We start from the raw sequence: 461,373 nt of genomic DNA on the forward strand, positions 1-461,373 counted from the left end.
GGTCGCCGGATTTCACTCGATCGCCCAGGTTGGCATACACGGCCACGATCCGCCCTGGGACACGGGCACTGAGATGGGCAAGCCGATTTTCGTTGGGGAGAATCTTTCCCGCTTGTGCCTTCAAGGACGTCCGGATGGAATGGACTCCCACTCGCTCCGTCTGAAGCTCTGTCAGCGTCGAACTCCCTTCCTGCAATTCGATCACACCGGACTGAGCCGATGGCTTGGCCGGTGAAGCAGCCGGCTTCACGGCTTCCTCTTGTTTGGACTGACAAGCCGCTAGCGCGATCGCCATCATCACGATCGCGACCAGGTGTCGCAGAGCCTCGGATGAGAAGAGCCCCTGACTATGCGTCATGGCAATCCTCCTACCGCCTGTTCCAGCTTTGCCAATGCGAGAGAGTAAGAGGCTCTGGCCTGGGCAAACTCAAGGAGCGTCTGGCGGTGGACGCGCTGTGCATCGATCACTTCGAGCAGGCTCGCTACGCCGTTCCGAAAACTGAATTGCGCGATGTCGAGGGCCTCTTTCGCTTGATAGAGAAGCCCCTTTTCAAAGACCTGGATTTGCCGCTGAGCAGTCTGCATCTCCTGGAAAGATTGGGTCACTGCCTGTTCCAACTCATACTGGATTCGGGTACGTTCAGCTTGCGCACGATGGTGCATTCCCATGGCTGTACCGATTTCTCCTTGTCGCCGATACCAAATGGGGACCGGCACACTCAGTCCCGCCATGACGGATTCATCACCGGCTTCCCGATGGTACTGCCCGATCACCGACACGTTTGGCATGCGCGCCGCGCGTTCCTGCTCCAGTGCAAATTGGGCCTGCTCCACCGCTTTCTCCTGTCGGCGAAGCGTGGGATGGCGAGCCATGGCCTGCTCCATCAAGATGCGGAGATTGAGATCCGACCTCGGCACCTCAAACTCCCCTTGAACGACAAATTGCTCCCCGAGCGCCTTTCCCGAGATCTTGTTGAGATTGGCACGTGAAACCAGCAACGTGTTTTCCGCTCGCGCCAGATCCTTATCGGCCTTTTGCAGTTCCACCGTCGCTTTGACGAGCTCGAATTTCGGCGATTCCTTCGTCTCAACCCGGACCCGAATGAGCTCGACAAATTCCTCGACGGTCCTGAGATTCTCTTTGGCCAACTGCACATCTTGCTGGGCAAACAGCAATTGATAGAATGCGGCCTTGACCTCCGCCGAGACGGCCACTTTGGCCTCTTCTATTCCGGCGAGCGCGCCGGAGAGTCCTGCATCAGCGGCTCGTTGCCGAGCCATCCGCTTTCCCGGCCATTCCAGCGGCTGCTCGACCGTGATCGTCCGTTCCGCAATCGAGACGCCGGTACGCGGATCTCGAATCGAACCCCGGCCGGCCGCGCCGCTCACGGTAGGATTGAGATACGCACCGGCCGCGATCTGTCTGCCTTGACTTTCTTCCAGCGCCGCCGCTACCCCGGTCATCGCCGGGCTGTGCTTGAGCGCGAGGGCCAGGATTTCGGACAGTGAATAGGGTGTGGGACGGGAGTCGTCCGCTCTCGCGTGGCCACTCAAGGCGTGAAGGAGGCAATAGACGACGAACGCAATGGCGATCCTATGCAGAATCATAGCGAGTCTCCTCGATAGACACCTGCTCCCGGTGGCTCCTGAGAGACGGATCCACCATCCGGTGTCTATAACGGCACGATGTGGTGTGAACGAGTACGGGGCTTAGACGAAGAGACTGGGCGGCGCACGAGAGGAAATCGCATCAACAAAAGGCATCGGCGGTAAGACGATGCCAGGACTTTTCTGCATCCGGACATACTGCTGTGCACCTAGTGCTACGACAGTCGAAGAACCGAGAACCGGCACCCAAAATGGCTTGAGCGATTTTCGATCGGTTGAATCGCTCAGGAGCGACAAGCTGAACTCCGTATGCCTGTCGCCTACGTGCGAGAGCTGTGCAAACTGGCCGACACCTTCCTGTGCGGATTCTTCGATTCGATCGACTTGCCGGTGGCCGTCGTACTCGCAGTCGAGGTCCGGCGACCACGCCATGTGAACCGTCCCGCCGTGGACATGTCCTTTTACTCCATGCTGATGATCCGCTTCGGGATGAACATGGAACAAAGGCGCTGCAAGCATCCAAAGCGATGCCCAGACGAGGACAGCCACTCGACACCAAGAATATGCTCGACGCCTTGGTCGCATTTCAGATCAGCGTAGCACGAATCTCCAGGACCATCAATCGCATGCCCTCCTCGTTCCGCCCAACGCTTCAGCAGGTTTTACCTGGTGCAAGCAAGTGTGCCGGCTAAAACCACATTCGCAACCCAACCACGAATCGGATCTGGCTCGGATCTCCGCCCTGTTGGCGCACCAGCGTGGCGGTCTCACCGAAGCTTCGGTCGAATGACATGCCGATATAGGGAGCGAACTTACGACGAATTTCGTAGCGCAGGCGAATGCCGAATTCCAGATTGTTCAGCCCCGAACCGGTCGTAAATTCTTCGACCCGTTGGATAGCCAGGTTCGTTTGGAACCGACCTTGCAGAATAAGCCGTTGCGTAAGCAAAAAATCTTTGGTGTAGGAAAGGCGGGCCGAAACGGCTCCGCTCTGATCGATGAATAAAGCCGATTCAAACTCATAGTTATACGGCACCAGGCCTTGAAGGCCGATCACTCCCAGTCCACGCGCCACATTGCCGCCACGGAACGATTGTGTTTCCATTCTACCGCCGACTTGAATGTCGTAGTTCTTCCCGATGAAGTGTCCATAGAGCAGTTGGAAATCTACGTCGTAGTCCGCTTTGAATGCGGTATCCTGCTGTCCTTCACTCTTGAACCAGAGACGGTGGTAATCCCCGCCGTACCAACCTTCGACATCCCAGCGGTAATCACTGTTACTTCCGTTTCCGCCGGTGCTCGAGCGATATTCGAGGACGTCGACGAGGGTGAACAGTCGGCGTTCCCGATCGTTCACGGGGCTAGGCCAATCCTGTCGTAGTGCATAGATTGTCTGTGGCCGGCCTTGCTCCGGTAGAGGCTCGACGATTGGAGGGTGGCCTGAGGCGGGAGCCCTGTCATCTGGTGCGGTTTCTCCCAAGGCGATTGTCACGCTAAGCGCTGCACCCAACGTGCAGACCGCCAGCGTCACACAACAGTTCCGGAGAGGCAAATTCACCGGCGCATTCCCGCTTATGATGTAGCGACCTCGACGATGCGAAACATACCCGCTTCCATGTGCAGGAGGAGATGGCAGTGAAAAGCCCACGGCCCAGGGGCATCGGCGCTGATCAGGACGGACAGCCGTTCAGCTGGTTTGACGACTACCGTATGTTTTCTTGGAAGATATGCGCCTGAGCCATTTTCCAGGTGCATCCACATTCCGTGCAAGTGGAGCGGATGCTCCATCATTGTGTCGTTGACGAACGTGAGCCGAAGGCGCTCGCCCGAGCGCACACGAATCGGCTCCGGCGCATCCGAATACTTTTTGCCATCGAACGACCACATGTAACGTTGCATATGGCCGGTAAGATGGATCTCGATCTCCCGCTCCGGCGCTCGTTCGTCTTGATAGGCAACGAGGCTTTTCAAGTCGGTGTAAAGCAACACGCGCCTGGAGTTCTGATCCAACCCTCTGCCCGGTTCGTGCATCCGATTTTTGGAATACTCCGCGACTGTTTGATTGCCGGTGCCATGATGATCAGGGCCGTGCTTGACCGGCGTAGTGCCCGGGATAGGGGAACTGCGCGGAAAGGCCATCTCCTTACCTGGCCTCGTATGTCTTGCCTGTCCATGCGTGAGGCCATGATCTGCTACGCTGTCATGGGACGGTGTGGTATCTGACCCCTCCATAGCATGGCCGGTGTGGCCATTGCCATGATCCGTCATCCCCATATCTTCCATAGTTCGAAGCGGACGGGTCCGCCGCTCAGGAATTTCTCCTTCCATGCCGGTCCTGGGAGCGAGGGTTCCACGAGCGTACCCGCTCCGGTCCATGGTTTCGGCAAAGATTGTATGCGCACGATCCTCATTGGGCTGGACGATGACGTCATATGTTTCTGCAGGCCCAAAGCGAAACTCCTCGACCCTGACCGGCTGGACATTCTGACCATCGGCCTGTACCACCGTCATGGTCAATCCAGGGATGCGCACATCATAAAACGTCATCGCGGCAGCATTGATGAAGCGCAACCGCACTCGCTCTCCCGGTCGAACAATCCCGGTCCAGTTACCGGCAGGCGGCAGACCGTTCATCAGGAACGTGAAGGCGGATCCCGTCACATCGGCGAAGTCTGTTGGGTCCATCCGCATCTGGTCCCACATCAGATAGCTCTGCATGGCCGGCCACAGTCCCCAGCGCGCTGCGTCTGAGAGAAACTCCCGACCGTCACGTTTCTGGAAGTTGTAGTAGCCCGATAATTTCTTGAGGTTATTGAATATGACTTCGGATGATTCAAAGCTCCACTCCGAGAGCATCACGACATACTCCCGGTCATACTGAAACGGTTCCGGTTCGATGGGGTCTAGAATCAGCGGTGCGTACATACCTTGCAACTCTTGGCCACCGGAGTGGCTGTGATACCAGTAGGTGCCGCTTTGTTTGACGGGAAACTGATAGGTGAAGGTCGTTCCGGATTCAATGCCGCCGAAGCTGACGCCCGGCACTCCGTCCATGTGGGAAGGCAAGAGTAATCCATGCCAGTGAATCGAGGAAGTTTCCTTCAACTGATTCCTGACGCGCAGTGTTACCTCTTGCCCTTCTTTCAAACGGATGAGCGGACCTGGGATCGTCCCGTTGATCGTCATCGCCACGCCGGTCCTCCCCTCCAGCGTAACGACTGCCTCACTAATAGTGAGGTCGATAACGGATCCGCTCAGTATCGAGGCTTGTGCACCTCGCTGGGTCATAGGGACGGGCGGGGCAGAAGCACACCCGGGGATCAACCGTAGCATTGCGACCGATAGCCCAAACTCCCCCAGACGCTTCAAAAGGAAGCGTCTCGAAATCAGTTCATCACTCATCGCCGTAATCCAGGAGAGCCCTACACTTAGGAGAATGCTATAAGGCCAGCTTACGCAGACGGAGCGCGTTCGCGATGACCGACACGGAACTGAACGTCATTGCGGCGCTTGCGATCATTGGGCTCAAGAGAACCCCAACGAACGGATAGAGTATGCCGGCGGCAACGGGTACACCGAGCATATTGTAGATGAACGCAAAGAAGAGATTCTGCCGGATGTTCTGCATCGTCCCCCGGCTCAACCGGCGCGCGCGTGCGATGGCTCGGAGGTCTCCCTTGACCAGGGTAACCCCCGCGCTTTCCATTGCAACGTCAGCTCCCGTCCCCATGGCGATGCCGACCTGCGCCTGTGCCAAGGCCGGCGCATCGTTGATCCCGTCGCCTGCCATGGCCACGACGTGACCTTCCGATTGGAGCCGCTTGATGACCGCCGCCTTTTGCTCGGGCAAGACTTCGGCCTGTACCTCGTCGATCTGGAGCCGACGCGCCACCGCCTCCGCGGTTGTTCGGTTGTCGCCGGTCAGCATCACGAGCCGCAGCCCTTCGCGATGCAACAAAGCGATCGCCTCCGGTGTGGATGACTTGACTGGATCAGCCACGCCCAACATCCCTGCCGGTTTCCCGTCGATTGCGGTGAACATCACCGTCTGGCCCTCCCGCCTGAGCGGTTCAGCCTGGGCCAATAGCGACTCAGTCTCGACGTTCAATTCGTTGAGAAACTGCACCGTGCCCACGGCGACCCTATGATCCTCTACCGTACCCGTAACTCCTTTTCCGGTAACTGAACGAAAATCCTGCGCCTTGGCCGGAACAACACCCTTCTCCCGAGCACCGGACACGATGGCCGCCGCCAAGGGATGCTCGCTGCTTTGCTCCAACCCGGCCGCGAGCCGAAGAAGATCGGCCTCAGTGAAACCAGGCGCCGGAGCGACAGTCAATAAGCGCGGTTTACCTTCCGTCAACGTGCCGGTCTTATCCACAACCAGCACGTCCACCTTCGCCAAGGTTTCCAGTGCCTCCGCGTTACGGATCAGCACACCGGCCGTTGCGCCGCGGCCTGTTCCCACCATGATCGACATGGGCGTCGCGAGTCCCAAGGCACAGGGGCAGGCGATGATCAAGACGGCGACCGCGTTGAGCAGGGCATACGCCATGCGAGGTTCCGGACCATAGAGGGCCCAGACGAGAAACGTGATGGCAGCGACCAAAATCACAATCGGCACGAAATACGCGGCCACGACATCGGCCAACCGTTGAATCGGAGCCCGCGTGCGCTGTGCCTCACTGACCATACGGACGATTTGCGATAGCAGCGTCTCCCGACCGATTCGCTCCGCCCGCATCACGAAGCTGCCTGTTCCATTGACCGTCGCCCCGACGACTTTGTGGCCGGGCTGCTTCTCCACGGGAAGCGATTCACCGGTGACCATGGATTCGTCTACGGCACTGGTCCCTTCTATGACCACGCCATCCACGGGAATTTTTTCGCCAGGCCGGACTCGTAACCAATCACCGATCTGCACTTGCTCCAAGGGAATGTCGTCTTCACGGCTATCGGAGCGGACCACTCGAGCTGTTTTCGGTGCGAGCCCCAACAGCGCCTTGAGCGCACTGCTGGTTCGGCTGCGGGCACGTAGTTCCAACACCTGCCCCAATAGAACCAGGGCTACGATGGCGACCGCCGGCTCGAAATAGACGGCAAGCTCCCCGCCATGGACGCGGAATGAGTCGGGGAACAGTCCAGGCACCAGCGTGGCGGCAACGCTGTACACATAGGCGGCACCGGTGCCGAGACCGATCAGTGTAAACATGTTGAGGTGGCGATTGACGATCGAGGCCCATGCGCGCTCGAACAACGGCCAACCGGTCCAGAGCACAACCGGAGTGGCCAGCACGAACTGGAACCAGACCAAGGCCCTACTCGAAGCAAGTTGTTGCAACGGATGGCCCGGCAACATGTCGGAAATCATCAGCGCGAGAATGGGTGAGCCCAGGATCACGCTCTGCCAAAACCGGCGGCTCATGTCGACCAGTTCAGGATTAACCTCCTCTGCGACCACCGTGCGCGACTCCAACGCCATCCCGCAGATCGGACAGTTGCCGGGCTCGGCTTGCACAATCTCCGGATGCATGGGGCACGTATATTCGGTTCTGGTTGGCCGAACGGTTACGTCGGCCGGCTCCAGCGCCATCCCGCATATGGGACAGGCACCTGGCTTGGTTTCCAAAACCTCGGGGTCCATTGGACAGACGTACTTGGCGCCGGCCTCGGCCTTAATGGGCACCGGCTTTGGAATTCGCTGTTCGGGAGGAGTGAGGTAATACTCAGGATCGGTTTTGAACTTTTCGAGACATCTGGTCGCGCAGAAGTAGTACTTCTTGCCGTGATACTCATATGAGCCTGCCGCCGAAGCCGGCTGAACCGTCATCCCGCACACGGGATCGATTTCACCCTGCGGAGCCTGACTCATCATGGGAAGCGATTTCCGCGGAGTGGGCGTCGTGATCAGATTCAGCGGTTTTTTGCTGAGCGCTGCTTCGGGATCTGCACGGAATCGTTCCAAGCAAGACACGGCACAGAAATAATAGGTCGTCCCCTTATACTCATAGCGGCCTGCCGCCGTGGCCGGATCGACCCTCATTCCGCAGATCGGGTCGATCTCAGACGCCGCGCGATCGTGCCCAGGCGCATGGGGTCTTAAGATATGCTCGCTCATGCGGTTGCCTTTTGCATGCGTCGTTCCGCAACAGCCGCTCGATGGTCCAATCATGTGTCCGACTCCTTTCATCTTATCCGGTATGGTCCCGTAATGTCCCGTTCAGAATGACAGACGGAGACGGCACCGAAATATTACAGCGGGATCAAGAGATGGGAATAACGCTTTGAAAAAGTGCGGGAAGTCAGGTGGAGGATATAGAAAGAGACTGGATGACTAGCCGCAGACGCAGTTCAGGCAGCCATGCCGACTGCAGATGCCGCAAGCATCCTCGAGAGAGGTACGCAGCGCTTGGCGTGCCCTGTGCAAACGAACCGTGAGATTGTTCCGCGATATCTTTAACTCCTTTGCGACACGTGCCGGCGATTCGCCATCGAGATCGATGCGTTTGATCAGCTCTGCATAGTTCCCACGAAGACTCGGAAGGAGACCGTGAAGACAGGCACAAGCGGTTGCCTTGACTTCATCCGGTGGCGGTTCCCGATGAGTGCCCAGAACGATCGATTCCTGCAGTAGGGCCTGGTTACGGCGAACCTCAGCTCCCTGGGCACGATAGTAATCGACGATCGTGTGGCGAAGGATGCGGTAGAACCAGGCCAGCACACTTTCCTCGTTGTGTAATGAGCGGTAATGCTCGACGGCTCGGGTGAGACTTTGCTGGAGGATATCTTCCGCGACACCTTGATCGCCGACTCGACTCCGGACAAACTGCTTGAAAGCCGACTCGTGCTCAAGCAGTCGCTCAATGACTCCGCTCTTTCTTGCCTCATCCATCGCAATCACAATTCACCACCACATCACTTCTTCGAGTCTGCTTCGAGAATGCTGCGGATGATCGTGACGACATTCTCGGGAACCATATTGGTGCCATCAACTTTGATATTCCCATCCAGCAGGAGCGACGGCGTAGACGACACTTTGATCCGTTCGCCCCATCGGCGCCCGTCTTCAAACAGCTTGGCAGGCTTTCCGCTTTCCAGCCCGGCTTCGAATGTCTCAATGTCGAGGCCGACCTCTTTGATCAGCAGTGAACGAATTGAACGATCCAGAACACCATCAAGCTTGTCCTTGTGAATAGTGCGAAACAGAACGGCTTTCATGCGGTCTCCCTTGCCCATCAGCTTCGCTTGCTCGTACATGTCAAAAGCGGTAGGAAGCTTCCCAGGAATGACGGGGAACCCGACCATTGTGACTTCGACTTTGTTCCCGAATTCTTTGAGAAGCAAAGGCACTCCTGTTTCCTCGAAGTGATGGCAATGCGGGCAGTAGAAGTCGGCAAACTCAACCACTTTCACTTTGCCCGGCTGGTGAGTCGAGGGTTCGTCATTGAGGACTTCGAACTTGCCCTTCAGCTCCGGCTTGGCGGCTTGCGCACCGAACGGGACAGTGAACAGCCCGATCGCTCCCACCATCACACATGCAAGCTTCCACATCGACGTCGTACGACCGTTCATCTCATACTCCTTTCACAGGTAAGCGTCCGGCGTTCATTATAGCGGATGGAGCCTACACTTGCGCTTTGTTATAATTGCGACATGAGAAGGTCAAGATATGTGTGTGCCGTCTTCGCATTTGCAATCCTTTCCGGCTGTGCCTTGACCGGTAATCAAGGGGATACTCTACCCTCAGGAACGCCTCGGATTAGTTACGCCCAGGTTAAATCGACTCCGGAATCATACGATGGACAACCGGTGACATTCGGAGGAAAAGTGTTGGCTGCGAGGAGGCTCAAGGAGGGGACTAGAATTGAAATCCTGCAATTGCCGCTGACTGCTTCCCTCCAACCGACGATGGATCTCAGCAAGTCCGAAGGCCGTTTTGTAGCCATGCAGAAGGACTTTTTGGATCCTGCGACGGTGCCACCAGGCACGTTTCTCACTGTTACCGGAGAAATGGCCGGCTCGGTCACCTTACCGCTCGACGAAATGCAATACAGCTACCCGGTCGTACGCATCAACAACCTGCGCGTCTGGAACGACAACGAAGATGAAGCACCTCGCATTCGCCCCCATCCCTATATGGGCTACCGCCCTTATTGGGGCCCCTATTGGTCTCCCTACTGGAGTCCCTGGCCTTACTATTGGTAAAACAGGCGGCCTCCTTGGTCGAGTCTCCTCCCACCTCTCTTAACGCCCGATATTTTCCTTCCCGTTGCAGTGCGCACGAACAGGAATACAAGTAGATTGCACTTGGTACGCTAGATTGTATACAATCCGAGGGTCCTGTCTACCGGAATCAGCAAGCCTGAACACCGTCGTACTCTTGATCGATTGGATACTGAAACCATGGGAACATCGAACAGTCGGATGAGAGAACGAGAACGCTCCAACCTTAGCGCATCGATCGTGGCCGCGCTGAAGGAACAAATCATCCATTGGCACTACCCTCCGGAACATCGATTGACCGAGGCCGAACTCTGCAAGGAGTTCGGCGTGAGCCGAAGTCCGGTGCGTGAAGCGCTCCGCATGCTGGCATCCGAAGGATTTGTAAGAAAATTGCCGAATCGGGCCTATGTCGTCCGACAGTACAGTCTCGGTGAGATCGAGGAGCTCTACGAGCTTCGCTTGGCGTTGGAACTCTATACCGTCGAACGCTTAGCGACAAAAGGTCCACTCCACAGAAACGATCAGGAGGATATCAACAAACTCAAGAACACATGGACCGAGTTGTTGAACGGATCCGCCAAGAAGGCCGATGAACTCGCCAGACTGGACACTCTGTTTCACGAGACACTCGCCCATGCCTTGGGAAACAAGCCTCTCTTGCAGCACCTCCGCACTATCAATGAGCGGTTGATGCTTTTTCGGATGATCGATTTCGACAAGTCGGACCGAACGCAAAGCACGTGCCGTCAGCATCTCAGAATCCTGAAATGCATAGGATCCAAGGATCCTCAGGGAGCACGGGCGGCGATGCAACGCAACATCGAGGAAGGACGGAACAATGTTCACACCGCGATTAAGGACGCGCTGGCCAAAGCGTATTCGTTGAGAACGTAACGAACGTATTCTCATCTCGCCGGGCAATGGAGTGCCACTCATGCATGTCCACGCCCTCTCCGTCGGTATTCAGGTCCCGACCCGTCATTTCAGCGGGATCGTGCATAGCGTCTTCCACCAGGCCTGCAACATACGACTCGAGCCACACGGCCTGCTGACTCTTCTCTCTTCCATGAAAGACAATGTCCCTCAAGGTATCCGCTTGAATATCTCGTCTCAGCGTGTCTTCTCGGACCTTCTCCGAGTCGGCCAACCGGTCGCCTGCCGGGGAGGTATTCTCCGCGCCGGTGGGCCTGATTTTTCCGTTGACCTGCGACCCGCACGTCCTTGGCATATCGATCTCCAAGGGTTGCGCATTGATCTTCGTCACCACGCCCAAGCCCACTCCTGGGCGATCGCCTGGTCGGAATTGCAGCGCTCAGGGCATAGAAGCGGCCTATCGAAGATTGTGAGACCCGTTTCTCCCTTAAAGGAGCAGTCGGACACTCCGGCCGCCACAGAGATGCTTCTGCACCCATCGCCTCACGCGATTCCTACCCTGCTGCACGCAACAAGAGATTTTCAGCTGGAAGATGCCAAGGCTTCCATCATGTCATTGATCGGACTGGGGCCAGGCTTAACTCCATCCGGCGATGATTTTCTCGTGGGCTATTTGGCCGGCTTGTGGGCCACGGCGGGTCACAGCCCATCGCGGACGCAATTCGTGGGCGCCCTCGGTGCTGAGATATCCGCAGCCGCGCGAAACACCAATGAGATCAGCGGCGCCTATCTCCGATCAGCAGCCACCGGCCATGTCTCTGAACCCATCGCGAAATTGGCCCAGCAGCTGAAACAGGCGAACGACATGAGGAATGTCAGGGCGGCCACACAAGCCGCGTTGCAAGTCGGCCATACGTCCGGTACCGACGGGGTGTTGGGGCTGCTGTTGGGCTGCCTCGCCTGGCAATGCCCGGCACCCCCTCTTCTTTATCCGTCTGTGTTCTTTGATTGATCCGTCCGCCATGAAACGCGGCCCGAACGATGAAGGAGCGATGAGACCCGATCCACGAATTGATTTGCCGTATGGCTCGCGCTCCAGATTTGCTCTTGACATTGTATACAATATTGTGTTCCATTTGGGCCCGTAGCTCTCACCAAGGACCGACCACATGGCCACGGCCACAAAAGTACTCAAAAATTTCTATCGTGACTCCGTCTCGCTGATGCAACTCTCCTCCACGTTCGCCAAGCTGCCGGGCGTGGAACAAGCCTCGGCCATCATGGCTTCCCCCAACAATATGAGCTTGCTCCGGGAAGCCGGATTGCTGACCGAATCCGTCGACGCCAGCGCCAACGACTTGCTGATTGCGCTGCAAGGCGACGCCGATGCACTGGAATCAGCGTTGGCAGCCGCGGAGTCGGCATTGAAACAGCCTCCTCCATCGTCTTCGGGAGGCGGATCGTCACGCGGTCTCCCTCCACGAAGCATCGAAATGGGTCTGGGGAATATGGTCGGCGCGAACCTTGTCCTGATCTCCACTCCCGGCGAGTACGCGGCATCGGAGGCCTTCAAGGCATTGAGTCTCGGCCTCAACGTGATGCTGTTCAGTGACAACGTCGAGTTGAAAGACGAAATCGCGCTCAAACGTTTCGCCCAATCCCGCGACCTCATCGTGATGGGCCCGGATTGCGGAACGGCCATTATCAACGGCATCCCGCTCGCCTTCGCCAACGTGGTGCGCCGCGGAGTCATCGGTGTCGTCGGAGCATCCGGGACGGGCTTACAGCAGGTCACCTGCCTGGTCGATCGATGGGGGGGCGGCATTTCACAAGCGATCGGCACCGGCGGGCACGATTTGCATCGAGACGTCGGCGGCATTTCCATGCTTCAGGGGCTGAAAGCCCTCATTGCCGACGCCTCCACCTCGGTCATCGTGCTGATCTCCAAGCCTCCATCTCCGGAAGTGGCCGGACATGTGCTGCAAGCCGCGGAACGCGCCGGCAAGCCGGTCGTGGTGAATTTTCTCGGCGCCGATCCTGCGCGCGTCAGGCGCGGCAATGTGTTCGCCGCCACAACTCTGGAGGATGCCGCAGCGGCAGCGGTGGCTCTCGCTGAAGGCCGAAACCCTGACGATGCCAAGCCGAAATGCCCACCTGTCTCCATTCCGTCCAAACTGTCCCCCGGACAGCAATACATCCGTGGCCTGTACAGTGGAGGGACCTTTTGTTACGAAGCGACCCTCTTGCTGAAGAAGGAATTAGGACAAGTCTCTTCCAACACGCCGGTGGAGCCCGGAGACCGTTTAGGCGATGTCTGGACGAGTCGGGCACACACCGTCATCGATTTGGGGGACGATCTGTTCACTCGCGGACGTCCACATCCGATGATCGATCATCGACTGAGGAATGAACGCCTCATCAAAGAGGCTACCGATCCTGAAACGGCAGTCATCCTGCTGGACGTGGTCCTTGGATATGGGTCTCATGCCGATCCCGCCGGTGAAATCGTGCCGGTCGTTCAAAAGGCGCGCGAGGTGGCGGGCAAGGCCGGAAGAGACCTGGTGATCGTAGGCTTCGTGTGCGGGACTGCCGGAGATCCACAGAATCTTGCTCGGCAGGAAGCGGCATTGCGAGAGGCCGGCGTCATCCTTGCCGAGAGCAACGCTCAAGCGGTGCGCATGGCAACCGCCGTGGCAGTAGGAGCAGGCGCTGTCGGAGGGCGATTATGATGCAGGCCATGCTCCAAGAGAAGCTTCAAGTATTAAACGTCGGGCTTTCTTCCTTCGCTGATTCCATCGTCATGGCAGGCGGTTCAGCTCTCCAAATCGAATGGGCTCCGCCCGCACAGGGACAGGCGGAGGTGGGCCGCGACCTGGCCCGACTGGTCAACCTTTCCGTGGTTGAAACAGCGAACCGAACAGCCTTCGACGCCTACCAATCGGCCCAGCCGGTGCTTCGCGGAGTCGGCATTGCGGGTCGCGTCATTCCCAACATGGCGGAGCGCATGATCCTCCACAGTGGTCCTCCCATTGCCTGGAACGACATGTGTGGTCCGATGAAAGGGGCGATTGTCGGCGCCATTCTTTACGAAGGATGGGCCGAGGATCTGGCCAAAGCGGAGTCGCTTGCTTCCCGTGGCGAGATTGTCTTCGAGGCATGCCATCATCATCGCGCAGTCGGCCCCATGGCCGGCATCATCAGCCCCTCCATGCCGGTCTGGATCGTGGACAATACCACCCAGGGCAACCAGTCGTTCTGCAATTTTAACGAGGGAATCGGAAAGGCGCTTCGATTCGGCGCCAATAGCCAGGAAGTGATCAACCGTCTCAAGTGGATGGGCGAGGTCCTCGCCCCGGCGTTACGGGCAGGCATCGAGACATTGAGGGGGCTCGAGCTGAAGACCTTGATGGCGCAGGCGCTGCACATGGGAGATGAAATCCACAATCGTAATGTCGCGGCGTCTTCGCTGTTTCTGAAGCGGCTGGTCCCCGCGCTCCTGAAGACACGCACGCCGTCTAACGAGATCGCCGCGGTCGTCGACTTTATCGCCGGGAACGATCACTTCTTCCTCAATCTTTCCATGGCTGCTTGTAAAGCGATGCTCGATGCCGCGCACGGCGTGTCCGGCAGCAGCATGGTCACGGCCATGGCGCGCAACGGCGTCGAGTTCGGTATTCGCGTCAGCGGGACCGGCGAGCAATGGTTTACGGCGCCAGCGCCGATCGTCGAGGGGCTTCTCTTCCCAGGATATGCTCCGTCGGATGCGGCGCCCGATTTGGGCGACAGCGCGATCACGGAGACCGCCGGTGTAGGCGGCTTTGCGATGGCAACCTCCCCGGCCATCGTCAAGTTCGTAGGAGGCACTCCGCAGGACGCGATCGACAACACAATGTCCATGACCCATATCACGCTCGGTCGAAATAACGCATTTACACTGCCGCCGATGAACTTTGCCGGTTCACCGGCAGGCATTGATATTCGGAAAGTCGTCGATACCGGCATTCAACCGATCATCAATACGGGGATCGCCCACCGCGAGGCCGGAGTCGGTCAAATCGGAGCCGGCATTACGCGCGCCCCGCTGGCCTGTTTCACACAGGCGGTGTCCGCGCTGGCTCGCGCCGTAGAACGGAGCGAGTAAGGAGGCCGCGTCATGAGCGCAACGAACAAACTGGCGGTAGTGGCGGTGGGCGGCAATGCCTTGATCAGAGACAAGCATCACGAATCGATCCCCGATCAGAACCGGGAAGCAGCTCTCACCTCGCACCACATCGCCGACATGATTGCGGCCGGATGGAATGTGGTCATCACGCATGGGACCGGTCCTCAAGTCGGGTTCATCATGCGCCGTTCCGAGTTGGCGCTGGAAGAAGTCCCGCCCGTTCCGATGGACTATGCCGATGCCGACCTACAGGGAGGCATCGGCTACATGTTCCTCAAAGCGCTGCACAACGAATTTCAGCAGCGCCGGCTGGATCGAAAGGCCGTGGCCATCATCACGCAGACGCTGGTGGATCGCAACGATCCCGCCTTTGCCGATCCGTCCAAACCGATCGGGTCTCATATGGACGAGCAGACGGCGCAGCGACTCGCTCGCCGTCAGGGTTGGATCGTGAAGGAAGACGCGGGACGCGGGTGGCGACGCGTGGTGCCCTCTCCCCTGCCGAAGACCATCGTCGAACTGGCAGCGATCAAAACACTGGCTCATGCAGGATTCGTCGTGATTGCCTGCGGCGGAGGTGGCATTCCGGTGGTAGAAGATGACGGAGGGAATCTGAACGGAGTGGAGGCCGTCATCGACAAGGACTTGGCATCGAGCCTGCTGGCCCGCGGCATCGGCGCCGACCTGTTGATGGTCTCGACCGGTGTCGAGAAAGTGGCGGTCGATTTCAATAAGCCTACCCAACGATGGCTGGATCGCATGACGGTGGCCGAAGCGAAGCTCTACTATGCGGACGATCAATTCGATAAAGGCAGCATGGGGCCGAAGATCCAAGCCCTGATCGAATTCATAGAAGGAGGTGGACAAACCGGGTTGATCACCAATCCTGAGAATATCGGTCGCGCCTTGGCCGGTAAAACGGGAACGTTCATCGTGAAGTAACGCATGCAGCCACACACATCTTAGCCGTAGGGAGGACATATGTCCGAATCACGCAAACTGACCAGACGCCAAGTGTTACAAGGGACCGCAGCTGCCGGGGCGTTGAGCATGTTGGGGAACTTGGAGTGGATCGGCGAAGCCTGGGGCGCCTCGGACAAGGTCAAGATGGGGTTTATCTTCGTGGGACCACGAGATGACTATGGATACAATCAGGCACATTTTGAAGGAAAAGCGGCGGTTGCCAAGCTTGATTGGGTCAAAGCCTTTGACGAAGAAAAAGTCCCGGAGACGATCGAAGTCCAAAAAACCATGGAAAGCATGGTCAAGCTTGACGGAGCGCAAGTGCTGTTTCCCACTTCGTTCGGATATTTTGATCCTCATATTCTCAAGGTCGCACCCCAATTTCCTAATATTCAGTTCTTACACTGCGGAGGACTGTATCAGGAAGGCAAACACCCCAAGAACGTGGGCAGCTATTTCGGCTATATCGACGAATCGCAATATGTGGCCGGGATTGTCGCCGGAGGGATGAGCAAGAGCGGGAAACTGGGATTCGTGGCGGCCAAGCCGATTCCGCAAGTCTTGCGCAATATCAACAACTATACACTCGGTGCCCGCAGCGTCAGACCGAACTGTACAACCAACGTGATTTTTACCGGCGACTGGTCGCTGCCGGTCCGTGAAGCGGAAGCGACGAACAGCTTGGTCGACCAAGGCATCGATGTCATTACCTGCCACGTCGACAGCCCCAAGGTCGTCGTCACGACTGCTGAAAAACGGGGCATCTATTGCACCGGGTATCACTGTAACCAATCGAAGCTGGCCCCGAAAGGGTATCTCACGGGAGCGGAATGGAACTGGGCCAAGGTCTACATGGATTATGCCGAAATGATTCGAAAAGGGCAGGCCGTTCCTCATCTCGTGCGTGGCGGACTGAAGGAAGGCATCGTCAAGGTATCGGACTATAACCAGGTGGTGACGGAAGCCGTTCGCAAGCAAGCCGACGCAGCCAAAGACAAATTCATGAGCGGTGGGATGGTCGTGTACAAGGGCCCGATCAAAGACAATACCGGCCGTGTCGTCATTGCCGGAGGAACGGAACATGTCCAGACCGATATCTGGCTGGAAAGCATGGATTGGCTGGTGGAAGGAGTCATCGGTTCAACGAAGTCGTGAGCAGAGCCGTGCCGCAAACGCTGAACAAAGCGCTGGAACCATTCTTCATCATCGTCGGATCCTTGATGGTCTCGATGGTGTTGTTCGGCATCTTTGTGGCTTCGGCCGGAGCAGATCCGATCGAGGTGTATCAGACCATGTATCGCGCCGCCTTCGGCACCTCGTTTTCCTGGCAGAATACGCTGATCCGAGCCGCGCCGTTAATGCTGACGGCGCTCTGCACCGCGCTGCCTGGGTATCTCGGCTTGATTATTATCGGGGGAGAGGGGGCAGTGGTCATGGGCGGCCTCTTCGCAGCGATTGCGGCGCTCGCCATACCGACGGCTCCTCCCATGGTCGTTCTGACCACGATGGCGGTCGTGGGCATGGTGGGAGGCGGGCTGTGGCTTACCATCGGAGGAGCCCTGCGGCATTATCGCGCCGTCAATGAAACCATCAGCAGTCTGTTGCTGAACTATATCGCCATTGCAATATTGAACCATCTCGTCACCAGCACCTTTCGCGATCCGGAAAGTCTCAATCATCCCTCGACGCATCATATCGGTGAAGCCAATATGATCGGCGTTATTCCGGGAACGGACCTCCACTGGGGATTAGTGTTCGGAGTCGTGGCGTGCGTCATCGCATGGTTTCTCATGCATCACACCGTGTTTGGCTTTGCATCCCAAATTGCCGGAGGCAATGTTCGGGCGGCTCAAATCGCCGGCTTGCCGGTCGGGAGGCTGATCTTGATCATCTGTTTCGTGGCGGGCGCGGCCGGTGGACTGGCCGGCATGGTGGAGGTGGCGGCCATCCATGGCCGGGCCAATGACACCCTCAATGCCAATTACGGATATGCCGGTATTCTCGTGGCTTTTGTGGCCCGCAATAATCCCTTGGCCATCATTCCTGTGGCCATCTTGCTGGGCGGCATCCGCGCAAGCAGCGGATTACTGCAACGCGCGCACGAGCTGCCCGATGCGACCGTGCTCGTGATGCAGGGCATTATTTTTCTCGTCATCCTCTTCAGTGAAACCCTGTACGGCCGCTTTTCAAAACTTCAAAATCGAGGAGGGTGATGGAAGTCGGATGGTGGGGAGTCCTCATCGCCGTTTTAGGCGGCGCGATTCGAATCGGCACGCCGTTTCTCTTTGTCTCGCTGGGCGAGTGTTTGACCGAGAAAAGCGGTCGCATCAATTTGGGCCTGGAAGGCACGCTGGTCATGGGTGCGATGACAGGCTATGCCGTCTCGCTGCACAGCGGGTCTCCCTGGCTGGGAGTCCTGTGCGCCGGATTGGCCGGCATGATGCTCGGCGCCCTGCACAGCTGGCTCTGCAGTTTCCGACGAGTCAACGATATCGCCGTGGGGATCGCGATGATGCTGTTCGGCACGGGATTGGCCTTCTTTCTGGGGAAGCCGTACATCCAGCCATCTGCGCCCAGGCTGCCCTCGATCGACCTCGGCGCATGGAGTGATATCCCGCAACTGAAGGCGGCTCTGCAGATCAATGCACTGTTTCTCATGGGAATCGTCGTGGCTATTGCGCTCGCATGGATGCTGAAGAATACGGCATGGGGGTTAAAAGTACGAGTCGTCGGCGAAAGCGCGGATGCGGCCCGCGCCCTGGGATTACCGGTTGATCGCATACGGATCCTCAGCACGGCTCAAGGAGGATTCTTGGCAGGGATCGGAGGGTCATATCTATCCCTCTACTATCCGTTCAACTGGAGTGAAGGCCTATCGAGCGGACAGGGACTGATGGCGGTGGCCTTGGTGATTTTCGCTCGTTGGCATCCGGTAGGCTGCCTCTGGGTCTCGCTTTTGTGGGGAGGAGCCGCCGCGTTAGGACCTTCCTTGCAGTCCGTCGGCATCACAGGCGGATACTACATCTTCAACGCGATCCCTTACATCATGACCTTGGCGGTCATGATCATCACCTGTTCTCCCAAACGCACGCTTGTAGGAGTGCCCCATGAACTCACAGTAACTCGTTAGTCGATACAGGATGACTCGAACGAACCCTAACCCAGACATCCAGGAGAGGTGAGCCATGAGTCGATACGTGACATCCGACCCCTATCCTTATCCCTATAACGGCGATCTCCGGCCGGACAATTCGGTCTTTCTGATCATCGATATGCAGACGGACTTTTGCGGCAAAGGCGGCTATGTCGACAAAATGGGCTATGACATTTCCCTCACTCGCGCGCCGATCGCGCATATCCTCAAAGTGCTGTCGAAAGCCCGAACCATCGGCATGCATGTGTTCCACACCCGAGAAGGACACAGGCCCGACCTGTCGGATTTACCCGCGAACAAGCGCTGGCGGAGCCGCCGCATCGGAGCCGGCATCGGCGACCCGGGTCCCTGCGGCAAGATTCTGGTGCGGGGCGAGCCCGGCTGGGACATCATTCCTGAATTGGCTCCGAAGGAGGGCGAACCGATCATCGACAAGCCCGGCAAGGGCTCGTTCTGGGCGACCGATCTGGAGATGTTGTTGCGGCTCCGCGGTATCCAGAATGTGATCTTGGCAGGAATCACCACCGATGTCTGTGTCCACACCACTATGCGGGAAGCCAACGATCGAGGCTTCGAATGTCTCCTGCTGGAAGACTGTTGCGGGGCAACCGATTACACGAACCATCAGGCCGCGCTCAAGATGGTCAAAATGCAGGGCGGAGTGTTCGGCGCCGTAGCAAAATCGGACGCCTTACTGGAAGCATTGTCATGACCAACGGAGTTCCTCCGGATCTGCAAGCGTTGGGGATTACCAAACGCTTCGGTCCGCTCACCGCCTTGAAGGATGTGAATCTTCAATTGCGGTCCGGCCAGTTTCATGCCCTGCTCGGCGAGAACGGCGCCGGCAAGAGCACTTTGGTCAAATGCATCATGGGGTATTACCACCCGGATGAGGGGAAAATTTCGTTGAATCAGGAGCAGGTCACAATTCGCAGCCCTCGTGACGCGCAGACGTTCGGCATCGGGATGGTCTATCAGCAATTTACGCTGATCCCCAACATGACGGTGCTGGAGAACCTGGTGATCTCCAAGGCGAGATTGGACTCGCTCATCGATTGGAAAAAAGAAGAGCGTCAATTGTCAGAGTTCATGGACAAGATGCCGTTCAAGGTGTCGCTTACCGCTCGGGTCAGCTCGCTCGCCGCGGGTGAAAAACAAAAAGTGGAAATCCTCAAGCAACTCGCGCTGCAGAACCGCATCCTTATTCTGGACGAACCGACTTCCGTTCTGACCCCACAAGAAGCCGACGAAATGCTGGGGCACCTCAGAGCCATGACGCTGGCGCAACAATTGAGCGTCCTGATCATTACCCACAAACTTCGAGAAGTCGCGGCCTTCGCGGACGAAGTGACGGTGTTACGCAAGGGACAATTCGTAGGGTCCGGGAAAGTCTCAGAGCTGACCATCCCGAAGATGGCGGAGATGATGGTGGGATCTGAAGTCACGGCGAAGCCGAAACAACGAAACATGCGATCGACCAAAGTCCCAAAGCTGGTGCTACATGATATCCGAGTCAAGGATGAGAGCAGCGTGGAAGTCGTGCGGGGTCTGCACCTCACCATCCATGAGGGCGAGATCGTCGGGGTAGCCGGGGTATCGGGGAACGGACAACGAGAACTCGTCGAGGTGTTGGCAGGGCAGCGTCAGGCCGCTGCAGGCACGATCCAGGCACATGATCAACCCTATCAACCGACCCGAGAACAGATCACGCACCACAAAATGTTCTGTCTTCCCGAAGAACCGCTCCAGAACACGTGTGTCGGGCGGATGAGCGTGGCGGACAACCTGGCGTTTCGCAACTTCGATGTCGAGCCCCACGCAGTGGGTGGTTGGCTCATCAGCCGTCCTGCGCTGCGTCGCAGCGCGCACGAACTGATTCAACGCTACAACATCAAACCGCCTTTTCCCGATACGCCCATTCAGTCGCTTTCGGGAGGCAATGTCCAGCGCGCGGTCTTGGCGCGTGAGCTGTCGGGGGATGTCGAGATCTTGATCATCGCCAACCCCTGCTTCGGGCTGGACTTTCTGGCCATGGAGGAAATTCGGATGCAGATCGTCGCCGCACGCAATCGCGGAACGGCGGTGCTGCTGGTCAGCGAAGACCTCGATGAAATCTTGGAACTATCCGACCGTGTGGTGGTGATGTTCAACGGCCAACTCGTATACGAAACCACGTCGTCCGACGCCGATCTCGGCATCATCGGACGGCAAATGACAGGACATTCAACATGAATACCGTACCGGCCTCTCCTTATCCCTATCCATTGCCGTCGCGAGCCTCGGGCGAAAAGGTTGCGCTGGTCATCATCGACATGCAGCGCGATTTCGTGGAACCGGGCGGCTTCGGCGCTGCGCTGGGCAACAAGGTTGAACTCCTGCAAAAGATCGTGCCGACAGTCTCGAAACTCCTCAAGACGTTTCGGGAATTGGGATTGCCCGTGATTCATACACGAGAAGGCCATCGACCCGATCTGTCGGACTGCCCGCCGGCCAAGAGGCGGCGCGGCGATTCCACGCTTCGCATCGGCGACCCAGGCCCCATGGGGCGCATCCTGGTATTGGGCGAGCCGGGAAATGACATCGTCCCGGAACTGCGGCCTGAGGCAGGCGAACTTGTCATCGACAAGCCAGGGAAAGGCGCATTCTATGCCACCGCCTTACAGGAACGTCTCAAAGAGCTCGGCATCACCCATCTGGTCTTTACGGGAGTCACCACCGAGGTCTGTGTGCAAACCAGCATGAGAGAAGCCAACGACCGCGGTTATGACTGCCTCCTGGTCGAAGACGGGACCGAAAGCTATTTCCCCGAGTTTAAACAAGCGACGGTCCGCATGATCCAATCGCAGGGCGGGATCGTCGGCTGGGTGACGACGGCAGATCGCCTAACCGATGCTCTCCGTAATACCTACGGGTGATGAATTGGAGAAGTGAATCAAGGCCGACTTCAAGATTGGAATGTTCTGAGGAAAAGAAATGGAGGAATCGTTACAGACATGGTCTCTTCAACACGGCAGTGTTCGACACCCTACCCTTCAGCAACAGCACGACAAAGAAGCATTGCGTCCACTCATCAAGGCAGTCTATCAGATAATCACGGGGAGTCTCGCGTGAACCAGAGCGAAGTGCTGCTCGCAGTAAACGGCACGCTGATGCGGGGACTCGAGCTCAACCCCAACATGGTGGCCGCCAAGGCCACGTTCGTCCGTGAGGCGATGACCGAACCCACGTACCGTCTCTGGACGATCAACGATGAACATCCAGCGATGTTGCGTGTCACCGATGGGACAGGCGTCAAAGTGGCAGTCGAAGTCTGGGCAGTGCCTGCGGAAGGGTTAGCCGGAATCCTGCTGAATGAGCCTCCCGGTCTGTGCATCGGAAAGGTGCGGCTGGAAGACGGGTCCGTCGTCCTGGGGGTGTTAGGCGAACCCGCGCTCGTCGAAAAGCACCGAGAGATCACCGCATACGGTGGCTGGCGCAGTTATATGGCACAGCGTCCTACCGCGCCATGATGTGAATTAGATCGTTTTTGGATAATTGCGGGGCGGGAGGCCAAGGGAGGCGCGCCTCCACTCCGCAGTGGTCCGAGCCAGATGGTCACCCGCTCGGACTATACTCACCGTGGTTGTGGATAGAGGCAATCAGACCAAACAAATACGAGCTTATAGAACCAAGTCTACCCCGTATGACTTATCCGAGCCCGAGGGGGATGGCTGTTCTCATCGCATTCAATCCTAACCGATAATGGAGTCGTAAGGGATTGGCGACATTCCCTTCGCCCCCAACCGACCCATCTAATTTGCCAGGCTATACACAATCGGAAGGCTTACTACAATTTGCGCCTTCCCGAGGGCCTGCTTCATATAGAGCGGACAGGCTAGTTTCACCGCCTCGATCGCTGCGGCGTCAAGCGCACTGTATCCTGAACTTTTCTGGACAAATACATCGGCCAAATGCCCATCGGATCGAATGACCGCTTTCAAGACCACTTTCCCTTCCTGGCCGTTCATACGGGCTGAATTCGGATAGCGTTTGAGTTCTGCGACTCTTCGCCACAGCGACTCCGCCAGCCATCGATGATCCTCTTTTCCTTCCGTGGCAGGCGATGAAGTCTTGGCCGCCTGGACCGGAGCGACATCCACGGGGCTGTCAGGCGCAGACACCGGCGCAATAACTTCTTGTGGGACAGGACTTTGAGGGGAAAATGTAGGAGCTGATGCGACCGCGACCGGCCCATCTTGAACAGGTTGGGAATCGATCATCGGTTCAGGAGCGACCGCAGTCATGGCTGGCGCAGACTCCTTGGCCTCAACAACCGGTTCAGTTTTTGACTCAGCAACCTTGGCTATCCGTTGTTCAACCGGCTCATCACGCAGTTGCGGAATTTCCACCTTCTGCTCAGTCGGTCGTACCGGCTCGATCGTCGGTGAAAGCGGTTCGACCTGCTGCGTCACCGGTCTTACCGCCTGATACGTCTCCGGCACTCGTTTCATTCGTGACGGAGGCACGATCCTCGCTGGTGGCTGTTCCGGTGTCACGGCCGATTGGACTTGTTCCGGTCTGGATTCGGATTCCGCCGTTTCCACCAAGGCCACGTTCCACTTGTGTACGTCCTCCGGCAAAACAGGTTTGACTTGTGCGAGGAGGGCGAACGCCAAGCCAAGGACGACTCCATGCAGTGTCAGCGAAGCGCCCCAGGCGGGGAGAAAGAATCGATTTTTATCTGTTGATGCCACGTTTCACTATGACTCTTTGCTTGCCGATAAGCAATCCTCCCAATCACCGCTTAGAAAAAGTGCGGGGCGGAGGTCAAGGGAGGCAACCCTCGCCCCGCGCTGGTCCGAGCGGGAGGCAGCTCGCTCGGACAGAACCCAGTCTACGGATCACTCGCCAGCTCGTTTCCAGCCGATCGGCAGTCCATCGGAGGCTCTTCCGTTCCGATGGACTGCCCTCTCCCAGCATGAACTAATTGGTCGCCTGGTTACCTGCTTGTGCAAATCCAGACTCGAAAACGATCACTCCTGTGGGGTTTGGCCCGACAGTCACGTCCTGCTTCTTCAGATTGTCGGTAGCATTGATAATCGAGACCGAATTGTCTACGCCGTTAGATACAACCAGATACTTCGCTTCGCCTGTTCCCCGGGCCAACACATCGAAGCTGTGCGCACCGGTCGACACCAATGGGATTTCCCTCAGCAGCGTCAGTGTCGGAGGTGCCAGCGTCGTCCAGTCATACGCAAACAACCGGTCTTTCTTCGTCGCTGTGGCCCCATTCCCCGCCAGAATGTAGAACCGCTTCGAGTCCGGAGAGAACTTGAATGCTCCCGCTGATGTTCCATCGAGATCCGGTGTGGTCAAATCCGCGATGGCCGGCACCGCAGCGCTCAGATCGATCACCCCCAGTTTGGTCGCTTGTGGGGCGGTCGTTTCCCCGCGCAGCAGGAGATATTTGCCGTCGGCAGAAATCCCGTACGAGGTGTATGGGGTTCCTGCCAAGTCAAAAGTCTTGGTAATTGCAAATGTCGTCGGATCGATCTCCGCGATTTGTCCGTATCCTTCTTGAATGCTGTACACCTTTTTTGTGAACTTGGACCACCGAATCCCGTGTGGACCGGCGGCATTCGGTGTAAATGCGGTCGTGGGTGACGTTGCAGACTCATCATTGCAAGGTGTCGTTTCCTTGGACGAATTGCACAGATCAATTCGTGCAATAATGGTGAGATAATTGGCAGAGGCCTCGTCATCGTCGATGACTGCTATTTCACCGCCGACTTCGCTCGAGACAAATGCACGCTTCGGCACTCCATCTCCGGAGAAAGCCGTAACTTTATGACCATCAGCCAAGAGACAAATGGTTTTTACTACTTTGGGAATGGTCCCCCCCGGCCCGAGATGGGAGTTGTGAATCACGGTCACTGATCCCCCACCCTGAACCGCACAGTTGATCAAATCATCACCCGGAGTCGTGGTCGCCGGGGCATTGTCGCCATCATTCATAATCCAAACAATCTCTCCATCGTTTCTATCACGATAAAGATGGACTGGTCTGGTCCCGGCAGGAAGGTTAACTTCATGAACCGGAGTTGCGCCAGTCAACGGATCGATTGTCGCAACCTTATTCGCTGCCGCAAGAGTCATAAATAGCCAGTCTTCGTTCGAAAACTGCATATCCCCCAAGGCGACATTTTCGAATTTCGCTGCATCGATCGTATTGATCACGGCATTGCCTGAATCACCTCTGATGGCCACACTGGTCAACGTCTTGTCACCGGTGTTGTTGATAAATGCGATCGGTCCGCTAAGGCCGGCGCTGCCGCCGGACGCCGGTAGCCCTGTGGTGGGAGTGGACTCTCCCGAATTGCAGGCTGCCAGGCTCATCAGTGCAAGTCCAAGCACACCCGTTTTGGTATAGGATAACAAAAGTCGTTTCTTCGTGTTGGCTTCCATGGATCGTTCCTTCCTCGTTAGCTGTCGCTCTCGTACCGGGGAGCGCTGCCGGTTTCCTTGCATGAGTTATGTCACACGGTATGAGAGTGGTGGCCCTCGAGGAACGATCTCCGCATGAAACAGACCGACAAGCAGGGTATCGGCGCCGAGATTCCAGACTTGCCCGATGAGAACATCGATCGAGGCTCCGCCCCGACCGTTGGAACCTTCGGCATCGATGCCGCCACAGTGCCAAATGCAATGACTCGCGCCATGATGGGTGCTCGGCGTTTGTCCTTGCGGACAATGCGGCGTGGTCCATTGCGCCGTGAGGTTCCCTTGTGTAACGGACAGAGAACCGGCGAGCCAAAGGGCGATACAGCAGCCCGCCATCGCGCGAACGAACAACGTTCTATGCCTTACACTCCACATTCGTGATCCACAATCCATCATCATCCGATCGCTGCCCTGTCTTCCCCTAGGACGACCCGCCAAAGAGTTGAAATGACTTGGTCATCCCAAAGATGTAGCTGATCTGTTGTTCCAGATTGCCGTTGAAATCCCGGTGAATAGGGATTTGGGCGATGAAATAGAACGAGGCAAAGTTAAATGCATTCAACATAATTCCCGGTGAATACGCGACATAGGTCGAGCCGGTGGTCGGTACCGCCCGAAACTTGATGGCTGGATCGAGCAAGATCGCCGAGCCGGTCCCTGGATTGAACTGGAAAAGCGCCGCGTCCATGGCATCGTTCTGCATATATCGAAAATTGAACTGCTGCATCAGCACCAGCCAGGGAGTCTGCTCGAGGGGGATGATATTGACCCCGAGGCTCGCGTTCACTTCATCGCCGAACTGATAGCCGTCGCTGTTTTTGAACGTGTGCCGATAACTTGCCGAGGCAAATTGATTGACCCGATGGGGAATCAGCTCATACGTTTGATAGATCATCGGGATCACACCGAAGTTTCCCCGTCCGATTTGAAGCGTCGATTCGGCCAAGGTGGTTCCCTGAGCAAACCGGCCGTAGCTACCCGTCGGAAAATCGACACCCACTCCCAAGACGACCATGCTGCGAAGAGTGGGCAACACGTTGTACTTCAGCGTCGCGCGAATATCGCCGAGACCTCGCTCGCTGTAGGGAACCGGCGTGAGGCCGCCGATCTGCGCATTTGACTCTACATGCTTGTATGGGATGGCCACTTGGATGCCGAGACGATCCGTCAGTCCGTAGTTGAGATCAAGGGTCGCGGTGCGGGTCGTGGTCTCGATTCTGTTAACGTTCAAATTTGCTAACGTGAGAGTCCGTTCACCCTGATTGGCAAAGGGGATGCGCCCGCCATCACCCGGTGCGGCCTCCATCGGCGTATAGTTGTAGATGGCATTGATGGTCAACAGACCTTTCATCGGCACTTGCTGTTGAGAGCCGATGACCACAAAGCAACTGACGGACCCACAGGACGCCGCGACGTGGGAAGGCCAGAGCATCGAGACGGTCATTGCGACGACACCACAGACTGCAAAGGCACAGCACCAGAGCTTGCGCGTCATGATTCCACGATCTTTCTGTTTGTCATACGATAGAATCCGCGCATCGGATCCCACCGTAAGACAGGGTTGTTAAGAAAAAGGTCTGCCGACTATGGACGCTAGACAGAAAGGCTGGGAGGCCCGCGGAAGAAGTACGAGAGGGAGATCACACTGAGGACTGCGTTGAAGGGAGGAATGCTTACCCATTCAAGAAGTTGAAGCCCTGATGTGAACTGCACGACGGACGATTCGATCCCCACGCCGCCGGCGCACAGCCACGCACAGATGCCGGTGGAATGAGTTGCCGCCTGATGGCCGGCATGGTGTTCGGCATGGCTGACACTCGGTGCAGCCATGAGCCCGTTCATCAATACGATGACGAGCAGCAATGCCCAGACTAATACCGGCTGTTTTACGGTCACCGTCATAACTGATCGCCTAGTGCAAAGATGCGGCCTTCACCGGTTCTTGTTTCTGAATGCGGGCAACCACATCCAGAATGACTTGCTCGGTCAAGAGTCCGCCCTTGATATATTCTTGAACCACGCCCTTCTCATCGATGAACACGCTCACAGGCAACCCGAAGACCCCAAACTGGTTGGCGACTTTGTTATCCCGATCCATAAGCACCGGGAACGTATGGCCATATTGCTTGATGTGCTCGCGCACCTTGGCATCGTCTTCCAGCTCATTGATGGCCAACACCACAAATCGCTTATCCCGAAGTTTGTCGTACGTGGCCTGCATCGCGGGCATTTCCGTCGTGCACGGCTTGCACCAGGTCGCCCAGAAATTCACGAGCACGACCTTGCCGCGATATTGGCTCAAACTCTGCGACTTACCTTCCAAATCGACTAAACGAAAATCTTCGGCAGCCGTGCCCACCGCCGGAACTCGTGAGCCCATACCCCACCCGTCTAAGGCGGGCAATGCCACCAATACCGAAAGCAGCAGGATTCCCACGGATACGATTTTGAACTCTCTTGATCTCATATGAGCCTCCTTCGATTGAACCGTTGCATTTATGATAGGCTCAGAACCTGAAACACCCTCGTCAAACCAAACACAAAGCTCGTTCCTTGAGCCAGATTCCCATTGAAATCGCGATAGACCGGTATCTGCGCATAGAAGTACACCGACGTATTTTCAGTCAGCGGCGTCTTAATAAGCTCTCCCAGGCTCAGTTGGAAACCTGGTGTATAGGCAAAGTACGTGGATCCGGTTGTCGGAACCGATCGGCTCCTGATGTTCTCATCCAATACGATCACCTCGTCCGGAAACGTGGGGTCGCTTGGAGTCTGTGATCGAGCCAGCGATCCGCGAAAATGATCGCGCTGCATGTAGCGGAAATTGAACTGATTGGTCAACACGAGCCAGGGGACGGTTACAAGATTTGCGCCGGCCGAAAAATCAAATTGATCCCCGAATTGGTAGCCAAAGTTGTTACGAAACGTATGGCGGTAACTGCCGGAGGTGAACTGGTTCAAACGATGCGGAATAATCTCATAGGTTTGATAGAACGACGCCTGAACACCGACTTGACCGCGCCCAAGCTGGGCCGTCGGTTCCATCGTCTCAGCCGGTTCCCCCGAGAGTCCTGCAGTCGTTTGGTTATGATCACCTGTTGGAACGTACACCCCGAAGCCCGTCACTACGAGACTCCGCAGGGACGGCAACACGTTGTATTTGGCATTGATGAAGATGTCACCGAAGCCGTTATCCGAAAACCGTGTTTCTTCTCCGGCTCCGCCGTTCGCCTCTCCTAATCCATCAATATGCCGATGCCTGATCTTCTTATAGGGGATGGCGACTTCCAAGCCGAACCGATCGGTGACCCCGTAGTTGAGATCCAGCGTATACATTTGCGTGATGGTCCGAATCTCTTTGTGGTGCCCCAGAATGAGTTGCCGGTTGTCCAGATCGACAGCGGGAATGACCCCATCGGTCCCACTGAGCAACGTCCCTTGCGGTGTGTAGTTGTAGAAGCCGTTAACGGTGAGCAGACCCTTTGGTGAAACCTGTTGCTGAGATCCGATGACGACAAAACACGTCACAGATCCACAAGATCCATGCGCAGTCTGGACGACAGGCCAGGCCAATGAGAACAGACTCAACCCCAGCAACAACGAAAATAGGTAACGCGCGACTGCCATGATAAAGGGCTCTTTCCCCCAAAGAACGACCGCCTGACCACCTGCAGCAGGACCTCATACGAGATCACATGCGGCAAGGCGACTCTGACGAAATGGCGTAGAGGTTTATGTGCTGAAGGATGGAGGAGCGCGGCTGGAGAAAATGGGAGACGGTTCAGAAATCGAATCGTTTGAATGAAGAATTGGAATGAGCGCGACGGGGCCGTATTCGGTCGGAATCAGGAACACCTCGGTATCGAGCACGGTGCCGGCAGCACACATCCACGAGCAAAGCACGGTTCCGTGCGTGGCTGTTTGATGCTGAGCGTGGTGTCCGGCATGTTCCGCGGATTGAGCTTGAGCCAATCCGCCGACGGCGAGGACACAGAGGACAAGTGAAATTGAAAGAAACTTACGGAGAGCGTTATTCATCGAAGGCACTACTCACATAAACCCAGGTACAACTGAACCGCCAAATACCACTGACACAGTAACTCAAATATTAGGTGACTAGGACAATATCTGTCAAGCCGCCGTTATGCCACAGACAGTCGAGTAGGATTCATTGGAGAGATGCTGTATACTGCCAACCCTATTTCTATGGTAGGAATCCACTCTCACTAAAGGGCGACACGTATCTTTATCCTATGGTTACACAAGTACTCAACCTGATTTTCGGCAGCAAAAACGAACGTGAAATCAAGACCCTGCGGCCGATCGTGGAACAAATCAACGGCTTGGAAGCGGGCCTCACTCCACTCTCCGACCATGCCCTTGCCGACAAGACTCAGGACTTCAAGAAGCGGCTTGAGGCAGGCCAGACACTCGACGATATCTTGCCGGAAGCGTTTGCCGTGTGCCGGGAAATGTCGCGCCGCAAGCTCAACATGCGGCATTTCGATGTCCAGCTGATCGGCGGCATGATTCTGCACCGAGGCCGTATCGCCGAGATGAAAACGGGCGAAGGAAAAACCCTAGTCGCGACGCTGCCGATCTATTTGAATGCTCTGGAAGGCAAGGGCGTCCATCTCGTCACCGTCAACGATTACCTCGCCAAGCGTGACGCCCAATGGATGGCACAGCTCTACCACGCGCTGGGTCTGTCCACCGGAATCATTCAGCACGATGCATCGTTCATGTACGACCCGACCTATGACGCGTCCGACAAACGACTACAGCACCTTCGCCCGTGTACCAGGCCCGAAGCCTATCGTGCCGACATCACCTACGGCACCAACAACGAGTATGGATTCGACTATCTTCGCGACAATCTCGTCGTCACCGATTTGAATCAGTGTGTTCAACGCGAGTTGAACTTCGCCATCGTCGACGAGGTCGACAGCATTTTGATCGACGAAGCCCGGACACCGCTGATCATCTCGGGTCCGACCGATCAGACCACCGATCTCTACTATCGAATTAATGCGATCATTCCTCAACTCAAAGCCGAAGACTACACCATTGAAGAAAAGACCAAGACCGCCGCGCTGACCGAAGATGGCAACGCGCGCGTCGAAAAATTGCTCGGCGTAGACAACCTGTACGACCCGGCCAACATGGACATGGTCCATCACGTGGTGAAGGCGCTCCAAGCGTATACGCTGTATAAGCGCGACGTGGACTATGTGGTGAAGGACGGCGAAGTCATCATCGTCGATGAATTTACCGGCCGGCTCATGCCGGGCCGTCGATGGAGCGACGGGCTGCATCAAGCCGTCGAGGCCAAAGAGGGTGTGAAGATCGCCAATGAGAATCAGACGCTTGCGTCCGTGACCTTTCAAAACTATTTCCGCATGTACAAGAAACTCAGCGGCATGACGGGGACTGCCGATACGGAAGCCGCGGAGTTCGCCAAGATCTATAACCTCGATGTCAACGTCGTGCCGACCAACCGTCAAATGATTCGACAGGATTATGCCGACGTCGTGTATCGGACGGAGAAGGAGAAGTTTGCGGCGATCGTCGAAGAGATCAAGGAATGCCATGAGCGTGGGCAGCCGGTCCTCGTCGGAACCATTTCGATCGAAAAGTCCGAGAAACTCTCCGGGCTCTTGAACCGGAATGGCGTCAAGCACAACGTCCTCAACGCCAAGCAGCATGAACGGGAAGCCGAAATTGTGGCTCAAGCCGGACACAAAGGCGCGGTGACGATCGCCACGAACATGGCGGGACGCGGGACGGACATTCTGCTGGGTGGCAATCCGGAATTCATGTACAAGCAGGTGCTCTATCGGGAAGAGAATATGCCGGAGAGCCGGAAACTCGAAATCTATGAAAGCATCCGATCCGACTGCGACAAGGACAAGCAGGAGGTCATCGCGCTTGGCGGACTTCATATCCTCGGTACGGAACGGCATGAAAGCCGCCGGATCGACAATCAGCTTCGCGGACGGGCCGGCCGCCAGGGCGATCCCGGCACATCGAGATTTTACTTGTCGCTTGAAGACGACCTGATGCGGATCTTCGCCTCCGAACGAGTTTCACAGTTGATGCTCAAACTCGGCATGGAGGAAGGCGTCCCCATCGAGCATGGCATGGTCACCCGCGCGATCGCGAACGCCCAGAAGAAGGTCGAAGCGCATAACTTTGAAATCCGCAAACAGCTGCTCGAATACGACGATGTCATGAACAAGCAGCGCGAAGTGATCTATCGTCACCGTCGGGCCGTCCTGAGTGGAGAAAGCCTTACCAACGATCTCCATGACATGATGGATAGTTCAGTGGAATCGTCTCTCAACGTGTACTGCCCCGCAGAACAATACCCCGAGGAATGGGACGTCAAAGGTCTGACTGAAGTCATGCAGGCTCAGTTCGGTCTCGATATCACTCAAGGGAAGAACGACGGCGGAGATTCACTCCGCGACGTCGGACGCGACGCAGTGCTGGAGGATCTTCGGGTCCACGTTCGCGATGCCTATACCAGAAAAGAGCAGGAACTGGGGCCGGACCTGATGCGTTTTCTCGAGAAGACGTTCATGCTCCAAGTCATCGACCATCATTGGAAGGATCACCTGCTGGCGATGGACCACCTGCGGGACGGCATCGGTCTTCGCGGATACGGGCAGAAAGATCCGTTGATTGAGTATAAGCGCGAGGGATTTGACCTCTTTGCGGGCATGATGGAACGAGTCAAAGCCGACACACTCGATCGGCTGTTCCATGTGCAGGCCGTCCGCCACGAAGGCGAACAGCCGGAGCCTCCGCCTCAGCCTGTCATTTCACGTCCGCAGCCCAAGCTCACTTTGAACCGTGGCGACGAACCGGCGACTGCGCCGGCCCCCGCTCACCGTGCCGACAACAAGGTCGGCCGTAATGATCCCTGCCCTTGCGGCAGCGGCAAGAAATACAAGAAGTGTCACGGGGCGTAAGAGCTGAGCTCGGTAGTGGAGCCGGACCTCGAACCTCGTCATGATGCGACAGATCCCCACCGCTGTTGACCGTTCTAGCCTTGCCCGCACACGACTCTAAGGCTGCGCCGAAGCGCGAAGCTGGCCTGTGCAGATATCAGTAGCCAATTGATTCAACAGCCGCCATGCCGAAGTCCAGCTCCACTACCGACCAAATAGAGAAGGGGGAGAAGGCGTGCTACGAAGAGTGAATGGGCCCGACAGAACAGGCGCCTTATTTGAGAGGGACGCTGCAATTCTGCTTGATTTCACCTTGACTTATGCGGGTTCCGAACGCTACTCTATGTACCTTTCGACACCTGAAGATGGGCAGGCGCTGCCCATAGGCTAGGGGTGTCGCTTTTTTCTATTGTGAACGGTGAATTGGAGTTCTCCGTGAGCACAGGGCATCCGGAATTGGTTGCTGCCATTGCCTCTGAGATCGCCGCTTTTGGTCCGATTCCATTTGTTCGCTTCATGGAGTTGGCCCTCTACCACCCACAGTTCGGCTACTACATGCGCGCGCCGGAACACACGACGGAACGGATTGGTTGGCGTGGCGATTTCTACACGAGTTCGGACGTGCACCCGATCCTTGGACAAGCTCTGGCAAAGCAAGCCGAGCAGATGCACCGGTTGCTCGGCCAACCGGGCCAGTTTACCGTCATTGAAATGGGACCCGGCAAAGGGTTGCTGGCGAAACACTTCCTATCGGCTTGCCAGCGTAACTTCAACTCATTGTTCCGGCAGCTTCGGTATGTCCTGATTGAACGAAGCCCCGCCATGCGGGAGGTGCAGCGCAAAAACCTCGATTCCTGGATCGATCAACCGGATCTTCTGACCTGGAAGGAAGATCTTGAAAGTCTCGCGCCCGTCACCGGACTGTTCTTCAGTAATGAACTCGTCGATTCGTTTCCGGTGCACCGAGTTCAAGTGACTTCGAAAGGGATAGAAGAGCTCTGGGTAGACCATCGGGACGGTCGGTTCGTGGAATGCCTGAAACCGTTGTCGTCGGACGCGCTCGCCTCTCACCTCCGCCGCGTGAGGACTGATTGGCCGGAAAGCTATCGTTCCGAGATCAACCTCCATGCGTTGGCCTGGATGGACCAAGTGGCTCGGCATCTGGACCGTGGATTCGTGCTCACCATCGATTACGGTCACACGATGCAGGATCTCTATCAGTCCGACCGAACGGACGGGACGTTCCTCTGTTACTCGCGACACTCCACCCATGAGGATCCATTCACGCGTGTGGGTGACCAAGACATGACCGCCCATGTGGACTTCTCAAGTCTGGCTGCCGCAGGCGAGGAGCGGGGACTTCGGACGAGCGGTTTTACGAATCAACTGAGTTTTCTCATGGGACTCGGTGTCGAACAGATGATGGAGGAGCTGGAACCGGATAGCGGGGAGTTCCACGCGGCGATTCATCTCTTGAAACCGAACGGCATGGGCACCACATTCAAAGTCCTCGTCCAGCACAAGGGAATCCTTGATCCTGAACTCGATGGCCTGAAGTACAAACCGTTCTTTCGTTCGGCGCTCATAGCGCAATCAGCTGCATGAAGGCTCTGGAATGATGGCGTCTAGGACGTTCGGCGACGTTTCACATTTCACGTTTTGCGTTTCACGGTGTCCCCATGAGTAATCCTGGTGTTCCGGAAAACTATTTGCCGATCCTCCTTTTTATCGGTGTGGGCATTGCCCTTGGGACGATCACCCTCTTGGTCGGCCGCTTTGTCCGTCCCAACCAGCCCTATCAGGCCAAGTTATCGCCATATGAAAGCGGAAGTCCGCTCTTTCAGGACGCCCGTGTCCAGTTTCCGATTCGGTACTACATCATCGCGATGCTCTTTGTGATTTTCGATATCGAGATCGTCTTCATGTTTCCCTGGGCCGTTGCATTCAAGAGTCTTGGGCTGGTTGGATTGGTAGAGATGGTCCTGTTCATCGCCATTCTAGTGGTCGGGTTTTGGTACGCATGGAAGAAAGGAGCGCTCGAATGGGACTGAGCGGGTCCTGTCGTCGGCCGACCCATTCGTCCTCGCTCCACCCATCCCCCGGTGGGACCCTTTCGCTGCGGGCGACTGGGTTCTGGTGCCGACGCCACCCGCTCACCATTCTCGCTAAGAGGAAGGCAAGAAGAGGATGAGTCTGCTGGAGCGACAATTTGATGCCAACGTCCTGACGACGAATCTGGACGCCGTCGTCAATTGGGCCAGAAAGTCGGCGCTTTGGCCCATGACCTTCGGATTGGCCTGCTGCGCGATCGAAATGATCGCCAGCGTCTCCTCCCGGTACGATCTTGATCGTTTCGGCGCCGGCGTCTTTCGAGCGTCGCCCAGGCAATCGGACCTCATGATTGTCGCAGGAACGGTCTCGCGCAAGATGGCCCCGGTCATTCGACGAATCTACGATCAAATGCCCGAGCCTCGATACGTCATCTGCATGGGCTCGTGCGCGACGTCGGGCAATCATTACAACAGCTACGCCGTCGTACAGGGCGTGGATCAAATCGTACCGGTGGATGTTTACGTCCCCGGCTGCCCGCCGAGACCAGAGGCATTACTGGACGGGCTTTTAAAATTACAGGAAAAGATCCAACGCGAGAAAGTATTCGTGAAGTAGCGATGTGGCGCGTCACTCGGAAAACGAGTGGGCATCATTTGAATGACGCCTGACACTTGGCGAACTCATGGAATCTCTCATCGAAACCTTACTCAAGAAGTTCCCGGAGGCGGTGCTGTCCGTCGATGTCGACACGGCTCGGTCGGAAACAACGGTCCACGTCGCCGCACCCCGAATCTTGGAAGTCGCTCGTTTTCTTCATGACGATCCCGAAGCGTGCTTCGACCACATCACCGATATCTGTTCCGCCGACTATCCGACCGATCAGCAACGGTTTGAAGTCATCTATCAGCTGCTCTCGCTTCCACACGGCAGACGTATTCGTCTGAAGGCCAGGATCACTGAAGACAACCCGGCTCTCGAGTCGGTGACAAGCGTATGGCGTGGTGCAGCATTCTTGGAACGCGAAGTCTACGACATGATGGGAATCCGATTCTCCGGCCACCCGGATCTGCGTCGCATCCTCCTGCCGGAAGACTATGCGGAAGGATATCCGCTCCGAAAGGATTTTCCGACGGAGGGCCGCGGCTGGCGCAGTCAGTTCGATTTTATCCCGCGTCTCGACGAACCGCCTGTCGAGCAGAGTGAAGGCGAGGTTCCAGCTGAAGAGAGGAAGGTGTTCCTTTCCGAGCCGAACGCATCCTCAACGGGCCGACGGGAAGAATTACTGTTGAACATGGGTCCACAGCATCCGAGCACGCACGGCGTGGTGCGGGTGGTGCTGGAATTAGACGGAGAGCGGATCGTCAAAGCGACGCCTGACCTCGGTTACCTTCATCGGGGAGTCGAGAAGCTGGCCGAAGGCCTCGCCTACATGCAGATCATTCCGCATACCGATCGGCTCGACTATGTCTGCGCGATGGCCAACAACTACGCCTATGTGCGGGCCGTTGAAAAACTGCTCGGCATCACCGTGCCGGAGCGAGCCGAGTATATCCGCACCATCGTCGCGGAGATGCAGCGTATTCTTGGACATCTGTTCTGGCTTGGCGCGCAAGCGTTGGATATCGGAGCGATGACGATCTTCTTTTGGACGTTTCGCGAGCGGGAAATCCTGCTCGACATGTTCGAAAAGCTCTGTGGAGCCCGGCTGACCTTGAATTATTATCGGATCGGCGGGGTGGACAGCGACTTCACTCCGGAGTTGGTGGGCCATCTCAAAACATTCTTGGAAACGTTCCCGCAAAAAGTCAACGAGTACGACTCCCTGCTCGCAGGTAACCGGATTTGGTTGGGACGAACAAAACATATCGCCGTGATATCCGCGGAAGACGCCATCAATTTCGGCCTCACCGGTCCGGCGTTGCGGGGGTCCGGGGTGGCCTATGACGTTCGTAAACTCGAACCCTATGGGGTCTACCATAAGGTGGACTGGGAAGTGCCGGTGGGGAAAAGCGGCGACACCTACGATCGCTATTGGATTCGCGTCGAAGAGATGCGTCAGAGCGCCAGGATCATTTCGCAATGCCTCGACCAGTTGCCGCCGGGCCCGATTATCGCCGATATACCGCAATACATTCCGCCGCCGAAACAGCAAGTCATGCGCGACATGGAGAGCTTGATTCATCATTTCATCATCTTCACGCAAGGATTCAAACCACCGAAGGGAGAAACCTATTGCGCGACCGAAGCCCCGAAGGGCGAGTTGGGATTTTTCATCATCAGTGACGGAAGCCCCCGTCCCTATCGGCTGAAGATTCGCTCTCCCTCTTTCATCCATATGGGCGCCTTCGACCATATGGCGCGGGGCTACTTGATCTCCGACATCATCACGATTTTCGGCACCTACGATGTGGTCATGGGAGAGTGCGACCGGTGAAGGAATCGCGGAGCGCGTCAACCGTCATACGTCAAATCGGGGAGAGTAATCCCCTCGCGCGTTTGACGCGTATCGAATGACATTGAACGAACACGGCCATGACTTTTTCAGAAAAATATAAAGACGAAATCGCCGAGATCTTATCGCGCTACCCGGTCAAGCGCTCCGCCTTGATCCCGCTGCTCTATGTCGCCCAACGTGACCAAGGCTATGTGACCGAGTCGGCCATGAAGGACATCGCACAGATTCTCAAACTGACCCCCCCGCAGGTCTACGAGACGATCACGTTTTACACGATGTTCAACCTGAAGCCGGTGGGCAAGTACCACCTTCAAGTGTGCAAGTCCCTCATGTGCGCTCTCGTCGGGTCGGATACCGTGATCGAATGGATTAAGACGAAGCTGGGGATTGCGCCGGGCGAATCGACGGCCGACGGACTGTTTAGCCTCAGCGTGGTGGAATGTTTAGCGGCTTGCGGGACCGGCCCCATGATGCAGATCAATGAAGACTATTATGAGCGACTGACGGAAGAAAAACTGGACCGGATTTTGTCCGATCTTCGCTCGACCGGGACTAGCCCGCTCAAGAGCGGCCCCTTCATGTGGCCGGAACCGGCGTCCGCGGAGCAGGGCGTGTGACGTATGAGGCGTATCCCGTCGTCGGCAAGAAAGAGTGTGAAGTGGCCTGACACTTCACGAGATTGAGTGATGCCCAAACACGAACTCATTCTTTTGAAAAATATGATGCAACCCGGCTATACCGGGTCGCTGGCGGACTATGAAAAAACGGGGGGCTATCAAGCCTTGCGCATGTCGCTCGGCAAGATCGCCCCGACAGATGTGACCACTATGGTCCGAAAGTCTGGGCTGCGTGGTCGCGGCGGTGCAGGTTTTCCGACCGGGGTAAAATGGGGATTCCTGCCGAAAGAGTATCAAGGTCCCCGTTACCTCTGCTGCAACGCCGACGAGAGCGAGCCCGGTACGTTTAAGGACCGTCAACTCATGGAACGAGACCCGCACCAGGTTTTGGAAGGCATCGTGTTGGCCTGTTATGCCATCGGCGCGGAAACCGGCTACATTTACATTCGCGGCGAAATGGTCTTGGCTTCGAAGATTCTTGAACGAGCCATCGATGAAGCGCGGGCGGCGGGCTACATCGGGAAGAATATTCTCGGCACGGGCGTCAATGCGGACGTGTGGGTGCATCGGGGAGCGGGCGCGTACATTTGTGGGGAAGAAACCGCTCTTCTGGAATCGCTTGAGGGGAAGCGTGGACTTCCTCGAATCAAGCCCCCGTTTCCGGCGACGCATGGGCTCTACAACAAACCGACCGTCGTCAACAACGTCGAGACGCTGGCAAACCTCCCGCATATCATCAACCGAGGCCCCGAATGGTTTGCAGCGATCGGTTCTCCGCCGAAGAGCACCGGCACCAGGGTGTTCTGTGTCAGCGGACATGTGAAACGACCGGGCAATTATGAAGTTCCAATGGGGATGACGGTCCGAGAATTGGTGTATGAGTATGCCGGTGGCATGCGGTCCGATAAGCCGTTGAAAGCTATTATTCCCGGCGGAGCGTCGGCGCCTTTTCTCACACCTGCCCATCTCGACGTGAAACTGGATTTTGAACACGTTGCGGCGGCGGGCTCCATGTTGGGATCCGGCGGCGTGACCGTGATGGAAGAAGGCACCAGCATGGTCTGGGCGGCGCTTAGGCTGATGGAATTTTTCTATCATGAGTCCTGCGGGAAATGTAGTCCCTGCCGAGAAGGCAGTTCGTGGCTCGTCCAGACGCTCCGTAGAATTCTGGCGAAGCGCGGCCGGATGGAGGACCTTGAAACCTTGTTGGATCTATGCAAAAACATCGCAGGCCGCACCGTCTGCGCCTTCGGCGATGCGGAGGTCGCTCCGATCCAGAGCACGCTGAAGCACTGGCGGCAGGAGTATGTCGAGCTCATTAACGAAGCGGAAGCAGCGAATCTCATCAGACCTGAACCGGTGAGACATTAATCGTCTCTGTATACAACCATGCCTGAGACCACGACACAGATGGTTCGAATGACGATCGATGGGATGACGGTCAACGTCCCGAAAGGGACCTTAGTAATCGAAGCGGCCCGCCGTGTCGGCGTCATGATTCCGCATTTCTGCTATCACCCGAAGCTCAAACCGGACGCCAATTGCCGCATGTGCCTGGTCGAAATCGAAAAGATGCCCAAACTTCAAACGGCCTGTAGCACGCCGGTCGACGAAGGGATGAGCGTGCGCACCGCCACGACCGTCGTCAACGATGCCCATCGATCGGTGCTCGAGTTCATCCTTGCCAACCATCCGCTCGATTGTCCGGTCTGCGATCAAGGAGGAAAGTGCGACCTTCAGGACTTTTCCCACCAGTACACAGCGACCAGCCGGTTCGTCGAAACCAAACGCATCTTCCAAAAGGAGTATTTCAGTCCGCTCATCGAGACCCAGATGAATCGCTGCGTGCAGTGTCTCCGCTGCGTTCGATACTGCGATGAAGTGATGGACGTCAAAGCGCTGGCGCCGGTCGGTCGCGGCACCATGACCGAAATCAAGTCCTTCGGCCCGCACCCGTTGGATTGCGAGTTCTGCGGCGGCTGCGTGCAGATCTGCCCGGTGGGAGCGATTACCAGCCGGCTGTCCATGTATGAATATCGGCCCTGGATGCTGAAACGAGCCGAGAGCATTTGCGGATACTGTGGAGACGGCTGTCAGATTACCGTCCAGACAAAGGGGCAGGAATTAGTAGAAGTGAATTCGGCGCATGGGGCGGGACGAAACAATGGGGACTTGTGCGCTCGGGGATTTTTCGGGTTCCATGCCGCCAGCAATCCGGATCGCCTGACTCACCCACTCATTCGGCGCGATGGCATACTCGTACAAGCTACATGGGAAGAAGCCCTGGAATACGTCGCGGGTCGTGTCAGCGAGATTAAAGCGGCTCATGGAGGACAGAGTTTCGGAGGGTTAATCTCGGGCCGATGCACCAACGAAGAGTTGTATCTTTTTCAGAAATTTCTCCGCGTGGCGGTCGGCACCAACAACATCGACAGCAGCGCCCGCTACGGCCACATCAACGGTCTCCAAGCTATGCGACTCGTACAGGGTACCTATCGATGGACCGTCACCTTCGACGACATCCTGGAAGCCGATGTCCTCCTACTCGTCGGCACGAACATCACTGAAACCAATCCCATCACGGGCCTCAAGGTCAAAGAGGCGGTCAAGAAACGCCATGCGACGTTGATCACCATTGAATCGCTGGAACCGGTCATCGACACGATCAGTAATATCGCCAATCTTTCGCACCATCATTTCCGTATTCCGCCCAGCGACATGCCACATGCGATTCTTGGCCTTCTGAAGGCCGTGGCGGAGCAGGACCTGATACAGCCTGACGTCGCGCAACGTTACCCTACCTTTGTCGATGCCGTCACGAAAGCCGTGCGCGCATTCTCCTGGCAGGATCTTCACGCAGCGACCGGTGTGGAGTCTGACTCATTCGTCAAGGCCGCCAAGGCACTCGCAGCCGGACGGCGAGTAATCGTACTGACCGGACAACTCCTGTTGCGCAGCGAGCGTGGATACGGCGCATCCTTGACCCTTCTTGATCTGCTTCTTCTTACAGGAAAACTGGATCAGCCTGGATGCGGTTTTGCGCCGCTCGCAGAAGAAAATAATGACCAGGGTGCCGTCGAAATGGGGGCTGTGGCCGAGTTCCTCCCCGGTGCCTGCTCCGTGACCAGCAGCGCGGACCGCGATCGGATCATGAGGCAATGGAACGGGGACCTTCCGCTCACCGTTGGAGCGTCTCTCGTCGAAATGTTGGATCGCGCCAAGGCCGGATCCCTCAAAGCCATGTTCATCGTCGGGGAAAATCCCGTGGGAAGCCTTCCGGCGCCGGTGCGTGCGGAGGAATCCTTGCGCAAGTTGGATTTGCTGGTCTGTCAGGAGCTGTTTTTGACGGAAACGGCCTCCGTAGCCCACGTCGTGTTGCCGGCCGCTTCTTCCATGGAAAAGAGCGGGACCTTTACAAACACCGAAGGGCATGTTCAAGCCGTTCGTCCGTCCATTGAGCCCATTGGAGAAAGCCGCCCTGACTGGGAAGTCTTCTCTGCCCTTTCCATTCTGTTGGATTCACCGATGGAATACGCCGAGAGCAAAGACATCCTCAAAGAAATTCGGAGCCTCATTCCCGGCTATGGCTCGCTGGGACCGGCACCGTTGCCCCCAAAAGTCGATCAGAGAGCCATGGAACGTTATCTCACTGAAAGCTATCAGCCTGATCTCGCAACGCGGTATCGATTCGTGGCGCCGAAATCCAGGCCGGACGGAACCGTCCGGTTAGAGTTAGTGCAGAGCTTGTTTCACTCCGGGAAGCTGTCCACACGCGCGAAAGGGTTGTTACAAGTGGAGGGCAGCGGCCGGCTCCGTATCAATCCGCATGACGCGGCGCGCTTTGCGCTGGTCGATGGCGATCGAGTCCGCCTATCCAGCACATCCGGAGAAATGACGACCGAGGTAAAAGTTGTGGAGCGGGTTCCACAAGGAACGGCATGGTTTCCAGATCACTTCGGCCAAGCCGCCGTCGGGTTGTTTGAATGCGCCATCGATCCGATCACCCATGTTCCCTCGTTCCAGACAGCGACGGTGTCCATGATGAAGGTCGCATGATGAACCTTGTGCTGATGATGACCATGCTAATCCAGGAGTCTTGCTGTGAGTGAATTCGGGTTACGCCTTGCCATCTCCCTTACTCAGATCGCCGCGGTCATGGGCATCGTGATCGTGACGGTTCTCATCCTGACCCTTGCGGAGCGCAAAGTCTTGGGATGGATGCAGGACCGCATGGGCCCGATGGAAGTCGGCCCCTACGGCATTCTCCAACCGTTTGCCGATGCCATCAAGCTGTTTTTCAAGGAGGACATCGTCCCCGCCGGCGCGAACAAGCTCCTCTTCACGATGGCACCGATTCTGTGTTTGATTCCCGCATTCATCGGGTTTGCCGTGATTCCGTGGGGACCGAACTGGAAGTTCGAGGTCAACGGCATCTCCGTGACGCCGTTCGTGATCAGCGATATCAACATCGGAATTCTCTACATCTTGGCCTTCGCCTCGCTCGGCGCCTATGGCATCATCCTGGGCGGGTGGGCATCCAACAGCAAATACTCGTTGCTTGGAGGCCTGCGGTCAGCCGCACAGATCATCAGCTATGAACTCAACGTCGGACTATCCATTGTCGGGGTGCTGCTTCTGGCCGGCTCGCTCAGCCTTGTGAAAATCACCGATGCCCAAGCCGGAGGGTTTTGGAATTGGTACCTGTTCGCGTTGCCGGCCCCACAAATTTTTGCGTTCGTCGTATACGTGATCTCCTCCGTGGCCGAAACCAACCGCGTCCCGTTCGATTTACCGGAAGCGGAAAGCGAACTTGTTGCCGGGTTCTTTACCGAGTACAGCGGCCTCCGATTCGCATTCTTCTTCCTCGCCGAGTACGCAAATATGGTCCTGGTGTCCTGTGTGGCTGCTGCGCTGTTTCTCGGCGGTTGGAATGCTCCGTACCCAGGAACTATTATGGCGCTCCTCGGCGCCCCATCCTTGGCATGGGCGGAGAACACGATGTGGTTTGCGGTCAAGACGTACTCGTTCTTGTTCCTCTTTTTCTGGCTCAGAGCCACGTTGCCACGGCTGCGATACGATCAACTGATGAGATTCGGCTGGAAGGTGATGCTACCCATCGCATTGGGCAATATCGTTGTGACGTCCCTGGCCGTGTTTTTCTACAACCAGATGAAGTAGGGCACGAGACCCGATATGGCCACTACCCCAACCAGCAAGCGCTTGAGCCTGTCCGAGTGGTTCAAGACCGTCACGTTCTACGAGATTCTCGTCGGCATGAAGGCGACACTGTCCCATCTCCTCAATTACCGTCCCGTAACGTTGCAATATCCCCATGAAAAACGCACATTGCCTGACAACTATCGCGGCATGCTCGCGCTGCTCCGATACGACGACGGGACGGAGAAATGCGTGGGCTGTGATCTGTGTGAAGCGGCGTGCCCGTCGCGTGTCATCCGGGTCGTCAGCGCCGAGGTGCCGGACGAACCGACCAAGCGCTATTCGAAAGAATATTACATGGATATGACCCGTTGCTTATTCTGCGGGATGTGTGTGGATGCCTGTCCCGTCGACGCGCTGGGCATGACGAGGGAATTTGAATGGGCGGTGTACGACAAGCGACAACTCCATCTGAATAAACAACAGTTGCTCGCGATCGGTGACCGCTCGTTTCCGGTCCGCGAGAAACGCTTGGAACTTCAGCATCCAAACGTCGCGTTTTTCAACGTGGCATTCAAGCACGTGCCACCGAAACCGAACTGACCCCGAAGGATCACTCATCGAGAGTCCGATGACTGCAACACCGTTGTCTTAATCTGATCCGGTCGACCTCTAGCTCAGGAACCGTCTCATGGCGCACCTGTTTTTTGGGTACTTTGCGGGAATGATTGCCATAACCTCCATTCTAGTGGTGGTATTGAGAAACCCCGTCTATAGCGCGCTTTCCTTGCTCGTCATGTTTTTCCATGTCGCCGGACTCTTCATCACGCTCCATGCCGAATTCCTGGCGGCTGTGCAGATCATCGTGTATGCCGGGGCCATTCTGGTACTGTATTTGTTCGTCGTGATGTTGCTCAACGTAAAGCAAGACGACCGGTACCACAGCCAATGGCGGATCGCCGCGTGTGTCTGCATTCCGTTGTTGATTGAGACCATCGTGCTGCTCTCCGGCGGGACCGGAGCGACCGACGCCGGCCGTCGCGCGCTCCAGTCGGAACCGCATGCCGCCATCGCTGTCGAAAACACGTTGGCCATCGGTGAAACCCTATACTCGACCTATTTGTTCCCCTTCGAGGTGGCCTCCTTGGTGCTCCTTGTGGCGATGATCGGCGCCATCGTCCTTGCGAAACGGGACATCGGCGGCAATGAAACATAATCCATGGCCCGGATGACGGTTGACGAATGACAGTTCCGATTTCCTACTATCTCATCCTCAGCGCCATTGTTTTTCTGACGGGCGTCGTGGGTGTGCTCATCCGACGCAATATCATCGCCATTCTTCTGTCCGTCGAGCTGATGCTGAACGCGACCAACATCAACTTCGTCGCATTCTCCGACCAGCTGCAAGATCTCGGCGGTCAAGTATTCGTCTTTTTCGCTCTGACGGTAGCCGCGGCGGAGGTCGCGGTCGGGCTCGCAATCATCATCGCCCTTCACCGATCCAGATCCACGATCAACGTCGAAGAGTTCAACCTGCTCAAATGGTAAGGGAATCGTCTCTCGTGAAGCGTGAAGCGTCACTCGCAGAGAATTACAGAGCTTTGCAAGCGTTCGTTCTCATCGCGCTGCACGAACAACGAACGGCGAGGAACGAACTCTGATGTTATACGCCCTCATTCCTCTCCTTCCCCTGGCCGCCTTTCTCGTCTTAGGCTTAGCGGGTTCGTACATCAAGGACCGGGCCCACTTGGTCGCGGTTCCGGCGGTATTGCTGTCGCTCGCGCTGTCGCTGTCGGCATTCTTTGAAGTGGTTTCCGGTGCCGTCATTTCTGTTCCCCTCTATACATGGCTCACCTCCGGCCACCTCGACATTCATATCGGCCTCTATATCGACCGGCTGACTGCCGTCATGCTCCTGCTGGTCACCGGCGTCAGTTCACTCGTGCACGTCTATACCATCGGCTACATGCATGGTGAATCGGGCTATGCCCGCTTCTTCGGCTATATCGCCCTGTTCACCTTCTCCATGCTGATGCTGGTATTGGCCGACAATCTGCTGCAGCTGTTCGTATTCTGGGAGGCCGTCGGACTGTGCTCTTACCTGTTGATCGGCCATTGGTACGAGCGTGCTTCCGCCTGCGCGGCGGCTACCAAGGCTTTTATCGTCAACCGTGTAGGTGATTTCGGGTTCATCCTGGGCCTTCTACTCGTCTGGTACAGCTTTGGCTCGCTCAACTATCACGAGATCTTTCCCGCCGCGCACGAAGCGGGAGAGCTGACCATGAATATCCTCGGCCCGTTCGGCGGAACGTGGGACGTATCCGTGTTCACCCTTATCGGACTCTTACTGTTTACCGGTGCGGTGGGAAAATCAGCGCAAGTCCCGCTCCACGTCTGGCTACCAGATGCCATGGAGGGTCCCACTCCGATCTCGGCTCTCATTCACGCCGCCACGATGGTCACCGCCGGAGTCTTTATGGTCGCACGGCTCGCGCCGATCTACGATCTGTCTCCGACCGCCATGAGCATCATCGCGATCACCGGTGCCGCGACGATGGTCCTCGGAGCGACGATCGCATTGACTCAGACCGACATCAAACGTGTGGTGGCCTACTCAACCGTCAGCCAGCTCGGCTACATGATGATGGCATGCGGCCTCGGTGCGTACGCCTCCGGCATGTATCACCTCTTAACGCATGGCGCCTTCAAGGCGTTGCTCTTTTTGGGCTGCGGCTCCGTGATCATTGCTCTCCACCATGAACAAGATATGAGGCATATGGGCGGCCTCAAGGATAAATTGCCGATCACGTACTGGACGTTTGTGATCGGCTCGTTGGCCCTGGCCGGCTTTCCCCTGACGTCAGGCTTCTTTAGCAAAGACGATATTCTCGTGTCCGCCTGGTCGGCCGGAAGCCTTGGTCAGGTGCTGACACTCTTTGGTTTGCTGACGGCTCTCCTGACCGCCTTTTACAGCTTCAGGTTGGTATTCGTGACCTTTTGGGGAACCTCCCATGTCGATCCGCACCATGCGGCGCATATTCACGAACCCTCGCGGACGATGACGACGCCGCTCCTCATTCTGGCGGTGTTCAGTATTCTCACAGGCTACTTCGGCATCCCATCATTTCTCGACCCAGTGTTTTCCACCGGGCATGAAGCCGCCGCTTACCATGGTTCGGCCGGAATCGTCATCATGGCTGCCGCGACTGCGATGGGCTTATTGGGCATCGCCGCAGCCTACTATGTCTATGTGCTGAACCCCGATTTCCCTGGGCGCTTTGCCGAACGATGGAAGAGCCTGTACCAAGCCTCTTTGAACAAGTGGTACGTCGATGAAGCGTACGATCGCTTGTTCGTGCGGCCCACATTTACGGCTGCCTCGGAACTTTGGAAGCGGGTCGATATTGATGTCATCGATGGAGCCGTCAATGGCCTCGCACGGACGATTACGTGGGGCGGGTGGCTGCTGAGGCTGGTTCAGAGCGGCCAAACCCAGCATTATGCGTTGGCCATGGCGATGGGTCTCGTTATTTTAACGGCGTACCTTCTTCTTTGATGGTGATGAGACAATCAACGAGAACGGATTCGGCATGATTGATTGCAAACGTTACTCGCTGGACGTCGCGTGTGTCAGGGTGGGATCTTCATGACCGGCTTTCCTTGGTTGACAATATTGATCTTCCTCCCGTTGGCTGGAGCGATTGCCGTCTTCGCGGTGAAGGACACTGCTGTACGGCTCACCGCCTTGGCCATTACGCTCGCTGATCTCCTGATCTCGCTTCCTCTCTGGTGGCTGTTTGATGCCTCTTCCGGTCACATGCAGTTCGCGGAGTCGGCGGTATGGATCGCGTCTCTGTCGATTAACTACCGGCTCGGACTCGATGGCATCAGCCTTCCGCTGGTCCTCATGACGACGGTCCTGATGCCGCTCTGCGTCTTGATCTCTTGGCATGCCATCGAAATGAGGGTCCGAGGTTTCATGGCCATGCTCCTGATCATGGAAAGCGCCATGATCGGAGTATTCTCAGCTCTGGATTTCGTGCTGTTCTATGTGTTTTGGGAAGCGATGCTGATCCCCATGTACCTTTTGATCGGAATCTGGGGTGGGCCCAATCGTCTCTATGCCGCGATTAAATTTTTTCTCTATACCTTCGCCGGCAGCGTCTTGCTGCTGGTTGCAATCCTGGTCCTGTATTTCCAGGGCGGCCATACATTCGACATTCTTCAGTTGACCCAAGGCACCTATGGGCTGGCCCTTCAGATCTGGCTCTTTTTCGCCTTCTTTGCGGCATTTGCCGTGAAGGTTCCCATGTTTCCATTTCACACCTGGCTGCCCGACGCGCACGTGGAAGCTCCGACGGCCGGAAGCGTGCTGCTCGCCAGTGTGCTGCTCAAGATGGGAACCTACGGGTTTGTACGTTTCAGCCTTCCCATGTTGCCGGATGCGTCACGGCTGTTCACTCCGCTGATGGTCGTGCTCTCGATCGTGGCGATCATCTACGGGGCCTATATGGCCCTGGCACAAACCGATCTCAAAAAGCTCATTGCCTATTCGAGCGTCAGCCATATGGGCTTCGTGACCCTTGGCCTCTTTGTGTTCAACCTTCAGGGGATCGAGGGCGCCGTCATGCAGATGGTGAACCACGGCATCACCACCGGGGGACTTTTTCTCTGCGTAGGCATGATTTACGAGCGCACGCACAGCCGACAGATCGCGGACAATATCGGCCTCACGAAGCCGATGCCTCGGTATGCCACATTCCTGGTCATTTTCGCGTTGTCTTCGTTGGGACTCCCCGGAACCAACAGTTTCGTCGGGGAGTTTTTGGTGCTCGTGGGGACGTTCCTCTGGAGCAAGATCGCGACGGCGTTCGCCTCATTAGGCATCATCCTGGCCGCTGCTTATTTACTCTGGATGGTTCAACGTGTCGCCTTCGGAGTCCCCTCGCCTCATATGCTCCCGAAACTTCGCGACGTCAACCTGCGTGAGATGGTCACACTCGTGCCGCTTGTGGTCTTGATCTTCTTGATCGGGCTGTTCCCGAACCCCATACTGACCCGCATGCACACGAGTGTTGAGAAAGTCATCGCGCGCATTGCCCCCCCTCCTCAAGAGCGGGCTTCTGCCGCGGGGCGCCTTGAACCGGCTTCTCTTTCTCCCGAAGGGATCGGCTCAACGGCCGACACAACGCTTGTTCAGCGCACGAATGATGCTGCATCTTTCACAAACCTCGCGGCGGAGGGACGACAGCCATGACCTCCTTTTCCGCCGGCGATCTGCTCTTCATCCTGCCTGAATTGTTGGTTATCACCGCGGCGTGCGTCGTGCTGGTGCTCGACCCGGTCCTGCGCGCCTCCGACAAGGATGGCCTGGTCTGGCTGAGTTTGGGAACGCTCGCCATTTGCATGGGGTTGACGGCTTCCCAAATGAGCGTTTCGGCAACGATCTTCAGCGGACTCGTCGTGATCGACGCCTACGGAGCATTTTGGAAACTGCTCCTCTACTTCGTCACCGGCCTGACGATTCTTCTTTCTTATTCGTACCTAAAGGAAGAACGGCTGTACTTCGGCGAATACTATGGCTTTATCCTGCTCGCCCTTACCGGGATGATGGTCATGGTGTCAGCAGCCGACTTATTGACGATGTACCTCGGCACCGAGCTCATGTCGCTCTCGTTGTACGTGATGGCGGGGCTCAAGCGATCCGAGCCTCGGTCCCTCGAGGCTGCGGCGAAATACTTCGTGTTGGGTGCGTTTTCCTCCGGCATTCTCCTCTACGGCATTTCGCTCCTCTACGGGGCGACCGGCAGCACGAGACTTCCAGAGATCGCTGCGGCCATCGCAGGCCGCGGCTTCGATGATCCGTTGCTGCTGTTCTCCACGATCTTGTTGGCGGTGGGATTCAGCTTTAAGTTGGCCGTCGTACCATTCCACATGTGGACACCCGACGTCTATCAGGGCGCTCCAACTTCCGTGACCGCTTTTATGGCGGTGGCTTCGAAGGCTGCAAGCTTCGGCGCGTTCCTCCGCGTGTTCGTGGAAGGCTTAGGGGGGCTCAAAGCCGACTGGTCCGCGATCTTCCTCTTGCTCTGTGTCGCCACGTTGGTGTTGGGCAACATCGTGGCGCTGGTACAAACGAACATCAAGCGGATGTTAGCCTATTCCAGCATTGCCCATGCAGGCTATGCGTTGATCGGCGTGGTGGCCGCGGGACGCGCAGGGAGCTCTTCCGGCATCGCGAGCGTCCTGTTATACCTTGCTCTGTACACGTTCATGACGTTCGGCGCATTCGCCATCGTGGCGATGCTCCGTAAAGGCGGCGTCGAAGGAGAAGAGATCGAAGACTTCACCGGCCTGGCGAGACGCCACCCATTGGCTTCGCTGCTGATGTTGATCTTCATGGTTTCATTGGCGGGGCTTCCTCCGACTGCCGGATTTGTCGGAAAATTGTATGTCTTCATGTCGGCGGTGGAAGCCGGCATGACATGGCTGGCCGCCGTTGCACTGATCTTTGCCGTCATTTCTGCCTATTACTACCTTCGGGTGGTGATGGTCATGTACATGCGCGAGCCGAGCGACAGTGCAGGCACCGTCCCTCAGTTGGTCATGTCACCGACCCTCTCCATCGTGCTGGTTTGCACGGTGGCTGGAGTAGTCATCTTCGGAATCTACCCCAACCCGCTCGTGAACCTCGCCATGCAGGCGGTGTTGACGCTAAAGTAAGACCACCGTGTTTTACCGATACGCATGCGGAGCGCTATGAATGTTCTCCGCTTTCTGTTTGAGAGTTTGAAAGCATTCTTGCGCCAAGGCTGCCCCAGCCTGGCGGCGGCCCTGGCCTTTTTCTCATTGCTCTCGCTGTTTCCGCTCGTGTTTCTTCTCCTCTATGGAATCAGTTTCCTTGTGAGTCAGAATGTCATCGGTGAACAGTTCATGCTCAGCTTTCTCAAAGGATTTCTGCCGTCGCTGGGCGAGCGGCTGGCTGTAGAGCTCCATCGCATCAGCGCATTGGAGAGCGTGCGGTGGCTTGTGTTCCTATCGTTCTTCTGGTTTGGAGGGCTTGTGTTTTACGAGCTCGACTACGCGCTCAACGTGGTGTTTGAGAGTACGCAAAAGCGGCATCCGCTGATTTCCACGGCGATTTCCATCGCCCTCCTGGGATCTACCGGACTTCTGCTGGTCATTTCCTATGTGGCCACACAAACCATCACCTTTTTGACCGCCTACGCGCCTCGGATCTGGCGTCTCGATCTTGTCGCACTCGCTGCACATGACTTTCACCTGTCTTATACGTTGCCCTTTGCCCTCGCATTCCTGACGGTCAGCCTGTTGTACCGTCTTGTGCCTCGTCGCCGCCCTCGGTGGCGTCACGCCATGGCCGGCGCGCTGATTTTCGGCCTGCTCTGGGTCTCGGCAAAATTGGTGTTCGTCAGCTATAGCGACTACGCCACGGTCTACGCGCGACTCTACGGATCGTTGCTGGAAGTCGTGCTCTTACTCCTCTGGGTGTACTATTCGGCCGGCCTTTTACTGTTCGGTGGAATCATCGCCCACAAATTGCAACAACTTGCCCGCATCTCGCCTGCGATACCGGTCGAGCACACCTAGACCAGTCATCCCCGACACGCTCCCTCCAGGTCGCTGACATGCATTTTTTATCTGTAGCCAAGGTTCCTCGCCAGTCCTTGCAACTTCCGGCCTTTTTCTGGCGAGGCGCTCGCTTCCTCGATAAAATGGCTTCCGGCAAGGCTTGGAGCCAATTGCATGGTCGAAGAATACGGCAAAGAACTCATGATGCTCGGGGGGACGATCGCGGGATTTCTCGCCGCGCTCCTGACCGTTATGGAAAAGCTGCTGGACATTCAGCAGCGCGTCCATTCCAAGAAAGAACGGAAATCGTCGACTCAAACAGAGCGCCCGGCTGCGGACCCCGCGCCGAGTGTCAACTTCTTCTCCTCGAAGCCGTTGCGCGGGTCGTCTTACCTGCTGTTGTATGAAATCGGCGTCATTGTTGCGGCAGGGGTGCTACTCAACTATGTCGGCCTGACGCTCAGCCGGCATCTAGAGAGCATCCTGTTTCTCGACATGACAGGTACCGCACTCGTGGCAATCTTACTCGGTCCATGGTGGGGGGCTATCGCCGCATTGCTCTCAAACTCGGTCGTGAATTGGCTGCTCTACCCCGAAGCGGGAGCAGATGTCATCATCTTCCCCTGGTCCTTGGTCAACATGACAGGAGCCTTGTTTTGGGGAATGTTGGCGCGGCAACCGAGCTTTTTACAGTATGTACGTACCGGCAAGAGTTCCGGGGTGGCTCATACGTGGTTTTTGCTCAGTTTCGGTGTGGCGGGTGCTGTCGTCATGAGTGTACCCGGCACCTTCGTGCAATCGGCGCTTCATGAACATGCCATCTTTGCGTTGAATCCTGAAGTCGCCGAATCGCTCAGCATCCGGGTCTCGCACTGGGAGGCTGTCGTCCAGTCATACCTCGAGTCGGCATTCGGAGTGAGTTGGAGTGAAAGCATCAGCTGGTACGTGGTCAACTGGTTTCAAAACTGCGTGCGGTACATACCCGATAAAACAATGAGTGCGGCCATTGCGCTGGTCATTCTGAAATATGGATATCCGTTGTTCGAACGAGAACTGATCCACGGTGGTCCGGAGGGAGAACGCCCCGAAGATGAGCGAATCCTTCCACTCGTGCTCGGACTGATCTATGCCCCCTCTTATGCATCCCTCATCAGCCAAGAAGACTACACCGGCCATCTCTTCTGGCCTCTATGGTCCATACCCTGGTTGTTCATTCTGTATGGCTACTTTAGAATCCGGTATTGGGGATCGCCGGACGAGTCGCTCCGCTCCGCTCGTATACTACGAGCCGAGCGGTATGCGCGAGCGCTCAAACAGGTCGGGAAAGAACCATCCTACGAATTCTGTCGTCGGCTGACTTTCGCAACACTGATTGCGAGTCTGATTTTCGCGCTCTGCTTGCCGATTCTCTTGATGGATTTTTATCGCGTCACGTTCAAGTTCTTTTGCGTCGTCTACGGGTTTCTGCTCGTCGTCCACCTTATTCGTGTCGCCATCGCGCAGAATATCTCCGTGGCGCGGGCCGACTGATCGAGCCCTTCTCGAATCGCCGATTGAACGTGATCTCACCTGCGGCCGGAGGACCCTCTCAGTTGCAGAAAATGCACGATGGCCGAATGGGTCACGAGCCCGACGATCTCTCCATCGTGCATGACGATCAGCCGATCCCACCCCTCGCGAGCCATCCGTTCCAGAGCCTGAATCACGGACGCATCCGGTTCGATCACGAAGGATTGCGTCAGAGGGCTCATCACCTGGTCGACTCGACGCCAGGTCCAGAGTGCGGGCTGAACGGTCTGAATTTCCGACACACTGATCAGCCCTACAAGCCGCCCGTCCTCCAACACCGGAAAGCCTCCATAGCCGTAGGGCTGGAAATACAGGTTCACCGCCTCCTCAAGCGTACAATGTGAAGGAATTGCGGTGACCGCTGTCACCATTAGGTCACGGATCGGGATTGAGGCCAATGACTCCCGCGTTGCGGCTTGGCGGCGGCTCGCCAATGCGGCGGCGAAGAGAAACATGCCGATGAGGAGGACCCATCCTCCGTTCGATAGCATCGAAGAAGGCAATTCTCCGCTCACTGCCCCGTAAAGGACCCCTAGGCCCAACAATCCAAGCATGATTCCAAACGCGAGCCCGATCACCGCCGCCTGTTTCGTGGCCCGATAGAAATCTTTTCCCCACGCCCAAAGGCCTGCCCGCAACACGCGTCCGCCATCTAGCGGAAACCCGGGAATGAGGTTGAAGAGCCCGAGTTGCATATTGACCATACCCAGCAAGGCGCCGAGCATGATCAACCCCTGTAAGCCGTGCTGCCGTTGGATAGCCTCCGCCAGCACGACAAGCACAAAACAGGTGCCACCGATCACAAAACTTACGGCGGGTCCGGCTAGCGCGATTAAGAACTCAGCCCGCGGCGTAGGGGCTTCTTTCCGCATGTGAGCCACGCCCCCGAAAATGAACAGCGTGATTTGCTCGATCGGAATGCGATAGTACAACGCCACGTAGGAATGGCCCAGCTCGTGTAACAGCACGGAGAGAAACAAGAGAACCGCGGCCACGGCACCCATCGCCCAGTAGCGCTCTGGAGGGAGACCGGGCAGACTTTCCGGCAGATATCCAGTCGACAGAGACCAGGTCACCAGGAGAAAGACCAGGAACCATGATGCATGGACGCGGATGGGAATTCCCAATGCGCGCCCGATCTCCCAGGACGGCAGATGCATAGACACCACCGTAACAGCTGAATGCGCATAGGGTCAAATTCTTCCGCATCAGTTCAGGTATACTACCTTCATGCAGCGACCATTTGGCCGATTCGTGTGGCTTGTCGTCCTGTCGGCAGGGATCTTGGGGCTTGTGCCTCCGGCAGAAAGTGTTGCCCAAGTCATCAAGTCCGGTCCGCCTCGCTGCCCGGGGGTGGCACTGACGTTCGATCTCTGCCCAGTGCGAAAAGGGCCGGGCTACGATCAGCCTTTGATCGACTTTCTGGTCACGCACCGTATCCCCGCGACCTTCTTCATGTCGGGCAAGTGGATGGCCAGACATGAGGCGGAAGTGGATCATTTGCTGGGCATGGACTTTTTCGAAGTCGGGACGCACGGGGAAGTACACGCCCATCTTCCCATGCACGATGCGGACGAACAGCGGATGGAGATACTCGGCCCAGTCAAAGCGCTGCGCGAGCACTATGCGCATGATGCGACGTTGTTCCGGCCACCGTATGGAGAGTACAACGATGTGACCGTTGCCGTGGTGAACATGCTCGGCCTGCGATTCATCCAATGGAACATCGAATCAGGCGATCCGGACCCCACGCTCACAGCGGAGCAGATTCTCAACAGAGTCGCCACACGTGCCAAGCCCGGCAGTATCGTCGTCTTTCATGCGAACGGGAAGGGCAAGCAAACCCGTCAGGTCATCGAGCAGCTGACAACGGACATTCTTCCCAGGAAGGGGCTCCACCCGATGACCGTCAGCGAGTTGTTGAATTGTACGTCTTCGACTCCATGACAACACAGACGATCAGAGCGATGAATTCGGGCGATCGGGAAGCGGTGGTCCGACTGCTGGAAGAATCCGATCCCTGGAAGACACTCGGCTACACAAAGGACGATTGGAACCGCATCTTTTGTCCCATCCCTCAAGGTCGTGATTGTTATGTGGTCGACCTCGAAGGGCGCGTGGCGGGCATCGCCATCGTGAAGCAGAAATTTTTGCTGGGCGACTATCTCGAGCTTTTGGGTGTGGCGGGGTGGGCCCGCCACAGGGGCATCGGCGGCCAGCTCCTAAGCCACATTGAACAGCTCGTCTTCGAACGAACCAAGAATCTCTTTGCCTGTGTATCGGATTTCAACGAACCAGCGAGGGTCTTTTACAAGAAACATGGCTATCAAGAGATCGGTCCCATGCCCAACTTCCTGATTCCGGGCAGCGCCGAAATGCTGCTACGCAAGACGGCAGGACCGGACAGGACCGGCAGAGCAGATAGCTGATAGCATATGGCAGAGGAAGACGCCGCGCGTTCATACCGACTCTTGCTCTCAGCCATAGACGATCTGCTATAACCTCTTCTTATGAAGGTCAAAAAGCTGCTCCATACGAGAATGCGAGTCAGCGATCTGGACGAGACCATTCGATTCTACACCACCGTGCTGGGTCTTGAGGTCGTCGAGCGGAAGACCTCTCCCCGCGGATCACATCTGGCGTTCTTAAAAGTGCCCAACAGCGAGGAGCTGATCGAACTGACCAGCTTTCCCCCGAGCGGGCCCGTGAAGGTCCAGGAAGATCTTGTCCATCTGGCCTTCCAAGTTGAAAGCCTCGACGACACGATCGCATCCCTCAATGCGCAGGGGATCAAGATTACCGATGGTCCGACCAGAACGTCCTCGGGGAGTCGATTTATCTTTCTCGATGCGCCCGACGGCTACGAGATCGAGCTGATCGAACGGCCGACCGGCGTCAAGATCGTCTGATTTCGTGAATCATCGCTCGTGACAATGGCCGGGCTGAGTTGTCATCGGGCCTTCTTCACCCCATTGACGATCCCGGGACACTCACAGTATTGTTCCCCGCTTCACGCACCACCCGATACCGAAGGAGCCTTGGGATGAAGAATGCCTTTTTCCGCGGTCATGGGCTTGGCAATGACTATCTCGTGATGGATCCTCGCGAGCTGACGTTCAAACTTTCTCCCAAAAACATCACATCGGTCTGCGACCGCAACTGGGGGGTGGGCAGCGACGGCATTTTGGCGCTGGTGTCATCAAAGAAGGCCGATTTCGGCCTGCGGATCTTCAACCCGGACGGCAGCGAGGCGGAAAAGTCAGGGAACGGCCTGCGGATCTTTGCCCGCTATCTCCACGCCACCGGCAAGACCAAGAAGAAGCATTTCACCGTGGAGACAAAAGGCGGGGTGGTCACCATTGACCTTCATGTGGACCGGCATAAGGACGCCAGTGCTGTGACCGTCGAGATGGGAATAGCCACGTTCAAGCCCAACACCCTCCCCTGCTCGCTCGATGTACCCGAATTGATTCAGCAGCCGATCGAGGCAGCAGGACATTCGTTGGTCTTTACCGGCGTCAGTGTGGGCAATCCCCATTGCGTGGTCTTTAAACCGGCGGGTGCTTCCTGGTCGCGGGAAGAACTGTTGACGCTCGGCCCGGCCTTGGAGAATCATGCCCTGTTCCCCAAGCGGATCAATGTGCAATTGGCCGTCCCGACCGGGTCCAAAGAAATCTTCATCCTCATTTGGGAGAGAGGCGCCGGAGAGACACAGGCCTCCGGCTCGTCGTCCTGCGCGGCAGCCAGTGCGGCGGTTCGCCTCGGATTGGTCAAGAGTCCCGTCACCGTGAAGATGCCGGGCGGCGTGCTGAATATCGATGTGGCTCCCGATTTTAGCTTGACCATGAAAGGGCCGGTGGCCGAAGTCGCCCGAGGCTCTCTCAGCCCTTCGTTTGTGCGATCACTGAGATAGAGCCGCGATCAGTCTCTGTTCACTGGCCGGGATTGTCGTTGCCCGGTTGCTCCCCTCACCCCCGCACCGTAGAATGTCAAGGCCTTCGGTTGGTCACGCTCTGGCTGATGGCTGAAAACTGACGGCTTTATGACCTCTTCCCTTCAGTCTAAACTCGCGCACCTGCCCGATAGTCCAGGAGTCTACCTGTTCAAGGGCGCTCAGGGGGAGATCCTGTACATTGGGAAAGCGGCGGTATTGGCTGACCGAGTCCGCTCCTACTTCAAGAAAGGAGCGGATCACAGCCCAAAGACCGGCCTGCTCGTCAGCCAAGTCACCGACTTGGAAACGATGGTGACCCGGTCCGAACTCGAAGCCCTGATTCTTGAGAGTAACCTGGTCAAGCGCCATAAACCCCGGTTCAACATCGTTTTGCGGGACGACAAGCAGTACCCCTATGTGCGGCTACCTATCAAGGATGATTTCCCGCGGCTTTCGATCGTGCGCCGTGTGCAAAAGGATGGAGCGCTGTACTACGGTCCTTATACGCCGGCGAACGCCCTGCGTGAGACGTTGAAAGTGATCAAACATGTCTTCCCTCTCGCCACTTGCTCCATCGACATCGACGGCACAGCTGAGCGGGCCTGCATCGAGTTCGAAATCAAGCGCTGCATGGCGCCGTGCACGGGCAACCAGTCGAAGGAGGAATACCATCAGATCGTCAAACAGGTCCGGCAATTTCTGGAAGGGCGGGATCACGAGCTGCTCGACGACCTCCGAGCCAAAATGGAGGCGGCGGCGGCGTGCGAAGAATTCGAAGAAGCCGCCCGCTTGAGAGACCGCCTCTTCAAGATCGAGCGGATGCTGGAGAAACAGCGCATTACGCAGACTTCGGCCATGGATCAGGATGTGCTGGGGCTCGCGCGGCGAGGTGCGGCAGTCGATCTCCAAATTTTGTTCGTACGCGGCGGCCTGCTGATCGGGCGGAAAGATTTCTTCTGGCCACAGTCGGCTGATGCGCCGGACAATGAACTCGTCCGATCCGCGATCGAGCAATTTTACAATAAGGATGGCCAGCCGCCGAGAGAGGTCTTGGTCCCGACAGACCTGGACGATATCGCACTGATCGAGCAATGGCTTTCTGACAAACGCGGAGAATCCGTCCGCGTCCTGTCGCCTGAGCGTGGTGCCAAGCATCAGCTGGTGCTCCTGGCTGAGGAAAACGCGGCCTCAGCCGTTGCCGACCATCTACGCAACGAAGAGCTCGATCAGCAAGCCGGTGAGGAACTAAAACGGCTGCTGCGTCTGGAGCGCGCTCCTCGTCGAATTGAAGGGTTCGACATCTCCAATACGATGGGTAACCAATCCGTTGCTTCAATGGTGGTGTGGGAAGATGGGCAGATGAAGAAGGCAGACTACCGCCGATTCAAGATCCAGACGGTAGTCGGGGCCAATGACTTCGCCAGCATGAAAGAAGTCATCACGCGGCGCTACGGCGAGGCGCAGGACCTAGCCAGACCGGACTTGATTCTTATAGACGGAGGGCTCGGGCAACTGGGCGCAGCAATGGACGGGCTGAAGCAGGTTGGGCAACAAGGCCTGCCCATTCTCGGCTTGGCAAAAGCGAGAAGGGAAAAAGAGGAAAGGATATTCCTAGCCGGTCGAAAAAACCCGATTACCCTCATCACCACCGCTCCGGCCACCCATCTCTTGCAGCGGATTCGGGATGAAGCCCATCGCTTCGCGGTCACATTTCATCGAAAACTGCGCGGGAAGTCATTGGTGAGCTCTAAACTCGACAAGGTGATCGGGATTGGGGAGATTCGGCGCACCCAGCTCTTGAGCCGGTTCGGCAGTCTAGACCAGCTGGCCTCAGCCAGCGACGAAGCGCTGCGGGAGGCCGGTCTTAGCGCAGAGACCATCTCGGACCTCCGTCGGGCACTTGCCAAGTAATGTGCATCCACACTCTAGAAGAGAGTACGCACACTGACCGTACCTAAGTGCACAAAGGCATGGTACGTCCCGTGGACGGTCGGATTCAAATTGTCGACAACGGTGCGCGATTCATAGAACCATTCCTGATAGGCGAGATCCAGTCCCATGCCCTTCGGCCACAGAGCCGACTTTCCGCTGCAAGGAATGACGCCCAGAAATCGCCCGGCTCCCTTGCAAAGGAAACCAGTGCCAAGAGATAAGGTATGAGCCGTCAAGGAGATAGTCGCGGGGTTGAACGTTCGACCAGGGACAGGGTCCTCTGTATACGTATAGCCTGAACGCACCGCGACCTCCCAGTACGGTAGCCATCGTGGATTCAGCCACTTATGCTCGGTTCCTAGTGCAATCACCGGTACATTATTCCACTGTTGAGGCTGGGGAATCGTGACTCCGTTTGAGAGGTGGATATCAAGATTCTTATTCAAACTCCAACCGACATATTCGACATTGAGCTCGACCTTCCACTCTCTCTCGCTGGTGCGTACCGGCCAGATAGCGATGCCTCCGGTAACTATGTGCGGCAACACAAGATCGGTGGAGGCATCGGCCGCCTTCGCGCCATTGACTAACAGCAACCCATGCAAAGGCAGGACTGCCTGACTGCGATAGACCAGCCCGACAGACAGGATCGGCTTACCGGCCTCATTTCTCACGGGGGTATACAACAAACTGGCCGTCACGCCTGCCGCGGTCCCATTCCCGTTCAGTTCGATAGACGCTCCAGCTGGGATCCCCAAGGCTCCGGCGCTTACCTGTTTCTGCTCCACATGTCCTTCGCCGAGAAAGCTCACAAACGTGTAAATATCAGCACTTACACCTACTGACAGATCTTCGCTTACCTTGTAAGCAATGGTGGGCTTGATAGCGATCAGCGGGAGTGCTGCCGAGGTCACAGCCGTGTTGAACGGGCCATCAACCGGGTACCGGGTATTCAAGCCGTACGGCGATGTTAACCCGATGCCGACCGTTACTGGCGAGAGAATGGGCAATCCAATGGACGCAAGATTGGCACTCAGGTAAAAATTACTGGGAGGAGGCCAGTTCACGCTTCCGTTGAAGTCGCCACGGCTATCAAGACCTGTCGGGCTTTTGAATTTGACGGATCCCCCGAGCAAATTTAGCCCAACGATGCTTTGGACACCTGCTACTTGGGTCAACCCGGCCGGGTTGTAGTGGATGGCTGATGCATCATCGGCTTCTGCCGCGAATGCATTGCCCTGTCCTGCGGCGCGCGCTCCCTGAGGCTGAAAGCGAAGGGCTTGGGCACCGGCCACCGTTGGTTCCAGGAGAGAATACGAGAGGATGAATACAATGACGAGCCTACCGATGAGCCATGCTTGCATCCGGACCTTGGCACCCTGCTAAATTATTTGCCCCGTCTCACTCTTAGGGATGATCTTCTCATAACAGGCGAAAGTAAATAGGGAGATGAGGCGGGCGTATGGGGACAATCGGCCCTATATATGATATTTAAACGGCCCTATCATGCTTTTCATCTGATTTTTTCATAACTCGTATGGTATATAGTCACGTCCCCAAAGGGCAGGAGGGTCTCTAATGGCTCATACATCGACAAAACAACCTTTCCCGCGGACTGCCTTCGACGCTCTCTCCAAGTCTGAGTGCAGGAACTTTCTTGAAGTCCTCCACTACGCGATGCAGGCAGAGACTCCGGATCACGTGCGGGACGTGCTCGTTCTATTCCAAAACCATTTCTCCTTCACGAGGGCCTTAGGGGGGCTTGCTCGGCTCGGGCCAGATCGAACCTTTGCTGGATTCAGTAATGTCGTCAACGCCAGTTATCCGGATGAATGGCTCTACATGTACTGGAAAAATGGCTTTGCTGACGTCGACCCGGTATTCAAGTCGGCTTTGAAATCGCCAGGCACGCAACATTGGCGAGAGATCTATCAACACATGTCTTCCGAGAAAGAACATGAGTTTATCGCCACGGCGCGGCAATTTGGTCTCTGTGATGGCATTACAACAGGCTCAGTCGATCAGGCCTGTGGAGTTGCTACTTTTTGTTCGTTCGCCAGTGAACATGCTCTCGACGCGAAACGATTGGTTCCACTCGTCGAATACGCAGGCTATTACATTCATATGGCCCTGCTCAGAACCGCTCCCAAATCTGTGTCGCAAACAGATCGATGCGTCAAAGAGCTTTCCTCGCGAGAAGTCACGATCCTCAATTGGATGAAGAACGGAAAAACCAATTGGGAAATCGGCAAGATTCTGGGAGTCAGTGAGCGAACTATACGATTCCACATTGAGAGCATCTTCTCCAAACTAGAGGTGACTTCCCGCTCCCAAGCGGTTGCAACCGCCATAGAACACGGGCTACCCGCCCTCCATGGGTTGCCGACCGCCATTTAGGCATTCAATTCGCACTAGCGGAGTCCAAACCGCTACCCTATCACCGAAGCAGTTAGGCTGCGCGCACCAGCAGTCGGTCTTCTGCCAATTGTGCATATTCCGCTGCATCACTTTCTTGGCCCAGTACTGGTCGGCATCCGTATTCCGGCTTGGGAACCAGTGTTGTCGTCGTCAACCAATCCAACATAGCAGGACGACACGTTGAGGCTTGAGATCTAAATTCGTCCAGATCGAGCAACCCCCCGATAGAAAAAACCTCAGCTGGAGGCAAAGCTACTGGCTCCCCTATGGCCCGGCATGGCCATCCCATGCGCTGGACAACCCGCAAAAGCCTGTGTTCCACCACCATATATGTATAGCGGACCTCATGAAGCAGACACCATTGATACATCCCTTTGAAGATCGCTTTCATGAGCCTTGCAGAAAGGCCACGATCTGCGATCGCTGGATCAACGGCCAGTCGAGTAATTTCCGCCGTATCGATTTGCTTTCGAACACGATGGCTCCCCACAAGGCAGGCGCTGAATTCACTCTCCAGCATGAACGGGACAGGCGCATGGGTCATGCGGACTAACCCAAGCAGTCTGGTTTCATCCGCGAATATCCCGATTGAGGTACTCCAAGTATCGTACACATCGGCTTCGAGCCGGTCGGCCCGCTCAGGCACCCACTTCAGCCGTTCAGCAAATACGCGATGCCGCAATCGATACGCCTGAGTGAGGTCCTCCTTGGTTTCGAGTGTCTTGACGAGAAACTCTCCCTCATAGAAGGCAATTTCCTTTGCCTCTCCGGCCGCGAATGCTTGCATACTGTCTCCTTTCAGTATGGCCTGATGCGGAGCCCATATAGGGCCGATTGTCTAGTAGGGGAGGCGAATGGAACCATTTCAACTAAGGAAACGTCACCTGGCGGACCCGCCAGGTGATTTTCCGTCCGCAATCACGTAGATAATGACGATACAACTAGATGCTGCGGTTTCGGCGGCTTTGGTGGAACTCAGGCAAGAAGACCGGAAAAAAGGAGGTACGCGTGACAGAAGGCAGGACAAAGTTTCAACTGTTGGACGGGGGACTCCGCCCAACCCCAGCCCTGTCAGTCACCCAGTCAGTTCGACCGCTCAAGGAATCCCTCGGCGTGTGTCAATTGGAACCTTGCGCGGGTGAACTGACGATCGCGTTCAAAGCGACCGAACGCCGATTGCATAAACTATTGGAAGATCGTACCCGGATTGGTCGAGACTTGCATGACTGCGTGTTGCAATCGCTGTATGCCATTGGCCTTACTATTGAAACCTCTCAACGGACCCGGAGTAATCACTCAGTGGAAACCAAAGAAACCGATAGCCGGATGATCTGGCAGATCAATCAACTCATTCATGAAATCCGCGGGATGATTCACGAATTGGAGTCCGGTACCGTCCAAGAGTTTGACTTGTCCTCGGAACTCAACACACTATGCACGACCTATGAGCAAACAAACCGGTTGCACATGAAGCTGGATCTTCAGCGCAGCGCCATTGAGGTGTTGACGAATGAGGAAGAGCGCGAGATCTTGAATATCGTCCGAGAGGCTCTCAGTAACTGCGCTCGCCACGCTCAGGCGACCCGAGCCGTGGTCTCGATTCGCATGAAAGAAACGAGAATTCGCGTCAGCATCTCCGACGATGGTATTGGGTTTTCCACGGCTGTAGGGCAACCACGTGGATACGGGCTTATCAATATGGAAGCTCGAGCCAAGAAACTCGGCGGGAGATTGTGGGTGCAGTCGAAGAGTGGAGGAGGCACGCAAGTCATTGCGGAGTTTTCATTGGAACCCCTTCTCACCCCTGTATGAAACAACCATCGACCAGCATCGTGCTTGTGGATGACCATGAGATGGTCCGCAGGGGGCTGCGCGCCCTGCTGCACCTTGAACCGGATATGACGATCGTGGGAGAGGCCGGGACTATCGCGGACGGTGTGGCGATCGTTGAGCGTCTCAACCCTCAGATGGTCCTGCTTGATGTGAAACTTCCCGACGCTTCAGTCACTGAAGCCTGCCGACGGCTTCTGGCCGTTGCACCGAAGCTGCGGATTCTCGTCCTCACCAGTTACGCCGAGGATACCACGGTGATGGCTGCCGTTCAGAACGGGGCGCATGGATATGTGCTCAAGGATGTCCGCATGGATGACCTCATCCGTGCCATTCGCACCGTCGCCACCGGTCAGGGCTATCTGGACCCACGAGTGACCCAGCAGGCGCTCCACTGGATTCGGACCAGCTCACATCTGGGCGTGACTCCCCAAGGAGTCTCCCGATTATCCCCGCAGGAACGCCTCATTCTGCCTCTCCTGGCGGAAGGAAAAACAAACAAAGAGATTGCGGTCCAGCTTCGTTTGAGCGATAAGACGGTGAAAAATTACCTGGCGAATATCTTCGATAAGCTGCATGTCAAACGTCGAACGGAAGCCGTCGCCTGGTTTATGAAGGAAACACATGTGCCCGGGGCCGCCCGAAGTCCTAAATTCTAGGGCTCCTGTGACCTTCTAGCGCTCGCCTGTCCTCGTGAAAACTTCTTTATCCCACCCCCCTTCTGGTCTTGTAGGATCGACGGGCTCTATGCTATTCCCTAATTGTTGTTCCAGGATCGGTCCATCTGCGAAGGAGAACGGGCTCGCCTCGCAGTTTCATCCGACCTAAACACCGAGATTCGTCTCTATGGGTTCGCCATCGAATACTGATCGGGCACTGTCCGTCGAACTTGCCCAGTTACGGCATCAAGTCCTCGAACTGCAGCAGGCTTTAGCCAATGCAGGACAAGACCATCTCCTCGCACAAGCGTGGGCGCTTGGGGCTGCCCAGGTCGGAACATGGGAATGGGAAGTCAGCACGAATCGTGTCATCTTGTCCTTGGAAACCGAACGGATCTTCGGCCTTCTTCCCGGATCCTTCGACGGCACCTATCAAGGATTCATCGCCCTCGTCCACCCAGAGGACCGTCAGCCGTTCAGCGCCGCCATGGCGACGGCAGTGGAAGACCGGACGTTCTATCGCATCGAACATCGCATCATGACTCCGCGTGGAACCATCCGGTGGGTTGCGTGCCGCGGCCGGGCCATGTGCAACGGGAACAAACCCGTGGCGGGCATGGTCGGCACTATTGAAGATATCACCGCGTGTCAACAGTCGGAACCGGTCCAACAAGGCATTCAAGAAACACTTGAAGCACATGTCCGTGAACACGCGACAGGATCAGAACAGGCCGTGCTCGATCTCAAGAAAGAAATCGAGCGGAGACAACAGGCTGAATCAGCGCTCAGGGCCAGTGAGCTATCCTACCAATCGCTGTATGAGCAGAACCCCTTCATGTACTTCACGCTGACTCCCGACGGGACCGTGTTATCCGTGAACCGCTTTGGTGCGGATCAACTCGGATATCCCAAAGAGGACCTCATCGGCCAATCGATCCTGAACGTGCTTGACCCAAAGGATCAGCAGACCGTGTTGTCACAACTCAAAGCCTGTGCGGCCACTCCATACTCGCCTTTACAGTGGGAAGTTCAAAAGATCAGGAGCGACGGAACACGGCTGTGGGTCAAAGAGCGGGCGCGCGCGATTCACGACCAAACCGGCCGCATCTTTGTGCTCGTCGTCTGTGAAGACATCACCGAGCGTAGGCGGGCTCAAACCCAGCTGCATGAAGCCTCGCGTTTGCTCTATACGCTTGTCGAAGAATCGGCATTCCCACTCGTCCGTCTTGATCGAGAAGGACGGGTGATCAGCTGGAACCATGCTGCCACACGCCTGTTCGGCTGGTCTGAAGAGGAGGTGTTGGGGCGTGAACTCCCTTATGTTCCCCCGGGTGAGGAAGCAACGGCCGATGCATTATGGCAAGCGGGGATCAACGGAGAGTTGGCCGGCCCGGTGGAGCTCAGACGCCGACGAAAGGACGGTCAGATACTCGACCTCCTCCTTTGGCCCGTCTGCGTCCATGACGAGTTCGGACAGCTCTCGATGGCCGTCGGCTTGTATGTCGATCTCTCGGACCTGAGACGAGCCGAGGAAGCCAAGGTCAAGAGCGAAGCTCGCCTCCGTTCATTCCTGGACGCTCTGGACGACTTGGCGTTTGAATTCGACCGGGACGGGAGATATCTCAACGTGTGGACCCGGAACGAAGATAAACTTCTTCTTCCCAAACAAGATCTCATCGGCAGACACGTCACGGATGTCTTCGGACCTGAAGCCGGCGCGCATTATCTCACCGCGATTCGTCAGGTCGTCGATACAGGCGAAACAGCCACGGTTGAATACATCGTACCGTTGGAAGGGGCTTTACGACACTTTGCCGGGACCTTAACACTCATCCCGGCGAGTGGGGAACATCAGGCCACAGTGGGTTGCATCGTACGCGACATCACCGAAAGTCGCCTCGCCGAAGAGCAAGTTCGGGAGAGCGAGATGCGCTGGAGAGCGCTCTATGAACATGCGGGAGTCGGAATTGCCCAGCTCGACTTAGACGGACGGTTTCTCAGAGTAAATTCGCACCTGTGCGGGATGTTGGGGTATTCGTTGGAGACGATGTTCCGGACGAGGTTTCAAGAACTCACACATCCCGATGACCTCGCAGCCAATCTTGACTATCTTGACGAATTGCTCGAGGGAAAACGTCCTTCCTACTCGATGGAAAAGCGGTATCGTCGGAGCGACAACACCTGGACATGGGTCGACTTGACCGTTTCGCTTGTCCGGAATGCCTCAGGCAATCCGGCCTATTTCATCGCCGTTGTTCAGCATATCGATGATCGAAAGCAGGCAGAAACCCATTTGCGAAAAAGCGAACAGGCAATCCGATCGTTGCATGAAGCCACGTCACATCCCGGGCTCACCTTCGACCAGCGCATTCAAACCGTCTTGGAGATCGGCTGTCGCCGTTTTCACCTCCCCATCGGCTTCGTCACCAGTGTTCGCGGCGATCAACTGGAGCTGACGCACGTTTGGCCGTCAAATGGCTCTTTCACGCCCGGCATGCGCATGCCGTTGTCTCAGACCTGTTGTGGCGAGACGTTGAAGGCGAATGATGTCGTGTGCTTTAACCATGTCGGAGCCTCAGCGTGGTCCAACCATCCCGGCTATAAGAACCTCGGACTTGAATGCTACATCGGCACCACATTGATCGATCAAGAGCGGCCACACGGCACAATCTGTTTTATGGGACCCGAGCCTTCTCCCAACCGCTTTAGCCAAGCCGACAAGGATTTTTTACAACTCATGGCGCGCTGGATCAGTGGAGAACTCCTGCGAAGAGACTCTGAACAAGCCTTGAAAGAACAAGAAGCGCTTTTACGGGCGGTCATCGAAACGGCGACTGACGCGATTTTCATGAAAGATGGCGATGGACGCTACCGGTTCATCAATTCAGCCGGAGCGCTGGTCATTGGAAAGTCTACCACCGAAATTATTGGGAAGAGCGATGACGCAATCTTTCCTCCGGCCATCGCAACGCGTCTCATGGCCGATGATCAAAAGGTTTTTTCTGGAGCTGTGCAGCGACAATTTGAGGAGATTCTTCCGATGAAGGGAGAATCTCGGACTTTCTATTCGATCAAAACCCCTCACCGGGATCGGACCGGCCGGATCGTCGGCTTGGTCGGCGTGTCACGTGACATGACCCACGTCAAACGTGCTGAGCAAGCCCTGCGTCTCACCCAGATCGCTGTCGACCGGTCCGCCGACCTCGTCTTTTGGATCGACAAATCAGCGCGCTTTCTCTACGTCAACGACGCGTCCTGTCAGCGGTTGGGGTACACACATGAAGAACTCCTCCGCATGACCGTTGCCGATATCGATCCCGATCATCAGATGGACCGGTGGCCTGAACATTGGGAAGAGCTGCGCCGGTCAGGCCGCCTCCGCTTCGAATCACGACACCGTGCTCAATCGGGAGAAACCTATCCCGTCGAAGTTGTCGCCAATTTCGTTGCCGTCGAAGGCCGTGAATACAACTTCGCCTTCGTTCGCGACATCTCCGAGCGGAAACGCTCGTATTCACTCCTGCAAGCCGCCATCAACTCAGTCGCCGACGGTTTACTCGTCATCGATCGACAAGGTACGGTGACGAGTGTCAACCAGCGCTTCCTACATCTATGGAATATTCCACACACACTGGCCGATAACCGAGACGACGCGGCATTGCTGGCGTTTATGGCGGACCAACTTCGGGACCCTCAAGCCTTCTTGAGGAAGGTTCGCGAGCTCTATACGTATCGTGAACAAGAAAGCTTCGATGTGCTCGAATTCAACGATGGACGCGTCTTCGAGCGCTTTTCACGACCTCAGATTCTCGCCGGGGAAATCGTCGGCCGTGTCTGGAGTTTTCGTGATATTACCGAGCAGAAGCGCGCCGAGAAAGCGCTACGTGATAGCGAGCTGAGGCTCCAGCATTTTGTCGCGGAAGCTCCGGTCGGGCTGTGTATTCTGGATCAAGACTGGTGCACGATCTGCGCCAACAAAGCCTTGTGTGAGTTAACGGGGTATGAAGAGCATGAAATCGTCGGAAGCACGTACGCCCTATATACGCATCCGGATGATCTCTCGGCCAACATCGTATTGACGGATGAGTTTTTTCGAGGAGTCCGATCGAGCTACGCCTATGAAAAACGGTACATTAGGAAATCAGGTGAAATCATTTGGGTCTCAGTCAAGGCGACCCGTATCGAGTTATCAGACAAAACCGGACCCTTTCTCCTTGCCGCAATTCAGGATATCACCGAGCGCAAGCTGGCGACTGAAGAACGAGAGCAATTGAGCCGGGATCTGCACGATAACATTTTGCAAGCGCTCTATGCCGTCGGTATGCAGCTGGAGGCCGGCAAGCTCTCCTTGGGACGCTCCACCCGCCGGTCGAAAGCGCATATGACTCAAGCCGTCACCCAACTCAACAACCTCATGGTCGATGTTCGGCGCTTCATTGCCCCATTGACCCAACGGACGCCCGCGAAGTTGGACTTCGGACAAGCACTGGAACAACTGACCGCTTCGATGACAGGCGCCGACCATACCACACCTGAGCTGGACATCAAGACCCCCGTCCTGTCCTTCATCACTCCCCAACTGGGAGAGCAACTCCTCAGTATCGCACGCGAGGCTCTCAGCAATAGCATGCGCCATGCTCGTGCCTCCCGTCGATGGGTGTGTCTGAGTCTGATGGATAATACGATCCGTTTAGTCATCGGTGACGACGGCGTCGGCTTTGCTCCCAAGCGCAAGCGTCGCACGGGTCACGGACTCAGCAATATGGCAGCCCGCGCCAGACGCCTCCTTGCCACGTTTGCTCTCGATAGCACGCCGGGGCTGGGCACAACTATTACCGTGGATATTCCATTGAAAAAGGGCACTGTCTATGAATAGATCCCCACTGATTCGGCTGGTCATCGTGGATGATCATGAAGTGGTGCGCATCGGTCTCTGTGCTGTCCTCAATCTCACACCCGGGATGAAGGTCGTGGGCCAGGGAAAGCGAATGGAGGAAGCAAAAAAACTCTGTCTCCGGCTCAAGCCGGATCTCGTGCTGCTGGACATCCGATTACCGGACGGGAGCGGGGTGGACGCCGCCCGCGAAATTCTTACGAAGTGTCCTCAAACCCGTGTACTGTTCCTGACGAGTTTTGCGGATGATCATACCGTGTTGGAAGCGATTCTCGCCGGCGCTCACGGATACATCCTCAAAGACATCGCTTCCAAGGCTCTCGTGCGTGCCATTCGGACCGTGGCTTCCGGACAAGCGCTCATTGACCCGCGGTTGACAAAACATACGTTGGAATGGCTGAAGAATCTGTACAGTGAGCCGGGGCAATCGAAACGCCCGCTCCTTTCTCCTCAGGAGCAACGGCTCCTGCCCTTGGTAGCGAGAGGCCTGACGAATAAAGAGATCGCGCATGATCTACGGCTGAGCGAAAAGACCATCAAGAACTACCTCTCAAATATCTATTCAAAGCTGAGTATCGGACGACGGTCGCAGATTGCCGCCTTCTATGCCGGAAGTTTTAAAGGCTCTGGTTCGCAATTACCCCTGGACACTCCCTAAGTCCGACAGGGCCTGCGACTCGGAGACGGGGTGAGCTGCTTCACCGTGCAGCACGCTCAGTCGATAGAATTGACACCTTGGAAGTCACTGACTAGGATACACCTCACCGTCGATTCTATTTTCCCCAGATGTGTCATCGTTCGACTGTGAGGAGGTGTTAATGTCCGACGCTCGTTTGTCCGAATCCCGAGAGACACTTTCATCACCTAAGCCCTCTCACTCAGCCAGCAATCAGGTCGAGGCGGTGTTCGAGGCGGTCGTCTTCGCCAGTCGATGGATTCAAGCACCGCTCTATGCCGGCCTCATCGTCGCGGAACTGCTGTACGCCTACAAATTTCTCCTCGAGCTCTGGGAAATGGTAATCCACATCAACCAAATGAATGAAACCGTGTTCATGCTAGGAGTCTTGGGTTTGATTGACGTGACCATGGTGGCCAATTTGCTGACCATGGTCGTGATCGGCGGGTACGCAACGTTCGTCAGCAAGCTGGATTTGGAACAGCATCCGGACCGCCCGGATTGGCTCACACACGTCGATCCCGGGACGATCAAAATCAAACTCGCGGCCTCGCTGATAGGGATCTCCAGCATTCATCTCCTGAAAGCCTTCGTCGACGTGGCGAACGAGAACCCTGAACATATCAAGTGGAAAATCTTTATCCACATGACTTTCTTGGCCTCGGCCATCCTCTTGGCCTGGACCGATAAGATCATGCAGAAAGACAAGAAGCACTGAACGCTTCATGGAACCAGTTCGTCACAGGTAGGCGTGCATGACCGGTCTCCATTTGAATCAAGGCCGGCCCGGCAATAACTACGAACAGCGTGCGAGCGCGACAATACGCTAGCGTGAGAGTACTTCAGGAACCCACGAGGCGGTCACAGACTTGATCGCTTCGACAGTGAGTGGTCCATCGAGATATCCGTCGATGTGACACGTCCTATTGGCAGGAAGATCGCTGTCGGATAGCCCGCGCCCGAGGGCGACTATGTGAAGGCTTGGTAAACGTTCCTTGAGTTGCAGCACGTTCATGCGTTCCGTCTCATCGACCACCCGGTCGAAATCCGCAAATAGCAACAGCGGTGTCGGTATGGGGCGTAGACTTCTCAGTTCCTCCACGGAAATGACCGTTTGAACTCGACAGCCGAGTTTTTCTAACGTTCTCACAAGAACGGTCTGACTGACCACGTCTTTCATCATGACCAGCGCATTCCCAGGCTCGAAAGCCGGCTTCCGACTATCACTGGCTCGAGCAAGCGATAAATCAAACCAAAATTGGCTTCCTTTCCCGGGCTCACTTTCGAATTCCAGCGTTCCGCCCATCAGCTCGACGAGCTGTTTGGCGAGTGCCAATCCCAACCCGGTCCCGCCATACCTGCGTCGATCGGACCCGTCTGCTTGCACAAACGGCTGGAACAATCGGTAGGCAGCCGACTTACTGATCCCGATCCCGGTGTCACTGACGAGAAATCGGATACGGCTGGCCCCTGGTTGCAGCCCAGACGACAACTCGCCGGACGATGGCGCAACCAGTTGGACACGCAACCAAACCTCTCCCCGCTCGGTAAATTTCACAGCGTTGCTGAGCAATACCGATAGAAGACGGCCGATACGGACCGGATCGCCCCAGAGCTTCATCGGCACCGTCGATGCGATTTCGTGACGAAGGAGAAGACCTTTCTCTTCCGACCGCTCTTGAAACAGAGCGAGATTCTCGTTGATCACCGCACTCAACACAAATTCCTCCCGGATGAGCATGACTCGCCCTGATTCCAATTTGGAAAAGTCCAAGATATCGTTCACGATTTCGAGCAAGGCTTTGGCGGACAGCCGAATCGTCTCGGCACAATCCCGCTGCTCCGGCGTCAGCTCGGTCTCAAGCAACAATTCATCCATCCCGATAATGCCGTTCATTGGAGTACGAATCTCATGGCTGATCGTGGCAAGAAATTCAGATTTCAACCGAGCCCCTTCAAGAGCCCCGTCTCGAGCCTGAACCAGCTTGTCCTGGCTGTCCCGCAATTCTTGCATGGCTTGACCGGCTCGTAACATGTATCGCACCCGGTGTTTCAGCAACAGGCCATTGATCGGCTTGACGATGAAATCGGTAGCTCCGGCATCATACGCTTGAGTAACGGACTGATAGTCTTCCAGCCCTGTCATGATGAGTACAGGTGTATGCATGCCTTCCGGCAACCGCCGCAACTCGGCACAGACGGCAAATCCATCCATTTCAGGCATCATGATGTCCAACAGCACCAGATCAGGACGGGTCCTGACGAACACCTCAAGCCCTCGTCGACCATGTTCGGCCTCTTCAACCAACCAGCCTGATTGCTCAAGCGCTTCACGGGCCAGCAATCGCGCGACGGAATCATCGTCGATGATCAGAACGGTCGGGCAATGCTCTTCCATCATGCTGCGGACCTCCCCTTCTCCAGCTCTGCTTGAAAGGCGGTACACACAGCCGTGTAATGTTGCTCGAGTTCGCTCAAGATTTCGTGAGCACGATCCAGATCTTGACCGGCACCCATCAGTTCCAATTCGCGACAGTCGGCAGCTAGAACGGAGGCTCCGAGTTGGGCGCTGCTCGACTTCAGACAATGCGCGGAAGCCCGCAACTCAGCCGCATTCTTTGACAGGACAGCGCGGCGTATCCGATCGATCATCGCTGGTGACGCGTCGATGTATTCAGACAAGATGCGAGCGAAGATGTCCGGGTGGCCAGGCCGTTGCAATTCGCGGATGGCAGCCAACGCCGCTTGATCGATGATCGTCACGTCAACACGTGTGTCATCACGAGTCCCCACTCTCTGAGGAACGGTTGGTTGTCGGCCACACGTCTCCAGCGATGGCGAACTCGGCGTTACGCCGCACCCTTCTACTGGCTCGGCTTTCCCCCTCGGCAGCCAACGAGCCAATACATGTTCGAGTTGTGAAGGTGTATAGGGTTTCGTCAGGTAGTCGTCCATGCCGGCGGCCAGGCAAAGGTCCCGGTCTCCCTGCATCGCATGCGCCGTCAGAGCCACGATCGGCACCCGGCGGATGCCTATATCCCCCACTCGCTGGGCTTCATGTTCTCTGATCAACCGGGTTGCGGCAAGACCGTCCATCTCAGGCATCTGGCAATCCATGAAGACGAGCGCATAGTCCGTCACGGCTGTTGCTGCGACCGCTTCTCGCCCGTTCTCAGCGGTATCGATCAGGCAATTGAACGCTTCCAGCATGCCGTACGCGACCTCGCGGTTCACCGGGTTGTCCTCAACCAGCAGAATGCGCACTTCGGCGGATCCGACCGGTTGATGATCGACGTTTTCAGACTCAACCTCATGTCCTCCTAAGATGGGAGATAACACCGGGCTGTGAACGGGATTGCATTGCGCGAAATAGGCGGTAAACCCGAAGATAGACCCCTTACCCGGATGACTCCAGAGCTCGATGTTTCCACCCATCAATGTGACAAGCTGCTTGACGATTGCGAGCCCCAAGCCGGTCCCACCGTATTTCCTGGTGGTCGAACCATCGGCCTGGGAAAATGCGTCGAAGATGTGGGCTTGAACTTCGGGAGCAATGCCGATGCCGGTATCATGGACCGTAACGGATAGTCCGTGCAGATCCCCCCTCTGATCCTCAAGAGCAACACATACCTTAATGCTTCCCTGTTCCGTGAATTTGACGGCATTTCCGACCAGATTCACGACGATTTGTCTCAGCCGGATCGGATCGCCGAGCAGATACCCAGGGATATCACGGTCGATCTGCCAGGAAAGTGTCAGCTGTTTCTTCTGCGCTGCCGGTCCTAACAGATCAACCGCTTCCTGGATCGTCCGACGAACTTCGAAGGGAATCGCCTCAAGCTGCAGTTTCCCGGCCTCGATCTTCGAAAAGTCCAAAATGTCGTTGATGATGGCGAGTAATACCGTGCCGGATCGGTGGATCGATTCCGCCAAATGCCGCTCTCTGTGACCAAGCGCACATCGCAGCAAAAGATCCGCCATGCCCAACACTCCGTTCATGGGAGTGCGAATTTCGTGACTCATGTTTGCCAGGAACTGACTCTTGGCGCGACTGACGGCCTCGGCAGTTTCCTTGGCATGACGAAGCGTTTCTTCTGCCGATTTTTGATCAGTGACATCGATATTGATTCCGACCATACGGTTCGACAACGCAGCGTCGCTCTTGATCGCAGTCCCGCGCCCAAGAATCCACCGATAGGAGCCGTTCTTATGACGAAGACGATGCTCAAGTTCGAATCGAGATGGCCGTGCGAGCAAATACGCCTCGATGGTATTCCAAACACGGTCGTAATCCTCAGGGTGGAGCCGGCTTTTCCACTCCGCGAATGTATTGCCCAACTCGTGATCCTCATACCCAAGTTGCCGCTTCCATTCAGGCGAGAGATACACAACATTCGATTTCAAATCCCAGTCCCAAATCCCAATGTTCGCGCTCTGGACCGTCATCGTCAGCCGTTCTTCACTGGTTCGCAACGCCTGCTCAACCTTCCGTCTATCGGCAGCCTCGATGGCTAAAGCCACCGCATTGGCGATGGACGTGGCGAAATGTTGCTCTTCGCGCGTCCAACGTCGCATAGGGCCGATATGCTCATGACAGATCACACCGATCATCCTGCCTTCCGAGAGAATCGGAACGTCGAGCATGGACGTAATCCCCAGCGGCGCCAAATACCCCTCGGCAAATTCCGCAGTCCTCGGATCGGCTTGCGCATCATCGGCTGATACGATTCGCTCGGTATCCAGCTCCTGAAAATACCGGGGATATGCGATCGCCGACAGTTCGAGGCCTTGGGAATGTTCTCGAGTGGTCAATTGATAGAGATTGACGCACTGAATGGCGGACCGATCCGCCGTAAAGAACCAGATACTGACTCTCGCTGCATGAAGACACTCCGCTGCCACGCGTGTGACGGCTTGAAATGCTTCTTGAAGATTACCCCCGTAGACTTGCGGGCTTTTGGCCACTTCCGACAACCCCGCCTGAATTCGACGAAGAAGGCCTTCGGTCTGTTGCCGCTCTCGCTCTACCCGCTTCTCCTGACTGATGTCTCTGAACACGAGCACCGCGCCGGTGACGGTGCCATTCGAAAGCATGGGGGTCACGACCAGCGAGATGGGCACAAACTGACCGTCCGTTCTCACCAACAAACCATCGTCCGTTCGGTACGGTTCGCCGGAGGCAAGCGTCGGCAGCGTGGCATCGGTGATGAGACAGTGTTCTCGGTATTCTTCGGGTCCCGGAGAGATCATCCGATAGACAGGACGATCGCCTAGGGCATGCGCGGCTTCTCCCAACAGTTGCTCGGCGTGGGGATTCATCATCTGAATCTTCCACGCCGCATCCACGACGCACAGTCCATCTCCCAGCGCGTGCAAAACCGCCTGGAGTTTGTTTCGCTCCTGTGCGAGCTGAGTTTCGCTGGTTTGTTTGAGTTGCGCATAGAGATCCTGCATCTCCTTTGAAGAGAGGGCCAGCGATCGTTCCAGGAGCGCATGACCTTGATCGGCTTCCATATAGCTCCGGCTGATCCTCTCCAGCAGGTCACTCCACACCTCCGGCGACGGTGGGAGATGCTCTTGATCTAGGCCTAACCGCCTCAGTTGTCGTGTCAGTAGGGGGTGCATGAGAAATCACGCCGCTTCGCTCAGCGTCGTCAACGTCATCGTCTGATTGTGAAGATCGCAGGTTTCCGCCGTAAACGGAGAAATTTCCCCATAGGAATAGAATCCGATCTGCTGCGTCCCTTTGGGAAACACATCCAGAGTGGCCTCGGTTTCCTCTTCTGTCCGCTCTCCGAGAACGAGTCGTCGACCGACGCAACTGATGGCAACGGCTAAGGTGCAAGAGTTGGCGTCGGCTGCTGACTTGGTGGAAAATGCCGCTTCGGACGCCCCATGGACGAGCCGATCAAAATTGGCCTTCATCAGCTGCGCGAGAGACCCTTCCGGAATATCGCCAGCGAAGGTCAGAGATTGTTCCTCTTCGTTCACCGCAAGAATCGTTCGAACCAGGCTCTTGGAATCTGCTTGATGGGCACGTAGTGCGAGCGGGAAGAGGAGGCCGGTTGCCGGCAAACCGGAGGCTCGATCACCAAGATACTCCTTATACAGCTGAAGAGCAGGACGGCCATCGAGCTCGAACAGGACGTTTCCACTTGATCTGGTAACACGCCGCTCATGGCCGAACCGATCCCAGCCACCCTTTGTTCCGTGCCCGATCCTGATGCGATCTCCATAGGTAACCGACAGCCGTCACAAAACCCGATTGAGGCCGGCGGTCCTGCAGCACCCAGGTCCGATGAAATCGATCACCATCGCCGGCCAATCCGCCGGTCACCACGACGGAAGGGGATACCTCTGAATTCAGGCCCCGTACCAGTTCGCTCCCGTTCACACAAAGGCCGTCCGAAAGGACAAGGATGCCTTTCAATCGTGGGTCGTTCAGCTGTCTGGCAATATGCTGCCCAGCGGTGAACGAATCTTCCGCTGAGTGAGCAGGAGCACCGGCCATCCGAAGATCCGTATGATCGAATCGGACAATCGCCGCGCTCACGCTCTCGTCGAAGATCTGCGTCCCTAAAATCTCGCCGGCGGTCGAGCAGCCGATGGCTGTCGAATGGGGGTATTCATCGACCAACTCGCGGATCGGGTTGTCCGCATCGATAAAAGTGGAAGAACCGAACAGCACGATCAGTGTCCGATGGGAATCTATCTGAGGCCGATTCTTGATGGACCACCCTTCACTACGATCATATTGGAATGTATGAACCTCCATCTTGTGCTCTCCATGATGTCTGAGGCTAGGCCGCCCACCAATCGGCACTTGCGTCAAACCAACTAGGTAGTGTTTCGGTATGTCAATCACAAAACTTGATAAGACTGGGAATGAGGGCTACGGGAATGACAACTAATCGATACCTTAGGTGAATTCTAAATCCTACAGATGTACACCTACGTGCTTGATAAGGCACCTGATCGTGCTAGGAGCAGGGGAAACCTTGAATTAATTCGGTTCCGAGTGAGGCCGCCATTCAAGCCCTGCCAGTAGGGAGTCCCGGTGAGAGCCCAGATCGTACCGCACTATTACCCTTAGTGGAGGTGGTGGATATCAGTCAGCAGCGCCTTGAGCCGATGGTATGGCACTACTCATATGAAACTTATGACCACCCTGAAGTAAGGCTTCCCCTTGCATCACGCCAATGGGGTGTCCAGGCGAGGGTCACGAGTTTGACAGCAATGTTAGCCTTGGTGGGTTTGATAGAGATGGTTTCGAGTTTTTCGTTCAACGGATCGGATGCGGCAGCCAACGCTTCGCTCTCCGACTTGAACTGCGCTTCGAGATCCATCAGTTGCTGTTGAAGCGCCGCGACATTTTCCTCGGCTACCCCGACATCCTGCGACTCTTTCATGACGCGGCCGGCACTCCGGATCGCAGTCGTGGCTCGTCCGATATTTGACGCGCTGATCGCCTTCCGTCCAAGAAAGGCCCCCAGAATGGAAGCTCCCACGGAAATCGCCGCTTGCATCTGGCTGGAACGGGATTCGGTCTGCTGCTTTTCCTTCGCCAACTCCGCACGCCTGACTCGTTCTTGAAGTGTCGCAATCTTGGAACCGTATTTCTGGCGAAGCGCCTCCGCGCCCTTGTCGCGCTGTTCTCGCCCGGTCTGCTGTAACCGCACTCGGAAGTCGCGCTCAGATTCGCCAGGCTTAGACACTTCCTTGGTAATGGAACTCCTGTACAACTCAACTTTCTGCGTCCGGAAGAGCCAACCGCCGAACTCCTTGTTCCAGTCGGCGTAACTCTTGGCCTTGCCGGCACTTGTCGGCAAGCCAAGAAACTGCGCGCCCTCTTTTGGGTTCTGTTCGAGATCGGCCACCGCCACATCCACTGGTGTTCCACGGTCCCAGTCGACAGTCACCGGGCCATCGCCCATGGGTGCCAGGACAATCACATCCTGGATCGTGTCGATCCCGCTTTTCGTATCGGAGAAGCGGATCTGCGACGAGCCGAGCAACATGGGCGCATAGATCAACTCGCTGCCTTCAGGCTGCGTCCCACGCAATGGCACGAAGTGTTGCGGGACATCCGGCGGGACGATGGGACGTGCGCTGCCTTTGGGTGACTTGGCTGGTTTTCCGGCAGCACGAGGCGCACCAACTCCCGCTTGAGCATCGCGCACAGGATCCATCAGCTGCTTGATCTGTGTCCTTGTCAGAGGTCCACGGAGATAGGAGAGGCACCACCGTGTCTCAAACACGACCGGCTCATCCTCATGCACATTGTTCATCAGAAAGATCCGATTGCCGAGACCTGCCAAGGTTTGTTCCATGCGGCCACGGTCGAATTTCTTCCCGGCGCTAGTCGAAGCCCCTTCCAACCCCTCCAACACTCGGGCTTTATCCCGTTCAGTCTGCAACCGTCCAATGAACCACGTGCCCGTATTGGCCAATCCCTTGTAATCGAGATCGACGGGATTCTGCGTCGCGAGCACGACCCCCAAACCAAACGCCCGCGCCTGCTTGAGCAAAGTCATCAGCGGCAGCTTGGATGGAGGATTGGCCACGGGCGGGAAATACCCGAAGATCTCGTCCATATACACGAGGGCCCGCAGACTGGTGGTGCCCGATTGAGCTCTCATCCAACCGACCATCTGACTGAGCAAGAGCGTCACGAAAAACATGCGTTCTGCGTCGTTCAAATGAGCGATTGAAAAGATCGCCAGACGTGGCTTACCCGACGAGGTGTAGAGCAGCTGCTGAATATCGAGCGATTCTCCTTCCAGCCAGGCTTGAAATCCTGGAGCCGCCAAAAGATTGTTCAGCTTCATCGCGAGTGCAAAGCGGTCCTTAGACGGGAAAAACGAATCTATGTCCATCACGCCGATCTTCGACACCGGCGGCGATTGGATGGCCTGAATCAGTGCTGCAAGATCGAGATCTTCCTCTTGCTTCCACGTCTGATCCAGAATCGTCGATAGGAGAATGTGCTCGCGGCTTTGGATCGGATCGGCTTCGATCCCAAGTAAGCCCAACAAACTGGTCACGGTCGTACTGATTCGTTCACGCAGAAGTTCGGAGTCCTCACGCACATCAGCCGTCGGCGCGGCAAAAGACTTAAGGATAGAGACCGGGAGTCCGGCGTTACTGCCGGGCGTATAAATCGCGATGTCTGCAGCATCCCGGAGGCGCTGTATACGAGCGCCATCCTGTTGCCATCCAGCCAAGCCCTTGGTCCATAATTCAGCCTGTGCCTTCGCATACTCGATGGACGACAGGCATTTCTTGCGCGCATCGTCCTCATTGATCCATGGCTGAAAATCTTCGCCCTGGAGCGACGGGAACGTCAGCATCAAATTGCCAAGGTCGCCTTTTGGATCGATGATAATGGCGGGAATGTTGTCGATCGCCGCCTCTTCAAGAAGCGCAAGACAAAGTCCGGTCTTGCCGCTGCCGGTCATGCCGACGCAAACAGCATGCGTCACGAGATCTTTGGAATCATAGAGCAGCAAACCAGGCTTGGCTTGCTTAGCCGCGAGATCATATGGCCGTCCCAGGTAGAAGACACCGAGCTTTTCGAAATCTTCCGTGGCCAGGGGTGCAGACGGGGATGCCGGTGAGGATTTCTTTTCGAGACTCTCGGACTTCGCACTCGAGTCGGTCTTTTTCGATTTCGGCATACCCATACCCCCTTCGCTCAACAGCCGAGATAGATGTGTGCGGTATTGTAGTGGCCTAAAGAATGTGCTGCAAGCGGGCTTGGTAAGGTTTCATCAATCGGGCGAGCTGCGGTCTAAGCCTAGCGAGGGACAGAAGCAGGATGGTGAGAAGGTTGATTACGGCTCGAACGATAACACATCGTCGTATCCTCGATCGTCACCATTCTTTGAAGATGATGAACACCGCCACCACGATAAGCGCGAACCCCACCACATAGTTCCACTTCATCGCTTCTTTCAAGTAGACGACTGAGAAAATCGAGAACACGACCAGGGTGATGACCTCCTGGATCGTCTTGAGTTGCGCCGCATTGAACTGGGCATGGCCGATCCGATTGGCCGGCACTTGAAAGCAGTATTCGATGAACGCAATACCCCAACTCGCCAGAATCACCGTGAACAAGGGATATTCCTTGAATTTCAAGTGGCCGTACCACGCGAATGTCATGAATATGTTCGAAATCGTCAACAACGCCACAGTCTGCATCGGACACACCCCTCCCTCTTTTAGGCACGGTTGGCCTATTGTCCCTTGAATGGGCACAGCAGAAAAGGAAATGATCAATTACCGGAAAGACCTATGGAGGAGCAAGGGATGAGCTGACAAGAAGTGAAAAGAGCGCGTTCAGACAGGAGAACACATCTGGCTGCATGTCACGCCAAGCTACCTCGTGACTTTATCGAAGAACACCCAAAAACCACAGCAAGACCAAGAGACTGGCCGGAACTCCGAGGAGCCATAAAATGAAACCTTTTCCCATCGTTCCCATAGATCCCTCCTTCTTCGAGTTGTGTTTTCGCGTCTATTGAATCAGCAATGAGTGTCCTCGTCAGTTAACCGGAGGTCTGCGACCTGTCAGCAAATGGACGAGCAGAAAGATGATCGCGATGAGAAATAATACCCATGAAATATGCGTGGCCACGGCGGCTGCACCACCGGCCCCCACCGCCGCCGCAACAAATCCTATGATGAGGAACACCAGCGCATAGTAGAGCATACGATTCCCCTCTGGTTGTGCGAAGAACCGGGTCTCGATCCGGTTCTTCGCTGCCTCAACTGTTCATCGAACGGACATGCGGTCATCCATGAAAACTGCGAATCAATTTACTGGCTCTACATGCTTACCGGTTTGTACGTGTCTCGTTCGCTTCATTGGCACCGTGACAACAAAGGATAGTCTGATCAGGTTGCATCGCGCCGATTGATGAAGCAGAACCTTTCACAAGCTTCTCCAGAGAATCGAGATATTCCCCATATCTCCACACTGACTTTTGGCTATCGCAGCACACCGACCATGTTAGTAAGCGTTTCATTCTCAGCCTTTTACTTATTGGTCTTCTCGGACTTAATAGGGTGGTGTTGCTTAAACCATTCATCGGTCCAACGTTTCACTTCCTCTCTCTTGTCTCCGTACCGTTCCTGCACCCTGCCCTCGAACTTGTCGTAATTGCCTTCAATGACGAGCAAGTCATCGTCTGTCAATTTTCCCCATTGCTTCTTCAAATCGCCTTTGAATTGTTTCCAGTTCCCCTCGAATTGGTCCTTATTTACGATCAGAACGACTGGAGGGATCTCTGAATGCATGTTCACATTTCCAATGCTCATGGCAGATGCCGTCGAACCGGAACCGGCCCAAATACCCGTCATGATGAGAGCCGCTACGAAAAGTGGAATTGACGGAATTGTCTTCATAAAACCTCCCATGTGTGACCTGCGGGAGATACTAGGCAAAGGACGGGCCACGAAGCTCCCTCGTGCGAAAGGCCCGCTGAGACTTTGATTTAATAGGGAATAAACTGAATTATTTGATAGAGGACATCAGATGTGTGAGAAGGGTCGGGACTGACAAGTTGTCAGAGGATAAAACGAGAATAGTTAATTATTTTCATAGAAAACCATGTGTTGGGACAGATAGGACAACTTGTCCTGGTGCGTCCCTCGGATGCGCGGAATGGGATAACATGATCCGAGCCTGATGGCCAATTACGCCATCAGCCACCACTTCCCCTTTTCCTTCCTCAACGCGGGCGGAAGGGGTGAGCATGAAGGATTCGCCGTAGCGCTCAATGCCATTCATGAGCTGTAACAGTGCTGGGCGCCGTTCCATCAGTTCGTCCGATAAGGCGCACAGCCGATCGTTAAGGAACCGCCTCGCATCGGACTTCATCGCATCACGGTGATCCGCAATGCTCATCCCTTTGGCCCGCTCTATACACCCGCCTCTTTCAGCACCTGTCCCGTATAGGACCGCTTCGCCTTCGCAACTTCTCTCGGCGGGCCTTCGGCCACGATCTCGCCGCCTCGATCGCCACCTTCCGGCCCCATGTCGATAATCCAATCGGCGTTTTTGATGACATCCAGATTGTGTTCGATCACCAACACGGTGTTTCCGGTTTCCACCAAGCGATCCAGCACATCGAGCAGACGCTGGACATCGGCAAAATGCAGGCCGGTCGTCGGCTCGTCGAGGATGTACATCGTGCGGCCTGTTGCCCGCTTGGAGAGTTCGCGTGACAGCTTCACTCGCTGCGCTTCGCCGCCGGAGAGGGTTGTGGCCGACTGTCCCAATTTCACATAGTGCAAGCCGACATCATGCAGGGTCTGTAGTTTCGTCTTGATCAACGGGATATGTTCGAAGAACTCTAATGCGTCGTCCACCGTCATGTTCAGGACATCGGCAATGCTCTTGCCCTTATGCAGAATCTCCAGCGTTTCACGGTTGTAGCGTTGTCCCTTACAGACCTCGCAGGTCACATAGACATCCGGCAGGAAATGCATCTCGATCTTGATGAGCCCGTCCCCTTGACAGGCTTCACACCGCCCACCTTTGACATTGAAACTGTATCGCCCGGGCTTGTATCCACGGACACGCGACTCCGGCAAATTGGAATAGAGATCACGGATGTAGCCGAACAGGCCGGTATACGTCGCAGGGTTCGACCGAGGGGTGCGGCCGATCGGTGACTGATCGATGTCGATGACCTTATCGAGCGCGTCAACCCCCTTCAGTTCTTTGCACCCATCGATCCTGGGCTTTTTGTGATAGAGCAGTTGCGAGAGCGAATGGAACAGCACCTCCAACACGAGGGTGCTCTTTCCCGATCCGGAGACTCCCGTCACGCAGGTAAAGAGTCCCAGCGGAATACGCGCGGTCACGTTCTTTAGATTATGTTTCTGTGCCCCGACGACGAACAGCGTTCCCTTCGCCTTCCGCTGCCGCTGTGGCACGGACACGGTCTGCGCGCCGCGCAGATACTGACCCGTCAACGAGTTGGGATTGCCCATGATTTGTTGAGGCGTCCCTTCCGCGATCACATGCCCGCCATGCGAACCTGCGCCGGGCCCCATATCGAGAAGATGGTCGGCGGCCTGCATCGTCTCGGCATCATGCTCAACCACTACCACCGTGTTGCCGAGATCTCGCAATCGCAGCAACGTCTGCAACAACCGTCGATTGTCGCGTTGGTGCAGCCCGATGGATGGTTCGTCCAAGATGTACAACACCCCGACCAAGCCCGAGCCGATCTGCGTGGCTAGTCTAATGCGTTGCCCTTCGCCACCGGATAAGGTGGCTGCGGCTCGATCGAGCGTCAAATAGTCCAGGCCCACATTGACAAGAAAACCAAGCCGTTCACGAATTTCTTTCAGGATTCGATGCGCGATCACCAGCTCACGGTCGGTAAATTTGAGCGACAGGAAGAAGTCCGCCGCAGCACGAACCGAGAGTTTCGTCACCTCGGAGATCGACTTCTTGGCTAATTTGATGGACAGACTTTCCGGCCTGAGCCGCGCGCCACGGCAGACTTCGCAGGGTTCCAACAGTGTGAAATCTTCTTCTTCCTGACCACCCGGGGTCACGGCATAGCCGATGCCATCACAGGCCGGACAGGCGCCGTGCGGACCATTGAAGGAAAACACCCGGGGCGTGATCTCCGGATAACTCACGCCGCAATTGATACAGGCCAATTTGTCACTGTAGGGGCGGGTATGACCGTCCTCCGTCAGGACGGCTACGAGTCCACCGGTCAATTTCAACGAGGTTTCAACAGAATCCGCCAGTCGGCGCATCAAGGCATCGCCTGGTTTCATCACCAGCCGATCGACGATGATCTCAATCGTGTGCTTCTTTTGTTTGTCGAGAAGAATGTCCTCACCTAAATCGACGAGCTTGCCGTCGACGCGGGCGCGGACATAACCCGCCTTTCGCATCTCCTGCAGTTCCTTCCGGTATTCACCCTTTCGCCCGCGCACGATCGGGGCAAGGATCTGGAACTTCATACCTTCCGGCAAGGAGGCAATGGCATCGACCATCTGCTGTACGGTCTGTGCGGTGATCTCTTCGCCACATTGGAAGCAGTAGGGTTGCCCGACGCGGGCAAAGAGCAGTCGGAGATAGTCATAGATTTCCGTGACGGTACCGACGGTAGAACGGGGATTGTGGCTCGTGCTCTTCTGCTCGATCGAGATGGCGGGAGAGAGCCCTTCGATCGAATCGACATCCGGCTTTCCCATTTGCTCAAGGAACTGCCGAGCATAAGCCGACAGCGACTCCACGTACCGCCGCTGTCCTTCCGCATAGATCGTATCGAAGGCAAGTGAGGACTTGCCGGACCCGCTCAAACCGGTGATCACCACCAGCTTGTCGCGCGGAATTTCCACGTCGATGTTCTTGAGGTTGTGCTCTCGCGCGCCCTTGATGATGATGGAGTTGCCCATAAAGAGACGAGGATTATAGCATGTGGAAATCAAGGAGCAGAAAGCAGTCCCACGGCAAAGGTTGGACCCCGAAGCATGTCGCGTTTCCGGTTGCCGTGAAGAGCCGGCAATTACTTGGGCGCCGGCTCTTTTTCTTCACGTGACCGCTCCGGCTGCTTACCAGTGGAGCGAATGTTGATGAGCTTATTCAAGACGTCAAACCAAAATGGGGCGCCAAGAGAAACCGCAATGGTCGTCAGCGCCAGTCCGATGATCTTCAATGACCAATCGCCAGCTTCGGATGGAGCTGACCTGGGGTTACCGGCTTCGCGCGACCAACCGATCGGAAGCCCCAGTTTCCTAATTTCAGAAGACATCTGCTGAACTCGCTCCGTTGTGCCTTTCGCGTCCTGAGGTAGCGGCTCTTTGGCCGTTGTCTCTGCCATGGCAACTAACGACGCGCGCAACGTCGCGTCATGAGCCAGCGTATTCGCGATCAAGATCGTATCGGCATTGACGGACAACGTGACGGCTAATGCCCAGATCAAGATGAACACCTGCGTTTTTCGCTTATACCACCCGGATACACGATCCATGGCATCGTCATACCACCGCTCCACGTTCTCTCGCGCTTTCTTCACGTCGCCTTCAGCATCATCAATCAAGGCAATGAGAGCACCTTTTATTTGCTCATTGGGGAGTGTGGCGACCGCATTCCGAATATCTTGCAGCGTCTTCGTCTTCGTCGATTCGTGTGCAGGGGCGACCAAATCAAACATAGCCAAGGCGAAGGTTCGAGACGGAACATAGGAAGGAATCTTGCCGGGCTTTGCCAGGTTCTTGATCAAAGGGTGGTTGTACAACTGCTTGGCCAATCCCGTCCCTTCCGAGTCATACAGCAGATTTCGCACTCCGTCCCAGAGATTCCTGGCCCGCATATTCAAGATTCCGGCTACCCATTCGTTCAGAACGGAGCACATCAACCCCAGAAGCAGATACAGCAGCGACAGGCTGATCGCCATTTCAAGCGCCATGGAACCAAACATGAGGTCACCTCCTCGCTCGGCTATCGATGCCCACTCTACTCAGACGTTCCACACCAGGCTACCGGCCAGCTTTTTATCACGTAGATCCAGCACGTAACGCAATTGCGTTCCAACTCTTCAAATGGAGAGCACCATATCCAATCGAGCAGGTGAGAGAAAGACATTCCACATGTTGCCGCATCAGAGGCAGTGCGGGCCTCATGGTGAAGACACCGAAGGTGGTCCGTAGCGGCCGCGAGTATACCAAGCAGCATGGTAACTGGCTACCTTGACAAAGCTCGAAACCGGGTGCTACCACCGTCGCATGGTAAAGTCCGATCATTCTCCCTTGGCACAAGATCCTCAGGCTCCGGCAAAAGTGGTCTCGACTTGGTCCGGACAAGCCCGCGAGGATGCCGTGCAGCGAATGTTCACGGCCATCGCGGGTGTGTATGACCTGAACAACACCCTCTTGAGCTTCGGCCTGCACTACCGCTGGAAGAAAATGACGGCTTCCTATGTTGCCCCGGTCGAACAAGGCGTGGGGCTTGATGTAGGGTCCGGCACGGCGGACCTCGCCCTGCTCCTCCAGCCACGCATGGGCAGCAAGGGGCGTGTGATTGCGTCCGATCTCAATTATGCAATGCTGGCTGAAGGCAGTAAGAAGGTGGGGAGCAGGGGTCTGGCAGATAAGATCTCGTGTTTACAAGCAAGCGCGGAACATTTGGGATTCGCCGACAATACGTTCGATGCGGTCACAACCGGCTTTTGCATGCGGAATGTCGGGGATTTGCCGCAAGCCGTAAGAGAAATCCGCCGGGTGATGAAATCCGGAGGCCGCTTCGTGTGTCTTGAGTTTTCACGTCCGGTGTTCGGCTGGCTTCGGGCTCTGTATGATTGGTACTCCTTTACGCTCCTGCCCTGGGTCGGCACGAAGGTCGCTCGGGACACCACCGGTGTCTATGAGTATCTTCCTGCGTCGATCCGAACATTTCCCGATCAGCAGCGGCTGTGCCAGATCCTCCGTGAGGCCGGCTTCAGCCACGTATCGTACAAAAACCTCAGCGGCGGAATTGTCGCCATTCATATCGCAACGAAATGAGTGCTGAGTAGTGGACTCGATTCTGTACATTTTTCTCCCGTGTAAGAAGGTCTATCCCATCGGGATCACTTACCTAGCGGACTTTATCCATCGACGGAAACCGGAAGTCAGACAGCGAATTCTGGATCTCTCGCTGTTTCCCGTCTCGCGACGGAGTCAAGCGATCCGCGATGCCGCCACGGAGTTCAAGCCGGATCTGGTCTGCTTCTCCTGGCGCGACATTCAGATCTTTTCGCCGCATGAAGGTGATTCCTCGCTGGAACATGCGTTTAACTTCTATTTTGCCAGCAACCCCTTCAAGCGAATCACGGCGTCGATCGAAGGCGTCAAGCAGCTCTACCGCTACTACAATCACATCTATACGATCCTGTCGTACCCGTGGCTGATCCGCAAAGAGTTTCCAAAGTCCCAGATCATGATCGGGGGCGGCGCGTTTACAGCCTTTGCCGATCAATTGATCGAAAAGCTCCCGGAAGGGACAATCGGGATTCTCGGTGAGGGAGAGGACGCCATCCTCAAGGTCATCGAAGGCCGTTCGATTGAGGATGAACGATATATCGTCAAAGAAGGGAAACAGATCCGGAAAGGCCGGCAGGGCTCACCCGCGCTTCTTGATGCTCTGACGGTCGATTTACCCTATCTCACCTCGATCTTTCCTCAGTACGGTGAATACATCGGTGAGTCGATTGGCGTGCAGTCCAAACGAGGCTGTCCCTATGATTGCGCCTTCTGCCTCTATCCCTACATTGAGGGCAAGCGAGTCCGCTACCGGCCGCCCGACATGGTCGTCAAGGACATCGCCCAGCATTATCATCAATGGGGTGCCCGTCGCTTCTGGTTCACTGATGCCCAGTTCATTACGGGGAGGGAAGCCTATCCTCAATGCACCGAAATCCTCGAACGGATCGTCGCTGAAAAACTCGAGATCGAGTGGTCTGGCTACATCAGAACATCGTTGATTACACCGGAGCTGGCCAAGCTGATGGTCCGATCGGGCGTGGGTGACCTGGAGGTGGCCATCACCTCCGGCTCACAAGAGGTGCTGAACAATCTGCACATGGGATTTAAGCTGGAACGCCTGTACGATGGCTGTCGATACCTGGCAGAGGCCGGCTTCAAGGGCAAGGTCATCCTGAACTATTCACTCAACAGTCCCAAGGAAACGGAAGAGAGTCTTCTCCAGAGTGTCGAGGCCTACAAAAAAGTCGCCTCAATCCTAGGGGAAGCGCGTGTCTTTCCGCTCATGTTCTTTCTGGGCATCCAGCCGAATACCGACCTGGAACAGCGGCTGCTGGAGGAGGGATACTTGTCAGCGGGCTATAATCCCTTGATGTTGACCCCGACCAGCATCAGGAAGCTGCTCTACAATCCCGCCCCTCTCAATAAGATCATCGCCAAGGCCTGTCTTCGAGCCTGGGAACGCAAGCATGGTAGCCGCGATCCCCGTCGATGGACAGGATCTCTCTCTCAGTCCACCGGTGAATCACCTACCTATGCCGATCAGAACCTCAGCAAGGGCATTGAGGGTAATTCGGGTCGCGACGCCCTCCTCTCGCTTGAGGAAATCCTCCGCTCCCGTCGACCGGTTCCCTCTCCTTCACAGACGGCCGAACCACGGGCCAGCTCAGCCGGTTGATCTTTCTTCGGACATTCTTGTTGGATTACACCGTTTAGCTTGTCTCTTGTCCATCCGCGGTGCCTTGCATTCCAGTTTCAGCCGGTGCTATCATTTGCCTTCTTCATAGAGTGGAGTGGTACGTTAATCGTTTGGATTTTCATACAATTACACGCGTTAGCCCCTAATCAAGATCGCGCCTTAAGGAGGCGCCTCAATGTATAAGACCATCTATATTCCGGTCGACAATTCCGACCATTCCAATTCAGCAGTGGATGTCGGCGTTCACCTGGCCAAAACCTTCGGCTCCAAGATCGTGGGAAGCCATGTCTATGCGGCAAAAATGCATGACAAACGCTTCAAACAGATGGAAGCCGGCTTACCGGAAGAATATCACGATGAAAAAGAACTCGACCGTCAGCGCCAGATTCATGATTCGCTGATCACCCGCGGACTCCAAATCATCACCGATTCCTATCTCGACTACGTTGATAAGAAATGTACCGAAGCGAATCTCCCGATCGAGCGGCGATCGCTCGAAGGGCGAAATTGGAAGGTGCTGGCTGAGGATATCAATACCAACGGGTATGACCTCGTCATCATGGGGGCACTGGGGGTCGGAGCGGTCAAAGACAGTGTGATCGGCAGCAATACCGAACGCGTTGTCCGCCGAGTCCGAAATTCCGACATGCTCATCATCAAGAACATTCAGCCCTTGAATGGCGGCAAAATCGTGGTGGCTGTCGATGGCAGCCCCTACTCGTTCGGCGGACTGATGACGGGTCTCGCTCTCGGCAAAGCGTTCAATATGCCGGTTGAGGCGATTTCAGCATTCGACCCCTATTTTCACTACGCCGCGTTCCACAGCATTTCCGGGGTTTTAAACGAGGAAGCCGGCAAGGTGTTCCGCTTCAAAGAACAGGAAAAACTGCACGAAGAAATTATCGATAGCGGCCTGGCCAAGATCTACCAGTCTCATCTGGACATTTCTCGTGAAATAGCCCAAGCCGAGCAAACCGATGTGAAAACGACGTTGCTCGACGGCAAGGCCTTCGAAAAAATCATTCAGTATGTCCGCAAGGATGTCCCAGCCTTGCTGATTGTCGGGCGCATCGGGGTCCATAGCGACGAGGACATGGACGTCGGCAGCAACACGGAAAACCTGCTCCGCAGTGCACCTTGTAACGTGCTGATCTCCAACCGCAAGTATGTTCCACCGATCGATACGCAAGCCGAGTACACGATCGCCTGGACCGAAGAAGCGCTACGGCGGATGGAGAAGATCCCCGTCTTCGCACGAGGGGTCGCTAAAACGGCCATTCATCGATATGCCATTGAAAAAGGCCATACGATCATCAGTAACACCGTGGTGGATGCCGCAGTCGGACACATCCTGCCCAAAGGCGCGATGGATGCCATGCGGGCGCTCGGTGGCAGCCTGGATGCGGCTGGTATCGACCGCGACAAGATGCAGGCCGACGAGGCTGTCACGAAAGATCTCATGGGCCCGACGTTGAGCGGGATTATGACCCAGATCGTCGAGGAGAAGCCGAAACAGATCGATGCCTCCACCCAAGCCTACTTGGACCGCATGGGTCAAAACTATTTTGTCTGTGACGGCTGCGGGTACATCGGGAAGGGCGACGCGCCGGTCAGATGTCCCGTGTGCAGTGCGGATGGGACGAAATTCAAACAGGTCGATAAGAAGATCTTCGAAGTGGCAGCGACGGCTGAAGGCGATCTGGAGACAGATGTCGCGTACGATGACGTGCCGATGCAATGGACCAAGGACGCGAAAGAAGCCATCCGCGCGGTACCGGCCGGCTTTCAACGGAGGCGTGCGAAGGCCAGAATTGAGAAGAGCGCGCGGAAGCTGGGCATGACGACGATCACGCTTGAATATGCAGCACCGATGATCAAGGAAGCGGCTGCCGAAGACTATACCCCCATTTTTTCAAATAAGGGTACCGGCACATCGCCTGCCGCGGAAGCCACGCTTACAGCCGCAAATGAGAATGGCGCGAACGGCCACAGTGAAGCGACATCACGGTATTCCTGGACAGAGGACGCACAGGCCAGATTGGATCGGGCTCCGGAAGGTTTCATGCGTGATTGCACCAAGGCACTGATTCTCAAGCATGCCGAGAAAATTGGAGCGACCGTGATTACCATTGAGGTCGCAAATGAAGGTATCGAACAGGCCAAGGGATACATGGCGGAAGCCATGAAGACCGGTAATCTCAAGGACATGATCGCCAACCTCACCGGTAAGACCAGTACCTAGTCCTGAGGACGTGGTGCTGAGTGTGCCTTTACATATAACTCAGAATTCAACCCTCGATACTCAGCACTAGACACCATGGGCAAATCTCTTCCCATCTTCAACGGTCCTTCGTCTCAGAGCGCCCTGAGTTCACTGCAACAGCAAATTGCTCAATTTTTTACCCCAGCCCCGAAGGGGGAAGGGCCATTCGACGGTCGGACGGTTGACGACTTCAAGCCCTATCTCGTCGCGCTGAACTTGACCAAGCGTTGTAACCTCAAATGCAACCACTGCTATCTCGATGCGACGACCAAAGCAGCGGGCGGAGAGGACGAGCTAAGCACCGAAGAATGCTACCGGCTGATCGATCAGATTGCGGAAGTGAATAAGGGGTGCCTCCTCGTCATCACGGGAGGCGAGCCGTTGGTCCGGCCGGATATCCTCGACATCGCCCGTTACGCCGTCAAGCTCGGTTTCATGGTGGTCTTTGGCACAAACGGCATGCTGATCAACGACCACCTGGCCAAGACCCTCGTGGAGATCGGTGTGATGGGTGTCGGCATCAGTATTGATTCATTGCAGGCAGCCAAACACGACGCCTTCCGGGGCGTGCCAGGAGCCTGGGAAGCTGCGGTGGCGGGTATTGAGGCCAGCAAGCGGAATGGCCTCCAATTTCAAGTGCATTTCAGCGCGCAGCCGATGAATTATAAGGAGCTGCCCGACGTCATTGACTGGGCGCATCGGCTCGGAGCCCGCGTATTGAACGTCTTTTTCATGGTGTGTACGGGACGAGGCGAGGAACTGACTGATATCACGCCCGCTCAGTATGAAGAAGTGCTCGGGTATCTCGTTGAATGCCAAGATAATTACAAGGGCATGTTAGTGCGTGCCCGCTGTGCACCACACTTCAAACGGCTGGCCTATGAAAAGGACCCTAACTCCCCGATTACCAAGGCAACCGGATACATGGGGGGAGGGTGCCTCGCCGGAACGAACTACGCCAGGGTGACGCCCAACGGTGAATTGACGCCCTGTCCCTATATGCCGCTGTCCGCCGGAAATTTGCGTCAACATAGTTTCGTCGATCTCTGGGAGCGATCGGACATCTTCAACTCGTTCCGGTACCCTCAGCTCAAGGGAAAATGCGGCGACTGCGAATACAGTGACATCTGCGGGGGCTGCCGCGCCCGCCCCTATGTCGACCACGGGGACTGGCTGGATGAAGATCAGTGGTGCCTGTACACGCCAAAGGGTGGAGAGAAAATCAAGGTGGCGTTCAATGTTTCCGAAGAGTCTGAAACTGCTTGGGATGACGCTTCAGCGCTCAGGTTGAGCCGTATCCCCTACTTTCTACGCGCCATGGTCAAGAAGGGTGTGGAGAAGCATGCCCGTGAAAACAATATCCCGCTCATCACCGTCGAATTGATGGAGGAACTGCGCAAGAAGCGATTCGGCAACGATGCGCCTGTCTTTAAGTTCTAGCCGTGGATTTCGTGCGCTTCACCCTTCACGCATAACCCTCACCTATGGATACCCTTCAAAGCGTCACCACCGATCTCAACATCCTGATCCCCATCGTCAACCACTGGTTTCACCTGCTTTCAGCAATCATTTGGATCGGCGGCCTGGCATTTCTCGTCATGGCGGTCACACCCGGATTGAAGAAGGCGGTTTCGAAAGATCAGATCAAGCCCATCACAGATGTTTTTTATCAGCATTATAAAAAGGTCGCCGGTGGTCTCTTGGTCGTGCTGCTGTTCACCGGGGGTGTGAACCTCCACTACGTCAATCAGGTCCTGATCTCGCAAACCGGCGCCGGCGTTCAGCACCACTCCAAGTACCTGATGGTCTTCATGATTAAGCTTCTCCTCGTATTGGGGCTTCTCACGCTATTTCTCTATACCGTCATTTTCAAATCTGAAGACGAAGCCGACGACACGGAATCGTATGAGGCTATTCCCTTCCAGCGAGCGGCTCTGTGGATGGGGTTCTTCATCATTCTGTGCGCCGCCGCCATGAAACATCTGCACCAGTAGCGTCTTTTCGATCAGCTCGTCGTTCGCTACAGGCAACGTTATCTTGATCTTGCCGTACCAGTCACAGTCCACCCCAAGCCTTGTTAGCAGAGCGGTATTGCGAACGATTCTCTACGCACAATCTCCTTGTAAAATAGATTTCAATCAGGAGGAGCTTCAGCCAACCGAGGGTTATTTCAGGCCCAGCGCCCGTTTGAAGACCGATTTGAAGCCGAAGTAGCCGAAGGAGTCTTTGAGGTTGGAATAGAGCCGCTTCACGGTACCCATCTCCGGGTTGGTGACGTACTCCATCGTCAAGGCGATCCGCTCTTCCCCCTCCCCGAGTGGTGTGACGGCATGCCAGAGCTTATCACCGTTGAAAATCACCATATCACCAGGTTCAGTGACCAGTTCAAGATGACGCGGCTGCTTGGTCGGGTGGTCCTTGAACAACTCACAGACCAGTTTGCAATGAGTAGACCGATCGACAAGCCCCATCAGGATCGTATAACGCGCGCCTTTATAATAGGACGTGTCGTAGTGGAAACCGATATGGTCACCCGGTTCGGTGTAGTAGTAGAGGGCGCATGAATGGGGATCGTTGTCGGGGCAAAACATGAGCTTCGCATCAACGAGCCGATTTAAGAACTCTCTGAAAGATTCGGCACGGTAGAGATCGAGAAAGCGTGGAGCCTTCTCCTGCACCGTATAGTAACTGACGCTCCCGCCTTTCTTATGACCGGGAATGTAATTGCGATTGAGTTCCCCTTTGACACCCTGGGCCTGGGGAACGAGCACTTCCTCTACAAAGGCGCGGGGCAAGAATTGCTTGATAACTAAGAACTCGTTTTGCTCCCAATACTCTTGGCGGAGACGAGCGAAATCCAATGCAGCGACCGCCTGGTCGACAGCTTCCATTACCATGTTCTCGTGAACGATCATGACTCAGTGCACCCTCTGCTTCTATCCGTTACGCCCGTATTCCTCAATCGCATGAGACCTTCAACCTTTTCAATAACTTGAGATTGGCCCGATGAATGACGCCGGCTCCCTACGGCCCATTCAATACTGGAGCCCTCACAACTTCGGTATCCGGTGGTGTTTTAAAGTCGAATACCTCATTACCTAATCCGAGATTGGGTTTCAAGTTCGAAAATTCAAAGACGGCCACATTGCCGCTGATTTCATAAAGAGACACGGTACGGATGAAATAGGTTTTGGGAAAGACCTCGACGACGATTTTCTGAAGGCCCTGGGCAGAGTCATGTTCCTTGCCTTTGGGAATGAGCGTAATCAGCGGGATGCTACCCACTCCACGCTCCGTTCCGGTGGTGGGTTCAATCTCATACGACTCATCCAATTTTGCTGCTCCCTGCAGCAGTTCCAATGGCGCTTGGGAAGCGGCCATTTGCGTCAGTTTCCCGACCAAAACCTGCTTATGTTCGGGGACGTACACCTTCACATCGTCCTGGTTCACATAAATTTGCTCGCTCGCCGGATCAAGATAGTCCCACCTCAAACGACCAGGCTTTTTGATATACACTTTGCCGGCCGACGTTACAGGCCGTTCAAACCCCTCGATCTTGGTTTTTTGAGAAAAGTCGGCCTGCAGATCTTTCGTTTTTTCATACCGCGCTTGCAACTGCTTAACGACCCCACGGACTTCCTGCAAGGCCTTCTCATCAACCGGTCCGCCTGCGGCCCAAACCGGCAAGACAAACGCGATGCTCAACGATGCCGCCAGCCGCCAGTGTATCATGCTTCCGTCGCACCAACCGGACCGCGCCGCCCAAGGACTTCACGACGCCCGTCTCGCCCCGCCGCCCCCACGATTCCTTCCGATTCCATCTGTTCAATCATACGCGCTGCTCGAGGATAGCCTACCCGCAAGCGGCGCTGAATCAAAGAAGCCGAAGCTTGGCCGGTCGACAGTACCAGATCTTTGGCCTGTTCATACACCTCGTCTCTGGCCTCCTCCGCCGCCGCCTCTTCCGACTTCAGCGATTGCAGCTCTTGGTTGTAGATCGGGAGTGCTTGCTTCTTCACAAACTCAACAACCGATCGGACATCGTCATCCGACACAAAGGACCCATGCAGACGAGCGAGGCGGCCCGTGCCGGAAGCCAAGTACAGCATATCGCCTCGGCCCAGGAGAGCCTCGGCTCCGTTCGCATCCAGAATGGTCCGTGAGTCGGTCTTTGACGACACTTGAAACGCGATGCGTGCGGGGAAATTCGCCTTGATCAGGCCTGTGAGCACATCCACGGATGGACGCTGGGTGGCCAGCACGAGATGAATCCCGGACGCTCTGGCCATCTGTGCGAGTCGGGCGATCTTATCTTCGACATCCTTGGGAGCGACCATCATCAGATCCGCCAATTCGTCGATCATGACGACGATAAAGGGTAACGGTTCCGGCGGCGTCGGCTTCGGTTGCATGCAACCTTGCTCTCCCTCGGCAATTGAGGTTTCACCGGCAGAGAGGCGCTCCTCTTCAGAGAGGAACTGCATCGGAAGCTCAGGCTGTTCGACCGGCGGCGCGTTGTTTTCAGCGAAGGTTTCATGCAAACCGGCAACCTTTCGATTGTAGGCATCGATATTCCGTACCCCGGCCTCAGCCAATAGCTTATACCGCCGCTCCATTTCAGCGACGACCCATCCCAACCCTCTTGCGGCTGATTTGGGCTCCGTAATCACTGGTCTCAATAGATGTGGAATCCCTTCGTATGATTGAAACTCGAGCATCTTCGGGTCAATGAGCAGGAGCTTCACTTCGCTCGGCTTGGCGGCAAAGAGGATACTGAGCAACATCGTGTTCAAACTGACGCTCTTCCCGGCACCGGTCGCGCCAGCCACCAAGAGATGCGGCATGGTCTTCAGATCTGCGGTAATCGGGGCACCGAAAATATCCTTGCCCAACGCGAGTGTCAGCCTGGATCGTGCCCGACGGAAGGATTCGCTCATGACGACTTCTTTCAGGGACACCGTCTCTCGGGACCGATTTGGCACTTCGATCCCAACCACTGATTTACCGGGCAATGGCGCGACGATTCGCAGACTCGTCGCCTTGAGCGCCAACGCGAGGTCATCAGCTAGATTCACAATGCGGGCGACCTTCGTACCAGGCGCCGGCTCGAATTCATACATCGTAACGACGGGGCCGGGCCTCACTTCTGTCACGGTGCCCTCAATGCCGAAGCTCATCAGGGCTCGTGACAAGACCTCGGATTGCGCTTTGAGCTCTTCATCCGACATCCGATCCATCGCCCCAGAGGGATCACTTAACAGAATTTCAGGATCCGGTAGCTGATACTCCCCGGACTCCGCCTGTAAAGCCATCACATCCGGCTCAGCCGCTTCTAATTCTACTGGCGGAGTTGAGACAGGGAATGGCTGAATGATCGGAGTTGGAGGAGTCGGAGTTGGTCTTGGCTCTTCAACTCCTTCAGCAAATGACTCCTCTTGTGCAGTTGGGGTCGGCTTGGGGGTTTTGACCCGTTGCCTGCGATTGCCGACCTCCTTCTGGACCTCAACCGGTCGCTCGGGCATCATGGCGGATATCCCTTCACGAAGAGCACCCCAACGTTCCGGCATGCGACGCACGACTTCGGCTAATGACAGCGGCGTTGTCAGCAAGAGCGACACAAGAAATCCTGCGACTATAAGAATATGGGCGCCGGTCCCGGCAAACACAGCGCGAAGGCCTTCGGCGATCGTCTGACCGACGATCCCGCCGGCCACCCCCCGGGAAATCATCCCGCTCGTGAGCGTCGGCACCCCGGTCGTTTCAAGATGCAGAAACGCACTCAGAAAGAAGACGGCGGCTAAGGAACTTGCAGCCGTTCGGAATCTGATACTCACCGGTGCCTGGGAGAAGCAGCGAAAGCCTAACCGGCCTAAAAGCAAGGGAAAGAGGTAGGCCGCTCCACCGATGGTATAAAAGAACCCACCGGCCAACAACGCGCCAAAGGAACCAATGAGATTCTGAGGCGGTCTCGCAGCCGGAGTTCCGGATGCCACAATCTGCGCTTCCCCGGGCACAAACGACAGAAGACTCAACAGCATGAGCAAGCTCAATGCGATCAAGATCACGCCGATCACTTCCCGCTGAATATGAGAAGGGGGAGAAGGGGCACGGCGGGCTTCGCCCCGCTTAGCCGAGGTGGTGGCACCCATGAAGCGGATGCTAGCACAGGGGGAGGGTCATTTCAAACGAACACGCATCCGTATCACCACCCCTGGCGGGCTGTCCGCACTGAACGGAGAACGATTCTGCGCATCACAACGGGACTGAGGGTGCTGTGTGCCGAATAATCTTGCCTTCCACCAAATAGACCACCAGCTCAGCGATATTGGTGGCATGATCGGCCACCCGTTCAAGATATTTTGCGATAAAGCTCAACCGGATGGCACGGGTAATTGTGGGAGGATCCTCGATCATAAAGGAGAGCAGCTCACGAAATAACTGTTCCATCAGATCATCGACAAAATCGTCATCCGTGAGCACTTTTCTGGCCAGATTGGCATCTTCTTTGATGAACGCGTCGATGCTTTCTTTCACCATCCTCCGCGCAAGACTTCCCATCCTCGGAATATCGATGTACGGCTTCAGCTGCGGCTCTTCGTTCAATTCGATCGCACGTTCAGAGACGTTCTCAGCGAGATCGCTGATTCGTTCGAGTTCGGTCGAGATTTTCATGGCCGTGGTGACCAATCGTAGGTCACGCGCGGCTGGCTGGTGAAGCGCCAACAACTCGATGCAGGCTTCGTCGATCTCCACATCCATCGCATTCACTTTGTGGTCGCGCTCGATCACCCGGCAGGCCAGAGCCGAATCGCGTGTGACCAACGCGGTCAACGCCTTGTCGATCTGATCCTCAGCGAGACCGGCCATCCGCGCCAGCTTCGTCTTCAATTCCGCGAGTTCTTCGTCGAAATGTCGCTGAGCCATCGGGTCACCCGAATCGTCCGGTAATATAGTCTTCCGTCTGCTTCTTCGCAGGGTTGGTGAACAGCTGCTTGGTACGACCGAACTCGACTAGTTGACCGAGGTACATGAACGCCGTCCAGTCCGACACCCGTGCCGCTTGTTGCATGTTGTGCGTCACGATGACGACGGTCAACTCCTTCTTCAGTGAAAATAACAATTCTTCGATGATCCCGGTGGCAATCGGATCCAGCGCGGAACAGGGCTCATCCATCAGCAGGACGTCCGGCTTGACCGCCAAGGCCCGTGCAATACAGAGTCGTTGCTGCTGACCGCCGGACAAACCAAGAGCGCTCTTGTGGAGTCGGTCTTTCACTTCTTCCCACAAGCCGGCCCCTTTGAGGCTTCTTTCGACGATGTCTTCCAACACCGACCGACTCTTCAAGCCTTGCAGTCGTGGGCCATAGGCGACATTTTCATAGATAGACTTGGGAAAGGGATTGGATTTTTGAAACACCATGCCCACACGCTTTCGAAGGTCTGTAATATCGATCGCCGGGTTAAAGATATCGATGCCGTCGAGGAGGATATTTCCTTCGTGCCGCGCTCCCTCGATGAGGTCATTCAGGCGGTTCATGCAGCGGAGCAATGTGGATTTTCCACAGCCTGAAGGCCCAATGAACGCGGTCACATGATTTTCTGGAATCTCCAGTTCGATCTTGAACAGCGACTGAACCGGACCGTAGAAAAAGTTGAAGCCCTGCACCTGAAGTTTGGCCGGCTGTTGTGCAACACTATGATGCGACATCTTGGAATCACTCGGCTCCATACTCTCCATCTCCAGTGAGGAAGAAGGGGGTGCGAGGGGAGGGACACTGGACATCACTTCATACTGCTGATCCAGCATATTTCCTCCTCATCCGATTTCTCAAGACGACGCCCGTCAGATTAAGCGTCACGACCACAAGAATCAATACCAATGTGGTCACATAGACCATAGGCTTGGCCGCCTCAACATTCGGCGATTGGAAACCTACATCATAGATATGAAAGCCCAAGTGCATGAACTTTCGATCCAAATGAAGAAACGGCCATGTCCCGTCTATCGGCATAGCTGGCGCTAGTTTCACCACACCGGTCAACATCAAGGGCGCGACCTCGCCGGCCGCACGGGCCATGGCGAGGATCAGTCCTGTGAGAATGCCGGGGAGCGCCGTAGGGAGCACGACCTTCCACATCGTTTCCCATTTTGTCGCACCCAAACCGATCGATCCCTCTCGGTATTCTCGCGGCACTGCAGCAAGTCCCTCTTCGGTTGCGACGATCACGACCGGAACGGTCAGCAGCGCGAGTGTCAAAGAGGCCCAAAGGATACCACCCGTGCCGAACGTGGGAGACGGCAGCCGTTCGGAAAACCACAGCGCATCCAACGTGCCGCCTACGCCATACACAAGGAATCCCAATCCAAACACACCGAAGACGATCGAAGGAACCCCTGCGAGATTGTTGACCGCGATCCGGACAATCCTCACAATGACTCCTTGACGGGCATACTCCCTGAGATACAGGGCACCGATCACGCCAAAGGGGGTTACCACGAAACTCATGATGATGACCATCATGACGGTGCCGAAAATTGCGGGGAAGATCCCACCCTCGGTGTTAGCCTCACGCGGCTCCGTGGTCAGGACCGTCCAGACATTACCGATGTAAATCCAAATCTTGTCCAAGGTCGAAAGATCGTTGGGTCGAAACACGCGCATGACTTGATCAAGCAAAAGAGATTTCTCTTTCCCATTTGCGTCGATAGCAAGCACCGTATATGGATTCTCAGCCTCGCTTGATCCCGCATGCCGAAGAAGCGGAGGTAAGGACTGCCACACGGCATCCGCACCCTCGGCCACGACCTGTTCTTCTTTCAAGAGGGTCCGTAGGCGTCCATAGAAGTTGCCCCACTCACGTCGTTCCACCATGACAAGATCGACCGGTTTCGTCCGCTCAACGATCTGATCGGTGTTGATCCACCGATAATCCAACCCATAGAGATCACGATTGCCAATCTTCATCCTGATTCGCGGGATGCCTTTCGGACCAACTTCCTCACCGGCCAACTGACCGATCACATGTTTTCCATCCTTCAGCGTCAATTCGACGAGGTCAGCCGGCCAGAAATACCCGAACCCGTTGACGAGGATAAGAACCAGGAGCCCCCCAATCATGAGGAGCGAAAGAGAAAGACCTGCGCCGCAACTCCAAATGAAGAGCTCACCGCTAGCCATAAAATGCTTGAACCACAGTTTCATAGAATTATTCGTGCACCAGTTTGCCGTCACTCTTTGAACGGCTTGCTTCTAACTGCCGGTCTAGAACTGCGCCCCGTGAAATCCGGTCGCTCTAGAACTGACTGTACTTTGCCCTGAGCCGTTGTCGAATCACTTCTGCCGCCGTGTTGAGAACAAAGGTAGCAACAAACAGGAGCAACCCCGCCAAAAAGAGCGTGCGATACAAGGTCCCGCCGTGCGGAGCTTCAGGAATCTCCACGGCAATATTCGCGGAGAGCGTTCGAAACCCGTTGAATAGACTCCAGTCCATGATCGGTGTATTGCCGGTGGCCATCAGGACAATCATGGTTTCTCCGACAGCCCGGCCTAGCCCAATCATCAGAGCCGAGAAGATCCCCGGGCTGGCTGAGATCAGGACCAGATGCGCAAGCGTTTGCCACCGCGTCGCACCAAGCGCCAAGGAACCAGCGATGAGATTCTTGGGAACATTGGAGAGGGCTTCTTCCGAGATGCTGTAGATGATAGGAATGATCGCAAACCCCATAGCCACGCCGACCACGATGGCATTTCGCTGGTCGTAATTTAGCCCGAGATGCGTTTCCAGCCATGGCTTATAGTGTCCACCGAACAAGAGCGATTCCCACCATGTGTTAGTCTCCAGACACCCCCAGACTACGGCAATGATGACCGGCATCATAAGCAACGCCTCGACGCCCGGCCGGACACGATGGCGAAGGGAGGCGGGCAGCATCAAATAGAGCCCGGCAGAGGCAAGGATGGCCACAGGAATGACAAGAACCATGGCCGTCATAGCGGGAAAGTTCCGCTCCAGAACAGGGGCAAACCAGAGTCCGGCAAGAAATCCTAGGACCACAGTTGGAAGCGCCGCCATAATTTCAATCGCGGGCTTGATCTTCGCACGGAGATTCGGATGCATGAACATCGCCGTATAAATCGCGGCCAGCACCGACAACGGGACTGCGAGTAATACCGCATAGAAGGTGCCCTTCACCGTGCCAAAGATAAGAGGGGTCAAGCTGAACTTTGGCTCAAAGTCGTCGGATCCGCTCGATGACTGCCATACAAGCGCCGGCCGATCATATCCTTCATACCAGACCGGAGAAAACAAGGTTCGCCATGTGATCTCTGGATGGAGATTACGGATCTGGTACTGAACCAGCCGATCATTCTCGGACAGGCTGACGAGTCCGTCCGCTTTCGGGGAAAAATAGGTATTGCGAAGCAGCCCCTGTTGCGGAGTAAGAGTCAGCAACGTTTGTTCAGACGTCGAATGATGCAGCCGGATTTCCCCTCCGGCATCGGTAGTAATAAAGCCTTTGTCACGCTGGGAAATCGTAATGTCAGTGACTGGACCCGACTGAGAGGCGAACCGATGGATCATTCTCATATGGGTGGTGTTCGTTCCAGGGTGTTCCCGCACCGGTGTCCACACGGCAATCTTCCCTGACGCGTTGCCGACAACAAGACTTCGATCCCCCATCAAGTAGGCAAGTGCGGTAATCGCTTCGCCTTTCTCGGAAGCCTGAGTTGTCTCTACCACAACAGGATGAGCAGGTTCCCGAATATCGAGCTGATATAATCTCCCCTCTTCGGTTCCCACCGAAAGGATTTCAGCGCGACTCCCGAGCGTGAAGGCCGTGATTCGACCGGGTATACTGGATGTTAGGTCGACCTGCGTGATCGACGACTCGCTGGTTCCATCAGGGCGTGATGTGCTCCGGCTCGTGGTCAGCCAGAGATGTAGGTCTTCCAGGAGCGCGACGATTCGAGCATCGGATTCCGTGCTCTGATAGGCCAGTTTTGTGATCGCTTGTGGAACCGGTGCGGCAAGAACCGGAGCCATGACGGTGACTACCGGGGAGATCGAGCGTTCGTTACCCATAAATTCGTGAACGAATTCGATCGCCACCGGAATGACCTGCCCATCCCCTGTGCCCATAGCCAGATTGTGCCCTTTCCCGAAGGCACGCGCTAATGCTGTAACAGACGCATCTGGCAGCAAGGCACGCGACGGAAACTTTGACGACGTATGAGCCGTCCCTCCTAAGAAGACAAAATCAAGAGAATCACCGCGTAGCACATAGGCGACCTCTTGCTGTTCATCGATTCCAATGATGGCGACAGAAAACGAGCGATCTAAAGGTGAGAGGGAAATCGGCTCAGACAATGTTGCGCGGGTTGGCTGAAAAAGCGGGATGACTTCCTTGACCAGAAACACACACATCCCGAGAATACAAAGGATAATGCCGATGCCGCCGGCTTTGATGATGAAGCCCGTAAGCCGATCCGTGATGGTCCTGATCCGGCGGCGGCTGATCACTCCGCCGACGAGGGCAGGGGTGGGAAAAGATCCCCCGCTCATCGATGGTTCCCCTTGAACCGCAGGTATCGGAGTAAATGGCGGCACTTTCATATCCTGACTGCGACTCCTCTCCCCGATACGGCCGCATTGCCATCTGTCCTGCATTTCTCACAGGGGAGTGAGCGATCATGTGCCCTTCACGATGACCATATTCCTGACAGCTTGGCGTGAAACCTATTCGACTTTCGGCAATTCCTTTTCGATCATGGCCTGAGGGAGCGGAAAGAAGCCATCCTTGATCACGATGGCTTGTCCTTCTTTGCTATAGATAAACTTGATAAACTCCCGCACGAGTGGATCGAGCGGTTTGTTCGGCGCTTTGTTCACGTAGATCAATAGATGCCGCCAGAGGGGATATGAACCATTCATGGCGTTTTCCTGCGTAGGGGCAATAAAGGGCCCCCCTTCTTTTTCGGCCAATGAAAGGACCCGCACACCGGACGTCAAATAGCCGATACCGCTGTAGCCGATGCCTGCAGGATCCTCCGTGATACCCTGCACGACGGAGGCGGACCCTGGTTGTTCCTTGACCTCATCCTTATAGTCGCCGTTTTTCAGCGCATACTCTTTGAAAAACCCGTAGGTGCCGGATGCCGAGTTGCGGCCATAGATGCTGATCGGCAATGCCGCCACTTCGCCTGTAACACCAAGCTGAGTCCATCGTTCCAGGTTTTCCTGTGCGCCGCGTCGACGCGTCTTGGAAAAGATCCCATCAATTTGCGCCATCGTGAGTCCCTGAACCGAGTTGTCTTTGTTGACGTAGACTGCTAGCGCATCGATGGCGACGGGAAAAGCGGTGGGCTTATATCTGAACTTTCTTTCAAAGGCATCGACCTCGGTATTTTTCATCGTTCGGGACATCGGCCCCAGTAGAGCCGTTCCTTCGATTAGGGCCGGAGGGGCTGTGCTCGATCCCTTGCCTTCGATTTGGATTTTGACCTGAGGATATTGTTTGCGAAAACCTTCGGCCCAGAGCGTCATCAGGTTATTGAGCGTGTCCGAACCGATACTGTTGACATTCCCTGATACCCCGCTGACTTTGACATAGCCTTTTAAGGCCGAGTCCAGCACGATGGCATCATCGGCATAGACCGATGGGATGACGGAAGCAAGAGCCCCAAGGAGGGCGAAACACGATAAGCCAGACTTGGCAGCTGATATATTCATAGACAGTCCTTTCATAGTCTCTACACAATAGTCTCGTTCTGTTATCAGCACGTTACCGCAGTGTTACAGGCGTGTTACGTCCTGCCTGGTTCAGGTCCTCCGCCGCTCTTTTCTCGGACAGACCGCTTGCCACCCAATGCTGAATCGACCATTTGTCAAAAATTCCACTGCAGCTGCGTACGGACAATATCTCCCTCCCGGATCAGATAGGGCGCAGTTTGTGTATCCGTGCGCCTAGTCCTGGCGTACGCAATCGTGAACTCTAAGGCCCTGGCAAGTTGGTATTCCACGCCAATTTCCCATTCCCGGACGACATTGAAGGGTGCATTGGTTCGATGCTTCTTCCCCCCGTCGTATTCTTGCCAACGCACATACGGTATGATGGTCATCCACTTATAGTCCCACTTGTACATGGCCTGGACGTAGCCTCCCTGGATGTTGCCATCTACAATGGCTGTTTGCGTGGCGTTCAACTGAGGACCGTGGCCCCAGTTCCATTCGGCTTGGAGGCCGAATGGTTGAGGATACAGAATAAAATGCACACCGACTCGTTCATCAAGGTAATTGCCCTTATTTTCAACTTGGGGTATACCCCCGGGAAGGTTGGTCCCTGAAAGAGTCCCAATATTCGCAGCCCCGACATTGAACGATCCACGGTATGCATCGACTCCAAACTCCACAATCTGCCCATACGGCAATTCAAGGGGATAGGTAGAATGCAGGACGATATGTTTATTGTCATTTCGTTCCGAAATATTGATGGTTTGGCCGTTATAGACCCCAACGCCCAATATGCCGTAGTCTCCAGATCCTTTCAGACCTGAATCGACCAGTCTCCGGAATAGTTTTCTCGTCTCAGCGGGTGTGTAGTAGATAAAAAACCCAAGGTCGCGTTCGCCATTCACCGCACTATTGATGCCATCGCTTCGGTCCAAGGCAATTCGTTGTTGACTAGATTGAAGAGTTTCCCACCCGAACGGAACCTTTGATAATCCGGCTCGAATACGCAATTCCTTTTCCGCGAAGAATAGGAAAGGCACGGGCAAAAAGATGTCGGTATAGGCATCGCGGAGTTGGACAAAGTTATTATTCGCATCGGTGTTTGTCGTGCCTGGAACAACGGTTGCAAATTCGGGTTGCAAATAAAAGGACAGCCAATCCGTGATGTCCCCTGAAAAGATCAGGCGGGCGCGGCGGAAATTGAAGCCCGTATTATCCTTTATCGTGCTATCGTACTCGCTCCGTATGGATTTGTCTCCGGGCAGGTACGTATAACGAAACTGCAAATAGCCTCGTATACTGATCTTGTCGAACCATTTCTTAATCGTTGCTCGGTCTTGAATGATCGCTTCTTTTTTTTCCTCATCGGCTTTCAGCTTGAGCCATTCTTCTTTCGTGATCTGGCCTTTCTCGTACAGGAGATCCTCAATAGCGGCTTGTGCCACATTGGCCTGAACGATCCCGGCGAGACTAATTACACACACCGTAACTGCGAACCACCATCTCTTCATTAAACTTCCTCCTCTCGGTTTTCGGCGCATATTCGCACTGTGCATGGAGTGCGATTGTGAACACGGCGCCGAGATATAGAGGGCCCCGATTAAGATGGCGATACGGAATTGTTAATGATTTGTTAAATGATTTGGTTGGTTGGAGCGCAGCGGGAAGCTGTTTTGACACACTGATTCATCCTGACACCTAAGAGAAAAAAGTAGGTATGTGAAGTCTCGGTCCTGTAGACAGAAAAGCCAAAAGCGAGCTATTGAGCAGGGACGGTTTTGAGAGGTTTTCTCTTAGGTGTCGGCTGGGGTGGTTCGCGACGTAGCTGTTTTAACTGTTCTTGTAACTGTTCCATACGTGCGTCTTGCTTATCCAGCCGATCCCGAAGCTCTTGATTGGTACTGGAAAGCTCTTGAACTTGATGCTGGAGGTCTTCCGAGGACGTACGACCTTGACCACTTTCTGTTGCTGTTGCCACAGGTGTGAGAACTGGCAAACCCGCGCGCTCCTGATTTGAAGGTGAGCTTGGGACTTTCTCCTTCTGTGCCAAGACTTCATTGACATTCAATGAAAGGTGGACCATCTCAAATGGCGCCCATCGTGGCTCCTCGAGATCCGGTACCATTGCTACTTGAGCTGGAGCCATCACCGAAAGTTTCATCCCCTTGGTGTCTCGGATATCCCGCACTTCGCCCCCACCTGAGTCTGTCCGAATAATCGAGGAATGGTCTGTCACGACGACATGGAGATAGCGTCCGCGAAAAAACAGAAAGCCTATCGTTCTATCTTCGCTATAGATTACATCGGGCTTTGGCAACGAAAACGACACTCGTTCATCGGGTTTCGCCTCTCGGAAGGCCGACACCAGATGCCCCGAGATCGCCGATAACTCCTTGGGGGTGAAGAGAGGGACAGGTTGCGGTCTTGTCACGAGGCCGACGAGGGTTCCGCTATAGCCGCTGACTTGAATATACTGGAGAAGTAATTCCATGCTTTTTGGAGTTATATCCATCGGATGGTGATTTAACACTGGTTGAGATGAACGGGCGACTGTAGGATCGGTCTCCAGCCCAATGCGAATACCTTCTCGGTCATACACCGATCGTCCTTGGCTCAAGATGCTGCAACCAGTGATGTTGACAAAAACACAAAGAGCCATCCCCGCAAACAATGTCAGTGCGACGCCACGCTTAACGGGGATTGGGTTTGTCATCTTGTCGACGTTAAGGAAGGACTCCATGCCCCCTCTGTGGTGCTGCTCTTACGGAGTTGATGCGTTTGCACAGACCGTTTCTTGCTTGAGGGTGACGTATCCTGCTTCGTAGTAAGGAAAGTCTGAGATCTCTCGTCCCTGTGTATTCCAGAAATGAAGACATTGGGCAGCAACGACCGGAAAGCTGCGGGAAAGATTCTTGACGGTGAAGACTTTCCACGGACGAGTCACCCCTACAACGATCACTCGATTGCCCGGTTGGAGATTCGGCAGCTCGATTGTTCCCTGATAGACGATGACAAATTCCCCGTTGTTTTCCCCATTATCCTTTGGACCGTAGGCCGGATGGTCGACGATGGGCAACTGAGAGACGACGATAATCACCGTGTCATCGGAAGATTGAGCACGCACAATCCGCCCGCCGAGTTGAACTTTTTTAGATGCCGATCCATCGTGCCACAGGGCAAAATCAAAATGGAAATCCACGCCTTCCGTTGTCTTGGGCGGAAACACATGATGGGAAGGCGCGCAGGCGCTCACCATAGCCAAAGATAGGATCAGAAGCCCACTACAAATTTTCACATTCACCTCCTCACGCCGTTCCATCATGCATCGTCAACTACATATATCGCAACTGCCACTGCAGGAAGAATGCGTTTTGTGCAAATGGGTCCGTAGCGGCATTGAGCGCCACACCCGGCCCCAATCCTGAATGGTGTCGGAACTCATAGTTGAACTGGATTTTGGACTGCATTTTTGGCGGGAAATTTTCAAAATAATACGTCAAGCCGACGATTTGTCTGGTATAGAGATCGTTCGACAGTCTGGTATTCGGATCGAACTGCTCATACATATAGACCGGCTCAAAGTTTTCGAGTGGCCCTTCCGTAAAGAGATACTTTGCCAGGACATACCATGTGCGTCGATTTGCCCCAGGCGCGCCGGAGCCACCGCAGGTGTCAAGACAATCTCCGTTGGCAGCCGTACCCACCGTGGTGGGATTCGAGCCGTCATGCCCTTGCCAATATTCTCCATAGACCATGAAGCCAGGCAAAAACTTCGGGTTGTAACGAAAATCCACCCCATAGCGGTCAAAGTGGCCTTTGCCACGACCATTAATGAATGTTCCGGCATTGTTTGACGTCCCCTGAATCATGGTGAAACTAACAAACGAGACATCGTCGCCAAAAAGCCGGATGCGGGTGTACACGGCCTTCGGTTGATTGGCCCCGCCGATCCCGGACGTGTTACTGACTATGCCGTTGGCTTGAAAGTTATTGTTGTTCATGACACCGACCACGTATTCGAGGCGATTCAGGACTTTGCCTCGAACATCGACGAAGTAATCACGTTCTTGAAGGAACTCGATCGCCCCGCCCGTGCCATTCCTATTTTGACCTGGTCCACCACCGCCTCCCACTCCATTCAAATAGGGAGAACTAATGATATCGCGCAAACCGCCTGATGTTTCAGTAAAGATACCGAAGGGCATGCGGAAGACCCCCATCCTGATGATATTGAGATTGGGCGCCCAAGATTGAACCGGCCGAACATCAATATAGGCCTCGCGAAAGAAGGTCGCGACGGTCGGATTGGACGTGCCAGATAAGGGTGTGTTGTTCGTCAAATTCGTACTTTGAAACTCCATCAACATATGCCAGCGCGGAAGATAGTCGCTCAGTTTTCCCCACAAAACCAGCTCGGCGCGGCGAATAGACAAGCTGTCCTGACTTCTTCCTTCGGGAACATTGGCGTTGACGTGTCCATACAGAAATTGTAACGCATTCAGACCGATATTGACCTTATCCCGCAGAATCGGAAGAACTTCGGTTCTGCTCTTCCAATCTTCCAAGTTGTCCAGTCGTCGTGTTTGGTGTACAGCCTGATATTCTTGCTCTGATCGAATCCGGAGCCACTCTTCCTTGGTGATGGAGCCCTTCTGAAGGAGAAGATCTTCCAGAGATATTCGACCCGGTGTGGCTTGGCTAGCCGGTGATGATCCTTGCTTCTCAGACGGTGAATCGGTCTGTTGTGCCGTGACTATTGGGTTCTGCGATGGTTTCTGACTGGTTGAAGTCTCCTGAGCCAATAGAGGTTGCTGTACCAGCGCGATCGATGTAGCCATAAATATTGTCACAAGGATCATTTGGGCATTACCCGCTGTACCATACAAACTTCTCATGCAAGATCCTCCTGCTCATAATTCTATATAGGGTTGAATCCAGGTTTGTCTTGTGAGGGGATGGGCATCTCTGCATTGACTGCAGTTGCCCGCGGAAAACACCCAAGGTAATCGCTCCGTCCTGAGCTTGGGCGAGTACGAATAGAAAACATCGCAACCGTATCGCCCCCACCGGTATCGCGGTCGGCTCATATGCCATGTTGAGTGAGGACTTCCTTCGCTTCGGAATGAGAGAGCTGATGCAGTGCGTCAATCAGTTGGAAGCTGGAGGTCTGATCATCTATCACCACGATCTTACCGGTCTTATTGAACGGTGGCTGCAGAAACTCCGTGACGGCTGTGAACCTTCTTTTTCCCGCATCAACGGTGATCTTCTGCTGGAATCTTTGAAATTCTGCGATCAGGCGAATGGCAAGTGAGTACAGTGCTTCTGAACTCTGAATTGTGAAGGCACCGCTGACCTGCTTCTTCGAAGTATGTTGAGCCAGTGTCGAAACGTCGTTTACGGTAGCCAAGGGGTCAGCGTCTTCCGCTGAAGAGTGTTCAGCCAAAAAGACAAGGTGAAGTAAAGAGAGTAGAACGAACACAACCGTCTTCTTAGAGGATGAAATCATGCTGCTTCTTTTCGTAAGTACAAAGGCTGTCGGTTTTAGGTCTAGAGGAGAAGAGTTGCGCCGACAGACGCTACGTGAAGTGCGACATCCGCAACAACTAGGAGTTGACTCTAGTTGCAAAACTAATTCTGCTGGGGGATGAATCACATACCTGAAACAGTGAGTAACTGTGTTGTTACACTGGTGTTAATTGCGAGTTACAAATCTGTAAACCAATAAAACCGAACTGATCCCAAGGCGAACCGGATGGGAATGGCGCCAGTCATTCAGCACATGGCGATTCACGCAGTTGAGCTTAGCTGGTCAGCTCGTGGGGAACTTCTTCCATACCTTTTGATCACTCCCCGTCAGCGAACGAGGAATCGAACGAGTGATTGGAAAGAACACGTTCGCAACTGCGATCGAGGTCTTGAGCAACTTGCCGATTGGAAAACATGGGAGGCCTCTTGCCGTTGCCTGAACCTATCAAGAGAACCGATAGCGGCACGACGAATGCTAGAGTCGAAGAAGCAGTTGTTGTCTTCTTGAAGAGAGTGGGCGGACATGTAATGATTGAAAAGCAATTTTACAGAGCGGTAACATGGCCGTCTTGCTTCTGTAATTTTGGAAGAGCATTCTCGTGTTTTGAGGAACTGCCGCATGATCTTTTACATTGTCGTCGCTCTCCTATTCTCCCTTACGGCTTGCCAGAGCCGACCTTTTCAGACCGCAACCATGTACGATGATGCATCTCGTTTTGTAAGACTTGAAGTAGATCCTTCAAGAGGCGGAGGGCATTCTCACCCGGCCGCCATCACGACAGAGGAAATGATTGCGGTCTTGTCCGGTGTGATGATTGAGGAGCCGCCCCGTCTTGTATCGGCCTTGTCCCTTCTGATTAAGGACGATGAACCACGACGGCACCCGGCCTTCAATGATACTGAAATCAGCTTCTTTGCACCGTACTTAGCAGAAGGTTTGAGAACAGCCAAATCCGAGGAGATAGTGACCTTCGGTCAAACCAGCCAGAAAACCGCACTCCTTGACAAAGTAGCCTCGGGTGGGATGTTCGTAACCTCAGGTGGAACGTTCATTGATGGCGACGAGTTGCATTTCATATTGGGCAACTATCGATCTCCAACGAACTATGCGCCGGACCCTGGCATCGGGGCTACACTCGATGGTCGATCAACTCCGCTGCAACCCATTGCACCACAGCGAACTGAACTATATTTCGAACCCATCACTGCAGTTTCTCCCTCACGAGAAGGACTTTTTGGCAGTCTATTCCGACCAGATCGGCGAGAGATCGTCGTCTTGTTCAAGAAGCTGACGAGCAGGTCTTCAGACATCGACCACAACCCAAACTAACTGTCTTTTGAAGGCCGAGTGACCTGCTCTTTCCTGGTCGCTTTTCCCTCTCTGCTTGGCGAAGACACCATCAAAACAAAATAATCCCTGACCGGCCATTTATTATGGCTTGCGGTAGCCGTCACCAACTGTTCTAATCTGGATAGATACACTTCTCAAGCATTATGCCTTAGGCCTGCCACCACTCTCGAGGAACGATCACCCGCGGTGCTCTCGGAGTAGGGAAAGAAAAAGGTAACGGCCTGCGGTAAAATACCGGAAACGATACCTCCAAAGACATGCCTTCGACTTCCGATCAAACTCCTACTGAACCTCCTCTTTGGTCAATCGGCATTGCGGCTCTCGTTATTCTGCTCGCTCCGCTCGTTTTATACTCACTTGCGCCAACAAGTCCCCTTCGCGACGGCGACACGGTATTTTCAGATGGCCAACAACAAGCGCGCATCAGCAAGCCAAGTCCAACCCGACCAGAGCTGACGGACGATACCTGTTTGCTTGATCCAAACAGCCCTCTGATCGTCATCCAGCCACCTACCGACCAAGCCGAGGATTTAATCATTGCCCAAGTCCAAGGCAATCCGGCTAACGAATGGCCCTTTTGCCCCGTGCACTTCGAGGTGATATTGAAGACTCATCAAGTATTTCAGAAGCCGGCAGTGTTTGGGACGGTACGAGAGATCTTGGTTGAATTCTTCAGTCGATGAGTGCGTGCTGCATAAGTTTTTAGATAGTGGGCAAACTGCTTTCTAAACTTGGCGATTTTGGGGCTCGCCACAAATTGGCAGTATCCTTGGAAGGGATTTCGAGCGAAATATTCCTGGTGATAGGATTCCGCTTCATACCATTGGCTGGCCGGAGCAACCTGCGTGAAAATGGGAGCCTCGTACAGCTTTCATGCTGCTTCGCGTGTAGGGTTGCCCAGAGCTCCACCCATGTAACCGGACTCAACCGATTCCATCCCGCTGACCGGATCGTAGACCGCCTCAAGACACCAAAAAACAGCCGCCCGTGAGGATGGTGACTTCCTTTTCAGATGAGATCGGTGGAATGAATGGCAGGACTTTTTCTCTGTACGGAGGCTGGCTACTCTTCTTCCTCTTCCTCAATATCCTCGATCCCTTCATAACTCATTTCAGGAAACGACGCCGAAGCCTTTTCACAGGCAGTCTCAACCATTTCTTCGGCATCTTCTGCTGAATCGGCATCGACCAGAAACTTCACAGTGATGGCATACCTCTGTTCCACTCCCGACTCCTTTCTCTGTCGTTTGGCCAAGAATTTTTTGATCCACACATCAGTTATTCTGTACTTTCTGACAGTTGTGGTGGTCGTGTCAACCTCGCCTGGAACGCATTTGTTGAGAACTGAGTTCGACGATAATTGGACAATAATCAACGGCGCTTTGTAGAGATGAACAATCTGCGGAGAAGTGCGCGTGATTGATCGACGCTGGAGAGAAAACTACTCTTCTTGCTCAAGGTTAGTGAGAACCATTTTGAGCTTCGCAAACTCGGCTGGATCAATGCGCGAGAATGCGACGCCAAAGCTATTTCCATCAACCCATCGTACAGTGACTTCGTCAATCCGCAACGGCCAATCAAGCCCGGGAACGTGGAGCCGGCATTCAAATCTTGCTCCCTGTGCCACTTTCATATCGCTTTCAACTTTGCAACCGCCGACAGAAATATCCAGCGTGCGTCCCTGCCCTTCCTGCCTTTGCCCAGAAAAGGTGCTGCGGAACTGCGCGGTGAATCGCGGCTGGATCCTGCGTTCCTCCGGCAGAGTTTTGGGCGGAGTCTGCTCAGTGGATTCGGACTTAAAGAGAGAACCAAGTTTTTTCAAAGAAGAACTCCTCCTTCAGATCGGATTACCCAAAATGACCGACGATAGTTTTTCATCTCACGGAGCACCACCCTACTTCTTGGTTGACAGAAGCATGTGGCCACGTCGGTTTTGCTGATAGCAGGATTCGTCCCGTTCAAAGCAAAAGGGACGTTCTTTACCGTATGACACGATCATCACCTGCTTCGAACTCACCCCGGCTTCGGTAAGATAGCTTCGAGCGGCTTTCGCGCGCTTATCGCCTAATACGACGTTGTAGTCACTGGTGCCTCGCTCGTCGCAATGCCCTTCAATCTTCAACACCGCTCCTGGATGATCCTTCAGATACGCGGCATCGTGGTTGAGCGCTTCCATTCCGACCTCAGATAAGCCCCATTGGTCATAACCAAAGAACACGTCCTGCAAACCCGCCTCCACCGCAGCTTTTTCTTCTTTCGTGAGTTCGGCGCGCTGGCGAGCGGTGAGCCCCGACGGATTCATCGCCGTGGAGTACCCCCCTTGCGCAAGACGTTCCTCAGACGGATTACGTGAAAATCCGCTCAACTCCCCGCTTGACCCTCCACCTGAAATGCTCGGGACCTTTGAACTCGCGCTGCCTGATCCACCTTCACCGTCCGACTGGAGCCATTTCGTATTACAGCCTTGGGCTGATAACAACACCAGTCCCATCATCACGACAGCTCCAGACTTGATGACTACTCTGTTCATGACCGCTCTCCTCCGTTCAGCATTTAGATCCAGACACTCAATCAGTTCGCGACTTCCGTGTCGTGAAAATCTGGTGCGAAGCCCTGGAGTTACCCTCTCGGGACAAATATAGCACCGTCGTGGAAAAGTGACGGTTGCCACCACGGCAGGGGCCAATGACCTCCTGAACATAATACTTTCAATGTGTTGTAAGAGATGGCGGCCGGCTCAGCCGATTGATCTTGACTAAGAAAATAGGGAGGTTTTCTCAGTCTAAGACACTGGGTAAGAGAGAATAGGTCAAGAAAAATGGTTGAGGTAAAGCCACAGGATTCGAGATGGCTATAGATGACTTATCGGTATCTTTTCCGATCAGACCACCGGATCGGTTGCAATACCGTTCCCAAACCGGCCACACCACAGATAAACAACAGCATAGCTAATGCAACCACCAAGAAGAACGCCGCCCGCACATCGTGCAAAACAGGGATCATGGTATGTCCCTCCTCTTGCTCGAGTCATCAACGACCCCACCCACATTCGCAGATCCAAGGGCTCATCGGGTCCGTCTTCTGAAGAAGCCTACCACAACAGGGACATTGTCGAGTCCAGACGGACCGCATCTTTTGAGGAAGCCCCTTTGTGCTCACCTTGACTTGCCCACTATATCGGCATAACCGCTTCACGTGATAACCCCCCCCCTCTCCTGATTCACTCAACTTATATTACTGTCCCCTTCATGGTCTATGCAGCTTTCGTGGGAGAACAATGAAGCTGGGATAAATAAGAATCGTATAAACAGGCGAGATGTTTGAAGTTACTTATGGTGCGCCCGGCAGGAATTGAACCTGCGACCTACGGGTTCGAAGCCCGGCGCTCTATCCAACTGAGCTACGGGCGCATCGACGTACATGAATCATGTTAGGGCGAGGCTTGTCAAGGTTAGGAAAGTTGGCCTGGAGGCCTACAGTCGGGCCAGAATCTCATCGGCAACTTGCGTGAGAGATCGTCCATCCGTTTCAATGACATGATCGGCAGCAGCTTGATACTTCGGAATCCGCTCGCGAAGGACATCCTGGATCTCATCGACAAAAGATTTGGCTCCGGTCAGAGAGGGGCGCTGTGTATCACGACTGATCCGCCCGGTTATCGTCTCGACCGAGGCAGTCAACCAGAACAATGTTCCCGTCTTTTTCAAGATCTCCACGTTTTGCGATCGAAGGATTAGTCCTCCTCCCGTGTCGATGACTAGCCCATCACTGGCAGCCACCTTCTGACAGACCTGAGATTCGAGATCACGAAAGTACTCCCACCCATGTTGCTCCACAATCTCTGGGATAGTGTGTCCCGCCGATTTCACGATCTCTGCGTCAGTGGACAGGAGACTACGGTCCAGACGAGCCGCCAAGAGCTTTCCGACGGTGCTCTTTCCCGTACCTCGATACCCAATGAGCACCACATTCATTGGAAGTGAGATTCCAATACGGTACGCATGACATCGACCGGGGCAGACTGATTGGTCCAGAGCTCGAATTGAGCGACGGCTTGATTCAGAAACATCTCCAACCCGGGGATTGTCTTGCACCCTGCGCGCTTCGCATCCTTGAGTAATCTGGTCTCCAGTGGATTATAGACAATATCCATAACCGCAAGGCCCGCGTGGAGGAGCGAGGCGGGAACACAAGTGGCATCGACTTTCGGAGACATGCCGACAGGCGTGCAATGAATCAATACGTGTGCATCGGGAAGCACGCGACGAAGGGCGGTTTCATCAAGATGACCGTCCTCAACCGCAACCACCTCCTGAGAGCGAACATCTTGCGCCAACGTTGCCCGTTCACGGCCGTCGACTCCCAGCAACGTCAACTTTTCCGCATATGATTCGGCAGCCAGTGCAAAGGCAATGGCTCGTGCTGCACCGCCGGAACCCAAGATGACGATGTGACGATCTCTTAGTTCGACCCCTCCTTTCATCAGCGCCTGCAGAGATCCGGTCGCGTCCGTGTTATATCCAAAGAGCTTGCCCTTTTCGGCGACGATCGTGTTAATCGCTCCAATTCGCCGCGCCGTCTTCTCGACATGATCGAGAAACGGCATTGCCGCGACCTTGTGAGGAATCGTCACGCTTGCCCCGCGAAAGTTTCCCAGTGCACGAAGTCCCTTGATGGCTTCGCCGATCGTGTCCACTTGCCAGGCCAGATAGACGAAATTGAGTCCCACTTTGCGGAACGCCGCGTTGTGAATGGCGGGCGACAGCGAATGTCCAACCGGATTGCCGATCACCCCGCAAAACTTCGTCTGAGCGTCTATATCCATATCATCTCACAGCAACGGTCGATACCGTTCAATGGCCGCTCCTGTTACCCCTTGTAGACGGTCATGCCCCCATCGATAGGGAAGGTCGCCCCGGTCACCCAGGCCGCTTCATCAGACGCGAGATACAGAACCATATTCGCCACCTCTTCGGGCGTCCCAGGACGACGAATCGCATATTGAGCGAGAATGGGTTGGAGCATGTCGGGATTTGCCATCAAGGGGGCCGCCATGGGTGTATCGATGAGACCTGGGTTCACGACATTACAACGAATGCCTTCGTTGGCATATTCGACTGCCAGCGCACGCGTCAAGGAGTCAAGCCCTCCCTTGGATGTCGCGTAGGCAGCTAAGCCGGAAAGACCGACCAGACTGGCGATCGACGAAATATTGACGATCGACCCCTGCCCTTGCTTCAACATCTGGGGGATGACGGCTCGAGTCATGCGGAAGACCCCCGTCAAGTTGACGGCGAGCACATCTGCCCAGCTGGCATCATCGGTTTCGTGAAGCCGTTTCCCGAAGGCACCGATACCCGCATTATTGACGAGGATATCGATCCTTCCAAAACTATCGATCGTTCGACGAACGACATCCTGTGCATGAGCTTCATCCGTGACTGAACCAGCGACTCCAAGAACTTTTCCCTTGTTGAGTCGGATCACAGCCGCGACACGATCCAATTCCTGTTGCCGGCGTCCTGTCACAACCACCGACGCCCCTTCATCGGCAAAACGCTTGGCGATGGCTTCGCCGATCCCGGCGTTTCCTCCGGTCACCACGGCAACCTTGCCTTCCAACCTATTCATCGGCTCCGCTCCTCTTCTGCTGCATCAGGCATGTCTCTCGAGTCGTCATCGAGGGCAGCTTCTCGCTCAGCCCTTGAACCGAGCAGCCCTGGCTCCACTTTTCGAGCCACGGTGATGAACCCAGAATGAGCGACCATGCGATGATCAGGCCTCACACTCCTGCCTTGCACGGACCAGGTTCGTAATAACGTCTCAAATGTTTCGATCATGCCGAACACCGTCTCTCGTTCGAGCGCTTCGACGGTCTTCATGACCTGGGGCACGGTGGGGACAAAACTCAAATAGATCCCGCCGGATCGAAGCGCCTTGGCCGCATGAGGAACGACCTGCCACGGTTCCGGCAGATCGAGCACGACACGATCAAACGGCACCTCGTCGTCGAGCAAATCGATGCCCTCATAGGCGTTTTTCCTGAAAGTGACCAGATTGGCTGGATTCATGGAACGGGTAATGTTTGTCAGAGCTGTCTGCGCAAAGTCTTCCCGGACTTCATACGTCACCACCAAACCGCCGGGCCCAACCGCGCGCAACAACGCCATGGTCAATGCGCCTGATCCAGTTCCGGCCTCGAACACTCGAGCCCCCGGATAGATATCTGCCCACATCGGAATGATCGCGAGATCCTTTGGATAAAGGACCTGTGCCCCTCGGGGCATCTTGAGCACATAATCTCCGAAGGTCGGCCGGATCGCCACCATCTTTTTGCCGCCCGAGAGCGTCACGATGGATCCGTCGGGACGGCCGATCAGTGCATCATGCGCAATTTTCTGCCCGCTGAATTGGTACGTCTCTCCCGCTTTCAGCGTGAGGGCATACTGTCGCCGCTTTTCATCGACGAGATGGATACGTTCGCCACTAGATAATGCTGACATGCCGCGCATTCTAGGAGGTTCGTTCCCTGCTTTGCAACCAAACGCTATTCCTTGACAGGGTGGCAAGCGGGCCGTAAGATCCTCTCATCATTGACATTTTTCACGATGCCTCGTGATGGTCGGAAAAAGAGAAGTCCGTGTCTCCGTGGCCTCACCGCGGCGATTGTGGGACCGGGGTTGGCACTTTGCCTGACCCTGTCCAATAGTCCCGCCCATGCCGATGACATTATCGTCGCAACCTATGAGGGGATCATTAACCCCGTCGCGGCAGAATACCTGCACGATGCTCTCGCCTTTGCCCAATCGTCCGGTGCGCACGCTCTGATCTTGAAGCTCGACACGCCCGGAGGGTTGGACACCTCCATGCGTCTGATGATCAAAGATATTACCGGCTCACCGATTCCGGTGATCGTGTTCGTCGCTCCCTCGGGAGGCCGTGCCGCCTCTGCAGGAGTCTTCATTACGATAGCGGCCCATGTGGCCGCCATGGCGCCGGGTACCAACATCGGGGCCGCGCACCCGGTCGCAATGGGCGGCGGCGAGATGGACAACACGATGAAGGAGAAAGTGGAAAACGATGCGGTGGCCTACATCAAGAGCATCGCGGAACAGCGTGGACGAAATGTATCATGGGCCGAAGATGCGGTTCGCAAAAGCCTATCGGCCACCGAGCAGGAAGCCCTGAAACTTAAAATCATCGATCTGATCGCCGAGGATATCCCCACGCTGTTGAAATACCTCCAGGGGAGAAAGATTGCGCTTTCCCATGGATCAATCACGTTATCGGGCGAGACCGCTACTCTCCGTGAATTCCCGATGGGTACTCGTTTGGAGGTGCTCAAGACCCTGAGCGACCCCAACATCGCCTATCTCCTGATGTCCATCGGGACGATTGGGATCATGGCGGAACTTTACAGCCCCGGCGCAATCCTTCCCGGTATCATCGGGGCGATCAGTTTGATCCTTGCATTCTATTCGCTCCAATCGCTTCCCGTGAACTATGCAGGCGTTCTCCTTGTGATACTTGGCGCCGTGTTCCTCTTGCTCGAAATCTCCGTCACCAGCTATGGATTACTCGCATTGGGCGGCTTGGCGGCCATGACGTTGGGCGGTCTGTTGCTCATCAAGAGTGATGCGCCTTTTTTGCAGGTGTCCCTGTCGTTTTTGTTGCCGACTGTCATGACGATCGGCGCCCTGATCGGCGTCATTGCGTGGACGGCCGTCAAGGGGGGGCGCCGCAGACCGGTTACAGGTGCTGAAGGGATGATTGGATCGATCGGAATCGCAAGGACGGATCTCAACCCCCGCGGTCAGATTGCCCTGCAAGGTGAGATCTGGGAGGCGATCAGCCAAACTCCGATTCGACAGGGAGAGGCCGCAGAGGTGATGTCGGTTGAGGGACTGACGGTCAAAGTCGCCCCTGCCCACAGGTAACCTAACCGAAAAGAAGGAGCAGCCGCCATGTCATTGCTCATGCCGTTGGTCCTCCTGGGACTCGTGCTCTATGCCAGTTTCAAGCGCGTCATGGAGTACGAACGACTCGTGGTGTTTGTTCTTGGCAAGTTTCAGACGGTGAAGGGGCCCGGCATTCGGTTAGTCATCCCGGTACTCCAGCAGATGGTGCGTGTCAATCTCCAAACCGTCACGATGGAGGTTCCCTCGCAGGACGTCATCACGCGAGACAACATCTCCGTGAAAGTGAACGCCGTCATTTTTCTCAGAGTGGTTGATCCTCAGCGCGCGGTGCTGGCCGTTCAAGATTACCTCTACTCGACTTCGCAGGTAGCTCAGACCACCCTCCGCAGTGTACTTGGTCAGAGCCAGTTCGACGACCTCCTGTCCAAGCGCGACGACATCAACGCCGAGCTGCAGCGGATTATCGATCAGCAGACCGAACCATGGGGAGTCAAAGTCGCCGCGGTCGAGGTGAAGAATGTGGATATTCCTCAAGACATGCAACGTGCGATTGCCCGGCAAGCCGAGGCGGAACGGGAACGGCGCGCTAAAATCATTCACGCTGAGGGCGAATTTCAAGCCGCGCAGAAACTCGCTGAGGCCGCCAACGTCATCAGTCAAAATCCCGCTGCCCTCCAACTTCGTTATCTCCAGACGCTCGTCGAGATTGCGGCGGAGAAGAACTCGACTACGATTTTCCCGATTCCAATCGATACCCTTGCACCATTCATAAAGGGACTGCTCCCCAAATAGTGTGGCATTTCGGCCGAGCGGCTGATGCCGATCCTACATAGATGCCGCATAACTGAGACAGTTTGTCCTTACCTTACTCATTAGCTCATTCTAATTATTCTGTTTTTTCGAGCTGATTAGACCTGCGATTTCTCATCTTCAATCCAGCATCCCTTTTGCTTCGTAACAACCGTAGATTAGGTAGATCCCGGGTTGAATCTTCTCAGCTCAATACGGCTCTAATAGGATAGATGACGTTCAACCAACATGAGGGTGAAACGATGAAAGAAGAACTTCGAGTCGAGGAGATACAGAAAACATTCGTCCCGGATGTCGATGCCGATGACGCGAAGGCAAGCGGCATGTTGGGAATGATCGGTCGGGGAGAGGCTGAGGATTCCGGCTCGGATGAGAAACCCCAGCCGGTCATGCGCACAAGTCAGGGGGCCAGTCCGTTCCTCTTGGAAGCCTTGTATTTCCGTTCATTCGGCGAACGCGGGCTCTTGACGCGAGAAGAAGAGATCGTGATTGCCAAGCGCGTAGACCAAGGGACAAGACGCATTCGCATCGCTCTCCGTCAAGCCATAAAGACCCTTCTCAAATCCAAACGGTCATCGGTTGTGGCCGAAACATTTCAGGTGCTCCAAGTCGTGAGACGATTGAGCGGGCTTTCGGCCACCGCATTGGACAACGCGGAAAAGGCGTTGGTTGCCGTTCTGAAACCATTGGATGCTGACTCCAAACCAGCGGTAGCGACCGCAAAGCAACTCAACGCAGTGCTTGATGAAATCCGATCCGCCAGAATCATCCTGGAGCAAGGAAAGGATGAGCTTGTACGGTGCAATCTGCGCCTAGTGGTGGATGTCGCCAAGCATTACACAGGGCGGGGATTGAGCCTCCTGGATCTTGTCCAGGAGGGCAACATCGGCCTCATGAAAGCCGCTGAACGATATCAGTATCGGAAAGGCTTCAAATTCAGCACGTACGCGACATGGTGGATTCGGCAAGGCATCACACGGGCGCTGGCGGACCAATCGCGGACGATTCGCATTCCAGTCCACCAAACGGAAGCCTCGCACCGTATCCTGCGTGTGATGCGAAGACTGGGGCAGCAGTTCGGACGACCGGCTCGATTGGAAGAGATTGCTCATGTGCTGCGCATGAGACCGGAAAGGCTTCGCGAGACCGTCTTGGCGTTTCAGGAGCCGGTGGCATTGGAGACTCCGATCGGTGACGGAGACACCCAGTTCGGAGATATGATCCCCGACCAACAAGCCGTACCACCTGACGCGCATGTTCACCGGAGTGAGTTGACTCAACACTTGGATCGCATCCTCAGCACGCTCACTCCGCGAGAACAAACAGTCATCCGGCTTCGCTTCGGGATCGGCTACGATGAAGCCAGCACACTGGAGCAGGTCGGCCAAAGCTTGTCCGTCACGCGCGAGCGTATCCGCCAAATCGAAGCGAAAGCACTCAAGAAGCTGAAGACCCCTCAGATCAAGGAACTCTTCGCAGCTATCAAGTAGGCTCTTCGTTCCGAGGGCAACCAGGTTGCCCTCGGAACCCGACTTCCCTCTGCATCGTGAGTTATGCAACAATTACCCCTCTATGCCGAGTTTGCTGTTTCTTTCCGCTATCCCATCTTCTGGAAACACACGGTGGGTACACTTTGGCCTTCATGGATAAACCGGTCTCCGCAGATGGCTCTGTGACCAATCCGAATATCACCACGTCTCCGGCTTTCGACTCTCTCCATTTTCCTCCCGGATCGGTCCGCATATTTCCCAAGCCGATGCCCTATCTCACAGCGTGGCAATTACAGTCTCGCTTGCATGAGGAACGTGTCCTCGATCTTCGACCGGATACCGTCTTGATTCTTGAACATCCGGCCGTCTATACGCTGGGACGAAGGACGAAACCATCGCATTGGGGAGGGAATGAAGCTGCCTTGTGCGGGAACGGAGCGGAACTGCACTACGTGAACCGCGGAGGATCAGTAACCTATCACGGTCCAGGACAGATCGTGGTGTATCCCATCCTTAAGCTTGCTGGAATCGCGACCGGGCCTAGGCAGTTGGTCTGGCTATTGGAAGAAGTGATCATTCGATTGCTTGGCCGCTGGAACATTACCGGTTCTCGCATTGCCGGCAAACCGGGTGTGTGGGTGATGACGCCTGAACCACAGAAAATCGCCTTTCTCGGTGTACGAATCGAACAAGGCGTGACCTTACATGGATTTGCTCTCAACGTGGATTTAGATTTGACGCCTTTCCTTCGGATTCATCCATGCGGGTTTCCCGATTGCCGTGTGACATCCATGGTGGCGGCGCGCAACGCAACGGTCTCCGTGGACGCAGTCAAGCAGGAACTCGCTCAAACCTTTGCGGCGGTGTTTGCACGAAATTGGTCCGCGGTGGCTTGACCACCGGTGCGCGAACATCGATGACGTTCATCGAAAGGAGCATGATGCAAGAGCTTGATACCCCGACCTTTCGCTTGGCGGTCGCACAATTCTATCAGGCAGCCGAGGCCATGCATCTGGACTCCAATCTCCGTGAACGTCTGAAGCTCCCTCAACGTTCTTTGGTCGTCAGTCTTCCGGTCCGAATGGACGACGGACATGTGGAAGTTTTTACGGGCTATCGGGTTCAGCATGATTCATCGCGCGGCCCGTCAAAGGGAGGCTTGCGTTACCATCCCGACGTGAACCTTGGCGAGGTAGCTGCTCTCGCCATGTGGATGACATGGAAATGCGCGCTTGCCGGTCTACCATATGGCGGGGCAAAAGGCGGAGTAAAGGTTGCGCCCAAACAACTGTCTTCCATGGAACTCCAGCGGCTCACGAGGCGCTACGCGGCGGAGATTTTTCCGCTCATTGGACCGGACAAGGATGTCCCAGCCCCGGACGTGGGGACCGATGCCCAAATCATGGCGTGGATTATGGATACCTACAGTCAGCAAGTCGGATATGCCGTCCCCGGCGTCGTCACCGGCAAACCTCTGTCGCTCGGCGGCAGCTTGGGCCGGGAAGAAGCGACAGGGCGCGGAGTCGTCTATGTCACGCAGGAAGCCCTGCGACATCTGAAGCTGTCGATGGAGAAGGCCACGGTGGCCATTCAAGGATTTGGGAATGTCGGTTCACACACCGCTCGCATCATGCAACAGCAAGGCGCGCGTGTAATCGCTGTCAGTGATGTCAGCGGGGGAATCTACAATGCCAAGGGGTTGGATGTCCTGGAGGTGATTCGCCGTGCTCCCGGACTGCCGCTGCAGGAAACCAAGTTGGGAGAGGCGATCACCAACGAGGAGTTGCTCGAACTTGAGTGTACCGTGCTCGTTCCCGCAGCACTCTCGGAACAGATCACGGCCAAAAATGCGAATTCCCTGAGGTGCCGGATCCTGTCCGAAGGTGCCAACGGCCCGACGACGCTGGAGGCCGACAGCATTCTCGCAGACAAAGGCATCTTCGTGATTCCCGACATTCTCGCAAATTCCGGCGGCGTCATCGTGTCGTACTTCGAATGGGTGCAGGATCTTCAGCGATTTTTCTGGAGCGCGACGGATATCCAGCATCGGCTGCAAGAAATCATCACATCCGCCTTTCAACGCACGCTTCACTTTTCGACTGAACGCCGAGTTTCGATGCGCATGGCGGCGCTGATGAGCGGGATCGATCAAGTCGCTCAAGCCCACCTTCAACGTGGGCTGTACCCCTAGTCGCACGATTCCACCGCGACCTTCATTGTCGATCTGATGCCTAGATACTTGCTCCGCGACTTCCTCCTGCGCTAGGGTGATTCCTCGTCACATGCCGGAGAAGCGAAGAGGCACCTCATGACTCGGAATATGATCGCCACCGCGTGGGAACAACATTGCGCCAACGGATGGCCTCAGTTTTCAAGCCCACACGAGGGGCAATTGATGACGCTCGATACCGTCATCAGCGGTTGTGTGGTCTACTACCTAGACAGTTCCGAGGGTCTCGATCATCAACGGCTTGCCATTGTGAAGGATTGTTTGGGCGATCTGGACGATCTGACCGGGGAATTGGACGCTGATTGTCAGCCGTACTTTCTCCGGCTTCGTCGACTCGGCGAGATGTTGCTGGCCACAGAGCGGCACTCATGACCCTTACGCACCGACAGATTTCCCTTCACCGGACGATGTCCAGCCGTCTTTTATACGTGCCGTTCCTTGCAGGTTAGAATCCGCTTGGCTACAATGATGCCCATGTCGTGTAGAAGCCTACCGGGTACGACCACTCAGGCCATTCGCTGATCTCAGAAAGAACGAAACGAGCAAGCCATGGTGAGCGCCGCGCGATTGTCAACCATCCTGTTTTCAGCTCTTCTTCTTGCGCTGGGCTCAGCGCATGCCGAGCCGTATGAATTGAGTAAGAACGATGTCATGGAATCAAAGACCATTTCGAGCGCCGACATTTCGCTCTTCGGCGTTAAACTCGGCGACTCCGAAACCAAAGCCATCGAGACACTCGTGAATGAAAAGATTGCTGGAATCAAGGCTGAACAGGAGGCCGCATTCATCTTCCTGCTTGACCAACGCAAACCAACCGGCCCGATGGCGGGGGTTCGCATTCAGGACGGCAAGGTCGATCTGCTCTTCATCAATAATCGGTTCGCCCACAAGACACGAGGCATCTTTCGAAACGTGCTCACCAGCGAAAGCCCGGAAGACATTCGAAAGTTACTGGGCAAGGAAGAGTATGGCGACGAAAACGTGATGGGCGCGGTCCTGGCCTATGATAAACAAGGCTTCCAGGTGAACTATCTGGGGAAAGACATCAACATCGAGTTTGCCCAGCCGCATGAGTCCTTCCGTTGATCCCTATCGCCGACCGACGAGTTGACGCAAGGAACCGTCGATCCCTCGAGGAGTAATCGTGTACATCCGTACTACTCGCGTATGAGTTCGGCGGCTCGGAAATGGGCCATGACACAAGAAGCCACGAAGGAGGCTATTGGATGGGAGTGGTCATACGAAGACCGTAGTCGATCAGGCTTTTAGCGGTATTCCACCGGCGGTTCGAGTTCAGAATGACGAGCAGCAAATCGCTGCCGTTTTGAGAGACTTTGGCAATGAGACATCTGCCGGCTTTGGATGTGAACCCCGTCTTCACCCCTTCTACACCGGGAACGCGACCAAGCAGGCGATTCGTATTATGCAGGACATACGCACGGTATCCACTGACGGGCGTGATAATCTCCCGCTCTTCTCTCACAAGCTCTCGAAACACGGCGTTCTGCATCGCCACCTCGCTGAGTTTGGCAAGATCTTCCGCCGTCGAATAGTGATCGGGACTGTCAAAGCCGCAGCCGTTACTGAAATGCGTATCGGATAAACCGAGCGCAGCTGCTTTCGCATTCATCAACATCACAAACTGCTCTTCATCGCCTCCGACATGCTCAACGGCCGCCAGGCAGGCGTCATTGGCCGAAACCATCATCATGGCCTTCAGCAAATCCCCAAGACGAAACACTTCGCCGACTTTTAAGCGCAGATGAGTCTTCGGAGCGCGTGCGGCATTCTTGCTCACGGTTGCCAGATCATCCAGGCGGCCTTTCTCCAGAATGACCAGAGCCGACATGATCTTGGTCAGACTGGCGGGCGACAAACGTTTCTCAGTCTCGTGCTCGAACAGCACACGGCCTGACCGCAATTCCTTCAGAAGAATACTGTGCGCAGGAACTCGCTTCCACGGGAGAGGTTGCGGAACATAGCTGACGGTGTGGATGACCTGGCTCTTGGAATGCGCCTCGATCGCAGAGGCAGGATGGATCGAAAATCCGATCAACGGGAGAGAGAATGCCGCAAGTAGACTGAGGCAGTAGAAAGTTCGGCCCCAGCTCTGCAAAAGAGGGTCAGGTCGAATGGGGTCCTTCTGAGCCAAAAACGACCGCCTCTCTTAGAAAATGAACGATTCGCGTACTTTATCACCTTTCCGCCCACTATCAAGAACTTTATGAAAAAATCTGAGGAGATCGGCTAAATCAATCCAAAACCCGCAATTTAGACAGCGGGCGTATATTCTCCTGTTGATCAGGGTATAGTGACGTTCCACCATCATGAACCCTCTGCACTTGAGGCATTGCATACATGTCCCGCTCTCTCCGACTACCGAAGGCGATTCATGATTAACGCGACACACCCGGCGAGCAATCCCCCACCGATGAGGGTCGTGCCAAAATACACGAACACATTTGTGCCTCCAGCCGGTTGAGTCCCCTCCCATAAATCGCGAATCCCGCCCTGCACCATCAGGACGGAGAGGGTCATCAAGGCCCCAATCATGAACCACCATGCGAAGGATCGAAGTGCCATCGTTAGGCTCGTAAATCTTGCTGTGGTTTTGCCCAACGGTCACTCTAGCGAAGGGCCCCTGGGCTGTCAAGAATAGATGGCGATCGGTCGGTCCACTACTCTTTCGCATCCGACTTCGCAACCGGTTTGAGACCATGGTGAAGGAAGATGGAGACACTCCCGCTTCCGTTGTCGGCAATGGCCAGCCCCGGTTCCTCCACCCCGCTCGTCGTGACCCGAAAGGATGAAAGAGCGAACGGGCCGGACTTCGTCCGGTAGTTTCTCGGAGGGTAATGAAAGGTCCCGTCGCCTTTTCCGAACAAGATGGACAGATCATTTGATTGAAGGTTGACGATGGCGACATCCACTAAATGATCGCCATTAAAATCCCTCGCCAAGCCGAAGTTGGGTCCGGCGTCGGCACCCGAATCTTTGCCTGGCCGAAATGTCGCATTGCCGTTGCCGAGAAATGTGGTGAAGCTGTCCTTCTCTCCATTGATGACCAAGAGGTCGCTATGCTGATCGTTATTGAAATCGGCAAAGCTCACACCGAGGGGTCGGTGTCCGGTGGGATAGTCTTTGGGATCGCGAAATGAACCGTCGCCATTGCCGAGCCAAATTGAGACGGCATTCGACATAGGGCCCCCATTTGTGACGACTAAATCCAGTCTCCCGTCACCATTGAGATCCGACAAAGCCACCGATGTGGGCGTGTCTCCATACTCATACTGAACGCCATGCCGGAATTCACCCCTTCCATTGCCGAGGAAGACCTTAATCTTGTCGTTGCGCAGCGCGACGACCAGATCAGCATGGTGATCGCCATTGATGTCGTCCGTGGCTAGCGCGATCGGTGTGCGATGGACCGGGTACCGTTGACCCTCTTCAAACTTTCCATCCCCATGGCCGAGTAAGAGCGAGATTTCATCGCCGCCGGAGCAAGCCAAGGCGACATCGGCATGCCCGTCTTCGTTGAAGTCGCCCATTGCCAGGGCACGCGGTTCCTGGCAGACATGGAGCTGGACCTGATCTTTAAATGTTCCGTCACCGTTGCCCAAGAGAATGGACACGCTATTGCTTGCAATGTTCGTGGTGATCAGATCGGTGAATGAATCCTGATTCAGGTCCCCGGTGGTGATCGTTGTCGGATTCTTGCCCACTTTGTAACTGGCAAAGTAATAGAAGGGATCCGGCGGAGTATAGGGGTCGGTCTTTGAGCAACCCCAGAAACCATCACCGGCCAAGAGACCCAGCAAAGCGACGCCGAGGATCAACCTCTCCACAGGGTGTTTCCGTTTCACAAGCACACTATCCCCACGATTTTAGGCTGTTAGGACCAGAAGACCTATGAGTGCCCGTACCAGAAAGCTCAGTATACAGAGGCGGTCTTCTCCCTCGCAATCTGCTGTGCCCATACATCAGCCTTTGAATTTCAGCATCCGCTTACGCTATGATGCTGCGTTCTATTTTAGGAGGATAAGCATGAGCACTATAGTGAATGTCGACATCACGATGTATGGGATCGCCGAAGTTCTGATGTGGTGTCTTGATCGGAACAAGGGGCGCGTCCCTGGTGTGGATACGCCGGGCTTCAAAAAAATGCAGGAGTTGTTGGCTCAGAAACCTCAGTCGGCCGACTACTTTACGCTTGATCAGTTCTGGAAGAAAAAAGTGACATTACCGCTGACTGAAGAGGAAGTCGCGACGATCGATCGTTGTCTCTACGACATCCCCAACTTCGATAACGAACCACTCCCTCAGATCCGGCACAAGTTCTGGCCCCAGCAGGTGGAGACCCACTGACCGGACCGCTTCGCGATCGAATTATTTGTTGTCGATGGCCGCGCAGAATGTGATGGGACAGGAAGTGTCGGCGGTCAGAGTGTGCCTTCGCCCTTGAGATACTTACGGAAACGATCCATAAGGTCGGCTCCGAGCGTGCCTCCTTCCGGCTTTTTTGTCGATGGGTCGGCAAAGTGGCCGCGAATCTCTTGGAGACGTTTCTCCGCCTGATCATTCCCTTGCAAACGCTTGGTTTTTTGGAGAGCTGTGTCAAAGGCCTCGAACGTCAACTCTTGGTACCCGAATGAACGGATACGTTTGACGGCCTTCATCATCGCCTGATTCCGAAAGACCGTCAGATGGTCTGAATCGATCTCCTTCAATCCCAACTTGCGGGCTCGCCGTTCAGCGGCTTTTCTGATTCCACTGCGCACGAAGTCAGGGGATGTTTGAAGACGCTTCCAAGCTTCATCGGTCCAACCAACCCGAGCTTGCGGTGCATCCCATAAATCCCGTAAAGCCGATGCATCGATACGAGTCAGATTTTCCCCCCTGGCCAGATCCTCAGTGTCGCGCTTCAACATGTCGGTCACGAAATCCAACGCGATGGGCGGCGATTGTTTCAGCTTGTCTTGGAGCAATTCCACCGCTTCCGCAGTCCATTCCATTGGGGGTCCGCCGACCTCCTGAACATCACCAAGCGCCTCGACCTTCTCGAACAACTCGACGTTCACCTCGAGATGCCCTCGCTCTCTCGCAACCTCCTCCGCGATCTGCTTGATCATCGCCCGCATAAACTCAGGCACGGTGGCCAATCGCTCTTTCGCTGTAGCAGTCCAGGGGAGACGCCCGCCAGCCATCTCTTCGGCGGCTGCCGTCATCCCGCTCTCCCCTCCCATGCGTCCCATCATCTGGCCCTTGAACTGTTCGAGGATCTCCTCCGTAATTTCTCCATATCCAAGTTCTCGGGCCTTCTTCTCGGCCAAACGGCGAACCATGCCGCGCAAAAATATGGGCGCCCGCTCCATCCGTTTGAGTGCGCCGTCGGTCCAGCGGATTTCCGTGGCAGCAGACTGAGAGAAATCTGATGTCGACATAAGTCCTTCGTGATGAAGACTGACGCTATTGATTGAGCAATTCTTTCAACTCTTTACCGGCTTTGAAAAACGGCACTCGCTTGGCCGGTACCGCTACGGTCTCTCCGGTCTTTGGATTCCGCCCTTCCTTCATCCGACGAGCTCGCAGGCGAAAGCTGCCGAAGCCGCGAATCTCCGTTTTGTCGCCATTTTTCAGCGAGTCCCGAACACAATCGAAAATCGTGTTGACGACCACTTCCGCCTGTCGCTTGGTCAACGTGGTGACTTGCTCAGAAACCCGCTCGATGATCTGCGCCTTGGTCATGTCCACTCTCCCTTCGCTTCGATGAACACCCAGCCCGCATCGACACAGCTAAAAGGCCATAAGATACTTCAAACTCACGCCCGGTTGAATATCCAATTTTGGAAACATCATGCTGAGCTTCGAGTCTAAGATCTCACGCAGCGAGAACCGGCGTCGGGGTTCAACAACCTTCGGCTCTCCTTCGATTCCGACGACCTCAGCGGCCAATTGAATGGCATCTTCGAGGTCTCCAAGTTCGTCGACCAGTTTTGCGTCCTTGGCCTGACGTCCGGTAAAGATTCGGCCATCGGCCAACGCCTGAGCGGTCCGAAGTTCCATCGAACGGCCTTCAGCCACAGCCTCGATAAATTGCTTATGCACGTCGTCCATCACGGCTTGCAGCAAGGCCCTCTCCTCCGCACTCATCTTGCGCAGAGGAGAACCCACATCCTTATATTTTCCACTCTTGATGACGACCCCTTCCACGCCGATTTTCTGCAGCAATCCCTCCACGTTGGCGGTTTCCATAATGACGCCGATGCTCCCGGTGAGCGTCCCAGGATTGGCCACAATCCGATCTGTTGCGGCAGCGATGTAATACCCTCCCGATGCCGCGACACTGCCCATCGAGGCAATGACGGCTTTGTTACTCTTGCTTCGAACTCGCTTGACCGCATCATAGATCTCTTGCGACGGCACCACACCGCCCCCCGGGGTATCGATCCGTAGAACGATGGCCTTGATGGACGGGTTTTCGCTGAATCGCTTCAGCTCTCCGACAGTCGTTTGCGAATCCAAGATGACGCCTTCGACTCGAATCAATGCAATCCGATCCTCACTGGACAAGTCGAGATCGGGGAAAAACACATTCATCAGGACCAAGATCCCCACCCCCGCCATGAACAGCCAAAAGGCCTTGCGGAACACATGGCGCTTGGGAGGGCGTTCGGTCTGTGTCACGTCATCCGCCATTACACATGCCCTGCACCATTATGAAAACCGACCTAGTTTTGATCTTCCGCTTGTGACCGTTTCCGGCTCTGCTTGGCGGCCCGACCGATGCTTTGGTCCAGCACACCCTGTGTCGAGTGATAGTCATCAACCTGCTTGCGTTCCCAGTCCAGTTGATGGTCGCGAAGACTGAGAGCGATCTTGCGCTCTTCTCGATCGACTTTGATTATCTTTGCCGCGACGTCATCCTGCAACTTAAACTTTTCTTCGAGCTTCATGGAAGATTCAAGACCGGATTCACTGACATGGATTAATCCTTCCACTCCGCCCTCGAGTTCGATGAAGATCCCAAAATCGGCGACCTTCGTCACCTTGCCGGTCACCGAGTCACCGACGTGATACCTCGATGGGATCGCTTCATCCCAGGGGTCACGACTCAACTGTTTGAAGCCCAATGAAAGTCGCTCCTTCTCCTTGTCGATGCGTAACACCATCGCTTCGACTTTTTGCCCTTTTTTGAAGAGCTCGGAAGGATGTTTAATATGTTTCGTCCACGACATGTCTGAAATATGGATGAGGCCGTCGATCCCTTCTTCAAGTCCGACGAAGGCACCGAAATCCGTCAGACTCTTCACCTTGCCCTCAATGCGAGTCCCGATCGGATACTTACTCTCGATCATATCCCAGGGATTGGGCGCCGTCTGTTTCATTCCTAAGGAAATCTTGCGGCTTGCCGGATCGATGTTCAGTACCGCCGCTTCGACCTGATCGCCGACCGACACGACTCTCGACGGATGCCGCACTTCGTGTGTCCACGACATTTCTGAAACGTGGACCAGTCCCTCCACACCCGGCTCGAGTTCCACAAACGCTCCATAATCGGTCAGGCTGACCACGCGACCACGGACCCTGGTGCCGATCGGATACTTGCCGGCGACATTGGTCCAAGGATCCGCGCTTTTCTGCTTGAGCCCCAAAGAGATACGGCCGGTTTCACGATCGTATTTCAAGACCGTGACTTCGACCTTATCTCCCACGGTAAACAGTTCCGATGGATGCCCGACTCGCCCCCAAGACATGTCGGTGATGTGAAGCAACCCGTCGATCCCGCCGAGGTCGATGAAGGATCCGTAGTCGGTGATGTTCTTGACCGTCCCCTGAATCAGTTGACCTTCTTTGAGATTAGCCAGAGTCGTCTGTCGTTTCTTATCCCGTGTTTCTTCCAGCAATACGCGCCGGGATACGACGACGTTACCCCGCCGGTGGTTGATCTTGATGATCTTGAGGGGGAAGGTCTTTCCAACGAGCCCATCCAGATCCCGAACAGGGTGGAGATCAATCTGCGAGCCCGGCAAGAACGCCTTGACACCAATATCAACCATCATGCCGCCCTTAATGCGCGAGACAATCTTCCCTTCGATGCTCTTCTCATCCTTGTAGAGTTTCTCAAGTTCTTCCCAAATCTTCATCTTGTCCGCTTTTTCCTTGGAAAGAACCAGATTGCCGTCCGCATCTTCACATTCTTCGATGTAGACTTGGAGGCGATCACCGATCTTGAGGTTCTGAAGTTCCTCGGATGAGAACTGGTCGCTTGGGATCATCCCCTCAGATTTGTAGCCGATATCGACGATCACTTTGTCCTTGGTGAGGGCCACCACACGGCCTTCTGTAATCGTGCCTTCTTCCAGGTTGCGGAACGTTTCCTCGTACAACGCGGCCAAGGCGTTGCGGTCTAACTGAGCGTCACTGCTGTTGGATACCGTACCCATATACACATCCTACTCTTCCGACCTTCGTCGGGTGCTGATGGTGAAGTCGCCGGGTTCACTCAGCGTTGTGAACCCCGGCGGTCGGCCTGTTCGGTGTTTCCGAAGCTGGGTCATCCTTTCCTCTTGGAACGGGAACTTGACCCAAAGCTGCAATCTGTTCGATCACCGTACGGCTGACCTGTTGATAAAACTGTTTTGTTTCCGCCCTTTCTTTCCGAGCCCCTGTTTCGAACATGAGGGGCTCCCCAAATCGCACCCTAACTTGGCGCCATCGAGGCCACCGAGCCCCGGTGGGCAGCACATCGAAGGTCCCCTTGAGATACGCCGGGACGACCGGGCACCCCGTCTGCGACACAATCACTCCAATACCCGCCTTCGGCGGCCGGAGGTGGCCATCATGGCTTCGCCCGCCTTCCGGGAAAATGACCACCACCTGACCTGATCGAATCAGGTTGATCGCTTTCCCAAATGCCTCCCGGTCGAGACGCCCTAGTCGCACAGGAATCCAGCCCAATGCCTGCAAAATCCTGTTCAACACCGGGATCGGGAACAAGTCATTCCGTCCCAGATACCAGGCCCTTCGAGTCATCCCACAGCCGAGTAGCGGGATATCGAGGTAGCTGGCATGGTTCGCGGCGATCAGTACGCCGCCGGTGCGAGGGATCTGTCCTTCCACTCGATACCGAAAACAGATCCAGCCGACAACCCGTGCCAAAACCCACAAGAACCCATAGACGATCCCGCTCACGACCCGGTCGACACAGCCGCGATCATCTGTTCCACCACCTGCTCGGGACTGAGGGTGGAGGTATCAATCGATCTCGCGTCAGCCGCTGGAATTAATGGGTCGATCGAACGGGTCCGATCGCGCCGATCCCGGTCGGACAAATCCTGAAACGTCGTTTCAATCGCCCCGCCGCGTCCCGCAGCCACCAGCTCACGGTGCCGTCTTGCGACTCGTATACTGGCATCCGCGTCTAAGAAAAATTTGAACGGAGCCGCGGGAAAGACCTTTGTGCCGACATCGCGCCCTTCCGCGACGACCGAGCCTCGCTGGCCGATTTGACGCTGAATCGGCAGCAGCCATTCGCGAACTGCCGGAATGGCGGACACGATGGACGCGGCAGCCGTCACGTCGGGTGCCCGGAGTTCGCCGGTGACGTCGATGCCATCGACCAAGACCTGCATCGAGCCTCTTTGAAACTGCATATGAATCGAGGTCGTCTGCAACAGCTTCCCCACTTGTTCGTGATCAGTCGGATGTGTGTTTGACTGCAAGCTTTTCCATGCAACGGCTCGGTACAATGCCCCGGTATCAAGATAGAGGTACCCAAGGCGGGTCGCCAACAACTTGGCCACTGTACTCTTACCCACTCCGGCTGGTCCATCAATTGCGATAACCACTCAGTGCGTCTCCATTTCACACTCTTCAGCCGCAGCCACCTGCTTATACAGGATCCGCCAACAGTTGCGCGAGCGCCCCCTCAAAATTAGGAAAGGACGTGTCCACACAACCCGTGTCGGCAATCGACATATGCTGTTCCGCCGTAAGCCCGCCGATGGCCAGAGACATGGCCACACGATGGTCTCCATGGCTCTGGGCATTACCCACCGCTTTCAGTCGGCCATTCTCTCGACCTCGGCCCAACCCTTTGATGATCATGCCGTCCGGGCGTTCCTCGATGAGAGCCCCCATGGCCTTCAACTCGCCGCTCATGGTCGCAATACGATCACTCTCTTTGACCCGTAGTTCCTCCGCGCCGGAAATCACGGTGTCCCCATCCGCCACAGCCGCAGCCACGCACAGCACGGGAAATTCATCGATTGTTTTCGGAATGAGGTCGGGACCGATCGTCACACCCTTCAGTGGAGCTGACTTCACGCGAAGATCCCCCACCGGTTCACCGGCCTCTTCTCGCTGACCCAGAACCTGAATATCGGCCCCCATCTTTCTCATGACCTCGACCAGGCCGGTCCTGGTCGGATTCATTCCAACATTGCGAATGGTGATGTCTGATCCCTGGACGATCGTTGCGCCGACGATGAAGAACGCGGCAGCAGAGAAATCCCCGGGAATAGTGACCTGAACTCCTCGCCATCCGACCGAAGGCCGCCCCTGCAAGACCAGGGTCCCTTCTTCTTTTGTGAGAGGAATGCCAAAGAACTGAAACATCCGTTCAGTGTGATCTCTCGACAGGCTCGGCTCCCTATAACGCGTCTTTCCTTGAGCGAAGAGGCCGGCAAGAAGCAGCGACGACTTGATCTGCGCGCTGGCCACCGCTGACGTGTATTCAATACCGCGAAGACCGGACCCTGTGATCGCTAACGGAGCCAACTCCCCGCCCTTGCGCCCTCCGATGACCGCCCCCATTTCGCGCAATGGCTTGACAACGCGCCCCATGGGACGGCGTCGAATCGATTCGTCGCCGGTGAGGATCGAAAAAAAATCTTGACCGGCCAAGAGGCCCGTGAGCAGACGAATACCGGTTCCTGAGTTTCCACAATCGATCGGAGCGTTTGGTTCGGATAACCCCCAAAACCCCTTCCCATGGACCGCCAATTCGGTCGGAGTCTGTCTGATAGGAATTCCGAGCGCCTGAAACGCCCTCATCGTGTTCAAACAATCTTCGCCCTGGCAATAGCCCGATACCGTGCTCGTTCCTTCCGCCAATGCGGTGAGGATGATGGCCCGATGGGTGAGCGACTTATCACCGGGAACTGTAGTCGTTCCCCTAAGTGGCCGGCCAGGGGTGATCGTCAATGATGTCATGATTTGCTCGGAGAGGAGCTGTTCAGCTTTTCACGTTCGCCTTTGGCCCGCTCAAGCACTTTTTCTATTCCGGCTGCATCTCCAGCCTTGATCAGTTGTTTCAATTCGTCCAAGGCCCGTCCATACCTGTCGATATAGGACACCACATTATCTCGATTCCACAAGAAAATGTCGCGCCACATTTCCGGCGAACTCGCAGCAATCCTCGTCGTGTCGCGCAATCCGCCGCCGGAATGGCCGGCCAGATCCAAAGAAGGCAGCTGCTGATCCCGAAGCTCGGCCAGGGCATTCATCAACGCGAACGCCACCACATGGGGCAAGTGACTGACTGCTCCAAGGATTTGATCGTGCAGATGCGGATCCATCGACAGGAGAATCGAGCCGGTCTCTTCCCACAATTGTCTCACTCGCTCCAACGCAGTGGTATCAGTTCGTTTCGTCGGGGTGAGAATACAGCGTGCGCCCTTGAACAACTGATCCGACCCCGCTGCAACTCCCGTCTTTTCTTTCCCTGCAATAGGATGGGCTCCCACAAAATGCACACCCATCGGCATGGCCGTTTCGGACCGTTCGACCAAGGTGCCCTTCACACTGCCTACATCGCTGACTATTGCACCGGGAGCGAGACAATGGGCCCATTCACGGAGGTGACGCTCATAGGTATCGACAGGCGTCGCCAATATCACCAGATCCGATCCGCGCACGCCTTCTTGCGGATCGGCCACGTACCGATCGATAGCCCCGAGCGCAACGGCGGTCTTGAGATTCTCGACACGCCGGCCGACCCCGACAACATGATCGGCCAACGCTTTTCGCCGAAGGATCATGCCGAGCGATCCGCCGATCAGCCCCACCCCAATGATCGCAACTTGCCTAAAATGAACTGCCATCGTGTCTCTACAGTTCTCTCCCAACGGCCTTCGCGATATTCCTAAGGTCGCCCATCAGGGCTTTGAACTTTGAGGGCTTAATGGACTCTTCACCGTCACACAGGGCACATTCGGGGTTCGAATGGACTTCGATGAGGAGACCATCGGCACCGGCCGCAACTGCGGCTTTCGACATCGGAGCGACCAGGTCCCACTTTCCGGTGGCATGGCTGGGGTCGACAATGACCGGCAGATGCGAAAGCTCCTTCAACGTGGGAATGGCCGCAAGATCCAGCGTATTGCGATATTGCGTTTCGAATGTGCGAATGCCCCGCTCGCACAGCATAACGTTCTGGTTTCCGCGCGACATGATGTACTCAGCCGACAGGAGAAATTCTTTGATGGTCGCGGACAGGCCTCGTTTCAGGAGCACCGGCTTATCGTACGCGCCGACCTCCTTCAGAAGCTCGAAATTCTGCATGTTCCGAGCGCCGATCTGAATAATGTCCGCCTTCTCAAGAAACAGTTCGATGTCTCTGGTGTCCAGAATCTCACTGACGACCGGCAGTCCGGTTTGCTTTTTTGCTTCGACCAAGTAGTCCAGCCCCTCACGACCCAAACCTTGAAAGGAATACGGCGACGTTCTAGGCTTATAGGCTCCGCCACGAAGAATCGCGGCTCCGGCGGCTTTCACTTCGTGTGCGATGCCCACCGTGAGTTCAAGCCGTTCAACCGCACAGGGCCCGGCCATGATGGCCAGCTTTTTGGCACCGATTTTTACGCCACCGACGTCGATGATCGTCGCTTCCTTCTTAAACTCACGACTGACCAATTTCCAGGGCGCAAGGATCGGCAGGACACTTTCCACGCCAGGAAGCGCCGTTAGAGGCTGATTGTGCAGGATTCGGTCGTCTCCGATCACGCCGATAATCGTGCGTTCCTGACCGGTGGATATTTGCGATTTCAAGCCGAGATCTCTCAGCCGGTCGATAATATGGTCTACTTCACTTTCCGACGCTTCCGGCTTCAACACGATGATCATGATTCCCTCACTATTTCTTACCCTCCCCCATCCAACACTTTTTTGAGTGCTTGAAGGAAGGCCGTATTTTCGTCGGGCTGACCGATGGTGACACGAAGCATCGTTCCGTCTATATGCCGCACAATGATCCCCTCTCGCAGCAACGCTTCGAACACCAGTCTCCCATTCCGCTGTGCATCAAAATAGAGAAAATTCGTCTCGCTCGGGATCGCGGTCACTCCCAGTGCGCGCAACCCGTGTTCCATCTGTTCCATCCCAGCCACGTTGACCGCCCGACTCCTGGCCACATGCTCGTCATCTCCCAATGCGGCCAGTGCGGCTTTTTGCGCAAGACTGTTGGCATTGAACGGAGGCCGCACTCTATTCAGAAAATCGACGATCTCCGACGTGCCGATACCGTACCCAATTCGTAACCCCGCCAGTCCGTATATTTTGGAGAATGTCCTCAATACGATCGCGTTCCGCCCCTGTTTCACGTAGGCCATCGCATCGGGAAATTGAGGATTGCGGACATATTCAAAATACGCTTCGTCGAACACGACAATGACATCTTCCGGCACCCGGGCCATGAATCGATCGACGGCTTCCGCCGATACCATCGTCCCAGTGGGATTATTGGGATTGCAGAGGAAGACCAATCGCGTTTTGGGCGTAATTGCCCGTACCATCGACTCGAGGTCATGTGTCCAATTGACAAGAGGGACGATCACCGGCTTACCATGGACTGCCGTGACTTCCATTTTATAGATCACGAATGTGTGATCGGCCATGACCGCTTCGTCACCGGGTGTCAAGAACGTCCTGGCTAACAGTCCAAGGATCTCGTCCGATCCGTTTCCCAGGATGACTTGTTCTCCCGACACTTTCCAACGATCTGCGATCGCCTGCCTAAGCTGATACGCGCTTCCATCCGGATATCGATGCAGCATATCCTGCGCGCCGCTCAGCGCCGCCAATGCTTTCGGTGAAGGCCCGAGTGCATTCTCGTTGGAGGCAAGCTTTATGACGCGGCTGAGGCCAAGCTCCCGTTGTAGCTCATCGATCGGTTTACCGGGAACGTACGGACTGAGCGAGAGGATATCTGGATGGACCTGTAGTGCCATGGTCAGCTATGGATTGGGTAGGAGCCCAAAATCTTCATGAAGAGGCAACGTCCTTTGACTTCTTCCACTGCTCGATTGACCCGCTCCTCATTGATATGGCCCTCGACATCCACGAAAAAAATGTACTCCCACGCTTTCCGTTGTGATGGGCGAGATTCGATCTTGGTCATGTTGATCCCGTGAGAGGCAAAGGGACGGAGCAAATCATAGAGTGCGCCGACTTTATCCTTGACCGATAACATCAGCGACGTCTTATCTTTCCCTGTCCTTTCTGACGGCTTCTGCGACAGGACCAGAAAACGCGTAAAATTGTTGAGGTTATCTTCGATGCGGGCTCTGATCACCTTCAGCCCGTAGAGTTGGCCGGCCAATTCCGATGCAATGGCAGCCGACGTCGGTTCATCGATGCACAATTCGGCGGCTCGAGCGGTGCTGGCCACTTCAACCGCTGGAACATGTGGAAGATTCGCTTCGAGCCAGTTCCGACATTGCGCAAGGGCATGCGGATGAGAGTAGATTTTCTTCACATCCTCGATAAGCCCGGAATTCGAGAGGAGGTGATGTGAGACTTCCTGAAGAATCTCCCCATAGATCAGCAAGTTGGAATCGATAAACATGTCGAGAGTGTGATTCACCACACCTTCTGTCGTGTTTTCGATCGGCACTACGCCGAAATTGGCTCGACCTCGCTCGACCTCGCTGAACACCTCTTTGATGCTGTGGACAGGCATATACTGGACAGAAGAGCCGAACTTCTGCATACAGGCCATGTGGGTAAACGTTGCCCTCGGCCCCAGATAAGCTACTTTCTGAGGTGCCTCCAACGACAAGGAAGCCGACATGATTTCGCGATACACGGATCGGATGGCGTCGCTGGGAAAAGGGCCTGTATTGAGCTTCGTGAGTCGCTCGATGATCTCAGCCTCTCGGCCGGCGGTATGCAGATTGGCTTCGGCATCTTTTTCTTTCTTGAGTTTTCCGATTTCGATCACACTCTTCGACCGTTCGTTGAGCATCCGAATGATTTCGTCATCGATCCTATCGATTTCTTTACGGTATTCCGACATGTCTCTTGGCATGATGAGCCTAGCCTCGGGCACCGAATTCGGGAGGACTGCCTCATCCCCGTGAGGGAAAGGGGGATCACATAGACAAGTGGAGGATTTTACAGGAACGGCGGAATCTATTGCAAGGACAGCGCTAGAAGACCAGGAGGTCGGAGCCTGCCGTTACATCAGCAAGGGAGACGATCGTTTAAAGTGGTCATACGCCAACCGTGTGACCTGTCGACCACGTCCGGTGCGGTCCAAAAATCCGGCTTGGATCAAATAGGGCTCGTATACGTCTTCGATCGTGCCTTTATCTTCCTGAACCGCTGCTGCCAGGGATTCAACACCCACGGGTCCTCCATTGAACTTCTCGATGATCGTTAGAAGAATCTTGCGGTCCATATCGTCGAATCCGGCTTCATCGATTCCCACCCAGACCAGCCCCTCTTTGGCGACTTGCTCAGTTATATGCCCGCCCGCTTTGATTTGGGCATAGTCTCTGATGCGCTTAATCAGCCGATTCACAATCCGCGGCGTTCCACGAGCCCGTCGCGATATCTCCGCGGCCCCCTCCCGGTCGATTCCGACGCCCAACACTCCGGCAGATCTGGTCACAATGGCCTCCAGCTCGGATGGCCCATAGAATTCCAGCCGATAGACCAATCCGAATCGATCCCGCAATGGGGAGGTCAGGGATCCGGCCCGTGTCGTCGCCCCCACGAGTGTAAATTGTGGGAGATCGAGCTTGACGGTCCTTGTTGCAGGTCCTTGGCCGATGACCAGATCCAGTTGAAAGTCCTCCATGGCCGGGTACAGCGCTTCTTCAACCGATGCGGGCAGACGATGAATTTCATCGATAAAAAGCACGTCATGTTCTTGGAGATTGGTCAGAATCGCTGCCAAGTCTCCGGCATGGGTGAGAACCAGACCTGAGGTCGAACGCAATGCCGCCCCCATTTCTTTGGCGATAATGTGAGCGATGGTCGTTTTGCCGAGGCCTGGCGGTCCGTAGAAAATGGCATGGTCGAGCGCCTCCCGCCGCTGCTTGGCCGCTTCGATACAGATTCGCAGCGACTCCTTCATTTTCTCCTGACCGACGTATTCATTGAGCGTTTGAGGCCGGAGGACATTCTCCAGACCTTGCTCTTCATCTGTGGCATAATTGGTCACGAACCGCTCAGTCATGGCGCAATACTCATTTGTCTTTGTTCTCCTGCATTTGTTGATACTTCGGGGGAGGGGGCAGCGCACCCTGTCCAGGCTTTGCCGTGCTGCCGCAATCCGGGGGACACGTTTTGTAGCCTTGTCCCGGGTCAGGCAAGTTTGTCTCCATCTTCCGCAACTGGCATTGGGTCAGCCGGCCACCATCTTTACTCCCGCATCGCGCAGGAACCGAGGAACTGCCTATTTCAGCATAACCTTCGGGACATCCCCCACACACTCCCAGCATGTTGACCCCAAGCGGCACACACTGTACGAGGGTTGGGTCACCCTCTTTGCAAATTTCCGGTGATTGCGTAACACCGGTCGTCGCATACCCGTCCGGACACGTTCCGCAAGTCATTCTGGTGCTTTTCGGCTCCGCACCCTCCTGCGCGACGCTTATGAGTGGAAACGCGGCGACCAGGGCCGTTCCGATAAACACACTGCACATAAAAAGGTTGGCAGCATTCTTGATCGTGAATGGCATCATCCTACCCCCTTGCAAGCTCCTTGAGGCCTTCGCGAATGAGCTCCTTCAGCGCGAGCGAACCGGTCGTCGCCTTCATTACGCGCTTCAAGGCTTCTCTGACATCCTGAGCACGATAGCCCAAGTTTATCAGAGCGGAGAAAGCATCCTCATAAGGCCCATCCACCGGGGGGACCTCAGCATCGGTGGTTCGGGGGCGTGCACCGTTGATCTTGTCAGCCTTGTCCTTCAGTTCCAGCGCAATGCGGCCTGCTGATTTCTTCCCAATGCCTGGAACAGTGGCAAGCTTTTCGACATCCTCGGTCTGGATGGCACGAACCAGATCGGTGACCGATAAGCTCGACAGGACACTGAGGGCGAGTTTTGGACCTATGCCCGATACGCTGGTCAGTAGCAAAAACGATTCCTTTTCACCTTGCGAGAGGAAGCCGAACAACTGAATCGCATCTTCCCGGAGATGCGTATGAATATTCAGCGCGGTCACTTCGTCGAGATTCGGGAGCGCGTAATAGGTGCTGAGTGGGATATGGACTTCATACCCAACCCCATGCACATCAAGCGTGAGGTGAGTAGGTGCTTTGAATGCCAACCGCCCCGTGAGAAAGGCGATCATGTCGTCTCGTTATCCGAGGACCGGAACGTTGGGAGTTGATGAACGGTTAGCCCGCCGCGGTTGCGGCAACTTTTTCCATGACCTCATCCGGAATATCGAAGTTGGCATGGACTTTCTGAACATCATCGTGTTCGTCTAAGACTTCCATCAATTTCAGCATTTGTTCGGCAGGTTTTTCTTCCAGCCTGATGGTATTCTGGGGAACATAGGTGATTTCCGCAAGCGTCGTGTCGACCTTGCCGTCCGCCAGCGCCTTCTTCACGGCCTCAAAGTCGTGAGGATCGGTGAACACCTCATAACTCTTCTCACCGACCTTCACGTCTTCCGCCCCGGCGTCGAGCGCCAACGAGAGAAGGGTATCCTCATCGACTTTCCCCTTCTCAATCGAGATAAGCCCCTTCTTGTGAAACTGCCAAGCGACGGCACCAGCCTCGGCCATATTGCCATGATTCTTCGTCAGTAGGCTTCGAATCTCCGCCACTGTCCGGTTCCGGTTGTCGCTGGTGATCTCCAGAAGAACTGCCGTCCCTCCGGGGCCATACCCTTCTAAAGAAAACTCCTCATAGGATACCCCAGGCAATTCCCCTGTCCCTCGCTGGACAGCTTTCTTCATTGTGTCGCCAGGCATGTTGGCTTCCTTCGCCTTCGCGATAGCCAGACGCAGCCGGGGATTGCCATCAGGATCCCCTCCGGACCGAGCCGCAATAGTGAGCTCCCGGATGATTCGCGTGAAGATCTTACCGCGCTTCGCGTCCTGGGCTCCTTTGTGCCGTTTAATCGTTGCCCAGTGACTATGTCCACCCATGTGTTCCCTCCTCTACCCGGCCTCACGCTCTAGGCGGTTAGAGATGTGTAATAAGGCTATGCAGCCTACGAGGGGGTAGACGTAACACAGGCCTCAGAAAGGTGTCAATTCCGGAAGCTCACCGGAGGTCTTTTACTCGAAATATAGGAGAAGCTGAATACCGATTAAGATCACAAATCCCGCCCAGGCCAATTCCCACTTTTTCCCAGGATGGCTTGATGCTCCAGATGTCCACGAGACCACTGCAGTGGATACGGCAGCACCAACACCCAGACTTCCTAGAAGAGTATGGTGAAGCGCGATCATCGAATTGGCAGGGTGATCTCCGTGCGAGTGAACAAAGAGAAGCAGTGCGCCGGTCAGGCCGAAGAATACCAATGGAGCCGCCCAGGCCGGGTGGCGAGCCCAACCGACTCGGCGAAGCGTCTCGCTTACTGCAGCGGTGGCGGCAAATACCCCATAGAATTTATGCTGGAGAATTTCCGGATCTTGTCCGGAGAATGTCTGAATAAAACTCAGGGACCCGATCGGCCAAGCCTCATGATCACTCCATACCAAGAGGAACCCCCCAATCACAGCAAGCGCACCCGGCAGAACGAAGCGGGACCACAGCGGTATCGGATACCGCAGCGCGTGGCCAAATTCAGCCAGTCCGAAGAGTAATACGAACAGTCCGGCGAAGCGATGATTGAACTCCGAATAGGCGACGCCTTGGGCTGAGCCCTCCCAATCATCATTCCCATGTGCATCGTGAGGAGTATGCGTCGCACCTGTTCCACGAGAGACATCGGGGTGAGCAAGCTGTAGGGCATACCCGTCGAGAAACCGGGTAAGCGGAAGGACGAACAGAACAAACAGAGAGAGCGCGAAAATCCACCGCTTCATACGAGAGCCGCTGTACGGAGAACGTAGATAGTGGAAAGGCCCATCCAGACGGCCGGATGGGCCTTTACGTTGTCCGCTATGAATACATGCTCTTACATGAATTTCATGAACTTGTCTTTCGCCTCGTCCATCACTTGAGCGGTGATGGTCGACACCCCACGTTCCTTTGCCAGACGTTCGATCTCTTTTCGGGCCATAGGTCGGATAAAGTCCGGAATGTTTTCGAGCCGCTGTTCGGCCTCCCGTGACCACGTCATGCCGTTGGGAGAATCACTCTTCGAGTCGTCCATGACTTGGAGCGTGATGGTCTTGAACCCGTGCTTGCGCGCGTACGTCTCGACACTGCCTTGGACCATTGGTTTGACAAAGGCAGGCAGCCGATCAAGTTTTTCCTTGGCATCGGGTGTCCAGGTGAACTCGGAAGATTCGGCGTTGGTGCCGTTCTCGGGCTTACCGCCGGCTGTCAGGCCCATCTCAGCTACCATTGCCGAGAACGGACAGCCACTCGCTTTCTCAGGAGCTTTCGCCGGTGACGCTGCTGTCGTGGACACAGCCGGCGCACTCTGAGTTTGCTTGGTTGCGGTGGGAGCCGCTTGACCGTTTCCCGCTAAAGCGCGTAAACCTTCCATAGAGGCCGCCGGCTCTGCCCGCGCTCCCAGTTTCAACCCCAAGGCATTCATCATGTTCGTTTCGCCGGCATTGGTCACCATCGAAAACTTCGCGTTACAAGACGGACAGGCGAAAAAGACTCCGAGCGAGCCTTCCTCTGGTTTTTCAACCTTTTCGAGCCCCATATAGGTTTCGCAGTTGATGCATACAAATTTCATATAGACTCCTGTTCCAGCGATCCGCGAAAACTTGCTTCAAGGCTACGCTATCACACGGATTTTCGGTGAGTCAAACTACTGAGAGGCGCGGGAGGAAGGCAGGCAATTCCAAATTCTGGACTGATAAGACTAGGAGGCTGCCGCAGTATCTCAGGGGGCTCGCGCGGATAGTCGAATCTAGATCGAATACTGGAAGATCGGTTTCGCCCCGATGGCTTGAGCGAGAACACCCCGACGCTTCAGTTCTTCGAGGATGCGAGCAGTCGCTGCGTCGAAATCCGTGGGGCCGCTGAGGACCACATCGGTATTCGGCGGGGGCTCCTCTTCGGACCTGCTCATGTGAACGGCGATGACCGGCGCGGGATGGACAAGGGTCCTGATCGCCTGTGCGGCTTCTCGAAAGGCAAGGCCAAAGGGGTTCGTGGTGGAGACGATGATGAGGCCGGTGTCGGTGAGGAGTCGCGCCACTTCGCCATAGCGCCGAGCCATTTCCGTCGTTTGTCCCCGCTCTTCTTCACTCAAATCCGCGTCAAGCCCACGGCGAAGATTTTCCCCATCCAACAAGTACGCGTGACGCCCATCCGCCACGAGACGGCCTTCGAGCTTTCTGGCCAGGAATGATTTGCCGGTATGCCTCCCCCCGGTGATCAGAACCACCGCCGCTCGATGACCATACTGTTGCGCACGATCCTCAACCGTCACTTCGCCTTTGACCCAGGCGAAGTCGCGGCGTCTGGCTTCTTCGCGGAGGAACTCCTGATCGTCGTGGACCAGTTCGGTGATGATTCCGCCGCCGGCAATATCGTATTCGTCGACCAGGACGAAACGTCCGGTCGCTTCGAACGACGCGGACAGATCGAACGCGACCGGAGCTTTTGTGCGCAAGGTCAGTTCTGCCACTTGGTTCTTGTTGATCGTACTGCTGCCCTGTTGCTGGGCCAGATCCATCGTGTTGATAATCCGATGAATCGAGGCTACTTCGCAGTCCACTTCCTTGGTCGCCACTCGCAAGAGATATTTGCGGCCCTTTTCCAACGGCCGCTTGCCGAGCCAGAACAGATTGGCACGAAACGCAGTCGACACTAGGGGCAAGTGTGCCTGAAGTGAGGCAACCTCTCCCCGCTCCACGAAGATCTGTTCGTCGAGCGTCACCCCGATGGACTGTCCTGCCTGCCCTTCGGTCGGTTGCGGCTCAATATTGAAGGCTTCCACCGTCCGGATCGTGGCCCGCTTATTGGACGGCGAGAAGATGAGGTGATCGCCGACCTTCAGGCGTCCAGAGACAATGCGGCCGGTGATGATCCGGCGGGCGTCGAATTTATACACATCCTGCACCGGCAATCGGAGAGGCTGTTCCGAACGAGCGGCTTCTTTCTGGAACGCGCTGAGCGTTTCCAAAACGGTGGGTCCGCTGTACCATGACATCTGCCCGCTACGATTGGCGATGTTGTCGCCGAGCTTGGCGCTTACAGGAATGAACTGCGACGGCACGGCTTTGAACTGTCCCAGGAATTCCCGATATTCCTTCTCGATTCCCTCAAACACGTCCTGCCGGTACCCGACCAGATCCATCTTGTTGACGACCACAGCAAACTGCCTGACGCCCAGGAGCGACAGCAGGTAGCCGTGCTTCTTCGACTGTTCTTTGACTCCTTCCAACGCATCGATGAGCAACAGCGCGGCTTCTGCGCGTGCCGCCCCGGAAATCATGTTCTTGAGGAATTCTTTGTGCCCCGGGGCGTCGATGATGATGTACTGCCGGCCCTTCCACATAAAAAAGGTGCGGGCTGTGTCGATCGTGATTCCCTGCTCCTGCTCTTCGAGGAAGGCATCGAAGAGGAACGCGTATTCGAATTCCTTCCCCTGCTGGCGACAGATGGCCTGGACCTTCTCCAGCTTGCCGTCGGGGAGTGAGCCGGTATCGGCGTAGAGTCGGCCCAGCAAGGTAGACTTGCCATGATCCACATGGCCGACGATCACAATATTGAGATTTTCGGATGGTTTGGTCGTCTCGTTCATGGTCACATGTACCCATCTTTGCGCAGCAACTCCATCCCTCGACCTTCGTCCTGCGCCCGGCCCGATCGCTCAGCCACCGTGGTATGTCGGAGCTCTTCGATGATGTCGTCCACGTTCTTGGCGGTCGATTTGATCGGCGTGGTACAGGGTGCGCAGCCCAGGCTGCGATACCGCGTCCCGTCTCCCTTATCAAGATACAAGTCGATGAACGGAATATTTTCGAGTTTGATGTACTCCCAGATGTTGATCTCGGTCCAATCGAGGAGCGGATGGATCCGAATATGTGTGCCAGGCGGAAATGTCGTTTTGTATTGATCCCAGAGCTCCGGCGGTTGATCCCGAAAATCCCAGTCTCCGTGTTTATCACGCGGAGAGAAATAGCGCTCCTTCGCCCGTGTCCCCTCTTCATCGGCACGGACACCGAGGATCACGCCGGTGTACCCCTTGTTCTCCAGGAGTTGTTTGAGGCCGTTTGTCTTCAACGCGGTGCAACAGACCACTCGGCCCATCGTATGGTTCATGCCCGCCGCCAAGGCTTCCTTGTTTTGACCGACGACCAAATCCAGCCGCCATTCTCGGGCGAGCCGGTCACGGTACTCGATCATCGCCGGAATCTTATAGCTCGTGTCGACATGGAGGAGCGGAAAGGGCACATGCCCAAAGAATGCCTTGCGGGCAAGCCACAGCAGCACGGTTGAATCCTTGCCCATCGACCAGAGCATGGCAAGATTGTTGAAATGCTTATAGGCTTCCCGAAGGATATAGACGCTTTGATCTTCCAGTTGCCGAAGGTGCTTCATGACTTGTCCTTCTGTCTCTTGTCCTACGCTGCCACCGGCTCTTGCACTAAGTCTTCGAGCTTGCGTGCCGCCGCGCCTCCCTCAATGGCGGCGCGAACCGCCGGGAAACAAGCCGAAAGCGATTCCCCTTTACCCGACGCGTAGAGCAACATCGCCGCATTCATGAGCACCCACTCTCTCGGTCCACCCGGCACCTGGTTCCGAAGAATGCGCCGCAGCAGATCGGCCTCTTTGTGCCGCTGATCAGGAGGAAATCCCGCCATCTCCCGCGACGAGGCGAACGCCAATCCAAAGTCCTTCGCGGCTACGCCGAGCGGGGTGATGCGCTCGTTTCGCAATTCCAGGACTCTCGTGACCATCGATGCGGATAATTCCGGATCACCCTCGACACCGCGGATCACCAACGCTCTTCGACACCCGAGCATACGCAAGGCTTCAGCGGTCTTTTCGAAATGCGGCGGGTGCGACAATCCGACGACTTGAACCGCCGCGCGGGCCGGATTCAGCAGCCTGGCGATTGGATGAAAGATGTTTCTGACTCCGAGTTCCTGACGCATCTCTAGAAATCTGAAGATGGGCGGGTGGTACAGCCCGATATCTAGGTAGGCGAATCCTTTTCTGTTCACATCTTCCGTCACCGTCTTGGGATCGGCATCGACCGGAATCCCCAAGGCTCTCAACACACCTGCACTGCCGGGTCGACCGGGAATACCGTCATACCCGTGCATGATGACTGATGCTCCAGCCGCAACGGCAATGATGGATGCAGCAACAATCGCGTGAAATGTGTCCTGTTTCCCGGCATAGGTCGGCACGTCAACGAGTGCCAAGTCTTTTGAGACAGCAAGGGGGAGCACATAGTGCCTGGCCGCGGCCGTCAAGGCCGCTAATTCCGTGACGGACTCCATCTTGAAACGCATGGCGATGAGAAAGGCCCCAACTTGTGCCGGGGTCGCCTCTCCCTCGATCAACGCCTTCATCGCCTGCTTACACTCATCCCAGGTGAGGTCCTTGGAAACTTTTGGACCCTTTGCAATCTTGGTAAGGAGATCTTGAAACGGCATGTTATGACTTGTGCAGGCCGCACTCGGTTTTTGTAAAGTTTTTCCAACGGCCAGCCCGCGGATCGTCGCCAGGCGCTACAGGAGCGGTGCAGTAGGTGCAACCGATGCTGGGATAGTTCTGATCATGCAGCGGGTTGTATGGGATTTCGTAGACCTTGATGTAGGTCCAGACGTCCGCCCAGGTCCATCGAGCCAACGGGTTGATTTTGACCAACTCGAATTTCTGATCCCACTCGATTAAGCCGGCATCCGTTCGGGACGGCGCCTGGTCCCGCCTGATTCCGGTTATCCATGCCTCATACCCTTGTAGCACACGGGCCAGTGGTTCGACCTTGCGCAACCGGCAGCACTGGTCAGGGTCTCGTGTCCACAGCGCGTCACCGTAGCTCTCCGCTTGTTGTTGTGGAGTCAGCAACGACTTCACCTGGATAACCTGCGCGGATTGAAGTCCGTATCGCTCGATCACGCGATCCCGTGTGGCATAGGTTTCGGGAAACAAGAAATCGGTATCGAGGTAGAACAACGGCACCGAGGGATCGATGCGGTGCACCATATCGACCAGGATCACATCTTCCGCTCCAAAGCTGCAGGCGAGAATAATTTTCTGCGCATATCGTTCGATAGCAGCCGCCAGCACGTCTTGGGGCTGCTTCGTCTCGAAAGTCGTACCCCAGGTTTGGAGTTCCGCAATGAATTCGGAATGCCCATTCCCAACCATAAGGAAATCAGACCCCTTTATCCTTCGACCTTCTCGACCAGGATCCGATAATGCGACGCTTCCGGTTCCAGCGCCTCTTGGATCAGCACCTTATGCCCCTCATTCTTGAGGCTCATTGGTACGTTCTTGATCGGCTCACCCGCATCGAGCCACACTTCAAGCTTCTCACCTGCGTCCATCATTTCAAGCTTGAGCTTGGTCTTCACAAAGTTCATCGGACAGGCGACGCCACGTAGATCGTACACCGGAGCGCCGGTTGGAATTGGAACAGCCGGTTTGGTCTCAGTCGGTGCCGGCAAGACCGGAGGTTTCTCTTCCTTCGCAGCCGACAACTTGAGATCCTTTCCCATTTGATCCGTCGCCGCGCGACAAGCATCGACGAACGTCTTGGCGAACGCCATTTTTTCACGCGCCGATTCAGCCGATGTCTCCTTCGGACCTAGATCACCGACCTTCTTGTTGAGGTCTCGATAGATGGACGGCACGACTCCCTTTTGGGCAATCCTACTGTCGAATTCACTGAATGTCTCGGAGTCCGTCGATGGCTCCAGGCCTTCGGTCACCAGGAGAGCCTTGGCTGCTGCCAATACTGCCCTGTAGGACTTGTTCACAGACACGGAATATTGATGCTTCTCAACCAGCAGTTTCCCTTGATAGAGTTCCTGGTCGGCTTCTAGGATGCCGTTTTCGATCATCTCAAGTGCACCGCCGGCACATTCACCGGGGCCGAGATCTTCAAGGATAAATTCTTCTTCCCCTTCCCAGTCGTAATAGAACGTGGGGTCTTCCTGATAGGACGGCACGATGGTGTAGGGAATCAACTCGTCCTTCAGTTTGCTCTTCCCCGCTCGGGTGATGAACTTGGGCAAACTCTCGTTCGGTTGTCGATCGCGCCGGTACACATCGATGAGATGAGAGATGGCCGCCGGGACTGCCTTCGCGGGCAACTTCACGGTCATTTGACCGATCTTGGCGGTGCCGTTTACCGAGCCACCGAGATGCAATTCATAGTGCGGCGCGACGTGATCGCCGAGTCGCTTTCCGACTCCATGCAGCCCGATCGTCGAAATGTGATGCTGCGCGCAGGAGTTATGGCATCCGCTGATCTTCACGCTCACATCCTGGAGGTCTTCCGGAACACGGCCGGCTGGAAACACCTCAGCCAGAGCTCGTGCGAGGCCTTTCGATGATGTGATACCCAAACCGCAGGTATCGGTTCCGGGACAGGCAATAATGTCTTCCACCAGTTCAGCGCCGGGATCCGCCAGGCCGCGGGAGGCCAGATCGTCGTAGAGATGTGAGGTCAGATCTGCGGGAACCCATCGGATCACCAGATTCTGGTTGATAGTGGTGCGCAGATTGCCGTTCGAATACCGTTCGGCCAGATCTGCGACGAATACCATCTGTTCGGCCGTGATATCTCCCATGAACAATTTGATGGCCGCCGTGACATACCCATCCTGTTTCTGTTTCACAACGTTGGTTCGTTTCCACATCTCAAAGGGCGTCTCGCGGTCGATCGAGTGGGCCCCATTGCCATTTCCGTTTCCATTGGCCGTGCCGTTGCGGCTCGGCATGATGAGAGGCGGAGGTTCATCCGGATGCTGAAGTAGGGTCAACGGCTCGTTCCTGGGAAGCGCATATCCCATCGCGACGTAGGCGGCCTCCCAACGTCTTTTGAATTCTTCAAAGCCCAGTTTGTCGATCACGAACTTCATACGGGCTTTGTTTCGATTTTTTCGATTGCCGAGGGTATCGAAGACTTTAATGATGGCTTCGATGCTGGGAATCAGCTCCTCCATTGGAGTAAATTCTCGGAGAAGTTGGGCGACCCGCGGAGCAGAGCCTAAGCCCCCGCCGGCTACCATCCGAAATCCGATCACCCCGTCCGCTCGTCTGACCGCGAGTAACCCGATATCGTGAATGGGCGTGAGGGCGCAATCGTGCTTGCAACCGGAAAAGGCGATCTTAAACTTGCGAGGCAAGCTTTGATTCAAGGGATTGCGCAGCAAGTGATAGGCCACGGTCTTCGCGTACGGAGTGACATCGAACACTTCGCCTTGGCATACACCGGCCAGATGGCAAGCCGTGACGTTCCTCACGGTATTGGCGCAGGCTTCCCTGGTGGTCAGCCCGACTTCGGCCAATCCTCGCATGATGGTTGGCACATCCTTCAGTTCCACGAAATGCATCTGAATGTCTTGTCTCGTCGTCACATGACCGACTCCGGTGGCATAGCGATCGGCGAGTTCCGCCACCCGACGGAGCTGATTCGCGGTAATGCCGCCAAAGGGAATTTTAATGCGTACCATCTGCACGCCAGGTTGACGCTGGCCATAAATACCGTATTGGAGACGAAAGGGCTTAAACAGATCTGTGGAGACGTCTCCGGCCAATGTCCGTAGCGCTTCAGCCTCGAATGTTTCGATTTCCTCCCGGATCGCAGACGGGATCGGATTCGTCACAATCGTAGGGATGCTGAGGGATTCAACCTGGTTCATCTTTATCTCCTTGCCTCATCAGAAAGCAGCCTTCGCATCATCAGATGTGGTACATGGGGTTACGTTGAGCGTCAATCGTCCGTTGACGCGTCGCCAATTGCTCGATCGTGATGCCCTCAAGGACTTTCCGTTCCGCTTGTTGCACTTGATCCCAAACATCGCCGAGCAGAAGTTCGGGCTTTGCCGCATGCCGATCGCGTGTTCGCAGACCAACACTTGATCGCTGGAAGACTGGCCCCTCCAACGCTTCGAAGATATCCGCAATCGACATGGCCGCTGGCTCATGCGTCAGGAGATACCCCCCTTGAGCGCCTCGGTGGCTTTCTACTAAGCCAGCATTCTTCAGCGTATGGAGGACCTGCTCAAGAAAGCGGACCGGAATCCCTTGCCGTCTCGCGATGGTTCGCGCTTGAATGGGAGATTCTTTCGCATTGATCGCAAGGTCAACTGCAGCCATAATTCCATACGTTGCACGTTTCGACACGTTCATTCTTCATTATTCCGGTAGGAATTCTGCAATGATCTATACCTGCTCACGGCACAGTCTGTCAAGATCGACGCCGACGCATACGTAGTTCCAATGCACCTCTTCCCGAGTATTCAGGCTGTATAATTTGTCGTCAAAACCTATTCCCCGTACAAAACCAGAAATCATTCCACGGATCGTCCGTTTTATACCGGCAAAGGCATGAGGGAAGCTGCTTGGCAGGCAGCCATGCCCCGTAAAATCAGATTGACATCGTGTACGCCCTACGCAATAATCCGCCCTCTTCTTCGCGTGGTGCCTTCATGCCAGTGCCGTCATCCGGATATACTATTCTTTTGCTTACGACCGATGCGGCTGTACAGGCACAGGTCAGACAGATATTCAAGGATGCTTCCATTTCCGTCGCTCGGGACATCACAACGCTTCAGAAGGAAGTGTCACGGCATCAGTTCGATGTGGTCGTCGTGGAGTCGCGAAGCGGACAAGAGCCGGCGAGCGCGCTTCAGGATCACCTTGACGCATCTCACACACTTTTTATCCATGGCTCGCGTGCTGTCCTGCGAAAGACGCTGAAAATGGTCCAGCTGATGAATTCACCGAGCAGTCTGCATCAGAGCAAACCTCGCGATGGGTCCCTGGAGAGTTACTTGGAGGTGAAAATGGCGGAATTCGTGAAAGGGATGCGGAATGGATCGGCCAGAAATCTTCATCCGATCCTGATTTCTGCCGTGGAACGCCCACTCATTACTTCGGCGCTCCGGGAAACGCGAGGTAATCAGATACAAGCAGCTGAACTGTTGGGACTCAACCGCAATACGTTGCGAAAAAAGATCGTTGAGCTGCATATCCCCCTGAAACAGACGAAAATGAAAACGAATCGGAATGCTTGAACAGATGTGTCAGCGAAGTGCCGCTGGAATCACGTTCCATATTTCTCTCAACACTCATTAAGGAGGGACACCATGACAAAGGAAGAGCTGATCGCCAAGATGGCCGCTTCGGCGGGAATCACCAAAGTTGCGGCGGGAACTGCCCTTCAAGCTTTTACCGGAGCGGTCACTTCCTCGCTGAAAAAGGGGCAGCGCGTCTCCCTTGTCAATTTTGGCACCTTTACGATCTCAAAGCGGAAAGCTCGAATGGGAAGAAACCCACGAACCGGCGAATCACTCCGAATTCCAGCGGCGAAGGTCCCGAAGTTTTCAGCCGGGAAAGAGCTTCGTTCTGCCGTGAAGTAATCATCGTCGACCGACGGTTGCCCTACGGTTGAAAGAGAGAAGGTAGCGTTCTCCTTCTGGAATGCTACCTTCTCTTTCGTTTTCTTGACACTGTAAGCGAGGCTATATTAGCATGCCTCCTTTGTTGATAGGCGCGTAGCTCAGGGGGAGAGCGCTACCTTGACACGGTAGAGGTCGACGGTTCAAGACCGTCCGCGCCTACCATTCAAGCCGAGGCACTGCCTCTAGGAGGCGCGGTGCCTTTGTTGTTTCTTATGCCGGCGATCAGTTCCATAAAGATTATGAAGATTGCGGTTAAAGACGGTCCAAGCGGAGACGTTCAGACCGGAAAGACGGTGGGAGCCGCCCTTTCTGCGCTGGGGATCGCAGGTCAGGATGTCCTTGCGGCCAAAGTGGATGGGGCCGTCGTTGATCTGTCACGGCCCCTCTCAGACAGTTCAACAGTTGAACCGATCCGATTCGACAGTGTAGACGGTCGGGAAGTTTACCGCCATAGCAGCACCCACATCATGGCTCAGGCAGTGAAGGAACTCTTCCCTTCTGCACAGTTGACCATCGGTCCGGCGCTGGAAGACAGTTTTTACTATGACTTTGCCTTTGACCGTCCCTTTACCCCGGAAGATCTGGAGAAAATAGAGGCTCGCGCTGCCGAGATTATTCAGCGTAATCTCACCATTACGAGGCGAGAGTTTACAAAGCAGGAAGCGATTGACTTCTTCAGAGCTCGTGGAGAGCTCTACAAGGTGGAGATTATTCAAGGTTTTCCCGATGGAGAGCCCATTACCGCGTACACACAGGGCGATTTCGTGGATCTCTGCCGCGGCCCCCATCTCCCTACGACCGGTTTCGTCGGAACCATCAAGTTACTCAATACAGCCGGGGCATATTGGCGCGGTGATGAACGCAATCCGATGTTACAGCGGATCTACGGAACGTCCTTCCCGACGAAAGCTGAAGTAGATGCCTACCTTGCCAGATTGGAAGAGATCAAGCGACGCGATCACAGAAAAGTGGGGAAAGAACTGGATTTGATCAGCATTCAGGATGAAATCGGGCCTGGCTTGGTACTCTGGCATCCCAAAGGCGCGGCGGTCCGCCTGTTGATTGAAAACTTCTGGCGAGAACAGCATATTCGTGATGGCTACAACCTGGTGTATTCGCCGCATACCGCACGCCTGGATCTCTGGAAAACGAGCGGGCACCTCGACTACTACCGAGAGAATATGTTTCCGGCGATGAAGTTGGAAGGCAGCGAGTACCAGTTGAAGCCGATGAATTGCCCGTACCATATCATGATCTACCAATCGCATTTGCGCAGCTATCGGGAGCTTCCGATTCGCTACGGAGAATTGGGTACCGTGTACCGCTATGAACGGACCGGCGTCCTGCACGGGCTCATGCGGGTGCGAGGATTCACACAGGATGATGCCCATATTTTCTGCCGTCCGGATCAGATGGAAAGTGAAGTCAGCCGGGTGCTGGATTTTACTTTTTTCGTATTGCAGACGTTCGGGTTCAATGAGTTTGAAGTATTCCTGTCCACGAGGCCTAAGGAGTCGGTGGGCGGCGATGAACATTGGACACTAGCCACCAGCGCCCTGGAAGCAGCATTGAAGAGCCGCAACATCTCCTTTCACCTTGATCCGGGAGGCGGGGCATTTTACGGCCCCAAGATCGACATTAAGATCAAAGACGCACTGGGTCGCTCATGGCAATGCTCTACCGTCCAGGTGGACTTCAACAATCCGGAGCGGTTTGATTTGAGTTACATCGGAGGCGATGGGAAAGCCCATCGCCCGATCATGATCCATCGGGCCTTGATGGGATCTATCGAGCGTTTCTTTGGTATTTTGATCGAACATTATGGAGGCGCGTTTCCAACCTGGTTGGCTCCGGTGCAGGCAATGGTCATGAATATCACCGATGATCAGCAGGACTACGTCGCGGCCGTGGTTGCGCAATTGAAGACCGCCGGATTCCGTGCCGAAACGGACCTCCGGAATGAAAAGATCGGGTTCAAGATCCGTGAGGCAGAGAAAGCGAAAGTCCCCTTTATGTTGGTCGCGGGAAAGCGTGAAGTGGAAAATGGCACACTGTCGGTGCGCGGCCGAAGTGGAGCCAACTTAGGAACTATGACAGTGGCTGAGGTAGTGGATCTTTTACGAACCGAGACCCAACATACCCAGCGGGAACTTCAACATACATAATAAGAAAGAGGTGGCCTATCGTCCCCAAATTACGCGTGAATCGTGAGATACGAGTCCGGGAAGTTCGTGTAATCGGCCCGGGTGGAGAGCAACTGGGCATTCTTCCGACGCCGGACGCTTTTCGCCAGGCTCAAGAAAATGGCTATGACTTGGTTGAAGTCGCTCCCACCTCCGTTCCCCCAGTCTGTAGGATTATGGACTATGGGAAGTACAAGTATGAGTTGAGTAAAAAGGAGCATCAGAGCCGGCGTCATCAAAAGTCCACCCAAGTGAAGGAAATCAAGCTGCGCCCACGGACCGATAAGCATGACCTCGAAATCAAGGTCCGGCAGATGAAAGTCTTTCTGGAAGAGGGCAATAAGACCAAGGTGACCCTCACCTATCGCGGGCGAGAAATGGCCAATCAAGAAATGGGTCGTGCCGTGATGAATTCGGTGATCGAACAATTGGCCCAAGCCGGCACAATCGAGTATGCCCCCCGTATGGAGGGACGAAGCTTGATCATGATTGTGGCTCCGAAGAACTGATGGGCAATGCAGTAGCTGATCAACCAAAGGAATCTTCTGATGAAAGTCAAAACACACAAGGGAACCAGTAAGCGATTCGCCAAGACCGGGAGCGGAAAAATCGTCCGCCGCAAGGCCGGCAAGCGCCATTTGCTGACACATAAACGGCATGACCATAAGCGCCGCTTGAGTGGAACCGCGGTCGTCGACCCGACGGTCGCCACGTCATTGCGCCGGCTACTACCTTACGAATAGGACGATCACTGCGTATTACGAATCTCAGGACTCAAAAGGAGTAATGAATCATGCCTCGCGCAAAGGGCGGACCAAAAACCAGGCAACGGCGGAAGAAGCGGATCAAGTTGGCGTCAGGTCAGTATGGCGGGAAGAGCCGCTTGTTTCGCTCCGCGACAGAAAGTGTAGATAAAGGACTGACCTACGCGTACACCGGCCGCAAGAATCGCAAGCGGGACTTCCGGCAATTGTGGATCGCCCGCATCAGCGCGGCAGTTCGAGCGCAAGGGATCAGCTATGGGCGGTTCATCAACGCTCTTAAAAAGGCCAATGTCATGCTGGATCGCAAGGTCCTCTCGGACATGGCAATCAAAGACGCCGCAGGGTTTACGCAGCTTGTTGGCCTCGCCAAGCAACAGCTGGCGCCTGCTACAACATAAGCCCCTCGCCAATCGAGGAGTTTTCCCATTTAGCTGATCATTGCTCCTATCTCAGGATGGATCCGCGAGACGGGAGAGGTTCACTTCGAACGCAACGACCGGCATCGCAATTTGCCAGCGTTCGAGAACCTCCGGATGGACTTCGCCGATGACACCGACCGGTTCACCCGCAACGATGATCCGGCCTGCGCGGCCTTCCAGAAAAGACGGATGCTGTACGGGCTCGAGACTATACTCCTTGCCGAAGTAGTAGAACAGCACATCCAGACAAGAATGAATTTCTGAGAAATGTGCCGCCGCATGGGCAATCACGGCACCCAAGACCGTTTCCGTCCGAGAACCCACCTCACTATGGTTGTCCGGAATCGCGACTTCACCGGCCTCAAAGAGGCGATGTGGATAAAACGCCCGGCTCGAAGCGGTCTCGACACGCAGCAGTGAAGGCAACATCCATTGGCGGAGACAACTAAAGCTCAGAGACATAACGTTGTCGACTTCGACCATCCGTCCCCAGTCTGTACCTTCTAGCCGCATCAAGCCGGAATAATGATTCGGCGAACCGAGAATATTGGAGATGATTTCCTGAAACCCCTGCCCCACCATCAATTCTCGAGCACGGTCCGACATCTGTTCGATCCCGGATAAACCTCCCACTGTAAATTGTGCCGGCATGACCGGCGTGAATTCGGCATACCCCAGACTCATCGCCACATCCTCAACGACGTCCATCGCATGCATCAGATCCTGCCGATACGCAGGCAACTTCGCCTTGACGGCGCCTTTCCCAGGCGATACCTCATACCCGTAGGTCTCAAGCGCATGCTTGACGGCCGTGATGCCAAGCTTCTGACCGAGCGCCTGCTCGATGGTCTGAATCGGGATGGTCTTCTGCTTCCGAAGATCTTGCGGGGTCCTGACTCGCTTGCCCAGCTGCGTGCCTGATGGGTACTGAACTTCAACCGGCTCGATGATGGCCCCCCGATCGGCTAGATTGGCCGCAAAAATGTTCAGGGTCAAGATAACCATGGGCAAGTCCGTACCGGTCACTTCGACGAAGAGCTGATCGTCTCCGACTCGTACCTCTCCGACTTCCCGGCTGTTGATGATCGGAGGAAACGACAGCGGTTGTTTCGCTGCATCTCGAAGTATCGGCAATCGGCTCTCTCCGGCCAGAATCGCTCCATACTCCAACCCTTTCGGATGCACCATCAGAATCTCCGAGAGGGTCATCACCGTCTCCATCCCCAACGGGGTGAACCGGGCTTCGTCGGGTTTCACAAGCTCATAGCTGACCGGAAATGTGATCTTGGGCAATTGATAGATCCCGATCGAAACGGTCTTGCGCTTATGGCCGAAGATCTCCGCCAATTTTTCTTGGGTTTGAATCAGCTGGGCCAACCCTTCATCGGTCACCCGATAACCCGTGGCGGTACAAGCAGCAACGTACGGGCGCACGTTTTCGATGCCAGGCTTCACGATGACCTGCAGTCGGGATTTGGACTTTGCCGCAAAAAATGGGTAGGGCTTGGGCCCGCCCTGTTCCTTAATGCGGATTTGCCGTGCGATCCCTTCGCAACACCACAGATCGGGCCGGTTACTGTCCTGCAGTTCGATACGCAACTCTCCGGTTTCTGGGCTATACCCTTTCAGTTCACCCTTCACGAGCATGAGCCACGCTTCCAACTGTTCAATCGAGACCGACCGGTTTGCCGGTTCAGTCCAGTTCAGTAACGACTCAAAATCGTGTTTAAAAATTGTGATCGTGGGCATAGCGCAGGCTAGAACAATCCTCTGGTCGTGCGGATCAATTCCAGGTTGTCGGTGAAGAGCTCTCGGATATCGTGGATGCCCAGCGCCACCATTGCCATCCGGTCGAGGCCTAGTCCCCACGCAATCACCGGCGCGGTGACCCCAAGAGGTAATGTGACCTCTGGCCGGAAGAGTCCAGCGCCACCGAGTTCCATCCAGCCCAGGCGAGGATGCCGAACGTGAAGCTCCACCGATGGTTCTGTAAACGGGAAGTAAGCGGGCAGAAACTTCACTTCTTTTGCTTGAGCGACCTCGCGCGCAAACAAGTTTAGAAGACCCAGCAACGTTCTAAAATTGATGTCTTCCCCAAGTACGATTCCCTCCACTTGGAAAAAATCCGTCGCGTGAGTAGCGTCGACCTGGTCATAGCGAAAACACCGGGCGATCGAAAAATACTTTCCGGGAATACTCGGTGAGGCAGCTAACGTTCGGGCGGAGACGGCAGTCCCTTGACTCCGCAACACCAATCGTTTGGCGCGTTGCAGATCGAAGGAATAGCCCCAGCCGGTGGAGCCCGTCGCGGCACCGTTCTCGTGCACCTGGGCGACATGCGACAACACCGAATCGTCCACGCCGCTGGCATGGGTAGGAGTCTTTACGAAATACACATCGTGAATATCTCGGGCGGGGTGGAATTGCGGCATGAACAGCGCATCCATGTCCCAGAACTCTGTCTCGACAAGCTGCCCCCGCATCTCCTGAAACCCCATGCTCACGAGTTTGGTCTTTACGGCATCGAGAAATTCACGATAGGGGTGCTTCTTCCCGGTTCCGATACGAGGCGGACGCAAGCTGATGGTATATTTCCGGAATCGTTTATGACGCCAGCTCCCGTCTTTCAACAACTCGGGACTTAACTGCGATACTTCCTCAGCAACCCCTTGCCTCAGCAACTGTTCCGCCGCGTTTGCACCTTCCGTGGACAAGATGAATGACCGGGTCACCCGCTCATCTATACGGAATGGCTCCTTTGCATTCCCGCGCTTCACCGCATAGTCTTCGACGACCTGGCGATCGGCGTCCGTGAAGCTTTTCAGTTCCTTCGACGACTCATGTACCTGTTGCAGAAGGGTTCGGAGTATCTCGGCGGTCGGGCTCGGGCGTCCGGTCGTTTCGATACAACCTCCTTGAATGATCAGGATCACCCCTTCCTTCTTGAGTCGTCCGACGGCCTTGCTGACGTCAGAGGGATCAAGTCCTCCTTGGGCCTGAAGATCGGGAATGGTCAATCGCTTTCCGGTGCCGGTCGCTTCGCGCGCGGCTGCGACGACTCGTTCCAGAGGTGACGAAGTCCGATAATACTCTTCCCCTATCTTGGTCAACGACACCATGGGCGTCACGGTTTCCGTCTGGATCGCGATCAGCGACTTGGCGAGCAGCCACTCGACGGCCATGCTGAGTTGGGAAGGCTCCAATTCAGCGGCTGCAGCCAACTGCTCGCTGTCCAAGGCGGTTCCGGGCGGACGAGTGCCCAACGTCGTGAGGACTTTGATTTCGAGAGGATGAAGGCTGTCGATGACTGCGGAGATGTCCACCCTCGATGGCCTATCGATTAACCGCTACGCGGGGCGCCGGTTGAACGACCGTCTCTGCGGCCGCTCGCATAGCTGCGATCGTGGCCGTATAGTCGTGTTGGGAAAAAATCGCCGATCCAGCCACGAGAGTCGTTGCGCCGGCAGCGACAATCTCCCGTGCATTATCTACCTTCACGCCGCCATCGACCTCAAGCAGTGCCCGGCTATTGATCTTGTCCAAGAGTGCCCGGGCTTCGGCGATTTTCTTGAGCACTGATGGAATAAATTTCTGTCCCCCGAATCCTGGATTCACCGACATGATCAACACGAGATCGACATCGCCCAAGATCTCTTGCAGCAACGCGATGGGTGTAGCGGGATTCAGGGTGACTCCGGCCTTAGCACCCCGTTCTTTAATCGACTGAATCGTGCGGTGAAGGTGCGGGCAGGCCTCAACATGAACCGTGAGGTAGTCGGCACCGGCCTCGACGAAATCCTGGATAAACGCATCGGCATTGGTGATCATCAGATGCACATCAAGGGGCAACTTGGTAACCTTCTTGAGGCTTTCCACGATAGGAGGCCCCACTGTCAGATTCGGCACAAAATGGCCGTCCATGACATCCACATGCAACATATCGGCACCGGCCCGCTCCACGGCGGCGACTTCCTCCGCCAGTCGAGCAAAATCGGCAGAAAGAATAGAGGGCGCGATGTAAATCGGACGACCCATCATCCGTGCTTTCGTAAGCGGACGGCATAAAATCCATCCATCCCAAAGCCGTTGCACAGGGTGGAGAGCGCCCCCTGGGGGGTCACAAAGGAAAGAGCGGTGGTGGGAAGCCAGGGAGCCACAGATTCACGCGTCCATCCAGGAGAGGCTTCGCAAAAACGACTGACGACCTCTTCAGTTTCTTCCATTTCAGTTGAGCAGGTACTATAGACCAGCACCCCACCGGGTCGCAAGCAGGGAGCGACCGCCTCAAGGATCTGAGTCTGAAGCTTCTGATGCGCAAGAAACACCGAACTACCCTTGCGAAGTTTCGCTTCAGGATGCCGCCGTAGCACACCCAGCCCACTGCAGGGGGCATCCACGAGTATACGATCGAATGACGGCAATCTCCCCTGGTGGTTCGACTTGTGTGCGATCATTGCAGACCATTCCGACGTCTTTCTCACATCACCAACGATCGGGACAATACTTTGAATTCCCAGCCTGCGGCAATTTTGCTGGAGCAGGCTCAAGCGGGAATGTATCCGATCGACAGCATAGATCGTTCCACGATCGCTCATGAGTGCAGCAAGATGAGTCGTCTTGCCGCCTGGAGCGGCACAGGCGTCCAAAATGACTTCGCCGGGTTGAGGATCGAGGATCGGAGGGATGAGCTGGGCCGCTTCATCTTCCACATAGAAATCCCCTGCGAGAAATCCCGGCAGCGAGGTGATGTCTTGGCCCTTTTCCAGCACAACTCCCACAGGACTAACTTCTGCCGGACGAGCGACGATCTCGGCTTGTCGTATACGCTCCAGAAATTCCTCCCGATTCAGTTGGCAGCGGTGGACGCGCAGTGTGATGGCCGGGACGGCGCTGGCCGCTACACAAGCCGATTCTGCTTGTTCAATGCCCAGTCGACGCACCCACCGCTCTGTCAGCCACAAGGGTATGGCGTAGCTGACGGACAGAAACTCAGCTGGATGAGCAACTGAGTCTGGTAAGGTTGGAGCCGGCAAGCGGATGAGGTTGCGCAAGACCCCGTTCACCAATCCGCTCCAATCATGCCCCAGTTGTTGTGTCGAAGCTTTGGCCAACTTGACGGTTTCGTTCACCGCGGCCGATGCAGGAATGCGATCCAGGAACAGCAGTTGATAGGCACCGAGTCGAAGCAACATTTGAACGAAAACAGGAAGCTTGTGAAGGGGTTTGGACAGCACCGCGCAAAGTCGCCAGTCGATCGTTTCTTGCCGCCGTAAAACTCCGTACGCCAGTTCCATTACCAGCGAGCGGTCACGCGGCAATGGAATTGCCGCAGCCCGTTCGTCAATCAGTTCATCGAGTGAACGATCGGTCCGTTGGCTGGACAGGACGATAGCAAGAGCGATGGATCGCGGTGAGAGTCCGGACACCGCAACATCCGAATTTTGCTCGCGAATCACAATCGAGACCAGAGAGTGAATGCTGTTGCGAGAACAAACTATGCAGCCGAGGAGCCCAGTTGCTCACCAACCTTGACGTGGTGCCCAGCCAGGAATTGAGCCACCGACATTCGCTTCGAATTGGCCGTCTGGATTTCGCGGATCTCAAGCAGACCATCACCGGTCGCCACTAGGATCGATTGCTTATTCACTGTGACGATGGTACCCGGCTTCTCTGTCGTCGGGCCAATAGTCGAAACCGCGTTCCAAACATTCCAGCGCTCCCCACCCAAAAACGTATAGGCCCCCGGCCAAGGGGAAAGTCCTCGGACTCGGTTGGCGAGGGATGCTGCTCTCACGCTCCAGTCAATGAGGCCGTCTTCTTTCTTCAAGATCGGCGCCATGGTGGCCTGTCCATCATCTTGCTTCTTGGGCATCAATGTCCCGGCTTTCAACTGTGCGAGGGTTTCGACGAGCAGCCGCCCGCCCGTCTCGGCCAAACGCGGAGCCAATGTACCGGTCGTATCGTCAGGTGTGATGGGTAACCTTTCTTGAAGCAGGATCGCGCCTGTATCCATTCCTTCGTCCATCAGCATCGTGGTGATACCGGTTTCGGTTTCTCCATTGATAATTGCCCATTGCACCGGAGCAGCTCCTCGATATTTCGGCAACAGTGAGCCATGCACGTTTACACAACCCATGGGAGGAAGACTCAGTATCGGGGTATGTAGAATTCGCCCGAAGGCCGCTACTGTGATTACATCAGGCTGCCATGCAGAAAGAGCTTGCAAGAAGTCGGGGGTTCGGATCTTGAGAGGCTGCAAGATGGGAATACCGGCTCGCTCAGCGACCAGTTTGACAGGCGGAGGTACGAGATGCTGCCCACGTCCCTTCGGTCGATCCGGTTGCGTCACGACCCCCACGACTTGGTCCTTCGAACGAAGCAGGGCCTCCAACGACGGCACGGCGAATTCCGGTGTCCCCATAAAGACGATCCGCATGCCTTCGCTTTAACATCGTGGTAGCGAGAAAGCAATCGTGCAACACCTCAACTTGACTTGCCGCTCGGCGCTTTGTTAGCATCCGGCCGCGGGGTGGAGCAGCCTGGTAGCTCGTTGGGCTCATAACCCAAAGGTCAGAGGTTCAAATCCTCTCCCCGCAACCAACCTTTCTTCTTCTCTTTCAACAACTTATCACCGATTCTCTTCCCGGTTCCGTGAGTGCGGAATTCGCCGATTGTGCTAAAACTGTGCTAATTCCCCCTGGAACACGATCGAGAATCTCAATCCCTGCGCGCAAACTCTCTGGATAATGATGCGCGTAACGCATCACCATGGAGATTGTTTTCCACCGTCCAAGCTTTTGCACGGTGTAGATGTCGGCGCCGGCTTGCACCAATCGAGTGGCAAAGGTATGGCGCAAATCATGAAACCGAAAGCGTTTCACGTCTGCTTTTCGCATGGCCGGATAAAAGACACGCAGGAGATCCCGCGCGTCCATCCGGTTTCCAGCCCCGTTGAAGAACACATAATCCGTTTTCATTGATCGAACTTTCGCGCGGGCTTTCAACACTTCAAGCGTCTTCGCATTGACCGGAAGCGTATCTCTGCCTCCGTTCTTTTGTACCAGCAGCGTGATAGTTCTCCTGAATAGATCCACGTTGCACCATTCGAGATTCAGGATCTCACTCTGCCGAAGTCCCGTGTTCACAGCAAAGATAATGATCTCTTGCAACCAAGCGGGTGATGCCGCCAAGAGACGTGATTCTTCCTCTGCTGTGAGCCAGCGTTCGATAAGATTATGCACTTTTTCTTTCGAGACCCGTTGCACCGGATTTTCCGCTACCCATTCCCATTCCTTTACCGCAAGCTGAAACGCATGGCTCAAGAGCGTAAGTTCGTTGTTAATCGTCTTGGCCGCTGCTCCCTCAGCTCGCCGCTTCGACTTATATGCCGCTAAAAGAGAAGGTCGTACTTCCTTCAACGTCAGATCCCCGAATGCCCGAATGAGATGCTGTGCCCGTGAGATATCACCGCGATGCGTGGTCGGCGCTCTATTTGGAGCCGAATGATCTCTAAGATATCGCTCCAAAAGGTCCTTCACCGTCTTATCGGCCCCTGCTTCGGGTGCATACCACTTCCCCTCAGCGATCTGGACCATGACCTTGTGGTAAATCTTTTCGGCTAACTTCTTATCCGTGACTTCCGTGGATCTCCTGACCTGCTTCCCCTGATACGGAAAGCCCATCCACCAGACCCGTCCTCGACGAAACAGAGCCATCGGTAACCTCCTTGTTAGGCCCTGTCTTTGTCTGGTTTCTCGCGGGTAGGAGTATAGACTTCGCGTTTGGCGGCTTCAATAAGCTGATCCACACCGCGATTTGAGTGACGGGTCAACGGAGGAAGCGTTTCTTTTGGCCCTGAATCGAACGAACGCAACCAGGTTGTAATAGCATCCGGTTCAAATCGAAGCACCCCATGGATCTTCCGACATGGAATCTTTCCCTGAGCTGCCCATAGGTAGAGCGTGGATGGCTTCACATTGAGCCACGCTGAGAGATCTTTCACCGTCAGCAACATATAACCTCTGTTTCAATCGGGGGGAGTGTTTCGACACCCCCGCTCCCCCTCTCATGCGCCCGCGTAGCCGCCGGCGTGGACCGAAGACTGAACCCCCAGTGGTGGCGGGCCATCGCTGAGGAGCAGCAGGTCAGGCCTTTCCGAACAGCCTCCGTCATCTCTTCCTGTCCAGGCCTGCCCACTGCGAGAGCGCTGTGCCCTCATCCTCCTTGTCTGTCCCACCCCCTCGTTTGTGCGGGGTGGGACAACAATTTCTTCAAGGAGGATTCGGATGAATCAAGATGCAGAACACATTCCCGTCAGGCCGAAACGGCTGATGAAGGCCAGTCGGCCAGCGTTGACCTATCGAGCCCCTCGGTATCGCGTCACGTTGGTCTGTGAGATGGAGGGGACGGGATCGGCCCAACCCATCAGGGATTCGACCACGGCAGCGATGTTGTTTCGACCCTGCTTTGAAGGTCTGGATCGTGAACACTTCGTGGTCTGTGGGCTGGATGCCAAACACCATGTCATCGGGATCAATGTGGTCTCGGTCGGGTCCTTGTCGCTCTCGATCGTCCATCCGCGTGAGGTCTTCAAGCCGTTGATCGTCATGAATGCGGCCGCCTGGCTGTGCGCCCATAACCATCCCTCGGGAGATACCACGCCCAGTCAGGAAGATCGGCTCTTGACCAAGCGACTGCGCGAAGCCGGCGAGTTACTCGGAATCACCCTCTTGGACCATCTCATCCTCGGCGAGGCGCGGCAGTTTAGCTTTGCAGATGAAGGCTGGCCGTCCTAGCCGCGGAGTAGCCGCAAGACCCAGAGCACGGCTGAGGCGGTGAGCGCGATCCCAATGACCGCTGCACCCCATCCGATGATATCCGCAGCCAGTGCTGTGCCGAGTTGCTGCAGATCCGATGCGACCGATGCCCAGGCCATTGACGGGTCCCTCCTCTTCTTTCTCCTCTTGTTCCTCTCTCACCGAGCAGCTCCTGCCACGCGTTGCAGGAGCCACCCTGCCGCCTTAGCGAACCAAGGATTTGACTCGCTTGTAGGCGTAGATCGTGAGCGCCACGCCGATGAACACCACTCCCCAGGCCACAATGTCAGCCTTGACGTTGGAGATGGTCGTAGTGCTCGCCGTGTCCACCGGGAACACTTGCGCCAGCGCGGTCTGCGCGCTGAGCACCGTCCCGAGAGCCGCTACTGAGAAACGAGACAGTGACGTCTTCATGTGCCTCACCTCCTTTCTGGGCTCTGATTACTGCGTCAGCAAGAGACGAATGATCATGCCGACCGTAAAGCCCCCGAGATAACAGGCCGCCGCCCAAAAGACGGCGGCATCAATTGCCGCTTGATCCATCGCACACCCGTTCCTGGTTATCGACCCCGATACATTTCACGTCGGCCTTCTCTTCGTAGTGCTGAAATAGTGGTGAGGCTTTGGCCGCCGCGTGGTCGAGTGGCTGACGAGCCAACAGTTGCGAGACAGCACGAGGCGTGTCCTCGCCGCCCCAGAGAATTCGATCGGACACCAACGACGGGACGCCCTTGATGATCTGTTCCGTGACCGGAGCGCCCACTAGGGCGGCAATCTGTCCGGCCGTGAGGATGCGGCCCTGAGCATCGACCCAGAAGGCCTTGCCATCCATCACCATTCCCCCTTCAATCCGTAAGCGATCTCGATTCGCGGCCGTGGAACCGGTGGCTGCTGGTGGAGCGAGCGGATCGGTCGAAACAGTGTTCTCCGCTCGTTTCAGGAGCATGGGATTCGTTTCGATTGTTGGCGATGCTGTCTTGGACACGGCTGGCTTCGCTGTACCGGAGAACCACGTCCCCCAGCCAATAAACCCGAGGGCCCCTACTAGCCCCAGCCCCCCGATCATCAGTAGTGGACTCGACAACACCGTTTTCATCCGTCGTTCCTCTCGAATGCCGCCCGTCGCATAACTGGAATAGTAGGCGTAGATCTTCGGGTCATACCGCCCGATCAGCGTCCGAATCACTTCCGTCTCTTCCGGATTCCCGCGCACGAAGCCCTGAAACCGGCGCGTCATCCCGAATCGTTCCATGCGCCGAAACTTGATCGTGCTCTCGACCAACCGCGTGACGCTGGAGGTGAGTTGCCGGTAGTCCTGCGCCATAAGAAGGACATCGACCCCGTAATGCCGATGGGTTTCGAGCCAGCGGAGGATCTCACCGGGGATCTTCTCCTTGGCCCGGAAGATGGTCTGGGCCTCATCGAGACAGATCGCCGATCCTGGCTCGACGGTGGGCAAGAGCGATGGGATCTGAGCGCGGTCCTGCCAGAGCGTGATCTGATTCTGCAGATCCGATAAGGGACGGCCTTCGAACAGCGCGAGCCGATCCAGATAGAACCCGTCCACTGCCACATAGAGGCGGCGTCCAGCGCGCAACCAAGGGAGCAGATAGTCCGCCACCGCGTAATAGGATTTTCCACTGCCGGGGGTCCCTTCCAATAAGGTGATCATGAGCCCCACCGGACAAATGGAATCGCTTGCAAGGTGAATCGCACCAACATGGCCGAGGCAATGATGGCGACCGCCTGGCTCATCCCGGTCGCCCCCAAAACCCAGGTGTACTGCACGGGGATGATGGGCACACTGAGGGAGCCGGTTCCGAGTGACGCCAGCAGGCTGTCAGCAACCCCCAGAACGGAATCCCAGCCGCTTTTCCAGACATCGGTAAACGACAAAATCATGTCGAGCAGAAAGCAATAGATCAGATTGAGCAGTGCGGTCATAGCTTATCCGTTCCCGACAAAAATGATGCGATAGGCGGCGAAGCCCGCCCCGGCGATGACAATGGCGCGAAGCGCCAAAAACATCGTGGACCAGTCGTTGAAATTGACTGCGAACGTCCCGAACTGCGTGGAGGTCCAGGTAATCGTCGGCAGGTCTGCGGGCCAGGTCAGAGATTGCAGCAGCGCTAATTGTCCCGCGATGCCCGATCCTCTCCAGATCGTGAGATGCTCCTGGAGAATGGCTCCGAAAGACCGTAGCTCATGATCTCCCGTTGAGCACTGCACGCTGGTGCTGCTGTCGTCTTGCGTCGTGGTCGAGCCATCGGGATTGGTGGTGGTCGTGCTCGTCGTCGTGGTTTGCTGCGTCGTGGTCGAGGTGGTTTGGGTGCCGGCGGGGGGCGTGGCATTCGGATCGATCATGACACTGTCGTCGGGCACCTGATTGGAGGGCACCACGGTGGTGGGCGCATCGCTCGGCGTCACGGGATCGTTAATAACCGTCGTGGCGTCCGTGGCCGATTGCCCTGACCCGACCGGTGTCGTATTGGCTGTCGGACTGTTGGGTCCGGTCGGGTTCTCGTTCCAGTAGTCTTGAATGTCTTGGGCGGTAGCGGGTTGCGGTTCGCTTTGCTGGGAGGGATTGGGGTTCCAGGGATAGCGGAACGCCAGACAGGTCTGCGGCGCTTGGGCGCTGTACCAGCCGTTCCAACCAGCTGGTGGATCGCCGACCATGGCGAGCTTGCATCCAATCCCGCCAGGCTGCGGTGTCGGAACGGTGAGGTATTCCACCCAATTCGTCATGCACTCAGGAGCACCCGGGCATTGACGAATCTCAGCGCCTCCAGGCTCAGGATAGCCTTCGATGTCCGGGGCTCCCGGCGTCGCCGAGGCCGCCTTGATGTCCTGCACTTGCTGCGCATTCAGATGCAGCTGGGCCAGGACGAGGCCGGCGGCAATGGCCAGACCGGGCCATCCCGTGGCCGCCGTGATGGTCCGGACGGCGATGGAGGTGCCGGGGTTTGCGAGTGCAATGGCTTGCGCAGCGGCTCCGGCTTGTGCCGCCTGGCGGGCCAGCATCATCGTGTGGAACTGTGTGGCCGTCATGATCCGGCTGTAGCCCGTGGCCGCGAAGGTCAGCTGCGGCCAAAGGCACAGTGCCACCGCCACGCAGTAGAGGAGTGCGGCATAGCTGCTCAGGGCTAGAGCCGCCCTGAGAGCACACCGGTCAGAAAACAGGCGAGGAAAAACATGAGCCATGTGAGTTGCTGCTCCAACGTCAGGTCGGTGAAGATCATCAGCGTCTCAATCGGTCGTTACTTACCTTGCTGACTGTGTGATGCGCTTTGAGTGATCGGCTGATAGGCCGTCACATCCAGGAACCGTTGGCCCTTGAATTCCCGGAGATTGACCGTGACTTGAGCGAGCTTCATCTTGTTGGCTTCCATGAGCTTGTAGAGCGATTCATGGTCTTCCGAGATGCTCGCTTCCAAGGTGGTGGTGTCTTCCTCGAAATAGAGCACCGCATTCCGGAAGGTCCGTTTCCCGTCCTGACTCGGTCTCGACTTGACGCCCATCACGACACAGGTGCCGACGAACTTTGACATGTGACTCCCTCCTGGTTAGTTAGTTGGACCACCGAAACCAGCCCTGCTTCGTGCAGGACCAGAGATAGACCCACACCGTGCCGCAGCTCTGACACCGCCCACGCAATCGCGGCCCGCACATGAAGAGCTTGAGGAACCCGATGTGGCATTGTCGGCAGAGAACCCGTCGCTGGGTCTCCACCGCAGTTCGTGTTTCACTGTTAGGAGATGCTGGCCGCTCTGTCAGCGGGCCAGGTGTGTGCGTTGCCATCAGACCCCTCCTGTGTGCGAGGATTCAGCGGCCTGCTCTATTCGGATGCCGCACCACGCGGCTTCCACACAAAACAGATGCTCGACGCGCGCCTGGACCGCCTCCGCCAATGGCCCGTCGAGCCCCTCAATCGCGGCAAGCTGATAAAGCCCAATTCTGAGAATGTCTGAATAGGTGACATCTCGCTTCGCTGCGAGGCTCATGAGTAAGGCTCGTTCCTCGTTGAGGAGTTTCACTGTCTGTCCTGAAACCTGTTTCATGACCCCCTCCCTGTAAACACCCATTTCATTCCTAACCCGGCCATCGGCTAGTTAGGTGGTCCCGGTGCCATAGGCCGCAGAGAACCCGTCCCGTGGATTCCACCAGCGGAGCTTGTGTCTCGTCTTTGCGATATCCTGACCCGTCTGTAAGAGCGCCAGGTGTTTGCTCCGCCAGCGGTCCACGCCGTCGACGATGGTTCTGACCAGCCAGCGTTCCCCGGCCTCAGGATGGGCACACAGGAGGCCGAGCATCGGTGCCAAGCTCTTCTCTGCCCACCGTTTGACGTGCTCGATTTTGCGCACCGTCGTGACCACATGGAGCGTCGCTCGTTGCATGCCCTCGGTGAGGGTCTGCCACCAGCCTAAGATCGGAGCGTAATACCGGTCCTTCGGGTCGTCCTCTCGGGTACAGTCGCGGAAATCCACCGCCGTCCGGAAGACCCCCACGATGTACTTCCGGAACGAATCGCCATCGAGCGAAGCGAGGGCGAGGCCGACGGCTTGGGCGCGCCGACTTTTCCATTCCATTTCCCAGCGCATCCAGGGGCCGTCTACCGGTTTGTCTTTGGCCCGTTGTTCCGCCGCTTTGTCGTAGACCCGGAGATAGGTATCCGATTGGCGAGACCCGAGGGCGAGCGTCTTCCCACGGTCCGATCCAGAGGGCACATCGAGCCCGCCAATAATCTGGCACTGCCGGAAGTGCGAGACGCAGTGGCCTTTGACCACGGCCTCATAGACCCCATCGACATCAATCACGCCGAGACGATCATCGAGGGCCACATCAATGCGGCCGAAATGCCCGTCCTGCGCCAGGACCCAGTGGGCTATTGCGTGAAACTTTTCAAAGGTCCAATGACGAATCAGTTCTTGGGACAGATCGACATGGACTTCCCGCGGATTCCGTTTCGCCCCCGTCGCAATCCGGCCATAGCCGCTGTCATTGCCCCGGCAGAACCAGACCTCGCGGTAGCCTTCATACCCCTTCTCGTCCCGAATCCAGTCCCCCTCGCCGAGGACCGTCTTGAGGATCTCGACCGTCGAATTGGGGACGGTAAAGCGCAGCCATCCCAGCGAGAATAACCAGCCGCTCATAGTTGCCTCCGAGTACTTGGTTGGAATTTGCGCCCCCGTTTGACTAATCGGGGGCTCGGCTGCCCGTCGCGCCGTCGGCTGGCGCCGCCGGTCGCGCGGCGTCCCGGTCCCTCAGCCGTGTCGAGGGTGTGGAGCACGTGATGCCCATTCCGCTGGATTGCCTGTCTCACTTGGTCCAGGTCGAACCGGACCATGCGCCCGAAGCGGATCACGGGGAGGTGCCCTTTCCAGTAGGCGCGACGCACAGACACCACACTGACTTTCAAGACGGCGGCGAGCTCCGAGGCGGTCAACCATGTCGTGTCCATACGATTCCTTTCATGAAGCGCTGTGGCACGAGCGGACCCTACTCGGGTGCTCATGCCGATGGAAGTAGGCCTGTTCTGCTCTTGAGTACTCAGGAGTGGTCAGGAGGACGCGGGAGCTTCGATGCAGAGGATGATGAGAGAGAGAAAGTCATGGTCGCTCCTTCCTCGAAGATCATTCGGAAGACGAAGGAGCAATAACCAGAAACCTCGCGCCAGGTGCAAGGATGCGCGGGTCTTGAATTGCATGTATTTACGAATGAGAGCACACGAACGGGGAAGACTCAGGAAGAAACGGCAATAACGAACAGGACGTTTGTGACTAGGGACCAAGAATAATTTGGCCCTGGGCCGAATGGATCTAGTTCGGCTCGCCTCCTATCTTTAGAGCCCACCCTCTTCTCGGGTTTTCTGTCCGGTCATGACCCGCCTAAATCCTGGTGATTTATCGCGCGGGAAAGAGGTATTCTACCGCTCCATAAATTCTCTCGTATACCCGATTTACCCTGATGCTTGTCTGACAAGCGGAAGGGTAGCTATGCGATACGATGCGAAATGGTACTACACCTAATGGGACGCCCATCTAATTCATGTTCAGGATAATGAGATTATCCATTTCAATGAGCGTTGATCACTGCAAAACGACAAAGCTGAATCCAACGGCACGCGACGGTGTAGCAGGGTAAGTTTAAGACGATGAAAGTAATTCCCATTCAGTGCGGGGAATTTGCGAACGAAAGCGAACGGCAGGCTTTTGAAGCCGTTAAGCAAAAGCTCGGTGTGCAGTCAGGTAGCGACGAGTGGATCGTTCTTTCAAACCTCCCTCATTCTTCTACCGCCCAACATCAATCTGATGAGATTGACCTCCTTGTGATTGGCCCACAAGGGCTTTTTGTTATCGAAGTAAAACATTGGGACCGGGCTTGGATGAAGAAGAATCAGACCCTGGTTGATAGCGAAGCAGAAAAACTCTCCGCAAAGGTCCGCCGCGTCGCAACCAATTCAAGACGCAGGTTTGAGGCACTTCCAAAAGTGAATGGCTACATACTGCTAACAGCCGAATCAAAGCCGTTTAGTTCGCTAGGTCGCCCCGAGCATCGTGGTATCAAAATTTTCACATTGAAAGAAATCGTAGAACTATTTGATCTTACAACGCCAGCCCAGTTATCCCCGGCAGTAGTGAAAGGATTGTGCCATTACTTAGAGCCACGTAGCGTCATCAGTGTAACTGGCAGCCTCCGACGACTTGGAGATTTCATCAATTTGGAATTGGAAAGCCATACCAGCGAGCGGTTTCATCGTGTCTATCGTGGCGCACACGCCCGAACACAGGACAGAATCATCCTGCATCTTTACGACCTTTCAGCATTCGAGGGTAGTGGAACCGAAAATCTCGCCGCTCGTGAATTTGAAACGATGCAGAGGCTACAGAAATCCCCATGGGTACCTCGCTTCCGGGATTCCTTGCAGGACGTACAGGGCTTTGTTGGGGAAATGAAGTTCTTCACAGTGGTGGACCCCTGTGCCCCTACAATAAGAGAAAGGTCTGCCGATAAATCGTGGTCAACCAATAGTCGAATTGCGTTTGCGCATCTGGCTATCAAGGCCCTGGCCGAACTGCATTCATCTTCGGAAGAAGATGCTCCCCCTATTGTCCATCGCAATCTTTGCCCCTCCAATATTCTAGTTACCGCTAGGAATCGTGTCCTTTATACCGGATTCTCGCTCGCTCGAATTCCAGGAGAGGAAACAGTATCAAAGGTTCCATTACCAATCGGTGAGCCTGCATTATTCTCAGCAGTTGAAGTTCGCGAGAGAGGCATAGGCAGCGCTGATCAGCGCAGTGATTGTTATTCTCTGGCTGCATCATTGCTCACGATCTTTGAAGGCGTTGCGGAAGGACAAGCCGCTCAGTGCCGGACAATTCTACAGAGCGCTTTACTTCAGAAGCCTGATGATCGGCCTACGCTTAGCGCACTCATTGAATTGCTGGCTCCTTTAGTAGCTGAAAAGAGCCCCACGGGTTCTGCCGCAGTGGCCCCAGCAGAGACTGAGCAACCTTTACCTCTTCCTCGATATTGGTCTGAAGACCTACTTGTGCAATTCAAAGATAAATACTTTCGCATCATTTCACGCTTGGGTCGTGGGGGTATAGGATTGACCTTCAAGGTCGTTGAAGTGGACCCAGCCACGGGAGAGAATTTCGGCACTTACGTTGCCAAGGTAATAAACGAAGAGGCTTCCGGGAAAGCTGCCCTAAAGGCCTATCAAAGGGTCAGAGCACACACATCTTACCCCAATCTCTCAGTGATCTATGAGGCGGCAAGCACTTGGCAAAACAATTCATTCGTTGCCCTGCTCAAATGGGTTGAAGGAGATGCACTTTCTAGTCTTTATGGAGTGATACCACTAGTTGCCGAAGAGAGCGGTGATGCGTCTATAGAGGTTCTCGTTCTTCGTTGGAGCAAAGATCTATGCGAAGCGCTGAGCAGGCTACACCGTGTAGGCCTGGTGCATGGCGATGTTAGTCCCGCGAACATCATCGTCCATCACGGTGAAGTTTGTCTAACAGATTACGATCTCGTTACACTGGTCGGTAACCTACCTTCAGGTCACGGCGCTGTTATGTTCTGTTCTCCACAAGCGGAGCAGCATAAACCGCTCACGTTTTCGGACGATGTCTATGCACTAGGAGCTTCGCTGTTTAGAGCAGCTATCGACCGGGAGCCGTTCCCAGTGCAGGGTGCGACCTTCGACAAAAGCAAAGGCGTGCAATGGCAAGACGAGGAAAAGGTCAGAATGCCGCTTTTTGCCGAATTCCTATCGCGCGCCACTACGCCGATCCCCGAGCACCGGTTTGCCTCAGCAATGGTGGCGCTGGAATGGTTGGACTCAAAACTATCCCCGCAACTAGCAAGAAAGTCGTCTGAGCCTTCTAACCTAAAGCTGCCCACGACACTCACCACAAACCAGGTGCCATGGTTAAAGCATATCTTGCAGGTGTTCCCGGGCTCTGCTTACGGCAACATTGAAACACGTGGTCTAGACAGCGCCTTTGCCGCAGACACCTACGTAGAGACAGCACTAGAAAAGGTTCTTTTCGAAGAAATACTTGCACGCCATGTGCGACTTGTCATCTTGTGTGGAAACGCGGGTGACGGAAAAACTGCATTCCTACAGCACCTCGCGAAGCGCTTTTCTGTGCCGGAATGCACGTCAGCACAGCGCCTCTGGGAATCGACAACTTCCGATGGTCTCAGACTCAGAGCTAATTTGGATGGCGCAGCCTCATTCGGCGGAAAGAGTGCTAGTGAACTCCTTGACGAGTTCTTTGCCCCCTTTATGCAAGGCTACCCGGAAGCAGATATCGCCCACTTGCTCGCCATAAACGATGGACGTCTGCTCGAATGGATTGACCGTTATCAAGGTCAAAACGATGCTGCTCCCCTAATCAAACACCTGAATTACCTGCTCGATCAAGAAAGTGACATTACCCTTCCCGACTCTCACATTCGGTTGATTGATTTGAACTCGCGATCATTGGTTGGCGGCATCCGCCCAGATACGACCACTGTTAACACAGAGTTTTTGGACAAGCTGGTAGACAAGTTGCTGGGTGGGGACCGGGCGGCAGAGATCTGGAAGCCATGTAGCACCTGTAGCGCCTTAGAGCGCTGTCAAGCTGGGCGCAATGCCAGGCTACTTCGAGAAAACCAGGCCAATAGTGTCGGACGACGCATCCGTGAACGCCTTGCGGAGTCTCTGCAAGCTGTTCATCAGCGTGCCGAAGTTCATATTACTGCCCGCGAGCTACGTGCCACGCTGAGCTACATATTATTCGGAATACATTATTGCACCGACCTGCATGAGCGTCCTGAGCTCCGACCTCCCGGTTACTGGGATCTTGCATTTGAACCTACTTCAGAGTTGCGCCAGGGCGAAGTGCTCCAAGAATTTACATTCCTCGACCCTGCACTAGATGCGCATCCGATGATTGACCGCCTTCTCGCCGGACATAGCAGCAGAGAACTCAGTCACGCTGGCCCAGCCTACCCAGAACTCTCCCTTGCTTCAGCCCGCAGGAGGGCTTACTTCGAGTGGCAGCCACAAGAGATTCAGGCGGTCGGAACATCCACTGATGCCTTGGGCCTCGCGCACGGTATTCACCTGAGTCTGTTCAAGGAAGCTGGATTGCGAGACGCTCCTTTGAATGCAGATCTTTGCCGCCGACTGTGCAGAGGCGTTTCACGCCTTGAGGACCTCCCACTACTAGCTCTTAAAAGAATCGAGACGGGGCGAGTACCGCTGAAAGTCTCACCTCGTACGCCAACCGACAGCATTTTCTGGGTAGAGAAGCTACTGGAAAGGTTCACTCTCGAATCAGAAGTTGTCAACCCTAATTCAGATCTCCCACGACTTCATAGGCGATTGTTTTTGATCTACTCATACCACGATGGTCGCAAGGAAGTGCTCTCTATGGGTTACGAACTTTTCCACACTTTGCTTGAGCTGGAGTCAGGATTCCAACTTAGTGATACAACATCAGATGATTTGTTTGCCAACCTAGCTGTCTTCACGCAACGATTGGCGCAGGAGGGCGAATCTAGTTTGTTTGCGTGGAATCCACAGGACGAGAGAAATTTCTATAGAGTAGGAATTGATAAGAGTTCAGGCCATCAAATGCTAGTTTGCAGGGCACTCGGAATGCAAGAAACATGAATGCTAAGAGCATAGTTGAGTCTGTTTTTTCAGTTCCAGTAGCCAAAAGGCTGTGGACTGCCAACATAGATTCCCTTTTGCCTGTCACACCTCAGAACTTCTCAGTGGCTGCGGTGCTTCCCGCTGTTCTTTATATGTTCCGTTGGGGTCAACGAAGAGGTCGCGGCCAATTTCAGAAGGCTTTCGGCTCAAGTTTAGCAAAGCCAACAATTAAAGATGTGTCTTCAGTCTTAAGCAAGAAACAATCTGATTTTGTTAATTTCGACTCTTCAGTAAAGAATTCTATCCTCGGGGACTTATTACTTTGTTATCTGCTCGAGAATAAGAAGCATGAGAATGGTCACGACGCTGAAATCGCTCGCGTTTTCCCCACACATTACATGTCATCTTGGATTGACTTGCCCTATACAATTGCCCACCTCCGGTTCGTTCCTGAAATGCTGGTGGCTCTTTTAGCACAGCAACCAGATGAGCAGTTCGTAAGACCATCATCTTCACCGACTCGATTCTCAGTCAGCCGTGGATTCCAAGACAATCATTTACTACAGATTTTTGGGAGAGGAGTCAGCATCGAAGGGCAGTTCGCTTCCTCACAGACCAGCGACAAAGTCGATGAAGGGGAGAGCTTTGGTATTGATCAACTGTTGGCGATCCGGTTAGCTCAGGAATGCGGAGAAGCGCCCGGAAAACTTCGTGGTGCAGGTGAAGTCTCCCAGATACCTAACAGCTGGTCCGTTGCTCGTGTTGCGGCAGAGCACCTCAGAGAGGACATGAGCATTCTGTTACAAGCGTATGGTGGTTTGACCCCGCGGCAAACACTGGTGCCGATGCTTGAGAGTGTTCTCGGCCTCGGACTCTTAAATGTATTCTTGGGATGTCTGAGCTCGGCCCTATATTGGCAAAAGAACGGGACTATAATCCCAAAGGATCAACAGGAACCGTGGCCGATTTTTGTCGATGCATCAAATGGCGCAGATCATTCGTTACGCAGACTGTCCGAAGAAAGCCTAGAGGAGGTTGGGCGGATGGTTGACCAAGTGCAATCGCCTTTGATGGCGATGCGCCTGCTTGATGCTAAAGGCCGCCTTGACCCTAAATTGAAGAGTTTCTTGCCCAAAGGGCCGGATAATTCAACATGGCTCAATCTGCTTGGACAAGTGAGAATGGGACGCCATGAACGTTCCGAATGGATTAACAATGACCTCCATGAAAAGTGCGAAGCTCTGGCTTTGTCTTTGGAAGAAAAGGACCTTTTCGAAGATGTGGTGCTCCTCTTACGTTCCGAAACCTCCACACCAGACCCTGTCGATAGACTGGCAGACGCCTGCTGCTCACTCATGGGAGAGAAGCTTCTTCGCACCCACCACATGAAATTCCTCGATTCATGTCTTATGGTGGATTCTCCTCATGGCCTGGGAAGAAAGCGACGAGTCTCCATGCGAAATGTATCAAAATATCGGACAACAGGTGATGTTCGGTCTGTTGTTTTGCCTAATACTCTCTTAGATGCGTTAGCCCATCGCCACCTTTGCAAGGCAGCGCGAGGCAAGTCGCAGAGGGCGCTACCGCTGATAGTATTTCTCCAGATTTTACGGGAACGGTATGGCCTCTGGGTGGACGAGGCGCCTAAAAACATGGCGATAGGCGATGAAGACCTGCGCCGCAACCGACAGATTCTTGAGCGAAGATTGCGAGACCTCGGTTTACTCGTCGGCGTGAACGATGCCGAGTCCATGAAGCGACTACGCCCACGATATGTTACCACTCCAGGGTTATGAGCATTAGCAACACCCAAGCGGCTTTCCTTAACCAAGTTCTCCAAGATCTGGCCGGGCCTCCAGAACCCGGCAATATCGCATTCATTCGCTGCATACCTGCAGAGCTTATTGGTCCACTCGTCACTCACCAAAACTTTCGAATCCAAGGATGGCAAGTTTTAGCTGTAGCGGGAGAAGGAGACACGACTCAGCAGACTATAACGGCAGACAAAGCTGTGGAAATTAGAGAGAGTAAGCTAGCGGCCACTTTACTGATTGTAGATGTTACCGCCGCCGGGGCGGGAATGGATGGCATCTACAGCGCGGCAAAAGAGATTTCCGAACAAGAATTATTTAAGAAAGCAATCACTACCGCACGGAAAGCGTTGCCAAAGCACATCGCCGACTTGGTGAGGGAAACTGTAAGTCGAGCGAAGAAACTCGGCCAACGGCATGCTGTTTCTCCATGGCAAGAGTTCACGTTTTATTCCCAGTGCGTCGAGAGGCCTGACAACATCGGTGCTGCGATGGCCATGCTGGGATTGTGGCCTACGAGGTTTGGCCACGAACCAGACATCCGCGACATCGGTAAATCAGCCTTGCTTGTTGAAAAACTTCTGCTCCCACCTTCCTGCTCAAAATCCTTGTCTGCCCGAATCACAGCTCTCATGTTACAGGGGGAGACTGAAGCTCAGCGAGTATCGTTAGAAAAAGTATTGCGGGAAGCAGGAGGGCAATCGCTTTCCGACGTGCTGGGAAAGGTCGCAGCACAGCCAAGTATCTGGCTAAACAACATCAAGCCATCATTCGCCACGGACAGACTTTCACGTATAGAGCTAGTGTCTTGGAGGAACCGCAGCGGTGGGATTACGGCTTGGTCGGGACTTCAGCTATCGGACGCTGAAGATCTTCCATGCTTGATTCTAGATGCAAACGATCCGGTCTCCGGTCTCGCCATACGTTGGAACACACATCCAGCAGAGATTTCCAAGGGATCAGTCAACTACGAAGTGGAAATTATTGCAACCTCAGATGTGCTTGCGACCAAAACCATCGAGCACAGTGAGCGGGCACCTCAGAAGACATTTTTTAGTTTTGAGGACTTTGAAGAATTGGATGAATCAGCCAAGTTCCAGGCCAAGGTAGTCGTTCGAGCGATCGATGCCCCGGAGGTGCAACCAGATGAATCAGAGGACTTTATTATCGCTTTCGGCGCTATGGCTGTTCAGAAAACCTACCGCGGTAGCGGTGAGACGGTCCGTTGCGCCGTAGAAGGCGCCATCATCCTAGAAAGCAAGGAAGAACTTGTTGCGCTCTGTCATAAACGAGCGGAATATGCTCACTTCCGAACGGATTCGAAGGGCTACATTATCATGCGCCCGAATCACGTAGGCCGGAGCTTCCGTATCTTCCGGCCGCCCTTGATCTCGGAAATTGAGAACAAATGGGAGGCCAATCCAGAAGCTATCGGTCGCTGGTCGATTCAAGTGCGCGCCGATGGAACTCGATCTGGCGAGCTGCAATTCCATCCCGTCGAGCGTGGTAATTGCCCTGAATCTACCTGGAGCCGACTAGAAACTGCATCTCGCCTGTTCTGTGAAGACACGATGCAAGGCCCGGGCGCTTTGTCACAAATCTATATTCACGATGATAACACTTCAGCACGAGCCGTTGAGTATTTGAATGCCTGGGAGGGTGCCCTCGAAGAGAGTACAGCTGCACTTGCTTTAGCCCACACAGTTGAAGTGCAAGATGTGGCGGGCAAGACCATCGGTCTCATCGTGCTCCCCTCACACCCAGTTCGGGTAGCATGGCAGGCCGCTTATGACGCACTAGCAATTCACGCTCGATACGAGTTCGGACTGCCGCCACCTAAGGTTAGAGAGGCGTTGAAAGCCCTTGATTCTAGTCACTTCCCATCCATGCTGCCCGGACTGGAGCCAGGTGGTACCTTCGTCTTCGCGGACACGTTAGGAGTCACAGCGGTGGCCATGGTTTTGGATTCTGATCGGGAGCCAAAAGCGGCCGTCTCTACGATAGCTCTATGTCTAGGCGAGGGAATTCCTGAAATTGCTCCATCCGTGGGTCACCAGACTGCGACTGTCCTCGGCAAGGAAGTCGACAGCTATCTTAAATACCATCAAAACAATCGACTTCTGCATCTGCACGCATTACGACCTGGTGATGGCGGGACTGTAGTCCGCGCACTGGGCAAGGTTATTCGCCAACCAACCCCCTCGAACGGTGAAGAGGAGATGCGAAAGATAGCTTTCAGTCTGAACATCTATCCATCTTCAGCACAACAAGCCGTTGCAGGTAGGTTCCTAACTCAACTTTCGCAGCGGAGACGGAGCGGGTCTGGCGGGATTGAAAAGGAGGATGCTTGGATTCTCGACCCCCTTCCGTGTGGTGGGAATCGCACGATGCCCCGGTTACGTTGGTCTCGGCGCGATTGTCTATCGCCGGGGGAGCATGAGCCTGCTCACATCTCGCTCACGTTTGACACATTCGACTCAAGAGTTGTGGCTGAAGAACGCTCCTCCCAGAGTAGCCCTCTTCATGTTTTCGGCTTAGTGGCTAGTTTAGAGCGTGAATTCTTTTTCGAGGCAGAAACTCCAGTATGGAAAGCATTCGTCAACCCGGAACAAGACGGTGAGAAGCATCCAACTGCCAGAGTTCTCACAGAGCGTCTAAGCCGTGTACATTCGGCCACACTTCGCGCTGTGGCTAGGTCACTCAGCAAGTCTGGTGGTTGGCCTATCCTTCGCACTGACCTAAACCGAGAAGAAGTTGAAACACTCAAGACCTTGCATCGGCTGAGTGATTGGGTCGTGACTGTGGACCGGAACGCTGGCATTGAATACTTTGATTCTCCACGAGAAGCACAAGCTGTCTATGATGCTTATGTGATTGATGCAGTGCCTGAGCGTGACGACCTGGGCTGTCTCCAGATGATCACGTCCACCAGTCATTTGGACGAAGTGCGTGGACTGTTAGACCAAGCTCTCTCCTTCATGGGGTTGAGCAGTTCGCTAAGAAACTGTGAGTTTCTTCTTGGCGAACTCAAGGCATTAAGTGGCCGCCTTGCCATGCGTTTGGCAAGTGCCACAACCGAGGCCCATGCGAAGACTAGTGGCGAACTCATCGCACTTGCATTGTCGCGCGCACAGTGCCGCGACCCGCAACCAGGACACTCCTGTTGGCTCTCATTGAATGAAGGTTTTTTTGTACCTCTAGACGACGTCCGGGATCTGTTGCCAACTCCAGAGCGGCAGGGGGACCAAGATGAGCGTGATAATAGAGCGGACCTTCTGTATGTCGCAGCCCCGACACGAGGGGGAATCATACTTCGTTTTGTGGAAGTCAAATATCGGCGGCATCTTGCATTGGCTCGGTCACTAGACCTCGTTGAAACCGTCAGCCGACAAGCATCAGCGAGCTGGAATCTCTGGCTAGATTGGTATTTTCCCCAAGACTGCTCACCAGTCATCCGTTCCATGCGCCGCAGCAAGCTCGCTCGTGCCCTCCGATTCTATGCTGAGAAAGCAATGCGCCATCATCTACCTACCGAGGCGTTTAAACGCATATCACAAGAAATCAACCGAATGTTGCAAAAGCCAGAAGACTACACACCTTCGGTCATTTCGGAACCAAATCGCGGATACATATTCTGCCCAGAATTTACTCAGCCCGAGCCAGAACGCCTCTTCCCAGACGTGTCTGATGACACGGCCATATTCCTCTTCGGCCCTGGGGCACTACTCGACGTGATCCAGACTCAAAGGGCAGATGTTTCGGGACCGATGCCCACCGCTCAAGAAAAAACTGCCATGCCCGGCGCTACGCCAGTTTTCGCTGAAACCCGATCTCATCTGGAACCCACCGTTAGTGCATCGACCCTGGGACAACAAGGAAGACAAGTTCTACCAATGGCATCATCAGGTACGGCGGGCATTATCCTCGGGACAGTTCACGGAACGACGACGCCAGTTAATTGGTCAGTGAAAATCGAGGGCAATCCGCATCTGATGATTGTTGGATTGCCCGGCATGGGGAAAACCACATGTCTCGTCAATCTTTGTCGGCAACTACAAACTGCTGGCATCACCCCCATCGTCTTTTCGTATCACGATGATATTGATAGCAAACTCACAGCGTTCTTCCCAGGCTTCTCCAAATCAGATTGTCAGAGCCTTGGCTTTAATCCAATGCGCGTGACCGACGATGGGCCGTTTGGTAACATCGAGAGCGCTGGTCTTCTTCGCGACATCTTCGCGTCGATTTTTCCTGAACTTGGGGATTTGCAGCTGGAAACTATCAGGGCTGCCATTAAATCCAGTTACGAAACCTACGGATGGGGTCCACGGCCAAGCGCTGTACCTCTGGAGACTCCCCCCTTTCGAGAGTTCTTCAAGAAGCTACAGTCTTCAAGTAAAGGGGACACGAGAACGCAAACGCTTCTCGCGCGATTAACAGAGTTGGACGACTACATGTTCTTCAACGATACGCTAGCAGCTCAAAGCTTACTCGACGAATCTCGGCTGGCTGTACTTCAGATTCACAAAACTCAAAATGCCGCCGTTCAAAGGGCATACGCATCCTTTGCGTTCTACCGCATTTACCAGGATATGTTCCGGCGTGGTCGCCAAGATCGCATTACTCATGCAGTAATTTTTGACGAAGCTCACAGGGCCAGCCGTCTGAAATTAATTCCGACAATGGCTAAGGAATGCCGGAAATATGGGATCGCACTAGTTCTGGCCTCACAAGAAGCACGCGATTTTGACACATCTCTCTTTTCTGCCATCGCAAATTACCTTATTCTCCGTGTTACAGAACATGACGCTAAAACCTTAGCGAGGAATGTGGCTCCTTCCGACATGGAGCGACGCGTCGCAGATCGTTTGAAGCAAATTGAGAAATACCAAGCCCTCTATTTCTGTGAGGGTCGCAGAAACCCCACCCACCTGGATCTCACTCAGACTTCTGGCTAAGACTTGCTGGGTCGCGACGATGCGGGGAACATCAAGCCTAGGCACGAATGGCTGCGCAAGGAGAAGTGAGATCTCGAGGACTAACAGACTACGTGCTGTACGACACCGTGTTGGCGAGGGAGGGAAAGTGGACTTCCCTGGCTTTTGCGGACTTTAAGCCCGATTCGACACTGGTTCAAACGCCTCTGGACTGATACCGCTCAGATGGCTGTGTCAACGGGTGTGATTGTAGAAGGTTTCGATGTACTCGTCGATCTCGCCTTGGCGATCTCCCGAGTCTTGTAGATCGCTTCCTAATCCGCTCTTCAGGATCCTAAAAAGTGATTCGGCCACCGCGTGATCCCAGCAGTTGCCAGACCGCCTCATACTGGGCTGAAGGTAATGCGCATGGCATAAACGTCGCGCGAATAACACCCTTCTAGATTTCCCTTGAAAGGTTTCGCTAAACTCTTGGCCGCTCCATAGAGGGGAGAGTCTAAGGATTCAAGCAATGAGGTACTTCGGGTCCAAGGCAACTACAGTTGAACGAGTGTACGAGCTGATTGCCAAGCGAGTGCCGTCAGGTACTTTTTGTGACGCATTCGGCGGGCTTGGTTTTGTTGGGTCTCACTTTAAGAGCAAAGGATACAAAGTTTGGACTGGAGACATTCTCACATTCGCGCACTATTTTCAGCTGGCTCGAATACAACTAGACCGAACGGTGTCCTTCAGACGATTGAGGTCGATGATGCGATTGGATACGATAGGAGATGTTGTCGGTTCCTTGAACGCCCTAACGCCCAGAAATGGATGGCTTGTCGAAGAATATGCCAAGAAAAGAAGATTTTTTACTCTCGAGAACGCCATGCGTGCTCAATCATGTCGATTGCAGATTGATGCATGGTCAAGGAAAAAGTGTTTGAGTGACCACGAGCGTGCTGTCCTCCTAGCCTCTCTAATCAACAGCATGGATCGAGTTGCCAACACTGCCGGGACTTACTATGCTTACCTTAAGTCTTGGCATAGGAAGGCACTTTTGCCGTTTCGGTTCGAATTGATCCGGCCGGCTAAGGGAAACCCGGACTGTTCTTCTATTCTTGCCGACGCTAGAGATCTTGTTGCTCTGCAAAAATTCGATGTTCTGTATCTGGATCCACCTTACAACGAACGCTCCTACGCGACGTATTATCATTTGCCCGAATCGATAGCGAAAGGTTCTCGGCCACGCACTCACGGAAAGTCTGGTATGCCAAACCAAGATATGGCCGTCTCTGCCTTTAACAGGCCAGCAAAGGCTCTTAACGCGCTAGAAGAGCTTGTAGAGGCAGCTAAGTTTAGACTCCTAGCATTCCACTACTCTGATGACGGCCATATCAGTAGGTCTCAGCTCAGAAGTTTGTTTAGCCGCTATGGAAAGGTGGAGGAGTTTATAGTGCGCAGTAAAGGGTACACAACGCTGAGAGAACCCAGAACAATAAAACATCGGCTTTATTTGGTTAACCGTGGCTGATCCTTTGCCAAATTGGGATACTCACGATGTTAGGAGTCTTGAAGTATTTTCAAAGATTCGTCTGGTCGCAGTGGACCTCGACGGTACGCTCCTCCACGGAAATGTCTCAACTCTGGGAAGGATTCAGAATCTCCGACGTAGTCTTGCTCATCACCAGTATAAAGTAAATCTGACCCTGGCAACCGGAAGGACGTTGGCTGGAGTTCACCAAACGCTTGGCCTTTTATCACTACCCAAGGGCGTCCCTCTCATTCTCTACAATGGGAGTGTAATTATAAGGAACGGAACATTCCACGAACTGGTTAAGAGGACCATCTCCAATAACAGTCTCCGAAAGATTGTGGAACTTACCTCGGAGCACCCTGTTAGTACCCTTGCCTATTTTTATCAAACCCCCTTCTTTCAACTAGATGGTGGTAACGAATCGCGGGAGTATGTATTGGGGTGGACGACAATAACGCCTGTCGAGCGAGAATTTAATGGCATGGAAGTTAGGTGGGAAAGGTCAACGGATGTTCATGAAGATTATTCTCCATCCGCAATAATCATTGATCCCAATGGGGATATGATGTTGAGCAAGAGCATTGAGTCGCATTTGAGTAAGATCGACGATGTTTCTGTTACAAAGAGCGGCTCAGGTCTCTTGGAGGTCCGCCCTTATGGCAGTAACAAAGGTATAGCTTTAAGGGAAGTCGCTAGCTTTCTAGGATTGTCAAAAGAGAATGTACTGGCTCTTGGGGATAACGACAATGATGCTGAAATGCTGGCATGGGCCGGAATAGGAGTAACAATATCAAATGGATCAACTTCTGCTCTAGATAATAGTGATTACGTCTGTAGGTATGGTGTCGCCAAGGGGGCCGTAGAGGTTTTGCGTTTAGTGAGAAATTCTAGACGGTATTTTGTTCGGCCGGAGGGGGTGGAGACCATCCATGAGTGATGTGTGGCGAGACGCCCTAGCGGCTCTCATCAATCGGCTTGAGACCATTTATTTCACTTCCAGACAGTTCAATCAGTTAATAGGTGACCTGTTAGCCAGAGATAATTGTCCGATGAGCGGCCTTACATATGAGGTGATGGAACAAGATCCCTTTAAGACTTTGAACTTTGGAGTATCCGCAATTGGTACGCCTGACATCAATTCCATTGAACTTGGGGATACAAACAGAAGATGTCGTATCAGCCAATACTTGAAACAGCCCCCCTTTCCCAAGCCCTCTGATCTCAACAGGTTGCTAGAGCAATTGTTTGTATCATTCTGGAAACCTTCTTTTCGAACGCCGTCGGCTGGAATGCTAGATTTGAAAAGAAGCCCACAAGCAAATGCAATGGCGCAGCAAACAATTGAGATCTGTGTATCAGAAGAGAAAAACTGCGTGTTCATGTTTTGCGATCTAGATGGCTTTAAGGCTTTAAATGATTCGCTCGGCCAAGAAGCGGGTAATCGGGTCATTAAGGAGTTTGGCGCTCTTCTCGAGTGTAACCTGCAACCGTCGGCGGTTCTGCTGCATGCAGGAGGCGATGAGTTTTTTGCTCTCTTGCCGGATATCAATTCAACTGAGGCCATAATGCTCGCACATAAGGTATCGGAGGCCGTTACCGAGTACGACTTCAAAGTGAATTCCTCGGTTTCCATATCCTGTGGTATTGCCTCTACCGAAGAGAATGATGCAATCAAAAATTACAATTGGTTGTATTCTCGAGCTGAGTCGGCGCTGAAACAAAATGCGAAACAACGTACTAAGGGCAAGGCTAGATTTTACTCAAAAGACCCATTTAAGCCAGGTGAGGGGACATCATCAAGAGATATTCTTGTCAGCAATTGTATCGTGAAGAGTACTTTGCCCCACGCATTTCCTTTTAGTAGTGCTTGGCTCAATTGTTTATCCTCAATTGTTGTCGAAGGACTGCGAGCTGAACCTGATATTACAAGGGTCACAAAACGAGTAGACAGTTTTCTGAAGTGGGCACAGGTCGAGCCTCCAGTAGATGCTGGGCGATTAGTATCGGCTTCATCGCGAGCAGATGGGTTGTATGCAGCCCCCTCATTTTTAGCTATTGATATAGCATTCGCAGTAATCCATGGGTTTTTCCGGTGGGGCCTTCTTGTTGGCCACGGCCTTTTACCATCAACGTCCATACGTCTTCAGTACGCGGGTGACGGCCGGCATGCAAAGGTTTCCTTGTCAGATGGCACCTCTGTCTGGACATCCAGTCTAAGCGATCCCATGCCCAATTGTTTTGAGATAGGAAACCTGTGGAATCGTCCGACCGATGGCGAGCTCCCAGTAGCTTTGGCGCGGGCGATCCTTATTCAGATTGGTCATGACCAGCCCAAGATTCCGCTTGATCTGTTTCTTGAGCGCATTATCGTAGACGACCGACCGACAGTGGGGGGAGGGCTCCCGGACTTTTGGGAAGCCACACTAGCCAGACTTGTTGTGCAAATATTGAGACATCCGAATGCTGGCGCCGTGTACGTGATTGGCAATCACCATTATGGCAAACAGACGGTAGAAAATTTGCGCATGGTTGCTTCCTGGGCAATTCGTGACGAGCAGTTAGCTTATAAGACGGGCCTTTCCGTTAGTCAAATCAGGGAAGCAGCCAAGTATCTTGATGGGAAAATTCATTTTCCCGACGGCGAAGATCAGTTGATTGTTCATTTATCCGATCTGCTTCGTTCCCCACATCCATTTGGACCGACCCAAAGAGCTCCATCAATCCGTCCTGCGCCGTTCCTGCGTCGTGAGTTAAAGCTCGACAATTTGGGATTGAACCGAGAGGATGGCTGTAGAGTGAGGACTATCGCTGAAGCGTATCCAGTCGTCCTCGAGATTGCTCGTAAAGCAGGGGCAAATGAAACTATCACGGACCAAGCAGGTCAGAAACTCCGAGAGTTGATAGATTTCAAGGTCCATCTTCTGGCTCCCTCTGAAAACCTTATTCCTGCGTTCTATAAAAGTGAGGAAGACTCCTTCAAAGAGTATTACGAGACTCAGTTTGTTAGCCATGAGGGACTATTTGGGAGGGTATTCCATGGAACGGAGCAACTGGAGTCTGTCTTGGCACATCTTGAATACATCATTAAAACTCCTGGGCAACACTTCTCGACGCGCCGCGCGATTCTTGTTATACCCAATGAGGCAAAAGTTGGTAAAAAGCTATCACCGCTCGGGTTGGTGTCGATACGCATCATTCCTCGTTTCCTGGGAACACGGCCCAATTTGAGCTTCAGCTATACGTGGAGGACTGTTGAAGCACTCAAAGGATTCCCTTATAGCCTGTATGGTTCTGTTAAGTTTAGCCAACACATCATCAATCTCTTGGCGGCAAGGCTACCGAAAGAAGTAGCGAGACAGGTTGAGTTTGGAACTGTTTCATATATAGCGCATAGTCTTCATTTCTTTTTAGATGATTATGGGCAGAATATCGCAAGGCTCATAGTTGATGAGGCCAGCTTTTAACCGCGACAGACCCTCACTTGTCTGCGACTTGATCGATGGAAAACTCACCGATTTCATCGAAAGGAACCATAGGGTCGTCTACAGATCAAAAAGACTACTCGTGTGCATTGTCGAAGAGCCCCCGCCCACCTCATTATTTTCGATAGCAACTGACCTTGCACTCCATCGATATTTGGATAGATTCTATTTGCTGGTCCCAGAAAGGGATGTCGATAGACGCCAAAAGCTTCTTGACGAGTTTTTTAGTTTCATCGCCCGTGATTACGAGTCCTTGATCGACCGGGATCGGAATATAGACAACATTCGAAACCTGCTTGACTTTGCTAAACAGTATGTCCCTCTTCTTGCGCAAGCAACAATTATTGACTATGGGTGCGGGACAGGTCTTTCTCACTTAGTCGCTGAAGAGCTCCATCTGAACATAATTGGGCTGGATAGATGCCCCTCAATGCGTGCCATTGCCTTCCATCGCGGCATGAAAGTGTGGAATCCAGGAGATCTTGCAAGGCAGCCCAATAACTCCCTAGATGTATCCCTTGCATCATATGTCTTTCATCTTTTGCCAGACACCAAAGGACTCGAACTTTTGTGGGAGCGAATAAGACCTGGTGGAGTCCTTGTGGCGAACTTTCATAAGGATGCTGGGAAACATTTGGTGAGACATTGTCTGGAAGAGAAAGGATGTATGGCCGTTAAATTGCTAGCTCCGTATGGATCTGAGCGTCATGGACCTTACTTTGCTTTTGTGAAGCCATAACAAATGACACCCTTCATACCGCTCAATCGGGCACGCAGCTATTGCTCCAAAGAGATGAATCTCGATGTTCTTTCTGAGACACTAACCTTTCTTACTGAGAATTCAATTCTGCCAACGTTTCGCGAAGGTGTTGAGGATTATATCTTGATAGATGATCTTCAAGCCGTGCGCTCTGTATTAAGACAATTCCCTTCCTCAGGTTCAAGCGTGGAATCTATGAAGTTATTAGATTTCGGGCCACCTGAAGCGATTGCCCTGGACACGGACACCAGAATTGAACTGAGCGCGGAGGATGACGCGATACCGCCTGTGTTCTATGCGGCTTGTCGAAATCTGCTTTCTAACTATACCCGCAAGAAAGATGAATGTTTAAGGCCTGCTTCTAACCTTTCATATTTCCACCCCACAAGGATTGTTTCAGCATCGGAGGAATTAAGAAATATAGCTCAAGCTCAACAGCGCCGCGCGAATGTCATTGATGCCTCTAATGCTTCTCATTTTGCGAATTCGGCGTATTACATGGGGTCGAAACGATCTCTTAAACAATTCCTGGTTGAAGCCATTTCTAGCTGTTTGACGGAAAAAGGCGTGGTGATCGACCTGATGTGCGGCTCTGGTGCCGCCTCAAATGGATTTTCTCGTATTTGGAGAACTTATGCTTCTGATGCTCAACGCTTTTGCCAGGTGCTGGCTGTTGTTCAGGGGGGGGGATACTCTGCCCGAAAGGCCGCTCGCCTTCTCGAGAAACTACTCCCTTTAGCCCGCCAGCATGCAAGCAAGCTAAAGGAAGAGGTAAGCGAGCTACTGGGATGGGAAGACCGAATTTTTCACGGGGATATAGGACAAGGGTTATTAGAGGAGTACCATTCATTTCTCGATACTTGCCCAACTTACCCATTGGGGAAACCTCACGGCATTTGGGATCCTATTGCGAAGGTAAGCGAAAGAAAGAATGCCCCGTCTCTAGTTCCCTACTGCCTCTTTACTGCATGTTTCTCCAATGTTTACTTTGGGCTCAGGCAGTGCGTGGAGATTGATAGCCTTCGAAATGCGATTGCATCGTTAGACGACAAAATCGATAGTGAATGGGCGTTGGGTGCACTGACCGCGACTCTCAGCGCCCTCGGAACAACTTATGCGGGGCATTTTGCCCAACCAGTCTTCAGAACCTCCAGTGAAATTACGCTGAAGAGGCTTTCTAAGGTCCTAGAAAGGCGCACTCATTCAATTATTCATGAGTTCAGCATACGTCTGATGAACCTGGCAGAAGAGAGCGAAAAGTCCCCTAGATTAATAGAGGTTGTACCAGGACCCTGGCCATCAGCATTGGATCATTTAGAGAAGGTCTTGTCAGCGGAGGATGTATTGGTCTACCTCGACGCTCCGTACAAGAGAGAGGAATACAGCAGGTATTATCATGTCCTAGAAACCCTAGTACAGTATGACTACCCATCTTGTCTGGGCGTGGGTAAAACTCCAAATAAGCGTACGGGAGAACGCTTTAGTTCCGACTTCTTTACAAGAAGTGGTAGCCAGGCGATACAGGCGATGACCAAAGTTATAAGCGAGATTCTGCGAAGAGGGTGGAAATGTGCTTGGAGTTACTCGGACTCGGGGAGCGTTAACATGGTTAAGACTATAGAAAGCATTTATTCGAGTTATGAGTGCCGAATAACGTCGTTCGCAGTTCCATACGAACATAAATCACAGCGCGGGGTGAAGCCTAAGAAGGTAAAGGAGTATGTAATTCTATTCGATCCACAATCTGGCCGTAGTTAGATGATACAAAAGAGATAAATAGGGTCCGATATCCGCGGGCTCCTTCCATGCTCGACGTTATTCAGCGGAATTCAGGTGAGAATGCAAAGCCTCTAGACAGTAACCCTACGTGTTCACGGCGTGTTCTCTCCACAGCAAAACTCGCCCAAATTCCCCTGAATTGAACCAAGCACAACTGAGGCCGCAAAACATTAATTCTTCCTTGCTGGAGCGGCGTTCCACTTCTCTGAGAAGAACATGTGCGGGAGTATCTCAAGGGCTTAGAAGGCTGATGCTCCATCAAGCTGAGTTACACTGACCTTCCCCCGTTTATTACACCACAGCCAACGAAGTTGATTCCTGTGCCAGATGGGCTCCGGTTTGATAGTTGCGAATGAACTCCTGGGGTGTCACATCCCCAATCGCGCTGTGCGTCCGTTCTTCGTTGTATTCCCGCCGCCACGCTTCAATCACGAGCTGGGCTTCCTGCAGAGCTACAAACCAGTGCTCGTTTAAACACTCATCCCGCAACGTGCCGTTGAAGCTTTCGATCAAGGCGTTCTGCACCGGCTTCCCTGGCTGAATGAAGTGGAGGTGCACACCCTGCTGGGCAGCCCAGGCATCCAAGGCTGTCCCGGCGAATTCGGGGCCGTTATCCAGAATCAGCGTCTCGGGTCGCGGGCGACTCAAAAACACCTGATCGAGAATCCGGCACACCCGTGCCCCACCGATCGACACCTCCACCTCAATCACCGGTACCTCCTTGGAACACGGATCGATCATCGTCAAACACTTGTACCGTCGTCCGGTCACCAGCCGGTCATGCACAAAATCCAAGGCGTAACAGCATCCTGGCTGCGTCGGTCGTGGATGGGCGATGCGGGGGACAGCCGCGAGCTTCTTCCGTCGTCGGCGTCGTAATGACAGCCCTTCGTCTCGATAATAGATCCGTTCCACTTTCTTATGGTTCACGCGTCAGCCCTCTCGTCGTACGCGCACATAGATCCGGGGACAGCCATACCGCCGCTTCTGCTCGGCAATCTCCCGAATCCGGGTTCGCAGCTCGGCATCGTCCTGGCGTTGACTGCACGGAGTGTATTGCGATCGAGGGCCAGGAGGCGGCACACCCGCCGCTGACTGAGCCCAAAGCGCTCGGTGCTCCACTGAGCCGCCGCTCGTTTCGCCTTGGGCTCTACCAGTTTTTTGCGTTGATCGCTTTCAGCGCTTGGATGTCCAGCGCTTGCTCCGCCACCATCTGTTTCAGCCGTCGGTTTTCGTCTTCCAGCTGGCGAGGCTTCTTCACATCGCTCACTTCGAGCCCAGCATATTTGGTCCGCCACGTATAAAACGTGGCATCCGAGATGCCGTGCTTGCGGCAGAGCTCGTGGACCCCGATGCCTGACTGGGCGTCTTTGAGCACCGCAATGATCTGTTCCTCTGTGTGCCATGTGCGTGTCATGGCCCCCTCCTGGGGGGCCCATCTCACCACAGGTGCACTTCGAAGCCAATGGTCTAGTTTTCGGGGGGAAGGTCAGCTAACACTTGTCTCGGGATAGGACCAATATCCCTTTCGAGTTTCCGTGGATTTCTGGGGAGGGGGGAGTAGTCGAATCGTTTCGCTAGGACAAACATCAATGTAGGTGAAGGCGCTCTATGAGACGATTACATCGCTGAATCTCCAAATTAAAACGTTGGTTAACCGACGCTAAGTATGGCAGCGGATCCTGCAATCGGCTTTTCAAAATTATTGTTCCATCCTCACAAAATGACTTCCACTCGCTTAAAATTCGAGCTAATCGTTCTTTAGCGCGCTCATTAACGAGGACGTTTCCCATTTCGATTTGATCGTTCAATGATTTTATCTCATAGACCAAGACCGGAGGAATATACTGTCCTTCATATACAATTCGGAGGAGTTCCCCGAACTCCCTTCCTTTCTCCCGTTCCTTTACGTACTGTCGAAGATAGTAATTGCTCAAGGATGTTTCGTGCCTACCTGATACAAGCCACCAAAGCGATCCCTTTTCAAATTTATCAGGAACTGTATGTTCGTACTCATCCAATGCATTCGCAAACGCCTCGTATTCCACGGCAGCAACATAAGATCGCTGCAAAGCTATCGCAGCTCTTTCGTATTCTATTTTTCGCTTTGTTCCTTCGATGAGTTTAAGATCACAGAGGCCTTCTGGACAATTGGTGCGACAATCGTTTGACGGTGGGATAGGGTTTGAGAGGGCTTGTACGGGATTAGTAGAATATTGATATGCGTGAAGAAGCTCATGCGCCAGAATGGACCGAACTAGCAATCTCATTCCGAGTAGTACTCTCGTATCTTTCTTACCCAAAATCTTACCTATAGCGATAGTCTTCATGAACTTTTGACTAAGATTGACCTTTATTGACCCATTTCTCGGATCTCTAGGGTCAAGCGAAGGCTTAAAAAAACTCTTATCTCCCAACCTGTATTCCGTATCATCTTCAGCAGACCATCCCATGTAATGCTTTGTAACGGTTTCTCGGGAATGATTTATAACGTACACTGTCTGTTCTGCTATGATCTGTAAATGTTGCGGGAGATGAGCGAAGCTGTCTTTGAGCGCTTCCTCCAACAACAGTTTCTCTTCTTCAATCGGAAGAACATCTGGGTCAGGGACCCCCTTGTTCTCGGAAATTATGACAAAATTCAGCGCGTGCCTCATCATACTATGCGAAACGCCTTGTTTAATTTGGGAAGCGTAAATTGGAGGCTAAATGAAGTCGTATTTGTTAACACCATAATCAACAAGAAATGGAATGCCCGTTCAAATTTCCCCTCCCTACGCTCAGAGCGAGCAAGTCACGCATCCTATGGCGAAAAATCGCCGTGAAGCATCCTACGAAACATTTTCTGGGCTTCTTCAGTGTCGCTGTTATAAAAGCGACGATAATCCGGAATCACTAGAAGTAAAGGAGTAAGAAGCATAATTGCCAGTCCAATCATAATCGTGCCGGTGGATGCCCCAATAACCTCGATTATTGGTCCAGCTGCTATGACTCCCAGTGGCGCTGCCAGACCGAACAAGAACTTCATTGCCGAATCAATCCTTGATCGATATTCATCACCGCTGGCAACTACCCTCTGAGCCCTCAAGGGAACATTCGCAAGTGAACTGGCTACTCCAAACATCATCATGAACAGGAATGATGTGATAAGGAAAGGCATCAAAGGTAAAATACAGAGACTGATGCCAGCCAAGAGCATTCCAAGTATAATTGTCCGGTGGCGTGCAAACAATGCAATAGATACACCAGTAATTAGAGCACCTATTCCGTTTCCGAGACCTTGGCCCGCATTTAATAGTCCAAGTTCCCAAGCATCCCCACGCAAGCTTTGAGAAACATATAATGGAATAGCGACAGCTAACGGAGCCACAAAAAAATTCATCAATAGACTAACTACAGAAACTCCAAGTAGCACTGGAACTTTCACGAGAATTCTAAAGCCGTCAAAATACGGTTTCACTTCCAGCAATTGGCGTATAGAATCCGTACGGCGTATGTTTTGAGGGAGAGCTGCTGTAGAAAGCAGCGCGGTTGCAAAGGCGCCGATCGCAAATGTTATTGCATCTATTCCGAAGGCCGTACTTACCCCAAAAACCGAAATGACGATCCCAGCTAAAGCTGCACCTATGACCATCCCAATTGAACTGAGAAACTCCGTAAATTGCATTGCAATGGACACGTCACCGTCTTTCAATACTAAAGACGGCAGAATGCTATATTCTGCTGAAGCATGTAATGCTGCCCCGATGGAACTGACGAAGCCAATCGCTGCTATCGCCACAATACTGAAATAATCCTCTACCGCGATACCTGCAATGAGTGCAGTCGAACAAAACCTGATTAGGTCACTCAAAAGAAGCAACTTTTTTCGAGAGTAGAGATCTGCAATCCTTCCGGAAACCGGAAGAAAGATGACTTTACCAAAAAGCGAAGGCGCAATCGCTAAAGACACCAGGCTTGCAGACTGAGTTTCATCGAGAACCCACCAAGCGATGGCGATATTCGTAAAGGGATCGCCGACCGTTGATATGAATTGACCAACGCGAAAGATCCAGAAGTCACGACCTATAGCCAAATGCTGTGTCAGGGGACCTCGTTGTTTCTGTATGAAGCCACAGCAATTTCGCTCTTTCCGCATAAAGATTCTTTGCAATTGATCCAACTAAGGTCGATCCTAAGAATGGGGCCACCAATTCATTCATGGGAACTGCGAGAGAAAGATACCTGTCGTCAACATGCAATATTAACCCCAATTCCGAGAGGCGCAACAACTCTTCTCGAATCTCCTGCTCTGAAAACTGTAAAGCACGCTTAAGAGTATCAACCTGAGCTGCCCCGTCACACGCAAGATAGACAGCTCGACTTATACCACTTAATACTATCTCAGGAGTTTTAGCCATTCTCCTAGTATCGAATATATACAGACTCTCCTCCCTATCTACCGAAACAAGGACAGCTGAGCCGAAAGCAAGTCTCCATTCTTGAACTGCGTCCTGAAGTTGTTCCAGATAACAATGGCTTTCTTTGCCTTGATGCGAAAAATAGTAGGCAATATTTTCGACATCGCTCTCTTTCCCTAGGACCGCTTCATAGGCGGCTACAGGCCGATACTGAGAAATTCCAAATTCTTCTGGACGATCGAAAATGGGGCTGAATCGGTTCATAAGTAATCTTACACAACCACCACTAGGAGGCGGGAGGTGATGAAGTAATGGAATCATCGAAATTATCTTTTCATAATCACCCAACATCTCTCCAGGTATCCCATAGAGGAGATTCCACTCCACCTTAACTCCAAATTCTGCGCACCACTTAATCAATCGAATATTTTGGTATGCTTTGACCCCTTTCCGCATTAGCTCGAGAAGTCGGGAATTCAAACTTTCAATCCCAGGTTGTATAGTACAGATCCCTGCTTCAAGCAGATCTCTGACCTGAGCCTTGCTCAAATTAGATTTAACTTCGTAGAAAATAGATAACTTATGATTACTTGTTTTCAGCATCGGAATCACATTTGCAAAATATCCGTGATCTAATATCAGGTCCACCGCGTCGATGTTTTGCACCCCATATTTTTGAAGATTCGCTATCTCTTGCAATACGCGCTCGGGGGACTTGCTTCGAAATCTTAAGGACTCTCCATTAAGACCACAAAAGATGCAATGCAACTTTTCACCGAACCAACAGCCACGGCTGGTCTCCAGTGGAAGTACGGTTTTCTCTTTAGGCAAAGGAATTGCCGATTCAGAAAATTGAAGAAACCAATCGTCATACGAAGGCATGGGAATTTCATTTAGACTCCGACGATTTGTCGCTCTCGCACCCTCGTTGATAACCAGTACGCCCTTCCGTCTCCAAATTAAGCCAGGAATACCAGCAAGGTCTATGCTCGAGGGAACTCCTTCCTCATGGCAGGAATGTATTCGCCGAATAACATCCGTAAATACATCTTCCCCATCTCCCCTGACCACGATATCGATCCAAGGGAATGAACCCATTATTGAGGCTCCCATCTTCCCATCACAATATGCGCCACCTAAGACTATTAATTTCTGCGGAGCACAATATTTGATCGCTTTAGCCAATGCTAAACTTGGGACTAAATGAAATGTTGAGCTTAAACCGATTACCGCATGGTCTTGACTCGCCAGATTTTGCGAAAGCTCTAATACAAATTCCCTGGCAGCTAGGCAAAGGCTTTCCATCCGATCCCAGAAAGAAGACGGCATCGTACGACTATGCGGCTCGTTTGCTATGTGAAGGCTCTTATATTGTCGAACTAGATTTTGAATAGGGACATTGCGCAACACTGGGGCAAAAATCGCATCACCTACTAGATACTCGGAAGGTAGTAGTTCTGAAATGGCGCGGTACGCTTCTAATCCAATCCGGCTAGCAAATGGTAATTTGGCGTAAGTAATGTCGCACTCAAGCCCTGAATAGTTCGCGGCTGACTTCAACAGGCTTAACGCAAGATTTGGCCTATGAACGGACATGAAGGGCATGTCCACAAGAATTGTGCGCGAGATTAGCATTTACTGTGCCGAATATTTAATATTCCGTGATATGAGTTCACTAGTCGCCTGTTTGGTAGAAATGCGGTCTCGAAAAAATGATGCGCCCACACCTCGACGTTCTCATTAGTAACATGAGGTGCGCCCTGGCCCGATGAAGTCGAAGGAGGATGGCGCACGGTTATTCACCGAAAACAATATCCCTAAAAGGTTTCACATTTATAACATCCTTGGGCACAGCGATAGATCTCATCATTTCTTCAATTGACTGCCTATAATCAGGGCACTATCAGTCGCTGATCCAAACCATTTTCCAAGATTATTGTCTGCAACATAATATTACGAGAAGCCGACCTTGCGAGTTATCCGCAGCCTACTTCTGTATCCGTGTCTCTCCGTTTGGCGATAATAGAAGTCATCCCTGCAGTTAATTGGTCCGACTTCAGATTCAGCATTTCAGCTCGTTCCTGGGAGGTTAGAGTGAACGCATCAAGGACTCGGTCTCTAGACCTATCGAAATCGACCCGAAACTGATCATCTCTCAACAAAAGGCCAATTATCATGTCGCATGTTTCTTTGGACATAGAATCCTCCCTTCTCGTCAGGTGAATGGTTCATCTCGAATGTAAGGATACACGCACATCATTCGACGGAACTTCCCACACCAAACAACAAAAGATCATGTTTTGCATCGCGGATAGATAAGCCACTATATTTCCCGTCCGGTCTGCTTTTGAGAAATTCATCCCATAAGGATCGGACCATATCCCATTTCGGCTGGGTAGGATTCTCTTGTTGGACGTCGAGTGAAGAAAGAGTCTTGGTCATGAAATCTCCGAGCTCCTCCAAAACTGTTTCGTAGCTTCGATCGATTCGTTTCAGCCGTTCCGAAGTTATTTGACAGAACTTTTGAGGAACGTCACTAATCATCTCGTATGCTCGACTTAGTTCCACTTCTTTAACTAGACCGCCAAATATGATGCTCGTGTAATCTATTCGACCTGCGAGATCACCGAGTTCCACCCACACTTCCTCCGCCTTACTTAACATTGCACGTGCGTTCGGATATGCTGCGACAATATAGACATCACTCCCGGCCTGCACCCCCCGAATGGAAAACACACGTTTCCCTTTATCGCTTATTGAACGTATCTGGGTTATGCCTCCTTGATTCACAGAGAAAACCCAGCTTGTTGGGGTAAATACATCTGAACCAACAGCGCTCCCTGAGAAAGAAAATGCTCTTAGCTGTTTACTGTTCTCCGGTGCGGGGAATTTCTGAATCTTCAAAAAATGTTTAGACCCTTGAAAGTATAACCCGAAGAATTTTGTAATGGCTGCCCAACGGGTGCTCTTCTCTTCTCCTGTTATCCAGGTAGGTTCGTACGCATAAAGATCAGCGGCGGCCTTTAAATCAAAGATCTCTTTCTCGCGTTCAGCTGTTTCCCTGACACCAAACAAGTAGTCCGCGACTTCCGGGAGTGAGATTGGAGTTGAGTTTTCACACGATTTTCGGGAGATAAACGGCAATGGCGGTCCATTAGTTTGGGTATCGACAAAAGGCATGGGAAGGTTCTTAAGTATTGCGCTATGCGAAAGAATCGTCGAGAGTGGAACCGCAATACTGATTGAATTGGGGTCATCCGGCTTAAACCCACCTTGTATATGTAAGGCGACGGGGAGTAACGTTTCCTCGTCAAACATTATTGCTCCTGAACTACCTTGCTCTGTGAAACAGCGATGCCCCCATCTATTTGTTAAAGTAGGGTCGTTGTAGCCTTCACCCTGTGGATTTACTCCAATACATCTAGCTCGGGTAAGTCGTTGCGGTCTCCTTGCCGGATGATGAACTATGAATAGGCTTTGTTTGTCCATTGGTTCTCGAGCGGATCGGAGATTGAGGTATTCTCCGATTTGTATCGTCTGCCCTTTTTTTACTTCGAGCAGAGCATAGTCAAGAGCCTCATCTTCTTCGATAGGAGTTTCGCTAAGATAGTAAGCGCCGCCAGCTACATCTTGGGACCTATAGTAATTGACAGAGGCCAGAATTTTGACTGGATTCCACTCTGAATATTCCCTCAGGCAATGACGCGCAGTAATAATAAGGGAGGGAGATACAACAGTCCCGGTACAGGTTCCCACCCTTGTGTGGTGCTCTTTATTCTCAAAGGATATTCCAATAAAAACAACTGTTCGGCCAATGCGGCGGAACCGAGACGATTCATTTAGGGTAGTCAGCGATTCATAATAATCCGTTGCCAAGGAGGGAATAGACGACGAAATCCCATCAGTGCTTATCTCAGCCTCTGACAATAACGGATCTTCCGAGCCATCCACATAAGGAGGGATTTCCCGCTGTTCCGCCATAGTCATTAGCGGATAGAGCAGAAAACAACATATCGTTGCGGCTGTCAGGCTAACCGATGGGACGATATGGACCCACTTACTTCGCACTGGGTTGACCACTAGTATCTTCTCCTATACGCCCTATCAATCCAATTAAGACATCTTGTGCCTTTGGCAGGGCGCTTCTGACCACACTTGTTGTGAAATTCCAGAGATCTGTCGGATCACTTTCTTCCACAATAGTAACTATCAATGAAAAAGGCGCTAACGTACTATTTTTTCGGAGATCAGGCATGGTTGCCGTAGGTACCTCACTGGGAGGAATTGAATACCATAGTGTATCGCTGCGAGATATCTGAGTTTTGTCTCTTTTCCCAGGAATTGCAAAATCAATAAACTGAACGGAGGATATTCCGAGGGGATCCTGTAGTGCCGTTTCAACAGAAATCGCAGGCTTCACCAGTGCCAATCTTACGGTAATAGTTTTCCTGTCTTTTCCTCGCTTGGCCAAAGCATCATTAACTTCTAGGTAGATGGGCGAAATCTTGAAATGCTTATTATCGCCAGCTAGGTCGAGCGTTCCTTCAAAAATAAATGATGGTCTTGAGCGAAGCCCAAACACCTCCAACCGAGCCTGGTCCCAGCCTCCCACGATTGGTGTATCCTTTTGAACAGCTCCAAAATTGCCGCGAACGACAGTAATGCATCGATAGTTTGGCTCCAGCAAAACTGTATCTCCTGTCCTCTCAGCAACCTTAAAAAACTCCCCGGAAAAAACTGCTGAATAGGAAGCGACATGCTCATCCTTTATCTTATCCAGTCGCTTCTGAATTAAGGAGAATCCTGACTTGACGGCTTCCTTACCGAGTTCAACAACTAGAGGAACAAGAATAACTGGAAATGCTTCTGTTGTAGCCTTGCAAGTTGGACTCATAAAGATACTTGTAGTTGGGGAATCCTGTATAAGCATAGGACTGGCTGGACCCGATACGTTCTGCATGCAGCCTGATAAAGTGAACACCAAACAAAATAGATAGATTGATTTATTTCTCATATAGTCTCCTCATCGATCATGGTGTTCCATCAAAGTGATCATTTCCGAAGTCAGTGCAATTCCTCCGTTCCCCATGGCAAGCACTTTTTCGGGAAGAGGGCAGTCGTACCGAGAGGCTTTGTCGTTCATATTGGTGGCCGTCCTCGTGTGGATACCAAGTAGTACAATAGCCCCGTTTTGTGTATAGCGAAAAATTGGTGCTCCGCTAACCTTCCGCTCAGTTTGGCAACCATGATAGATACAGGCGCCAATCAGACGAGCAATGACGCAAGTTGGGCTATTGTCCCAGCGGAGTGCATGTGCCCATTGTCCTGGGTCATCAATTGCTTCCAAACCCTGCTGCGCTAGCTTTTGCTCTTCGAACTGAAGTGTTAGGACACTAACTCCGGGGATAATAACCTTGTCAAGTTCATTAGGAATAGCGAATGCTATAGGGTGGAAAGGAATGTCGATTTTGTCCGTCTCGACAAGGACATAATCAAATTGTTGGCGATGGTTCCTCTTGGATCCGTTTCGATGCTCAGGGTTTGAATAGTAGGAATTTTCGATAACGGTCTTTGGGGTAATTGGGAGGCTTGGTGCCGACGCAAGGTAAAATCTTGCATATTCCCTAACATTCGTGTCGCTTATGTTTCCAGCCTCATCCATCAGACCATGGCTGTCGAAACAGTGACGTGCTGTCATTAAGATATTCAGACCTATGCGAACAACGGTACATTCTATTTTCTCGATCCCGAATAATTGAATCTTCATTACGCCCACGACTCGAATTAAGTTGTCACGCATCGCAAAAAGAGACGGATGACCTATGGGTGAAAGACATTCTGAAACGTAGGACCCAACTTCCGTTTCAGTTATTTCTTGGCTTAGTGAGCGCATTAACTTGGAAAGTGCTGTACAAGAGCGAAAGTTCTCAGCCGATAGCCTAAGCTCAGCATAATGCAATGGCTCATCGCTCTTGGGTGAGGGTACGTTTGTCCTTAGGAACTCCAAATACTCCACTATCGGGACGGCCTGTTCGTTTTCTTTGATCATTTGCTTTAGTACATCATCCTCGGCAAGGACATACCCATAGGCACTCAAAACGATAAGGACGAGCATGGTTGAGAAGCAGATTCGTAATGCCATGAAATTAGTCTCCGTATAATCAACTCGTCTGAAACTCCTTGCTTCGGATGGGGGCTTACCAAGAAGTAGCTTTGCTGTCCCATCTAATCTTAGAAAGGCGTTGCTTGACGAATGACTTTTGCATAGCACTCGCCCGCTAACCGCATGTTTAACGGGCTGACAGTAGCCTGGCGATGGTGGGGCTGGATGTACGTTGGCAGCTGGTGACCAGGTCCTCTAACATCGCCCTCGACCATTCAGAACAAGTTTCATCGTGGGTTCCATTGAGCCCTTTCGACTTCTGACACTATCCGAATCTTAAGTGAGGTATGACACTAGATCTTTAAGCTTTAGTGGGATAATAGCGTCGAAGCAAAACCTAAGATATGACTCATTCGTCTAGGGCTATTTAGTTCCATTAAAATAGGTGCACAAGGCCCTAGCCACTAGAATCCTAAGAGCAGTGTCCTTCGGGACAATGGTAAGCTCCACTGCCCCACCTAATTTTGGACAGGTCGTATCTTGTTTGCGACTAACCACGCCGAATAGCATCCGGCCGGGGACCGCATGTTCAACGCGCTGTGGTGAGCCTGGTGATTGTGGTGCAAGATCCACGCTGGCATCTGGCGCGGTCAGCATGCAGTTTTTTGAGCCAGCGGAGGGTACTGAGTCTGAACGAAAAGATGGCGTGAAGAAAACGGTCCGGCCAACGAGTGTGTGCTAATTCTCGTGTCTCAACAGAGGGGTTCACCCCACAAACCTGTGCTAAATTTGTGCTAAAAATCTTCAGAACCGGCAGAATTCCTGTAATCCCACAGAATCAGTAGAAACCCAACAATGCCTCAATTTATAAGATAAAATGGGGAAACCATCGCAAAACCAAGCCATTGCTGTTATTGAACCTTTCGAACTTTTAAGGCGAGGGCCTTCATCCCCCTCTGTGTATCGTTGAGATAGTTCTGGTCGCCAACGGCGATAGCCGACCGGCTCACACCTGCGAGGCGCATCGCTCGCGCCAGTATCCTGTCACTCTCGCTGCGTGTCCCTCTCCGGCAAGCCGGTTCCGGCCTCTGCCTGCCGTTTCCTCTGTGAACTGTGCGGTGCCTCTCCTCCTCCCGTGAGAGAGTCACCTGCAGTTCAACAATAAGGAGGAAACACCATGGCGACCAACAACTCATCCAAACGACCGGCAACCACGCTGCGATGTGGGAACATCAAAGCGACGATCTGGCAGAACGTCAGCGAGAACGGACCGTTCTTCGCAACGACCTTCTCCCGGCCGTTTAAGGACCAATCTGGTGCATGGCGCAATGGCACTTCATTTGGTCTTAACGACCTTGAGGCGCTCATGAATGTCGCCTTTGAGGCCAAAGAGTGGATCGCCGCTCATGTCTTAAAGCGCTGAGCGGTTTCCTGGGAAGCCTCCGGCCCCCTGGGGGCTTCCTTCACCTAGTGAGATCGAGGCTCAGTTAGTCGAACAGAGAAATATAACCAACTTGCTCCGCTGGTTTATCGTTATTGGGTACCGATCGGTCGGTGAAGGGCGACACGGGTAGAGCGTCATTCCGGTCGGATGCGGCCAACGTACTGCTATGAACCAGATAGCGGCCGCCCGTCATCGAAGGCTCAGTGCGCACTGTCGCCTACAGCCGACGCTGCGGTAAATGGGGGTACGGATCTTTCAACTGATGTGTTTCTTGAAAAACTGTAGCCGGTCGTTGCAGCGTAAATGCCGTCGTTCGAATGTCTCAGTTCGGCCACTTGGCGACAGTCGCTACGGCACACTCCGGGCTGGAAAGCGGTCGTTCATAACTACGCCCCCGTCCGGTGTTTCCGTGGGCTGACTGCACACCGTGAAAGACCCACTCCCCGGTCAGGCGTGCCCTTTCCCGGAGATGACCTGGAGTCTCGCCGTCAGAAGCCGGCACAGGCTGCATGCCCTCATGTGCCCGCGCACCTCGTATGACCAGTTCCGACCTCTCCGGCGGGACGTTAGCGCGAACCAAGCTACCTCCTGTCCTCGCGGCTACGACGTACAATGCGAACAACCAACAATCGGCATTCGGCGCGAGCACCAGCAATTACAAGTACAGGAGGACCCTCCAAGAAAGCAGGCCGATATGTAGTAAAGCATAGCAGATGGCAGGAATCAGCGAGGCAAGACCGCAGCAAATGCGCCTATCTCTCGTACGGTCGTCCCCGCTGCCCAAGGCCTCGAGCTATGCTTACCGCGAAAAAATCTCCAGCATTTCATCCAGCGAATGGATGGTGCCCAGCAGCGTCGGGCTTCCGAACTGTTTGTTGTGGCGGTTCTCATTGACCCGCTCCAGCCCGATAACCAGGTTGTTGAAATCGTCCAGCTTGGCGGTCTCGAAATACGTGATGAAGTCGAGGTCGTCTAGCCCGCTCGAGTGATAGAGCTTGCGCTTGACCGTCTTGAGGTAGGTAACAGTAGCGTCCGCGTGCTCTTTCATCATAGTGCCCCGTCCGTCCTGTGCCGTGATCCACCATCCCGCGTCCTTTCGGATCGGTACGACGATCACATAGGACTTAGGACCGGGATCAGGCGGGGTCTTCATCGCCTCTTTCAGCTCGTCGGGAAAGGCCGACACATAATTGGCCATTTTGGTAATGCCGTTAAACGTATCGGTGTTTTGTAGATACTTCCCGAACGTTGTCCCCATCAGGTCCACGAGGAAGTTCTGGTTGTTCAGCATTTCCATAGAATGAACGCGGATAAAGAAGTCTGCTTTCTCGGAAAGCCCACGAAGGAGATAGGTATCAGCCGTGACGGTGTCGGCATGCTTCTGAAAGATGACCTTCACTTCAGCAGCGGCCGAACCTCTCACCGCCTTGTCCAGCTTCCACCAGTCTCCATCTACCTTGAACACTGCGAAACTCCCATAGACGCCAGGATCTTTGAGCAGCTTCTCTCGATCTGCTGCCGCCTGGGCTGTATCCGCACAAGACCAAGCCAGCAGCCCGACCATGACAACTGTGAGAATACTCCTATTCTTCATTGATTCCTCCTTTATGGCCAAACGTAGACCATAGTTCTATAAGCTACAGTCTTCCAATGTTCGATTTCGTTACACGCTAAGTTTGCGATCGGGATTTCCAGGTCCGGAATCGCTGAAGGAGTTCATCGCGGACAGCTGGCGGGATAGGTTCCATCGGCAGTGTGCCGAAGGTGCGGAGCATTAGCCGCATCTGTCGAAGGTACCGTCGGCAACCCCGGCAAAAGCCTAGGTGCATCTGGAACCGTATCCGCTCCACGAAGCCCAGGTTGCCTTCGAGGTAGTCAGTGATGGCTTCGGTCACTGCCTTACAGGTTAGCTGCCCCGCCAGGCAGTCGATCATGCGGTTCTTGAGGTTGTCGTGGATCATATCTGCGAGTCACCTGTTTCGAGATACTTCTCTAGGGCACGTCGGACCTGGGACCGCGCACGGTGGAGCAGCACTCGCTGATTTGTCTCACCGATCGACAGAATGTTACAGACTTCCACTGCGTTTAACCCCTCCACGTCTCGTAGCGTGATGACCTGCTGCTGTATCGGGGGAAGGGCATTAATGGCCTTCTCGATCTGCGCAAGCCCTTCTTTGGATAAAAAGAGTCTTTCAGGAGTCTCATCATCCCAATAGCGGGGGAGAGAATTCCAATGATCGACCCAATATCCTGAAGTATGAAATCGAGAGGGGTCCACGGCTGGGGCCTCGGGCTCTTCCGTCGAATGTCCTAGAGGTGAGAACGGGGCATTTCGGCGTTCTCGCACGCCCCTGGTCTTTGCCTGATTGGTTAGGATTCGGAAAATCCATGTCTTGAGGGATGAACGTCCCTCAAATCGACCGATGCCTTCTAGTACACCGATCCACGTTTCCTGGACCACCTCCTCCGCCACTGCAGGACTAGAGACAAAGGTCATTGCAAGACGAAGGAGCGAGGCATGGTAGTGGTCTATCAGCTGGGCAAAGGCTGTTTCGTCGCCTCTGCGAAGAGCTTGGAGTAAGGTTACGTCTTCCAAAAGAAAGCCCGGCTCTACCTTTGTCTCCCCAACACCATCTCGGCATCTTTCGCCGTGAGACCGGCAATCCCACCGCAAAGGACCAAACCATTTGTATTTGGAACAAAATTAGCATAAGTCAAATTCCATGAGAAATCGACCGACTTTGTGCTGGCATTTCAGATGGAGATTTTGACAGGGGTGTAGTGGGGATTTTTTGGAAGCTGACGCCCCTGGGATCCCGGTGGGGCCGTCATTCGATTGAACTACCGGATAGCCGTCGGTCGTGGACGTCGGCTGTGGGTCGAGGGCTGCCATCGGCCAAGTGCGGAATTTCGGCACCGAGATCGCCTCGCCGTAAAGCGGTCCTCAGCCCGGTCGCGTTACGGTGTAGTTCGGCCGCGCCGACGCTTGGGCGCACTTGGCGAGGTCAGCCAGGCCTTGACCTTGTCCCAACGGTCGATGAACTCCTCGGAGCGAACACTTGCAAGATAAACGATGCCACGCGTGGTGTACTGCTTGACCTTTTTGCGTGCCTCGTCTGAAGTCGCGATGAAATAGTCCGGCGGCACCGGAGCTTCGTTTAGGCATACGAACACGTAAACGATGCCCGGGATGACCTTATCCATCATCATAGGCCAACCGACGCTCTGACGCTTCGCGATTGCCTTCACCTGCACATTGACCGTGCAACCGTCCCGCTCCGCGAACAGATCGATGGCCTTTGCGTTGCCGAGCGTCATTGCGACGGTGTAGCCGCGCCGATAGAGCTCGGCCGCGACGAAGTACTCGCCAGCAAGATGGCTGTTGATTCCGTTTGCTCGTGGCATGAACTCCCTGGTTTAAGCCTAACGTTCGACATGAGCGGCGTGGCGCGGCAAGCGAGGTCGACCGTGGCACGTCCGCTCGATGGAGGGGTTAGGCCGCCTCACGACGACTGGCCCTTCTCAAACTTCCGGACGATGTCTTCGTAGACCTTGTCTGCGAACTCCATGAACTCGAAAAGCATGAACAGTGGAGCCGTGAGCCGCTGGACGTCGGTCACCAGCGTGTCGCTGATTGAGCCGAGAGTTACCACCACCTCAGACTCGCACCTGTCGTCAACCGAAGTATGTGGCGAGACATGACGCCTACCGCCAGCGCTGCTTAGGGTGCGGCCTCTCAGTCCGAAGTGGGTGACTCGCACGCTGAGACGTGCATCGGCGGGCGCGCCGACGTGCGAGTACAGGCCACTAGCGAACATAAGAGCTTCTGTAACGCGCACAATGCGTGTGTTGAAGAAGATCTTGCCTTCGTCTCGCATGTCCTCGAACAGGTCCTGCAGCAAGTAGAAGTCACCGCTCTTCGCCATGGCCCAGTAGTCGTAGGACTCGCGGCCAGTGGGACCATCCTTCTGAATCGCGACCTCTGCGCGAATGCCGTCGCCGAACGGCCGAGGCTTATACTCGTTCACATTCTCCAGCGTGATACCAATCGGCCAGCCGAACGTGTGAATTTCAGAAGCGCGGACCGCGGTGAGGAGGTCGATCTGCGACTTGTTCACCGGTGTGTGTAGCCCGAACCGAAGCTCCATTCCAGCCTTGACACCGAGTTTGGCCATGCCGGCTTCGGCGGTTGCACGTTCTGACTCAAACCATTTGCCGGAGAGCAGAGGCTCTCCCGTCGGCAGCGCGCCTGTGCCCAACACAGCTCTAGCTGGGGCTGCGGCAGTCGGGATCAACGCTGAGAAGGGGTTCGAACCGAGCGGCGGCTTCGGAGTCGCTGGCATACCAAGCAGTTCTCGGCATAGCGCTTCTAGTGAAGCAGCGTACGTCGCGTCGTCACCGAAGTCGAGGAAGAGCCTCGGCCCGAGATGCCTAGGAGTCTTTGACGTTGATGGGTTTGCCCGGACTATCGGTATGAACTTCTTGGTCTCGATGGCCTCGACCATTTCGGCCGTAACGATCAGCCGCTCGTAGCCGACGCCACCCAAGCCTCCTTCCGATTTGCGGACATACTGTTCAGAGCATACCAACAAAACACGATCGGCTTTGGCAATTCCATCTGCCATGAAGGAGACAACGTCTTGCCCTGGCGCCAGATCCCACTGATCGAGCGACGCATCGATTCCGGCCGAGCGAAGGTCCGTGGCGAGCTTCAGTACCCACGCCTTGTGCTCCGGGGTGTCGTGTGAGTACGAGATGAAGATGGTTGGGGTGGGCATGTGATTCGCTTCTGACGCCTAACAATGTTCAGGCAGACTGTATAATCCCGTTACGGTAGATTGTCCACTTCTGCCTAAACCGGCGGGCAAGAACCCCTAAGCCATCGCAGCAAGACAAGTTCCGCTCCACTACCGCGATGAGATCATCGTCTTATGGGGATCGGCGCAAGCCCCCATTCTGGTAGCGGTCAGTCGTGTGCTTCTCCTTTGGGTCGAGGACTGCCATCGGCCACTGTGCGACAGTCGCTACGGCACGCTCCACGCCGGAAACCTGCCGTTCATTAGAATCCTCAGCCAGTGAGTGCAGTACTCAAAACATTATTTGGAGGTACGTACCTCCCACAGCTTAATATCCTGCGAAATATGCTGTAACATCCCGCTCGATTTTCTCGTTACTTACAACGGAGGTTATTCATGTTGAAACTTCGCGCGGGCATACTGAGCGCGCTCTTGGTGGGTACCGCCACTGTCGTGGGGGCCGAGCCTTCTACGTTTCTCCCGAATCTGTTTCCGTTTTCAAACCCTCATGGAGTTCTGAAAACCTTCAACGAATCTGGGAAGATCGATCTCACCGGGCCATTTTTCCAGAGTCTTGGTACTAACGGGCGCAGTTGCGCCACTTGCCACCAAGCCAGTGACGCCTGGTCTGTCTCAGCCGCGCATGTTGCCAAACGGTTTGAAGAGACGCATGGCTTGGACCCGATCTTTCGTACCAATGACGGCGCCAATTGTGATCACGATATTGATACCTCATCGGTGGAAGGCCGCCGACAGGCCTACAGCCTGCTCACCAGCCGTGGTTTAATTCGCGTTGCCCTGCCGGTCCCTGCTGATGCCGAGTTTGAGGTGGTCAGCGTCAGCAACCCCTACAAGTGCAATAACACCTCGACCTTATCCATGTACCGCCGCCCGCTTCCTTCAACCAATCTCCGGTTTTTGACCACCGTGATGTGGGATGGGCGTGAATCCTCTACGCAGACCGGTACGAAACCGATTGTGCCGTCCACCCTCGGGCAAGAATTGCCGTTCGACCTGCTCCATCAATCGCTGGATGCCACAAATGGCCATGCGCAAGCGAGCACGCCATTGACGGAGCACCAGAAGCAGCAAATCGTGGCGTTTGAAATGGGGCTGTCGACCGCGCAGACCGTCGATTTTGGTGCGGGATCGCTGGAGTCCCACGGTGCGCACGGCGGGCCCGTGGCACTGTTTAACCAACCCTTCTTTGTTGGCATCAATGATCCGCTGGGCGGGAACCCCATGGGCACGCCGTTCAACCCGGTGATCTTTACCCTGTTTACGCCCGCCTGGGCGCATGAACAGTCCCATAACCACCACCGCGCCAGTATTCTGCGTGGGCAAATGCTGTTCAACTCGCGCCCGATCGCCATTACGGGCGTCGCTGGGATCAACGATGCGCTTGGGGTCGCCACCCTTCCGGGGACCTGTGGTACCTGCCACGACTCGCCCAATGTCGGCAACCATTCCGTTATCGCACCGTTGAACATCGGGGTCGCCGACGTCGGGAATCCGCTGAATCCGCTGGGGGTGGATTATTTGCCGGTTATCAAGCTGCGCCAGAAGGCCGATCCGACGAAGGAAATTTCTACTACCGATCCCGGACGGGCATTGGTGACGGGCAAATGGGCGGACATCGGCAAGTTCAAAGGCCCGATTCTTCGCGGACTCTCCGCCCGGGCACCCTACTTTCACAATGGCTCGGCGGAGAGCCTGAAGGACGTCGTCGAGATGTACAACGTTCGTTTTGGAATGGGACTGACTGAAAGTGAAAAAGCCGACTTGGCTGCGTTTTTAAGTACCTTGTAACGACAGACGGTCCTGCACAGCCTGCGGTGCTCAGCAAAATCACGCTGGGCGCCGCAGCGCCTCACTTCGACGATCAAGCCTGACCCGCAGGGGCGACCACCTCCTCGGCGCGGGAACATCCCCTAGCCCCTGGCCCAAAATCCTCCCCATCAATCAATCCAGTATCGGTTGTCATGTTTCACAAATTTCTGTTGTCTGAGATGTCGCCCAAATCTCCTTCAACTTGAACGGCGCTTTTTGGCCGACAAGTCTCCCTTTATTCCACGGTTCGCGGTGTTGAGATGTGTTGATACTTGCCATGATGGACTCCTTTCGGTGACAGACGGCGAGAGCACCGCCGCCTTTGCGACTCGTCAGTGCGATGCACTAACTGTGGCGACATCTAGTGAGAAAGGAGTGTCGGCGATGTGGTTGTCAGATTCAAATGCCGCTATTCGGCCACTTGCCGTCATTGATCAAGTTTGATTCTTTACCCGAAAGCGGCCATTCATCGTCATCGGAAATTGGCAGGGTCTCCCCGAATCGTTGCACACACTTCAGAATAACGATGGTGTCTGCGCGTAGCCATTCACGCTTGGTACTGGGCAATCAACTCCAAATACAACAAATACGGCTTTCGCGTTGCCATGTCGATTCCATAAGGGAGCCCGTGAGGTCCAGGTTCTTATGGGATTACACAAAGCCCTACCCCAGCTTATTCCTGACGCGGCGAATCACTTCGTCTGTAAATTCCGTGGTTGTCGCCCGTCCCTGTAGATCGACTGTCCGTATGCCGTCCGAGACCACCTCGAAGACTGAGCTTTCAAGGGCACGTGCGACTATGGCTTCCGGCTCGCCCATATAGGAAAGCACTGAGGCGCCTGCCAGAATCATAGCCATGGGGTTGGCGAGGTTCTTGCCGAACAACAAGGGCGCCGTACCGTGCGGAGCTTCCGCCATGACGACACGGACACTCCAGTCCTGGTCCAGGCTGAGAAGAAGCGATTCCGATCCGGCGATGGAACCGAACAGTTGCAGGACCAGGTCGCTCAGGCAGTCGCCATCTCGATTCAGAGCGGGGATGACGAGCGTCTCACCGGAATGAGCCAGCAGCAGGGCATACGTCGCGTCAATCAATTGAGGCTCGTAGCGGATGTTGGGGTGACGGCAGGCCGCGGCGTCCATCTCCTCCTTCAGCAGGCCTTCGAAAATCGGGCTGACGGTGTATTTGGGACCGCCGAAGACTTTGGCATCGAACTTCTCAGCATGATGGAATGCATATTCAGCGACCGCACGACAGTGCCACCGCGTTATCCGTTCCGTCCGATAGGCTACTTCATGGAGTCCTTCTCCTTCGCGCCATTCCTTTGCCCCATATGCCCCGCCGACGGCCATGCGAATCACCGCAATCGGTCCGTGGGCCCCACCGACAGGAGTGATCCCCGGAATGCGTCGCCCGGTCCGGACAATGACACTCCCGTTGATTCGCTCGCGCACGATCATGTTCGGGCTGCCGACGTCTCCTGCCGTCTCGGGAGTGATCGTGGCGGCTTTCAATCCATAACCAGCCGCCGCCATGGCCGCAGCGGCCTCTTCGACGATACGGTTGTGGGTCGCGCGCCGGTGGGCGAGGCTCAAATCGAAATGCTGCAAGGTAGCCCTGAGGCCGATAACGTCAGGGTCAAGCACCCGGAGCGCTTGAGCCAGGAGTTCTTCTCCAGTCTGGTCGCCATGGAGCACGACGATAGTCTTAGGCATCACAACCTCGTTGGGAGATCACCTTCCTTTACGGTAAAACATTTTGATTAAGGACAACGGAGTCGGAACCCTTAATAAACTCGCTCAAGTCTCTATAGAGACGCTTCTCTCATGGAGCCCCGATCTTCCAACGTGGTGTAGTGAGTGCGGTGATCGTCCTTCCACCAGCCGCACGCACTAGGTGTCGTGTGCTGTATGACCGAGCAGCCTTCATGCTCGACGATGAAACAGGCATCTTACCACTGGAAGCGTTAGGGCACTGCAATCCGAACGCCTATGATGGATTCCTCAAGACGGTGATCGCGTACGGGTGACCGGCATTGTCGAGGTGATGAGTAGTCACTTGCCCCGTCGGGTGCGAATCCAAGCGATGAGCCTACAGGGCATCAATCCCTCAACCTAACGCGCCCTACAGCCAATGTCCACCTCGCAATAATCTATTTTCCGATCGGGCTGCTCGCTCCCAATGGCCAGCCCTTGGCGACATCCCTTCGCCTGAACACCACGACAGGCCAGGCCGACCCTTCGGCAGCGGACACGCCCGTATTTCCGATGGCTAAGCCTGGGGATTGATCGTGAACGAGGTCTTTGGTAGCTTCCTGGCCAGGCCACAAGTCCTTTTAAATTTCCTATTCCTGAGTGGCTGATCCACTTCACGAGCTATGCCGGCTATCCGAAGGCCGCGCCGGACTGGGCAGAGATCCGGATCGCGCTCGCGAAGCGGGAGATCCTGCCGCTGCCGGCGAGTCTCGGGCCGGGGCGGGATCCGGAGCTGGATCGCGAACGGGCGACGCCTGCAGGGGGCACATAGAACCACAGACCGAGAGGAACCTGGCCCGCAGATGACCGCCCGCGCCGAATCGCTCGAGCATGAACTCGTCTCGAACCCCCGTCATTACCGCTACTACGACCTCGTCATGGCGGGCTTCGTGACGGTCGTGCTCTGCTCGAACCTGATCGGACCGGGCAAGACGTGCATCCTCTTCGGCCTGACCTTCGGCGCCGGGAACCTCTTCTTCCCGATCTCCTACATCTTCGGCGACGTGCTAACCGAGGTCTATGGCTACGCGCGCACGCGCAAAGTCATCTGGGCGGGCTTCATCTCGATGATCTTTGCGACCATCATGGGGCTCTTCGTGATCCACATGCCGGCGGATCCGGAGGAGCCCTTCAATGCCGTGATCCAGCCTGCCCTGGAGCTCGTATTCGGGAGCACGGGGCGGATCGTCGTCGCGTCGATCGTCGCCTTCTGGTGCGGCGACTTCATGAACAGCTATGTCATGGCGAAGATGAAGGTCTGGACCGAAGGGCGTCATCTCTGGACCCGCACGATCGGCTCGACCGCAGTCGGCCAGCTCGTCGACAGCGCCCTCTTCTATCCGATTGCCTTCCTCGGGACCTGGCAGCCCGGGACGATGATGAAGGTCATCGCCTTCAACTGGGCGTTCAAGGTCTCCGTCGAGATCGTCTTCACGCCGGTGACCTACGCGATCGTCGGCTGGCTGAAGCGCCAGGAGAACGAGGACTGGTACGACAGGCATACGGACTTCACGCCGTTCTCGTTGAAGGACTGAGCCGTCGAAGCGCCAGACGACGGCGCTGCGCGATCTCACCGAAGTCTCGCCGTCACTTCACCCAGTTGACGAAACCCGTGACGATCAGCGCGTTGGGGAAGTCGATGAAGGCCCTCCCGGTGACTTCCTTCCTTCACTAATTGGTAAGGTGTAAATGGCAGCGAGTCCGGAACGGAGTATCCCGTTATCAGGCAGTCACGAGTGCGTCTCTGCGTTGCTCGATATGCTTCCTGACCCTCACCGGCAATGCTTGTTCGGCAAGCCGCAGCTCATAGGTCTTCTGCAGGTTCATCCAAAATTCAGCTGTCGTGTTGAAAAATGCCGCTAGACGAACCGCAGTATCTCCCGTGATGCCACGCTGCCCTTTGATAATCGCCGTGATCCGATTCGCCGGCACTTCGAGGGCCTTGGCTAGTGTATTGGCGTTTATCTGCGGATCTGACGGTTTGATGAACTCTTCCAGTAAAATTTCTCCTGGATGAACCGGCCGCATGCCGTTCTTAATCATGGTGTTCTCTCCTTCAGTGATAATCGGTGATCTCGACGTCATCGGGTCCGTCAGCCGTCCAGACAAAGCAGATCCGCCACTGATCATTGATCCTTATACTGTGTTGTCCGACCCTATCCCCCTTCAATCTTTCCAGTCGGTTGCCTGCCGGTGATAGGAGGTCCTTCAGGTCCGTCGCGTTGTCGAGCATCGTGAGTTTCCGCTCAGCTACCTTCCGGAAGTTGGAGAATTCCCTGACCATCTCTCCTGCAAAGAACTGTTGCGCCTTCTTGTCCCGAAACCCTCGAATCACGATGTCCAACCTATCACAGTTTTACGCATTACGTACATCGTATGTGAAAAAATTGTGCTAAAAAGCGTCGAAATGGACAGAATTGATGGAATTCATTGCAACAGATAGAACGCTACAAGTCATTGATTCAATTATAAAAGCGAGAAACAAGACGAAAGATCAGGGTATTACGAAATCCGTCTTTAAGGCCTCATAACCCAAAGGTCAGAGGTTCAAATCCTCTCCCCGCAACCAACCTTTTCAATCAGTTACTGACTCCCAACCAAATGAAAGAACTCAGTTAACCGGAAATTGTCCGTGTTTCTGTCCGTGTTTGAATCATTCGCTCACAAGGTAGCTACGTGCAACTAGTGAGCTGGTGCTGGTGATTCGATGAGGACTTTCGCCACGTTCGATACGACAGCTGTGGCAACGATTGGGCCTGTTGTTTCATCGGCTTCGGGCTTGTGGCCTCGTCACTTGTATTATGGTCTCGTACAACTGCTCGACGGCTGCTTCTTTCGAGAGCAGGCCGACCGCACCCGCCCGCCTCATCGCCTCCTCATTCTCTTTTGTGGGGTTCACCGAGATCCCAATGACGATCGTCTCTGGATAGCGTGACTTGATCTGTCTCGTCGCTTCCACGCCATCCAATTTGGGGAGATTAAGGTCCATCACCACCACTGCTGGCCGCAATCGGTCCACCAGCCGCACGGCCTCCTCGCCAGTTCCGGCTTCGCCAACCAATTCGATATCTGCATACGCGTTCAGTACCGCCTTCAGCCCTTGGCGAACCATGAGGTGGTCATCGACGAGCAGCACCCGCGTGCTTGGCCCGGACCGTGCTGAGCCCTGCGGGTTGGCTGCCGAGTCTTCTGCATCTATGCGCACTCCCGCTCCGCTCTGGCCTGCATTCTTAGCCAACGGCAGTAGGAGCGTTGCCGTGGTACCCTTCCCCGGTGATGATTGAATGTCGAATGATCCACCGATCGCGAGCATGCGTTCGCCGATACTGAAGAGTCCGAACTTGGAGGACATCCCTCCGCTTAAGGTTTCGCTTCCCGCAACAGCAGCAAGATCGAACCCCGCCCCTTCATCGCGCACCTCGATGCTCAGAAGGCCGTTGCGCCGAGCCATCGTCACACTGGCCTGTCCAGTCCCGGCGTGTTTGGCCGAATTAATTAACAATTCCCGCACCGACTGAAACAAGAGGACGACGTGGGTTTCCGGCAGCGCCAACGGTGTGTTCGGCACCCTGACAGTCACCATCACACCGTGCTTTGGCATGTACTCACTCAGCCACGTGAGACCCGCATACAATCCATGGTCGTGCAAAACGGGGGGACTCAATTCGGTCACCAGCATACGAGTATAGTCCAAGGCCTCGGAGAGGATGTGGTCGGTTTCGTTCATGACCGCGAGCGAGGCAGGCGTCGTGGCTGACAACCGTTTGCCTTGGCCGAGCTTAATCTTGCCGAGCACCAGCAGCTGCTGCAAATGGTCGTGCAGCTCGATGGCCAACCGCTTCCGTTCCCGCTGTTCAGTCAGGTTCAACTCGTTGGTCAACGCCCGAAGCCGCTCTTGTGAGTAACGCAGTTCTACTGTCTTCGCACTGACCGCCTGCTCCAGCTCCCTATTCCACTGTTGGAAACGGAGTTGCGCCTCCCGCAACGTCTGTTCCGCCAGTTTGCGCTCCGTAATGTCTCTCGCAATTTTGGATGCGCCGATCACCCTTCCGTGTGCATCAGCGATGGGGGACACGGTCAGTGAAATGGTGAGCAATGTGCCGTCCTTGCGGCGCCGGATTGTTTCGTAGTGGTCAATCTTCTCCCCGCCACGGATGCGCTTGAGAATGCTAGGCTCTTCATTGGCCCGGTCCGCAGGGATCAGGATGGTCACTGGCTGCCCGATGGCTTCTTGTGCGGTGTAGCCAAAGATACGCTCCGCGCCGCGATTCCAACTGGTAATGATTCCATCGAGGTTTTTGCTCACGATGGCATCGTCAGAGGATTCGACGATCGCGGCGAGCTGAGCCTTCGCATCTTCATCTCGCGGTCGCGCAGTGCTATCTTCAGGCATGGTGAAGCCGCTTAAGAATTCTCACGTGAGGGTCTCGCAACGGAGTGTTTAGGTGTGAATGAAACGTGGGTATCAACCCGCTTAATTTCGTGCGATGGCCATCACCCCCACGGCAAGATGATCCTGGAGCATTATAAGGAGCCTTTACTGGCATGCGCCTAGTGAGAGCCCCAGGTGCCGCAAGAAGCGGCCTGAGAACCAGGGTCAGCAATGCCCGCGATCGGAGGCGACGCGGTTAGGCGTCCCTATCGATCGGGGAGCAATTGGAAACCACGGTATACGGCTCGTGTCTGGATTGGGCTTGAGTGCAAACTTTGGGAGAATGTGGCGCTTTAACCTAGTGTGGCCCTTCCGTTTGTTAATGGCCTTGGCACGAGACCTAACGTGGTTATTAAAAGGCATAATATGGGGCCTATTCTTAAACACCCCTAAAACTAACCCTCATAAACCCCTGCAAGTCTACCTGTGAGCGCAGCCTGAAGAGACAAGATCGCCTAGGCTGATACAATAACGACACGCCTACTTGCCGCCCCCTCCCGCGCCACCGGATGACCCCATGCCTCCACCAGATCCCATACCACCCGATGAGCCTGTCCCACCTGACGAGCTCATGTCGGCAGATGATCCCGTACCAGGCGAACTTGTTCCTCCGCCCGGTGTTCCTGTCCCTCCAGGCAAGCCCCTACCGGGTGCGCCGGTCCCTCCAGGTTGCACCGTACTGCCAGGCGCGCCCATGCTGCCAGAACCGGGTCGGGATCCTGTTCCGCCGTCAGGAGCGCCCTGGGTACTTTGGTTGAATTCGGGTATGGTTCCTGATCCTCCCGGCGTCACCTCCTGCCCGGTTCCTGGTCTCGTGATATTGGGGCCTCCTTGTCCGACTACTCCGCCCGAACCACTTCCACTACCTACCTGGGCCTGTAAAGCCGCGCCGGTGAACAGGAGCATTCCACTCGCTATGAATAGACACGCGCTGGTACGTCTGATCTTCATCATTCTCTGCCTTTCTGCGCTCAACGCGCTGCTGAGCCGTCCACGTCCTGAGCATGTTTGCCACGTCTTTGACCGAACGTCTGACATCCTTCATCGCCTTCTGTTCTTGCGTCGTCACCCTCGGCCTGATGGTGCCTGTTATGCATCCTCTCGTCCTTCTTCAACGTCCAAAGAACAGTTAGAGTATCCGTCGATGATTGTGGTCCAATTCTACGAAGCCGATGGGAACTTCATAACTGGGAAAAGGCATAGGACATACGATCAAACCGCAGGAGGTCAACTGTGTCTTGAAAGCCAAAAGGATCGCTCCGAGGTGTCTTCCCAGCTCCAGAGTTGTTTGGCCCATGCGAGGATGTAATCAATCAACACGGATGCCACATGAAAGCAGGTCGGCTATCCATAGTCGAGGTTGGGCTGCTGAGTTGTGGGATCGGCGTGGCTTACGCCCCAGGTTCCATGGGGCGACAATTAATAACTGAGAACTCGGCCACGAAACAGGCCAGATGATAATGGACACCACGTATCAGGGACGGTTGATTAAACTGAGATCCCGGCAGGAACAGGATGGAAAGGTGACATTTGTCTTGGATTGACGAACTTTCCAAGGAGCTTCTCATATTATGGTTCTGTGGATGAGTTGGAGGCCCGCCGCCTGGCATCTGTCGATGACGGCGCTTGCCTTGACCGTTCTCTTACCCTTCGCCTTCGCCGCTCCTCCGCAAGGGGGAGAGACGCCTATGAAAGCCGTGCGCGAAACGGTTACCGAGATTCTCGGCATCCTCGAAGATCCTGCACTGAAAGACCCGGCCAAGCGCACGGTTCGGCGTCACAAGCTGGAAGAGATCGCAGCCGCTAGGTTTGACTATGCAGAAATGTCAAAGCGAGTGTTGGGCAGTTATTGGAAACCGCTCACTGAGGAGCAGCGAAAAGAGTTCGTCGAAGTGTACAAGAGTTTCCTCTCGGACCGGTATGCAGGAAAAATCGAAGATTATACCGGACGCAAACAAGAAGCGGGCTACCTGATGGAACGGATCGAAGGATCGTACGCGGAAGTCAGGACCGAATTGCGTTCGGGGAAGTCGACCCTTCCGCTCGACTATCGCCTCTTCCTCAATGAAAACCAATGGCGTGCCTACGATATCATCATCGACGGCGTCAGCTTGGTGAGTAATTATCGAAGTCAGTTTCAAAAGATCATCCGCGAAAGTTCCTATGAGGAGTTGATTAACAAATTGCGCGAACGATCCGTTACACCGGACACGAAGAGCAAACCTCGACCGGCCGGTTAGTGAACCAAGATGACTCCTATCGCGATTGATCGGCACCAGGGCTGACCCGAAGAACATGTCGAAAAATAGCAGGTGCCCCAATGGGTCTCTGCCGTCTGGCTGGGTCATGAAGGGATCAGCTATGGATTCGCTGCTGGTTTCCTCTTGCTAATCGGATGTGCCATGGCACGAGGTGGTGCCCATCCCCGAACGTCTGAGCTTCTTGTTAGAATCATTCGATAGAAATGAGAACGACGACGATTCAGATCGAATGGCACCTGACTCCCCGCGGCTGGGTGAATGGGGATTGGTCTGCCCAGGGACCCCTTACGCCAAGATCAAGCCCACCAGAGGATCGTGTAGAGACCTGGGTGAAATCAGAAGTCTGCCAACCCACCACCTTCGTTCCGTTGGAAATCAAGTGGTCCCTCGTTTGGGCATCGCCGCATCACAGTGAGATCGATCGAAAGGTCTTAAGGGCAAAAATACGGACCGTCGTAGTCGGTCCAAACAATCCCTCCGAGGTGTACGGGGAGTTTCCCCTCGAATAGTGCCCATCCAACCAATGAGCTAAGGCGCTCATTCTTAACCCTTTGTTATCGAATAATGGCGTTCGGGATCATGCCCTCTTGGTCTTGGCTATCGCTTGCTCTGCGTCGAGCACAATGCGAGCAGCTTCCTTTAAGGAGTCCTCCCGTCCCCCGACGATGCTCTGAGCTCGGCCCTTGATCGTCCTCACGGCTTCAACCAGTTCCTCAATGGTCGCCATGGCTGTTCGTAGCTCAGTCTCGATGGACAGAGGCATAATTTTGCTTGCGGTGTCAGGGTGTTAAGAAGGATGAGTTGTACCCAGAGGATGGACGAAGGTCAAGGCACGCGAGTAACGGGTAATGGGTCAGTCTGGATTCTGATGTTTCAGGATATAGCGGCGTTATGGGTCAAGGCTAACCGGAATCAGTCAGACAGTCATGGCTCAATCGGAGAAAGATCGGCCACTGCCGGCCCATTGAGTACCTTGCCATAGGCATTAAATCGAGAACCGTGACAGGGACAATTCCAGCTGTGTTCGATGGTATCCCACGCGACAATGCATTTGAGATGGGGGCACACAGCTGAGAAGCGATGTAATTCTCCTCCTTCGTCCCGATAGACAGCGAGCTTCTGGAGCCCCTGCCGCAGGATCGCCCCCGTTCCCTTCGAAATCTGCTCTTCAGATTCCACGTCGCCTGACGACAACCAGTCTCCAAACTGCGCGGCCACATTCAGGTTTTCTTGCACAAAGGTTCCCGCCGCTTTCAGCGATTTTCGAGACGGATCGTACAAGGTGGCCCAGGCATTCGTACGACCTAGAATGAGGTCGGTGATGAGCATGCCGGCGATCATGCCATGCGTCATACCCATACCAGAATCGCCGGTGGCGATGTAAATATTGGGCGCATCACTGGGATTCCGACCAATGAATCCCAGCCCATCGACCGGTTCCAGGACCTGTCCCGACCAGCGGTAGTCGATCTGCTTGATCATAGGGAACCGTATCCGGGCCCACTGTTCCAAGCGCTGATAGCGATCGTCGCCATCGTCCGCCTGACCAGTCTTGTGATCTTCACCCCCGATGATCAAAATATCCTGGCCGTCGGCTGCTGCTCCCTCTTGGATTCTGACGTAGTGGTACGGGTCCGCCTGATCCCAGTACAGGGCGGGGGGCACAGCATTCTTTGGCACCCGCGCTCCAATGACATAGGAGGTATAGGGGGCTTGTTTCGTGTGTACCACGAACATGTCGTTGATGGGGATGTTCGTGGCCACGAGAACCGAATGAGCCGTGATGGCGTGCCCGGGTCGGGTTTCAATGTGCGATGGGGTCCCGCTCTTTACGTCCTCGACGTGGCAGTCTGTGAAGATCTGCCCACCCCGCCGTTCAATGGCCTGCGCCAGACCAGTCAGGTACTTTAAGGGATGGAATTGGGCCTGCCGTGGAAAGCGAAGGCATACGCCAGGTTCCAGAACAGGAACCGACGGATTATTGTCAATTCGTATGACATCGACGCCTGCACGAAGTGCCGCCAATTGTTCTTGCTCTAGTAGTTCTTCTGATTGTTCAGGGGCTTGAAAAAGGTAGCCGTCGACTCGCTCGAAATCGCAATCAATACGTTCGGTGGTCACGACCGTTTCGATGCGATCGATCGCGGCCGTATGGCTGTCGGCCGCCAGGCGAGCGCCTTCCTCGCCATGCAGGCGTTCGATCTCAACATAGCCCTCGTCAATGACATTCGAGAGATGTGCCGTCGTCCGTTCCGTCATCCCGCCACCGATCGGTCCGTCGTCAACCACCACGACCGATTTACCCTCGCAAACCAGACAATAGGCGGTGGACAGTCCGGCGATGCCGGCTCCCACAATACAGACCTCTGTTTCTAAGGATTGACTCAAGCGACGCGAGGAGGGCTTTGGCCTGGCTGCGGTCCAGACCGACTGAGTCCCGCTGGATTCGTCTTTCATGATTGCCATTCATGCCCCTGTGTTCCCATTACGGCAATACGGGAAAGCTCTAGTTTTATCTATTCCGTTCGAGATTCATAGTATGGACGCAGCATGCGAAGTGAGGAGACAATCATGACCGAGAAGAAATGCGCTCATCCTCAATGTAAATGTTTCGCTCCAGCGGGAAAAACGTTCTGCTCTGAGGAGTGCCGCACTGGCCGCACCAAGGGCAATGCTTGTGCCTGCAACCATCCGGGCTGTCGGACCACCACGTAAAGCTGGCGGTTTGGTTCTCAGAATGAGGATGCTCGGGTGGACAATTCCTGGATGGATCTGTGCCCTTGTCTGGACGCTCACCAGCCCGCCGCCGTTATGAGCACCAGAGAAAGACCTCAGTAAGAGGCGGCTATGACCTATGAGGAGAAACTGGACATCATTCGGACGTGCCTCACCGCGAGGTTCAGGGATGTTCGAGACCGTGAGGACCCCAACCTGGGACAGTTGTTTGTATTTAACAATGGCCAGCACAGTTGGCAGCTGAACTTCAATCGGTTCTTCATTGAGGACTTTCCCTACCCTGATCAACTCCCTACTCTGATCGAGAATCGAATTGTCCCTGAAATTCTCGCTAATTTAGGCATGCGGATTGAGGTGGGCCCAGATGGCTCGCTTACCACGGTCGTAAAGAATTTGTAACCAGCTGCTATTGGCAGGCACAGATGGATACTCCTGGGTGAATGATGGGGTAATAATGGAGTTCCTTATTCGAGGGGTTTCCTTTTTTGGAGTGAAGTTTTTGGGGAAGACCGGAGGGGGTGTTCTGATAACAGGAACGCCGTGGATACATGGCTAGTCGTAGAGGACTCCAGGGTGGTCGTGGCCGCCTGCGGCGAAAGGGCCGGGGGGCCTTCTGCCGGGGCCGGTGGGCCGCAGTTTTGTTTTCAGAGGATTACTCCTGTCTCGGTCTCCCCAACACACCGTTGAGACACACGGACAAGATGCGGACACAGCTCATAAACACTGTACTTATACAATCACTTGGAAAGGCCATTTAGGTTAGCACCCCAACGTGAACTACCTGTCATTACCAACTGAACGTGATTGAGCAAGCGTCAGCACGTTCGATTTTCCCGGTAAGCTGGCCACGTATTCGCTCGTCCGCTGTACGGCATCACGGAGATCCGCTTCACTGATGATGTTGTATCGAGAGAAAATGGCGGCTATCCGATGGCCTGAGATCTGACGGGCAATATCGGGGTTCACGCCAGCCCGAACCATGTTCCGAACGGCAGACCGGCGGAAGTCATGCGGAATCTTGCCGGTAAGGCCCGCTTCCGCACATGCCCGCTTCCAGACTTTTCTAAATTCGCCCATGCGTTGTTGGCCATGACGATGAAAGATGTACGGGCAATCTAGGCGACGGGCTGATAATCGCCGTTCCACAATCTCCTTTAGCTCATTCTCAAGTGGAATGGCTCTCCCCTTTCGGTTCTTCGAATCCCTGGCGTGCAACCGAATCGTCCAGCTTTCTCGATCGAAGTCCGCCCAGGTCAGGTTCTTGGTTTCGCCTGACCGCATCCCCGTCCTGAAACACCACGAAAGATAGTCTTGGAGATCGGTGTCAGGCTTGCCTCGTAGAGTGAGCCGGGGAAGGAGTGCCTCAAAGTCAGCCCGCTCGAAGAACCCTTGCCGAGCGTTGTTTTCTGGAAGGCTCTTGAATCGTGGCGCGACACTCAACACTTCCTGTTCAACCGCCAAAGTGAACGCTCGCTGGAACCCTTCCACTTCACGGTTGATCGTTGCATTCTTCGCCCCTTCCTGAAGAACAGGACATTCTACTTCCACTAAAGAGTAAACCTTAAAGCGTCGGCGAATATGTCTGTGGATCCAAAATTCGCTAAAGCATTTTCAACAGTTCTTTCGGTGAGCTCTCAATAATAGGCAGGGCGCGCCAATCCAGGCTGTACGGTCTGCGAGTCATCGGTATTTGGCTTCCAGTAGTTGTCTTGTTTGGGTACTACCAGCTCCATTCAGTCTCAACAAGTAGGTACTGAAGTCTCTATGAATTTCCCGCCATTGTCATTAATGGCGTTGATGGATTGACGATTGACACAAGTACGCATTACGGCAACCATCAGCCTACTAGCTTCATGCATAAGTACAAATATTCATATATTCAATGACTTAAACAATACAATCATCCCAACATGGCGGGTCATGAATTAAGTATACATATCTAACTCTGAAGAAGTATATTCATAGAGTGTAGTCAGTTTCATACTGATCTCATTAATTACTGGATGGTTTTGGAACTAGTAGTGATCCTAGATCGCAGTTGCCATGAAAGGATTCCAATTTGAATCACTCAGTGATTGAGCAGCCACGGTCGGCGCAACTCCCGGCAGCACAGCAATCAAACAAAGTAGCCTGGACTTTGCGTGCGCACTCGAATGCCCAACTTCCATTGCTTGCATGGGTCGCCCGTACGGACCGGTTAAACGGCATCGTTACTCTAACCCACGGCCTACGAGTCGAAGTGCGCCGGTCGTTCTTCATAGAAGGAGTATGGGATGGTCCATTTCATCTCGGCGAATTTGGGACAACTGATTGCGTCTTTGGCTCAGGAGGCCTGCTGACCGAGGATTCTGTTCGCTTTGTTCCCAGCGCCGCTACAACCGATCATCTGTACTATGACGATGCCGATGATTGTGTCATCGTCTCAAATTCCCTACCCCTGTTGCTGGCTCATACGCAAGATCGGCTGGACCCACGCTGCCCAGATTATCCCGACATCTGTCAGTCGATTCTGAACGGCATCCACGACTATCGGCGTGACATTCCAACTACTGGAGGCAAGGTCCGCCGACTGATGTATAGAAATTTGGAGGTCTCCCGTAACCAGACTATTGAATTGGAAAAGCAGATGCCACCGCAATTCACTTCCTTCGCACAATACCGTGGCTATCTGCAAGACCGATATGGCCTGATCGCCGCTAATGCGCGCGATACGGCACGGACTTGGCCGTTACAAATCGTCTCTACCCAGTCGAGGGGGTACGACTCCACGGCCGTGAACTCACTGGCCCGTGCATCAAATCTCGATAAAGTATTCACTGTCCCGACCGCCAAAAGTAAGCGGTCCTTCGCTCATCATGAGGAAAAGAACCTGCCGAATGATAACGGGGAAGAGATTTGTGCCGCGCTCGACCTTCCATGCTTCCGAATCAATCGGCGCGCCTTTGTCGAGAACTTCGACCAGGAATATCTGTACTATTGCGCACTCCACCATAACCAAGATGCGAACCTAATGGACATCGGGAATCAGCTCTCAACGGTCAGCCTACTCTTGACCGGCGTCATTGGTGAAATCTGGCGGCCCAAGGCGGATAAGGTAGAGTGGCCTTGTCTGAATCAGGACCTTCGACATGGGGATCTGGGCGGCTCAGGCATGGGGGAGTGGAGACTCGTTGTTGGTTTGATCCATCTGCCGTTGCCGTTCATAGGGGCCCGGCGTCGGGCAGAGATCGTTGAGATTACGGAGTCACCCGAGATGGACCCGTGGCGAATGCGCAATTCCTATGATCGCCCGATTGCCAGGCGCATTGCCGAGGAAGCAGGTGTGCCAAGACACCTTTTTGGTCAGTCAAAAATGGGATCCGTGGTGCTATTCTCAGATCCTTCGATCCCTTATGGCAAGGCTCTTCGGCGCGAATTCTTTGATTATCTGGTGAATGAAAAGATCATGATACGTCCAACGACGTGGTTCTGGCCCGTCGTTCGCTGGATAAATACTACGCTGCAGGTCAGCTATTTACGTCGCGTCTCAGGCATTTATCTCATGGAACGTGTGCTATCTAAACTGACCGGCCAGCTGGTTCGGTTCCCACGCCTGTGGTCCAAACTGGACGGAACACTCTATTGCTTTTGCGTCAATAAGACTGCGGGCAGATACAGCTCAGATCTAAGGGCTTCATCCGAAGACCCCTCATGGGTCTCAGGCGCGGCGTTCAACACAGAAGAGACACTCGTGAAGGCAAAGGACGAGAATCCCTTTACCGCTACAACAGCAAACGTTCACTGACACCTGGATTCAAGATATCTGTGAGGTTTCACCATGGGATCAGATCTCCATCACGTGCCACTCGCTGGAAACATCACCCCCCCCGCAAATGACCCGCACACATGGAACCCTTTATCAGTCGATCCTGTGGCAAGTCGGTTCTCGAGCTACGCGGCTTTCAAGGGGAAGGCAGTCGTCAGACCGCTCACACCTGACATGCCGGTGGACGCCGATCTCACTGATGCGCACAACCAGTTAAGGCAACAGATCTTGGGCCAGTTTTACCCATGCACCGGCGCGGTCTCGGCATTCAGCCAAAAGAGTTATCGTTTCGGGCTATACCCAGAACTAGCCTCTGATAGCAGTGTCCGCGCCGTTTGTCATGACCTGTACAATTTTACTCATGAATTCCCAGTGGTTGATGACCATTTTGTTACCTTTATCGCGATGTTCCGTGGGCCAGCAACCCAGTCAGAACAACACTTCGAAGAGCTATTGTGGAATCAGCTTCAGGCCATGCACTCTCTTGATTCTAATTACTTTACCTGGGATAAGAGTGTCGACTCCGACCCTAAGAGTCATCAATTTTCGTTCAGCATCGGTGGTCGTGCAATGTATGTCATCGGCATGCACCCCAAGTCTTCACGTCTCGCGCGAACCCGCCCGTATCCCACCATGGTGTTCAATTTGCACGAACAGTTTGACCGCCTACGTGCGCGCGAAAAGTTTGAAACTATGAAACAGACGATCAGAGGGCGCGAGATGACATTCCAAGGATCGATCAACCCGATGTTGACGAGCTTTGGTGAAAATTCTGAGGCGCGTCAATATTCCGGTCGTGCAGTTCCAGCTGAATGGTCTTGCCCCTTCCATGTGCGCAAGACTGACGCAACATGACCGCTTCTCAGATCATCCGCATTCCACCACAGAGTGGCCGCTCGTTTAAGATCAAGCGGGGCCAAATATTACGGGTTATCGATCCTCTTGGCGAACAGGTATCTGACCTCTTCTCATTCAGCGAGCAAGATCATGACTGCCGTTTGTCTTCAGGTAGGTCATTGGACTATGCGAGCCGGATCTATTTAACAATAGGTGATATTCTTTATGCGAACAATAGCAGACCGATGTTTACCATTATCGAAGACACTGTCTGCTTGCATGACTTCCTTCTAACACCCTGCAGCCAGGAGATGTTTGAGATTCTGTATAAGCATAAAGGCCATCATCCGAGCTGTTTTGAGAACCTCTATCTATCTCTGAAGGAGCACGGCATTTCTGGAGCCGACATCTCTACGACATTTAATATCTTCATGAACGTCAAGATCGACCCACAAGGAGCGTTGACGGTCGGCATACCAATCTCCAAGGCCGGTGACCACATTGACCTGAAGGCCGAAATGGACATGGTGTGTGGCCTAACAGCTTGTTCCGCTGAAGGATCAAACAACGGCCATTTCAAGCCAATAGACTTTTCGATCCTGGGTTGATGCGTCATTGACGTTGTGCTCCCCCTAGCCTCACGATCCTCCTACTCATGCGACCATAGAAGCCATTGAGTTGGGCTGCTGTTCCTGGAAATTTCCAGGATTATACGTCGACATGCTGTGAAGATCCGTCTCGACAGGGGGCAGAAATGCGACGGCCCGGAACCCCTTCGACGGAGCTCCGGGCCGCGCCCTGACACACTCGCTCTCGGGTCACCCGTTTAGTACACGGTCTTGTGCCCGGGGCCCACCTGGCTGGGGAACGGATCCAGGATGCTCTTCGGCGCGTTGTTCCAGATCACGTCCGCCAGATTCGACATCCGGCTCACGATCTGCGCCGCCACGCCGCCTGCCGCGCCGAACAACCCGCACCACCCCAACGTCACAAAGCCCCAGTGCAACGGGGCCGAGAACAATTCATCGACGAACCAGAACGCATGCCCCCACTCGTTCAACCCCACGTTCGGCAGGATGAACATCGGCCCCACCACCGCCGCCACCAGCGGGAACGACGTCGCCTGGGCGTACAGCGGTAACCGCGTCTGCGCATACAGGTAGCTCGCCACGCCGCACGTGATGTACAACGGGAACGTCCCGTAGAACGCCACAATGTGGCTCGCCGTGAAGCTCGTGTCCCGGATGATCACTTGGTGCCACGCCGCATCTTGCTCTAACGTGTAGCTGCCCGCGTAGTACACCCCCCAGATGTAGCAGACGAGCCAGCCCATCCAGTAAAAGTACCGCTTCAGCTCCAGCTTGTGGTCCAGGTTCGCCAGGTTCCGATCCCGCGTCACCCAGATCCACCCGATCGTCGTCGCAAAGAACACCGCGTTCGCTAAGATGTTAAACCGCCACAGCCCCATCCACACCGAATCGAACTCGGGGGTCATGGAGTCTAACCCGTGCGAGTACCCGAACGCCCGTTGATACAGCACCCAAAACACCCCGATCCCCAGAATCGCCAGCCAGCCCAACTTCACCGGCTTCGAGTCATACCACTGCGAAATATCGTACCCTCGGTCACTTGCCATAGTGAATCCTCCTTGTTATACGAATCTCTTGATCGATGAAACCTTCACGACTGACGGGAGACCCGCCAGTTCCTATATCGCTTTGATTTCGAAAACTCGTATGCAAGTAAAGCAAGAAGAAGCAGGATGGTCAACGGCCCAATGGCTTTTCGGGCAATTGTCGCATAATCGATTTGCTGTACTCGCAACAGATAGGACAACGGACTAGACCCTTCCGGAGTGATGATCAACTTATACAGACCCTTAACCAGCTTGGCTTCGCCTCTGACTACTCCATCCAGGTGAATCGCCGGCGGCCAGTACGCGACTGTGTCATCTTCTGTCGTCTCGTTGAGTCCTCTGACTACCCGCACTCCCACCGGCATCGTGCGCAGACCTGGATCCACGAGATCGACCACAAGAAACGTCTCTCCTTCACCAGGAATATCCGTACAATACTGGGCTTTTGCTTCATTCTGCGGCTGATACGCGTTGAAATGGACGAGACTACCTCCGACCCGTTGGGCACAGCTATCTTCATCGATTGCCACATTGCCATGAGCACTTGCTACACCAGGAAGAAGGGCCATAACAAACACGAGCGCGCGGAGAACTCGATGGGAATGGGCTCTTTGTTTACGTCTCACGATACAGAAGCGTAAGGGCACGCGATACATCGCCCCAGCGATAATGCTCAGTGCAAACACTGCAAGGAACATTGTCATCGACCTTCACCCCCTTTCTTCATAGTGAAAGCATACTCCTTGAAATATGAAGGCTGCATTAGAGAATCATGAAGAATTCTTCATGATTTGGTCTAAATGCGGAAATTTAGACAGGAAACCTTATGGCAGGCTGGCACCAGTAGTGATGCAACGGTGCCGGAACTTATGCGAGAGGCGGTTCCTGGTCTAGCCAGGCGTCACCCTCAGTCTGAGTACTTACCGCTGATGCAAGCGACTTGAAATCAAAGAGTCGAGGATCCATTAGGAGAGCAGGTGCGACGTTCCCGACCGCTGCAGCAATGCTGTCAGAACAGCCGGGCGAGGCTCGCTCCCATTCCTGGAGCAACGCCTTCACTTTTTTTCGTTTCAAGTCTTCCTGCGACCCACAGAGATCGCATGGAATGATTGGGAACGCCCGCAGCTCGGCATATCGCGCAAGGTCAGTCTCTTTGACCATAGCCAGCGGTCGAATGACGATGTGTCGCCCATCCTTTGAACGGAGCTTCGGTGGGATGGCCTTCAGTTTTCCCGAATAGAAGAGATTCAAAAACAAGGTTTCAATAATGTCGTCGCGGTGATGGCCAAGCGCGATTTTCGTGGCGCCAAGCTCAGTGGCGATGCGATACAAGTGTCCTCTCCGTAACCGTGAGCACAATGAGCACGTCGTTTGCCCTTCCGGGATCAGTCGCTTCACGATCGAATAGGTATCACGGGATTCTATGTGGAAAGGAATTCCACGGTCGGACAGGTATTGTGGGAGTACATGTTCCGGAAACCCCGGCTGCCGTTGGTCGAGATTGACGGCGACCACGTCGAAACGAATAGGAGCCCGTCGCTGTAAAACGAGTAAAATATCCAGCAACCCGTAACTGTCTTTACCACCTGACAGGCAGACCATCACCTTGTCGCCATCGTCGATGAGGTGATAGTCAGCAATCGCTTGGCCCACCAGCCGGCAAAGGCGTGTTTGCATCTTCTCTGTTTCTTCGTCTAATTTGTGCAAGAGTGTTGGCGTGAGCGGGACAAGCATGGCAGGATTGTAGCCGTACCACTGTTGCCTTGTCGACCGTCTGATTTAATAGAGAGGCGAACAAACAATGCCGCAGTCAATCCTTTTTGTGTGTACCGGAAATATCTTCCGGAGTGTGGCTGCCGAATACGCGTTTCGGGCACAGCTGGGGCAGCACGTCTCTTACCGGGTCGAATCGGCAGGTATCGAAGCCAAGCCTAAGACGGTCCACTCAGTTATTACCAACCGCCTGATCCAAAAAGGCATTGATCCGTCCGCTCACATCCCACGACTTCTGACCAAAGAATTGGTCGCCCGGAATGACCTGATCATCGCGATGGGTCTTGGCCATCGCGAGTTTATCCAAAAGCGATTCGGATTGAAGGTTCCTCTCTTCAACGAAGTGTCGTTCGGCAAAGACCTCCCGATCCTCGATCTTCATGAAGCCCTGCCTGATTGGGAATGCGATATCGTCGAAGCGCGGGCTTATGTGGAGTCGGTCATCGATCATATTTGGGAGGCCATACCGACGCTGATGACGCGACTCTCAAATTTTCCCGAACGTCAAGGGACACTGAAGCCGTAAGGACAGTTACAACTGAGGCTGTCCGTACAATTTTCACCCCGCCCGTCTCTTCCATTCCAAACCAGGGATGCATCAGGCGTTATTACCACTACGTGCTATATTTTCCATGAAGGGCACAACAGAGGTGCTTCAGAGACTTGCCTATCATGGATCGCACGATTTTCGACGTTCTCAAGGCTCCGATCATCGGCCAAGACGAGCCCAAATGGGCATCCTGGTCGGATGAAGCGCTATTGGACCTCCCGATGTGCGACTTGCACGTGGGGATCAAAGGCGGATTTCTCGAACAGCCTATCGCTGAGCTGACTCGAGAACTGGAAGAACGTCGCTTGTTGTTTCGTCCGCACTTCTGGCTCTCCAACGAGTGGTTTACACCGGATGGTGTGCCTGGGATTGCCGTCCCCTTCTATCTGGCCCATCCTCGTCTCGCGAAGCTGGAACAAGCCCAATTGCTGGAAGTGGAAGGCGGGACGACGGAGTGGTGTTTGCGCATTCTCCGCCATGAAGCCGGTCATGCCATTGAAAACGCCTATAAGATTCGCCGCCGGAAAACGCGTCAGCAAATTTTTGGCAAGTCTTCCCAGCAGTATCCACTGTACTACTCCCCCCGGCCCTACAGTCGAAGCTTCGTGCGCCATCTAGACTTGTGGTACGCCCAAAGCCATCCAGATGAAGACTTCGCTGAAACGTTTGCCGTCTGGCTCACACCGGACTCATTGTGGGAAGAACGGTACCGGGGTTGGCCCGTGCTCAAGAAACTCCGATATGTCGATGGGCTCATGAAGGAACTCCGGGGTATGTCGCCTTCCGTCACGACTTGTGAAGAAGTTGATGGGCTTTCCACCCTCAAAAAGACACTGCGCGAACATTACGAACGCAAACGCAGGCATTACGGAATCGAACGACAGTTGCAGTACGACCCGGATTTGAAACGACTCTTTTCTACAATGCCATGCCACGCAAATAAGTTGAGTGCCGCCACCTTTCTCAATCGGTTCCGTCGAGAGGTACGGCGTAAAGTAGCCGCGTGGACCGGCGAGTACCAATACACAATCGATCAGGTCCTGGAGGATATGATTCAACGATGCCGGGAACTCAATCTGCGGGTTCCCATCACGGAAGAACAAGCCAAACTGGACTTCACCATCCTTCTGACCGTACATACCATGAATTTTCTGCGGAGCGGACGGCATCGGGTGGCCTTATGAAGCGACTCCGGGTGCTCGTCCTCATGCATGAAGACCTTGTTCCTCCCGACCAGGTGGACAGTTACGACCCGGAATCCGTTGAGTGGCGGACAGAGTACGACGTCGTTTCTGCGCTGAAGAAACTCGGCCATGAGGTCTCCCCGCTGGGGGTCAAGAATGATCTCGGCGTGATTCACACGGCCATCGACCATGTGAAGCCGGACATCGTCTTTAACCTTTTGGAAGAGTTCGCGGGTGTAGCCGTCTATGATCAGCACGTCGTGTCGTACCTTGAACTCCTTCACCTGGCCTACACCGGCTGTAACCCGCGTGGATTGATGTTGGCACGCGACAAAGTCCTGACTAAGAAGGTGTTGTCCTTCCACCGAATCCCCTACCCTGAGTTCATTGAGGTACCCCAAGGACGTGCAGTCAAGCGGCCTAAATGGCTGTCTTTCCCCTTGATCGTCAAATCGGTCAGCGAGGAAGCTTCGCTGGGAATCTCGCAAGCGTCGATCGTCGTGGACGATGACAAGCTGAGTGAGCGAGTGGCATTTATTCACAATAGCGTGGGAACCGGGGCTCTGATCGAGCGGTACATCGAGGGTCGTGAGTTCTATGTGGGGATCATCGGCAATGGGCAACTACAAGTCTTGCCGGTGTGGGAACTCATCCTGGACAAGCTGCCGGACGACGCCAAACGTATCGCCACCGAGCGGGTGAAATGGAGCCGGACGTATCAAAAGAAGTACGGGATCACGTCACGAGAGGCTGAGAACCTGCCGGAGGGCAAAGCTGAAGAAATTCAGGATCTCGCCAAACAGGTCTATCGTGCACTCGGACTCAGCGGCTATGCGCGGATCGATATGCGAATGAATACCGACGGGGAACTCTACGTCCTGGAAGCGAATCCCAACCCACAGATCGCCGAAGATGAAGACTTCGCCGATTCAGCCAAGAAGGTCGGCTACCAATACAAGGAACTGCTGCAAGAGCTCCTGAACGTCGGCCTTCGCTGGCGCCCCGCCAAAGCTGCATGACGGTCACAAGTAAATTTCGGTGATTCTTCCTCGCACATAGTTCGAATCGCGCCAAGCCGCTTGAGAGGAAGACATGTCGTGCAGTAATCTGTCCGGCAACACGAGGATAGTTATGACTCCGGCAGAAGCCGCAGCTGCGTTGTTCAAAACCATGCCGCCGCTGATCACGGCGGTGCAGCTTGAGGAATACGGCATTGAGAGTGTTGACTGCGACGTCCAACGGATGGCGCGCGAAATCCTATCGCTCAATCTCTATTGGCTCTTTGCCGCGGTCGATGCGCATATCCCGCTCAGATATCGGGCCGCGATCAAGCAGGAACTCTTGGAGTCGATTCAGAACGAATGGTGGAACACGGGACGGCTAGGGGCCGGCACCTGGGTGGAGTATCACACTGAACTGAATGAGCGGCAAGGGCGCTATGGCAACCTGGTTGATCAGAAAGGGATCAGCCACATGGGAGTTTGCGCTGAGGCGGCGTCCTTGATGGAAGACCAAGGCCTCGTCTCGTCCGAGAACCGCGAAAAGCTGCTGGTGTTATTGATCGACTATGCGCCGGCTTCGGAATACGGCAGGTTGCTCGAGGAGGCAGGATAAAGGCGCTGAGAACGGATCCGCTTCACGCTCAGAGATACCGGTGCGACAACACCGTGCCTCGCTCATCGAATTCGTAGAGTAGCGGCACGCCGGTAGGAATGTTCAGCTCCAAGACCTCTTCTTTCGACAGCCGGTCCAATTCCATCACCAACGCACGAAGGCTATTGCCGTGCGCGGCCACGATGATAGTTTCGCCCTTCAGGAGGTGAGGTTTGATCATCCTCTCGTAATACGGTAGCGCGCGTTCTGCCGTGTCCTTGAGACTCTCTCCACCAGGCGGTTTCACATCAAAACTTCTCCGCCAGATTTTCACTTGAGCATCACCATACTTCTTGGCAGTTTCGGCCTTGTTCAGTCCCTGCAACTCTCCATACATCCGTTCGTTCAGCGCCTTATCCTTCTCGATGGGGACATCCGTTTGCCCGATGGTCTCCAAGACAATTCTCAGGGTCTCATTCGCGCGGGTAAGGACCGATGTGAAGGCACGATCGAACCTAATCTCCCGAAGCTTTTCACCGGCTTGTTTGGCTTCTTCGACCCCTTTTTCGGAGAGCGGCACGTCTACCCAACCGGTAAAACGATTTTCCAGGTTCCATTGGGATTCACCGTGACGAAGCAACACTAGTCGAGCCATCGCCTATCCTTTGTGGTCAATGTGCCTATCTCGCCCGGAGACCAAGAATACTGAATTGCCTCGTCAAGTCAAGCCGGTGCCGTCATCACCGATTGCTTCGCCGGTTTGCTTGGCGATTTCTCAAAATCAAGTGAGCCATCTTGAGCCATCTTTATAAGCGTAGCCAAAAAGATAATGTAGAAGAACACGCCGACCCAGATGACGTAGGGCTGCACCCCGCCCGATTCTTTCAGGGCGCCTTCCAGGGCAGGAGCATCCAACTGGCCGGTTTTCTTGATCTCAGCAATATGCTCTCGGCAATGCCAATAGTACAGATAGTTTGCCGTGGCCCCCGCCATGATGCTCCAGACGATGCCGGCGGAAAAATCTCCCGTGAGATACGTCGACACCATCGGACCTACGGCATAGACGAACGCGTGCAGATACATTTTGCGGTACAGAAACCATAGAAAAGAGATGTAGAGAAATGCCGGCCAGTTCCAGGACAGCGCGAACCGCGGTTGGCCTTTCGATGAAAACTTTTTGAAGACGGCCATGTAGTGGTCGGCATTGGGGCCGATGAACTGACGCCAGAGGGTGTCCTCGACTGGAATCACCCGGTCGGTGGGAGTCTCGGCCGTCTCAGTGGCGGCCTTGACTTCGGCCAGTTTGGTTCCGCACTGATGACAGAAATTGGCGTCGTCCGGATTCTGTTGGTGGCACTGCCCACAAACCGTCATGGCGACGCAGCTTACCATACTCCGACGAGGAGCAGACGGCTTATCGCATATCACTGCCTGTCAAGCTGGAAACACGCTTCCTCCAACCAGTCCAGCCCCTATTCCGCTTATTGCTCTTCCCATTGGCCCTGTGCTAGCTTTTCTTTTTTTATAAGGGGATACGCCATCATGCCGACCGAGGAATTGAAAGACGAGGCCGCGAAGTATCTGATGCAGACCTACGGCCGTCAGCCGGTCTCAATCGTACGGGGGCGAGGCGCCAAGGTGTATGACCTGGAGGGGCGAGAGTATCTGGATTTCGTCGGGGGAATCGCCGTCAATATCTTGGGGCATGGTCATCCGGATCTCGTAAAGACGATCCAACGTCAAGCGGCACAACTGATTCACACATCAAACCTCTATTACACCGAACCTCAAGTAAAGCTGGCTCGCTTGCTGGTGGACCACTCGTTCGCGGATCGCGTGTTCTTCTGTAACAGCGGAGCCGAAGCCAATGAAGCGGCGATCAAGCTGGCACGACGGTATGGACATGAGCGACATGGAGCGGCCCGATTCGAAGTGATCACGATGAAGAACTCGTTCCATGGCCGTACGCTGGGGATGATCACAGCCACGGGACAAGAAAAAGTTCAGAAAGGCTTCGAACCGCTGATGCCCGGGTTTGCTTATGCCCCGTTCAATGATTTCAGCGCAATCGAGTCCATGGTCACCGAACGAACGGCAGCGATCATGCTGGAGCCGATTCAGGCGGAAGGCGGCGTACATGTCGCCAACCAGGATTATCTGAAGAGCCTGCGTGAGCTCTGTACGCAACAAGACATTCTCCTTATTTTCGATGAAATCCAAACCGGCATGGGCAGAACCGGTACATTCTTCGCCTATGAACAATTCGGTGTGCAGCCCGACATCATGACCCTGGCAAAGGGCCTCGCTGGAGGAGTACCGATCGGAGCCTGCCTCGCGAAGGAGTCGGTCGCCGCAGCGTTTACACCCGGCTCCCATGCGTCGACATTCGGTGGAAACCCGCTGGCTTGTGCTGCCGCGCTGACCGTTTGCCAGGTGCTGCTCGAAGGGCGAGTGCTCGATCAAGCGAAACGCATGGGTGAATATCTGGCAAAGGGGTTGGCCGACTGCAAAGACCGCCATCGAATCGTGCAGGACGTGCGGGGCCTCGGTCTGTTGCAGGGTATGGAGTTGGAGATCGATGCCAGAACCATCGTAGCCGATGCGTTGGCCCGTGGTGTCTTGATCAATGCCGTGAACGAGCGGGTGCTCCGATTTGTGCCACCGTTGATCATCACGCAAAATGAGATCGACAAACTTATTGAGCTCCTCGGTACGTTGTTTACCCAGCGTCAGATCGCAGGGAAAGGCTCCCACCACTGATGACCGGACCCGTCCGACATAGAATGGGTGCCGAGCGCTACGCCAAAGATCTCTTGGACGTCGCGACGATGCCGCGGCAGCAGGTCCTCGACCTGCTGCGTTTGGCGATGTCGCTTAAGCGCAACCAGCGCCGAGGCACACCGCACCGGTTACTGCCCGGGAAAACATTGGGGCTGCTGTTTCAGAAACCGTCGACACGGACTCGCGTGTCGTTTGAGGCGGGAATGAACCAGTTGGGCGGCCACGCGCTGGTTCTTCCCATGGGAGACATTCAGCTTTCGCGTGGGGAGACGGTATCGGACACCGCACGCGTCTTGTCCCGTTACCTGGACGGTATCGTGATTCGGACCTATGACCATTCTATCGTCGAAGAGTGGTCGGCTGAAGCCAGTATGCCGGTTATTAACGGGCTGACGGACCATAGCCATCCCTGTCAGGCGTTGTCCGATTTATTGACGATTCAGGAAATCAAGGGTCGATTGGCGGGACTCAGTCTTGCCTACATCGGGGATGGAAACAACGTGGCCAACTCGCTCATCGAAGCGGGGGCCAAGATGGGGATGCGCGTGGTGGTCGGATGCCCGTCCGGCTATCAGCCGGATCAGCGAGTGGTCGATCGAGCACGGGTAGAAGGGCAAGCCACAGGTGCCTCCATCGAGGTGTTGGAGAATCCTCTCGTCGCGGTGAAGGAAGCGGATGTTCTGTATACCGACGTCTGGATCAGCATGGGCCGCGAACGGGAACAGACAAGACGATTGCGGACACTTGCCCCCTATCAGCTCAACAAACGGCTGCTGCAACGGGCGAAACCCGACGCCATCGTCATGCACTGCTTGCCGGCACATCGAGGTGAAGAAATTACAGCCGAGGTGTTGGACGGACCGCAGTCGGTGGTGATTGATCAAGCAGAAAATCGGTTGCACATGCAAAAGGCAATTTTGACTCAGTTGCTGAACCGAAAGAAAGGTACGCGATAACTCGCCATCATGAAGCCAAAGCCGATCAAGAAAATTGTCCTGGCCTATTCCGGCGGACTCGACACTTCAGTCATCCTCAAGTGGTTGCAGGAAACCTATCAGGCCGAAGTCATCGCGTTTTGCGCCGACCTTGGACAGGGCGAAGATTTGAAAGCCGTCAAGGCAAAGGCCCAGACGCTCGGTGTCAAGAAGGTCTATGTCGAGGATCTGCGAGAAACCTTCGTCAAAGATTACGTGTTCCCCATGTTACGTGGAAACGCCATGTATGAGGGCTGTTATCTCCTCGGTACTTCGATCGCCCGGCCGCTGATCGCCCGCCGACAAGCGGAAATCGCCCTGAAAGAAGGAGCCGAAGCGGTGTCGCACGGAGCCACGGGAAAGGGCAATGATCAGGTACGTTTCGAGCTGACGTACATGGCGCTCGCGCCAGGCCTGAAGATCATCGCGCCTTGGCGGGAATGGACCATGCGATCTCGTCGTGAACTGATCGAGTATGCCGATCGCCACGGCATTCCCGTGACTGCGACGAAAGCCAAGCCATACAGCACAGATCCAAATCTGTTTCACATCAGTTATGAAGGCGGGATTCTCGAAGACCCATGGGAAGCGCCGCCTGACGAAATATTTCAAATGACCGTCTCGCCGGAAAAGGCACCTGATACACCGCGTGAGGTCGAGATCGACTATGAAGCGGGCAACCCCATCGCGGTCGACGGCAAAAAGATGAGCCCGGCTGGCTTGCTCGCCCATCTCAATAGATTGGGCGGCGCGCATGGGATCGGCCGGGTCGATCTGGTGGAAAACCGCTATGTCGGGATGAAGTCGCGCGGAGTCTATGAAACGCCGGGAGGGACGATTTTACACGTCGCCCACCGCGGGCTCGAATCCCTGACCATGGACCGTGAAGTCCTCCACTTCCGAGACAGTCTGATCCCTCGGTTTGCCGATCTGATTTACAACGGATATTGGTTCAGCCCTGAGCGCGAAATGGTGCAGACAGCCATCGATGAAGCGCAGAAGGACGTGAGCGGCACGGCGCGAGTGAAACTATACAAGGGAAGCTGTACGTTGGTGGGGCGCAAATCCAAAAAGTCCCTCTATCGGCTGGACATCGCAACGTTCGAGGAAGACGACGTGTACAATCAAAAAGACGCGGAGGGCTTCATTCGCCTGAACGCATTACGGCTGAAGATTCGTGCTCAGAGGAAAAAGGCGTCGACCTGATGGCCAAGAGCAAGCGCCACCGGAATCCGGCTGGTGGGGGTAAGGCCTGGGAGGGCCGATTTCGAGAGAAGACCAATCGATTGGTCGAAGCATTTACCCGGTCGGTGGCCGTCGACAGCAGGCTGTACGCCGAGGACATCGCCGGCAGCATCGCTCATTGTAGGACACTGGGAAAAGCACGTGTCCTCACCCCGATGGAGACGCGTGCGATCGTCCGTGGTTTGGAATCAGTCAAACGAGAGTTGGACCGTGGCCAATTTACATTCTCGCCCCAGGACGAAGATATCCACATGGCGATCGAACGCCGGTTGACCGAAATGATCGGCCCATTGGGGGGGAAACTGCACACGGGCCGCAGCCGGAACGATCAAGTGGCATTAGACATTCGGCTGTATTTGCGGACGCAGCTGGACCAACTGCTTGAGGGGCTACTCGGGTTGCAACGCGTGCTGGTGGCAAAGGCTGGCGCAAACCGGACGACCATGATGCCGGGGTATACCCACTTGCAACGGGCTCAGCCTGTCCTGTTTGCACATCACTTGTTGGCGTATGTGGAGATGTTCGAACGAGACAAAGGTCGACTCCATGATGCGAGGGTCCGGCTCAATGTCATGCCACTGGGGTCGGGCGCTTTGGCCGGTACGAATTATCCGCTAAACCGACGATATACAGCTGAATTACTGGGCTTTCCCGCGGTGACCATGAACAGTATGGATGCGGTCTCCGATCGCGACTTTGTGATTGAAGTGGCCTCAGCCCTTTCGATCATGATGATGCATTTGTCACGGCTGAGTGAAGAGTTGATCGTGTGGGCTTCGCAGGAGTTTCAATTCGTTGATCTGCCGGATGCCTTCTGCACGGGAAGCAGCATGATGCCGCAGAAGAAGAATCCGGACGTCCCCGAGTTGGTCCGAGGAAAGACGGGGCGCGTATACGGGCACTTGGTCAATCTCCTGACCATGCTCAAGGCCCTGCCCTTAAGTTATAATCGAGATCTGCAAGAGGACAAGCCGGCGCTCTTTGATGCCCTCGATACGGTGGCATCCTCCCTTCGAGTGATGACGGAGTTGATGCGCCGACTCAAAGTCAACCGGGAGGCGTTGAAGCGAGCATTGCACGGAGGCGGACTGCTTGCCACGGAACTAGCCGACTACTTGGTCATGAGAGGAGTGCCTTTTCGCGAAGCCCACGGTATCACCGGACGAATTGTCCGGGCTGCCCTTGATCGAGGACGTGACGTGGCCGATTTATCGATCGAGGAGTTACAGACATTTTGTGACCGGATCGAAAAGGGAGTGTTTTCTCGGCTGACCGCCGCCGCCGCAATCGACCACAAAGCACAAATCGGCGGAACAGCCAGGGGGCGGGTTGAGCAGCGGCTCAAAGAGCTGGAGCAATTGCTGTCATGAAAATGCTCGTGATCATTGCATGCGCAGCTTTATTCGCTTCTTGCGGAGTCGTGGGTTCTCCCGTTCCGCCGGAATACGTGGGGGTCGCCGTCACGATCGACAAACAAAAGAAACAGCATGCACTTGAGGCAGAACGTGACGCGGTGGACCCGGCTGTAGGGGACCCGTCCCTTGAAAATCCTGACATCAATCTGCCACCGTCATACCCGGTTGGGACACGGTAAGAGGTTCTCGCTTGGCACACCGACATCAATTCGAGGGTCGACACCATGCATAGCTTTGAGTATCACCACGGAGAGTTGTACTGCGAACAGGTACCGGTCAGTCGGGTAGCAAAGGAACTCGGTACGCCTTGCTACATCTATAGCCATGAGACGCTGGTCCGTCATTTTCATGCCTACGACGGGGCATTTAAGAATATTCCTCACGTCCTTGCGTTTGCGATGAAAGCCAATTCCAACCTCGCCATCTTGCGATTGATGGCCAGAGAAGGCAGCGGGGTTGATATCGTTTCAGGGGGAGAGTTGTTTCGCGCCTTGAAAGCCGGTGTCCCGGCCTCCAAGATCGTGTTTGCCGGAGTCGGGAAGGCTCCCGACGAAATTCGTGATGCGCTCAAAGCGGATATCCTGATGTTCAACGTGGAATCACCGGCTGAGCTGCATGCTCTCAGTCAAGTAGCCGCCGAAGTCGGCAAGAAAGCGCGCGTGGCGCTGCGAATCAATCCTGACATAGACCCGAAAACACATCCTTATATTTCCACCGGGCTCAAGAAAAGTAAATTCGGCATCGCGGCGGATCGGGCGGTGGAAGACTTCTCCCTCGCCGCGTCGATGAGCCATATCGACGTTGTAGGCGTCCATGCACATATCGGATCTCAGCTGACGGATGTCACGCCCTTCATTGAAGCCTTGAAAAAAGTCGTCAGTCTCGTCGAGACATTGAAAGGAAAAGGCATCAACATCCGTTATCTGAATATCGGAGGCGGGCTTGGTATCACGTACTCGGATGAAAAGCCGCCGTTACCTCAAGACCTCTCCAATGCGATCTTGCCGCTCGTGCAAGGGTTGAACATCACGCTCGTCATGGAGCCGGGGCGTGTCATCGTCGGGAATGCCGGAATCCTGGTCACAAAAGCCATGTATCTGAAAGAAGGAGAAGCGAAGAGCTTCATCATTGTCGACGCTGCGATGAACGATCTGATTCGGCCCAGCCTGTACGGAGCCTACCACGAGATACGCCCGGTGAATGAAGAAGCGGCTCGTCGGACCAGACAGACGGTGGATATTGTTGGGCCGGTCTGTGAATCCGGAGATTTTCTGGCGAAGGACCGGTCGCTGCCGAGCGTCAAGCCGGGTGAGTTGTTGGCAGTCATGAGCGCGGGGGCCTATGGCTTTGTGATGGCTTCCAATTACAACTCTCGGCCTCGTGTACCGGAAGTGCTCGTCAAAGGTGGAGAATTCCACGTCATCCGCGAGCGAGAAACGTACGACGACCTTATCAAAGGAGAGACGATTCCCCCGTTCTTACGCGAGCAGGTATGAGTATGTTTACCGGATCTCTTGTCGCTATTGTCACGCCGTTTCGAGAAGGCAAGGTTGACGAACGCGCCTTGGCTGAGCTGATCGAATGGCAAATCGCCAACGGCACCAACGGCATTGTTCCCTGTGGGACCACTGGTGAGTCGGCCACGCTTTCTCATGACGAGCATAATCGGGTGATCGAGCTGACGGTTGAAGTCGTCCGGCGGCGTGTACCCGTCATTGCTGGAACCGGCTCGAACAGCACGGAAGAGGCCATCGCGCTCACCCAGCATGCAAAACAAGTTGGTGTCGATGGGGCCTTGCTGATCACCCCCTACTACAACAAACCCACCCAGGAAGGCCTCTATCGCCACTATAAGGCGGTCGCTGAAACCGTCGACTTGCCTTTGGTCCTGTACAACATTCCTGGTCGTACCGGAGTCAACATGCTGCCGGCGACGATCGCTCGACTCTCCGCTATCAAGACAATCGTCGGAGTTAAGGAAGGAAGTGGGTCGGTCCAGCAGGCTTCGGATATCGTGCAGATGTGCGGCGACCGTCTCACCGTATTGGCCGGTGACGATGCCCTCACGCTACCGATGATGGCGGTCGGAGGAAAGGGCGTCATTACTGTCACGGCCAACATCGTGCCGACCGAAATGGCTGATCTTGTGAAGGCTTTTGCAGAAGGGAACATCGACGAAGCTCGACGGATTCATTTCAAGCTGTCTCCCCTCTTTGCCGCGTTGTTCTACGAGACCAACCCCATTCCCGTCAAGGAAGCCTTGGGACTCATGGGCAAGATTGACCCGGAATTGCGCTTGCCGCTTTGCCCAATGGCACCGGACACCCGTGAGAAGTTGATTCGCGTCTTAAAAGAAGCGGGATTGATCTAACTGTCGAAGTGTCGAGGTGCACGTCGTCATGATCAAAGTCATCGTTGCAGGTGCGGCCGGCCGAATGGGCTGCCGCCTCGTGTCGCTGATCAAAGACTCCACTGCTTTGATGCTGGCAGGAGCTTTAGAAGGAAAAACTCATCCGGCACTGGGAGAGGATGCAGGTGAAACCGCCGGAGCAGGACGTGCCGACGTTCCCATCACAGACGATCTCTCCGCTTTGATGGAACGAGGAGAAGTTGTGATCGACTTTTCCGCACCCGAAGCGACTCTTGAACACATGCGGACGATCGTCCGCCATCGGCGTGCAATGGTGATCGGAACGACCGGCTTCTCAACGACTCAGCTCGAAGAGTTGAAGTCCTTAGCCCAGCAGATACCGTGTGTGTTTTCTCCGAATATGAGTGTCGGGATCAACCTGATCTACAAAGTCATTGCCGAAATGGCCAGAACTCTCGGCGACGATTATGACATTGAAGTTATCGAAGCTCATCATCGGCTGAAGAAAGACGCACCGAGTGGCACAGCTCTGAAAATCGCCGAAGTTCTCGCGCGTTCCGTGAACCGCGACTTGAACCAAGTTGGCGTCTACGCTCGTAAGGGGTTGGTCGGCGAGCGAGCCAAGGGAGAAATTGGTGTGCAAACTATTCGCGCCGGCGATATCGTCGGCGATCATACCGTGCTGTTCGGCGGCATGGGCGAGCGAATCGAAGTTACCCACCGAGCCAGCAGTCGCGACACATTCGCTCAAGGAGCTCTCCGTGCCGCGAGATGGGTTGTCCGTCAGCCGCCCGGCTTGTACGACATGATGGATGTCTTGAGCCTTCGTTGACCAGCTTCAGCCTTATATCTCATCATCTGAACAGCCGGTCGTTTGTTCTGCAACATTCCTCTCGTCTTAGGGTTTCACTGCCGTTGAAGGTAGCGAAAACAGTGACGAGTCTTCCTTCGTGAATATAGTGATTACCCGCGTGGGCTGGAAGCTGTTCCGGTCATGAGCGACCTGCAGCCCGCCGGCTGGTCAAACAGTGAGGATTTGGGGTTCGACAGGAAGGATTAATGTCGCGCCGTGATCGGCCGAGGTTCCTGATCCGCTGCTTTCCGACGACCACAATTTAGACAGGCAAATACGGTGATCGCCAGTCCGGCGTCCAAATCGACTGCTCGTTCCGGTAACATCGCGCCATGGCATTTGTCACAAGTTTTCATGGGCGCACTTTAACACCATAGAAAAAGGAAGCCAATACTCCTGAAGTACTGGATCACACTGACAAGAGTCCCAATGGTCACAACGTTTATGGGTCATTTGTGCATTTCCTTTCAACAGCATTTTGCTGGAGCGCCGGTGTCTGTCTTGACAGACTTCCACCTCTCTCATAGGATTGTGGTGCCATTGCAGTAGACCACTATGTATAGATTGATCCTTGCCGTTTTACTCCTTATCGTTCTCTATCTCCTGCTCAGACGAATGTTTCGTGGATTCAAGAGTCCACATGAAGACGGTCGGGAAGGGTCAACCCCTCAGGCTCAAGAGCAGGAACAAGATCAGATGATTGAGGATCCAGTGTGTCATATATTCGTCCCGAAGCGGATTGCCGTGATCGAAACGATCGGTGGACGAGAATACTGCTTCTGCAGCAAAGAGTGTGCGGTGACGTTTCGGAGCCAGCGGATTGTTTAGCAGATCCTCGGTTCCCCGGCGAAGAAATACTGTGCAAGCTGGATCGCTACAGGAGGGCTAGCAGCCTGAATAGGTATAGTCGGACAGCTTCTCTTCTTTGTCGAACTTGAGCGTGATCTGACATTGATTGGGAGTGAAATTGAAGAAAGGCGGCCCTGATTTTCCCCCGGCAATACGGTAGTACGTCCAGGTTTCACCGCCGAAAAATCGGGAAGCTTTGCCGTCTGGAGTGCCCCAATTCTTCTCAAACCAGCCTTTATCTTTTCCTTGAAGCTCAGCTGGTTTAAGCGATGCTTCCAAGTATGGGTTGTTGCCGCTGCAGGCCGGCACCACGAGGAAGAAAAAGAGTAACCAGGCAAATCGTTGCATCGCAATATCTCCATGTATAGGGTGCGGCCAGGCAATTCAAAAAATTTTAGCTCCTGCTGGGAGGCCTGTCAAACATTCTGGTCAACATGTTGCAGCAAAGTTGCGTTCTTCATAGAATGACGGATAATGACATAAACCGATATCTCCTCTCTAGGAAAGGGACGACGCCATGAAAATCTATCTCGATACAGCCAACGTCAAGGAAATCCATGAAGCCGCGAGCCTCGGCTTGCTCGACGGCGTAACGACGAATCCTTCCCTGGTCGTCAAGGAAGGGCGCAGTTTCAGGGAAATGCTAGAAGAGGTATGCAAAATCGTGGATGGGCCGATCAGTGCCGAAGTCGTGAGCGTGGAAGCGGATGCCATGGTGAAGGAGGGCAAGGAGCTTGCCAAGATCCATAAGAATATCGTGGTCAAGTGTCCGCTGATTCCGGAAGGACTGAAAGCCACGAAGCGGCTGGCAGCTGAGGGAATTCGAGTAAACGTGACACTCTGTTTTTCACCCACACAGGCGCTACTGGCAGCCAAAGCCGGTGCCTGGTGTGTGTCTCCGTTTATAGGACGGCTCGATGATATCAGCTCAAACGGGATGGAACTCATTCGACAGATTCTGGCGATCTATAAGAACTATGACTACAAGACCCTTGTGTTGGTCGCGAGTGTCCGCCATCCGCAACACGTGGTCGAAGCGGCGTTGGCCGGCGGTCACATTTGCACGATGCCCTACAACATATTTCAGGCGCTCTTCAAACACCCACTGACCGATGCAGGCTTGAAAAAGTTCCTCGATGACTGGAAGGCCAAAGGCCAGCAGTAGGACTCCTGGAAATCGGCATTGAGCATCGGTGGGGAAGGACGAGTTTCCACTCCGTGAGGTCGGAACGTAACCTCACGCACACTCTATTGCTTTCCTGGCCTTTCGGAATACCGCGTGGAACATGGGGCGAGTTAATTTTCCCGTAAACGTATTCTGCTGGCTGGGGTGATAGGAACCGAGCAGTGTGACGCCCCAGGGAAGCTGGTACGTGACACCATGTCCGAACTTGGGGGCCGGCACCGGGATGGTGCGCTCCTGCGTCCGGCAGGTCTTAAGGTAATGATCGAAGGCAATCTTTCCCAGAGCAATCACTACGCGGTGGTTCTTCAGAAGACGAATTTCCAATCCCAGGAATCGGCTGCAGCGTTCAAACTCGTCCGGCCCAGGCTTATTCTCCGGCGGTGCGCAACGTACTGTCGCTCCGATGTAGCAATCCGTCAACGATAAGCCGTCGTCTCGGTGCGTCGAAGAAGGTTGGTTGGCAAATCCATACCGGTACAGCGCGTCATACAGCCAATCTCCACTCCGATCCCCGGTGAAGACTCGCCCCGTCCGATTCCCCCCATGTGCCGCAGGAGCGAGCCCTAGCACATAGAGCCGCGCTTTGGGATCACCGAAGCCGGGAACCGGCCGGCCCCAATAGGCCCAGTCACGGTACTGCTTCCGTTTCTGTTGTGCGATCATCTGTCGATACGTGACTAACCGAGGACAGGCCGTACAGTCGCTGATAGCCTCGTTCAAGACGGCCAAGGTTCGCATATGGGGCGCAGTGTAACACGAACAAGATCCCTATTCTGCTTGCCGGTAATTCTGCGAGCTGTTAGCATAACCTCGCGTTTCTTGAGGGCTGCAGCCGACTTTGCAAAAAAGGAGTCTGGTGCATGATCACCCGTGGTATGCGAACCTGGTTTTGTGCAATTGGAATCGCGTTCTCTCTACTGTTGATGCACGTATCAGCACCGGCTGCGTCCGATACAACCGACAATAACGGACAGAAATCCGAGACTGAGAAAGATCTTCTCGTCCCCGACTTACTGGATCTGCAGCCCGAACCAGAAGACCGGCTGGTCATTTTGCCTGAAATCAAACGAGAGGGAGAGCGGTTCTTTTTGAGCTCATTCAAACTACCCGACAAGATCACATTTGCGGGAGTGCCGGTTCCTTTGGACAACTGGCAAGTGAGAGAGCGGATCGAATACGAGTTCTACCAATTTTTGGAAGATCAAGGTGAAAGCATCATTCTCGCCAAACGTACCGGACGTTGCTTCCCTCCCGCAGAAAAACAGCTGGCAGAAACCGGTCTGCCGGATGATCTCAAGTATATGTTGTTGGTCGAAAGCAAATGCATCTCAGCCGCTTACTCGAAAGCCAAAGCCTCCGGCCCCTGGCAGTTCATCCCCTCTACAGGTCGCCGATATCGGCTCAAGAGCGACGCGGTTCGGGACGAACGTCGGAATCTCGAAATGTCGACTGAGGCGGCTGTCAAATATCTGAAGTATCTCAAAGAGTTCCAGGATAACGACTGGTTCTTGGCGATGGCCTCCTACAATGCCGGCGAGGAACGCGTCCGCAAACTGCTCAAGGAGCAAAAAATTTCCGACTATTGGAAGATGCACGGCCCGCGCGAGACCATGCGCTATGTGCCTCGTATCATTGCCGCAAAAGAAATCTACTCTCAGCCTGAGAAATACCTGGGACTGACCAAGAAGGACCTGTACATGCCGCTCGAGACAGAAACTATCACGGTAAACGTGAAAGAATCTCAGCGTGCATTAACCTCGATCGCCGAGGAATTCGGCACCTATCTTCTCGAGCTCAAGATGTTGAACCCGGAATTCAAGAAAGATGTGCTCCCTCACGGCACCTATCAAATCCGAGTGCCCCGGCAGACCTGTCCCAGTCGGTGCTTCAAACAGGAAAAGACTCCATAGCATTCACACCCATGCGGCTTTGCCTTCCTCCCTCTCCTGCCCGACCACTCCTTCAGAAGTTGATGGCGGCTGGGCTTAAGGCGGCCGATCCTTACCACACCTTGCTCAACAGCGTCTCAGTTGATGGACACGTACTGCGAGTCGGGCGTCGGACCTATGACCTCTCACGCGTGAACCGAGTGATCGCAGTTGGCGCCGGCAAGGCTTCGGCCAGGATGGCCCAGGCATTGGAACAGGCTCTTGGAGCAAGAGTGGATGATGGGCTGGTTGTCGTCAAGACAGGTCACAAACTCCCAACAAAGCGGATCGCGGTTCTTGAGGCCGGCCATCCGATTCCCGATCAGGCGGGTCTTCATGCCACGAAGCGGCTCCTGGGCCTGATCCATGATCTTACGCCTCGTGATCTCCTGTTCGTTCTGCTGTCGGGAGGGGCATCAAGCCTGCTCCCGGCCCCCGTTCCTGGCGTCACTCTTAACGATAAGCAACGCACCACGCGATTGCTGCTGCGGAGCGGTGCAACGATCAACGAGATCAATGTCGTCAGAAAGCATCTTTCACGGACCAAAGGGGGTGGGCTGGCCGCTTCCACCCGGGCGAGGATTGTCACGCTCATCCTTTCTGACGTCATTGGGGATGATCTCGGTTCGATCGGTTCCGGCCCCACCGTAGCTGATCCGTCCACATTTGCCGAGGCCATAGGCGTCTTGCAACGGTATAAAATGTGGCATGCCGTACCAACAGCCGTCCGGCACCACTTGCAGCAAGGAAAGAAGGGGACCGTCGCTGAGACCATGAAGCCTGGTTCACGACGCTTGCGCTCCGTGCATCATCACTTCATCGGCAATAACCGGATGATGCTCGAAGCCGTCATAAGCACCGCAAGAAGGGCTGGTCTCACCGCTAAGCTGCTTCCTGCCGCGATCACAGGTGAAGCACGGACGGCCGTGAAGCAGTTGACTGACCTGGTCAGCACAATTGCTGCGGGGAAAGGCCTCTTGCGGCGGCCATGCTGCGTGGTAGCCGGAGGTGAGACCACAGTGACGGTCACGGGCAGCGGGAGGGGCGGGAGAGCCCAGGAATTCGCCACGGCTGCCGCACTGGAGGTCGCTGGCCTTCCACACACATGGGTCGTGGCATTAGGCACCGATGGAACCGACGGGCCGACCGATGCGGCCGGCGGGATCGTCAACGGAGAAACGGTTTTATCGGCCATGCGAGTCGGTGTGAATCTCCGTTCGGCATTGAAACGACATGATACCTATCCTGCCTTGAAAACCCTCCGCTGTCATATCCATACCGGTCCCACTGGGACGAACGTCAATGACCTTTACCTCCTCCTTCTTCTCTAGTTACTATCGCACCCCATGACACGTCCCTTCATCCTTCCGCTGTCCGAGTGTAACGATCTCGATCTCACAGGTGGAAAGGCCGTTGGGCTCCGTCAGCTCATCGCGACCGGCTTTTCAGTCCCTCAAGGATTTTGCATCACGACGGAGGCATACGCACAGAGCCTCCGCGCGTCAGGCTTCATAGATACAGAAGAGTGGCAGAAGGTCTGCGCCTTGTCGGAACATGAACAATCATCGGCGTTGGCCGGCTGCCGAAACCGTATCAAACAGGCAGAGACGTCCCACCTTGGCGCTCCATGGCTGACAGCCATCCAGGCTCTTGGCCGGCCATCGAATGCACGCTGGGCCGTCCGGTCGTCGGCCACGAATGAGGACTCGGGACAGACCAGTTTCGCCGGACTCTATCGCACTCACCTCGGCGTCGCTCCTTCAGAAATTGATGCCGCGCTCAAGGACCTTTGGGCCTCGGTTTGGGAAGAACGCGTGGTGAGTTACATGGCTCGGCAGAACCACCAAACCGCTCCAAGAATGGCCGTGGTCATTCAACCAATGATCGAGGCACAGACGGGCGGCGTGGCCTATTCCATTCACCCCGTGACAGGACGAACCAATCAGGTGACGATTAACGCTGTTCCCGGGCTCGCGGCGCCGCTGGTCGACGGCACAGCCGCGCCGGACCAGTATGTGGTAGAGATGACCGACGAAGGGCAACCGGTTCGGATTCGCCGACGCATCCTAGCTCGTAAGTCTGAGCGGTTGTTGATTTCGAGTGATGGATTGCGCACCGAACCTCTCGACGACGCCAGCCAAACGCGATCGTCGCTGGCAGAAGCTCAACTGTTTTCCCTCGCACAGGCAGCCAAGCAAATAGAAAAGGTGTTCGGACACCCAATGGACCTCGAATGGGCATTCGATGCCCGTCAATTATGGCTCCTCCAAGCCCGACCAATTACCACCGTCCGGCCCTCATCCGATCTCACCAATGATGACTGCGAATGGTCGCGCACCAACTTCAAAGAGACACTGCCTGAACTGCCGAGTCCGTTGAGCCTCTCGTTTCTTGAGCGATTCATGGACGCGTATATCGTCGCTCATTATCGAAGACTCGGATGCCGCGTCCCTCATGGACTCACGTCCGTCCGTGTGCTGAACGGGCGCCCGTACTTGAATGTTACGCTCTTCCATATTTTGGTGGCGCAGCTTCGTGGAGACCCTTCACTGAACACCGAACAGATGGGCGGTGAACCGCTGCAAACCTTGCCACAGGTGCAGCCGCTCAAAGGGCTGGCCTTTGTTCGGGCAGGATTCATGATGTGGGCGGAGATGCAGCGAGTCGAACGGTCAGGCCCGCGATTGTTCGAAGAAATGAAAGCGCTGGCCGCAACGTATCGTTATGATCGTATTCTACATCTTTCCATGGAGGAACTCGTCCCTCAACTCGACAAGCTCGGTCCTTGGCTTGAGGGCCGTGAAGTGACATTCGGCATCGCGGGAGGGGTTGGGCAGTGCTTACAGATTTTCAGCCAACTCCTGCCTCGCTGGCTCGGCCCGGACTGGCGAGGCTTGTTGAACGCCGCTCTCCAAGGACAAGGGACTGTGATCAGCGCGCAGCAGATCGTGCGCCTCGCTGAGCTCGTGGACATCGCCCGAGAGGAGCCGCTAACCGGAGCATTTCTCACATCGGAATCATGGGAACCTTCGAAATTTCGATCGGCTCTCGCCGACACCAAGTTTCTGCATGTTTTCGACTCGTATTTGGAGAACTATGGCCATCGGGGAGTCGGCGAATCGGACGTCATGTCCCCCCGTCTCGCCGATAACCCGGAATCAATTCTCGCTATTCTGCGTGTCCAGCTGATCTCCGGCTGTCCTTCACGGGAAACCATTCTCTCGCGTCAGGAGAAGACGAGAGCCGCTGCGCTGGCTCAAATCAAACACCGACTCGGCTGGCGCCTCGATCGATGGGCCGTCTTCTTGTGGTGTTATCGCAGACTGTGTCGTTTTTTCGCGCTACGTGAAGCCAATCGACACCATCTGATGTATTACTCAATGGCGATCCGCACCCTCTTGCTGCGTCTCGGGGAACTTTTGGTGGCGCGCGGACAGCTCGACCAGCGTGACGACATCTTTTTTTTGACCATCAACGATCGGACTGACCTTCTGACCGGCAGCACGAGAGACTGGAACAGCGTGATCCGCGCACGGAGAGCTGAACGGGAGCATAACGCAACGGTCGGGGTCCCTGACACCATCCATGACTGGGCATCCGTGAACGAATCAAGTGTCACATCCGGTCAGCTTGACGGCTCCGGAATGATGTCGGGCATGCCGATCAGCACAGGATCCGTAACAGGTCTGGTTCGGATCATCCGCTCGCCGACGGATTGGGGCAAAGTGATGCCTGGCGAGGTTCTGGTGGTTCCGGTGATCGATCCGGGCATGGCGCCGCTCTTTGGCATTGCGGGAGGGTTGATCGCGGAAATGGGCGGCACCCTGTCTCACGGAGCCATCATCGCTCGCGAATATGGGTTGCCAACCATAGCGAATGTCGAGGGTGCGATGGGGTATCTTTCGGATGGCCAATGCGTCATGGTCGATGCCGACTCAGGAACCATTTGCATCCTGCCATCGCCAGATGTTGGAGCGACTAGATCCAATTGATTGGGGCCTTCTGCTCCTTGACCTTTTTCAATTCCTTGCGTAGTCTGCCGCCAATTCTCGTCTTTTGACACTATATGCAGGAGTTCAGTTCATTGGGTTTCCTGTTTTCAGGGGTATCATCCGATGACTGAAATGATCCCTCTTTTTACCAGCTTTGGGGCGGGACTACTGTTGGGCGGCCTGCTGGTAGGACTCTGGGTTACCGGCCGCTTACGCGCCCAGTCCCAAAGAGCGGAAGCAACCGTCGATGAATTGCGAACGCAGCTGGACGTGGAACGGACTGCTACCGCTTCCGTCCATGAAACACTGTCCGAGGCTCAGCATGCCCGGGTCACGGCCGAAACTCGCCTGGAAGAAGCGGCACGACAACTCACGGAGCAAAAATCCCTGATCGACCGTACACGTCAGGAACTTGTGGAATCATTTCAGGCCCTCTCCGGCGAAGCCTTGAAACAGAACAACGAAGCGTTCTTGAAGCTTGCCGCCGTTTCGTTTGAAACCCTTCACGTCAGAGCCGACGGAGACCTAGCGCAGCGACAACAAGCGATCGACGCCTTGGTTCGGCCGCTCCAAGAATCGCTTCAACGCTATGACGAGCAGCTGCGTCTGCTCGAACAATCGCGCCAGTCGGCCTACGGCGGATTGGATCTCCATCTGAAATTACTCGCGGAATCACAGCAACGGTTGCAGCAGGAGACCGGGAACCTCGTCAAGGCCTTGCGGGCTCCGACTATACGGGGCCAATGGGGCGAACTGACGTTGAAACGAGTGGCCGAGCTCGCTGGGATGGTTGAGCACTGCGATTTCGTCGAGCAACACTCCGTGAGCGGCGATGACGGCCGTTTCCGGCCGGATATGGTCGTTCGGCTGCCGGGAGGGCGACAGATCATCGTGGACGCCAAAACCGTCCTGTCGGCCTACCTCGATGCCCATGAAGCGCAGAACGAGACCCAACAGGCCGAAGCCTTGCGCCGCCATGCCGCTCAGGTCAAGAGCCGTATGGACGAACTGTCGCTAAAAGCCTATTGGACGCAGTTCGAGCATGCGCCGGAATTTGTCGTGTTGTTCCTGCCTGGTGAACAGTTCCTCGGAGCCGCATTGGATCAGGACCCTCGCCTGATTGAAGAGGGGTTTGCGCGCGGTATTGTGTTGGCCACGCCCGCGACGCTGATCGCCTTGCTTCGTGCGGTCGCGTATGGATGGCGGCAAGAACAACTGAACGCCCATGCGGAGGAAGCCGGCCGGCTGGGCAAAGAATTGTACGAGCGCATGGCGGTGCTGACGGAACATATGAACGATGTAGGACAAGCCCTCGGCAAGAGCGTGTCGGCGTATAACCGCGCCGTCGGTTCCCTTGAGACACGGATTCTCCCGGCTGCGCGGCGATTCAAAGAATTGGGAGTGTCGTCAGAGAAGGACATCCCGGTCCTTGAGCCGACGGCGGTCGTTCCACGCAAGAGCTTGCTGTTTGATATTGAATGAAGGAGCAAGCATGACTGACCAACAGGCCATGGTTGAAGCATTTCATAGCAAGTTCGAGATTTTGGTACGGACGATCCCGACCGATCTGAATGAAGACACCAAACAACTTCGTGTCCGTCTTATTCAGGAAGAGTTCGATGAGTTGAAAGAAGCGATGGCCACCGGAAATCTCGCCGCCGTGGCGAAAGAAATGGCGGACCTCCTTTATGTCACCTATGGAACCGCGGTTTCCTATGGAATCGATATGGAACCGGTGTTCCAGGAGGTGCATCGATCGAACCTCAGCAAAGTTGGCGGTTACAAGCGGGCTGATGGAAAATGGGTGAAACCTCCCACCTACTCGCCAGCCGACATCGAATCGATTGTGGAGACTCAACGGGAGCGCCTGCTGGCGAGACAGATATCTGCTCATGACGCCGCCGGTTCTCCTCGAAATTCATGAGAGACCCACGCTGCCCAAGTTGTGGAACCCCCTTCGTCCGTGTGATTTATGACGAAGGAACCATGGAGCGGATATTGAACCGCTTCGGGATATTCCCATTCCGGTGTCAACTCTGTACCACGCGCTTCCGAGTCTTTCGGAGCCATGCAGCCGATCAAAAGTCGGTCACGGATCGCCGGCAATACAAACGATTGGCCGTGTCGTTCCGTGCCAACCTTCTCTCAGAGTCCGCCGTGCGGATGGACAACCGTGTGACAGACATCTCCATGGGAGGCTGCACGCTTGAAACAACGACAACGTTGCCTCAGGGGACGTTTGTTGAGTTGGTCATCAAGCCCGCTTCCAACGAAGAGCCTATTAAGATCGAGACGGCCATGGTGTGTTCTTCGCGCCAGGAGTCGATGGGCATCCGCTTCCTCGAAATGGTGGGAGACGACAAGAACCGCCTCAGCCAGGTCATCCTGAGTTTGCTGGTTGGACAAAGCGCCAACCTACACCTGTTCTCGTGAAGATCTCTCGAGACGCGAGGAAGGCCTTCGTGGTGCGGCCACCAGCAGATTATCAATAAGGCGCACGGAGCCGAGACGCACAGCTCCAAGCAACACCGCCTTCTGCGTGACTGTCGAAAGCGGTTCGAGGGTTGCGGGATCGCAGACCGCCAGATAGTCGATCGTCAACATTGGTTCGTCTTTGATAATCTGATCCATCGCTGACCGCACAGCTTCTCCATCAATGACGCCCTTCCGGATGGCCTGGGCTCCCGCACGAAGACTTTTATACAACGTGGGGGCGCGAACTCGTTCGTCTGGAGAAAGATAGACATTGCGCGAGCTCATCGCCAGTCCATCTTTCTCACGCACTGTCGGATGCACGACAATCTGAGCACCGAGATTCAGGTCTTTCACCAGCTGCTGAACCAGCGCCGATTGCTGAAAATCCTTCTGCCCAAAGAGTGCGAGCTGAGGACGGACGATTCCGAGGAGTTTCGTCACAACCGTCGCCACTCCGGAAAAATGATGCGGGCGCACCTCCCCTTCCCACCGGCGAGCGATAGCTGGGAGCATCACCGAGGTTTGAAATCCCGCCGGATACATGGCAGTGGCAGAGGGTTCAAAACAGACATCGACACCTTCCCGTTTGCATAACGCACGATCGCGCGTGATGGGACGCGGATACTTGGTGAAATCTTCCTGCGGACCGAATTGCGTGGGGTTCACGAAGATACTGACCACGAGGGCATCGCATCGCAATCGTGCTGCTCGAATCAGCGCCCGATGGCCTTCGTGCAACGCCCCCATGGTCGGCACCAACCCGATCTTCACTCCTTCACGCCTGAATCGCTCACTCCAGGCTGCCATGGCAGTGGGGGAACGAATGATCTTCATGTGTCGGGTGGTGAACTACAGGCAGGACGTGAACCGTATCTCGTTGAAGGCTGGGGAAAAAGCAGAGACGCTTGCGACTGATCTTTGGTCTCGGCCAGTAACTGAGCCGCCGATTGTTTGAGCGTTGGATGGACCCAAAGCGGATCGAGCTCATTCAGAGGCATGAGGACAAAGCGTCGTTGATGGAGACGGGGATGCGGGATCGTCAAACCCGGTTCATTGATCACACGTTGACCATAGAAGAGAATGTCCAGATCCATCGTGCGGGGGCCGGATCGACGGTCATCATCCCGTCCGAGGGCACGCTCGATCTCCTGGAGCGTCGTGAGGAGACTCTGCGGGGTAATGTCGGTTTCAAGCTGCACCACCCCATTGAGAAACCACTCCTCGCCCGGATCGGTCCCGTCACGAACCGGTTCCGTCTCATAGAGCAGTGAGACGCCACTGAGCTGTGAGTGCGGCAGGAGACTCAGCAACGTCACGGCCCGATCGCAAAAATCGACTCGATCGCCGGCATTTGACCCGAATCCGATGAAGACGGTCTCTTTCATGGACGTATCTCGTGAAGCGTGTTCGGGAATCGTCAGAACTCGAACGGCGCTTCGCGAACGACGAGATCAAAAACCTGTTTTCTTGATCCGTTCGACTGCTTCTGCCAACCGTTCTTTGGACGTGCAGAGCGTCATGCGGATATACCCTTCTCCAGGCGCTCCGAACCCATTGCCGGGCGTCGTCACGATCCCGGCCTTTTCCAAAAGATTCGCAGTAAACGAGGTCGACGTATAGCCCTTCGGAACCGTCACCCACACATAGAACGCAGCCGGCGGCGGATTCACTTCTAACCCCAAGTTCTTGAGGCCGGGGATCAACGTGTCTCGACGATCTTGGTAGGTTTTTCTCAAGCTGTCGGTCACAGAATCGTCCAGGCCCAGAGCCGTAATACCGGCTTCTTGAACCGCCTCAAAGCAGCCGGAATCCAGGTTGCTCTTCACCTTACCCAGGCCACCCAAGACATCTTTGTTGCCGACAGCAAAGCCGATGCGCCATCCAGTCATGTTGTACGTCTTGGAAAGTGAATGGAACTCGACTCCCACATCCTTGGCGCCGTCAACCTCCATGAAGCTCGTCGGCCGACGTCCGTCGTAGTAAATCTCTGAATAGGCCGCATCATGACACACGATGACCTGGTGTTCCTGGGCGAAATCCACGACGCGCTTGAAGTAGTCCTTGGTCATAATCACCGAGGTGGGATTGTTCGGCGAATTGAGCCACATCAGCTTGGCTTTCATGGCCACGTCCTTGGGAATGGCATTCAGATCCGGCAGGAACCCGTTCGCTTTCGTCAGCGGCATGAAGTGAGACACGCCCCCCGAGAAACCGGTGCCGACGGGATACACCGGATAGCCTGGACTTGGAACCAGCACAACATCGCCGGGATCGACAAAGGCCAGATGAATGTGGCCGATCCCTTCCTTCGAGCCGATCAAAGTCAGAACTTCGTTGGCAGGATCGAGCGTCACATTGAAGCGCCGCTTGTACCAACCAGCCACGGCTTTCCTGAAGGACAACATGCCTTCATAGGAAGGGTATTGGTGGTGTTTGGGGTTCTTGGCTGCGGCGGCCAAGCTGTCGATAATTGGGGCCGGCGTCGGCAAGTCAGGATCACCGATACCGAGATTGATGATATCGACTCCACGGGCGATGGCCTCTTGTTTCATCTTGTCGATGGCGGCAAAGAGGTACGGCGGTAAGGTCTTGATGCGCGTCGCGACTTCAATCGGGAAACCGGCCATTATGGTCTCACTCCTTTCATGCGTATCAGCCACCGGACGACGATCGGGGTTGAACCGGAAGTCTGGCGGCCGCTCTAAGTCAGTTTAATCAAGTTGCTAGGTTACTTCAGCGCAGCGTCGGCAATCAACGTGCGGAATTCAGCAGGTAGGCAACAAGCCGGTCCGCCACAACATGCGATGGGGAAAGGTGAGGAAGTGCCGTTGCTTTCACTTGAGGAGCCGTAAGACGAGCTTTCATCAAATCCGGGGCACATTCACGGCATAGCGAATCGATCCCGCCTTCTTCCATCTCCAAATGGAACAGAAGGCCATATGCACGGTCCCCATAACGAAATGCCTGCAGTGGCGCAATTTCAGATCCCACCAACGGCACGCAGCCCTTCGGAAGGTCAAAGATCTCACCGTGCCATTCGAAGACGTCGAAGGCCTCGGGGACTGTCCCAAACACGGGATCCTGTTTCCCCTCATCAGTCAGGCGAACAGGTGTCATGCCGATTTCCAAGGCCTTGCCAGATCGGATGGAGGAGCCAAGCGCCTTGGCCATGAACTGGCTTCCCAAGCACACCCCGATCACCGGCTTGCCAGCGTGAAGCGCAGCTCTGATGAAGTCGGTTTCTTCATGGATCCACATATCCGGATCATTCACCGACATCGGACCGCCCATGACGATGAGCAAGTCCCCCGCATCTTTGGGGACGCCATCCTTCGGGACAAGAGAATATTCAAGGCTCACACCGCGCTTGGCTAGGGCCTTCGCGAACGCTCCCGGCCCTTCGAAGGGAACATGTTGGAGGCAGACAGCTTTCGGCATCTTCGTCCGACTTGGCAGAAACGAACGAGAGGTACGACCTGGACTTTCCCTCGATGGATACATACACTGTCCCTACGAAAGCGGCAAGGGAAGAATCTCCCGGCAGAACGGATCAGGAACGTATGCCACCCCCCGGGGCTCAAACAATCCTCAGCCGGCCAATACCTCAAAACCTCAGTGATGTCATGTTTCCTCGGCGCCAGCACTTTCATGCATCACCGGGCGATTGGCGCGACGAGATCCTCTATTTTCTCCTCGTCGATCGATTCAGCGATGGGCGTGAGGCATCCAGACCGCTGCTCGATCGGAGCCGGCGTTCGTCGTTTCGGCCTCAGAGGCATGATGGGCAATCTTGGCGGTGGGATCGTTGGGCCGAATCAGGCGCGCATCGATGGCAGGGAGGAACGCTCAGCGGTGTAGTATCCAAGCTCGGCTATCTGCATGACTTGGGTGTTACCACGCTATGGTTGAGTCCCGTGTTTAAACAGCGTGGACACCTCGACACGTTTCATGGCTATGGGATTCAGCATTTCTTAGATGTAGATCCTCGATTCGGAACCAGGAACGATCTGGTCGCGCTGGTCGAAGCCGCTCACTCGCGCGGCATCCGCATCATCCTGGACATTATTTTCAACCATTCCGGGTTCAATTGGGTCTATCCGGGAGGAGTTCAAGAGCCTCCATACAAACCGTTTCCGGATCGCTACGCCTTTGGTTCATGGTTGGGACGAACGGGTGAGGAGATCGGCGGCACCATCACAGACCTTGAAACCGGTGTTTGGCCGACCGAATTACAGGCCATCGATTGCTACACCAGAGCGGGCATGGGAAATCTTGGGGCCGGCAGTCTGGATGACCCCAACGCGGAACATAAGCGAACAGATTTTTTTACCTTGCGCGACTTCGGGCTCAGCGCACGCGGGGTTCTCGATCACCTGGCTGCGTGTTATCGCTACTGGATCGCCCTCACCGACTGCGATGGTTTTCGAATCGATACCTTGAAGCATGTGTCGTTCGAAGAAGGACGGAATTTCTGTGGCGCGATCAAGGAGTTTGCCGCCAATCTTGGAAAGGCCAATTTCCTGCTGGTCGGTGAAGTGGCCGGAGGCGACTTTGCGCAGGATCGTTACCTGGATGTACTCGGACGAAATCTTGATGCCGCGTTGGATATCGGCGAGATGCGGATGACGCTTCACGATGTCGCCAAAGGGCTGGCCTCTCCTCAAGCATACTTCGACGGCTTCGACGCCGGCAACGCAGAGATGGGGTCACATCGGAATATCGGCCAACGGCATGTCTCGATCTTGGATGACCACGACCATGTCTTTGGTCAAAAGATCCGCTTCTCCAGCGAAGCGGCGTCGGAAGAGCAAGTGGTCGCCGGTGTGGCACTGCAGTTGTTCACGCTGGGTATTCCATGCGTGTACTATGGAACAGAACAATCCTTTGCCGGACCGGAAGAGTCGGAACGCCGATTTCTTCCCGGTTGGAAGGGCGGCGATTATGCCGACCGATATCTGCGCGAGACCATGTTCGGCCCCGAGCATCCTCGAGCCCCTGGACGTGCAGGCTTGTCAGCGACCAATGGTCTCGACCAGAGCCTTCCGGGCTTCGGTCCATTTGGAACGGCAGGCGCACACTGCTTCGACTCTCATTTTCACACCTATCGCCGGATTGCAGCGCTCACGGCAGTTCGAACGCAATTTCCGGTTTTACGGGTGGGTCGGCAGTATTCGCGGCCGATCTCGCTATTCAATGGACCATTTCTCTTTCGAGGGCCGGGTGAACTCGTCGCATGGTCGAGAATTCTCAGTGATGAAGAAGCCCTGTGCGTGATGAATGCCCATGGGACGCAAGTTCGAGGCGGCGATGTGGTGGTAGATGCGGATCTCAACCCGGACGGTTCGGCTCTCACTGTTGTTGCGAACAGCATGGAAGCGGGAAGTGGAACGTCCGTGGGAATAGCTCATCCGGTTGGATCACAGCTTCCAATCAAGCGACGTACCGACGGCACGGCCTTCGTTGAGATTCGTAATATGGCTCCTTCCGGCGTGATCGTCGCGGTCAATCATTCGTAAGCGCTGTGGCCTTGGAGGGAAACCCGTGATCCCTCGCGCATCAGTATGACCTCAGGTGAGAACTATTGTGCCCACTGGCCTTCTTGCCATCTGCAACGACATCACGACACTTCGCGTTGATGCGATCGTCAATGCGGCGAACGAGTCTCTGCTTCCCGGCGGTGGGGTGTGCGGGGCTATCCATCGCGCAGCGGGACCGGAATTGGCGCAGGAATGCCGACTGCTCGGCGAGTGCCAAGCCGGTGACGCGAAACTGACCAAGGGCTATGGTCTGCCTGCCCGCTATGTCATTCATACGGTCGGACCGGTCTGGCACGGCGGGAACAAGGGCGAGCCGACACTGCTCGCCTCCTGCTATCGCCGCTCTCTCGAGATCGCGGCCGCACATGGCCTTGAGACCATAGCCTTTCCAAGTATCAGCACAGGCATCTACGGCTATCCGATCGACCTTGCCGCCCAGGTGGCGATTGAGTCGGTTCGTACCATTCTGCTCGAATTTCCCAACGTCCGAGAAGTGATGTTCTGTTGCTTCTCTCCCCGGGATTTGGCGGTGTACAACAAGTACCTCGCCGGAATGTGACGAGCGACTTCGCCAATGCTCCTTTCTCCCCTTCTACCTCAGACGCTTCAACCAATCCTCCGAGTCGAATACTCTCGCACCGCTGGCAGTGCGTCCAGGCCTGCGCTACAATCGGCGTATCGTGAAACACTCCATCAAGGACGCTGAGGATCTACGCTGGCTGATCGGCCATACGGGCGGTTTCCGCTCCGGCTATGTGACCGATATACAGATATCCAAGCGCCGCCTCTTCGACGAAGGATCCGGACGTGAGGTGCCGGCCGGTACCACCATCTCGGTCACCATCCGGTACGAGGTGCGCGGGTTGATTCGAGTGGCCAAGCTCACCATGACCGGCGTGACGGATTTTTCGGTCTTCGAGCAGGATGGGGCCGACTGCTCATCGCTCAGCATTATCCAGACGGAACTCAGCGCCGGGAAGCTGCGTTTCTGGTTTGATCCGCAGGGGGAACTGTATGTCGTGTGCGATGAGGCGCATCTGGAGGAAGTCGCTACGCCTTTCGTGACGGCCCAGCAGGCTGCAGAACTTGCTCGATGGACCTTCCAAGGCCGGACTGCCGAAGGTCCGACGGTCCAGTGGCTGTTACACGAGCTGGATCAGGCCGATTTGCCTTGCGTGTGGCGCGAAACGAAGCGGACAGGTGCCGTCCATCCGGCGGTGCAGTGGGAGGGTGATCTGATTCCGGCAGGCGATTCTGCGGTCAATGGGGACAACATGGTTCATGTCATGGCCTATGGTCCTCTGGAAGGGCAAGGTTTCGGTCTGATGCTACGAGTATTTGGTATGCAGGACCGACAGATGAGCCGTATTCTTGAAGTCCTTGCCGATCACATCACTCAACATTTTCCGGGCGATTGTCTCGTCGGTACGACGATCATACCGGGCCGCGAATGGGAAACCTGGCTGATTCGAGAACACTATTCACGACGTAATGGGTGAGAAGATGGAAGCTGAAGGGTGGTTCAGTGCGCGTGTTCCGGGGAATAACGCCCGTTACCGTTCCCATTGGAAAAGCCGTTTGTGCCGCTGCCGTTCACATAGCCTGAAACATTGTGAGACGTGCCGTTTCCGTTCGTCTGTTTACCCTTTCCATTGACACATTCGACCAAAGCCCACAGCCGCAGCGGGTTCACACTCTGCTTCCGAGCAATATGCAACGATGTCCCCTCTAACACGGTATTGAGCGACAAATCCGTCCGCCAGCCTAGATGCTTGGTCAAAGGAGAGAGCACCTTTTCTACGGCTGCGATCACCTTGTTACCGTTGCTGAAGTGGTTCAACATGATGATGCGGCCCCCTGGTCGGCAGACCCGAATCATCTCATTGACCACCTTGCGATAGTCGGGAACCGCCGTCACGACATAGGCCGCGACAACGGTATCGAAGCTGTCATCGGCGAACTCCATCGCTCCTGCATCCATCCGATGAAGCTGGATGTGATCAAGGCGGTGGGCTTCTGCCTTTTCCTTCGCTTTTGCGAGCATGCCCTCTGAGAGATCGATTCCCACAATGCGGCAATGTCGAGGATACATCGGAAGAGCCAGACCGGTTCCCACGCCCACTTCGAGGATCTGCTCATTCGGTTGCACATCGAGGTTGCGAATGGCTGATTCTCGCCCTTCCTGGAAGACTTTGCCGAAAACTTGATCGTAAAACCCCGCGTAGGAAGTATAAACACGTTCAATTTTATGGAGATCCATACCCTCCTCCAAACCTCAAACGACCCACTCTCTGCGTACCCCAGCTGCAGAGTGGCAGACAGCTATGCCGACGCGGGATGAAATTTAAAATTATGGCGGGAAACCCATGATGCAAGGCCCGCCGGAACGCAGCCCGCCGTACTGTAGCCAACTCATCTTCATGAGTCAACAGATTCTTGGAGGAACTGTGAAGTAGGTATAATCCTAGGACCTACTTGGAAAAAATGAGTGATTCATGGCCTCTGCTGCCTTGATTCGTGCGTCGTTCCTATGTGATAGCTACAGCCATGATCCTGGCCGGCCTCTTTGCAAGCGCCTTGTGTATCGGGTTGATCGTCGGCGATTGGTTGTATTTTATTCGGCTGACCCCTGACGCCATCCGGTATGGCTGCCGTGTCGCGAAGCATCAAGATCAATGGCCCGGAATGGTGCTCGCGACCGTGCACGATCGCTTCACGCCTGACGGCCTGTTGATGCTTCCGCACGGAGTCGCCCGGTTTTACCCGGAATTATCCCAGATTGCGATCCGCCCTCAGTACCGATTCTTCTCGAAGAATTTCCGTACCGCCTGGCCGGTGAAGGGACTGATCCATCTTTCTCCCCAAGATCAAGCTCTGGGAACGTTCTGCGTAAAGCGCATTCCATGGTCATCGGCGCTCATCACACTTTTATGGTTTGCGGTCGTCTTACTGGGATCTCTCACCTTCGTGATTCAGTACACCATGGAGGATGGATTTACGTCGTTGGGTGGGACGTTTCTGGGGATCGGCATCGTCGGTCTTGCAGGCATGGTCGTGCTCTTCGGATTCATCACGGTCACGTTTTCTTTTCGCCTGGAAGACAGCCGTCTCATGAAAGTCCACGACGAGTTGCGCGACGCGATTGCAGGTCTTGAACACTCATCTAGCTGAGAAACAAATCTAGAAAATGATCGTATTCGGCCGGCAAGTCCAAGATAGATCGGTTGCGGGCAAGGCCGGCGATGATACCTCGATGTTTTTTGACGAGACCGGAGGTCTCGAAGGCATGCCGGAACTGCTGCCATTGCAGAGCGGGATCGGCTACAATCCGAAACTGTTCGTCCTTGGGCAACGCGTGGACGGCGGTCGTCAAGGTTCGAATGGCTTTTTCCACGCTCTCATAGGGCGGAGCCAATTTGAGCTGGGTATAGAAACACTCCAGGTGGCGGCGGAATTCATCTTTAAGGAACAGAAGCGGGTCGCTGGAGTTCAGTTCAGCACCTTCCCTGGTCAATCAGGTGGATGATACGGTATGAAGACGGAACGGAACAACTCTTCAATGGAGGACGTATGAAGCGGATGTTTGTCGGGTTACTTGGTCTGTTCACCGCAATCGTGATGGTCGGCTGCTCCTCGCCCCACCATCACCATGGCATGATGGGAGGCGGCAAAAGCGAGGCCTATTGGCAGAAGGGCCAGCAAGATATGGCCTCCTTGATCGACAAAACTGTGAAAGACCCTGATAAAGCACAGCAGGTCAAGAGCATTTCCGGCGAAATCGTCAACGAACTGAAGACAGGCCGAGAGCAGGAACGTGCCTATCACCGGCAACTTTATACATTGAACGCCAGCTATACGGCGCCGCCCGAAGAGTTTTCCAAGGTCCTCGACGAGGCAAGCACTCAACGAACGAAAACGTCAGCGAAGGTTCTGGCCCTGCGATTCAAGATGAAAGAGTTGATGACCGCCGATGAATGGAAGGCCCTGACCGATAAAATGCTGTCGTATAGCAGTCGATACCAGCACGGAGATGCAGGGGCAAAGACCGGCTATTGATCTGCAGCCGGCGCGGCTTTGAGTGGCACAGCGGCCCATGTCGCGCCGGCGTCGGTGGAACGATAGAGACCGCTGCCGTTTGTCCCGGCATAGAGCACTTGCGAGTTTTTCGGGCCCATGACCAGGGCTCGAATATTCCGGGTCGCAAAGCCTTGATTCATTTCCCGCCACGTCTTCCCGCCGTCAGGACTTTTCCACACCCCGGCAGGGCCGCCGACATATAGGTTCGACGGCTCCGTCGGGTGGATCACAATGCTGCTCACAAACGGATCAGGCAGCGATTGTCCGATCCGCTCCCACTGCTCGCCTTTGTTGGCCGTGCGAAAGAGACCTTTCGTCGTCCCTGCATAAACGACGTTGGGATTCGTCCGATCGATTTCAATGGCATTGACGCCCAGTGCCATGGACGCCATCAGTTCGCTTTCAGGAATCAGTCCGTTGTTGATCTTCTTCCACAACATCGCCGCATCGTCCGAACGATAGATCCCGCCAGTCGTTCCACCAAACAGGATGGTGGGATCCTTAGGATTGATGGCAATGGACGTCACAATATGGACTTCCTTCATTCCGTTCATCCGTTCTTCCCATTCACGCCCCGCGTCCTTCGTAGAGAACGCGCCCACGGTCGTTGCGATATAAATCTTTTCGCTCAACGCGGGATGAAATACGAACTGATTCACGAACGAGACATGTTCTTTCAATCCGACGTTATGGGGCAACCAATGTTGTCCGCCGTCCGGACTCTTGTAGACGGCATCTCCCATCGTGCCGGCATAGATCGTGGCTGGCAGCTGCGGATCGATCGCAAGCGTCGTCACCCGGCGCGCGCTGAAGCTCGGGAATCGCTCCCAAGTCCCACCGCCGTCTCGTGACTTGTAGACGGCGTCGTTCGTGGCCACGTAGAGGATGTTGACGTTGGTCGGATGGAGCGCGATCGAAACGATCGCCTCACTCTCCTTTTGACAACCGAGAGAGACAAGAAGCGATGCCACCAGCAGGAGTTTGATCGTGGACAGACGCAGCATGGCAATCGTGGCGGCAGACCTAAACACAGGATTCAGCGAGGAGTCAAGGATGAAGACCTCTCACACTGCGAGGGACGGTTTTCCTACTAATGATGTTTGACACATCTCCCACAAAGGATAACAATCCGCACGAGTTTCGCTCGACAGGAATCAGGACATAGGGCTTCCAGTATCTAGCTCCCTATCGAAGCCTACAAGATAAGAAAGGGGATTCACGATGGATATGGAAGACATGATTTCTGCGGTGCAGAAGAAGCTGGGCGTTCAGGTAGATGGTCGAGGTGGGACCGAGACCTGGGGTGCGATTTATGCCCACATCGTCAAACCGACGGTGCGAGGAGAAACTCCCGCCGAGGCGATCGAAGAAGTCGACGCACGCAGCGAAAAGAATATCGCGACACTGCTTCCAGAAGTACGGCCCATCGCCCGTGCATTGGTGCAAAAGGCCGCTCAAAATGGGATTCAAATAAGGATCATTAGTGGCTTAAGAAGCTATGCCGAACAGGACGATTTGTACGCGAAGGGTCGTACAACGCCTGGTGATAAAGTCACAAATGCGCGGGGCGGGTACTCGAATCATAACTTCGGCATCGCCTTTGATGTTGGAGTCTTCGAAGGCGCGAAGTACCTCAGCGAGTCCGTCAAATATAAGGCGGTCGGCGTCCTCGGAATGGACTTGGGTCTCGAATGGGGCGGCAACTGGAAAACGCTGGTTGATGAACCCCACTTCCAACTCCGTCCTGGGTGGGCTGTGGATATCACGGAATCGGAAATGTTGGCAGGGCTTCGGGATCGCAAAGAGAATGGAACCTCCTTCTATGCATAGCTCGAACGACTGAGGACTAATCCGACTTTCCCCTACAGTTTCTGGTTGATCCGTTCCGCGTAGCCCGTCATCTCAACATAACCTTGGCCCTTGAGCGGCCGGCCTTGCTTGGTGCCCGTGACTGATACCGCACCTTCCCAATACGTGACTTGCGCGGTCCGCGAAGTCCGCAGTTCCTGATCGGCCAGCAAAGGAGCGAGCTCCAGGGTAAGGTCGAGGGATGGTACGGTCAGCCGCCATTTCGCGGGATACGTAGCCTTGCTTGCAGAGCTGGTCCATGTGGCAGTCGACTCGATCTGAAAGCCGGTCACCGGGAGGTGTCGTGTCTGACCATCCGGTGAGACTGCCGTACCGCTGGAGGCCGGGTCGGACATGCCATCTTTCCGACGCATGCGATACAACATGAGCTCGCTGTTGTCGTCCAACTGAAGGCTGAACCAATCCCACCCGACCAGATCGTTCCCAAGATCGGCCGATCCGAATTCATGATCCATCCAACTCGTGCCGGTCACATCGAATGTTTCGTTGTCGATCGTCAACTGCCCGGTTGTCGCGAGTCTGGTGAATGAATAGTAATGTGAAGCTTGTCCGATGGCATCCCCTTTTCGACTGATGCCGTCCGAACCATGGGTGACGAGCGACTTGGCCGGTTGCATCGTGAGGGTCAGGGTGTGGGTATCGTCGCGAGCCGTCACGGTATGGAAGCCGGTCGAGTCGGTCGAAGCCTCCGCGCGCCAATCGTCGATCCAGACTCGGAGTCGCGATTCATCGGCCCCTGCCTTACCCAACCCTTCACGGCTGAGTTTTTCGGAGAAGTGAAATCGCCGTCCGGTGATATCAGTCACGGCAAAATGCGCAAAGTACAACTGGCTCACCGACCATTTCGACGGCAGAGTTTTGATGTCCTCCGGCGGGACGGCTCGGCGGAAAAAGGTCAATTCAAAGCCAAAGGACCGGCTGTTCTTCGACTGGAGATGTCCCGTGTAATACCACCACTCGGTGCGATAGCGCGGGTGCGACCCGTGGTCCTTAGGAAAGTCGTACCGATACCCGGCGGTCGCATATTGAAACGGTGTCGGGGATGGGCTCGCGCCGAACGTCATCGAGAGATTGACGCTCAGCACGGCAGCAAGAACAATCCCGATTCGCATCCCGGCTTTCATGCTCAGCCTCGTTTCAGCAACAAACTTGGAGAGGAACACCAATACTGTGTTGCTCAATTGGCTCGGTTATAACACGCGCTTTCTCTACGAACAAATCGCCCGTCTGTGAGCGGTGTTTCACATTTCACAGCAACTTGCCGGTCGACTTGCAGCGTTGACAATTTTCACACGTCTCAGCTATCGTGAGTCATGCAAATCGATCGCGAACGTGGGACGTCGACGACAGGCCCGTCCAAGCATGCAGAACCATTTCCAATTCCCGACCGCCTTCCAGTGTTTCCATTGCCCAATGTCGTTTTTTTTCCGAAGACATACCTGCCGCTCCACATTTTTGAGCCGCGTTACCGCCGGATGGTCGGCGACGCAACGATGGGCGGTCAATGTATTGCCATGGCACTGCTGAAGGAGGGATGGGAATCGGACTACTATGGGAATCCAGCGATCTATCCCGCGCTCTGTATCGGACGGATCGTGAGTGTGCAGCCCTTGCCGGACGGCCGTTCCAACATCTTGCTGCAGGGCCTCGAACGTTGCGAGATCGCCGAAGAGCACTTCGAAAAGCCGTACCGTGAAGCGACGATTCATGTGACCCCTCTACGTTCGGACGAGGGGCTGACGAAAGACGTTCGGAGCGGACTGATCGATGTACTCGGGCGCTACCTCCAAGCGAGAGAAGACAGCACGGCATGGCAAGGGTTTTTTCGCGAGGAAGTCAGCGACGAAGTCTTGGTCAACACCCTCTCGACCTACCTCGACTGTACACCTCTGGAAAAACAATTTTTACTGGAAGCGGACGGACTCCACCAGCGGGCGCGTCGATTGAACGATTTGGTTCAATTCATGTTGCACGAGCGTCGCGGGGCGAAGGGCTGGGAATAATGGATCGCACCGTCGCTATCAGCGTCAGCCGTCTGTGTAAAACGTATGATAGTCACAAGGCTGTTGATGACTTGTCGTTTCAGGTCTACGCAGGAGAAATTTTCGGTCTCCTCGGGCCGAACGGCGCAGGCAAAAGCACGACGCTTCGCACCCTCATCACCCTGTTGCATCCGACATCGGGCACCGCGACCATCATGGGCTACGACACGGTGCGCGAGGCGGATAAGGTACGAACGCTGATCGGGTATGTGCCTCAAGAACGAGCGATCGACCGGTTCCTCACCGGGCGTGAACACCTTCAATTATTGGGAGCTCTCTATCACTTGACGAAGGATGAGGCGGCCAAGCGTATCGCCGAGCTGCTCAAATTAGTTGAGCTGGAAGCCCATGCGGACCGACCGGCCAAGACCTACTCCGGTGGTATGAAACGGAAGCTGGATATCGCGTGCGGGCTGCTGCCAGACCCCAAGATCTTGTTTCTCGACGAGCCCACACTCGGCCTCGATGTGCAGAGTCGTCTCCGTATTTGGGACTACGTCCGAATGCTCAAAGCTCGCGGGATGACGGTGGTCATGACTACCAACTATCTGGATGAAGCCGATCGACTCTGCGATCGACTGGCCATTATCGACGGCGGCAAGATCAAGACCCTGGGCTCACCGGCTGAGCTTAAGATCGCTCTTGGCGGAGACATTGTGTCCCTGACCTTGAAAGAAACCAATCTGATCTCATCACTCGAGGCGGACTTGAAAACCCGTCCGGCAGTCAAAGCCGTCCGGGCAACAGCAAAGGGCTTGGACATCAGGGTGGAATCACCGGAGAAGGCCTTACCGGCCATTCTTGAGTCGGCCAATCGATTGGGTTGCGGTATCGAGTTTATTCAGTACAACCGTCCACGCTTAGACGATGTGTTCATCGCGCATACGGGGCGAGCGATCACCGAATCGATTCCGGAAGCCGAGTCGGCCTAAAGGAGACACGTGGCGCATTATTGGCAAGAAATCAGCGCGTTGACGATGCGATGGGTCCGACGATTGAGCCGGGAAAAATTCAGCATGCTCTTCACGCTGGTGCAGCCCATGCTCTTCTGGCTCATCTTCTTTGGGAACCTCTTCCAACGGGCCGCCGACACCCAGGTCATGCAGGCCCCGAACTACATCAGCTTCCTCGCGGCCGGTGTGGTCGTGATGACCGTCCTGAACAACGGTCTGGCCGGCGGGGTCGATCTGTTATTCGATAAGGAAAACGGGTTTCTCGAACGTCTGATGTCCACGCCCATTCACCGAAGCTCCGTCATTCTGAGCCGCTTCATTTTCGTCATGGGGATCACGTCGATGCAGGTCCTCGTGATTCTTGGCGTCTCCTACCTCTTCGGCGTTCATCCCGCGACAGGCATCCTCGGTGTGGCAACGATTCTATTGATCGGGATGATGTTCGGCATCGGCTTAACCGCAATTTCCATGGCGATGGCCTTTTCCGTGAAAAGCCACGGTGATTTCTTTTCCGTGCTGGGATTTCTTTCGTTGCCGATGATTTTCCTCAGCTCTGCATTGGTTCCCTTAGCCGCCATGCCCGGCTGGATGAGTTTCCTCGCCCAGTTCAATCCGATGACCTGGGCAATCGACGCGGTACGGCCCTTAATCCTCTCCGGCTGGGGTGAAGCCTTGCCGCATGTGGGGATGGTGGTGGTGGTCATGCTCGTATTTGATGCCCTGTGTTTGTACGGTGGCGCCAAGGCATTCCGCCGGGCGATGGGGTGATGGCACCGTGAAGCGTCGATCGCTTGACTGATGCCTGAATCCGTCGGATCATTGAGTCATTGCCGGATCGTTCGGGCTCGACACTGTGGCGGACAACTCAGAATTTTTAAGCATGCTGATTCCGGAGAGTCAAATTCGCGCGCTCATTCGTCTTCTGTCTGATGAGGACGACAAGATTGTCCGTACCATCAGCGGAAGACTCATCGATATCGGTCCATCGGCCGTCCCGCTTCTCCAGGAGGCGGAAATCGAGCAGCCCGAAATGGCCGATCGAATCGCCTCTGTCCTGGAAGAAATCCGAGGAGGAAAACTGGAGGACGAGCTCGCGCACTTGGTTGCCCTGCCGAACGAAGGCATGAGTCTGGAAACCGGCGCCTTCCTCATCGCCCGCTACGCCTATCCGGCGCTGGATGTCGCTCGCTATCGTGAACAGTTGGATACGATGGCGGACGAAGTTCGAGCGCGGATCGGCTATCGAGCTTCCGGGGAGGAAGCCGTCAATGCGCTCAACCGTTATTTGTTTGCCGAGCAAGGGTTCAAAGGTAACACCAAGAACTATTATGAAATCGAGAACAGCTACCTCAACTGTGTCATGGATCGGCGAGTCGGCATCCCGATCAGCCTGTCGGCGGTGTATCTCTTTATTGGACAGCGCTTGGCGCTGCCGCTGTTCGGCATCGGCATGCCCGGACACTTTTTGGTGAAGTACGAGTCCGATCGGTACAAGATCTTCATCGACTGTTTCAACCACGGCGCCTTGTTGACGGAAAAAAACTGTGCCCGGTTTTTAACCGAGGCCGGTTACGGGTTCGACGACAAGTACCTGCAAAAAAGTCCGGTTCGGGCGATATTGTCCCGCATGGTCAAAAACCTCTTGGCGATCTATTCTAAGGCCGGAGATTCCGTCAAGACCGCCCGCCTGACCAAATTCATCGAGATCCTTGGCGGCGCTCCTCGCGAAGAGGGGCTGTAAGCATTACAGCCGTATCGTCATTCCGTCCTTGCCCTTCCAAATCTTGCCCCGATACTGCTCCGCCGCCTGTGCTTTGACGTCGTATCGATCCGCGATCGGATAGAAGTGCGAAAGAACGAGCTGCCCCACACCGGCCTCCTTCGCCACCTGGCCGCACTGCCCGGCATGCAGATGGGTGGGGCCGGGACGATTAGCCGGGAACGAGCAATCGAGCACAGCCAGGTCGGCCTCCACACAGAGCGAGACGAGTGCGTCGCAATATTGAGTGTCTCCTGAATACACGACCGCCTTACCTTGGTACTCGATCCGATAGCCGACGCTTGAAAGGTCCGGAACATGGACCACGGGCTTGGGGATGATACGTGTATCCCCGATCGAGAAGGGTTTGCCGGCGACTTCCTTCATGACCACGCCGAACGGGGCCGAGGAAAAGCTGGGGAAGCTATGCATGATCGATCGTAAGAGACGGATCGTGCCTTTCGGCCCGATCAGGGTCAGCCCTGGGCGATGGCCTCCTCCGTATTTGGTGTAGATCACCGCGTCGAAGAAGAATGTGATGAAGTCGGAAAAATGGTCGGCATGAAAATGGGAGAACAAGATGTGCGTGATCCGGTGTCGGTCGACACCAGCTTTGATCATGTTCGTCAAGGTGCGCGGGCCGAAATCAAGGAGAATATATTGATCGGTGCGCACAAGATACCCCGCCGCAGCACGCGTGGGGTGCATGTTCGTCCCGGAACCAAGAATCGTCAAGCGCATGAGCTGGAAATGTCAGCCATGGGTTAAGTCGCAACGCTCAGTTGAGCAAGGAGTTTTTGAGCTTCAATCAAGTCGGGATTGGCGCCTTGTTCGTTCAATCTTGCGCGAACCGAATCCAAGGTGCGTCTAGCCATATCTGGTTTGTTCAGGTTGCGCAAGAGCCTCGCGAGACTCGTCGCGGCTCTGAGTTCGAGCATTCGTGCCTGTTGATCGTGGGCAATCTGCACGGCTTCAGAAAAACACTGCTCTGCTGCGAAGGTCGATGGGTCAGGTTGCGCAAGGAGGAGCTCGCCTTTCAGTCGAAGCAGCTCCGCTTGCCAGCACAGCTCTCCCTGGGTTACAGCGAGCTCCTGTGCTTGCTGAACGGCGACCAAGCCTTCCGCCGTATGTTGATTCCGTAAATGATTCTCGGCGAGTAACGCCAACGTATAGGTGTTGTTGAGACTCGCTTTGGCTCTCTGTGCCGCCGAGAGTCCTTCTACCAACCTTTCAAGGCCGTTCTCCTTTCCTTGCTCGGCCAACGCCCAGCCTTGAAAGGACATCGCCCATGCCAACGGGACTTCAAACGAGTGCTTGGTGGACAGCATGATGGCTTCTTCGGTCAGGCTCAGGGTCCTATTCGTGTCACGAAGAATCGAACCGACCCATGAAGCGGTCGCCAACGTAAATGCCAACGTGTATGGATGTTCCAGCTCTCTTGCCATGGCGATGGCCTCCGTCACCAGCGCTTCGACTTCGTCTACCTCTCCCAATATCCATAACGTTCTCGCCAGCATGATTCTCGCCGTGATGCCGGGATCTTGGGTATAGGGTAAGACTTGCGAACGGTGTCGATCTGGATCATAGAGCGATCTTGCTTGACGTAAATGTGCCTTGGCTTCGCCAAACCGGCCAAGGAAGGAGTACGTCGAGCCCACACTCTCGTGCGCTCGAATCAGCAAATCGGGATTCTGCTGCTGGCTTGCCCACGAGAGGAGACTTTCCGCCAGCGTGCACGCCTTGGCGAGGGGTCCTCTGACGAGATGAAAGACCCATAGTCCCCAGATAGAGAGAAAATATTGCTCAGAACCGGGATTCTCCTGTGAGAGACTTCTTGCTCTGAGATAGTTGTTCTCTATTTCATCGGACGCATACCCTCGCAATGTCAGCAAAGGAGCACCGCGCGCGATGAGCAGTTCCAACTCCAGCGCATGACGCTCCGGGCTTTGCGGCAGCGTCTCAAGCAGATGTAAGGTTCGATCAAAATGGCTGAGCGCTTCCGCATCCGCGGATCGCGCCGCATCTCTGCGCGCCGCAAGATGCCAATAATGAACAGCCGAGCTGATGACGCCTGCCTGCTCATAGTGATAGGCAAGCAACTCCGGTTCCGCTTTGACACGCTCTGCGAATCTGTTCTCCAACGCGTGAGCGATACGGGCATGGAGGGCACGGCGTGATTTTTTTGGCAGCGTGCTATAGGCAGCGTCTTGGATGAGCGCGTGTTTAAAGAGGTATTTCGCAGCAGGGATATCCCCTTCTTGAAAAATGAGCCCCGATGCTGTCAGCAAGTGGAGCGCCGTTTTCAACTCCCCCTCGGCGACATCAACGGTTTCCCGCAACAGCTCGTAGCTGAACTCCCGCCCGATCGAGGCCCCCATTTGGACAATCTCCTTGGCGGGACCCAATCGGTCTATTCGTTCCATGAGCAAGGCTTGCAAAGAGTCAGGGATGGATAGGTCTCGTAATGGCGCCGTCAGGGTGAACGAGTCTTTCTCTTCGGTCAGCAATCCTGACTCGAGTAGGTTTTTCGTCAACTCTTCGATGTAAAGAGGGACCCCATCGGTCTTGGCCAGAATCGCTTGTTCCACTTCAAGCGGAAGTGTCTTTCCTCCGGTCATCGATCCAAGAAGCTCTGCGCTATGCCGCCGGGGAAGCCGGCTCAACGTCAGAAACGTCACGTGACTGTACTCCGCCCAGACCGGTTTAAAATCAGGCCGAAAGGTGATGATCAATAACGCGCGCATCGGCTGGATGCGGTCGATAATCCTTGTCAGCAGGTCCATCGTTGTCGGATCGACCCAATGGGCGTCTTCCACGATAAAGAGTGTCGGGCGACGAGCGGCCAGTCTTTGGAGTTGCTGTACAAGTGCTTCAAGGGTCATTTCCTTCCGCTTTTCGGGTGACACGTGCGGTAGTGGAGACAGGCCATCTGCGCAGATCGAGAGCAGGTCCGCCAGCAATGACACCGTGGTCCGGTCATTGATGCCGCTATCGACGGCCAGTGCCTCGAGTTTCCGTAGTTGCACCGAGGGGGTGTCTTCACCGCACAGTCCAGCCGCCTGTCGTAGATACGTGATGGCCGGATACAGTGCCGTATTTGTGTGATAAGGCGAACATTGAAATTGAATCGTCTGGTACCCTTCCTCGGCAAGTCGGTCACACAGACTGCGGACCATGCGAGACTTGCCGATCCCGGCCTCACCGCAAAGGATGACCACCTGCCCTTCGCCACAAACAGCTTCGTGCCATCGCCCCAAGAGAAGTGCCGTTTCGTGCTCCCTGCCTATGAAATGGCCCAATCGGCCGGAACGATAAGACTCGAACCGGCTGGCCGACGGTTTGCTGCTGACAACCTGCCAGATATGCACCGGCGTTTCGAATCCCTTGAGAGAAAAGGCGCCTCGGTCCGCAAACTCGAACTCATCTCCGACCAGGCGCTTCGTCGTCGAGTCAACAATCAATTGATTGGGTTCGGCCAACGCCTGCAGGCGCGCGGCCAGATTCGGAGTTTCGCCGAATACTGACCGCTCCTTCGCCGCTTCCTGTCCGATGACTTCGCCGACTATGACATGGCCTGTCGCGATTCCAATTCGTGCGGCAATTTCAAAGCCCTTTTGGACAGTATTTTCGCGAGGAAGAGCCTTGACCAGATCCAGCACGGCCAGCCCGGCATGTACCGCTCGTTCCGCGTCATGCTCGTAGGCCTGAGGGTATCCGAAATACACCAGCACCCCGTCACCCATGTATTTTGCGATATAGCCGTTGAATCGGCTGATCGCTTGGCTACAGGTATCGAGAAAACGTCGGATGGCCGTTTGGAGGTCTTCAGGATCCAACTGACTCGCAAGTGCTGTCGAACCCACGAGATCACAAAACATGATCGTCAATTGGCGACGCTCTGCTCGCTCTCCATCGGAAGGGAACGGTGTTATTCCCCGGCCGGTTTCAGCCGGTTGAGGCTTCGTGCCGCCACCCTCACCGGTTTGTGGCAATTGCGCAATGGCACGCAATAGCTTCTTCCGATGGCCCAGCAACACACCAAGCGACGCCAAGTCGACATCGTTCAATTCGGACAGAACATCCCAGGTAATGGCGTTTTGCTGAAATGATTCTCGATAGACGCCGAGACCAAGGCCTTCCAGCCACGCTGATACGGGATCATCCATGATCAACAAGCTCTATGATGAATGAACGTGCGCGGACCGATGGAGCGCACGAGAGAGACGGATTCCCTCTTGCAGACGATAAGGCCGTCGTCGATAATGATTGTATGTCCGGCGATACCACGAAGCCTCTTCACCAGCCTTTGGTTCGGCAAGCAGAATATTGGATCATCTCTCTTGGGATGTCGGTGATCGCATATCTGCTCGAGAGAGTGATTCTACGTTCGATCAAGAACGGCGAAGCGAAACCCTAACGACCGCGTATCAGATCAAGGATCAGTCCGACCGTCAGCAGGCCGGCCGCGATGCCGAACGTAATCGGTATCCAGCCGGCGACTGTTCCTGACGTGGCTGTGAGCCCACTGGCAAGAATGCTGGCCGCCGCGGTCAGCCCCAATGTCAGACGCCGCCCTGTGTGCCGGACCATTTCCTCGAGCGAATTGGCCCGGAAATTGACGACAAGCTTCTGGCCCGGGCGCGCGCCGATCAAATGTTCGATCGCCTCGAACACTCGTTCGGCCCGTACCTTCAGCTTCTGTGACTGATACAAAAGTGTCTTTGGATCGAGCGTGGCTCCCATGCGTTTGATCATAAGTCGCATGAGGAACTTGCCTGCGACGTCATACGGATCGAGTTTTGGGTCGAGATTCGCAGTCGCCAGTTGCACTTGCGCGAGCGCTTTGGCCGCGAGGGTGAGCGAAGCCGGTAGCGGAACGCCGTGGCGGAACCCGATCGCGCTCATTTCCTGGAGAAGCGGCCCGATCTGCATCTCGGCCAGAGCCGCTTTGCGGTATTTCGTCATGACTTCCCCGATCTCACTTTGAAACCGGGGCAGATCCAGATCGCTGCGGTCGAGAGAGCCGGTCATCATCAGCGTGACGTCGCTGAGAAAACCGACATCCTCCTTCCAGAGCGCCATCAGTAATAACAGGAGATGCTCGCGCACGTTGGCATCGACGGAGCCGACCATCCCGAAATCGAGAATGTAAATACGGTTCTTCCACCACATCAGATTGCCTGGGTGCGGATCCGCGTGGAAAAAACCCTCGGCAATGATTTGCTTGTAGTAACTTTCCATGAGCTGACGGGCTGCTTCGATACGCTCCGGACCTTCCGGTGCCTGCGTGACCGGAACACCTTGAATCTCCTCCATCACCAGCAGTCGGGATGTCGATAGTTTGTGATGCACGGAGGGGACTGCGAGATGATCATAGTCCACGAGTACCGTCTGCATGCGGTCGATGTTCTCGATTTCTTGATGGAAGTCGAGCTCACGGTGCAGCGATGTGGAGAGATGCTTGAAGACCGCCTCCATATTCACCACTTGATTGAGGGCAGGGCGTTGGCCGACTTTCTGGGCGAATATTTCGAGCAGGGCAAGATCTTGTTCGATTTCGGCGCGCGCCGTGGGCCGTTGAACTTTGATGACCACACGATCACCGCTTTCAAGCGTGGCCCGATGAACTTGCGCGATCGTCCCGGCCGCAAGCGGCTTGGGGTCAATCGACTCGAACACGTCCTCCCACGGAACACCCAATTCTTGCTCAGCAACCTTGACGACTTCACTTTCGGGCATAGGTGGAACGTGGCTCTGCAGCATCGCGAGTTCTTCGATGTATTCCGCTGGAAGGAGATCCGGACGGGTGGACAGCACTTGGCCGAGCTTTGAAAAGGTCGGACCCAGCTCCTCCAGCGCAGCCCGTAGGCGCTTCGCCTGCTGACGGCGAATGGAAACATCTGCTGTCTCCGGTTGTCCAAACAGCTCCTTCAAGCCATGCTTCGCCATCACCGTTGCGATTCGCACGGCCCGTGCTCCCAGATGGGGTTCAGTGACGTGGGATTCCGGCTGTGGCTTATGGATGCGCACGGATTCTTGAGCTGACCCATCCGCCGCTGACTGGGTATTCACGATCACAACGGTGCAGCGGGAATTGTGGCTGATACGGTTCGGGATATTGCCGAGCAAAAACTGCTTTCGGCCGGCCATTCCCGAATTGCCGACGACCAAGACGTCGATTTGTTCCTGCTCAGCGGCGCGCAGGATTGCCGATGCCGGATCACCATGACTGACAACGACGGAGTGTCCGCGCTCTCCGGCGATCTGTCTCACGAACGTTTCCAGTTCGTCGTTGGCGGCGGCTGCCCGGGTGTGCTCGGCTGCGCCGAATTCGGTGGTGGCCGGGTGTTGCGGAAGGATGACCTGTACCACGAACAGCTCCGTGCCATATCGTTCAGCGAATTGAGCGGCCCAACGAACGGCCTGATCCGCCGTGTGCGAGCGGTCGGTTCCGACCATGACCCGTCGAATGGCGCCGTTCTGAGGATGATCGTCCATAATCGTTTCGCGCCTTACTCACAACAATCGGGGATCGAGTATGACCACTGCCACAATCGCAAGTCAATTATGCATAGACGACAGGAAGCCGAGTCTCAGCGTGATGGATGGCCGTTATGCAGAGCCAAACCGCTTCATTGACGACTCATCGATCACGTTCGTATGATCCGCCTCTATGTCGGACCGTAGCAACCATGGGCAGGCGAACCTCACCCTGCTTGCCGCGCTGGTCGGCCTCATCGTGAGCGCAGTGTGGATCTGGAAACGCCTATCGCCTGACACACAGGACTACATTGTGGATCAGGCGGTGCCGATGGCTGCGATCGGGTTGGTGCTTGCCGTCCTGCTGTTCATTCCTGTGAGGGCGCTCCGTCGCCATCGCACGAAAGCGCGGGAGCGAACCAAGCTTCTGAGGCTGTTCGAGCAAGAAACCGCCCGGGATAAACGGCTCGACCTTGCTTTTGCCTTGCTTGAACTCAACGAATACCGAATCGACGGGCTTGAATCAGCCGTCCCTGCCCTGAAGGAACTGTTGGCCACGACCTTAGAACGAGCGCTGGGGGATAAGCAGCATCGCATCCGAGGGATGGCGGCCAGCCATTTGGGCGCGCTAAGAGATCTGTCGGTGGTACCGCTCCTGGTCAAAGCACTGGAAGATGATCATGCCTATGTGCGTTCCTGCGCAGCCTTGGGACTTGGACGACTACGGGCCACCGAAACACGCGAACGCCTGAAGACGGTCATGGAACATGATTGGGACCAAACCGTCAGAAGTCGAGCCAGGGAAGCGCTGGAACGGATGCGGGAGTAACGATCTCGGTATGCCGGGTCGAGGTCTGTTCCTAGACCCACTCAATCACGGCAATTTCAGGCCTACAGTTGAAACGAAACGGGAGGAAGGACCAACCCAGCCCCCGGTTGACGTACAGCCTGTGCCGGCCGGATTCGTGCCAGCCAGCCACACGGCCGTTGCACCCAGGAGGAAGCCAAAAGATGGGTATTCCCGGCACTCTCCACTGCCCTCCGTGACTGTGTCCGCAGAGAATCAAGTCAACGGCATGATGCGCTTCGATATGGTCCAAAATATTCGGTGCATGGGCCAGGAGCAGCGTAAAGCGACGGTCGGCTCGAGAAGGGATACATCGAAGATCGGCGCGATGGAGGGAGGGATCATCAACACCCACGATCACCAATTCTCCCCTGCCCGTTGAAACGATGGTACTTTGATTGACCAGCAACGTGATCTTGTGTCGATCGGCAAGTTCGGCATATTGTGCAATCGGCACCCCGCTGTAATGGTCATGGTTACCCAACGTCATGTACACGGGTGCGATGGCTTGCAGGTGTTCGAGGAAACGGAAGAGATGGGGCAAGCCTTCGGGTACGTTGAGCAGATCTCCGGTGATGAAAATCCAATCAGGGGCAAGCTTTGTCACTGTTTCGACAATACCATCATGCCGCGGGTGATATCGGTCAAGATGCAGATCTGTGAGATGGACGGCACGATGGCCGGCCAGGGAAGGATGTGCATGGGTGAGGATGGAGATTTCGTGATCGGATAAACCCCATTCCCAATGAGGGACGAGACTGAAGATTCGATAGAGTGGCTCGCTTAAGCAATAGCCGACGAATGATCGCGCGCGATCAGGCCATGACACCGCCCGTCGCCTGCTCATGTCCCAACTCGTGATTGGCCTGATCGTTCCCACATGGGCTAGAAAAAGTATACCATGGGCCTTCTTTCCGGCTGATTTGACGATAGAATTCAGCGGAACGTGGGCCCTTCAACGCGCGTGGTTGTGTGATCAAGTGATCGATCCCTTCCTCACAGGCAACATTCCTGGAATCGGCGGGCACATTCGCGCCACGCCCGAAGACTTTCAAGTCGAAGAGCGGCCGCTCTACCTCCCATGCGGGGAGGGAGAGCATCTGTACGTCACGATTACGAAACGTAATCTTTCCACGCCGGATCTCGTTCGCCGGCTCTCGTCTTCTTTGGGGATCAAGGCACAGGCAATCGGTGTCGCGGGGCTCAAGGACGCACGGGCGGTCACCACGCAGATGGTGTCCCTCCAAGGAATCACGCCAGACCACGTCTCCAACGTAAAGATCGATGACACACTGCTAAGCCTAGGGATCCTCGGACGCCATCGCAATCGGCTGCGAACCGGCCATCATGGGGGCAACCGATTTCGCTTGGTCATACGCCAAGTCGCCGGCCATGCCGTTGAAGCGGTGCCGGCCATTCTCCATCAACTGCGTGCGCGTGGCGTGCCCAACTACTTCGGGCCACAGCGGCAAGGGAAAGCCGGCGACAATTACCAAATCGGAGCCGCGCTGCTCCATGATGCTCGTCGACGTGAAAAGATGAATCGAAGCACGCGTATCTGGTATCTCAATGCCTATCAGTCGTTTCTGTTCAATCGACTGCTGGCGCGGCGGATCGATCAGATCGACCGAATCTTCGTCGGCGACTGGGCCATGAAGTTGGAGAACGGCGCCTGTTTCCATGTCGACAATGCCGAGAACGAGCAGCCGCGGGCAGACCGTTTTGAGATCAGCCCGACAGGAATCCTCTTTGGGTCGCGCGTGTCCTGGGCAAGCGGTGAACCAGGTCAGATCGAGCAAGAAGTCATTGCAGAAGCAGGCACGACAAAAGAAGCCCTCATTGCCGCCGCAAAGGCCTGCGGATTCCGTGGCGAACGGCGGGCGCTGCGCGTCCCCCTTGCCGATCTGGAATGGTCGCTGAGCGGGGATGCCCTTACCATCTCCTTCAGTCTGCCCCCAGGCGCCTACGCCACAAGCGTACTCAGAGAACTGATGAAAGTATCTCCAGCGAGTCCTTAGCTCCCAATCCTCATTCTCTTCCGCCCACAAACCCGAGTGGTACAATAGGCTCACAAGCAGAGAGCGGGACTATGAACCAGCACCAGGAAAGCGTCTACCTTCAAGGGCACATCATCGATTCTCTCGTGCTGGCCAAGGTGTTGGATCTCATCCTGATGATGGGAGGTACGTTTGATCTGGAGGATGTTCATATCGGAAAGACCCGGGAAGAACCATCTCACGCACTCATTCGCATTCGAACAAGCTCCAAAACGCTTCTAGACGACATTCTCAAGACGATTCAACCACACGGCGCGTCGGTCAAGTGTGAGGTAGACTGCCGGACCGCCAGCGCGTCCGCCGACGGGGTGTTGCCCGAAGAGTTCTACGCCACGACGCATTTACCCACCCAGATCCGTCTCAATGGTCGATGGTTAGACGTGGATCGTATCGAGATGGATCTGGCGATTGTAGTCAATGAAGAAGGCTCAGCGGCCCACGCCCTCCCGATGGGCGACGTTCGTCTGGGAGATCGAATCGTCGTGGGTCGGGAAGGCGTCCGTGTCATCCCTCTGCAACGTCCGCCCGAACGGGATGTCTTCGGATTCATGGAGTCGCAGGTGTCGGCCGAACGCCCGCACAGCCATATTATTGCCGACATTGCTGCACGGATGCGCCAGCTGCGGGAACGGCACAAACGGGGGCAGGCGGATTCGAAGGTCCTGCTCGCGGGTGGGCCTGCGATCATTCATGCAGGCGGACGAGACGCGTTGGCGTGGCTCATCGAGGAAGGATTCGTACACATCCTGTTCTGTGGGAATGCGCTCGCGGCTCACGACATGGAAGCGGACTTGTACGGCACCTCATTAGGGTATGGGCTGACCGCGGGTCGCGCGGTCCCGCATGGCCATGAGCATCATTTGCGGACGATCAACCGCATTCGGGCAATCGGCAGTATTGAATCAGCGGTAACCTCCGGCGTCATCAAGCAGGGGATTATGGCAGCCTGCGTCCGACAAGGCATTCCGGTCGTGATGGCGGGAACGATCCGCGACGACGGCCCGCTTCCCGGTGTGATCACGGATTCCGTCCGCGCACAAAGCGCCATGCGTGCCGCAGTTCCCGGTGTCGGGCTGGCCTTGCTGGTCGCATCCACGTTGCATGCCGTGGCAACCGGGAATCTCTTGCCGGCAACGATTCCGACCGTCTGTGTGGACGTGAACCCATCCGTACCGACCAAGCTCGCCGATCGTGGAAGTTTTCAGGCTGTGGGGCTCGTGATGGACGCGGCATCATTTCTGTCCGAGTTGGCCAGACTACTAGGACGGCCGGCATGAACCGCCTGCTGGTATGCCCTCCGGACTTTTTCGGGGTCGAGTATGAGATCAACCCTTGGATGCGGCTCAGCAATCGGGTGGATCACGAACAGGCGATGCGGCAGTGGCATGCGCTCATGGAGGTCTTCGAGAAGGATGTGGGTGTCGCGCTTGAGCGCATGACGCCGATCGCCGGGCTGCCGGACTTGGTGTTTACAGCCAATGCCGGTGTCGTCGTGGGACACAAGGCAGTGGTGAGCCGATTCCGTTACCCTCAACGGCAACGAGAAGAGGGGTATTTCGAGCATTGGTTTCGCGGACACGCGTACGACATCATCACGCTTGAGGAAGGACTCTTCTTTGAAGGCGCGGGGGACCTCCTGGGCTTTCCGGAGTGTTGGTTCGGGGGATATCGTCAGCGATCGGACATTCGTGCGTTCACGGTCTTGAGCGAACATTTCCATCGGGAGATTATCCCTCTTGAACTCGTCGATCCTCGCTTCTATCACCTCGATACCTGTTTCTGTCCGTTAAGTGGAGGCGAGCTCCTGTACTTCGAAGCCGCATTCGACGTCTATGGCCGGACGGCGATAGTTGAACGAGTCCCTGACCGGCTTCGTCTGACTGTTCCGGAAGATGAAGCGTTGAAGTTCGCGTGCAATGCCGTCTGTGTCGGAAAACATGTCGTGCTTCCCACTGGATGTCCCACCACTCAGCACTGGCTCGTTGCCCGAGGATACGAGACTCATCCCGTTCAGCTCGATGAATTCATGAAGTCGGGCGGCTCAGCTAAATGCCTCACGCTGGCGCTGGACTAGTACCCATTATTCATCAATGGTCAACCGGGGATTGCGGTTCTTCCCCAAGTTGCTGTCTGCCTGACGAATGACGGTTGATGGACTTATTTCTTCCGGAACAGGAATGCTCCGTACAGACCTGCAATCGCAATCGTGACCAGCTCGATAGTCAGGAGCATGCGGCTCACGACGGCTTCCGGCGCGGGTGGGTAAAGGATGAAATACATGCCGAGAAACTCAGGCGTCTGAGTGGGTGGAGTCTCCCATGGAGGGAACAGCACGGCTACAATCAGAAACACGACCATTCCGTAGAGCACCGGGAGATTGAGTTGTTCCGGCACAGAATTATCGGAGCGAGAAGGCGCTGGAGTATCTGTTCTTCCGTCGAGCCGCTGCCCGCATTGGATACAGAATCGGTTGATCTCCGGCTGCGACCGGCTGCAGGCAGTGCAGATTTGCATAGCGCATGTGGTGGAGAGGTATGTAAAGGGAGATTACACGAAACGCAACGATAATTCCTAGTTCAAGTAATACCCGTACCAGGAACCAAGCTCAAAAATGATACCCGACACCGAATGAAACGAAGTGCATGGTATAGGTGGCATTCATGCCGAAGAAGAACGGGAAGAGCTCAGGGTTGTCGTCGAAATTAAAGCGTGTATAGTTAAACTTCCATTCCGCGAATGCTGTGACGTGTCTGGTCATATAGTATTCGAGACCGGCTTTAACATTTACTCCAATTCTTGCATTGTCTGATGTCGACGCAGGGGAATTCGGCGCAAGTCCTTCCCCTTTAATCCGAGCGAAAAATATTCCGGGGCCCACGCCTATATACGGCTGTACGCGGGCATGCGGGTAACGAAACATGAGGTTGAATGGAGCGACGGTCAAGACCCGCAGATAGGTCCCCTGAAGCGTCGCAGTGGGAGTTACTCCCGGAAAAGCTGGGTTTTGAAAAGTATGCCTTTGTTGTTCGATATGTGGGGTTGAGTGAAACACTTCTGCTTCAAGACCAAACCAACGAACGGAATCAAAGTAATGCCCGACTTTCCCGCCGAACATGAATGAAGAGGAGAGCTCCAGATCGCTATGGGTGGTCCCTGAAAGAAAAAATGAGGAATTAACGTCGACGCTCGTCAGCCCTCCGTCGCCGACCGGCACCGCCGCTCCCAATTGTCCAGCGATGTAGGTTTCGGAATACGCATGAGACACGCTTAACACCAGCACGATCAACACCTGCAGCAAAGAGCGCGTGATCCATGCAGAACTATGTTGCTTCATAGACAATTCTCTGGAAGGTCTCTTCCTTATTGTCATCTATCCTATGGCGTGAAGCCTCGATCACGAAATCATTTCTGAAATTTTGACTGAAGAAAAGCGCGCCACATGTCATCCACATGGCGCGCACTCGGCCGAAAGTGAGATGGCATCGACAAGATCAGAGGGATGGCTCCTCGATTCGTTGACAGATACTCGATAGCTTCCTATATAATCCGCCGGTGCTAATACACGCGAGATTCTTACCATTACGCTGATCTTCTGATGCCAGCCATCAACGCGATCGCGATTATCGGAGCCGGTGCCTGGGGTACTGCTTTGGCCAAACACCTTGCCGAGAAAGGGTTCACCGTTCGTCTTTGGGCTTATGAACACGATGTCGTCAGCGCGATCAACGCCTCTCACGAAAACCCCGTTTTCCTTAAAGGAGTCACGCTCCCTCGAAGTTTGACGGCAACTCACTCTCTCGTCGAAGCCGTAACAGGTTGCGAAGGGATTGTTTTTGCCGTTCCTTCACATGCCACTCGACCCGTATTACACAAGATGGCCCCCGCTCTCTCCGGCTCCATACCGTTGGTGTGCGCAACTAAGGGCATCGAGGAAGGCACGACCAAACTGATGACTGAGGTCATGGAAGACGAGTTGCCGCCCTCTATGCACCGTTCATTCATGGTGCTCTCCGGCCCCAGCTTCGCATCGGAATTCAGTGCAGGCCGACCTACGGCCGTGTGTTTGGCCGGCACCGATGGGGAATTGGTCAGGCGGTTTCAGGGCGCGTTGATGACACCCGCGTTTCGTGTGTACGCCGATACCGATATGATCGGCGTCCAACTCGGCGGCGCACTAAAGAACGTGATGGCGTTGGCCGCCGGCGTGATTGATGGGTTGGAGCTAGGCCTCAATGCCCGGGCAGCCCTCATTACACGCGGTCTGGCTGAGACCATTAGGCTTGGCATCGCGATGGGAGCTGATCCACGGACCTTCTATGGGCTCTCCGGTGTCGGCGATCTGGTGTTGACGTGTACGGGGGCGCTGAGCCGCAACCATTCAGTCGGTGTCCGGCTTGGTCGAGGGGAAAAGCTCGAGACGATTTTGACCGGGATGCAGGCGGTCGCAGAAGGCGTGCGGACAGCTCGTGCGGCATTCGCATTGGCCCGCCGCTATCAGGTCGAGATGCCGATCACACAAGAGATCAACGCCGTCCTGTACGACAATAAGTCGTGTCGGAAGGCCGTGAGTGATCTGATGGAGCGGGATGCCAAACCAGAGAAGGAATGGGCATGAATCCGGAAGGACTCGAACGGCTGCTACGAGAGGTCCATCGGGGACAGGTCACGGTGGAGCAGGCACTCCAGCGCCTGCGATCCCTGCCTTTCGAGGACCTCGGCTTTGCTTCGCTCGATCACCACCGGTCGCTCCGTCAAGGATTTCCCGAAGTCGTCTTGTGCGAGGGGAAAACCACCGCACAAGTGATCGCGATCGCTCGGGCTCTCATCAAAAAAGAGGGACCGTTTCTCGCCACTCGTGCCGACCCAACAGTCGCGCGCGCCATTCGCCGCATGGCCCCCCGGGCACGCTACCATCCTGACGCGCGCATCGTGGCGATTCATCCCTCAAGACCGAAACGTCTGGGGCATATACTTGTGGTCACCGCGGGGACTGCCGATGTGCCTGTGGCTGAAGAAGCCCGTGTCACAGCAGAAGTCATGGGTAGCCATGTGGAACGACTGTACGATGTCGGCGTCGCAGGGATCCATCGGCTGCTTGGGAAAAAAGACCGGCTGTTTGATGCGCAGGTGGTGGTCGTGGTCGCCGGGATGGACGGCGTCTTACCGAGTGTCATCGGTGGCTTGGTGCAGTGTCCGGTCATCGCCGTACCGACCAGCCGCGGCTATGGGGCAAGTTTCGGTGGAGTGGCTGCTCTTTTGACGATGCTCAATTCTTGCGCAGCGGGGGTGGGGGTGATGAATATCGACAATGGCTTCGGCGCGGCATGTCTCGCGCATCGGATCAATCTGTTGGGTGCGAGGCGTTAGCCACGAGACAGGCAACCGAGGTTCATTTCACTTCCAGCGTTCCACGTTTCGGCCATGCAACCATCACCGTACGCAATCCCTTTTCTCCATTGGCCAACAGCTTAGTGCGCACTTCATAGGAATAGGTACCCACGCCGGAAAGTTGCTTGCGGTGGTTCTGTCCATCCCAGGCCAGTTCGACGGAAACCTTCGATCGCTCCGTTTCTCCGTCCGTGGTTGATGGGATTGGGACGGCCTGTCGATGAGTGAGAAACCGAAGCGATGTTTTCGAGGGAGAACTAATGAGAGAGGTCACTTCCAGAATCATGTCCCTGTCCACCTCTTTCGGGAGCTGTACCGTCACGGAAAACTGAAGAGGTCCGTTGCCCAAGGTATAGGGAGTCGGTGCGATATTGAGGTTGACGATTTTGAGCTCCGGTTCAGGACGAGGAATGCGAGTCGGCTTAACCTTCGAGTGGCTGTCTGCTGGGAGAAACGCCGCAAGGCTGCCACAAAGGGTCAGCAGCGCCAGTACAAGCCTCGTACGACGTACGTAGGTTGAAGTCGTCAACGAGAACGGGAACTTTGTCTTCATGAGTGACGCGGGAACACTCGCCAAATGTACGGTCAGCATAGCGTAACCGTATTGTTAGGGGGATAACATAGCATTCCTGGGCTGTCAATGAAGCTTCAACAATGTTCAGTGAGACGGTTCTGATTGATCACGATAACAATGATTGCCGTTTCGCCGACACCTTCGGTAATATGACCGGTCATTTTTCGCGTCACCCAGTGAGGAGCCTTGTGGGCCGACATCTCCATTTCGATTGTTTCTCCGGAGTGAGCGGGGACATGGTCTTGGGTGCGCTCGTGAGCGCCGGTTTGCCGTGGGCTGAATTGGTCAACGGCCTCAAACGACTGAAGCTCAGCGGCTATCGGTTACGTAAACGTGATGTGCATCGCGGGACGCTCCCCGCGATAAAGGTCGATGTGATCATTCAGAAGGGGTTTCAACGGCCGTTGACCCTCTCGCGCATTCGGCAAATTCTTGCTTCCAGCACGTTGCCCGATCTCGTCAAGGAGCGAAGCCGGTCGATTTTCGACCGACTGGCTGAGGCGGAAAGCCACGCCCATGGAGTTGAAGTCAAAGATGTTCACTTTCATGAGGTCGGAGTCGTGGATTCTTTTATCGATGTCGTCGGAGGGGTCTTGGGCTGCCATCTCTTGAACGCGACCCGAATCACCTCCTCGGCCATCAACGTGGGGGCTGGTTCCATTCGGACTTCCCACGGGCTCCTGCCCGTTCCAGGACCGGCTGTGGCGGCGCTGACAAACGGTGTACCGATCTATTCCGACGGTCCACGCGTCGAGCTTGCGACTCCCACCGGTGTCGCCTTGCTTCGGACGTTGGCATCGAAATTCGGCGCTCTGCCGATGATGAACAGTGTGGCGGTGGGATACGGAGCCGGCGACCGAGATCCAGAAGGGTGGCCGAATGCCTTACGCGTATTTTTGCAGGAGGAGTCGGTTCCGGATATGCGCCAAATTCAACGGGTGATGCAGATTGAAACGAATCTCGACGACCTCAATCCACAGCTCTATGAGCACATCATGGAGCGACTGTTTGACGTGGGAGCCGTGGATGTCGCACTGGTTCCCGTCGTGATGAAAAAGAGTCGACCGGGTGTCGTCCTGAGCTGCCTTGCCACGCAAGACCAGACCGATGCCGTGCTTGAAGTGCTGTTCCAGGAAACCTCCACTCTCGGAATACGGCTTCAAGAGGTAACCCGGCAGATCCTTCCCCGCCGGTTCGTCCCTGTCACAACGCAGGGTGGCGTCGTACGCATGAAGGTTGCCGAGGTAGGTGCTGGGTGGGAAAAATCCGCGCCAGAATATGTGGATTGTAAGAATATCGCAAAACGAACCGGTCGCCCGCTCAAGACCGTCATGGAGGAAGCGATGCTGGCCTATCGACAACGACCCACCAAGCGCAGAGCGGCACACGTGCGAGGCCGGGCGTGACCGTTCTTTTCTACGTTCTCCTCTTTGTCGTCTCTGTCGTAGTCACACTTGGCGGTTGCGCGCTCTTTACCAATGCCATCGAATGGCTCGGCAAACGGATGGGGATCTCCGAAGGAGCGGTGGGCAGTGTCTTTGCCGCAATCGGCACGACCTTGCCTGAAACGTCAATCCCGATCATCGCCATTTTCTTCGGTGAAAGCCACGAGGAGCTCGAGGTTGGATTGGGAGCCATCTTGGGAGCGCCGTTCATGCTCAGCACACTGGTGCTACCCATTTTGGCCCTTCTCGTCGTGCTCTATGCGCGGGCAGGCAAACGGACCGCGCGATTTCATCTCAACTATCGTGAAGTCCTCACGGATCTGACGTTTTTCATGATCGGATACATGATCGCCTTGGGCTGCGCCTTCGTGCCTTCGAGGCTGATTCATCTCATCGCAGCCTGCGGGTTGATCGCACTGTATATCTACTACATGAAACTTAAATTCACCCCGTCGGGCGAAGAGGAAAGCGGTGAGTTGGATCCGCTGATTTTCGACAAGCACGCAGCCGTCCCTTCGCATGCAATGATCGGCTTTCAAGCTCTCTTAGGTTTGGGTGGATTGATATTGGGGGCCCACCTGTTCGTCACGGCTGCCGAATCGATGGCCGGCCTGTTCGCGATGTCGCCGCTGATTTTGGCTCTGCTGATTGCGCCACTCGCCACCGAGCTGCCGGAGATGTCCAACAGTTTTCTCTGGCTCTATCGCAAGAAAGACCGCCTCGCCGTGGCCAATGTCACAGGGGCCATGGTCTTTCAAGGGACCCTCCCGGTCTCTCTGGGATTGATCGGAACCGAATGGATGATCGCACCGTCTGCATTGACCACCATGGTCTTAGCTGTGCAGGCCGTGGGACTCTGTCTGTTGCAGATTCTCATAGGAGGTCAATGGCGGCCGTGGTTGCTGGCAGCCGGAGCCGTTTTTTACATTGGGTATACGCTGCATCTCTATGTCAACTAAATCGATCTCCTCTCGCGCACGCTCCCATTCGCCACAACTCCCGGTGCTGGGAATCACGATGGGAGACCCAGCCGGTATCGGTCCGGAAGTGATTGCGAAGGCCCTTTCAGGGAGTCACCTGCGCAACGTTTGCCGGCCGATCGTGATCGGATCGCTTCCCGTAATGGAGCACACGATTAAGGCTTTGAGGCTTAGTCTGACCGTCGTCTCTGTTGATGGTCGTGACATGCCGCCGCCGCGCAGAGGAATCGTCGCCGTGCTGGACCCGTTGGCAGCACCTCTCGGAAAGTTCAAATCGGGCATCGCCGCCGCAGAAACCGGCGCTGCATCCGTTGCCTTCATCAAGAAGGCTGTTGAATTGGCACAACTCGGTGATATCGATGGAGTGGTGACGGCCCCTATCAACAAGGAAGCCATTAATATGGCCGGCTGCCGGTATCCGGGTCATACTGAATTGTTGGCTGATCTGACGCGCGCGAACGAGTCCGGCATGATGATCGTCGGCGGTCCGTTACGCATCATGTTCGTCACGACGCACGTCGCCATCAGAGATCTTTCCTCGCTGCTCACCCAGTCGAACATCGAAAAGGCGATCCGCTTGGCCCAACTCGCCCTGTCCACACTGTTCGGAATTAAACGGCCCAAGATAGGCGTGGCCGCCCTGAATCCGCATGCAGGAGAGCATGGATTATTCGGCGATGAGGAAGCCCGCGTGATTCTCCCGGCTGCCCGTGCAGCACAGCGAGAGGGCATTCTCGCCAGTGATCCGTTGCCGGCCGATACGCTGTTCGGAAAAGCTGCGAAAGGGCTGTATGACGGTGTCGTCGCCCTGTACCATGATCAAGGTTTGATTCCGTTGAAGTTGGTCGCCTTTGGCACATGCGTGAATCTCACTGTGGGCTTACCCATCATCCGCACCTCGGTTGACCATGGAACGGCATTCGACATCGTTGGGAAAGGCGTTGCTGATCCGGGAAGCTTGTTTGAGGCTATCCAACTAGCCGCCAAGATTGCCCGCACGAAGGATGGACGAAGTGGCGGCAAGAAGAGAGGAAGCAGACGTGGCACCTGATGTCTCGAAAAGCCGTGCCGTAGTCCGGCAGCAAATACAAGAACTGGATGCACTTGCGAAGCAGACCCTTCAAGATCTCAACACGGTTGCTGGGGCTGAACGAGTGGTAAAATGGAAAGCGCGCACCGTCGCACTCATTACCGACACGGTGAGCCCGCAAGAAGGGCAGAAGTTTTCGAGTGTCCTGCCCGGACCATCATTCACCAACGACCTGGTCGAAGAATTCTCGGATCTTATCGAATGCTACCGTGCCCCGCTGTTGGCATTGGCCGAACGATTGGATCAATCCCCTCCCCCTCACGTGAGGTGATGGGTGAGCACCTCCGATCCGCCCATTGCAATCAAACGTCTCGGCCAGCACTTTCTTATCGACCCGAACATCGTACGCAAGATCATCGCCCTGGCTGAACTGACTCCGAATGATACCGTTCTAGAGATCGGACCTGGCCGCGGTATCCTGACGGGATCTCTGTGTCGCGCCTCGGGTCATGTGACGGCGATCGAGGTCGATCCACGACTCCATGGTTATCTAGCCGAACAACAACCGCAGTTTCAGAACCTGACACTCATTCTCGACGATGCAATGACCTATCCGATCGAACAGCTTCCGATCGGTACCATCGTCGTCGCCAATCTTCCATATTATCTGTCTACTCCCCTCCTTTTCAGGCTTCTCGGCCAGCGCGGCCGTTTCCCGCGCATGGTGCTCATGCTGCAAAACGAAGTGGCCAACCGACTCGTGGCCAAACCCGGGAGTTCAGACTACGGCGTCCTGTCCGTCACGGCTCAGTACTCGGCGAATATGACCAAGGCATTCAAGGTCTCAGCACAATGCTTCCGCCCTAAGCCGGAGGTCGACTCTGCCGTCGTCCTGCTGCGGACTAAAGAACGAACCGAACTGAGCCCTCAGGAAGAACACACATTCACGGCATTGGTGAGGGCTGCCTTCGCACACCGCCGCAAGACGCTGATCAACTCGTTGAAGGATGAGGGCTATGATCAGAAAGTGGTGGGTATAGCATTGACCGCACATCATCTCTCATCTTCCGTCCGGGCAGAAATCCTTTCCCTCGAGCAGTTCCTCGAATTGACCCGCAGCCTGCATCGGTCGACCTGATGCGGTCTAAAATGATTCAAGGGTTCAAATCTTGAGTGCCCGGCACTTTATGTGGGACGTAAGTGGATCTTGAACACGACCCGGCGGCTTTTGTCGCGGTCGAGGTGTCCTGCTTCGTTTCTCAACAAGTTCTGCCTCCCGCGCCCGTTCGCCGTAGCCTTTTGCAAAAAGCACTCATAGGCCCACGGAAGCTTCTCCCGGATGACTTCCAAGCTTTTCGCCAGAACGGCGAATGAGCGGTCCTGACTCAATCGCAAGTTGCGCACGTCGTCGCCGAGATCGTCCGTGTACCCTTCAATGACAAAGGCCTCCACTTCCTGTCCGCCATGTCCACAGACGACTCCGGCATAATGCGGCATCTCCTCGGATAGGAAGGTTTCGGCAGATGGAAGGAGCGTACTTTTCCCAAACTCAAAGTTGAGCGCCGTATCCGGCACCGTGACGGTGAGGACGCTAGGCCCCTTGGCTTCCACCTTCGGGGTAAGCGGTTCAAGGGTCGCCCTTTGTTGTGTGGAAGGAATGCCGTTCGGGGGTGGCTTGGCATTTCCATCCTCGATGCGAGTGACATAGGCGGCTAGCAGTAGAATAAAGATGACGGCGAGCGACGTCATGAGGTCTGCGACGCCGTTCGTCAACGCAGATGAGCCTTCACGTGATTCGGGCCCAGAAATTGGCCTGAGCTGCTTCATCGGGTGGGAGCCTCTTTATGTAAAACTTGACGTTGCTCAGTATCGTCCGCTTTCTGTTGTCGTGGCGCCTGCTCGACCGTATTGGCCATGTGGTTCCTGAGTTCCTTGAACATGGTTTCAATTTCGGGTTGAGACAGCTGTACCGGGGACGGCTGTCCCTTAATCGAACGGTTAAGCTCCTGAATGGCTTCCATCAACGGCTTGATCATCGGCTTCAACGCCCGCTGAACCTCGTGACCAATCTCTCCCGGCAAATCGTCGAGCTTCAGCGGTGAATGTTTGGCGCTCAGCCCTGTGAGAGCTTGAGAGGCTGAAGTCAGGGCCGCGACTGTCGCTCCGAGTCGCTGCTGCACAACTTCGACCAACTGGTTCGCAGTGTCGGATTGGACGGGACTGACTATGGGGGTCGGAGGCCCATTCGGCAAGGAAGATGGTCGTACTTCCTGACCGGCAGCTTTCTGAGGAAACATTTCATCAAGGAGCGATATGCATTCCCGATACCGGTTGTCCAGTCGATACCAGATCGAGGTTTCGAGGATGGTAAAGACATTCGCGCACGCCAGACCGACAATTGATGTCACAAACTTACCGGAGAGGCCATTGATGAGCCCTTGGATTCCATCAATCTGTGATCCATTCGCATGCAGTTTGCTGAGACCGATCAAAATGGCAAAAAACGTGAACATCAAACCCATCCCTGTCAGGAAGGAAGGGAGTTGCCTGAAGAAGCGGACATTGAGATGGCTGGCGCAGAGCGCTTCGAACGAGAAAAAGTCAGCGGCGGAACGATGGCTATGGACAGTCGGCTCGAGAAACCAGGCAGTTTGCTCAACCGTGAGGGACTTTCGGTATGACAGCCATTCTTTTGAAAAAGCCGGCTCCGAGCGCATCGCTCGATCCAGCGTTTCCAGATCATCTAGATCGCGGCGAGCTTCAGGTGACTGATCGGGGCGTACCTGTCGTTTAGCCAAGGCCGGAACCACGAGCCAGTCTGCGGACGCCCGTTGCCGTGCCAATGCCAGAGGCGCGACGGACGAGTGGAATCTCAAGAGTGTATGGCGAATCCGCACTAAGCCTCGTATGAGCGCTGCACTATGCCAGAGACAGAGGACGATGATCGAGGCAGCCCCGATCCAGCTCAGCATGGGACTCTGAAGCCCACCGGCTATCGCAACATCTTGACTGAGAAGCCGCCAAAGCTCGGCGAGCAGGCTCAATTCATTCATTGATATGACCTCACGGTCTCTCCAGTTCCCAGGGCGCCGGATTGGAAAACTTGCTCATCTCCCTCAACTTCCATGCCAGACAGAGCGGTCGATAGATGGCCCGGTGTCGTCGCATTCTCGAGAGAATACGGCAGCTCATAGGAAATTCTTGCCGGAAGCGCGGCAAATTCTATCGGGAGTGCAGCACCGTGCTCGTCGTCGGAGCAGAACCGCAAGTTGCTTTCTGGAGGGGCGACCCTGGTGTATGATCACCTGGCTTTGTCAGACGAGGGGAGGCAGCGCCATGCACTTCGTCCGAATCGGAAACCGTGCGGTCAATCTCGATCTCGTCGCTCACTGTGAAGTGCAGATCTGGCATGACACCGTGTCGGTCAAGGTCTTCATGACGGGATCGGCCAATAACACTCCCGTGGTCCTCAATGAAGAGGAAGCGAAGCTGTTCTGGAAGTACATTGAATATGTCGCAGAGAAGCCGGTTTAGTCATGCCTGTGTTTACCGGCCAGTATCTTCGTTTTTCCACGCGGTGCCGTCTCCGGCCCCTTTCCAGATTCACCGGACAAAATGTGTCACACTCGATTGCAGAATGGTTTTCGTGCTATGCTTAAATTCTGTTCCCTGCGTTTGCAGGCTGGGAAAGGCGACAAAGAGGAGCGCCAGTTCTGATGGCCTTAAGAATGCGTCTAAATCGAGCTACCGTGGTCATGTGTGCGTTGCTAGGGATAACCGGATGCGCCAGTGAATTCACTGTTTTCAGCGCTGCAGGAGATCCACTTCTGATTTCACGTCGCGGATTTACACCCGATGAATGTACCGAGAAGGTTAAGGACGACGCCGCTCGCTTGGGCGTCACGTTGCGGTATGTTCATATACGTGGGAACACCGTTGGTCGTTCACTCATGTGGCCCTTTGAACCGGGATACGCCTGTGAGGCGGCGATAGGCCCGGAGCAGGGTCCGATCGGCACCTACCCAGGTGGCCTGCCTACCATTTCTCGCGGTTCATGATTGAATAGTTCGCCTGCCCGCCCCCTTTTCCCCATTGAGCGAGTTGGTACGGTATAAACGCTGAAGGTCTAGTCTCCTTCTATTGTGTCTTTTCAGTCGTTCCAAGGGCATATCACCACTTCGGCGATTTGCTTGTTGAATCATGGTCTTAGGCTATACTTGTTAGAGGCCTAGGAAAGAGGTCGTACCGAAAGCGCCATGATCAAGATCCTATTGGTCGAAGACAACGACATCGACGCGCGCCTGACACAGGACATCCTCACGGAATGGAACCTTGAGGCATTCAATGTCACCCATGTGACCCGCTTGAGCGATGCCTTTTCACAGCTGGCACGCGCGCGCTTTGATGCCGTCCTCTTGGATCTGTCACTCCCCGACGGCTATGGGCTGTCAACCGTGCGTCAAATGCATGTCGCGAACCCTACGATTGCCATCATCGTGCTCAGCGGGCTCAGCGATCAGACGCTCGCCCTACAGGCTGTCCAAAACGGGGCACAGGATTATCTCGTCAAGGGAGAGGGGCAATCGGAGCTCTTGGCTCGCTCCATCCGTTACGCCATCGAACGCAAACGAGCCGAGGAGCGGCTGACCTACCTTGCCCAGTACGATCAATTGACCGGTCTTGTAAACCGCACGTTGTTTCGCGATCGCCTCATTCAAGCCATGGCCAGGAGCAAACGGCTCCAACAACCGCTCAGTCTCATGTTGCTTGACCTCGATCAGTTCAAGCCGGTGAACGACACCCTTGGCCATGACGTCGGGGATCAGGTTTTAAAAGTAGTCGCCACGCGATTACAAGATTGTGTACGCGAAGTTGACACAGTGGCACGCATGGGAGGAGATGAATTCACGATTATCCTTGAAGGTCTGACGTGCGAAGAAGATATCACGCTGGTCGCGCAGCGAATCACCAAATCCTTGGCGGAACCGTTTCACCTTGGAGACCATCAGGCATTGATCGGAGTCAGCATCGGCATTACTGTCTATCCGACCGACGATCACGACATTGATGAGCTGCTGAAGCATGCCGATGCCGCAATGTATCGGGCGAAACAGCAAGGTGGAAGCGCGTTTCAGTTCCACATTCCGAACGACTCCCCTTCCTCAACTCTGCTTTAGCCGACGAGGCGATTCCTTGCGGCTCCGGACTGTTTTTACCGGCCGATCTGAGCAAGCGGTTGATCGGAGACTGAATAGGCCCCAAGGGGATTGGGTTCGAGTCGATTCATCATGGAAAGCTCAGACGGCGACGGGTTGGGCTGTGAATCGGGTGTCAGAAGAATCCCCCAGTGCTGGTTATTTTGACAGATATTGTCCGCCATCAATGCGCCGCCGTGGTGGAACAGCAGGATGCCGCTCAGCATATTTCCTTCACACTGATTCCGGACCAGTTCAGGACGGCTGCCCTGATCGCGGACCGCGATACCAAAATGGTGATTGTCGAGGCAACGGTTATCGGCCACTCGTGGTTGCGCACCGGCAAACACGAAAATGCCGGACTCGCGATTGCGGCACACCTCGTTTTCCGCGAATATCGCACGACATTCGGGTCCATACAGGACGACACCGGACAAGATCCCTTCCATCGCCCGGCATTGGGTGATGAGACACGTGGAATTGAGCACGTTGATGGCTGAGTGTTGGTCGCTGCCGATATAGCGGAATGTCATGCCGGTTATCAATCCTTCCGGCACCTCTTGGAGATAGAGCGGCCCTCCACGCCGCCAGAAGATATGGACCCGGTCTCGTCCGGCTCCAAGAAGCCGGACCGGCCGTTGACTGACGAAAACCTTATCCTCGTAGATCCCCGGACGAACATACACCTGATCCGATTCACCCATATCCTTAATCGCTGCGCTTGGTAGGGGATAGCAACCTGGATCGGTGCCGTCGACGATCAAGGTTCTGCCTCCCAATGGATTGGCTGGAATTGACTCCTCATGCATCACATTCTCTCCCCGGATTACTGATATCTCTAACAACTCTGAAGATCAACGGAGCTTATTGAGCACTGGACATACCCGTTGATGTAAGGGAGCTTTTCGTACAAATCTGTGTCTTTCGTCTGCGAGCCTATTGAAACCTCTGAAACCGATGGATCTCATGCCCATATAACATCAGGTTATTCAAGCGGTTCTGATCTTCGACTGACCTGGACCATGGCATACCGATTGCGAGCATAGCCCCCTCGACTCTGGTTTGAGGAGATGGAGGGCCACTATGGCGCAGAACACTATCGGAATTCTCATACTCCTATCAATGTTCTTATCAGCGAGCCCATCTTTCGCTGCCCCCGCCCAGAGGCAGGATACGACCCGTCACCTCTATGATCGTGTCATGGATGAATTCAAACACCGCGACTACGAAGCGGCGATGGCAGGCTTTCGACTGTTCATCGAGTTGCACAATGAGTCCGCACTCGCGGCCAACGCACAGTATTGGATCGGAGAATGTCAGTATCGTATGGGGCGGTACCGCGATGCGCTGAAGTCGTTCTATGACGTCGTATCAAATTACCCGCTCAGTCCGAAGTTGGCGGCGTCCACATTGAAGCTCGGCCAGACCTACACCAAATTGGGCGATCACGAAAAAGCGAGGCTCATGTTCGACCGCGTCGTGGATCAATACCCGGATAGCTCCGAAGCGGAACTTGCCCGAAAAACCATCGAGGCAATAACGCGCGCCGAAGAAGCCACCACCGCATCGCCGTAGAGACCGGCCCGCTCGATGAAGGGGATCGCTTGTTTTCTATTCCTCTGCGTTCATCCCCAATTGGGCGGCGAGGTCTGGCAAAGAGTAGGTTTTCTTCGATCGCAACTTCATCAGCTTGATTCCGGCCGCATCGAGGACCGATTCGATGACGCGCTGCCGTTCTGCTTGATGGGGTTGCGGTGACTCCTGTTCAATCTGCACCACCTGCTCGACATGGCAGGATCCTGGATGGACCAAAGCAAAATCGACTCGTTTGAGCGCGAGATGGCGCAGAACATGAGAACGCACCGTGTCAGGGGCATCAACGGCTATGAAGGACCATAACGGCACTTGAGTAAAGACCAGGTACTGCTCCTGGACAACCATCCGCAGAAGATTATACAGAGCCACCTCTTCTTCTACGATCAACGGGGCGGGACTGATGACGGCGTCCGGAGGAATCACAAACGGCACGAGCTGTCGGCTGCTTCGACGGAATCTCTTCCGATACAGCCAAATGCCGACGATCACTGCAAGGGCCACCGCCCCGACGAGAACGATCTTCATCGCCGTTACTTTCGCCCTTTACGTGGATGTAGTCGCTCGAACCACCGCGGGCCGCTTGGGACGATGCACCCCAACAGCCTAGGGAAGGCCGCTCCTGTGACCGAAGGGACATTCCCACACTGCTCCATCACGGTCTGATACGCTAAAACAGCAAAGGCCACCGACTCGAGCGCCTTGCTGTCCCAACCGTGCGACTCAAAGGTCGTGACCGGAACCGGCGCAAAGACCTCCGTCAAATGTCCCATGATCGCCCGGTTCTTGACGCCTCCTCCACCGACGATCACTTCATCAATGCCACCTTTGACCCATCGCCGCGCCGTACCCACTGCCTCCGCCGTCCAGCGGCTGCATGTAGCCAGCAGATCTTCAACCGGCAATTTGCGGGTTTGTTGCCAGGTGAGCAAGTCGTCCAACATCTTTGCGCCAAACGCTTCCCGCCCTGTTGATTTCGGTGGCGCCTGAGACAGATAAGGATGCGCGAGCAGTTTGGCCAACAATCTCGAATCAACCTGTCCTCGGGCAGCCAGCCGCCCTTCACGGTCCATCGAGGACCGACCATTTGTGGCTCGGACCATGATGCCGTCCAGAACCATATTCGCCGGGCCAGTGTCGAATGCGGCCAGTCCCACGGTTCCTGATCGCCGTGGAAGGTATGTGACATTGCTGATGCCGCCAAGATTCACGATGAGTCGCGCCCGGCGAGGATGTTGAAACAGCAAGGCATGCACTCCCGGTGTGAGCGGTGCTCCTTGCCCTCCGGCCGCGATGTCGCGCGGGCGGAAATTGGCTACCGTCGTAATGCCCGTGCGTTCGGCAATCACGGCGGGCTCAGCAATCTGCAGGGTGGAGCGTATCGAGCCGACACCGGTATCCTTGATGCCATTGGGAAGGTGGTGCACAGTCTGACCATGGGATCCAATCAGGTCCACGTCCCCTTCGGTCAGGTGAGCCGCACGGATGACGCCCAACGCTGCGTCGGCGAACCATTCGCCCAACAACGCATTCAGGTGGCAAATATCCGTCACGGTCCCGGAAACCGATGCTGAGAGAATTCGTTGTTGCAGCGAGCGCGGATAGGGAAGTGAATGAAACGCAACCATCTCGACGTGAATGGCGGCTTTCCGACGATCAATCGAGACCAGCGCAGCGTCGACTCCGTCAGCTGAAGTGCCCGACATCAATCCAACAACGTTCATCTGCAGTATCCTTTCGCAACCATACGAATCCCCTAGACCGGCGGGTGCGCTACGCTAATCGAACTGGCGCGTATGGTCAAGGAGGCGAATGGACAGGGCCTATGAGGGGGGGGTGCCGCCGTCACGATGTCGTTGACACCGCAAAACTTGGATGTTACCGTCCCCGCCGATGTTTTTGGTCAACCACGTGCTGAAACGACCCGTCTCCGTTCTCATCGCCTTTCTGGCCGGCTTCGTTCCCTCCCTTACCCCTGTTACAGAAGCTCGCGACCCGATTCCCATAGTCGTCACGATTCCTGTCCTGAAGGACTTGGCCGAACAGGTCGGCGGCCCCTATGTACGGGTCACATCTTTGTTGAGTGGCTACGAGAACGAACACACCTATTCGCCCAAGCCCACCGATCTAATCGCAGTCCGGAAGGGCAGGGTGCTGTTCGAGATCGGCCTCGGACTCGAGGTCTGGGTTTCGTCGCTGGTAAAAAATGCCGGGAGTCCGTCGTTACGCGTCATCACGACATCCCAGGGGGTGGGGCTGATTCACGATGGTTCGGATTCTCATGACGAGCTGCACAAGGGCGAAAAAGAAACCGAGCCTGGCGGGAATCCACATATCTGGCTGGACCCTGAGAACGTCGCCATCATGCTGCGCCACATCACTGAAGCCCTGATAGAGGTTGATCCGGGTCACACAGCCGAATTCCGAGCAAATCAAGCGGCGTATCTTCACCGGTTGGGCCAGTTGCAAAAAGAACTTTCGGATCGCACTCAGCTGTTATCCGATCGACGTTTCATCGCACACCATTCAGCCTGGCCCTATTTAGCGAAGCGATTTGGCCTCGAAATTGTCGGCACGATTCACATGCAGTCGGGCACAGAACCATCGGCCTTTCACCTGCAATCTCTCATCGAAAAGATCAGAAAGGAGAATATCAGGGTTATCGTCTCTGAGATTCAGCTCAGCCAACGCCTCCCGGAACTTCTTGCGAGAGAAACCAAAGCCCGCGTCGTGGTCCTGACGACGATGCCGGGAGGTGTATCGGGAACTGAGACCTACCTCGACATGCTTCGTTATAATGTGCTCCAATTAGCCGGCGCGTTGGAAACGACGTAACAGCATTCAGGACATTCGTTTCTATCGTCGGAAGGAGCTTTGGAATACGTGTCTGACCCCCGCGAGCCCATCATTCGTTTTGAGCATGCTTCCTTCGGATTTCCAGGGCTCACGGCCCTCAAGGATATCTCGTTGACCATTTACGAAGGCGAGTTCGTCGGGGTGATCGGTCCAAACGGGTCAGGGAAAACGACACTGTGTCGAGCAGTCCTAGGTCTTTTAGCTCCCATGGAAGGACACCTCCATATCTTCGATTGTGCCTGCGATGAACTCCGTTGCCACCATCGGGCCAAGATCGGGTATCTTCCACAGAAAGGTGTCGTCGATCGCAATTTCCCGGTGACAGTCCTCGAAACAGTGATGATGGGTCGCTATGGGGCCTTGGGCTTGTTTAGGCGTCCGAGCCGGAAGGATCGTGATATCGCATTGGAAGCTCTCGCTCAGGTCGGAATGGAATCACACAAAGATAACGCTCTCGGTCTGCTCTCCGGTGGTCAGCAACAGCGTGTCTTTATTGCCAGAGCCCTGGCACAGCAACCCAAGGTCCTAATATTGGATGAACCGACGACCGGCCTGGATATCACCACCCAACACAATGTGATTGAGCTCGTGCAACACCTTCATGACGAACTCAAGTTGACCATTCTCTTGATTACCCACGATATCAACATGATCCGCTCGAGGGTGGACCGCATGGTCCTTCTCAAGACAAGGCTTTTTGCCGCGGGTCCTCCTGCGGAAGTGCTCAAAGCGGATATTCTTCACCAAGTGTACGGAAAAGAGCTGGTCATCACCGAGAAAGACCTCGTCATCGTGGAAGACTATCACCATCACCATTAGGAGTTAACTCCTCTCCATGCTTGACCTCCTCACCTACGATTTCATGCAGCGCTCTCTGCTCGCTGCGGCGATGGTCGGCGGACTGTGCTCGGTGATCGGCGTGTTCGTCGTGTTGCGCGGACTGGCGTTTGTCGGAGCCGGCACGTCGCATGCCGCCTTCGCGGGCGTCGCGCTCGGCTACTTGATGGGCTGGCCTCCCTTATTGCTGGCGATCCTGTTCGGACTCGCCACGGTATGGATTACCGGGTGGGTCGAGGAAAGAGGTCGAATGAAGCTGGATGTGTCGATCGGCATTCTCTACACCACGACGATGGCACTGGCAATCCTCTTTATCGGGCTGATGAAGACCTATAATGCCGAGGTGTATGGATATTTGTTCGGCAGCGTCCTTTCGGTCACCACTGAGGAGCTCAGCATCATCGGAGGGTTGAGCATTCTCGTACTGGGGCTCATTTTGACATTCGCAAAGGAGCTCTACTTTATCGCCTTCGATCAAGAGATGGCTGAAGCTTCCGGCGTTCCAGCGCGACAGATCTTTTTTCTTCTCCTGACGCTAGTCGCCTTGACGGTGGTGGTCTCATTGAAGACGGTCGGTGCGATCCTCGTCTTTGCGATGATTCTGATTCCAGCCTCGACCGCCTACCAACTCACGCATAGCCTCGCAACGCTGACTCTGTATTCCGCAATCATCGGAGTCATGACCTCCGTAACAGGCGTCCTGATTTCTGCTGTATGGGACGTCCCTTCCGGACCGGCAATTGTTCTTCTCGCCACCACAATCTTTTTCATCTCTGTCCTCTTCTCGCCAAAGCGCGTGAAGGGCACACGGTTGGCGCATTCTCATTAACCACACGCACCTTGCTCCCCCAATCTCAGAATGCTATGTGTACTACACGACCTCGGACTATGAGGTGCCCTAACCTTGCACCCGCTGTCGAGGTGGCATGAAGATACCGGAATCGGCGATAATCGCGGTTGTTTCTTATAAGCGAGACACCCCAATACATGAGAGGAGGAGTTTCATGCGAGGGCACACGTTACGACCAGGCTTGATCGGAGTATTGTTCGTCGTGATGGCGACGATGTTCCCCATGTCACACGGGGCCTTGGCGGAAGAATTCGGCGGAACCGAACCGGGCAGATGGATACTTGGCTTTCGGGCTGGATTTGCTCCACTGACCCAGCAGCTCTCCGAAAGTACGTCAACGTCTATCGGACCACTCGTCAATTTTCAAGGCTTGTACAGCGTGAACAACTGGCTCTTGGTCGGAATGATGCTTGAATGGGAACGGCATGGAGTCAGCCTGGAACGCCCTGACATCGACCTGGGACATCAAGATACCGTATCGGTGCTACCCACTGTCGAAGTGCGTCCTGTGAAACTGGGCCGGATCATTCCGTATGTGAACATGAGCTTCGGCGTCAACATCAATAGCTTTGGCGAAAATACGCCTATTCGCATCAGTCCCAGCAACACCTTTGCCTGGCGATTAGGCTGGGGAGCCGATTACATGCTCAATGAACGATTTGCCCTCAATACAGAATGGGCCTATAAGCGAAATGACGGGCACACGACCGGTACCGGAGGTCGGAATGATGACTGGAATGCCTCTTCGTTCGGCTTCCTCTTTGGTGGAAAGATGTTTTTCTGAGTTCACCCATTGGCGGGCATCATCACCACCCCTTCTACTCCTATGGAGTAGAAGGGTGAGGAAGAGTTGGGAAGAGCCGCCTTACTCGAGCCGGCTGTTCTTGCTCCGACTCCACACCATACCGGTCTGCTCCTTTGAGCTGAATCCCAATTTCTCATAAAAACCAGGCCGTCTGGTACAGAGCCAAAAGAGCTCGACTCGCTTGAGGCGCGCGTGGTTGAGGATGCGCTGGACGATTCCGGTCCCAATCCCCTGCCCCTGATAGGCTTTGTCGACGATCACATCCCAGATGGTGGCACGATAGACAAAATCGGTGAGGACTCGACCAAACCCAATGAGTTGATCACGATCCCAGGCGCAGAGGGTCAGATCGGTGTTGCGCAGCATCTCCTTGGCGTCATCGAGGGATCGGTCTTTGGCCCAAGGTGCCTGATGGAACAGCCGGAGGAGCTGAGATGCTTCGGGGGGTTCCTTGTGAGAGTACGTGACAGCAGACTTGAGGGTTGGAGGCATCTTATACTAGAGTATTCTCTCCGAAATTAACCTGAAGTGTACGGGGAAACCGATGTCAACGCAAGTCCGTAGCTGTCCAAAGTGCTTCCAGCTCATGTGGCTGAAAGCGGATGAGTACGAGATACTCGATGCTGAAACGATCCGCGCGAAATGCCCGCACTGCGGTGCCAGTGCTCGCTTTCAACTCGTCACGACCGGTCCAAACGCCTTGGGACCCAAAATGGGGCATTGATGTTTGCGAGCGGTTTTGGTTCTGCCTTGTGAGATGGCGTGCTGAGCCTGTAGCATAGTCCAAAAGCCACTGATTGAAAAATGAGAGGCGGTCAGGATACTCCTCCCCCCGCCCCATCTAACTCGGGCTTATTTCCTGGAAGGACCTTGTGCAGCATGGTGCGGTAGTCCACGAGCCGCTTTTCGTCGATTCGCCTGACCTCGATTTCGTTATCCCGTTGCATCCGCTCCACATGATCAAGCACCGACAGGAGTGGCTGTACGGAGCCGATCAGATTCCCCATTTCAAACGCTTCCAGTGACGAGACAAACAATTCATTGAGCCCCTTGTATGGTGTTCCAACACTCTGGCTTCGGACTCGGGATACAAGGGTTTCATAACTATCCACGGCCTCTACGGAGGGTTTCACCCCCCATGGCACTGTACTTAAGTGCACAACGGGCGGGAGTTTGGCCGCATACGTCTTGATGTGAGCGGTTAACCCTCCTATAGCGTCGAGTATTTCGGCGGTCAGCATGCATCCTCAGAAAAAGAAAGGCCCATGGCCGATGCACACACTCTACTGGGGTCGGTGATTATCAATTGCTCAAGCGCGTTCGTCACTGCCTCCATATCACCGGGGATCGGCCTCGTAAATTCCTCCACTTTGCCCGTCGTTGGATGAATGAAGCCTAGCGTCCTGGCATGGAGCATCACTCGCGGAATCTCTACATTGTCGATCATACAGACCTTGCGCCCACCATAGGTCTGATCGCCAAGGATGGGATGTCCTAATGATGCGAGGTGAACTCTGAGCTGGTGAGTCCGGCCGGTCTGCGGATAGAGGAGAACATGCGCCGCTAGCTTTCCATACCGGCGATCAACAACGTACTCTGTGACGGATTCCTTTGGACTCGTCGTTCTCGCGGAAAACTTCTTTCGGTCTTTAATATCACGGCCAATGGCCAGCTCGATTCGACCACGGCCTTTTTTGGGTACACCCCAGATCAAAGCCTCATACACTCTCGTGATGGTGTGGTGTTTGAATTGTGCCGCAAGTCCGCGGTGCACCACGTCTGTCTTGGTAATCACCATCACACCGGACGTGTCCTTGTCCAGCCGATGAACGAGCCCTGGCCGTTCTTTCCCTCCGATAGTCGAAATCGTACCACCCGATGTCTGAAAGTGATGGAGCAGGGCATTCACCAGTGTCCCAGTCCAATTCCCAGGGGCAGGATGGACGACGATTCCGGCTGGCTTGTTCAACACGAGAAGAGATTCGTCTTCGAACAGGACTTCCAGCGGGATGGGCTCTCCCTTGATTGAAAGAGGTTCCGGCTTGGGTACATCCATCGTGATCCTATCGCCGGATTTGATCTTGTGGCTGGCTTTCACGACTTGGTCATTGACGCGAATACGACCCAGCTCGATCAGTCGCTGTAAGGCAGACCGCGAGATATCCCGTTCCCGATTGACGAGGAAGAGGTCCAGCCGTTTGGGCTGTTCTCCGGAAGTAATGATAAATTCTGTAATCATGGGCAGCCCACGCTACTAAAGAGCCCCGGTCAAATGCAATCGGTTATTGCCGGCGGTTTGCTTCTTTCGTATGGCAAGATCATATTATCCGAGTCGCCAGTCCGCCCATTCCTAAGCAGGATTTCAAAATCGGCGATGTAGGACGGCGTTGGGCACTGAGATTCCGTAGGGAGCGGTAACCGAGAAAGCTTTTCGGCTGCTCTCTCAGCAAAGCGGTTGAAGCCATCCGGGTGTTTTGTTAGGGTGCCCCCCTGGAGTCACTTACATGGGCATACGATTTTCCCACTACGATCCAGAAGGGTTCTACGACGAGCTGTACGAGCGGGCAGGCCAAACACGGCCAGGCAGCGCTCTCTTGCTGAGAAAGTTCGCATCACTCCCGGAGGGGGAACTGAAAAAGCGCCAACAAGCGGCCGAGCGCGTCATCCTCAACATGGGGATGACATTCGGTGTCTATGGGAGCGATGACGGCCATGAACAGATCTTTCCCTTCGACATCGTGCCGCGAATCGTCATGGCGTCGGATTGGGAACGTATCGAATCAGGTCTCCGGCAACGCATGCGCGCTTTGAACTTGTTTATCGACGATGTGTACCACGATCAAAAAATTCTCAAGAACGGGGTGATCCCCAGCGAACTGATTTATTCGAGCAAGGGCTTCTTGCTGCCCTGCATGGGGCTTCATCCCCCGCGAGGCATTTGGTGTCACATCGCGGGGATCGATCTCATTCGGGTCAGCGATGGAAGCTTTTATGTCCTCGAAGACAACATGCGCTGCCCGTCAGGCGTGGCCTACGTCTTGGAGGCGCGGCAGGTCATGAAGCGAACCTTCCCTGAGCTCTTCGACGCCTATCGCGTGCGTCCGGTCGACAGCTATCCAAGCCACCTGCTGGAAACACTCCAGTATCTTACCGATCTTCCCGACCCCACCATCGTGATTCTTACGCCCGGAATCCTTAACTCCGCCTACTATGAACACTCCTTGCTCGCACAAAAGATGGGGGTCGAATTAGTCGAAGCCGATGATCTCGTCGTGGTGGACGGATTCGTGCATATGCGGACGACGAAAGGTTCTCAGCGGGTAGACGTGATTTATCGGCGGATCAACGACGACTACTTGGACCCGCTCGTGTTTCGCAGCGACTCTCTCCTCGGCGTCCCCGGTCTCATGGAATCTTACAAGAGAGGCAGAGTCGCGCTCGTCAATGCGCCCGGCACCGGTGTGTCCGACGACAAAGCCATTTATGCCTATGTCCCGAAGATCATCAATTACTACTTGGCGGAGGAACCGATACTCCCGAACGTGCCGACCTATCTCTGTTCGAATAGGCAGGATCGGACCTATGTTTTGGAGCATTTGGATCAACTGGTCGTGAAAGCCACCAACGAAGCCGGTGGGTACGGCATGATGATCGGTCCCCATGCTTCGAAGCAGGAGCGGGAGGACTACGCCCGTCGTATCGAAGCAGACCCGCGCAACTATATCGCTCAACCGACGCTGGCCCTCTCTCGAGTACCGACGTTGGTGGACGACCACCTCGAGGGGCGCCACGTTGATCTGCGGCCATACGTCTTGTATGGACGTGATGTCTACGTCTTGCCGGGAGGCATGACACGCGTGGCGTTGCGGAAAGGGTCGCTGGTGGTGAATTCATCGCAGGGTGGAGGCAACAAAGACACATGGGTCCTGTCCTAAGCGCTCCCTTTACGAGCGAGCGGAATATCGGCAACGGTCTAATACCTGATAACCAAGCAGGGTCTGGTCAACGATGCTGAGCCGAGTCGCCAGTTCCATTTATTGGCTAAACCGCTACATTGAACGGGCGGAGAATTATGCCCGATTCATCGAGGTAAACCTGAACCTCTCTCTCGATCTTCCCAGAGGCACCACGGAGCAATGGGAGCCGTTGGTGGCCACGACGGGAGATCATGAAAGTTTTACCGGTCGCTATGGAAAGGCCTCGAAGGAAACCGTGATCCAGTTTCTCTTGGCCGATGCGGAGAATTCCAATTCGATTCTGTCTTGCCTCCTCGCTGCACGGGAGAACGCTCGGTCGGTTCGAGAAGTCATCTCCAGCGACATGTGGGAGCAAGTCAACCGCTTTTACCTCATGGTGAGAGCCGCTACCGCGAACGGTTTGTCCAGCCAAAACCTCCACACGTTTTTGGCGGACGTGAAAGCAAACAGCCACCTCTTTCTGGGCATTACCGATGCCACCATGTCGCACGGGGAAGGCTGGCATTTTGCCAGACTCGGTCGCCTACTGGAACGAGCGGACAAGACCTCGCGTATTCTAGACGTGAAATATTTCATGTTGCTCCCGACTATCGCTGAGGTGGGGACGCCATTCGATATCATCCAGTGGTCCGCATTGCTGAAATCCGCCAGCGCCCTCGAAATGTATTACAAGCGCTTCGGTCGCATTTCGCCGGACGACGTCACGTCATTCCTCATTCTCGACTCCACATTCCCTCGAGCCATTCGGTACTGTCTTATCAAGAGCGAAGGTTCGTTACATGCCATCTCCGGGTCTGAACACGGGTCCTATCAGAACCAAGCCGAGAAACGGTTAGGGCGGCTGCGCGCTGAGTTGGACTTTGGCGATCTTGAAGATTGCCTAGCCGGCGGTCTGCACGAATTCTTGGATCTCTTTCAAGCACAGCTCAATCGGGTGGGGGACGCTATTTTTGAAACCTTCTTCGCCCCTCGCCCCATCCACAGTACAATCACCGGCGCGGAGGCACAATGACCTTTTGTCTAGGGATGAAAGTAGAAGACGGGCTCGTCGGGATCGCCGATACGCGGGTCACAACCGGCGCGGAATGTACCATGGCACGGAAAGTGTCCATCCATCAACACGGACGACATTCGATGTTTCTCATGACATCGGGACTGCGTTCCGTCCGCGACAAGGCCGTCACCTATTTCGACGAGGCTATTGGAGATAGCGATCAGGGCTTCGATAAACTGTTCAAAGCCGTCAACGTGTTTTCGGCTCAGATTCGCCGTGTAGCTGAGGAGGATAAGGCCGCACTCGATAGGGCTGGGTTGATCTTCGACCTCCATACGCTGGTGGGAGGGCAGCTGGAAAGCGACCAGGAGCACAAGCTCTTTCTGATCTACCCCCAGGGCAACTGGGTGGAAGTGAGTGAAGGCACTCCCTACTGCATCATCGGCGAGACGGGGTATGGGAAACCGCTCCTCGATCGCGTGCTGCGATATCACTCCAGCATGGACCTCGCGCTGAAGGTAGGATTTCTCGCCTTCGATGCCACCCGTACCAGTTCGACGAGCGTCGAATATCCTCTCGATATCGTCCTGTACCGGCACGATACATTCGACATCGTCGAGCATCGCTTTCAGAAAGAGGACCTCGCCGAGATCGCATCATGGTGGCAGTCCCGCATTTATGAATCGGTGGAGAAGTTGCCGTCAAAGTGGATCGATCGTCTGCTCGACTCCCTTCCTCATGATACCAGAGCAGCTAAAAACTGCTCCGATACGGCCTCGTAGATTTGAGCCATAGCCGATCCAACCGAGTGCTGTGCTCACTCCAGGGGCAAGGATTGAAAGGATGACGATCCTACGCGTCGATTGGACAACGTAGATATCGGAGAGTATGCTTCTGGAGCGTATGACCGTGTGCGCGCAACATCTCATGCGAGCGAGGGAACGGAGCCATGTCTTTGGTACCTTCCCACGATGGCTTACTCCCCCAAAAAACTACCGGTAATACTCGCCTCGCTATCCGCCCATATAGACCCAGCAGACTCGTCAGGCCTATTCAACGTATTTCTCTGACTGCTCCCGAGATTCTTTCGATCAGGCTATCTCCATCCACAACTGCCCGTTGTTCTGATCATAGCTCAATTCATTTGCTCGCAGGATGTGACCGGCTAACCGATCCACCCGCGCGCACAACCGGGAGGTATCTATGACTTCCTCTAAGAAATTGCTGTGGGGAACTGCTCTGCTTGGATTTGCAATTGGAGGAGCGACGGTCCTGTGGCCGGCTCGCGCTTTGCCTGAGACCACATCAATCAGTCTCCCGATCGATATGGTGGCCGATTACATTCACGCCGTGATCGAGGCTGACCGAGATGTCTATACCAGGCATGTGGTGGAGCGCATGCAGGCAAAGGGAGTTGTGGTCGCATCGGAAAACTGGGAAGAGAAGAATACCTTGCCCCTACCCGCCCAATTCTTGTTGGAATCAGGACGATTCAACAACAAGAAAGGGTTAGGGATGCAGTACCGGCTGATCAGCTTGTGGCCGATCAACAAACGCAATATCGCGACGAACGCTTTTGAAAGTATCGGGCTCGGCACCATTCTGACTCAACCTGACCGGCCGTACACCGGAGTCACGAAGGTAGGTGACAAGCGGTATTATGAGGCGGTGTACGCCGATCTGGCCGTCACACAAGCGTGTATCGGGTGTCATAATGCCCATCCTGACAGCCCGAAGCGAGACTTCAAGCTCAACGATGTCATGGGTGCCATCGTGATCAGTATTCAGTTAGGGCAGTAACCGTCCGGAAGCACGAACCTGAACAGGCATCGATTCTTCAGAGCGATGGCGAGTCGGCGATGGGCTACATTCCAACCGGCAGAGTGTATTCAGCTCTGCCGGTCAATGGCCAGGGCAAACGAGTAACCTTTGCACAAGGGCATTGGCTCATCGACCAGTTGAAAGAGATGAAGAGAGAATCGAATGTTAGTGGTGGCTAGTCTTTCTCGCACGTTCAGCTACCTTCTTGCGAAGGCGAGCCTTTTCAAGAGTGATCTGGGCTTCTTTCACTTCCGATGGCAAGCCGCCCGCCTGGAGTCGTCGCTCGGCTTCGGCGACTTTGGCTGTAGCCCGCTCGACGTCAATGTCCTCCGCCTTCTCCGCAATCTCGGCCATCACGGTCACTTTGGTTGGTGTGACTTCGGCAAAACCCCACAGAATAGCCATGGAATGGGTCTGGTCACCGCTGCGATACCGGAGTTCGCCGATCCGGAGTGAAGAAAGGAAATGACAGTGCCCTGGAAGCACCCCGAACTCTCCCTCTGACCCAGGTGCAATGACTTCATCCACCTGCTGACTCAGCAGCTGTTTCTCCGGCGTGACCACCTCTAACAAAATCTTTCCCGCCATTTTCCTACTTCTTCCTGTTCCGCACCCTATCAAGGATAAGCTGGCGGGTTGCTCTGAACTGCGCGCATCGAACGAGCACCGCCCTTAACTTGAGAATACGATTACTTCCGGCGTGCCGCGTTCGGCGAGCACAAGAGCACCCGCCAGATTAGACTTTCACCCCCATTTTCTCCGCTTTCGCCACCGCTTCTTCGATCGGACCGACCATATAGAACGCCTGCTCAGGCAGATGGTCATACTTCCCTTCGAGGATCTCTTTGAAGCTGCGGACCGTGTCCTTCAGCTTGACATATTTGCCCGGCGCGCCGGTGAACGCTTCGGCCACATGGAAGGGCTGTGAGAGAAACCGCTGAATCTTCCTGGCGCGCGCCACGGCCATCTTGTCATCTTCCGACAATTCGTCCATACCGAGAATCGCGATGATGTCCTGTAAATCCTTGTAGCGCTGGAGGACGGACTGCACGCCGCGCGCGATTTTGTAATGCTCTTCCCCGATGATCTGCGGATCAAGAATGCGCGACGTCGAGTCCAGGGGGTCGACTGCCGGATAAATACCCAACTCGGCGAGTGAACGGGACAGCACCGTGGTCGCGTCCAAATGCGCAAAGGCTGTTGCCGGAGCCGGATCGGTCAGGTCGTCGGCAGGCACATAGATGGCCTGCACGGAGGTAATAGAGCCCCGTTTGGTCGAAGTGATCCGTTCCTGCAAGGCACCCATCTCAGTCGAGAGGTTCGGCTGATAGCCGACAGCGGAGGGCATGCGTCCCAACAATGCGGATACTTCGGAACCGGCCTGAGTAAACCGGAAGATATTGTCCACGAAGAGCAACACGTCTTGATTTTCTTCATCGCGGAAGAACTCGGCGACAGCCAAGCCGGTCAATGCCACGCGAAGACGGGCTCCAGGGGGTTCGTTCATCTGGCCATAGACCAGGGCGGCTTTGGACTTCGTAAAGTCGTCCGGATCGATGACCTTTGACTCCTGCATTTCGTGCCACAGGTCGTTCCCTTCACGGGTTCGCTCACCGACACCGGCAAACACAGAAAACCCGCCGTGGTGCAAGGCAATGTTGTTAATGAGCTCCATGATAATGACGGTCTTGCCGACGCCGGCGCCGCCGAACAGTCCGACCTTGCCGCCCTTGCTGTAGGGTTCGAGCAGGTCAACGACTTTGATACCGGTTTCCAACACTTCTGTCCTGGTTTCCTGGTCTTCCAGCTTTGGAGCAGGGCGGTGAATGGGATACGTCTTCTTCGCCTTGATGGGACCGCGCTCATCGACTGGCTCGCCAAGCACGTTGATGAGGCGACCGAGCGTTTCACGGCCAACGGGTACGGAAATCGGGGCTCCGGTATTCTGCACAACCATCCCCCGCGTCAGACCATCGGTCGTGGACATTGCGATGCTACGGACTCGGTTTTCGCCCAGGTGCGAAGCAACTTCAAGGGTGATCCGAATGGCAGGTGTACCCGCCACCTTGTTCTCGTCCTGCGTGACCTTTAGCGCATTATAGATGTTCGGCAGTTGGCCTGGAGGGAACTCGACGTCCACGACCGGTCCAATGACCTGGATGACTTTGCCTGTTGCAGTCGCCACGGGAAACTCCTTTCGACGAAACGGAGTCGGCTACTTCAGCGCCTCGGCGCCGCCGACAATATCCATCAGTTCCTTCGTAATCGCAGCCTGTCTAGTCTTGTTGTAGTAGAGCGTCACTTTCTTGATGAGCTGTCCGGCGTTGCGCGTGGCGCCATCCATGGCAGCCATGCGGGCGCCGTGTTCGGCGGCTGCGGACTCCAACAAGATCCGATACGTCTGCACCTGGAAATGTTTCGGTACCAGGGCGCTCAACAGTTCCGCTTCATCTGGCTCGTACAGATAACTGCCGCTTGTCGGTGCGTCGGCTTGGGCCGTACCAAACTCCACCTGGGCGTCGACTGGAAAGAGCTTTTCGACAATCACACGCTGCTGAATGGCGGACTTGAACTCGTTGTAGACAACATACAGCTCGTCGAACGTCGCCTTCACAAAGTTATCCGTCAGATCACCGCCGATATCGAGCGCATGCTCGAAACTTAGCTTGTCGAAGATTCCGGTCCATTCCTGCCGGATCGGCCAGGCACGGCGACGGAAGTAGTCGCGGCCCTTCCGGCCGATGATACTCAGATTGACTTGCAGACCACGCGCTTCGCATTGCCGCACGAATTCGGCGCTTTTGCGGACGATGTTGCCGTTGAAGCCACCGCACAACCCACGATCGCTCGTGACAACAAGCACCTCGATCTTCTTCCCGTCGCGCTTCTGCAGAAGCGGATGAGAGGAGCGGTTCACGCGTTGGCTCAGATTACTCAACACCCCGCGCATTTTGTGCGCATAGGGACGGGCGGCCAAAATACGGTCCTGCGACCGCTTGAGCTTTGCCGCGGCCACCATCTTCATGGCCTTGGTGATTTTCTGGGTATTCTTAAACGCTGCGATCTTCCTGCGCAGACTTTGTAAACTTGGCATGCGTCCCGATGAAAACGGTCCCCAACTTTGTTCTCAGTCGCCCTCCTTCTTGCGACGTACATGCACCGTACGCCTCAGTCGTCGGGCTCCCTGCGGCCTCGTTGGTTGACCGTTTTGATCGGCCGCAAGGAGAAATCTTTGATCCGTTACTTCGCTCCGAATCCCATCTTTTGTTTGAAGGTCGAGATGATTTCTTTCAGGCGGCCGCCGACCTTGTCGTCGATCTTGCCGATGGTCGTGACTTCCTTCTTCAGCTCCGGATGGTTCTGTTGAATATAGTGGAGCAGATCGCTCTCGAACTGCTGCACCTTGTCCACCGCCACATCATCCAAGAAACCCTGCGTACCCGCGTAGATCGAGAGCACCTGGTCGGCCACCGGCATGGGCTTATATTGGCCCTGCTTGAGCAACTCCACCATGCGGACGCCGCGCGCCAGCTGCATCTGAGTCGCTTTATCCAGTTCGCTGCCGAACTGGGAGAACGCCGCCATTTCCCGATATTGGGCGAGGTCCAGTCGAAGGGTACCAGCCACCTGTTTCATGGTTTTGATCTGCGCGGATCCGCCGACTCGGGACACCGACAGACCGACGTTGATCGCCGGACGGATACCGGAGTAGAAGAGATCGCTACCGAGATAGATCTGGCCGTCGGTGATCGAGATGACGTTCGTCGGAATGTACGCAGACACGTCGCCGGCTTGGGTCTCGATGATGGGAAGCGCCGTGAGACTGCCGCCGCCGAGCTTGTCACTCAGCTTGGCCGCGCGCTCCAACAACCGGGAATGCAGGTAGAACACATCGCCCGGATAGGCTTCTCGTCCCGGCGGACGGCGGAGCAACAGCGACAGCTGCCGATACGCCACTGCATGCTTCGACAAATCGTCGTACACGATCAGCGCATGCTTGCCGTTATCGCGGAAATATTCGCCGATTGCCGCGCCGGAGAAGGGCGCGAGGAACTGCATCGGGGCCGGGTCGCTTGCACTGGCTGAGACCACCATGCTGTATTCCATGGCATGGTTCTCTTCGAGCGTCTTCACGACACGGGCGACGGTCGACCGCTTTTGTCCGACCGCCACGTAAATACAGAATACGCCGAGGCCCTTTTGATTGATGATCGTATCGACTGCGATGGCGGTCTTGCCGGTTTGGCGGTCGCCGATGATCAACTCGCGCTGGCCACGGCCGATTGGGATCATGGCGTCGATAGCCTTGATACCCGTCTGCAGCGGTTCGCGGACGGACTGACGGGTGTTCACACCGGGGGCGACGACTTCGATACGTGAGGAATGCGGCGACTTGATCGGGCCCTTCCCGTCGATCGGTTGACCGATCGCGTTCACAACCCGACCGACCAGCGCTTCACCGACCGGAATTTCCGCGATGCGGCCGGTTCGCTTGACCGGATCGCCTTCTTTGATCCCCACATCGTCGCCCATCAACACGGCGCCGACATTGTCTTCTTCGAGGTTGAGCGCAATCCCGTACAAACCGCCCGGGAACTCGAGCATCTCGCCGGCCATGGCCCCGTCAAGACCATAGACCTTGGCAATCCCGTCGCCGACCTGAATGACAGAGCCGGTCTCCTTGACATCGACCTGCTGGTCGAAGCCTTTGATCTTCTCCTTGATGATGGCACTGATCTCTTCTGCCCTGATCTGCATGGCTGCTCCTTATTCTCGCGTCAACACCACTTGCAAATCGCGCAAGCGACCTCGGACGGTACTGTCCACCACCGTGCTGCCGATATGGATCTGCAAACCTGCGAGGTGGCCCGCGTCGGTCTGAAACGTCACATCCACTTCGCGCTTCAGCGTTTCACGCAGGCGCGTTTTGATACGATCTTGCTCACCGGAGGATAGCACTGTTGCCGAGGAAACCGTCACGGGCTGAGTCCCCTTGGATTCATCAACGAGTTTCCCGAATGCACCGGCGATCTCAGGGAGAAACCCCACTCGGTTTTTCTTCACCAATTGTCCGAGAAACGCTTTGCCGGTCGGAGGGCATCCGAGTTTGTCCGCGATGGCGGTCAACACGGCAATCTTCTCTTCCACCCCAAATGCCGGCGAGGTCACGACGTGGCGGAGTTGGTCCGATTCCTTGATAGCCTCACCAAGGCCCTTGAGCGTCGCCCGTGTTACTTCGGTGGTCGATTGATCCAGGAGCTCGAAGAGGGCTTGAGCGTAACGTCGCGCAACTGTTGTCTTAATCACCGTTCCAGATCCACATTCGTTATTTGGACAAACCTAAAGGGTTCGTGCGGGCCACGAAGTAGAGCGGTGAAAACTAGCATCGGAAGCCATGAGCTGTCAATACGATCCAGGGGACAAGATGTTCTCAAATTTATTGGTTGAATACGACGGGTGTATACTGAGAGCTGATTAGGGATTAGACTTCGGTCATTCATGCGGTCTCGCCCACGTCCGGAGGCCGATACGGGTGGGCCGGAGGTGCTCTTTGCGAAAACAATTGGCATTGTCTGCCTTTACGCTATGCCTAGTACTCGGCTGGCTTCATTCTTCGGCGCTGGCCTACCGAGAATACTTCACAACGGAACAGAGAGCTCAGCTCGAAAAGATTCAAACTATTCTGATTGAAGTGATGACACTTACAGATGCAGGTTGGGCTGATTCCGGTGTCATGGCCGACGTCGTAGCCCAACGGCTACGGGAGGCCGGTTACGAGGTTGTTCGGGACCCGGCCACGCAAAATGATGTCCTTTTTCGCGTGAAGTGCGAGCAGCGCAAGACCTGGGAGGGCACAACGGCGACCGGCGGAGATGCAGATCTTCCCGATGCCCCGTCGCGCCTCTGGAGAGGCCCGGCCTGCCAGCTGACCTATGTCCTCGGAGGCATGAAGATCAAGTGGCAGAAAGAAGTACGCACGGAGTTTGAGGATGCCGTGGCTGCCGCGCAGACGGCGCAGGCAGCCGATCCCGGCATCTATGCCATGGCGAAGTTGCAGGAGGCACTGGAGAAATATGAGTTCCCCCTGCTCTTAGCCGCGGAATGGGGCCACGCCGATCGCCTTCTCAAGATGCTTGATTCGCCGGATACGGGCCAGGCTCGGAAAATCAAAATCATGTCCCTCCTGGGAGAAATGCAGGCCGACGAGGCTCTACCAAAATTGAAGGAAGCGCTGAAAGACCGGGATCTTGCCAAACAGGCGCTCGTCGCCATGGGCAATCTGGGAAGAGACGGCATTCCACTGCTCATCGACATGATGAATTCCTCGCCTCAACTGGAAATTCAGGCGGCTGCAGCGAAAGGACTGGGGCAGATCGGAGGAATCAATGGAGACGCCTCGGTCGTGCCGCCGTTGTTGGCAAAGCTTCAGGACCCGAAGAGTGATTGGGGAGTCCTGACAGAGGTGGCGTGGGCGCTCGGAAAGATCCCGGATAAACGGTCGATCCAACCTCTCTATGATATTGATAAGAAGCTTCAAGCCATCCGCGACCCGGACAATGTGGTCCTCAAGAAGCTCAAAGAAGCCGTCTTCTGGGCGATCAAACAATGTGACACGTGGGATCAGTACAGCTGAGCTTGTTTGCCGGTATGAGGTTCGGTGCTTTGGAAAGGCCGCTTAGAGACCAGCCTTAGTCCGACTTCTTCGATAGTGCGCCGCCACTTTCATCCGATTTCCGCACATCTGCATGCTGCACCAGTTCCGCGTGTGATTTTTAGTCGTATCTAAAAAATAAAGAACGCAGGCGGCATTGGCGCATTTCTTGATCAAACACAAACGGTCGGAGCTGAGCAGATCGCACGCCGCTCCCAAAAAGGGAGCGAGCAGCTCCACCTGCTGTGTCGCCAATGAATGGAAGCGCTGTGTGATGCCTTCCTTGGTTCGGAGAAGCTCGGGGTAGCCGGGACGCTGAGCCAAGAACTGATTCATGGTGTTGATGGCTGAACCGGGCACAGCGCCGCCGACTGCGACCCGTTCGGCGATGGTTCGGAGCGTTGCCCGCAAGGTCTTTGCCCGTTCAAGCAAGGACGCGGCCTCTTCATTGTTCAGGTGAGACTTGGCGGCCTTGGCCTGGGACACCGGAAGAAGTCTTGCTCGTATCAGCCACCCGAAAAGATCATCAAAGGTCTCGAGCAGCTCTCTCGGCTCTCCTTTCACCACCAACTGGGTATTGATCAAATCCAAACACGGGTGGTTGCCCACAAACAGAAACCTCTGCGATCTGTTCTTCATCGGTTTCCTTCCTCTATTGATAGATAACCTACAAAGGGCTTGTTGACAAGTTAGTCCTCTGTTGATATAACCTTCTATCTAGTCTTTAGATGGTTAGTATGGTTCGTGGCCCCCTCTCAAAAAGGCGGCTAACTTCAAGGGAGGATGTATGAAAACGGTCGTGGTGATTATGTCCGATCCAAAGAGCGGTTCAGAGGAGGCCCTCGGGAGAGTCTTCAACGCGCTGGCGCTCGCCTCGGAATGCAAGCAAAAGGGCGACGAAGTCGCCGTGGTGTTCAACGGGACGGGCACCCGGTGGCCCGTCGAACTCGCCAAGCTCACGCATCCGGCCAACGCACTCTACAATTCGGTTCGCGATGCGGTACAAGGCGTCTCATGCGGGTGTGCCGAGGTGTTTGGAGCGAAGGAAGGGGCTGAATCCTGTGGTGTGCCGCTCAAGAACGATCATGCGCTAGCCGGAACTGCCGGCCTGTTGAGCCTGCGCCGGTATGTCGCGGAGGGATGGAACACCGTGGTGTTCTGAGACAGAAATAGCGGGAAGATCGACGTGTAGCCAAGAGGCGTTGCAGGTCGATGTGACGGAGGATGAGACGATGGCAATGAAATATCTGGATCTGGCGATCACGGAGTCGGTACGCCGAGCACAGAAGTACTATTATGGCCATGCGGCCAGAATCGCCGATGCGCCGGACCGCGATCCACTCGGCGAAGCGGAGATCGAGTTCATTGCGGCAAGAGACAGCTTCTACTTGGGCACCGTCAACGAAAACGGATGGCCCTATGTCCAGCATCGAGGAGGGCCGAAAGGATTTTTGCACGTTCTCAACCCGGCCACGCTGGTGTTCGCCGACTACCGGGGCAATCGACAACTCTTGAGCACGGGTAATCTATCGGTCAACAACCGCGTGTCGCTGTTCCTTATGGACTATAAAAATCGGGAGCGGCTTAAAATTTTCGGATATGCCCGCGTCGAAGATGCACGGTCGCATCCGGAACTCGTGTCGCAACTCTCGATCGTAACCTCGGTGCCGAATGTGGAGCGACTCGTGGTCATCGACGTCGTGTCGTTCGACTGGAACTGCTCGAAGTACATCACGCCCAGATATTCGGTAGAAGAAGTCGAAGAGCTTGCGGGCTCCCTCCGGGCACACATCGCCGCGTTGGAAACCGCTCTCCATGCGGCAAGAACGGGATCGGCGCTCCCTGCGGGATGAACATCGAGTTGTGAGTCTTGTTCCGCTTCCTCGACGAATCGCTTATGACAGCGACGAATCTCCGGGCGACTGTGCTGAATCGAAGCGCAAGCCGCTCGAGCCTTCGCCTCGTCCAGGCTGCTTCCGTCGCCCGATCCACAAATAAGTCGATCCATCGGTCCAGCGGGCATATTGGTACGTACGCGTGACCCGGACCCCTTCGCGGGGAACCTCTTCATCCTGCAGGAGCAGTTCTCGCCCCGGTTCAAGGATGCGTCCGAGTGGTTCCAGCAATCGACCCAGTTCTCCGGCTTCTATCTCCGGAATGACACCACGCTTGAGTCGAATGGAATCGCCTGCCAGAACGGGGAGCAGCGGGATCCAATACTCCGGCACTGTCGTGCCCAGCCGATAGATCAGTGCGTCGACCTCCGCGCCCTCAACGGGAGAAGTTGGGTCCTCCTGCTCCTTCTGATGCTGAGCCTCTTGGTACGCTTCATACCGGTCGAGAGGGTCTCCTGCTTCACTTTCGACGATTCGCTCGACTCCCCATGCGACATTGGCCATCTCGTCTCGCAGAAACAACACCTCCTCACAGGGCTGGCTGTGCAAGCTGGGGCCCAACACCGGGGGGAGAAAGAAAAGGCGTTGAGAATCGTCGGTAAGCCCAAACATCTGCCATGGCGATATCGGTCCCTCCACCTGGCTTGTGTGAGGAATGAGGATGCGCTCGCCGAACGTATTCGTGACGACAAGTGCTCGAATCTGACAGAGTGATCCGACAGGCAATTCAATCGGGATCGCAAACCAGTCGTTACTGTATTCGAGGGCGAACTTCACCAAGAGCAGCCTGGCCAGGTCATAAGGCGCCGCATTGATTTGCGCCAAATTGACGGCGCCCTCTTCGAAGTCCCAGAATCGGGAGGACGGCATGCCACGAAACGTCACCGGGGCGGGAAGAAACGCGCGGGAGATGGAAGCTCTCGCCTCGCCGGCCCCCAAGGTCTCACCCGGACGGACAACGAACGAAAACCAGTCCAGTGTGCCTTCGAAGTATTCCGGCGCCGCGAGTACGACCTCTCCGTCTCCTGTCTTGCCGGAGACAGCAAACTCATATTCCATCCTTTCAGGAATCCACGCCGCCGGGACACCAGGCTGGTGAAACAACGTATCGTACCAGGTGAGCCATGCGGTGATGCCCTGGATGACTTTTTGCCGGTTATTACCGGTGATTTGATCGAACGGAGATTCCTGAAAGAACTCTTCCAGGGCATTGCGCGTACGCAGTGCGGCGAGTCGCGTACGGAGTCGAACTCCGTCCAAGGCACGCCCCCCTACCACCTGAAGAAACTGCTGACTGTCACTGTCCAGGCGACGGCGTTGCTCAGCGGATGGTTTGGCGAGCACATATTCGCTGCTCAACCAGACGGAGCGAGAGAGACCCGCTCCACTGAGATCAAGCAATCGAAGCAAGTGCTGTCCCGTCTTGACGGATTGCCTCCAGTTGCGTGCTCCGTCAGAGACGACCGATTCGCATTCCACCAACGTCTCAAGCGGCACTGCAGAAGCCTCATAGCTGCTCGCCGGCTGTGTTTCGGAAGGAGCGCCGGGACGATACCGAGTCACCAAAGCGGTGTCCGCCACGACGTGCGTGGATGCCGCCGAACCGGCATCTTCGCCTTTGAATTCACCGAATTGCCACTGCCGAGCCAGCATCCAGAGTGGATCGTGAATGCGTGCTTGCAGGCCATCCTGCAAATCAGGATTTGTCGTAGTCGGTTCAATGCGAATCTGTGACGCCATCGCTAGTCTCCGGTCGAACGGTCAATGACACTGGAAAGGTCAATGCTGGTCCCATCGAAGAGCAGGGCCGGCATCGAGAGATCGGTGGCCGCCGATCCGCCGGGATCCGATGATCGCTTACCCGCATAGTCCCATGTTGCTGTGCCGTCCCACAGAGTGAACGCCAGACCGTCCACTGCCCGTCCTTCCAATCCCACCAAGGCGGCCGGGACTTCCAAACGCACCCATCGGCCCGCCGGAGGAAGGAGTCCCATGAATTGACGGCTTACCGTGCCGTCACTTCCCCACGGGATCAAATTTTCTCCCCAATAGGCACGGTGTTCCCATGTACCGTCGTGCCACTGCAGCATGAGCTGACGCGGCAAGCGTTGCGGATCGAGGTACACGTGAGCAAACAATCGATCGCCCACACTCACGAACAACGGAAACTTCGCGCCTTGAAAGAAATGTTGATGGAGTTCCGGCACAAGAGCCGATTGATGGGCTTTTCTTCCCGAGAGAGGGTCCGGGTGGGCACGAATCCATGTCCAGCCTTCCCCGTCTCCGAATGGGCTGGCGCCGGCAGGCAGCTCGTCGTCAACCCAAATTGTTTCTCCCCGACTTTCAGGTGCGACCGCTCGTAGGCGCATCAGATCGGTCGTCTCCTGCATGATGGCCTCGAGACTGTTCAGATCCCAGACTTCTCGCTGATCGGCGGAGACGGCGAGAAGCAACGCCTGCGGGGGAGCGCTGTTCGGACCGTCGTAGTGAAACGCGACACCTGTGGTCTCCTGAGGGCTTGGAACGACCTCCACCCATTCATCGATCAGTAGTCCTGTCAGCGGCTGATCGAAGCGAATCGCTTGACCGAACGGAATTTGTGCCACGAGCGACAGGCGCCCCCGAGGAATGGATTGATTAGGCCCGCTTGGCAACGCCACCCACCGATCCTGCCCTGCAAAGGGCAATTGGCCGACCTGGAGATTGAGATGCGCCTGCTCCCCAAGCGTCTCGGCATACAGCATCGCCGTCTCCAGGCGCATCGCACCCTGGCGAACATGGGCCACGCGTTGGAACCAGGTGACGGCTGCCAGCGGATCGTTGCCTTGCAAGGAGAGACTCGCGTCGAACGTTTCGGTCAATTGCGCGGCATTGGCCGGTGCGATGTGGGGAAGCGCGAGAAAATCCGATCCGAAGACAGTCTTCAATCGAGCAAGGTCATGCTCCCGCTGCTCCTCAGACAGCGCATGTGCGCGATCGAACGCACGATCGGCATCGGCAATACGAGACAGCCGTCCTTGCATTTCTGCAGCAACAGAACGCACCTGCGCGAGCAAGAGCGATTGCACCTCCAAGCCCGACCCCACCGCATCCAACGGAACGGCTGCCGGGATGCCGAATGCCGCGCTTCGCATCAATCCCGTGCGAAGTGTTTCGAGATCGAGCGCGGCGTCGGCGCTCTCACTAGGCGGAAGCATCCGCTGAAGATTTTGGCTCGCTTCTGTGAACGACCGCACGGCCTGATCCACTCGGCGACTCAGCTCTAGACTCTGGACGCCTGATACAGCCGGTGACTCCGGAAGCGAGAGATCACGTCCATCGATCGACCGCGCGTTGGCAAACAACCGACGCAGGGTGCGGGTCATTTCGAGGAACTCCCCTACGCTGACGACATCACTCGGCCAATCGGGGTCACGCTCGAAGCGCAGTCGGATCTGTACCTGAGCGGGGATCGTGGCCGGTCGCGTACGGAGCATGTGATTCGACCAACGCTGCTCCAGTTCCGCGCGTTGCGCGTGCGCCTGTCCCTCTGCCATGAACACCGCGTCGAGCGGCGAAAGTTTCAGCGCTGCGAGTTCGCCTTCGAGCGTGTGAACGACGCCGGCGGTTGCGGGATCGACGTAATCAATTCGACAGCGGACCTTGGCGGGATTCGGCAGAAGGGTGGCAGCCCAGGCGTTGAGTGTCGGCTCTGCAGCGGCGCGCACCTGCTCAGGGCCGGTCGGCCACGTCGAGATCGTTCCCCCGGGTGTCGCAGGAAACAACACGCAGAGACGATGTGTCAAGCCGATGCCGCTTCGTGGGGTGCGAATGACATCCAATTCGGGAGGCGGCAACTCACCCGTGGCGATGGCATCCAGCGTCGCCCCGGAACGAAGCGGATTACCTTGAACGAGTTGATACACACTTTCCGCCACCACCGTGTCACCCACGGCATCGACAAGATCGTCCAGGCTTTTCAGCTGTTCGATCAATGCATTGAAATCAGTTGTGCCGGGATTCGGAAAGCCCAGCGTCGTATTGCCGAATGGGATGGTCGTGACGTCCCAGCGCGGCTGACCTGAGGGACTTGACTGACTGTCCTTCCACCTGCGGTGCAGATCCAGACCGTCCACGACATTGTTGGCCGGCAAGGCCTCAAGGGCTTGGTTCCACCGTTGGGCCAGCAGTGTCGCCAATTCATTTCTCGCCGCCGCCAGGCCGGCTTCGGCCCTGCCCGCTAGGCCCTCCTCCTTGTCGATCGCCTGCCGCTCGAACTGTGCGGCAAGCTCCTCGTTGTGCGCAATCGCGCGTTCTGCCGCGGGAATCGACTCGAGAATCGTAGCATCAAGAAGTCTCGCCGTTGCTTGTTCTGCGTGTGCGTGGTCTGTATCACGGGCGTTCACCACAGCGCGGGCTACAGCAGCCTGGGCGATAGCCGTAGAACGATTTTGATCGAGCTCTTCAAGGCGGTTGGCCCATAGGTCCGCGTCCCGTTGCTCGAGTAATTCAACGGTCATGCGGCCGCTTACCACATCACCTATACGACCCTCCGGCTTCGCGCTCTCGTGCTGGGCCAAGGTCTGAGCAATCTGTCCAACGAGTGCCTCGGCATTCTGGGCCTGCTGCGCTGTCGCTGCGATGGTGTCGAGCTCGGCGCGATAACTCTGCAGCAGCCCTTCCCGTTCGGTCTTGAGGGACCTCACATCCGTCGCGCTTTGAGCCGCCTGATCCCGCTTCATCCGCAACACCGCAACCTCTTGCGCGAGCCTTTCAGCCAGCACGACTTTCCGGCGCGCATCGGCAAGCCGGTCATCCTCTTTCAGGCTCGCCAACGCCCGGAATCGGTGGATAAAGCGATCAAGTCCGCTTTCATGGAGCCCTCGCTCGAAGCGATACCCGAGCAAGGAGGCCAGCGATTGCCCTTGGCGGACTCCGTCAAGCATCCATTTAGCTCGATGGACGCGATCGGACGAGAGATTGACGGCAAACGGACTGTCTTTTCCATCACCAGTCTGCTTATGAGACAGATAGCCGCTTCGCAGGATCGCAGCCGTCGCCGCGTGGGCAAGAGAGGGCGTATGGACATGGCCTTGGTTGCCGTTCGCCAAGAAGAGAGGAGCCTCTACCCCTGCAGGAGGCGAGGAGACTGCTTGAAGCGGAACCGCCGCACGCCGCACGTCCTCCACCCAGCCATAGGCTCCAATGCGAATTCCTGTCGGCTGAGACGTTCGAAGAGCGGCCAGCCGTCTGGTGGCCAACGAGGTGCCCCACGCATCGAGCCGCAACGTTGTGAGGTCGATCACTTCGGCAAGCAACGACTGTCGTACATCGTCCGGCAAGGTCAACAGAAAATTCAGTGCGGGATCGGGATGAGCGGCCAAGGCCTGCTTCAGCAGCAGATCTCGAAGCGATGCAGCGACAAGCGGTAGCGGGACCGGCGGAGTCCGGCTCGCATCCGAGAATTCTCGTTGGGCATACCCAGCCGAGGTCGCCTGCTGAGCCAACAACGCAACCGGGTTGTCCTCCGTCAGCGTGCTGAGTGCGCGGGGGATGAGTTGGCGGCGTATCTGACGCTGCTCGAGCCACCAACTTGCCAGTCCTGGTTCTGGACCAGTGGTCACGTTGGAGGTCCAACGGTCGAACGCGGCCACGGGCAAGATGCCGTATGGTTGTGTGTCGACCCGCAAGACCGGGAAAGGACCGCGCGCCCGCACAAACCCCATGAAGTGCTCGCGGAGCATATCTTGACTGATAGAAGCAGACAGTTGCCGCAACAAGGCGCTGTCGCAGGCAGATAACAGCGCCGTGTTCATGGCCTCAGCGTGACGTTGATCCGTGCCATCTGCTCCACGAACGTGTGCAAAGACGGCAAGGGGCAGTCCCAAGGCTTGCGCCGTCAGTTGACCGTCGGATCCGGCTTGGGCCAGCGATGCTTCCCGTTCAACGGCAAACGTCACGTCGGCATCTCGGCCGGAACGATATCCAGATGAGCTCTCAGCCGTGTTGTTGGTCGGTGTATTCTGGCCGATGAACGCTACGCCGTCGGAATAATGGTGCGCATCGAAAAGACTGGCGAGTCGCGCAGCGGTCGCCGGAGCATCCAGTGAAGCTTTGATTCCAAGGACAACCACACGTTCAAAACCAGCCTTGACCTGTTCTTCGGTGAGGACGATTCGAACCCCCATGCCGACTGATTCGGCCGTTGCAAAATCGATCATCCAACGCATGCCTTCATCGATGGGCAGGTTGTCATGGTCAGGGAGAGCCCCGGTCTCTTGCGGAGCGGGACCCACCGCCAACTGATCGGGAATCTGATTGCCCCATGCGGTAATCAGCGGGCGTTCGCCGCGATAGGCGAGCACGACCCACCGGTCCGGTAGGACTCGCGTATGGGGAGCGCGGGTCCACACATCGGCTCGCCGTCCAGGAGACCTCGATTGACCGGGGTCCAACGCCGTGGCAATCCACGCTGCGCGTGGTGAGCCGAATCGGTCCGCAAGTTGCCGCCAGGCTTGCCGGTTTATCTCTGCCGGATCTTGGCCTTGGGGAATGGTGGTGACCCGCGTCCAATACTCCCGTCCCCACTGTTCTTCCTCGACGGTCAACTCCGGCTCATGCGAATCGACGTGAATGTCATCGGGATAGACACGCACCAAGAGTTCGGTGCCGGCTTCACCGCTTCTCGCCATGAATCTGGTTTCCAGACGGACGGGCAACAACAAGAGTGGTTGTGCGGTGGCCACTCTCCCGCTCAAGCGGTCCGTCCCGAGAAGTCGCGCGGTTGCGGCATCGCGAGCGGTCCGGTGGTCGGTCAGCCGGGCCGATAGGGTGGCGACCTTGTTCTTCGCTTGCTCCACTGCTCGCTGCGCCACAGGAATTTGCTGCTGCACCTGCGCCAGCTCGCTCTGCCATTGTGCCCGATCACTCGTCAGTTTGGTCACGAGCCGCTTGGCCGCTTGGGCATTCAGGACAGCACGGCTATGTATCCGCTGAAGTCCCAGTAGCCGTGTCCTCCAGGCGCGCAGCACCGCGGGGCGGACACGATCCGGAATTTCAGGTCCCTCACCGATCGGCTTCACGCGGGTATTCCTTTTCTCATCATCTTAGAGAGGCCCTTCGTCAAATGCGGCTGTGATGTTGGTTTCAGCTTCGGCCAGTTCGCGCTGTGCCGATTGGAGTCTCGCTTGAGCATCGGGAAGCCTCGTCGTCGCGTCCGCGATTCGGTTCATGAGATCATCACGGCGAGCGATGAGGCCGCGCAACTGTTCTTCGGCGTCTTCCTGTTCGAGACGTGCCTGAACGCGCGCATCTTCCAACTCAAACACGCGCACCGAAAGTTCTGCGGCCAACTGCTCCACCGTTTTACGGTCGAGCGGCTCTCGGTCGATCTGCGCGTTCACATCGGCGATGTTCGTGATCCGCTGTTGCAGCGTCTGCTGACGCGCCTGGACTTCGGCAATCGCGGTCTGCGTGGCGACGACTCCCGCTTGTGCGTCGCCCACCTGTCGCTCGGCCCCCTGCACGACCGCCCGTGCCTGAGCCACAGCAGCCTGGCCGCCTCCCAGTCTCGCACGAGTAGCCGCCGCCTGCGTTCGAGCCAGGTCTCTTTGTCGCTTGAGAGCAGCAAGCAGTCGTCGCCACTCCAGCGGTGAGATACCCGGCTCAGGCTCGGAAGCGTCGAGAATTTGCTGATCCAAATCAGCCACCCGACTGTCCGCATCGTTGACCGCATCCTGTAATGGAGAAACTTCCGCTTGTCTCTGTGCCAGCTGTGCCTGCGCCACAGATACTTGCGCCTGCGCGGCGGTCACTGCTTGCTGTTGAGCGCTCAGCTTGGTGGTCAGAGCGGATTGCTCCACGACGACAGCCTGTAATTCAGCCTGAAGTCGCGTTCGTTCTTCTTCCAAGTAGGGCATGGTGCGCTCTCCCGTAATGCGCTACGTCCGTAACCACGTTCTGGCGTGGATGGCCACGCGGAAGGGCGGCTGCCGCGTGATCGATGCCATGTGCGCCGAGTTCTTCCCCCAGAGGATGTTGTCACGCACGACGTTTTTCAACAGTCCATCGATGGGCACATAGACAAGTTGCTTGAATGTCTCTTCACTTGAGGCCAAGTTGCCCCACGAGAGATCGGACCAATGGTCCGGTGTGCCGCCGAACGTTTTGGCCACATCCAATCCAAATCGCGGTTCCGTTGGTTGCTCTTGGAGCACGAAGAACCAGCCGGGATGACCGCTGTTCTGGCTATTATCCGCACCACGCACGATGGATTTGGTTAAGGCAAACCCGAGCATGGTGGTATCCGGCGCCTGCGTGGCTCGAAACATGGGATACAGCTCATTGGTGCCCAATTCACGGCGGGTGCCGTCGGCCGACCAGATCCCCTCTACGGCGTAGACCATGGCACGAGGATAGCGGCGAAGCAAATCTCCGCGAATCAAGAGGACCAGCTGGCCTTCGCTCGATCCCTGTGCCCCATGACTGCCAAGATGGCTTTCGTCACTCCATGTCGCAATTGCAGTGATATCCCGGCGGGCCTCGCGCTCTTGCTCGCTGCCCTCAAGCAGATCCCCCTGGGCGTCCCAAAACTGGCGAAAGTAAGTGCCGCGCTGATCGGTTGGGAACCCTCGCCACAACAGCTCACGGCTCATTTCGTGGTTGAGGCCCACCATATAAGCTTCGATGAATGAGGGATTCGTTTGGAGCAACGCGATACTGTTGGCGGGGACCTGATCCATGCCGGGCAGCAGCATATCGGGGAACGCATCCCGCATTGGCTCATACATGGGTTGGGGAAAGGTCGGGGCAAAAAGGGCGACGTCGATGCTTTCGGCGGAAGGGACCGTTTCACGCACTGCTGTCAGTACGGTTGCCTTGGGATCGAGCTGCGTCAGGATGTTCGCTTTCAGTCCGGCCCAGTCGGCAGCCAACTGAATGCGTCGATGCGTCTCGCTCAGCGTTGCGGCGGCAAACAGACGAGACGTGTCCGCCTCGCGTCTGCTGAATGGGGCAGGAATCTGGTTGCTCAGACGCGCGGCATCGATGTGGCCGAGCCGTGTGGCCAGCGGCCCGCGAGGCCGATTGAAACGACGAAAGGTACCCGAAAGCGCGGCATGTCCGACTAGACGCCGAGGATCGGACGGTAACCCGGCCGGCGGCGCCAAATCTTTGAGGCTACCAAGCGTAGGACCGGCGAACTGGAGCAGTCTCGAAGGATCGAGAGACGCCAGATGTTTTTTCACCAGCGAGCCGCCGACCGTTTCGGCCAACTGCGCACGCTTCAAGCGCAGATTGTCCTGCTTCTTTTTTTCGAGCTGATCCCACGCCGATGCCATAAGCTGTTCTTGATCCTGCTGCACGACATAGGTGCCCAGACCAGCCGCGACACGATACCGGGGGTCCGAATTCAGTTCGCGAAACCAATGTGGAGGCTGACTTGCCGCTGGAACCGTTTCCTGTTTCGCGTACCACTGACCGTAGAGCGGCGGGCCCAACGTGGCCGGTGTACCGGTCGAATTGAGGGAAGCCGGAATATTGAGAATCGTGCGAAGGGAGTTTTGAAAGGCAGTACGTGCCGGTTCCGGCCAGTCGCGCGGGTTCGTTTCGGGGGTCCGAAGCGCTCCTTCGAGATCAAGCACGGTCCCGTCAGACCCTCTCGGCTTGGAGGGCATTCCCCAACCCGGCGCGCTGATGTCGAGTTGGCGCAATCCGATGGTCTCGGGAAGCGGCTTCGCTTCAATACGCCGGGCAAGCGATTCAAAATCGCCTTCAATCCCTGTACGGAATTCCCAGTGGAAATAGACCGGCAGCGTGAGAGTAGCGGTTGTGCCTGCTCCTGAACTTGCAGACCAGGCCGCCTTCATGGCCTGTTCCTCTTCGGGCGTAACGGCCTCGCCAAGACCGGTTTTCAGACCAACCTCGAAGGTTGGTACCAGACAAGCATAGTACGCCGTGTTGGGATCGAGACGACGCGGACTGAGAAGTCGTGACAGAGTTCGCTCGGGGTGTTGATTCAAAATCTGCTTGAGTGCCGGATGTGGCGACGGATCGGGAGGGGCTTGGTCGCTCGACACGATTTGCGCGTGTGCCCAGGCCCAAGATTCTTCGAGATTGGGTAATTCCCCTCGTGGGCACTCGAGTACCGAGAGTGGTTTACCGGCATCCGTCGTGAGTGTCGCTCCCTCCTTTTTCACGACAATCAAGCAAATCCACGGAAGGAGTCGTCGATTGCCATCCGCGTTCGCGGGAGTGAAAAGCCAGGGGAAATCCGGCCGATCGAATTCGATACTCGGGAAATAGTTCGGCTCGAAATCGGTCATGAAACGAGGCGGCTCGAGCCGAATCACTTCTCGAGCATCCAGACCCGTCACATCGCCGGGTCCATAGAGCTGCGCGTCGATGTCAACGGGCTGGCCGTCGTTCACCCGCAAACGGACGGGATACTCAAGGCGCCCGGCGTTCGTAGCAGGTGATCCTCCAACATTCGACAAGTCCGCGAGAAGTCCCTGTCTCAACCAGGAAAAGAATCGATATGTGGCTTGCGGCAGATCGGGCATGGAGTCTGGGTCCCTTCCGGTTACGCCACGAGCTCAGCGGCGCGATAGCGGGCTCGGCCGTGGCGGCGCAGCACGGCTTGGCCCGCCGCCCCAAAGACGGCCGCCCGCGTCAGCACCGCCGCCGGCAGGGTGTAGCCCGGCTGCGCCGGCTCCGGCGGCCGCGTCGGATCGAGGATGAGGGTCTCATACCGCAGCGGACCGGTAAGCGCCGGGTCCTCGTCAAAGGCCACCGTGTCCGGCGTGAGGCTCAGCCCCGCCTCGTGCGTCTCAAAGGCCGGCCGCGCGAGCAGTTCGTCGTCCCGCAAATCCTCAAATTGCGCCAAGGCAAACGGCTCCTGCACCGGGGTGGTCGACACCGGTTGCGGCGTCGCACTGCGATTGGTGGCGGTGACGGTCACGGTGGTGGGGCCGCCGCGCAACGGCGCGGTGCCGAGTTTCGTAATCCGGCGCTTGAGCGGGACCACCCGCTCGCGCACGGTCAGCTCCGCTAACGGGTGCACCCGCAGGGTTTGTGCGGCGAGTGTCGTCTCGCGCAGGGTGACGATGGTGGGCTCGGTGCGCGGGAGTGTCGCGCTCCAGTTGCGGCGGTCCCGGAGGGCGTCGGTGACCAAGGCCAGCACATCGACGGCCGCAGGCAACGGGGGCACGGTCCGGGAGCCGAACTGCCGCTCAAAATGCACGGACACTTTGAAGAACAGAATTTTGATGGTGGCCTTGCCCTCTACCTGCCAGGGCGTGGGACCAGCGAGCATCCCGCTGAACGAGATCCCCATCAGCAGACGGCCCCGGTAGCGCAAGGCAATGGCCGCCGCGACATCGACTTGAAACGCCAACGGCGCCAGTTGCACGAGGGCATCGAAGCTCAGCATGCCGTCGAAGCTGAAGCCGCCGCCCGCCGCATGCAAATCCACGCGGGCTCCGAACTGCACGGTGTTGGAGGTGACGGCGAGATAGGCCTGGCAACGCAGCTGCAAGTTGTCGCCATCGGCCAGGGTCAGCGCGAGGCGGCTGAGGACGGGCAGGCCCGCCGGCGCCGGAAATCGTGGATGGACTCCTCCGATGGCCAGCACGAGGTTCGGCTGGCTCCCCCAGCGGGCGCGCAGGGCCATGTCCCCGGTCAGGGTGAAGTCCAGGATGCGCGAGTCGTAGAGCGTGGCATCGAGGGCCACGGTGCCTTCATTGAAATCCAGCACGCCTAAGGCATCCATGCGGATCTGGACCAGCGGATGACTCTGGTTGGGCAGCAGGACTTGCAGCCGGCCCAGCACGATGAGGCGCACCGGTGTCGGCAGTTCGAGCAGCACCGCCAGATCGAGGGTCAACAAGGTGGGCGTGCCCCAGCGCAGTTGGACCATCGGGCCCAGGACATGCCGCCCGGGGGCGGGTGGGAACACGGCCCGCAGGTCGCTCACGAGTTGCGGCGCGTTCCGCACCGGATCACGGGGAAACAGCAGTGAATCCAGGGTGCCGGTCTTGAGTCCTTGGCGCACGGTCTCGGTGCGCACGGTGCGGTTGATGCCCAGCAGGCCCCCGATGCCGGTCAGGGTAAAGCCAAAGCCCAGGGGAATGGGCGTGAACCCCTCGGCGGTGATGAGCAGCACGAGGGAGTAGCCCTTGCTCCCATCGGGCAACCGGGTGCTCAAGAGCCCGATCGCCTTCACGGCGATGCGTTCGCCCAATTCAAGCTGCAGCACCCCGCCGTACTCGCCCTTCGCCGGGTCGAAGAACAGGAATCCGCCCCCCGCCACCCCCGGCCCATTAATCGCCAATCCCACCCCACTCGGCGGCTTGAAGCTCGGAGAGAGGTCGAACAAGCCGAGGTTTCCTTCTCTGAAAGATACGCTGACGGTCACGCCAAGTCGCTCGATCGTGGCAGTGATTGGCCCGATGCTGAGGCTTCCGTTTATGCTCGCTTCTATATCGAATCCGTCCTCTTGAACATCGAAACCCAGATGGAGAGCCTGCAGATGTAATGGACCGACCGATTTGTTCAGAGACAGACTGATATCCAATCCGCCGGCTCCTTGGAAGTAGATGCCTCGTTGGCTCGTCCAGCCGAGCAGGAGGTCGAATGGCGTGTTGATTCGATCTCGACCAATCGTTCCGACTAGAAATCCGTCGGCTTCGGACAACGGCATCACCACGTCAGCGCCGGTGAGAGCAAGTTCAAGAAAACTTTCGTGGCTGGTATCCGTGCTCTTGTCAAACCCACCTTTGAACGAAATCTGTCGGACCGTCAGAGCCGAACCGCCGGGAAATGAGACCAAGGTAAAAGGCGTGCCGTCGGGGTGACCATGACGGAAACCCATCATGACGCGGCCGTTCGCGAGCTTTCCCAAGCTGGGGGCAGTGTGAACCTGTAACGGCAGGTTGGGTCGGAGAATCATCGCCGTACGTCTGAGCACGTCGGCCTGAGCAGAGAGTTCAATGACCGTATCTTCGACTATATGCAGGGGGATTTCGCCATCCACTTGTCCCCGTATGATCGGTAACAGCCCAATGCCACCGTCCTCGGCATTCGGCGAGGTCGGCCTCGCGCCAAACAATGACAGCCCGACAATCAGTCCCCCGATGTCGCCGACTTGTTCGTAGAGATGAGTGATCAGTTGGAGGGATGAATCTGTTTCATCTTCGCGCAGCCGGCGACCGAGAAGAATCTCTTCGGCACGACGTTCCATGGCTTGAAACCGAACCGTCGAGCCGAGTGCACGTAACACCTGACCAATTCGATTAACAAGATCCTCGACGGCAAAATGGGAAGTGCCCCACCCGTATGTTTCTCGCAGATGTCGTGATGGATCTGACAGTAATGCCTTCAGATGATTGTAATGAACGATGGCGCGAATGTGCTCGACCTGATGGATGCTCTCATCGGCTGCGAAATGTTTGAACTCGAAAATGTTCATCAGATGGAGAACGGCGGAAGCTAGCGGAGATGTACTGGAGAGATAACTGGTCAGCAGCAAATCGAAGATTCGTCTAGGAAGCTGCGTATGAATGTTGGTGCGGGAAATATAATCGCCTTGCACGGCGAGGCGCGTCGGCAGCTCGTCGGAATATCGGTTGATGTCCTGGACCAGTTTCCCCATGGCGCTCGCAAGTTCCCCGACGCGAACCGCCATCAATACCTCATCCTCCCATTCGGCTTCGGAAGACTCCAAGACGATATGGAGCTTGGCGAGAAAGTTCGTCAGGTCGATCCCGGTCAGCCCTATCTCTTCCAGTCCGGGTGGGAGCTTCCATCCCAGAAAGTTGACGAATGCGTTGGCCGAGGCGGAAGTCCGCGCGACTTCCTTGAGGATCGACAGGGCCTTACCGAGCCCGAGCGCCGAATTGGTGACCGTATTCCCCATGCTCGACACCTACTGCTCCAACTTCCCGGTTGCGAAGTCGAACTTGTCAGCCGCAGAACGAATCCTGAGATCGTTCGTCTTCACACCCAGCGCGCGGAGATAGGGCTCGGACTCCTTTTCCGGCTGCCAGGCGAGAATCTTCGCCGGGTGTTTCGTCCGTTGGGTAGCCGGTTTCGATGGTTCGAGCTGAAGATTCTTGGATTTATCTTCAGCGCGCTGATTCCAGAACTCAACCCAGCCGGACCCTGGAGTCGGAGGCAGTGACGTGAGGCCAAGATGTTCACCCCAGAGTGATTGGCGAAACGCGGTGACGGTCTGGTTGGGAACCGCCGAATCAGGCTGCTTCTCGCATATCACCACGTTCAACTCCGTCGAGCGAGTCGGCTGCCTTGTCTGGCCAGGATTGGCATGTTGTGTCGGCCGTGCTGTTCCAATCTTGACGGCTGCGACAATAGCGATGACGAGCGGACTTAACAGCCAGATGACGATGCCCATCATCAGTTTCTTCCACCATTTCCCGTCCTCGATCTGATCGGCCAGCTTCTCTTCCACAATAGTGGACAGCTGAATCTGGTTCAGAGATGCGCCGTCCAAGTTAGCGCTACCCACCGTCGCCCACACATCATCAACGATCGCCACTTTGCTGTGGACATAAATGGGCATGATCTCGTATTTCTGGGCGGTTTCTTGACAACTCCAGATGGTGAAGAGGCCGAGGCGCTTCTTTACCAGCGGCTCTCCCAATGCTTTGACGAGATCGGAGCGGAACTGCTTGATCAATTGAATTTGCTTTTCCGGATAACCGGAAACATCCGGTTTGGCGTTCATGACGAGAATGACTTCCAACTTGGACGCTTCCTGCATCCGCATTCGCTCAAGCAAGGCGTCGAAGATCTCCGGCGCGGTAAAATACTGATCTTCGAGATAGACAAAGTTTTTGGCCTGAGCGATGGCGCGTTGGTAAGCCTCCAGCGCGCCGGTTTCTCCATGAGGAAGCGCAGGTCCCCCCGTGTGTGAAGTCGTAAATGTTCCGCCCGGGAGGGTACGAATGACCTGAACGCCGATGCCCGGTTGGGCTGCCGCGGCCTGTCCCGTGGCGGGAGAGAGCGCAGATGATGATGAGTCCGCCGCATTCCATATGGTCGTGAATGTACGGTCGATATGCTCAACGGCCGGCCCTTCCACTTTCACACTGATGTCATGAATCAAGGAACCGCGATGGCGACGATCTTGAATCATATGGTCAGGAGCCCCGAAGTATGATTGCGACATGGTAGAGCCCAATACAAAGGCCGTCTTCCCGTCGAGAATAACCGCCTTCGCATGCATAAAGGACGGAAGGTTGAGCGGGGAAAGAAAAATGGGGAACGAACGGACTCTGGCGCTGCTGTTCTTGAAGAAATCCTCCACCAAGCCGTCGGTGTCGGCGCCGAAGATTCTGCCGAACAGGGGAACATCCTGAACAAGAATGTTGATGGACGCAAGCGTGGCGGCTTTGGTCTTGAGGATTTCATGCACTCTCAACCCATTGACCGGCACATTCTCGGGCGGCGGGTCGGGAACGAATTTAGTGATCAGATTCTTCCCCAGCCAAAAATTCATGTTCATGAAATGGATAGACGTGCCGGCTTTATTGATGTCATCGGTCAGCAGAGGAAACAGTTTCTCCCCGTCTTTCAAAATGACCACTTCGTTGCCGGTGGTCCAGGTGATGGGAGTCCCATCGGCACGAAGATTGGGATTAGTGGGGTCGAGCGTGGCGTTAGTCACCAGCCAGCCTTCGATATTGGCCCGATGGATGTTGATCGTGGTGAGAGTCAGCGTGCCGTCGGTGACGTCCTTGTGCTCGGCGGTCTGATGCAACAATCGCAACCCCGGCCCGTAGATCCTCACGACGATGTCGGGGTTTCTGTCGAGTACCCAGGCCCGGTATTGGTCAGGAGAGTACGCAATGCTGAACGATCCATTGTCATCACTGAAGACCGCCTTGGAGTCCTTGTTAAGGATCTCCTCGGAAAACAGCGGATCGAAATCCACCGCGACGATCGCGAGGCCTTTGATCCCCTTATCCGTTCCGGCGTAGACGACGCGGCCCTGAACGCTTGTATTGGCCATGTTGGTGGCCCAGAAGGAAATGCGGATGTGTTGGTTTACGGAAACTACTCTGGTCGATGAATGGTGTCAACCTGCCGTGTCCTAGACCCACAAGTGAAATGCAGGAGATAGCGTATATTTGGATGACGGAGATCTGAATGACGAAGGGGCTCTCCCTACAGGAGAGCCCTTCTGTTAACGGAAAGCGCACACACTTTTTTCTCGACTACTTGACGATAACCTCAACTCGTCGATTCTTGGCTCGGCCCTCTGCCGTGTTGTTGTTTGCAACCGGATTGCTTTCTCCATGACCAGCAGCCGACAGGTTGCTGGTGAGCCCTCCGCCACGTAAAGCCTGGGCTGCGCTCTCCGCGCGAGCGTCCGATAGCTCCTTATTCGTCGGAAATTTTTTCTTTAAAGCACTCCTGATCGGAACATTGTCGGTGTAGCCGGCCACATGGACCTGCTTTTCCGGAAAGTCTTTCAGGACGCCACCCACTCGTTGCAAGGCATCGGCTCCGGCACGCTTGAGTTGATCTTGGCCTGAGTCAAAGAGATAACCGGAAGCCAAGTTGATCAGAAGACGCTCGCTGTTCAGATCGACCGCAATATTACCCTTGGCGATCTCAGGACGGAGAGCTCGGATCAGCCCACGCTGCGCCTCTTGCAGCTTCGCCGTTTCAGCGGACAAGTCGCCCCGCAGACCAGCGAGTTCCTTGTCACGATCGGCGAGCTGGCTTTCCAGATCAGCCACACGCTGGTTGGCGGCCGCGAGTTCTGCGGCAAGCCGGTCCTTATCCCCACTGTGTTGCCGGGCGGCGGCCAGTTCCGCCGCGAGGCCATCCTTCTCCATTTGCGCTGCCGATAGTTGACTGGCGAGAGTCACAGAGTCGCCGGTACTGGAGCGTAAGGCGACGATCTCCCGATCGCGGTCGGCGAGCTGTCTCTCCAAATCGCTCACGCGGTTGCTCAGCGTTCCATTTTGCTTCCGAGCCGCTTCCAGTTCATCGGCCAATCGTTGCCGATCTCGTTCCAGGGCCGCCAGACGGGCAGCCATTTCTTGTGATGCATCAGGCGGGACGACCTTTGCAGTTGAAGGGCACCCCGAGCCTTGGTGATAGCCGTACCATTGGTCGATACACACGGTCGGCTGCTTGATATACGCATCGGGGTGCTGCTTCAGAAATGATGAACAACCCATCAAGGCAACCAAGATCGCCATGCCTATTGCCGTCTTAAGTGTCCTCATGATGATCTCCTTACCTTCCAGGCACGTGACATACGCCACGCAACCTTCACGCTCCGTGTATCGCTGTCACGCTACTGTCGGCTCTTCAACAGATCGCGGATCTCCATCAACAATTTCTCTTCGTTAGTTGGTGCCGGTGGAGCAGGCGGTGGTGGCGGCGGTGCCTCTTGCCTAAACCGGTTCACCTGCTTGACCAGGATGAAAATGACAAAGGCGATAATGATGAAGTCGAACACGCTTTGGAGAAAGACTCCGTAATTGAGCGTCGGAGCCCCGGCGGCTTTTGCGGCGGCTAAGGATGGAGGTGATGTTCGAGACAGGTCGATGAAGAGACTGGAAAAATCCACTTTTCCCATCAGCAGTCCCATCGGGGGCATGAGAACGTCGCTGACGAGTGACGACACGATCTTGCCGAACGCTCCACCGATGATGACACCGATCGCCATGTCTAGGACGTTGCCCTTCATGGCAAACTCTTTGAACTCTTTCAGCATGCTGCTCCTCCTTTGAGAAAGCGGATCAGTGCGACACCGTAAATAGCCTCAGACTTTCAATTGTCGGTCATTGCGCGTGGAAGTTTCAAGACAAGGAGAACGATAGGCTCGACGGATACTAACAATCTCGTCCAGTGAGGCTGCACAAAGGGAACGGTCGAGGCGTAATCTTTCTCACCCACCCGTCTCGAGTCGCTTTCGCAGCTCTTGTCCGTTGGTGCGTTGAGACCTACACATTATGAGAGCGACGCCGGAGCTTTTGCAGCATGCTCAGCCTATCGTTTACGAGTCGTATCGAAGGCATAGCCGAGCGTGAGCAGGTACAAATTGTCCGTATCGCTGGTGCCGGCAGGCGGCCGATTGTTGTATCGCGTGGTCACCTGGAATCCGCTCGCCAGACTACCTAAAATCCTCAAGCGAAACCCGTTATCCATCGTGTAGTAAAAATCCGAGAAGGTTTGGAGAGACGGGAAAATTTCGTTGTAATGATAGAGCGTGACACGGCCGTCGAACAGGGGCCAATCCAATTTCATGGCCACACGCCCGCGAAAACTTGCCTTATCCGGAAACGGATCACGAAAGTCTTCATTGAAATATGACGGACCCGCTTCAGTGTACAAGGTCATGTCTTTAAAAATGCCGTCGTAGTCTCCGCGCTCAATCCATTGATACCCCGCACCGCTGGAGATCGCAGTTCTCAGCTTCAAGTTTTGTAATCGGTCGTTCTCAAAATAGGCCGACGTATACCAGAAAAACCGTTTAGTGACGAAGAAGTCGAGTTTGATCGTCCCTCGAGCATTCCGAGTGATAAGGCTGCCCGCATTGTCGCCATAGACGTAGCGGCCCAGCAATGTCAACCGAAGCTGCTCGCTTCGAGCCACAAGATCGCCCAGCACGCTGATGTTCCGGAGTTGGCTATTTCCTGTGGCTTGTGAGTACCCGGCATTCAAACTACCGGTGTAAATGACCGGGGGTTGGACCATAGGGTTTACTTGAGTCACCGTATCCATCGGTACCGTCACCGTACTTACTGTCGGCCCTCCCTTGAGTTTCATCATTCCAGGGTCGCTCTCTTCGACGGTTCCGACCAGAACGGATCCTTCCTTCAAATGAAAGGGAATAGGATGAGAGACGGTCAGTTTACTGACCGCTTCCCACTTCACCTTGATGATGTCGCTCACCATGGAGTTTTTAATCTGAAGTATCCCGCCCGTCATCTCTATCACTCCACCATAGATCACACTGCCGTCTTTCAAGGTCACGACGTCCAGTGCCGGAGCTGAAGCCGGTTGCGCTGAGGTGGACTCATCGGCAGCAGAAGCGACGTTCCCCATCATGAAGAGAAGCATCATTACGGCAAACAGAACCGACTGCTTCATGTATCCTCCTTCGTAACTCGGAACCCATCGAGACGGTGAACTTTAGGGCTATACCGTGTTTGCCATGACACCGCAGCAGATGGATGCCGCGTGCAGCACTCGCCGCTTCGGATCTTCTGGAGATTCTCAAGCGTGTAGGGATTCTTACAGGCGAGTGGTTATAGCACTGGTAGGCATATCCGAATTCGCGTACCTCTTATCGCATAATTTCCATTCAGGCTCGAGATGAAGGCGCACCTTGGCGCCGGTAACAACTCATAAGACCGATCGCTGAGACTTCGAGTCGCACACAGCCACACCGTGGGTTTTTTCACGACCGCTCTTATCCGTTCACTAAGTGGACGGTAAGACTCGCTGTCGGTAGCGCGATCCCTCGTTCCTGGAATCGTTCAAGAATTAATTTGTTCAGCTCTCTCTGAGTCGAACTGTAATCCGCCACAGCCGTCCAAGGCTCTACGGCGATAACCACGGCCAGGGATGACTCCCCGAGAGACGACACTCCTATTGAAGGAACAGGGTCTTTCATGACCGATGGATGCCGATTGAGGACATCCCGAACCAGAGCCAGGGCCTCATCAAGATTCGCATTCGCCGATACGGGAATGGTCAACCGCATCTGACGGATGGTTCCAAAGTTGTGCAGAATCTCTCCGACGATTTTTCTGTTGGGAATGATCACGCGGGAGTGGTCCGCGTGCATCAGTGTCGTCGTGAAGATATCGATCACCACGACGTCGCCGTGGACCCCGAGCAGTGAAATATGTTCGCCGACCTTATAGGGCTTGCTGAAGATAATCGAGAGCCCGGCCATCACGTTGCTCAGCACCCCCTGCAAGGCCAACCCGATCCCCACGCCGGCGACTCCGACGCCGGCGATCAGCGGGGCAATGGGCACACCGAGCGTCTGAAGGGCGATCATCGCGGTAAAGAGCATTACCACGATCTTGACGATGCGGACCAGAAGCAGACGCACCGGCGGTTCAAGGGTCTGCCGTTCCAACGCGTGTTGTGCCAAATTCCCGGCCCAGCGAGACACCATGACACCGGCGATGAAGATCCCAATCGCAACCGCGGCCTGCAGCCCATACTGCACGGCATACTGCGTGAGCGTATCTACGACATTCATAGAAATCAGCTTTCGTTAACGGCCTAAAATCCCTTTGAGCAGCTCTTGTCCCTCTTTCTTCAAGTCCTCTGGTTTGGTCGTGCCCTTGAGCAATCCCCCCACAGTTTCTTCCACCTTCTTCTTCACCTGCTCCTGTACCTTCCCGGTTATACCCTTGAGATCAACTCCATACGACGGTGCTTGCGCGGTGCCGGTAATCGTGAGCGGCAGGTTCAATCGGCCGTCTTTCAACGCGAGCTTGACGACAGGTGACGCTCCGGCAATCTTCTGACTCGCCTCCTGAGACAGGTTGAGATTCACGAGCAGATTCAACCGCTGATCGAATCCGATGGTCCCCCCGCCGGTCGCCTGAAAATCATGACTGTCCATCAGGAGACGCTGTACGTTGATGATCCCCTGCTTGATGACGAGATCCGTTTCGATCGTCGAAAACGCCGTCGCTTTGGCATCGTCGAGTGAAATGCCGACAACCTTAAGGGCGGACATCGCTTCTTGAAGGAGATTCACTCCCTCAATCTTCCCATCCTTCACCGCCATGTGACCGGTTCCTTCCAACGCCTTTGTCAGGTCCGGCATGGAGAATCCCTTGCCTTGCAGCGAAAGATCGGCGCCTGCCGTCCCGCTGATAGAGATCGGTGTCTCCGCGAAAGCATTGAGCGCCGGACCAAGCTGTACGCTCTGAACCGTAACGCCACCCTTGAAAGGCGGCGCATCGGACCCGGCGATCACTTTGCCCTGCCCCTTGATCTGGCCGTCGAATAGTTGGAACGACAGGGCATTCAGCTTGGCTTCCTGTCCCCTTACTTCCGCCGCGATCTGGAAATTCTTCACGTCGACCGGCTTTTTGAGCGGGAGCGCCACCGGAAGGTTCGCAGTATTGATCACCGGGGAAGTGATGTTGATGTTGGCATCATTCCCGGCGGCTTTGCCTGTAATCGTGAAGTCCGTCTTTCCTACACCAAGCTGGAAATTGATCGCGTCTATATCCATCGTCTCTTTCAGCGGGCCGAACGTACCATCGAGTTTCACCGGTATGTTGAACGGCTGTACGTGTGAGAGGAAATGCAAGGTCGGAGTTTGACCGAGTCGAACATCGCGAAGGAGCACCTCCATATCTTGCAGCACGTACTCAGTCGGTTGGGCGGCCGAGAGATCACGATACGTTAATCTTGCGCCGTCGATTGAAACTCGGTCCACAGCCAACAGCGCGAGAATCTTGAGCGGACCTTCCGTCGAAGGTATTGGGGCACGCGAAGGCGTTTCAGGCACCGGCACGCCTTTGCGGCCGATCGTCGAGGCGTTCAGGACACCTTTCTTGTTCTTGATCACCGTGATAACGGGATCGCGAAGCGTGATTTCTTCCACCTCGACCTTGCCGCTCAGCAACGGCATCAACTTCACCCCCACCTCCAACGAGGAGAGCGATGCAAACGGACCTGAGCCAAAAGTCGGATCGTCCAGTACCGTGAACCCTGCCACGCGCGCGCCGATCCTCGGCCAAACCGTCAAGCGAATATCTTGCAACTGGACCTTGCGATTGAGGGCGTCTTCGATGAGCGGCTTATATTGGTCTTGATACTTGTTGAGATCGATGAAGAAGGGAAGCGCGAGCACAACGCCGACGAGGAGAACGACTAGGACGAGCAAGCCTATCAGGATCTTCATCTTGATCGCCTCCAGGTAAAAATTGAGTATATAAACGGATTTCGTGTGAGTCAAACGATCAGCGACATAGACAACGATCGCATAGGATTCCAGAGCATCGACTGTTTAAGAAGTCGTCTCGGCTGATGAAACAGTGGCGGGGCTGCGGAAAAGTTGCCAGGAGAAAGTGGTCCGGCGCTGTCGACTCTACCTGTCGGCCATGATGGAAGAGACTGCAGAGGCGAATGTATGCATTCACTGCCTTTTGACTGAGGAGGACAACGAGTCCTCCTCAGTCTCGAATCGGCTCAATTCTCAGTGGTTCATCGGCTTGGCGTAGGGGTACTGCGTGCCCCCGGACCCACTGCTTTGGATGACATCTACTCTGCCCTGCTGTCCTTGAGGATTACTGTCCGATTGCGTCGCCGTCCCTTTCAGTGTCTCGATGATGTCCACCCTATGGGAATCCGCAAAGCTCTCGGAAGCGTTTACGATTCCAGTAACGGCGAATAATGCTAAGAATCCTATTGCCACACTACACATCCCTCTCATGAATCCCTCCTGTGTGATGAAGTGAGCGCGAATAATGACTGCCAAAACACACAGCAGCTATCGTGCCGTTCTCATGTGTTCGGACGGTGTGTCCTAACGCATTGATTGGTTTGATTTACGAACTTTTCTGCTTGTTCGAATTGTGGCAGGACGGAACAAGTGTCCAGCGAGAATGTCTGGCTGATTGGACAATGAACAGGCGATTGGCGCCAGGAAGGGAACCCGAGCGCAAGGTGGAAACAAGACAGCACCTTCGTGAGACTTTTTGGAACAGACCTAGACAGGCGTCGACGGAGTCGTCACTTCATCATTGCACCGGAACTGCTGCACCAGACGGCCGGGGATGAGCGATGGAAGGAGTGGCCGCAGTGCGGTTGACTTTGGTTGTGCCTGGTGATTAGGTTCGACCTGAACAGTGATCACGTGAGGGAGGTGGCCCCATGCAGATTCAGGTTAATACGGACAATAACCTCCGAGGGCGTGAAGCGATCGTTGCCCTCGCTCACACCAGCATCGAGGGCGCGGTAGGCCGATTTCGTGATCGGATTACCCGCGTCGAGACGCATCTGAGTGACACCAACAGTCACAAAACCAAGGGTGACGACATCCGGTGTGTGCTCGAAGCCAGACTGGCCGGTCACCAGCCCATCGCTGTAAGCCATCAGGCATCGACTGTCGAGCTGGCCCTCAGCGGAGCTGCGGACAAACTCGAGCGGTCGATCGAAAGCACGCTCGGCCGCCTCAAAGATCGATAACCCAACAAGGGCTCCGCTTTCTCGATGATGTACGCGGGAGTCTTGCCTCGTCCCTTCAGAACGATTGTGCTAGGATACCCGCCGTGCGCTTGCCTCATCAGATTCGCATCGTCTCAGGCTGACTGCCATGACGCCCTCGACTGCCACACGTTCTTCCGACTATCGCTTTTTGCTTCTTATCATCCCCCCGGTGTTCATCCTCCTGCTCTCGACGAGTCTGTTTGAATTCAGCTCCAACATCACGGTGGATAATTTCCACAATCTCACAAGCGGGCTGATGCAACCCGCCGTCGCGCCCTCAGAGCAGGTGTTCAATCCCACCCATTTTCTCGTGGAGGTCAAATCCCGGTATATCTGGCTGACTACCGTGGTCGTGACGCTGGTGGCCGGGGTCTATGCCCTGATCCTGTGTGGGCTCACCATCTACCAGTCTCATCCACGGCCACGGCTGCTCGTGGTCACCGCCGTGGGGATCTTGTTTGCCTCGATCGGAGTGGTCTTTATCTGGGCACTCGATGAGAGGCATGCGCTCTACCGAGCCGTCTTCAGCTTTAGCTACGACAACCTGCGCCAGGCCGGGCCCCACCGGATCAGCGAGGACCTCTTACGCTATATTATGGCAGTTGTATCTACCGTGAACGTGCAAGCCATGGTGGTGCCGGTGGTAACCCTGCTCGCCGCTTGCAGCACCCTCGCGCCGCCACGCACGGGCAAGCAGCCCGATCCTGAGTTTTGCGCGTCGCAGATGAAACGGTTGAAGGAGGTGCTGACGGCGGCCTCAGCGATTCTCGTCGCCGGGGTGTTACACATGGGAGCCTGGCTGCGGTGGCCGGCGGCATTGATGTCCGGGAAGGACGCTCAGGAAGCGGTGCTGGGCGCAGCCTTGGCCATCACGCTGTTTTGGGGCGTCACCTTTACCTTGATGTTGGTTTCAACATATCTCCCCGCAGCCCTCCTCCTAGCAAAGCGGGCGCAGGCTTTGCTACAAGAAAGCTCCTCCAAACAGGCGGTGCCGGAACCGGAGCAGTGGCTCAAAGATCATGGTCTGTTCCTGTCCCTGCAGGACCACTTCCCCCAATTTGGCCTCATGCTCGCTCCGCTGCTCGCCAGCCCCTTAAGCTCCCTGCTACTTGCTCCGCTCACGCCGACGGAATAACCACGTAAGGTTAGCTCATCGCCCTTGTTCCGATGACGATGTCGAGTAGCCATTCGACTGCCGACTACGTTCGATCCATCACATCAAATCTCACCTCTCGTCAGACCACCAGCAACCTCCATGGTTTGTCGTGAACCGAAAGCCGAAGGTCTGTGCATATGAGAGAGCAAGGGCTCTCCCGAGTGATGCCGGAGTCATGGACTCGATATGCTGATGACCAGCGGCGGCGTCCACCGGTCAGCATTACACAGGAGGACTTATGGGTGAGTATGAGCACACAGCCACCATCAATTGTCGCGCACAAAAGGTATTCGAGTTTGCCGCTGACGTGAGGAACTTTCCTCTTTACTTGCCCACCGTCAGAAACGTCATCAAACAAGGCAGCGAGCATGTCCGTGTGCAGGGCGAGGCGAGAGGGCTTCAATATGCTTCAGACGGCATGTACCATGTGGACTATATCCGTAAACGAATGGAATGGGGCTCTGACAGCGACGATCAATATAGCGGTTGGTTAGAAGTGAAGGGGAACGATACGACCGCCACAGTCACTGTTCATGTAACGTTCGAGCCGCATCGGGACTACGATCCCACAATACATGAAGGTTTGGAGAACGCATTAGCTTCGATCAAGAACTTGTGCGAAGGGACGGGTGGCAAGGTCGAGGCGTACGCTGCATGACTTTATCTACTTCATATTTGCGCTTCGGCGAGCCAGGAGACGGACGATGGAGCCTCACATTACCGGCAGGCGAAGTGCTGGTACTCGATGGGACCTGAAGGGGCGCTTAAGGCCATCCTCATCGTGTGTCGGTCGTAGCCGATTTCTTCCAAATCCGTTTGTGCGTCGCTCAGTTCTTCTTCCGTCAGATAGGCCACGGTGTCGGGGATTCCGTTGTCTTTGAGTGAGCGCAAGATCGCGCCCAACGTGTCCCGTTCTTCCGGCGGGATGTTGGCCCCTAACGGAAATTCGAGCTGCCGACGATAGGGACTCTCAAATGTGTTATTCAACGCCCGTATCGTTTTCAGCACGAGCCGATCTTGCTCCCAGGGTTGTAGTTTCGGTCCCGCGGAGGGATGGGTCGCCAGCAGATCCATCAGTGTGATCACGTTGGTATTCAACGATCGCCCCACGAATTCACGCTGCGGTTCGAATGTCGTTTGCTTCATCCCCACATGCTTGGCCACGGCCTCAATTAACGCGAAGTTGATCATGAAGCTGTATTGGCCACCGAACTGGCCATAGCAAGGTTTTTCCGGATCGTTCAAGACGTTCATATCGGCCGTGCCGGCATCGAACGCGCTGAACCCGATGGCGTCCGGAGCCATGACCCGCTTGGCCTCCTTCAAGGTTGCGAATGCCCCGACATTCACGGGCACCAGGACATCTTGGTCGATGGACTGCAGAAATTCCACGATGATCTTCCGATATGGGACATCTTTCCATTCGATTTTGCGATACTCTTTTTCCCACACCAATCCATCGAGGAACGGAGGGCATGTCTTGAGCGCATCGAGATCTTTGTCCTGAAAAGCCCGCACGAATGTCGACCAATCCTGAATCTCGGCATGCAGCGACTCGCTGAGGTTGGGACGGATAAACTCTTCTTCGACCTCGCCGCCGTGTTTCGCCAACAATTTCGTCGGTAAATCGTTCCACAGCTCATTGCAGATGATGCGGTCGACGGTTCCATCATCTATTCCCGCCATATCCTCGCTTGACCCACGATAGGTGTCGACGTGATCCCGATGGGCTGCCAGGTCAGGATGCGCTAGAGCCCCATCCAACACCGTTTGTTTCCAATCGACCATGACATATTGCACACGTGGATAGATCGTGCCTTGTTTATCGAGGGCCTTGAGATGACTGAGGAAGCACGCAGCCAGATTCCCGTTGCCGGGTCCTAGCTCCAGGATGGTCAAGCGTCTTGTGTCATCCGTCTCCCTGCCGGCAGAGGACGGTTGACGATTTTCTGATTTGTCGCGCGTTACGACGCGCTCGTAATAATCGGCCGCCAGCGCATGTGCCAGACGGAAGTCCGCTGACGCGAAGGTCTGATAATAGGATCGGAGCTTGTCCCCGCGCAGCCCATAGAAGAGCTGGTTGAGATGGGTCTGCCATTGATCGAGCGGCTTATAGTCCCCGATCAGCTGTGGAAGGGCGTCGGCATCCTGCAACATGTTTTATGGTCCCCGGCAATTGGTCTGTGAAATGGGTCGTACGGTGGGCGAAATCCTAACAGATGGCCAGAAAACGCTGCAATGGGCAACTCGCCCGATGGTCGATTGACAGGATTGCCTTAAGAGGTGTAGCAGACAGTCATGAGGAATGAGGCCTTCCGTCTTGGCGGAATTGTGATCGCAGGATGCCTTCTGTGGTACCAAGCAGCTGTGGCTGAAGACCTGCCGCTCAGCGGAAACCTCCCGATCTCCGAGTTCCAAAACCGCTCACAGGACGTGAAAGCGTATGATTTCGACGCGCCCCCACAGGGGATGTTTCGTTCGATTACCACGGCAGAAGGATTTGAAGAGCAACTGAGCTGGCGCCAGACCCACGAAATCGTGCCGATCAAACCGACCGATCAGTTTGTCCCCGATGTGCCAGCCGTTTTTATTGTGTTCTCGTTGCATCAGCATTATCAGTCCTTCACCGTGTTCGGCCGTTGCACGCCCGAAACGGTGACAGATGTCGCACCGGACACGATCGTCAGCGAGGACGCCATGCGCATCGCCTTGGAAGATGATAGCGGCTATCTCAAATTGTCGCCTCCGCAGGGTGGTTGGAAACCCGGCCGGTACAAAGTGGAGATTCATACGGGCGAGCAAGTCAACGAAACGAGTTTAATGGGCACGATGCGTTTCACCGTCGTGGTATCCGGTGGGTAGTTGGGTCGATTCTCATGCGTCAGGCCCATCGCTGTCGCGTGTTTGACCCTCCCTTTGACCTTCCGTTAGAATGCGCGCCTGACTAACCGACTCTCCGGCCGTTCCTGGAGTTTTTGTGGATTATGACGCCGCCATCCTGCCCTTGGGCCTCAGTGATCATCCCGATCAAGGATGAACGAGACAACCTGTCTCCCCTCATCACCGGTCTCTTGAAAGTCATGGATTCGCATGAACTGTCGCGCTCCCGCCCTTACGAGATCCTCTTCGTGGACGACGGCAGCAGCGACGGCAGCAGCGACGAGCTGGACCGATTGGCGCGCGAACATTCCAATGTGCGGGTGTTCCACTTCGACCGGAATTATGGCAAAACCTGTGCGCTGGAAGCCGGTTTTCACCAATCCTCCGGCGAGATCATTATCCAAATAGACGGCGATCTCCAGCAAGACAGCGAAGACATCTTGAAACTCCTCCCTTATACGGCGTCGCACGACGTGGTGTGTGGGTGGAGGCAACAGCGGCAAGACGGCGTGGTGAAGAAACTCTCGTCCAAGATTGCGAATCGGGTGCGGAATGTCTTTACCCATGACGGCATGCACGACACGGGTTGCCCCCTCAAGATCTTCCGACGGCCTGTCTTGGAGCGGATCCGGCTCTTCGAAGGGATGCACCGGTTTTTTCCTGCGCTTGCCTTGATGCATGGATTCAAGGTGACGGAGGTGCCGGTCAGACATTATCCGCGCCTCCATGGCGTGTCCAAGTACGGAATGGGCAATCGCCTGTTCAAGTCGCTGTACGACCTGATCGCGGTGCGATGGATGCAGGATCGCGTGTTGCTCTACAAATTTCGTGACAAGTGACGTGAACCATTACGACCGAAGGGGATGCCTTTTCGGTCCGAAACGACGATGACGGCTGCCTTTCCGACACCTCATGACGACTGAGACAATCTGGCTCGGTATCGGCTTCCTCGGCCAAGGGCTCTTTTTTGGTCGTTGGTTGGTTCAGTGGATCGCCTCCGAGCGAAGCTCGGAAAGCCGCGTGCCCATTTCCTTTTGGTACATGAGTCTCATTGGAGGGCTGATTACGCTCGCCTACGCGATCTATCGAATGGACCCAGTCTTTATTTCCGGACAAGGGCTCGGAGCGGTTGTGTATCTGCGCAACCTAGCCCTGATTTACCGCGCGGATCAAACCAAGAACCAGTCCGGGCCTCAGACATGAGAAACCGGGTCACCAGCCGCAGGCGGACCCGTTCCGTCGCTCACAGATAGCGACCACGTCTCCATGGATCGTACCCCTTCTCAATCCATACAGCTGCTGCTGCTTCTGCTCCTGTCGGGTCTGCTCTTTTTCATCGGCCTCGGCAGTATGGGCCTGACAGATCGAGACGAAGGCCGCAATGCGGAAGCCGGCCGTGAAATGTTCGCCTCGGGCGATCTGATCACCCCGACCTTCAATGGCGAGCTGCGCGTCGCCAAACCGGTCTTCGTGTACTGGCTGATGACGCTGTCCTACCATCTGTTCGGCGTGAACGAGTTTGCCGCACGTGCGCCATCAGCCTTGTTTGGAGTGGCGTTGATCCTGATGCACTATCTGTTTCTCTCCCGGCTGCGTGGCCCAACCGTCGGTCTGTTCGGCGCGTTGATGTTGCTGCTGAATATCGAAATGCTGGCGCTTGGACGCATGGCGATCACCGATAGCGTCTTAATCTTCTTTACGACCATGTCGCTCTACGGCTTTTGGCTCGGCCTCCACGAATCAGGCGCTGGACGTCATTGGATCTGGGGCTTTTATGCCGGGATGGCTTTCGCGACCTTGACAAAAGGACCTGTGGGATTCGCCGTGCCCCTGATCACGGCCCTACTCTATCTCGCCGCAACACGGCAATGGCTGCTCTTTTGGCAAAGAGGCGCGCCCATCCTCGGCACCTTGCTGTTCGTCGTCTTAGCCGGTCCTTGGTATGCCGCCATGTTCCTCATCCATGGAGATGCCTACTCCTCTCAAGCGAAGGTCCACACGGTGGGACGATTCCTCAGTCCGATGGAAGGGCACGGAGGAGGATGGTGGTTCTATTTTCCCGTTTTGTTGCTCGGTTTTTATCCTTGGAGTGCCTTTTTGCCTGCTGCATTCTATCGAGCGTATGGGAGCTGGCGGGAGGCCCGTTCGGCTGGAAACCACAAGGACGATTCCCCTGAAGCGAGCGAACCATCAGGGTCCGGCAATGAATTGGAATGGTTCTCGGCACTGTGGATCGTCGGAACGTTCATCTTCTTTAGTCTCTCATCCACCCGTCTGCCCCACTATATCGGCCCGTTGTTTCCGGCCTGCGCGCTTCTGGCTGCATTGTATTGGGCTCAAGGCTTGAAGGAACCTTCCACAAAAGGACTCCGCGGGTCGATTCACTTCATGATGGGGATCGGCTATCTGGTCGCAATCGCGTTGGCAAGCGCCCCGTCCTTGTTCCACACATTTTCCGGGAAGATGATTAAAGAGTTTCCTCTCGCCACTCAATTCGATTTGGGTATCGGTCCTTATATCGGCGCAGCCATCGTTGTGGTGGCCATGGGACTGATCGGATATTTTGGGCTGAACGACGACAGACGCGGTCTCGCCTTTGGGGTTGCCGGAGGCGCGCTTGCGAGTGTCTTTCTACTCGCCATCCTGGCGGTTGTGCCCGGTCTCAATCGATACGCCATCGCCCCTCCGCAGGAGTTGGCCTATGCGGCAGGGCTCAACCTGAACCCAACCGACCAATTCGTCACGTTCGGCACAACGAGGCCCTCCATCGCCTTCTACGCAAGGCGGCCCGTGATCTTCATCCCCTCCGGAGAGACCGCCCGGCTACGCACGGCCTTGAGCAGGGAAGGTCGTACGATGATCCTGCTGCCGGAATCGTTTCAAGACGCCTTGCCGAAAGAGGCAGCAAATTTTCAGCCGATTCTGAAACGTTATGGCTATGTGTTGTTGGGCAATCAACAGATGGTCACCGTTCCCAAGGGCGCGGATACGGTTTCGCCGCCCCCGCCAAAAACCCTCGGTCACTAGCCTCTGACGAGGGCGTCATCGCTCAGATCAGAGAGGAGAAACCCCTTGATCGATTTCTCGGCAGCGGTCACTGAAAAGGCAGAACTCCGCGGGCATCAACGAGAATCAGAGCGGCAAGGGCCAGCCCTCCCAGCAGGGCGCCTTCCCACATCACCGACCAGCCAGGCGATTCTTCGCCAGACTCATGGAAGCGGTCTCTTGCAGAGAACCAGTACGCGAGGCAGGAAAATCCGACCGAGGAGAGTACCAGCGGTGAGGTCGTCATCGCGGCCAAACCATATGCCATAAGCAATGTGGAGGTATTCATCTGCCGATTGGTTACCGACTCTTTCCCGCCGAACCAATAGGTTCGCCTGAGCCACAAGCCACCGACGATTGCGACTGCACCCAGAACGACAAACAGAACGCCGACGATTCCATCGTCCATTCGGTGGGATAACGTCCAGAGCAGGGCAAATAGGGTTGAGGTTCCAATCGCCGCATACCGTAGCCCGTCTTGCAGTGAGGTGCGCCACTGCTGCCACGGGGCAGCGGCAAGGAACCCGCTGAGGACGCCCAATATCGCCCCTCCGACAACATCGGTCGGGAAATGGGATCCGCGAAGAACGCGACTGAGGGCCACGAAAGCCGCCGCAGCGATACACAACGGCCCGAAGAGGGGAAATCGTTTGGCTAGAACTGTCGCAACCGCAAAACTGGCCGTGCTATGCCCCGACGGAAAGGAGTCGAGCCCCGATGTCCACGAAAAGGTCATCTGCCAATCTCCCGAATGGACGAACTTCGGTCGAGGCCTCCCGATAAGGTGTTTGATCCCATTCGCCAGTACGGCCGCGATCCCATGGGCGATCAGCGACTGGACGGCGGCGACCGTGAGAGTCGGCTTTTCGAAAGCCCAGGCGACGGCGAGGAGTATGATGCTCATGGCCGTCAGATGCCATCCTTGGCCGATCCAGTCTCCCGTGTTACTGGTGAAGGCCATCCACGGAACAGTGAGTTGATCCCAAGGGAGATGAATCGTCACTGATCGCACATACCGGATGACAGGCAGATCAAACTGGGCCAAGCCGAGGAAGCTGATAATCAGTGCCGCACAGGCGCAACCGAATGCAGCGAGCGATGAGGCAGTTTTCCAGGATGGTTGAGACAGCACGCTCATCGGAATGCGATCTGGAACGAGGACTTTTAAATCCCCGGAGCCGGTCACGAATCGCTCATCGCCGATCACCGCGCCTCAAGGAACCCAGTCGGCCAGAAACACGTTGAACTCGCCCGGTGCTTTCGCATTCCGATCGGATACCCACACAAGGCGTTTTCCGTCCGGTGAAAACATGGGAAAGCTATTGAAGTGACCTTCCGTGGTCAGACGTTCCAGCCCGGTTCCGTCGTCACGCACCAGATAGAGATGGAAACTGGGCCGACCTCCATTCCCTCTCGTCTCTATGTTGGAAGAAAAGATGATGCGTCTGCCGTCCGGGTGAAAATAGGGAGAGAAATTCGAGGCGCCGGTCGACGTCACCTGCTTTTTTCCTGACCCATCGGCATTCATGACAAAAATTTCAAGCTGACCGGGTTCAACCAGCCGTTGTGCCAACAGGTCCTGGTACTTCGCCGTTTCCGTTGGGTCGGTTGGATGAGCCGCCCGATAGACGATTCGTGTGCTGTCGGGTGAAAAAAATGCCCCGCCGTCGTAGCCGACGTCATCCGTAAGACGTCGAACATTCGTGCCGTCGAGATTCATGGCATAGAGATCGAGGTCTCCGTCCTTCACCGACGTCCACACGATGGTTTTCCCATTGGGCGCGATGGTAGCCTCCGCGTCATATCCCGGGGACGATGTCAGTCTCTGCGTCTGCTGTCCATCAAGACCGACGGCGTAGATATCGTAATCATCGAGCGCCCAGCGATACGCTCCGTCCCGTTTTGGCTTCGGAGGACAACCGGGGCCGGCGGCATGAGTGGACGAATAGAGCACCCGCCCGTCACCGGGGAAAAAGTACCCACATGTCGTCGCCCCCGCACCGGTACTGATCAGCTGGGCCGTCTCGGTTTCCAAATCCATCACATACATTTGATAACAGCCCAACCCGGTATCGGCCGGCTTTGAGGTGGCCGCTTGCGAATTCTTCGGCCAATTGTTTGTCGATTGAAAGATCAATTTGGTACCGCTGAACGAGAAATAGGCTTCGGCGTTCTGACGTCCAAATGTAAGCTGACGAATGTTGGCCAGGTGGCGTTCTATGGATCGTGATGAAACCGAGGCTGTCTTCTCTTGATCAGCCGCCAGCACAAAGGTGGGAATGCCGACTAGCACACAAAGTCCCCAGACCCAAATTGTTCCAGCCTTATGACGTCGTTTCAATCCTGACCTCCTTCACGTCCGATCCACCTGGCCACACCTCTCGTTTCGTCACGGTTCCATCCTGGAAAATCACATAGCTGTGCCAGCCATAGTAAAACAAGAGTCTCGCAACTTTTTCGACTGCGCCGGATGTCACACCATACATGACCGTGATGACGCTACCCGGCACATTCACCCGAGGGCAGGAAAACAGCACAGCCATCTTTGGTCCGTCATAGAGCTGGCCATCGATCCGGAAACCGGCATCCTTGAGGGCTACCCGGTCACCGCAGGATTCCTGCACGATCGATTGAGCTGTTTGATACTGATCCCCCTCAACCAATACGAGGACCGATCCTTCACGCGGAAGGGCATTCTCTTTCATGGACAGGACCTTCGCTCTTTTTGATTCCGGCAGTTCTCGATCGACGATGCGGGACACGACCTGCTGCAACGGCGAGGAAGGGTCGGAAAACGCCTGCATCACTGTCTTATGCGGATCGGTTACGTAGCCGTTCAGCATCGGCGGCAGTTGGCGCCTCGCCAACCGACGAAAGGTCATCAACTGCGGGTCGAGTTCCACCCGTAGAGGCTGATTCGGAAGGACGAACTCGGCGGCGTTCGTCTGCGAATGACTCAGCGTGATCGATCTGAGTTCGACTGCGTCCTTCGTCACGATGCGGATGGGAATCGCCATCCGAAAGGGCTTCCCATCCTGCTGAATTCGGACGGTCAGCTTCCAAGCTTCCTTTTCACCATCACCCTTACCCTTCACGCGTTGGGTACGGACATCTCCCAAAGAGAGTGCCGGGGCACCTGGCTGCTCGACCCATTGTTCGAAAAACCAGCGTAGGTCTCGGCCGCTCTCTTGAGAAAAGACCTCCTCGAGTCCGCTCCAATCCGCCGGGCGATTGCGATATCGGCCGGCGAATGTCTTCACAGCTCGCCAGAACGGCTCGTCCCCGATCTCTCCCCGAAGGAGGTGAAACACGAAGGCCGATTTCTGATATCCAATGGCGTTGTCCTTCTCGTCGTGTTTTCTGAGGAACTGCGCCACGGCATAATCCTCGTCCGGTTTCACGTAGAGATTGTACCCTTGCAGCATCATTCGTCTTTGCTCAAACGCCTGCGCGGGATCCTGAACCAACTCGTGCCAGTAGTAATTGGCCAGGTAGGTCGTCAATCCCTCAACCCAGTTGCCGTGATCATCGCGATTGAACACCGAATTCCCGATCCAGGAGTGGACGATCTCATGGCCCAACGCATAGGGTTGTATATAGTGCCGCTTGATGCTGCCGCTGCCGAGGAGGGTGAACGACGGCATACCAAGGCCGCTCGGGAAAAAATTCTCGACCACCGCAAATTTCTCGAAGGGATAGTCACCCAGTATCCGGACATACGCGTCGAGATATTTTGCCGTTGCCTCGAGATACTCATCCGCCAAGCCGGCATTGTCGGGAAAGAAATAGGTCAAGAGCTCCACCCGCTGCCCGGCCGGACCTTTCCATTCCCGCGATTTGACCACAAACTTGTTGGCGACGAACGTGAACGCTTCAGATTGGTCGTGGACGACCCAGGTCGAGGAGACCATTCCCGCATTCGTCGTTTCCGCGTCCTTCCGTCCCGACGCGACCACGGTCCAGTCCTGCGGAATCCGAGTCGTCACCCGATACGTACTGAGTGAACCGGCGACATCGGGGTACCATTGGCTTTCACCGCTCAAGTACACGCCCTCCAGGCCGATATGTCCCGCGGTTTCGCTGGGTGTGACAAACCGCAAGTGACGCGGTTCCTTCGGCGGATCATTGATCTGGCCTCGATATGTCCAGACCAATGCCATCTTCCGGCTATGGTCCTTGGGAAGCGTCACACTGACTTGCTGGGTGGAAGTCCCATGGAGTTGTTTTCTCGTGAACGGAACGGCGTCACCCGACATTCCCGTTCCGCTTGGGACCGAAGGTGTTCCCATCGTGATCGACTCGATGTTCAGTGTATGAGCAAGCGTGAACGTAACGGACATTACGCGTGGGTCAACCTCCAGTTCGATCCGATCGCTTGCGGCCAACCCATGAGCAGCGGGGGTGACCTGGACCGAGAGGTCGTGGTGAACGAGTGTGACATCCTCGTTGGATGGCAGGGCCGAAGCATCCTGGACTGAGACGACGGAAATCAACAGGAGACTAATGAGGCAAGATCGGACAGCGAGTTTCCCGATAGACATCAGGAAACTTTTTAACACTCGCGGCAGACGAGTACAAGCTGGATCGCGGTCAGGAGGCGCTCGAGATCGACCGGTTTCAAAAGGATCTCTTGGGGTCCTAACTTCCAGGCTTCTTCGAGCAACTCCTCGTTCTGACTCCCGGTCATAATGATGATGCCGCCTGAGTAGTCTTTCTCACGTAGCGCACGGAGCACATCGATCCCCGGCAGTCCGGGCATGATCATGTCGAGCAGGATCGCATCGGGCGGCGTATCTTCCACCATCCGCAGCGCATCGTGGCCGTCTTTAACGCCGAGTGCTCGATAGCCGCGCAGGCTCAGGAACCGGACAAGGAGATCGCATACGAGCGGTTCGTCGTCGACGACCAAGATCGACTCATCGATCTGCTCAGCCACACTTCCGTTATCAAGCTGAAGTGGCACGTTGGTCGATTGGGCAGGAAGCTGTGAGATTCGATTGACCGCTTCGACAAGGACGTCCAGGGACAGCCCTTTTCTAATGAAATCGGTTGCCCGTAGGGTCCTTGCTTGATTCTCTTGGACTTCCGTCGCGCCACCCCCCAGGATAATCACCGGCGCTTGAGGGTCGATCGCCCGGATTTCCTTCAAAATAGTTAATCCGTCCATCTCCGGCATCCGCAGGTCCAGAAGGGTAACCCTCGGGCGGTGGGCGCGAAATAGACTAAGACCTTCTCGTCCGCTGGTCGTCGAAATGACCCGGTACCCTAGGCGGGTGAACACGTTCTGCAACAAATCGCAGTTCATCTGATCGTCGTCCACGATCAAGAGTTTGTTCATCGCTGCCGATCCTCTTCAAGCTGAAACCATGCTCACTGCGAAAAAAAGAATAGCACGACACCGGGGACAATGAGAAGAAAAGGCGTGGTTTATGAGCAGGAAGCCGGCTGGCCGAACAGAGCCGCCACAAACGCTTCGGCATTGAAGTCCTGCAGGTCCTCAGCTCCTTCTCCTACACCGATCAGGCGAAGGGGAAGCTTCAATTCGTCGGCAATCGCCACGACGATCCCACCTCGTGCAGTCCCGTCCAGCTTCGTCAGAACCAGCCCGGTGACGCCCACCGCATCATGGAACTGACGGGCTTGGGACAGCGCGTTCTGCCCGACGGTGGCATCCAACACCAACAACACTTCATGTGGGGCACCGGGCAATTCCTGGCCAATCACCCGTTTCACTTTCCGCAGTTCGTCCATAAGATTTGACTTCGTATGCAAGCGGCCGGCTGTATCGATCAACACCACGTCCGCCTTCCTGGCTTTGGCCGCGACGATTCCATCGAACGCAACTGCCGCAGGATCGGCACCGTGGCGCTGGCGAATCACCTCCGCTCCGACCCGATCACCCCACACTTGCAATTGTTCAATGGCGGCGGCCCGAAAGGTATCCCCGGCTACGAGCAGTGATCGACGCCCAGCCTGCGTCACCCGCTGTGCGATCTTGGCGATCGTAGTCGTTTTCCCGACACCATTCACCCCGACGACCAGAATGACAAACGGTCTAGGGCCTTCATTAATGAGCTGTTCCAGTGTCGTTCCCGATACCGTCTTCAATATGCCGTAAAGCGACCGGCTCAGGACATTCTGAAGCCCTTCCGAGGTTTTCGCCTCTGCCCCGCGTGTTTCCTCACTGACCTGCCGCATCACGCGATCGACGACCCGAGCGCCCAGATCTGCAGTGAGGAGGGCCGCTTCAAGATCCTCAAGAAGCTCTTGGTCCGGCGCCCGTCCAAGAAAGCGATCCAGCGACTGCTGCACGATATGTCGTGTCTTGCCGAGTCCTTCGCTCAGTCGTTGAAACCATCCCATTCTTAGCGATCCTTTGTGGGCCGTCCGGCACGACCAGTTACGAGGCAAGGCACGGGAGCGATCATTCCAAGAACGGCTCGTTCGCGACGCGACATTCGCGCCGCTTCGCGCGCACTCCGTTCATGATCGTATCCGCAAAGATGAAGCACTCCATGTACCAAGAGCATGGCGAGCTCCTCATCGATCGATCGTCCGCCTTCTTTGGCTTGGCGAACCGCAGTCGGTAAAGAAATCACGACATCGCCGAGCATGCCGCTCGCGGGGCGCACGCCTCCGGGCAAGACCGCCTCACGGGTAGAGAAAGCCAACACGTCCGTGGTTCGATCCTGCTTGCGATACTCACGATTCAATCGGCGTATGCGTACGTCCCCTACCAACTCTAGGCTCAACTCCGACTTCGGCTCGCCGACAGCCTTCAACACACGCTCGGCCAGATGTACCAAGGAAGCGTGCCGCACGGCAAGTCGCGTGAGGCTCACGCGAAGATAGACACCCATCAATGAGAACTTCCGGGGAGGTCGCGAGATGACGGGCTGGTGGCCGGAGACTTGCGTGGGTTCGAGGGTTGACGCTGCGAAGCGGTACCCGGCTCGCGAGTCGATCGAGGATCACCACTCATTGACTGATGACGATCGTACGCCTTAATAATCTCTTGGACCAGTCGGTGTCTTACGACGTCTGTCTCATCGAAGTAGACGAAGGCGATCCCCTCAACATCGCGAAGTATCTCTTTAACCTGAATGAGGCCCGAGACTCGGTCGGTCGGCAGATCCACCTGCGTGATATCCCCGGTCACCACCACTTTCGAATGGAAGCCCAGCCGGGTGAGGAACATCTTCATCTGCTCAGCGGTTGCATTTTGCGCTTCATCCAGAATAACGAAGGAATCGTTCAGCGTTCTCCCACGCATGAAAGCCAGCGGCGCGATCTCAATATCCCCTCGCTCGATCAACCGGTTTGCCCGTTCCATGTCCATCATGTCGAACAGCGCGTCGTAGAGAGGCCGCAGATAGGGATTTACTTTTTCATAGATGTCGCCCGGCAGGAAGCCGAGTTTCTCCCCTGCCTCGACCGCAGGCCGGGCAAGAATGATCCGACTCACCTCCTTGTTCATCAAGGCACTGACTGCCATAGCCATGGCCAGATAGGTCTTGCCTGTTCCGGCCGGCCCGATGCCAATGACAATATCGTGCTGCTCGATCGCTTCGATGTAGACTTTTTGAGTCGGAGACTTGGGGCCGACGAAACGCTTTTTGGTCACAATCATCGCCGATTGGCCAAGCACGTCTCTGAGGGAAGCCTCGGGAGTTCGGCGCAATGCGCTGAGGGCGTGGGTGACATCTTCGGCTTGCAGAGTAATACCTTCGTTGGTCAGGGAGGCGAGTTCGAGGAGGATACGTTCTGCTTGACGGACAGCTTCAGGAAGGCCATCCAAAGTAAGTTCTTCGCCCCGTGCGGAAAGCCGTACACCCAGTTCGTCTTCAATTAGCTTGAGATGTCGGTCGTGATGACCGAACAGGACGGCGGTATTGGTGCCTTCTCGTAATTTGAGCTTACGCACGAGCGCGGGGTGGTCTCCCTCCCACTGTCATTGATGCGATTGTAACAGACAGGAAAACACGGAGACAAGCAGATGTACTATCTTTGATGAAACTTCAGGCTCCGGAACGGCTAGGAGGGGTTGGGGCAGTCAGGGTCAAGTCGAATTCCTGTGAGGCTAGCCCGCCCTGCCCGTCCTTTGCCACTACCTTGACGTGGAATGTGCCTTGTTGATCGGTTGGGATCTGCCATCCAATGTGACCTGACTCCGAGGCGATGGTCATCCCCGGCGGCGCCATTTCCAGATAATAGGTCAACTGATCGTTATCAGGATCCAACGCTTTCACCGCATAATCAAACCGTTCTTGACCGGTGGATGGAGGAGGAGTCGATACGATCCGCGGAGCGCTGTTGCCGAGTACGAGGGGCCTGGATTTTAACGAATTGCCTGAACCTGCAGGATCAGAGGCCATCACTTCGACCGCAATCATATCGCGAGCGGCAAATCCGGTGGTATCCAGAAATGGTTCCTCCCCCTCTTTGATCACAGAGTTATTGCGGAACCATTTAAAGGTCAAGTCTACTCGATCATGGTCTGGATCATGCGCCTCAACCTGTGCTTCAAGTTTGTCGCCGGCACGAGCCATCTGGGGCGATAGCGAGACAGTCGTCACTTTCGGGGCCGTGTTCCCCACCACCACGCTCTTCGTTCGATAAGGCTGACCTTTATTGGCACCGTCTGACGGAATAATTTCTACGAAAACCGTTTGGCCACGTCTCAACAATTCAGCCGGGAGTGTCGCGTTGGTTTGTCGAGAAACTTGGGCATTATCCACATACCATTGGTATTCGAATGAGACTGCTTCCCGTTCAGGATCCTGTCCATCAACCTGGACCTCTACCGGTCCGGTCAGTGGAATGGGGTCATTCATGATCCTCGCAGAAGTGATCGCGGGTGGCAGATTTCCTTTGGCAGGAGCTGAACTAGTGACAGTGTTTGGAGGGGATTCGGTACAGGACACGTTGACGAATGCCGTACAGACACCCAGAGCGAAGAACCACGAATTGACAGGAGTTAAGTTGTACCTGCGCACATTGCTCAAAGCTGTTTCTTCCAATCGCGTGATTCAGCTCATAGCACGAATGGTCCGTGCCATGAGCTGACCAAGATATTTCCCTGAAGTCATTTTAGTCACGTTGATGTACCCAGTTCACATAGCGGCTGTAGTTGCCTTCGAGATTCGCGTCGCCTTGAGTGAACGCACCGGTAGACATTTGGATGTTAAAGCTACAACCTTGGCCGCAGTGAATCGTTCCGCTTGAGGCAAGACCAGTTCCTAGCGACATCTTAGCATTCACGTTGGTATTGCCGCCGGATGTCGCCGTGCCAATAACAGGAGCTGTCGACGCCGTTCCGGTCTTATAGAAGAGCGCGTACAAATAGCTTGCGCCATCCGACGCACAAAAGTCGTTCGTCGGGGCAAATGTTGGAAAGAATATCGACCCCGCTACCAAGGTCGGGTTGACCACGGAACGTTCGGCCGAATAGTTCGTTGTCACGAAAGTTGTTGGATTTGTGATGCTGATCGGCCCAGGCAAAGTAACACGCCAGCCATCCTTCGAGGCAACTAAGCCCATCATTGACGTCGTTCCGGTGCCGTTGAAGGTCGTGACGCCTGTATTGGTCGGATCTGTCACCTCATTCGTGCTCCCGCTGCAGACAATACAAATAACAGCCTTGGTGACATCCACGAGATCATCATCCAGACAACTCACTGTGGAAGTCTCGGTACAGGTGGCGCTCAACACAGAATCCTTGATTCCGAAAAGGCGCTGAAGGGTGTTGTCGACCTTGTCCGCATTACTGAAATACCGACCAGTTCCAAAAAATACCCACATCTTGTCGGTATCGTCCAGGGTTACGGCCGGAGCCGACGCAGAGGGTCCGACCTCCACGGTCGTCCCAAGAGTGGTATCGTAGAACGTGTCGATCACTTCCGTCGGAGTTCGGTTGACTCCATTGGCTATGCCCCATGTCGTTGGACTGCAAGGCGCAGCGCTACATCCCATAGTGAGACGATGGAGTTTGCCTCGCCATGGGAGGGCTCCGTCGTTGGCGGTCCGCATCATGTACGCCACATCTGTCCTCCAGTCGGAATCCTTATCGACCGTAACTATATGACCTAAGAACGATTGCCACGCGCCGACCGGCATGGTCGTCAAACTCCCGCCTGCGGCTACCTTAGGCCCTTTCTTCAGGTCTACAGTATAAAGCTTGGAAGTCTGTGGCGAAGCGGCAGTAAGATCCGCCTGATACCCGTTCGGTCCAGACCCAAATAGGACATACCACTTTTCATTGGTCGGATTGATAGGACTGTCGGTCTTCGGGTTCATGCGAGCAACCGCTGGATAACTTGTGGTCAGCCCAAGTCCACTGTCCGTAAATACCCAAAGCACCTTGGGGTCGACTTCAGGGTTGGTTACATCCAAAGCGAAGTATGCACTGTAGAATGTGCGCGGTACGCCTCCAATCGTGACCGTCATCGGTGGCGCTCCCGAGCCTGCGGCGCAGTTCCCACAGCTGCCACCCATCCGGAATCCTCCGATCAACACGGTTCCCCAACCACCCGGGTGATCAGCATCCGGCGTAAAGATTCTCGCTTCAGTAATCGTCGGCTTGAGATCGACGTAGTACACGTGCGTGTAATCCGTCCTGGCAAGCCACTGGAGATGAGGCAACAATTCCTGGGGAATGTAGGCCCAGAGCTCCGATCCAAGACTTAAGCCACTGGAATTGTCTGTTGGATTCTTCGTGTACCAGCCATGCTCCGTCACGGCCGCTGTCGTGGGATCATCACCCTTGTGGTAGTAGCCTCCGTTGAATGCGTGGAGCATCCCGTCATTCGCGCCGACATAGACCACCTGACGTCGGGTTCGATATTTTGCGTAAAAGGCTGTATAGGTAGGATCCCCAAAGGCCAAATCGTAGCGTGCCTTGGGGGCACCCACCACCGTCGGGGTTGAGTGAATCGGATCACCCAACTTCCAGACCTTGAAGTTTCCGCTTCCAACCGGAACCTCGAGCATCCTGGTTCTCAATCCCGCAATCTCATCGCCGCGAATGAAGTTAATCAAATTCGTAGCGTTGGTGCTACCGGCGCAGGTATCGGCTGCGTATCTCAAATAGCCCCGAAGCGCCACACAGTTAGCCGTACTGAAATCGATCTGTTCTGTGGGGTCGACAATCCCATCGTTATTAGTGTCTACCCACGTAATCACCTTGCGTGAGGCCGAGGCCGTGTTCGCAAGTTCTTTGCCCGCCTCCCAAATGGGCTTGATCGACTTGAGATCGCCGGTGACCGTGGGTGTCGCACTGTCGGCTACTCCGTCAGCCGGACTCGTATCGGCGTACTTGTCGACGAGTACTTTCTGATACGTTGGACTTGCGGGATTATTGTCGTAGCGCGTCGTGACGATTAGATCCGCATCGTAGGTCAACACGCCGTCCTGGTTTGTATCCTCTCTGAAATTACCGAAACCATCTACAAAGAGGGCGTGCGCGTACCCTGTCCACTTGACATTCGCGCCGCCCTGACCGACGTCACTCGTGTAGAAATAGGCCTGATAGATCGATCCTTCACCGGTGGCGGAAGTCGCAAGCACCGAAATGGATGTGCCTGATGCACTTTTCCTCAGAATCGCGGTAATGGTCGCCATCAGTCGATCCTGCAAGTCATCGACATTGGATGACTCAAAATAGTTGTCCGGAATTCCATCCGTGCCTGGGGCACCCGTGGAATTGATGACCTTATCCCATTCCGAAACGAGATCTGGAAGATTATTGTTATTGGTATCCTCAAAGCCTCCGAGTCTCGCCGTGTGCATGAGAATCTCTCGGCCCGCGATGTTTCCGAAGGCAAAAAATGTGTAGACGGTGACATTCTGCAAGCCTGGCAGGCAGTGGCCGGTCACGCTTAAGACGGAAATGAGGCCATCGGCAGACCCATTACAAGGCCGGAGATCATTCGTATGAGCCCAAAAGGCCACATCATCCAAGTAATGGTTTCCACTGTCATCATAATCTGTTTTATGCTCGCCGAGCAGAGTGGCCGTGGGAGTTGCACTATTGGTATTACAAGTCCCGTTCGGCGCATGAATCGTCGCGTTGCTTCCAGTACAATGGAGGCCGTGTTGTCCGTGAGCATAGTCCCGCAATCCGGCCGGAATATTGGTGTCCTGCGTTGGCGCTCCGTCCGTGACGAGGATAACGAAAGTTTTACAACATGCGACTTGTGTAGAAGTTGTTGCCCAGGCCGGCGTGTGGTTGCTGCCGAAAAAGTAAGGATCCCGGCCGCACCCATTCGTAATGTAGCCGGCCGGGCACGCTTCTGTGCCAGTCAGAACCGAGATTTCTGAACCCCCAATCGAACCCACTCCTGTCCCCTGGAACGCGACGCCGTTCGAATTGCCTCCCGCATAGGCAATCGGATATACATACGATCCGGCCAAGTATGTAGAGTTGATCTGTGCAACATAGCGGGTCGTTTCATAGAGCGATTCTGAAAGAGGTGTCCAGGTCGAGGGAAATGATTCCTGGACCGCGTCGATCATGGCAGCTGTATTCGTATTAAACGTCTCCACGCCTGATCCGGAAAAGTCGATCGATTGGCGGGACCCAACACCGACCAACATGCGGGCGCCATCCCCAGCCGGTTTGAATTCAAAGAGCCCGAATCGTGCTTGGGCCCCAATCTGTTGGATGGTACCGGTCGGCTCGGCGCTATAGCCGATCTTGAGTTCGTATTTTCGCTGGCTGAAGCCATCTCCGCAGTTGCCATCAAAATTATTGTCGTTATCTACGCAGAAATAGGCGGCGTCGGTGCCGATATAGATAGTGTTTGGATTACTCCCTCTGTCAGCCGAAGGAATCCTTCCAAGATAGGTGTTGGGGCCGGCGCCGGCATTGTAGCTCACTGCGGCAAGCTCCGTATTGATTCCGGAAGCCTGTGCTCTGACCGTCTTTAGTGCGGGAGTGCCGTTCGTAGGGCAGGTTCCATCAGCCGCACGAGCGACGAAACAATCTCCCCCAATCATCGCCTTCTTCAGAGCATCGAACCGCCGAAACGTCGCCCAGTTTAAAAAGTTTCCATCCCATTCCGTGTTACTACACGCTGTTGCCAGCGTTGCCTTGACAGTCGCAGGTTCGAAGCGCGCATCAGCGCCGGTATCGTAGGTATAGCAACGAAGAGAATCGAAGTAGCCTGACCAGTTGGTCGTGTTCGTGAATGCCAGATCGGCTGCGTCGATACAGTCCCCATCATCATTGCGGTCACAGCCGAGCCCACTCATACTGCCGGAGTTGTCCAGCACCAAAATGATGTTGGGTGCGACCTGGTCGCTGACGAACGGTGGCACGGCGAAGTATTGATCCATCGTTTGGGCTTGGCTGAAGTCGGTCCCTGCAAGACATCCCACTAACACGAACATCCTGATGGTCCCACGAAGTGCAATATCCCCGCGTTTCATGGCACCCTCCATTGTCTCTCTTTCGGCGTACTGACTCGCATTGATCGCTGCTTACCGCGGCAAAAACAGTAACATCCAGTCGATCTTGTCTGTGGTCCCTTTTTGAATGCGGTATTTCACATTGATATCCACTCTAATGCTGGTTGGCACCAATGGATCGCCATGTCGATCAACGAGCACCGCCTCCGGTACGAGGCTGAAGGTTCGCCCGTCAATTTGAAATGTTGTCTCATAGACTGCGGTGATTGTTCCCTTGGGATAACTGTCCATAGCGGCAGGAAGCGGCTCATCGGCACGACCTATTTGGGGTTCTCCCGTACTGGCGAAAACAATGACCGAACAAAGGATTATCAGGTTGGGAAAGTTTAGCGATGAGTGACTACCCTGACTTTTGAGATTCATAGTGATGCCAGGCCTCCCATCCGTCTCGTCTTAACCGTTGGTCGCTCGTTTCACGCAACCTTCCCCTGTGGTATTAAGACAATCAAACGTCACAATCACCCGACTGGTGGCCCCGGTCGCTGCATTGGCCGCCACACAGTCCACTCGATAGAACTGATCATAGGTTGGCTTGTCTGGATCAGCAAAATCACTGCCGGTTCGTCGCTTCGAATAAAGGAAATCAATGTCCCCATTGACGATGTACCCATTCACATTCATGGTTAGATTGGGCGCGTTTCCCGTTCCAACCGCAATGTCGGAATGATTCCGTAGCGTACCGTTGATTTCCTGAGTGAACACCCCTTGATTGAGAGCCGGGACCGGTCCCTGAGGTGCAATGAGTACAGCTGCCTGACCGGTCATTTGAGGATCTTCGATCGTCAATCGAATCGCTCGAACAGCCGTCCCCACACATGCCTCGGCAGCGTCCGTTCCCTCTTCAACCATACGGACTGCTCCCGCCATTGAGTTTTCCATGCCCGTCATCGTCAGCGCTGCAACGCCGAGGGCGCCGATGATCAACATCAGCAGCATTACCGTCATGAATGCCGTGCCACGCTCATTGCTGAGCGGCCAGACTTCACTCGGAACCACACGAGAAATCCTCATAGTTAGAGCCTTTGGTTGCGGAGTTCGATCGTTCGAGTCAGTATGCGCCGACGAAACTGAAAATAGTTCGCCTGCTGTGCCGGAGATGCGGTGTCGCCAGAAGCAAAGAGCCCATTCGCATGGTTGTGATCGCTGATGACAGGAAAGGTCGTCGTATGCAGGGGAGTCGATTGAGCCTCTCCCATACCTTGATCTGCTCTTGTCTGACGCGCGACGATATTGACCTGAGCTAACCGAATGGTGCTCGGTGTCATGCGGTTGCCATATGGCGCTGCAGTACCGAACCAATTTCGATTCGTGATGAAGTCAGCCTGGTCGAACTGATTCGAAAGATTGAGATCGTCCGGCTGCAAATCAGGCCTACCACTATTGACGCGAGGGTCACAGCCATCACAAGCATAGGCCAGTTGGAGGTCTTCAACCCCGTCCATGATAGGGATGCATCCTGAATTCACCTGATTGCAGTTGGGCGGCCCACCAAGACCTACGAGAGCGGCCGGGACCGCACCACGGACGAGACAGGGGGTAGTTCCCTGACAGAGGTTGAGGGCATCTGGGGGAGGAATCACCTGGTAGGTGATGCACTGTAGCAAATAGACTTGCGTCCCCGTCCCAAAGCCTGTGGGAGCGGGAATCGAGGGATTCAGGGTCAAGCTTCCGGGATTGACAGACTGAATCCTTGAACCAGCAACTCCGCCGATCGAAACAGACATGCCAAGCAATGCCGCCGCACCCCCAGGAATGGCATTCCCCATCGCTGTGGTCACATTGGCCGGCAGGGGTATACTCGCGATCGGCACATCCATTCCGCCAATGGTACCTGGAGCCACCGGGACGAAGACCTGCCACAACGGCCCCACAGCGGCAATGGAGTTTGTCATTGGAACAACCATTGAGATGGTGTCCGGGCCGGTGTCCGCCCCAAGGGGGTTGTTGTCGCCTGGGATCAAGGCTGAAGGCGTCCCGTTGATGTGGCATCCACCGACCGCCGTTGAAAGACCACGCATCCCAAATCCGGCCAACTTGAGATCGGCCGTGATCATGTCCAGAGCATTCCGCGCCGTTGCCTGTGTGCTTCCTATTTGTCCGGTAATACGCGTGGTCTTCTGACTGACGACCAGAGCTCCAAACCCGGCCGCAATGATGGCTGTCGTCATAGCCGTCGCGACCATGATCTCCGTCAGTGTAAAGCCTCTCTGGCTCTGGTCCCACGAATCGGATGATTGTCTCATTGCGAGTCCCCCGCGTATCCCCTTGGTGGTACTCATCAAGAAGTCTTATTCCGGCTCAATCAGCGTTTGGAATGCCACCGCTCTTGCCCGTTGTCCTGCTGCACGATCATTCCACTGAAGCCGTACTGTGACCTGTACTGCGCTTGAATCAGCTCTCAGTGGGATCACAGGAGCAGCTTGGACCGTACCTCGTGCATTCAGCAGGTTTGTGGCTAAAACCAAAGTTCGCCACTGAGTACAATCACCTTGGATCGCTCTTGTCGCTGCTAGCGACGGCGCGACCGAGAAAAATGGCATGGCTGGCTGGGGGGCAGGAATCCCGCCCGCTAAACAGTTCCCCGGTCCAGTGGTATCCAAATTGTTATAGGCCCAAGCGAAGCGCCGATTACTTTGGATTCTCTCCACCATGTCGGCCGCGACATTGGTGACAATAGACAAGTCGTTGGCATCGACGTTCTTCGTAAATGACACGCCTTGCATGGCGGCCATGCCCATGACTCCCACACCGAGGATGGCCGCGGAGATCATGACCTCAGCCAACGTAAATCCTTTTTCGTTGCGTACTTTCAACATTCGCCTACCTTCTTGTTCACGATGTTTCATTGATGATGCACGGATTAATTGCTTGTCGACACCAGGTCACCTTTCCAGAGGGCATCAATGAAATTGTGTAAATGAGATTAGGGTCTCGCGTGCTCTGCAGCTGAACTGTTTGAACAGCGAGAGGAGCGGTACTCAACCCTCGAGGAGTAAAACCGAGTGGGTTCACGGGTAAGGGCATTATGAATCTCACGTTCTGGGGGAGAGTTTCGGTGCCCAAGGGAGCGGTAAATGCCACTGTGTCAAGTCCCGCTGGAACACTCGCCGGGGTAGCTGCGATCAGGATATTGCGGCTGATTGCCGAAGAGCGTGCAAGGACCAACCGGTTATAGAGACTGGTCGTAGCTTGATAGAGCTCATGCTTTGCGTACATCTGAAGAAAATTCGGAACAGACACTGCAGCCGCGATGCCTATAATCGCCCCGACTATGGCGATTTCTACCAGAGTGAAACCACTTTCGTTTGAACGGAGTTTGCTCATGGTTTTTGCTGTTTGCTTCATGGCGTCTCCTAATCGAGCAAGGGGCATGCCGTCCCGGACACGTCATTTCCTTCACCTAACTGCTTGATTTGATGACAATCCTTATCCGGCGAGACCCATTGCTCGCGGCCATTTTTCGCGCGAATGCACGACAATTTTCGGCTGGGACGCTGTACTGTTTCGAACGGGAGAGCGGATATCGCTGGTTGACAGAATGCGCAATCACCACTAGGGTTCTTGTTGAGGCAACTGCGGATGAGCAACGCGAATCAAGCGCAGGGAATCTAAATGCCGGCTCGTGAGCGGTGGATGACACAAGAGTCTCGTAAGGTCCCACGGTTCGCCATCCAACTTCCTTGCAAATTTGGCAATGTTCCTCACACGACGGAGGGAACTGCCCTCAACCTTTCGTCACAGGGATGTGCCATCACGGCGGAGCACCTTCCCGCCGTCTCGACCTATGTTTCTCTGGAGCTCGATTTTCTAAACGGAGAGGCGCCGGCTGATATTGAACTGGCAGCCGTTCGTTGGGTTTCAGGGCATCGGTGCGGCCTGGAATTTATCAAGGTTTCGCCCGAGATGCTCTTGAAGCTGAAGACGTTCGTATCGATCTTGGAGCGGACCCCTTAACGGGCTCAGTGGTTTCGCATGTCCTGTTCGCGCTACTTTATCGCTACGGCGCGGACCTGCCGGTATGTCGTAACACCCTTCAGCACCTTTTGAATGCCATTCTGCAGCAGCGTGACCATTCCATCGCGCATGGCTACGCTCAGGATTTCAGCCGTTCTCGCCTTCCCTTGAATCAGGTTTTTGATATCTTCAGACCCAACCAGGAGTTCATGCAACGCGACCCGTCCCTTAAACCCACTGTGATTGCAAACCTCACAGCCCTTTCCACGATAGAGCGTGAAGTCGTCGGTATACGTGACACCGAGCTTATCCCAATAGCGCGCTCCGTAGCCTTGCATCAGCTCGTCGTATTCCTGTTGAGTCGGGTGATAGCTCTCTTTGCACTGGAGGCAAAGGCGCTTACAGAGACGCATTGCGAGGATTCCCAACATTGCATCGGCAAAATTGAAGGAATCGCATCCCATATCCAATAATCGAGTGATGGTTTCGACCGCACTGTTGGTATGCAGCGTGCTCATCACCAAATGACCGGTGAGCGATGCTTCTATCGCAATGTCGGCCGTTTCTTTATCACGCATCTCTCCGATCATGATCACGTCCGGGTCGGCTCGAAGAAAGGCGCGCATTGCGGAGGCAAAGGTAAACCCGATCTTTGGATGCACCTGCACTTGCCTGAGACCTTCCTGTGTGATCTCGATGGGGTCTTCGGCCGTCCAAATTTTTCGCTCATCGGTGTTGATGTGGTGCATGACCGCGTGCAGCGTGGTGGTTTTCCCGGAGCCGGTCGGTCCTACACAGAGAAAAATTCCATGTGGACGCTCGGAAAGTGCCTGGACGGTCTCCAAAACGTCCGGCGAAAAGTCCATCGCCTCCAACGGCATCGTTTCCTTGGCGCTCAGAAGACGCAGCACGACATCTTCATTGCTTCCTGCGGTCGGCAATGTGGCGACACGTAATTCGATTTCCCGATCCTTCGCCAATTTATAGCGGATCTTTCCGTCTTGAGGTTTCCTCCGCTCGGCAATATCCAAGTTGGCCATGATCTTCAGACGCGAGACAATGGCTCGTCGATAGACAGCCGGGATCCGCATGTACGTAAAACACGTCCCATCGACACGGAACCGCACGGCTGTTTCCTTGCGATCCGAATAGGGTTCGACGTGCACATCGGACGCCCCTAATCGATAGGCCTCGGCGATAATCTGGTTGGTCAGGCGCACAATGGCTGAATCGTTTTCATCGATTTCGCCGGATTCGGCATCACCGTTTCGCTCGATACCGGCTTCATCGACTAGTTCCCCAAGGATCTCAGTGATCGAGCCGCCATTGGCCTGCCCTGTTGCGACAAGGAGGTATTGCTCGATGTCCCTTCGAAGCCCGACAGAGAAGCGGACCGTCGTGCCGGGGAACGCGCGACGGATATCGAGACCTTTTTCTAAGTCGTGGGGATCGTTGATGACGATATCAAGCACGGTTCCCTGTCGCTTCATGGGAATCCAGGAGTTCCTTCTGAGGTAATCGAAACTGAGGTTCTTTAACAGTTCCGGGTCGATGACGGTCCGCTCGTCATAGGGGACATAGGGACATTGATAGAATTCGCTGAGCGTCGATCCGAGTGCGGCTCTCGGCACGCGATACTTTTCGAGCAAGATGGTTTCCAGATCGACTTCCCTTGATAACGATTCCTCCACCGCCGATTCGAGTTCGGTCTGACTGATGAGGCCTCGATAAGCGATACAGTCCAAAAGACTGCGTGCCATCGTCATCTTGCGAGGTGGTTTGGCCATCTGGGGTTTTTTCAGACAGGCGGCAGAAAGAACGTGCCGTTTACCATGCGCTTCAGCACCGTGCGTGATCATTCTATCTCATCCTTCGTCATCGACAATAAGAAGTTGCTTTTATGTCCTGTGTCGCTCGCCTTAATCGTTCGCCGAGACAACGACGGGCAGCGTAAGCAATTCAGTAGCGTGCCATCCATGTGCCTGGGGCCCGATACACGACCGGCAACCCTCGGAACAGACCTTGTCCGAGTTCGTGCTCATACCACACTTCGAACGTGCCTCTTGAACTCGATTGCGCAATCGTCTCCCCGGCAACCACAGCTCCATACAGTCTCACTCTTCCCGCAACCGTGATGGTACCGCTGGCATACAGCACTCCGTTGAAATGTATGCCCGAGAGTTGAACGAGTGTTCGGGCAGGATCATCGCCCTGGCCCGTCTTTGGAGGGCTGAGAGCCGGGACGGACGAACCAAGTCCATTTGGAGCAAGCACGACATGACCCTGCATCACCACGGTACCCTCTACGTATGAGGTCTGCAGTTTGAGGGTGCCGAGATTGTCGAGACGCGGCGCGGTTTGGTCGAGCGTGTCGATAAAAATCAGACCGCGATGATCCCCAGGTGCTTGGGACCGGAGTACCTCATCAGGAGATAACCCATGTCCAGGTTCTACGACACCTTGGGGATACAGAAGCCCATCGCGATCAATGCCGAAGTACCGACCAAACCGTTTTGCCAGTCGCTTCAGGTGTTCGTAGTTCCACTGATCGAGGCGAACTCCGGGAATAGGATTCTGGGCCTCATGAAGATTGTGTGGGAGACTAGGGGTTTGACTCGACGGGGGTTGGGTTATTTGAACGTTTCCTCCTACCCAGGCTTGCATCCAACGATCCTCCCGTTGAGACGTCTCGTCGTATCCTTGCCCCGTCACAGGAGCGAACGAACTGAGTGTGGGGATGTCGCCGCCTTGCCTTAGAACAAGGTCTTCACCGACCCGTAAATCGCCCCAATGTACACTCACGGGCGACTCACTTCCCGGTCGGAACACGCCCAAGGACTTACGCACCTGGACAGCGGCTTTCAGGGGCGGCACGTCCAGCGCGCCAAGCTGAAGGGAAACGGATTGCCGGACAGGCGGATTGGTATGGGTTGCAATGGTGGCGTCGACGGTGCACAGAAGACCCGGATTCGAGGGCGCGTACACTTTGAGTTCTTCCACATGTCCAAGGTGTTGCATGACACGAAACATCCCGGCCTCAGGATCATTGAATACCTGATTCTCCGAAGCGTTCTCTGCATGGAAGAGATAATCCGGCTGATTCGCTGTTCCCACAAATTGTGAGCGGCCGGTGGGGTCGAAAAATGAAGGAGCCCCTTCTGCATCACGATTTCTTTTTTCAAGCTGGGACGCAATCCTTGGTGTCACGGCAGTCGACCTCGGGTCGTGAAACCAGGCGACCACGAGTTCGCTGGCCGCATCGGCAAGTTGCTGGGCAACGGCTGCTTGGTTTCCGGCATTGGCACTGATGGCCTCCTGCCCGGCCAGATTCAGAAGTGTCGTGGCCAGTAGGGATAAGATCAGCACGATCACCATAGCTCCTAGAAGCGCAATCCCCTGCTGGCCTATGTTGGTGTCACTCGGCAACATGTCTCGTCTCCTCCTATGATCGAATGCTCACTTCGCGGACCATTCTATGCAGGAACTGGTTGGACTGAATTTCCAGAACAACCCGCCTTACCAGTTGCGGTTGATTCGTTTTCTGTCCCATCTCGTCCCAGTACGAAAACCTAAGATCATCGAGTTCCCCAATGAGCTCACTCGCGCCTCCATCGACCATGCGCATGAGGTTCGACGTGTCTTCCTTCTCGTGCTTCACGTAATAGAGAACTCGATTGTGTACTTCAATGGCGGCTCCAGCCGGAAATGACGCCCCAACCGGCTCTGCCAGGGTCAACTGATATCGTTGTCCACCGCGAGAGAGTCGATGCGATTCGCAGGTGCGCGGGCTACACACAATGACTGTCTTTCCTTCACCCCATCCACGCCCATCCTGCACCGGAATGACGGATTGGCCGGGATGAATGGCGCCGGTCGTGGTCGTCCGATAGGCGCTGAGATTGGCTTGAAACGCAAACTCATCGGGAGCCGCCTTGACGATCGAGTCAGCCGTCGCTAATCGAGCTTCCTGCTCAAATACTTCCAGCCCCAATCGTAGATCCTGCTGATGTTTCAATGTCCGGTGCTGCTTCTCTGCATGGGCATGGACCACATTGAAAACACTCAGCGCTGCGGCCAGCACAGCCGCCCCCACGGCCAAACTGATCATCAACTCGGTCAGACAGACTCCGTGCACGTTGACCAGGGCATGGAAGCAAGCCTGACGTCTCAGGTCAGAAGTGATAGCGCCGTCACGGCTCATTGTTGCCCCACATATCCGGGATTGGCTCGAATAGTCGCCACATAGATTTCTCTCGGTTGCCCTCTTAGCCCAGGATAGGAAGCGACCGCTCGGATCGTCACCATTCCAGAGCCGCTGAGTGGTCCAGGACGCTGACTTTCGATGGTCCACACTACCGTCACTCCGTCGCGCTCATGCATGGCCGTATAGATCCCATCGCCCGCAGTGACATCGTAACCCCGGCCGTCATCGACCATGAACGTTTCGGGAACGCCATCACGATCCAGGTCATCTTCCAGAAGAGACTGCCAGCGAACAGAACGCTTCACTTCCAATCTGGCCTGGGCTAGTTCCAACGCCTTATTGCTCAGGCCGCCCTGTTGCAGATGTTTCGACGAAACCTCCACCGCACCCAGAGCCCCCATTAATGCGATTCCGGAGATCATCATCGCGACCATCACCTCGACGAGACTGAAGCCATTCTGCTGAGGTGAGTCGCTCATAGGATTGATACCCGACCCGTGAGGCTCACGGTGAGTGATTGGGTCTGGCCTTCATGGCTGCGGAGTTGGATCGTCGTGGCAGTGGCCGAGCGTCCGCTTGGATGAAACTGGATCTCGAGTCCGGAGCTTGGCTCCTCGATCACAAGACCCTTCCCCCCATAGCGATACACATGGTGAATGGTGCCGCCATTGACAAACTGCGTGATCAGTTCCTGTTGCTCCATATCGATGAGAATCCGAACCCGATCGCGATAGGTCAACGCAAGCTGCTTCGCAAGACGGAGTTCAGAGGCAACCTCTTCCGTGGTGCAGCGGACCTGCGTACGGGAGTTGAGGCCCAAGAAGCTGGGAATCGCCATGATCGAGACCATTCCGATGATTCCCACAACGACCATCAGCTCCGTCAATGTCTTGCCTTCTTCCTTCATATCTTCCTCACTGTGACCGCTCCGGTGAGCTTGGCCGATCGCTATGTCAAGAGTCGTGCCGCTCAGGGATAGATCGTTCGCGGGTCATGTCCTGACAACGATTGGGGGGATCGGAATGCTCTAAACCATGGAATCAAGGAAAGAAAACGGAGAAGGCGTGGAATAACGAAGAAGGGACAGTGTCAGAAGAGAAAGAGATCGCGGAAGAGCACAACTATACACCAATAGATACAGTTCCTTACGGAAGAGATACAGTGACTAAACGCTCAGAAGTGGCCATGGGAGTCATTAGCCAGCCAGCACCCCTTGATACCAGTCGAGAAGAGATTGCCCAAAGAAGAGCGCCACCAAGGCGCCGCACACAAGAAACGGCCCGAATGGAATGTAGTCTTCTCGCCTGATTACTCGTGCGACGATGAGCGTCACGCCGACGAGCGACCCTAAGAAAGACCCCACCATGATCGTCATCAGCGCGGGTTTCCACCCAAGAAACGCCCCGATCATAGCGAGCAGCTTGATGTCTCCCCCTCCCATGCCCTCTTTTCCAAAGACATAAGGGCTGGCCCACGCTAAGAGCCATAGAATTCCTCCTCCGACGAGAACTCCCAATAACCCGTTCAGAAAGCCGAGCGGAAGAATTGTCGCTGCACTGATGAGACCTACAATGATTCCGGGGAACGTAACGGCATTGGGAATCATCTTATGAGAAAGATCCGTTCCGGCTACGACGAGGAGAGCCGAATAGAGCAATCCATACGCCATGGCAGCCCAGCTAAGACCGAAGAACCAAAGGACCCCGACATAACCCAAAGCATTCACAATCTCCACCAACGGATAGCGGAAGGGAATCGGCACTGAACACTGTCGACATCGGCCGGCCAGAACCAGATAACTCACAACGGGAATGTTATCGTACCAAGCGATCGAGTGGGAGCAGGTCGGGCAATGAGATCCCGGCCACACAATCGACTCCTGCCGTGGAAGACGGTAAATACACACATTTAAAAAGCTGCCGATGAGGCCGCCGAAAAGGCCGGCAATCACCAACGGCAGTAGAGTTTGGCTCTCATGCATAATTGCTCAGAGTGCTTTCCTTACCCAGCAACCCTACTAGGGCCGAAGGCCCTGCATTTACAATCGCAATCGATCATTTCATAATGACTGCATTGTGCTTTGTTTGGTCCATGTCGAGTATACCTGAAATGTATCCCTATCAAAGGAGAACTCATCCTTATGAAAGGAGAACTCATCATCATGGCTAAAGCGACTGCGAAGCCTAGGCCTCGAAAATCTCTTGCCGACCTTGAACCTCCTCCTCGCGTAAAGCGTCCTGAATCGCTCACGTCACGGGAACAGGAAATCCTGGAATTGATATGGGCAGGATTTAAGAACAAGGAGATCGGTCAACGCTTGAAGATCAGCGTCAAGACCGTCGAGGCACACCGCGCCAATATGATGAAGAAAATGCGGGTATCGAATACGGCTCAATTACTGAAGACCGCCATCCAGGGGGGCGCGCTCAGAGTTCGGTAGCATCGTCCCGGTTCTGGTTACCGGAACGGCGCTGACGAACCGTTTCGAACAGGACTACCGCGGCGGCTGCCGACACATTCAACGATTGGACCTGGCCTCTCAAAGGAATTCGGATACATTCGTCGCAATGCTGCAAAACTCCCGGCCGAATGCCTGTTCCCTCACCTCCCAAGACTAGCCCGATGGGTCCTCGCAGATCGACGTCGGTGAATACCTTGTTTGCCGACGGCGTGACTCCGTAGATCCAGACTCCAGCCGTCTTCAACGACTCGAGCAATCTGCTCAGATTCGTCACACGCGCCACAGGAATGTGATCGATCGCTCCGGCTGAAGCTTTCGCAACTACCGACGTGAGCCCGGCGGCTCTTCGTTCGGGAACAAATACACCGTGAGCACCGGCTCCCTCCGCCGTCCGAAGCACCGCTCCAAGGTTGTGTGGGTCTTCTACCCCGTCCAAGATGACCAAGAGCGGCTGCTCATGGCGTTGCGCTGCGCGAGCCAGAATTGAATCCTCCGTCTGATAGGCTTTTGCCGCGGCAAATGCCACGACGCCTTGGTGCTTGCCATTGGGTATGAGGCGGTCAAGAGCGGTCAGAGGCTGGACATGAATTGGAACATGACGAGATCGAGCCAGTTGCACCAGATCGGCAAACTGTTTATTGGTCCGAAGAACCAGCACGCGCTGCAATGGCCGGTGACCGGCCTTCAGGGCTTCGCGTACGGTATGGAGGCCATAGAGAATCTCCTGTCCGTCAGCGTTTCCAGCGGCTGGTGCCATCCGGTTTGTCCTCGATGATGATTCCTTGAGCTGCGAGCAATTTCCTGATCTCGTCTGCCCGCATAAAATCTTTCCGACTGCGAGCCTGTTTCCGTTCTATCAGCAGCATTTCAATGTCCGTTTCAGATAGGACCGTTCGAACCGTTGCGGTCTCCATGGCATTGGCCGACAACGCGTCAGAAGCTGAGTCGTGAAACTGCCACTTGTCCAACCGAAACAACCCCAACAGATTGCCCATGGCGCGAAATTCATCTCTGGCAATCTGTCGCGCTTTCGTGGAAATCCCCCGATCCAGGAGTTTATTGATGTCGCTTCGCAGTTTCTGAAACTCAGCAACGGCCATCGGTGTATTCATGTCGTCATCCATTGCTGCTCTGAAAGAGTTCTTAAAGCGCTGGACCGACTGTTCCAGGTCTCGGTCCGCAACCGAATTCTCATCGGACTCGCCGAGACGTCCAAAGAGGTCATAGAAACCATTCAGGGCGTTTTTGGCCTCTTTCAATGCTTGATCAGAAAAATCGAGCGGCCCATGGTAATGGGTTGAAAGAAGAAAGTACCGGAGAATTTCCCCAGTCACCTCTTCCGACCATTCAGATTTCTCGAAGATCTCACGAACCGTGAAGAAATTGCCGAGCGAATTGGACATCTTCTCCTGATTAATCTGCACGAAGCCGTTGTGCACCCAATAGCGCGCGAATGTTTTCCCCGTTGCGCCGCAAGACTGAGCCATTTCGTTTTCATGGTGGGGGAAAATCAGGTCCATTCCGCCGCCATGGATGTCGAAGGTTTCACCGAGATGTTTGATCGACATCGCCGAACATTCGATATGCCAGCCCGGCCGGCCAAGTCCCCACGGGCTCGCCCATGCCGGCTCGCCCGGCTTGCTGCTCTTCCACAACGCAAAGTCCATCGGGTGATGTTTTCGTGCATCGACATCCACACGCGCACCGGCTTGCATGTCTTCGAGTCGTCGTTTTGACAAACGTCCGTATTCGGGATATTTCGAGACTTCAAAATACACATCGCCGTCCACGACGTAGGCCAAACCCTTCCTAACCAGCGCTTCCGTCAATTGAATGATGTCGGCCATATGCTCAGTGGCCTTCGGCTCTTCCGTCGCCGGCCTGATACCCAACTTTCGCATATCTTCCTGGTATGCCCGTATGTACTTCGCGGTAACCACATCACAGGAAATACCTTGTTCGTTCGCGCGCTTGATGATCTTGTCGTCCACATCTGTGAAGTTTTTCACGAAGGTCACGGCATAGCCGCTATATTCCAAGTAACGTCGCAGCACATCAAACACCAATGCACTCCGCGCATGGCCGATATGGCAATAGTCGTAGACCGTTACGCCGCAGACATACATGCGGACTTTCTTTGGCTCGATGGGTTCGAAAGGTTCTCGCTTCCGGGTGAGGGTATTGAACAACTTGAGCATACGGCTTAGGCCTCTGGATTCATACGCCGCTTGGGCCAGTGAGACCAGAGGAAGTACCCTACGGCCAAAGCAAGCACGAGTCCAATTACGATGTCGAATTGATGAAAATAGTCACGCAGATGCTCCCACTGTTCCCCCATGCGGAGGCCGATGTAGGCCAGCAGATAGCACCAGGGCAGAGCGCCGACAAAGGTGAAGAGGACGAACCGGGGGAAATTCATCCTCGCAATGCCCGCCGGAAGCGAAATGAACGTGCGCACAACCGGAAGCATGCGGCTAAAAAAGACAGCGGCCTCGCCGTATTTGGCGAACCAGCGATCGGCAACATCGAGATCATGATGCGATAGGAGGAAATAGGGCCCATAGCGCTCCGCAAACGGCCTCCCTCCCCACACACCCGCATAGTACGCCACGATCGAACCAAGAACATTGCCGACCGCGCCGGCCAGCGTTACTCCCAGCATGGTGAATTCCCCGGTCATCACAAGGTAACCGGAGAAGGGCATGATGATCTCGCTCGGCAAGGGAATGCACGCACTCTCGACAGCCATGGTAAAGATGATGCCCGCATAGCCGAATTTCGAAATACAGGCAATGATGAATCGGCTCAGCTCACTGATGACAGCTTCGATCAATCCTCCTATCACACACCCGACTCCTCCGTAGGGCCAATGGCAAACCGCGATGCGGATGACCGTGTGACATCGCGTTTGATCATCGGCTCCCACGCACGGAACTGATCAAGTACTCCATGGTGAGTACTATCCAAACGGATCGGCGTGATGGAGACAAACCCCTCTTCGATCGCCTCGTGATCGGCGTCCTTACTGCGACTCCATGATATGCGCTTGCCGGCAATCCAATAATACTTGCGTCCGTGTGGATCAAGCTTCTCGATAATCGGATTATCGAATCGCCTGCGGCTGAGGCAGGTGACCCGCACCCCCCTGACTCCCCGTCTCGACCGATCCGGGATATTGACGTTCAGCAGCGTCTCTTCAGGAAGGCCGCGAGCAAGGATGAGCCGCGCGACACGTACGGCATAGGTGGCACCCACTTCAAAACGGAATTTCTCAGCCCCTTCTTGGGATACCGCCAGGGATGGCACGCCCAGAATAGTCCCTTCCACTGCCGCGGAAACGGTCCCCGAATACATCACATCATCACCGAGGTTGACACCTTTATTGATGCCGGACACTACGAGGTGAGGCCGTTTGGGCATGACTTTGAGCAGTGCTAGATTCACACAATCCACCGGTGTCCCATTGACGGAGAAGATACGCGCCGCGACTCGATGGAGTCGCAAGGGTTTGTGCAGTGTAACCGCATGCGCGACGGCGGTCCGTTCGCGATCCGGAGCCACAACCCACACCTCACCGATCGCGGCAAGAGACTTGGCCAGAACGGCGATTCCCGGTGAGTGGATCCCGTCATCGTTGGTCACAAGGATGCGCATGGTCCGCTTTCAACAAAAAGAGCTGCCTGAGGCAGCTCCGGGGTTGGAACTGAGTGATACGAGTCCATCACTCAGTTCTCCGCACGCTCAATAGTGGGTAAACTGGTCGGGGCGGCGGGATTTGAACCCACGACCACTCGCACCCCAAGCGAGTGCGCTACCGGGCTGCGCTACGCCCCGACATGTTTCTATCTCCGTTGGTTCTCATCCTCGCCTATGATCTCGGATCTCGGCAACCATCGCCGATGACACGCATCATGGATGCGATTCGATGATCTTGAGAATAACTTGCAGGTCTCCTCTCAACTTTTTCGCGACGTCCTTGGTACTCAGTTTTCGAGAGGCAGCCCGTCCGCGACGGACCCAATACCGCTTTACTCCCTCCAAGGTGTGCCCCTCGTCATAAAGCATCCGCTTGATTTGCAGCACGGTTTCGACGTCCCGTTGAACATAGAGACGTTGATTGCCTCGACTCTTCTTGGGTTTCAAAAAGGTGAATTGTGATTCCCAGAAACGGAGCACATACGCGGGAAGCTTCGTTAGCTGACTCACCTCTCCGATTTTATAGAAAACCTTACTCCCCAGCCTGGGCTCAGTTCCCATGACCGGCCTCACGGTGCGCGTTGTGGTTGTTCAGTGGAGCTGAGCTGATCGTCGATCTGTCTGTTATTTTTACGCAGGATGATCAAAAAGATCGCCATTGAGGCCGCAACGAACGAGAAGCCGAGTCGTACCGTGCATCGTACGGTGAGACCTTGAGTGACGCAAACACGAAGCGGGCGGTCTTTTTCAGCATCCTGCTATGAATTGACGTATTTCTTGAACACTTGGCTTGGCCGAAATGTCACGACGCGACGAGGGGTAATCCCGATTTCTTCTCCAGTCCTCGGGTTTCGTCCCTTACGGGCACCCTTGCTCCGCACAACAAAATTTCCAAACCCGGCAATTTTGACCGATTCTCCCTTCTGCAGGACAGACTTGAGCAGATTCAGCACAAACTCCACAATATCAGCCGCTTCATTCTTCGAAATGCCGACCTGCTTGAAAATTTCGTCAGCGATATCCGCCTTTCTCATGCCACCCCCCTACGTGACCACTGCAACTCACCGCGCTTCAATCTTGCGGACCAACCCCGCAATGCGATGAGTTTTGCTTAAGTTACGTGAGGTTACACAACCTGTCAAGAATAAATTTGGCGAATGCTTACGAAAATCATCTAGTCCTTGGCAAGAAGTTTGTACTCGATGCTATCCGCCAGAGCCTGCCAGGTGGCTTCGATGATGTTCTCCGAGACCCCAACCGTCCCCCATTTATCTTTGTGGTCTCCGGATTCGATCAATACGCGTACCTTTGACTCAGTCCCTCTATTGGCCGCCAACACACGTACCTTGTAGTCGAGAAGTTTCACCTCTCGAAGTTGCGGGTAGAATTTTTCCAACGCCTTGCGTAATGCATGGTCGAGGGCGTTTACCGGTCCAGCACCGATGGCTGCCGTATGTTCAACCACTTCACCGACCTTAACCATCACTGTCGCCTCGGAAAGGGGCGTTCCATCTTCCTGCTTCTTCTCGACGATGACGCGAAACCCAAGCAATTGAAACGAAGGTCTGTGGCTCCCCATCGCCTTCCGCATCAACAGCTCAAACGATCCTTCAGCGCCTTCGAATTGATAGCCTTGGTTCTCTCGATCCTTCAACGTATGGATCAGTTCATCGACTTTGGCGTGGTTCTTTGAAAGCTTGATGCCGTAAGTTTCGATTTTGTCGAGCAGACCGCTCCGTCCTCCGTAGTCAGAAATGAGCATCCGCTGCCGATTACCGACTCGGACCGGATCGACATGTTCATAGGTGGCCGAATTCTTGAGCACGGCATGAATGTGCACTCCGCCTTTATGTGCAAACGCGGCATCACCGACATAGGGTTGATGTTTGTTCGGCATCAGATTCGCGATCTCGGTGACGAAACCTGCAACATCCTTCAGATGGCTCAATCGATCGGTCAGGACAGGATGTTTCATCTTCAACTCTAAATTGGGAATAATCGAACAGAGATTTGCATTCCCGCACCGTTCCCCAATCCCATTGATCGTTCCCTGTACCTGCACGATACCGGTCTCGATCGCGACGAGCGAGTTCGCCACCGCCATTTCGCAGTCGTTATGCGCGTGAATCCCGAGCGGGACCCGACATTCGCGTTGAACCACACGGCAGATCTCTCGGATTTCCCACGGCATCGATCCACCGTTGGTATCGCAGAGAATCACCCGTTCTGCCCCGGCCTCCACCGCTTTTCTGAGGGTGGTGAGCGCATACTCGGGGTTGGTCTTGTATCCATCGAAGAAATGCTCTGCATCATAGAACACCCGGCGCCCCTTCCCGCGCAAGTACGCAATGGAATCTGCGATCAATTCTAAGTTCGTTGTCAGCGAGATTCCGAGCGCATCGGTCACGTGCAGCGACCAGGTTTTCCCAAAGAGCGTGATCGTTTTTGTCTCGGCGGCAAGCAACGCCTGGAGGTTGGGATCTTTTCGAGCGGTATTGCTGGCTTTCCTGGTCGATCCGAACGCGATGACGTCCGCGTGCTTGAGCGGAATGGTCTTGATGATTCTGAAAAACTCAATGTCTTTTGGATTCGCCCCGGGCCAGCCACCCTCGATAAAATGAACGCCCAGATCATCCAATTTTTGCGCAATGCGGACCTTGTCGTCGGCTGAGAAACTGACGTCCTCCGCCTGGGCTCCGTCGCGCAAGGTGGTGTCATAGATTTCCAGTAATGCTGTGTGATCCGCAGCCGGTTTTTGCTCAAAAATCGGCTGGTGCTCACGAGAAGCTCGGGGGAAGCGAGGCTGAGATGTTTTTCGAGCCATGGGAAGAAAGGGTATCAGGTCGTCAGGTGGTCTGTCGAGACTGGAACGGATGAGTCTTCCGTGCCTCCCATCAGATAGAATCCTTACGACTGTAAGCGCCCCATGACGACAAAAGAACTATGCCGCATCGAGATCGAATGCCGAGTGGAGAGATCGCATAGCCAATTCGAGATACTTTTCATCGATGACACAAGAAATTTTGATCTCAGAGGTGCTGATCATCATAATGTTGATCCCTTCTCGAGAGAGGACCTCGAACATCTTGGCCGCAACCCCCGAGTGGGACCGCATCCCCACTCCGATGAGCGAGACTTTGGCGATTGTTTCGGTCACCGATACTGACTTGGCCTCAATGTCCTTCGCCACTGCCTGAATGATCGGCACAGCGTTCTTCAGATCGGCACGCGGGACGGTAAAGGAGAGGTCCGTCATGGCTGCCTGGCTGATGTTCTGAATGATCATATCGACATTGATGTGGGCCTCCGCGACAGGTCCAAAAATCCTGGCGGCAATCCCCGGTTTGTCCGGTACTCCAATGATCGTAATCTTCGCCTGATTGCGATCTCCGGTGACACCGGCGATAGCTGCCGCTTCCATGTCCACATCTTCCTTCGTCACGAGCGTTCCCTTTCCTGCTTTGAAGCTGGAATTCACCTCGACCGGGACATTGAATTTGGCCGCGAACTCGACCGATCTCGTTTGGAGAACTTTTGCCCCGAGACTGGCCATTTCCAGCATTTCTTCGTAGGCGATCCTCTCGATCCGTCTCGCCGCAGGGACGATGTTGGGATCCGCCGTGTAGACGCCATCCACATCGGTAAAGATAATACACCGGTCGGCTTTCAGAGCCGCTGCCAATGCGACCGCTGAGAGATCAGAACCCCCACGTCCGAGCGTCGTGACATCCGAGCGCTCATTGATCCCCTGGAATCCAGCCACAATGGGGATCACCCCTTGTTCCAGAGCCTCACGGATGCGATCTGCCGTCACGCGCGCGATCCGCGCCTTCGTATGTGCGCTATCGGTAATGATCCCGACCTGCCGACCGGTAAAGGACCGGGCATTGATGTCTCGTCCTCGTAATTCCATCGCCAACAGTGCGATGGTGACTCGTTCTCCCGTTGAAAGCAGCATGTCCAATTCGCGTTCATCGGGAGCGGCCGTCACCGCGTGTGCCAGCTTGATGAGTCGATCTGTCTCACCGCTCATCGCGGAGAGCACGACCACGACTCGATTTCCATCCCGCTGTGTCTGAGCCACGCGGTCGGCGACACGATGGATTCGCTCAATCGTCCCGACCGAAGTCCCGCCGTATTTTTGGACGATCAGCGCCACGGTCGTCAGTGCTTTACGAAGAACTTGTTTATAAACTTGGTGGCGTCGCGAGCAGGCATGTTTGCGGCAAACGCATCGGCTTCTGTGAAGCGGCGGCCGACGGCCTCCGAACCTTTTCCACCTCCCTCACCAAACGCATAAAACGCCTGATCTTCGGCTGCTGCAGCCTGATCGCACAGCACGAGGAACCGATAGGGGCCTTGACTGGCCAACCCTTCCACTAACGGAGCGACAAGGTTGCGATCGAAGTCTTCGATCCCGCGAACTTTGGCCTTCATATCCGTACCATGTGTGATCTCATCCGTTAACTCGGCATGAACATAGACGAAATCCTTCTTGACGAACTCCTCCAGGGCCACCGTCGCCATGTTGCGGAGATCATCGACGGGCAGCCTATCGGGATCCACCGCGTCGAGACCGGCGCAAATCCCTACACCGCGATAGACATCACTCGTCGCCACAACCGTCCCTGAAATGCCATGCTTTTCGACCAAACTCGGCCACATGACGGCTCGTCCTTCACCCCACAACCAGACACAGTTGGCCGGTTTCTTCCCTGCTGCCATCCGTTCCTCATTCACGGGATGATCCCGCAAGATAAAATGCGCGGTGTCCATGAGCTTCCGCAGAATGTCTGCGCCGTCTCCCGTGGGCAACGCATCGGCGAGAGATTGACCAAGTATGGTCTGCGGATCATTGCAGATGGCTCGCGGCTTTCCATTGACCCATACCATCAGATGACGATGCCCCGCGCCCGGATAGAACTGAATGGTTTCAGAACCGACTTGCTCGTTGAGAGCCTCGATCAATTCGCGAGCCTCCTCGGTCTCGATCAACCCGGCCGTGGCATCGTCCATAATCACGTGCGGCCCTAATTTCTTGATTTCGACGCCTTTCCCACCCTCCGGCCGCAAGGTGACCATCGTACAGCGATACACCACATCGTGTTCTGTCACGGACACGCCTAAACTCGCTGCTTCGAGCGGCCCCGGCCCTTGATAAAACTTTCGTGGATCGTACCCGAGAATCGCCGAACCGACCAAGCCGCTTCCATGTCGAATCCCCTCGGTAGATATCAGGAGCCGACCGAGTTCTCCGCTCTGCGCGAGTTGATCGAGATAGGGCGTCGCGGCCGCTTGCAGCGGTGTCCTCCCACCCAGTTCCGAGTACGGACGGTCCGCCATCCCCCCGGCGTGCACGATCACATACTTCATGAGATCCACACGCGTTTCAGACCTTCAACAGACGGGCAACGTCGTCGCGCGTCGCCTTGACAGTTTGTGGTTGCCTCGACACCCCGATTGCCGTGTCGGCATCCTTCAGACCATGCCCTGTAAGCGTACATACGACCGTCTCTCCTTCTCGCAGAACCTTGGCTCGATGCAGCTTCGCCACGCCGGCGACGGACGCGGCTGAGGCCGGTTCACAAAAGACCCCTTCGGTGGCCGCCACTGTTGTGTAGGCTTGGAGAATCTCTTCATCCGTCACCATATCGATCGCGCCGGCTGATTCCTCCACGGCCCTCAACGCCGAAGACCAGCTGGCGGGGTTACCGATTCGTATCGCGGTCGCGACAGTTTGCGGTTGTTCGACGACTCTGCCCAACACAATCGGAGCAGCCCCAGCAGCTTGAAATCCCATCATGCGGGGCACTCTCATGGTCTGGTTCGCCGCGCGATATTCTTTGTACCCCTGCCAATAGGCCGTGATATTCCCGGCGTTCCCGACCGGGAGCACATGAACGGCCGGCGCATCGCCGAGTTGATCACAGACCTCAAAGGCGGCAGTCTTCTGACCCTCGATTCTGAACGGATTCACCGAGTTCACCAATTCGATATGCAGCGAGGCCGAAAAATCCTTGACGAGGGCCAGGGCTTGATCAAAGTTGCCCTCGATCTGAATGACCGTCGCCTGATGCATCATCGCCTGGGACAGCTTGCCCATGGCGATCTTTCCGGCAGGAATCAATACGTACACGGATAACCCGGCTCGAGCCCCGTACGCCGCGGCCGAGGCGGACGTGTTACCGGTTGACGCGCATATGACGGCCCGAGCGCCGCCTTCCGCTGCCTTCGAGATGGCCAAGGTCATCCCGCGGTCTTTGAACGACCCGGTTGGGTTGACGCCCTCAAACTTTAGGTAGAGTTCGACTCCCGGTGCGATTGCCTTGGCCAATCTCGTGGCACGAATCAGAGGCGTGTTGCCCTCTCCGAGACTGATCACAGGGGTTTTTTCGGTCACGGGGAGGAACTTGCGATACTCTTCAATGACTCCGCGCCAACGATTCATCGGTCACTCGTCCTTGCCTTCGACACGAATGAGCGTCGTCGGTTCGGAGACGAACGCCTTTCGGTTGATTTCACGGAGCGCGGTTTGCACATCACGCTCCTTTGCGGTATGCGTCTTGATGACAACCGGCACCGTTTGCCCTTCACGGCGTCCCTGTTGCATCATCGAGGATATACTGATCCCACAACGCCCCAACTCACCGGCGATCTGTGCCAATACGCCGGGTCGGTCCACAACGGTAAACCGCAGGTAATAGAGCGAACTGATCTCTTCCATCGATTTCAGCCGAAGGGGTCGCCGTTGATCCTGCTGGAACGACGCGACCGGCACTCGACCAACGGCACCTTTGAGCAGATTCCGCCCGATTGCGATCACGTCACTCACGACGGCGCTCCCGGTCGGCATGGATCCAGCACCTCGTCCATACAGTACGACATCACCGACGGCATCACCGACCAGTTGGATTGCATTGTACACGTCTTCAACTTGAGCGATGGGCGAGTTGGAAGGGAGCATCGTGGGATGAACCCGAGCCTCAATTTCTCCGTCCACGAATTTCGCGATCCCCAGCAATTTGATCGTATACCCGAACTGTTTGGCGTACGCGATATCGGTCGGCGTGAGGTTCGTAATCCCTTCCGTATAAATGTCCTTAAAGTTGACCGGTGTTCCATAGGCGAGACTGACGAGAATGGCGAGCTTGTGCGCCGAATCGATCCCGGCGACATCAAACGTCGGGTCGGCCTCGGCATAACCGGCTCGTTGGGCATCTTGAAGGATCTCCTTGAAACTGTGCCCTTCATGGGTCATTTTCGACAAAATATAGTTGGAGGTTCCATTGATGATGCCGTAGATGGATTCGATCCTATTGCCGGCGAGCCCCTCCGTCAACGCCCGAACGATAGGAATACCGCCGCCGACGCTGGCTTCAAACCCCACCTCCACATTCTTGCGTGTGGCGGCCGCAAAAATTTCCTCGCCGTGAAGGGCTAAGAGCGCTTTGTTCGCCGTGGCCACATGCTTCCCGGCGGCAATCGCATCCAGGATGACCCGCTTGGCCGTATCGTATCCGCCGATGAGTTCGATCACGATATCGATATTGGGGTCAGAGAGGACTTGCCTGACATCGGTGGTCAATAGACCGGAGCCCAATGACACTCCGCGATCCTTCACAATATCCAGATCCGCCACGCGAACAAGTTCCACAGGCACACCGACGCGACGAGTGATGAGTGACGCATTGTTTAAGAGGATCCTGGCAACACCGGTACCAACCGTGCCGAACCCCACAATCCCGACTCCGATGCGCGACGTCATTCTTGGCCCCCATCGAGCTTGAGGGCTTTGCGGATTCCTCTGACGGCTTGCCTGGTACGATGTTCATTTTCCACCAGGCCGAATCGCACATATTCATCGCCGCCTTCGCCGAACCCGATCCCCGGCGAGACCGCCACTTTTGCCTCCTTGAGCAAGAGCTTTGAAAACTCCAACGATCCCATATGGCGATAGGGCAAGGGGATGCGCGCCCATACAAACATCGTTGCGAGTGGCTTCGCGACCTGCCAGCCGATCCGATTCAGCCCGCCGACCAGCACATCTCTCCGTTTCTGATACCGCAGAACCGTCTCCTTGACGCAGTCCTGAGGGCCATTCAACGCGATCACGCTGGCGATTTGAAGAGGCTGAAAAATGCCATAGTCGAGGTAGCTTTTGATTTTCGCCAAAGCTCCGACGACTTCTCGATTACCCACGCAAAACCCCACCCTCCAGCCCGGCATGTTGTAGGCCTTGGATAAGGTATAGAACTCCACCCCGCAGTCTTTCGCACCTGGGATCTGAAGAAAGCTCGGCGCCTTATAGCCGTCGAACACGAGATCAGCATACGCCAGGTCATGGATGACGATGACGTTGTGCTCTTTGGCAAAGGTCACGATCTTCTTGAAAAACTCCAGATCCACGACTGCCGTGGTTGGATTATGCGGGAAATTGATGACGAGAATTTTTGGACGCGGAAAGGTCTGCCGATAGACGTGCGTCAGATCTTCGAAAAAGTCGCTGTCCTGGCGGAGTTCGATTCCACGGACCTCGCCGCCCGCAATGATAAAACTGTACATATGGATAGGATAGGTAGGGGTCGGAGTCAGGACCACATCGCCGGGACCAATCATGGCCAGGGCAAGATGCGCGAGACCTTCTTTTGATCCAATGGTGACGATCGCTTCCGTATCCGGATCCAGATCGACATCATAATTTCGCTTGTACCATCCACAAATGGCATGCCGCAGTTTCGTGATTCCGCGTGACGCCGAATAGCGATGATTCTTTCCTTTGCGCGCTGCCTCGATCATCTTTTCGACGATATGAGGCGGCGTCGGTTGATCCGGGTTGCCCATCCCAAAATCGATAATGTCCTCGCCGCGCTGTCGAGCCTCAAGCTTGAGGGATTGAACCTGCGCGAAGACATACGGCGGGAGTCGCTTGATTCGATAAAAACCGTCGCCCAACCCCATGAACTTCCTTTGCCTGTTTTTAGATAATTCTCAACCGCCTCATCACAATGAACGAGTGAGGGGAGGAGAGAAGGGCCTATTTTAATGGAGGGCTCGGAACGAGTCAATTTGCCTCATGTTCTACGGACTTCCAAAATTGCCCTGTAGGTCTGCGCTTCTACGAATCCTAGACGCATCGAAAAACCCGTTCTTGCCCCCTCTCGTTCCTTTCTGTTACTAATACCGTTGGATTTTAAATGCTCGTCCGTCTCGCATCGCGGCTCTCAGCAGACTGGATGAAGGAAAGTGCATGGCTCGACTAGGCGTGAACATCGATCACGTGGCGACCTTAAGACAGGCACGCGGAGGAACCGATCCGGATCCGTTGGCAGCGGCGGTACTCGTCGAGCTGGCAGGAGCAGACGGCCTAGTCGTCCATCTGCGGGAAGACCGACGTCATATCCAAGACCGTGATCTTCAACTCCTTCGGGAAATAGTCCGCACAAAACTCGATCTTGAGATGGCCGCGGATGCGGAGATGGCAAAGATCGCACTGGCCATCAAGCCGGCTCTCGTGACCTTAGTGCCCGAGAAACGACAAGAACTCACGACTGAAGGAGGCCTTGACGTTGCGGGACAGCGGGACCGAATCCAGGGCATTGTGACTCTTTTACATGATGGCGGGATTCCGGTCAGCGTTTTTATCGAGCCTGATCTGAATCAAGTCAAGGCCGCGCACAAAATTGCGGCCGATTTCGTGGAATTGCACACGGGCCGATACGCGAATGCCACACGTTCAAAAGAGGCCGATGCGGAATTCGAAGCTATCACCCATGCTGCGAAGCTGGCCTACAAGCTCGGAATCGGCGTCAACGCCGGGCATGGACTGAACTACCGCAATATCAAACGCCTGACACATATTCCCGAAATCGTTGAATACAACATCGGGCATAGTATCATCGCGCGCGCGGTCCTCGTCGGTCTCGAACAGGCCGTGAAAGAAATGAAGGCCTTGCTTAGTTAATCCGATGTCGTCGGCCCACTGGGTCCGTCCGTTCACCACCCTCGGTTCCTCATGACCAAGATCATCACCGCTGCACAGATGCAGGAGCTCGACCACCGAACGATCTCAGAAGCTTACATCCCTGCGACCACATTGATGGAACGCGCCGGGTCGGGTGTCGTCTCCTGCCTTGAAGCACGGTTGGGACCCGTTCGCGGCAAGCATATCACCGTTATCTGCGGCAAAGGGAACAATGGCGGTGATGGATTCGTCGCGGCTCGACTACTCCGTCGGCGCCATGCGAACGTGCATGTTCTTGTCATGACACCCGTCTCCGAGCTGAGCCGCGATGCCGCCACCATGTATAGGCAATTCGTTCGCGTCGCAGGCAAGTCTCCTGTTCATGCCTATACGTCCAAAGCTCAGGCACAAGCGCTTTTTCAGGACAGCGACATCCTCGTTGATGCGCTTCTTGGGACAGGTCTTTCCTCTGCTGTAACAGGGCGCTATGCCGATGCCATTGATAGCATCAATGAGGCACATCGTCCCGTGGTGGCTGTTGACCTTCCATCCGGACTCCATGCTGATACGGGGGCCATCCTCGGCCGGGCGGTTGGCGCTGCCCTCACCGTGACCTTCGGACTTCCGAAGCTCGGTCTCTATCAGAGCCATGGAATCGACCTTTCCGGGGAGGTCATCATAGTCGATATCGGAATTCCACCAGCCTACATCGAGGCTGTGGGGAGCCGAACCATCTTGATCACAGAAAAAGAGGTACAGGCGTACCTCCCTCGACGACAACCATCGAGTCACAAAGGGACATTCGGCCATGCAGGCATCATAGCCGGGTCGGTCGGAAAGACCGGTGCGGCAGCTATGGCTGCACAAGCCGCTCTTCGCATCGGCGCCGGTTTGGTGACCGTCGCCACCCCTTCGAGTGTCAACGATGTCTTGGAAGCAAAGCTATTGGAAGCGATGACCGTACCGATGCCCGAAACCAAGGCACGGACTTTTGCGCGGACTGCGTTGGAACGGCTCGTCTCGTTCATGACGGCCAGAACTGCCATCGCCATCGGGCCAGGACTCTCAACTCATCCTGAAACAGTTGAACTCGTCCAGGCCTTGACGAAACAGCTCGACCGACCCACCGTTCTGGACGCGGATGCACTGAATGCGTTGACTGGGCGTACCTCGCACCTGGCAGCCTGCAAGACACCGCCGATCATTACACCCCACCCCGGTGAAATGGCGCGACTGGAGGCAGACTCCACGACTCAGACCGTCAACAGCGATCGGATCGGTACCGCCACCCGCTTCGCACGAGAGCGGGGACTGTTCGTCGTCCTAAAAGGAGCACGGACGATTGTCGCGCGACCTGATGGGACCGCTGCCATCTGTCCAACCGGCAACTCGGGCATGGCGACCGCAGGAACGGGCGATGTGTTGACCGGCATGATGGTCGGACTCCTGGCCCAAGGCCTGCCCTCATGGGAGGCTGCCTGTGCGGCGACCTACCTGCATGGAGCAGCCGGCGATTTGGCCGCGGCCAGCAAGGGGCAAGCGGGGATGATTGCGGGAGACGTGATCGAGCAGATCCCCTATGCCCTCAAGCTCATTCAGGAGGCTCCACCGATCCAATCCAGTTCGACCATGGAATGATCCTGTGTGACGGCCTACCTATGGCTAGATCTGTTGGCTCCCTGGATCTCATCCTCTCGTCTGCTGGTGAGATGGAACGGTTGGGGTATACCATCGGTCAGCTGCTCCGTGGAGGAGAAACGTTTGCATTGATCGGCGAATTGGGTGCGGGCAAGACTGCATTGGTCCGCGGGATTGTCGCTGGACTCGGAGTACCTTCCGCCTCCGTGACAAGCCCGACTTTCGTCCTGGTGCACCAATACCAGGGACGGCTTCCGTTGATTCATATCGATCTCTATCGGTTGCGAACACCTGAGGAGACCGAATCGATGGGACTGTCGGATTACTTCACGGAGGAAGCGGTGACCGCCATTGAATGGGCCGATCGATTTCCTGGCTTACTTCCTGAGGACCGGCTCGAGGTGCGATTGACTCACCGGACCCCTACCAGCAGAAAAGCGCAGCTGGAGGCGAGAGGATCACGATCTCGTTCACTCCTAGCCCGGATCAAGAAAGCGATCCCTCGGGTCCGGCGCTCGGCTCGATCAATCCAGACGAGCCTCGCTGTCAGCAGAAAGGCTTCGCAGCGATGACACGACTGATTCTAGTCGGCATTCTCTTGCTCCTCTCGCTGGCCTTTTTTCTTCAAAACCAAGAGCAGGAAGTCACACTCCGCTATTTCTTTGGGTTGCTCGAAGCTTCGACTCCGATTTATAAGCCCATCATGGCCGGGTTCGTCGTCGGCCTGTTGGTCGCCGCCATCCTGCTCTTCCCTCCCTGGGTGCGAGGGCGAATCGAACTGCGACGGAAGACCAAGGCACTACAAGAAGCCGAGGTCGACTTGGAACGGCTCCGTCAATCGCTTGAGAAGATGTCCGGACGAACCCCGGCAACCGCACAGATAGACCCTTCCAGGAATCTCGACGATGAGTGAGATGAATCTCAGCCCGCTCATGCGGCAGTATCGTGACATCAAGCGAGGATATCCCGAAGCGATCTTATTTTTTCGCGTCGGAGATTTTTATGAGATGTTCTACGAGGACGCACAAGAGGCGTCACGGCTGTTGTCTATTGCGCTGACCTCACGTGACAAGAACTGCCCTGATCCGGTTCCGCTGTGCGGTGTCCCCTATCACGCGGCAACCAACTATATCGCGAAGTTGTTGAAGGCTGGACGGATCGTGGCCTTGTGCGAGCAAGTGGAAGACCCTAAGGCTGCCAAAGGTCTCGTTCGCCGCGAAGTCATCAGACTCTATACTCCTGGCACATTGGTTGATACCGAGTTTCTTTCCCCCGGCGAGCTTAACTACCTCGTCGCGCTTGTCAGTCGACCAGATTCCGCCCACGTAACACGAATCGGTCTGGCGGTCCTGGAGGTGTCGACCGGTGAGTTCTGGCTGATGGAATTTCATGGCCCTCATGCCGTGACGGATGTGGTGAACGAGCTCGCTCGATTGGACCCCCGAGAAGTGCTTATCCCCATAGAACTCAGTAGTCAGGACTCGGTTTGGATGAAGGAGATCACCGGCGCGCGCCAATGCGAACGTCCACTCGCTTCGTTCGACCATCACATTGCTGCGCGGGTGTTGAGTGAACACTTCCAAGTGCAGTCTCTGGATGACTTTGGGTGTCACGGCTTGACCGCTGCCATAGGAGCGGCAGGCGCAGTGTTCGAATATTTTCGTGAGACGCAACCGGCAGTGGCTTTGAATCATATCCGCCGGCTCTCTGTCCATGGTCTTGATCAGGTGATGGACCTGGACAGTACCACCATCCGTAACCTGGAACTGCTGAAACCGCTGGTGTCGAGCGAGAGCGCCTCTGGCTCGAAACCGGCAACCCTGCTGACCGTGTTGGATCGGACGGTCACGGCTATTGGCAGCCGACTTATTCGTCAGTGGCTGGTGAGACCATTACTCCACTGTGACCAGATCCGCTTGCGGCTGGATGCGGTGGAAGAACTCAAGAACCAGCTACAAGTACGGACTGCGTTACGGACAGCCTTGCGGGAGGTTCAGGACATCGCTCGACTGGGAAGTCGTATCGCGCTGGGTTTAGCTGGTCCTCGTGAGCTTCTTGGCCTGAAACAGTCTCTCTCAGCTTTCCCTGAAATATTTAGTCAGTTAAGCTCCCTTCGGAGCCGCCTGCTCTGTGAGGCCGGTGCATCCTGGGACAACGGCCACGATCTCTACGAGCTGATCGAACAGGCAATTCGACCCGATGCCCCACTCTCCATTCGCGATGGAAATCTTATCAAGGATGGGTACGACCCGGGCATCGACGAGTTGCGTAAAGCCAGCAAGGAGGGGAAAACCTGGATTGCGTCACTTGAAGCACAGGAGCGTGAGCGAACGGGGATCGATTCATTGAAGGTCCGCTACAATCACGTGTTCGGCTACTACATTGAGATCACCAAAGCCAATCTGAACCGGGTGCCGCTCGATTACGTCCGCAAGCAAACGCTGGTCAATGCAGAACGGTTTATGACCGCAGAGTTGAAGGAGTTGGAAGACCGTGTGATCGGGGCCGACATCAAGCTTCTTGCCCGTGAGCAGGAGGCTTTTGTCATGCTTCGCTCACGCTTGGCCAAGGAAGCCCATCGATTGGATGCGATGGCCAATACGCTCTCACTCATTGATGTTTTGGCGGGATTGGCGGAGATCGCCGCTCTGCACCGGTACACGAAGCCGACGGTCACAGAGGGGGGCCAGATCACCATCCGAGAAGGTCGCCATCCTGTAGTCGAGCGGCTCTGTACGGACTCTGGGTTTGTCCCGAATGATACGGTGTTGGACCTTGGAATGAACCGGCTCTTGATCATAACCGGACCAAACATGGCGGGGAAAAGCACGTACCTCCGGCAAGTTGCGCTGATTGTTCTGATGGCTCAGATCGGGAGCTTTGTTCCGGCAGCAGATGCGGAGATCGGGCTGGCCGACCGTATCTTCACGCGAGTGGGGGCTTCGGACAATCTTGCCGGAGGCCAGAGCACATTCATGGTGGAAATGGTGGAGACTGCCAATATCCTCCGAAATGCCACTCAACGCAGTCTGATTTTATTGGATGAACTCGGACGTGGCACAAGCACTTACGATGGACTCAGCATCGCCTGGGCGATAGCGGAGCACCTCCATGACTGCACACGATTGGGCGCTCGTACACTATTCGCTACTCACTACCATGAGATGACCCAGTTGGAGCAGCAGCGGATAGGGATCAAGAATTATCGCGTTGCCGTCCAGGAACGCGGTGGAGACGTTGTCTTTCTGAGAAAAATCGTGGCCGGCAAGGCAGATCGAAGTTACGGCATTCATGTGGCCAAGCTAGCCGGACTCCCACCCGACGTCATTGATCGAGCGGGCGCGGTGTTGCTACAACTGGAGCAGCCGGAGTCCGTTTGTTTCGTGAGGAGTCAGGAACAGCCCCTACCGACATCTCAACCACTTCCCCAACCTCATCCCATTATCGAAGAAGTCAAGCAGATCGACCTGTTCTCAATGACACCGCTCGATGCCCTGAATCGGCTTGCCGAGTTGCAGCGGATGGTTGGACCCGATAGCAACCCTCCAGCTGATCAATAACGCCCGTCGCTTGACAAGCGCAAAATAAAAAGGGCGGCATTCCCTTCAGGAACACCGCCCCTTTCCCATGGTCTCGAATGGTCTTTTAGTGGGCCTGATTGTACTGCGCCGTCCAGGGAATCAAACCACCCACCGTTTTCCCACCAGGAAGCATCACATCATATTGCATACCGACATTGCTCCCATCCGGTGTGACCGGAGAGGTATTGAGGCCCGTTTTGGCCTTTGAGCAACCTGACTCGAATTCATTCTTCCCGGCGCACTCCTTGAGGCGTAGCGCGGACATGCTCAGCGGCTTGCCCATGGTCCCAGCCACCTCCGGAATCTTCTTCACCGAAGAAATCACTCGATGATTCTGCTCAGTTTCCGTGACGACAAATTCGATCAGATCCGTCGTGCTGCCCGGAGGAACTTCCTTCGCCGCCGCCGGTCCAGCATGAGTCCGACCCATCTTCTTCAGATCCTGCCAGGCAGACTTATCGGCGTAGAACTTCAGCGTCTTACCTGGATGCACTTTTTGCCAGTACAACCCGCTCTCGGCGTTGCCGCCAAAAACGGCAACGTTGACCCACACGGCTTCATCGTATGGATCGAGCACGATCACCCGACCTTGGATAGTGGTCGGTTTACTCATATCACCCCACTCGAATCGTTCCTGAAATGACTCAATGGCCAAGGCGGTCGACGCCATACCGACTACCAGCGCAACGGCTGCCAGAATGGCTCCCCCCTGCTTCTGCAACATCATAATCAAGTCCTCCTTCAACAACGTCTTCAAAAACTAAGGTGTATCTAGTCCGCCTTCAGCACCTTGAAGTCAGTGATGGTTCTACCATCCAGAGTAACCTCCATGGCGACCAATTCTTGGGAGGCCTTAATGATCTTATCCATGAGAGTCTTATCCTTGACCGCAAGACGAACCGTGGTTGCTGCATGGTACCAACCCGAATAGGCGGAATTCTTTTCAGTACCGCCCATAAAGCCCCACGCACAACAACTGAACAAGGGATCCGGCGGCTTCACGTCAAGCATCGTGGAAGATCGACCGCCGGGCATACCGGAACCCGGCTCTCCGCTATTCCAATATTGAATCCCGAACAAAAGTTCTCCGTCCGGGTTATCCGCCCACTGCGACCAAACTCGGCCTTGCAACGTCTTGGTCGCGGCTTCAGCTTTCAGCGGTTTCCCTCCGACGACGGCGTCAGCGATGCCTAGCTTTTCTATACCACCGTCAGCGAGTGAAAACTCGGCCGCTAGCAAGCCGAATCCTGAAAAAACTGCCACGGCAGCTAGAACGACAGCCCTCTTCATACCTAGTCCCTCCTTCTCAAATTGAACCCGATAGCCCTAATGAAAGACATCTCTCGTATCCAAATGTATGTCACGTAGTGAGATCTTCAGAAAGTTTAGTGGTCTTCGGAAATCCTACATACTCATGCAAAAATTTGGTATGAAACCGACACAATCGTACCCGAACGGTACTGAAACTGCGATGTCCTGTCAAGGGAATGTTTGGTGGATTTGAAGCAGGAAGCATTGAGCCTTAAATGCTCATAAAAAACAATCTGTTAAGAGAGCCTCCCTGAACGGAATGGCATATCCGAATAGGAGCAGCTAAGAAATTCCCGTACTCAACTCACTCACCTGTCGCGAAGAGAGAGGACCCAAGCCTGTTAATGCCATACGTTCCGGGATAAATAAGTCCTGGGCGACTCGACATACTTGTTCTTCCGTGACCGCGTCGATCTCTTGAATCATATCTTCCAAGGTCGTGTGTGCTCCGGCAATCAATTCATCCTTGGCAAGTTTATTCATGCGGCTATGCGAACTTTCCAAGCTCAGCATGAGCCCGCCTTTCATTTGATCCTTGGTCCGTTTCAGCTCACCGCGATCGATCCCCTGTCTGCCCAATTTCCGGACCTCGCGACCGACCAGATTAAGGACCCGCTCAACTTCCCGCGCTTGAGTTCCCGCATACACGGTGATCGTCCCGCCATCGGAATAGCCTGACAAAAATGAATAGATTGAATAGGACAAACCGCGTTTTTCTCGGACCTCTTGAAACAGCCGCGAACTGACGCTGCCCCCCAGCACACTATTCAACGCATAGACCGCATACCTGTCTTTATGACCGGCCGCAACACCCTTGAGTCCCACGCAGAGGTGCACCTGCTCCAATGGCTTTCGTTTCAAGATCACTCCGCCACATAGTTCCGGAGGCCAACGTTTGCGAGGGGCAACACGGGGTGAAGGACGATAGCCCCCAAAGGTGCGCACCATGGTCTTTTCGAGCTGCTGTTGATCGAAATTCCCGGCTACCGCAAGTACGATCTCTTCGGAACGGTAGTGCGTGTCGATGTACTCAAGGAGCTTCTGCCGCCCGATCCTGGCGATCGTCGACTCCCGCCCAAGGATGGGACGACTCAAGGGATGTCGTCCCATCACTAACTTGGTATGCAGCTCCTGAACCAAATCCTCGGGGTCGTCTTGGACCATGCGAATCTCTTCGAGCACCACTTGCTTTTCTTTTTCAATTTCCTTCTTCCCCAGCCGAGACCGGAGAAACAGATCCGAAAGAAGATTCAGCGCTTTGGGTAAGTGTTGATCCAACACCTTGACATAGAATGTCGTCGTTTCACGCGTGGTGAACGCGTTCATTTCCCCCCCCAGCGCGTCTATTTCTCGAGAGATGTCCGTCGCAGAGCGCGCGGTCGTCCCCTTAAAAAACATGTGTTCGATGAAGTGCGAGTATCCGGCCTCTGCGGGGCCCTCATCACGAGAGCCCGCATTCACCCAGATACCGACCGTCACGGATTTAAGTGTCGGAATACGCTCGGTGACCAAGCGAATTCCATTATCGAGGATGAGCTTGCGGTACAAGTGTTATTCGCTCGATGAATCTTTTGGGCTGTTGCCTGGCGCGGGCATGGTCTCTTTTCGACTCAGCCTGATCTTCCCCTGCTTATCGATTTCCAACACTTTCACGAGAATTTGGTCGCCTTCGGCCACTTCGTCGGACACGGCTTTCACACGGTGATGTGCCAGCTGGGAGATGTGGACTAACCCATCGGTGCCCGGCAACACTTCCACAAATGCGCCGAAGTCCATGATCTTTCTCACCGTACCCAGATAGATTTTTCCGACTTCGACTTCCTCAGTCAAACGGCTGATGATGTCTTTTGCCTTTTGTAGCGACGCGCCGTCCGCGGAGGCAATGGTCACTATACCGGTATCCTCCACGCTGATCTTGACTCCGCAATCGGATTGAATTCCGCGAATCGTTTTGCCACCCTGCCCGATAATGTCTCTGATCTTATCTTGCTTGACCTTCATCGTATGGATGCGCGGCGCAAACGGCGACAGGTCGGCGCGGGGACCGGCCAGAGCCTTCGTCATGTGGCTGAGAATGTGGAGACGTCCCAAGCGGGCTTGCTCCAATGCCTGTTGCATCAGTGCAGTGGTAATCCCTCCGATCTTGATGTCCATTTGCAACGCCGTGACTCCGTTCTTCGTTCCGCAGACCTTGAAGTCCATATCGCCTAAATGATCTTCAAGACCCAGGATGTCCGACAGGATGATGACGTCGTTGTCTTCCTTGATCAACCCCATGGCGATCCCGGCAACCGGCTCCTTGATAGGAACACCGGCATCCATCATGGCCAGCGTTCCGCCGCACACCGTCGCCATCGAGGATGACCCATTTGATTCCAGAATTTCAGAAACGATCCGTAACGTATACGGGAACACGTCCTTGTTCGGAATGACGGGTTTCAACGCCCGCTCGGCCAATGCTCCGTGCCCGACTTCCCGTCTGCCCGGCGAACGTAGCGGCCGCGCTTCGCCGACGCTGAACGGCGGAAAGTTATAATGCAGCATGAACGTGCGAGTATATTCCCCTTCCAAGGCATCGATGCGCTGCTCATCGTCGGTCGTCCCCAACGTCACGACCGCCAAGCTCTGGGTTTCGCCCCGGGTAAAGATCGCCGAGCCATGAGCACGCGGCAGAGCACCGACTTCGCAGCTGATCGGCCGGATATCGGCAGGACCGCGCCCATCGGCGCGTGATTGTTTCTCCAAAATCATTTTCCGGACTTCTGTGTATTCCAATTGATGGAACACTATCTTGATGTGCCGTTCGCTCGAGGACTCTTCCGGGTTCTTCAGTTTTGTGATCGCGCCGGCCAGGATTTCGTCCAACCGTTCTTGGCGGGCCGTCTTGTTGGAAATCATAATGGCATCACGAATGGGTTGCGCAACCAACGTCTTGACGTCTGCCTGCAATGCAGGTGCGATTGATTCCGCCACAACTTCCCGTTTCACTCGGCCGACCTTCTTGGCCAATTCGTCGATCTTCTGTACGATTTTCTTAATTTCAGAGTGCGCCAACTCCAGGGCCTCGAGCATCGTCTGCTCGGATAATTCATTGGCTCCCGCCTCCACCATCATCACCGCATCCGCCGTGCCCGCGACAACCAGATGGAGTTCGCTCTGCTCCATGGCTTCGAGATCGGGGTTGACGACGAGCTGGCCCTTGACTCGGCCGATCTTCACTCCCGCAACGGGGCCGTTGAAGGGAATATTCGACACCGCGAGGGCGGCCGATGCGGCGGTAATCCCGATGACATCGGAAGAACCCGTCTTGTCCGCCGACAGCACTGACGCAATGACCTGCGTTTCGAAGTAGTAGCCTTCTGGAAAGAGGGGACGGAGCGGACGGTCAATCAAGCGGCTTGTCAGCACTTCCTTCTCAGCCGGTCGACCTTCTCGTTTGAAGTAGCCACCGGGGATTTTGCCGGCGGCATAGGCTTTCTCTTGATAGTCGACGGTCAATGGAAGAAAGTCTATGCCCGGCTTGGCCGTTTGCGCGGCCACGGCTGTCGCAAGGACAACCGTGTCACCGTACGAGGCCCAAATCGATCCGTCGGCCTGCTTTGCGACCCGGCCAGTTTCTAGGCGGAGAGTCCGACCTGCAATCTCGACTTCTACGACGTGTACCATCTATGGTCTCCTCTGGTTAGATCCACAGATGCCCACTGAGATACGCTCGGATCGGCAACGCTCAATACGCAGCCGGGAATGTTGGGTCGGCGGTACGCCTTCCACCGAATCGCACACGTTCATCAGTGAACAGTGCATGGTCAGAGCGCATGTCGGTGTTCATCTGTGGGACATTTGAACTACACCATGGCGCGGGTAAGCGCCGTTTTGGACACGACTGGTTACTTGCGAATGCCAAGTCGATCGATAACGGCTCGATAGCGCACATCATCCACGCCGCGGAGATAGTCCAACAAACGCCGTCTCCGTCCGACCAGCTGTAACAATCCACGCCGCGAGTGGTGATCTTTCTTATGGCTTTTGAAATGCTCGGTGAGGTACGTGATTCGGTTGGTCAACACAGCAATCTGAACTTCCGGGGATCCGGAATCCTTGTCATGTTGCTGATATTGCTTGATGAGTTCCGTCTTTGCTTCTTTCAAAAGTGCCATCGCTGCTCCTTCCACCTTAATGACTCGAGAGACTCAGTACCTTACGAATTCTAATCGCCCCCACTCCGCCTCTATCGTGCGTTCCAATCGCCAACAGCTGACCAGCCTCGTTCTTCAACCGCACAGAAACCGGGCAGGGCGTTGACGACAGTTGCCCGATTCCCTTGGGAGACACAGGAGATCCATGCAAAACACGTTGGGCCTGCTCATCGTTCACGACCACGGCTGGGAGCTGGAACAAGAGTTGGTCCAACGAAATGAACTGCGTTCGGAGAGTTTCCGCCGTCAGATGGCTTGTGATCTGATCGATCGTCAATGCATGTTCGATCAAGAGGGGTCCAACACGACGCCGCTCAAGCGCGTAGAGATGACCACCGACTCCCAGAGTATGGCCGATATCGGCACACAATGTGCGCACATACGTTCCCTTTGAACACACGATACGCAAGGTCACGTCACGTCCGTCAACGGCCACGATCTCCAGTTGATGAATCGTGATCGACCGCTCCGATCTGTCAATCGTCTTGCCCGCTCTGGCTGCCTTATAAAGCGGCTGCCCACCGACTTTGACGGCTGAATACATCGGTGGGAGTTGTCGTTGTACTCCTCGAAAGCCAGCGAGGACCGTCTGAATCGCATCCACACTGATGTCGCATGGATCGGCCTTCGTTAACACTCGGCCTGACGCATCCTGGGTATCAGTCGTTTCCCCAAGGCGCAGGACGGCACGGTATTCCTTATCCCAATCAACTAGATACTCAGCAATTCTGGTGGCACGCCCGACAAGGATGGGGAGGACACCCGTGGCACCGGGATCCAACGTCCCGGCATGGCCGACCTTGCTTTCTCCCAGCAGCCTCCGTACCTTGGCTACCACGTCGTGTGAAGTCCAGCCGGCTTCTTTATTGAGAATGAGGACTCCCTCAATAGCGTCCTCTTGGTCGATCTTAACTCCTGCCGTGTTCATACCTTATGAGTCTGCTGTCCTCTCCTTGTCGCTCGGCAATTCAGGTGTCTGCTGCTGCTCGGAGTCCCCGTGTAAACCTTCCAATAACTGCATGATGCGATCACCGCGTGGTCCACTGACATCCCTCTTAAAGATCACATCCGGAAGGTAGCGGAGAGAAAGTCGCCGACCTAACTCCGCCCGCACAAATCCACTGGCTTTTGAGAGTCCGGCGAAGATCTCTCGCTCAGCGTCACCCGTTTCCATAGTCGTGACAAAGACATACGCAATGCGCAAATCCCCTGTCAGTTCGACGTCGGTCACGGTCACATCATGCACCCGGGGATCCTTGATTTTTCGCATGAGAATGTCGGCCACTTCCATTCGGATCTGATCGGCGACCCGATCTGCCCGCTTGTATGTTGCCTTTGACATCTTATCTATTCCGGCCGAGACCATTGCGATCATCGTGAGGGATTTAGAGCAATTCCCGTTGGGTTCGCACCACTTCGACCGCCGGCATGCTCTTGATCACATTCAACGCTTGTTCGAGGACTTGGTTCACGTAACTCCCGTCATTGGCGACACACGCCATTCCCAGGATCGCCTTCTGCCAGAGGTCCTGACCGTCGACTTCAGCGATGGAAAGGTTAAACTTCCCCCGAAGTCGATCTTTCAGCCCGTGAATCACCTGCCGTTTATCTTTCAGCGATTGGCTTCCTGCGATGAATAATTCGACCGTACAGAGCCCCACGACCATATCAACCGCTCATTCACACCCGGCACTTCATTACGCTCACCGATTTCGTCTTAGGAGCTGTTCCGGCTTTGGATCGAAGGATACTCTCATCATGAACGTCTTGAGATCCCGCTAGAGCTTCGCAGCGATTTTATCGATGGCATAGGCCTCGACGATATCACCGGATTTGATATCATTGAAGTTTTCGATGCTCAAACCGCATTCATATCCTTGTTGAACTTCACGCACGTCGTCCTTGAACCGCCGTAAGGAGGCAAGCTTGCCCTGATACACCACGACGTTGTCCCGTATCACCCGGACCCCGGCGCTTGAGCGGGAGATCGTCCCATCGACGACGTATGATCCCGCGACAGGACCCACCTTCGGAATCGTAAACACCTGCCGGACTTCGGCTCTTCCGAGGACGCGCTCTTTCAGCGTGGGTTCGAGCAAGCCTTCCATCGCAGCCTTAATATCGGCAATGGCGTCATAGATGATCGTGTAGAGCCTGATGTCAACGCCCTGCTGCTCAGCCAAGGCGGTTGCCTTGGGCTCGGGCCTGATGTTGAAGCCGATGATGATGGCTCGCGACGCAGCGGCCAGCAGCACATCGGATTCCATGACTCCTCCAACTCCGTTATGAATCACACGGAGTTTGACGGCGTCTGTTGACAGCTTTTCGACGGCGCCGGCCAACGCTTCCGACGATCCTTGTACGTCGGCCTTGATGACGATGGCCAATTCTTTCACCGACCCCTCTTGAATCTTCGCGAAGAGATCATCCAGGGTGACTTTGGCCGGGCCGGTCAGCTCTGCAGCCCGTCTCTTTTGAGCTCGCTCTTCAGCAATCTCTCGGGCGACTCTCTCGTTGGAGACGACATGGAACACATCTCCCGCAGATGGCACCCCTGGCAATCCAATCATTTCCACTGGAATGGATGGTCCCGCCTCCTGCGTTTTCTCGCCACGATCATTAATGAGAGCCCGGACACGCCCGCTGAACGATCCCACGACATAGGCGTCTCCCACCCTGAGAGTCCCGCTCTGGACCAGTACCGTCGCCACCGGTCCTCGCCCGCGTTCAATCTTGGCTTCGATGACGGTGCCTTTCGCCTGTCGGTGTGGATCCGCTTTGAGTTCCAGCACCTCGGCCTGAAGGAGAATCATCTCGAGGAGCGTATCGAGTCCCGTTTTCTGCTTGGCGGACACCTCCACCATGATGGTATCACCGCCCCATGCTTCCGAGATCAAACCATGCTCCGAGAGGGCATTTCTGACACGGTCAGGGTTCGCGGTGGGTTTGTCGATCTTATTCATCGCCACGATCAGTGAAACGCCGGCCGCCTTGGCATGATGGATCGCTTCGATCGTTTGCGGCATGACTCCATCGTCGGCTGCGACAACCAAAATGACGATATCCGTGATCTTGGCTCCGCGCGCTCGCATCGAGGTAAAGGCTTCATGGCCGGGAGTGTCCAGAAACGTGACTTGTTTCCCGCGGACTGAGACCGTGTAGGCTCCGATATGTTGGGTAATGCCGCCGGCCTCACCTTCGGCCACTTTTGTTTGTCGAATCGCATCCAGCAAGGACGTCTTCCCGTGATCGACGTGGCCCATGATGGTGACGACGGGCGGTCGAGGTTCAGCCCGTTCCTTACCAGTTGCTTCAACCACATCTTGCAGCAACTCCTCGCCCACCTTCTCGACTGCTATTTCAATCTTCACACCACTTTCCTCGGCAAAAATTGATGCGGCGTCCAGATTCATCGGCTGATGGAATGTCAGCATTTGGCCCATATCCATCAGCTTTCGAACGATGTCCGCCGGCCGCTGACCGATCAACTCGGCAAATTCCTTCACCGTCGTCCGCGGGGTGACCTTGACACTTTTCCGACGTGGCTTGGTGATTTCTGCCGGCGTGCTATGGTGCACATGTTTGGACCGGTCATCGCGTCGCTGTAAAGGAATCGCGCGAAGATCCTGCCAGCGGGCGGCGTCCTCGCGAAATTTCACATCCTGCTGCTCGTCTCGTGGACGAGTCGGCTTTCGTACTTTCTTGAGTTTGTCCTTTTGCCCCTCGGCCTGGATGGCCTCGAAAGCCATACTCTTCTTTTTGCCCGTCACCGGCTCTACAGTCGCCGCCACGACAGTGGGTGGGGCTAGCGTCGGCTTCGGCGGCATCTCTTCCGGCTTGGAAACGACCGGAGCGGGAGCCGGTGGTACGATCTCATCTGGAACTTCCTCTGTTCGAGAGCTATGATCGACCGCTCCGCCGAGAACGGGATGCTCAGGAGACACGGATGGAACAGGTGTCGCGGTTACCACCGCGGACTGCACCGAACGGTCGCCTTCAAAAACCGTAGCGGGGGAAACGACCTCGAGCGGTTCATCCTCTTTCTTTCGCTTGATCAGAATACGGCGCTTGTCAGGCTTCGGCGGTTCTTCTGCGGGCTGGCTCCTGGCCGTCACGGCTTTGCCGTGAGCCGCATCCTGAATGGATCTGACACCAGACTCCCCCTCGGCCCCTGTTCCCTGACCTTTCAATTTCGGGGCAAGCTTATCCAACACTTTTTGAACGATGTCATCGTCCAGAGTGCTGCTATGAGACGTGACTGATACCCCGATCTTTTTGAGCTCGGGGATGAGCACACGATTCTCCATTCCTAACTTCTTCGCGAGTTCGTATACACGCATGGTCATCAGACAGTCCCGTGCTCTATCCGCTCGTCGCTTCCTCGGCTCTGGCGGCTTGCCGAGCTTCTTCTTGCAGCCGTTGCGCCTCGGCTTCCTCTGCAAGCGCCGCTTTGATTTCCTTATCTCGTTCGACTTTTTCCTTTTCGTATTCGGTTGCGCTGATGATATCGATTTTCCAGCCGGTTAAGCGCGCCGCCAATCGGACGTTCTGGCCGTTCTTGCCGATCGCCAGCGACAGTTGCGAGTCTGCTGCGACGACGAGCGCCGATTTTTTTTCTTCGTCAATACCGACTTTTTCGATCGTCGCGGGGTTCAACGCTTCGGCAATGAAGACTCGCGGGTCCTGCGTCCAGGTAATGATGTCGATCTTCTCGCCACGTAACTCACGGACCACGGCCTGCACGCGGGATCCCTTGATGCCGACGCACGCTCCCACCGGATCCACGGCTTTTTCCCGTGAGGTCACAGCGATCTTCGTTCGATCTCCCGGCTCTCGAACCACCGATTTAATCTCGATGATTTTTTCCATGACTTCCGGCACTTCGAGTTCAAACAGCTTGGCCACGAATTGGGGGTGGCTGCGAGACAAAATAACCTGAACATCCTTCGGAGTACGACGGACTTCCAATAACATGGCCTTCACACGATCGCCGCGCCGATAGGTTTCGCGCGGAATCTGCTCTTGAATCGGCAGGATGGCCTCCGTTTTCCCCAGATCGACCAGGTAGTTTCGGCGCTCCATACCGAGAATAATGCCGGTGACCAGATCCCCTTGACGCGTTGAGTATTCTTTTTGTACGGCCTCCCATTCCGCCTCGCGAACCTTTTGAAAAATGACTTGTTTCGCGGTTTGGGCGGCAATTCTCCCCAGTTCATTCATTTCGATCAGCGATCCGATTTCATCGCCCACTTCGGCTTCACTGTCGTACTGACGAGCTTCCTGGAGCGAGATCTCCGCTTTGGGATTGCTGACGGTTTCCACGATCGTCTTTTTGGAGACGACAGAAATTTCTCCGGTCTTGGGATCGATCTCCACCTGAATATTTTCGGCCTGGCCGAAACGCTTCTTGGCGGCGGTCTGCAGGGCGGACTCGATGGCCCCGATGACGCGGGCCTTGTCGATTCCTTTCTGGCGCCCGATTTCGTCGATCACTGAAATCAGTTCTCGGTTCATACCTTACGCTCCTGCATCCGGTGACCACACACGATGACCTACCTCGCGCACTAAATCTTCACGACCAGCTTTGTCTCCGCAATCATCTCTCGGTCTAATTCGATCGTCTGAGGGTTCCGTGTTGTGGCGACAGCCAGCACGATCACCTGCTCATCCGCCCGTATCAGCTGCCCGGCGATCTTCCATTGACCTTCGAGTGGTTGTCGAAGCTTGACACTGACCTCTTTTCCGATTGCTCGCTGATAGTCCTGTAGCCGTTTAAAGGGCCGATCCAAACCTGGCGAAGAGATTTCAAGGGTATATGCGTGAGGGAACGGATCGGCCACGTCGAGTGCCGGCCCTAAGGTTTTATGTGCCTGCTCACAGTCTGTTATGGTGACTCCGCCCGGCTTATCGATGAGCACACGAACGACCGAGCGAGGACCTCGTCCCACACACACCACGTCAATCAACTCTAGTCCGAGCGTCCATAAGATCGGTGCAATGATCCCGTGCAACCGGTCGGCAACCGGTTGCAGACCACCACCCGGTATGCTCAACCTATTTTCCCTTGACATGTGTCCAAACAAAAAAGTGGGCTTGAGCCCACTTACAGAGGGAGCACCATACCACGCACCCCGGAGCAAAGCAAGAGCACTAGCCGGTCAACAGCGCCCATCGAGCAGCCAGCGTCTTCGTGATCGGGCCCGGTCGGCCAGAGCCGATGGTTTTCCCATCGACTCGGACAACCCCAAGGACTTCGAGCGTGGTTCCAGTCAGAAACACCTCGTCTGCCGAGTACAGAGACTCGACTGGAATAAATCGCTCTTCGATGGCGATGGTCTCCTTCTTCGCCAACTCCAACACCACTGCTCTTGTGACACCGGACAAAATTCGAGGCCCTTCCGGAGCCGTCACGATCACTTCGTCTTGAATGGCCATGACATTGCTCAGGGCACCTTCCATCACGAGACCGTCTCGAACCAAAATTGTTTCGAAGACTCCCGCTTTTTTCGCCTCTTCACGCGCAAGCACGTTGGCCAGCAGATTGACGCTTTTGATGTCGCACCGCCCCCATCGTAGATCTTCCCGCGTACATGCCGTCACGCCGGCGTGACGTATCTCGGGAGTCAGGGGATGAAACTCTCTGATCGTCATGACGACTGTCGGACGGCTGTCGGAAGGAAAGCGATGCTCCCGAGGAGCCACCCCTCTGGTAATCTGGATATAAATCTTGGCATCCCGATATCCGGCTAGGCTGAGTCCGTGTTGAATCCACTGTATCCATGACGCTCTGGTATACGGCTGAAGAATAGAGAGTTCATTTGCACTCCGCTCAAGTCGGTCAAGATGCGCTCCCACTTCGAAAGGAACCGCTCGATAAGTCCGAATGACTTCGTAGACGGCATCTCCGAATTGAAAGCCTCGATCATCGATGGAAACGGTGGCCTCCTGCCACGGAAGAAAGCGACCGTTGATAAAGGCGATATCAGGCATCGCTCATTTCCCGGGTAGAGGTTCCGCCTCTATTCTGAACAGCCGACGATCTTCCGCGGTAAATTTCCACCCCATCCGTTTTTCAAACACCAGCTGATACACCCCCGGCTGCACGGCTTTGAACTCAAAGATTCGCTGTCCATTTTCCACTGCATTATTGCTCGCAATTTGGAGGAACTCATCACTGAGGAGAGCGAGTCCTTTCGTGTCATAGGACGGCACCCACTGCTCGCCTCTCGTCCGATCTTCCCATAGATGAATGACAAATGGCCGGTCGACCGTGACCTTGCGGCAGTCGCTGCTGTCCAATGCTTGGCTGTGATCGGTACCGGAAACATTCATGTCTCTATCCTCGTACGCAAAGACACTCGTTACGCTGGATCTCTCGTCTTATACTCTCCGCCGAGGACCGACCATGATATCGGTTCCATCCACCCGAACTTCGTAGCTTCCCACACAATACCCGCCGCCGTCGGTGCCCTGCCCGTTGCGGATATCAAAGGCGAGATCATGCCAAGGGCAGGCAATGACATATCCCTTGAGCCTCCCCTCAATAAGCGGGCCTCCCTCATGGGGACAGCTATTATGGATGGCGTAAAATTTCCCCTCAATGTTGAACAAGGCAATCGGCCGGTCATTGACTGTGACGATCTTTGACTTTCCCGGAGGCAATTCTTCGATCTGTGCAACCTTGTGAAACTCATCCATCGTGATTCTATCCTTTTCCCGCGCCTCAACGCCTACAGGCGAAGGGCGTACTTGAGTTCGTCGGTTTTTGCAACTCCAGCCTTTTTGATGAACCCCGATTCCGTCTGGATCACATAGCGAGCGTCTTCCGGCGGTGGTCCGTACAATGGGCACGGATCTTTGGCGCATGGTTCCGCATGCTCCAGCATGTGCACCACATGATGGCTTTCGTCCACCCAGAGAATGTCGATGGGAAATCGATATTCCTTGGTCGTGACGCGATGCAGACCGTTTTGTTCAAAGATATAAAGCATGCCGCTATTTGGAGGCAATGCATCGCGAAAGGCGAGTCCAAAGAGCAACTTCTCCGGGGTATCCGCCACTTCAGCTTCCAGCTCGACTCCGCTGGGGAACGTCACGACAATGATGCTCGATTCTTTACGCTCAACGAGAAAAACTGAAGCGCTCATCAGAAGGAGGGCGAGCAGGACCATCATGATGATCCGCTTCTTCCTCTGTTCTCGATTGTTCGCTTGAGTCTGACCGGTTGACATGGAGAAGAGTAATGATTTGTTCTTCACTGAGCCCAATGGCCCATGCGCATTGGCGATCTAGGCCTTCTGACCGGATTGCGTTCTGTTGACTTGGAAAAGAATCGCAGAATAAAATGCCGGTCCGCGCCCACTCACCACGATACCGTGAGCACTATGGTGGCAGCGGCGCGAGCTTGTCAATATTGTATAGTCCTTTGGAGTGAGAAGGAGGCTTGGGTCATGGCTTTATTGATTACGGACGAATGCATCTCTTGCGGGGCTTGCCTGCCGGAATGCCCGAATGAAGCGATCTTTGAAACCAGGAGCGACGCGGAGAGCAAAGGCAATCACGTCGGCGATGGGCAAGGTGTCGGCGACAATATTTACGTAATCGCGCATGACCGCTGCACCGAGTGTGTTGGTCACTTTGATGAACCCCAATGTGCCGCGGTTTGCCCCGTTGATAATTGCTGTATTTCTGACCCCCTCTATCCTGAAACAACGGATGTGCTTCTGGAAAGAGCAAAGACTCTGAATCCCGATAAATCGATAGATCCCGCCAAAGTGTGGAGTGGGGTAAGAAACTGACCTGCTGCTGATGTGCACCGCAAAAGGCCCCGGTTCTTCAAGAACCGGGGCCTTTTGTTTTTGACTCTGTCGCGTCTAAAAAGAAAGGCCTCAGTGATCTTCACCGAAGCCTTTCAATCGACTCGAAACGCGGCGCACTATTTCAACATCACCAGCTTGCCGCCGACGTGGCCCGGATGCAAGTGGCAACGATATTCGAGGACGCTCCCTGCCGCATAAAACAAATCGCTGGTCGGAACGCCGATGTACCGCGTCTCCCCGGGCTTGAGCACCAGCTTTGTATCCAGAACAGTCGGTGCCGATTGATTCACGGCGGCGCTCAGATGAAACCCATGTTCAGCTGTCGCATTGTTCGTCACCTTCAAAAGAACCGGTGAACCTGGACGTGTCTTAAAATCGATGACCGTCGTGGGAGGATACCAGGTCTTCATGTTACCTATCTCGATGGCGTAGAACGCGGCATCGACACTCAGTTCCTTAAACGGCTGCCCGACGACAGATCCAGTTTCCAGATCACCGATCTCGACACCACCTGCTTGAAGCGCGTACGAACCCGAAGCCCCAGCCAGCACCATTCCAAGGCCGAAAAAGACCGACAATATCATCTTGCCCATGACTACCCCCCTTGCAAGAAAAGAAGAGATAAATAGAGGCTTGTGAATATATGACGCTAAAGTTTGGAGGACGTGAAGGCTTTTGTAATGTGCACCCTTGTCATTATCTATAGAGTATTGCCGACTTGTAACACCTCGCGCGGCGATTCTTATAACATAGGGGTCAAAACGGAAGCAACCGAATTGGAAGTGCCCCTGTCGAAGGAATCGGCGACACTAATTCAGACCACGAGATGACAAGGCTCGTTTCTCTGGACTACCACCTCTTGGCCTCGGAATCCTTGAGAAATCCAAGACACTCGTCGAATCGATTCTGTTGCATGTAGCCTCGCCTGCTCGTGCCCCTTGTTTCGCCGGAGGGGCTCCGTGCCCCGACCTCGCTTAAGTATTTCCCGAAAGTGCCGATACAGCAGTCGAGGAACTACATCATGTCCATCATTTTGGCGGTCAATGGAATCGTAGAGACCTACCCGACCAAAACGACAGACCCTCGGCCTACCCGCGCCGAATCGGTTGGAGATCGGGAACATCATGGTCAACACTCAGCGTCTTTGGATCACTCAGCCTTAGCCGCGCAAACTGCGTATCAACAACAGAACCTCGAACGGCCACATCCGAAACCGGCGATCCTGGCGCGGGATTTGATGAAAGCCCCGGTCCTTTCACTTCCGTCCGACAGTACGTTGCTCGATGCCTGGGGCATCATGTCACACCGAGGATTCCATCATATTCCCGTCACTTCGCTGCATGCCACACTGGTCGGCATGATTTCTTATCGTGATCTGCTCGATCATGTGCCGGAGCTGATCACAGCGGCCGACAAGAGGCAGGCTTCAACGAGGCGATTAGCCGAAATCATGACTTCCCGAGTTATCTCCGCAACACCCACCACGGAGATCCGAGAAATCGCCCGCGTCATGTTGGATGAACAGATTCATGCGGTTCCCATCTTGGATCATGACCGTCACCTAGTCGGCATTCTCTCCACACAGGACCTGCTTCAGGGCATCGCGAACCATGGTCCGCTCGAGCTCTGGACCTGACTTCCTAATCCATTGAAAAACATACCTATTGGCGGCACAAGCCCCTCATTTCATCAATCGGTCCGTCGGATGCCCCCTCAAAAGACCGTGCCTCCTCCGTAGGATAGTCAGGCTGACCCTCCGGTAATACGGTGGTACCCACCACAGAACCGCAAAAAACTTCGGCCCCCAGGAACATTCATAAATGAGGCTGGTCGACACATTTTTCGACACACCGGTTGCAGCAGGTGTTTCCGCTCTAGTCCTCCTGATTATTGGTCTTCTCCTCAAAGAGAACCGGGGGCGTCGCTGGGTCCTGGGCCTGAGCCTCCTGTTATACGTCCGTTATATGGTCTGGCGGGCGCTCTACACGTTACCGACTGATGATGTAAATAGTATCACCGTGGGTTGGATTGTGTTCCTGGCGGAACTGTATGGGCTCTGCCAATTTTGTTTCTTCACCTATCAGTCCTGGTCACCGACGGACCGTTCCCCGGCGCCGATTACAACGTATCCCACGGTGGACATTCTGGTCACCGTTGTAAATGAACCCCTGTCGCTCCTACGGCAAACCGTGATGGGATGCCTATCGCAAGAATACCCCAAGGATCGGTTCAAGGTGTACGTGCTCGATGACGGCCATCGTCTGGCAGCCAAGCAGTTGGCGACCGCACTGGGCTGTGGATACATCAGGCGCCCGGATTATCCCCGCCACGCCAAGGCCGGCAACCTCAACCATGCGCTTCACTTGACTGACGGCGACCTCGTCGCCGTGTTCGATGTCGACCATATCCCTGCCCGTACGTTCCTCAAAGAGACCATTGGATTCTTCGATGATCCCAAAGTGGCCATCGTTCAGACTCCTCACCACTTCTACAATCCCGACATTTTTCAACGAAACCTGCGTATCGGAGATCTCGTCAAGAACGAGCAAGCACTGTTCTTCCGCTCGTTGCAAGCGGGCCGTGATGCGCACAACAGCGCCTTCTTCGCAGGCAGCGGTGGCCTGTTCCGCCGGCAACCGCTGGAGGAGATCGGCGGTTTTCAGACCCAGACCATCACCGAAGACATCCACACCAGCATGAACCTGCATGCACAAGGATATACGTCCTGCTACCTCAATCGCGTCCTGTCCGCTGGTCTGATGCCGGAGACGTTCGAAGGATACCTGAAGCAGCGGAAGCGTTGGGCCATCGGCTGCATCCAAATGCTTCTGCGCGACAACCCGCTGACAAAGCGCGGCCTCACGCTGTCACAGCGACTGGATTACTTCGGATCGATCTTTTATTTCTTCTTCGGTCTTCCACGCATCATTTGCCTGATCGCCCCACTGTCGAGTCTTTTGTTCCATACGCCGCCGATTCAGGCAAACGTGATGCTGTTAGGTCTTCACTTCTTTTCTTTCTACATCGCGGCGGCGTTAGCGATGCGGCCTGTCAGCAGCGGCTCGCGCAATCCGTTTTGGTCGGACATCTATGAAATCGCCATGTGTTTCGCGCTCAGCGCAGTCGCGCTCAGCGCCCTCGTCGCTCCGCATAAAGAGCGTCCCTTCGAGGTGACACCGAAAGGACAGCGCATCGAGAAAAACACTTCCGCCGAATTGATGTTGGCATGGCCGCACTTGCTGACGTTTGGCTTGTTGATTGCCGGTGTGATGGTTGGAATTCGGGACCTTCGACACGGCACAGGAGATCCCGGTCTTCCGGTCAGCCTTCTATGGGGATGCGTCAATCTCGCACTGTTGACCATAGCCATGTTCGTCGCCAATGAGCAAACACAGGGCCGGCGGGCATTTCGGCTCAACCGAGATTTCGTGAGCGAGGTGTTTGTGGACGATGCCCCCGTCTCTGCGCGTATTCTCAACATCAACGAACATGGTGCCGCGCTATCGTTGGAGCATCCGCTCTTTACCGCACTGGAAAGCGTCTCACTGCTTCTGACGTCGTCCCAGGGCGCCATCGTTCGATTGACCGGCCGCCTCATCAGGCAAGAACGATTGCCGTCCGGTGATATGGTGGCCGCACTTCAATTTATCGGTCTGGATAGGACGACCCGACACACACTCGTCGATAAGATCTTCGGTGATCCTGCTGCGTGGGCAGAGAGCTATCGGTTCCAACCCGGCATCGCGAGCAGTTTGCGATCGCTGCTTGTCGCCGTCACGGCTCCTTGGCGATCCTATTCATGGGAGCGACGCCGGATTCCACGTATTCTCCACGAAACCTCTTGTCGATTGAGTTCCTCGACATCCTTGCGGACCGGAAGGTTGAAAGATATGTCCTACACAGGCGTGAGTGTGCTCTTCTCTTCAGCTCCAAAAGGGTCGCTGGTTGAAAGTCTGTTGGAACTGCCTCGCGTGGCTCTGACGGTCAGCCCTGTCTCGATAACGCGCCGCTTCCGCAAGACCTATGTCCGTTTCAGAGTGGAGCGCATCGAACGGGGCGAACAACAGTGGCGAGAGCTCCACGATCAGCAATGGAGAGAGCTATGAACGACGGTGAGCCGCAGAATCGGTTGCCGATCGGTAAGGTTGCCTTCTCACGGCACCTTCGACCACTGTGAGAAGGTAGCTGCTTGACCGATCGGCGTCCCCGCGGAATCGATCACATTCCAGATCAACGCCCGCTCGACAAGGAAACGCCGGCCGGTCGATGAAATTCTGACCCCTCGATATCCGTCGAAGTACCCATTGATCTTGGCGTGCTCCAACATCCATTCTCGCTCGGCGCGGTTACCTGGCTCGGTCGTAAGTCGCGACGGCGTCTTGATGAATTGATCCCAGGAGAGCTCCCATAAGCTCAAGGCCGCCTGATTGCCATAGTTCAAGATCGGGTCCAGCTCCACGCCATGAGACACGACGATAAAAGATGCCTCGAACAACGTACGTGCCTGTCGTCTCGCGTCACCGGCCCGCTCGATCAATTCTTTTCCCATCCAACGGCGATAGCTGTCCAACAGCTGCTGACTCCATTCCACGATCCCCGAGTTGTCCCACTGTGCCGTGTTCATCGGGGAGGTGGTACCACGACTCGCGAGGCAGGGCAAGCTTCACGGGCACCTTGTCAAGACCATGGGACTTCTCTGTATAATGGCGCTCTCATCTGAAACAACCAGGGGTACTGATGACGGGCAAGACACTGTTCGACAAAATCTGGGATTCCCATGTCGTACGGGCGGAAGCCGACGGAACGACGCTGCTCTATATCGACCGCCAGCTGGTGCATGAAGTGACGTCTCCCCAGGCGTTCGAGGGGTTGAAGCTTTCAGGGCGGCGCCCACGGCGACCGGCGGCAACACTTGCTGTGCCGGATCACAATGTGCCTACCACGGACCGGCGGCTGGGCATCGCCGATCAAGTGAGCGCGCTTCAGATTCAAACACTCGAAGATAACTGCAAGGACTTCGGCATCACCCTGTTCAACATGAGCGACATCCGCCAAGGCATCGTGCATGTGATCGGCCCCGAGCAGGGATTCACCCTCCCCGGAACGACAATCGTGTGCGGCGACTCCCACACATCGACTCACGGGGCGTTTGGAGCCTTGGCATTCGGTATCGGCACCAGCGAAGTAGAGCACGTCTTGGCCACGCAATGTTTATTACAGAAGCGGCCCAAGACGATGGAGATACGCGTCGATGGGGCCCTTTCCGACCGCTGCTCGGCCAAGGATATTATTCTTGCGATCATCGGGAAGATCGGCACGGCCGGAGGAACGGGCTACGTGATCGAATACACCGGCTCCGCCATTCGCGCGCTCAGCATGGAAGGTCGGATGACCCTGTGCAACATGTCGATCGAGGGGGGAGCCCGTGCAGGGATCGTCGCTCCCGACGACAAGACGTTCGCGTACATCAAAGGCCGGCCGCTCGCCCCACAGGGAGCGCTCTTTGAACAGGCCGTCCAGGTATGGCAAACACTCAAGACGGATGCGAGCGCGACGTATGATTCAACGGTCATCCTGCAAGCGGAACAGATCGCGCCGCAGGTCAGCTGGGGCACCAGTCCCGGTATGGTCATCGGTGTGGACGAGAACGTTCCGGACCCTCGAACGATGTCCGACGAGAAGACAAAGAATGCCACCGAGCGGGCGTTGGCCTACATGGGGCTTTTACCCAATATGCCGATTACGGATATTCGAATTGACAAGGTCTTCATCGGCTCATGCACGAACTCACGGATCGAAGATCTTCGCCTCGCGGCCGGCTTCGCAAAGGGCAAGAAGGTCGCAAAGACCGTCCACGCCATGGTGGTGCCTGGATCAGGGCTCGTCAAGCAACAGGCGGAGGCGGAAGGCCTCGACCGAGTCTTCCGCGAGGCCGGGTTCGAGTGGCGGGAGGCCGGATGCAGCATGTGTCTCGCCATGAATGCCGATGTCCTGAAGCCTGGCGAGCGGTGCGCCTCCACGAGCAACCGGAATTTTGAAGGTCGCCAGGGAGCGGGCGGGCGGACTCACTTGGTATCTCCGGCCATGGCAGTCGCCGCAGCCATTGAAGGACATTTTGTCGATATCCGCCACTGGAGCTGATCGCGCAAGGCCCTTCGAGTACAACATTTACCTATCGTCTGATTGGATATTATGGAACCCTTCACCACACTGACCGGTCTTGTCGCTCCGCTGGATCGTGTGAACGTCGACACCGACCAGGTCATTCCGAAGCAGTTTCTCAAAACCATCAAGCGCACGGGATTGCGCGAGGGGTTGTTCTTTGACTGGCGGAAACTCAAGGATGGCTCGCCTGATCCCTCCTTCTTTTTAAATCAGCCCCGGTATCAGGGCGCGTCGATCCTCTTGACCCGCGACAATTTCGGCTGCGGCTCATCCCGTGAGCACGCCCCGTGGGCGTTGTTGGATCAAGGATTCCGGTGCATCATCGCTCCGAGCTTCGCGGATATTTTCTACAACAACTGTTTTCAAAACGGCATCCTTCCCGTGGTGTTGAAACCGGAGGAAGTGCTCCCGCTCATGAAGGACGTGATGGACACCGAAGGCTACCGGCTCGCCGTAGACTTGGGGCACCAAACAGTGACCACCCCGAACGGAACCACGTATCGGTTTGAGATCGACCCCTTCCGAAAGGATTGCCTGTATCGAGGGCTGGATTCGATCGGCCTTACGCTCCAGCATGAGAAGGCGATCACGGCCTATGAGATCCGTCGAAAGGCCGAGGCGCCTTGGCTGTTCACTGATCTGCGCTCATAGCGGAGAAGATGCCGATGCGCTGGTCTTCTATCCCGAAGCTGTTCTTGACCATCGTGTTTTTCGTAGGCGCCGCCTACCTGACCGTTGCCTTCAATTGGACCTATTCCGATGGGAGCCGAGCCGGCTACATTCAGAAATTCTCCAAGAAAGGTTGGCTCTGCAAGTCTTATGAAGGGGAATTGGCGATGACGACCGTGCCGGGCACGGCCCCCGTCCTCTGGCAATTCACGATCTGGGACGACAAGGTCGCGACACAATTGTCAGCGGTAATGGGAAAACGAGTGATCCTGCATTATAAAGAGTATCGCTATATTCCGACCACCTGCTTCGGTGAGACCACCTATTTCGTGGATCAAGTAGAAATCCAAGAATAGGTCGGGCCGACTCCTTTATAGCCACTTTTTTCGACGGAACCCCACAAGCATGATCACCGCCACCATTCCCATGATCCCCAGCGCCATCGGGTAACCCCAGTGCCATTTCAGCTCCGGCATGTACTCGAAATTCATGCCATAGATGCCGGCGATGAAGCTGAGCGGCATGAAAATCGTGGTAATCACCGTCAGCACTCGCATGACGGCGTTCAGCCGATAACTGACGCTTGAGAGATAGATATCCAGACTCGACGAGACCATTTCACGCAACGTCTCGATCGTGTCGACGATCTGCACCACATGGTCATAGACATCTCGGAAAAACACCCTGGTGGGCTCATGCAGAAAAGGGCAGTCCGAACGAGACAGGTTGTTGATCGCTTCCCGCAACGGCCAGATGGCTCGGCGCACGAATAACAACTGCCGTTTCAGCGCGTGAATGTCCCTGAGCGTCTCCGGCTTCGGATCGGCCACCACCCGCTCCTGCAGCGATTCAATCCGTTCGCCGAGCATTTCGAGAACGGCGAAATACTGGTCGACCACGGCATCGATGAGCGCATACAGAAGATAGTCCGAACCGTTTTGCCGGAGGCGGCCCTTGCCGCCCTTAAGGCGATCCCGAACCGAGTTAAACACATCGGTCCCATTCTCCTGGAACGAGAGAACATAATTGCGCCCCATGACAAAACTGATCTGCTCGACCAGAATGTCTCCTTGATCAGTGGTCGTGAGCATCTTCATCACGAGAAAGAAATAGGTGTCATAGTCGTCGAGCTTGGGACGCTGATCGGTATTCGCAATGTCTTCCAGCAGAAGAGGGTGAAGGTTGAAATGTTTCCCGAAGGCTTCCAGGACGTCGATCTGATGGACACCACCGACATTGACCCAGGCGACCGTCTCATCGACAGGCGGTCGGAGCTCATTGACGTCCGTGACGACGCGCTCCTCGCACCGTGCGCCGGCGTAACTGAACAGCGTAATGCGAACGGGGTTGGTTCGCGTCTCACCGATATGGATGAGTGTCCCGGGCGACAGCCCGGTCTTCTTTGACCGCTTCTGAACCAGCTTCATGGTAGCGAGCTTGTACGCACATTCTCATGCCAGGTCAAGGTGCGTACGAGATCGATTCTTTTCTTCCGCCTCAAGGCTTGGTACTCTCGTGTCATGGCTTGGGATGACGAACTGAATGTCTTGATCGAGGCGATCCGAGCGGCCGGGACGGAAGCGTTACGCTACGCCGTCGAAGGATTTGAGACGATCAAGAAGCTGGATCATTCGCCGGTGACTTCGGCAGACCTGGCCGTAAATCAGATTCTCCAATCTCGCCTGCAGTCGGCGTTTCCTCTCGATGGATGGTTGTCGGAGGAGTCGCCGGACGATCTGGATCGGCTTCGCAAAATACGGGTCTGGGTCGTTGATCCGATCGATGGAACGAAAGCGTTCATCCGTGGTGAGCCCGAATTCTGTATCTCTGTCGCCCTCGTCGAGCAAGGCCGGCCGATCGTGGCAGCCGTTTTCAACCCTTCGACCGGTGAATTGTTCAGTGCCACCAGAGACGGAGGGCTTTATCTCAATGACAAACCGGTGACCCCACAGGCACAGCACGGCGACCAACTGCCGGTCATTGCCCTGAGCCCGTGGGAGCGCCAAATCGGCCGCTTCACGTCGCTTGAGCCGCATGCCGACAGTCGTCCCATGCGTTCCATCGCGTGGGCGCTCGCACTGTCCGCGAGCGGCCGTCTCCATGGTGCCGCGACCCTGGAGCCTGAAAATGAGTGGGATGTTGCAGCCGGAACACTCTTGATCGCAGAAGCCGGCGGGGCTATATCGGATGGGAGTGGACTCGCTCTGACCTTCAACCGGCCCGAACCTCGCTATCGCGGGATCGTCGCCACCAGCTCGCACTGTCCGGATGCCCTCTCACGACAGCTCAAACGTCTGACTCGGTCGGTCGCCGGAGGCGATGACGAGCCGCTTTAAAAAGCGGCTTGAGTCAAACGCCGACAGGCCTCATCGAGATCAGGATCCGTCTTCGCGTAACTGAAGCGAATGAAGTTCGTACCTGCCTGGCCGGAGAAAAAGGCCTCTCCCGGTACACCGGCCACACCGGTATGTTTCAACAGGTGCATGGCGCGCGCCTTCCCTGTATCACCCGGAAGCCGGGAGACGTCCGCCAACACGTAATAGGCCCCTTGCGGGATCGACGGCGCGAGCCCCGCGTTGGCAAGCGCGCTGCAAAACCTGTCGCGCTTGTTCTGGTAGTCATGCGCCAAGCCCCGATAGAAACTGTCGGGCAATTCTCTGATGCCCTGAGCCACACCCATTTGGAGCGGCGCAGGAGCGCACACGTAGAGTAAATCGTTCATAGCCCCGATGGCCTGCGCCCATGGTTGGGCCGCCACACTGTACCCGATGCGCCAACCGGTCACGCTGAAGGTCTTGGAGTAACCGCCGATCGTCACCGTTCGTTCGGCCATGCCTGGCAACGCAGCCATGCTGAGATGGCTTCGTCCGTCATAGAGAAAGTATTCGTAAATTTCGTCAGTCAACACGAAAAGATCGTGCCGGCACGCAAACTCCGCCAGCGCTTCCAATTCCACTCGACTGAACACCTTACCCGATGGGTTGCCGGGAGAATTGACGATGATCGCCTTCGTGTTGGGAGTCACCACCTGCTCAAGCTGACTCAACGAGTACGTCCATGCCGGGGCCTGCATATGCACCACGACCGGAATCGCCTCCACAGCCACGAGCGCACTGATATGATATTGGTAGTACGGCTCGAACAGGATGACTTCGTCACCGGGATTGAGCAGGGCCGCGCAGGCACAGTGAAATGCACCGGTAGCCCCCGCGCTGACCGTGACCTCCGTGTCCGGGTCGGCTTGAATCCCGTTATAGTTGGCCAGCTTCTTGGCGATGGCCTGCCGCAACTCCGGTAACCCGTCGAAGCGGGTGTACACGTTGTGCCCTTCTCGGATGGCGTGCTCGGCGCCTGCCAGCACGACCGGAGGAACCGGCGTATCGCAGACCCCCTGCGCCATGTTGAGCCCCTTCAGACTCGCGCAAGCCTGGGTCATCGCCCGAATTTCCGATTGGGCCAGATCGGCCATCCGCTGACTTACCCTTCGTGCCACGAGCTCATCCCCTTTCGCCAGCCTCCTTTGTCGCAGAGGATCGCGGCCGCGTCAAGATGCCCGCACGATCCGGAACGTTGATGGGACAGGCGGACAAATAGCTACCAAATACCGTTTTGTCTTGCCGATAGCATCCCATCGCATACACTACAACCAGTCGCTCTCAAGAAGATGATACGAATCGATTAAACCAGTATTTGTCCAAGGAAAGGACCGGTACGATGACATCAAAGGCAGCCCGCAAGTCTTCACCCGACGGTGAGGAAGGCGCGAACCTGCAAGACCGGCGAGGGCGGAGAATCCCCCTCTCGTGCCGCATGTTCTTCTTCGGGGAAGATGACTTTGAGGGTGAGGCGACGCTGCTTGACGTGTCGACGAACGGCTGCCGCGCGGAATCCGAGGTGGAATTGAAGATCGGGACGTCGTTGAAGCTGTCGCTGTTCCTTCCAGATTTTAAGTGGCCCCTGCGCGTCGATCAGGCGATTGTGCGGTGGCTCGACGGCAAACAATTCGGACTGGAGTTCACGATGATTCGCCTCGCCCAACGTGAACGGCTGCGAGGCTTGATCATGAAGGTCAAGTCGGAATAGCAGCCCCACTCAATCACGTTGCCCCGCCCTTTCCCTGGACCGAATTCAACTGTCGTAGACGAAATAGGTCGTACTGTTGATGGTCTTGCTGGTTCGGCGAACAAAGAAGTCGTGCCGCAGACTTCGGTTCGGCGTTTGACGGCAAAGAGCCCATTCTTCTGGAGGCTACACGACGAGCAAGGCTACGAAGAGAGTGACAACCAGCATGATTCCTGTCAAGGAAACCAGCTTAAGGCGTCGCTCGGTCCGTTCTCGCTCTTCGCCTTGTTGTGTTGTTAAGAGGAGCAATAACAACCAGCTATAGAGACTGCAAAAACCACCGATGCTGAATATCGACATCACCAAGAACTGTCCCGAACTCTGAGCGCCCTCCGGCAGAAAGAACAACAATACCGTGCAGACGGCACCATACGCCGCAGCGAGATAGGCGAACAGGGTGATACTCGCTTTATGTCTCACCTGCTCCTCAGGTGTCATCTGAAAACCCGGCGCTACTACTTGGCATCGTTCCCGAAGTCCCCATCATTCACACACGACTTGCACCGACTCGCTGCGGAGAGCTGCCATGAGGCAACAGACAGTCGACCGTCTGTACTCTCCATCCGTCGCGACCATACTGCAGCTATTCAAGCAATACCATATACTGACGTGTAGTACAGTAAGTATTTTGTGCTATCTTCAGACTCGTGAACAATGGTCGAACAGATACGGACCGCTCTCGGTTCGGAGGATAGATTCCGGCCTGGAACGTGTGAAGGTTAGTGACTAGTGGCAGAAGCGCAGAACGATGGAGGAAGTATCCGTCCTCAGGATGGAACGGCTTTCATCCTGAGGACTCTTAGAGAATGCATTTCACGAATACCCGGACCTACGGCTTCCCCCAGAGCGCTTCCAACCGTTGGTCTCGGCCGCATCCGATTTTATAGTACTTATATCGGATCGGGTTCTTCTTGTAGAAATCCTGGTGATAGTCCTCGGCTGGATAGAAGGCTGATGCCTTGACCAATTGGGTCACGATCGGGGCAGGGAGCCGTTTGGATTGATCGAGCGCGCTCTTGGATTCTTCCGAAAGCCGCCTTTCGTCATCGGTCGTATAGAACACGACCGATCGGTATTGATTGCCAAAGTCGCAGAATTGCCCGTTCGGCGTAATGGGGTCGCTGTTGTGCCAGAAAGCATCCAATAGTTTCTGATAACTGACCTTCGAAGGGTCATAGGTCACCTCGACGGACTCCGCGTGCCCCGTTTTCCCCGCTGAGACCTGTTCATAGGTGGGATTGGCGACCGTGCCGCCCATGTAGCCGGAGACCACTCCGAGCACGCCATCAACTTTCTCAAAAGCCAATTCCATGGACCAGAAACAACCGCCCGCAAAGTACGCTTTCGCGGTGGTCGCCGCGCTCAGTGATCCGCTCCAAGGCCAAGTAAAAAGCGTCGCCCAGGTCAGTAAACCAACTGCGAGGAATGTCAGTTGTCGCCGAATAGCCATGATTGCGTCCTCCCCCTCCATCGTCGTCCCAGGGTGACGATTCTTACATCTTACTACGGCGATCGATGGAAAGGTGGGTGGGCGTCCCTCGGTCTTCACACAGGCAGATAGGGATAGAGGTCCGGGTCCGCCCGGCGCGCGCGGCGTTGACGCCCATCCATGAGCTTCATGATGAGCTCAATCGCTTCTTCCGGGGATGCCGCCGCATTGACTAATCGCTTGTCGAGTTTGCGGAAGAAGGCCACGTCGGCTGACGAGGCTTCCACGAGAATGACGGGCTTGCCGGCTTTCACCGCCAGAGCGACCTCCGACACAGTCCCTGATCCAGTCAGCCCGCACGCCACGACCACGTGGCTCGTCAAGACATTGATGTTGTTACGGCCGCTCCCCATTTCCGTGATGATCGACACATCCACATGGCGAGACACCTTGTCCTTGGCCGTGGGCAGGATCCCGATGGTCAAGCTTCCGCCGACCCGTTTGGCGCCTTCACAGGCGGCATCCATCACCCCGACGTCACGGCCACCCGTCAAGACGACCCAGCCGCGCCGCGCAATGAATTCTCCAAGGACGCGCGCATTATCGAGATCCCTTTTTGCCGCTTTCGCCGGCCCCATCACTCCTACAACAAATCGCATCACGCGCTCCTACAATGCTCGTATAGATTCTTACAATCGAGAGGACGTTAACGTCACATCGGCGTGGGTCCAGATACTCTTGAGCTGCTCTTCCATGGCGTTCGCCTCACTGTCTTTCTGCTGAGCACGGAGGCTCTGGATCAGCCCGAAGTAGGCCCAGCCGTTCTCGGGGTTTTTGGCCAAATCAGCCCGGTAGACCACTGCCGCCTCACCTGGTTGACCGGCCCTCAGCAATACCGCGCCTAGATAATGACGAACCGGAATCGGCCAGAAGGAAGGCTCGGCATACGGCAGGGCCTCTTCCAGCTTGACAGCCTCCACCAACGCCTTGATCGCTTCATCGTATCGTTTGCGATGGGTCGCGATCTCACCGGCCAGGAGTCGCTCCGCGATCTTGACCAAGGCCCGTTCGGTTTTCTCCTCCGTAGTGCGATTGCGTCCGAAGCGTTTCGCCATGTCGGCCAGCACCGCATGTTCGCCCTCGGATCCCGGCAGGCGGCCCGAAGCCGCGAGCGCCATTCCCCTTCCCAGCCGCCACATGGCCTGCTGTAGCCGCAACCCCTTGGGAGGGGCCGGTTCACGCAGCAGCTCGTCCCATTGCCCAAACCGGATCATCGACCACAACGGTACCGGAAGGTACAGTTCTTTCCACCGATCCTTCCGCGCTTCCTCCTCGGTGATCGTTCCGGTCAGTTGGCGGGCAACCTTCAAGGCTTCAGTTCTTCGTCCCTCCATCGCCAACGAAGCCCAGAGGAAATGAAGATTGTGCGTGTAGTAGCCATCACTATAGTTGCCGCTCAATGTTCTCCCGTTCAGATAGTCCTGATCAACCTTTGCCGCATGCGTATTGCGTTCCACGGCCTCATGGTACCGTCCCAGCCTAATGTAGATATGGGCGGGCATGTGAACCAAGTGACCGGCGCCCGGCATCAGCGCGGGCAACCGTTCCGCACAGTCCAGCGCCCGTTCCGGAGCCGAGGAAGCTTCCACACTGTGGATATAGAAATGGCAGGCACCAGGATGATTCGGGAACCGCGCCAGAATGGACTCCAACGTGGAGACGATTTCCTCGGTGCCGGGCTTGGGGCGGCCATCCGCCGTCCACAAATCCCATGGCCTCAAGTCCATCATCGCTTCAGCGAACAACACCCCTGCATCCGGATCGTCAGGAAACCGTCGCCATAACGCGCGCATGGCATCCGCATAGGCCTTATCGAGAGCCGCACGCCCATGATTCTTCCCGCTGTATCGCTTGCCGAGCGCATCGATGTAGGCCTGTTCAGCAGCGGTCGCTTGCGCGCTGTGCGATCGGGCCTTCTGCAGAGCATCTCCTGCACGTCGTTCGTCCGTCTTACTCATCGTCGCATTGATGTTCGGTCCCAGCGCGAGTGCTACTCCCCAGTAGGCCATTGCCGCCGACGGATCGAGACGAGCGGCCTCTTCGAAGGCCCGAATCGCTTCTTCATGGTTGAAGGCGTAGACCAAGCGCAAACCTTGATCAAAGTATTTTTGGGCCTCTTCAGAAGTTGTCGTGATGGCGTGATGGTGGGTGCCGAGATTGTCAAAGAGCGGCACCCAAGGCGCATGGAGTTCGGCGGCCACTCCGATGGCGTGCGGAGTCAGAGTCAGCCAGAACACACTGCACAGCAGTAGGCTAGGGATCCTCATGAACTGCTTTGTAGCAGACACGACCTCGACCTGGCTAGATAATGAGTAATCTATGTGATCGATGGGTTGGATCAGGAGGGCTCGCCCTCTCTTGGTTGAAACACTCTCGGGATGAATTCCGAGTAGACGGCCGACAGGGTTTCGACCGAAGGTTTCTTCGATGGTCGTGATGGAAGGGAAGAGGTACCAGCGCTCCGGGTGTGGGTCGAACCAGGCTCAGCGATCAAGTCGGTCACACCACGCGCGGTTTATAGATTGAGGGACGGGCCTTCGCTTTCCTGAGGCGCAATCGGCTTGTCCTTTAGGATCGGCTTTTTCCGTACGACTCGATTCCGTTTGGCCGAAGCGGCAATACTCTCACCGGCCGCCGCGGAAAAGATACCCGCTTCGAGTTCCTTCCCAAGGTGGACAAGCACCTGCTGCTGAGAAACCACCAGCGATTTTAGTTCCTGAATTTGTGTGGAGAGGCGGGCGATATCTTCCTGCTGCCCAAGAAGAAACGCTCTCAGTTCAGCGACTTCCTCCGGTTGGACAAGAGCCGGTGCCGGCTGTTGTTCGGTCACGGCTTCTTCGATAATGGTAGTTCCGGCTTCCCGGAGTTGCTCTACGCCCGCCGTTGCACTAGGCGCACCATCCATGAGCTGATCCGGCTTGATCTCAATCTGCTCTGTCGTGAGGCTGATGGGCTGTGGGTCGGCTGCGGCAGGAACAGGCGGCGGAGTTTCTTCTTCATACCGCGTCACACGTGCAAAGAATTCAACCGCCTTGCGCCAGCACACTGCTACGGCATCGAGCATCAGTTGACCGTATGGCGCATTCGTCGGTCGGGCCTCGTCTATCTGCTTCTGCGAGGGAATACGATGAATGAGGTTGATCGGCTCTTTGTTGAATCGCTGCGCCATGTAACAACTTTCCGTCGGGGTCCAAATTAATTACCTACTACTGGCGGAAGAAAGAGTCAATCTTTTTATCCAGATAAGCCGTCCAAGAGGTTCTTATTCCTCATGACCCTGCTAAAAACGGGTCACGCTGGAAAACTGAAATCGAGGCAGGACCATGGCCGGGACCAGCATCTTACCGGTCTCTGAATTCACCGCCTCCATCGGCGAAGTCCACCTGTCGATATGTCGAAATACCTGGAGCGGGCTTTCGTGAAAGCGGAAGTTTTTGACTGCCGAGACAACCTCTCCCTTTTCGACCAGAAACGTGCCGTCCCGGGTCATGCCGGTCAGTATGAGCTCGCGAGGATTCACGGGGCGGATGTACCAAAAGTTTGTCACCAAAATCGCGCGTTCCGCACCCTTGATAAGGTCCTGAATTGAATGTGCCGGAGGTCCTTCGACCGACAACGCAGGGGCTTCCAATGTCGGAATGATTTTCACACCATCGGTCTTCGCCGTAAATCGGTCGTAGACCAGCTGTTTTAAGATCCCACGATCGATCCACACCGAATCCGTACTCGGCAACCCCTCATGGGTAAATCCTTCTCCAAGTAGATCGGCATGATCCGGAATATTCCGAAGTGTCAGCCGTTCGTCCACGATCGTGTGTCCCAGTTTGCCGGCGAAAGGACTCGTCCCTTTCATGTACGACTTGGCATCCAGTGACCATAGCAACCATGCCCAGAGGCCGGCCACAGCGGCCGGTTCAAGAATGACGGCATACCGTCCCGCCGGGAGTTCGCATGCATCACGGCCTCGCTTCGCCTTCGTAATGGCGGCGAGCGTCCGCTCTTGAACTTTTAAATGATCGATCGACCGGTGGGCTGCCGCGCTCCACCCCGTCGCATCACCCGCTTGCACGGTCAGGCTGAACCTCGCATCGGCTCGACGTTCATAGCCGAACAGTCCATTCTCGGCGGCGATCCCGACCGCGGTCCCTGATGACGACACCACGCCCGCGGCCATGAGATTCTCCATCCGGCATTGACCGATCGCTTCAGTGGCGTATTCCAGACGTCGCACCGGCCCCGCTGCCACCGTCTCCGATTTGGCCGTCTCTCGGATGGGAAACCGGCAAGGAGCGGGAGGCGGAAGATATTCGGGATCGGCCGGTGACACTCGAGCGATCCGCTCGGCACGGGCCAACGCATCCTGGATCGACCCGGCGGTAAAATCCGTGGTGCTCGCCGTCCCATGCCGCCCGCCAAAGGCGACCGTTATCGTCAGCATACCGCGCCGGGCATCGACATTCTGGATGACTTGATTGTTGGCAAACCGTGTCGTTCCGGCATGGTGATCGCGAAGACTCACGATCGTATGGTCAGCCGACGAGCGAGTCATGATCATGTCGCTGAGAAAGCGGAACTCGTCGTGGCTGGTCATCTTCGGCCACTTGTCACTCAGGACGGTCATGAGCTCCCTTCGCCTCTGATCACTTGGACGCGGCGAAACCTTGCCGGAGAGGCGGCATGGGTCATCCACCCAGACTGCCCCGGCTGCCCCTTCCCACAGGTAATGAAGCCGTACCGGCGGCGAGAGGTCCGATCGGCAACCCCGTCGCAGCTGTTCCAGAATTCCGGGGTGATCCCATGATAGATCACGTCCCGCAGCATGTGAGTCCGTCTGCCGTTTTCAATCAGCCAGAACGCATCGCCGCCGAACTGGAAATTGTAGCGGCGCTGATCGATGCTATAGGACCCATGGCCTTCGATATAGATGCCGCGTTGCACGTCTTCGATCAGTTGATCGCGCGTTGCCTCACCCGCTTCGAGCCCGATATTGGCGATACGCACGATCGGAATATTCGCCCAGCCGTCGGCCCGATTCGAGCCGCGCGAACGAGACTCACCTATCTTCGGCGCCACTTCTCGGTTCGTGCAGTACCCGACGAAGATCCCGTTGCGGACAATGTCCCATTGCTGGCACATCACCCCGTCGTCATCGTAGCCGGTCGCGGCCAGTGTTTCTGATTCGGTGTTATCGGCCACGAGGCTCACGGCTGGTGAGCCATAGCGAAAGTTGCCTCGCTTGTCGGTCGTCAGGAAGCTGGTCCCGGCGTAATTGGCCTCGTACCCGATCGCGCGGTCCAGTTCACTCGGATGGCCACAGGATTCATGGATCGTCAAGGACAGATGCTCCGGGTCGAGCACCAGGTCATAGTGGCCGGCATCGACCGCCGGAGCGGTGACTTTCTCGACTGCTTGATCGGCAACGCGCGAAGCCTCCCGCAGGAAGTCCGCCTCTTCGATCAGTTCATAGCCTTTCCTGAGGTGAGGCGTGTTGAAGCTGCGCGAGGCAAACCGGCCTTCGTGTAGCGCGGTCGCCGAGCACTCGCCTTGCCCCGCCAATAGATCGAACTCCAAGTGCGTTCCTTCACTCGAGACAAACAACTTTTTGTCCCGGCGCGCCCACAGGCCGGCACTGCTTCTCGCAATACCGGATTGCCGCTGCAGTGTGTCCATCGTCTGGAGCAGCAAGTCGGCCTTCTTCTCCAACGGCACGCTGAACGGGTCGATGCGGTACGGTGTGACGACACGGTCACGATAAACCGGCTCCGCCGCCAATCGTACTTTTTCGATGGCGACCGACGCAGAACCCTTGGCGATCTCGACGGCCAGATCTGCGACCCGCGGCACTTCTTCAAGGGACAGAATCGAACTCGCCGCAAACCCCCACGCTCCATGATAGAGCACACGCACGCCGAACCCTTGGTCATGAACGTCTCGGATCGAGGCAATTCGCCGATCTTCACCCTCGAGCTGTTCCGTGATGCTGTCCTGAATGCGAATATCGCCGTACTCGGCACCCGAGGCCGCAATACGCTTGAGCGCAAGCTCGGCGAACTCGTCCCACGTTGGAGTGTGCATGCCGCGATTCTCACAGTGAACGAATGCAGAACGAAATCAGTATAACAGGTGGGAAGCGAAACGGTGAGCGTATTGAGATCACTGGAACGCGACGACCATTCCTAATGACAAGCCATACCGATGGGTCTAACTGAATGGCGTCGGCAATGAAACTCGATCTTGCTGATAATCTTCGACGAGCTTACCGATGCTCTCGTGATGTCTCCTTCACAACCGACCCTTCAACCGCTCATAACCCTTCTTCAATTCTTCGATGGCCAGACCCAGCGCGGTGCTGACAGATTCCGCTGTCTTGCCTGCTTCCTCCCGCGCCCCCTCCAATTTTGGTTTTATCTCTTCCCACTGTTTCTCTAAGCGGGCCCATTCGTCCTTTGCGTCCGCCTTCGCCAGATGAAGCTGGACTTGCAGCTCGTCGCGCTGCTGCTTGAGATACTCCACCGCTTTCGTGATCTGCTCTTTTGCGTCCGCCATGGGCTTTGCTCCTCTTCTTCTAAGTGTGAAAGTGCGCCGTTGTTACTTCAACTCGAGCGTGTGTCCGTCAAGCGGGCGATGCTGGTCACACCGCAACAGTTACCCCATTACGCTTGAGCACATCAAGTAGCTTTGGCACATCCGGCGGTCCAGGAGGAATCTCCTTGTCGATCGCCGTGAACATCTGAGCCGCTAACGCACCAGGCCCGGTAATCTCGAGCATCTGACCACCCCCACTTCCGTAACGAAAGCCATGCACGGTTCCTCGCGGAACGTGCACGAGAGTCCCAGCTGTGCAGTCGTAGTCGTTCCCATCGCACAGGAAGTGAATCTCACCTTTCAAGACGTAGAACGCTTCGTCCCAATCGTGGCGATGCGGTGGAGGGCCTGTTCCTTCCGCGCCCTGCTGCAAAGTGATCCCATAGCTCTGCGTCGCCGCGTTCGACGCCAACACCGTCACCTGTGTTCCGACCACATTCAACGCGGGCTCATGCTGATCCGGTCTCAAAATAATCGGTTGAACGCTCATGATCTCGCTGCCTCCTGCAAATAAGGAGATTGTGTGCCGTACCACCTAACATGCCGCTTCAGCTACGGAGCATCATAATCGCGTGAAGCGCCTACACTAGCAAGCTCCCGCTGAGCCGCAGATCGCTTGATGCATACCGAATCGCTAGCCAAAGTCCTCAACGGCGGACATAAACAAACACACTTGACCAGACCGTTGCTGGCCACCTGAGTCAACCAGTACGACGGTATGGCCTGACGTCGCAAGGGTTCGGATATCGGAGGCTACCAATTCGCATTTACTTGCCGGAATCGGCGTGTAATCCCACGTTGGATGTTCACGCAACTCTATCGCTAGGTCCTGATGCCAATGGTGAAGCCATTCTCGAAACGAGAGTTGTCCCAGATGCGAGCTTGCCGAATCGAATCCGCCCCAAAAGCTATAGAAGGAGAACTCACTCGGTCCTCCGGGTTTGGAACCAAGAAGCGAAACGATTGCTGTCTTCGGTCGCGGCAATCCTAGAACCCATCGATGAACCAGTTTGTCCGACACGTAAGCGTTCTTGCTACCTTCCTTCCCAGTCCTTCCGGGCCTCGCACATGTGAAAAATCGCACTGCACCGTTGCATCCACCTGCTCTCCAACGACGAAGCCTGTATGGTTTCAGTGGCTTCATTTCCAGTCTGACTCCCCGCAGTTCATAGGCACGCACGGCTGTCCTTCCTCTAACTTTTGAGTGTGACCCCGAGCGAGGCAAGCACAGTGTTGAGTGCTTTCTCGCAGTCGGATACCAGTGCGCGGAGGAAGTTTAGGGGTCAGACCCCTTTATTGTTCCCTGCCCACATTCTCGAGAAGTTCTTCGAGGTTCGTGCTTTTCGCATTCGGGTGATCGCGAACCGCCCTCTCGTAGGAGCTGACCAAGCCACCAAGTTGATCCGTAAGTGCCCTCTCCAGCTTTGGGACCCACTCCGTATACGCGTACTGGATCTCGGACTCGGCGTAAGGGCATGTCGCGGTGAATGCGAATATCGCTTTAGCAAGGGTCTCTTCGAGAAAGCCAAACGTCGCCACAACCCGACCAAGTTGCTCTCAGAACGTCCGCTCGTGCAGGTGAGTCGGGAACTCACGCGGCAGAGCATTCTTGTCGATAGTCGATGGCCGAGGTATGTGCTCGCTCATGGAGTACTCAGAAGATACTCGCCCCTCGCAAATTCGCCGCCATGCGATGAACACGATGATGGCGATGCCTGCCGAGCCGACTACCACTTACATCAACACAGGGAGTCCACCTAACCTCGGGCATCAGTCGCGGGAGTTCACGATCACACCGGCCGCCCGTCGAGGTTAAGCAGTGGACATATCACGACGCGTGCTCGGTCCTCATATCGTAGGAGCGCCAATGGCCCATAATGGCTTGCTGGAACAACTGGATTAGAAGCTTTGTCGTTGGAGGGATATCATTGACAAACGCCTTAAGACGAACAGCATCACGTTCTGCATCCGCTCCCGGTTCATCCGGTAACACGGAGTTGATTAAAGCATCGGCCGCAGCTGTAAACACGGTTTCGCCCTGCGTATCTCCAACGCCACTGGCCCACGTCACACGATCGGACGAGAACTTGGTCACATATGTCCGAATAACGTTGTCGTCCCAGTGAAAGATCAGCTTATTCCTCATTCTCGATATAGGACGGCTCACTGATAGATTGCCACCCAATAGCTGGCTAGCACTCATGAGGGTTTCATCGTCTGCCCCACCGACTCGAGCCAAGTTCCGAACCCGAGGGAAATGTGAACGCAAGAGCTGAATCGCCTCGTGTATGAATCCGACAGCGACCAGGAACGCCCATAACCGATCACGATCCCCCGCTGGGCCATCTGCGTCCTTAACGAACAAATAGAACCGCTGACTCGCCTCAAGCGCATTTACTGCAATGCCTAAGCGCAGCGCCAGCGTGCAGTCGTCTATGTTTCCTGTGAGGGACACTTTCGGTCCCACAATATGCCATGTCCTCGGCATCATTTTCTCGATCACTTTGGTGAGCTGTCCAGCGGACCCTGGGCAAAACTAGCTCTGTTAAATTTACTCTGCGGAGCGTTCGGGAAACCCCAGAAACTCAAAGCTCACTCCTACGTCCGTGGTATCGGTCAACTCCTTCAAGAATTCGTCAAATGTCGCGACTGCATGCGCCTCTCCGATTTCGAGCCTTGAGTGCAGGAGATATCGTGCGCTATCAGGTGATAGCTTCGCATGGTCGTGAACGACCATCTTGAGAAAAGCCACCGTTGAAGCCAAGACTGACCGCGCACTGTCAGCAGACCAGAACATCGGCCGTTTTGGAATTCCGACAGCCTTCCATCGTTCACCAGTTAGCTCCAAAGGGAGAGCAACCATGTCGCCTCGATCTTCGAAGGGACTCACGTCGGTAGGAATCGACTTGACTTTTGAATGGACGTACTCGTTCCGGGCACTCAGAAGCTCTTGAACACGCTGTACCTCAACAACGCCCCTGTCGAGCGGATGGGTCTCGCCACCGAGACGAAGAAGATACATCTCGAACTTCGACAACACCGACAGCTTGTCTAGATCATCCGCGAACTTCTCACTGAACTCCAGGGACAGGAGAAGCGCGTTCGCAGCAGATTCAAGCGCCAGAATCGAGCTCAGAATGGATGCCCTGGCGTGGCGGTTCATAGTATAAGAGTCCTTGGTTCCGGCGGCTAACCTGCACTGAAAGACCGCGTCACAGAGCAGGTCGATTACCCCGTTATATTTGAACTTTGCGGGCACCTTCATCTCAGCCACTCAACAATGTTTAGGCCCCGTGAGTATAAGCGCGGGATCCGCTAATTTCTGTACGTGTTACCCGCAACAACTTTGGCGAAGGATGTGCCACACCCGTTGCCGTTTAATGAGTTGAGGCTGCAAGACCATTTATTACGGGTCTTTATGCAGATTGGAGCTAGAACAGCCCTGCAATCCCGGTGGAGATTTTTTCTTGGACGATCGGGGTGGCTTCGGGAATGTCTAAACTTTTTTGCCGCACGTGGCCGACCATTCTCATCTTCTGTACTTTCTGCACGGCTGCTGTTTGGCTTCCCGTCGGCTGACCCAATGTCTTGCCCATCTTGCGGTCGGTAACCTGCACGTCGGTGATGCACACGTAGGTCACACCGTCTTCCTTCGGTGGTGGCTGCATGCCGGAAAATCCTGACATGCCGCCGAATCCTGCTCGTCCACCGCTCATGGCCATGGCTTGCCGCATCATGGCGCTCATGTCCGGCATGCCGCCCATGCCCATGGCAGGCCCATCACCCGCAGCGCCGGCCGATGCCATCGCGGTGCCTCCGCTGCTGATACCCGAGCCGGGACCGGATTTGGCCACGCTTTCCGGCGTCACACCATCGGCGGCCTTGTGGCAATAGATCACCTTGGCCTGTATCCAGTAGTTCGCCTGTTCCGGTTCTTGCACCAGTTGATATCCCTTCGCCGTGAGCTTCGTGTTGACCTCGTTCAACGTCACCTGCTGGTTTTCCGAGATATTCCTGAGTTGGGTATAGATGCTTCGATTGGTATTGGGGTCCAGGAAGATGGTGTTGCTGTTCATGAGGCCGGATCGGATCACGTTTGAACAGCCGGTGGTCACCACCAACAGAAGCAGCGTGACGAGCGAGAAAAAGAAACGCCTTCTCTCACTCGGATTGTTGTTATGCGCGAGACGCTTCACGGGACTAAAAGTTTCCCGCCACGGCCGCGCTCAACTTCTGTTGGAGCAACGGTGTCGCTTCGGCTTCATCCAGTTTCTTTTGGTGCACATCGGCGGCCAGTCTGGTCTGATACACACCGGACTCCTCCCCTGTTCCTGCTTTCATTCCACCGGGGAGCGGCGCGGCTCCTTGGTCCGTGATCTGAACGTCGGCGACGCAGGCATAGTTCACGTCGTCCGGCATCTTGGGACCTGATGACGAGGAGCTGATCAGATCGCCGATGCCTTGAATCGCGCTCAAACCCATCGAGGCCGCCGCGCCGCCCATCGCGCCATAGGGCCCCGCCATGCTCGCCATGCTGGTAAGGCCTTGCATGGCTCCCATCGTCGTGTTGAACGCGGACCCATAGCCGCTCGCCACCATTGACTCGACCGGCATCTCGGGCTTCGTGATGTTGCAGTAGACGATGTTCGCCAGCACGATGTAGCGCGCGCCATCCGGATCGCTCACGACCTGATACCCCTTCGCGGCTAAGCGTGGTCCCAGATCATGAAACGAAACGCCCTGATTGTCGGACGAGTTGCGGGCCTGAATGAATACCGTCTTCTGTGTGCTGGGCGGCAGGAAAAACGTGTTGCTCGAAATAAGATCCGTGTCTTTGATGTTGCCGGCGTGAGCGGTAAGCGGCAATAGAAAAAGGATAAAAAGCGCCAGGTATCGCATCGACACCCCACGACAAAACCGCCCGGATTGTACGCAAGAGTCGGTTTCAATAGCAACGGTCAAACTGAACTGAAAATGTACGGTTTTTAGGACGGATGGGCTTGAAGAATCGCCCCTCGTCGGCTAGCATGGCGGCCAGCCAGCCGCTGGGAGCCCTAGGAGAACGTGCCGTCTATGCGAGCTTGGGCTTTTTTCCTCCTGCTCGCGACTGTGATCGCCGGTTGCAGCGGCGACAAGCACCTGCCGTCCTCGAATCCGCCGGAATACGATCCCAATACAATCTATACCGCGCCCGCCGCGCCCGCCCGAGCTGCAACTCTTTCGACGGCACCGACTGAACTGGAATCGCTCCGAGCCAAGCTCGACGCGCTTGAAATGAGCTCGAAAGGAAAGGGCGAGCGGAAGAAGGCTCCGTTCGATTCGAATTCACTACAGCCATTCAAAGGCGCCGCCAACCCCTGCGAGATCTTGTCGAGACTCGCGCCGGGCTTGGGCAGCGCGCAGCTTTTTGCAGGCCATGACGGTGCGGCATTGAAGAAGGCCTTGGGTCCGGAGGCCGACGATATCGCGCGTCGAATGGATGAGCACCTCGCGAAGGGGCTGAAGTATTCGCTCGGCTCCGGCGCGGCGGATTGTCCGATCTCGGTGAGGCCACGCAAGAGCAGTAGCCCGATCGATCGGTTCCAGCCGGCGCGCGCCGTGTTGGCTTCCACGGCATCCACCCAACCGTTCCTGTTGGCCCAAACGACGATCCCCGAGACATCTCAGGATGACTACGATGTAAACAATCCTCCGATGCGCCGAGAAGATGCGCCTCCAGGTTGGGTGGGCTACAGGACCACGGATACGATGACACGTATCGGCAAGCCGCCGCGCGCGGAAGGTATTTATGAAAGCTATGACATGGTCATTGCCCCGAAAGCGAAACAATGCCCCCATCTGGAAGGACCGGATCAGAAGGGAATCGCGGATGGGACCTTTGAATGGTCATTTCTGATGTATCGGAGAGCGATGGGGCAGGCCGTACTCTATCGTCGGCACGTCGTGGCGACACTCAAAGGAGAGGTCGATGATGACGCCAAGCTCAAACAAGTGGAGTATGACGTCACCGTCACACTCCAACATATCGGCACGGAGCTTGCGCCCTATTCCCAGTCCTACGGAAGCACGGGCCACTTTACACTCGATCAGCGAACGAGTCTTCCCCAGGAATTCAGCATCATTACGGTATCGGGCTTTTCCGAAGCGGAGGCTCAGGCAAAAGATGCGCAACTCCTCGGAACGCTCACGGCGCTTGTGGCCTATTTTTCCGGCCAAGAGTATTACAAGGCCCAACAGTACTGGAACCACCCCAATACCTGTGTCGACATTGTTTTTAATCCGGCCACGAAAACGCAGAGATTTGCTCCGAACAAATCGTATCAGGTGAAAACAGAACTGCGCACCAAGAAGGACCAGATGGTGGTGCCGGCCAAGTTCAAGGAGGCGAGAGAGCGGCCGAGGGAGGGCAATGGGACCGTCTCACCGAGAGAGGACAAGTCGCAAGGTGACAGGCCCGTCAGGTTTACCTATCAAGCGCCGGGGACACGGGTGCGGCATAGTGGATTCCGGGTCAACGCAGTCTCCCGCGCCGGGGTCGCGGAAACCAAGGATGGAGACTGGGAATTGGCTCCTGCTGCTTACGTGCTTGAATTCAAGTCGCACATCGTTCAGGAACCGTTGAATATCCCGAACCCGCAGTTCGGCATGGGGTTAAGTTCGAATGGGTTTGACGCCCATGTTCAGGCGACCATCCCGCTCCAGCATACGGAAGATCGCGGATGGGTTGGGGAAGGCGTGATGCAATACGCGACTCGCACAACGACTCTGCCGGCTCAGTGCGAATTCCGCGTTCAGGGCATCGGCACGACCACGTTTCATGTGAACGGAGGCTCGATCAGCATAGATCCGGAGCCATTTGCCGTGAACTTGATTGTTCTGCCGGGGCAATCAGGAGAAGTGCTAGAGACCCACTGTACGAGCGGCAATACACCTGAAAAACTAAAAGAACTGTTTGCGACACAGGGTGTGCATGGAGGCGAGGCCCACGGCATGATGGGAAAAGCCGGCGGATGGAGCGGGGCCTTCAACTTCACTCGCTTCAGGACATTCAATATGGCGAAGAAAGGTTACGAGATCGGCGGCTGGACGCCGGTACGCGATTCTGACGTCATCGCCAAAAAGACTATCACCGTCAATTGCGGCATGGGGCTACAGACCTGCCGGGAAGAGACGATGCTGACCTTGAAGCAAGCGGATGAGCCGGGCGAAGGTGCATCCCCAGCGAGATGAAATGTGCCTTGGTATAGGGAAGCTGTGAAAACCGGAGTTCTTTGGGTATCAATTATTCTTCTGTTGCTTCAAGGGTGCGGCGGCGATAAGCATCTGCCGTCTTCCAATCCGCCTGAATACAACCCGAAGAAAGACAATTCAGTGCCAACCTTGCCTGCTGCAGCGCCAGTATTTGCACCACAGTCGGACAAAGCACCAGAGTCGGAGCCGCCGCTATCTGGATTGCCGCCGCTCGAACCTGGGCCGAATGAGAAGGGCGAATGGCGGAAACTTCCGGTTGCACCGCAATCCATACAACCGTTGAAGGACGCGAAGACGGTTTGCGATGTTCTGTCGAAACTTGTTCAAGGCCTTGGAGGCGCGCAGCTTTTTTCCGGTGCAGAGAGTGGGGTGTCGAGGAAATCGCTTGGAACACAAGCTGACTCGACCGCGCGGTCGCTGGACCGGCTACTGTTTGACACCTTCAAGCAACAATTCGGTCCCGGCGCAGGGACCTGTTCGACGCTTACGACCGGCCACAACAACGGCTTCGAAGATCTGGTGAATGCGGCTCGTGTCCGGCGCACGTCTGGGCCATCGAGGGCGCCCTTTCAGATAGCCCAGGCAACGGTTCCCGAGGGAGCGAGGGAGGCGTATACCGTCACCAAGGGGTCGACGAAATTGGATATTCCGCCTGAGTACGTCGGCCATAAGACGAGGGAGTGGAGAAAAGAGGTCGGGACAGGAAGGAATGCCGGCAATATCAACGCCTTTACGCTGGTCAATGGTGGGAAAGCACGCAAATGCCCGACGCCTGATGGAGTGGTTGAGGGTGATTACGAATTTGCGCTGATCGTTCATCAGACAACGGACGATGCCGGGACGGTTCGAACATTGTATAACGCCCGGCGTGTGTTTGCCACATTGAAGGGACAAGTCGACGATGATGCGAAGCTCCAGTATGTCGACCTCGATGCCACGCTGGTGATCGGACGCGGAATGACCGATGGCCCGACGCTCTGGTCCCGTCAGCGCCAGCATGTCCGATTTGTACCCGATCACCAGGCCGCGGGGCTTCCCACACAGTTCTCCGATTGGTCCATTTCGGAATGGACCTCGGAACTGGTTGGTGCGACGGAACGTGACTCCATGAGTATGTTGCTGCTGGCCGCAACGGTGTTCTCCGGTCCGATTTACTTGGAGGCGGAACTTGTCTGGTCCACAGAAAACACCTGCGTGGAGATTACCTTCAACCCTGCGACGAAGACGCAGAGATTTCTTCCGAGCAAATCGTTTGAAGTTAAGACCGAACTGCGGACCAAAAAAGAGCAGGTGATCGTTCCGGCAAAGTTCAAGGAAGCGAGAGAGCGGCCCAGAGAGAGAAACGGCACCGTATCCCCGCGGCAGGAGACGTCGCAGCCCGGCACACCGGCCAAGTTTACCTACAACGCTCCGCCCACACGCGTGAGGCATAGTGGATTCAGGCTGGGGGCCGTTTCACGCGCAGGAGTGGCGGAAGCCAAGGATGGTGAATGGGTGTTGGGAGAGGGAGCATACGTCTTGGAGTTTCAATCAAGGATTGTCTCTTCAGGACTGGTCGATCCTGCGCAATCTCAAGCAGTAGGGACCGTTCGCCTTGAAACACAGGACGAGGAAAGCTCCAGTGCCGTTCCGAAATACACCGGACAGGGTACGATCAGCTATCAAACCGGTCCGTTGCCGAACTGGAATGCCTGTGACCCGCTGGTTCGCGGACAAGGGACTCTCTCTTTGCGCGTGTTTCAGGCTTTTATTCAGATGGAAGAACCGCGAAGCGGGCCTGGAACACTATCGGGAGGTTCGGCGAAGATCGAATTGCTTTATGGCATTCTCGGAATGTCCCAGGAAACCAGCACGGGCATGCATGCCATGGTGAATTACGAATGCGTTCCCAATCGACCCGAGCTGTCGCCCTTTTGGTCACCCATGTTCATCAGCGGGCGAGGGGAAATCTCCACGGATCCCATGGTCATGTTCCTGCTGAAAGATTGGACCTATGTCGGCCAGAACGGTGTCGTGGCGACCAAAACGCTGAGGAGCATGTGCGGAGGCCAGTGCGATCAGGAGGTGAGTGTCTTCACCTTGAAGGTGCAGGAGTGAACGCGCGCGCTACCGACGAAAGCGAATGAAAGAATCGTGAGAGGCTGACATCCACCGACACCGGCAGCAACAATCAGACCGCGGTTCCCATACGGGATTCGTCGACGAAAGTCTCGGTGGAATCGTCGATAGCCCGACCCTGACGGCCTTTCGCGGGTAAAATGTACAGCTGTTTCGCGTCGACCTTGTCTTTCTTCTCCGGCGGCGGCGACATTTCGTAGACGACCGGACGGCGATGATCCGCCATCTGCAACTCAGGATTGTAAACGCTGTTGAACTTCCACAGCATCTTGATGAAGTTGGTCTGTCCCCGCATCAAATGCCCTGCCGCAATCTTGGCCGTGCCCTTGAGCGCAACCCAGCCGAGATGCTTCTTGTTCAAGACTTGTTGGGTCTTGACCAGTTCCGCGTAAAAATCAGCAAGCGGCATCTTGGTCGGCATCACGGCATGCTGAATATCGAACAGACGGTAATCCCGCGTGTGGAGCTTGCGGGATTCCGTGACCCAGCTCTCAGTACCGGGATACGGGGTGTTGACGCTGATATTCACGATCTCCGGAATATCCAAACACCACTGCCGCACGACCTCGAACCGCTCCCGATCCCAATCGGGATCGGCGATGAGATTGATGGCGACGGTGATCCCAAGAGAGCGGGCGAATTCGAGCGCCTCGAAGTTTCTGCCCAACGAGATGCGCTTGCGATGCATCTTGAGGCCTTCCGCATCGATCGCCTCCACACCCAGGAACATGTACTGGAGCCCGAGCGTCTTCCAGAATTGAAAGACTTCTTTGTTGCGCAGCAAGACATCGCCACGCGTCTCCATGTAATACTGTTTCTTGATCCCTCGCCGCGCCACCGCTTCGCCGATCTCCATTCCCTGCTTGGCTTGGATAAAGGCCACGTCGTCGACCAGGAAGATGCCCGGTTCTTGAACCTGCTCCAGCTCCTCCACAGCCTTTTCCGTGCTGACCGTTCGATAGCTGCGGCCATAAAAAGTCCAGGCGCTACAGAAGGAACAATCCCACGGGCAGCCCCGCGCGAATTCGACCGAGGCGCAGGGGTCCAACACACCAATAAAATATTTGTGGCGGTTTCGAAGCAGATCACGCGCAGGACGGATATCGTCCAAATTTTCAATAAATTGTGCGGGAGGTCCTTCGCCATCAAGTGTCACAACCCCCGGCACTTTTGTGATCGCCTTACGATCCTGCTCCACCGCCATCAACAGTTTGGGAGCTGCGACTTCCCCTTCGCCTTTGAGCACACAATCGATGGCGCCGTTGCCGTGCTCCAAAAAATCTTTCGCCACGAACGAGGCGCTATGGCCCCCGACAAAGACGAACGAATTCGGCAGTTCCTGCTTGGTCAGCTTCGCCAGATCCACGATCTCCGGAACATTCGCCAGGTAATTGCAGCCGAACGCAACGGCGTCTGGCTTCCACGTTCTGATCAGCGCCTGATAGTCTTTCCACGTATCCGCCTGCAAGTCGATCAAACGGACATCGTGTCCCGCTTGGCGGCACGCCTGAGCCACCATTTCAAGTCCAAGGGGCTCCAGACGAAGATAAATCTTTGTGTACATGAGCGGACCGGGATGGACTGCGAGGAACTTCATGACCCCAAACCTCCTGATCTATGGCACGCTGAGCCGGAACACACTGGTCTGGAATTCGAGCGGCGAGACCGGCCCACCTGGTTATTCGTGACGTAATACTCGACGCGGGGACGGATTTTGACAGAATGGAGCCTGAGGTGCAACCTTTTAGCGCCGGCCCATCAAGGATTGAACTGACCGAGGACATCTGGTATTTGCTCGGTCTGGTGCTTACCATACCGGCATGCTGCCTCCTGAGCGCACCATTCGTCAGCGCATGGTCGATCTCCTGACCGAGGCTCCGCTGACCACCGAGCAGCTAGCCCGGATGCTGGGTATTCCGGAACGGCAGGTAGAGGAGCACTTGGTTCATGTGGTAAAAACGGTGTCTCGGGACCGCTCACGACGGTTTGTCCTCGAGCCGTCCATTTGCTTAGATTGTGGATTCATGTTCCGTGATCGAACAAGATTGACACGACCAAGCCGCTGCCCACAGTGCCGCAGCGAAGGGATTTCCTCTCCTCGCTATCGCATTGATACACTCACATCACGCCGGAGAGATGCCGGGAAAGGACAACCATGACGACAGCACGACTCGTACTCTGTGCCCTCTGCTTGACACTGCTCAGCTGTTCCGATCAGAAAGCCAAGGAACTGTTCGAAACTGCCGCCTTCGAAGAGGCTCAAAGTAATCCAGCCCACGCCAAGCAGCTCTACCAAGAACTGGTGAATCTCTATCCAACCACCAGAGAAGCCGAAATTGCTCGCTCCCGGATTGCGGATCTCAACAGCAGGCAATAGACGCTGTCGCGTGTACGTATCAGCTTGACTCGCTCGAGCATCCGACCGCGCTCTTTCAATAGCTTACGCACGACGCCCTACCTTTGCCGCTCTCACGCCCACCTTTGGTGGCATAGCGAATCCTCTCTCTTCGACTAGATTTGAGAAGGAACAACGATCTGAAAATGATCACCTAGCCAGGAGAGGGCATGATGAAAACATACGCGATCCGCAAGAAGCTACGGACCCACGTTCAATGTCAGTTCTGCTATTTCTGCGACGGCGCACTTGCCAATGGAATTGTCTGGGACCTCTCGGAAGCAGGCTGGCGTTCGACGGGAGAGCGTCCCATACCCGTTGGGTCCGAGACGACCGTCTACATCACCCTGAGTAATGGAAACAAGATTCTCATCGATACTGCTGTGGTGCGCTGGTCTGAGGGGCGCGAGGCGGGATGGGAAATTACGCGGATGGATGAAGCCAGCCGGGCCCGCCTGATGGATTTCATCGAACAGTTCAAAGCGGCTGACGTGACCTCGAAAACATCGGACAAGGTGCGTCGACACTAGCCATCAGCTACATTGACGGTGTCAGGACTTAACGGATATGTATGGGCTTGGTCGAGGAAACCACGGAAAGAAAGCATTGGTCGTCGCCTGATAGGCTTTATATTCTTCTCCTCGACTTGAAAGCGCCTGCCGTTCCGCCCGTGGAATGCCCGTAATCTTGAGAAGGGCCAACCCCATACCGATCGGGCCGATCAATGTGAATACCCACCCGGGCGCTCCCAAAGTCATCACAACATACGAGCACCAGTGGAGCCATTCAAAAAAATAATTCGGATGGCGTGAGTAGTTCCAGAGGCCTTCTCGACAGACGCGGCCTTGATTTCTCGGATCGGCACGGAAGTGCGCGAGTTGCCGGTCGGCTCTCGCTTCACCGGCTACGGCCACTCCCCAGATCAGCAAACCGATGAGCTCGACCAAGGCGGAGGGAGGCCGGGGATTCCACATCAGCACCAGAAATGGGAGTGAAAACGCCGCCACAGCCAGCGCTTGCAGGAGAAAGTAGGCGAGCATTTTCGCCGACTCTGACTCACCCCATTCCTCACGCAGTCGACGATACCGAGCATCTTCCTGTTTCCCAATCACACGATTGAACAGAATGTGGAGCGCGAGCCGTCCCGCATAGAGCGTCACCAGCATCACCGTGAGGAATATACGATCGGTGCCGCCGCCCGCCTGTGAGGCATACCATAGGACGGTGAGAATGAGCCCTACACACCACCCGACGTCCCCGATCGCCGCGTTCCTTGTTTTCCGCTGCACGGCCCATAACAGGGTCATGACGATCGTCATGACCAGATAGGCTGCCAGCACAAGTGGCAACGGATCCGATACGAACATCCCATTTTCTGGTTCCATCATCACCTACGCTTTACGACAGACTGGCCTCATAATCCCACAAGTCCGTGCCTCGACGCACCCTGCCATCCAGCCAACTTCGGAACCCTGGAATGGGAAACGATAAGACCGCCTGGATCTTCTCGCAGTTCAACGAAAGGTCGGCAGGGCGCGGCGCGCCGGTATGAACACGTGCGGAGCCTTCCACAAGCCGGCCTTGCAGTTCCGGATACCATGGCAACAGCGCCTGCCCTATTTCCCAGCGAGACAGTCGTTCCCGGCCACCAAGATGATAGAGACCCGGTGCGTCGGCTCCGGTCAACTCCCAGATGGCACGTGCAATAGCGCCCGCAGGGAGCGGACAGCGAAACTCATCGCGATAGAGCGTCATGGTCTTGCCGCTCTTGGCTCCTTGGGACATATCTTCGACAAAACTTCGATCGCCATGCGGCGAGGTTCCTGCCGTCAGGACGATCCGAACTACCGTGTGCCGAGGATTCTGCAATACCAGCTGTTCTGCTTCAAGCTTCGTTTTGCCATAGAAATTGATCGGCGTGGGGTCGTCGTTCTCCCGATACCAGCCTTGTCGACCATCGAAGACTTCGCCACTCGACAGGAAAATAAAGGGAATGTTCTTGGAAAGATGCGCGAGACGCACCGTGGCTTCCACATTGATGCGTCGAGCAAGGTGAGGGTTTTGTTCGCAGTCCTTTGTTCGGCTCAAGGCCGCACAATGGATGACTGCCGTGGGCTTCAGAAGCCGCCAAGCTTCCTCGACAGCGGCGTGATCCGTGAGATCGAGGTCGCCGCGAGCGACCCCATGCACATCCCAGCCGGGCGCCCATCGAGAAGCGGTCCCCATGAAATATCGCCCGATCAATCCTGCCGCCCCGGTGATGAGGACACGCGGCTTCATGAAGATTCCATCGGAAAACATCGCGTTCGCAGAGAGTCTCTCACGTGATCCCTTTCGATGAACCGCCCCTTGTCTATCAACAGAGATGCACCATGGAGGTGCACAAGACTCAAGAGAGGGAGGATTCTACGATTTCACACGGCCGGTTTGGAAGATACTGCGAATGAAGCAGATTGAGGGGAAGATGGAGTTCACGTCGTGATGACCATGGCTGCCTCTATGGACTCGTGGACCGGCTGCAATTGCAGAAATGTACACGATGCTACTCGATGTCACTTCATATCTGCAGTCTCTTCCTATGCGGCTTTCGTGGAGGCCGTGTCGTGAGGCAGCCAGCGATTCAGGATCGCAGCCAGAGATTTGGTGACGACAGGCTTACTGAGGAAGTCGTCCATCCCTGCCTCCAGACACCGCTCTCGGTCTTCCGCCATCGCGTTGGCTGTCATGGCAATGATAGGGATGCGAGGTGTCTTGCCGCCCCCTGATTGGACACACGCTTCCTGATCTCTGATGACCCTTGTCGCTTCAAAACCATCCATTTCCGGCATCTGGCAGTCCATAAACACCAAGGCATAGGGAATCCGTGCCAGCGATTCGACGGCTTCTCGCCCATTTGCGGCAACGGTGACCCGATAACCGAGTTTCTCAATCATATTCGCCGCCACTTTTTGATTGACCGGGTTGTCCTCGACCACCAGGATAAGCGGCCGGGACCGCATCTGCGTTTCCATCAGACTATGCCGGGTGATAATCGGAGACTGAGCGGTGGAACCGGCAGACTCGGACGAACTCCCCAGAACCAAGTTGAGACACTCAAACAGCAGTGACCGGCGAATCGGCTTCGTCAAATACGCGACGATCCCGGCGTCTTGAGCGGCTTGGGCGTCACCACGCCGGCCAACCGAGGTCAGAAGAACGAGGCGCGTAGCGCTGATCGCCTGTTCGGCCTTGATCCGCCTGGCTAATTCCAATCCGTCCATTCCCGGCATCTGCATATCCAAAATGGCCAGATCGAATGGGGTATGCCGATCGGCTGCGTTGCGCAGGCACTGCAAGGCTTGCAACCCGCTCTCAGCGCTTTCATATCTCACGCCTTTTCCACGGAAACTCTGCTCAAGAACCCGCCGATTCGTGGCGTGATCGTCCACAATCAAGACTGCACGACCGTTGAGCGCGGCCGGAGGAGGCGCGGCTTGCTGAGCTCCCTCTGCTTGGAGGAGAAAGGGCACAGTGATCCAGAAGACGCTCCCAAGTCCGACCTTGCTATCCACGCCGATTCGCCCTCCCATCGACTCCACGAGCTGCTTGCAGATGGCAAGACCCAAGCCGGTGCCCCCGTATTTCCTTGTGGTGGAGCCGTCGGCCTGAGTGAATGGCTGAAAGAGTTTCGCCTGTTGCTTTGAGGAGATTCCGACTCCGGTGTCCGATACTTCGAATCGAATCGTTCGGCCGGTGCCATCGGCACTTGCGGCAGTCACCCCTTCGGGCTCACGCTCGGCGCTCACGGTGACGACGACTTCGCCCTGATCCGTAAATTTTATGGCATTGCCGATCAGATTCACCAAGATTTGGCGCAGGCGGCCGGGGTCCCCTCGCAGCGTCGTGGGCACGCCGGACTGTACGAGACAGCTCAGCTCAAGGCCTTTGTCATAGGCGCGCTCCCCCAGCAGGCCGACGGCTTCCTCCATCGTCGCATGCAGGTCGAAGTTGAGTTCTTCCAGATCAAGCTTACCGGCTTCGATTTTGGAGAAGTCGAGGATGTCATTGATGATGTCCAACAGATGTTCGCTGGAAAGTCTGACCGTCTCGGCATACTCGCGTTGCTCCGACGTCAGTGCCGTATCCAGCAGCAGCTCGGTCATTCCGATGACGCCGTTCATCGGCGTCCGAATTTCATGACTCATCGTGGCCAGAAACTCCGCCTTGATCTTCGCGGCTTCGAGCGCTTTATCGCGGGCTTCCGCTAGTTCTCTGTTTTTCCGTTCAAGAATTTGCGCGGCTTGTGTCAGCGCGCCATCCGATACCTTCCGTTCCGTGATATCGATCATCGTGCCCATCATGCGAAGGGGGCGCCCCTGCTCATCCCACTGCACCACCTTTCCGCGCATGGCAAACCATTTCCATTCACCTGAGCGGTGGCGGATGCGATGCTCGACGATATAGCTGGCGGTTCTGCCCTCGAGGTGACCGTCCAGTGCCTGCTCGACCCAAGGCCGATCGTCCTCATGAACGCGGCTCTTCCAATCGAAGACGTTGTTCATGGGAATGTCCTGGTCTTCAAAGCCCAGGAGACGAATCCAACTGGGACTGTAGTAGGCCTGGAGGGTCGTGAGGTTCCAGTCCCACAAGCCGTCCGTAGCGACATCGAGCGTGCAACGGAGGCGCGCCTCGCTGGTTTGGAGCGCTTCTCCCGCACGCTTGATGTCGGTGATGTCACGAACGAAGGCACAGTGAAACTCCTGCCCTTCATAGGCGAGGAAACTGACGCGAAGATCGATCGGGACGAGTCGCCCATCCTTGGCCCGATGGATGGTCTCGAAGGACATGGTCTTGTTTCGCCGCGTCTCCTCCCAGAAGCCCGGCCACATGGACGCCGGAAAGTCCGGATTGAGGTCATGCACCGTCATGCCGAGGAGTTCGTCTCTGGAGTAGCCCACCATGAGGCTGGCAGCCTCGTTGGCGTAGAGGATCTTGGCGTGACTATCAATCCAGTAAACCGCATCCACCGCTTGATCCATAGCGAAAAGGGTTTGACGTAACCGTTCCTCGGCCCGCTTGCGCTCAGTGATGACCTCGGTAGACATGATGATGCCGCCGATCTCACCGATCTCATCGTGCCACGGGCGCACTTCCCATCGAAGCCAGTCCTTGCTTCCATCCTTTCTCACAAAACAGTCCTCTTCTCGTCGCTCTACAGCGCCGGCCAGACAGCGCTGATGAACGGCCTGCCAATCAGGATACTGCCGAATTTCAGGGAACACGTCGTAATGATGCCGGCCAATGAAATCCTGGTCGCCGAGATGGTAATCCTGTACCCAACGCCTGCTGACAGCAACATACCGGAGCTGCTTGTCGAACATCGCGACGGCGGCAGGCGTGTGTTCCACAAAGGACTTGAGGAGATCACGGCTGCGCGTAAGCCGTTCCTCGGCTTGCTTGCGCTCGGTGATGTCATCGGCAATACCGGCAATCCGATAGACCCGTCCCGCCGCGTCAGGGATCGGAAACGCTCGATCCCTGATCCATCGCACAGACCCATCGGGCCGCACGATGCGGTATTCTTCGTCATAGGTACCGGATCTCTGTCTGGTCAACGCCGCCTGAAGCACTCGGTCGCGGTCGTCCGAATGGATCGTTTCCAGCCACGATCGCGGGAACGCGTACAGACTCTCACAGGTGCGGCCCCAAATGTTTTCATAGGCGGGGCTGATATAGAGGATGCGGTTCTTTTCGGGGTCGGAGAGCCAGAACACCTCCGTGATATGTTCCGCAATCTGTCGGAAGCGCTCCTCTCTCAGACGCTGAGCCTCATCATGCCTCCAATAGGCAATAAGGCCGGCGCACTCGACGAAGATGAAGCCGCAGTACATCAAGGCCCAAATCCAAGCATGCTCGATGGCTGCGGGATGATTGTAGATGGAGGCAGGGGCCAGCTGGCTGACCCCACCATGGTAGAGCATCACGAGTCCCGCATTGATCAAGAGGGGTGGCCACTCCTGGTATCGCGCAATAAGCACGAGCATGGCGAACGCATCCAGATGCATCTCGAAGTAGCCGCCGGAGAAGTGCACAAGCAACGCCGATGACATGAATGCACTGAGCGACGCGAGTACCGAGCGGTGGCTGCGGGACAATGGAGCGATCGATGCCAGGAGCGTGGCGACCCCTACCAAGCCTCCCGCCAAGCTACTGAGCATGAGGCCGTGGCCCATCCAGAGTCCGAACCCCAGGAGGGCGACGGCGTGACCCCATAGGATGATCAGGAGGGTCCGGTGCCGTTGTTGCCAGACTTCCCGAGACAGAAGCCGTCCTTCAGGCAAATTTTGCCGAGCGCGTTCGAGCAAGGTGCCCACACTGGTCGTCACGACGAGAACCTTTTGCGCAATATAAACAATCGCTTCCGAGACAAAGCGAGACGTTCCCTCTCAGAGTCTTCTCGGACGACGCTGACTATTCTTGATAGGGCTAGAGGGCTCTGTCCGGGTAAGAGCGAATGGCAGGAGGATACTGAATCGCCGTCAGACAGGGCGTGGTTTGGAGAGCCATACGGCAATTTGGGGAATGGCGAAGGGGCGGGCCTGCCCACCGAGGGTCCGTCGCGGCAGCGAATCCTCGGCCACCGCCGAAGCTCCATGAATAGTGCAGGCTAATTGCGCGTCAGCTTCCGGTATCGGATTCGATGCGGCTGATCGGCTTCCTTGCCCAAGCGTTTTTTGCGATCGGCTTCGTATTCACTGTAGTTCCCTTCGAACCAGACGACCTTGCTGTCACCTTCAAAGGCCAGAATGTGAGTCGCGATTCGGTCGAGGAACCAACGGTCGTGGCTGCTGATCACGGCACAGCCTGCAAAATTTTCCAGCCCTTCTTCAAGAGCCCGCAGGGTATTCACGTCGAGATCGTTGGTCGGCTCGTCGAGGATGATCAGGTTCGCCCCTTCTTTCAGCATGCGGGCCAGATGCACCCGATTGCGCTCACCGCCTGAGAGATCCTTCACCTTTTTCTGCTGATCCGTCCCGGCAAAGTTGAAGCGGGCGCAGTAGCCGCGGGCATTGACTTCGGCCTTGCCCAGCTTGATGGTATCCTGGCCGTCCGAAATGATTTCGTACACGCTCTTGTTGCCGTCCAGACTGCGGTCCTGGTCCACGTAGCCGAGTTTGACCGTCTCGCCGACCTTGATCGACCCGGCATCCGGCTTCTCCTTGCCGATGATCATCTTGAACATGGTCGTCTTGCCGGCGCCGTTCGGACCGATCACACCGACAATGCCGCCCTTCGGCAGACTGAAGTTCACACTCTCATAGAGCACATTGTCACCGAAGGCTTTGCTGATGCCGTTCGCTTCGACCACCACATCGCCTAGCCGTGGCCCCGGTGGAATGTAGATTTCCAGATCGTCCGACACCTGATCCTGTTTTTGGTTGACCAATTCTTCGTAGCGATTCAAGCGCGCCTTGCCCTTGGACTGCCGAGCCTTCGGCGACATCCTGATCCACTCCAACTCATGCTCCAGCGTCTTCTTCCTCTTCGACTCCGCTTTTTCCTCTTTTTCCAGTCGGTCCTTCTTCTGCTCCAACCAAGACGTGTAATTGCCTTGGAATGGAATCCCATGACCTCGGTCCAACTCGAGAATCCATCCGGCCACATTGTCGAGAAAGTACCGATCGTGAGTCACGGCGATGACTGTGCCTTTATATTGTTGCAGATGCTGCTCAAGCCATTGGACCGACTCGGCATCCAGATGGTTCGTCGGCTCATCGAGCAACAGAATATCCGGCTCCTGGATCATCAGGCGGCAGAGCGCAACCCGACGCTTCTCACCACCCGACAGGGTCCCTACCTTCTGATCAGCCGGTGGACAGCGCAGCGCATCCATGGCGATGTCCAGCTGGTTTTCGAGTTCCCATCCGTTGGCCGCTTCGATCTTCTCTTGCAGTTGCGCCTGCTTATCGAGCAGTTTTTCCATTTCATCAGGCCCAACCTCGCCGATCTTGTTGCTGACCGCCTCGTACTCGTGGAGCAACGCCACCAAGTCGGCCTTCCCTTCCTCGACCACTTCCTTGACCGTTTTGTTCGCATCGAGCTGGGGTTCCTGTTCAAGCAGACCCACACTGTAACCCTTTGATCGTGTGATCTCGCCCGTGTAGTTCGGATCCACTCCCGCGATGATCTTGAGCAACGAGCTCTTGCCCGACCCGTTCAAGCCCAGTACCCCGATCTTCGCGCCGTAGTAAAAGCCCAGGTAGATCTCCCGCAGCACCTGCCGCTTCGGCGGATAGACCTTGCCGACATTGACGAGTGAAAAAATAACCTGTTTATCGTTTGTTGCCATACATTCCCCTATCTAGCTAGTAACTTACACCTGCGCTGAACTGCACATTCTCCTCAAGAAATGAGTGCAAGAGCCGCCTACAGCGAATGCAGGATTGAGAGTCCTGCGTTCACCTGAACAACTAGGCCGGCCAAGCCGGCTCTGACTTCTGACTCATTACGAACTGGGCGCGCAAATGCCACACGCCCGCCCTGCATCCGGTCAGGAGTGGTAAATCGAAGATGAAATCCGAACCGATCCAGTGCCGTCACCGTAGCCTGCTGCACCTCCACATGGCCCAACGCACGTGCCAGCAGTAATAACGTCTCCGCCTGCTCGGCATTGAGCTCGCGAATCAGATTCGAGGCTTCATCCGCAAGCGGGTCCACAGCCGCCGCTACATAGTCTGCCGGTGCCACCCAGCCCATCGACCCAAACCCTCCAACAAAGTAAATCTCCGCGATGGCCATGCGGAAGAAACCGAAATCTTGGTAGTCCACCCAGTAGGAGGCGTTGGCATGACGTTCCAAGTAGCATGCGCGAACCTCGGCGTTCTCCTCTTTCGGCACCTTGGTCACGGATCCCATCAACGTGACCCTGGCCGCCCCAAGGGGATCGATCCTGCTCTCAGGCGGAGTCACCAGTAAGCTGGCACGTGGATCGCCCAGGAGGTTCTGTGTGTGCATCGCCATCGTGCTGATCAGAAAGACCGGTTGCCCCTGTGCATCCAATCCGTAGGGCATCACCGATCCGAAGGGCCAACCTGGCTGCTTGCGCGAGAGTGTCGAGAGACTTCCTGTCTGCTGCAAGTACACAAGCGTCTTGGCCCGCTCAGCATGGGATGGTTCAGGAACATCAGGACCGTCTGAGTCCGCCCCGCTGTTATGTTGTCGTGATGAAGACATAAGATGATCGTGTGTCGGCACCCAATGAATTGCGTGACACATTACCCGGATCTGGTGAACATTTCCACTGAGAGCGAGGTCAGCGTGGAGAATTCCGTAAAGTACCGACCACACATAAACCAATAAAATGACGCTTATATGAAATGTCCCTCCTTTGTCTGTTACCCACTTCTGGACCCGATTGATCTCAAGCTTGAACAACACATTCGGCTATCCTCCGTGACCCTGCTGCCTTGAGTAGTAACCCACTTTACGGTATCGTACCGCCCCAATTCCCAACTGAGGACCTCCTCGGATGCCTACCGTCTTCCTGAGCTATTCAAGAGAAGCATTCCCATCAAGAATGGGAAAAGACGATGGTAGGTCTGGATATGGCGAAGAATGCACTCGCGAATTTGAAGTGACTCCTTCAGAAAACATTGTCCACGATTGAAAAAATTGAGAAGCTGTGGTTGGCACAGACGTTAGTTGATCTCCATTCTCCGCAGGCTCGTCGCGTGATGACTCTGCAATTTCCAATTTTCAGCTTATAATCCCTCGCTACACGTACCTTCCACTTACGATCGGGGACGTGATGCTGGAAACCCTGTCGGTTCAGTGCTGTATTGCCGGCGGAGGGCCGGCCGGGATGATGCTGGGCCTTCTGCTGGCAAGGGCTGGTGTCTCGGTGCTGGTCCTCGAGAAGCACCCGGATTTTCTCCGTGATTTTCGCGGCGACACGTTGCATCCCTCGACGTTGGAAATCATCCATGAACTGGGGCTGCTGGACCGCTTCCTTCGATTGCCCCACCAGAAGGTGACGCGGATCAATGCGCGGTTCGGAGACCTGGAGTTCACGGTCGCGGATTTTTCTCATCTGCCGACCCAATGCCGCTATGTCGCCTTCATGCCGCAGTGGGACTTTCTCAACTTTCTCGTGGAGATGGGAAAGGGATATCCGGGATTTCGCGTCCGAATGAACGCGGAGGTGACGGACGTGATCGAGAGTGGAGGCTCGGTCGTAGGGCTTCGCGCTGAAACGGCAACAGGGCCGCTGGACGTTCATGCCGCACTCGTCGTGGGGGCCGATGGCCGGCACTCGATTGTCCGCGAGAGAGCGAAGCTTTCGGTGGAAGAATTCGGCGTGCCCATGGATGTGCTCTGGTTCCGACTCTCACGCAGTCCCGAAGACCCGGTCGATCCGATGGGCCGCTTCGACGCCGGTCGAATCTTCATCATGTTGAACCGGGGTGACTACTGGCAGTGCGGCTTTGTCATTGCGAAGGGATCACTCGGAGAGATTCGCGCACAAGGCCTCTCGCTGTTCCGCGAGAGTGTGGCGAAGCTGGCCCCGTTTGCCGCAGACCGTGTCCACGAGCTACGAGACTGGGAACCGATCAAACTGCTGACCGTCCAAGTCGATCGGTTGCGGCAGTGGCACAAGCCTGGACTGCTCTGTATCGGAGACGCGGCCCACGCCATGTCGCCGGTCGGTGGCGTCGGAATCAATCTGGCGATCCAGGACGCGGTGGCGTCGGCGAATCTGTTGGCGCAACCGTTGCGCGACGGGCGAGTGACCGAAGCGGACTTGGCCAAGGTGCAGGCCCGCCGTATGTGGCCCACCCAGCTGACTCAACAGGCCCAACTTGCTATCCAGAATCGTGTCATCAGCCGTGTTTTGGATAGCAAGGTTCCGCTGTCGCCTCCTTCGGCCGTCCGGCTCCTTGCGCGGTTCCCCGTTCTACGGCGTATCCCCGCCAGATTGATTGGTCTTGGAGTCCGGCCTGAGCATGTACGGACACCGGTCGGCTGAAACAGCCGTCAACTTTTATGCGCCATTCACGATAAAACGAGAATATCGGTAATAGCGCATATTTATGGATCATGATCCAAAGACGATATGTTCGATGCTTGGGGGGATATCAGGGATTCAGCCTTAATGCCGAGGTGTCACGCATAGGAAGGTCTAGAGGATTTGGCGCTTAGACTGGGCGATCAAGTGTGAATTAAATCCCCAACTCTTCCGACAGCCGTACTTCGGATTCGTCAAGGATCTCTTCCAGGCAGGAGAAGCAGGGGAAGGGAAAGCGATCGACCGGAATCGCACAGACTTCGCCAACCGGTGATTCGTCCAACGCCGGACCGCCGCATTCTTTGTGAATTAATACCAGCATCAGGTTTGCCTCATGACCATCCGGCGAAACAGCTCAAGATGTTCCGGACTACTGAGCCGATGGTCGCCCGAAATCAGCCGGAGGTCGAGCGGAAAGCTCGGATCGCGACGACGCAGTTCATCGGCAAATCGACGGGTACCTTCCGGCGGGATGACGGTGTCTTCCAGGCCGTGGAGAATCGTCGTCTTCACCTGACGGACCATGTCAAACGTCTTCGCCCACAACCGTTCGCTTTCTTCCACCCACTTCCAAGAGAGCGGCCAATCCTTATGCAACGGGTCATCATCCCACGGCATCCATCCGGCAGTATACCAGTGATCGAGCCGTTCCTTGGAGATGGTCTTGGTTCGTTCCCCCATCATATTGAACGCCGGAGCGATCAAGATCAGTTCTTCCACGAAGAGGAATTCTTGCGCAACCAGCCAAGCGATCCAACTGCCGAGCGAGTTTCCAACCAGGGTGACAGGTGGTCCGGATTTGACGGATTCCAGGATGGTCTTCCCATCGGCAATCCAATCACAGAGCGTGTAGTCCGTGAACTGACCTTCTGAATCGCCGAACCCGCGCACATCGTAACAACAGAACCCCCAGCCTCGCTCCTCGCACCATTGCGCCAACGCCTTACTCTTGTTGCCCCAGCGCTTCGAGAGAAAGCCGGTGATGAACAGGATTTGCCGGTCTGTCCCATCGGCACGATCGCCCTTGAGACGCTTGCCGTCGGTGCCGATCAGCTCGAACGGCTGCATGTTCATGCCTTGAGCGCCTTCATGATGAATCCGCTCAATCGTCTGAGCACCGGTTCGGGAATCTCGTGCCCGCCCCGAAAGCTGTGCCACTCCACGGCAAGGCCCGATTGACTCAGCGCGTCTCGAAGACGTTCCGCCCCGATATGCGCGAGAATGTCATCCAACGTCCCATGACTTTGAAAGGCCGGCAGGCCCTTCCGTTTGGGCATGAGTGGGCTCCAGACTGACTGAGCCAGAAGGTTGCCGGACAACTGCACCAGGCCGGCAAACGGATAATCGGTATGCAAGACCGCATCGCAGGTGAGCATCGCGCCTTGTGAAAACCCGCCCACGACCGTCCTCTTGTAGTCGATCGGCAGCTGCCGCGGCAGTTCCTTGAGAAAGGCCAGCAGGCGGTCCCGTGCCAGAGCCAGACCCTGGGGAGTCTCCACGGACAGGTCACGAATCCGACCGGCGGCACGATCTTCCTGTATTTTCGCGAAGTCGACGATCCACCAGGCGCGCGAATCACCGAAGCCCATATTGAGCGAGAGAGGGGCTTCGGGAAACAGCCATCTGGTTTCTGCCGGAACATTGATGGCGTCCGCGAGCGGCACGAGGTCATCCCCCGGTGCGCCGAAGCCATGGAGGAGCATGACAACCGGCCCGTTCCCGCCTCCGTGACCGTCCGATCCACCAAGGAGTCGGACCTTCAATCCACCCAGTAAGACTTCACGCATTCGAGTCCCCTAGCTCAGATAGAGATACTGCAGCAGTGCCACGAGCCCATACAGTGATGATTCGACCACCGGCTGCTGATAGAGCGGCACAAAGGCGCCTTGTTCGTTGTCCTCCACTTCACCGATGATATGCTGGATCTGCCTGACCCGCACGTCGTGATCCTTGCCTATTCCCAAGGTCTGGACGATTTGCCGGTTGAGTCCGGCCAGCATCGCCGCCTTCGCCTGACTGGCGGATTGATACAGGAGAAACGCGCCGAGCAGGGCGATCAGCACATTGACCGACCAAGAGATCAAGAGCAGGAGTGGATAATTCCAGATGTCGAAATACTCGTTCCGGGCGGCGATCATGATCAAGAGCGCGATAAAGGGATACCGGATCAGTCGGTTGACCACCTGCGTCCGCTGGGCGATGAGATCCACGACTGCCAGGTACTTCAACTTTTCGAACTCGGCCTTCTGCGCTTCACCCAATCCATAATCGCGCAGGTATTCTTCTTGAACCTGCTCTGACCAGCCTCCCGTCGAACCAATCACCCATCCGATCCATCGCCGGCAGAGCATCACGGCGTCGAAGACCGCCAGATTCAGCAACACGACGATGCCGACGCTGGCGAGCGTCATGAACGAATCCACTCTACAGCTCAGGAGCCCGCGACAGGGATGGATATATTCTTCATCGAGCACGAAATACCCGATGGCCCACATCGCCCCCAAATACAGGAGGAACAACAGCATCGTGCGGACCATCCATTGGCCCAGCTGACTTGCTTCGCGATACCGAACCCAGGCCTGGTCCACTTTCATCGAGGCCATGGTGGCGATGGGATGGTAGGCTCGCTGGAGATTCGTCCAGAATGTTCTGGACGAAAACCGAGGACGTTCCGATAGGTCTTCGAATCGGAATTTCTCCCCGATCCGTTCTCCGTTTTTCTTGAGATCGCGGACCCCCTTCACAAACAGCAGCATCGCCAGCATCACCACGATCAGCCGGAGTAATTCGCTCGGCCAGATGCTGACCCCGGCGGTCCACGAAAAGGGCTCTCCTTCATCATGGTTGGCGAGCAACGCGGTTGCGCCACCGGCCAAGACGAACACCATGAATAACGTCACGAGTACCACTGCTGCGATGCTCAGTGTGCGCGGATACCTCGTGATCCCCGACCAAAGCCGCTGATTGCTCCAGGCCACGACAATGACAAGGGCAAAGCCCACCGCTGTCGCCGCGGCCACCGCAGTATTATTGAACCCGACCCCTTGGCTCAGCGCACCGTACCCCTTCGTGTAGGCCAGATCGGTCCGCAAGGGATGCACGGTGCGCACCTCTGCCTTCTTGACGATGCTCAGGTCGACCGCGCCGTTTCTCCCCACCTCGAACAACCGTAGATGCGCTCCGGCATCGTACAGGCGATCCTCCGGCGTCAGTAAGGCGTGGTACGCCGTCGTACAGGGACCGCTTGCAGCATCAGCCTGGTTGTCCCGACGGCACACCACATGACCGACCGCTTGCAAGGCGGCGAAGTAGGCGGAGGACTGATAGCTGCTTCGGAACGGCGGGACATCGCGCTGGAGACCGCCGTCCAACTGCAACCCGAAAGGAGAGGCGATGACCATGTTGCGTGTCCATTTATATTCACTCGGGTGGAGATGCCGGGCATCGAGACCGATCGTAAAGAAAATGGCGTGAGGAAATGCCGGACGGAGCGCTTTGATGATGAGCAACGAGTCATAGGGATCTGTCCCGAAGATCCCGATGGCTCGTGCACCCTCTCCTTCTTCGTGAATACGGTTGACCAAGGCCCGCACGTAGTCCACTTGACTCGTGCCTTCAGGGCGATCCTGCTGGTTATCTTTCGAGCTGTCGGCACGAGCGGTTTTCCCTTTGTCTTCACCCGGCACCTCGCCGTCCAGTCCGCTCAGGTAGCTATATCGTTGCACATTGAGACGCAGCGACTCGTACTCAGCCTGCCGCTGGATCTGCAGGTCGACCGCATGGGGAATATCGGAACATCCCTGTTTGATCGCCACTGGAACCTCGATCAGCTCCAGGTCGCGCTCGGAAAAGGTCGCGATCTTTTTGCAGGCCGCGGCCCGAAATTCGATCGGGAGCGTCCTCCCATAGAACGAGTCCCATTCACCGATCAAAATTACGGCGTCCCACCCAAGACGCACCTGCCGCCGCTCCAGCTCCTCGACCAATGATTCGAAGAGCTGATCGTCAGACCCGATATCGTAGGCCAACCTGATATTCGCGTTCGACAAACGGTGGTAGAATTCCTGCTCGCAGGATTCGTATGTCGCGCAGGCCGTACCTTTCCCAATCCCTGTTTTGAGCCCATAGGCCAACAACCCTTTCATCGCGCTGCTCCAGGGCGAGTACAGCTCGATCCATCCATCGGCGTTCGGCCAGACACCGATACCCTCGTGCGGCTCGGCATACGACTCCCCCGCCTCAGCCAGCAACGCTCTAAATGCAGAAGAGCTGCGAGGCCCCAGGATCTTGAAGGTCACAGCCGGTTGCAGCCGTGGATCCAACTGAACGAGTTTGCGTTTATCGTCCGTCAGGAGACATTCGCTTTTCTTCTCTGCTTCCCGGCACACGAGGGCTTGGGAGAATGACGTCAAGCTCGCGAAAAACCCCCGGCTGAGCGCTTCGTCCGGAAACCAGACGACCAGCACACTCCGCGATCTCGGAGTTTCTTCGTCACAGACCCTCGTCTTCCTGAGTCGATACCATTCGTACGGGAGCGCTGGGATAGGGCTTTGCGGGTCCCACTCGACAAAAGATAGTTGACCTTCCTGTTCCGGTACATAGCAGGACACCCCTAACGCGGTGCCGACTGCGTAGCGGTCTCGGATACGCGACTCGGTGCTTTCGACGTACGGCCCTCCGCTGGTCGTCACGAGGAGGACGGTGAGGGACTGGCCCTCCTTGAGAACGCGTTCGGCAATCGTTTGTCGAAGTGCTCGGAGTCGTTGTGTAAGAGGCGGAGAAGGGGTTGTGGTCGCGCGGTTCGTTTTGATCTCGCGCATGCCGCGTTGAACGGCCGCGACCGGATCTTCCCACAATCGCGCACGAATGGTTTGCTCCTCGATCGTCGCCTTCATGTCCAGTCCGGTGCCGACCGGCCGAGAGCTTCGCAATGGTTCCTTCACGAGCAAGACGCCGGCGAGCGCCAGCACGAGCGTGAGGGCTCCTGCTATCGCAATTTTGGAGTCGCTTGGCTTCTTCGCCATGTCCTTCGAACCATGTGGGAAAAAGGAAGCTTCGATTCGAGTTGGAGCGTTGACACTCTACAACAGACGCTTCGGAGAGGGAAGCGAGCCCGGATGAGGGACGTTCGGAACGCACACGACGAAGGGCGATGCTCACCCTATGATGAGCAACTGACCGAGAGATGCTTGCCCCAGTTGGGCGGAGGAAGGGCATAGGCTTCCATGCCCTGTTGATCGTTGAAGGGATCTTGCAACAGAGTGAAGAGGCGATCGATTTCGGAGAAGTCCTTGTGTCGGGCCTTCTCAATGGCCGTCTGCGCGAGATAGTTGCGCAGCACGTATGTGGGATTCACACGGTTCATCCGGTCGCGTCGCTCATCGTCATGGCTGCGTTCATTCCGCAGTCGATCCCGATAGCGCTTCGCCCACTCATCGAAACGGTCACGGTTGAGGAAGTGTTCACGCAGCGTTTCGTTGGGCGCGCCGTCAGCCGTGGAGAAGGCGCTCAGTTCCCTCAACACGATCGTATAATCCGCATGGCTGCCCTGGAGAAGGCCCAGGAAGTCGCGAATGAGTTCGTCGTCTTCCGCTCGCTCGTCCATCAATCCGAATTTCACCCGCATGAGTTTCATATACTCCCGCTCAAACAGCGGTTGATAGATCTCAAGGCCCGCCTTCAGCGCCTCCTTTTCCGCCAACGGTAACAGCGCTTGAGCCAAGCAGCTCAGATTCCAAAGCCCGATGTAGGGCTGCTGGTTGAAGGCATAGCGGCCGTTGTGGTCCGAATGGTTGCAGATGAAACCGGCGTCATAGTCGTCCATGAAGCCGTAGGGTCCATAGTCCAGCGTAAGCCCGAGAATCGACATGTTGTCCGTGTTCATCACCCCATGCGCCCATCCCACGGCCTGCCATTGGGCGATCAGCCTCGCCGTGCGCTCGACCACTTCGGCAAAGAAGCGCGCGTATTTGTCGACGGTCTCACCAAGATGGGCAAAATGTTGCTCGATCACATAGTCGGCGAGGGCTTTTAGGTGCTCATGCTGTTTCCGGTAATAGAAGACCTCGAACGTGCCGAACCGGACATGGGAAGGCGCCATGCGGACCAGCATCGCGCCGGTCTCGACCTGCTCGCGATAGACCTTGTCGTCGCTGCCCACGAGGCAGAGCGCTTGTGTGGTCGGGATCCCGAGACCCCGCATCGCGGCGCAACAGAGGTATTCGCGGATCGTCGAGCGCAGAACCGCTCGGCCGTCTCCGTCACGCGAAAACGGCGTCATCCCCGCACCCTTGAGATGCAAGTCCCACCGCTCTCCTTTCCCGTTCTTCACCTCGCCGAGCAGAATCGCGCGGCCGTCACCGAGTTGCGGAACGTAGACACCGAACTGATGGCCTGAGTACAGCATCGCGAGCGGCTCCATTCCGGGCGCCAATGCGCTGCCTCCGAAGAGCGTCGCGAACTCTGTCCGAGTGAATTGCTCGGGATCAAGATCGATCAGTTCAGCTGCGACCGGGTCTGCATGAATCAGATAGGGCTGGGCGCTGAACGGAGTCGGATTCAATCGCGCGTAAAAGGCCGGGGGAAGACGGACATAGCTATTGTCGAAGGAAAGCGTTTCCAGTGTGCGCCGAGTCATGGAAGACTATAGCTTATCGGCTACCGTTCTGGATATCACGATCCATCGTAAAGACGAAGACTCGCTCTCCGAGCTGTACGTCGATATCGGTGAACAGACCCAGGATTTTGGTCCCGGTGATCTCACTGACTTGTTCGCACAGCCTGTCACGGCCCTGGGCAATCAGATTTTGCCGCAGCCGTTTCACCATCTCGATCCCTTCCGCAGTTTTCGCGAGTTGGCGTTCGGCCGGCGTCAGGACGCCTTTCAGGCGTACGACAACGAGATCGCGGGCGACAAGCGCACGGACTTCATCAGGGCCTCGGCCCAGAAACTCCTGTTCGAATTTGATGACGGCATTGCGTATCGCGCTTTCCATACGTTCTTCCTTTACGATTATAGAATTGCGTGAGGAAGCGAACAAGTGCCGTCTAGGTCTTTTGTCTCCACCACGGGACCACTCCTGGGTCTTTCGGTTCCGGACACCTATGGATGGAAGTCCTGGTCCACCATTTCGGGCTTGACGCTATCCTTTGCGCCATATTATTCATGGAGTCGTATTTACTAAAGCGCAATGTTGCCAATCCCACGATTGAGAGTGGGCTGGCAAGAAAGCCTGATACTTTCATTACGGGCCGTAGGGTGACCGGCAATTCACTGGGAGAGGCCGGTCGCAGTACAAGCCAACCGAACATGGCTCGATCACGCATCGAGCGGGCGGTTGGCTTTTGTGTTTTCAGAATCCGTTTGGGGTCATGATGTCCGCTGTATTGCTTGTGCCGCTGCTTCCATTGATCGCCGCGCTTATCGTGGGCGTCGGGAGTGAAGCCACGCGTCACGCTCGTGCAAGAATCGCTGCCTGGCCGTTCGGCGGGGCCTTCTGCGGGGCCATCGCCACGCTGTACGTGGTGGCCACCGAAGGCCCGATTGCGCTTCGACTGTACGATCCGGTCGCCTCCACGGTGCTGGCTGTTCCGATCGGCATCTACGTCGACCGGTTGAGCGCAGTCATGATGGTATTGATCTCCGGCATCGGCACGATCATCTATACCTACTCCGTCGGGTACATGTACCAAGATTTGCACGAGCGCCGGTACCTCGCCTTGATCGGGGTCACCGTGTTTGTCCTCCTCTGCATGGTGTCGAGCGCGAATCTATTGATGCTGTTCATGCTATGGCAGTTGCTGAGTTACCTCCTGTATCTGCTGGTCCACAATCATAGCCATCAAGAAACGTTGAAGAGCGCGTTTCGCACGTTCACGCTCTTGCGGGTCGGTGATGTCGCCTTCTTGGGCGGAACGGTGCTGGCTTACTCGCTGTACGGTACGCTGGAATTTCCTGATCTGTTTGCCGTCGCCGTGCAATCGACGGCGACCGTGTCTCTGTTCCCCGGTGTCGAATTCAACGGCGCGACCGCGGTCACCTTCCTGCTCCTTGTCGGCGGGATGAGTAAGTCAGCCCAGTTTCCACTCCACGGCTGGCTTCCCCGGTATCTCTATGCCCCGACGTCGGTCACTGCGCTCCTGCACGCGGGCATCATCAATGCCGCGGGCTTTCTCATCAACCGCCTGGCTCCGCTCTTCGGGATGAGCTCGACCACTCTGCACATCGCCCTCGTGATCGGGACACTGACGGCCATCCTCGGCGCGACGATGATGTTGGTGCAAAACGACATTAAGAACATGCTCGGCTTTTCGACGATCGGCCAGATGGGCTACATGATCATGGAATGCGGTCTCGGGGCCTTTTCGCTCGCAGTCTTTCACTTGATCGCCCACGGTCTGTTCAAAGCGACGGTGTTCTTGTACAGCGGGAATGTCATTCACAAGGCGAGACAGGAACCGATCCTCCCCCATCCAAAACGCGAGACCGAAGAAGAAAGTTACTCGCCCCTGACCTGGATGACAGGATTTCTCACGACCCTGCTGATTCCCTTACTCATCTTGCTGGCGACTCACGGCGTACTACAGATCCCGCTGTTGGAATCTCAGGGGACCGTCATTTTTCTCTTTTTCATTTGGATCACGTCTTCGCAAGCGATCCTGACGCTGACGCGGTTGCGTGCCGTTGCCTCCTGGAAAGTCTCTGCGGCGATGTTAGTGACTTTGTTGTTCATCGTGTTCGTCTATCTGTTTGCCGTCGAATCGTTCACGGCATTCCTCTACCCGAACCCGGAAGAAGTCGCCTCATACTTTAAGGCCGCCGATCTCCCGGACTGGCTCTTTGATCTCCTCCTCGTGGTATCGACGCTGGTCACGATTGGAGGCTGGATCTATCTTTACATGCGAGCCCACGGACGGACCGTGTGGATACCATCATGGATTAGTGGCGTCCGGATCCGCCTCTATGTGCTGTTTCTCAATCGACTCTATGTCGACGCGGTTTTACATCGAGTGGGGCACACCCTGACATCTGCCATTCAACGCTTGGATAAGCGCGCCCAGGAACGCTCGCTTTGACCGGCACTGGCAGGACCGTACCGAGTGAGACTGCCGAATTGTGAACGACAGAGACGCCTCGTGCACGACGGCGCATGAGGAGGGTCTGGCGGGGGCGGTCAGTCTTTGCTTGACGAAAATAGAGAACCCGTATTAATGGTTACCCTCCTCCCGTTGTAGATGGTGTGCCGATTGCCCGATTGAGAGAGGACAAACGCTTTTCAGGAGAGCCTGCAGGCTGTTCAAAAAAGCCTGCCTTTTTCACCTGCCCAAACCCCAGCGCGCCAAGATGCGCTCTTCCGCGGGGCGGCCGCAGGAAGCGAGGCAGCGAAGCGTAACCAATTTTCACCCGGCCCACCCATCGCCTGTCGGTACAGGCGTGTACCCAAGGGCCGTACGTTGAGTCTCTAAGCACCGCGAGAACGCTGTTAGCGGACTTTTTCAACAGTATGCTAGGGGGAATGACGTGCTCCTGTCGCTGACACTCATCGTTCCATTTCTCCTCCTAGCCGCCGCCGGCATCGTGATGATCGGCGGTAAGACGCCGCGTTTCACCCGTGCAAAGGCGGCCGCCTATCCCGTCGGCCTGGCGTTCCTAGGCTCCATAGGCATCCTGACGATGATCTCATCGCAGGGTCCCGTCACCGTTCGGTTCTATGATCCGGCCTCCGTCACGGCCTTCATTATTCCCATCGGTTTCTATGTCGACCGGCTGAGCGCGGTCATGATGACGTTGATCACGGGCGTGAGCACCATCATTTACTGCTACTCGACGAGCTACATGTACCAGGATGGTCATGCGCGCCGATATCTCGCCTTGATTTGCCTGACCGACTTCGTCTTGATCTGCATGGTCTCGAGCGGGAACCTCATGATGCTGTTTCTCTTTTGGCAAATCCTCAGCTACCTGCTCTACCTGCTCGCGCACAACCATATCCACCCTGCGACGTTGGCGGGCGCATTCAAGACGTTTACGCTGCTGCGTGTTGCCGATACGGCCTTTCTTGCCGGTATTGCTCTCGCGTATCAACTCTACGGCACCCTCGAATTCCAAGAGTTGTTTGCCAGAGCAGCTGGCACTCCCATCACCCTTTCGATTCTGCCTGGGATGGATGTCAGCGCCACAACGGCTGTGACGTTCCTCCTTTTTATCGGGGCGATGGGCAAATCCGCTCAGTTTCCTCTGCATCTGTGGCTGCCGGGATCGCTGTTCGCTCCCACGCCGGTCCACGCATTGCTGCACGCGGGTATTATCAACGCCGGAGGCTTTCTCATTAACCGCCTCGCGCCCCTCTTCGGAATGAGCTCAACCACCCTGCACGTCGCCTTCGTCATCGGGACCCTGACAGCCGCCCTCGGCGCGACGATGATGCTGGCCCAAAACGACATCAAGAAGACGTTGGGCTTCTCCACGATCGGCCAAATGGGCTATATGATTATGGAATGCGGCCTGGGGGCCTTCTCGCTGGCCGTGTTCCATCTGATCGCCCATGGTCTCTTCAAGGCCACGGTCTTCCTCAATTGTGGAAATGTCATCCATAAGGCGCGCCAGGAGCCGCATTTTCCCCATACAGACCACGCAGATGACGAGGCGGGATTCTCTCGCTTGACCTGGTCGACGGGGTTTGTGACGACACTCTTTATTCCGCTGCTTATCTTATTGGTCACGCATGGAGTCCTGCGCATTCCGTTGCTGGAATCACAGGGAACCGTTATTATCCTGTTTTTCATCTGGATCACCTCGTCGCAAGCGATCCTGACGCTCACGCGACTTCGTGCCGTGGCTTCATGGAAGGTGTCGGTCATCATGTTGCTGACGCTCCTCTTCATCGTGTTCGTCTATTTGTTTGCCGTCGAGTCGTTCACCGCATTTCTCTACCCCAACCCAGATGAAGTCGCGTCATATTTCAAGACCGCCGGTCTCCCGGACTGGCTCTTCGACCTCATGGTCGTGATGGCTGCGTTCATGACGGTCTTGGGCTGGACCTACCTCTACATGCGTGCCCACGGTCGGACGGTCTGGATGCCGGCTTGGATCGAAGGACTAAGGATCCGGCTCTATACGGTGTTCCTGAACCGGATCTATGCCGATGAGCTCTATCAGTTTGTCGGCTCGATGACCGCGCAACTGATACATCGGATCGACAAGCTGGAACGCGGGTGGTCTCGATGACGGACGTGTTCATCCCATGGCTGTGCGCCGGGATTCCATTCGCGGGTGCACTCGTCTGTCTGGCGTGTTGGTCCGATCCCTACCGCGTGAAGATGTGTGCGATCATCAGTTCTGTCATCAGCCTTGCGTCGATCACCGGAGTCGCCAATCTGCTTCCGACTCCGCCCGATGGTCTCTTGCCGCTCTATTTGCTGCCGATCGCAGCTATAGTGTCCGCATTAGGCCAGCCGGTTCACGAACACCATCGGCTCTCTTGGACCATGACCTTGGTCTTTCTCGGTTTAGGAATGGCCGTGCTCACCGGTGGGAATTCGGTCGGCCCGCTCTGCCTGATCTCGCTCATGCTGATCATCATGTTCCTTCTGTACCGTCATCACACCACGCTCTGGCCCATCTCCTGGTGGGGCATCGGCTCCTTCGGTGTCGGGGTAGCCGGCACGGCATTCTCTCTCGCGGCTGGACCGCCCATCTCATCGGTGGCATCCTTGGCGACTTGTGCCGTTCTGTTGCCGCTCATGCCTTTTCATGACGGGTACCTGACGGCGCTGACCAGGCTCCCGGGTAGCTTGCCGCCGTTCATTGTGTTACTGCTGCCCGTGCTCGGCCTTCATGGACTGGAGGCTGCCATGCCGACGATGCCGAATGAATTCGTTGCGGTCGTCAGCCTCCTGGCCCTGGCCAGCGCGCTGTACGGCGCGATCAAGGCGTTGGCCCAGTCGCGGGTGCGTCTCTTGGTGGGCTACGGCAGCGTCTCGTTCTTTTCGATCCTCTGGTGGTTTGTGGCCGGAGCCCACACCGCGACGCCACGCGCGGCCGTGCTGGCCGGAGCAGTCGGTCTCGCCACCGGCGGGCTCTTGGTGGCCTGGCAAGTGATCCGCACGAGATACGGCGACGATGTGGATCCGCAGTCCATCAGCGGCCTGGCCGCGGCGATGCCGAAATATGCGGTTCTGTTTTCTCTGTTGGGCCTGGCTGCGATGGGAATCCCGCCCTTCGGCGTGTTCGCTGGATTCATGGGATTACTGTTGACGGCCCCTCCCTCGTCAACGATCGGCCTCTTCATCGCGCTCACGGCCTGGCTTGCCGCCTCGTGGTACATCATGCAAATGGTGCAACAGTTGCTCTTTGGTACTCGCCGGCCGGATTTACGCTATGCCGATCTCCGGCAACCCGAATTTACTTCACTGTTGATCGTGGTGCTGGTCTTGCTGGCGCTTGGCCTGGCCCCGACCAACTGGTATGCCTCGAATCAGATTCCGAATAAGACCGCCGCCATGGAGCAGTCTCTCGTATGGAACCGCTAGAGCACGTGACTGACATTGAGTCCAGGCGGATGGAATTGCGCGGGGTCGTCCGTCTTGCTGGGGAAGTCATTGCGCAGTACTGGCCGATGAGGACCTTCGTCCACCACAATCCCTTGCACAGTATCGAATATCTGCCGTTCGAAGAAGCCGTCAAGCGCGGAAAGCAGTTCATGGGCGGTAACGGTTATCTTCCCAGCCATCTGTATCGTGAGTACCTCAAGGCCGGCCGAATCCGGTCCGCTCATCTCGATGACGCGCTCAAACCGCGCGTCATCGACAAGCATGTGCCCATCGGATCGCACGCCGTCACGCACGGCTCGGTCTTGCGCGCTTGTTTGGCTGAGGGACTGTGTGCTCCGGCCATGGAGCCGCTTGACGATCAACTTGAAGATCCCGACAGGCCGCTGATCGACGCACTGGCCCATAAGCTGGAGTGCGTGCTTCTTCCTTTTTCACTGGATGATCGAATCCGAAAAGTCGTGGATGAGAGCCACGCCGCGCTTTGCAAATGGCTCACCCTTTCGCACTGGTGCGATGACACACTTGGAACACAGATCGTCCAGCAGATCAACGAGCAGATGATCAAGTGGTGCGGCGCCTTCCTGGACGAGGGCCATGCCACATGGGTCATGCCGGGACGTGAAAAGGGTCTGTATGAAGCCTGGAAGGCCATGGCCTCCCATGAATGGTCTCCCTGCGGGATCAAAGACAGTTGCAGGAAGATCGCGCAGTTGCCGGACTATCCGGAAGACGCGCTCCTCGAGAGCCTGGGCGCATTGGGGATTCCTGATGAACTTCTACAAGATTATTTATCATTGCAATTGACGGCGCTGCCGGGCTGGGCCGGCTTCATCAAATGGCGAGGCGAGGAACGTGATTATCCGTGGCAGCAGGCCAATCCGGTGGGCCTCGTCAAATTTCTGGCAATTCGACTCTGGTATGCGCGGGAACTGGTGCAGGCGGCCTGTCAGGACTATCTTGGCATTCAGGGCCGATTCGACGCCATCTCTGCCTACATGCGCGACTATCCCGAAGAATATTACCTTCGACGGCAGCGGGTGGCCGGCCGGTTGCCCGCCCTCTATGCCGAGGAAGTTGACCGGCTCTCACATCGGAAAGGGCAAAGCTGGAACAATATCCTCACACGGTACCGCGCCGAAGTCATTCCCCGGCTGCAAGCGGCCTCTCGTCGCGGGGCCGCACGCCGGCTTCTCGCCTTGGCCCATTCATTGACCATTGATGCCACGGCACTCCTTGAAAGCACCCCAGCGGATCTCAAGGAAGTCGTCGACTGGTTGGAGGCATTCCCCGAATCGGACCATGGACCCGTATGGCTCAAGGCCCTGGAGGCCGGCTACCAGGAACAGCTGTTGGGACACTTGCGCGCGCGCACCGAGCATGCCGCTCCCTCTGAGATGGCGCGCCCGTACTCACAGTCGGTCTACTGCATCGACGTGCGTTCCGAACCGTTCCGCCGCCATCTCGAATCGGTCGGCCCACACGAAACGTATGGCTTCGCGGGTTTCTTTGCCGCCTTTATCCGCTATCGAGCCTGGGGAAAGGAGCATGATACGGAACAGTTCCCCGTGATCATGCGGGCGAAGAACGAGGTGCGGGAAATTCCGCGTAGCTATCTCGATCATAAGGTATCGCAGCATGCGGCACGGGCCAAGTGGGTACATGCGGGTCACACGCTCTTGCACGACCTGAAGGAGAATGTCGTGACACCCTATGTCATGGTGGAATCGCTGGGGTGGTTTTACGGCCTGCCGATTTTCGGCAAAACGTTGGTCCCGGCGCTCTATCAGCGCTGGACCGCCTGGTTACGACGCCTGTTCGTCCCCTCATTGGCCACCACACTGACGATAGACAAATTGGCGCCCGGTGAAACCGCCGAGATGCTCGAAGCGGAACAACACGCTGTGATCAGGGAGGCCTTGCACGAACACTTCGGACTGCGCAGTTCCCGTATCATGCCCACGCTCGTGGAAGGTTTACGGCAGCGTGCGCTGACAGTGGAAGGAGACCCGGAACCTCCGATCGGCGCCGAAGAAATCGAGCGGGCCGGTCTCACACCGGAGACGATCAACGCGTTTGTCGAAATCCTACGTCGGCAATACGATCTGACGACGAGATCCGCGTCACGACACAAGGAACGGCTCACCCGGACCGGGTTCACCTTGGAAGAACAGGTTCTGACTGTCGACACGGCACTCCGTATGATGGGGCTGACCAAGAATTTCGCCCGGCTCGTCCTCTTCTGCGCCCACGGGAGCACGTCGGACAACAATCCCTACGAATCCGCGCTCGATTGCGGGGCCTGCGGCGGCAATGAGGGCAAACCCAATGCCCGTGTCCTCGCGATGATGGCGAACAATCCCAGGGTCCGCGAGCGAATCGCCAAACTGGGAATCAACATCCCCTCCGACACGCATTTTCTCGCCGGCCAGATGGATACGACGACCGATGCCGTACAACTATTCGACCTTGAAGACGCCCCGCCGACCCATCGCGCGGATATAGCTCGACTCCAAGAAGACCTCAAAGATGCCTCCGTGCTCACTAGTCAAGAACGCTGTGCGCGCTTTCCCGATGTCCAACACGTGCTCAAGGAGACGGAGGCCGAAGCGCATGTCCGCAGGCGGAGCATGGACTGGAGTCAGGTCAGGCCGGAGTGGGGTCTGTCAAACAATACGTCGTTCCTGATCGGACGAAGGGAACTGACGAAAGGACTGGACCTGGGCGGTCGCGTCTTCCTGCACTCGTACGATTATCGAGAAGATCCGAGCAACCGATTGCTCGAAGTGTTGCTCACAGCCCCGCAGGTCGTGGCGCAGTGGATCAACATGGAACACTATTTTTCGGCGGTGGACAACGAGGTCTACGGAAGCGGCAGTAAGATCTACCACAACGTGGTGGGACGGTTGGGCATCATGTCGGGGCCATGGAGCGACCTTCGGCTTGGATTGGCCAGGCAAACCGTCATGAGCGGCGAAGGCGCCTATCACGAGCCGATGCGGCTGTTGACGATCATTGAGGCGCCGCGTGAACGGATCGACAAGCTTATCGCGCGGCACGAAGTGCTCCGGCACTTCTATCATAATGAGTGGGTGCACCTGATCGCTCTCGATCCTGAAAAGAAGATATGGTATCGGTATCGCCCCACCGGCGAGTGGAACGCGATCATGGAGCAGGTGTACAGTGGGACCTCTCATTCGTGAAGGGTCCTCGCCCCGCGGCTACAAGGGAGCGAGCGTGGACGACGATAGCTATCATCAGAAGAAGGCCGAGAAAGGAGTGATGTAATGAGCTTGACGTTGCATCCGATGAAGGAAATCCGCGTGATTGTGGGAGGAGAACACCGGCCGTTCGTGACTGAGTTGCTCGACCGCGTCAAGGCTACGGGGTATACCATCATCGGCAATGTGTCCGGAAAAGGACATCACAGCATACGCGAGGCTCACTTCATGTTCAGTGAGCAGGAGAGCCTCGAGATGATCATGACAGTCGTGCCGGAAGATAAGGTTGAGCCGATTCTCGCCGGTCTCCGACCGCTTTTCGAGCGGCATTCCGGCGTCATGTTCGTGTCAGATGTCACCGTGAGTCGCCAGGAATACTTTGGGAAGAAACGGTAAGAGTCTTTGACTTCGAGTTCCACGCTGACTCCGCCCTACCTCATTTGTGCCATACCTCGGGATTGAATAATACCTTTCATCACCTGACGAGTGCGCGCGATAACGTCAAATGAACGGAGGTCTACTTGTAATGGTCTGTAAATCGACTGAATGTTGAAGAGGATTTCAATACGTTGCGCGACAGGAGGAAACTAACGTAACGGCCTACACCTGCAGTCCACAATGCGGAGAAGCTTGCTACTTAGGGCGTCAAATCAATTCCCGACATGGAAAAGAAAACAGTTTTAAGGGAATGGGACGCCCCTGTGAACTCTTGAGTCGAGCGGAGTGGAAGGCTTTCAAGGTGTTGACCGTGTTGTCAACGTGATCGTCAGGGAGCACAGCTAAGATGACAGAATTGCTTCCAGGATAGAAAAATGATCCAACCACATTCCCTGTTTCTCCCTTCCCCGAAGCATTGGGGATCAGAGTATACGCATCGATATGACATTCGCGCAGAACTTCTTGTATATCGCTGGTCATTGACGAACGAAACACAAGCATTAGGGTAACCATATAATCTAATTCCCCTAGAAAGTGGTTATAGATCCCAGCAGCCTCGCTGTAAGTAGGGAATGTACCACTTCTTCGTTATGGCGTAAATCATTCGGGATGGCAGCCTTAAGACTCTGCGGTGGTTTTCAAGGAATACTCACTTTCCCAACGGGAATTCAATGACTAAGCCACCCATTATGTCACCTATCTGAAAGTCCTTTTTAGGACTCTTGGGATGGCCGTTGTGGCAGGCAACACAGGCATGACTGATCGCCCTGTCGGCATATACCGCATGAAAATATGTTTGATCATCGATCTTGACCGTACGAGTAACAGGTTGCTCCGGTCTCGCGGCCACGGCTTCCAGGCTGCTCTTATCCAGGGGATCGCGGGGGCCATTTTTTCGGTTAATGGGCCACAGACTGATCAAGCGGTACCGGATCCCCGTGACTTTCGTCGAGAACATCTGGCTTGTTTCATTAATGACCTGAACTGGTAGTGGTACGGTTTTCTTTTGGGTGCGCCATTCTCCGTCCGCTTTGATTCCCTCCTGCTCCTCTAGGCGTTCGACGACATGAGCCGTATAGAAGTCACGGTGGGTTTCAATGACAGCATGTATATAATCCGCAACCGTTTCTGGGGGAACGCCCGGTGCGTCTGCTGCGTCGACCCTCACCGTGAACCACGTAAGAACGATTATTGGAATGACTGTTAACGGAGCGATCCATTTCATGATTTCCTCTTCCAGCTTAGCGTGTGTGGCAAACTGGGACAAGAGTAGGCACAAGGCTTGTCCTTACTCTCTAGCCAATCCCCCATGGCATGCATGAAAACTGCGTTCAAAGCTTGCTGGCGATGATCATGGAACATGGGGTTTCGTCAGATCATTGTAGGGCTTTGCTGATTCACCAGTATTGACGTCGATTCCTCCCACCGGTTTCGGTTTGTCGAGATCGGAATATTGGAAAATACCGAAAGGCTGAATCTGATCATCGGATGGGAGTTGACCACGGTTCCATCCCCCGCCAAACGCACGAATGAGATCGACGGTAGACTTCAGCAATTCCGTCTTAATTTCCACCGAGCTGATGCGGGCTTCAAGGGTGGCGAGCTGTGCATAAATCACTTCAAGACTATTCGCCAAACCTCCCCGATAGAGTTGCATCGTGAGATTTTGTGTTTTGAAATTCGCGCCGACCGCAGCATCCTGCCTCTCACCGGCAACCGTCAGGCGGTTTGTCATAGTCAAATTGTTTGCCACTTCACGAAAGGCCTTGAGTACGGTCAAACGGTACAAATCTTCCGTCTCGCGATAGGCCGACCAGGCCTGTTGCAATTGTGCACGGCGGTAACCACTCTGAAATAGCGGCACCGAGAACGTCGCGCCATAGGACCAGAAACTGTTGGCGAGCTTGATCAGATCCAGGCCTTTTTCTTCAAATCCCCCATCGAGGCGGAACGAAACATTGGGGAAAAAGGCGGCCCGGGCAATCCCAATGACTCGGTTTGCCTCGGCCATCCGTCGCTCCATCATGGCGACGTCGGGTCGACGCTCGAGTAAAGTGGACGGAATAGTTCCAGGAATCGCGAACTTCGCCATCCGGAGCTCATCTATCGGCTCAATCGAGAAACTGTCCGGCGTCAAATTGAGCAACACAGCGATCGCCTGTTCAGCCACCTGACGCTGGCCTTCAATCCTCGCCAATCTCGTCTCTGTGCCGTAGAGCAGCGATTCGACACGGGCGACGTCGAGTGCTGAGGCGATCTTACCGGCGAACTGAGTTTTGACAACATTGAGCGTATCTCGATAGAGATCAATCGATTGCTTATAGATCGCCGTTTGGGCGTCGAAACCACGCACGGTGAAATAATTCGCCGCGACCTCGGCTTGCAGACTCAACCTCGCAAGCCCATACTCGGCCGCACGTTCTTCGGCACGGAAGATCTCTGCCTGTGCAGCATTGCGGAGCGCCGACCAAAAGTCAGGCTCCCAGGATGCAATGCCGCCTGGATCCACGGTGCTTGACTGTAGCGGACTGTTTTCGGGGCGAAAGATCCGATCGAAGGATTGTCTCCTGTGAGAAGCGCCCATCTCAAGACCGATACGAGGGAAATACTGCGATCGGGCCGCCATCATGATATCGCGGGCTTGGACAAACCGTTCGGCCGCAGCTTGCAGATCCGGATTCGCCGCCATCGCCTGTTCGATGAGTTTTTCCAGCACCGGATCGTTATACAGTTTCCACCAATCCGGACGGAGTGCTCCATCGGCCGGTTTTGCCTCCACAAAGGGACTCGAACCATGCCACGAGTCAGGAACGACATATTGCGGCGGCTCATATTTTGGCGCCAGATTAACCGCCGGGAACCAACTACAAGCCGACAGAGTCAGGATCACCAGCAAGCAGCTACTTCGCCATAACCAGGTCGGCCGGGTATGTGTCATTGTCTGTCCGTTTACAAACCGGTAGCAATCGGGGTTGCCCGTCATAATCATCATGTCCGTTATCTTTATGTTAGAAAAAGAAATTTGGATGGTTATTTCTTCAAGGCAGCCGTCTCCGGCGTTTTCTCTTTTGGATTCATTATGTCGTATCCGGCTGCTGGTGTGACGACCCGCACCTTGTCTCCTTCGAGCAACGCGGCACTTGGATTATTTATGATTCGGTCGCCGTCGGAAATACCTGACGTAAGTTCAATGACGTTGTCGAGGATTTTGGTGACCTCAATCGATTTGAAGTGAACCCGATCGTCTTCTGTCACAACGGCCACTTGCGTACCGTGTTCCTGGAATACCAATGCACTTGTGGGAATCGTCGTCACACCCGATTCCACTGGAGCGGTCAGACGAACCGTGGCGTAAGAACCTGGCCAGAGCGCGCGGTCCTTGTTGTCTATGGTAAAAACGGTGACCGCCGTGCGTGTGTTCACATCGAATCCCTTCGCCACTGTCAGAAAGTTGAAGGTGAAATGACGGTTGGGAATTTGCGGTACAGTGACATCCGCCGACATTCCGGGATTGAGGAAGGGTCCGAAACGCGATGGCACGTTCACAAAGAGTCGTAATTTATCCACCTCAGCAACGGTAAACAAGTTGTTTTTTGCATTGGTGGTGTTGATGCTGCCTTCTTTGGACACCAAATCACCGACATTGATGTTCCGCTGAATCACGACTCCATCGAAGGGGGCCGTAATTTTTTTAAACCCGATGAAGGCCTCAATGTTCTTGACCTTTTGTTCTGCTGCCGCGACCTTCGCCGCCTCGGCCTGCGCCTCGGCGAGTTGCACTGAGATGGCTTGCTCGGAGAGCGCTTGATGTTCCCGCATGGCCACGTAGCGCTTGGCGGTCAGTTGAGCCAGCTCATTCCTGGCACGTTCAGATTGCAGATCCGCCATCGCCTGCCTGTAATCCGCATCTAGGTCCGGCGTGTTGAGTTCGGCGAGGACGTCGCCTTTCTTCACAGTGTCACCGTAGTCCTTGTACCACGCTTTCACATAGCCTTCGACACGCGCATAAATGGGTGCCTCGTACCACCCCTCAACTGTGCCGGGCAGCGTGATAGTGTCGGTCGGCTCCGACCGCTTCGCAGATGTGAGGGCCACAGGGGTTATGGCGCTTTGCAAAGTGTCCGCCTGCAATGCGGCGGCCTCATGCTGGTTCTCGCTGAAGCGGTAAACGAGAGTCGCGATTCCCACAAGGACGATGAGGATCAGAAAGGCTTTCCCACCCAAGTTACTCATATTGAACACGCTCCTTTTGAGGAACAGCTCGACGGTTGTAGATGATGGCATAGACGCAGGGTACAAAGAACAGCGTGAAGAGGGTCGCCACTGTCAATCCTCCCATGACGGCTCGACCAAGCGGCGCGTTTTGGGAATTAGCCGTCGCCATCGGGAGCATACCGATAATCATCGCGGCAGCGGTCATGAGTACCGGACGAATGCGGGCTTTCCCGGCCTCAACCGCAGCCCGTATCGCATCACCGTGGACAGCGATCCGCTCTCGGGCATAGGCGACGAGCAAAATCGAATTGGCGGTGGCCGTGCCCATCGTCATGATGGCCCCAGTCATCGCCGGTACGGAAATATACGTTTTGGTCACGAAGAGGGCCCACGCGATGCCTGCAAACGCGCCCACCAACGCTGTAATGATGATGAAGGGATCGAGCCACGATTGGAAATTGACGACGATGAGTAGATAGACCAGCAGGATGGCGATAATGAGACCGCCACCTAGTTCGACAAAGGCGTCGTGCATGACTTCGGATTGGCCATGGATTTCGACTTCCGCCCCGCGAGGCAGGTCATCTTTCATGATCTCCGCTATATGGCGAACTTCCGCCAGCACCCCGCCGAGATCCCGTCCCTCCGCGGACACCAAGACGTCGATCATCGGAAGGAGATTCCGGTGCGTCACCACACCCGGTGTTCCAATCAAGGAAAGGTTGGTCATATTGCCGAGCAATTGCACACCGGTGGCCCCACCTTCCTCACGGCCACGATCTTCTGGAGCGACCGGGATCGTCTGGAGATCTTTAATGCTCGTCAGCTGTGGCTGAGGGGTATAAACATTGAGGCGGTAAGACTGTTGGGTCGAGCGGTCGAGCCAATATTTCTGATCGATCTGCTGGCTGCCGGCGGTTGCCAGAAGCATGTTGAAGCCGAAATCCCTCTGGTTCAGATTCAAGCCGAGGGCGAATCTCCTATCACCTTCGACTAAGATGGTCGGTTGGAACATTGTTTGATAGATATACACGTCAGCGGCGCCTGGGATCTGGCGGAACTTGCCAGCCAATTTTTGCGCATACGAATAATTGGCATAGAGGTCCGGCCCATTGATTTGCAGGTCGATGGGCGCGAGCGAGCCGAAATTCAGAATCTTATCGGTCAGATCAGCCGGCTGAAACGTGAATTCGGTTCCTGGATAGCGCTCTGTCAAACGTTGACGGAGAATCTGCCGATACTCCCACACCGGTGATCGTAGATCCTTGAGCGTGATGGTGAGGTCGCAATCCTGAGTGCCGATCGTCGGCGTAGGAATGAACGCGAGGTTGTGCGCTCCGACCGGGAGACCGCAATTACTCACCACCGCGTCGACGTTACCGTGCAGTAATTCCCTGACGTCATCTGAGACGCGGGCAGCCACACGACCTGCGGCCTCGATCCGCAGACCTAGCGGCGCCCGCATGTGCATCTGCAGCAAGCCACCTTTGATCTGGGGGAAAAACTCTTGCCCCTCGAAA

The 461,373-nt window shown here is 55.5% G+C and carries 405 protein-coding genes, 4 tRNA genes and 4 pseudogenes (2 of these 413 cut by a window edge); 169 read left to right on the forward strand and 244 right to left on the reverse strand.

All coding sequences use genetic code 11. The features are described from left to right. The 8 genes from H8K03_08485 to H8K03_08520 all read right to left on the reverse strand — a co-directional run. Positions 1–358, reverse strand: partial view of an efflux RND transporter periplasmic adaptor subunit gene (locus tag H8K03_08485; protein ID UVT21919.1) — the 5' end (the start) only. 863 nt of this gene lie to the left of the window's left edge; only the first 358 of its 1,221 coding nucleotides appear in the window; it begins with the start codon at positions 356–358; its stop codon lies beyond the left edge, outside the window. Continuing rightward, positions 355–1,608, reverse strand: coding sequence for a TolC family protein (locus H8K03_08490; protein UVT21920.1), 1,254 nt, complete (start codon positions 1,606–1,608; stop codon positions 355–357). Before H8K03_08490 ends, H8K03_08485 begins: the two co-directional genes overlap by 4 nt. A 102-nt stretch (positions 1,609–1,710) precedes the next feature. Then, the gene (locus H8K03_08495) at positions 1,711–2,040 is read right to left on the reverse strand and encodes a hypothetical protein (GenBank protein ID UVT21921.1); all 330 of its coding nucleotides are present in this window, start codon (positions 2,038–2,040) and stop codon (positions 1,711–1,713) included. A gap of 256 nt (positions 2,041–2,296) precedes the next feature. Further along, on the reverse strand, positions 2,297–3,100 hold the full coding sequence (locus H8K03_08500) for a copper resistance protein B (protein ID UVT22417.1): 804 nt from the start codon (positions 3,098–3,100) through the stop codon (positions 2,297–2,299). Positions 3,101–3,180: 80 nt separating this feature from the next. Beyond that, positions 3,181–5,010 (reverse strand): copper resistance system multicopper oxidase, encoded by a 1,830-nt coding sequence (locus H8K03_08505; GenBank protein UVT21922.1) that lies wholly within the window; start codon positions 5,008–5,010, stop codon positions 3,181–3,183. Between the two features lie 37 nt (positions 5,011–5,047). Next, on the reverse strand, positions 5,048–7,726 hold the full coding sequence (locus tag H8K03_08510; protein ID UVT22418.1) for a heavy metal translocating P-type ATPase: 2,679 nt from the start codon (positions 7,724–7,726) through the stop codon (positions 5,048–5,050). Positions 7,727–7,942: 216 nt separating this feature from the next. Further along, positions 7,943–8,500 (reverse strand): sigma-70 family RNA polymerase sigma factor, encoded by a 558-nt coding sequence (locus tag H8K03_08515; GenBank protein UVT21923.1) that lies wholly within the window; start codon positions 8,498–8,500, stop codon positions 7,943–7,945. 23 nt (positions 8,501–8,523) lie between these two features. Beyond that, a complete protein-coding gene (locus tag H8K03_08520; GenBank protein UVT22419.1) occupies positions 8,524–9,159 on the reverse strand; it encodes a thioredoxin domain-containing protein in 636 nt (211 codons plus the stop codon). A gap of 102 nt (positions 9,160–9,261) precedes the next feature. Between H8K03_08520 and H8K03_08525 the strand changes: the two genes are divergently transcribed. The 13 genes from H8K03_08525 to H8K03_08585 all read left to right on the forward strand — a co-directional run bounded on the left by H8K03_08525 (position 9,262) and on the right by H8K03_08585 (position 22,492). Beyond that, on the forward strand, positions 9,262–9,813 hold the full coding sequence (locus H8K03_08525; protein UVT21924.1) for a Slp family lipoprotein: 552 nt from the start codon (positions 9,262–9,264) through the stop codon (positions 9,811–9,813). A 198-nt stretch (positions 9,814–10,011) separates the two neighbouring features. Continuing rightward, the gene (locus tag H8K03_08530; GenBank protein ID UVT21925.1) at positions 10,012–10,725 is read left to right on the forward strand and encodes a GntR family transcriptional regulator; all 714 of its coding nucleotides are present in this window, start codon (positions 10,012–10,014) and stop codon (positions 10,723–10,725) included. Positions 10,726–10,765: 40 nt separating this feature from the next. Beyond that, positions 10,766–11,716 (forward strand): DUF2877 domain-containing protein, encoded by a 951-nt coding sequence (locus H8K03_08535; GenBank protein ID UVT21926.1) that lies wholly within the window; start codon positions 10,766–10,768, stop codon positions 11,714–11,716. 157 nt (positions 11,717–11,873) lie between these two features. Then, positions 11,874–13,433 carry an acyl-CoA synthetase FdrA gene (gene fdrA, locus H8K03_08540; protein UVT21927.1) on the forward strand — a complete coding sequence of 520 codons (1,560 nt, stop codon included), beginning with the start codon at positions 11,874–11,876 and terminating at the stop codon, positions 13,431–13,433. Further along, entirely contained in the window at positions 13,433–14,845 is a 1,413-nt protein-coding gene (locus H8K03_08545; protein UVT22420.1) for a DUF1116 domain-containing protein, read from the forward strand. The genes fdrA and H8K03_08545 overlap by 1 nt, the downstream gene beginning before the upstream one ends. A 12-nt stretch (positions 14,846–14,857) precedes the next feature. After that, a complete protein-coding gene (gene arcC / locus H8K03_08550) occupies positions 14,858–15,808 on the forward strand; it encodes a carbamate kinase (GenBank protein ID UVT21928.1) in 951 nt (316 codons plus the stop codon). A 39-nt stretch (positions 15,809–15,847) separates the two neighbouring features. Beyond that, positions 15,848–16,984 (forward strand): BMP family ABC transporter substrate-binding protein, encoded by a 1,137-nt coding sequence (locus tag H8K03_08555; GenBank protein UVT21929.1) that lies wholly within the window; start codon positions 15,848–15,850, stop codon positions 16,982–16,984. A 65-nt stretch (positions 16,985–17,049) separates the two neighbouring features. Next, a complete protein-coding gene (locus H8K03_08560) occupies positions 17,050–18,042 on the forward strand; it encodes an ABC transporter permease (protein UVT22421.1) in 993 nt (330 codons plus the stop codon). Beyond that, entirely contained in the window at positions 18,042–18,959 is a 918-nt protein-coding gene (locus H8K03_08565) for an ABC transporter permease (protein UVT21930.1), read from the forward strand. Before H8K03_08560 ends, H8K03_08565 begins: the two co-directional genes overlap by 1 nt. 55 nt (positions 18,960–19,014) lie before the next feature. After that, positions 19,015–19,695: a cysteine hydrolase gene (locus H8K03_08570; GenBank protein UVT21931.1), complete on the forward strand. Its 681-nt coding sequence runs from the start codon at positions 19,015–19,017 to the stop codon at positions 19,693–19,695. Beyond that, on the forward strand, positions 19,692–21,215 hold the full coding sequence (locus H8K03_08575) for an ABC transporter ATP-binding protein (protein UVT21932.1): 1,524 nt from the start codon (positions 19,692–19,694) through the stop codon (positions 21,213–21,215). Before H8K03_08570 ends, H8K03_08575 begins: the two co-directional genes overlap by 4 nt. After that, positions 21,212–21,898, forward strand: a complete 687-nt coding sequence (locus H8K03_08580; protein ID UVT21933.1) for a cysteine hydrolase — start codon at positions 21,212–21,214, stop codon at positions 21,896–21,898. Before H8K03_08575 ends, H8K03_08580 begins: the two co-directional genes overlap by 4 nt. Positions 21,899–22,132: 234 nt before the next feature. Beyond that, positions 22,133–22,492 (forward strand): glutamyl-tRNA amidotransferase, encoded by a 360-nt coding sequence (locus H8K03_08585; GenBank protein ID UVT22422.1) that lies wholly within the window; start codon positions 22,133–22,135, stop codon positions 22,490–22,492. Between the two features lie 282 nt (positions 22,493–22,774). Here H8K03_08585 and H8K03_08590 read toward each other — a convergent pair whose 3' ends face one another. From H8K03_08590 to H8K03_08625, 8 genes are all read right to left on the reverse strand, one after another. Continuing rightward, a complete protein-coding gene (locus tag H8K03_08590) occupies positions 22,775–23,716 on the reverse strand; it encodes an energy transducer TonB (protein UVT21934.1) in 942 nt (313 codons plus the stop codon). Positions 23,717–23,945: 229 nt separating this feature from the next. Continuing rightward, on the reverse strand, positions 23,946–25,427 hold the full coding sequence (locus H8K03_08595; protein ID UVT21935.1) for a hypothetical protein: 1,482 nt from the start codon (positions 25,425–25,427) through the stop codon (positions 23,946–23,948). 66 nt (positions 25,428–25,493) lie between these two features. Beyond that, positions 25,494–25,838 carry a hypothetical protein gene (locus H8K03_08600; protein ID UVT21936.1) on the reverse strand — a complete coding sequence of 115 codons (345 nt, stop codon included), beginning with the start codon at positions 25,836–25,838 and terminating at the stop codon, positions 25,494–25,496. Positions 25,839–25,884: 46 nt separating this feature from the next. Continuing rightward, positions 25,885–26,958: a transporter gene (locus tag H8K03_08605; protein UVT21937.1), complete on the reverse strand. Its 1,074-nt coding sequence runs from the start codon at positions 26,956–26,958 to the stop codon at positions 25,885–25,887. Between the two features lie 98 nt (positions 26,959–27,056). After that, a complete protein-coding gene (locus H8K03_08610; GenBank protein ID UVT21938.1) occupies positions 27,057–27,365 on the reverse strand; it encodes a hypothetical protein in 309 nt (102 codons plus the stop codon). A gap of 10 nt (positions 27,366–27,375) precedes the next feature. Beyond that, complete coding sequence (locus tag H8K03_08615; protein ID UVT21939.1) at positions 27,376–27,930, reverse strand: TlpA family protein disulfide reductase; 555 nt, start codon at positions 27,928–27,930, stop codon at positions 27,376–27,378. A 29-nt stretch (positions 27,931–27,959) separates the two neighbouring features. Further along, a complete protein-coding gene (locus tag H8K03_08620; GenBank protein UVT21940.1) occupies positions 27,960–29,090 on the reverse strand; it encodes a transporter in 1,131 nt (376 codons plus the stop codon). 105 nt (positions 29,091–29,195) lie between these two features. Further along, positions 29,196–29,501 (reverse strand): hypothetical protein, encoded by a 306-nt coding sequence (locus tag H8K03_08625; GenBank protein UVT21941.1) that lies wholly within the window; start codon positions 29,499–29,501, stop codon positions 29,196–29,198. A gap of 215 nt (positions 29,502–29,716) precedes the next feature. Here H8K03_08625 and secA point away from each other — a divergent pair, with 215 nt between their 5' ends. The 17 genes from secA (at position 29,717) to H8K03_08710 (ending at position 51,817) form a co-directional block, all read left to right on the forward strand. Then, a complete protein-coding gene (gene secA, locus H8K03_08630) occupies positions 29,717–32,437 on the forward strand; it encodes a preprotein translocase subunit SecA (protein ID UVT21942.1) in 2,721 nt (906 codons plus the stop codon). Between the two features lie 414 nt (positions 32,438–32,851). After that, positions 32,852–34,021 (forward strand): SAM-dependent methyltransferase, encoded by a 1,170-nt coding sequence (locus tag H8K03_08635; protein ID UVT21943.1) that lies wholly within the window; start codon positions 32,852–32,854, stop codon positions 34,019–34,021. Between the two features lie 74 nt (positions 34,022–34,095). Next, positions 34,096–34,467 carry an NADH-quinone oxidoreductase subunit A gene (gene ndhC, locus H8K03_08640; protein ID UVT21944.1) on the forward strand — a complete coding sequence of 124 codons (372 nt, stop codon included), beginning with the start codon at positions 34,096–34,098 and terminating at the stop codon, positions 34,465–34,467. A 136-nt stretch (positions 34,468–34,603) separates the two neighbouring features. Then, the gene (locus tag H8K03_08645; GenBank protein ID UVT21945.1) at positions 34,604–35,083 is read left to right on the forward strand and encodes an NADH-quinone oxidoreductase subunit B; all 480 of its coding nucleotides are present in this window, start codon (positions 34,604–34,606) and stop codon (positions 35,081–35,083) included. 67 nt (positions 35,084–35,150) lie between these two features. Beyond that, positions 35,151–36,902 carry an NADH dehydrogenase (quinone) subunit D gene (gene nuoD, locus H8K03_08650; protein UVT21946.1) on the forward strand — a complete coding sequence of 584 codons (1,752 nt, stop codon included), beginning with the start codon at positions 35,151–35,153 and terminating at the stop codon, positions 36,900–36,902. A 98-nt stretch (positions 36,903–37,000) separates the two neighbouring features. Beyond that, positions 37,001–37,540, forward strand: coding sequence for an NADH-quinone oxidoreductase subunit NuoE (gene nuoE, locus H8K03_08655; protein UVT21947.1), 540 nt, complete (start codon positions 37,001–37,003; stop codon positions 37,538–37,540). A 69-nt stretch (positions 37,541–37,609) separates the two neighbouring features. Next, positions 37,610–38,911, forward strand: a complete 1,302-nt coding sequence (gene nuoF, locus H8K03_08660; protein ID UVT21948.1) for an NADH-quinone oxidoreductase subunit NuoF — start codon at positions 37,610–37,612, stop codon at positions 38,909–38,911. Between the two features lie 18 nt (positions 38,912–38,929). Next, the gene (gene nuoG, locus H8K03_08665; protein UVT21949.1) at positions 38,930–41,596 is read left to right on the forward strand and encodes an NADH-quinone oxidoreductase subunit NuoG; all 2,667 of its coding nucleotides are present in this window, start codon (positions 38,930–38,932) and stop codon (positions 41,594–41,596) included. A gap of 45 nt (positions 41,597–41,641) precedes the next feature. Then, complete coding sequence (gene nuoH / locus H8K03_08670) at positions 41,642–42,718, forward strand: NADH-quinone oxidoreductase subunit NuoH (GenBank protein UVT21950.1); 1,077 nt, start codon at positions 41,642–41,644, stop codon at positions 42,716–42,718. A gap of 15 nt (positions 42,719–42,733) precedes the next feature. Continuing rightward, on the forward strand, positions 42,734–43,300 hold the full coding sequence (gene nuoI / locus H8K03_08675; protein ID UVT21951.1) for an NADH-quinone oxidoreductase subunit NuoI: 567 nt from the start codon (positions 42,734–42,736) through the stop codon (positions 43,298–43,300). Positions 43,301–43,388: 88 nt separating this feature from the next. After that, entirely contained in the window at positions 43,389–43,913 is a 525-nt protein-coding gene (locus H8K03_08680) for an NADH-quinone oxidoreductase subunit J (GenBank protein UVT21952.1), read from the forward strand. A 26-nt stretch (positions 43,914–43,939) separates the two neighbouring features. Beyond that, positions 43,940–44,245 carry an NADH-quinone oxidoreductase subunit NuoK gene (gene nuoK / locus H8K03_08685; GenBank protein ID UVT21953.1) on the forward strand — a complete coding sequence of 102 codons (306 nt, stop codon included), beginning with the start codon at positions 43,940–43,942 and terminating at the stop codon, positions 44,243–44,245. Positions 44,246–44,357: 112 nt separating this feature from the next. Further along, positions 44,358–46,253 (forward strand): NADH-quinone oxidoreductase subunit L, encoded by a 1,896-nt coding sequence (gene nuoL, locus H8K03_08690; protein UVT21954.1) that lies wholly within the window; start codon positions 44,358–44,360, stop codon positions 46,251–46,253. A 90-nt stretch (positions 46,254–46,343) separates the two neighbouring features. After that, entirely contained in the window at positions 46,344–47,954 is a 1,611-nt protein-coding gene (locus H8K03_08695) for an NADH-quinone oxidoreductase subunit M (protein ID UVT21955.1), read from the forward strand. After that, entirely contained in the window at positions 47,951–49,420 is a 1,470-nt protein-coding gene (locus H8K03_08700; GenBank protein ID UVT21956.1) for an NADH-quinone oxidoreductase subunit N, read from the forward strand. The genes H8K03_08695 and H8K03_08700 overlap by 4 nt, the downstream gene beginning before the upstream one ends. A gap of 36 nt (positions 49,421–49,456) precedes the next feature. Further along, the gene (locus H8K03_08705) at positions 49,457–50,305 is read left to right on the forward strand and encodes a YihY/virulence factor BrkB family protein (GenBank protein ID UVT21957.1); all 849 of its coding nucleotides are present in this window, start codon (positions 49,457–49,459) and stop codon (positions 50,303–50,305) included. A 156-nt stretch (positions 50,306–50,461) separates the two neighbouring features. Beyond that, a complete protein-coding gene (locus H8K03_08710; GenBank protein ID UVT21958.1) occupies positions 50,462–51,817 on the forward strand; it encodes a hypothetical protein in 1,356 nt (451 codons plus the stop codon). 35 nt (positions 51,818–51,852) lie between these two features. On the opposite strand, the gene H8K03_08715 is transcribed toward H8K03_08710, so the two are convergent. After that, the gene (locus tag H8K03_08715; GenBank protein UVT21959.1) at positions 51,853–53,016 is read right to left on the reverse strand and encodes a site-2 protease family protein; all 1,164 of its coding nucleotides are present in this window, start codon (positions 53,014–53,016) and stop codon (positions 51,853–51,855) included. Positions 53,017–53,086: 70 nt separating this feature from the next. On the opposite strand from H8K03_08715, the gene H8K03_08720 reads away from it, so the two are divergent. The 5 genes from H8K03_08720 to uvrC all read left to right on the forward strand — a co-directional run bounded on the left by H8K03_08720 (position 53,087) and on the right by uvrC (position 57,701). Beyond that, complete coding sequence (locus H8K03_08720; protein ID UVT21960.1) at positions 53,087–53,803, forward strand: polysaccharide deacetylase family protein; 717 nt, start codon at positions 53,087–53,089, stop codon at positions 53,801–53,803. Positions 53,804–53,823: 20 nt separating this feature from the next. After that, positions 53,824–54,285: a GNAT family N-acetyltransferase gene (locus H8K03_08725; GenBank protein ID UVT21961.1), complete on the forward strand. Its 462-nt coding sequence runs from the start codon at positions 53,824–53,826 to the stop codon at positions 54,283–54,285. Positions 54,286–54,366: 81 nt separating this feature from the next. Then, positions 54,367–54,765 carry a VOC family protein gene (locus tag H8K03_08730; protein UVT21962.1) on the forward strand — a complete coding sequence of 133 codons (399 nt, stop codon included), beginning with the start codon at positions 54,367–54,369 and terminating at the stop codon, positions 54,763–54,765. Positions 54,766–54,899: 134 nt separating this feature from the next. Then, complete coding sequence (locus H8K03_08735) at positions 54,900–55,769, forward strand: diaminopimelate epimerase (protein ID UVT21963.1); 870 nt, start codon at positions 54,900–54,902, stop codon at positions 55,767–55,769. A 129-nt stretch (positions 55,770–55,898) separates the two neighbouring features. Continuing rightward, on the forward strand, positions 55,899–57,701 hold the full coding sequence (uvrC, locus tag H8K03_08740) for an excinuclease ABC subunit UvrC (protein UVT21964.1): 1,803 nt from the start codon (positions 55,899–55,901) through the stop codon (positions 57,699–57,701). Positions 57,702–57,715: 14 nt separating this feature from the next. Here the strand turns inward: uvrC and H8K03_08745 are convergent, their stop codons facing one another. Further along, a complete protein-coding gene (locus H8K03_08745) occupies positions 57,716–59,086 on the reverse strand; it encodes an outer membrane protein transport protein (GenBank protein UVT21965.1) in 1,371 nt (456 codons plus the stop codon). Positions 59,087–59,300: 214 nt separating this feature from the next. Here H8K03_08745 and H8K03_08750 point away from each other — a divergent pair, with 214 nt between their 5' ends. Next, positions 59,301–60,119: an autoinducer binding domain-containing protein gene (locus H8K03_08750; protein ID UVT21966.1), complete on the forward strand. Its 819-nt coding sequence runs from the start codon at positions 59,301–59,303 to the stop codon at positions 60,117–60,119. 52 nt (positions 60,120–60,171) lie between these two features. Here H8K03_08750 and H8K03_08755 read toward each other — a convergent pair whose 3' ends face one another. Continuing rightward, positions 60,172–60,927: a GNAT family N-acetyltransferase gene (locus H8K03_08755; GenBank protein ID UVT21967.1), complete on the reverse strand. Its 756-nt coding sequence runs from the start codon at positions 60,925–60,927 to the stop codon at positions 60,172–60,174. 221 nt (positions 60,928–61,148) lie between these two features. Between H8K03_08755 and H8K03_08760 the strand changes: the two genes are divergently transcribed. The 5 genes from H8K03_08760 to H8K03_08780 all read left to right on the forward strand — a co-directional run bounded on the left by H8K03_08760 (position 61,149) and on the right by H8K03_08780 (position 68,917). Further along, positions 61,149–61,952 (forward strand): sensor histidine kinase, encoded by an 804-nt coding sequence (locus H8K03_08760; protein UVT21968.1) that lies wholly within the window; start codon positions 61,149–61,151, stop codon positions 61,950–61,952. Then, the gene (locus H8K03_08765; protein ID UVT21969.1) at positions 61,949–62,629 is read left to right on the forward strand and encodes a response regulator transcription factor; all 681 of its coding nucleotides are present in this window, start codon (positions 61,949–61,951) and stop codon (positions 62,627–62,629) included. Before H8K03_08760 ends, H8K03_08765 begins: the two co-directional genes overlap by 4 nt. Before the next feature lie 187 nt (positions 62,630–62,816). After that, positions 62,817–67,505, forward strand: coding sequence for a PAS domain S-box protein (locus H8K03_08770; GenBank protein UVT21970.1), 4,689 nt, complete (start codon positions 62,817–62,819; stop codon positions 67,503–67,505). Beyond that, on the forward strand, positions 67,498–68,181 hold the full coding sequence (locus tag H8K03_08775) for a response regulator transcription factor (GenBank protein ID UVT21971.1): 684 nt from the start codon (positions 67,498–67,500) through the stop codon (positions 68,179–68,181). The genes H8K03_08770 and H8K03_08775 overlap by 8 nt, the downstream gene beginning before the upstream one ends. Positions 68,182–68,341: 160 nt before the next feature. Beyond that, a complete protein-coding gene (locus tag H8K03_08780; protein UVT21972.1) occupies positions 68,342–68,917 on the forward strand; it encodes a TIGR00645 family protein in 576 nt (191 codons plus the stop codon). 108 nt (positions 68,918–69,025) lie between these two features. Here H8K03_08780 and H8K03_08785 read toward each other — a convergent pair whose 3' ends face one another. The 10 genes and pseudogenes from H8K03_08785 to H8K03_08830 all read right to left on the reverse strand — a co-directional run bounded on the left by H8K03_08785 (position 69,026) and on the right by H8K03_08830 (position 83,657). Further along, a complete protein-coding gene (locus tag H8K03_08785; protein UVT21973.1) occupies positions 69,026–70,600 on the reverse strand; it encodes a response regulator in 1,575 nt (524 codons plus the stop codon). Continuing rightward, positions 70,597–73,713 (reverse strand): PAS domain S-box protein, encoded by a 3,117-nt coding sequence (locus H8K03_08790; protein ID UVT21974.1) that lies wholly within the window; start codon positions 73,711–73,713, stop codon positions 70,597–70,599. The genes H8K03_08785 and H8K03_08790 overlap by 4 nt, the downstream gene beginning before the upstream one ends. Positions 73,714–73,830: 117 nt before the next feature. Beyond that, positions 73,831–74,974: pseudogene (locus H8K03_08795) on the reverse strand (FIST C-terminal domain-containing protein). A gap of 382 nt (positions 74,975–75,356) precedes the next feature. Then, a complete protein-coding gene (locus tag H8K03_08800) occupies positions 75,357–77,792 on the reverse strand; it encodes an ATP-binding protein (GenBank protein UVT22423.1) in 2,436 nt (811 codons plus the stop codon). A gap of 280 nt (positions 77,793–78,072) precedes the next feature. Further along, positions 78,073–78,402: a DMT family protein gene (locus H8K03_08805; protein UVT21975.1), complete on the reverse strand. Its 330-nt coding sequence runs from the start codon at positions 78,400–78,402 to the stop codon at positions 78,073–78,075. Positions 78,403–78,745: 343 nt separating this feature from the next. Next, positions 78,746–78,913 carry a DUF1328 domain-containing protein gene (locus H8K03_08810; protein ID UVT21976.1) on the reverse strand — a complete coding sequence of 56 codons (168 nt, stop codon included), beginning with the start codon at positions 78,911–78,913 and terminating at the stop codon, positions 78,746–78,748. A 326-nt stretch (positions 78,914–79,239) separates the two neighbouring features. Beyond that, complete coding sequence (locus H8K03_08815) at positions 79,240–79,500, reverse strand: CsbD family protein (GenBank protein ID UVT22424.1); 261 nt, start codon at positions 79,498–79,500, stop codon at positions 79,240–79,242. Between the two features lie 301 nt (positions 79,501–79,801). Further along, positions 79,802–80,110: a hypothetical protein gene (locus H8K03_08820; protein ID UVT21977.1), complete on the reverse strand. Its 309-nt coding sequence runs from the start codon at positions 80,108–80,110 to the stop codon at positions 79,802–79,804. Between the two features lie 14 nt (positions 80,111–80,124). Beyond that, the gene (uvrA, locus tag H8K03_08825; protein UVT21978.1) at positions 80,125–82,632 is read right to left on the reverse strand and encodes an excinuclease ABC subunit UvrA; all 2,508 of its coding nucleotides are present in this window, start codon (positions 82,630–82,632) and stop codon (positions 80,125–80,127) included. A 110-nt stretch (positions 82,633–82,742) separates the two neighbouring features. Continuing rightward, positions 82,743–83,657: a hypothetical protein gene (locus H8K03_08830; GenBank protein UVT21979.1), complete on the reverse strand. Its 915-nt coding sequence runs from the start codon at positions 83,655–83,657 to the stop codon at positions 82,743–82,745. A gap of 304 nt (positions 83,658–83,961) precedes the next feature. On the opposite strand from H8K03_08830, the gene H8K03_08835 reads away from it, so the two are divergent. The 5 genes from H8K03_08835 to H8K03_08855 all read left to right on the forward strand — a co-directional run bounded on the left by H8K03_08835 (position 83,962) and on the right by H8K03_08855 (position 90,652). Further along, positions 83,962–84,738 (forward strand): class I SAM-dependent methyltransferase, encoded by a 777-nt coding sequence (locus H8K03_08835; protein UVT21980.1) that lies wholly within the window; start codon positions 83,962–83,964, stop codon positions 84,736–84,738. A 10-nt stretch (positions 84,739–84,748) separates the two neighbouring features. Next, positions 84,749–86,374: a radical SAM protein gene (locus tag H8K03_08840; protein ID UVT21981.1), complete on the forward strand. Its 1,626-nt coding sequence runs from the start codon at positions 84,749–84,751 to the stop codon at positions 86,372–86,374. Between the two features lie 196 nt (positions 86,375–86,570). Next, positions 86,571–88,637 carry a universal stress protein gene (locus H8K03_08845; protein ID UVT21982.1) on the forward strand — a complete coding sequence of 689 codons (2,067 nt, stop codon included), beginning with the start codon at positions 86,571–86,573 and terminating at the stop codon, positions 88,635–88,637. A 75-nt stretch (positions 88,638–88,712) separates the two neighbouring features. Beyond that, positions 88,713–90,098, forward strand: coding sequence for a radical SAM protein (locus tag H8K03_08850; GenBank protein ID UVT21983.1), 1,386 nt, complete (start codon positions 88,713–88,715; stop codon positions 90,096–90,098). A 44-nt stretch (positions 90,099–90,142) separates the two neighbouring features. After that, positions 90,143–90,652, forward strand: coding sequence for a hypothetical protein (locus tag H8K03_08855; GenBank protein UVT21984.1), 510 nt, complete (start codon positions 90,143–90,145; stop codon positions 90,650–90,652). Positions 90,653–90,823: 171 nt separating this feature from the next. Here the strand turns inward: H8K03_08855 and H8K03_08860 are convergent, their stop codons facing one another. The 13 genes from H8K03_08860 to H8K03_08920 form a co-directional block, all read right to left on the reverse strand. Beyond that, complete coding sequence (locus H8K03_08860; GenBank protein UVT21985.1) at positions 90,824–91,573, reverse strand: 2OG-Fe(II) oxygenase; 750 nt, start codon at positions 91,571–91,573, stop codon at positions 90,824–90,826. Positions 91,574–91,682: 109 nt separating this feature from the next. Further along, positions 91,683–92,390 (reverse strand): outer membrane lipoprotein carrier protein LolA, encoded by a 708-nt coding sequence (locus tag H8K03_08865; protein ID UVT21986.1) that lies wholly within the window; start codon positions 92,388–92,390, stop codon positions 91,683–91,685. Next, a complete protein-coding gene (locus tag H8K03_08870) occupies positions 92,387–94,807 on the reverse strand; it encodes a DNA translocase FtsK 4TM domain-containing protein (protein ID UVT21987.1) in 2,421 nt (806 codons plus the stop codon). The genes H8K03_08865 and H8K03_08870 overlap by 4 nt, the downstream gene beginning before the upstream one ends. Before the next feature lie 103 nt (positions 94,808–94,910). Continuing rightward, complete coding sequence (phoU, locus tag H8K03_08875) at positions 94,911–95,582, reverse strand: phosphate signaling complex protein PhoU (protein UVT21988.1); 672 nt, start codon at positions 95,580–95,582, stop codon at positions 94,911–94,913. 4 nt (positions 95,583–95,586) lie between these two features. Beyond that, complete coding sequence (locus H8K03_08880) at positions 95,587–96,396, reverse strand: phosphate ABC transporter ATP-binding protein (GenBank protein ID UVT22425.1); 810 nt, start codon at positions 96,394–96,396, stop codon at positions 95,587–95,589. Between the two features lie 49 nt (positions 96,397–96,445). Next, positions 96,446–97,861: a phosphate ABC transporter permease PstA gene (pstA, locus tag H8K03_08885; GenBank protein ID UVT21989.1), complete on the reverse strand. Its 1,416-nt coding sequence runs from the start codon at positions 97,859–97,861 to the stop codon at positions 96,446–96,448. 91 nt (positions 97,862–97,952) lie between these two features. Then, complete coding sequence (locus H8K03_08890; protein UVT21990.1) at positions 97,953–100,223, reverse strand: ABC transporter permease subunit; 2,271 nt, start codon at positions 100,221–100,223, stop codon at positions 97,953–97,955. Between the two features lie 174 nt (positions 100,224–100,397). Further along, positions 100,398–101,390, reverse strand: a complete 993-nt coding sequence (locus H8K03_08895) for a phosphate ABC transporter substrate-binding protein (protein ID UVT21991.1) — start codon at positions 101,388–101,390, stop codon at positions 100,398–100,400. 155 nt (positions 101,391–101,545) lie between these two features. Then, the gene (locus H8K03_08900) at positions 101,546–102,901 is read right to left on the reverse strand and encodes a porin (GenBank protein UVT21992.1); all 1,356 of its coding nucleotides are present in this window, start codon (positions 102,899–102,901) and stop codon (positions 101,546–101,548) included. A 248-nt stretch (positions 102,902–103,149) separates the two neighbouring features. After that, the gene (locus H8K03_08905; GenBank protein ID UVT21993.1) at positions 103,150–104,130 is read right to left on the reverse strand and encodes a hypothetical protein; all 981 of its coding nucleotides are present in this window, start codon (positions 104,128–104,130) and stop codon (positions 103,150–103,152) included. 21 nt (positions 104,131–104,151) lie between these two features. After that, positions 104,152–104,685 (reverse strand): Slp family lipoprotein, encoded by a 534-nt coding sequence (locus tag H8K03_08910; GenBank protein ID UVT21994.1) that lies wholly within the window; start codon positions 104,683–104,685, stop codon positions 104,152–104,154. Positions 104,686–104,722: 37 nt separating this feature from the next. Then, positions 104,723–106,285 carry a hypothetical protein gene (locus H8K03_08915; GenBank protein UVT21995.1) on the reverse strand — a complete coding sequence of 521 codons (1,563 nt, stop codon included), beginning with the start codon at positions 106,283–106,285 and terminating at the stop codon, positions 104,723–104,725. Positions 106,286–106,473: 188 nt separating this feature from the next. Further along, on the reverse strand, positions 106,474–106,899 hold the full coding sequence (locus H8K03_08920; GenBank protein ID UVT21996.1) for a hypothetical protein: 426 nt from the start codon (positions 106,897–106,899) through the stop codon (positions 106,474–106,476). A 639-nt stretch (positions 106,900–107,538) separates the two neighbouring features. Here H8K03_08920 and H8K03_08925 point away from each other — a divergent pair. Both H8K03_08925 and H8K03_08930 read left to right on the forward strand, forming a co-directional pair. Then, positions 107,539–108,249 carry a hypothetical protein gene (locus H8K03_08925; GenBank protein UVT21997.1) on the forward strand — a complete coding sequence of 237 codons (711 nt, stop codon included), beginning with the start codon at positions 107,539–107,541 and terminating at the stop codon, positions 108,247–108,249. A gap of 278 nt (positions 108,250–108,527) precedes the next feature. Continuing rightward, positions 108,528–108,953 (forward strand): hypothetical protein, encoded by a 426-nt coding sequence (locus H8K03_08930; GenBank protein UVT22578.1) that lies wholly within the window; start codon positions 108,528–108,530, stop codon positions 108,951–108,953. Here H8K03_08930 and H8K03_08935 read toward each other — a convergent pair. The 10 genes and pseudogenes from H8K03_08935 to H8K03_08980 all read right to left on the reverse strand — a co-directional run bounded on the left by H8K03_08935 (position 108,893) and on the right by H8K03_08980 (position 114,772). Continuing rightward, positions 108,893–109,207: pseudogene (locus H8K03_08935) on the reverse strand (peptide-methionine (S)-S-oxide reductase). The gene H8K03_08930 and the pseudogene H8K03_08935 overlap by 61 nt on opposite strands. A 125-nt stretch (positions 109,208–109,332) precedes the next feature. Further along, positions 109,333–109,494 (reverse strand): hypothetical protein, encoded by a 162-nt coding sequence (locus H8K03_08940; protein ID UVT21998.1) that lies wholly within the window; start codon positions 109,492–109,494, stop codon positions 109,333–109,335. A gap of 216 nt (positions 109,495–109,710) precedes the next feature. Next, a complete protein-coding gene (locus H8K03_08945; protein UVT21999.1) occupies positions 109,711–110,091 on the reverse strand; it encodes a PilZ domain-containing protein in 381 nt (126 codons plus the stop codon). 72 nt (positions 110,092–110,163) lie between these two features. Beyond that, a complete protein-coding gene (locus tag H8K03_08950; protein ID UVT22000.1) occupies positions 110,164–110,799 on the reverse strand; it encodes an OmpA family protein in 636 nt (211 codons plus the stop codon). Positions 110,800–111,131: 332 nt separating this feature from the next. Next, positions 111,132–111,272: a hypothetical protein gene (locus H8K03_08955; protein UVT22001.1), complete on the reverse strand. Its 141-nt coding sequence runs from the start codon at positions 111,270–111,272 to the stop codon at positions 111,132–111,134. Positions 111,273–111,602: 330 nt separating this feature from the next. Beyond that, a tRNA-Arg gene (locus tag H8K03_08960) sits at positions 111,603–111,679 on the reverse strand. Between the two features lie 63 nt (positions 111,680–111,742). Beyond that, positions 111,743–112,243 (reverse strand): shikimate kinase, encoded by a 501-nt coding sequence (locus H8K03_08965; protein UVT22002.1) that lies wholly within the window; start codon positions 112,241–112,243, stop codon positions 111,743–111,745. After that, the gene (locus tag H8K03_08970) at positions 112,240–113,094 is read right to left on the reverse strand and encodes a shikimate dehydrogenase (protein ID UVT22003.1); all 855 of its coding nucleotides are present in this window, start codon (positions 113,092–113,094) and stop codon (positions 112,240–112,242) included. Before H8K03_08970 ends, H8K03_08965 begins: the two co-directional genes overlap by 4 nt. 44 nt (positions 113,095–113,138) lie before the next feature. Then, the gene (locus tag H8K03_08975; GenBank protein UVT22004.1) at positions 113,139–113,900 is read right to left on the reverse strand and encodes an SDR family oxidoreductase; all 762 of its coding nucleotides are present in this window, start codon (positions 113,898–113,900) and stop codon (positions 113,139–113,141) included. Further along, positions 113,897–114,772 (reverse strand): tRNA (adenine-N1)-methyltransferase, encoded by an 876-nt coding sequence (locus tag H8K03_08980; GenBank protein ID UVT22005.1) that lies wholly within the window; start codon positions 114,770–114,772, stop codon positions 113,897–113,899. The genes H8K03_08975 and H8K03_08980 overlap by 4 nt, the downstream gene beginning before the upstream one ends. Positions 114,773–114,877: 105 nt before the next feature. Between H8K03_08980 and H8K03_08985 the strand changes: the two genes are divergently transcribed. From H8K03_08985 to H8K03_09015, 7 genes are all read left to right on the forward strand, one after another. Next, entirely contained in the window at positions 114,878–116,206 is a 1,329-nt protein-coding gene (locus H8K03_08985; protein ID UVT22006.1) for a nodulation protein NfeD, read from the forward strand. 27 nt (positions 116,207–116,233) lie between these two features. Continuing rightward, positions 116,234–116,980, forward strand: coding sequence for a slipin family protein (locus H8K03_08990; protein UVT22007.1), 747 nt, complete (start codon positions 116,234–116,236; stop codon positions 116,978–116,980). Between the two features lie 260 nt (positions 116,981–117,240). Then, positions 117,241–118,488: a sigma-70 family RNA polymerase sigma factor gene (locus tag H8K03_08995; GenBank protein UVT22008.1), complete on the forward strand. Its 1,248-nt coding sequence runs from the start codon at positions 117,241–117,243 to the stop codon at positions 118,486–118,488. 182 nt (positions 118,489–118,670) lie between these two features. Then, positions 118,671–119,384, forward strand: coding sequence for a lipoyl(octanoyl) transferase LipB (gene lipB, locus H8K03_09000; protein UVT22009.1), 714 nt, complete (start codon positions 118,671–118,673; stop codon positions 119,382–119,384). A 41-nt stretch (positions 119,385–119,425) separates the two neighbouring features. After that, positions 119,426–120,679, forward strand: coding sequence for a Glu/Leu/Phe/Val dehydrogenase (locus tag H8K03_09005; GenBank protein ID UVT22010.1), 1,254 nt, complete (start codon positions 119,426–119,428; stop codon positions 120,677–120,679). 117 nt (positions 120,680–120,796) lie between these two features. After that, positions 120,797–121,090 (forward strand): hypothetical protein, encoded by a 294-nt coding sequence (locus tag H8K03_09010; protein ID UVT22011.1) that lies wholly within the window; start codon positions 120,797–120,799, stop codon positions 121,088–121,090. A gap of 177 nt (positions 121,091–121,267) precedes the next feature. After that, positions 121,268–121,804, forward strand: a complete 537-nt coding sequence (locus H8K03_09015) for a hypothetical protein (protein UVT22012.1) — start codon at positions 121,268–121,270, stop codon at positions 121,802–121,804. Between the two features lie 133 nt (positions 121,805–121,937). On the opposite strand, the gene H8K03_09020 is transcribed toward H8K03_09015, so the two are convergent. From H8K03_09020 to H8K03_09030, 3 genes are all read right to left on the reverse strand, one after another. Further along, positions 121,938–122,870 carry a D-alanyl-D-alanine carboxypeptidase gene (locus tag H8K03_09020; protein UVT22013.1) on the reverse strand — a complete coding sequence of 311 codons (933 nt, stop codon included), beginning with the start codon at positions 122,868–122,870 and terminating at the stop codon, positions 121,938–121,940. A gap of 224 nt (positions 122,871–123,094) precedes the next feature. After that, the gene (locus H8K03_09025) at positions 123,095–123,301 is read right to left on the reverse strand and encodes a hypothetical protein (protein ID UVT22014.1); all 207 of its coding nucleotides are present in this window, start codon (positions 123,299–123,301) and stop codon (positions 123,095–123,097) included. Between the two features lie 95 nt (positions 123,302–123,396). Next, the gene (locus H8K03_09030) at positions 123,397–124,581 is read right to left on the reverse strand and encodes a VCBS repeat-containing protein (GenBank protein ID UVT22015.1); all 1,185 of its coding nucleotides are present in this window, start codon (positions 124,579–124,581) and stop codon (positions 123,397–123,399) included. Positions 124,582–124,762: 181 nt separating this feature from the next. Here H8K03_09030 and H8K03_09035 point away from each other — a divergent pair, with 181 nt between their 5' ends. Continuing rightward, positions 124,763–125,083 carry a hypothetical protein gene (locus tag H8K03_09035; GenBank protein ID UVT22016.1) on the forward strand — a complete coding sequence of 107 codons (321 nt, stop codon included), beginning with the start codon at positions 124,763–124,765 and terminating at the stop codon, positions 125,081–125,083. Positions 125,084–125,157: 74 nt separating this feature from the next. Here the strand turns inward: H8K03_09035 and H8K03_09040 are convergent, their stop codons facing one another. The 23 genes and pseudogenes from H8K03_09040 to H8K03_09150 form a co-directional block, all read right to left on the reverse strand. Next, entirely contained in the window at positions 125,158–126,159 is a 1,002-nt protein-coding gene (locus tag H8K03_09040; GenBank protein UVT22017.1) for a PCP reductase family protein, read from the reverse strand. A 25-nt stretch (positions 126,160–126,184) separates the two neighbouring features. Continuing rightward, positions 126,185–126,463 carry an integration host factor subunit beta gene (locus H8K03_09045; GenBank protein ID UVT22018.1) on the reverse strand — a complete coding sequence of 93 codons (279 nt, stop codon included), beginning with the start codon at positions 126,461–126,463 and terminating at the stop codon, positions 126,185–126,187. Between the two features lie 48 nt (positions 126,464–126,511). Then, positions 126,512–127,414, reverse strand: a complete 903-nt coding sequence (gene sppA, locus H8K03_09050; protein UVT22019.1) for a signal peptide peptidase SppA — start codon at positions 127,412–127,414, stop codon at positions 126,512–126,514. Positions 127,415–127,446: 32 nt separating this feature from the next. Next, positions 127,447–129,162: a 30S ribosomal protein S1 gene (locus H8K03_09055; GenBank protein UVT22020.1), complete on the reverse strand. Its 1,716-nt coding sequence runs from the start codon at positions 129,160–129,162 to the stop codon at positions 127,447–127,449. Positions 129,163–129,217: 55 nt separating this feature from the next. Next, complete coding sequence (locus H8K03_09060) at positions 129,218–129,910, reverse strand: 1-acyl-sn-glycerol-3-phosphate acyltransferase (GenBank protein ID UVT22021.1); 693 nt, start codon at positions 129,908–129,910, stop codon at positions 129,218–129,220. Beyond that, positions 129,907–130,581, reverse strand: a pseudogene (locus H8K03_09065) ((d)CMP kinase). Before H8K03_09065 ends, H8K03_09060 begins: the two are co-directional and overlap by 4 nt. 28 nt (positions 130,582–130,609) lie before the next feature. Next, positions 130,610–131,932, reverse strand: coding sequence for a 3-phosphoshikimate 1-carboxyvinyltransferase (gene aroA / locus H8K03_09070; protein UVT22022.1), 1,323 nt, complete (start codon positions 131,930–131,932; stop codon positions 130,610–130,612). Beyond that, positions 131,929–132,822: a prephenate dehydrogenase/arogenate dehydrogenase family protein gene (locus H8K03_09075; protein ID UVT22023.1), complete on the reverse strand. Its 894-nt coding sequence runs from the start codon at positions 132,820–132,822 to the stop codon at positions 131,929–131,931. The genes aroA and H8K03_09075 overlap by 4 nt, the downstream gene beginning before the upstream one ends. Before the next feature lie 7 nt (positions 132,823–132,829). Further along, on the reverse strand, positions 132,830–133,843 hold the full coding sequence (aroF, locus tag H8K03_09080; protein UVT22024.1) for a 3-deoxy-7-phosphoheptulonate synthase: 1,014 nt from the start codon (positions 133,841–133,843) through the stop codon (positions 132,830–132,832). 17 nt (positions 133,844–133,860) lie between these two features. Beyond that, entirely contained in the window at positions 133,861–134,946 is a 1,086-nt protein-coding gene (locus H8K03_09085; GenBank protein UVT22025.1) for a histidinol-phosphate transaminase, read from the reverse strand. Between the two features lie 2 nt (positions 134,947–134,948). Beyond that, positions 134,949–136,025, reverse strand: a complete 1,077-nt coding sequence (gene pheA / locus H8K03_09090; GenBank protein UVT22026.1) for a prephenate dehydratase — start codon at positions 136,023–136,025, stop codon at positions 134,949–134,951. Positions 136,026–136,175: 150 nt separating this feature from the next. Continuing rightward, complete coding sequence (gene ruvB, locus H8K03_09095) at positions 136,176–137,180, reverse strand: Holliday junction branch migration DNA helicase RuvB (GenBank protein UVT22027.1); 1,005 nt, start codon at positions 137,178–137,180, stop codon at positions 136,176–136,178. A gap of 10 nt (positions 137,181–137,190) precedes the next feature. Beyond that, positions 137,191–137,688: a hypothetical protein gene (locus H8K03_09100; GenBank protein ID UVT22028.1), complete on the reverse strand. Its 498-nt coding sequence runs from the start codon at positions 137,686–137,688 to the stop codon at positions 137,191–137,193. 1 nt (position 137,689) lies between these two features. Further along, complete coding sequence (gene ruvA, locus H8K03_09105) at positions 137,690–138,298, reverse strand: Holliday junction branch migration protein RuvA (protein ID UVT22029.1); 609 nt, start codon at positions 138,296–138,298, stop codon at positions 137,690–137,692. Positions 138,299–138,344: 46 nt separating this feature from the next. Further along, on the reverse strand, positions 138,345–139,103 hold the full coding sequence (locus H8K03_09110; GenBank protein UVT22030.1) for a YebC/PmpR family DNA-binding transcriptional regulator: 759 nt from the start codon (positions 139,101–139,103) through the stop codon (positions 138,345–138,347). 132 nt (positions 139,104–139,235) lie between these two features. Further along, positions 139,236–139,988, reverse strand: coding sequence for a hypothetical protein (locus H8K03_09115; GenBank protein ID UVT22031.1), 753 nt, complete (start codon positions 139,986–139,988; stop codon positions 139,236–139,238). A 92-nt stretch (positions 139,989–140,080) separates the two neighbouring features. Continuing rightward, on the reverse strand, positions 140,081–140,815 hold the full coding sequence (locus H8K03_09120; GenBank protein ID UVT22032.1) for a PCP reductase family protein: 735 nt from the start codon (positions 140,813–140,815) through the stop codon (positions 140,081–140,083). Between the two features lie 177 nt (positions 140,816–140,992). Next, the gene (locus H8K03_09125) at positions 140,993–142,834 is read right to left on the reverse strand and encodes an adenylyl-sulfate kinase (protein ID UVT22033.1); all 1,842 of its coding nucleotides are present in this window, start codon (positions 142,832–142,834) and stop codon (positions 140,993–140,995) included. A gap of 2 nt (positions 142,835–142,836) precedes the next feature. Continuing rightward, on the reverse strand, positions 142,837–143,634 hold the full coding sequence (locus H8K03_09130) for a sulfate adenylyltransferase subunit 2 (GenBank protein ID UVT22034.1): 798 nt from the start codon (positions 143,632–143,634) through the stop codon (positions 142,837–142,839). Positions 143,635–143,657: 23 nt separating this feature from the next. Continuing rightward, positions 143,658–144,698, reverse strand: coding sequence for an anthranilate phosphoribosyltransferase (gene trpD, locus H8K03_09135; GenBank protein UVT22035.1), 1,041 nt, complete (start codon positions 144,696–144,698; stop codon positions 143,658–143,660). A gap of 1 nt (position 144,699) precedes the next feature. Next, positions 144,700–145,416 carry a phosphoadenylyl-sulfate reductase gene (locus H8K03_09140; GenBank protein ID UVT22036.1) on the reverse strand — a complete coding sequence of 239 codons (717 nt, stop codon included), beginning with the start codon at positions 145,414–145,416 and terminating at the stop codon, positions 144,700–144,702. 17 nt (positions 145,417–145,433) lie between these two features. Further along, positions 145,434–147,917, reverse strand: a complete 2,484-nt coding sequence (locus tag H8K03_09145; protein UVT22037.1) for a sulfurtransferase TusA family protein — start codon at positions 147,915–147,917, stop codon at positions 145,434–145,436. A gap of 40 nt (positions 147,918–147,957) precedes the next feature. Further along, positions 147,958–148,401, reverse strand: a complete 444-nt coding sequence (locus tag H8K03_09150; protein UVT22038.1) for an Rrf2 family transcriptional regulator — start codon at positions 148,399–148,401, stop codon at positions 147,958–147,960. 305 nt (positions 148,402–148,706) lie between these two features. Here H8K03_09150 and H8K03_09155 point away from each other — a divergent pair, with 305 nt between their 5' ends. The 7 genes from H8K03_09155 (at position 148,707) to rplT (ending at position 153,026) form a co-directional block, all read left to right on the forward strand. Next, positions 148,707–149,294 (forward strand): hypothetical protein, encoded by a 588-nt coding sequence (locus H8K03_09155; protein UVT22039.1) that lies wholly within the window; start codon positions 148,707–148,709, stop codon positions 149,292–149,294. Between the two features lie 72 nt (positions 149,295–149,366). Then, positions 149,367–149,639, forward strand: coding sequence for an HU family DNA-binding protein (locus H8K03_09160; GenBank protein ID UVT22040.1), 273 nt, complete (start codon positions 149,367–149,369; stop codon positions 149,637–149,639). A gap of 129 nt (positions 149,640–149,768) precedes the next feature. After that, a tRNA-Val gene (locus tag H8K03_09165) sits at positions 149,769–149,843 on the forward strand. A gap of 77 nt (positions 149,844–149,920) precedes the next feature. Next, the gene (thrS, locus tag H8K03_09170) at positions 149,921–151,846 is read left to right on the forward strand and encodes a threonine--tRNA ligase (protein UVT22426.1); all 1,926 of its coding nucleotides are present in this window, start codon (positions 149,921–149,923) and stop codon (positions 151,844–151,846) included. A 17-nt stretch (positions 151,847–151,863) separates the two neighbouring features. Next, entirely contained in the window at positions 151,864–152,373 is a 510-nt protein-coding gene (gene infC, locus H8K03_09175; protein UVT22427.1) for a translation initiation factor IF-3, read from the forward strand. Positions 152,374–152,409: 36 nt separating this feature from the next. Then, positions 152,410–152,607: a 50S ribosomal protein L35 gene (rpmI, locus tag H8K03_09180; GenBank protein ID UVT22428.1), complete on the forward strand. Its 198-nt coding sequence runs from the start codon at positions 152,410–152,412 to the stop codon at positions 152,605–152,607. 50 nt (positions 152,608–152,657) lie between these two features. After that, positions 152,658–153,026: a 50S ribosomal protein L20 gene (gene rplT, locus H8K03_09185; protein ID UVT22041.1), complete on the forward strand. Its 369-nt coding sequence runs from the start codon at positions 152,658–152,660 to the stop codon at positions 153,024–153,026. 51 nt (positions 153,027–153,077) lie between these two features. On the opposite strand, the gene pheT is transcribed toward rplT, so the two are convergent. From pheT to H8K03_09210, 5 genes are all read right to left on the reverse strand, one after another. After that, positions 153,078–154,796, reverse strand: coding sequence for a phenylalanine--tRNA ligase subunit beta (gene pheT, locus H8K03_09190; GenBank protein UVT22042.1), 1,719 nt, complete (start codon positions 154,794–154,796; stop codon positions 153,078–153,080). A gap of 8 nt (positions 154,797–154,804) precedes the next feature. Next, positions 154,805–156,370 (reverse strand): phenylalanine--tRNA ligase subunit alpha, encoded by a 1,566-nt coding sequence (locus H8K03_09195; protein ID UVT22043.1) that lies wholly within the window; start codon positions 156,368–156,370, stop codon positions 154,805–154,807. A 10-nt stretch (positions 156,371–156,380) separates the two neighbouring features. After that, positions 156,381–157,085, reverse strand: a complete 705-nt coding sequence (locus tag H8K03_09200) for a ribulose-phosphate 3-epimerase (GenBank protein UVT22044.1) — start codon at positions 157,083–157,085, stop codon at positions 156,381–156,383. After that, a complete protein-coding gene (rsmB, locus tag H8K03_09205) occupies positions 157,082–158,473 on the reverse strand; it encodes a 16S rRNA (cytosine(967)-C(5))-methyltransferase RsmB (GenBank protein UVT22045.1) in 1,392 nt (463 codons plus the stop codon). The genes H8K03_09200 and rsmB overlap by 4 nt, the downstream gene beginning before the upstream one ends. A gap of 68 nt (positions 158,474–158,541) precedes the next feature. Continuing rightward, a complete protein-coding gene (locus H8K03_09210; protein UVT22046.1) occupies positions 158,542–159,483 on the reverse strand; it encodes a methionyl-tRNA formyltransferase in 942 nt (313 codons plus the stop codon). Between the two features lie 87 nt (positions 159,484–159,570). Between H8K03_09210 and H8K03_09215 the strand changes: the two genes are divergently transcribed. Then, a tRNA-Met gene (locus tag H8K03_09215) sits at positions 159,571–159,647 on the forward strand. Between the two features lie 17 nt (positions 159,648–159,664). Here the strand turns inward: H8K03_09215 and H8K03_09220 are convergent. Next, positions 159,665–160,762, reverse strand: a complete 1,098-nt coding sequence (locus H8K03_09220; GenBank protein ID UVT22047.1) for a site-specific integrase — start codon at positions 160,760–160,762, stop codon at positions 159,665–159,667. A gap of 14 nt (positions 160,763–160,776) precedes the next feature. Next, the gene (locus H8K03_09225; protein ID UVT22429.1) at positions 160,777–161,058 is read right to left on the reverse strand and encodes a helix-turn-helix domain-containing protein; all 282 of its coding nucleotides are present in this window, start codon (positions 161,056–161,058) and stop codon (positions 160,777–160,779) included. Between the two features lie 385 nt (positions 161,059–161,443). On the opposite strand from H8K03_09225, the gene H8K03_09230 reads away from it, so the two are divergent. After that, a complete protein-coding gene (locus tag H8K03_09230; protein ID UVT22430.1) occupies positions 161,444–161,842 on the forward strand; it encodes a DNA repair protein RadC in 399 nt (132 codons plus the stop codon). On the opposite strand, the gene H8K03_09235 is transcribed toward H8K03_09230, so the two are convergent. From H8K03_09235 to H8K03_09280, 10 genes are all read right to left on the reverse strand, one after another. After that, positions 161,839–161,982 (reverse strand): hypothetical protein, encoded by a 144-nt coding sequence (locus H8K03_09235; protein ID UVT22048.1) that lies wholly within the window; start codon positions 161,980–161,982, stop codon positions 161,839–161,841. The genes H8K03_09230 and H8K03_09235 overlap by 4 nt on opposite strands. Before the next feature lie 85 nt (positions 161,983–162,067). Beyond that, the gene (locus tag H8K03_09240) at positions 162,068–162,277 is read right to left on the reverse strand and encodes a hypothetical protein (protein ID UVT22049.1); all 210 of its coding nucleotides are present in this window, start codon (positions 162,275–162,277) and stop codon (positions 162,068–162,070) included. A 109-nt stretch (positions 162,278–162,386) separates the two neighbouring features. Then, on the reverse strand, positions 162,387–163,535 hold the full coding sequence (locus tag H8K03_09245; GenBank protein ID UVT22050.1) for a hypothetical protein: 1,149 nt from the start codon (positions 163,533–163,535) through the stop codon (positions 162,387–162,389). After that, on the reverse strand, positions 163,532–163,807 hold the full coding sequence (locus H8K03_09250) for a hypothetical protein (GenBank protein UVT22051.1): 276 nt from the start codon (positions 163,805–163,807) through the stop codon (positions 163,532–163,534). Before H8K03_09250 ends, H8K03_09245 begins: the two co-directional genes overlap by 4 nt. Before the next feature lie 3 nt (positions 163,808–163,810). Then, positions 163,811–165,064 carry a hypothetical protein gene (locus tag H8K03_09255; protein ID UVT22052.1) on the reverse strand — a complete coding sequence of 418 codons (1,254 nt, stop codon included), beginning with the start codon at positions 165,062–165,064 and terminating at the stop codon, positions 163,811–163,813. A 56-nt stretch (positions 165,065–165,120) separates the two neighbouring features. Continuing rightward, on the reverse strand, positions 165,121–165,411 hold the full coding sequence (locus H8K03_09260; GenBank protein ID UVT22053.1) for a hypothetical protein: 291 nt from the start codon (positions 165,409–165,411) through the stop codon (positions 165,121–165,123). 19 nt (positions 165,412–165,430) lie between these two features. Further along, positions 165,431–165,661 carry a hypothetical protein gene (locus H8K03_09265; GenBank protein UVT22054.1) on the reverse strand — a complete coding sequence of 77 codons (231 nt, stop codon included), beginning with the start codon at positions 165,659–165,661 and terminating at the stop codon, positions 165,431–165,433. Further along, complete coding sequence (locus tag H8K03_09270) at positions 165,661–165,921, reverse strand: hypothetical protein (protein UVT22055.1); 261 nt, start codon at positions 165,919–165,921, stop codon at positions 165,661–165,663. The genes H8K03_09265 and H8K03_09270 overlap by 1 nt, the downstream gene beginning before the upstream one ends. A gap of 51 nt (positions 165,922–165,972) precedes the next feature. Then, positions 165,973–167,013 carry a replication initiation factor domain-containing protein gene (locus tag H8K03_09275; protein UVT22056.1) on the reverse strand — a complete coding sequence of 347 codons (1,041 nt, stop codon included), beginning with the start codon at positions 167,011–167,013 and terminating at the stop codon, positions 165,973–165,975. Beyond that, positions 167,010–167,321: a helix-turn-helix domain-containing protein gene (locus H8K03_09280; protein ID UVT22057.1), complete on the reverse strand. Its 312-nt coding sequence runs from the start codon at positions 167,319–167,321 to the stop codon at positions 167,010–167,012. The genes H8K03_09275 and H8K03_09280 overlap by 4 nt, the downstream gene beginning before the upstream one ends. 693 nt (positions 167,322–168,014) lie before the next feature. Between H8K03_09280 and H8K03_09285 the strand changes: the two genes are divergently transcribed. The 8 genes from H8K03_09285 to H8K03_09320 all read left to right on the forward strand — a co-directional run bounded on the left by H8K03_09285 (position 168,015) and on the right by H8K03_09320 (position 186,280). After that, the gene (locus H8K03_09285) at positions 168,015–172,037 is read left to right on the forward strand and encodes an NERD domain-containing protein (protein UVT22058.1); all 4,023 of its coding nucleotides are present in this window, start codon (positions 168,015–168,017) and stop codon (positions 172,035–172,037) included. Continuing rightward, on the forward strand, positions 172,034–173,815 hold the full coding sequence (locus H8K03_09290) for a hypothetical protein (protein ID UVT22059.1): 1,782 nt from the start codon (positions 172,034–172,036) through the stop codon (positions 173,813–173,815). Before H8K03_09285 ends, H8K03_09290 begins: the two co-directional genes overlap by 4 nt. Further along, complete coding sequence (locus H8K03_09295; GenBank protein ID UVT22060.1) at positions 173,812–178,788, forward strand: ATP-binding protein; 4,977 nt, start codon at positions 173,812–173,814, stop codon at positions 178,786–178,788. The genes H8K03_09290 and H8K03_09295 overlap by 4 nt, the downstream gene beginning before the upstream one ends. Positions 178,789–179,278: 490 nt before the next feature. Then, on the forward strand, positions 179,279–180,277 hold the full coding sequence (locus H8K03_09300) for a DNA adenine methylase (protein ID UVT22061.1): 999 nt from the start codon (positions 179,279–179,281) through the stop codon (positions 180,275–180,277). Then, the gene (locus tag H8K03_09305; protein ID UVT22062.1) at positions 180,270–181,217 is read left to right on the forward strand and encodes an HAD family phosphatase; all 948 of its coding nucleotides are present in this window, start codon (positions 180,270–180,272) and stop codon (positions 181,215–181,217) included. Before H8K03_09300 ends, H8K03_09305 begins: the two co-directional genes overlap by 8 nt. Next, positions 181,210–183,744: a diguanylate cyclase gene (locus H8K03_09310; protein ID UVT22063.1), complete on the forward strand. Its 2,535-nt coding sequence runs from the start codon at positions 181,210–181,212 to the stop codon at positions 183,742–183,744. The genes H8K03_09305 and H8K03_09310 overlap by 8 nt, the downstream gene beginning before the upstream one ends. 187 nt (positions 183,745–183,931) lie before the next feature. Then, positions 183,932–184,501: a methyltransferase domain-containing protein gene (locus H8K03_09315; protein ID UVT22064.1), complete on the forward strand. Its 570-nt coding sequence runs from the start codon at positions 183,932–183,934 to the stop codon at positions 184,499–184,501. A 3-nt stretch (positions 184,502–184,504) separates the two neighbouring features. Next, on the forward strand, positions 184,505–186,280 hold the full coding sequence (locus H8K03_09320) for a hypothetical protein (protein UVT22065.1): 1,776 nt from the start codon (positions 184,505–184,507) through the stop codon (positions 186,278–186,280). 375 nt (positions 186,281–186,655) lie between these two features. Here the strand turns inward: H8K03_09320 and H8K03_09325 are convergent. The 7 genes and pseudogenes from H8K03_09325 to H8K03_09355 all read right to left on the reverse strand — a co-directional run bounded on the left by H8K03_09325 (position 186,656) and on the right by H8K03_09355 (position 196,843). Then, positions 186,656–187,718 (reverse strand): annotated as a pseudogene (locus H8K03_09325) (IS3 family transposase). Positions 187,719–187,890: 172 nt separating this feature from the next. Continuing rightward, complete coding sequence (locus H8K03_09330; protein UVT22066.1) at positions 187,891–188,961, reverse strand: hypothetical protein; 1,071 nt, start codon at positions 188,959–188,961, stop codon at positions 187,891–187,893. Positions 188,962–189,104: 143 nt separating this feature from the next. After that, positions 189,105–190,376: an MFS transporter gene (locus tag H8K03_09335; protein ID UVT22067.1), complete on the reverse strand. Its 1,272-nt coding sequence runs from the start codon at positions 190,374–190,376 to the stop codon at positions 189,105–189,107. Next, on the reverse strand, positions 190,360–192,297 hold the full coding sequence (locus H8K03_09340) for a RiPP maturation radical SAM protein 1 (GenBank protein ID UVT22068.1): 1,938 nt from the start codon (positions 192,295–192,297) through the stop codon (positions 190,360–190,362). Before H8K03_09340 ends, H8K03_09335 begins: the two co-directional genes overlap by 17 nt. A 660-nt stretch (positions 192,298–192,957) precedes the next feature. Next, positions 192,958–194,682 (reverse strand): trypsin-like peptidase domain-containing protein, encoded by a 1,725-nt coding sequence (locus H8K03_09345; protein UVT22069.1) that lies wholly within the window; start codon positions 194,680–194,682, stop codon positions 192,958–192,960. A gap of 76 nt (positions 194,683–194,758) precedes the next feature. Continuing rightward, positions 194,759–195,715: a hypothetical protein gene (locus H8K03_09350; GenBank protein ID UVT22070.1), complete on the reverse strand. Its 957-nt coding sequence runs from the start codon at positions 195,713–195,715 to the stop codon at positions 194,759–194,761. A gap of 9 nt (positions 195,716–195,724) precedes the next feature. Then, entirely contained in the window at positions 195,725–196,843 is a 1,119-nt protein-coding gene (locus H8K03_09355; protein UVT22071.1) for a hypothetical protein, read from the reverse strand. Between the two features lie 1,138 nt (positions 196,844–197,981). On the opposite strand from H8K03_09355, the gene H8K03_09360 reads away from it, so the two are divergent. Further along, the gene (locus H8K03_09360) at positions 197,982–198,227 is read left to right on the forward strand and encodes a hypothetical protein (protein ID UVT22072.1); all 246 of its coding nucleotides are present in this window, start codon (positions 197,982–197,984) and stop codon (positions 198,225–198,227) included. A gap of 820 nt (positions 198,228–199,047) precedes the next feature. Here the strand turns inward: H8K03_09360 and H8K03_09365 are convergent. The 5 genes from H8K03_09365 to H8K03_09385 form a co-directional block, all read right to left on the reverse strand. Further along, positions 199,048–199,842, reverse strand: coding sequence for a chlorite dismutase family protein (locus H8K03_09365; GenBank protein UVT22073.1), 795 nt, complete (start codon positions 199,840–199,842; stop codon positions 199,048–199,050). A gap of 76 nt (positions 199,843–199,918) precedes the next feature. Then, a complete protein-coding gene (locus H8K03_09370) occupies positions 199,919–200,182 on the reverse strand; it encodes a zf-HC2 domain-containing protein (GenBank protein UVT22431.1) in 264 nt (87 codons plus the stop codon). 23 nt (positions 200,183–200,205) lie between these two features. Beyond that, a complete protein-coding gene (locus H8K03_09375) occupies positions 200,206–200,844 on the reverse strand; it encodes a sigma-70 family RNA polymerase sigma factor (GenBank protein UVT22074.1) in 639 nt (212 codons plus the stop codon). Between the two features lie 362 nt (positions 200,845–201,206). Continuing rightward, positions 201,207–201,653, reverse strand: a complete 447-nt coding sequence (locus H8K03_09380; GenBank protein ID UVT22075.1) for a hypothetical protein — start codon at positions 201,651–201,653, stop codon at positions 201,207–201,209. Between the two features lie 98 nt (positions 201,654–201,751). Continuing rightward, the gene (locus H8K03_09385) at positions 201,752–203,026 is read right to left on the reverse strand and encodes a toll/interleukin-1 receptor domain-containing protein (protein UVT22076.1); all 1,275 of its coding nucleotides are present in this window, start codon (positions 203,024–203,026) and stop codon (positions 201,752–201,754) included. 414 nt (positions 203,027–203,440) lie between these two features. Between H8K03_09385 and H8K03_09390 the strand changes: the two genes are divergently transcribed. Further along, a complete protein-coding gene (locus H8K03_09390; protein UVT22077.1) occupies positions 203,441–204,853 on the forward strand; it encodes a hypothetical protein in 1,413 nt (470 codons plus the stop codon). 684 nt (positions 204,854–205,537) lie between these two features. On the opposite strand, the gene H8K03_09395 is transcribed toward H8K03_09390, so the two are convergent. Beyond that, on the reverse strand, positions 205,538–206,590 hold the full coding sequence (locus H8K03_09395) for an isocitrate dehydrogenase (protein ID UVT22078.1): 1,053 nt from the start codon (positions 206,588–206,590) through the stop codon (positions 205,538–205,540). 842 nt (positions 206,591–207,432) lie between these two features. On the opposite strand from H8K03_09395, the gene H8K03_09400 reads away from it, so the two are divergent. Next, the gene (locus H8K03_09400) at positions 207,433–208,164 is read left to right on the forward strand and encodes a queuosine precursor transporter (GenBank protein UVT22079.1); all 732 of its coding nucleotides are present in this window, start codon (positions 207,433–207,435) and stop codon (positions 208,162–208,164) included. A gap of 187 nt (positions 208,165–208,351) precedes the next feature. Here the strand turns inward: H8K03_09400 and H8K03_09405 are convergent, their stop codons facing one another. From H8K03_09405 to H8K03_09415, 3 genes are all read right to left on the reverse strand, one after another. Then, a complete protein-coding gene (locus tag H8K03_09405; GenBank protein ID UVT22080.1) occupies positions 208,352–208,672 on the reverse strand; it encodes a HigA family addiction module antidote protein in 321 nt (106 codons plus the stop codon). Between the two features lie 13 nt (positions 208,673–208,685). After that, complete coding sequence (locus H8K03_09410; protein ID UVT22081.1) at positions 208,686–208,964, reverse strand: type II toxin-antitoxin system RelE/ParE family toxin; 279 nt, start codon at positions 208,962–208,964, stop codon at positions 208,686–208,688. Positions 208,965–209,393: 429 nt separating this feature from the next. Then, positions 209,394–211,022: a PAS domain S-box protein gene (locus H8K03_09415; GenBank protein ID UVT22082.1), complete on the reverse strand. Its 1,629-nt coding sequence runs from the start codon at positions 211,020–211,022 to the stop codon at positions 209,394–209,396. A gap of 1,610 nt (positions 211,023–212,632) precedes the next feature. Between H8K03_09415 and H8K03_09420 the strand changes: the two genes are divergently transcribed. Beyond that, positions 212,633–213,301, forward strand: a complete 669-nt coding sequence (locus H8K03_09420; protein UVT22083.1) for an ABC transporter substrate-binding protein — start codon at positions 212,633–212,635, stop codon at positions 213,299–213,301. A gap of 598 nt (positions 213,302–213,899) precedes the next feature. Here the strand turns inward: H8K03_09420 and H8K03_09425 are convergent. Both H8K03_09425 and H8K03_09430 read right to left on the reverse strand, forming a co-directional pair. Next, positions 213,900–214,085 carry a hypothetical protein gene (locus H8K03_09425; GenBank protein UVT22084.1) on the reverse strand — a complete coding sequence of 62 codons (186 nt, stop codon included), beginning with the start codon at positions 214,083–214,085 and terminating at the stop codon, positions 213,900–213,902. Between the two features lie 161 nt (positions 214,086–214,246). Further along, the gene (locus tag H8K03_09430; protein UVT22432.1) at positions 214,247–215,779 is read right to left on the reverse strand and encodes an FAD-dependent oxidoreductase; all 1,533 of its coding nucleotides are present in this window, start codon (positions 215,777–215,779) and stop codon (positions 214,247–214,249) included. Positions 215,780–216,169: 390 nt separating this feature from the next. Here H8K03_09430 and H8K03_09435 point away from each other — a divergent pair, with 390 nt between their 5' ends. Beyond that, on the forward strand, positions 216,170–216,457 hold the full coding sequence (locus H8K03_09435; protein UVT22085.1) for a hypothetical protein: 288 nt from the start codon (positions 216,170–216,172) through the stop codon (positions 216,455–216,457). A 378-nt stretch (positions 216,458–216,835) separates the two neighbouring features. Here H8K03_09435 and H8K03_09440 read toward each other — a convergent pair whose 3' ends face one another. Continuing rightward, positions 216,836–217,606 carry a site-specific integrase gene (locus H8K03_09440; protein ID UVT22086.1) on the reverse strand — a complete coding sequence of 257 codons (771 nt, stop codon included), beginning with the start codon at positions 217,604–217,606 and terminating at the stop codon, positions 216,836–216,838. 511 nt (positions 217,607–218,117) lie between these two features. Here H8K03_09440 and H8K03_09445 point away from each other — a divergent pair. From H8K03_09445 to H8K03_09455, 3 genes are read left to right on the forward strand one after another with little or no spacing between them, the layout of a single operon-like run. Then, positions 218,118–219,842, forward strand: a complete 1,725-nt coding sequence (locus H8K03_09445) for a hypothetical protein (GenBank protein UVT22087.1) — start codon at positions 218,118–218,120, stop codon at positions 219,840–219,842. 33 nt (positions 219,843–219,875) lie between these two features. After that, complete coding sequence (locus tag H8K03_09450) at positions 219,876–220,718, forward strand: YqcI/YcgG family protein (GenBank protein UVT22088.1); 843 nt, start codon at positions 219,876–219,878, stop codon at positions 220,716–220,718. Continuing rightward, positions 220,715–221,308, forward strand: a complete 594-nt coding sequence (locus H8K03_09455; protein UVT22089.1) for an urea carboxylase-associated family protein — start codon at positions 220,715–220,717, stop codon at positions 221,306–221,308. Before H8K03_09450 ends, H8K03_09455 begins: the two co-directional genes overlap by 4 nt. Positions 221,309–221,526: 218 nt before the next feature. Here H8K03_09455 and H8K03_09460 read toward each other — a convergent pair whose 3' ends face one another. The 3 genes from H8K03_09460 to ttcA form a co-directional block, all read right to left on the reverse strand. Next, positions 221,527–222,336 carry a methane monooxygenase/ammonia monooxygenase subunit C gene (locus tag H8K03_09460; protein ID UVT22090.1) on the reverse strand — a complete coding sequence of 270 codons (810 nt, stop codon included), beginning with the start codon at positions 222,334–222,336 and terminating at the stop codon, positions 221,527–221,529. Positions 222,337–222,380: 44 nt separating this feature from the next. Beyond that, a complete protein-coding gene (locus H8K03_09465) occupies positions 222,381–222,905 on the reverse strand; it encodes a hypothetical protein (protein ID UVT22433.1) in 525 nt (174 codons plus the stop codon). Positions 222,906–223,203: 298 nt separating this feature from the next. Next, positions 223,204–224,070: a tRNA 2-thiocytidine(32) synthetase TtcA gene (gene ttcA / locus H8K03_09470; protein UVT22091.1), complete on the reverse strand. Its 867-nt coding sequence runs from the start codon at positions 224,068–224,070 to the stop codon at positions 223,204–223,206. A gap of 67 nt (positions 224,071–224,137) precedes the next feature. On the opposite strand from ttcA, the gene H8K03_09475 reads away from it, so the two are divergent. From H8K03_09475 to H8K03_09490, 4 genes are all read left to right on the forward strand, one after another. Then, on the forward strand, positions 224,138–224,635 hold the full coding sequence (locus H8K03_09475) for a low molecular weight phosphatase family protein (protein UVT22092.1): 498 nt from the start codon (positions 224,138–224,140) through the stop codon (positions 224,633–224,635). Between the two features lie 146 nt (positions 224,636–224,781). Continuing rightward, the gene (locus tag H8K03_09480; GenBank protein UVT22093.1) at positions 224,782–225,843 is read left to right on the forward strand and encodes a putative zinc-binding metallopeptidase; all 1,062 of its coding nucleotides are present in this window, start codon (positions 224,782–224,784) and stop codon (positions 225,841–225,843) included. Beyond that, positions 225,840–226,862 (forward strand): ATP-grasp domain-containing protein, encoded by a 1,023-nt coding sequence (locus tag H8K03_09485; protein ID UVT22094.1) that lies wholly within the window; start codon positions 225,840–225,842, stop codon positions 226,860–226,862. Before H8K03_09480 ends, H8K03_09485 begins: the two co-directional genes overlap by 4 nt. A 112-nt stretch (positions 226,863–226,974) precedes the next feature. After that, on the forward strand, positions 226,975–227,457 hold the full coding sequence (locus H8K03_09490; protein UVT22095.1) for a hypothetical protein: 483 nt from the start codon (positions 226,975–226,977) through the stop codon (positions 227,455–227,457). A 28-nt stretch (positions 227,458–227,485) separates the two neighbouring features. Here the strand turns inward: H8K03_09490 and H8K03_09495 are convergent, their stop codons facing one another. Beyond that, positions 227,486–228,091 (reverse strand): 2,3-bisphosphoglycerate-dependent phosphoglycerate mutase, encoded by a 606-nt coding sequence (locus H8K03_09495; protein UVT22096.1) that lies wholly within the window; start codon positions 228,089–228,091, stop codon positions 227,486–227,488. Between the two features lie 68 nt (positions 228,092–228,159). Next, positions 228,160–228,810 (reverse strand): DUF2628 domain-containing protein, encoded by a 651-nt coding sequence (locus tag H8K03_09500; protein ID UVT22097.1) that lies wholly within the window; start codon positions 228,808–228,810, stop codon positions 228,160–228,162. A gap of 168 nt (positions 228,811–228,978) precedes the next feature. On the opposite strand from H8K03_09500, the gene H8K03_09505 reads away from it, so the two are divergent. From H8K03_09505 to H8K03_09545, 9 genes are all read left to right on the forward strand, one after another. Continuing rightward, positions 228,979–230,196 (forward strand): acetylornithine transaminase, encoded by a 1,218-nt coding sequence (locus tag H8K03_09505; protein UVT22098.1) that lies wholly within the window; start codon positions 228,979–228,981, stop codon positions 230,194–230,196. Positions 230,197–230,219: 23 nt separating this feature from the next. Beyond that, positions 230,220–231,173: an ornithine carbamoyltransferase gene (argF, locus tag H8K03_09510; protein UVT22434.1), complete on the forward strand. Its 954-nt coding sequence runs from the start codon at positions 230,220–230,222 to the stop codon at positions 231,171–231,173. Between the two features lie 9 nt (positions 231,174–231,182). Then, positions 231,183–232,397, forward strand: a complete 1,215-nt coding sequence (locus tag H8K03_09515; protein ID UVT22099.1) for an argininosuccinate synthase — start codon at positions 231,183–231,185, stop codon at positions 232,395–232,397. Beyond that, complete coding sequence (argH, locus tag H8K03_09520; protein UVT22100.1) at positions 232,397–233,806, forward strand: argininosuccinate lyase; 1,410 nt, start codon at positions 232,397–232,399, stop codon at positions 233,804–233,806. Before H8K03_09515 ends, argH begins: the two co-directional genes overlap by 1 nt. Further along, a complete protein-coding gene (locus H8K03_09525; protein UVT22101.1) occupies positions 233,803–234,030 on the forward strand; it encodes a hypothetical protein in 228 nt (75 codons plus the stop codon). The genes argH and H8K03_09525 overlap by 4 nt, the downstream gene beginning before the upstream one ends. 45 nt (positions 234,031–234,075) lie before the next feature. After that, a complete protein-coding gene (lysA, locus tag H8K03_09530) occupies positions 234,076–235,347 on the forward strand; it encodes a diaminopimelate decarboxylase (GenBank protein ID UVT22102.1) in 1,272 nt (423 codons plus the stop codon). A 2-nt stretch (positions 235,348–235,349) separates the two neighbouring features. Then, positions 235,350–236,222 carry a 4-hydroxy-tetrahydrodipicolinate synthase gene (locus H8K03_09535; GenBank protein UVT22103.1) on the forward strand — a complete coding sequence of 291 codons (873 nt, stop codon included), beginning with the start codon at positions 235,350–235,352 and terminating at the stop codon, positions 236,220–236,222. 28 nt (positions 236,223–236,250) lie between these two features. Then, positions 236,251–237,054, forward strand: a complete 804-nt coding sequence (gene dapB / locus H8K03_09540; GenBank protein ID UVT22104.1) for a 4-hydroxy-tetrahydrodipicolinate reductase — start codon at positions 236,251–236,253, stop codon at positions 237,052–237,054. A gap of 576 nt (positions 237,055–237,630) precedes the next feature. After that, the gene (locus tag H8K03_09545) at positions 237,631–237,903 is read left to right on the forward strand and encodes a hypothetical protein (GenBank protein ID UVT22105.1); all 273 of its coding nucleotides are present in this window, start codon (positions 237,631–237,633) and stop codon (positions 237,901–237,903) included. Between the two features lie 57 nt (positions 237,904–237,960). Here the strand turns inward: H8K03_09545 and H8K03_09550 are convergent, their stop codons facing one another. Then, positions 237,961–238,272, reverse strand: coding sequence for a hypothetical protein (locus H8K03_09550; protein UVT22106.1), 312 nt, complete (start codon positions 238,270–238,272; stop codon positions 237,961–237,963). Between the two features lie 169 nt (positions 238,273–238,441). On the opposite strand from H8K03_09550, the gene fsa reads away from it, so the two are divergent. Then, complete coding sequence (gene fsa / locus H8K03_09555) at positions 238,442–239,089, forward strand: fructose-6-phosphate aldolase (protein ID UVT22107.1); 648 nt, start codon at positions 238,442–238,444, stop codon at positions 239,087–239,089. 72 nt (positions 239,090–239,161) lie between these two features. On the opposite strand, the gene H8K03_09560 is transcribed toward fsa, so the two are convergent. Further along, complete coding sequence (locus tag H8K03_09560) at positions 239,162–239,848, reverse strand: uracil-DNA glycosylase (GenBank protein ID UVT22108.1); 687 nt, start codon at positions 239,846–239,848, stop codon at positions 239,162–239,164. A 122-nt stretch (positions 239,849–239,970) separates the two neighbouring features. Here H8K03_09560 and H8K03_09565 point away from each other — a divergent pair, with 122 nt between their 5' ends. The 6 genes from H8K03_09565 (at position 239,971) to H8K03_09590 (ending at position 247,463) form a co-directional block, all read left to right on the forward strand. Continuing rightward, entirely contained in the window at positions 239,971–241,020 is a 1,050-nt protein-coding gene (locus H8K03_09565; protein UVT22109.1) for a lytic transglycosylase domain-containing protein, read from the forward strand. A gap of 11 nt (positions 241,021–241,031) precedes the next feature. Then, a complete protein-coding gene (locus H8K03_09570) occupies positions 241,032–242,369 on the forward strand; it encodes a glycerate kinase (GenBank protein ID UVT22110.1) in 1,338 nt (445 codons plus the stop codon). 15 nt (positions 242,370–242,384) lie between these two features. Further along, a complete protein-coding gene (locus tag H8K03_09575) occupies positions 242,385–245,030 on the forward strand; it encodes a hypothetical protein (protein UVT22111.1) in 2,646 nt (881 codons plus the stop codon). A gap of 123 nt (positions 245,031–245,153) precedes the next feature. Then, the gene (gene rmuC, locus H8K03_09580; protein ID UVT22112.1) at positions 245,154–246,512 is read left to right on the forward strand and encodes a DNA recombination protein RmuC; all 1,359 of its coding nucleotides are present in this window, start codon (positions 245,154–245,156) and stop codon (positions 246,510–246,512) included. A gap of 10 nt (positions 246,513–246,522) precedes the next feature. Beyond that, positions 246,523–246,954, forward strand: a complete 432-nt coding sequence (locus tag H8K03_09585; GenBank protein ID UVT22113.1) for a hypothetical protein — start codon at positions 246,523–246,525, stop codon at positions 246,952–246,954. Between the two features lie 62 nt (positions 246,955–247,016). Beyond that, positions 247,017–247,463 carry a PilZ domain-containing protein gene (locus H8K03_09590; GenBank protein ID UVT22114.1) on the forward strand — a complete coding sequence of 149 codons (447 nt, stop codon included), beginning with the start codon at positions 247,017–247,019 and terminating at the stop codon, positions 247,461–247,463. Here H8K03_09590 and H8K03_09595 read toward each other — a convergent pair. The 4 genes from H8K03_09595 to H8K03_09610 form a co-directional block, all read right to left on the reverse strand. After that, the gene (locus tag H8K03_09595; GenBank protein ID UVT22115.1) at positions 247,446–248,339 is read right to left on the reverse strand and encodes a pantoate--beta-alanine ligase; all 894 of its coding nucleotides are present in this window, start codon (positions 248,337–248,339) and stop codon (positions 247,446–247,448) included. The two genes, H8K03_09590 and H8K03_09595, sit on opposite strands and share 18 nt — an antisense overlap. After that, complete coding sequence (folK, locus tag H8K03_09600; GenBank protein ID UVT22116.1) at positions 248,336–248,890, reverse strand: 2-amino-4-hydroxy-6-hydroxymethyldihydropteridine diphosphokinase; 555 nt, start codon at positions 248,888–248,890, stop codon at positions 248,336–248,338. Before folK ends, H8K03_09595 begins: the two co-directional genes overlap by 4 nt. Before the next feature lie 66 nt (positions 248,891–248,956). Next, complete coding sequence (locus H8K03_09605; GenBank protein ID UVT22117.1) at positions 248,957–250,132, reverse strand: LL-diaminopimelate aminotransferase; 1,176 nt, start codon at positions 250,130–250,132, stop codon at positions 248,957–248,959. A gap of 124 nt (positions 250,133–250,256) precedes the next feature. Continuing rightward, positions 250,257–250,943 carry a type 1 glutamine amidotransferase gene (locus H8K03_09610; protein UVT22118.1) on the reverse strand — a complete coding sequence of 229 codons (687 nt, stop codon included), beginning with the start codon at positions 250,941–250,943 and terminating at the stop codon, positions 250,257–250,259. A gap of 122 nt (positions 250,944–251,065) precedes the next feature. On the opposite strand from H8K03_09610, the gene H8K03_09615 reads away from it, so the two are divergent. The 3 genes from H8K03_09615 to H8K03_09625 all read left to right on the forward strand — a co-directional run bounded on the left by H8K03_09615 (position 251,066) and on the right by H8K03_09625 (position 254,541). Then, on the forward strand, positions 251,066–253,021 hold the full coding sequence (locus H8K03_09615; GenBank protein UVT22435.1) for an alpha-amylase: 1,956 nt from the start codon (positions 251,066–251,068) through the stop codon (positions 253,019–253,021). Between the two features lie 67 nt (positions 253,022–253,088). Beyond that, complete coding sequence (locus H8K03_09620) at positions 253,089–253,601, forward strand: O-acetyl-ADP-ribose deacetylase (protein UVT22119.1); 513 nt, start codon at positions 253,089–253,091, stop codon at positions 253,599–253,601. Positions 253,602–253,722: 121 nt separating this feature from the next. Continuing rightward, complete coding sequence (locus H8K03_09625; protein ID UVT22120.1) at positions 253,723–254,541, forward strand: hypothetical protein; 819 nt, start codon at positions 253,723–253,725, stop codon at positions 254,539–254,541. 23 nt (positions 254,542–254,564) lie between these two features. On the opposite strand, the gene H8K03_09630 is transcribed toward H8K03_09625, so the two are convergent. Further along, positions 254,565–255,302, reverse strand: coding sequence for a methyltransferase domain-containing protein (locus H8K03_09630; protein ID UVT22121.1), 738 nt, complete (start codon positions 255,300–255,302; stop codon positions 254,565–254,567). Between the two features lie 287 nt (positions 255,303–255,589). On the opposite strand from H8K03_09630, the gene H8K03_09635 reads away from it, so the two are divergent. Further along, positions 255,590–256,213 carry a hypothetical protein gene (locus H8K03_09635; GenBank protein UVT22122.1) on the forward strand — a complete coding sequence of 208 codons (624 nt, stop codon included), beginning with the start codon at positions 255,590–255,592 and terminating at the stop codon, positions 256,211–256,213. Here H8K03_09635 and H8K03_09640 read toward each other — a convergent pair. Next, positions 256,206–256,556 (reverse strand): hypothetical protein, encoded by a 351-nt coding sequence (locus H8K03_09640; protein UVT22123.1) that lies wholly within the window; start codon positions 256,554–256,556, stop codon positions 256,206–256,208. The genes H8K03_09635 and H8K03_09640 overlap by 8 nt on opposite strands. A 56-nt stretch (positions 256,557–256,612) precedes the next feature. On the opposite strand from H8K03_09640, the gene H8K03_09645 reads away from it, so the two are divergent. Next, positions 256,613–257,098 (forward strand): hypothetical protein, encoded by a 486-nt coding sequence (locus tag H8K03_09645; protein UVT22124.1) that lies wholly within the window; start codon positions 256,613–256,615, stop codon positions 257,096–257,098. Here the strand turns inward: H8K03_09645 and H8K03_09650 are convergent. Continuing rightward, positions 257,092–258,123: a hypothetical protein gene (locus H8K03_09650; GenBank protein ID UVT22125.1), complete on the reverse strand. Its 1,032-nt coding sequence runs from the start codon at positions 258,121–258,123 to the stop codon at positions 257,092–257,094. The genes H8K03_09645 and H8K03_09650 overlap by 7 nt on opposite strands. A 217-nt stretch (positions 258,124–258,340) precedes the next feature. Between H8K03_09650 and H8K03_09655 the strand changes: the two genes are divergently transcribed. Then, the gene (locus tag H8K03_09655) at positions 258,341–258,949 is read left to right on the forward strand and encodes a M15 family metallopeptidase (protein ID UVT22126.1); all 609 of its coding nucleotides are present in this window, start codon (positions 258,341–258,343) and stop codon (positions 258,947–258,949) included. Positions 258,950–258,981: 32 nt separating this feature from the next. Here H8K03_09655 and H8K03_09660 read toward each other — a convergent pair whose 3' ends face one another. Beyond that, positions 258,982–260,112 carry a carotenoid 1,2-hydratase gene (locus tag H8K03_09660; GenBank protein ID UVT22127.1) on the reverse strand — a complete coding sequence of 377 codons (1,131 nt, stop codon included), beginning with the start codon at positions 260,110–260,112 and terminating at the stop codon, positions 258,982–258,984. A gap of 189 nt (positions 260,113–260,301) precedes the next feature. Here H8K03_09660 and H8K03_09665 point away from each other — a divergent pair, with 189 nt between their 5' ends. From H8K03_09665 to H8K03_09680, 4 genes are all read left to right on the forward strand, one after another. Then, positions 260,302–260,991: an LON peptidase substrate-binding domain-containing protein gene (locus H8K03_09665; protein ID UVT22128.1), complete on the forward strand. Its 690-nt coding sequence runs from the start codon at positions 260,302–260,304 to the stop codon at positions 260,989–260,991. Further along, positions 260,991–261,962, forward strand: a complete 972-nt coding sequence (locus tag H8K03_09670) for an ATP-binding cassette domain-containing protein (protein UVT22129.1) — start codon at positions 260,991–260,993, stop codon at positions 261,960–261,962. Before H8K03_09665 ends, H8K03_09670 begins: the two co-directional genes overlap by 1 nt. 9 nt (positions 261,963–261,971) lie before the next feature. Beyond that, positions 261,972–262,751, forward strand: a complete 780-nt coding sequence (locus tag H8K03_09675; protein UVT22130.1) for an ABC transporter permease — start codon at positions 261,972–261,974, stop codon at positions 262,749–262,751. Between the two features lie 112 nt (positions 262,752–262,863). Continuing rightward, positions 262,864–263,724, forward strand: a complete 861-nt coding sequence (locus tag H8K03_09680; GenBank protein UVT22131.1) for a hypothetical protein — start codon at positions 262,864–262,866, stop codon at positions 263,722–263,724. A gap of 3 nt (positions 263,725–263,727) precedes the next feature. Here H8K03_09680 and H8K03_09685 read toward each other — a convergent pair whose 3' ends face one another. Both H8K03_09685 and H8K03_09690 read right to left on the reverse strand, forming a co-directional pair. Continuing rightward, a complete protein-coding gene (locus H8K03_09685) occupies positions 263,728–264,450 on the reverse strand; it encodes a ribonuclease Z (GenBank protein ID UVT22132.1) in 723 nt (240 codons plus the stop codon). Positions 264,451–264,506: 56 nt separating this feature from the next. Further along, positions 264,507–267,911 carry an AAA family ATPase gene (locus H8K03_09690; GenBank protein UVT22436.1) on the reverse strand — a complete coding sequence of 1,135 codons (3,405 nt, stop codon included), beginning with the start codon at positions 267,909–267,911 and terminating at the stop codon, positions 264,507–264,509. Between the two features lie 11 nt (positions 267,912–267,922). On the opposite strand from H8K03_09690, the gene H8K03_09695 reads away from it, so the two are divergent. Next, positions 267,923–268,159, forward strand: a complete 237-nt coding sequence (locus H8K03_09695) for a hypothetical protein (GenBank protein UVT22133.1) — start codon at positions 267,923–267,925, stop codon at positions 268,157–268,159. Here the strand turns inward: H8K03_09695 and H8K03_09700 are convergent. Further along, positions 268,156–270,240 (reverse strand): universal stress protein, encoded by a 2,085-nt coding sequence (locus tag H8K03_09700; GenBank protein ID UVT22134.1) that lies wholly within the window; start codon positions 270,238–270,240, stop codon positions 268,156–268,158. The genes H8K03_09695 and H8K03_09700 overlap by 4 nt on opposite strands. 175 nt (positions 270,241–270,415) lie before the next feature. Here H8K03_09700 and H8K03_09705 point away from each other — a divergent pair, with 175 nt between their 5' ends. Further along, positions 270,416–271,051 carry a HEAT repeat domain-containing protein gene (locus H8K03_09705; GenBank protein UVT22135.1) on the forward strand — a complete coding sequence of 212 codons (636 nt, stop codon included), beginning with the start codon at positions 270,416–270,418 and terminating at the stop codon, positions 271,049–271,051. A gap of 31 nt (positions 271,052–271,082) precedes the next feature. Here H8K03_09705 and H8K03_09710 read toward each other — a convergent pair whose 3' ends face one another. Further along, positions 271,083–271,916, reverse strand: coding sequence for a metallophosphoesterase (locus H8K03_09710; GenBank protein UVT22136.1), 834 nt, complete (start codon positions 271,914–271,916; stop codon positions 271,083–271,085). Between H8K03_09710 and H8K03_09715 the strand changes: the two genes are divergently transcribed. The 3 genes from H8K03_09715 (at position 271,915) to H8K03_09725 (ending at position 275,200) form a co-directional block, all read left to right on the forward strand. After that, on the forward strand, positions 271,915–273,087 hold the full coding sequence (locus H8K03_09715; GenBank protein UVT22137.1) for a tRNA pseudouridine(13) synthase TruD: 1,173 nt from the start codon (positions 271,915–271,917) through the stop codon (positions 273,085–273,087). The two genes, H8K03_09710 and H8K03_09715, sit on opposite strands and share 2 nt — an antisense overlap. Positions 273,088–273,158: 71 nt before the next feature. After that, entirely contained in the window at positions 273,159–274,403 is a 1,245-nt protein-coding gene (locus H8K03_09720) for a TIGR00300 family protein (protein ID UVT22138.1), read from the forward strand. Further along, complete coding sequence (locus H8K03_09725) at positions 274,400–275,200, forward strand: hypothetical protein (GenBank protein ID UVT22139.1); 801 nt, start codon at positions 274,400–274,402, stop codon at positions 275,198–275,200. The genes H8K03_09720 and H8K03_09725 overlap by 4 nt, the downstream gene beginning before the upstream one ends. Positions 275,201–275,283: 83 nt before the next feature. On the opposite strand, the gene H8K03_09730 is transcribed toward H8K03_09725, so the two are convergent. Next, positions 275,284–275,520 carry a hypothetical protein gene (locus H8K03_09730; protein ID UVT22140.1) on the reverse strand — a complete coding sequence of 79 codons (237 nt, stop codon included), beginning with the start codon at positions 275,518–275,520 and terminating at the stop codon, positions 275,284–275,286. 211 nt (positions 275,521–275,731) lie between these two features. Next, positions 275,732–276,460 carry an outer membrane beta-barrel protein gene (locus H8K03_09735; GenBank protein ID UVT22141.1) on the reverse strand — a complete coding sequence of 243 codons (729 nt, stop codon included), beginning with the start codon at positions 276,458–276,460 and terminating at the stop codon, positions 275,732–275,734. A gap of 261 nt (positions 276,461–276,721) precedes the next feature. Between H8K03_09735 and H8K03_09740 the strand changes: the two genes are divergently transcribed. Beyond that, on the forward strand, positions 276,722–277,741 hold the full coding sequence (locus H8K03_09740; protein UVT22142.1) for an NAD(P)-dependent glycerol-3-phosphate dehydrogenase: 1,020 nt from the start codon (positions 276,722–276,724) through the stop codon (positions 277,739–277,741). After that, positions 277,738–278,493 (forward strand): nickel pincer cofactor biosynthesis protein LarB, encoded by a 756-nt coding sequence (gene larB / locus H8K03_09745; GenBank protein UVT22143.1) that lies wholly within the window; start codon positions 277,738–277,740, stop codon positions 278,491–278,493. Before H8K03_09740 ends, larB begins: the two co-directional genes overlap by 4 nt. Before the next feature lie 22 nt (positions 278,494–278,515). Here larB and H8K03_09750 read toward each other — a convergent pair whose 3' ends face one another. Further along, on the reverse strand, positions 278,516–279,067 hold the full coding sequence (locus H8K03_09750; GenBank protein UVT22144.1) for a hypothetical protein: 552 nt from the start codon (positions 279,065–279,067) through the stop codon (positions 278,516–278,518). Between the two features lie 209 nt (positions 279,068–279,276). Here H8K03_09750 and larC point away from each other — a divergent pair, with 209 nt between their 5' ends. From larC to rsmA, 5 genes are read left to right on the forward strand one after another with little or no spacing between them, the layout of a single operon-like run. Further along, positions 279,277–280,494 (forward strand): nickel pincer cofactor biosynthesis protein LarC, encoded by a 1,218-nt coding sequence (larC, locus tag H8K03_09755; protein ID UVT22145.1) that lies wholly within the window; start codon positions 279,277–279,279, stop codon positions 280,492–280,494. Continuing rightward, positions 280,491–281,492, forward strand: coding sequence for a sodium:calcium antiporter (locus tag H8K03_09760; protein ID UVT22146.1), 1,002 nt, complete (start codon positions 280,491–280,493; stop codon positions 281,490–281,492). The genes larC and H8K03_09760 overlap by 4 nt, the downstream gene beginning before the upstream one ends. Then, a complete protein-coding gene (gene pdxA, locus H8K03_09765; protein UVT22147.1) occupies positions 281,482–282,564 on the forward strand; it encodes a 4-hydroxythreonine-4-phosphate dehydrogenase PdxA in 1,083 nt (360 codons plus the stop codon). Before H8K03_09760 ends, pdxA begins: the two co-directional genes overlap by 11 nt. After that, the gene (locus H8K03_09770) at positions 282,554–282,874 is read left to right on the forward strand and encodes a hypothetical protein (protein UVT22148.1); all 321 of its coding nucleotides are present in this window, start codon (positions 282,554–282,556) and stop codon (positions 282,872–282,874) included. Before pdxA ends, H8K03_09770 begins: the two co-directional genes overlap by 11 nt. Positions 282,875–282,877: 3 nt before the next feature. After that, on the forward strand, positions 282,878–283,681 hold the full coding sequence (gene rsmA / locus H8K03_09775; protein ID UVT22149.1) for a ribosomal RNA small subunit methyltransferase A: 804 nt from the start codon (positions 282,878–282,880) through the stop codon (positions 283,679–283,681). Between the two features lie 47 nt (positions 283,682–283,728). Here the strand turns inward: rsmA and H8K03_09780 are convergent, their stop codons facing one another. Continuing rightward, positions 283,729–284,370, reverse strand: coding sequence for an OmpA family protein (locus tag H8K03_09780; GenBank protein UVT22150.1), 642 nt, complete (start codon positions 284,368–284,370; stop codon positions 283,729–283,731). After that, complete coding sequence (locus H8K03_09785; protein ID UVT22151.1) at positions 284,367–285,596, reverse strand: hypothetical protein; 1,230 nt, start codon at positions 285,594–285,596, stop codon at positions 284,367–284,369. The genes H8K03_09780 and H8K03_09785 overlap by 4 nt, the downstream gene beginning before the upstream one ends. Before the next feature lie 244 nt (positions 285,597–285,840). On the opposite strand from H8K03_09785, the gene H8K03_09790 reads away from it, so the two are divergent. Both H8K03_09790 and H8K03_09795 read left to right on the forward strand, forming a co-directional pair. After that, positions 285,841–286,077: a hypothetical protein gene (locus H8K03_09790; protein ID UVT22152.1), complete on the forward strand. Its 237-nt coding sequence runs from the start codon at positions 285,841–285,843 to the stop codon at positions 286,075–286,077. Positions 286,078–286,799: 722 nt separating this feature from the next. Beyond that, positions 286,800–287,720 carry a GGDEF domain-containing response regulator gene (locus H8K03_09795; protein UVT22153.1) on the forward strand — a complete coding sequence of 307 codons (921 nt, stop codon included), beginning with the start codon at positions 286,800–286,802 and terminating at the stop codon, positions 287,718–287,720. Positions 287,721–287,755: 35 nt separating this feature from the next. Here H8K03_09795 and H8K03_09800 read toward each other — a convergent pair whose 3' ends face one another. Continuing rightward, positions 287,756–288,547: a right-handed parallel beta-helix repeat-containing protein gene (locus H8K03_09800; protein UVT22154.1), complete on the reverse strand. Its 792-nt coding sequence runs from the start codon at positions 288,545–288,547 to the stop codon at positions 287,756–287,758. Between the two features lie 274 nt (positions 288,548–288,821). Between H8K03_09800 and ybgF the strand changes: the two genes are divergently transcribed. Beyond that, positions 288,822–289,313, forward strand: coding sequence for a tol-pal system protein YbgF (gene ybgF, locus H8K03_09805; protein ID UVT22155.1), 492 nt, complete (start codon positions 288,822–288,824; stop codon positions 289,311–289,313). Between the two features lie 36 nt (positions 289,314–289,349). Here ybgF and H8K03_09810 read toward each other — a convergent pair whose 3' ends face one another. Continuing rightward, positions 289,350–289,859, reverse strand: coding sequence for a DUF2726 domain-containing protein (locus H8K03_09810; GenBank protein UVT22156.1), 510 nt, complete (start codon positions 289,857–289,859; stop codon positions 289,350–289,352). 5 nt (positions 289,860–289,864) lie between these two features. After that, positions 289,865–291,055 (reverse strand): anhydro-N-acetylmuramic acid kinase, encoded by a 1,191-nt coding sequence (locus H8K03_09815; GenBank protein ID UVT22157.1) that lies wholly within the window; start codon positions 291,053–291,055, stop codon positions 289,865–289,867. Positions 291,056–291,206: 151 nt separating this feature from the next. Between H8K03_09815 and H8K03_09820 the strand changes: the two genes are divergently transcribed. The 4 genes from H8K03_09820 to H8K03_09835 all read left to right on the forward strand — a co-directional run bounded on the left by H8K03_09820 (position 291,207) and on the right by H8K03_09835 (position 294,658). Next, complete coding sequence (locus H8K03_09820) at positions 291,207–292,166, forward strand: zinc ABC transporter substrate-binding protein (protein UVT22158.1); 960 nt, start codon at positions 291,207–291,209, stop codon at positions 292,164–292,166. 48 nt (positions 292,167–292,214) lie between these two features. Further along, the gene (locus H8K03_09825; GenBank protein ID UVT22159.1) at positions 292,215–293,006 is read left to right on the forward strand and encodes a metal ABC transporter ATP-binding protein; all 792 of its coding nucleotides are present in this window, start codon (positions 292,215–292,217) and stop codon (positions 293,004–293,006) included. 16 nt (positions 293,007–293,022) lie between these two features. Further along, complete coding sequence (locus H8K03_09830) at positions 293,023–293,853, forward strand: metal ABC transporter permease (GenBank protein ID UVT22160.1); 831 nt, start codon at positions 293,023–293,025, stop codon at positions 293,851–293,853. 175 nt (positions 293,854–294,028) lie between these two features. Next, positions 294,029–294,658, forward strand: coding sequence for an outer membrane beta-barrel protein (locus tag H8K03_09835; GenBank protein ID UVT22161.1), 630 nt, complete (start codon positions 294,029–294,031; stop codon positions 294,656–294,658). Positions 294,659–294,739: 81 nt separating this feature from the next. On the opposite strand, the gene H8K03_09840 is transcribed toward H8K03_09835, so the two are convergent. From H8K03_09840 to H8K03_09850, 3 genes are all read right to left on the reverse strand, one after another. Further along, on the reverse strand, positions 294,740–295,171 hold the full coding sequence (locus tag H8K03_09840; protein ID UVT22162.1) for a GNAT family N-acetyltransferase: 432 nt from the start codon (positions 295,169–295,171) through the stop codon (positions 294,740–294,742). Positions 295,172–295,494: 323 nt separating this feature from the next. Next, positions 295,495–295,920, reverse strand: a complete 426-nt coding sequence (locus H8K03_09845; GenBank protein ID UVT22163.1) for a hypothetical protein — start codon at positions 295,918–295,920, stop codon at positions 295,495–295,497. After that, the gene (locus H8K03_09850) at positions 295,914–296,918 is read right to left on the reverse strand and encodes an RluA family pseudouridine synthase (GenBank protein UVT22164.1); all 1,005 of its coding nucleotides are present in this window, start codon (positions 296,916–296,918) and stop codon (positions 295,914–295,916) included. The genes H8K03_09845 and H8K03_09850 overlap by 7 nt, the downstream gene beginning before the upstream one ends. 271 nt (positions 296,919–297,189) lie before the next feature. On the opposite strand from H8K03_09850, the gene H8K03_09855 reads away from it, so the two are divergent. From H8K03_09855 to H8K03_09870, 4 genes are all read left to right on the forward strand, one after another. Beyond that, entirely contained in the window at positions 297,190–298,614 is a 1,425-nt protein-coding gene (locus tag H8K03_09855; GenBank protein ID UVT22437.1) for a circularly permuted type 2 ATP-grasp protein, read from the forward strand. A gap of 73 nt (positions 298,615–298,687) precedes the next feature. Next, on the forward strand, positions 298,688–299,668 hold the full coding sequence (locus tag H8K03_09860) for an alpha-E domain-containing protein (protein UVT22165.1): 981 nt from the start codon (positions 298,688–298,690) through the stop codon (positions 299,666–299,668). Continuing rightward, entirely contained in the window at positions 299,665–300,432 is a 768-nt protein-coding gene (locus H8K03_09865) for a peptidase (GenBank protein ID UVT22166.1), read from the forward strand. The genes H8K03_09860 and H8K03_09865 overlap by 4 nt, the downstream gene beginning before the upstream one ends. Positions 300,433–300,853: 421 nt before the next feature. After that, a complete protein-coding gene (locus H8K03_09870) occupies positions 300,854–301,450 on the forward strand; it encodes a DUF3365 domain-containing protein (GenBank protein ID UVT22167.1) in 597 nt (198 codons plus the stop codon). A 186-nt stretch (positions 301,451–301,636) separates the two neighbouring features. On the opposite strand, the gene H8K03_09875 is transcribed toward H8K03_09870, so the two are convergent. From H8K03_09875 to atpH, 5 genes are all read right to left on the reverse strand, one after another. Then, on the reverse strand, positions 301,637–302,059 hold the full coding sequence (locus H8K03_09875) for a F0F1 ATP synthase subunit epsilon (protein UVT22168.1): 423 nt from the start codon (positions 302,057–302,059) through the stop codon (positions 301,637–301,639). 148 nt (positions 302,060–302,207) lie between these two features. Beyond that, positions 302,208–303,656 carry a F0F1 ATP synthase subunit beta gene (gene atpD, locus H8K03_09880; GenBank protein ID UVT22169.1) on the reverse strand — a complete coding sequence of 483 codons (1,449 nt, stop codon included), beginning with the start codon at positions 303,654–303,656 and terminating at the stop codon, positions 302,208–302,210. Between the two features lie 30 nt (positions 303,657–303,686). Beyond that, positions 303,687–304,565 (reverse strand): ATP synthase F1 subunit gamma, encoded by an 879-nt coding sequence (gene atpG, locus H8K03_09885; protein UVT22170.1) that lies wholly within the window; start codon positions 304,563–304,565, stop codon positions 303,687–303,689. A gap of 146 nt (positions 304,566–304,711) precedes the next feature. Then, a complete protein-coding gene (locus tag H8K03_09890) occupies positions 304,712–306,229 on the reverse strand; it encodes a F0F1 ATP synthase subunit alpha (GenBank protein ID UVT22171.1) in 1,518 nt (505 codons plus the stop codon). A 9-nt stretch (positions 306,230–306,238) separates the two neighbouring features. After that, positions 306,239–306,778: an ATP synthase F1 subunit delta gene (atpH, locus tag H8K03_09895; protein ID UVT22172.1), complete on the reverse strand. Its 540-nt coding sequence runs from the start codon at positions 306,776–306,778 to the stop codon at positions 306,239–306,241. Positions 306,779–307,022: 244 nt separating this feature from the next. Here atpH and H8K03_09900 point away from each other — a divergent pair, with 244 nt between their 5' ends. Further along, entirely contained in the window at positions 307,023–308,105 is a 1,083-nt protein-coding gene (locus H8K03_09900; GenBank protein UVT22173.1) for a HEAT repeat domain-containing protein, read from the forward strand. A gap of 42 nt (positions 308,106–308,147) precedes the next feature. On the opposite strand, the gene H8K03_09905 is transcribed toward H8K03_09900, so the two are convergent. Continuing rightward, positions 308,148–308,762 carry an ABATE domain-containing protein gene (locus H8K03_09905; protein ID UVT22174.1) on the reverse strand — a complete coding sequence of 205 codons (615 nt, stop codon included), beginning with the start codon at positions 308,760–308,762 and terminating at the stop codon, positions 308,148–308,150. A gap of 148 nt (positions 308,763–308,910) precedes the next feature. Here H8K03_09905 and H8K03_09910 point away from each other — a divergent pair, with 148 nt between their 5' ends. Continuing rightward, positions 308,911–309,285: a DsrE family protein gene (locus H8K03_09910; GenBank protein ID UVT22175.1), complete on the forward strand. Its 375-nt coding sequence runs from the start codon at positions 308,911–308,913 to the stop codon at positions 309,283–309,285. A 70-nt stretch (positions 309,286–309,355) separates the two neighbouring features. After that, positions 309,356–309,976: a pyridoxamine 5'-phosphate oxidase family protein gene (locus tag H8K03_09915; GenBank protein ID UVT22176.1), complete on the forward strand. Its 621-nt coding sequence runs from the start codon at positions 309,356–309,358 to the stop codon at positions 309,974–309,976. A 42-nt stretch (positions 309,977–310,018) separates the two neighbouring features. Here H8K03_09915 and H8K03_09920 read toward each other — a convergent pair whose 3' ends face one another. From H8K03_09920 to H8K03_09975, 12 genes are all read right to left on the reverse strand, one after another. After that, on the reverse strand, positions 310,019–311,758 hold the full coding sequence (locus H8K03_09920; GenBank protein ID UVT22177.1) for a hypothetical protein: 1,740 nt from the start codon (positions 311,756–311,758) through the stop codon (positions 310,019–310,021). 2 nt (positions 311,759–311,760) lie between these two features. Then, the gene (locus H8K03_09925; protein ID UVT22178.1) at positions 311,761–317,079 is read right to left on the reverse strand and encodes a hypothetical protein; all 5,319 of its coding nucleotides are present in this window, start codon (positions 317,077–317,079) and stop codon (positions 311,761–311,763) included. Between the two features lie 24 nt (positions 317,080–317,103). After that, complete coding sequence (locus H8K03_09930; GenBank protein ID UVT22179.1) at positions 317,104–317,916, reverse strand: hypothetical protein; 813 nt, start codon at positions 317,914–317,916, stop codon at positions 317,104–317,106. Between the two features lie 21 nt (positions 317,917–317,937). Beyond that, positions 317,938–320,556 carry a hypothetical protein gene (locus H8K03_09935; GenBank protein UVT22180.1) on the reverse strand — a complete coding sequence of 873 codons (2,619 nt, stop codon included), beginning with the start codon at positions 320,554–320,556 and terminating at the stop codon, positions 317,938–317,940. 20 nt (positions 320,557–320,576) lie between these two features. Next, on the reverse strand, positions 320,577–323,909 hold the full coding sequence (locus H8K03_09940) for a hypothetical protein (protein ID UVT22181.1): 3,333 nt from the start codon (positions 323,907–323,909) through the stop codon (positions 320,577–320,579). A gap of 9 nt (positions 323,910–323,918) precedes the next feature. Continuing rightward, entirely contained in the window at positions 323,919–326,024 is a 2,106-nt protein-coding gene (locus H8K03_09945; protein UVT22182.1) for a hypothetical protein, read from the reverse strand. Positions 326,025–326,229: 205 nt separating this feature from the next. Further along, positions 326,230–327,252 carry an OmpA family protein gene (locus H8K03_09950; GenBank protein UVT22183.1) on the reverse strand — a complete coding sequence of 341 codons (1,023 nt, stop codon included), beginning with the start codon at positions 327,250–327,252 and terminating at the stop codon, positions 326,230–326,232. Between the two features lie 71 nt (positions 327,253–327,323). Next, a complete protein-coding gene (gene mscL, locus H8K03_09955) occupies positions 327,324–327,746 on the reverse strand; it encodes a large-conductance mechanosensitive channel protein MscL (GenBank protein UVT22184.1) in 423 nt (140 codons plus the stop codon). Positions 327,747–328,021: 275 nt separating this feature from the next. After that, positions 328,022–329,125: a DUF481 domain-containing protein gene (locus tag H8K03_09960; GenBank protein UVT22185.1), complete on the reverse strand. Its 1,104-nt coding sequence runs from the start codon at positions 329,123–329,125 to the stop codon at positions 328,022–328,024. Positions 329,126–329,447: 322 nt separating this feature from the next. Further along, positions 329,448–330,251, reverse strand: coding sequence for a mechanosensitive ion channel family protein (locus H8K03_09965; protein UVT22186.1), 804 nt, complete (start codon positions 330,249–330,251; stop codon positions 329,448–329,450). A gap of 15 nt (positions 330,252–330,266) precedes the next feature. Further along, the gene (locus H8K03_09970; GenBank protein ID UVT22187.1) at positions 330,267–331,916 is read right to left on the reverse strand and encodes an AsmA family protein; all 1,650 of its coding nucleotides are present in this window, start codon (positions 331,914–331,916) and stop codon (positions 330,267–330,269) included. Between the two features lie 294 nt (positions 331,917–332,210). After that, positions 332,211–332,447 carry a hypothetical protein gene (locus H8K03_09975; protein UVT22188.1) on the reverse strand — a complete coding sequence of 79 codons (237 nt, stop codon included), beginning with the start codon at positions 332,445–332,447 and terminating at the stop codon, positions 332,211–332,213. A gap of 440 nt (positions 332,448–332,887) precedes the next feature. Here H8K03_09975 and H8K03_09980 point away from each other — a divergent pair, with 440 nt between their 5' ends. The 3 genes from H8K03_09980 to H8K03_09990 all read left to right on the forward strand — a co-directional run bounded on the left by H8K03_09980 (position 332,888) and on the right by H8K03_09990 (position 335,037). Continuing rightward, positions 332,888–333,202, forward strand: coding sequence for an HPF/RaiA family ribosome-associated protein (locus H8K03_09980; protein ID UVT22189.1), 315 nt, complete (start codon positions 332,888–332,890; stop codon positions 333,200–333,202). Positions 333,203–333,329: 127 nt separating this feature from the next. Beyond that, positions 333,330–334,358, forward strand: a complete 1,029-nt coding sequence (locus tag H8K03_09985; GenBank protein ID UVT22190.1) for a hypothetical protein — start codon at positions 333,330–333,332, stop codon at positions 334,356–334,358. A gap of 259 nt (positions 334,359–334,617) precedes the next feature. Beyond that, positions 334,618–335,037 (forward strand): SRPBCC family protein, encoded by a 420-nt coding sequence (locus H8K03_09990; GenBank protein UVT22191.1) that lies wholly within the window; start codon positions 334,618–334,620, stop codon positions 335,035–335,037. A gap of 59 nt (positions 335,038–335,096) precedes the next feature. Here H8K03_09990 and H8K03_09995 read toward each other — a convergent pair whose 3' ends face one another. Continuing rightward, complete coding sequence (locus H8K03_09995; protein UVT22192.1) at positions 335,097–336,536, reverse strand: SAM-dependent methyltransferase; 1,440 nt, start codon at positions 336,534–336,536, stop codon at positions 335,097–335,099. A gap of 141 nt (positions 336,537–336,677) precedes the next feature. Here H8K03_09995 and H8K03_10000 point away from each other — a divergent pair, with 141 nt between their 5' ends. From H8K03_10000 to H8K03_10015, 4 genes are all read left to right on the forward strand, one after another. Next, positions 336,678–337,241 carry a hypothetical protein gene (locus tag H8K03_10000; GenBank protein UVT22193.1) on the forward strand — a complete coding sequence of 188 codons (564 nt, stop codon included), beginning with the start codon at positions 336,678–336,680 and terminating at the stop codon, positions 337,239–337,241. A gap of 122 nt (positions 337,242–337,363) precedes the next feature. Then, a complete protein-coding gene (locus H8K03_10005) occupies positions 337,364–338,098 on the forward strand; it encodes a glycosyltransferase family 2 protein (GenBank protein ID UVT22194.1) in 735 nt (244 codons plus the stop codon). 73 nt (positions 338,099–338,171) lie between these two features. Further along, a complete protein-coding gene (locus H8K03_10010; protein UVT22195.1) occupies positions 338,172–338,462 on the forward strand; it encodes a lipid-A-disaccharide synthase N-terminal domain-containing protein in 291 nt (96 codons plus the stop codon). Positions 338,463–338,525: 63 nt separating this feature from the next. Further along, on the forward strand, positions 338,526–340,286 hold the full coding sequence (locus H8K03_10015) for a glycosyltransferase family 39 protein (GenBank protein UVT22196.1): 1,761 nt from the start codon (positions 338,526–338,528) through the stop codon (positions 340,284–340,286). A gap of 67 nt (positions 340,287–340,353) precedes the next feature. On the opposite strand, the gene H8K03_10020 is transcribed toward H8K03_10015, so the two are convergent. The 14 genes from H8K03_10020 to H8K03_10085 all read right to left on the reverse strand — a co-directional run bounded on the left by H8K03_10020 (position 340,354) and on the right by H8K03_10085 (position 357,116). After that, the gene (locus H8K03_10020; protein ID UVT22197.1) at positions 340,354–341,511 is read right to left on the reverse strand and encodes a phosphatase PAP2 family protein; all 1,158 of its coding nucleotides are present in this window, start codon (positions 341,509–341,511) and stop codon (positions 340,354–340,356) included. Positions 341,512–341,517: 6 nt separating this feature from the next. Next, positions 341,518–342,645 carry a PD40 domain-containing protein gene (locus tag H8K03_10025; GenBank protein ID UVT22198.1) on the reverse strand — a complete coding sequence of 376 codons (1,128 nt, stop codon included), beginning with the start codon at positions 342,643–342,645 and terminating at the stop codon, positions 341,518–341,520. Continuing rightward, a complete protein-coding gene (locus H8K03_10030) occupies positions 342,629–344,845 on the reverse strand; it encodes a hypothetical protein (GenBank protein UVT22199.1) in 2,217 nt (738 codons plus the stop codon). Before H8K03_10030 ends, H8K03_10025 begins: the two co-directional genes overlap by 17 nt. Positions 344,846–344,856: 11 nt before the next feature. Further along, a complete protein-coding gene (locus tag H8K03_10035; protein UVT22200.1) occupies positions 344,857–345,642 on the reverse strand; it encodes a response regulator in 786 nt (261 codons plus the stop codon). A gap of 89 nt (positions 345,643–345,731) precedes the next feature. Continuing rightward, complete coding sequence (gene ftsY, locus H8K03_10040; GenBank protein ID UVT22201.1) at positions 345,732–346,667, reverse strand: signal recognition particle-docking protein FtsY; 936 nt, start codon at positions 346,665–346,667, stop codon at positions 345,732–345,734. A gap of 2 nt (positions 346,668–346,669) precedes the next feature. Then, a complete protein-coding gene (ybeY, locus tag H8K03_10045; protein ID UVT22202.1) occupies positions 346,670–347,164 on the reverse strand; it encodes an rRNA maturation RNase YbeY in 495 nt (164 codons plus the stop codon). Further along, entirely contained in the window at positions 347,164–348,228 is a 1,065-nt protein-coding gene (locus H8K03_10050; protein ID UVT22203.1) for a PhoH family protein, read from the reverse strand. Before H8K03_10050 ends, ybeY begins: the two co-directional genes overlap by 1 nt. A gap of 94 nt (positions 348,229–348,322) precedes the next feature. After that, positions 348,323–349,138, reverse strand: a complete 816-nt coding sequence (locus H8K03_10055) for a hypothetical protein (protein UVT22204.1) — start codon at positions 349,136–349,138, stop codon at positions 348,323–348,325. Positions 349,139–349,394: 256 nt separating this feature from the next. Next, positions 349,395–353,732, reverse strand: a complete 4,338-nt coding sequence (locus H8K03_10060) for a hypothetical protein (protein ID UVT22205.1) — start codon at positions 353,730–353,732, stop codon at positions 349,395–349,397. Between the two features lie 51 nt (positions 353,733–353,783). Continuing rightward, positions 353,784–354,134 carry a hypothetical protein gene (locus H8K03_10065; GenBank protein UVT22206.1) on the reverse strand — a complete coding sequence of 117 codons (351 nt, stop codon included), beginning with the start codon at positions 354,132–354,134 and terminating at the stop codon, positions 353,784–353,786. A gap of 30 nt (positions 354,135–354,164) precedes the next feature. Continuing rightward, positions 354,165–354,782: a hypothetical protein gene (locus H8K03_10070; GenBank protein ID UVT22207.1), complete on the reverse strand. Its 618-nt coding sequence runs from the start codon at positions 354,780–354,782 to the stop codon at positions 354,165–354,167. A gap of 2 nt (positions 354,783–354,784) precedes the next feature. After that, positions 354,785–356,050: a PilW family protein gene (locus H8K03_10075; GenBank protein ID UVT22208.1), complete on the reverse strand. Its 1,266-nt coding sequence runs from the start codon at positions 356,048–356,050 to the stop codon at positions 354,785–354,787. A 9-nt stretch (positions 356,051–356,059) separates the two neighbouring features. Next, positions 356,060–356,587 (reverse strand): prepilin-type N-terminal cleavage/methylation domain-containing protein, encoded by a 528-nt coding sequence (locus H8K03_10080; GenBank protein ID UVT22209.1) that lies wholly within the window; start codon positions 356,585–356,587, stop codon positions 356,060–356,062. Positions 356,588–356,603: 16 nt separating this feature from the next. Next, a complete protein-coding gene (locus H8K03_10085) occupies positions 356,604–357,116 on the reverse strand; it encodes a prepilin-type N-terminal cleavage/methylation domain-containing protein (GenBank protein ID UVT22210.1) in 513 nt (170 codons plus the stop codon). 288 nt (positions 357,117–357,404) lie between these two features. Here H8K03_10085 and H8K03_10090 point away from each other — a divergent pair, with 288 nt between their 5' ends. Beyond that, on the forward strand, positions 357,405–357,725 hold the full coding sequence (locus H8K03_10090) for a PilZ domain-containing protein (protein ID UVT22211.1): 321 nt from the start codon (positions 357,405–357,407) through the stop codon (positions 357,723–357,725). 32 nt (positions 357,726–357,757) lie between these two features. Here H8K03_10090 and H8K03_10095 read toward each other — a convergent pair whose 3' ends face one another. The 6 genes from H8K03_10095 to H8K03_10120 form a co-directional block, all read right to left on the reverse strand. Next, entirely contained in the window at positions 357,758–359,485 is a 1,728-nt protein-coding gene (locus H8K03_10095; GenBank protein ID UVT22438.1) for a type II/IV secretion system protein, read from the reverse strand. Positions 359,486–359,684: 199 nt separating this feature from the next. Further along, positions 359,685–361,154 carry a hypothetical protein gene (locus H8K03_10100; protein ID UVT22212.1) on the reverse strand — a complete coding sequence of 490 codons (1,470 nt, stop codon included), beginning with the start codon at positions 361,152–361,154 and terminating at the stop codon, positions 359,685–359,687. A 13-nt stretch (positions 361,155–361,167) separates the two neighbouring features. Continuing rightward, positions 361,168–361,926 carry a hypothetical protein gene (locus H8K03_10105; protein UVT22213.1) on the reverse strand — a complete coding sequence of 253 codons (759 nt, stop codon included), beginning with the start codon at positions 361,924–361,926 and terminating at the stop codon, positions 361,168–361,170. Beyond that, positions 361,923–362,408, reverse strand: coding sequence for a prepilin-type N-terminal cleavage/methylation domain-containing protein (locus H8K03_10110; protein ID UVT22214.1), 486 nt, complete (start codon positions 362,406–362,408; stop codon positions 361,923–361,925). The genes H8K03_10105 and H8K03_10110 overlap by 4 nt, the downstream gene beginning before the upstream one ends. After that, entirely contained in the window at positions 362,405–362,836 is a 432-nt protein-coding gene (locus H8K03_10115) for a prepilin-type N-terminal cleavage/methylation domain-containing protein (GenBank protein ID UVT22215.1), read from the reverse strand. Before H8K03_10115 ends, H8K03_10110 begins: the two co-directional genes overlap by 4 nt. Before the next feature lie 288 nt (positions 362,837–363,124). Continuing rightward, entirely contained in the window at positions 363,125–363,910 is a 786-nt protein-coding gene (locus H8K03_10120; protein UVT22216.1) for a prepilin peptidase, read from the reverse strand. A 159-nt stretch (positions 363,911–364,069) separates the two neighbouring features. On the opposite strand from H8K03_10120, the gene H8K03_10125 reads away from it, so the two are divergent. Then, positions 364,070–364,369 carry a response regulator transcription factor gene (locus H8K03_10125; protein UVT22217.1) on the forward strand — a complete coding sequence of 100 codons (300 nt, stop codon included), beginning with the start codon at positions 364,070–364,072 and terminating at the stop codon, positions 364,367–364,369. Here H8K03_10125 and rlmB read toward each other — a convergent pair. The 13 genes from rlmB to alaC form a co-directional block, all read right to left on the reverse strand. After that, on the reverse strand, positions 364,356–365,111 hold the full coding sequence (gene rlmB, locus H8K03_10130; protein ID UVT22439.1) for a 23S rRNA (guanosine(2251)-2'-O)-methyltransferase RlmB: 756 nt from the start codon (positions 365,109–365,111) through the stop codon (positions 364,356–364,358). The two genes, H8K03_10125 and rlmB, sit on opposite strands and share 14 nt — an antisense overlap. Positions 365,112–365,121: 10 nt before the next feature. Continuing rightward, the gene (locus H8K03_10135; GenBank protein ID UVT22218.1) at positions 365,122–366,588 is read right to left on the reverse strand and encodes a cysteine--tRNA ligase; all 1,467 of its coding nucleotides are present in this window, start codon (positions 366,586–366,588) and stop codon (positions 365,122–365,124) included. Between the two features lie 5 nt (positions 366,589–366,593). Next, the gene (locus H8K03_10140) at positions 366,594–367,223 is read right to left on the reverse strand and encodes a DedA family protein (protein ID UVT22440.1); all 630 of its coding nucleotides are present in this window, start codon (positions 367,221–367,223) and stop codon (positions 366,594–366,596) included. 8 nt (positions 367,224–367,231) lie between these two features. Next, the gene (gene surE, locus H8K03_10145) at positions 367,232–368,044 is read right to left on the reverse strand and encodes a 5'/3'-nucleotidase SurE (protein UVT22219.1); all 813 of its coding nucleotides are present in this window, start codon (positions 368,042–368,044) and stop codon (positions 367,232–367,234) included. A 103-nt stretch (positions 368,045–368,147) separates the two neighbouring features. Further along, a tRNA-Pro gene (locus H8K03_10150) sits at positions 368,148–368,224 on the reverse strand. A gap of 75 nt (positions 368,225–368,299) precedes the next feature. After that, positions 368,300–368,647, reverse strand: a complete 348-nt coding sequence (locus H8K03_10155) for a MerR family transcriptional regulator (GenBank protein UVT22220.1) — start codon at positions 368,645–368,647, stop codon at positions 368,300–368,302. Between the two features lie 197 nt (positions 368,648–368,844). Continuing rightward, complete coding sequence (locus tag H8K03_10160) at positions 368,845–369,120, reverse strand: integration host factor subunit alpha (protein ID UVT22221.1); 276 nt, start codon at positions 369,118–369,120, stop codon at positions 368,845–368,847. 140 nt (positions 369,121–369,260) lie between these two features. Beyond that, on the reverse strand, positions 369,261–370,910 hold the full coding sequence (locus H8K03_10165) for a citramalate synthase (GenBank protein ID UVT22222.1): 1,650 nt from the start codon (positions 370,908–370,910) through the stop codon (positions 369,261–369,263). Positions 370,911–371,027: 117 nt separating this feature from the next. Beyond that, a complete protein-coding gene (locus H8K03_10170) occupies positions 371,028–372,245 on the reverse strand; it encodes an aspartate kinase (GenBank protein UVT22223.1) in 1,218 nt (405 codons plus the stop codon). A 5-nt stretch (positions 372,246–372,250) separates the two neighbouring features. After that, a complete protein-coding gene (locus H8K03_10175; protein UVT22224.1) occupies positions 372,251–373,459 on the reverse strand; it encodes a phosphoglycerate mutase in 1,209 nt (402 codons plus the stop codon). Positions 373,460–373,475: 16 nt separating this feature from the next. Beyond that, on the reverse strand, positions 373,476–374,534 hold the full coding sequence (locus H8K03_10180) for a threonine synthase (protein UVT22225.1): 1,059 nt from the start codon (positions 374,532–374,534) through the stop codon (positions 373,476–373,478). A gap of 3 nt (positions 374,535–374,537) precedes the next feature. Next, positions 374,538–375,851: a homoserine dehydrogenase gene (locus H8K03_10185; GenBank protein UVT22226.1), complete on the reverse strand. Its 1,314-nt coding sequence runs from the start codon at positions 375,849–375,851 to the stop codon at positions 374,538–374,540. Next, a complete protein-coding gene (alaC, locus tag H8K03_10190) occupies positions 375,848–377,044 on the reverse strand; it encodes an alanine transaminase (GenBank protein UVT22227.1) in 1,197 nt (398 codons plus the stop codon). Before alaC ends, H8K03_10185 begins: the two co-directional genes overlap by 4 nt. Positions 377,045–377,333: 289 nt before the next feature. Between alaC and H8K03_10195 the strand changes: the two genes are divergently transcribed. From H8K03_10195 to mutS, 5 genes are all read left to right on the forward strand, one after another. Further along, positions 377,334–378,047, forward strand: a complete 714-nt coding sequence (locus tag H8K03_10195; protein ID UVT22228.1) for a pyridoxine 5'-phosphate synthase — start codon at positions 377,334–377,336, stop codon at positions 378,045–378,047. A 51-nt stretch (positions 378,048–378,098) separates the two neighbouring features. Beyond that, on the forward strand, positions 378,099–379,685 hold the full coding sequence (locus H8K03_10200) for an NAD(P)H-hydrate dehydratase (protein UVT22229.1): 1,587 nt from the start codon (positions 378,099–378,101) through the stop codon (positions 379,683–379,685). Positions 379,686–379,756: 71 nt separating this feature from the next. Beyond that, positions 379,757–380,257 (forward strand): tRNA (adenosine(37)-N6)-threonylcarbamoyltransferase complex ATPase subunit type 1 TsaE, encoded by a 501-nt coding sequence (tsaE, locus tag H8K03_10205; GenBank protein ID UVT22441.1) that lies wholly within the window; start codon positions 379,757–379,759, stop codon positions 380,255–380,257. Next, positions 380,254–380,598: a LapA family protein gene (locus H8K03_10210; protein ID UVT22230.1), complete on the forward strand. Its 345-nt coding sequence runs from the start codon at positions 380,254–380,256 to the stop codon at positions 380,596–380,598. The genes tsaE and H8K03_10210 overlap by 4 nt, the downstream gene beginning before the upstream one ends. Next, entirely contained in the window at positions 380,591–383,245 is a 2,655-nt protein-coding gene (gene mutS / locus H8K03_10215; GenBank protein UVT22231.1) for a DNA mismatch repair protein MutS, read from the forward strand. Before H8K03_10210 ends, mutS begins: the two co-directional genes overlap by 8 nt. A gap of 85 nt (positions 383,246–383,330) precedes the next feature. On the opposite strand, the gene H8K03_10220 is transcribed toward mutS, so the two are convergent. The 15 genes from H8K03_10220 to H8K03_10290 all read right to left on the reverse strand — a co-directional run bounded on the left by H8K03_10220 (position 383,331) and on the right by H8K03_10290 (position 396,947). Further along, positions 383,331–383,993 (reverse strand): hypothetical protein, encoded by a 663-nt coding sequence (locus tag H8K03_10220; GenBank protein UVT22232.1) that lies wholly within the window; start codon positions 383,991–383,993, stop codon positions 383,331–383,333. 44 nt (positions 383,994–384,037) lie between these two features. Further along, entirely contained in the window at positions 384,038–384,556 is a 519-nt protein-coding gene (locus tag H8K03_10225) for a hypothetical protein (GenBank protein ID UVT22233.1), read from the reverse strand. Between the two features lie 303 nt (positions 384,557–384,859). After that, positions 384,860–386,125, reverse strand: a complete 1,266-nt coding sequence (locus tag H8K03_10230) for an insulinase family protein (GenBank protein UVT22234.1) — start codon at positions 386,123–386,125, stop codon at positions 384,860–384,862. A gap of 3 nt (positions 386,126–386,128) precedes the next feature. Continuing rightward, entirely contained in the window at positions 386,129–388,243 is a 2,115-nt protein-coding gene (pnp, locus tag H8K03_10235) for a polyribonucleotide nucleotidyltransferase (protein ID UVT22235.1), read from the reverse strand. A gap of 221 nt (positions 388,244–388,464) precedes the next feature. After that, positions 388,465–388,734: a 30S ribosomal protein S15 gene (gene rpsO, locus H8K03_10240; protein UVT22236.1), complete on the reverse strand. Its 270-nt coding sequence runs from the start codon at positions 388,732–388,734 to the stop codon at positions 388,465–388,467. A 16-nt stretch (positions 388,735–388,750) separates the two neighbouring features. Further along, positions 388,751–389,701, reverse strand: a complete 951-nt coding sequence (gene truB / locus H8K03_10245) for a tRNA pseudouridine(55) synthase TruB (GenBank protein UVT22237.1) — start codon at positions 389,699–389,701, stop codon at positions 388,751–388,753. 3 nt (positions 389,702–389,704) lie between these two features. Further along, positions 389,705–390,115 carry a 30S ribosome-binding factor RbfA gene (rbfA, locus tag H8K03_10250; protein ID UVT22238.1) on the reverse strand — a complete coding sequence of 137 codons (411 nt, stop codon included), beginning with the start codon at positions 390,113–390,115 and terminating at the stop codon, positions 389,705–389,707. 43 nt (positions 390,116–390,158) lie between these two features. After that, positions 390,159–390,440 (reverse strand): DUF503 domain-containing protein, encoded by a 282-nt coding sequence (locus tag H8K03_10255; protein UVT22239.1) that lies wholly within the window; start codon positions 390,438–390,440, stop codon positions 390,159–390,161. A gap of 111 nt (positions 390,441–390,551) precedes the next feature. After that, positions 390,552–393,113: a translation initiation factor IF-2 gene (gene infB, locus H8K03_10260; GenBank protein UVT22442.1), complete on the reverse strand. Its 2,562-nt coding sequence runs from the start codon at positions 393,111–393,113 to the stop codon at positions 390,552–390,554. 22 nt (positions 393,114–393,135) lie between these two features. Further along, entirely contained in the window at positions 393,136–394,287 is a 1,152-nt protein-coding gene (gene nusA / locus H8K03_10265; GenBank protein UVT22240.1) for a transcription termination/antitermination protein NusA, read from the reverse strand. Between the two features lie 50 nt (positions 394,288–394,337). After that, positions 394,338–394,826 (reverse strand): ribosome maturation factor RimP, encoded by a 489-nt coding sequence (locus H8K03_10270; protein ID UVT22241.1) that lies wholly within the window; start codon positions 394,824–394,826, stop codon positions 394,338–394,340. 97 nt (positions 394,827–394,923) lie between these two features. Further along, entirely contained in the window at positions 394,924–395,763 is an 840-nt protein-coding gene (gene dat, locus H8K03_10275; protein UVT22242.1) for a D-amino-acid transaminase, read from the reverse strand. A 3-nt stretch (positions 395,764–395,766) separates the two neighbouring features. Continuing rightward, on the reverse strand, positions 395,767–396,105 hold the full coding sequence (locus H8K03_10280) for a protease inhibitor I42 family protein (GenBank protein ID UVT22243.1): 339 nt from the start codon (positions 396,103–396,105) through the stop codon (positions 395,767–395,769). Positions 396,106–396,153: 48 nt separating this feature from the next. Then, complete coding sequence (locus H8K03_10285) at positions 396,154–396,471, reverse strand: Rieske 2Fe-2S domain-containing protein (protein UVT22244.1); 318 nt, start codon at positions 396,469–396,471, stop codon at positions 396,154–396,156. Between the two features lie 32 nt (positions 396,472–396,503). Beyond that, positions 396,504–396,947, reverse strand: coding sequence for a DUF192 domain-containing protein (locus H8K03_10290; GenBank protein UVT22245.1), 444 nt, complete (start codon positions 396,945–396,947; stop codon positions 396,504–396,506). 276 nt (positions 396,948–397,223) lie between these two features. Here H8K03_10290 and H8K03_10295 point away from each other — a divergent pair, with 276 nt between their 5' ends. Next, a complete protein-coding gene (locus tag H8K03_10295; GenBank protein ID UVT22246.1) occupies positions 397,224–397,571 on the forward strand; it encodes a 4Fe-4S dicluster domain-containing protein in 348 nt (115 codons plus the stop codon). 137 nt (positions 397,572–397,708) lie between these two features. On the opposite strand, the gene H8K03_10300 is transcribed toward H8K03_10295, so the two are convergent. Further along, positions 397,709–398,185, reverse strand: coding sequence for a hypothetical protein (locus H8K03_10300; protein UVT22247.1), 477 nt, complete (start codon positions 398,183–398,185; stop codon positions 397,709–397,711). Between the two features lie 428 nt (positions 398,186–398,613). Here H8K03_10300 and H8K03_10305 point away from each other — a divergent pair, with 428 nt between their 5' ends. Together H8K03_10305 and H8K03_10310 are read left to right on the forward strand one after the other, a co-directional pair. Next, positions 398,614–399,228 carry a CBS domain-containing protein gene (locus tag H8K03_10305; protein ID UVT22248.1) on the forward strand — a complete coding sequence of 205 codons (615 nt, stop codon included), beginning with the start codon at positions 398,614–398,616 and terminating at the stop codon, positions 399,226–399,228. Between the two features lie 184 nt (positions 399,229–399,412). Beyond that, on the forward strand, positions 399,413–401,698 hold the full coding sequence (locus H8K03_10310; GenBank protein ID UVT22249.1) for a glycosyltransferase: 2,286 nt from the start codon (positions 399,413–399,415) through the stop codon (positions 401,696–401,698). A gap of 47 nt (positions 401,699–401,745) precedes the next feature. On the opposite strand, the gene H8K03_10315 is transcribed toward H8K03_10310, so the two are convergent. Next, on the reverse strand, positions 401,746–402,216 hold the full coding sequence (locus tag H8K03_10315) for an MEKHLA domain-containing protein (protein UVT22250.1): 471 nt from the start codon (positions 402,214–402,216) through the stop codon (positions 401,746–401,748). 113 nt (positions 402,217–402,329) lie between these two features. Here H8K03_10315 and leuC point away from each other — a divergent pair, with 113 nt between their 5' ends. The 3 genes from leuC to H8K03_10330 are packed head-to-tail and all read left to right on the forward strand — an operon-like array spanning position 402,330 to position 404,782. Beyond that, positions 402,330–403,733 (forward strand): 3-isopropylmalate dehydratase large subunit, encoded by a 1,404-nt coding sequence (gene leuC / locus H8K03_10320; GenBank protein ID UVT22251.1) that lies wholly within the window; start codon positions 402,330–402,332, stop codon positions 403,731–403,733. Between the two features lie 51 nt (positions 403,734–403,784). Next, positions 403,785–404,408 carry a 3-isopropylmalate dehydratase small subunit gene (leuD, locus tag H8K03_10325; GenBank protein ID UVT22252.1) on the forward strand — a complete coding sequence of 208 codons (624 nt, stop codon included), beginning with the start codon at positions 403,785–403,787 and terminating at the stop codon, positions 404,406–404,408. 14 nt (positions 404,409–404,422) lie between these two features. After that, a complete protein-coding gene (locus H8K03_10330; protein ID UVT22253.1) occupies positions 404,423–404,782 on the forward strand; it encodes a hypothetical protein in 360 nt (119 codons plus the stop codon). Between the two features lie 15 nt (positions 404,783–404,797). On the opposite strand, the gene corA is transcribed toward H8K03_10330, so the two are convergent. Continuing rightward, positions 404,798–405,853 (reverse strand): magnesium/cobalt transporter CorA, encoded by a 1,056-nt coding sequence (corA, locus tag H8K03_10335; GenBank protein ID UVT22254.1) that lies wholly within the window; start codon positions 405,851–405,853, stop codon positions 404,798–404,800. Between the two features lie 93 nt (positions 405,854–405,946). Between corA and H8K03_10340 the strand changes: the two genes are divergently transcribed. Next, a complete protein-coding gene (locus H8K03_10340) occupies positions 405,947–406,762 on the forward strand; it encodes a 3'(2'),5'-bisphosphate nucleotidase CysQ (GenBank protein ID UVT22255.1) in 816 nt (271 codons plus the stop codon). Here H8K03_10340 and H8K03_10345 read toward each other — a convergent pair. Beyond that, positions 406,759–407,895: an aminotransferase class I/II-fold pyridoxal phosphate-dependent enzyme gene (locus tag H8K03_10345; protein ID UVT22443.1), complete on the reverse strand. Its 1,137-nt coding sequence runs from the start codon at positions 407,893–407,895 to the stop codon at positions 406,759–406,761. The genes H8K03_10340 and H8K03_10345 overlap by 4 nt on opposite strands. A 245-nt stretch (positions 407,896–408,140) precedes the next feature. Between H8K03_10345 and H8K03_10350 the strand changes: the two genes are divergently transcribed. Then, a complete protein-coding gene (locus H8K03_10350) occupies positions 408,141–408,509 on the forward strand; it encodes a PilZ domain-containing protein (GenBank protein UVT22256.1) in 369 nt (122 codons plus the stop codon). A 165-nt stretch (positions 408,510–408,674) separates the two neighbouring features. On the opposite strand, the gene H8K03_10355 is transcribed toward H8K03_10350, so the two are convergent. From H8K03_10355 to H8K03_10415, 13 genes are all read right to left on the reverse strand, one after another. Continuing rightward, a complete protein-coding gene (locus H8K03_10355) occupies positions 408,675–408,968 on the reverse strand; it encodes a hypothetical protein (GenBank protein UVT22257.1) in 294 nt (97 codons plus the stop codon). Positions 408,969–409,377: 409 nt separating this feature from the next. Continuing rightward, the gene (gene msrA, locus H8K03_10360; GenBank protein UVT22258.1) at positions 409,378–409,998 is read right to left on the reverse strand and encodes a peptide-methionine (S)-S-oxide reductase MsrA; all 621 of its coding nucleotides are present in this window, start codon (positions 409,996–409,998) and stop codon (positions 409,378–409,380) included. A 95-nt stretch (positions 409,999–410,093) separates the two neighbouring features. Next, complete coding sequence (locus tag H8K03_10365) at positions 410,094–410,639, reverse strand: LOG family protein (protein UVT22259.1); 546 nt, start codon at positions 410,637–410,639, stop codon at positions 410,094–410,096. Positions 410,640–410,666: 27 nt separating this feature from the next. Continuing rightward, positions 410,667–412,304 carry a hypothetical protein gene (locus tag H8K03_10370; protein UVT22260.1) on the reverse strand — a complete coding sequence of 546 codons (1,638 nt, stop codon included), beginning with the start codon at positions 412,302–412,304 and terminating at the stop codon, positions 410,667–410,669. A 248-nt stretch (positions 412,305–412,552) separates the two neighbouring features. Further along, positions 412,553–413,206, reverse strand: coding sequence for a hypothetical protein (locus tag H8K03_10375; protein ID UVT22261.1), 654 nt, complete (start codon positions 413,204–413,206; stop codon positions 412,553–412,555). A gap of 111 nt (positions 413,207–413,317) precedes the next feature. Next, entirely contained in the window at positions 413,318–414,658 is a 1,341-nt protein-coding gene (locus tag H8K03_10380) for a TldD/PmbA family protein (GenBank protein ID UVT22262.1), read from the reverse strand. Next, positions 414,655–416,112, reverse strand: a complete 1,458-nt coding sequence (locus H8K03_10385) for a TldD/PmbA family protein (protein ID UVT22263.1) — start codon at positions 416,110–416,112, stop codon at positions 414,655–414,657. Before H8K03_10385 ends, H8K03_10380 begins: the two co-directional genes overlap by 4 nt. A gap of 207 nt (positions 416,113–416,319) precedes the next feature. Continuing rightward, positions 416,320–416,583 carry a hypothetical protein gene (locus tag H8K03_10390; protein ID UVT22264.1) on the reverse strand — a complete coding sequence of 88 codons (264 nt, stop codon included), beginning with the start codon at positions 416,581–416,583 and terminating at the stop codon, positions 416,320–416,322. A gap of 85 nt (positions 416,584–416,668) precedes the next feature. After that, a complete protein-coding gene (locus H8K03_10395; protein ID UVT22265.1) occupies positions 416,669–417,112 on the reverse strand; it encodes a cupin domain-containing protein in 444 nt (147 codons plus the stop codon). Positions 417,113–418,450: 1,338 nt separating this feature from the next. After that, a complete protein-coding gene (locus H8K03_10400) occupies positions 418,451–419,089 on the reverse strand; it encodes a hypothetical protein (protein UVT22266.1) in 639 nt (212 codons plus the stop codon). A gap of 84 nt (positions 419,090–419,173) precedes the next feature. Then, a complete protein-coding gene (locus H8K03_10405) occupies positions 419,174–419,887 on the reverse strand; it encodes a hypothetical protein (protein UVT22267.1) in 714 nt (237 codons plus the stop codon). Between the two features lie 166 nt (positions 419,888–420,053). Further along, positions 420,054–420,818: a hypothetical protein gene (locus H8K03_10410; protein UVT22268.1), complete on the reverse strand. Its 765-nt coding sequence runs from the start codon at positions 420,816–420,818 to the stop codon at positions 420,054–420,056. Positions 420,819–420,822: 4 nt separating this feature from the next. Next, positions 420,823–421,527, reverse strand: coding sequence for a hypothetical protein (locus H8K03_10415; protein UVT22269.1), 705 nt, complete (start codon positions 421,525–421,527; stop codon positions 420,823–420,825). Between the two features lie 168 nt (positions 421,528–421,695). Here H8K03_10415 and H8K03_10420 point away from each other — a divergent pair, with 168 nt between their 5' ends. After that, the gene (locus tag H8K03_10420; GenBank protein ID UVT22270.1) at positions 421,696–423,852 is read left to right on the forward strand and encodes a hypothetical protein; all 2,157 of its coding nucleotides are present in this window, start codon (positions 421,696–421,698) and stop codon (positions 423,850–423,852) included. Between the two features lie 3 nt (positions 423,853–423,855). Beyond that, the gene (locus tag H8K03_10425; GenBank protein UVT22271.1) at positions 423,856–425,970 is read left to right on the forward strand and encodes a hypothetical protein; all 2,115 of its coding nucleotides are present in this window, start codon (positions 423,856–423,858) and stop codon (positions 425,968–425,970) included. 73 nt (positions 425,971–426,043) lie between these two features. Here H8K03_10425 and hpnR read toward each other — a convergent pair whose 3' ends face one another. Next, the gene (gene hpnR / locus H8K03_10430; GenBank protein ID UVT22272.1) at positions 426,044–427,588 is read right to left on the reverse strand and encodes a hopanoid C-3 methylase HpnR; all 1,545 of its coding nucleotides are present in this window, start codon (positions 427,586–427,588) and stop codon (positions 426,044–426,046) included. Positions 427,589–428,146: 558 nt separating this feature from the next. Between hpnR and H8K03_10435 the strand changes: the two genes are divergently transcribed. Further along, a complete protein-coding gene (locus H8K03_10435; protein UVT22273.1) occupies positions 428,147–428,368 on the forward strand; it encodes a hypothetical protein in 222 nt (73 codons plus the stop codon). 188 nt (positions 428,369–428,556) lie between these two features. Beyond that, positions 428,557–428,916 (forward strand): PilZ domain-containing protein, encoded by a 360-nt coding sequence (locus tag H8K03_10440; protein UVT22274.1) that lies wholly within the window; start codon positions 428,557–428,559, stop codon positions 428,914–428,916. A gap of 21 nt (positions 428,917–428,937) precedes the next feature. Here H8K03_10440 and H8K03_10445 read toward each other — a convergent pair whose 3' ends face one another. The 5 genes from H8K03_10445 to H8K03_10465 all read right to left on the reverse strand — a co-directional run bounded on the left by H8K03_10445 (position 428,938) and on the right by H8K03_10465 (position 437,599). Then, a complete protein-coding gene (locus H8K03_10445; GenBank protein ID UVT22444.1) occupies positions 428,938–429,753 on the reverse strand; it encodes a DUF1295 domain-containing protein in 816 nt (271 codons plus the stop codon). Between the two features lie 31 nt (positions 429,754–429,784). Then, on the reverse strand, positions 429,785–430,666 hold the full coding sequence (locus H8K03_10450) for an SDR family oxidoreductase (GenBank protein ID UVT22275.1): 882 nt from the start codon (positions 430,664–430,666) through the stop codon (positions 429,785–429,787). Between the two features lie 296 nt (positions 430,667–430,962). Then, entirely contained in the window at positions 430,963–434,751 is a 3,789-nt protein-coding gene (locus tag H8K03_10455) for a PAS domain S-box protein (protein UVT22276.1), read from the reverse strand. 281 nt (positions 434,752–435,032) lie between these two features. Next, entirely contained in the window at positions 435,033–436,715 is a 1,683-nt protein-coding gene (ettA, locus tag H8K03_10460) for an energy-dependent translational throttle protein EttA (GenBank protein ID UVT22277.1), read from the reverse strand. 77 nt (positions 436,716–436,792) lie between these two features. Then, the gene (locus H8K03_10465) at positions 436,793–437,599 is read right to left on the reverse strand and encodes a pyridoxamine 5'-phosphate oxidase family protein (protein UVT22278.1); all 807 of its coding nucleotides are present in this window, start codon (positions 437,597–437,599) and stop codon (positions 436,793–436,795) included. A 574-nt stretch (positions 437,600–438,173) separates the two neighbouring features. Between H8K03_10465 and H8K03_10470 the strand changes: the two genes are divergently transcribed. Beyond that, positions 438,174–439,391, forward strand: coding sequence for an FAD-dependent oxidoreductase (locus H8K03_10470; protein UVT22445.1), 1,218 nt, complete (start codon positions 438,174–438,176; stop codon positions 439,389–439,391). Between the two features lie 193 nt (positions 439,392–439,584). Here H8K03_10470 and H8K03_10475 read toward each other — a convergent pair whose 3' ends face one another. The 6 genes from H8K03_10475 to H8K03_10500 all read right to left on the reverse strand — a co-directional run bounded on the left by H8K03_10475 (position 439,585) and on the right by H8K03_10500 (position 446,425). Next, positions 439,585–439,752 (reverse strand): hypothetical protein, encoded by a 168-nt coding sequence (locus H8K03_10475; protein ID UVT22279.1) that lies wholly within the window; start codon positions 439,750–439,752, stop codon positions 439,585–439,587. Beyond that, positions 439,752–440,504, reverse strand: a complete 753-nt coding sequence (locus H8K03_10480) for an alpha/beta fold hydrolase (protein UVT22280.1) — start codon at positions 440,502–440,504, stop codon at positions 439,752–439,754. The genes H8K03_10475 and H8K03_10480 overlap by 1 nt, the downstream gene beginning before the upstream one ends. Beyond that, a complete protein-coding gene (locus tag H8K03_10485) occupies positions 440,501–441,217 on the reverse strand; it encodes a hypothetical protein (GenBank protein ID UVT22281.1) in 717 nt (238 codons plus the stop codon). The genes H8K03_10480 and H8K03_10485 overlap by 4 nt, the downstream gene beginning before the upstream one ends. Positions 441,218–441,226: 9 nt before the next feature. After that, positions 441,227–444,454 carry a hypothetical protein gene (locus tag H8K03_10490; GenBank protein UVT22282.1) on the reverse strand — a complete coding sequence of 1,076 codons (3,228 nt, stop codon included), beginning with the start codon at positions 444,452–444,454 and terminating at the stop codon, positions 441,227–441,229. A gap of 137 nt (positions 444,455–444,591) precedes the next feature. Continuing rightward, the gene (locus H8K03_10495; protein UVT22283.1) at positions 444,592–446,067 is read right to left on the reverse strand and encodes a YdiU family protein; all 1,476 of its coding nucleotides are present in this window, start codon (positions 446,065–446,067) and stop codon (positions 444,592–444,594) included. 13 nt (positions 446,068–446,080) lie between these two features. Next, entirely contained in the window at positions 446,081–446,425 is a 345-nt protein-coding gene (locus H8K03_10500) for a DUF2294 domain-containing protein (GenBank protein UVT22284.1), read from the reverse strand. A 379-nt stretch (positions 446,426–446,804) separates the two neighbouring features. Here H8K03_10500 and H8K03_10505 point away from each other — a divergent pair, with 379 nt between their 5' ends. The 5 genes from H8K03_10505 (at position 446,805) to H8K03_10525 (ending at position 455,596) form a co-directional block, all read left to right on the forward strand. Then, a complete protein-coding gene (locus H8K03_10505; protein ID UVT22446.1) occupies positions 446,805–448,505 on the forward strand; it encodes an NADH-quinone oxidoreductase subunit L in 1,701 nt (566 codons plus the stop codon). Positions 448,506–448,956: 451 nt separating this feature from the next. Continuing rightward, positions 448,957–450,657, forward strand: a complete 1,701-nt coding sequence (locus H8K03_10510) for an NADH-quinone oxidoreductase subunit L (protein UVT22447.1) — start codon at positions 448,957–448,959, stop codon at positions 450,655–450,657. Continuing rightward, positions 450,654–451,961: a hypothetical protein gene (locus H8K03_10515; GenBank protein UVT22285.1), complete on the forward strand. Its 1,308-nt coding sequence runs from the start codon at positions 450,654–450,656 to the stop codon at positions 451,959–451,961. The genes H8K03_10510 and H8K03_10515 overlap by 4 nt, the downstream gene beginning before the upstream one ends. Then, on the forward strand, positions 451,949–455,182 hold the full coding sequence (locus H8K03_10520) for a DUF2309 domain-containing protein (GenBank protein ID UVT22286.1): 3,234 nt from the start codon (positions 451,949–451,951) through the stop codon (positions 455,180–455,182). The genes H8K03_10515 and H8K03_10520 overlap by 13 nt, the downstream gene beginning before the upstream one ends. 84 nt (positions 455,183–455,266) lie before the next feature. Beyond that, positions 455,267–455,596, forward strand: a complete 330-nt coding sequence (locus H8K03_10525; protein ID UVT22287.1) for a P-II family nitrogen regulator — start codon at positions 455,267–455,269, stop codon at positions 455,594–455,596. A gap of 691 nt (positions 455,597–456,287) precedes the next feature. On the opposite strand, the gene H8K03_10530 is transcribed toward H8K03_10525, so the two are convergent. The 4 genes from H8K03_10530 to H8K03_10545 form a co-directional block, all read right to left on the reverse strand. Continuing rightward, positions 456,288–456,863, reverse strand: coding sequence for a DUF3365 domain-containing protein (locus tag H8K03_10530; GenBank protein UVT22288.1), 576 nt, complete (start codon positions 456,861–456,863; stop codon positions 456,288–456,290). 126 nt (positions 456,864–456,989) lie between these two features. Further along, positions 456,990–458,576 carry an efflux transporter outer membrane subunit gene (locus tag H8K03_10535; GenBank protein ID UVT22448.1) on the reverse strand — a complete coding sequence of 529 codons (1,587 nt, stop codon included), beginning with the start codon at positions 458,574–458,576 and terminating at the stop codon, positions 456,990–456,992. Positions 458,577–458,668: 92 nt separating this feature from the next. Further along, positions 458,669–459,871, reverse strand: a complete 1,203-nt coding sequence (locus H8K03_10540; protein UVT22289.1) for an efflux RND transporter periplasmic adaptor subunit — start codon at positions 459,869–459,871, stop codon at positions 458,669–458,671. Next, a protein-coding gene (locus H8K03_10545) for an efflux RND transporter permease subunit (protein ID UVT22290.1) crosses the window boundary here: on the reverse strand, positions 459,864–461,373 show its 3' portion. 1,655 nt of this gene lie beyond the right edge of the window; 1,510 of the gene's 3,165 nt are visible here — the last part of the coding sequence; the start codon falls outside the window, past its right edge; the stop codon is at positions 459,864–459,866. The genes H8K03_10540 and H8K03_10545 overlap by 8 nt, the downstream gene beginning before the upstream one ends.

Source organism: Nitrospira sp., from assembly GCA_024760545.1.
In the GTDB taxonomy this organism is placed as follows: domain Bacteria; phylum Nitrospirota; class Nitrospiria; order Nitrospirales; family Nitrospiraceae; genus Nitrospira_D.

What these genes read in the sequence shown, in the direction of transcription:
- H8K03_08490 (UVT21920.1), bottom strand. Translation starts at nt 1,608, where the DNA reads ATGATTCTGCATAGGATCGCCATTGCGTTCGTCGTCTATTGCCTCCTT.
- H8K03_08495 (UVT21921.1), bottom strand. Translation starts at nt 2,040, where the DNA reads ATGGCGTGGTCGCCGGACCTCGACTGCGAGTACGACGGCCACCGGCAA.
- H8K03_08505 (UVT21922.1), bottom strand. Translation starts at nt 5,010, where the DNA reads ATGAGTGATGAACTGATTTCGAGACGCTTCCTTTTGAAGCGTCTGGGG.
- H8K03_08510 (UVT22418.1), bottom strand. Translation starts at nt 7,726, where the DNA reads ATGAGCGAGCATATCTTAAGACCCCATGCGCCTGGGCACGATCGCGCG.
- H8K03_08515 (UVT21923.1), bottom strand. Translation starts at nt 8,500, where the DNA reads ATGGATGAGGCAAGAAAGAGCGGAGTCATTGAGCGACTGCTTGAGCAC.
- H8K03_08520 (UVT22419.1), bottom strand. Translation starts at nt 9,159, where the DNA reads ATGTGGAAGCTTGCATGTGTGATGGTGGGAGCGATCGGGCTGTTCACT.
- H8K03_08525 (UVT21924.1), top strand. Translation starts at nt 9,262, where the DNA reads ATGAGAAGGTCAAGATATGTGTGTGCCGTCTTCGCATTTGCAATCCTT.
- H8K03_08530 (UVT21925.1), top strand. Translation starts at nt 10,012, where the DNA reads ATGGGAACATCGAACAGTCGGATGAGAGAACGAGAACGCTCCAACCTT.
- H8K03_08535 (UVT21926.1), top strand. Translation starts at nt 10,766, where the DNA reads ATGCATGTCCACGCCCTCTCCGTCGGTATTCAGGTCCCGACCCGTCAT.
- fdrA (UVT21927.1), top strand. Translation starts at nt 11,874, where the DNA reads ATGGCCACGGCCACAAAAGTACTCAAAAATTTCTATCGTGACTCCGTC.
- H8K03_08545 (UVT22420.1), top strand. Translation starts at nt 13,433, where the DNA reads ATGCAGGCCATGCTCCAAGAGAAGCTTCAAGTATTAAACGTCGGGCTT.
- arcC (UVT21928.1), top strand. Translation starts at nt 14,858, where the DNA reads ATGAGCGCAACGAACAAACTGGCGGTAGTGGCGGTGGGCGGCAATGCC.
- H8K03_08555 (UVT21929.1), top strand. Translation starts at nt 15,848, where the DNA reads ATGTCCGAATCACGCAAACTGACCAGACGCCAAGTGTTACAAGGGACC.
- H8K03_08560 (UVT22421.1), top strand. Translation starts at nt 17,050, where the DNA reads ATGGTCTCGATGGTGTTGTTCGGCATCTTTGTGGCTTCGGCCGGAGCA.
- H8K03_08565 (UVT21930.1), top strand. Translation starts at nt 18,042, where the DNA reads ATGGAAGTCGGATGGTGGGGAGTCCTCATCGCCGTTTTAGGCGGCGCG.
- H8K03_08570 (UVT21931.1), top strand. Translation starts at nt 19,015, where the DNA reads ATGAGTCGATACGTGACATCCGACCCCTATCCTTATCCCTATAACGGC.
- H8K03_08575 (UVT21932.1), top strand. Translation starts at nt 19,692, where the DNA reads ATGACCAACGGAGTTCCTCCGGATCTGCAAGCGTTGGGGATTACCAAA.
- H8K03_08580 (UVT21933.1), top strand. Translation starts at nt 21,212, where the DNA reads ATGAATACCGTACCGGCCTCTCCTTATCCCTATCCATTGCCGTCGCGA.
- H8K03_08585 (UVT22422.1), top strand. Translation starts at nt 22,133, where the DNA reads ATGCGGGGACTCGAGCTCAACCCCAACATGGTGGCCGCCAAGGCCACG.
- H8K03_08595 (UVT21935.1), bottom strand. Translation starts at nt 25,427, where the DNA reads ATGGAAGCCAACACGAAGAAACGACTTTTGTTATCCTATACCAAAACG.
- H8K03_08600 (UVT21936.1), bottom strand. Translation starts at nt 25,838, where the DNA reads ATGTGGAGTGTAAGGCATAGAACGTTGTTCGTTCGCGCGATGGCGGGC.
- H8K03_08605 (UVT21937.1), bottom strand. Translation starts at nt 26,958, where the DNA reads ATGACGCGCAAGCTCTGGTGCTGTGCCTTTGCAGTCTGTGGTGTCGTC.
- H8K03_08610 (UVT21938.1), bottom strand. Translation starts at nt 27,365, where the DNA reads ATGACGGTGACCGTAAAACAGCCGGTATTAGTCTGGGCATTGCTGCTC.
- H8K03_08615 (UVT21939.1), bottom strand. Translation starts at nt 27,930, where the DNA reads ATGAGATCAAGAGAGTTCAAAATCGTATCCGTGGGAATCCTGCTGCTT.
- H8K03_08620 (UVT21940.1), bottom strand. Translation starts at nt 29,090, where the DNA reads ATGGCAGTCGCGCGTTACCTATTTTCGTTGTTGCTGGGGTTGAGTCTG.
- H8K03_08625 (UVT21941.1), bottom strand. Translation starts at nt 29,501, where the DNA reads ATGAATAACGCTCTCCGTAAGTTTCTTTCAATTTCACTTGTCCTCTGT.
- secA (UVT21942.1), top strand. Translation starts at nt 29,717, where the DNA reads ATGGTTACACAAGTACTCAACCTGATTTTCGGCAGCAAAAACGAACGT.
- ndhC (UVT21944.1), top strand. Translation starts at nt 34,096, where the DNA reads ATGAGTAATCCTGGTGTTCCGGAAAACTATTTGCCGATCCTCCTTTTT.
- H8K03_08645 (UVT21945.1), top strand. Translation starts at nt 34,604, where the DNA reads ATGAGTCTGCTGGAGCGACAATTTGATGCCAACGTCCTGACGACGAAT.
- nuoD (UVT21946.1), top strand. Translation starts at nt 35,151, where the DNA reads ATGGAATCTCTCATCGAAACCTTACTCAAGAAGTTCCCGGAGGCGGTG.
- nuoE (UVT21947.1), top strand. Translation starts at nt 37,001, where the DNA reads ATGACTTTTTCAGAAAAATATAAAGACGAAATCGCCGAGATCTTATCG.
- nuoF (UVT21948.1), top strand. Translation starts at nt 37,610, where the DNA reads ATGCCCAAACACGAACTCATTCTTTTGAAAAATATGATGCAACCCGGC.
- nuoG (UVT21949.1), top strand. Translation starts at nt 38,930, where the DNA reads ATGCCTGAGACCACGACACAGATGGTTCGAATGACGATCGATGGGATG.
- nuoI (UVT21951.1), top strand. Translation starts at nt 42,734, where the DNA reads ATGGCCACTACCCCAACCAGCAAGCGCTTGAGCCTGTCCGAGTGGTTC.
- H8K03_08680 (UVT21952.1), top strand. Translation starts at nt 43,389, where the DNA reads ATGGCGCACCTGTTTTTTGGGTACTTTGCGGGAATGATTGCCATAACC.
- nuoK (UVT21953.1), top strand. Translation starts at nt 43,940, where the DNA reads ATGACAGTTCCGATTTCCTACTATCTCATCCTCAGCGCCATTGTTTTT.
- nuoL (UVT21954.1), top strand. Translation starts at nt 44,358, where the DNA reads ATGTTATACGCCCTCATTCCTCTCCTTCCCCTGGCCGCCTTTCTCGTC.
- H8K03_08695 (UVT21955.1), top strand. Translation starts at nt 46,344, where the DNA reads ATGACCGGCTTTCCTTGGTTGACAATATTGATCTTCCTCCCGTTGGCT.
- H8K03_08700 (UVT21956.1), top strand. Translation starts at nt 47,951, where the DNA reads ATGACCTCCTTTTCCGCCGGCGATCTGCTCTTCATCCTGCCTGAATTG.
- H8K03_08705 (UVT21957.1), top strand. Translation starts at nt 49,457, where the DNA reads ATGAATGTTCTCCGCTTTCTGTTTGAGAGTTTGAAAGCATTCTTGCGC.
- H8K03_08710 (UVT21958.1), top strand. Translation starts at nt 50,462, where the DNA reads ATGGTCGAAGAATACGGCAAAGAACTCATGATGCTCGGGGGGACGATC.
- H8K03_08715 (UVT21959.1), bottom strand. Translation starts at nt 53,016, where the DNA reads ATGCATCTGCCGTCCTGGGAGATCGGGCGCGCATTGGGAATTCCCATC.
- H8K03_08720 (UVT21960.1), top strand. Translation starts at nt 53,087, where the DNA reads ATGCAGCGACCATTTGGCCGATTCGTGTGGCTTGTCGTCCTGTCGGCA.
- H8K03_08725 (UVT21961.1), top strand. Translation starts at nt 53,824, where the DNA reads ATGAATTCGGGCGATCGGGAAGCGGTGGTCCGACTGCTGGAAGAATCC.
- H8K03_08730 (UVT21962.1), top strand. Translation starts at nt 54,367, where the DNA reads ATGAAGGTCAAAAAGCTGCTCCATACGAGAATGCGAGTCAGCGATCTG.
- H8K03_08735 (UVT21963.1), top strand. Translation starts at nt 54,900, where the DNA reads ATGAAGAATGCCTTTTTCCGCGGTCATGGGCTTGGCAATGACTATCTC.
- uvrC (UVT21964.1), top strand. Translation starts at nt 55,899, where the DNA reads ATGACCTCTTCCCTTCAGTCTAAACTCGCGCACCTGCCCGATAGTCCA.
- H8K03_08745 (UVT21965.1), bottom strand. Translation starts at nt 59,086, where the DNA reads ATGCAAGCATGGCTCATCGGTAGGCTCGTCATTGTATTCATCCTCTCG.
- H8K03_08750 (UVT21966.1), top strand. Translation starts at nt 59,301, where the DNA reads ATGGCTCATACATCGACAAAACAACCTTTCCCGCGGACTGCCTTCGAC.
- H8K03_08755 (UVT21967.1), bottom strand. Translation starts at nt 60,927, where the DNA reads ATGCAAGCATTCGCGGCCGGAGAGGCAAAGGAAATTGCCTTCTATGAG.
- H8K03_08765 (UVT21969.1), top strand. Translation starts at nt 61,949, where the DNA reads ATGAAACAACCATCGACCAGCATCGTGCTTGTGGATGACCATGAGATG.
- H8K03_08770 (UVT21970.1), top strand. Translation starts at nt 62,817, where the DNA reads ATGGGTTCGCCATCGAATACTGATCGGGCACTGTCCGTCGAACTTGCC.
- H8K03_08775 (UVT21971.1), top strand. Translation starts at nt 67,498, where the DNA reads ATGAATAGATCCCCACTGATTCGGCTGGTCATCGTGGATGATCATGAA.
- H8K03_08780 (UVT21972.1), top strand. Translation starts at nt 68,342, where the DNA reads ATGTCCGACGCTCGTTTGTCCGAATCCCGAGAGACACTTTCATCACCT.
- H8K03_08785 (UVT21973.1), bottom strand. Translation starts at nt 70,600, where the DNA reads ATGATGGAAGAGCATTGCCCGACCGTTCTGATCATCGACGATGATTCC.
- H8K03_08790 (UVT21974.1), bottom strand. Translation starts at nt 73,713, where the DNA reads ATGGAAGCCGATCAAGGTCATGCGCTCCTGGAACGATCGCTGGCCCTC.
- H8K03_08805 (UVT21975.1), bottom strand. Translation starts at nt 78,402, where the DNA reads ATGCAGACTGTGGCGTTGTTGACGATTTCGAACATATTCATGACATTC.
- H8K03_08810 (UVT21976.1), bottom strand. Translation starts at nt 78,913, where the DNA reads ATGCTCTACTATGCGCTGGTGTTCCTCATCATAGGATTTGTTGCGGCG.
- H8K03_08815 (UVT22424.1), bottom strand. Translation starts at nt 79,500, where the DNA reads ATGCATTCAGAGATCCCTCCAGTCGTTCTGATCGTAAATAAGGACCAA.
- H8K03_08820 (UVT21977.1), bottom strand. Translation starts at nt 80,110, where the DNA reads ATGAGCATTGCGGATCACCGTGATGCGATGAAGTCCGATGCGAGGCGG.
- uvrA (UVT21978.1), bottom strand. Translation starts at nt 82,632, where the DNA reads ATGGGCAACTCCATCATCATCAAGGGCGCGCGAGAGCACAACCTCAAG.
- H8K03_08830 (UVT21979.1), bottom strand. Translation starts at nt 83,657, where the DNA reads ATGTTTGGTTCCATGGCGCTTGAAATGGCGATCAGCCTGTCGCTGCTG.
- H8K03_08835 (UVT21980.1), top strand. Translation starts at nt 83,962, where the DNA reads ATGGTAAAGTCCGATCATTCTCCCTTGGCACAAGATCCTCAGGCTCCG.
- H8K03_08845 (UVT21982.1), top strand. Translation starts at nt 86,571, where the DNA reads ATGTATAAGACCATCTATATTCCGGTCGACAATTCCGACCATTCCAAT.
- H8K03_08850 (UVT21983.1), top strand. Translation starts at nt 88,713, where the DNA reads ATGGGCAAATCTCTTCCCATCTTCAACGGTCCTTCGTCTCAGAGCGCC.
- H8K03_08855 (UVT21984.1), top strand. Translation starts at nt 90,143, where the DNA reads ATGGATACCCTTCAAAGCGTCACCACCGATCTCAACATCCTGATCCCC.
- H8K03_08860 (UVT21985.1), bottom strand. Translation starts at nt 91,573, where the DNA reads ATGATCGTTCACGAGAACATGGTAATGGAAGCTGTCGACCAGGCGGTC.
- H8K03_08865 (UVT21986.1), bottom strand. Translation starts at nt 92,390, where the DNA reads ATGATACACTGGCGGCTGGCGGCATCGTTGAGCATCGCGTTTGTCTTG.
- H8K03_08870 (UVT21987.1), bottom strand. Translation starts at nt 94,807, where the DNA reads ATGGGTGCCACCACCTCGGCTAAGCGGGGCGAAGCCCGCCGTGCCCCT.
- phoU (UVT21988.1), bottom strand. Translation starts at nt 95,582, where the DNA reads ATGGCTCAGCGACATTTCGACGAAGAACTCGCGGAATTGAAGACGAAG.
- H8K03_08880 (UVT22425.1), bottom strand. Translation starts at nt 96,396, where the DNA reads ATGGAGAGTATGGAGCCGAGTGATTCCAAGATGTCGCATCATAGTGTT.
- pstA (UVT21989.1), bottom strand. Translation starts at nt 97,861, where the DNA reads ATGAAACTGTGGTTCAAGCATTTTATGGCTAGCGGTGAGCTCTTCATT.
- H8K03_08890 (UVT21990.1), bottom strand. Translation starts at nt 100,223, where the DNA reads ATGAGCGGGGGATCTTTTCCCACCCCTGCCCTCGTCGGCGGAGTGATC.
- H8K03_08895 (UVT21991.1), bottom strand. Translation starts at nt 101,390, where the DNA reads ATGAATATATCAGCTGCCAAGTCTGGCTTATCGTGTTTCGCCCTCCTT.
- H8K03_08900 (UVT21992.1), bottom strand. Translation starts at nt 102,901, where the DNA reads ATGAAGAGATGGTGGTTCGCAGTTACGGTGTGTGTAATTAGTCTCGCC.
- H8K03_08905 (UVT21993.1), bottom strand. Translation starts at nt 104,130, where the DNA reads ATGGAGTCCTTCCTTAACGTCGACAAGATGACAAACCCAATCCCCGTT.
- H8K03_08915 (UVT21995.1), bottom strand. Translation starts at nt 106,285, where the DNA reads ATGAGAAGTTTGTATGGTACAGCGGGTAATGCCCAAATGATCCTTGTG.
- H8K03_08920 (UVT21996.1), bottom strand. Translation starts at nt 106,899, where the DNA reads ATGATTTCATCCTCTAAGAAGACGGTTGTGTTCGTTCTACTCTCTTTA.
- H8K03_08925 (UVT21997.1), top strand. Translation starts at nt 107,539, where the DNA reads ATGATCTTTTACATTGTCGTCGCTCTCCTATTCTCCCTTACGGCTTGC.
- H8K03_08930 (UVT22578.1), top strand. Translation starts at nt 108,528, where the DNA reads ATGCCTTCGACTTCCGATCAAACTCCTACTGAACCTCCTCTTTGGTCA.
- H8K03_08950 (UVT22000.1), bottom strand. Translation starts at nt 110,799, where the DNA reads ATGAACAGAGTAGTCATCAAGTCTGGAGCTGTCGTGATGATGGGACTG.
- H8K03_08955 (UVT22001.1), bottom strand. Translation starts at nt 111,272, where the DNA reads ATGATCCCTGTTTTGCACGATGTGCGGGCGGCGTTCTTCTTGGTGGTT.
- H8K03_08965 (UVT22002.1), bottom strand. Translation starts at nt 112,243, where the DNA reads ATGAATGTGGTGCTCATTGGGTATCGAGGTACGGGAAAGAGCACCGTC.
- H8K03_08970 (UVT22003.1), bottom strand. Translation starts at nt 113,094, where the DNA reads ATGGATATAGACGCTCAGACGAAGTTTTGCGGGGTGATCGGCAATCCG.
- H8K03_08975 (UVT22004.1), bottom strand. Translation starts at nt 113,900, where the DNA reads ATGAATAGGTTGGAAGGCAAGGTTGCCGTGGTGACCGGAGGAAACGCC.
- H8K03_08980 (UVT22005.1), bottom strand. Translation starts at nt 114,772, where the DNA reads ATGTCAGCATTATCTAGTGGCGAACGTATCCATCTCGTCGATGAAAAG.
- H8K03_08985 (UVT22006.1), top strand. Translation starts at nt 114,878, where the DNA reads ATGCCTCGTGATGGTCGGAAAAAGAGAAGTCCGTGTCTCCGTGGCCTC.
- H8K03_08990 (UVT22007.1), top strand. Translation starts at nt 116,234, where the DNA reads ATGTCATTGCTCATGCCGTTGGTCCTCCTGGGACTCGTGCTCTATGCC.
- H8K03_08995 (UVT22008.1), top strand. Translation starts at nt 117,241, where the DNA reads ATGAAAGAAGAACTTCGAGTCGAGGAGATACAGAAAACATTCGTCCCG.
- H8K03_09005 (UVT22010.1), top strand. Translation starts at nt 119,426, where the DNA reads ATGATGCAAGAGCTTGATACCCCGACCTTTCGCTTGGCGGTCGCACAA.
- H8K03_09010 (UVT22011.1), top strand. Translation starts at nt 120,797, where the DNA reads ATGACTCGGAATATGATCGCCACCGCGTGGGAACAACATTGCGCCAAC.
- H8K03_09015 (UVT22012.1), top strand. Translation starts at nt 121,268, where the DNA reads ATGGTGAGCGCCGCGCGATTGTCAACCATCCTGTTTTCAGCTCTTCTT.
- H8K03_09025 (UVT22014.1), bottom strand. Translation starts at nt 123,301, where the DNA reads ATGGCACTTCGATCCTTCGCATGGTGGTTCATGATTGGGGCCTTGATG.
- H8K03_09035 (UVT22016.1), top strand. Translation starts at nt 124,763, where the DNA reads ATGAGCACTATAGTGAATGTCGACATCACGATGTATGGGATCGCCGAA.
- H8K03_09040 (UVT22017.1), bottom strand. Translation starts at nt 126,159, where the DNA reads ATGTCGACATCAGATTTCTCTCAGTCTGCTGCCACGGAAATCCGCTGG.
- H8K03_09045 (UVT22018.1), bottom strand. Translation starts at nt 126,463, where the DNA reads ATGACCAAGGCGCAGATCATCGAGCGGGTTTCTGAGCAAGTCACCACG.
- sppA (UVT22019.1), bottom strand. Translation starts at nt 127,414, where the DNA reads ATGGCGGATGACGTGACACAGACCGAACGCCCTCCCAAGCGCCATGTG.
- H8K03_09055 (UVT22020.1), bottom strand. Translation starts at nt 129,162, where the DNA reads ATGGGTACGGTATCCAACAGCAGTGACGCTCAGTTAGACCGCAACGCC.
- aroA (UVT22022.1), bottom strand. Translation starts at nt 131,932, where the DNA reads ATGACATCATTGACGATCACCCCTGGCCGGCCACTTAGGGGAACGACT.
- H8K03_09075 (UVT22023.1), bottom strand. Translation starts at nt 132,822, where the DNA reads ATGGCAGTTCATTTTAGGCAAGTTGCGATCATTGGGGTGGGGCTGATC.
- aroF (UVT22024.1), bottom strand. Translation starts at nt 133,843, where the DNA reads ATGATCATCGTGTTGAAGCCGGAAGCGTCGGAAAGTGAAGTAGACCAT.
- H8K03_09085 (UVT22025.1), bottom strand. Translation starts at nt 134,946, where the DNA reads ATGGCACTACAGGTCCATCCAGATATCCTCTCGCTCAGTCCGTACGTT.
- pheA (UVT22026.1), bottom strand. Translation starts at nt 136,025, where the DNA reads ATGCCAAGAGACATGTCGGAATACCGTAAAGAAATCGATAGGATCGAT.
- ruvB (UVT22027.1), bottom strand. Translation starts at nt 137,180, where the DNA reads ATGACTGAGCGGTTCGTGACCAATTATGCCACAGATGAAGAGCAAGGT.
- H8K03_09100 (UVT22028.1), bottom strand. Translation starts at nt 137,688, where the DNA reads ATGATGCCATTCACGATCAAGAATGCTGCCAACCTTTTTATGTGCAGT.
- ruvA (UVT22029.1), bottom strand. Translation starts at nt 138,298, where the DNA reads ATGATCGCCTTTCTCACGGGGCGGTTGGCATTCAAAGCACCTACTCAC.
- H8K03_09110 (UVT22030.1), bottom strand. Translation starts at nt 139,103, where the DNA reads ATGGGTGGACATAGTCACTGGGCAACGATTAAACGGCACAAAGGAGCC.
- H8K03_09115 (UVT22031.1), bottom strand. Translation starts at nt 139,988, where the DNA reads ATGAAGCGGTGGATTTTCGCGCTCTCTCTGTTTGTTCTGTTCGTCCTT.
- H8K03_09120 (UVT22032.1), bottom strand. Translation starts at nt 140,815, where the DNA reads ATGAAATTTGTATGCATCAACTGCGAAACCTATATGGGGCTCGAAAAG.
- H8K03_09125 (UVT22033.1), bottom strand. Translation starts at nt 142,834, where the DNA reads ATGAACGAGACGACCAAACCATCCGAAAATCTCAATATTGTGATCGTC.
- H8K03_09130 (UVT22034.1), bottom strand. Translation starts at nt 143,634, where the DNA reads ATGAAGCACCTTCGGCAACTGGAAGATCAAAGCGTCTATATCCTTCGG.
- trpD (UVT22035.1), bottom strand. Translation starts at nt 144,698, where the DNA reads ATGCCGTTTCAAGATCTCCTTACCAAGATTGCAAAGGGTCCAAAAGTT.
- H8K03_09140 (UVT22036.1), bottom strand. Translation starts at nt 145,416, where the DNA reads ATGGTTGGGAATGGGCATTCCGAATTCATTGCGGAACTCCAAACCTGG.
- H8K03_09145 (UVT22037.1), bottom strand. Translation starts at nt 147,917, where the DNA reads ATGAACCAGGTTGAATCCCTCAGCATCCCTACGATTGTGACGAATCCG.
- H8K03_09155 (UVT22039.1), top strand. Translation starts at nt 148,707, where the DNA reads ATGCCAGTGCCGTCATCCGGATATACTATTCTTTTGCTTACGACCGAT.
- H8K03_09160 (UVT22040.1), top strand. Translation starts at nt 149,367, where the DNA reads ATGACAAAGGAAGAGCTGATCGCCAAGATGGCCGCTTCGGCGGGAATC.
- thrS (UVT22426.1), top strand. Translation starts at nt 149,921, where the DNA reads ATGAAGATTGCGGTTAAAGACGGTCCAAGCGGAGACGTTCAGACCGGA.
- rplT (UVT22041.1), top strand. Translation starts at nt 152,658, where the DNA reads ATGCCTCGCGCAAAGGGCGGACCAAAAACCAGGCAACGGCGGAAGAAG.
- pheT (UVT22042.1), bottom strand. Translation starts at nt 154,796, where the DNA reads ATGCCCACGATCACAATTTTTAAACACGATTTTGAGTCGTTACTGAAC.
- H8K03_09200 (UVT22044.1), bottom strand. Translation starts at nt 157,085, where the DNA reads ATGATGGGTCGTCCGATTTACATCGCGCCCTCTATTCTTTCTGCCGAT.
- H8K03_09210 (UVT22046.1), bottom strand. Translation starts at nt 159,483, where the DNA reads ATGCGGATCGTCTTTATGGGGACACCGGAATTCGCCGTGCCGTCGTTG.
- H8K03_09220 (UVT22047.1), bottom strand. Translation starts at nt 160,762, where the DNA reads ATGGCTCTGTTTCGTCGAGGACGGGTCTGGTGGATGGGCTTTCCGTAT.
- H8K03_09230 (UVT22430.1), top strand. Translation starts at nt 161,444, where the DNA reads ATGGAGGGGACGGGATCGGCCCAACCCATCAGGGATTCGACCACGGCA.
- H8K03_09235 (UVT22048.1), bottom strand. Translation starts at nt 161,982, where the DNA reads ATGGCCTGGGCATCGGTCGCATCGGATCTGCAGCAACTCGGCACAGCA.
- H8K03_09240 (UVT22049.1), bottom strand. Translation starts at nt 162,277, where the DNA reads ATGAAGACGTCACTGTCTCGTTTCTCAGTAGCGGCTCTCGGGACGGTG.
- H8K03_09245 (UVT22050.1), bottom strand. Translation starts at nt 163,535, where the DNA reads ATGATCACCTTATTGGAAGGGACCCCCGGCAGTGGAAAATCCTATTAC.
- H8K03_09250 (UVT22051.1), bottom strand. Translation starts at nt 163,807, where the DNA reads ATGACCGCACTGCTCAATCTGATCTATTGCTTTCTGCTCGACATGATT.
- H8K03_09255 (UVT22052.1), bottom strand. Translation starts at nt 165,064, where the DNA reads ATGGCTCATGTTTTTCCTCGCCTGTTTTCTGACCGGTGTGCTCTCAGG.
- H8K03_09260 (UVT22053.1), bottom strand. Translation starts at nt 165,411, where the DNA reads ATGTCAAAGTTCGTCGGCACCTGTGTCGTGATGGGCGTCAAGTCGAGA.
- H8K03_09265 (UVT22054.1), bottom strand. Translation starts at nt 165,661, where the DNA reads ATGGCAACGCACACACCTGGCCCGCTGACAGAGCGGCCAGCATCTCCT.
- H8K03_09270 (UVT22055.1), bottom strand. Translation starts at nt 165,921, where the DNA reads ATGAAACAGGTTTCAGGACAGACAGTGAAACTCCTCAACGAGGAACGA.
- H8K03_09275 (UVT22056.1), bottom strand. Translation starts at nt 167,013, where the DNA reads ATGAGCGGCTGGTTATTCTCGCTGGGATGGCTGCGCTTTACCGTCCCC.
- H8K03_09280 (UVT22057.1), bottom strand. Translation starts at nt 167,321, where the DNA reads ATGGACACGACATGGTTGACCGCCTCGGAGCTCGCCGCCGTCTTGAAA.
- H8K03_09285 (UVT22058.1), top strand. Translation starts at nt 168,015, where the DNA reads ATGAAAGTAATTCCCATTCAGTGCGGGGAATTTGCGAACGAAAGCGAA.
- H8K03_09290 (UVT22059.1), top strand. Translation starts at nt 172,034, where the DNA reads ATGAATGCTAAGAGCATAGTTGAGTCTGTTTTTTCAGTTCCAGTAGCC.
- H8K03_09295 (UVT22060.1), top strand. Translation starts at nt 173,812, where the DNA reads ATGAGCATTAGCAACACCCAAGCGGCTTTCCTTAACCAAGTTCTCCAA.
- H8K03_09300 (UVT22061.1), top strand. Translation starts at nt 179,279, where the DNA reads ATGAGGTACTTCGGGTCCAAGGCAACTACAGTTGAACGAGTGTACGAG.
- H8K03_09310 (UVT22063.1), top strand. Translation starts at nt 181,210, where the DNA reads ATGAGTGATGTGTGGCGAGACGCCCTAGCGGCTCTCATCAATCGGCTT.
- H8K03_09320 (UVT22065.1), top strand. Translation starts at nt 184,505, where the DNA reads ATGACACCCTTCATACCGCTCAATCGGGCACGCAGCTATTGCTCCAAA.
- H8K03_09330 (UVT22066.1), bottom strand. Translation starts at nt 188,961, where the DNA reads ATGATGAGGCACGCGCTGAATTTTGTCATAATTTCCGAGAACAAGGGG.
- H8K03_09340 (UVT22068.1), bottom strand. Translation starts at nt 192,297, where the DNA reads ATGTCCGTTCATAGGCCAAATCTTGCGTTAAGCCTGTTGAAGTCAGCC.
- H8K03_09345 (UVT22069.1), bottom strand. Translation starts at nt 194,682, where the DNA reads ATGGCGGAACAGCGGGAAATCCCTCCTTATGTGGATGGCTCGGAAGAT.
- H8K03_09350 (UVT22070.1), bottom strand. Translation starts at nt 195,715, where the DNA reads ATGAGAAATAAATCAATCTATCTATTTTGTTTGGTGTTCACTTTATCA.
- H8K03_09355 (UVT22071.1), bottom strand. Translation starts at nt 196,843, where the DNA reads ATGGCATTACGAATCTGCTTCTCAACCATGCTCGTCCTTATCGTTTTG.
- H8K03_09360 (UVT22072.1), top strand. Translation starts at nt 197,982, where the DNA reads ATGGCGACCAACAACTCATCCAAACGACCGGCAACCACGCTGCGATGT.
- H8K03_09365 (UVT22073.1), bottom strand. Translation starts at nt 199,842, where the DNA reads ATGAAGAATAGGAGTATTCTCACAGTTGTCATGGTCGGGCTGCTGGCT.
- H8K03_09370 (UVT22431.1), bottom strand. Translation starts at nt 200,182, where the DNA reads ATGATCGACTGCCTGGCGGGGCAGCTAACCTGTAAGGCAGTGACCGAA.
- H8K03_09380 (UVT22075.1), bottom strand. Translation starts at nt 201,653, where the DNA reads ATGCCACGAGCAAACGGAATCAACAGCCATCTTGCTGGCGAGTACTTC.
- H8K03_09385 (UVT22076.1), bottom strand. Translation starts at nt 203,026, where the DNA reads ATGCCCACCCCAACCATCTTCATCTCGTACTCACACGACACCCCGGAG.
- H8K03_09390 (UVT22077.1), top strand. Translation starts at nt 203,441, where the DNA reads ATGTTGAAACTTCGCGCGGGCATACTGAGCGCGCTCTTGGTGGGTACC.
- H8K03_09395 (UVT22078.1), bottom strand. Translation starts at nt 206,590, where the DNA reads ATGCCTAAGACTATCGTCGTGCTCCATGGCGACCAGACTGGAGAAGAA.
- H8K03_09400 (UVT22079.1), top strand. Translation starts at nt 207,433, where the DNA reads ATGACCGCCCGCGCCGAATCGCTCGAGCATGAACTCGTCTCGAACCCC.
- H8K03_09405 (UVT22080.1), bottom strand. Translation starts at nt 208,672, where the DNA reads ATGATTAAGAACGGCATGCGGCCGGTTCATCCAGGAGAAATTTTACTG.
- H8K03_09415 (UVT22082.1), bottom strand. Translation starts at nt 211,022, where the DNA reads ATGCCTGAAGATAGCACTGCGCGACCGCGAGATGAAGATGCGAAGGCT.
- H8K03_09420 (UVT22083.1), top strand. Translation starts at nt 212,633, where the DNA reads ATGGTTCTGTGGATGAGTTGGAGGCCCGCCGCCTGGCATCTGTCGATG.
- H8K03_09425 (UVT22084.1), bottom strand. Translation starts at nt 214,085, where the DNA reads ATGCCTCTGTCCATCGAGACTGAGCTACGAACAGCCATGGCGACCATT.
- H8K03_09430 (UVT22432.1), bottom strand. Translation starts at nt 215,779, where the DNA reads ATGAAAGACGAATCCAGCGGGACTCAGTCGGTCTGGACCGCAGCCAGG.
- H8K03_09435 (UVT22085.1), top strand. Translation starts at nt 216,170, where the DNA reads ATGACCTATGAGGAGAAACTGGACATCATTCGGACGTGCCTCACCGCG.
- H8K03_09450 (UVT22088.1), top strand. Translation starts at nt 219,876, where the DNA reads ATGGGATCAGATCTCCATCACGTGCCACTCGCTGGAAACATCACCCCC.
- H8K03_09455 (UVT22089.1), top strand. Translation starts at nt 220,715, where the DNA reads ATGACCGCTTCTCAGATCATCCGCATTCCACCACAGAGTGGCCGCTCG.
- H8K03_09460 (UVT22090.1), bottom strand. Translation starts at nt 222,336, where the DNA reads ATGGCAAGTGACCGAGGGTACGATATTTCGCAGTGGTATGACTCGAAG.
- H8K03_09465 (UVT22433.1), bottom strand. Translation starts at nt 222,905, where the DNA reads ATGGCCCTTCTTCCTGGTGTAGCAAGTGCTCATGGCAATGTGGCAATC.
- ttcA (UVT22091.1), bottom strand. Translation starts at nt 224,070, where the DNA reads ATGCTTGTCCCGCTCACGCCAACACTCTTGCACAAATTAGACGAAGAA.
- H8K03_09475 (UVT22092.1), top strand. Translation starts at nt 224,138, where the DNA reads ATGCCGCAGTCAATCCTTTTTGTGTGTACCGGAAATATCTTCCGGAGT.
- H8K03_09480 (UVT22093.1), top strand. Translation starts at nt 224,782, where the DNA reads ATGGATCGCACGATTTTCGACGTTCTCAAGGCTCCGATCATCGGCCAA.
- H8K03_09485 (UVT22094.1), top strand. Translation starts at nt 225,840, where the DNA reads ATGAAGCGACTCCGGGTGCTCGTCCTCATGCATGAAGACCTTGTTCCT.
- H8K03_09490 (UVT22095.1), top strand. Translation starts at nt 226,975, where the DNA reads ATGACTCCGGCAGAAGCCGCAGCTGCGTTGTTCAAAACCATGCCGCCG.
- H8K03_09495 (UVT22096.1), bottom strand. Translation starts at nt 228,091, where the DNA reads ATGGCTCGACTAGTGTTGCTTCGTCACGGTGAATCCCAATGGAACCTG.
- H8K03_09500 (UVT22097.1), bottom strand. Translation starts at nt 228,810, where the DNA reads ATGACGGTTTGTGGGCAGTGCCACCAACAGAATCCGGACGACGCCAAT.
- H8K03_09505 (UVT22098.1), top strand. Translation starts at nt 228,979, where the DNA reads ATGCCGACCGAGGAATTGAAAGACGAGGCCGCGAAGTATCTGATGCAG.
- argF (UVT22434.1), top strand. Translation starts at nt 230,220, where the DNA reads ATGGGTGCCGAGCGCTACGCCAAAGATCTCTTGGACGTCGCGACGATG.
- H8K03_09515 (UVT22099.1), top strand. Translation starts at nt 231,183, where the DNA reads ATGAAGCCAAAGCCGATCAAGAAAATTGTCCTGGCCTATTCCGGCGGA.
- argH (UVT22100.1), top strand. Translation starts at nt 232,397, where the DNA reads ATGGCCAAGAGCAAGCGCCACCGGAATCCGGCTGGTGGGGGTAAGGCC.
- H8K03_09525 (UVT22101.1), top strand. Translation starts at nt 233,803, where the DNA reads ATGAAAATGCTCGTGATCATTGCATGCGCAGCTTTATTCGCTTCTTGC.
- lysA (UVT22102.1), top strand. Translation starts at nt 234,076, where the DNA reads ATGCATAGCTTTGAGTATCACCACGGAGAGTTGTACTGCGAACAGGTA.
- H8K03_09535 (UVT22103.1), top strand. Translation starts at nt 235,350, where the DNA reads ATGTTTACCGGATCTCTTGTCGCTATTGTCACGCCGTTTCGAGAAGGC.
- dapB (UVT22104.1), top strand. Translation starts at nt 236,251, where the DNA reads ATGATCAAAGTCATCGTTGCAGGTGCGGCCGGCCGAATGGGCTGCCGC.
- H8K03_09545 (UVT22105.1), top strand. Translation starts at nt 237,631, where the DNA reads ATGTATAGATTGATCCTTGCCGTTTTACTCCTTATCGTTCTCTATCTC.
- H8K03_09550 (UVT22106.1), bottom strand. Translation starts at nt 238,272, where the DNA reads ATGCAACGATTTGCCTGGTTACTCTTTTTCTTCCTCGTGGTGCCGGCC.
- fsa (UVT22107.1), top strand. Translation starts at nt 238,442, where the DNA reads ATGAAAATCTATCTCGATACAGCCAACGTCAAGGAAATCCATGAAGCC.
- H8K03_09560 (UVT22108.1), bottom strand. Translation starts at nt 239,848, where the DNA reads ATGCGAACCTTGGCCGTCTTGAACGAGGCTATCAGCGACTGTACGGCC.
- H8K03_09565 (UVT22109.1), top strand. Translation starts at nt 239,971, where the DNA reads ATGATCACCCGTGGTATGCGAACCTGGTTTTGTGCAATTGGAATCGCG.
- H8K03_09570 (UVT22110.1), top strand. Translation starts at nt 241,032, where the DNA reads ATGCGGCTTTGCCTTCCTCCCTCTCCTGCCCGACCACTCCTTCAGAAG.
- H8K03_09575 (UVT22111.1), top strand. Translation starts at nt 242,385, where the DNA reads ATGACACGTCCCTTCATCCTTCCGCTGTCCGAGTGTAACGATCTCGAT.
- rmuC (UVT22112.1), top strand. Translation starts at nt 245,154, where the DNA reads ATGACTGAAATGATCCCTCTTTTTACCAGCTTTGGGGCGGGACTACTG.
- H8K03_09585 (UVT22113.1), top strand. Translation starts at nt 246,523, where the DNA reads ATGACTGACCAACAGGCCATGGTTGAAGCATTTCATAGCAAGTTCGAG.
- H8K03_09590 (UVT22114.1), top strand. Translation starts at nt 247,017, where the DNA reads ATGGAGCGGATATTGAACCGCTTCGGGATATTCCCATTCCGGTGTCAA.
- H8K03_09595 (UVT22115.1), bottom strand. Translation starts at nt 248,339, where the DNA reads ATGAAGATCATTCGTTCCCCCACTGCCATGGCAGCCTGGAGTGAGCGA.
- folK (UVT22116.1), bottom strand. Translation starts at nt 248,890, where the DNA reads ATGAAAGAGACCGTCTTCATCGGATTCGGGTCAAATGCCGGCGATCGA.
- H8K03_09605 (UVT22117.1), bottom strand. Translation starts at nt 250,132, where the DNA reads ATGGCCGGTTTCCCGATTGAAGTCGCGACGCGCATCAAGACCTTACCG.
- H8K03_09610 (UVT22118.1), bottom strand. Translation starts at nt 250,943, where the DNA reads ATGCCGAAAGCTGTCTGCCTCCAACATGTTCCCTTCGAAGGGCCGGGA.
- H8K03_09615 (UVT22435.1), top strand. Translation starts at nt 251,066, where the DNA reads ATGCCACCCCCCGGGGCTCAAACAATCCTCAGCCGGCCAATACCTCAA.
- H8K03_09630 (UVT22121.1), bottom strand. Translation starts at nt 255,302, where the DNA reads ATGGATCTCCATAAAATTGAACGTGTTTATACTTCCTACGCGGGGTTT.
- H8K03_09635 (UVT22122.1), top strand. Translation starts at nt 255,590, where the DNA reads ATGATCCTGGCCGGCCTCTTTGCAAGCGCCTTGTGTATCGGGTTGATC.
- H8K03_09645 (UVT22124.1), top strand. Translation starts at nt 256,613, where the DNA reads ATGAAGCGGATGTTTGTCGGGTTACTTGGTCTGTTCACCGCAATCGTG.
- H8K03_09650 (UVT22125.1), bottom strand. Translation starts at nt 258,123, where the DNA reads ATGCTGCGTCTGTCCACGATCAAACTCCTGCTGGTGGCATCGCTTCTT.
- H8K03_09655 (UVT22126.1), top strand. Translation starts at nt 258,341, where the DNA reads ATGGATATGGAAGACATGATTTCTGCGGTGCAGAAGAAGCTGGGCGTT.
- H8K03_09660 (UVT22127.1), bottom strand. Translation starts at nt 260,112, where the DNA reads ATGAAAGCCGGGATGCGAATCGGGATTGTTCTTGCTGCCGTGCTGAGC.
- H8K03_09665 (UVT22128.1), top strand. Translation starts at nt 260,302, where the DNA reads ATGCAAATCGATCGCGAACGTGGGACGTCGACGACAGGCCCGTCCAAG.
- H8K03_09670 (UVT22129.1), top strand. Translation starts at nt 260,991, where the DNA reads ATGGATCGCACCGTCGCTATCAGCGTCAGCCGTCTGTGTAAAACGTAT.
- H8K03_09680 (UVT22131.1), top strand. Translation starts at nt 262,864, where the DNA reads ATGCTGATTCCGGAGAGTCAAATTCGCGCGCTCATTCGTCTTCTGTCT.
- H8K03_09685 (UVT22132.1), bottom strand. Translation starts at nt 264,450, where the DNA reads ATGCACCCCACGCGTGCTGCGGCGGGGTATCTTGTGCGCACCGATCAA.
- H8K03_09695 (UVT22133.1), top strand. Translation starts at nt 267,923, where the DNA reads ATGATGAATGAACGTGCGCGGACCGATGGAGCGCACGAGAGAGACGGA.
- H8K03_09700 (UVT22134.1), bottom strand. Translation starts at nt 270,240, where the DNA reads ATGGACGATCATCCTCAGAACGGCGCCATTCGACGGGTCATGGTCGGA.
- H8K03_09705 (UVT22135.1), top strand. Translation starts at nt 270,416, where the DNA reads ATGTCGGACCGTAGCAACCATGGGCAGGCGAACCTCACCCTGCTTGCC.
- H8K03_09715 (UVT22137.1), top strand. Translation starts at nt 271,915, where the DNA reads ATGTCCCAACTCGTGATTGGCCTGATCGTTCCCACATGGGCTAGAAAA.
- H8K03_09710 (UVT22136.1), bottom strand. Translation starts at nt 271,916, where the DNA reads ATGAGCAGGCGACGGGCGGTGTCATGGCCTGATCGCGCGCGATCATTC.
- H8K03_09720 (UVT22138.1), top strand. Translation starts at nt 273,159, where the DNA reads ATGAACCAGCACCAGGAAAGCGTCTACCTTCAAGGGCACATCATCGAT.
- H8K03_09725 (UVT22139.1), top strand. Translation starts at nt 274,400, where the DNA reads ATGAACCGCCTGCTGGTATGCCCTCCGGACTTTTTCGGGGTCGAGTAT.
- H8K03_09735 (UVT22141.1), bottom strand. Translation starts at nt 276,460, where the DNA reads ATGAAGCAACATAGTTCTGCATGGATCACGCGCTCTTTGCTGCAGGTG.
- H8K03_09740 (UVT22142.1), top strand. Translation starts at nt 276,722, where the DNA reads ATGCCAGCCATCAACGCGATCGCGATTATCGGAGCCGGTGCCTGGGGT.
- larB (UVT22143.1), top strand. Translation starts at nt 277,738, where the DNA reads ATGAATCCGGAAGGACTCGAACGGCTGCTACGAGAGGTCCATCGGGGA.
- H8K03_09750 (UVT22144.1), bottom strand. Translation starts at nt 279,067, where the DNA reads ATGAAGACAAAGTTCCCGTTCTCGTTGACGACTTCAACCTACGTACGT.
- pdxA (UVT22147.1), top strand. Translation starts at nt 281,482, where the DNA reads ATGTCAACTAAATCGATCTCCTCTCGCGCACGCTCCCATTCGCCACAA.
- H8K03_09780 (UVT22150.1), bottom strand. Translation starts at nt 284,370, where the DNA reads ATGAAGCAGCTCAGGCCAATTTCTGGGCCCGAATCACGTGAAGGCTCA.
- H8K03_09785 (UVT22151.1), bottom strand. Translation starts at nt 285,596, where the DNA reads ATGAATGAATTGAGCCTGCTCGCCGAGCTTTGGCGGCTTCTCAGTCAA.
- H8K03_09790 (UVT22152.1), top strand. Translation starts at nt 285,841, where the DNA reads ATGATCACCTGGCTTTGTCAGACGAGGGGAGGCAGCGCCATGCACTTC.
- H8K03_09795 (UVT22153.1), top strand. Translation starts at nt 286,800, where the DNA reads ATGATCAAGATCCTATTGGTCGAAGACAACGACATCGACGCGCGCCTG.
- H8K03_09800 (UVT22154.1), bottom strand. Translation starts at nt 288,547, where the DNA reads ATGCATGAGGAGTCAATTCCAGCCAATCCATTGGGAGGCAGAACCTTG.
- ybgF (UVT22155.1), top strand. Translation starts at nt 288,822, where the DNA reads ATGGCGCAGAACACTATCGGAATTCTCATACTCCTATCAATGTTCTTA.
- H8K03_09810 (UVT22156.1), bottom strand. Translation starts at nt 289,859, where the DNA reads ATGAAGATCGTTCTCGTCGGGGCGGTGGCCCTTGCAGTGATCGTCGGC.
- H8K03_09815 (UVT22157.1), bottom strand. Translation starts at nt 291,055, where the DNA reads ATGAACGTTGTTGGATTGATGTCGGGCACTTCAGCTGACGGAGTCGAC.
- H8K03_09820 (UVT22158.1), top strand. Translation starts at nt 291,207, where the DNA reads ATGTTACCGTCCCCGCCGATGTTTTTGGTCAACCACGTGCTGAAACGA.
- H8K03_09830 (UVT22160.1), top strand. Translation starts at nt 293,023, where the DNA reads ATGCTTGACCTCCTCACCTACGATTTCATGCAGCGCTCTCTGCTCGCT.
- H8K03_09835 (UVT22161.1), top strand. Translation starts at nt 294,029, where the DNA reads ATGCGAGGGCACACGTTACGACCAGGCTTGATCGGAGTATTGTTCGTC.
- H8K03_09840 (UVT22162.1), bottom strand. Translation starts at nt 295,171, where the DNA reads ATGCCTCCAACCCTCAAGTCTGCTGTCACGTACTCTCACAAGGAACCC.
- H8K03_09845 (UVT22163.1), bottom strand. Translation starts at nt 295,920, where the DNA reads ATGCTGACCGCCGAAATACTCGACGCTATAGGAGGGTTAACCGCTCAC.
- H8K03_09850 (UVT22164.1), bottom strand. Translation starts at nt 296,918, where the DNA reads ATGATTACAGAATTTATCATTACTTCCGGAGAACAGCCCAAACGGCTG.
- H8K03_09860 (UVT22165.1), top strand. Translation starts at nt 298,688, where the DNA reads ATGCTGAGCCGAGTCGCCAGTTCCATTTATTGGCTAAACCGCTACATT.
- H8K03_09865 (UVT22166.1), top strand. Translation starts at nt 299,665, where the DNA reads ATGACCTTTTGTCTAGGGATGAAAGTAGAAGACGGGCTCGTCGGGATC.
- H8K03_09870 (UVT22167.1), top strand. Translation starts at nt 300,854, where the DNA reads ATGACTTCCTCTAAGAAATTGCTGTGGGGAACTGCTCTGCTTGGATTT.
- H8K03_09875 (UVT22168.1), bottom strand. Translation starts at nt 302,059, where the DNA reads ATGGCGGGAAAGATTTTGTTAGAGGTGGTCACGCCGGAGAAACAGCTG.
- atpG (UVT22170.1), bottom strand. Translation starts at nt 304,565, where the DNA reads ATGCCAAGTTTACAAAGTCTGCGCAGGAAGATCGCAGCGTTTAAGAAT.
- H8K03_09890 (UVT22171.1), bottom strand. Translation starts at nt 306,229, where the DNA reads ATGCAGATCAGGGCAGAAGAGATCAGTGCCATCATCAAGGAGAAGATC.
- H8K03_09905 (UVT22174.1), bottom strand. Translation starts at nt 308,762, where the DNA reads ATGAAGAACAGATCGCAGAGGTTTCTGTTTGTGGGCAACCACCCGTGT.
- H8K03_09910 (UVT22175.1), top strand. Translation starts at nt 308,911, where the DNA reads ATGAAAACGGTCGTGGTGATTATGTCCGATCCAAAGAGCGGTTCAGAG.
- H8K03_09915 (UVT22176.1), top strand. Translation starts at nt 309,356, where the DNA reads ATGGCAATGAAATATCTGGATCTGGCGATCACGGAGTCGGTACGCCGA.
- H8K03_09920 (UVT22177.1), bottom strand. Translation starts at nt 311,758, where the DNA reads ATGGCGTCACAGATTCGCATTGAACCGACTACGACAAATCCTGATTTG.
- H8K03_09930 (UVT22179.1), bottom strand. Translation starts at nt 317,916, where the DNA reads ATGCCCTACTTGGAAGAAGAACGAACGCGACTTCAGGCTGAATTACAG.
- H8K03_09935 (UVT22180.1), bottom strand. Translation starts at nt 320,556, where the DNA reads ATGCCCGATCTGCCGCAAGCCACATATCGATTCTTTTCCTGGTTGAGA.
- H8K03_09940 (UVT22181.1), bottom strand. Translation starts at nt 323,909, where the DNA reads ATGGGGAATACGGTCACCAATTCGGCGCTCGGGCTCGGTAAGGCCCTG.
- H8K03_09945 (UVT22182.1), bottom strand. Translation starts at nt 326,024, where the DNA reads ATGGCCAATACAAGCGTTCAGGGCCGCGTCGTCTACGCCGGAACGGAT.
- H8K03_09950 (UVT22183.1), bottom strand. Translation starts at nt 327,252, where the DNA reads ATGAGGACACTTAAGACGGCAATAGGCATGGCGATCTTGGTTGCCTTG.
- mscL (UVT22184.1), bottom strand. Translation starts at nt 327,746, where the DNA reads ATGCTGAAAGAGTTCAAAGAGTTTGCCATGAAGGGCAACGTCCTAGAC.
- H8K03_09960 (UVT22185.1), bottom strand. Translation starts at nt 329,125, where the DNA reads ATGAAGCAGTCGGTTCTGTTTGCCGTAATGATGCTTCTCTTCATGATG.
- H8K03_09965 (UVT22186.1), bottom strand. Translation starts at nt 330,251, where the DNA reads ATGAATGTCGTAGATACGCTCACGCAGTATGCCGTGCAGTATGGGCTG.
- H8K03_09970 (UVT22187.1), bottom strand. Translation starts at nt 331,916, where the DNA reads ATGAAGATCCTGATAGGCTTGCTCGTCCTAGTCGTTCTCCTCGTCGGC.
- H8K03_09975 (UVT22188.1), bottom strand. Translation starts at nt 332,447, where the DNA reads ATGAGAGGGATGTGTAGTGTGGCAATAGGATTCTTAGCATTATTCGCC.
- H8K03_09980 (UVT22189.1), top strand. Translation starts at nt 332,888, where the DNA reads ATGCAGATTCAGGTTAATACGGACAATAACCTCCGAGGGCGTGAAGCG.
- H8K03_09985 (UVT22190.1), top strand. Translation starts at nt 333,330, where the DNA reads ATGACGCCCTCGACTGCCACACGTTCTTCCGACTATCGCTTTTTGCTT.
- H8K03_09990 (UVT22191.1), top strand. Translation starts at nt 334,618, where the DNA reads ATGGGTGAGTATGAGCACACAGCCACCATCAATTGTCGCGCACAAAAG.
- H8K03_09995 (UVT22192.1), bottom strand. Translation starts at nt 336,536, where the DNA reads ATGTTGCAGGATGCCGACGCCCTTCCACAGCTGATCGGGGACTATAAG.
- H8K03_10000 (UVT22193.1), top strand. Translation starts at nt 336,678, where the DNA reads ATGAGGAATGAGGCCTTCCGTCTTGGCGGAATTGTGATCGCAGGATGC.
- H8K03_10005 (UVT22194.1), top strand. Translation starts at nt 337,364, where the DNA reads ATGACGCCGCCATCCTGCCCTTGGGCCTCAGTGATCATCCCGATCAAG.
- H8K03_10010 (UVT22195.1), top strand. Translation starts at nt 338,172, where the DNA reads ATGACGACTGAGACAATCTGGCTCGGTATCGGCTTCCTCGGCCAAGGG.
- H8K03_10015 (UVT22196.1), top strand. Translation starts at nt 338,526, where the DNA reads ATGGATCGTACCCCTTCTCAATCCATACAGCTGCTGCTGCTTCTGCTC.
- H8K03_10030 (UVT22199.1), bottom strand. Translation starts at nt 344,845, where the DNA reads ATGTCTATCGGGAAACTCGCTGTCCGATCTTGCCTCATTAGTCTCCTG.
- H8K03_10035 (UVT22200.1), bottom strand. Translation starts at nt 345,642, where the DNA reads ATGAACAAACTCTTGATCGTGGACGACGATCAGATGAACTGCGATTTG.
- ftsY (UVT22201.1), bottom strand. Translation starts at nt 346,667, where the DNA reads ATGGGATGGTTTCAACGACTGAGCGAAGGACTCGGCAAGACACGACAT.
- ybeY (UVT22202.1), bottom strand. Translation starts at nt 347,164, where the DNA reads ATGGGTGTCTATCTTCGCGTGAGCCTCACGCGACTTGCCGTGCGGCAC.
- H8K03_10055 (UVT22204.1), bottom strand. Translation starts at nt 349,138, where the DNA reads ATGAATGACCCCATTCCACTGACCGGACCGGTAGAGGTCCAGGTTGAT.
- H8K03_10060 (UVT22205.1), bottom strand. Translation starts at nt 353,732, where the DNA reads ATGAAACGCGGGGATATTGCACTTCGTGGGACCATCAGGATGTTCGTG.
- H8K03_10065 (UVT22206.1), bottom strand. Translation starts at nt 354,134, where the DNA reads ATGAATCTCAAAAGTCAGGGTAGTCACTCATCGCTAAACTTTCCCAAC.
- H8K03_10070 (UVT22207.1), bottom strand. Translation starts at nt 354,782, where the DNA reads ATGAGGATTTCTCGTGTGGTTCCGAGTGAAGTCTGGCCGCTCAGCAAT.
- H8K03_10075 (UVT22208.1), bottom strand. Translation starts at nt 356,050, where the DNA reads ATGAGTACCACCAAGGGGATACGCGGGGGACTCGCAATGAGACAATCA.
- H8K03_10080 (UVT22209.1), bottom strand. Translation starts at nt 356,587, where the DNA reads ATGTTGAAAGTACGCAACGAAAAAGGATTTACGTTGGCTGAGGTCATG.
- H8K03_10085 (UVT22210.1), bottom strand. Translation starts at nt 357,116, where the DNA reads ATGAAGCAAACAGCAAAAACCATGAGCAAACTCCGTTCAAACGAAAGT.
- H8K03_10090 (UVT22211.1), top strand. Translation starts at nt 357,405, where the DNA reads ATGACACAAGAGTCTCGTAAGGTCCCACGGTTCGCCATCCAACTTCCT.
- H8K03_10095 (UVT22438.1), bottom strand. Translation starts at nt 359,485, where the DNA reads ATGGCACGCAGTCTTTTGGACTGTATCGCTTATCGAGGCCTCATCAGT.
- H8K03_10100 (UVT22212.1), bottom strand. Translation starts at nt 361,154, where the DNA reads ATGTTGCCGAGTGACACCAACATAGGCCAGCAGGGGATTGCGCTTCTA.
- H8K03_10105 (UVT22213.1), bottom strand. Translation starts at nt 361,926, where the DNA reads ATGAGCCGTGACGGCGCTATCACTTCTGACCTGAGACGTCAGGCTTGC.
- H8K03_10110 (UVT22214.1), bottom strand. Translation starts at nt 362,408, where the DNA reads ATGAGCGACTCACCTCAGCAGAATGGCTTCAGTCTCGTCGAGGTGATG.
- H8K03_10115 (UVT22215.1), bottom strand. Translation starts at nt 362,836, where the DNA reads ATGAAGGAAGAAGGCAAGACATTGACGGAGCTGATGGTCGTTGTGGGA.
- H8K03_10120 (UVT22216.1), bottom strand. Translation starts at nt 363,910, where the DNA reads ATGCATGAGAGCCAAACTCTACTGCCGTTGGTGATTGCCGGCCTTTTC.
- H8K03_10125 (UVT22217.1), top strand. Translation starts at nt 364,070, where the DNA reads ATGAAAGGAGAACTCATCATCATGGCTAAAGCGACTGCGAAGCCTAGG.
- H8K03_10135 (UVT22218.1), bottom strand. Translation starts at nt 366,588, where the DNA reads ATGCTCAAGTTGTTCAATACCCTCACCCGGAAGCGAGAACCTTTCGAA.
- surE (UVT22219.1), bottom strand. Translation starts at nt 368,044, where the DNA reads ATGCGCATCCTTGTGACCAACGATGACGGGATCCACTCACCGGGAATC.
- H8K03_10155 (UVT22220.1), bottom strand. Translation starts at nt 368,647, where the DNA reads ATGGGAACTGAGCCCAGGCTGGGGAGTAAGGTTTTCTATAAAATCGGA.
- H8K03_10160 (UVT22221.1), bottom strand. Translation starts at nt 369,120, where the DNA reads ATGAGAAAGGCGGATATCGCTGACGAAATTTTCAAGCAGGTCGGCATT.
- H8K03_10165 (UVT22222.1), bottom strand. Translation starts at nt 370,910, where the DNA reads ATGGCTCGAAAAACATCTCAGCCTCGCTTCCCCCGAGCTTCTCGTGAG.
- H8K03_10175 (UVT22224.1), bottom strand. Translation starts at nt 373,459, where the DNA reads ATGAAGTATGTGATCGTGCACGCCGGGGGGATGGCGGACCGTCCGTAC.
- H8K03_10180 (UVT22225.1), bottom strand. Translation starts at nt 374,534, where the DNA reads ATGAATCGTTGGCGCGGAGTCATTGAAGAGTATCGCAAGTTCCTCCCC.
- H8K03_10185 (UVT22226.1), bottom strand. Translation starts at nt 375,851, where the DNA reads ATGACGTCGCGCATCGGAGTCGGGATTGTGGGGTTCGGCACGGTTGGT.
- alaC (UVT22227.1), bottom strand. Translation starts at nt 377,044, where the DNA reads ATGGGGTTGGGCGACGGTTTTTATCGAATCAAGCGACTCCCGCCGTAT.
- H8K03_10195 (UVT22228.1), top strand. Translation starts at nt 377,334, where the DNA reads ATGGCTCGACTAGGCGTGAACATCGATCACGTGGCGACCTTAAGACAG.
- H8K03_10200 (UVT22229.1), top strand. Translation starts at nt 378,099, where the DNA reads ATGACCAAGATCATCACCGCTGCACAGATGCAGGAGCTCGACCACCGA.
- tsaE (UVT22441.1), top strand. Translation starts at nt 379,757, where the DNA reads ATGGAACGGTTGGGGTATACCATCGGTCAGCTGCTCCGTGGAGGAGAA.
- H8K03_10210 (UVT22230.1), top strand. Translation starts at nt 380,254, where the DNA reads ATGACACGACTGATTCTAGTCGGCATTCTCTTGCTCCTCTCGCTGGCC.
- mutS (UVT22231.1), top strand. Translation starts at nt 380,591, where the DNA reads ATGAGTGAGATGAATCTCAGCCCGCTCATGCGGCAGTATCGTGACATC.
- H8K03_10220 (UVT22232.1), bottom strand. Translation starts at nt 383,993, where the DNA reads ATGATGTTGCAGAAGCAGGGGGGAGCCATTCTGGCAGCCGTTGCGCTG.
- H8K03_10225 (UVT22233.1), bottom strand. Translation starts at nt 384,556, where the DNA reads ATGAAGAGGGCTGTCGTTCTAGCTGCCGTGGCAGTTTTTTCAGGATTC.
- pnp (UVT22235.1), bottom strand. Translation starts at nt 388,243, where the DNA reads ATGGTACACGTCGTAGAAGTCGAGATTGCAGGTCGGACTCTCCGCCTA.
- rpsO (UVT22236.1), bottom strand. Translation starts at nt 388,734, where the DNA reads ATGGCACTTTTGAAAGAAGCAAAGACGGAACTCATCAAGCAATATCAG.
- truB (UVT22237.1), bottom strand. Translation starts at nt 389,701, where the DNA reads ATGAACACGGCAGGAGTTAAGATCGACCAAGAGGACGCTATTGAGGGA.
- rbfA (UVT22238.1), bottom strand. Translation starts at nt 390,115, where the DNA reads ATGTCAAAGGCAACATACAAGCGGGCAGATCGGGTCGCCGATCAGATC.
- H8K03_10255 (UVT22239.1), bottom strand. Translation starts at nt 390,440, where the DNA reads ATGGTCGTGGGGCTCTGTACGGTCGAATTATTCATCGCAGGAAGCCAA.
- infB (UVT22442.1), bottom strand. Translation starts at nt 393,113, where the DNA reads ATGCGTGTATACGAACTCGCGAAGAAGTTAGGAATGGAGAATCGTGTG.
- nusA (UVT22240.1), bottom strand. Translation starts at nt 394,287, where the DNA reads ATGAACCGAGAACTGATTTCAGTGATCGACGAAATCGGGCGCCAGAAA.
- dat (UVT22242.1), bottom strand. Translation starts at nt 395,763, where the DNA reads ATGCCTGATATCGCCTTTATCAACGGTCGCTTTCTTCCGTGGCAGGAG.
- H8K03_10280 (UVT22243.1), bottom strand. Translation starts at nt 396,105, where the DNA reads ATGAATGTTTCCGGTACCGATCACAGCCAAGCATTGGACAGCAGCGAC.
- H8K03_10285 (UVT22244.1), bottom strand. Translation starts at nt 396,471, where the DNA reads ATGGATGAGTTTCACAAGGTTGCACAGATCGAAGAATTGCCTCCGGGA.
- H8K03_10290 (UVT22245.1), bottom strand. Translation starts at nt 396,947, where the DNA reads ATGATGGTCCTGCTCGCCCTCCTTCTGATGAGCGCTTCAGTTTTTCTC.
- H8K03_10295 (UVT22246.1), top strand. Translation starts at nt 397,224, where the DNA reads ATGGCTTTATTGATTACGGACGAATGCATCTCTTGCGGGGCTTGCCTG.
- H8K03_10300 (UVT22247.1), bottom strand. Translation starts at nt 398,185, where the DNA reads ATGGGCAAGATGATATTGTCGGTCTTTTTCGGCCTTGGAATGGTGCTG.
- H8K03_10305 (UVT22248.1), top strand. Translation starts at nt 398,614, where the DNA reads ATGTCCATCATTTTGGCGGTCAATGGAATCGTAGAGACCTACCCGACC.
- H8K03_10310 (UVT22249.1), top strand. Translation starts at nt 399,413, where the DNA reads ATGAGGCTGGTCGACACATTTTTCGACACACCGGTTGCAGCAGGTGTT.
- H8K03_10315 (UVT22250.1), bottom strand. Translation starts at nt 402,216, where the DNA reads ATGAACACGGCACAGTGGGACAACTCGGGGATCGTGGAATGGAGTCAG.
- leuC (UVT22251.1), top strand. Translation starts at nt 402,330, where the DNA reads ATGACGGGCAAGACACTGTTCGACAAAATCTGGGATTCCCATGTCGTA.
- leuD (UVT22252.1), top strand. Translation starts at nt 403,785, where the DNA reads ATGGAACCCTTCACCACACTGACCGGTCTTGTCGCTCCGCTGGATCGT.
- H8K03_10330 (UVT22253.1), top strand. Translation starts at nt 404,423, where the DNA reads ATGCGCTGGTCTTCTATCCCGAAGCTGTTCTTGACCATCGTGTTTTTC.
- corA (UVT22254.1), bottom strand. Translation starts at nt 405,853, where the DNA reads ATGAAGCTGGTTCAGAAGCGGTCAAAGAAGACCGGGCTGTCGCCCGGG.
- H8K03_10340 (UVT22255.1), top strand. Translation starts at nt 405,947, where the DNA reads ATGGCTTGGGATGACGAACTGAATGTCTTGATCGAGGCGATCCGAGCG.
- H8K03_10345 (UVT22443.1), bottom strand. Translation starts at nt 407,895, where the DNA reads ATGGCCGATCTGGCCCAATCGGAAATTCGGGCGATGACCCAGGCTTGC.
- H8K03_10350 (UVT22256.1), top strand. Translation starts at nt 408,141, where the DNA reads ATGACATCAAAGGCAGCCCGCAAGTCTTCACCCGACGGTGAGGAAGGC.
- msrA (UVT22258.1), bottom strand. Translation starts at nt 409,998, where the DNA reads ATGGCTATTCGGCGACAACTGACATTCCTCGCAGTTGGTTTACTGACC.
- H8K03_10370 (UVT22260.1), bottom strand. Translation starts at nt 412,304, where the DNA reads ATGAGGATCCCTAGCCTACTGCTGTGCAGTGTGTTCTGGCTGACTCTG.
- H8K03_10375 (UVT22261.1), bottom strand. Translation starts at nt 413,206, where the DNA reads ATGGCGCAGCGATTCAACAAAGAGCCGATCAACCTCATTCATCGTATT.
- H8K03_10380 (UVT22262.1), bottom strand. Translation starts at nt 414,658, where the DNA reads ATGACCGTCCTGAGTGACAAGTGGCCGAAGATGACCAGCCACGACGAG.
- H8K03_10385 (UVT22263.1), bottom strand. Translation starts at nt 416,112, where the DNA reads ATGCACACTCCAACGTGGGACGAGTTCGCCGAGCTTGCGCTCAAGCGT.
- H8K03_10390 (UVT22264.1), bottom strand. Translation starts at nt 416,583, where the DNA reads ATGGCGGACGCAAAAGAGCAGATCACGAAAGCGGTGGAGTATCTCAAG.
- H8K03_10395 (UVT22265.1), bottom strand. Translation starts at nt 417,112, where the DNA reads ATGAGCGTTCAACCGATTATTTTGAGACCGGATCAGCATGAGCCCGCG.
- H8K03_10405 (UVT22267.1), bottom strand. Translation starts at nt 419,887, where the DNA reads ATGAAGGTGCCCGCAAAGTTCAAATATAACGGGGTAATCGACCTGCTC.
- H8K03_10420 (UVT22270.1), top strand. Translation starts at nt 421,696, where the DNA reads ATGCGAGCTTGGGCTTTTTTCCTCCTGCTCGCGACTGTGATCGCCGGT.
- hpnR (UVT22272.1), bottom strand. Translation starts at nt 427,588, where the DNA reads ATGAAGTTCCTCGCAGTCCATCCCGGTCCGCTCATGTACACAAAGATT.
- H8K03_10435 (UVT22273.1), top strand. Translation starts at nt 428,147, where the DNA reads ATGACGACAGCACGACTCGTACTCTGTGCCCTCTGCTTGACACTGCTC.
- H8K03_10440 (UVT22274.1), top strand. Translation starts at nt 428,557, where the DNA reads ATGATGAAAACATACGCGATCCGCAAGAAGCTACGGACCCACGTTCAA.
- H8K03_10445 (UVT22444.1), bottom strand. Translation starts at nt 429,753, where the DNA reads ATGTTCGTATCGGATCCGTTGCCACTTGTGCTGGCAGCCTATCTGGTC.
- H8K03_10450 (UVT22275.1), bottom strand. Translation starts at nt 430,666, where the DNA reads ATGAAGCCGCGTGTCCTCATCACCGGGGCGGCAGGATTGATCGGGCGA.
- ettA (UVT22277.1), bottom strand. Translation starts at nt 436,715, where the DNA reads ATGGCAACAAACGATAAACAGGTTATTTTTTCACTCGTCAATGTCGGC.
- H8K03_10465 (UVT22278.1), bottom strand. Translation starts at nt 437,599, where the DNA reads ATGTCTTCATCACGACAACATAACAGCGGGGCGGACTCAGACGGTCCT.
- H8K03_10470 (UVT22445.1), top strand. Translation starts at nt 438,174, where the DNA reads ATGCTGGAAACCCTGTCGGTTCAGTGCTGTATTGCCGGCGGAGGGCCG.
- H8K03_10475 (UVT22279.1), bottom strand. Translation starts at nt 439,752, where the DNA reads ATGCTGGTATTAATTCACAAAGAATGCGGCGGTCCGGCGTTGGACGAA.
- H8K03_10480 (UVT22280.1), bottom strand. Translation starts at nt 440,504, where the DNA reads ATGAACATGCAGCCGTTCGAGCTGATCGGCACCGACGGCAAGCGTCTC.
- H8K03_10485 (UVT22281.1), bottom strand. Translation starts at nt 441,217, where the DNA reads ATGCGTGAAGTCTTACTGGGTGGATTGAAGGTCCGACTCCTTGGTGGA.
- H8K03_10490 (UVT22282.1), bottom strand. Translation starts at nt 444,454, where the DNA reads ATGGCGAAGAAGCCAAGCGACTCCAAAATTGCGATAGCAGGAGCCCTC.
- H8K03_10495 (UVT22283.1), bottom strand. Translation starts at nt 446,067, where the DNA reads ATGACTCGGCGCACACTGGAAACGCTTTCCTTCGACAATAGCTATGTC.
- H8K03_10500 (UVT22284.1), bottom strand. Translation starts at nt 446,425, where the DNA reads ATGGAAAGCGCGATACGCAATGCCGTCATCAAATTCGAACAGGAGTTT.
- H8K03_10505 (UVT22446.1), top strand. Translation starts at nt 446,805, where the DNA reads ATGTCCGCTGTATTGCTTGTGCCGCTGCTTCCATTGATCGCCGCGCTT.
- H8K03_10515 (UVT22285.1), top strand. Translation starts at nt 450,654, where the DNA reads ATGACGGACGTGTTCATCCCATGGCTGTGCGCCGGGATTCCATTCGCG.
- H8K03_10520 (UVT22286.1), top strand. Translation starts at nt 451,949, where the DNA reads ATGGAACCGCTAGAGCACGTGACTGACATTGAGTCCAGGCGGATGGAA.
- H8K03_10525 (UVT22287.1), top strand. Translation starts at nt 455,267, where the DNA reads ATGAGCTTGACGTTGCATCCGATGAAGGAAATCCGCGTGATTGTGGGA.
- H8K03_10530 (UVT22288.1), bottom strand. Translation starts at nt 456,863, where the DNA reads ATGAAATGGATCGCTCCGTTAACAGTCATTCCAATAATCGTTCTTACG.
- H8K03_10535 (UVT22448.1), bottom strand. Translation starts at nt 458,576, where the DNA reads ATGACACATACCCGGCCGACCTGGTTATGGCGAAGTAGCTGCTTGCTG.
- H8K03_10540 (UVT22289.1), bottom strand. Translation starts at nt 459,871, where the DNA reads ATGAGTAACTTGGGTGGGAAAGCCTTTCTGATCCTCATCGTCCTTGTG.